Origin of the sequence: Filimonas zeae (assembly GCF_014641615.1) — a bacterium.
Lineage (GTDB): Bacteria > Bacteroidota > Bacteroidia > Chitinophagales > Chitinophagaceae > Filimonas > Filimonas zeae.
Genome location: NZ_BMIB01000005.1, coordinates 115,344 through 576,716, shown reverse-complemented (window position 1 = coordinate 576,716; position 461,373 = coordinate 115,344). Strand labels below are relative to the sequence as shown.

General features: G+C 45.2%; 353 protein-coding genes, 5 tRNA genes, 2 pseudogenes and 2 riboswitches (1 of these 362 cut by a window edge). Of the genes and pseudogenes, 240 read left to right on the top strand and 120 right to left on the bottom strand.

Features of this window, described 5'->3' with window-relative positions; all coding sequences use genetic code 11:
• Window positions 1–1,499, top strand: the 3' portion of a protein-coding gene (locus tag IEY13_RS25975) for a RecQ family ATP-dependent DNA helicase (protein WP_188957914.1). The gene continues 415 nt to the left of window position 1, outside the view; the window shows 1,499 of its 1,914 coding nt (coding positions 416–1,914); its start codon lies off the left edge, out of view; the stop codon is at window positions 1,497–1,499.
• Here IEY13_RS25975 and IEY13_RS25970 read toward each other — a convergent pair whose 3' ends face one another.
• Complete coding sequence (locus tag IEY13_RS25970; protein WP_188957912.1) at window positions 1,500–3,041, bottom strand: helicase HerA-like domain-containing protein; 1,542 nt, start codon at window positions 3,039–3,041, stop codon at window positions 1,500–1,502. It abuts the gene before it with no gap.
• Between the two features lie 86 nt (window positions 3,042–3,127).
• Between IEY13_RS25970 and IEY13_RS25965 the strand changes: the two genes are divergently transcribed.
• Window positions 3,128–4,444: a M16 family metallopeptidase gene (locus IEY13_RS25965; protein ID WP_188957910.1), complete on the top strand. Its 1,317-nt coding sequence runs from the start codon at window positions 3,128–3,130 to the stop codon at window positions 4,442–4,444.
• A gap of 33 nt (window positions 4,445–4,477) precedes the next feature.
• Window positions 4,478–6,562 (top strand): M16 family metallopeptidase, encoded by a 2,085-nt coding sequence (locus tag IEY13_RS25960; protein ID WP_188957908.1) that lies wholly within the window; start codon window positions 4,478–4,480, stop codon window positions 6,560–6,562.
• A 641-nt stretch (window positions 6,563–7,203) separates the two neighbouring features.
• Here IEY13_RS25960 and IEY13_RS25955 read toward each other — a convergent pair.
• The 3 genes from IEY13_RS25955 to glf are packed head-to-tail and all read right to left on the bottom strand — an operon-like array spanning window position 7,204 to window position 10,316.
• On the bottom strand, window positions 7,204–8,217 hold the full coding sequence (locus tag IEY13_RS25955; protein ID WP_188957906.1) for a glycosyltransferase family 2 protein: 1,014 nt from the start codon (window positions 8,215–8,217) through the stop codon (window positions 7,204–7,206).
• Window positions 8,217–9,203, bottom strand: coding sequence for a hypothetical protein (locus IEY13_RS25950; RefSeq protein ID WP_188957904.1), 987 nt, complete (start codon window positions 9,201–9,203; stop codon window positions 8,217–8,219). Before IEY13_RS25950 ends, IEY13_RS25955 begins: the two co-directional genes overlap by 1 nt.
• A gap of 6 nt (window positions 9,204–9,209) precedes the next feature.
• The gene (gene glf, locus IEY13_RS25945; protein WP_188957902.1) at window positions 9,210–10,316 is read right to left on the bottom strand and encodes a UDP-galactopyranose mutase; all 1,107 of its coding nucleotides are present in this window, start codon (window positions 10,314–10,316) and stop codon (window positions 9,210–9,212) included.
• 200 nt (window positions 10,317–10,516) lie between these two features.
• Between glf and IEY13_RS25940 the strand changes: the two genes are divergently transcribed.
• Genes IEY13_RS25940 through IEY13_RS25915 form a run of 6 tightly spaced genes read left to right on the top strand, consistent with a single transcriptional unit; the run spans window position 10,517 to window position 17,417 of the window.
• The gene (locus IEY13_RS25940) at window positions 10,517–11,824 is read left to right on the top strand and encodes a flippase (RefSeq protein WP_188957900.1); all 1,308 of its coding nucleotides are present in this window, start codon (window positions 10,517–10,519) and stop codon (window positions 11,822–11,824) included.
• 19 nt (window positions 11,825–11,843) lie between these two features.
• Window positions 11,844–12,746, top strand: a complete 903-nt coding sequence (locus tag IEY13_RS25935) for a glycosyltransferase (RefSeq protein WP_188957898.1) — start codon at window positions 11,844–11,846, stop codon at window positions 12,744–12,746.
• Complete coding sequence (locus IEY13_RS25930; RefSeq protein ID WP_188957896.1) at window positions 12,743–13,930, top strand: glycosyltransferase family 4 protein; 1,188 nt, start codon at window positions 12,743–12,745, stop codon at window positions 13,928–13,930. Before IEY13_RS25935 ends, IEY13_RS25930 begins: the two co-directional genes overlap by 4 nt.
• On the top strand, window positions 13,927–14,973 hold the full coding sequence (locus tag IEY13_RS25925) for a glycosyltransferase family 4 protein (RefSeq protein ID WP_188957894.1): 1,047 nt from the start codon (window positions 13,927–13,929) through the stop codon (window positions 14,971–14,973). Before IEY13_RS25930 ends, IEY13_RS25925 begins: the two co-directional genes overlap by 4 nt.
• Before the next feature lie 49 nt (window positions 14,974–15,022).
• Window positions 15,023–16,210 carry a glycosyltransferase gene (locus IEY13_RS25920; RefSeq protein WP_188957892.1) on the top strand — a complete coding sequence of 396 codons (1,188 nt, stop codon included), beginning with the start codon at window positions 15,023–15,025 and terminating at the stop codon, window positions 16,208–16,210.
• Window positions 16,185–17,417, top strand: coding sequence for a hypothetical protein (locus IEY13_RS25915; protein WP_188957890.1), 1,233 nt, complete (start codon window positions 16,185–16,187; stop codon window positions 17,415–17,417). The genes IEY13_RS25920 and IEY13_RS25915 overlap by 26 nt, the downstream gene beginning before the upstream one ends.
• 48 nt (window positions 17,418–17,465) lie before the next feature.
• On the opposite strand, the gene IEY13_RS25910 is transcribed toward IEY13_RS25915, so the two are convergent.
• Complete coding sequence (locus IEY13_RS25910) at window positions 17,466–18,896, bottom strand: undecaprenyl-phosphate glucose phosphotransferase (protein WP_188957888.1); 1,431 nt, start codon at window positions 18,894–18,896, stop codon at window positions 17,466–17,468.
• Between the two features lie 97 nt (window positions 18,897–18,993).
• Between IEY13_RS25910 and IEY13_RS25905 the strand changes: the two genes are divergently transcribed.
• Together IEY13_RS25905 and IEY13_RS25900 are read left to right on the top strand one after the other, a co-directional pair.
• Entirely contained in the window at window positions 18,994–21,285 is a 2,292-nt protein-coding gene (locus tag IEY13_RS25905; RefSeq protein ID WP_188957886.1) for a right-handed parallel beta-helix repeat-containing protein, read from the top strand.
• Between the two features lie 50 nt (window positions 21,286–21,335).
• Window positions 21,336–22,031 carry a response regulator transcription factor gene (locus tag IEY13_RS25900; RefSeq protein ID WP_188957884.1) on the top strand — a complete coding sequence of 232 codons (696 nt, stop codon included), beginning with the start codon at window positions 21,336–21,338 and terminating at the stop codon, window positions 22,029–22,031.
• 89 nt (window positions 22,032–22,120) lie between these two features.
• Here the strand turns inward: IEY13_RS25900 and IEY13_RS25895 are convergent, their stop codons facing one another.
• Window positions 22,121–23,074, bottom strand: a complete 954-nt coding sequence (locus tag IEY13_RS25895) for a hypothetical protein (protein WP_188957883.1) — start codon at window positions 23,072–23,074, stop codon at window positions 22,121–22,123.
• A 224-nt stretch (window positions 23,075–23,298) separates the two neighbouring features.
• Between IEY13_RS25895 and IEY13_RS25890 the strand changes: the two genes are divergently transcribed.
• The 6 genes from IEY13_RS25890 (at window position 23,299) to tssO (ending at window position 29,252) form a co-directional block, all read left to right on the top strand.
• Window positions 23,299–23,733 carry a GPW/gp25 family protein gene (locus IEY13_RS25890; protein ID WP_188957881.1) on the top strand — a complete coding sequence of 145 codons (435 nt, stop codon included), beginning with the start codon at window positions 23,299–23,301 and terminating at the stop codon, window positions 23,731–23,733.
• Between the two features lie 64 nt (window positions 23,734–23,797).
• Window positions 23,798–25,663, top strand: coding sequence for a type VI secretion system baseplate subunit TssF (locus IEY13_RS25885; protein ID WP_188957879.1), 1,866 nt, complete (start codon window positions 23,798–23,800; stop codon window positions 25,661–25,663).
• A gap of 9 nt (window positions 25,664–25,672) precedes the next feature.
• Window positions 25,673–26,620 (top strand): type VI secretion system baseplate subunit TssG, encoded by a 948-nt coding sequence (locus IEY13_RS25880; protein WP_188957877.1) that lies wholly within the window; start codon window positions 25,673–25,675, stop codon window positions 26,618–26,620.
• A gap of 18 nt (window positions 26,621–26,638) precedes the next feature.
• Window positions 26,639–27,508: a TssN family type VI secretion system protein gene (locus IEY13_RS25875; RefSeq protein WP_229688024.1), complete on the top strand. Its 870-nt coding sequence runs from the start codon at window positions 26,639–26,641 to the stop codon at window positions 27,506–27,508.
• An 18-nt stretch (window positions 27,509–27,526) separates the two neighbouring features.
• A complete protein-coding gene (locus IEY13_RS25870) occupies window positions 27,527–28,705 on the top strand; it encodes a hypothetical protein (protein WP_188957875.1) in 1,179 nt (392 codons plus the stop codon).
• Window positions 28,706–28,736: 31 nt separating this feature from the next.
• Window positions 28,737–29,252: a type VI secretion system TssO gene (gene tssO, locus IEY13_RS25865; protein WP_188957873.1), complete on the top strand. Its 516-nt coding sequence runs from the start codon at window positions 28,737–28,739 to the stop codon at window positions 29,250–29,252.
• Window positions 29,253–29,255: 3 nt separating this feature from the next.
• Here the strand turns inward: tssO and IEY13_RS25860 are convergent, their stop codons facing one another.
• A complete protein-coding gene (locus IEY13_RS25860) occupies window positions 29,256–29,864 on the bottom strand; it encodes a C40 family peptidase (RefSeq protein WP_188957871.1) in 609 nt (202 codons plus the stop codon).
• Window positions 29,865–29,916: 52 nt separating this feature from the next.
• Between IEY13_RS25860 and IEY13_RS25855 the strand changes: the two genes are divergently transcribed.
• The 11 genes and pseudogenes from IEY13_RS25855 to IEY13_RS25805 all read left to right on the top strand — a co-directional run bounded on the left by IEY13_RS25855 (window position 29,917) and on the right by IEY13_RS25805 (window position 45,387).
• Window positions 29,917–30,945 (top strand): PKD domain-containing protein, encoded by a 1,029-nt coding sequence (locus tag IEY13_RS25855; RefSeq protein ID WP_188957868.1) that lies wholly within the window; start codon window positions 29,917–29,919, stop codon window positions 30,943–30,945.
• A gap of 5 nt (window positions 30,946–30,950) precedes the next feature.
• Entirely contained in the window at window positions 30,951–33,422 is a 2,472-nt protein-coding gene (locus tag IEY13_RS25850) for an ATP-dependent Clp protease ATP-binding subunit (RefSeq protein ID WP_229688023.1), read from the top strand.
• A gap of 155 nt (window positions 33,423–33,577) precedes the next feature.
• Entirely contained in the window at window positions 33,578–34,030 is a 453-nt protein-coding gene (locus tag IEY13_RS25845) for a hypothetical protein (protein ID WP_188957866.1), read from the top strand.
• A gap of 45 nt (window positions 34,031–34,075) precedes the next feature.
• Entirely contained in the window at window positions 34,076–35,467 is a 1,392-nt protein-coding gene (locus IEY13_RS25840; protein ID WP_188957864.1) for a DUF5458 family protein, read from the top strand.
• Between the two features lie 165 nt (window positions 35,468–35,632).
• Entirely contained in the window at window positions 35,633–36,025 is a 393-nt protein-coding gene (gene tssD / locus IEY13_RS25835; RefSeq protein WP_188957862.1) for a type VI secretion system tube protein TssD, read from the top strand.
• Between the two features lie 98 nt (window positions 36,026–36,123).
• Window positions 36,124–36,513: a type VI secretion system tube protein TssD gene (gene tssD / locus IEY13_RS25830; protein WP_188957860.1), complete on the top strand. Its 390-nt coding sequence runs from the start codon at window positions 36,124–36,126 to the stop codon at window positions 36,511–36,513.
• A 49-nt stretch (window positions 36,514–36,562) separates the two neighbouring features.
• A complete protein-coding gene (locus tag IEY13_RS25825) occupies window positions 36,563–38,359 on the top strand; it encodes a type VI secretion system Vgr family protein (RefSeq protein WP_188957858.1) in 1,797 nt (598 codons plus the stop codon).
• 20 nt (window positions 38,360–38,379) lie between these two features.
• Window positions 38,380–39,753: a hypothetical protein gene (locus IEY13_RS25820; RefSeq protein WP_188957856.1), complete on the top strand. Its 1,374-nt coding sequence runs from the start codon at window positions 38,380–38,382 to the stop codon at window positions 39,751–39,753.
• A 32-nt stretch (window positions 39,754–39,785) separates the two neighbouring features.
• The gene (locus IEY13_RS25815; protein ID WP_188957854.1) at window positions 39,786–44,090 is read left to right on the top strand and encodes a DUF6531 domain-containing protein; all 4,305 of its coding nucleotides are present in this window, start codon (window positions 39,786–39,788) and stop codon (window positions 44,088–44,090) included.
• Between the two features lie 2 nt (window positions 44,091–44,092).
• Window positions 44,093–44,671, top strand: a complete 579-nt coding sequence (locus tag IEY13_RS25810) for an imm11 family protein (RefSeq protein WP_188957852.1) — start codon at window positions 44,093–44,095, stop codon at window positions 44,669–44,671.
• 24 nt (window positions 44,672–44,695) lie between these two features.
• A pseudogene (locus tag IEY13_RS25805) lies at window positions 44,696–45,387 on the top strand (Imm43 family immunity protein).
• An 812-nt stretch (window positions 45,388–46,199) separates the two neighbouring features.
• Here IEY13_RS25805 and ruvB read toward each other — a convergent pair.
• Complete coding sequence (gene ruvB, locus IEY13_RS25800; protein WP_188957848.1) at window positions 46,200–47,234, bottom strand: Holliday junction branch migration DNA helicase RuvB; 1,035 nt, start codon at window positions 47,232–47,234, stop codon at window positions 46,200–46,202.
• A 336-nt stretch (window positions 47,235–47,570) separates the two neighbouring features.
• Here ruvB and IEY13_RS25795 point away from each other — a divergent pair, with 336 nt between their 5' ends.
• Window positions 47,571–49,016, top strand: a complete 1,446-nt coding sequence (locus IEY13_RS25795; protein WP_188957846.1) for a RapZ C-terminal domain-containing protein — start codon at window positions 47,571–47,573, stop codon at window positions 49,014–49,016.
• Entirely contained in the window at window positions 49,013–49,732 is a 720-nt protein-coding gene (locus IEY13_RS25790; RefSeq protein WP_188957844.1) for a nucleotidyltransferase family protein, read from the top strand. The genes IEY13_RS25795 and IEY13_RS25790 overlap by 4 nt, the downstream gene beginning before the upstream one ends.
• A gap of 41 nt (window positions 49,733–49,773) precedes the next feature.
• On the opposite strand, the gene IEY13_RS25785 is transcribed toward IEY13_RS25790, so the two are convergent.
• From IEY13_RS25785 to IEY13_RS25775, 3 genes are all read right to left on the bottom strand, one after another.
• Entirely contained in the window at window positions 49,774–50,934 is a 1,161-nt protein-coding gene (locus IEY13_RS25785) for an MraY family glycosyltransferase (protein ID WP_188957842.1), read from the bottom strand.
• Window positions 50,935–51,029: 95 nt separating this feature from the next.
• Window positions 51,030–52,721, bottom strand: coding sequence for a hypothetical protein (locus tag IEY13_RS25780; protein ID WP_188957840.1), 1,692 nt, complete (start codon window positions 52,719–52,721; stop codon window positions 51,030–51,032).
• A 36-nt stretch (window positions 52,722–52,757) separates the two neighbouring features.
• Window positions 52,758–53,897, bottom strand: coding sequence for an acyltransferase family protein (locus IEY13_RS25775; protein WP_188957838.1), 1,140 nt, complete (start codon window positions 53,895–53,897; stop codon window positions 52,758–52,760).
• A gap of 218 nt (window positions 53,898–54,115) precedes the next feature.
• On the opposite strand from IEY13_RS25775, the gene IEY13_RS25770 reads away from it, so the two are divergent.
• The 18 genes from IEY13_RS25770 (at window position 54,116) to idi (ending at window position 73,982) form a co-directional block, all read left to right on the top strand.
• Complete coding sequence (locus IEY13_RS25770) at window positions 54,116–56,551, top strand: polysaccharide biosynthesis/export family protein (protein WP_188957836.1); 2,436 nt, start codon at window positions 54,116–54,118, stop codon at window positions 56,549–56,551.
• 9 nt (window positions 56,552–56,560) lie between these two features.
• The gene (locus IEY13_RS25765; RefSeq protein WP_188957834.1) at window positions 56,561–57,622 is read left to right on the top strand and encodes a hypothetical protein; all 1,062 of its coding nucleotides are present in this window, start codon (window positions 56,561–56,563) and stop codon (window positions 57,620–57,622) included.
• A gap of 49 nt (window positions 57,623–57,671) precedes the next feature.
• Complete coding sequence (pseB, locus tag IEY13_RS25760) at window positions 57,672–58,688, top strand: UDP-N-acetylglucosamine 4,6-dehydratase (inverting) (protein ID WP_188957832.1); 1,017 nt, start codon at window positions 57,672–57,674, stop codon at window positions 58,686–58,688.
• Between the two features lie 11 nt (window positions 58,689–58,699).
• Window positions 58,700–59,578 (top strand): dTDP-4-dehydrorhamnose reductase family protein, encoded by an 879-nt coding sequence (locus tag IEY13_RS25755; protein ID WP_188957826.1) that lies wholly within the window; start codon window positions 58,700–58,702, stop codon window positions 59,576–59,578.
• A 6-nt stretch (window positions 59,579–59,584) separates the two neighbouring features.
• A complete protein-coding gene (locus IEY13_RS25750; RefSeq protein ID WP_188957824.1) occupies window positions 59,585–60,652 on the top strand; it encodes an N-acetylneuraminate synthase family protein in 1,068 nt (355 codons plus the stop codon).
• 2 nt (window positions 60,653–60,654) lie between these two features.
• Entirely contained in the window at window positions 60,655–61,185 is a 531-nt protein-coding gene (locus tag IEY13_RS25745; protein ID WP_188957822.1) for a GNAT family N-acetyltransferase, read from the top strand.
• Window positions 61,186–61,878, top strand: coding sequence for a pseudaminic acid cytidylyltransferase (pseF, locus tag IEY13_RS25740; protein ID WP_188957820.1), 693 nt, complete (start codon window positions 61,186–61,188; stop codon window positions 61,876–61,878). It abuts the gene before it with no gap.
• 36 nt (window positions 61,879–61,914) lie between these two features.
• Window positions 61,915–63,366 carry an MATE family efflux transporter gene (locus IEY13_RS25735; protein WP_188957818.1) on the top strand — a complete coding sequence of 484 codons (1,452 nt, stop codon included), beginning with the start codon at window positions 61,915–61,917 and terminating at the stop codon, window positions 63,364–63,366.
• Window positions 63,367–63,374: 8 nt separating this feature from the next.
• Window positions 63,375–64,328 carry a hypothetical protein gene (locus IEY13_RS25730; protein WP_188957816.1) on the top strand — a complete coding sequence of 318 codons (954 nt, stop codon included), beginning with the start codon at window positions 63,375–63,377 and terminating at the stop codon, window positions 64,326–64,328.
• 69 nt (window positions 64,329–64,397) lie between these two features.
• Window positions 64,398–65,471 carry a hypothetical protein gene (locus IEY13_RS25725; protein WP_188957814.1) on the top strand — a complete coding sequence of 358 codons (1,074 nt, stop codon included), beginning with the start codon at window positions 64,398–64,400 and terminating at the stop codon, window positions 65,469–65,471.
• Window positions 65,452–66,591, top strand: a complete 1,140-nt coding sequence (locus tag IEY13_RS25720; protein WP_188957812.1) for a glycosyltransferase family 4 protein — start codon at window positions 65,452–65,454, stop codon at window positions 66,589–66,591. Before IEY13_RS25725 ends, IEY13_RS25720 begins: the two co-directional genes overlap by 20 nt.
• A gap of 2 nt (window positions 66,592–66,593) precedes the next feature.
• Window positions 66,594–68,357, top strand: coding sequence for a DUF4091 domain-containing protein (locus IEY13_RS25715; protein WP_188957809.1), 1,764 nt, complete (start codon window positions 66,594–66,596; stop codon window positions 68,355–68,357).
• A 15-nt stretch (window positions 68,358–68,372) separates the two neighbouring features.
• Window positions 68,373–69,440, top strand: coding sequence for a DUF1972 domain-containing protein (locus IEY13_RS25710; RefSeq protein WP_188957807.1), 1,068 nt, complete (start codon window positions 68,373–68,375; stop codon window positions 69,438–69,440).
• A 165-nt stretch (window positions 69,441–69,605) separates the two neighbouring features.
• Window positions 69,606–70,694 carry a hypothetical protein gene (locus IEY13_RS25705; protein WP_188957805.1) on the top strand — a complete coding sequence of 363 codons (1,089 nt, stop codon included), beginning with the start codon at window positions 69,606–69,608 and terminating at the stop codon, window positions 70,692–70,694.
• Window positions 70,695–70,799: 105 nt separating this feature from the next.
• Window positions 70,800–71,660: a glucose-1-phosphate thymidylyltransferase RfbA gene (gene rfbA / locus IEY13_RS25700; protein WP_188957803.1), complete on the top strand. Its 861-nt coding sequence runs from the start codon at window positions 70,800–70,802 to the stop codon at window positions 71,658–71,660.
• Between the two features lie 3 nt (window positions 71,661–71,663).
• On the top strand, window positions 71,664–72,692 hold the full coding sequence (locus tag IEY13_RS25695) for a GHMP family kinase ATP-binding protein (protein ID WP_188957801.1): 1,029 nt from the start codon (window positions 71,664–71,666) through the stop codon (window positions 72,690–72,692).
• A 140-nt stretch (window positions 72,693–72,832) separates the two neighbouring features.
• Entirely contained in the window at window positions 72,833–73,333 is a 501-nt protein-coding gene (locus IEY13_RS25690) for an RNA polymerase sigma factor (RefSeq protein WP_188957800.1), read from the top strand.
• Window positions 73,334–73,445: 112 nt separating this feature from the next.
• Entirely contained in the window at window positions 73,446–73,982 is a 537-nt protein-coding gene (gene idi / locus IEY13_RS25685; protein WP_188957798.1) for an isopentenyl-diphosphate Delta-isomerase, read from the top strand.
• 144 nt (window positions 73,983–74,126) lie between these two features.
• Here idi and IEY13_RS25680 read toward each other — a convergent pair whose 3' ends face one another.
• Window positions 74,127–75,239 (bottom strand): acyltransferase family protein, encoded by a 1,113-nt coding sequence (locus tag IEY13_RS25680; protein ID WP_188957796.1) that lies wholly within the window; start codon window positions 75,237–75,239, stop codon window positions 74,127–74,129.
• 101 nt (window positions 75,240–75,340) lie between these two features.
• Here IEY13_RS25680 and IEY13_RS25675 point away from each other — a divergent pair, with 101 nt between their 5' ends.
• Both IEY13_RS25675 and IEY13_RS25670 read left to right on the top strand, forming a co-directional pair.
• On the top strand, window positions 75,341–76,108 hold the full coding sequence (locus IEY13_RS25675) for an SGNH/GDSL hydrolase family protein (RefSeq protein WP_188957794.1): 768 nt from the start codon (window positions 75,341–75,343) through the stop codon (window positions 76,106–76,108).
• Window positions 76,109–76,253: 145 nt separating this feature from the next.
• Window positions 76,254–76,325: transfer RNA gene (locus IEY13_RS25670), tRNA-Arg, on the top strand.
• Between the two features lie 9 nt (window positions 76,326–76,334).
• On the opposite strand, the gene IEY13_RS25665 is transcribed toward IEY13_RS25670, so the two are convergent.
• Window positions 76,335–77,627 carry a hemolysin family protein gene (locus IEY13_RS25665; protein ID WP_188957792.1) on the bottom strand — a complete coding sequence of 431 codons (1,293 nt, stop codon included), beginning with the start codon at window positions 77,625–77,627 and terminating at the stop codon, window positions 76,335–76,337.
• Window positions 77,628–78,029: 402 nt separating this feature from the next.
• Here IEY13_RS25665 and IEY13_RS25660 point away from each other — a divergent pair, with 402 nt between their 5' ends.
• Window positions 78,030–79,457: an FAD-dependent oxidoreductase gene (locus tag IEY13_RS25660; RefSeq protein ID WP_188957790.1), complete on the top strand. Its 1,428-nt coding sequence runs from the start codon at window positions 78,030–78,032 to the stop codon at window positions 79,455–79,457.
• A 53-nt stretch (window positions 79,458–79,510) separates the two neighbouring features.
• On the opposite strand, the gene IEY13_RS25655 is transcribed toward IEY13_RS25660, so the two are convergent.
• The gene (locus IEY13_RS25655; RefSeq protein ID WP_188957788.1) at window positions 79,511–80,977 is read right to left on the bottom strand and encodes a hypothetical protein; all 1,467 of its coding nucleotides are present in this window, start codon (window positions 80,975–80,977) and stop codon (window positions 79,511–79,513) included.
• A gap of 259 nt (window positions 80,978–81,236) precedes the next feature.
• On the opposite strand from IEY13_RS25655, the gene IEY13_RS25650 reads away from it, so the two are divergent.
• From IEY13_RS25650 to IEY13_RS25625, 6 genes are read left to right on the top strand one after another with little or no spacing between them, the layout of a single operon-like run.
• A complete protein-coding gene (locus IEY13_RS25650) occupies window positions 81,237–81,839 on the top strand; it encodes a TolC family protein (RefSeq protein ID WP_188957786.1) in 603 nt (200 codons plus the stop codon).
• Window positions 81,839–83,956, top strand: coding sequence for an exopolysaccharide transport family protein (locus IEY13_RS25645; RefSeq protein ID WP_188957784.1), 2,118 nt, complete (start codon window positions 81,839–81,841; stop codon window positions 83,954–83,956). Before IEY13_RS25650 ends, IEY13_RS25645 begins: the two co-directional genes overlap by 1 nt.
• A gap of 2 nt (window positions 83,957–83,958) precedes the next feature.
• A complete protein-coding gene (locus IEY13_RS25640; protein WP_188957782.1) occupies window positions 83,959–85,143 on the top strand; it encodes a glycosyltransferase in 1,185 nt (394 codons plus the stop codon).
• Between the two features lie 12 nt (window positions 85,144–85,155).
• Window positions 85,156–85,296 carry a hypothetical protein gene (locus IEY13_RS25635; RefSeq protein WP_188957780.1) on the top strand — a complete coding sequence of 47 codons (141 nt, stop codon included), beginning with the start codon at window positions 85,156–85,158 and terminating at the stop codon, window positions 85,294–85,296.
• A complete protein-coding gene (locus IEY13_RS25630; RefSeq protein ID WP_188957778.1) occupies window positions 85,297–86,823 on the top strand; it encodes an O-antigen ligase family protein in 1,527 nt (508 codons plus the stop codon).
• Window positions 86,807–87,997: a glycosyltransferase gene (locus IEY13_RS25625; protein WP_188957776.1), complete on the top strand. Its 1,191-nt coding sequence runs from the start codon at window positions 86,807–86,809 to the stop codon at window positions 87,995–87,997. The genes IEY13_RS25630 and IEY13_RS25625 overlap by 17 nt, the downstream gene beginning before the upstream one ends.
• Here IEY13_RS25625 and IEY13_RS25620 read toward each other — a convergent pair.
• The 10 genes from IEY13_RS25620 to IEY13_RS25575 form a co-directional block, all read right to left on the bottom strand.
• Window positions 87,992–88,837, bottom strand: coding sequence for a glycosyltransferase family 2 protein (locus IEY13_RS25620; RefSeq protein WP_188957774.1), 846 nt, complete (start codon window positions 88,835–88,837; stop codon window positions 87,992–87,994). The genes IEY13_RS25625 and IEY13_RS25620 overlap by 6 nt on opposite strands.
• A gap of 28 nt (window positions 88,838–88,865) precedes the next feature.
• Window positions 88,866–90,215, bottom strand: a complete 1,350-nt coding sequence (locus IEY13_RS25615; RefSeq protein ID WP_188957772.1) for a flippase — start codon at window positions 90,213–90,215, stop codon at window positions 88,866–88,868.
• Window positions 90,216–90,237: 22 nt separating this feature from the next.
• A complete protein-coding gene (locus IEY13_RS25610; RefSeq protein WP_188957770.1) occupies window positions 90,238–91,224 on the bottom strand; it encodes a hypothetical protein in 987 nt (328 codons plus the stop codon).
• 12 nt (window positions 91,225–91,236) lie between these two features.
• Window positions 91,237–91,995 carry a glycosyltransferase gene (locus tag IEY13_RS25605; protein WP_188957768.1) on the bottom strand — a complete coding sequence of 253 codons (759 nt, stop codon included), beginning with the start codon at window positions 91,993–91,995 and terminating at the stop codon, window positions 91,237–91,239.
• Window positions 91,996–92,013: 18 nt separating this feature from the next.
• Complete coding sequence (locus tag IEY13_RS25600) at window positions 92,014–92,907, bottom strand: glycosyltransferase family 8 protein (protein WP_188957766.1); 894 nt, start codon at window positions 92,905–92,907, stop codon at window positions 92,014–92,016.
• Window positions 92,908–92,981: 74 nt separating this feature from the next.
• Window positions 92,982–94,064, bottom strand: coding sequence for an acyltransferase family protein (locus tag IEY13_RS25595; protein ID WP_188957765.1), 1,083 nt, complete (start codon window positions 94,062–94,064; stop codon window positions 92,982–92,984).
• A gap of 39 nt (window positions 94,065–94,103) precedes the next feature.
• The gene (locus IEY13_RS25590) at window positions 94,104–94,667 is read right to left on the bottom strand and encodes a sensor histidine kinase (RefSeq protein ID WP_188957762.1); all 564 of its coding nucleotides are present in this window, start codon (window positions 94,665–94,667) and stop codon (window positions 94,104–94,106) included.
• A gap of 5 nt (window positions 94,668–94,672) precedes the next feature.
• The gene (locus IEY13_RS25585) at window positions 94,673–95,005 is read right to left on the bottom strand and encodes an STAS domain-containing protein (protein ID WP_188957760.1); all 333 of its coding nucleotides are present in this window, start codon (window positions 95,003–95,005) and stop codon (window positions 94,673–94,675) included.
• Window positions 95,006–95,011: 6 nt separating this feature from the next.
• A complete protein-coding gene (locus tag IEY13_RS25580) occupies window positions 95,012–96,154 on the bottom strand; it encodes a fused response regulator/phosphatase (RefSeq protein ID WP_188957758.1) in 1,143 nt (380 codons plus the stop codon).
• On the bottom strand, window positions 96,135–96,686 hold the full coding sequence (locus IEY13_RS25575; protein ID WP_188957756.1) for a hypothetical protein: 552 nt from the start codon (window positions 96,684–96,686) through the stop codon (window positions 96,135–96,137). The genes IEY13_RS25580 and IEY13_RS25575 overlap by 20 nt, the downstream gene beginning before the upstream one ends.
• A 56-nt stretch (window positions 96,687–96,742) precedes the next feature.
• Here IEY13_RS25575 and IEY13_RS25570 point away from each other — a divergent pair, with 56 nt between their 5' ends.
• Both IEY13_RS25570 and IEY13_RS25565 read left to right on the top strand, forming a co-directional pair.
• A complete protein-coding gene (locus IEY13_RS25570) occupies window positions 96,743–97,657 on the top strand; it encodes a glycosyltransferase family 2 protein (protein ID WP_188957754.1) in 915 nt (304 codons plus the stop codon).
• 9 nt (window positions 97,658–97,666) lie between these two features.
• Window positions 97,667–98,842, top strand: a complete 1,176-nt coding sequence (locus IEY13_RS25565; RefSeq protein ID WP_188957753.1) for a glycosyltransferase family 2 protein — start codon at window positions 97,667–97,669, stop codon at window positions 98,840–98,842.
• On the opposite strand, the gene IEY13_RS25560 is transcribed toward IEY13_RS25565, so the two are convergent.
• From IEY13_RS25560 to IEY13_RS25550, 3 genes are all read right to left on the bottom strand, one after another.
• Entirely contained in the window at window positions 98,843–100,045 is a 1,203-nt protein-coding gene (locus IEY13_RS25560) for a sugar transferase (protein ID WP_188957751.1), read from the bottom strand. It lies immediately after the preceding gene.
• A gap of 9 nt (window positions 100,046–100,054) precedes the next feature.
• Complete coding sequence (locus tag IEY13_RS25555; protein ID WP_188957749.1) at window positions 100,055–100,465, bottom strand: response regulator transcription factor; 411 nt, start codon at window positions 100,463–100,465, stop codon at window positions 100,055–100,057.
• Window positions 100,466–100,594: 129 nt separating this feature from the next.
• Entirely contained in the window at window positions 100,595–101,173 is a 579-nt protein-coding gene (locus IEY13_RS25550) for a MarC family protein (protein ID WP_188957747.1), read from the bottom strand.
• A 104-nt stretch (window positions 101,174–101,277) separates the two neighbouring features.
• On the opposite strand from IEY13_RS25550, the gene IEY13_RS25545 reads away from it, so the two are divergent.
• The 3 genes from IEY13_RS25545 to IEY13_RS25535 all read left to right on the top strand — a co-directional run bounded on the left by IEY13_RS25545 (window position 101,278) and on the right by IEY13_RS25535 (window position 107,046).
• Window positions 101,278–102,909: a tetratricopeptide repeat protein gene (locus tag IEY13_RS25545; RefSeq protein ID WP_188957745.1), complete on the top strand. Its 1,632-nt coding sequence runs from the start codon at window positions 101,278–101,280 to the stop codon at window positions 102,907–102,909.
• 219 nt (window positions 102,910–103,128) lie between these two features.
• A complete protein-coding gene (locus IEY13_RS25540; protein ID WP_188957743.1) occupies window positions 103,129–105,942 on the top strand; it encodes a TonB-dependent receptor in 2,814 nt (937 codons plus the stop codon).
• 51 nt (window positions 105,943–105,993) lie between these two features.
• Window positions 105,994–107,046, top strand: a complete 1,053-nt coding sequence (locus IEY13_RS25535; protein ID WP_229688020.1) for a phytase — start codon at window positions 105,994–105,996, stop codon at window positions 107,044–107,046.
• Between the two features lie 122 nt (window positions 107,047–107,168).
• On the opposite strand, the gene IEY13_RS25530 is transcribed toward IEY13_RS25535, so the two are convergent.
• Window positions 107,169–107,960, bottom strand: coding sequence for a mechanosensitive ion channel family protein (locus IEY13_RS25530; protein ID WP_188957739.1), 792 nt, complete (start codon window positions 107,958–107,960; stop codon window positions 107,169–107,171).
• Between the two features lie 136 nt (window positions 107,961–108,096).
• Window positions 108,097–110,409: a 5-methyltetrahydropteroyltriglutamate--homocysteine S-methyltransferase gene (gene metE, locus IEY13_RS25525; protein ID WP_188957737.1), complete on the bottom strand. Its 2,313-nt coding sequence runs from the start codon at window positions 110,407–110,409 to the stop codon at window positions 108,097–108,099.
• A gap of 163 nt (window positions 110,410–110,572) precedes the next feature.
• Window positions 110,573–110,789, bottom strand: a riboswitch (cobalamin riboswitch).
• 221 nt (window positions 110,790–111,010) lie between these two features.
• On the opposite strand from metE, the gene IEY13_RS25520 reads away from it, so the two are divergent.
• Window positions 111,011–111,544 carry a hypothetical protein gene (locus tag IEY13_RS25520; protein ID WP_188957735.1) on the top strand — a complete coding sequence of 178 codons (534 nt, stop codon included), beginning with the start codon at window positions 111,011–111,013 and terminating at the stop codon, window positions 111,542–111,544.
• Between the two features lie 107 nt (window positions 111,545–111,651).
• On the opposite strand, the gene IEY13_RS25515 is transcribed toward IEY13_RS25520, so the two are convergent.
• The 3 genes from IEY13_RS25515 to IEY13_RS25505 form a co-directional block, all read right to left on the bottom strand.
• A complete protein-coding gene (locus IEY13_RS25515) occupies window positions 111,652–114,033 on the bottom strand; it encodes a ribonucleoside-diphosphate reductase subunit alpha (protein WP_188957733.1) in 2,382 nt (793 codons plus the stop codon).
• 80 nt (window positions 114,034–114,113) lie between these two features.
• Window positions 114,114–115,079, bottom strand: coding sequence for a ribonucleoside-diphosphate reductase small subunit (locus IEY13_RS25510; RefSeq protein WP_188957731.1), 966 nt, complete (start codon window positions 115,077–115,079; stop codon window positions 114,114–114,116).
• 133 nt (window positions 115,080–115,212) lie between these two features.
• Window positions 115,213–115,349, bottom strand: a riboswitch (cobalamin riboswitch).
• A gap of 132 nt (window positions 115,350–115,481) precedes the next feature.
• Window positions 115,482–115,703 (bottom strand): cysteine-rich CWC family protein, encoded by a 222-nt coding sequence (locus IEY13_RS25505; RefSeq protein WP_188957729.1) that lies wholly within the window; start codon window positions 115,701–115,703, stop codon window positions 115,482–115,484.
• Window positions 115,704–115,808: 105 nt separating this feature from the next.
• Here IEY13_RS25505 and IEY13_RS25500 point away from each other — a divergent pair, with 105 nt between their 5' ends.
• The 4 genes from IEY13_RS25500 (at window position 115,809) to IEY13_RS25485 (ending at window position 120,701) form a co-directional block, all read left to right on the top strand.
• The gene (locus tag IEY13_RS25500) at window positions 115,809–116,693 is read left to right on the top strand and encodes a DUF4349 domain-containing protein (protein ID WP_188957727.1); all 885 of its coding nucleotides are present in this window, start codon (window positions 115,809–115,811) and stop codon (window positions 116,691–116,693) included.
• 72 nt (window positions 116,694–116,765) lie between these two features.
• A complete protein-coding gene (locus IEY13_RS25495) occupies window positions 116,766–118,226 on the top strand; it encodes a TolC family protein (RefSeq protein WP_188957725.1) in 1,461 nt (486 codons plus the stop codon).
• A gap of 29 nt (window positions 118,227–118,255) precedes the next feature.
• Complete coding sequence (locus IEY13_RS25490) at window positions 118,256–119,638, top strand: efflux RND transporter periplasmic adaptor subunit (RefSeq protein WP_188957723.1); 1,383 nt, start codon at window positions 118,256–118,258, stop codon at window positions 119,636–119,638.
• Window positions 119,639–119,690: 52 nt separating this feature from the next.
• Entirely contained in the window at window positions 119,691–120,701 is a 1,011-nt protein-coding gene (locus IEY13_RS25485) for an NAD(P)H-dependent glycerol-3-phosphate dehydrogenase (protein WP_188957721.1), read from the top strand.
• A 12-nt stretch (window positions 120,702–120,713) separates the two neighbouring features.
• Here IEY13_RS25485 and hemW read toward each other — a convergent pair whose 3' ends face one another.
• Entirely contained in the window at window positions 120,714–121,847 is a 1,134-nt protein-coding gene (gene hemW, locus IEY13_RS25480; protein ID WP_188957719.1) for a radical SAM family heme chaperone HemW, read from the bottom strand.
• Window positions 121,848–121,944: 97 nt separating this feature from the next.
• On the opposite strand from hemW, the gene IEY13_RS25475 reads away from it, so the two are divergent.
• The 7 genes from IEY13_RS25475 to porN all read left to right on the top strand — a co-directional run bounded on the left by IEY13_RS25475 (window position 121,945) and on the right by porN (window position 131,075).
• Window positions 121,945–122,943, top strand: coding sequence for a DUF4271 domain-containing protein (locus IEY13_RS25475; RefSeq protein WP_188957714.1), 999 nt, complete (start codon window positions 121,945–121,947; stop codon window positions 122,941–122,943).
• Between the two features lie 32 nt (window positions 122,944–122,975).
• Window positions 122,976–123,782, top strand: coding sequence for a uroporphyrinogen-III synthase (locus IEY13_RS25470; RefSeq protein ID WP_188957712.1), 807 nt, complete (start codon window positions 122,976–122,978; stop codon window positions 123,780–123,782).
• A 13-nt stretch (window positions 123,783–123,795) separates the two neighbouring features.
• A complete protein-coding gene (locus IEY13_RS25465; RefSeq protein WP_188957710.1) occupies window positions 123,796–125,853 on the top strand; it encodes a thioredoxin domain-containing protein in 2,058 nt (685 codons plus the stop codon).
• A 334-nt stretch (window positions 125,854–126,187) separates the two neighbouring features.
• Window positions 126,188–127,474: a T9SS ring complex lipoprotein PorK/GldK gene (porK, locus tag IEY13_RS25460; protein ID WP_188957708.1), complete on the top strand. Its 1,287-nt coding sequence runs from the start codon at window positions 126,188–126,190 to the stop codon at window positions 127,472–127,474.
• Between the two features lie 148 nt (window positions 127,475–127,622).
• Window positions 127,623–128,381: a type IX secretion system motor protein PorL/GldL gene (porL, locus tag IEY13_RS25455; protein ID WP_188957702.1), complete on the top strand. Its 759-nt coding sequence runs from the start codon at window positions 127,623–127,625 to the stop codon at window positions 128,379–128,381.
• Window positions 128,382–128,444: 63 nt separating this feature from the next.
• Entirely contained in the window at window positions 128,445–129,980 is a 1,536-nt protein-coding gene (porM, locus tag IEY13_RS25450) for a type IX secretion system motor protein PorM/GldM (RefSeq protein ID WP_188957699.1), read from the top strand.
• A 21-nt stretch (window positions 129,981–130,001) separates the two neighbouring features.
• Window positions 130,002–131,075 carry a type IX secretion system ring subunit PorN/GldN gene (porN, locus tag IEY13_RS25445; protein WP_188957697.1) on the top strand — a complete coding sequence of 358 codons (1,074 nt, stop codon included), beginning with the start codon at window positions 130,002–130,004 and terminating at the stop codon, window positions 131,073–131,075.
• Window positions 131,076–131,288: 213 nt separating this feature from the next.
• Here porN and uvrC read toward each other — a convergent pair whose 3' ends face one another.
• The 4 genes from uvrC to IEY13_RS25425 are packed head-to-tail and all read right to left on the bottom strand — an operon-like array spanning window position 131,289 to window position 135,733.
• A complete protein-coding gene (gene uvrC / locus IEY13_RS25440) occupies window positions 131,289–133,109 on the bottom strand; it encodes an excinuclease ABC subunit UvrC (protein WP_188957695.1) in 1,821 nt (606 codons plus the stop codon).
• A 15-nt stretch (window positions 133,110–133,124) separates the two neighbouring features.
• On the bottom strand, window positions 133,125–133,715 hold the full coding sequence (locus IEY13_RS25435) for a hypothetical protein (RefSeq protein WP_188957693.1): 591 nt from the start codon (window positions 133,713–133,715) through the stop codon (window positions 133,125–133,127).
• A 38-nt stretch (window positions 133,716–133,753) separates the two neighbouring features.
• Window positions 133,754–135,127, bottom strand: coding sequence for an outer membrane beta-barrel protein (locus IEY13_RS25430; protein WP_188957691.1), 1,374 nt, complete (start codon window positions 135,125–135,127; stop codon window positions 133,754–133,756).
• A gap of 21 nt (window positions 135,128–135,148) precedes the next feature.
• Window positions 135,149–135,733 carry an RNA polymerase sigma factor gene (locus IEY13_RS25425; protein WP_188957689.1) on the bottom strand — a complete coding sequence of 195 codons (585 nt, stop codon included), beginning with the start codon at window positions 135,731–135,733 and terminating at the stop codon, window positions 135,149–135,151.
• 145 nt (window positions 135,734–135,878) lie between these two features.
• On the opposite strand from IEY13_RS25425, the gene IEY13_RS25420 reads away from it, so the two are divergent.
• The 6 genes from IEY13_RS25420 (at window position 135,879) to IEY13_RS25395 (ending at window position 149,529) form a co-directional block, all read left to right on the top strand.
• Entirely contained in the window at window positions 135,879–138,278 is a 2,400-nt protein-coding gene (locus IEY13_RS25420) for a TonB-dependent receptor (RefSeq protein ID WP_188957687.1), read from the top strand.
• Window positions 138,279–138,471: 193 nt separating this feature from the next.
• Window positions 138,472–140,436: a glycoside hydrolase family 97 protein gene (locus IEY13_RS25415; protein ID WP_229688016.1), complete on the top strand. Its 1,965-nt coding sequence runs from the start codon at window positions 138,472–138,474 to the stop codon at window positions 140,434–140,436.
• 24 nt (window positions 140,437–140,460) lie between these two features.
• Window positions 140,461–142,878: a glycoside hydrolase family 127 protein gene (locus tag IEY13_RS25410; RefSeq protein ID WP_229688015.1), complete on the top strand. Its 2,418-nt coding sequence runs from the start codon at window positions 140,461–140,463 to the stop codon at window positions 142,876–142,878.
• A gap of 8 nt (window positions 142,879–142,886) precedes the next feature.
• The gene (locus IEY13_RS25405; RefSeq protein WP_188957685.1) at window positions 142,887–145,448 is read left to right on the top strand and encodes an alpha-L-arabinofuranosidase family protein; all 2,562 of its coding nucleotides are present in this window, start codon (window positions 142,887–142,889) and stop codon (window positions 145,446–145,448) included.
• Window positions 145,449–145,485: 37 nt separating this feature from the next.
• Complete coding sequence (locus tag IEY13_RS25400) at window positions 145,486–147,774, top strand: S9 family peptidase (protein ID WP_188957683.1); 2,289 nt, start codon at window positions 145,486–145,488, stop codon at window positions 147,772–147,774.
• A gap of 69 nt (window positions 147,775–147,843) precedes the next feature.
• Window positions 147,844–149,529 carry a DUF885 family protein gene (locus tag IEY13_RS25395; RefSeq protein WP_229688014.1) on the top strand — a complete coding sequence of 562 codons (1,686 nt, stop codon included), beginning with the start codon at window positions 147,844–147,846 and terminating at the stop codon, window positions 149,527–149,529.
• Between the two features lie 195 nt (window positions 149,530–149,724).
• Here the strand turns inward: IEY13_RS25395 and IEY13_RS25390 are convergent, their stop codons facing one another.
• From IEY13_RS25390 to IEY13_RS25380, 3 genes are all read right to left on the bottom strand, one after another.
• On the bottom strand, window positions 149,725–150,192 hold the full coding sequence (locus tag IEY13_RS25390) for a DUF983 domain-containing protein (protein ID WP_188957679.1): 468 nt from the start codon (window positions 150,190–150,192) through the stop codon (window positions 149,725–149,727).
• A gap of 48 nt (window positions 150,193–150,240) precedes the next feature.
• Window positions 150,241–151,527 (bottom strand): UDP-N-acetylmuramoyl-tripeptide--D-alanyl-D-alanine ligase, encoded by a 1,287-nt coding sequence (locus tag IEY13_RS25385; protein ID WP_188957677.1) that lies wholly within the window; start codon window positions 151,525–151,527, stop codon window positions 150,241–150,243.
• 100 nt (window positions 151,528–151,627) lie between these two features.
• Window positions 151,628–153,169, bottom strand: coding sequence for an SUMF1/EgtB/PvdO family nonheme iron enzyme (locus IEY13_RS25380; protein ID WP_188957675.1), 1,542 nt, complete (start codon window positions 153,167–153,169; stop codon window positions 151,628–151,630).
• 321 nt (window positions 153,170–153,490) lie between these two features.
• On the opposite strand from IEY13_RS25380, the gene porV reads away from it, so the two are divergent.
• From porV to IEY13_RS25355, 5 genes are all read left to right on the top strand, one after another.
• Window positions 153,491–154,633 carry a type IX secretion system outer membrane channel protein PorV gene (porV, locus tag IEY13_RS25375; RefSeq protein ID WP_188957668.1) on the top strand — a complete coding sequence of 381 codons (1,143 nt, stop codon included), beginning with the start codon at window positions 153,491–153,493 and terminating at the stop codon, window positions 154,631–154,633.
• Between the two features lie 80 nt (window positions 154,634–154,713).
• On the top strand, window positions 154,714–155,193 hold the full coding sequence (gene ispF / locus IEY13_RS25370; protein WP_188957666.1) for a 2-C-methyl-D-erythritol 2,4-cyclodiphosphate synthase: 480 nt from the start codon (window positions 154,714–154,716) through the stop codon (window positions 155,191–155,193).
• A gap of 42 nt (window positions 155,194–155,235) precedes the next feature.
• On the top strand, window positions 155,236–155,679 hold the full coding sequence (gene dut / locus IEY13_RS25365; protein WP_262891993.1) for a dUTP diphosphatase: 444 nt from the start codon (window positions 155,236–155,238) through the stop codon (window positions 155,677–155,679).
• Window positions 155,680–155,689: 10 nt separating this feature from the next.
• Window positions 155,690–156,511: a lipoprotein insertase outer membrane protein LolB1 gene (lolB1, locus tag IEY13_RS25360; RefSeq protein ID WP_188957665.1), complete on the top strand. Its 822-nt coding sequence runs from the start codon at window positions 155,690–155,692 to the stop codon at window positions 156,509–156,511.
• 67 nt (window positions 156,512–156,578) lie between these two features.
• Window positions 156,579–158,042, top strand: a complete 1,464-nt coding sequence (locus tag IEY13_RS25355; RefSeq protein ID WP_188957663.1) for a murein hydrolase activator EnvC family protein — start codon at window positions 156,579–156,581, stop codon at window positions 158,040–158,042.
• 1 nt (window position 158,043) lies between these two features.
• Here the strand turns inward: IEY13_RS25355 and bshA are convergent, their stop codons facing one another.
• From bshA to IEY13_RS25340, 3 genes are all read right to left on the bottom strand, one after another.
• On the bottom strand, window positions 158,044–159,180 hold the full coding sequence (bshA, locus tag IEY13_RS25350; RefSeq protein WP_188957660.1) for an N-acetyl-alpha-D-glucosaminyl L-malate synthase BshA: 1,137 nt from the start codon (window positions 159,178–159,180) through the stop codon (window positions 158,044–158,046).
• A 138-nt stretch (window positions 159,181–159,318) separates the two neighbouring features.
• Window positions 159,319–160,026: an SAM-dependent methyltransferase gene (locus tag IEY13_RS25345; protein ID WP_229688012.1), complete on the bottom strand. Its 708-nt coding sequence runs from the start codon at window positions 160,024–160,026 to the stop codon at window positions 159,319–159,321.
• An 11-nt stretch (window positions 160,027–160,037) separates the two neighbouring features.
• A complete protein-coding gene (locus tag IEY13_RS25340; protein ID WP_188957658.1) occupies window positions 160,038–160,811 on the bottom strand; it encodes an EI24 domain-containing protein in 774 nt (257 codons plus the stop codon).
• Window positions 160,812–160,846: 35 nt separating this feature from the next.
• Here IEY13_RS25340 and IEY13_RS25335 point away from each other — a divergent pair, with 35 nt between their 5' ends.
• On the top strand, window positions 160,847–161,509 hold the full coding sequence (locus IEY13_RS25335; RefSeq protein ID WP_229688011.1) for a DNA-3-methyladenine glycosylase: 663 nt from the start codon (window positions 160,847–160,849) through the stop codon (window positions 161,507–161,509).
• Between the two features lies 1 nt (window position 161,510).
• Here IEY13_RS25335 and IEY13_RS25330 read toward each other — a convergent pair whose 3' ends face one another.
• Both IEY13_RS25330 and upp read right to left on the bottom strand, forming a co-directional pair.
• Window positions 161,511–162,530: a PorP/SprF family type IX secretion system membrane protein gene (locus IEY13_RS25330; RefSeq protein WP_188957656.1), complete on the bottom strand. Its 1,020-nt coding sequence runs from the start codon at window positions 162,528–162,530 to the stop codon at window positions 161,511–161,513.
• 88 nt (window positions 162,531–162,618) lie between these two features.
• Window positions 162,619–163,272 carry a uracil phosphoribosyltransferase gene (upp, locus tag IEY13_RS25325; RefSeq protein ID WP_188957654.1) on the bottom strand — a complete coding sequence of 218 codons (654 nt, stop codon included), beginning with the start codon at window positions 163,270–163,272 and terminating at the stop codon, window positions 162,619–162,621.
• 35 nt (window positions 163,273–163,307) lie between these two features.
• On the opposite strand from upp, the gene IEY13_RS25320 reads away from it, so the two are divergent.
• Window positions 163,308–164,405 (top strand): anhydro-N-acetylmuramic acid kinase, encoded by a 1,098-nt coding sequence (locus IEY13_RS25320; protein ID WP_188957652.1) that lies wholly within the window; start codon window positions 163,308–163,310, stop codon window positions 164,403–164,405.
• Here IEY13_RS25320 and ade read toward each other — a convergent pair.
• Window positions 164,402–166,039 carry an adenine deaminase gene (gene ade, locus IEY13_RS25315; RefSeq protein WP_188957650.1) on the bottom strand — a complete coding sequence of 546 codons (1,638 nt, stop codon included), beginning with the start codon at window positions 166,037–166,039 and terminating at the stop codon, window positions 164,402–164,404. The genes IEY13_RS25320 and ade overlap by 4 nt on opposite strands.
• Before the next feature lie 373 nt (window positions 166,040–166,412).
• Here ade and IEY13_RS25310 point away from each other — a divergent pair, with 373 nt between their 5' ends.
• A complete protein-coding gene (locus tag IEY13_RS25310; RefSeq protein ID WP_188957648.1) occupies window positions 166,413–166,943 on the top strand; it encodes a hypothetical protein in 531 nt (176 codons plus the stop codon).
• A 421-nt stretch (window positions 166,944–167,364) separates the two neighbouring features.
• Here IEY13_RS25310 and trmD read toward each other — a convergent pair whose 3' ends face one another.
• The 6 genes from trmD to IEY13_RS25280 all read right to left on the bottom strand — a co-directional run bounded on the left by trmD (window position 167,365) and on the right by IEY13_RS25280 (window position 172,947).
• Window positions 167,365–168,051 (bottom strand): tRNA (guanosine(37)-N1)-methyltransferase TrmD, encoded by a 687-nt coding sequence (gene trmD / locus IEY13_RS25305; RefSeq protein ID WP_188957646.1) that lies wholly within the window; start codon window positions 168,049–168,051, stop codon window positions 167,365–167,367.
• Window positions 168,052–168,104: 53 nt separating this feature from the next.
• Entirely contained in the window at window positions 168,105–168,515 is a 411-nt protein-coding gene (locus tag IEY13_RS25300) for an RNA-binding S4 domain-containing protein (RefSeq protein ID WP_188957643.1), read from the bottom strand.
• 56 nt (window positions 168,516–168,571) lie between these two features.
• The gene (locus tag IEY13_RS25295; protein ID WP_188957641.1) at window positions 168,572–169,942 is read right to left on the bottom strand and encodes a dipeptidase; all 1,371 of its coding nucleotides are present in this window, start codon (window positions 169,940–169,942) and stop codon (window positions 168,572–168,574) included.
• A gap of 47 nt (window positions 169,943–169,989) precedes the next feature.
• Window positions 169,990–170,997, bottom strand: a complete 1,008-nt coding sequence (locus IEY13_RS25290; RefSeq protein ID WP_188957639.1) for a cation diffusion facilitator family transporter — start codon at window positions 170,995–170,997, stop codon at window positions 169,990–169,992.
• Between the two features lie 42 nt (window positions 170,998–171,039).
• Window positions 171,040–172,500, bottom strand: a complete 1,461-nt coding sequence (locus IEY13_RS25285) for an LptF/LptG family permease (protein WP_188957637.1) — start codon at window positions 172,498–172,500, stop codon at window positions 171,040–171,042.
• 63 nt (window positions 172,501–172,563) lie between these two features.
• On the bottom strand, window positions 172,564–172,947 hold the full coding sequence (locus IEY13_RS25280) for an START-like domain-containing protein (protein WP_188957635.1): 384 nt from the start codon (window positions 172,945–172,947) through the stop codon (window positions 172,564–172,566).
• Window positions 172,948–173,161: 214 nt separating this feature from the next.
• Between IEY13_RS25280 and IEY13_RS25275 the strand changes: the two genes are divergently transcribed.
• The 6 genes from IEY13_RS25275 (at window position 173,162) to IEY13_RS25250 (ending at window position 177,672) form a co-directional block, all read left to right on the top strand.
• Window positions 173,162–174,034, top strand: coding sequence for a sigma-70 family RNA polymerase sigma factor (locus IEY13_RS25275; protein WP_229688009.1), 873 nt, complete (start codon window positions 173,162–173,164; stop codon window positions 174,032–174,034).
• Between the two features lie 36 nt (window positions 174,035–174,070).
• Window positions 174,071–175,396, top strand: a complete 1,326-nt coding sequence (gene ffh, locus IEY13_RS25270; RefSeq protein ID WP_188957634.1) for a signal recognition particle protein — start codon at window positions 174,071–174,073, stop codon at window positions 175,394–175,396.
• Window positions 175,397–175,544: 148 nt separating this feature from the next.
• Window positions 175,545–176,003, top strand: coding sequence for a 30S ribosomal protein S16 (gene rpsP, locus IEY13_RS30380; protein WP_188957632.1), 459 nt, complete (start codon window positions 175,545–175,547; stop codon window positions 176,001–176,003).
• Window positions 176,004–176,098: 95 nt separating this feature from the next.
• The gene (rimM, locus tag IEY13_RS25260) at window positions 176,099–176,611 is read left to right on the top strand and encodes a ribosome maturation factor RimM (protein ID WP_188957630.1); all 513 of its coding nucleotides are present in this window, start codon (window positions 176,099–176,101) and stop codon (window positions 176,609–176,611) included.
• Between the two features lie 164 nt (window positions 176,612–176,775).
• On the top strand, window positions 176,776–177,543 hold the full coding sequence (locus IEY13_RS25255; protein WP_188957628.1) for a TatD family hydrolase: 768 nt from the start codon (window positions 176,776–176,778) through the stop codon (window positions 177,541–177,543).
• A 39-nt stretch (window positions 177,544–177,582) separates the two neighbouring features.
• Window positions 177,583–177,672: transfer RNA gene (locus tag IEY13_RS25250), tRNA-Ser, on the top strand.
• Window positions 177,673–177,858: 186 nt separating this feature from the next.
• Here IEY13_RS25250 and IEY13_RS25245 read toward each other — a convergent pair.
• The 5 genes from IEY13_RS25245 to IEY13_RS25225 all read right to left on the bottom strand — a co-directional run bounded on the left by IEY13_RS25245 (window position 177,859) and on the right by IEY13_RS25225 (window position 180,870).
• Entirely contained in the window at window positions 177,859–178,575 is a 717-nt protein-coding gene (locus tag IEY13_RS25245) for a DUF1963 domain-containing protein (protein WP_188957626.1), read from the bottom strand.
• 157 nt (window positions 178,576–178,732) lie between these two features.
• A complete protein-coding gene (gene yiaA, locus IEY13_RS25240) occupies window positions 178,733–179,170 on the bottom strand; it encodes an inner membrane protein YiaA (protein WP_188957624.1) in 438 nt (145 codons plus the stop codon).
• A gap of 83 nt (window positions 179,171–179,253) precedes the next feature.
• The gene (locus IEY13_RS25235) at window positions 179,254–179,817 is read right to left on the bottom strand and encodes a Crp/Fnr family transcriptional regulator (protein ID WP_188957622.1); all 564 of its coding nucleotides are present in this window, start codon (window positions 179,815–179,817) and stop codon (window positions 179,254–179,256) included.
• 80 nt (window positions 179,818–179,897) lie between these two features.
• Window positions 179,898–180,209, bottom strand: coding sequence for a hypothetical protein (locus IEY13_RS25230; RefSeq protein ID WP_188957620.1), 312 nt, complete (start codon window positions 180,207–180,209; stop codon window positions 179,898–179,900).
• Between the two features lie 4 nt (window positions 180,210–180,213).
• Window positions 180,214–180,870: a TIGR02117 family protein gene (locus IEY13_RS25225; RefSeq protein WP_229688008.1), complete on the bottom strand. Its 657-nt coding sequence runs from the start codon at window positions 180,868–180,870 to the stop codon at window positions 180,214–180,216.
• A 113-nt stretch (window positions 180,871–180,983) separates the two neighbouring features.
• On the opposite strand from IEY13_RS25225, the gene IEY13_RS25220 reads away from it, so the two are divergent.
• The 3 genes from IEY13_RS25220 (at window position 180,984) to IEY13_RS25210 (ending at window position 185,413) form a co-directional block, all read left to right on the top strand.
• Window positions 180,984–181,499, top strand: a complete 516-nt coding sequence (locus tag IEY13_RS25220) for a GNAT family N-acetyltransferase (protein WP_188957616.1) — start codon at window positions 180,984–180,986, stop codon at window positions 181,497–181,499.
• Window positions 181,500–181,629: 130 nt separating this feature from the next.
• On the top strand, window positions 181,630–182,895 hold the full coding sequence (locus IEY13_RS25215) for a PepSY-associated TM helix domain-containing protein (RefSeq protein WP_188957614.1): 1,266 nt from the start codon (window positions 181,630–181,632) through the stop codon (window positions 182,893–182,895).
• 145 nt (window positions 182,896–183,040) lie between these two features.
• Window positions 183,041–185,413, top strand: a complete 2,373-nt coding sequence (locus IEY13_RS25210; RefSeq protein ID WP_188957612.1) for a mechanosensitive ion channel family protein — start codon at window positions 183,041–183,043, stop codon at window positions 185,411–185,413.
• A 176-nt stretch (window positions 185,414–185,589) separates the two neighbouring features.
• On the opposite strand, the gene IEY13_RS25205 is transcribed toward IEY13_RS25210, so the two are convergent.
• The 9 genes from IEY13_RS25205 to ubiE all read right to left on the bottom strand — a co-directional run bounded on the left by IEY13_RS25205 (window position 185,590) and on the right by ubiE (window position 196,762).
• Window positions 185,590–186,123 carry a DUF8685 domain-containing protein gene (locus tag IEY13_RS25205; RefSeq protein ID WP_188957610.1) on the bottom strand — a complete coding sequence of 178 codons (534 nt, stop codon included), beginning with the start codon at window positions 186,121–186,123 and terminating at the stop codon, window positions 185,590–185,592.
• A gap of 30 nt (window positions 186,124–186,153) precedes the next feature.
• Entirely contained in the window at window positions 186,154–187,920 is a 1,767-nt protein-coding gene (locus IEY13_RS25200) for an ABC transporter ATP-binding protein (protein WP_188957607.1), read from the bottom strand.
• Window positions 187,921–187,949: 29 nt separating this feature from the next.
• Window positions 187,950–189,497, bottom strand: a complete 1,548-nt coding sequence (locus IEY13_RS25195) for a YifB family Mg chelatase-like AAA ATPase (RefSeq protein ID WP_188957605.1) — start codon at window positions 189,495–189,497, stop codon at window positions 187,950–187,952.
• A gap of 205 nt (window positions 189,498–189,702) precedes the next feature.
• The gene (locus tag IEY13_RS25190) at window positions 189,703–190,602 is read right to left on the bottom strand and encodes a TraB/GumN family protein (RefSeq protein WP_188957603.1); all 900 of its coding nucleotides are present in this window, start codon (window positions 190,600–190,602) and stop codon (window positions 189,703–189,705) included.
• Window positions 190,603–190,701: 99 nt separating this feature from the next.
• Window positions 190,702–192,018, bottom strand: a complete 1,317-nt coding sequence (locus IEY13_RS25185; RefSeq protein ID WP_188957601.1) for a MutS-related protein — start codon at window positions 192,016–192,018, stop codon at window positions 190,702–190,704.
• Between the two features lie 24 nt (window positions 192,019–192,042).
• Window positions 192,043–193,383, bottom strand: a complete 1,341-nt coding sequence (locus IEY13_RS25180; protein WP_188957599.1) for a dihydroorotase — start codon at window positions 193,381–193,383, stop codon at window positions 192,043–192,045.
• Between the two features lie 102 nt (window positions 193,384–193,485).
• Entirely contained in the window at window positions 193,486–194,325 is an 840-nt protein-coding gene (porT, locus tag IEY13_RS25175) for a type IX secretion/gliding motility protein PorT/SprT (protein ID WP_188957598.1), read from the bottom strand.
• A 204-nt stretch (window positions 194,326–194,529) separates the two neighbouring features.
• Window positions 194,530–195,885, bottom strand: coding sequence for an autotransporter outer membrane beta-barrel domain-containing protein (locus tag IEY13_RS25170; protein WP_188957596.1), 1,356 nt, complete (start codon window positions 195,883–195,885; stop codon window positions 194,530–194,532).
• Window positions 195,886–195,973: 88 nt separating this feature from the next.
• Complete coding sequence (gene ubiE, locus IEY13_RS25165) at window positions 195,974–196,762, bottom strand: bifunctional demethylmenaquinone methyltransferase/2-methoxy-6-polyprenyl-1,4-benzoquinol methylase UbiE (protein WP_229688007.1); 789 nt, start codon at window positions 196,760–196,762, stop codon at window positions 195,974–195,976.
• A gap of 174 nt (window positions 196,763–196,936) precedes the next feature.
• Here ubiE and IEY13_RS25160 point away from each other — a divergent pair, with 174 nt between their 5' ends.
• The 5 genes from IEY13_RS25160 to rsgA are packed head-to-tail and all read left to right on the top strand — an operon-like array spanning window position 196,937 to window position 201,743.
• Window positions 196,937–197,935, top strand: coding sequence for an AAA family ATPase (locus IEY13_RS25160; protein WP_188957594.1), 999 nt, complete (start codon window positions 196,937–196,939; stop codon window positions 197,933–197,935).
• A 4-nt stretch (window positions 197,936–197,939) separates the two neighbouring features.
• Complete coding sequence (locus tag IEY13_RS25155) at window positions 197,940–198,806, top strand: DUF58 domain-containing protein (protein WP_188957592.1); 867 nt, start codon at window positions 197,940–197,942, stop codon at window positions 198,804–198,806.
• Window positions 198,803–199,801: a hypothetical protein gene (locus IEY13_RS25150; protein ID WP_188957589.1), complete on the top strand. Its 999-nt coding sequence runs from the start codon at window positions 198,803–198,805 to the stop codon at window positions 199,799–199,801. The genes IEY13_RS25155 and IEY13_RS25150 overlap by 4 nt, the downstream gene beginning before the upstream one ends.
• Entirely contained in the window at window positions 199,782–200,783 is a 1,002-nt protein-coding gene (locus IEY13_RS25145) for a VWA domain-containing protein (protein WP_188957587.1), read from the top strand. The genes IEY13_RS25150 and IEY13_RS25145 overlap by 20 nt, the downstream gene beginning before the upstream one ends.
• A 33-nt stretch (window positions 200,784–200,816) precedes the next feature.
• Entirely contained in the window at window positions 200,817–201,743 is a 927-nt protein-coding gene (rsgA, locus tag IEY13_RS25140; RefSeq protein ID WP_188957584.1) for a ribosome small subunit-dependent GTPase A, read from the top strand.
• Here the strand turns inward: rsgA and IEY13_RS25135 are convergent.
• On the bottom strand, window positions 201,740–202,033 hold the full coding sequence (locus tag IEY13_RS25135) for a DUF3630 family protein (RefSeq protein ID WP_188957582.1): 294 nt from the start codon (window positions 202,031–202,033) through the stop codon (window positions 201,740–201,742). The genes rsgA and IEY13_RS25135 overlap by 4 nt on opposite strands.
• A 294-nt stretch (window positions 202,034–202,327) precedes the next feature.
• Entirely contained in the window at window positions 202,328–202,858 is a 531-nt protein-coding gene (locus IEY13_RS25130) for a gamma carbonic anhydrase family protein (protein WP_188957580.1), read from the bottom strand.
• Window positions 202,859–202,985: 127 nt separating this feature from the next.
• Here IEY13_RS25130 and IEY13_RS25125 point away from each other — a divergent pair, with 127 nt between their 5' ends.
• A complete protein-coding gene (locus IEY13_RS25125; RefSeq protein WP_188957578.1) occupies window positions 202,986–204,170 on the top strand; it encodes an aspartate aminotransferase family protein in 1,185 nt (394 codons plus the stop codon).
• Window positions 204,171–204,328: 158 nt separating this feature from the next.
• Here IEY13_RS25125 and IEY13_RS25120 read toward each other — a convergent pair whose 3' ends face one another.
• On the bottom strand, window positions 204,329–204,619 hold the full coding sequence (locus tag IEY13_RS25120) for a hypothetical protein (RefSeq protein ID WP_188957576.1): 291 nt from the start codon (window positions 204,617–204,619) through the stop codon (window positions 204,329–204,331).
• A 239-nt stretch (window positions 204,620–204,858) separates the two neighbouring features.
• On the opposite strand from IEY13_RS25120, the gene mgrA reads away from it, so the two are divergent.
• Window positions 204,859–205,848, top strand: a complete 990-nt coding sequence (mgrA, locus tag IEY13_RS25115) for an L-glyceraldehyde 3-phosphate reductase (protein WP_188957574.1) — start codon at window positions 204,859–204,861, stop codon at window positions 205,846–205,848.
• 58 nt (window positions 205,849–205,906) lie between these two features.
• Here mgrA and IEY13_RS25110 read toward each other — a convergent pair whose 3' ends face one another.
• Window positions 205,907–207,028, bottom strand: coding sequence for an AI-2E family transporter (locus IEY13_RS25110; RefSeq protein ID WP_188957572.1), 1,122 nt, complete (start codon window positions 207,026–207,028; stop codon window positions 205,907–205,909).
• 84 nt (window positions 207,029–207,112) lie between these two features.
• On the opposite strand from IEY13_RS25110, the gene IEY13_RS25105 reads away from it, so the two are divergent.
• Genes IEY13_RS25105 through tamL form a run of 6 tightly spaced genes read left to right on the top strand, consistent with a single transcriptional unit; the run spans window position 207,113 to window position 215,737 of the window.
• Complete coding sequence (locus tag IEY13_RS25105) at window positions 207,113–207,352, top strand: YtxH domain-containing protein (protein ID WP_188957571.1); 240 nt, start codon at window positions 207,113–207,115, stop codon at window positions 207,350–207,352.
• 58 nt (window positions 207,353–207,410) lie between these two features.
• Window positions 207,411–207,809 carry a phage holin family protein gene (locus tag IEY13_RS25100; protein WP_188957569.1) on the top strand — a complete coding sequence of 133 codons (399 nt, stop codon included), beginning with the start codon at window positions 207,411–207,413 and terminating at the stop codon, window positions 207,807–207,809.
• A complete protein-coding gene (locus IEY13_RS25095) occupies window positions 207,802–208,164 on the top strand; it encodes a hypothetical protein (RefSeq protein ID WP_188957567.1) in 363 nt (120 codons plus the stop codon). The genes IEY13_RS25100 and IEY13_RS25095 overlap by 8 nt, the downstream gene beginning before the upstream one ends.
• A 37-nt stretch (window positions 208,165–208,201) precedes the next feature.
• Complete coding sequence (locus tag IEY13_RS25090; RefSeq protein WP_146837934.1) at window positions 208,202–208,351, top strand: lmo0937 family membrane protein; 150 nt, start codon at window positions 208,202–208,204, stop codon at window positions 208,349–208,351.
• Window positions 208,348–213,447: a translocation/assembly module TamB domain-containing protein gene (locus IEY13_RS25085; protein WP_188957565.1), complete on the top strand. Its 5,100-nt coding sequence runs from the start codon at window positions 208,348–208,350 to the stop codon at window positions 213,445–213,447. The genes IEY13_RS25090 and IEY13_RS25085 overlap by 4 nt, the downstream gene beginning before the upstream one ends.
• Window positions 213,448–213,451: 4 nt before the next feature.
• Window positions 213,452–215,737, top strand: coding sequence for a translocation and assembly module lipoprotein TamL (gene tamL / locus IEY13_RS25080; RefSeq protein WP_229688006.1), 2,286 nt, complete (start codon window positions 213,452–213,454; stop codon window positions 215,735–215,737).
• Here tamL and IEY13_RS25075 read toward each other — a convergent pair.
• Window positions 215,725–217,410, bottom strand: coding sequence for a MutS-related protein (locus IEY13_RS25075; protein ID WP_188957563.1), 1,686 nt, complete (start codon window positions 217,408–217,410; stop codon window positions 215,725–215,727). The two genes, tamL and IEY13_RS25075, sit on opposite strands and share 13 nt — an antisense overlap.
• 162 nt (window positions 217,411–217,572) lie before the next feature.
• Between IEY13_RS25075 and atpD the strand changes: the two genes are divergently transcribed.
• From atpD to IEY13_RS25040, 7 genes are all read left to right on the top strand, one after another.
• Window positions 217,573–219,078 carry a F0F1 ATP synthase subunit beta gene (gene atpD / locus IEY13_RS25070; RefSeq protein WP_188957561.1) on the top strand — a complete coding sequence of 502 codons (1,506 nt, stop codon included), beginning with the start codon at window positions 217,573–217,575 and terminating at the stop codon, window positions 219,076–219,078.
• Window positions 219,079–219,096: 18 nt separating this feature from the next.
• Window positions 219,097–219,354: an ATP synthase F1 subunit epsilon gene (atpC, locus tag IEY13_RS25065; protein ID WP_188957559.1), complete on the top strand. Its 258-nt coding sequence runs from the start codon at window positions 219,097–219,099 to the stop codon at window positions 219,352–219,354.
• A gap of 221 nt (window positions 219,355–219,575) precedes the next feature.
• The gene (locus IEY13_RS25060; RefSeq protein WP_188957557.1) at window positions 219,576–224,132 is read left to right on the top strand and encodes a PKD domain-containing protein; all 4,557 of its coding nucleotides are present in this window, start codon (window positions 219,576–219,578) and stop codon (window positions 224,130–224,132) included.
• A gap of 16 nt (window positions 224,133–224,148) precedes the next feature.
• On the top strand, window positions 224,149–225,192 hold the full coding sequence (locus IEY13_RS25055) for a PorP/SprF family type IX secretion system membrane protein (RefSeq protein WP_188957555.1): 1,044 nt from the start codon (window positions 224,149–224,151) through the stop codon (window positions 225,190–225,192).
• Between the two features lie 19 nt (window positions 225,193–225,211).
• Entirely contained in the window at window positions 225,212–230,137 is a 4,926-nt protein-coding gene (locus tag IEY13_RS25050) for a PKD domain-containing protein (protein WP_188957552.1), read from the top strand.
• A 97-nt stretch (window positions 230,138–230,234) separates the two neighbouring features.
• On the top strand, window positions 230,235–230,876 hold the full coding sequence (locus IEY13_RS25045) for a DUF4136 domain-containing protein (RefSeq protein ID WP_188957550.1): 642 nt from the start codon (window positions 230,235–230,237) through the stop codon (window positions 230,874–230,876).
• Window positions 230,877–230,882: 6 nt separating this feature from the next.
• Entirely contained in the window at window positions 230,883–231,521 is a 639-nt protein-coding gene (locus IEY13_RS25040) for an outer membrane beta-barrel protein (protein ID WP_188957548.1), read from the top strand.
• A 4-nt stretch (window positions 231,522–231,525) separates the two neighbouring features.
• Here IEY13_RS25040 and IEY13_RS25035 read toward each other — a convergent pair whose 3' ends face one another.
• Window positions 231,526–232,077: a YqgE/AlgH family protein gene (locus tag IEY13_RS25035; RefSeq protein WP_188957546.1), complete on the bottom strand. Its 552-nt coding sequence runs from the start codon at window positions 232,075–232,077 to the stop codon at window positions 231,526–231,528.
• A gap of 53 nt (window positions 232,078–232,130) precedes the next feature.
• On the opposite strand from IEY13_RS25035, the gene IEY13_RS25030 reads away from it, so the two are divergent.
• A complete protein-coding gene (locus tag IEY13_RS25030) occupies window positions 232,131–233,543 on the top strand; it encodes a sensor histidine kinase (protein ID WP_229688005.1) in 1,413 nt (470 codons plus the stop codon).
• Window positions 233,544–233,557: 14 nt separating this feature from the next.
• Here the strand turns inward: IEY13_RS25030 and IEY13_RS25025 are convergent, their stop codons facing one another.
• Window positions 233,558–234,793 carry an S-adenosylmethionine:tRNA ribosyltransferase-isomerase gene (locus IEY13_RS25025; RefSeq protein ID WP_188957544.1) on the bottom strand — a complete coding sequence of 412 codons (1,236 nt, stop codon included), beginning with the start codon at window positions 234,791–234,793 and terminating at the stop codon, window positions 233,558–233,560.
• Between the two features lie 222 nt (window positions 234,794–235,015).
• Here IEY13_RS25025 and mraZ point away from each other — a divergent pair, with 222 nt between their 5' ends.
• The 14 genes from mraZ to IEY13_RS24955 all read left to right on the top strand — a co-directional run bounded on the left by mraZ (window position 235,016) and on the right by IEY13_RS24955 (window position 252,387).
• Window positions 235,016–235,474: a division/cell wall cluster transcriptional repressor MraZ gene (gene mraZ, locus IEY13_RS25020; protein WP_188957542.1), complete on the top strand. Its 459-nt coding sequence runs from the start codon at window positions 235,016–235,018 to the stop codon at window positions 235,472–235,474.
• Between the two features lie 44 nt (window positions 235,475–235,518).
• Window positions 235,519–236,454, top strand: coding sequence for a 16S rRNA (cytosine(1402)-N(4))-methyltransferase RsmH (rsmH, locus tag IEY13_RS25015; protein WP_188957540.1), 936 nt, complete (start codon window positions 235,519–235,521; stop codon window positions 236,452–236,454).
• On the top strand, window positions 236,451–236,795 hold the full coding sequence (locus IEY13_RS25010) for an FtsL-like putative cell division protein (RefSeq protein WP_188957538.1): 345 nt from the start codon (window positions 236,451–236,453) through the stop codon (window positions 236,793–236,795). Before rsmH ends, IEY13_RS25010 begins: the two co-directional genes overlap by 4 nt.
• A gap of 8 nt (window positions 236,796–236,803) precedes the next feature.
• A complete protein-coding gene (locus IEY13_RS25005) occupies window positions 236,804–238,924 on the top strand; it encodes a PASTA domain-containing penicillin-binding protein (protein WP_188957536.1) in 2,121 nt (706 codons plus the stop codon).
• A 10-nt stretch (window positions 238,925–238,934) separates the two neighbouring features.
• On the top strand, window positions 238,935–240,389 hold the full coding sequence (locus IEY13_RS25000; RefSeq protein ID WP_188957534.1) for a UDP-N-acetylmuramoyl-L-alanyl-D-glutamate--2,6-diaminopimelate ligase: 1,455 nt from the start codon (window positions 238,935–238,937) through the stop codon (window positions 240,387–240,389).
• A gap of 21 nt (window positions 240,390–240,410) precedes the next feature.
• The gene (gene mraY, locus IEY13_RS24995; RefSeq protein ID WP_188957532.1) at window positions 240,411–241,718 is read left to right on the top strand and encodes a phospho-N-acetylmuramoyl-pentapeptide-transferase; all 1,308 of its coding nucleotides are present in this window, start codon (window positions 240,411–240,413) and stop codon (window positions 241,716–241,718) included.
• Between the two features lie 3 nt (window positions 241,719–241,721).
• Complete coding sequence (gene murD, locus IEY13_RS24990) at window positions 241,722–243,062, top strand: UDP-N-acetylmuramoyl-L-alanine--D-glutamate ligase (protein WP_188957530.1); 1,341 nt, start codon at window positions 241,722–241,724, stop codon at window positions 243,060–243,062.
• A gap of 13 nt (window positions 243,063–243,075) precedes the next feature.
• On the top strand, window positions 243,076–244,359 hold the full coding sequence (locus IEY13_RS24985) for an FtsW/RodA/SpoVE family cell cycle protein (protein ID WP_188957527.1): 1,284 nt from the start codon (window positions 243,076–243,078) through the stop codon (window positions 244,357–244,359).
• A gap of 26 nt (window positions 244,360–244,385) precedes the next feature.
• Window positions 244,386–245,534, top strand: a complete 1,149-nt coding sequence (murG, locus tag IEY13_RS24980) for an undecaprenyldiphospho-muramoylpentapeptide beta-N-acetylglucosaminyltransferase (RefSeq protein WP_188957525.1) — start codon at window positions 244,386–244,388, stop codon at window positions 245,532–245,534.
• 14 nt (window positions 245,535–245,548) lie between these two features.
• Window positions 245,549–246,925, top strand: coding sequence for a UDP-N-acetylmuramate--L-alanine ligase (gene murC, locus IEY13_RS24975; RefSeq protein ID WP_188957523.1), 1,377 nt, complete (start codon window positions 245,549–245,551; stop codon window positions 246,923–246,925).
• 21 nt (window positions 246,926–246,946) lie between these two features.
• Entirely contained in the window at window positions 246,947–247,966 is a 1,020-nt protein-coding gene (locus IEY13_RS24970; protein WP_188957521.1) for a cell division protein FtsQ/DivIB, read from the top strand.
• 61 nt (window positions 247,967–248,027) lie between these two features.
• Entirely contained in the window at window positions 248,028–249,407 is a 1,380-nt protein-coding gene (gene ftsA, locus IEY13_RS24965; RefSeq protein WP_188957519.1) for a cell division protein FtsA, read from the top strand.
• 51 nt (window positions 249,408–249,458) lie between these two features.
• On the top strand, window positions 249,459–251,255 hold the full coding sequence (gene ftsZ / locus IEY13_RS24960; RefSeq protein ID WP_188957518.1) for a cell division protein FtsZ: 1,797 nt from the start codon (window positions 249,459–249,461) through the stop codon (window positions 251,253–251,255).
• Between the two features lie 124 nt (window positions 251,256–251,379).
• Entirely contained in the window at window positions 251,380–252,387 is a 1,008-nt protein-coding gene (locus IEY13_RS24955) for a TIGR01777 family oxidoreductase (RefSeq protein ID WP_188957516.1), read from the top strand.
• Here IEY13_RS24955 and IEY13_RS24950 read toward each other — a convergent pair.
• The 3 genes from IEY13_RS24950 to IEY13_RS24940 all read right to left on the bottom strand — a co-directional run bounded on the left by IEY13_RS24950 (window position 252,384) and on the right by IEY13_RS24940 (window position 254,857).
• Entirely contained in the window at window positions 252,384–253,190 is an 807-nt protein-coding gene (locus IEY13_RS24950; protein ID WP_188957514.1) for an ABC transporter permease, read from the bottom strand. The genes IEY13_RS24955 and IEY13_RS24950 overlap by 4 nt on opposite strands.
• Window positions 253,191–253,203: 13 nt before the next feature.
• A complete protein-coding gene (locus IEY13_RS24945; RefSeq protein ID WP_188957511.1) occupies window positions 253,204–254,094 on the bottom strand; it encodes an ABC transporter ATP-binding protein in 891 nt (296 codons plus the stop codon).
• Window positions 254,095–254,275: 181 nt separating this feature from the next.
• Window positions 254,276–254,857 (bottom strand): RNA polymerase sigma factor, encoded by a 582-nt coding sequence (locus IEY13_RS24940; RefSeq protein WP_188957508.1) that lies wholly within the window; start codon window positions 254,855–254,857, stop codon window positions 254,276–254,278.
• 229 nt (window positions 254,858–255,086) lie between these two features.
• Here IEY13_RS24940 and uvrA point away from each other — a divergent pair, with 229 nt between their 5' ends.
• Entirely contained in the window at window positions 255,087–258,017 is a 2,931-nt protein-coding gene (uvrA, locus tag IEY13_RS24935; protein WP_188957506.1) for an excinuclease ABC subunit UvrA, read from the top strand.
• Between the two features lie 88 nt (window positions 258,018–258,105).
• On the opposite strand, the gene IEY13_RS24930 is transcribed toward uvrA, so the two are convergent.
• Together IEY13_RS24930 and IEY13_RS24925 are read right to left on the bottom strand one after the other, a co-directional pair.
• Window positions 258,106–259,206 (bottom strand): DNA alkylation repair protein, encoded by a 1,101-nt coding sequence (locus IEY13_RS24930; RefSeq protein ID WP_188957504.1) that lies wholly within the window; start codon window positions 259,204–259,206, stop codon window positions 258,106–258,108.
• A gap of 100 nt (window positions 259,207–259,306) precedes the next feature.
• The gene (locus IEY13_RS24925; RefSeq protein ID WP_188957502.1) at window positions 259,307–259,780 is read right to left on the bottom strand and encodes a ferritin-like domain-containing protein; all 474 of its coding nucleotides are present in this window, start codon (window positions 259,778–259,780) and stop codon (window positions 259,307–259,309) included.
• A 122-nt stretch (window positions 259,781–259,902) separates the two neighbouring features.
• On the opposite strand from IEY13_RS24925, the gene IEY13_RS24920 reads away from it, so the two are divergent.
• Entirely contained in the window at window positions 259,903–260,868 is a 966-nt protein-coding gene (locus IEY13_RS24920) for a hypothetical protein (RefSeq protein WP_188957500.1), read from the top strand.
• A 73-nt stretch (window positions 260,869–260,941) separates the two neighbouring features.
• The gene (gene ligD / locus IEY13_RS24915) at window positions 260,942–263,614 is read left to right on the top strand and encodes a DNA ligase D (protein WP_188957498.1); all 2,673 of its coding nucleotides are present in this window, start codon (window positions 260,942–260,944) and stop codon (window positions 263,612–263,614) included.
• Here the strand turns inward: ligD and IEY13_RS24910 are convergent.
• The 3 genes from IEY13_RS24910 to glyA all read right to left on the bottom strand — a co-directional run bounded on the left by IEY13_RS24910 (window position 263,611) and on the right by glyA (window position 266,285).
• On the bottom strand, window positions 263,611–263,919 hold the full coding sequence (locus IEY13_RS24910) for a hypothetical protein (RefSeq protein ID WP_188957496.1): 309 nt from the start codon (window positions 263,917–263,919) through the stop codon (window positions 263,611–263,613). The genes ligD and IEY13_RS24910 overlap by 4 nt on opposite strands.
• 630 nt (window positions 263,920–264,549) lie before the next feature.
• On the bottom strand, window positions 264,550–264,969 hold the full coding sequence (locus tag IEY13_RS24905; RefSeq protein WP_188957494.1) for a DUF4293 domain-containing protein: 420 nt from the start codon (window positions 264,967–264,969) through the stop codon (window positions 264,550–264,552).
• A gap of 35 nt (window positions 264,970–265,004) precedes the next feature.
• Entirely contained in the window at window positions 265,005–266,285 is a 1,281-nt protein-coding gene (gene glyA / locus IEY13_RS24900; protein WP_188957492.1) for a serine hydroxymethyltransferase, read from the bottom strand.
• Between the two features lie 114 nt (window positions 266,286–266,399).
• Here glyA and IEY13_RS24895 point away from each other — a divergent pair, with 114 nt between their 5' ends.
• Together IEY13_RS24895 and IEY13_RS24890 are read left to right on the top strand one after the other, a co-directional pair.
• On the top strand, window positions 266,400–267,392 hold the full coding sequence (locus IEY13_RS24895) for a sugar phosphate nucleotidyltransferase (protein ID WP_188957490.1): 993 nt from the start codon (window positions 266,400–266,402) through the stop codon (window positions 267,390–267,392).
• A 75-nt stretch (window positions 267,393–267,467) separates the two neighbouring features.
• Window positions 267,468–268,412 carry an NAD(P)H-dependent flavin oxidoreductase gene (locus IEY13_RS24890; RefSeq protein WP_188957488.1) on the top strand — a complete coding sequence of 315 codons (945 nt, stop codon included), beginning with the start codon at window positions 267,468–267,470 and terminating at the stop codon, window positions 268,410–268,412.
• A gap of 46 nt (window positions 268,413–268,458) precedes the next feature.
• Here the strand turns inward: IEY13_RS24890 and IEY13_RS24885 are convergent, their stop codons facing one another.
• Window positions 268,459–269,316, bottom strand: a complete 858-nt coding sequence (locus IEY13_RS24885) for a hypothetical protein (protein ID WP_188957486.1) — start codon at window positions 269,314–269,316, stop codon at window positions 268,459–268,461.
• A 166-nt stretch (window positions 269,317–269,482) separates the two neighbouring features.
• Between IEY13_RS24885 and IEY13_RS24880 the strand changes: the two genes are divergently transcribed.
• The 8 genes from IEY13_RS24880 (at window position 269,483) to IEY13_RS24845 (ending at window position 274,522) form a co-directional block, all read left to right on the top strand.
• Complete coding sequence (locus IEY13_RS24880) at window positions 269,483–270,058, top strand: RNA polymerase sigma factor (RefSeq protein ID WP_188957484.1); 576 nt, start codon at window positions 269,483–269,485, stop codon at window positions 270,056–270,058.
• On the top strand, window positions 270,046–271,419 hold the full coding sequence (locus tag IEY13_RS24875) for an outer membrane beta-barrel protein (RefSeq protein WP_188957482.1): 1,374 nt from the start codon (window positions 270,046–270,048) through the stop codon (window positions 271,417–271,419). The genes IEY13_RS24880 and IEY13_RS24875 overlap by 13 nt, the downstream gene beginning before the upstream one ends.
• Before the next feature lie 14 nt (window positions 271,420–271,433).
• Entirely contained in the window at window positions 271,434–271,856 is a 423-nt protein-coding gene (locus IEY13_RS24870) for an OB-fold protein (RefSeq protein WP_188957479.1), read from the top strand.
• Between the two features lie 27 nt (window positions 271,857–271,883).
• Window positions 271,884–272,303: a c-type cytochrome gene (locus IEY13_RS24865; protein WP_188957477.1), complete on the top strand. Its 420-nt coding sequence runs from the start codon at window positions 271,884–271,886 to the stop codon at window positions 272,301–272,303.
• A gap of 24 nt (window positions 272,304–272,327) precedes the next feature.
• Window positions 272,328–272,870, top strand: coding sequence for a YceI family protein (locus tag IEY13_RS24860; RefSeq protein ID WP_188957475.1), 543 nt, complete (start codon window positions 272,328–272,330; stop codon window positions 272,868–272,870).
• A 7-nt stretch (window positions 272,871–272,877) separates the two neighbouring features.
• Complete coding sequence (locus IEY13_RS24855; RefSeq protein ID WP_188957473.1) at window positions 272,878–273,762, top strand: DUF5777 family beta-barrel protein; 885 nt, start codon at window positions 272,878–272,880, stop codon at window positions 273,760–273,762.
• A 108-nt stretch (window positions 273,763–273,870) separates the two neighbouring features.
• A complete protein-coding gene (locus tag IEY13_RS24850) occupies window positions 273,871–274,185 on the top strand; it encodes a hypothetical protein (RefSeq protein WP_188957471.1) in 315 nt (104 codons plus the stop codon).
• Window positions 274,186–274,189: 4 nt separating this feature from the next.
• The gene (locus IEY13_RS24845) at window positions 274,190–274,522 is read left to right on the top strand and encodes a DUF5694 domain-containing protein (RefSeq protein ID WP_188957469.1); all 333 of its coding nucleotides are present in this window, start codon (window positions 274,190–274,192) and stop codon (window positions 274,520–274,522) included.
• Between the two features lie 93 nt (window positions 274,523–274,615).
• Here the strand turns inward: IEY13_RS24845 and IEY13_RS24840 are convergent, their stop codons facing one another.
• Window positions 274,616–275,941 carry an ABC transporter permease gene (locus tag IEY13_RS24840; protein WP_188957467.1) on the bottom strand — a complete coding sequence of 442 codons (1,326 nt, stop codon included), beginning with the start codon at window positions 275,939–275,941 and terminating at the stop codon, window positions 274,616–274,618.
• Window positions 275,942–275,967: 26 nt separating this feature from the next.
• Window positions 275,968–276,906 carry an ABC transporter ATP-binding protein gene (locus IEY13_RS24835; protein WP_188957465.1) on the bottom strand — a complete coding sequence of 313 codons (939 nt, stop codon included), beginning with the start codon at window positions 276,904–276,906 and terminating at the stop codon, window positions 275,968–275,970.
• A gap of 115 nt (window positions 276,907–277,021) precedes the next feature.
• On the opposite strand from IEY13_RS24835, the gene IEY13_RS24830 reads away from it, so the two are divergent.
• Window positions 277,022–278,008, top strand: coding sequence for a zinc dependent phospholipase C family protein (locus tag IEY13_RS24830; RefSeq protein WP_188957458.1), 987 nt, complete (start codon window positions 277,022–277,024; stop codon window positions 278,006–278,008).
• On the opposite strand, the gene IEY13_RS24825 is transcribed toward IEY13_RS24830, so the two are convergent.
• From IEY13_RS24825 to IEY13_RS24815, 3 genes are all read right to left on the bottom strand, one after another.
• The gene (locus IEY13_RS24825) at window positions 277,980–279,611 is read right to left on the bottom strand and encodes an NAD(P)/FAD-dependent oxidoreductase (protein ID WP_188957456.1); all 1,632 of its coding nucleotides are present in this window, start codon (window positions 279,609–279,611) and stop codon (window positions 277,980–277,982) included. The two genes, IEY13_RS24830 and IEY13_RS24825, sit on opposite strands and share 29 nt — an antisense overlap.
• Window positions 279,612–279,733: 122 nt before the next feature.
• Window positions 279,734–280,303, bottom strand: coding sequence for an outer membrane beta-barrel protein (locus IEY13_RS24820; RefSeq protein WP_188957454.1), 570 nt, complete (start codon window positions 280,301–280,303; stop codon window positions 279,734–279,736).
• A gap of 282 nt (window positions 280,304–280,585) precedes the next feature.
• Window positions 280,586–280,954 (bottom strand): DUF3127 domain-containing protein, encoded by a 369-nt coding sequence (locus tag IEY13_RS24815; RefSeq protein ID WP_188957452.1) that lies wholly within the window; start codon window positions 280,952–280,954, stop codon window positions 280,586–280,588.
• A 115-nt stretch (window positions 280,955–281,069) separates the two neighbouring features.
• Here IEY13_RS24815 and IEY13_RS24810 point away from each other — a divergent pair, with 115 nt between their 5' ends.
• The 20 genes from IEY13_RS24810 to IEY13_RS24715 all read left to right on the top strand — a co-directional run bounded on the left by IEY13_RS24810 (window position 281,070) and on the right by IEY13_RS24715 (window position 318,442).
• Window positions 281,070–281,816 (top strand): 5'-nucleotidase C-terminal domain-containing protein, encoded by a 747-nt coding sequence (locus IEY13_RS24810; RefSeq protein WP_188957450.1) that lies wholly within the window; start codon window positions 281,070–281,072, stop codon window positions 281,814–281,816.
• Window positions 281,806–282,741 (top strand): bifunctional metallophosphatase/5'-nucleotidase, encoded by a 936-nt coding sequence (locus IEY13_RS24805; RefSeq protein ID WP_188957448.1) that lies wholly within the window; start codon window positions 281,806–281,808, stop codon window positions 282,739–282,741. The genes IEY13_RS24810 and IEY13_RS24805 overlap by 11 nt, the downstream gene beginning before the upstream one ends.
• Window positions 282,742–282,878: 137 nt before the next feature.
• Window positions 282,879–284,309, top strand: coding sequence for a chromosomal replication initiator protein DnaA (gene dnaA / locus IEY13_RS24800; RefSeq protein WP_146838049.1), 1,431 nt, complete (start codon window positions 282,879–282,881; stop codon window positions 284,307–284,309).
• Window positions 284,310–284,400: 91 nt separating this feature from the next.
• Window positions 284,401–284,489, top strand: a tRNA-Ser gene (locus IEY13_RS24795).
• Between the two features lie 192 nt (window positions 284,490–284,681).
• Entirely contained in the window at window positions 284,682–285,758 is a 1,077-nt protein-coding gene (locus IEY13_RS24790) for a helix-turn-helix domain-containing protein (protein ID WP_188957446.1), read from the top strand.
• Window positions 285,759–285,947: 189 nt separating this feature from the next.
• On the top strand, window positions 285,948–287,516 hold the full coding sequence (locus IEY13_RS24785) for a hypothetical protein (protein ID WP_188957444.1): 1,569 nt from the start codon (window positions 285,948–285,950) through the stop codon (window positions 287,514–287,516).
• Between the two features lie 12 nt (window positions 287,517–287,528).
• Window positions 287,529–289,469 carry a hypothetical protein gene (locus IEY13_RS24780; RefSeq protein ID WP_188957442.1) on the top strand — a complete coding sequence of 647 codons (1,941 nt, stop codon included), beginning with the start codon at window positions 287,529–287,531 and terminating at the stop codon, window positions 289,467–289,469.
• Between the two features lie 277 nt (window positions 289,470–289,746).
• Window positions 289,747–290,631 carry a helix-turn-helix domain-containing protein gene (locus IEY13_RS24775; protein ID WP_188957440.1) on the top strand — a complete coding sequence of 295 codons (885 nt, stop codon included), beginning with the start codon at window positions 289,747–289,749 and terminating at the stop codon, window positions 290,629–290,631.
• A gap of 396 nt (window positions 290,632–291,027) precedes the next feature.
• Window positions 291,028–291,843, top strand: a complete 816-nt coding sequence (locus IEY13_RS24770) for a helix-turn-helix domain-containing protein (protein WP_188957438.1) — start codon at window positions 291,028–291,030, stop codon at window positions 291,841–291,843.
• Between the two features lie 112 nt (window positions 291,844–291,955).
• On the top strand, window positions 291,956–300,922 hold the full coding sequence (locus tag IEY13_RS24765; protein WP_188957436.1) for an Ig-like domain-containing protein: 8,967 nt from the start codon (window positions 291,956–291,958) through the stop codon (window positions 300,920–300,922).
• A complete protein-coding gene (locus tag IEY13_RS24760) occupies window positions 300,922–305,013 on the top strand; it encodes a PKD domain-containing protein (RefSeq protein WP_188957434.1) in 4,092 nt (1,363 codons plus the stop codon). The genes IEY13_RS24765 and IEY13_RS24760 overlap by 1 nt, the downstream gene beginning before the upstream one ends.
• A 42-nt stretch (window positions 305,014–305,055) precedes the next feature.
• On the top strand, window positions 305,056–305,916 hold the full coding sequence (locus IEY13_RS24755) for a DMT family transporter (protein ID WP_188957432.1): 861 nt from the start codon (window positions 305,056–305,058) through the stop codon (window positions 305,914–305,916).
• Between the two features lie 89 nt (window positions 305,917–306,005).
• Window positions 306,006–306,079: transfer RNA gene (locus IEY13_RS24750), tRNA-Pro, on the top strand.
• Window positions 306,080–306,208: 129 nt separating this feature from the next.
• Complete coding sequence (locus IEY13_RS24745; RefSeq protein WP_188957430.1) at window positions 306,209–306,805, top strand: RNA polymerase sigma factor; 597 nt, start codon at window positions 306,209–306,211, stop codon at window positions 306,803–306,805.
• A gap of 59 nt (window positions 306,806–306,864) precedes the next feature.
• Window positions 306,865–307,899 (top strand): FecR family protein, encoded by a 1,035-nt coding sequence (locus IEY13_RS24740; RefSeq protein WP_188957428.1) that lies wholly within the window; start codon window positions 306,865–306,867, stop codon window positions 307,897–307,899.
• 73 nt (window positions 307,900–307,972) lie between these two features.
• Window positions 307,973–311,143 carry a SusC/RagA family TonB-linked outer membrane protein gene (locus tag IEY13_RS24735; protein WP_188957426.1) on the top strand — a complete coding sequence of 1,057 codons (3,171 nt, stop codon included), beginning with the start codon at window positions 307,973–307,975 and terminating at the stop codon, window positions 311,141–311,143.
• Window positions 311,144–311,155: 12 nt separating this feature from the next.
• Window positions 311,156–312,595, top strand: coding sequence for a SusD/RagB family nutrient-binding outer membrane lipoprotein (locus IEY13_RS24730; RefSeq protein WP_188957424.1), 1,440 nt, complete (start codon window positions 311,156–311,158; stop codon window positions 312,593–312,595).
• Between the two features lie 74 nt (window positions 312,596–312,669).
• On the top strand, window positions 312,670–314,784 hold the full coding sequence (locus tag IEY13_RS24725; protein ID WP_188957422.1) for a hypothetical protein: 2,115 nt from the start codon (window positions 312,670–312,672) through the stop codon (window positions 314,782–314,784).
• A 352-nt stretch (window positions 314,785–315,136) separates the two neighbouring features.
• Window positions 315,137–316,825: an RluA family pseudouridine synthase gene (locus tag IEY13_RS24720; protein ID WP_188957420.1), complete on the top strand. Its 1,689-nt coding sequence runs from the start codon at window positions 315,137–315,139 to the stop codon at window positions 316,823–316,825.
• Between the two features lie 54 nt (window positions 316,826–316,879).
• Window positions 316,880–318,442: a hypothetical protein gene (locus tag IEY13_RS24715; protein WP_188957418.1), complete on the top strand. Its 1,563-nt coding sequence runs from the start codon at window positions 316,880–316,882 to the stop codon at window positions 318,440–318,442.
• Between the two features lie 61 nt (window positions 318,443–318,503).
• Here IEY13_RS24715 and IEY13_RS24710 read toward each other — a convergent pair whose 3' ends face one another.
• Together IEY13_RS24710 and pdxR are read right to left on the bottom strand one after the other, a co-directional pair.
• The gene (locus tag IEY13_RS24710) at window positions 318,504–319,271 is read right to left on the bottom strand and encodes a hypothetical protein (protein WP_188957416.1); all 768 of its coding nucleotides are present in this window, start codon (window positions 319,269–319,271) and stop codon (window positions 318,504–318,506) included.
• A gap of 123 nt (window positions 319,272–319,394) precedes the next feature.
• Window positions 319,395–320,810 (bottom strand): MocR-like pyridoxine biosynthesis transcription factor PdxR, encoded by a 1,416-nt coding sequence (pdxR, locus tag IEY13_RS24705; RefSeq protein WP_188957415.1) that lies wholly within the window; start codon window positions 320,808–320,810, stop codon window positions 319,395–319,397.
• A gap of 416 nt (window positions 320,811–321,226) precedes the next feature.
• On the opposite strand from pdxR, the gene IEY13_RS24700 reads away from it, so the two are divergent.
• The 13 genes from IEY13_RS24700 (at window position 321,227) to IEY13_RS24640 (ending at window position 343,361) form a co-directional block, all read left to right on the top strand.
• A complete protein-coding gene (locus IEY13_RS24700) occupies window positions 321,227–321,943 on the top strand; it encodes an AAA family ATPase (RefSeq protein ID WP_188957413.1) in 717 nt (238 codons plus the stop codon).
• 2 nt (window positions 321,944–321,945) lie between these two features.
• Entirely contained in the window at window positions 321,946–322,680 is a 735-nt protein-coding gene (locus IEY13_RS24695; protein WP_188957411.1) for a YggS family pyridoxal phosphate-dependent enzyme, read from the top strand.
• Window position 322,681: 1 nt separating this feature from the next.
• Complete coding sequence (locus IEY13_RS24690) at window positions 322,682–323,377, top strand: type 1 glutamine amidotransferase (RefSeq protein WP_188957409.1); 696 nt, start codon at window positions 322,682–322,684, stop codon at window positions 323,375–323,377.
• A gap of 459 nt (window positions 323,378–323,836) precedes the next feature.
• Window positions 323,837–327,058 (top strand): SusC/RagA family TonB-linked outer membrane protein, encoded by a 3,222-nt coding sequence (locus IEY13_RS24685; protein ID WP_188957407.1) that lies wholly within the window; start codon window positions 323,837–323,839, stop codon window positions 327,056–327,058.
• A gap of 21 nt (window positions 327,059–327,079) precedes the next feature.
• On the top strand, window positions 327,080–328,993 hold the full coding sequence (locus IEY13_RS24680) for a RagB/SusD family nutrient uptake outer membrane protein (protein WP_188957405.1): 1,914 nt from the start codon (window positions 327,080–327,082) through the stop codon (window positions 328,991–328,993).
• 38 nt (window positions 328,994–329,031) lie between these two features.
• The gene (locus tag IEY13_RS24675; protein ID WP_188957403.1) at window positions 329,032–330,291 is read left to right on the top strand and encodes a DUF4959 domain-containing protein; all 1,260 of its coding nucleotides are present in this window, start codon (window positions 329,032–329,034) and stop codon (window positions 330,289–330,291) included.
• Window positions 330,292–330,323: 32 nt separating this feature from the next.
• Complete coding sequence (locus IEY13_RS24670) at window positions 330,324–331,553, top strand: DUF4998 domain-containing protein (RefSeq protein ID WP_188957401.1); 1,230 nt, start codon at window positions 330,324–330,326, stop codon at window positions 331,551–331,553.
• 11 nt (window positions 331,554–331,564) lie between these two features.
• The gene (locus IEY13_RS24665; protein ID WP_188957399.1) at window positions 331,565–332,761 is read left to right on the top strand and encodes an SGNH/GDSL hydrolase family protein; all 1,197 of its coding nucleotides are present in this window, start codon (window positions 331,565–331,567) and stop codon (window positions 332,759–332,761) included.
• Between the two features lie 16 nt (window positions 332,762–332,777).
• Window positions 332,778–335,072, top strand: a complete 2,295-nt coding sequence (locus tag IEY13_RS24660) for a GH92 family glycosyl hydrolase (protein WP_229688004.1) — start codon at window positions 332,778–332,780, stop codon at window positions 335,070–335,072.
• Between the two features lie 22 nt (window positions 335,073–335,094).
• A complete protein-coding gene (locus IEY13_RS24655; RefSeq protein ID WP_188957397.1) occupies window positions 335,095–337,461 on the top strand; it encodes a glycoside hydrolase family 95 protein in 2,367 nt (788 codons plus the stop codon).
• A gap of 13 nt (window positions 337,462–337,474) precedes the next feature.
• Window positions 337,475–339,073, top strand: a complete 1,599-nt coding sequence (locus IEY13_RS24650; RefSeq protein WP_188957395.1) for a solute:sodium symporter family transporter — start codon at window positions 337,475–337,477, stop codon at window positions 339,071–339,073.
• 64 nt (window positions 339,074–339,137) lie between these two features.
• Window positions 339,138–341,297: an alpha-galactosidase gene (locus IEY13_RS24645; RefSeq protein WP_188957392.1), complete on the top strand. Its 2,160-nt coding sequence runs from the start codon at window positions 339,138–339,140 to the stop codon at window positions 341,295–341,297.
• Between the two features lie 21 nt (window positions 341,298–341,318).
• Window positions 341,319–343,361: an alpha-galactosidase gene (locus tag IEY13_RS24640; protein WP_188957390.1), complete on the top strand. Its 2,043-nt coding sequence runs from the start codon at window positions 341,319–341,321 to the stop codon at window positions 343,359–343,361.
• On the opposite strand, the gene IEY13_RS24635 is transcribed toward IEY13_RS24640, so the two are convergent.
• Complete coding sequence (locus IEY13_RS24635) at window positions 343,356–344,372, bottom strand: GntR family transcriptional regulator (RefSeq protein ID WP_188957388.1); 1,017 nt, start codon at window positions 344,370–344,372, stop codon at window positions 343,356–343,358. The genes IEY13_RS24640 and IEY13_RS24635 overlap by 6 nt on opposite strands.
• A 196-nt stretch (window positions 344,373–344,568) precedes the next feature.
• Here IEY13_RS24635 and IEY13_RS24630 point away from each other — a divergent pair, with 196 nt between their 5' ends.
• The 7 genes from IEY13_RS24630 to IEY13_RS24600 all read left to right on the top strand — a co-directional run bounded on the left by IEY13_RS24630 (window position 344,569) and on the right by IEY13_RS24600 (window position 356,420).
• Window positions 344,569–347,001, top strand: coding sequence for a glycoside hydrolase family 2 TIM barrel-domain containing protein (locus IEY13_RS24630; protein ID WP_188957386.1), 2,433 nt, complete (start codon window positions 344,569–344,571; stop codon window positions 346,999–347,001).
• Window positions 347,002–347,059: 58 nt separating this feature from the next.
• Complete coding sequence (locus IEY13_RS24625) at window positions 347,060–347,725, top strand: RNA polymerase sigma factor (RefSeq protein WP_188957384.1); 666 nt, start codon at window positions 347,060–347,062, stop codon at window positions 347,723–347,725.
• Between the two features lie 38 nt (window positions 347,726–347,763).
• Complete coding sequence (locus IEY13_RS24620) at window positions 347,764–348,975, top strand: FecR family protein (protein ID WP_188957382.1); 1,212 nt, start codon at window positions 347,764–347,766, stop codon at window positions 348,973–348,975.
• 216 nt (window positions 348,976–349,191) lie between these two features.
• The gene (locus IEY13_RS24615) at window positions 349,192–352,425 is read left to right on the top strand and encodes a SusC/RagA family TonB-linked outer membrane protein (protein ID WP_188957380.1); all 3,234 of its coding nucleotides are present in this window, start codon (window positions 349,192–349,194) and stop codon (window positions 352,423–352,425) included.
• Between the two features lie 12 nt (window positions 352,426–352,437).
• Window positions 352,438–353,820, top strand: coding sequence for a RagB/SusD family nutrient uptake outer membrane protein (locus IEY13_RS24610; protein ID WP_188957378.1), 1,383 nt, complete (start codon window positions 352,438–352,440; stop codon window positions 353,818–353,820).
• 25 nt (window positions 353,821–353,845) lie between these two features.
• On the top strand, window positions 353,846–355,318 hold the full coding sequence (locus IEY13_RS24605) for a TlpA disulfide reductase family protein (RefSeq protein ID WP_188957376.1): 1,473 nt from the start codon (window positions 353,846–353,848) through the stop codon (window positions 355,316–355,318).
• Window positions 355,319–355,340: 22 nt separating this feature from the next.
• Window positions 355,341–356,420: a TlpA family protein disulfide reductase gene (locus IEY13_RS24600; RefSeq protein ID WP_188957374.1), complete on the top strand. Its 1,080-nt coding sequence runs from the start codon at window positions 355,341–355,343 to the stop codon at window positions 356,418–356,420.
• A gap of 77 nt (window positions 356,421–356,497) precedes the next feature.
• Here IEY13_RS24600 and IEY13_RS24595 read toward each other — a convergent pair whose 3' ends face one another.
• Both IEY13_RS24595 and IEY13_RS24590 read right to left on the bottom strand, forming a co-directional pair.
• Window positions 356,498–357,022, bottom strand: coding sequence for a GNAT family N-acetyltransferase (locus IEY13_RS24595; protein WP_188957372.1), 525 nt, complete (start codon window positions 357,020–357,022; stop codon window positions 356,498–356,500).
• 102 nt (window positions 357,023–357,124) lie between these two features.
• The gene (locus IEY13_RS24590; RefSeq protein ID WP_188957370.1) at window positions 357,125–357,550 is read right to left on the bottom strand and encodes a hypothetical protein; all 426 of its coding nucleotides are present in this window, start codon (window positions 357,548–357,550) and stop codon (window positions 357,125–357,127) included.
• A 179-nt stretch (window positions 357,551–357,729) separates the two neighbouring features.
• Here IEY13_RS24590 and IEY13_RS24585 point away from each other — a divergent pair, with 179 nt between their 5' ends.
• Both IEY13_RS24585 and IEY13_RS24580 read left to right on the top strand, forming a co-directional pair.
• Window positions 357,730–358,722 carry a methylenetetrahydrofolate reductase gene (locus tag IEY13_RS24585; protein ID WP_188957368.1) on the top strand — a complete coding sequence of 331 codons (993 nt, stop codon included), beginning with the start codon at window positions 357,730–357,732 and terminating at the stop codon, window positions 358,720–358,722.
• Between the two features lie 29 nt (window positions 358,723–358,751).
• A complete protein-coding gene (locus IEY13_RS24580; protein WP_188957366.1) occupies window positions 358,752–359,294 on the top strand; it encodes a hypothetical protein in 543 nt (180 codons plus the stop codon).
• A gap of 18 nt (window positions 359,295–359,312) precedes the next feature.
• Here IEY13_RS24580 and IEY13_RS24575 read toward each other — a convergent pair whose 3' ends face one another.
• Window positions 359,313–360,029: an NAD(P)H-dependent oxidoreductase gene (locus IEY13_RS24575; RefSeq protein ID WP_229688003.1), complete on the bottom strand. Its 717-nt coding sequence runs from the start codon at window positions 360,027–360,029 to the stop codon at window positions 359,313–359,315.
• Window positions 360,030–360,083: 54 nt separating this feature from the next.
• On the opposite strand from IEY13_RS24575, the gene IEY13_RS24570 reads away from it, so the two are divergent.
• On the top strand, window positions 360,084–360,452 hold the full coding sequence (locus IEY13_RS24570; RefSeq protein WP_188957363.1) for a winged helix-turn-helix transcriptional regulator: 369 nt from the start codon (window positions 360,084–360,086) through the stop codon (window positions 360,450–360,452).
• Window positions 360,453–361,134: 682 nt separating this feature from the next.
• On the top strand, window positions 361,135–364,197 hold the full coding sequence (locus IEY13_RS24565) for a beta-L-arabinofuranosidase domain-containing protein (protein ID WP_188957361.1): 3,063 nt from the start codon (window positions 361,135–361,137) through the stop codon (window positions 364,195–364,197).
• 79 nt (window positions 364,198–364,276) lie between these two features.
• Here IEY13_RS24565 and IEY13_RS24560 read toward each other — a convergent pair whose 3' ends face one another.
• Window positions 364,277–364,894 (bottom strand): DUF6624 domain-containing protein, encoded by a 618-nt coding sequence (locus tag IEY13_RS24560; protein WP_188957359.1) that lies wholly within the window; start codon window positions 364,892–364,894, stop codon window positions 364,277–364,279.
• A 181-nt stretch (window positions 364,895–365,075) separates the two neighbouring features.
• On the opposite strand from IEY13_RS24560, the gene IEY13_RS24555 reads away from it, so the two are divergent.
• The 4 genes from IEY13_RS24555 to IEY13_RS24540 are packed head-to-tail and all read left to right on the top strand — an operon-like array spanning window position 365,076 to window position 367,023.
• On the top strand, window positions 365,076–365,678 hold the full coding sequence (locus IEY13_RS24555) for an RNA polymerase sigma factor (protein ID WP_188957357.1): 603 nt from the start codon (window positions 365,076–365,078) through the stop codon (window positions 365,676–365,678).
• Window positions 365,675–366,139, top strand: coding sequence for an anti-sigma factor family protein (locus IEY13_RS24550; protein ID WP_188957355.1), 465 nt, complete (start codon window positions 365,675–365,677; stop codon window positions 366,137–366,139). Before IEY13_RS24555 ends, IEY13_RS24550 begins: the two co-directional genes overlap by 4 nt.
• Window positions 366,140–366,185: 46 nt before the next feature.
• A complete protein-coding gene (locus IEY13_RS24545) occupies window positions 366,186–366,614 on the top strand; it encodes a hypothetical protein (protein ID WP_188957353.1) in 429 nt (142 codons plus the stop codon).
• Between the two features lie 22 nt (window positions 366,615–366,636).
• Window positions 366,637–367,023, top strand: a complete 387-nt coding sequence (locus tag IEY13_RS24540) for a hypothetical protein (RefSeq protein ID WP_188957351.1) — start codon at window positions 366,637–366,639, stop codon at window positions 367,021–367,023.
• Between the two features lie 42 nt (window positions 367,024–367,065).
• Here the strand turns inward: IEY13_RS24540 and IEY13_RS24535 are convergent, their stop codons facing one another.
• Window positions 367,066–367,791 (bottom strand): ATP-grasp domain-containing protein, encoded by a 726-nt coding sequence (locus IEY13_RS24535; RefSeq protein ID WP_188957349.1) that lies wholly within the window; start codon window positions 367,789–367,791, stop codon window positions 367,066–367,068.
• Window positions 367,792–367,906: 115 nt separating this feature from the next.
• Between IEY13_RS24535 and IEY13_RS24530 the strand changes: the two genes are divergently transcribed.
• The 8 genes from IEY13_RS24530 to IEY13_RS24495 all read left to right on the top strand — a co-directional run bounded on the left by IEY13_RS24530 (window position 367,907) and on the right by IEY13_RS24495 (window position 380,235).
• The gene (locus IEY13_RS24530) at window positions 367,907–368,515 is read left to right on the top strand and encodes an RNA polymerase sigma factor (protein ID WP_188957347.1); all 609 of its coding nucleotides are present in this window, start codon (window positions 367,907–367,909) and stop codon (window positions 368,513–368,515) included.
• Window positions 368,516–368,615: 100 nt separating this feature from the next.
• Window positions 368,616–369,836 carry a FecR family protein gene (locus IEY13_RS24525; protein WP_188957345.1) on the top strand — a complete coding sequence of 407 codons (1,221 nt, stop codon included), beginning with the start codon at window positions 368,616–368,618 and terminating at the stop codon, window positions 369,834–369,836.
• Between the two features lie 232 nt (window positions 369,837–370,068).
• Window positions 370,069–373,383 carry a SusC/RagA family TonB-linked outer membrane protein gene (locus IEY13_RS24520; protein WP_188957343.1) on the top strand — a complete coding sequence of 1,105 codons (3,315 nt, stop codon included), beginning with the start codon at window positions 370,069–370,071 and terminating at the stop codon, window positions 373,381–373,383.
• A gap of 10 nt (window positions 373,384–373,393) precedes the next feature.
• On the top strand, window positions 373,394–374,821 hold the full coding sequence (locus IEY13_RS24515; protein WP_188957341.1) for a RagB/SusD family nutrient uptake outer membrane protein: 1,428 nt from the start codon (window positions 373,394–373,396) through the stop codon (window positions 374,819–374,821).
• 22 nt (window positions 374,822–374,843) lie between these two features.
• A complete protein-coding gene (locus IEY13_RS24510) occupies window positions 374,844–375,602 on the top strand; it encodes a DUF4843 domain-containing protein (protein WP_188957339.1) in 759 nt (252 codons plus the stop codon).
• A 26-nt stretch (window positions 375,603–375,628) separates the two neighbouring features.
• Window positions 375,629–377,152, top strand: a complete 1,524-nt coding sequence (locus IEY13_RS24505) for a PKD-like family lipoprotein (RefSeq protein ID WP_188957337.1) — start codon at window positions 375,629–375,631, stop codon at window positions 377,150–377,152.
• 21 nt (window positions 377,153–377,173) lie between these two features.
• Window positions 377,174–379,153 (top strand): TlpA disulfide reductase family protein, encoded by a 1,980-nt coding sequence (locus IEY13_RS24500; RefSeq protein WP_188957335.1) that lies wholly within the window; start codon window positions 377,174–377,176, stop codon window positions 379,151–379,153.
• 41 nt (window positions 379,154–379,194) lie between these two features.
• The gene (locus tag IEY13_RS24495; protein ID WP_188957334.1) at window positions 379,195–380,235 is read left to right on the top strand and encodes an alpha/beta hydrolase family protein; all 1,041 of its coding nucleotides are present in this window, start codon (window positions 379,195–379,197) and stop codon (window positions 380,233–380,235) included.
• A gap of 38 nt (window positions 380,236–380,273) precedes the next feature.
• On the opposite strand, the gene IEY13_RS24490 is transcribed toward IEY13_RS24495, so the two are convergent.
• Together IEY13_RS24490 and IEY13_RS24485 are read right to left on the bottom strand one after the other, a co-directional pair.
• A complete protein-coding gene (locus IEY13_RS24490) occupies window positions 380,274–380,933 on the bottom strand; it encodes a DUF1826 domain-containing protein (protein WP_229688002.1) in 660 nt (219 codons plus the stop codon).
• A 32-nt stretch (window positions 380,934–380,965) separates the two neighbouring features.
• Window positions 380,966–381,772 (bottom strand): DUF5984 family protein, encoded by an 807-nt coding sequence (locus IEY13_RS24485; protein WP_188957330.1) that lies wholly within the window; start codon window positions 381,770–381,772, stop codon window positions 380,966–380,968.
• Window positions 381,773–381,881: 109 nt separating this feature from the next.
• Here IEY13_RS24485 and IEY13_RS24480 point away from each other — a divergent pair, with 109 nt between their 5' ends.
• The 3 genes and pseudogenes from IEY13_RS24480 to IEY13_RS24475 all read left to right on the top strand — a co-directional run bounded on the left by IEY13_RS24480 (window position 381,882) and on the right by IEY13_RS24475 (window position 383,654).
• Window positions 381,882–382,817: a GlxA family transcriptional regulator gene (locus tag IEY13_RS24480; RefSeq protein WP_188957328.1), complete on the top strand. Its 936-nt coding sequence runs from the start codon at window positions 381,882–381,884 to the stop codon at window positions 382,815–382,817.
• Between the two features lie 63 nt (window positions 382,818–382,880).
• A pseudogene (locus tag IEY13_RS30470) lies at window positions 382,881–383,033 on the top strand (hypothetical protein); the annotation flags it as partial.
• Window positions 383,034–383,654, top strand: coding sequence for a DJ-1/PfpI family protein (locus IEY13_RS24475; RefSeq protein ID WP_188957326.1), 621 nt, complete (start codon window positions 383,034–383,036; stop codon window positions 383,652–383,654).
• Window positions 383,655–383,761: 107 nt separating this feature from the next.
• Here IEY13_RS24475 and IEY13_RS24470 read toward each other — a convergent pair.
• Window positions 383,762–383,834, bottom strand: a tRNA-Phe gene (locus tag IEY13_RS24470).
• Between the two features lie 79 nt (window positions 383,835–383,913).
• The gene (locus IEY13_RS24465) at window positions 383,914–384,189 is read right to left on the bottom strand and encodes a hypothetical protein (RefSeq protein ID WP_188957324.1); all 276 of its coding nucleotides are present in this window, start codon (window positions 384,187–384,189) and stop codon (window positions 383,914–383,916) included.
• A gap of 94 nt (window positions 384,190–384,283) precedes the next feature.
• Between IEY13_RS24465 and IEY13_RS24460 the strand changes: the two genes are divergently transcribed.
• Window positions 384,284–385,993 (top strand): WG repeat-containing protein, encoded by a 1,710-nt coding sequence (locus tag IEY13_RS24460; protein ID WP_188957322.1) that lies wholly within the window; start codon window positions 384,284–384,286, stop codon window positions 385,991–385,993.
• A 69-nt stretch (window positions 385,994–386,062) separates the two neighbouring features.
• On the opposite strand, the gene IEY13_RS24455 is transcribed toward IEY13_RS24460, so the two are convergent.
• Genes IEY13_RS24455 through IEY13_RS24445 form a run of 3 tightly spaced genes read right to left on the bottom strand, consistent with a single transcriptional unit; the run spans window position 386,063 to window position 389,419 of the window.
• A complete protein-coding gene (locus tag IEY13_RS24455) occupies window positions 386,063–386,332 on the bottom strand; it encodes a UBP-type zinc finger domain-containing protein (protein ID WP_188957320.1) in 270 nt (89 codons plus the stop codon).
• Window positions 386,333–386,339: 7 nt separating this feature from the next.
• Entirely contained in the window at window positions 386,340–388,001 is a 1,662-nt protein-coding gene (locus tag IEY13_RS24450) for an NAD(P)/FAD-dependent oxidoreductase (RefSeq protein WP_188957318.1), read from the bottom strand.
• Complete coding sequence (locus IEY13_RS24445; RefSeq protein ID WP_188957316.1) at window positions 387,998–389,419, bottom strand: ATP-binding protein; 1,422 nt, start codon at window positions 389,417–389,419, stop codon at window positions 387,998–388,000. Before IEY13_RS24445 ends, IEY13_RS24450 begins: the two co-directional genes overlap by 4 nt.
• 190 nt (window positions 389,420–389,609) lie before the next feature.
• Between IEY13_RS24445 and IEY13_RS24440 the strand changes: the two genes are divergently transcribed.
• Window positions 389,610–390,149: an RNA polymerase sigma factor gene (locus tag IEY13_RS24440; RefSeq protein ID WP_188957314.1), complete on the top strand. Its 540-nt coding sequence runs from the start codon at window positions 389,610–389,612 to the stop codon at window positions 390,147–390,149.
• Between the two features lie 26 nt (window positions 390,150–390,175).
• Here IEY13_RS24440 and IEY13_RS24435 read toward each other — a convergent pair whose 3' ends face one another.
• Complete coding sequence (locus tag IEY13_RS24435) at window positions 390,176–390,799, bottom strand: hypothetical protein (RefSeq protein WP_188957312.1); 624 nt, start codon at window positions 390,797–390,799, stop codon at window positions 390,176–390,178.
• 11 nt (window positions 390,800–390,810) lie between these two features.
• The gene (locus IEY13_RS24430; RefSeq protein WP_188957310.1) at window positions 390,811–391,218 is read right to left on the bottom strand and encodes a hypothetical protein; all 408 of its coding nucleotides are present in this window, start codon (window positions 391,216–391,218) and stop codon (window positions 390,811–390,813) included.
• 164 nt (window positions 391,219–391,382) lie between these two features.
• On the opposite strand from IEY13_RS24430, the gene IEY13_RS24425 reads away from it, so the two are divergent.
• The 3 genes from IEY13_RS24425 to IEY13_RS24415 all read left to right on the top strand — a co-directional run bounded on the left by IEY13_RS24425 (window position 391,383) and on the right by IEY13_RS24415 (window position 394,839).
• The gene (locus IEY13_RS24425) at window positions 391,383–393,380 is read left to right on the top strand and encodes a sensor histidine kinase (protein ID WP_188957308.1); all 1,998 of its coding nucleotides are present in this window, start codon (window positions 391,383–391,385) and stop codon (window positions 393,378–393,380) included.
• A complete protein-coding gene (locus IEY13_RS24420) occupies window positions 393,367–394,008 on the top strand; it encodes a response regulator (RefSeq protein WP_188957306.1) in 642 nt (213 codons plus the stop codon). The genes IEY13_RS24425 and IEY13_RS24420 overlap by 14 nt, the downstream gene beginning before the upstream one ends.
• 294 nt (window positions 394,009–394,302) lie before the next feature.
• The gene (locus tag IEY13_RS24415; protein WP_188957304.1) at window positions 394,303–394,839 is read left to right on the top strand and encodes a hypothetical protein; all 537 of its coding nucleotides are present in this window, start codon (window positions 394,303–394,305) and stop codon (window positions 394,837–394,839) included.
• Window positions 394,840–394,848: 9 nt separating this feature from the next.
• Here IEY13_RS24415 and IEY13_RS24410 read toward each other — a convergent pair whose 3' ends face one another.
• The gene (locus IEY13_RS24410; RefSeq protein ID WP_188957302.1) at window positions 394,849–396,048 is read right to left on the bottom strand and encodes a DUF4407 domain-containing protein; all 1,200 of its coding nucleotides are present in this window, start codon (window positions 396,046–396,048) and stop codon (window positions 394,849–394,851) included.
• A 145-nt stretch (window positions 396,049–396,193) separates the two neighbouring features.
• Here IEY13_RS24410 and msrC point away from each other — a divergent pair, with 145 nt between their 5' ends.
• Complete coding sequence (gene msrC, locus IEY13_RS24405; RefSeq protein WP_188957300.1) at window positions 396,194–396,667, top strand: free L-methionine (R)-S-oxide reductase MsrC; 474 nt, start codon at window positions 396,194–396,196, stop codon at window positions 396,665–396,667.
• Between the two features lie 3 nt (window positions 396,668–396,670).
• Here the strand turns inward: msrC and IEY13_RS24400 are convergent, their stop codons facing one another.
• Both IEY13_RS24400 and fusA (IEY13_RS24395) read right to left on the bottom strand, forming a co-directional pair.
• Entirely contained in the window at window positions 396,671–397,093 is a 423-nt protein-coding gene (locus tag IEY13_RS24400) for a secondary thiamine-phosphate synthase enzyme YjbQ (RefSeq protein ID WP_188957298.1), read from the bottom strand.
• A 60-nt stretch (window positions 397,094–397,153) separates the two neighbouring features.
• On the bottom strand, window positions 397,154–399,229 hold the full coding sequence (gene fusA / locus IEY13_RS24395) for an elongation factor G (RefSeq protein WP_188957296.1): 2,076 nt from the start codon (window positions 399,227–399,229) through the stop codon (window positions 397,154–397,156).
• 628 nt (window positions 399,230–399,857) lie between these two features.
• On the opposite strand from fusA (IEY13_RS24395), the gene IEY13_RS24390 reads away from it, so the two are divergent.
• From IEY13_RS24390 to IEY13_RS24345, 11 genes are all read left to right on the top strand, one after another.
• Window positions 399,858–400,685 (top strand): N-acetylmuramoyl-L-alanine amidase, encoded by an 828-nt coding sequence (locus tag IEY13_RS24390; protein WP_229688001.1) that lies wholly within the window; start codon window positions 399,858–399,860, stop codon window positions 400,683–400,685.
• Window positions 400,685–401,617: a PfkB family carbohydrate kinase gene (locus IEY13_RS24385; RefSeq protein WP_229688000.1), complete on the top strand. Its 933-nt coding sequence runs from the start codon at window positions 400,685–400,687 to the stop codon at window positions 401,615–401,617. The genes IEY13_RS24390 and IEY13_RS24385 overlap by 1 nt, the downstream gene beginning before the upstream one ends.
• A complete protein-coding gene (locus IEY13_RS24380) occupies window positions 401,601–401,993 on the top strand; it encodes a ribosomal maturation YjgA family protein (RefSeq protein ID WP_188957294.1) in 393 nt (130 codons plus the stop codon). Before IEY13_RS24385 ends, IEY13_RS24380 begins: the two co-directional genes overlap by 17 nt.
• A gap of 154 nt (window positions 401,994–402,147) precedes the next feature.
• Window positions 402,148–402,597: a hypothetical protein gene (locus tag IEY13_RS24375; RefSeq protein ID WP_188957291.1), complete on the top strand. Its 450-nt coding sequence runs from the start codon at window positions 402,148–402,150 to the stop codon at window positions 402,595–402,597.
• Between the two features lie 229 nt (window positions 402,598–402,826).
• Complete coding sequence (locus IEY13_RS24370) at window positions 402,827–409,897, top strand: type I polyketide synthase (protein ID WP_188957289.1); 7,071 nt, start codon at window positions 402,827–402,829, stop codon at window positions 409,895–409,897.
• Between the two features lie 33 nt (window positions 409,898–409,930).
• Window positions 409,931–414,193 carry a type I polyketide synthase gene (locus IEY13_RS24365; RefSeq protein ID WP_188957287.1) on the top strand — a complete coding sequence of 1,421 codons (4,263 nt, stop codon included), beginning with the start codon at window positions 409,931–409,933 and terminating at the stop codon, window positions 414,191–414,193.
• Window positions 414,181–414,483, top strand: a complete 303-nt coding sequence (locus IEY13_RS24360; RefSeq protein ID WP_188957285.1) for a phosphopantetheine-binding protein — start codon at window positions 414,181–414,183, stop codon at window positions 414,481–414,483. The genes IEY13_RS24365 and IEY13_RS24360 overlap by 13 nt, the downstream gene beginning before the upstream one ends.
• The gene (locus IEY13_RS24355; RefSeq protein WP_188957283.1) at window positions 414,474–415,235 is read left to right on the top strand and encodes an alpha/beta fold hydrolase; all 762 of its coding nucleotides are present in this window, start codon (window positions 414,474–414,476) and stop codon (window positions 415,233–415,235) included. Before IEY13_RS24360 ends, IEY13_RS24355 begins: the two co-directional genes overlap by 10 nt.
• 6 nt (window positions 415,236–415,241) lie before the next feature.
• Window positions 415,242–416,438: a glycosyltransferase gene (locus IEY13_RS30230; protein WP_229687999.1), complete on the top strand. Its 1,197-nt coding sequence runs from the start codon at window positions 415,242–415,244 to the stop codon at window positions 416,436–416,438.
• Between the two features lie 12 nt (window positions 416,439–416,450).
• Window positions 416,451–417,656 (top strand): glycosyltransferase, encoded by a 1,206-nt coding sequence (locus tag IEY13_RS30225; RefSeq protein WP_229687998.1) that lies wholly within the window; start codon window positions 416,451–416,453, stop codon window positions 417,654–417,656.
• The gene (locus tag IEY13_RS24345) at window positions 417,653–419,584 is read left to right on the top strand and encodes a phthiocerol/phthiodiolone dimycocerosyl transferase family protein (RefSeq protein ID WP_188957281.1); all 1,932 of its coding nucleotides are present in this window, start codon (window positions 417,653–417,655) and stop codon (window positions 419,582–419,584) included. The genes IEY13_RS30225 and IEY13_RS24345 overlap by 4 nt, the downstream gene beginning before the upstream one ends.
• Before the next feature lie 24 nt (window positions 419,585–419,608).
• On the opposite strand, the gene IEY13_RS24340 is transcribed toward IEY13_RS24345, so the two are convergent.
• From IEY13_RS24340 to IEY13_RS24330, 3 genes are read right to left on the bottom strand one after another with little or no spacing between them, the layout of a single operon-like run.
• Window positions 419,609–420,862 (bottom strand): MFS transporter, encoded by a 1,254-nt coding sequence (locus IEY13_RS24340; RefSeq protein ID WP_188957279.1) that lies wholly within the window; start codon window positions 420,860–420,862, stop codon window positions 419,609–419,611.
• 19 nt (window positions 420,863–420,881) lie between these two features.
• Window positions 420,882–421,109, bottom strand: coding sequence for a hypothetical protein (locus IEY13_RS24335; protein ID WP_188957277.1), 228 nt, complete (start codon window positions 421,107–421,109; stop codon window positions 420,882–420,884).
• Between the two features lie 18 nt (window positions 421,110–421,127).
• Window positions 421,128–421,718 (bottom strand): TetR/AcrR family transcriptional regulator, encoded by a 591-nt coding sequence (locus tag IEY13_RS24330; RefSeq protein ID WP_188957253.1) that lies wholly within the window; start codon window positions 421,716–421,718, stop codon window positions 421,128–421,130.
• A 243-nt stretch (window positions 421,719–421,961) separates the two neighbouring features.
• Here IEY13_RS24330 and IEY13_RS24325 point away from each other — a divergent pair, with 243 nt between their 5' ends.
• Entirely contained in the window at window positions 421,962–422,111 is a 150-nt protein-coding gene (locus tag IEY13_RS24325; protein ID WP_188957250.1) for a hypothetical protein, read from the top strand.
• 137 nt (window positions 422,112–422,248) lie between these two features.
• Here the strand turns inward: IEY13_RS24325 and IEY13_RS24320 are convergent, their stop codons facing one another.
• The 5 genes from IEY13_RS24320 to IEY13_RS24300 form a co-directional block, all read right to left on the bottom strand.
• Window positions 422,249–422,884, bottom strand: coding sequence for a phosphatase PAP2 family protein (locus IEY13_RS24320; protein ID WP_188957248.1), 636 nt, complete (start codon window positions 422,882–422,884; stop codon window positions 422,249–422,251).
• Between the two features lie 34 nt (window positions 422,885–422,918).
• Window positions 422,919–424,574, bottom strand: a complete 1,656-nt coding sequence (gene recN, locus IEY13_RS24315) for a DNA repair protein RecN (RefSeq protein ID WP_188957246.1) — start codon at window positions 424,572–424,574, stop codon at window positions 422,919–422,921.
• Between the two features lie 101 nt (window positions 424,575–424,675).
• On the bottom strand, window positions 424,676–426,178 hold the full coding sequence (locus IEY13_RS24310) for a tetratricopeptide repeat protein (RefSeq protein WP_188957244.1): 1,503 nt from the start codon (window positions 426,176–426,178) through the stop codon (window positions 424,676–424,678).
• Between the two features lie 68 nt (window positions 426,179–426,246).
• On the bottom strand, window positions 426,247–427,002 hold the full coding sequence (locus IEY13_RS24305; protein ID WP_188957242.1) for a zinc ribbon domain-containing protein: 756 nt from the start codon (window positions 427,000–427,002) through the stop codon (window positions 426,247–426,249).
• A gap of 36 nt (window positions 427,003–427,038) precedes the next feature.
• On the bottom strand, window positions 427,039–428,136 hold the full coding sequence (locus IEY13_RS24300) for a Nif3-like dinuclear metal center hexameric protein (RefSeq protein WP_188957240.1): 1,098 nt from the start codon (window positions 428,134–428,136) through the stop codon (window positions 427,039–427,041).
• A 412-nt stretch (window positions 428,137–428,548) separates the two neighbouring features.
• On the opposite strand from IEY13_RS24300, the gene IEY13_RS24295 reads away from it, so the two are divergent.
• Window positions 428,549–429,388: an aminotransferase class IV gene (locus IEY13_RS24295; protein ID WP_188957233.1), complete on the top strand. Its 840-nt coding sequence runs from the start codon at window positions 428,549–428,551 to the stop codon at window positions 429,386–429,388.
• Between the two features lie 159 nt (window positions 429,389–429,547).
• Window positions 429,548–430,165: a hypothetical protein gene (locus tag IEY13_RS24290; RefSeq protein ID WP_188957231.1), complete on the top strand. Its 618-nt coding sequence runs from the start codon at window positions 429,548–429,550 to the stop codon at window positions 430,163–430,165.
• Between the two features lie 641 nt (window positions 430,166–430,806).
• Here IEY13_RS24290 and IEY13_RS24285 read toward each other — a convergent pair.
• Window positions 430,807–431,154, bottom strand: a complete 348-nt coding sequence (locus IEY13_RS24285) for a hypothetical protein (protein ID WP_188957229.1) — start codon at window positions 431,152–431,154, stop codon at window positions 430,807–430,809.
• A gap of 136 nt (window positions 431,155–431,290) precedes the next feature.
• Between IEY13_RS24285 and IEY13_RS24280 the strand changes: the two genes are divergently transcribed.
• The 3 genes from IEY13_RS24280 (at window position 431,291) to IEY13_RS24270 (ending at window position 434,312) form a co-directional block, all read left to right on the top strand.
• Window positions 431,291–432,712: a tetratricopeptide repeat protein gene (locus IEY13_RS24280; protein ID WP_188957227.1), complete on the top strand. Its 1,422-nt coding sequence runs from the start codon at window positions 431,291–431,293 to the stop codon at window positions 432,710–432,712.
• A gap of 89 nt (window positions 432,713–432,801) precedes the next feature.
• Window positions 432,802–433,581 carry a phosphosulfolactate synthase gene (locus tag IEY13_RS24275; RefSeq protein ID WP_188957980.1) on the top strand — a complete coding sequence of 260 codons (780 nt, stop codon included), beginning with the start codon at window positions 432,802–432,804 and terminating at the stop codon, window positions 433,579–433,581.
• Entirely contained in the window at window positions 433,581–434,312 is a 732-nt protein-coding gene (locus IEY13_RS24270; protein ID WP_188957224.1) for a shikimate dehydrogenase family protein, read from the top strand. Before IEY13_RS24275 ends, IEY13_RS24270 begins: the two co-directional genes overlap by 1 nt.
• A 4-nt stretch (window positions 434,313–434,316) precedes the next feature.
• Here the strand turns inward: IEY13_RS24270 and IEY13_RS24265 are convergent, their stop codons facing one another.
• From IEY13_RS24265 to IEY13_RS24255, 3 genes are read right to left on the bottom strand one after another with little or no spacing between them, the layout of a single operon-like run.
• Window positions 434,317–434,766, bottom strand: coding sequence for an acyl-CoA thioesterase (locus IEY13_RS24265; RefSeq protein WP_188957222.1), 450 nt, complete (start codon window positions 434,764–434,766; stop codon window positions 434,317–434,319).
• A 47-nt stretch (window positions 434,767–434,813) separates the two neighbouring features.
• Window positions 434,814–435,398 carry an RdgB/HAM1 family non-canonical purine NTP pyrophosphatase gene (rdgB, locus tag IEY13_RS24260; protein ID WP_188957220.1) on the bottom strand — a complete coding sequence of 195 codons (585 nt, stop codon included), beginning with the start codon at window positions 435,396–435,398 and terminating at the stop codon, window positions 434,814–434,816.
• On the bottom strand, window positions 435,395–436,078 hold the full coding sequence (locus tag IEY13_RS24255) for a hypothetical protein (protein ID WP_188957218.1): 684 nt from the start codon (window positions 436,076–436,078) through the stop codon (window positions 435,395–435,397). The genes rdgB and IEY13_RS24255 overlap by 4 nt, the downstream gene beginning before the upstream one ends.
• A 63-nt stretch (window positions 436,079–436,141) precedes the next feature.
• Here IEY13_RS24255 and IEY13_RS24250 point away from each other — a divergent pair, with 63 nt between their 5' ends.
• Window positions 436,142–437,206, top strand: a complete 1,065-nt coding sequence (locus tag IEY13_RS24250; protein ID WP_188957216.1) for a branched-chain amino acid aminotransferase — start codon at window positions 436,142–436,144, stop codon at window positions 437,204–437,206.
• Between the two features lie 176 nt (window positions 437,207–437,382).
• Here IEY13_RS24250 and IEY13_RS24245 read toward each other — a convergent pair whose 3' ends face one another.
• The gene (locus IEY13_RS24245; protein WP_188957214.1) at window positions 437,383–439,950 is read right to left on the bottom strand and encodes an NACHT domain-containing protein; all 2,568 of its coding nucleotides are present in this window, start codon (window positions 439,948–439,950) and stop codon (window positions 437,383–437,385) included.
• A 585-nt stretch (window positions 439,951–440,535) separates the two neighbouring features.
• Between IEY13_RS24245 and IEY13_RS24240 the strand changes: the two genes are divergently transcribed.
• From IEY13_RS24240 to rpsJ, 11 genes are all read left to right on the top strand, one after another.
• Entirely contained in the window at window positions 440,536–450,441 is a 9,906-nt protein-coding gene (locus tag IEY13_RS24240; RefSeq protein ID WP_188957212.1) for an Ig-like domain-containing protein, read from the top strand.
• Window positions 450,442–450,459: 18 nt separating this feature from the next.
• Window positions 450,460–451,464, top strand: a complete 1,005-nt coding sequence (locus tag IEY13_RS24235; protein ID WP_188957210.1) for a PorP/SprF family type IX secretion system membrane protein — start codon at window positions 450,460–450,462, stop codon at window positions 451,462–451,464.
• Between the two features lie 62 nt (window positions 451,465–451,526).
• Complete coding sequence (locus IEY13_RS24230) at window positions 451,527–453,584, top strand: OmpA family protein (RefSeq protein ID WP_188957208.1); 2,058 nt, start codon at window positions 451,527–451,529, stop codon at window positions 453,582–453,584.
• 194 nt (window positions 453,585–453,778) lie between these two features.
• Entirely contained in the window at window positions 453,779–454,159 is a 381-nt protein-coding gene (rpsL, locus tag IEY13_RS24225) for a 30S ribosomal protein S12 (RefSeq protein WP_076379475.1), read from the top strand.
• 81 nt (window positions 454,160–454,240) lie between these two features.
• Complete coding sequence (rpsG, locus tag IEY13_RS24220; RefSeq protein WP_116737820.1) at window positions 454,241–454,708, top strand: 30S ribosomal protein S7; 468 nt, start codon at window positions 454,241–454,243, stop codon at window positions 454,706–454,708.
• 102 nt (window positions 454,709–454,810) lie between these two features.
• Window positions 454,811–455,506: a response regulator transcription factor gene (locus IEY13_RS24215; protein WP_188957206.1), complete on the top strand. Its 696-nt coding sequence runs from the start codon at window positions 454,811–454,813 to the stop codon at window positions 455,504–455,506.
• Window positions 455,490–456,860 carry a HAMP domain-containing sensor histidine kinase gene (locus IEY13_RS24210; protein WP_188957204.1) on the top strand — a complete coding sequence of 457 codons (1,371 nt, stop codon included), beginning with the start codon at window positions 455,490–455,492 and terminating at the stop codon, window positions 456,858–456,860. Before IEY13_RS24215 ends, IEY13_RS24210 begins: the two co-directional genes overlap by 17 nt.
• A 67-nt stretch (window positions 456,861–456,927) precedes the next feature.
• Window positions 456,928–457,413, top strand: a complete 486-nt coding sequence (locus IEY13_RS24205) for a hypothetical protein (protein WP_188957202.1) — start codon at window positions 456,928–456,930, stop codon at window positions 457,411–457,413.
• 40 nt (window positions 457,414–457,453) lie between these two features.
• Complete coding sequence (locus IEY13_RS24200) at window positions 457,454–458,374, top strand: bestrophin family protein (RefSeq protein ID WP_188957200.1); 921 nt, start codon at window positions 457,454–457,456, stop codon at window positions 458,372–458,374.
• A 191-nt stretch (window positions 458,375–458,565) separates the two neighbouring features.
• Window positions 458,566–460,716, top strand: a complete 2,151-nt coding sequence (gene fusA / locus IEY13_RS24195; protein WP_188957198.1) for an elongation factor G — start codon at window positions 458,566–458,568, stop codon at window positions 460,714–460,716.
• Window positions 460,717–460,950: 234 nt separating this feature from the next.
• Window positions 460,951–461,256 carry a 30S ribosomal protein S10 gene (gene rpsJ, locus IEY13_RS24190; protein ID WP_068242832.1) on the top strand — a complete coding sequence of 102 codons (306 nt, stop codon included), beginning with the start codon at window positions 460,951–460,953 and terminating at the stop codon, window positions 461,254–461,256.
• Window positions 461,257–461,373: the final 117 nt, after the last annotated feature.

The following is a 461,373-nucleotide window of genomic DNA, read 5'->3' as shown; positions in this document are numbered from 1 at the left end:
AGGCTCACTGTATCTCCCAATGGGGGTACGACTTCCGGCCTGCTTACCTGCGTATAGCAGAACTACGCAAGGTACTGCCTTCCACGGTGCCTTTTATTGCCTTAACGGCATCGGCTACGCCTTTGGTACAGCAGGATATTATAGACCGGCTGGAGCTGAAAAAGCCATCCGAATTTCGTCAGTCGTTCGAGCGGCCGGAGCTGGCTTACCGCGTATTTGAAGCCGACAGCAAGATCAACAAAATACTGGAAGCCCTGGAAAAAGTGCCGGGCAGCAGCATTGTATACTGTGGCACCCGCAAACGCACACAGGATGTGGCGCGGCTGCTGATGCTGCAGGGCATATCCGCAGAATATTACCATGCCGGCCTGCCACAGGAAGAACGTAACGGCAAACAACAGGCATGGATTAACGGCGAAATACGCGTGATGGTATGTACCAACGCCTTTGGTATGGGCATTGACAAACCAGATGTGCGCACGGTATTACACTACGATGTGCCTGACTGTGTGGAGAACTACTACCAGGAAGCCGGCCGTGCAGGCAGAGATGGGAAAAAAGCTTATGCTGCACTGTTGTTTGATGAGCGGGATACAGAAACTTTATTATCACTGGCAGATGTACGTTACCCCGCCGTTGAAGATGTAAAGCATGTATACCAATCACTGGCCGATTACCTGCATATACCTGTAGGTTTAGGCGAGGGTAATTACTACGACTTTGATTTTACCGACTTCACAAAGAACTTTCAGATAGATGCCCGCCTGGCGCTGAACGCTATTAAAATGCTGGAACAGGAAGGCCACGTTAGTTTTAAAGAGAACGTGTTTATGCCTCCACAGGTAATGTTTACCGCCACGCGCGACCAGCTTTTTCAGATAGAACAACTGTATCCGCAGCTGGATATGGTGGTAAAAAGCCTGCTGCGCCATTACGAGGGCATTTACGATAACCCCATTACCGTTTACGAAAAACAGATTGCCCGTTTATGCCGCCTTACACCGGAGCAGGTGAAGGCGCAGTTACAGCAACTGCATCAGCTGGAGATTATTGAATACCGTGCACAGAAAGAAACCCCGCAGTTACACTACCTGCTAAATCGGGCCCCAGCTGAGTTTCTGCATATTGATATAAAGACCTATGCACGCCGGAAGGAGTTGTATGAAGAGCGGGTACGCGCTATGTTACGCTACCTGCATCTGGATAAAACCTGCCGCAGTAAGTATATAGCCACCTATTTTGGACAGGAACAAACCAGCGATTGTGGTGTTTGCGATACCTGTATTGCCCGCAAAAAAACGGGTAAAGTAACTGCCGGAGATGTGGGGGTAATAACCCAGGCGGTGTATGCCGTAGTAGAGCGGGGTAATTATACGGCCGCTGCTATACCCGCCATGCTGCCACACCTGGAAGCAGCGCATATTCAGGAAGTGATCCGTTTTCTGCTGGCAGAAGAAAAACTGCACATGACAGCCAACGGATCACTGAAAAAGCATTGATTATCTTTTAGAAGACTTGCGGGTGCTGGTTAAACCCAAAGCACCCAGCAGGCTGCGGGTAATAATAGCTGCTGCGGTACGGCCTGCCTGTTTTACAATAGGATTGTCGAAGAAACTTTCTTCCTTCTTTGTTTTGCGGGAAGATGGTTTTTCTGCTTCTTCCTGCTCCTCTTCCTCCTGTTGCTGGCGGGCAGCGCGCTCCAGTTTAGCCGTTAATATTTCATACGCACTCTCACTATTAATAGTGCGGTTGTATTTGCCGGCCAGTTTGCTTTTGCTTACAATAGTATCAATCTCCATTTCGCTCGGCACATCCATACGGCTTTTAGGGCTGCACAGCATGGTATGCACCAATGGGGTAGGTATCCCTTTCTCGTTCAGCAAGGTTACCAGCGCTTCCCCTATACCCATCTGGGTAAGCAGTTCATCCGTTTGGTAAAAGCTGGTTTCCGGAAAGTTTTCCGCCGCCTGTTTAATGGTTTTGCGGTCTGCCGCAGTAAAAGCGCGTAAAGCGTGTTGTATTTTTAAACCCAGCTGCCCCAGTATAGAAGCCGGTACATCCTGCGGGTTTTGTGTGCAGAAGAAAATGCCTATGCCTTTGGAGCGTATCAGTTTAATTACCGTTTCCATCTGTTGCAGCAGGGCAGGTGTGGCTTCCTGAAACAGCAGGTGGGCTTCATCAATAAACATTACCAGCTTAGGCTTGTCCATATCCCCTTCTTCGGGGCAGGTAGCATATAACTCAGCCAGTAGCTGCAGCATAAAGGTAGAGAACAGTTTGGGGCGGTTTTGCATATCGGTTACCCGTAAAATGCTGATGATGCCACGGCCATCATCGCTGATGCGGATAAGATCATTTACGTCAAACGATGGTTCACCAAAGAAGATTTCCGCGCCCTGTTGTTGCAACTCTATTACCTTACGTAATATGGTGCCGGTACTGGTGGTAGATATTTTACCGTATTCTTTTTCTATCTCAGCCTTACCCTCGTTGCCTATGTATTGCAGGGTTTTAATAAAGTCTTTCAGGTCCAGCAGCGGTAACTGATGGTCGTCGCAGTATTTAAAAATCAGCGCAACCAGTCCGCTCTGCGTATCGTTAAGGCCCAGTATTTTGCTTAACAGAATGGGGCCGAATTCGGTAACCGTAGCTCTTAATCTGGCACCCTTTTCATCGCTCAGTGTTAACAGCTCTACCGGGTAGGCAGCGGGCTGCCAGGTAAGGCCCATTTTCCCGTACCGTTCTTTAATTTTATCGTTCATGGTACCCTGTGCAGCAATACCGCTCAGGTCGCCTTTAATATCCATCAGTAAAACAGGCACGCTGGCATCGCTCAGTATTTCGCTTATCAGCTGTAGTGTTTTGGTTTTGCCGGTACCGGTGGCGCCGGCAATAAGGCCGTGCCTGTTCATGGTTTTCAGGGGCAGGTGTACAGGGGCATCCGCAACTGCTTCTCCGTTTAAAATAGCACATCCCAGCGTGGCCTGCTCGCCTTTAAAACGATATCCCTGCTGTATGGCATCGGTAAACTGCGCGTTCATGTAATTTATTTCCGGCTAAGCTAATAAAGATTTTATTATTGCACTTTATTTCTTAATCACCTGATAATTATAAAAAACGTATGCGTATGCGAAGTAAGTTTTTGGGCGCTGCAATGGTTATGGTAACTACCGGTACTGTTGCTGTTGCACAAAAAGTGCAGTTTACAGAGTATGACCTGGCTAATGGCCTGCACGTCATCCTCCACCAGGATAAATCCGCCCCCGTAGTGGCTGTATCAGTAATGTATCATGTAGGCTCTAAAAATGAAGACACAGCCCGTACCGGCTTTGCACACTTTTTTGAGCATCTGTTGTTTGAGGGCACGGACAATATCAAGCGCGGCGAGTTTGACAAAATTATCTCCAGCAATGGTGGTCAGGCCAATGCCAATACCACGCAGGACCGTACTTTTTACCACGAGCTGTTCCCCAGCAACCAGCTGGAGCTGGGCCTGTGGCTGGAAAGCGAGCGTATGCTGCACCCCGTTATTAACGAGGAAGGTGTAAGAACACAGAACGAGGTGGTAAAAGAAGAAAAAAGACAACGCCTGGATAACCAGCCTTATGGCAAGTTTGCTGATGAAATTTTTCAGCGCCTGTTTGCCGCTCATCCTTACCGCTGGCAGCCTATCGGCAGCATGGCGCACCTGGATGCAGCTACCCTGGCCGAGTTTAAGGCTTTCTTTAAAAAGTTTTATGCGCCTAATAATGCCGTATTAAGCATTGCCGGTGATATTGATATTGAAAAAACCAAAGCACTGGTTAAAACCTATTTTGAAGAAATTCCCAAAGGCCCCGAAGTAATACAGCCCAATATTACCGAGCAGCCACTGGCACACGAGATTGTAGACACGGTGTACGACAGTAATATTCAGATTCCTGCGGTGTTTGCTGCTTACCGTATTCCCGGTATGAAGAGCCGCGATTCTAAAGTGCTGGAAATGATGTCTGCTGTATTATCCGGCGGCTCCAGCTCGCGCCTGTATAAAAAAATGGTAGATAATAAAAAGAATGCCCTGCAGGTATCGGCGTTTAACTATGGGTTAGAAGACTATGGCGCGTATATTACCCTGGCACTGCCTAACAACAACGCTTCTCTGGATACGCTGCTGGCAGATATTGATGCTGAGGTGGTGGCGTTACAAACCAACCTCATCAGCGAAGCAGATTACCAGAAAATACAGAACCAGTTTGAAAACGGTTATGTTGATGCCAACAGCAAAATGCTGGGCGTGGCAGAGAATCTGGCCAACGGTTATACTTTCCACAACAAAAACACAAATCAGATTAACCAGGAGCTGGATGAAATCCGTTCCATTACCCGCGAAGAAATCAGAGAAGCTGCGAAAAAGTATCTGGTGAAAAACCAGCGTGTGGTATTGTACTACCTGCCTGCCAAGTAATTCTGATTTTGTGACGCACCAAATAAAAAGAAAATGAAAAAAATATATTTTGTCATAGCAGGCGCCTTATTGCTGGTAAATGCAGAAGCGCAAACTAAGCTTGACCGGAGCAAACGCCCCAAGGCAGGCCCCGCCCCTGTAATAACTATTGCAGACCCCGTTACGTATAAGCTGGCCAATGGCATTACCGTACTGGTAGTGGAAAACCATAAACTGCCTAAAGTATCTGCCTCTTATTCTATTGATGCCGGCCCTATTACCGAAGGTGCAAAAGCGGGTGTACTAAGCCTGATGGGCGGTATGCTGAACGAGGGTACCAAAAACAAAACCAAAGAAGAATTTGACGAAGCAGGCGATAAAATTGGTGCAGAAATAAGTCTTGGTGCCAGCGGTGGCGGCGCTTCTGCCTTAACCCGTTATTTTGAGCAGGCTTTTCTGTTAATGGCTGAGGGGTTGCAATCACCATCTTTCCCGGCTGAATCATTTGAAAAGCTGAAATCGCAGGCCATTACCGGACTTAAGAGTTCTGAAAGAAGTGTAAAGGATATTGCCGGCCGTGTTACCCCTGCGTTAATCTATGGCGTAAACCACCCCAGCGGTGAGTTTGAAACAGAAGCTTCTGTAAATGCTTTAACACTGGATGATGTAAAGGCGGCTTATGCTAAATACATTACCCCATCACGCGGGTTTCTGATTTTTGTAGGTGATATTAAGCCGGAAGCTGCCAAAGCACTGGCTGAAAAAGCCTTTGGCAAATGGAAAGGCGCAACACTTACCCTGCCTGTATTAGCGCCGGTTAAAAACCCTGCTAAAACAGAAATAGACCTGGTAGATGTGCCTAACGCCGTACAGTCTGAAATACGCGTGGCCAACCTGGTACAACTGCCTTTAAGCAGCCCGGATTATTTTCCGTTGTTACTGGCTAACCAGATATTAGGTGGTGGTAGCGATGCCTACCTGTTTAAAAACCTGCGCGAAAAGCATGGGTTTACCTATGGCGCTTATTCCAGCATTGCTGCCGGCCGTTATCAGACCACTTTTGCTGCTTCTGCTTCTGTACGTAACGAGAAAACAGACAGCGCTGTAGTAGAGTTTCTGAACGAAATTCAGCGTATACGCACTACCAAAGTAGACCTGGAAGATTTAAACAGAGCAAAAGCTTTATACAACGGCAGCTTTGCACTGGGTATGGAAAATACCGCGCGCATTGCTACCTACGCTACCAACATTATTCTTAACAATCTGCCTAAAGACTTTTACAGAACGTATCTGCAAAAGCTGAATGCAGTTACTGTTGATGATATTCAGCGTGTAGCCGTAAAGTACTTTGGTGCCCCCACCAGCCGCATTATTATAGTGGGTAAGGCTGCTACCGTAGAGCCAGGCCTGAAAAAGCTGGGTTACACAGTAAACCAGTTTGACAGATATGCCCAGCCGGTAACCGCTGCTGCCGCTGCCCAGACAGTAACTGTTAAACCAGAGGTGATAATAGGCGACTACCTGAAAACCATTGGCGGTACAGAAGAACTGAAAAAAGTACAGTCGCTTTACCTGAAAATGGACCTGAGCATGCAGGGTATGAACATATTGGTTGAACAGAAAGCTATGGCACCCAATAAAAGCAGTATGGTGTTTTCTATGATGGGCAATGTAGTAAATAAGGAGGTGTTTGATGGTACTAATGGTTATTCAGAAAGAGGTGGTCAGAAACAACCTATGCCTGAAGAAGAAGCTGCTGCCAAAAAAACACAAACCTGTTTATTTGAGCAGGTAGATTATCTGAGCAACCAGGCCTTTAAAATGCAGGTAAAAGGTGTTGAAAAGGTAAATGGTAAAGATGCTTACCGCGTGGAGGTAGTTAACCCTGCCGGTAAAACACAAACGGAGTATTACGATGTGGCTACCAAATTGCTTGTTAAAACAGAAGGTGCTTTAAATATAAATGGTACTTCTGTAAACCAGTCCTCGGAGTTTAGCGACTACAGAAAAGTAGGTAAGGTAGTAATCCCCTACAAAATTGCGTACACCATGGAAGCCGGTGGACAGCAACAGGCTATGAACTTTACGGTAACGGAAGCCAAACTAAACGAAGGAGTTACTGAGGCAGATTTTAAATAAGTTTCCTGCTTTTTAAGCGAAGGGGGCCGGTTTACCGGCCCCTTTTTTTGTACCTATGTAGAACATTGCTGCCAGGTTGTCGCTGGTTTTCTCCTTCGCCTTTCCTTCGGTGTGGGTTCGCCACAGGTTCGCTTCCCATTCGCTCAGCGTATTTAGAAAAAAATCAGCCTGCAGTGACAGTTTGACTGCCGTTTAGTAGAGAGAACGGTACCCTTTGGGGTTCCATTGTTGTTGTCGCAATAAAGCACTGGCTACCTGGGTAAAAGCGTTGCTGAAAAACGTGCGCTGAAAGCCTTGCTGGTGGCTGTAGCAGACGTGTAATGTAATCTGAGTAAGGCTTTGAGATGCGTCTGATGTCGTTTGCCTACTTAAAACTGTCGTTTGCATACCTGAAACTGTCGTTTGCATACTTTCTCCCGCAAACGGCCTTTCCCCGATAGTATCATTGTACAGTCAGTCGCCGGATACCGGATAACGGAAGCAGGGGTGGGAGAGGCGTCTTCAACCAGGCTTCTGCCGGAGGAAAAGCGGCTGATGAGTTCTTTGACATATTGGAAACAAGCTGACTTTATATAAAAACGACCCGGCAGGGTGTTTTACCTATACCGGGTCGTTTATGATATCGTTAAACAGTTGTGCTGTTATTCAGGATGCTGATGCTGGCCATGTTTGTGGCTCAGGCCTGCTTCCACACCTTTTATCATATAAGGGATGTTTTTAAAACGTCCTTTGATAACGCGGTTGGTAAGCTGCAGGCCACATACAAACAGGTACATGGGCAGGTAAGAGCGGTAGTGTTTTCTTACGAAAATAAACTCGCTTCTGAAATGGTGAAAATCTGCAAACGGGGTAGCACCGCCTTTGGTAAGGCCGTTAATGCTGGCACCGTGCTTATGCAAGATGCTGGTAGTGGGGCAATAGGCCAGTGAAAAGCCCGCCTTTTGCAGGCGGCGTGCAAAGTCCAGCTCCTCGTAAAACAGAAAATAATCTTCGCACAGCAGGCCTACCTCTTTCAGTACCTCGGTATGGGTAAGCAGGCAGGCGCCAGACAGGTAATCTATCTGCTGATCTATAATTTCATTAACGGCAGCAACCGGCTGCCCGGCACCATGCTCGCGCGGTAGCCCCAGCCAGGTGTTAAACTTGCCGTACATGGTTTGCACCAGTTCAGGATCGTGGTAATACCGTTGTAAACAACCTACCAGTCCTGTTTTTTTAATCTTGTTCTGTGCTATATAAAAAGATACCAGTTGTTGCAGGGTATCTTCCATAGCAATGGTATCGTTGTTCAGTAACCAGATAAAATGGTCAGAGGAATTGAGGTTACTGTAGCGGATACCAATGTTATTGCCATACGCAAAACCGCCGTTAAACTGGCTCCAGACAAAGCTGATGGTGGCGTGCGATTTAACGTTTACATGTATAAACTGCCCCTCCTGGTAAAGCAGGTGGCTGTAGTCAATACCACGTAGCGGCGTAACGGTACAGGCCCAGTTCAACAACTGCTCACGCGAATCATTGGTAGAGGCGTTATCTACCACAACAATATGGTAAATGCCCTCGTATTTCTGTTTTAACAACGATTCAATACATTCTATGGTATCCTGCCATGAGTTGTAGTTTAAAAGGACAATATAACTGTCTGCGGGATGCATTACCGTAAGAATATTTTCTGTAACTGATGATTAAACTCCTGTTCCTGCGTTTTGATGCCTTCTCTGTAAGTATCAAAATCGTGCCGCGCTGTTTCATAGGTATCCTGGCATAGTTTAATCTGCCGGATAATAGCGGGAATGCTGGCAGGCGTATCTGCAAACTTGTACTGCTCCGGTACCGGAATATCCGTGTCGTTGGCAGCAGCACCACGCTTGCCGGTAATAACGCAACAGCCTGATATAGCGGCTTCCCGCGGAAAGCGGTCTTTGCCCGGGTGATTGCCAAAGTCAATATACACTTTGGAGGTATGGCATGCTTTCGCTACCTCATCGGGCGTCATGTTAATCAGTGGAAACCAGTTCAGTTCCGGTGCCTGTTGTATTAACTGCTGTGTAAACTCCCAGCCTTTTTTAGGATTGTACAGTACCCGGTTCTGCTTTTCGCTCAACGGTGTTTCCGGTGCGCTGAAGAAGGAAGCATTCAGATAGTCAGACAGATATTCATAGTTATGAATACCATGCTTTTCCAGGTGAATAGCGGCGTAACGGCTTTGTACCAGGTGCAGATCTATTTTCAGCTTCTCCGGCTTTTTAATGTTATACCGGCGCGTAATGCCCGTCATTTTCATCAGGGTACTCCACCGGTCCACATCAGCCGTATCGTAAAAGAAATCTACGCTCAGCCACCAGATACCTTTTCTGATATGCTGATACCGGTACAGGTATTCTGTACGCGTTTCAGGCACCAGCAGTATGTTTTTTTCGTTGTCTTCTATAGTAGTGGCATAGTCCTGCACATACTTATGAAAACGCGGATGTATAGGATCAACGCCTTTTTTAATGCGGTAATAAAACAGTTTGGCTGTTATGCCCAGTTGTGTTAGCTGATGCACAAACTGGTGCAGCAACTCGGTGCCACCCGTAGCATGGGAGGCCGGACAGGGAATGTATACAACAGAATCTTTATGAACCGTTAATGGACTCATGAGGGCTTATTCAGTAAACAATTTTTTAGTTTTTGCCAGTGCAGAGGCTATTACCTGGTGCATATCGTAATACCGGTATTCTGCCAGCCGCCCGCCAAAGATCACATTTTCTTCCGCTTCTGCCAGTTGCTGGTATTGTTTCAGCAGTTGCATGTTCTTATCATCGTTCACCGGATAGTAAGGTTCATCGCCCGGCTTCCACTCAGTAGAGTATTCGCGGGTAATAACTGTTTGCGGTTGCTGACCAAACTCAAAGTGTTTGTGCTCAATAATACGGGTATACGGCACATTCCTTTCTGTGTAGTTCACCACCGCATTGCCCTGGTAGTTGGGTATATCGTGTGTTTCGTGCTCAAACCGCAGGCTGCGGTATTCCAGATGCCCAAAGCGGAAGCCGAAAAACTCATCCAGCTGGCCGGTAAATACAATGTTCTTTGCCAGTTTGCTCAGTGCTTCGCGTTCTTTAAAAAAGTCGGTATTCAGCCTTACCTCAATACCTTTCAGCAGTCCTTCGGTTAACTTATTGTAACCACCTATAGGAATGCCCTGGTATTTATCGTTAAAATAATTGTTATCGTAAGTAAAACGTACAGGCAGGCGTTTAATAATAAAAGCAGGCAGCTCACGCGCATCGCGGCCCCATTGCTTTTCAGTATAGCCTTTAATCAGCTTTTCATACACATCTTTACCTACCAGCGATATCGCCTGCTCTTCCAGGTTCTGCGGGTGGGTAATGTTAAGATCGGCAATCTGCTGCTGTATTTTTTCCTGTGCTTCTGCCGGTGTTTTCACTTTCCATAACTGGTAAAAAGTGTTCATGTTGAAAGGCAGATTATACAGTTCGCCTTTGTAATTGGCCAGCGGCGAATTGGTGTATCTGTTAAACTCCACAAAAGAGTTTACATACTCCCACAAATGTTTATCATTGGTATGAAAAATATGCGCGCCATACGCATGCACATTAATACCCGCTTTGTTATCGCACCATACATTGCCACCGGCATGTGCGCGGCGGTCAATAACCAGGCATTTCTTGTTATGTTTGGTAGCTTCGTGCGCAAAAACGGCACCGTACAATCCGGCACCAATTACCAGGTAATCAAAATCAGGCATATCAGATATTAAAAAAGGTCAGGCGTTCAAACCCAAAAGTAAATGAAATTGCAGTGCCAAAACCGGGCCATGTTAGGTTGCGGTTACCGAGGCGCTTTGCTTATTGACCGTTTAAGGCATATGAATTTCATCGTAGGCTTTACAGAGGGCTGATTTTGGGGGCCAAGGTGGCGTTATTTTTGCATTTACATTTTTAGAATATGTCAACAGCTGGTAAGTTAACAAAAAACTTCGGCGCCCTGTCTGTTATACAGGTAGCCAACTTCCTTATCCCTTTTCTGGTTTTACCAGTTATTGTACGCGTAATAGGCCGTGCTAATTTTGGGTTATTAAATTTTCTAACGGCGGTGGTAACCTACTTTGTGTTACTGATTAATTACGGATTTGACTATACCGCCACCCGGCTGGTAGCCCGAAACAAGGATGATAAAGCGGTAGTGAATGATATATTCTCCCGCGTGTTTTTTGCCCGGTTGTGGTTGTTTGTGGCATCGGTAATAGTATTTGCCCTGCTGTTTATAGCCATGGATAAATTGCGGCAGGCGCCGCTGGTAAGCATTTTAACCTTTCTTACCGTGCTGGCCAATGTATTTATGCCCAACTGGTTGTTCCAGGGTATGGAGCAACTGCAGAAAGCCGCTATCTGGAATGTGGTTACCAAACTGGTGTTTAACGTGGTAATGCTGTTGCTGATTCATCTGCCGCAGGACTACTGGTTATACGCCCTGTTTACCACCCTTTCGCAGGTGGTTGCCGGTGTATGGTTGTTTATATATGCCTGCCGCCGTTTTCAAATAAAACTTGTTTTTGTACCCCTGAAAAAGGTAATGCAATTGTTGTATGAAGACAGGGCTGTGTTTGTATCTACCCTTATGATTAACCTGTACACTACCAGTAATATAGTGTTGCTGGGCTTACTGAAGAGTGAAGATGAAGTGGGGGTATTTACGGCAGCCTCGCGTCTGGTGGGTGTAGTGCAAACCATGATGCTGCTGCCACTGAGCCAAACCCTTTTTCCGCACGTAGGTAAAGCATTTTCAGTAGCCCGGGAAGAAGGGCTGGAAGAGGTTCGTAAACTGTTTCCGCTGGTGTGCGCCATTGCTTTCTGTGCTACTGCCGGGGTGTTTATTACTGCCCCATTGGTAATTAAGGTATTGTTTGGGGCTGATTTTAAAGCATCGGTAAATGTGCTGCGCATTATGGCTTTTACACCGCTTATTGTAAGCATCAGTAACCTGCTGGGTACCCAGGTGTTGCTGAATATGAAGCAGGATAATAAATTTTTACGCATGACCATTGTGGGTTCCGGGGTTTGTATAGCATTGAATCTGCTGTTAACGCCCGCCCTGTCTTATTATGGTACGGCGCTTGCATGGGTGTTAACGGAATTACTGATTACGGCCGGAATGGCCCTGATTATATACAGGCAGGGAATAAGGCTGGTGGACAGCCGTTACTGGCGTGTAAGCTGGCTTATGGCAGCCGCAGGCAAGCTGCGAAAAAGATGAATTAATAAAACTGGCGCCTATGTCAATCCGCAAAATAGCAATAGTAGTGGTAACCTATAACAGGGAAGTGTTGCTGAAACGCTGTATAGAAGCGCTGAAAAGACAACACTTTGCATGGGATAAGTTATTTGTAATTAATAATGGCAGTACAGATGGTACCAGAGCATGGCTGGATAGTCAGGAGGAAATGGAAGTAATACACCAGGCCAATACAGGTGGCGCCGGTGGCTTTTACTCCGGAATTAAATACGCGGTAGAAAAGGGTTTTGATTATATATGGGTGATGGATGATGATGTGATAGCGGCAGACGATGCGCTGGAGCAACTGATGCTGGCGGCAGAGCTGGTGCCCGATTTTTCTTTTCTGTGCAGTAAGGTGAATAGTCAGGATGGAGTGGTTATTAACTCCCCCAACATAGATACATCCGTTTCCCGCTATCAGTACCCGCAATGGGGCGAGTATGCCGAGCATGGCATGATACGGGTAAGCAGCAGCACGTTTGTATCGGTACTTATTAACGCCCGGCATGTGCAGAAAGCCGGATTGCCTATACGCGACTTTTTTATCTGGGGTGATGATATTGATTTTACCAACCGCCTTTCCAAACAGGCACCGGGTTATATGGTGGGGCGTAGCAAGGTGGTACATCTTCGTGCCAACCCATCCTTTCCCAGCCTGGTTACAGAGGTGGATAAAAACCGTATAGCGCTTCATTTTTACAACATCAGAAACAACATATACATCAGCCGTAAACACAAACGCCGGGCAGATCTGCTGATGGATACACTCCATTACAGCAAGGTGGCGCTGGCCAGTGCTTTTACCAGTAATGGCTGGTACAAGCTGAGGGTTTACATGAAGGGTTTCTGGGCCGGATGGTTTTTTAACCCACCCATTGTATACCCTAACCAGAAGCTATGACATTGTTGTTTGTAAACACCCTGTACTACCCTAATCACCTGGGCGGCGCTGAAGTTTCTGTGCAGCTATTGTGCGAGGCGTTGTATAAGCTGGGGCATAAAGTATATATACTGTCGCAGGGCGATAAAAGAAACGTAACCAGGCACAATGGTGTAATCACCATCTATCTTCCTTTTAAAAATTTTTATCCGGTTATCCGGCCTTCTACCCGTTTTTGGGTAAAAGCGCTGTGGCATGTGGTAGATACCCTCAATTTCGGCTATTACTTCCTGATGCGCCGGTTAATACGGCGTATACAACCACAGGTGGTGAACACCAATAACATGCAGGGTTTTTCGCTGCTTACCTGGCGGGCGCTGGCCGGTAAGCAACACGTATTGCTGCATACCATGCGCGATTATTATATTCTGTGCCACCGTACCACGTTGTATAAAAATGGATGCCAGTGCGGGCAGCTCTGTACATCGTGCAGTGCTGCCTTTGCGGTAAAAAAGCATACCTGTAAGGTGCCGGATGCTTTTATTGGTATCAGCAGCCATATTCTTAACCGTCATTTGCAGCATGGAGTAGGGGAGCAGAAAATTACTGCCGTGGTGCCTAACATTATCACTTCGCCCAACGTACAGGATAGTAACCGTGTACCGGAGGCTGGCAATATACGTATTGGGTTTATAGGCAGGCTTACGCCGGAAAAGGGTATTCCGTTTTTGTTTGAAGAGCTGAGCCGGCTAAAGCAGGGTAATTATACGCTGGTGCTGGCAGGTGCTTACGAACCACAATACCAGCAGATGCTTACGTTACAGTATCCGCTAAAAGGGAAGGTGGTGTTTATGGGCAAGACCGACCCGGAAGTGTTTTACCGTGATGTAGACATGGTAGTAGTACCTTCTGCCTGGGAAGAACCTTTTGGGCGTGTGGCTATAGAAGCACTTGCTTATAATAAACCCGTATGTATAGCAGCCAGAGGCGGGCTTACAGATTTGTACGAGCCGGAGTGTATGTGGCAGTTTTATATGCGCAGCGGCAGCCTGACCAGCGTATTGGAAGAGGTGTTGCAAAACCCGCATAGTATAACGCATAAAGCTGCACAATGCAGCCGCTTTATGTATAAGTACAGCGAAGAAACAGTTGCTGCACAATTTATGGCCACCGTGCAAGAGACGATTAAAAAGAAACTGAAATGAGCCCTGTACTGGTTAACGGTAAATTTTTAACACAGAAGATGAGCGGCGTACAACGGTACGCATCAGAACTGATAAGGCATTATGCAGCTATTAACCCCGATGTAACATTGGTGGCACCTGCAGAAGGTCAGTTGAATAGTTTATATAACATGCCATGTAATATTATTACTACAGGCAGTAAAGCCGGGTTGTTGTGGGAGCAATGGCAGCTACCACGCTTTGCAGCTAAGCAGCAACAGCTGCTGCTGAACCTTTGCAACGTAGCGCCGGTGATGTATAAGAATAAGATTACCTGTATACATGATATAGCGTTTATACGTTATCCGCAGTTTTTTTCAAAGGCATTTTACTACTATTATAAAAGTATGATGCCGTTGATTATACGCAGCAGCAAACATATTATTACGGTAAGTGAGTTTTCCAAAGCAGAACTGATGGATTATTATAAGCTGCGGGATGAACAGATAAGTGTGATACCCAACGCAGGCTTTCCAATGGTGCAGTCTGTTGCGGCACCTATGGTGCAGGCTCCTTACTTTTTGTTTGTAGGCTCGGTAGATCCCCGCAAAAACCTGCTATTGTTATTGCAGGCTTACAGCGCGGCGCAGTTAACACAAACACAGCTGGTAATAGCAGGCGCGGCTTATAAGTCCTTTAACCCCGAACTGCTGCAGCAACTGGAGCAGTTTAAAGCCAACCCCATGATTCATTTTGCGGGCGCGGTTACCAATGAGGAGCTGGCTTCGCTGTATCAGCATGCAAAGGCGGTGATAGTGCCTTCCTTATACGAAGGCTTTGGATTGCCTGTAGCAGAAGGGCTTTCTGCAGGTTGCCAGGTAATTGCTTCTGATATCCCTATATTCAGGGAGGTGGCTGGTGAACATGCCTTTTACTTTAAGGATAAACAAACTTTAACAAGTCTTTTATTACTGTTAGATAAGCAGGATAAACGATTGAACGAAAGTGGCCGTGACTATGTTTTAGCACGGTACAGCTGGAAACAATCGGCAGCCCTGCTGAAGAAAACGGTAGAGCATATATAAGCCTGTTTTAGGCATGTGTTTTGCATAAATTGAAAAAAGCAGCATTCCCATGAAGGTAGCAATTGTACACGATGAGTTGGTAAGAAAAGGTGGCGCAGAGCAGGTTGTGTTAAGTATGCATAAAGCATTTCCCGATGCTCCTATCTATACCCTTTGCTATAACAGTGAGCGTACTTACCCTGAATTTAAAGGCGCTAACATTATTACTTCCTGGTTTCAGAAGATAGGTAAAAACGATAAGCTGGTGAAGCTGCTGTTCTTTCCTTTTGCGCTGCTGGCTATGCGTTCTATCCGTTTACGTGGTTATGATGTGGTACTGCTTTCCACTACACACTGCGCTAAATTCATCCGTGTTGACAAAGGAACTACCGTTATCAGTTATTGCCATACTCCTTTACGGGTGGCATGGCGCCCATGGTCGTACGAGAACCTGATGAACAAAAACTGGCTGTTCCGCCGTTTGTTTCTGGCAGGGGCTGCTTTGTTAAGACACCTGGACAAATTTGCTTCTAAACGTACTGATTTCTATATCGCCAACTCTATTGGTATGAAGGCTGCGCTGGAAGAAGCTTACCATCCACGCAATGCAGTAACTATCATCAATCCCTCAGTAAAGCTGCAAAACTTTTATGTAGCCGATGCGGTAAAAGATTATTATCTGGTGGTATCCCGCCTGGAGCCTTATAAAAAAGTAGATCTGGTAATTGACGTGTTTAACGCCATGCCTGATAAAAAACTGGTAATTGTGGGCAAAGGCTCTCAGGAGGCTGAACTGAAAAAACGTGCAAAAGATAATATTGTGTTTCTGAACGGACTGGATGCCAAACAATTGGCGCAGACCTACGCAGAGGCTAAAGCATTGATTTTCCCGCAACAGGAAGATTACGGTATAACCCCGCTGGAATCGGCAGCTTCCGGCAGACCGGTAATTGCTTTTGGAAAAGGTGGTATATTAGATACCATGATACCATATACCTATAACAGTGCAAAAAGTACCGCCCTGTTTTTTAAGGAGCAATCGGTGCAGGCGCTGGACGGTGCAGTAAAAGCTTTTGAGCAGCTGCACTTTGATCCGCAGTTTATCAGGCAGTATGTGCAGCATTTTTCTGAAAACCGTTTTATCAGAAAAATACAGAAATTTGTAGAAGAGGTTTTGCCTGGCTATTATCCTCTGAAAGAAAAATTCTCAACCCATACCAGCCATTCGCCTTATGATGCAATTAAAGCGCGTTCTTGACAGTTATCTCAGCATTGTACTGTTTATTGCGGGTTTTACATCTGTTGTTCTTATGCCTTCGGTATCATTTTCGGTACCGTCTTATCTGTTGATTTTTCTATTGGCGCCGCTGGCCATGTATTACAGTATTAAAAGCGGCAGCTTTCTTCATAAAGAGTTTATTGCCATAGCAGGCATCTTCCTGTTTGTTAATGCGCTGGCTCAGTTATATGTGTATTACTCGGGCATTCAGCTAACACCCACCCTGCGTTTAACGGACGACAGCGATACGCAGAAAGTATTTTTACGGAAAAGCTTATTCACACAATCCTTATACCTGTTCGCAGGTTTTTTGCTGTACCTGTATGTAAAGCATCTGGGTACCCGCAGGCATATTGCGGTGTTCTACAACGGCCTTCGTGTGCTGGTGGCTTACGGTTTTCTGGAGATAATACTATTTCAGTTTACCGGCCGCAATGGCGACTTTATCAGCAACCGGCAATTTGCCCATACGCCGGGAAGCCTGTTTCAGACCATGCAGGTAGGTGGCTGGGTTATTCAGCGGTTAAAAAGCCTTACCGGCGAGCCCTCGATGTTTGCTTTTACCGTAGTGCCTTTCTGGATACTGGCGGTAAGTTTAAAACGTACGGTAGATATTGTACTGTTTGGTATTGCGCTGGTGCTAAGTTTTTCCACCTCTGCCTGGCTGGGTATGGCGGTGCTGGCATTGGCTGTGGCTGCGCATGAAAAGCGGATTCAACGTTATCTGTTATGGATGGTGCCTATGGGGCTGATTATACTGGTGGCTGCTTATTATACCAGTGCGGGCTTTAAACACTTTGCAGATGATACGCTAATTGATAAACTCACCGGCGGTAACACGTCCGGGCAGGAACGTTCCCTGTTTTTTAAAAATCAGTTGGCTTTCTGGTGGAATGATATGAACTGGATAGGGAAACTTACCGGCCTGGGCTTTGGGTATATACGGTCTACTGATTTCTTTTCAACGCTACTGGTAAACAATGGCCTTATTGGTATACTACTCTTTACCTGGTTCTTTTTCAAACATTCCTTTGTACGCCTGAAAGGTGAAAAAGATGAGCGCTATTATTATAGAACTGCGTTAATAGCTACTTATCTGATTATGATGGTTTCTGTTCCGGAGTTTGCTTATCTGTCTACCTGGATACTGTTGGCATACCCCGATGCAGCAAGAAGAGAACTATAAACCAATTTTTTAATTTTGACCTTTTAATTTTCACTTTTGACTTGACTTTCAATAAGCCATTTCCTCTCCTTTTAATGCGTTGTACACGGTGCGGAATATAATCTTAACATCCAGCCAGATAGACCAGTGTTCCATGTACCAGATATCGTGTTCTACTCTCTTTTCCATCAACTCATTGGTTTCAGTGCCGCCGCGTAATCCGTTGATTTGCGCCCAGCCGGTGATGCCGGGTTTTACAAAGTGACGCACCATAAATTTACCTATGATAGCACTGTATTGTTCCGTGTGCATAAGCATGTGCGGGCGGGGGCCTACCACACTCATATCACCCATTAACACGTTAAAGAATTGTGGCAGTTCATCCAGGCTGGTCTTGCGCATAATGTTGCCAATCCAGGTTACCCGTGTATCGTTTTTACTGGCCTGTGCGCTATCGCTTTGTGTGTTCACCTGCATGGTTCTGAACTTGTAGCACCAGAAAGGCTTATTATCCTGTCCGCTGCGGAGCTGTTTAAAAACGACGGGCCCACGGGAAGAAAGTTTGATAAGTATGGCCAGAATAGGATACACCCAGCTTACCACAAACACCAGTGCAAACACGCTGAATAATATGTCGAAGGCGCGCTTAAACAACTGGTTGCGCGTATCTTCCAGCGGCTCATCCCGTAAGGAAATTACCGGAAACTGGCTGAGGTAGTTGATGTGATACGTGCTGCGGAGCATATTGGTGAAGTCGGGCACAAACTTGATGCGCAGAAAATGTTTATCTGCCATGGTCATCAGTTCCTGCACATTCTTGTTATCATCCGGCAGCAGTGTGGAGTATATCTCCTTTATGTTATTGTTAATTGCGTAATCAAAAATGTCTTTCACACTGCCTCTGATGTTGCGCATATTATTAAGGTGCGCATCGTGTATATCTGCAGGAGCGAGTGCCAGGGCATTTGTTTTAGTAATTTCATCATCAAAAAAGCCGGTGAATTCAAACGTGGTTTTTTGTCCTGAGAAGTATTCGGCCAGTTTGCGTCCTGTTTCGTTAAAGCCGATAATCGCGATCTTTTTACGGGTGCGTGTATTTTTAACAAAAGCCCTGATAATAGCTTTCAATGCCAGTCGCGTACAGCAGATGGCTGTTATAAACTGAATCATAAAATACAACGTAAAGCCCAGGCTGATATCGTCCTGTTTAACAATTACCAGATAAAAGCCAAAGAAAAGTGCGAACACCAGTAAACTATTAATTGTGGTATTTTTGAGGTGCGAATAGCGGCCGGAAGGGCGGTGGTTATACATTTTAAGTAATGCCGTGAGTGCCAGCCAGATAAGGTTTGTGATATAGATGAGATTGACCCGTGTGCCCGGTAACATTAACCGGTAGGAATCGAATATTTCAAAGGCTATCAGAAGCGTACCGTTCAATAGCAGAAAGTCAAACAGCAACAGCGATATCCGCACTATATAATCAAATCTCGAACTCATAATACCACGTTTTCAAAAGTGAAAAAGGCAACAACTATGCCTAAAAAAACTGGTATAATTATAGTGCCACTGATTTAATATTAAAACCGGGAACCAGATGAGGATTTTTAGAGGAAAATTGATTTATTATTTATTGTTAGCATGTGTTTGTTCGGCAAGCCGTGCAGGCGCACAGGTGAAGATGACTACGGTAACGGTTACAGATATTGCCGGAATGCAGGGTATAACTGATACATCTACGGGCGTATTGGTTACAGACAGTGAGCGGGGCGGACTTTTCCGGTATACCAGAGAAGAGAAATACAACAACGGCACTGCTTTTCCGGCCACGCGTATTGGTGCCGGTACGTGGCAGCGCCTGTTTTCTATGCAGGAAGGGCTGAATGTAAAATGGTTTGGTGCTAAAGGCGATGGGGTAACCAACGATGCGGTGGCTTTGCAGGCGGGCATTCAGGCGGCAGCAGCTGCACGGGTGCCACTGGTGTTACCTGCTGGTATCTATTACATTACAGAAAATACCACGCTGAACCTTACATCGGGTACCTATCTGAAAGGAGCCGCAAGAAACACTACGGTTATACAAACCGACCGGGGCTTTAGCCACGACTTTCCGGCACTGGTAAATATTACCGGCAACAATGTTACAGTAGAGGATATTAGTTTTTCAGGAGGCAGGCCCCGTGGCGATAAAGACCGGTCTGCGGCCACTGCCGGACGTTATGCTTTAATTAACATTACGTTTGATATTGAGCCGGCCAGCAACATCCTGATTCAGCGCTGCGGATTTGCAGATGCCTTTGGTAAAGGTATTTTGTACAAAGCCTCTAACGTAACCATACGCGATTGTGATTTTAAGCGCATAGGCCGTTACAATATAGATTTTGCAGCCGTAGATGGTGCTATTTCCAACTTTGGGCGAACAGGCTGTGCCAATATACTGCTGGAGCGCAACAGCTTTGAGTTTGTGGGCACACATTGTATTTCTTCTTTTAAAATATCAGGGCTGAAAATACGGGATAACCGTTTGGAAAATATATCCGGCATAGGCCTGGCTAACCAGCAGTGTGTAGATGTGGAAGTATCAGGCAACAGCCTTAACCGCACCGGAGATAACGGTATGGACTTTCAGCGTTGTGAACGGATTGTTATTAATAACAACACTTTTAATAACGCCGGCGATAAAAACGCAGGCAACGCCGGTTCTGCAGCAGCCATATTTGTAGGGGACGATTATGGGCTGGCCGCCTCCAGCAGTACCATTATCAGCAATAACTTTGTAACGGGTAATTATACCCCTAAAAAAGGGCAAAGTGCTGCAACCTTTCAAAACTGTGGCTTTTATATTATTGATGCCAACCACGTAAAAGTAACCAACAACATTATCCGGTACATAGGTGCATTGCCTGCTGATAAAGATGCACCTTATGTGCTGGAAGACGGTAATGCCATTATGGTGGTAAACACGCAAAAGGGCGCTGGTACCGATATTGTAATTGAGGGCAACACCCTTAGTAACATGAAGTGTAACGGTATTTATGTAAATGGGCAGAGCCGTGAGTTAAAAATCAAGAATAACTACATTGACAAGTTTGGTGTACACGGTATACTTATGTGCGCCATTGGTACCAATCTGTTTAGCCAGGTAGAAGGCAATACCATTGTGGATGGTACCAACTTCTACAACAAACCTGTTGCGGCAGATATATTTGTAGAGGCCCAGAACGCGTGGATTACCAATTTCAATATCTCACGCAACCAGCTGCGGAATGATAGCCGCGGATCGTACAGTTCGCGGAACGATACAGTGTTTACCACACATGGTATTTATTTCAGTGCCAAGGGCTTTGGTAAGTTTAATAACCTGCTGGTGACCGATAATCAGGTAAACGGACACCTGATGGATGAGATAGGTTTTTCGGACAATATTGCGGAATACAGCGTAAACAGCGAGAATTACTTTCCGCTGGTGAGTTTTAAAAACAACTTTTCGGGTAGCACAGACGATCAGCCAGATATCATTATTCCCGGCCTGAACCAGCGGCACAAGCCCAAGGTGATTACCGAAAGCTATGGTTTACAGGCGCCTGTTTACGGAAACTACTCCGCCGGATCGGTAATCCGCAACATTTCACCACAAAATGATGTTTATGGTTGGGTAGCTGCCAATTCGGGTTTTGCAGCTGGTAGTCGCTGGAAGGGGGGCATGGGCTATGCAGCCGGGCAAACTGTGTATATTAACGAGGATGTGTACCGCTGTGTAACAGCCGGTGTTTCCGGTAAGGCAGGTCCGGTGAAGAAGGAAGGATTGCTGAGTGATGGTACCGCCAGATGGGAGTATATGGGGGATCGGGTTTACTTTAAAAAGGTGTTATTGAGGGATTTAAGATAAGTTTTGTAACTTATCGTATATTTTAGCCATCAAATCTTAAATCATAAAATATGGAAGGAAAGGAATACAAGATTTTATTGTGTGAAGACGATCAGAATCTGGGGATGGTATTGAAGAATTATCTGGAATTGAATGATTATGATGTAACGCTTGAAAGAGATGGCCGTTTAGGACTGGCGGCATATCAGCGCGAGAAATTTGATATATGTCTGCTGGATGTAATGATGCCTAATATGGATGGTTTTACACTGGCAGAGGAAATCAGGGATATTGATCCGGATGTTCCCTTGTTTTTCCTGAGCGCTAAAACCATGAAGGATGATATTATTCAGGGGTATAAGCTGGGCGCGGATGATTATATTACCAAGCCGTTTGACAGTGAAGTACTGCTGCTGAAAATAAAAGCAATACTGAAGCGCAATGAAGAAAGCGTAAAAGAAAGCGAAAACGTAGAGTTTGATCTGGGACGTTATCATTTTAACCCCAAGCTGCGTGAGCTGATTATTGATGGCAAAACGCAAACCCTTTCTCCTAAAGAGAATGAACTGCTGAAAATGCTGGCAGAGCATAAGAACGACTTACTGCCACGCGAGCGTGCGCTGAAAAAGATATGGGGTAGCGATACTTACTTCAATGGCCGTAGTATGGACGTGTATATTGCCAAGCTGCGTAAGTATGTGAAGGAAGATAACAATATTGAAATAGTGAACATACATGGCAATGGCTTCCGCCTGGTAGCACCATAGTAGTCATTGGTATAGATAAGAAAAAGTCATTAAGATCGTGTGGGCTTATTACACGTACTTAATGACTTTTTATTTTAGTTATTGTGTTGCTAGTTAATAGGTAGTCCAAAGCGTCTGGCCCCTTCCCGTATAAACTTATCTGCTTCATCGCTGCCTTCTATGCATATTTCATCTATCGGCTTGTGAAACTTTTTGGTAAGTGGGTTTACATTATCTATCGTCATAGGGTTACCCATACCATCTGTAATGGTTATAGTATCTGGTTTTACTATACAGGAATCATCCCCAAAGAAAGTCATGTCTGAACGGTTGGTTACATAAGAACCGCCTATGCCGCCATGGGAGGTATAGAAGAACCGCTCTTCATGATATTCTGATTTGTACTGCGTAGAAGTATTGCTGAAGAAGCCACGTGAGTGAACATCCGGGTGGCGGCGGGCATGAAATACATATCTGGTATTTTCTACCACTGCCCCATCCAGGCAGGGCTGCCTGTCAACCGAATCGTACAGGCCCATAAAATATACCTGTGCTACCGGGCTTAACATACGTGCCAGTGTGGTAACCACCAGGCCGCCGCGGGAGTGGCCGGCCAGTACAATACGTACCTGACTATGGTTAAAAGGCTGTTTAGACAACATCTGCGGTGTAACACGCACAGGCAGTCGGGTTACATAAGAAGAGGTATAGCTATACCCGTTCATATATCCCATACTGGTTTGCTCGCTGGCCTGCATACAACTATTTACATCGTACATATCCAGCGCATGTATATTGCCATTGCGTATTTGCGGAAACAGCACAGAAAGGCGGTGCATAATAAAGTCCAGCGCCCTTTGCAGAATGGCTTCAGACTCACGCCCTGAAACCGAATCGGAAGGGCCATCGAAAAACTTTCTATCAATGCCCATGGTACCAAACCGGAAGTCGCGCACAAATTGGAAAATATGGCTGTTGCTGCCGTCTGCCTTGCGCCAGCTGCCTGAGCCGGTGCCATCAACACCTACCACAATGTACTTAACATCAGAAGCGGAGTTACTCATAACGGTGTTTGTTTTTGGTGTATGAAGTCAGCATGCAGGTACTGATCTGTTATCAAATTACAATCCAATTATATTTGTTTAACCTTAAAATTTCCAACTAAAAAAGGCACCATTTTTGTTTTATATCAGTTCTTCGCGTTGCCGATGTCCAAGACAATCCCTTTTGAACCTGGCTCGCTGTTTACCTTTTTATTTGATTTTCACAGTATTATTAAAAGGCAGGTATGCAGTTTGACTATTACACACTACCTCTGGATCCCGGTAAGATTATTAAGAAACAGGAGTTACCCAAATGCTCACTGAAACAATCTGTGGCGCACCATTTACACCTGATTCTAACGACTTCATTCGGCGAATTATTATGTGATCCTGAATTTGGAAATGGACTATGGGATGAAGACTTTGATAATGTAAGCTACCGTTCCAGACAAAAAGAAACCATTTTACAGTCGCTGGTGCGTGCTATTCAGAAATACGAAAAGCGGCTGGAGAAAGTGCGTGTGCAACTGACAGTGAATCAGGAAGAGGTAGCAGCAGCGTCTGCTGAGGCGCGTGTAAAGAAAAAGATGTCGATAACAATTACAGGAACCCTGAAAGCAACGAATGAACCAATAACATACCGGGACAGCTTTTTTATAAGTCCCCTTGCTTACAACTAACAACTAAAAACACTTTACCGTACACTAACCACACACCCTGTTAACCTGATAAGTGACAAATACCATGCACGAGAATAGTGAACATATCAAAGCGAGAATGTTGCAGGCTGCTGCGCGTATCTGGGGCTACCCGGAAGCCGATGCGGCCACCGACTTCGATCCGCTGGTATCCTTACTGCTGGCAGTAAATGCGGCTGAGTTTGAACGCCTTTCCAACGAAATACATTTGTCGCGTACCCGGGTACTGGAGAAGATGGTGCAGCTGATGGCGCCTGAAGTGCTTACCGGGCCCTTACCTGCATCGGGCGTGCTGTATGCATTAAGTACAGAAGCGCAAACGGTTATCCGTGAATCGGATCAGTTCTTCTACAGCAGGCGTATCAGTGGCGGTTCGGAACAGGAAGCGCCTGGCACCCGGGATTTGTTTTTTACACCCGCGGGCCGGTTTACACTCAACAAATGTGCTGTGCAATATATGGCTACCGGTAACAAACTGTTCCGGTATACCGATGCTATGGCAAAAGAACTGATGGCTTATACACAGCCCCAGCAGGTGCTGCCACCAAATACTTTGTGGCTGGGCATTGACCAGCCAACAGTAAGCCTGGATGCTACTCAGTTTTATTTTCAGATACGCAATGAAGTAAACAAGCCTGCCTTTTATAGTCAGTTACCTAAAGCCAAATGGAGCATAGAAGGCAAAGGGCTGGATACCAGAAAAGGCTATAACACAACAGATGCAGACGATGCGGCTGGTATGATGGAGCAGGTGCTGCAGCAAACAGGACCGGCTACCCGTTATCTGCGGCAGATAAGGCATTTGTACGAGCATTGTTTTGTATCGCTGGCTGATGCGGAGCAGCATACCGTTATAGCACAGCCGGTGGTTCCCAATGAATTACGCAACCTGTTTGCACCGCAGCACTGGCAGGCTATGGAAGCAAGGCCGGTGAAGTGGATAAAGGTTGTTTTTCCGGAGAATATATCCAGTGAAATGCTGGAAGATGTGAGTTGCTTTACCAACTGCATGCCGGTAGTAAACAGGCGGCTGCACGATATAACCTACCGCCTGCAGGATATGGCCAATCTGTTACCATTGACCACAGATGCGCAGTTTTTTGATATAGCTGACATTACCGATGAGCATGGCAGGCCACTGCATTTGCGCACAACCACCGGGGATACGCAGCAGGATACAGATGTGTTATTCAGAAGTGGTGGAGCAGGGCGTTTTGATGAGCGTGATGCCAATATGGTAATACAGCATCTGGTGCAGCTGCTGCGCGATGAAAGTGCTGCTTTTTCCGGTCTGGGCCGCGATCTTATTGCTGAAGAAATAAGGCAGCTGCAACAGGTGATAGCCAAGCTGGAGCAACTGTTGTCTCAACGGCAGGCACCGGCAGAGCGGGTACCTTATCTGGTAATACGGAAAGGGAAAAAAGCAGATACACGCCACTTGTTTGTAAAGTACTGGAGCACAGACGGCGCGCAGGGAAATGCGGTTAAAGCCGGTACGCCTTTACAGCCTTATAAAACCGGGGCTGTGAATCATGCACATATTTGTTTGCTTACCAATATGCATGGTGGTAAAGACAGGCTTACGCAAACAGACAGCGTAATTGCCTACAAACAGGCTGTGCTATCAAAAGATAGAATAATGAGCCGGGAAGACATACGCCTGTATTGCCTGGGATATGTAGGAAAAGGCGTAAAGCGTATTGCTGTGGAAAAAGGGGTGATGGTATCTGCCGATACTACGCGTGGTTTTTTGAAAACGATTGATGTAACCATTGTACTGGATAGAAAAGCGTATCTGGATGCACTGGAAAAAGATGAACTGAGTTACTGGAAAGAACACCTGAGTGCACAGCTGGCTGAGAAGTCGATGGCGTTTATGCCTTTCAGAATATTTATTGAAGAAGCCGCTTAAAAAACACCTATGGAAACAGAACAACGATTAGCGCATTTATTGCGGCTGCTACAGCACCGGAACCACGATACCAGGGCTGAAGTGCTGCTATGGCAGGCGATGTGCGATGGTTTGCAGCGGACCGATTTTGTAGTGAACAATAACCGCTTTTTTGAAAGGCCCTATACAAAGGATATTCTGGGGGCAACGATGGTAGAAGATGAATGGCGCCGGTCTTTTGCTGAAATACAGCTTACCCGCGCCGGCTTTTATGATATGCTGCCGGAAAGCCTGTTTTTTCAGCCGGATAGCCGCGACCTGCAGCGGCGTGCAGGTGCAGCAGAAATGGCGGCACAATACCAGCAGAACAAACTGAAAGAGAAAGAGGTGCGGCGTTTTTTTCAGCCGTTTGAGAACGAGTTCTTTTATCAGCAGCTGCAACTGGAGCGGGAAGAGATTCATTTGCTGGATGCGTTACGCGACCGTATGATGAACCGCTTTTTAGCCGATTTCTGGAACCTGCCTGCAGCACTGCCCGTTTCTGTTACGGCTTCTTTTATACTGCTGATTCCGTACGCGCATATGATTAACGGCAATACAGCGTTAATGCAGGACTGTCTGGAGTTATTGTTGAATGAGCCGGTAAAGATAACAGTGAAGGCACCGCTGCCTACCACAGCAGACGCATCGTTACAGGGTAGGCTGGGCGTGCAGCAGCTGGGTGACAGTATGATTTGCGGAACCACGTTTATGGAAGATTATCCGGTGTTGCATTATCGCATTGGCCCCTTACACAACAGTACGGTTACAGGGTATCTGGAAGGGGGTATGCAGCACCTGTTGCTGGATACGTTTAACCGGTTTTTTGCCCCGGCTGAAGCAGATATAATAACAGAAATAGCAATTCAAAAAGAGAGTGGAAGTATGCGTTTTGATAGTGAGGAGCAACCGGTTTTGGGATATACCTCCGTTTTATAGATATATAAAGCAGAAGATATGAAAATGGAAAGATGGTTTTCTCCCGAAATGAGCCCTTCCTTTCTTTTACTGGGACTGGGCTTTTTAAGCCTGTCGGCCATTTTTACACTGGTGATAGGTAAAGTTCGCGGAGCTGTAAAGCCTTACATTAAAAGTTCAATTGTATACCTGCTGGTATGCTGTGCATTGTTTGCGTTAACAGGGCTGGCTATAGTTATTCCTTTTACGAGCTATCTGCAGCATTTTATTTTTTTTCAGGTAGTGTTTATTGCTATGGGAACTGCCCATATGTTTTTGCAACACCGGTTTTTAAAATGGGTGGGCGATGGCAGCTTTTGGGCGGAACTGATATTTGTGGTAGTGCTGATGCTAACGGGAGCCATGTGTTTTGTAATGACGTACCGCATTACCAACCGGGAAGGCATTGAGTTGATTATGGCTACATCGGTTACCGCTTTCATTATTCCCTTTTTTGTGGCTTACACGTATCGCGCAGCGGTGGGTATTCCTGCCAAAGTGTTCAGACAGTGGTATTACCCGGTAAATGCTCATATACAGGACCCGGATGAGAGTAAGCTGAAAAACCTGTTGGTAATAAGCTTTGAGTTTCAGAAAAAGGAATCGGATAAATACTTTACCAACTTCCGGGCTAAGGCGCCGGCTGATATGGAGTTTGGACAACTGTTCTATTATTTCATTAATGATTATAACGAAAGACATCCCGGCGGCTCTATCCACTATTCCAGCGAAGGGGCGCCTAACGGATGGATATTTTTTAAGAAACCGAAGTGGTATACCATTGTTACACAATATGTAGATACTGACCGTACCATTTTTCTGAATAACATAAAGGAAAACGATGTGATTATCTGTAGTCGCATTTCTTAACGCCTAACCGAAAAAACTATGAGCACACAAAAAGAGTACATGCCGGTTAACTGGGTTGACGGCATGAAGATTAACAAGAATCATTTTATTGAGCAGCAACATGCGACTACATTTCAGCAGGCGCTGGGAAACAGTGGTTTTTTAAACAACCATAACTATGGTTTGCTGCCTGCCGATACCATTCGCCAGGCAGGTGCGGGCATATGGCTGAATGCCGATAACCAGCAATATATACAACTACGCGTTACATCGTGCCGGGCCATTACACGTGGCGGATACAGCATTGTAATAGAAAATGATACTGCGCTGGAAAACAGCGGCCTTGCGGCACGTATTCCGGGCCTTAGCGTACCCTTTGCTGAGCTGGCAGGTAAACAACAGCAGTATTATGTGGTACTGAGCGTAAACCCGTATGAGCGGGTAGCCAGCGGCGCTGCTAACCCTGATGAGGTACCTGCCCGCCTGCCCTATACTACGCCATCTTATGCCTTGTTGCTGTTGCCGGTGGAAGAAACCACCATTCATACACTGGGGCATTTTCAGTTACCAGTGGGTAAAGTAAATGTAGCGGAGCAGCGGGTAATGCTGGATGAATATTATATACCACCTGCAGCAGCTACTGCCGGGCATGCCGCTTTACTGGAAGTACACGCCGGCCTGGAGCAGTTTTTTGGCAGAATGGAGCTGAACGCCGTACAGATAATACAAAAGATTCTGCAGAAAAAACAGCAGAACGATTTGTCTGAACCGGTGCAACGGCTTTGTGAAGGGTTGCTTAATTATTTATCAGTAGAATATACCCGCTTACGGTTAGTGTACCTGTATGCGCCACCGGTAGAAATGATAAGCAGTGTTGCGGGTTTTGCCAGAGTAAGTAAGAATATACTGGACTGGTATACTGGAACCCTGCGGGAAGAGTTGTTTAACTATTTTTCGGAGTGGTGCGGTATTAAGCAAACCGAGCTGGAGAACAGCATTACCGATTTGTGTAACTACAAATACAACCACCTGGATATTTATGAAGGGGTGGATAAGGTACTCACATTTACAACGCTGTTACTGAAGCTGTTTAACAGTCTTGCTGCGCTGGATTACATAGGTAAGAAGAAAGAGGCTGGCATTTTTGTGAAAGAACAGCTGGTGGTACCGGAAGAAGAAGCACAACAGAGAAAGCGTAGAAGTTTTCTGGCAGATTAACCCTTTTTTACTCACTAATAATAACTGAACTATGTCACAGGTGATGAATATACAGGAAAGGCGCCAGGCGTTCTGGAAGTTTCTTTTCTTCTTCCTGTTATCTACCGCATTGATTGTAGGTGTGGTTTATTTTGATATGCGCATACCCACTAAAGACAATGAGATGCTGCGCGAGCAGGTATCGCATTTTAAAATACAGGCTACTGCTCAGGAAAAGTTTGTTAAGAGCATGGATGAAGCCAGAGGGCTGATTGACTCGCTGAACAAGCCGGGCTCTAACCTGGTGTACCTGAACCAGCAGATTGCTGCCAAAATACGGGAGCTGACGGAGTTGCAATATAAGGACAGCAGTATTTACAGCCGCCTGAATAAAACGGTACTGGATGTATACCTCCGCTACCAGGAAAGTACCAACAAAGTGGTAAGTATGGGCGATGTGCCCAGGCAGCTGGAGGAATACAAAGCGAAGTATGAGCAAACGCAGCGCGACCTGGATAATGCCAGGAGAGACCTGGATGTAATAAGAAGAAGTACTAACGGCTATTAAATGTTATTTATGTGCAGTACCCTTGTTTACTTTAACACGACCGGCGGCCACGTACCGTTGTTTCCAGTAGGGATCGTTAAGGCTGGCAATACTTACGCCTTTAGAAACAGAAGCGTTTACAAAGGTGTTATTGCCCAGGTACAGCCCTACATGCGAAACTACTTTGCCCTGCGTGGTGCGGAAGAACACCAGATCGCCCTCGCTGAGATAGTGCCTGCTGCCAAAAGGTTCTATGCTTCGGTTAAAGAACTGCTGAACAGAAGTGCGCGGTATTTCAATATGATATACATCGCCCAGCAGCCGTTGAATAAAAGCAGAGCAGTCAATACCCCTTTCATCAGTGCCGCCCCAGAGGTAGGGCGTATTCAGCCATCTGTCGATAAAGCGGTACAGGGGAAGGTTGTGGATGCTGTCTGCGGGTATGCCGGTGTGGGAAGAGTACTTCTGCCTCAGCAACTCGTTGCGCATCATGGCACTGTCCATAGCCGTACGCGGAACCGCAACGGTATCGCCTTTCAGAATAATAGTGTCATAGCTTTTGGTGCTTTTTTTCTGAGAGCCACATCCGGCCAGTACGGCAGCTGCAACAGTAAGAATATACAAAGGTTTCATATACCTGTGAACAGCTAAATATATACCAATGTTAAACGGTAACACAACAGCTATGCAAAAAAAGCAGGCAATGGCAATACGGTTAGACGAAAACGTTATACTGGTAATGCTGGGGGCTGCTGTACTGGCTGTTATCATTATGTTGATCCGCTATAAAAATTATCAGCCCTGTGTTCCCTTTCACCTTACCACACGGGCTGGCAGCTACTATACAGGCGAGGTGGTACGCTTTGAAACAGACGCGCGTAAGTTTACACAGCTGCACTGGGATTTTGGTGATAACCAGTCTAATGAAACGGCCGTAACCAGTGCCGTGCATGCCTATGACCAGCCGGGCGAGTACACCGTGGCACTTACAGTAAATGGAACATGCACCGAGTACAAAACTATTTATATTTCCCGCGCACCGGTGGTGGTGGATTCTTTGCTATTGCCGAAGTTTATATTTCCGCAATCAGCCGAGGTGGGTAAATCTGTGCAGTTTGAAGATACTACCCACGGAGCAGAACACTGGGAATGGCGTTTTGGCGAAACGGCGGGAGTGGATGCCACGGCGCGTAATCCTTCTTACGTATATCGCACACCGGGGCTAAAAACTATATCATTGGTAATTAACAATAATCCGTTACAGCTGGCGATAGGCAAGGTGTATGTAAACCCTGCGCCGCCGCCGCCGGTGAAGAAGCCTTCGGGTGGCGGTGGTGCACCGGTAATTGTAATACAGGATAAACCTACGTCTGCCCCGCTGGAAGACCAGATGCCGGAAGCGCCTGTAGAGGTGAAACGTGCGCCGGAGATTTCCCGCCAGGATTTTGAGAACATGCTGAAGGGCGTAGCCTCCGGGTTTAAAAACGCACAGAGCTTTGGACCTTACCTGTGCGATAACCTGAATATACAGGTGAGCCTGAATGGTAATGAAATAACCTTTACGGAGCTGTGTAACAAATTGTCTTCCCTGAAGAATGAAAAAAAGATCAGGCGGCTGAACGTGCAGATGGTAAAAAATGAAAAGACCAACTGCGTGGTAGCGCTTGTAGTAAATATGAAACTGAAAGAAAGCCTTTTTGAAAAAATATTCTGATCGTTATGACTATCACCACTACCGATATCTCCTTATCGCCTGCATTGCAGCGGGCGGTGGAAATTGCCCGCGCTATTGCCCGTGAAAACATGCACAACAGTTTTGCAGCGCCGCATTTGCTGAAGGCTTTGTTACATAAGGATGTAGCACTGGAGCCACTGCTGGTAAAAATGGATGCAGATGTATATTACCTGGAAGAGTGGGCAGAGGTGCGTATAGAAGCTTTTCCGAAAAGTACCGTGTTTAACAGTACGGTGTTGGCAGCAGATGAGGTGGGCGCTTTGCTGGATGAGGCAGAGAATGTACGTCTGTTGCTGAATAAGGATGAACTGGAACCTTTTCATGTACTGGTGGCCTTGAGTACGCCGGGTGTAAGTTTTACTTATGAACAGCTGAAATCGTTTCCGTTACAGCGTGATGCTTTGTTGCAGTCGGTAGTGGCGGTAGCAGACAAGCAGCAACTATTATCCGGCACACAGAACGGAAACGGTAAAAAGCCGGAAGCGACGGTTGGTACACAGGCGCTGGTGAAATACTGTGCCGATAAAACGCTGGCTGCTGCAGAAGGCAAACTGGACCCGATTATAGGCAGGGAACAGGAGATACGTATGATGTCTGAAATACTCAGCCGCCGTTCTAAACCCAACGTTTTATTAACCGGGGAGCCGGGTGTAGGTAAATCTGCCCTGGCGGATGGTTTTGCGCTGGCGGTGCATGCGAAGGAGGTGCCGCTGTTTTTGCAACAGGCCAAAGTGTTTGAACTGGATAACGGGGCGCTGGTGGCTGGTGCCAGTTACAAAGGGGAAATAGAAGAGCGGTTAAAAGCGGTGCTGAAAGAGATAAAGCAGTACGATAAGGCTATTTTGTTTATTGATGAAATACATGCCCTGATGGATAAGCAGGGCTCCTTTGCCGGCGCTGCCAACCTGCTGAAGCCCGAGCTGGCGCGTGGCGCGGTAACGATTATAGGTGCTACCACACTGGAAGAGTACCGTAAGCATATTGAAAAAGACGAGGCTTTTGCCCGCCGTTTTGAATTGCTGCAGGTAGAAGAGCCGGATGCAGCTACTGCCTTCCGGATGATGAAAACGGTAATGCCTTTGTATCAGCAACACCATCGTATAGAGGTATCTGACGAAACCTTGCATGAGGCGGTAAGGCTGGCTAAAAGATATATAAAAGACCGGAGACTGCCGGATGCTGCGATTGACCTTACAGACCGTTCTATGGCCGCGCTGCGCCTGATTGCCGATACCGGTACAGAAATGCTGCAGGTATTTCAGCAGGCATGGCAGGTATTGAAAGAACAGGAAGGCACAGAGGCGGATGATTATCAGTGGCATTACCGGCAGTTAAAAAGCAGTGTGAGCCCGGTAATATGGAGCAGCCTGGAAGAAGACCAGGGAGGGCTGCCGCAGGACGCTGCCGGGTGGAAGCAGTTGCTGGATAATATATATACCAGATTAACGGTGCTGATGCAGGAGGGGCGTACCACACTGGAGAAACATGATATAGCTTCTATAGTGGCAGATAAAACCGGTATTCCGTTGGGAAAAGTACAGGCGCAGGAGAAAGAGCGGTTGCTGAATATGCAGGAGCTGCTGAAGGAGCGTGTGATAGGGCAGGACCATGCCGTTAAGGTAATCAGTGAGGCAGTACTGGAATCGCGCTCGGGCCTGGGTAAACCGGGGCAGCCCATGGGTTCTTTCTTTTTTCTGGGGCCTACCGGCACCGGTAAAACAGAACTGGCCAAAGCGCTGGCAGGTTTTCTGTTTCAGGATGAAAGCAATATTATACGGTTTGACATGTCGGAGTTTAAGGAGGAACATTCTGCCGCTTTATTATATGGTGCGCCTCCGGGCTATGTTGGGTACGAGGAAGGCGGCCTGCTGGTGAACAAAATACGGCAGCAGCCATACTCGGTAGTGCTGTTTGATGAGATAGAAAAAGCACACGCCTCTGTATTCGACCTGTTTCTGCAACTGATGGATGAAGGCAAATTGCATGATAAGCTGGGAAAGGAAGGCGATTTTTCTAACGCATTGATTCTGTTTACTTCTAACATTGGAAGTAAGTATGTGGTGGATAGCTTTCAGAACGGAAAGGTGCCGGAGAGTATAGAGCTGCTGGAAATTATGAGCCGGCATTTCAGGCCGGAGTTTCTGGGAAGGCTTACCGAAATAGTGCCTTTTGCGCCTATGACGGAAACTATGGTAGCCCGTATACTGGATATTCAGCTGAAAGAGGTGTATGCCTCGCTGGCAAAACAGCAGATACAGCTGGAAATAACACCGGCTGCCCATAAGAAGCTGGCTGTCATGGGTTTTACCCCTGAATACGGTGCCAGACCGCTGGGCGGGGTTATACGTAGCCAGATACGCCGCCCGCTTTCTAAGAAGATCATTAGCAACGAATTGCAGGCCGGAAGCCGGGCGGTACTGGACTGTAATGCAGATGGGGAGTTGATTTGGCTGTAAATAAAAAACAATTAACGTATAAAAAAATTAATGTTGTTTGAACGGCTATGGCATAATTATGGCTTTTATTCGATTACCTGCATTTGCTAACCTTTTAAACAACCTTCCTCAACCACAGACCTGATAGTTAACCTAACAGTTAAAAAATATATAGTATGCCCATTGAACCGTATGGAATTGGTGGCACTGAAGTAAAAACAGATGCCTTTGAAGCTTTTGCAGATATTCCGCAGAACAGGGTGTTGCTGGCCGAGAAGCTGACAGATGATCCACCCGTAAAGCCTGAAATAGTAGAAGGCATAACCGATATTACCGGTGTGTTCCGCCGTTTTTCCCCGCATGTACAAATGGAGTTTGAAACAGAAGAAGGTACCACCAAACGGGAATCCTTACGTTTCAACGGTTTGGAAGATTTTGGCGTGAAAGGGATTACTGCGCAAAGTGATTACCTGAAAGAGCTGGACATGAAGCAACAGCAGTATCAGAAGATAGTAAAGCAACTGAAAACGAATAAGTTGTTGAAGCAGGCACTTTCGGATAAAGACACCAAAGCCAATTTGCTGGCTGCCCTGAACATTCTGATACAGGAACTGGATGCAGCCCGTTAATACACCGTTTTACAAAACACCGCTTACCCACAAATAGTACATGTTATGTCTACAGAACAAGTAAAGGCAGCCGAAGCAGTTCAGCAGGATGCTTCCACCTATAAAACCGTTGTAGAAGGAGGAGAGTCGTTAGAAGCCAAACTACAGGTGCTGGCGCGCCTGGGAGGGTTTGATTTACTGGAATCGGCCATAGATGGCGTACAAAATATAAATCCGGAGCGTAAAGCCCGTAAGAAGATATTTCTGGAAGAAGCTGCCAAGAAGGATGAGCGGGTCGCGTTGAAGAAAACGCTGCAATGGTGGGCAGACGTGTTAAGCAGTTCTGATGATTTATCTGAAATTGTAAACACCTGCAATACGCGCGCAGAACAGGCAGATAGAGTGCTGAAATCCAACCTGAAAGATGCGCTGAAGCGCACAGAGGAACTGGAGCGCAGTTATCGTTCTGTGGCGTTGTTCTTTAAGAATACCGAAAGCCTGAAGGTGAAAAACGTGTCTATCATGAACGCGGAGCCCGACCAGTTAAAAGACCTGGACAATACCCGTTTTATAGATGCGATACATGAAGAACTGAACAGCAACTACGACAGGCTGGACCTGCGTAATAACTATAGCATTCTTATTCTGCCCGGCTATCTGGGAAGTAATAAAGTGGTAGAGAAATGGGCCAAGATAGCGCACGACAATAAAGTGATGCTGGTTACCGATTTTGAAAATCTGGATTCTCCGGATGATGTAATGGAGCTGTTTGAAGCAGCTAACCTTACCGGTGGAGATCCGTACCGCTCCAACGTGGTTATGACCTGTAACTGGCTGGTTGGCCGTGGTAAAGCGGATGCGGTGGGTGAAGAAGATCATTTATATGTGCCCCCTGCGGCAGCATTGGGGGGTAAGATTTATTATACATTAATGTCGCAGGTTACTGCCGGTAAAAAATTCGGTGGCATTAATGAAGTGGATGGAGTGAAGTTTGACCTGAAGAAGAGTGAGATTGCCAATCTGGAAAAACTGGGATTGATTCCCATGGTGAAAGAGTACGGCAAGGTGATGGCATTTTCTGCAAAAACGCTGTTTAATGGTGATAACCTGGGCTTACAAACCTATTCCGTGGTGCGCGTATTTGATTACGTAACCAAAGTAATGATGGACTTTTTAAACAGACGTGCTTTTGAAAACTTTACTGCCAACACGCGTAAAGAACTGAACGGACAGATTGTGAAGTTTCTGGATGGTATTACCGGACCCAGTAAACTGATTGAAAACTTTAGCATCAGAAGGTTTGAGCAGGACCCGCTGCAAAAAGACAGGATATATCTGGATATACACTTAAAGCCATACTTCCCTGCCAAAACTTTCCTTATTAAACTGGAAGGCCAGAAGGGAGAAGAGCTCGACAAAACCGAATGGATGTCGGCATACGAACAGGATGGTAAATAGTTTAACAGCAACCTTACACCACTAACCTTTTTAAAGCCTGTAGCTTACCCTTTCTGCATTATAGCCTCTACAGTGAATGCATTCGCCTTACGGTGGGTGTACAGGACATCGTTTTTATTTTTAATTGGTCTGATACCATTTTTTATTAACTAAAAATCTACAACTATGTCATTTTCAGTGAAACTGAAGGTAGGCGGTCAGGAAGTAAATGTACTGAACTGCAATTATCAGCTGAAGCAGGAAACTGATGCAACAGGACGTCCTTCTTCCATTACACGCGGAGGAAAGATTACGCTTACGGTTGAATCAACCGGCGACACTACCTTCTTCGAGTGGATGTGTAACAACTTTGAAAGAAAAGACGGTTCTATTGTGTTTGTAAAGCGTGACAACAACGCTACGCTGAAAGAACTGAACTTCAAAGAAGCTTACCTGGTGGAATATAAAGAGAACTTTAATTCCAACGACGAAAATCCGGTAACGGAAACTTTTACTCTTAGTTCGCGTGAGATAGCCCTGGGAACAGGTTCTCATATTAACGAGTGGGTAAAGAACTAGTGTGTACATACTATACACGTATTATAAACAGGCAGCTATGCAGCTGCCTGTTATTTCTCCTAATGGTCTTTTATCTCACAAAGTATAAATAACATCTTATGTCTTTCATTGCCAAAATGGAGCTGGAAGGTGAAAACTCCAATATACTTTATTGCAGTTTTCGCTTTACGCAGGTAACAGACGCAACGGGAAGGCCATCTTCAGTACCCAAAGGAGGGGCGGTGATGCTTACAGTAGAAAGCACCGGCCAATCCGATCTGTTTGACTGGATGATAAGTCCGGAACAGACACGAAGCGGGCTGATTACCTTTTACCGGCGTGATACCATGAGTAAGCTTAAAACGCTGGAGTTTACAGATGCCCATTGCATTGACTACCAGGAAGTGTATCAGCATGACGGAGAATTTCCCATGCAGATTAAACTGGTGCTGAGTGCGAAAGAGCTGAAACTGAACGACTCCACCTATACCAATAATTGGCCGCAATAGTGCTGAACCCATTAATGCTGCTGTTAACCATAAGTGATAAATATTTTTTATGGCTCAGTTAGTTACAACCCGAATAAGTATAGAAGGAAACACTGTAGCACAGGTTTCTTCTTTTCAACTGAATCAGGGCATATATGGCCACCATACCTTCAGATTGGTATGTCCGGCCGAATCCATAGACGGTGTGTCTGGTGGTGTATTTCAAAGCTCTAAAAACCTGATGGGCGCTACTATAGCGGTACAGGTGCAGGGCAACGCCGGGCAGCTGCAGTTTATTGGTATTATAACACAGGTAGAAACCGCACGCTTCAGTGGCTACCTGGGAGATGTGGTGATAACGGGATATAGTCCCACCATTATCATGGATAATGGCCCGCATTGTAAAAGCTGGGAAAAGAAAGCAGTAAAGAATATAGCGCAGGATGTGCTTAAGTATTTTCCGCAGAACTTACTACAGCCCAAAGTGTCTCCGTTGTACCCGGAAACACTTTCTTACATTGTACAATACAAAGAAACCGCGTGGCAATTTCTGTCGCGCCTGTGTGCCACTTACGGCGAATGGTTCTATTACGATGGCCAGCGCCTGGTAATTGGCCCACCCGCAGCGGGAGGCGGTGCGCAGTTGGTGTTTGGCAGTGATCTCAGTCGTTTTAATATGTCGTTGCAGGTACGTCCTGCAACCATGCAGATGATGGCGTATGACTATATGAACCATCAGGTATATACCAGTACGCCTGAAGGCATTGAAGAGAAGGCCGGATTGAATGATCTGGGTAAGCATACTTTTAAAGTGAGTAAGGCGGTATATGCCACGCAACCTAAAGTATGGAACAACCACTTTTTAACCAACAAGAAGCAGCTGGATGATGTGGTGAGTATACGCAGCGCAATGCAGAGCAGTAATCACGTTCGCTTTAATGGCAACAGTGATAACCCGGGCGTAGCGGTAGGTAGCACCATTTCTGTAAAGGGGCAAAACGTATTTGATCAGTCTGCTGAAAGCTATGGCGATTACATAGTAGTAGGCGTAAATCATTTTTTTGATGGTCAGGGTAACTACTCCAACGATTTTATAGCCGTACCTGCTTCTATCAAACTACCACCAGCCAATGCCTTACCCGATCCGGTGAGTGAAACACAGAGCGCTATTGTTACTGATAACTACGACCCCAAAGGTCTGGGACGTGTACGTGTAAAATTCCATTGGATGAACGGCAGCGAAAAAACACCGTGGATAAGGGTGACAAGTCCGCATGGTGGTGGCGGTAAAGGCATGTTCTTTATCCCTGAAGTGGGTGAAGAGGTAATTGTAGGCTTTGAAGGCGATAGTGCGGTTAAGCCATACATAATTGGTACAGTATACCACGGCCAGGCAAACAATACATTCAGCAATAGCGGTAACGATGTAAAAGCCTTACAAACCCGGAGTGGTAATAAGCTGGTGATGAATGATGCAGCAGGTAGTGTGCTGGCAGAAGATAAAGATGGCAACAGCATGCTGATGGATGGCGCGGGTAATATTACCGTAAAATCGAACAAGATGATGACCATGGTGTGCGGTAAATCTAAAATAGAGATGAAGGAAGATGGCACCATTACCATTAACGGTAAAACCATTACCTCCACTGCTACGGAGCAGGGTAAAATAGTGAGTGGTGGTAGTTCGCTCACCCTTACTGCGCAGGGCGATGTGGCCAACATTACTGCCAAAGATGCTACGGTGAAAGGCAATACATCTGTAACGGTAGACGGTAGTTCTACTGTAGATGTAACCAGTAACAAGGTATCGGTAAATGGTAATGCTGATGTGGGTATTACCGGTGGTCTGGTAAAAATCAATTCCTGATAGATATAAATTCTCATTACATGGCAGCATCCACTTCAGTGGCCCAGGAGTTTTACAAGGTAAGAAACGAATGGGCTGGAATTGATGACATACAGAGCTGGAAACTGGCTATATGGGTGGCACAGTTTCATGATGTAGATATTATAGACAAGTTTATGGAAACAGAACGCCTGCCCATAGGCGTTTTTAACGATATATTCTTTCGTTTTGATACAGAGTACAAAGGCGATCATACGGCTTTTGAGCAGCAGCTGTGGAAAGAGTTTGAGGAGTGGTTTATCAAGCCGCAGGATGCTAAGTATGATATGTATCTGGCATTGAAAAACGAAGGACTGCTGTTACACGACTTTGTGCCTGATACAAAGCTGGTGCCCACTTTCGGTAACCTGTTAAAGGAACTGGTACGGTTCAGGCGCTGTATTGACGGGCTGGATAAGCATACACATTTTTGTTTGTACTTCCCGCCGGGGCGACCCGATACGGCACCTCTTTCCGGCTGGTTTACCAAAAAGCTGGAGGAGGGTATACCCAGTGAAATACGGCTGGCAACCATTGATTTTGCGGAGAAGCGTAAGGTGGTGGTAACCAACAGAAAGGTGCTGCCGCTGGTAGCGGAACTGCGCCCGGTGCTGGATATGCCTGCTGCTATAGATAATGAAATGAGCAAAGGTGGTGGCAGCTACGATACAGTAAGTACAGATGCGCGCTACCGCAACCAGATACGGATAGTGATGAATACCACTATCAAAAAAGATGAGCCCTTGCTTACCAGAGAGGTAAACACGCTGTTGCTGCTGAGCAGGCAGTTAAACACCCCTTCCACTGCTACCGCAACTTTGCTGATTGCTGCCCAGGCCTATTTTTCCATAGGCAGCAGTGATAACTGCAAAATGTATACGGAGGAGGCCCTGAGTAAGGCTGCAAAGCTGATGGAAGCGGGTGATGCCAGTGGATACCCCACCTGGAAAGCGTGTATGATGCTGAAAGGCGCTTTGTTAATGGGTGCCCGTAAGCGGAAGGAGTCTATGGCAGTATATGAGCAACTGGCACTTACAGCCACTGAGCATGGGGATGCCTTTTTTATGATGGAGGGCTATCGCCTGTGCGGGCATTTGCATTATGAAATGCGGGCTTATGAGCAGGCTTTTGAAACGCTGCTGCTGTCCATTACCGCCGGTAGTTACCTGGAGCGGGAAGTACGCCGGCAGTCTACGTTTTTGCAGGCTGCCTATCTGGCCTTACTGGTAGGAAAGAAGATAAGAACACCGCAGGAACTGGAGCCTGTTAAAGAGCAGCTGGCCAGCTGGCTGGGTAACGATTGGGAGAGTCTGTTGCAGGAAGAAGGTGTGGTAAAAGCCAAAGCGCGGCAGAAAAGGAAGCGCTTTGCATTGTAGCAATCTATCCGCTAACTAATTAATTACGACCTATGCCTATCGAGAATAAAGGGTTTACGGCCCTGTTTGGCGAGAAGAAAAATCAGCTGGATCACCTGCAGGCTAAAATGGCCAGCATCCTTCCTGCCTTTCCGGGGCAGAACGTTGCCAAATATTTTGACCTGGCTATTGGGGTAGACTTTCACAGTACTATATTCCCGCCTTCGCCACTATTACCCGTTCCGCATATAGGGATGGTATTTGATATTATGAGTGCTATTATGGCGGGCATCGCTTCTGTGCTGCCGGAACCGCCTGCACCTCCGCCACCTGCGGAAGGAGAAGAAGCGGTGGAGGCACCGGTAACTGTGTTAAGCGTTGCCTCAGCTGTGGTGAATGCCATGAAGCCATCGGTAAAAGTACACAATCAATGGGTGGCCAATGCCGGAACGGGTATACAACACCTGCCGGCATTGATTGCGCATATATTGCCCGTGGTATCCCCCATGGCTTCTTCTGAAATGTGGATGGGTAGTTCTACAGTGCTTGCCGATGGCGGGCCTTGTTCTACACAGTTTCATCCGGCTTTATCGTGTAACATAGTAGGCATTCCTTCTATAGGGCGGAGAAATAAGCCACCCAAACCCAAGATGGCATTAATGGCACCTACTTCTATGCTGCTGATTATTACATCCGGCGGCAAGCCTGTATTGGCAGGGGGGCCACCTACTATAGACCTGTTTCAGCTGATGTTTAAGATGGCTTTGAAGGGATTAGGGAAGTTGTGGAAGAAGGCGAAAGGGAAAGTAAAAGGCCCTGATACTAAAAATCCCCATCTGGGCAAAGCACAGCCGGAAGCAAATGTAAAATGTAAAGGGGAGCCGGTGGATGTGGCCAGTGGAAAGGTTTTTTCCAAAAACGTAGACTTCCATTTACCCGGCCCTATTCCGTTGGTTTGGGAACGTATTTATTACAGCAATGCTGCTGTAGAAGGGCCTTTGGGCTATAACTGGCATCACAGTTATAATATGGGAGTGTATGATATGGGAAACGGCTGGTTTACGGTTCGTTTAAAAGATGGGCGCGAAGCGTCGTTGCCGGTGTTAGTGCCGGGAGATGCTTACTATGACAGACGTGAGCAAATGTTATGGCAGCGGGATGGCAATAGGTATGCACTGGTGGATGATGATAAGTATATCTATCGTTTTGAGGGGCCACAAAACAGACAAGGGTTTCAGATGCTGTCTTCCATTGAAACAATGGGTGGTTTTTCTATCCTGTTCCAATACGACGCGGCTGGTCAACTGACTGAGATCAGGGATAGCGGTAACAGACGCCTGTTAGTGGAAGAGGATGGTAAAGGGCATATTGCCCGTATTTATACGTTGGTAAAAGGAGAGGAAATTACTTTCATTCGCTATGCTTACGATGATGATGACAACCTTGTAGAAACATCGGATGCATTGCATGCCCGGAAATCGTTTTTCTATGAAGACCATCTGCTTGTAAGGCTTACCAACCAGGAGGGCATGAACTTTTACTGGGAATATGAGGGGAAGGGAGATGAGGCCAAATGTATTCATACCTGGGGCGACAATGGTGTTCTGGAATACTGGTTTGAATATGAGGAAGGTAAAACGACTGACCGGAATAGTCTGGGGCATATTTCAGAGCACTACTATGACGAGCAATTACTTATTTATAAAATAGTAGATGGTAATGGTGGTGCAACCTATCAATCGTACAATGATTTTGGTGAACTGGAGTTAGTAGTTAATCCGGAAGGGCTTAGTATTAAGTACGAGCATAACCAATGGGGAAAGGTAGTTAAGCATGTAAATGAAAATGGAGATGCTACGCTGTTTAAATATGATGAACAGTTAAGTCTTACGCAGGTTACTTTTCCGGGTGGCGCTGCTTACAAACGTACTTATGATAGCAAAGGGAGGTTGTTATCCCGGCTTCATGCAGATGGTAAAGCATTGCACTATATCTACGAAGGGCCAATGCTTAAGGCAGTTACCGACCATTATGGACGTAAGTTTCATTTTTATTATGATGAGCAAAACAACCTCACCAGGCTTGATTTTGGAGAGAAGGGGTACCTTTCCTGGGCTTATGATTACCTGGGTAGGGTATTGATGGCCACAGATATTGAAGGCAACAACACCTTGTATGAGTACGATGCAGCCGGGAATGCTGTTTTTATTCAGCAACCGGATGGTACCAGACACTATATGGAATATGATGCAGCTGGTAATCTTATGCATGCCCATGATAATAATGGCCATGATGTAGCTTTTAGTTATGGCGCCCTGGGTGTATTAACTGGCCGGCGACAAAATGGTAGCGAGATTCACTTTCACTATGATACTGAATTGAGAATAAGAAGCATTGCCAATGAAGCCGGTGAGTTATACCGTTTTGGACATGATGCAGTGGGTAATGTGGTAAGTGAGTGGGGGTTTGATGGATTGCAAAGACGCTATGTACGCGATGGTGCAGGCCGGATTGTTAAGATATTAAGGCCTGATGCCAGGTGGACTTCTTATGTATATGATGGCACAGGTAATACCATTAGTGAAGAACACTATGATGGAACGGCAACAGCCTACCGGTATAGCCGTGACGGACTTATGGCCGAAGCTTTTAATGAGGAATCGCACATTCACTTTTTCAGAGATATAGCAGGGAGGGTAATTAAAGAGCAGCAGGGAGCATGCTTTATAGAAAGGAAGTATAATACGGATGGAAATTGTGAGCATGTCAGTAGTTCGCTAGGTGCGTCTATAGACCTGGGTTACAGCACAGACGGCTTTCTGAACAGGATAGTATTACAGGATGGTGATGAGCAGGCTGGCTGGTCTTCATTATGGCAGCGAAACAACAGCGGACTGGAGGTTTTTCGCCAGCTGACAGGTGGTGTTGAAGTAAAAACAGAGCGTGATAAGCTGGGAAGAATAGCGCTTCAGCGCATTACAAATCTTTCAGTAGAGGAAGGGCGAAACAGGTATGAATGGGGACGTGATAATAAACTGAACCGGATAGTGAATGAGTTAACCCGTTCCAGTATAAATTTTGAATACGACCTGCTGGATAATCTGGCGCGGGCCAACTATACAACAGGAGCTTCTATAGATACCATCTATAAAGTGCCTGATAAAGCGGGCAATCTTTTCAGAACACCCAAACGGGCTGATCGTACCTATGGTAAAGGGGGGAGGTTGTTGCAGGATGATAAATATTATTATCACTATGACGCGGAAGGCAACCTGTTGTTTAAAGAGTTTGCAACCAATACAAACCGGAATGCTGATGATAAAACGGAGCTGCTGGGCGTGAAAATGATTGCTGCCAAAGGTTCTGCTACAGGGTGGTTATATGAATGGACAGGGAATGGTATGTTGAAAAGGGTTGTTGGTCCGGCGGGCCGGGTAGTTGATTTTAGTTATGATCCGCTGGGAAGAAGAATGGCTAAAAAGAGCAATGGCAAGGTAACCCGCTGGATATGGAATAGCAATGTACCTTTACATGAATGGACATATGCAGGTGATTTCCCCCCTGCTGCAAGCGTAGATGCATCTGGTAAAATTTATCAGGAAGAGGAGCCGGTGAATGATTTAATTACCTGGCTTTTTGAAGAAGGCACATTTGTGCCTTGCGCCAGAATTGAAAAAGAGCATAGCTACAGTATAGTTGCTGATCACCTGGGTACACCCACCCATGCGTTTGATGATACCGGCAGGAAGGTATGGGAAAGGCAGCTGGACTGTTACGGTAATTTGTATGTGGAAACCGGTGAAAGGAATTTTATACCGTATCTTTATCAGGGGCAGTATATAGATGAGGAAACGGGTTTGGCCTATAACCGTTTCCGGTATTACGATCCGGAAGCAGGGCTTTATGTAAGCCAGGACCCTATTGGTTTGCATGGCGGAATGCTATTGTACGGTTACGTTAAAAACGTAAATGGCTGGGTAGATGTGCTTGGTTTGTCGCGTGGGCCCGTTGATGGTGATTATTCTGAGATGATGTCTGTTGACGGATATCAGAAACACCATATCATAGCTGACTCATTAAGAGATCATCCTTTGCTGGAGGAGCTGGGGTATGATATCAATAACAACAGAAACCTTGTTTATTTACCGGAAAGCCGCAGTGTAGATCCTACGCGTACTGTACACAATGGTTCACATAGAAAATGGCATAAGGAACATGCCAAGGCTGAGTTGGACAGGATTCGTGCAATGGATGCATCCCCTGAGGTAAAACGGATGCATGTGGATGCCTATACTGATAACATGCGCAAGAAATATCTGGCTAAAGAACCAGATGTTCAGTTAAATAAACATCACTAACTATGAATTATTTTTTGGAGATAACCAGTTTGCCTGACTACCCTGTTAAGTTTGGTAAGAACAATCCCAATGTTGATAACAGTATTGACCTGGGGAATTTTGTTGACCCTGCTTTATTGAACGGCGCACTGCATTATGTGGATGCAAAAAATGGAAATGTGCCGTTTGAAAAGCTGGTTGCATATGATGCTATGTCATCGGTGTCTGGCGGAATTGTAATCAGCAGCCGGTTAAAAGAATTGATAGATACTCATTTTCCCCATCAGGTGCAATTAATTGAATGCGATATAGAATATAAGGGTCAGGTTGCAAATGGCTTTTATGCATTGAATGTTTATACTAAGGTTCCCTGTTACGATCTTGAAAAATCTGTATATGAAGTTAGTCCTGTAGACAAATCGTACGATTTTGAAAAGATTGTTCTTGCAGAGGGGCCTTTAGAAGAGTATGGTATCGAATATCATATTGTACGGTCAATTCATGACAATAAAATTGTTGTTTCTGAAGCTTTTAAAAAGCTGGCAGAAGAGCATAGTATTAATTCGCTGGGCTTTCTGAAAGAATTTGTGATGGAATGGTAGTGTTTTACCGTAGAACTGTATAAAATGGATGAATTATTTATCTGGTTTAACAGAACACAATTGCCTGCGGGCTATCCGGTAAAAGATGATGCTGTATTCAAACCGTCTTTTGAGGCCAAGAACCCGAAGGCGGTGCCTGAACAGAAGTGGACGATGTTTAATCATCATAAGATGAGTTTTCCTCCAACGGATGCGTATCAGTTTCCAAAAGAAATGTACCTGGTGATTACGAAGAAGACTGCTCCTATACAATTTGATTATTTCGATTGCAGGCAGTACGTTAAGTTGGTGTCGGGCCGGTTTCTGAAATTTATTCAGGAGAAGGGATTAACGGAAGAGTATTACGAAAAGGCTGTGCTGCATATTGCAGATGCTAAAGGAAGCTCTCTGGCTGGTGATGAATATTATGCGATCAGGTTTGGTAAGTTTGATGATAAGTTGTTTGAATTTCCGGCAGAAGGCCGGAAGCGGGGTTGAAAGACTTTTTCCTTTACCCCAACCTGACGTTAAAAACACCTGTGGAGGGTAAAGGTATTTTTGCTCTTTTTTCATTTTGCTATAATGAAACACTGGTATTTACCAAAGAGGTAAAGGATGAAATTCTTGCCCGTTTTTATGCTCCCGGGATATATAAAGCGGAGGATTACCCTTCTGTGTTTAATAACCAGTATAAGTGGGATGTTGTGCCTTTTGAGAATGAATACAAACAGCACTAAAGCAGTGGTTATATATAAAGGCAAATAAATTCCTGAAAGAGTTTGCGATGGAGTGATAGCTATAAAGCGGAAGATTATTAAATTTGTATTTAATACCCACGTAATTCTAAATTTTCCGTTTGAGAATTTACTACATAGTATTAGTGCTGTTTAATGACAGCTTTATTTCAGCTGTTTACAGCTGCTGTTGGTGTCGTAAGAGGAATAGTGATTTTTATTAATGATGTTCTTTTGGGGGTTAATGAAAAATATTTTCTCAGATGTGCCGGGAAAAAATCACTAGCGACCTTTTGTTTCGTAGTTGTGCGGGAAAATAATTCGTTAGCAACAACTTTTTTTGCCGTTGTGCAGAGAAAAATTCGGTTGTGAGTTTTTATTTTTCAGCTATGCTAAAAAATGATTGAGTAACGACAAATATTATTTTAGCTGTGCGGGGAAAAGTCACAGGCGTGAATTTTTATTTTTCGTTGACGAACTTTCTTGTGGTAGCAACGAATAGTTTTTTTTCAGTTATGCGGCAAAGAATTCAGTAACGAACTTTTATTTTTTAGTTGTGCCGGAAAATAATTGAGTAACGACAAATGTTATTTCAGGTGTGAATTTTTATTTTTTGTTGACAAACTGCTTTGGGGCAGTAACGAATATTTTTTCTGCAGTTGCGCGGAAGATCTTTGAGTAACGAGCTATTATTTTTCAGTGGTGCTGAAAAATAATAGAGTAACGACAAATATTATTACAGTTGTGCCGGGACAAATTAGAGTAACAAACTTTTTTCCCTCAGTAAATACTTTTATGTTTTGTCTTCAGTTTTTTTAAAACAAACCTTGCTGTGGTCCGCGCGCTCCGGCAGGCTTCTTGTCCAAATGATTATAGGCCTTTAAAGTAACTTCACGCCCCCGTGGTGTGCGTTGAATAAACCCTTCCTGTATCAGAAACGGCTCGTATACTTCTTCGAGTGTACCCGGTTCTTCTCCCACGGCAGTGGCTATTGTGGTAATACCTACAGGCCCGCCCTTAAACTTTTCTATAATAACGTTCAGTATGCGGTTGTCCATCTCATCCAGTCCGTGTTCGTCTACATTCAGCGCTTTAAGGGCATGTTGGGTGATACCCATATCAATGTTACCATCATTCAGTACCTGTGCAAAATCTCTTACCCTGCGCAGCAAACCATTGGCTATACGCGGAGTGCCGCGGCTACGCCGGGCAATTTCAAAAGCCGCCTCCTTTGTTATTGCAGTATTCAGTATTGCAGCACTTCTCTCCAGTATCTTTTTCAAGGTTTCTGCGTGGTAGTATTCCAGCCGGCTTTTAATACCAAAGCGGGACAATAACGGTGCTGTCAATAAACCGCTGCGGGTAGTAGCTCCTACCAGCGTAAATGGATTCAGATTAATCTGTATGCTCCGCGCGTTAGGGCCGCTGTCAATCATAATGTCAATGCGGAAATCTTCCATGGCCGCGTACAGGTATTCTTCCACAACCGTACTTAACCGGTGAATTTCATCAATAAAAAGCACGTCGTTGGGTTCAAGGCCCGTGAGAAGACCCGCCAGGTCGCCGGGTTTTTCTATTACCGGGCCGGAGGTTTCTTTAATATTAACCCCCATTTCATTGGCTACAATACGGCTGAGTGTGGTTTTGCCCAACCCCGGAGGGCCGTGAAACAGCACATGGTCTAATGCTTCGCCACGCAATTTGGCAGCTTTAATAAAGATGACCAGATTTTCAATAATCTGAGGCTGCCCGGAAAAGTCTTCAATTTCTTTCGGGCGTATATTATTCTCAAACTCTTTTTCAGCTGCACTTAGCGAGCCCCTTTCATTTTGTAAGCTGGGATTGGCCATGGAGTAAAGGTAGGCCGGATTACCTTATGTAAAGCAAAAAGAGGCTTGTTCGTCGCCAGGAACAAGCCTCTTTGATAATCGTTAGACCGGGGGGACGGCAGACTTATTTTTTCAGGTTACCGTAAGGCAACATAGAATAAGATAAGTGTCAGTGCCCCAAACACAAAGTCTTGTTTTGTGATTGGCAGGGTAAACATGAGCAGTGATTTTGTTAAAACGAATATATAATTCTATGTTAATTCCCGTGTTTAAAAAAGGCTTAAACTTTAGCAGGATGTGGTGCGGTAAAACCTGACTTTCTATACTGAAAGCCCTATTTTTACGAAAATCATGAATATGGAGCACATTATCAGCACCATTGGGGAGGTGTTTGCTTCTTTTAGTAATAAGGCAGCCACAAGAATTGAAAAGCTGCCACAGTCGGGGAGTGACAGGGTCTATTTTCGCATTTATACAAACGAGGGTACGTATATAGCCACTTATAATCAGAATGTAAAAGAGAATCAGACGTTTATCCGCTTCAGTAAGCATTTTAAGGAGAAGGAATTGCCGGTACCTGCTATTTATGCCAGCAGTGAAGATGAGTCTGTTTATATTCAACAGGATCTGGGGGCAGATTCTCTACTTAATAAACTGGAGCAAAAGGGGCATGTGGAAGAGGTATATCAGCTTTTTTGCAAAAGCCTGGCACAGCTGGCTCGTATTCAGGTACAGGGCCATGGCGGGTTAGATTACCAGTATTGCCTTACCGCAAAAGAGTTTGGCAAGCAGGCCATTTTAAGTGATTTGTTGTACTGCAAGTACTATTTTCTGGATACACTGAAACTGCCTTATGATAAGCAGGGGCTACTGGATGATTTTGAGGCGCTTAGCACCTATCTTACCAAAACGGAGTATAAATATTTCATGTTCCGTGATTTTCAGAGCAGGAATATTATTGTAAATAACGATGAGGTGTTCTTTATTGACTATCAGGGAGGTATGCAGGGAGCCTTGCAGTATGACGTGGCTTCTCTACTCTGGCAGGCAAAAGCTGATTTAAGCGATGACTGGAAAAACAAGCTGCTGGACTTTTACATGGATCAGATTGATGGTTTACTGGAGCGTCCTATTGACCGCGAATTATTTGTTAGCCAGTACAATGGTTATATTTTAATACGGTTGCTTCAGGTGTTAGGTGCTTACGGTTTCAGAGGGTTGTTTGAGCGTAAAGCTCATTTTCTGGCCAGTATACCCCTTGCCCTGCGTAATTTAAAATGGTTTGTAGAAAACAAGCGTATCGGAATTGCACTACCTGAGTTTGACAGGTTTTTGAAAGTGATAGTTCAGGAAGATATCATCAGGCGTTTTGAGCCCGTAACTGCAGATGAATCCACGCCGTTAGTGGTAAGGATAAGCAGTTTTTCTTATAAGCGTGGTATTCCGGCTGATTCAAGCGGAAACGGGGGCGGCTTTGTGTTTGATTGCCGGGGAATTTTGAATCCTGGTCGCTTTACAGAATATAAAACTTTATCCGGGCAGGATAAGTCTGTGCAGGATTTTCTGGAGCAGCGTACAAGGATGAACGAATTTCTAAACAGCATATACGATATCATTGATATTAATGTAGAAGATTATATAGAACGTGGCTTTGAGAACCTGATGATAAATTTTGGATGTACCGGCGGACAGCACAGGAGCGTATATGCTGCTGAACAGGTGGCCCGGCATTTAAGAAATAAGTATAAAGTTAAAACTGTGTTGACCCACACAAACTGTGAAAACTGGGTGAAGACCATATGAAAGCAATGATTTTTGCGGCGGGGCTGGGTACCAGGCTAAAGCCGTGGACAGATTTTCATCCGAAGGCATTGGCGATAGTAAATGGCAAATCGCTGTTACAAAGAAATATTGAATATCTCCAGTTGCATGGTATTTATGATGTGATTGTAAATGTGCATCATTTTGCAGAGCAGATCATTACTGCTATTGAAAGTAGCAGTGGTTGGGGTAGTAAGATTGAAATATCAGATGAAAGCGATGAGGTACTGGAAACAGGAGGCGGATTGCTGAAAGCAGGCTGGTATTTTTCAGGAGAAGAAAGCTTTGTTGTGATGAATGCGGATGTGCTTACTGATATGAATTTATCTGACATGATCAGATTTCATAAAGAGCAGGGAGGTATTGCTACATTGGCTACCAGCGATCGTACTACCAGCCGTTACTTTTTATTTAATAATTTGCAGGTTTTGTGCGGATGGGAGAATGTTCAAACCGGAGCGAGGAAAATGGCACGCATGGAAACAACTACTATAAGGAAAGCTTTTAGTGGAATCCACCTGATTAGTACCGGTTTATTTGATCTTGTAAAACAAACCGGGAAATTTTCTATGGTAGATGTGTATCTGGCATTGGCAGCCGGGCAGGATATTTATTCTTACGACCACTCAGGCAGTAGATTTCTTGATGTGGGCAAACCTGAGAGCATAAATGAAGCCGGGATACTTTTTCCTGAATAAAGGAAATGTGCCCGGCTTTACTTATAATGAGTTGTTTACTACTAATCTTCTTCTGCTAAAGCAGGCTCTCCCTCTGATACGTATAGAGGCACTAATTTGATGCTTGCTGCATGACTTTCTTTGGGAGAGGAAACGTTCTCTTTTGGAAATGTTTTTACAACCTGCATTCTGATTCTCTTAGGCTTAATCACTTTCAATAATAGCACCCCCAGGAAGAAAAAGCTAATCAGAGACAATATCAGAAGGGTGTTGCCATATCTCTGGAAAGTGAAGCAAATAATTATAGGAATAATGCTGGCTAAAGCTATAGAGATTGCTATTGATTTATGACCCATACCACGTTCCAACAGGATGTGGTGAAGATGGTTGCGGTCTGGGCTAAACGGTGAACGGCGGTTTAGTATTCTGATTCCAAATACTCTTAAGGTATCCATCAGAGGAAGAAGTAATATGCTAAAGCCAATTGCAGGCGATGAATATATAGGATAAGTTTTTGCTGTGGGGGCGGTTTCTATAAAGTGAACAGTAAGTATAACATTAACCAGGCCTAGCAGCATGCTGCCTGTATCTCCCATGAATATTTTAGCGGGATTGTAATTATATATAAGGAAGGCTATGATACTGCCTACCATTGCGAAGCTCAGCAAAGCATGCAATAAATCTCCCGCAAGGAAAAAGTAGGTGCCAAATACAACGCAGGTAATCAAGCCTAAGCTTCCTGCCAAACCATCTACACCGTCGATCAGGTTGAATGCATTAATGACAACGATGACTGTGAAGAAAGTAAGCAGATAACTGGCTGTAGGATCAAGTTGACCGATACCCAGAAAACCGTGCATGCTGGTGAGTAAAATGCCGCCTTTGAAGCAAAGAATAGCAGCAACCAATAATTGGCCTACAAACTTTTTTATAGGAGTAAGGATAACTATATCGTCCTTTATACCAAGGAAAAAGATTATTACAAATGTGGCAATGTAATATTGAAAGGTGGAGCTGTGATTTAATACGGCAGTCAAAAGTAAACTAATCATTAATCCAGCAAACATCGCCAATCCCCCGAGAGAAGGAATAGGAACCTTATGCACTTTCCTTTCATCCGGAACATCAAACAGCTTCTTTTGCTCCGCCACTTGTATTACTACAGGAATGGCATAAAATGTTACCAAAAATGCAATTACCCCTCCAATGATTAGCTGCTCCATGCAGTGGCGTTTTAATTTTTGTCAAGAAAATGATCCAATGGGGGGGACAATTCGGGTGCAATCTACAGTATTTAGATTAAAAACCAAAATTGACCCTAAAAGTCAAAGTCTCTACGTTGAAGATTGATACGTAAGCCAATAGAGTAAAAGAAGACATTGGATTTAGGTTGATTTCTAATATTATAATTTCGGTATGTTGAATTGAAGTCCAGAAACATGTTTTCGAACAGCTCGTAAGATGCGTTAAAGCCGAGCATTAAACATTTAGCGGGTACGCCTGAACCAACAAATAATCCGTACTCTGACGGACGATTGTATTCATATCCTTTTTGCAAATCTCCTCCAAAATTCAGGCCGGCAGAATCCAGGCCCTGTAAATAATAAATCAGTTTTCCCTGCAGGTATAATCTGGGTAAAGGCTGAGCTTTTACAATTGCCAGAAATTCTTTCAGGTTTGCGCCCATCGGATGGGCCAGCGGCTGGTTGTAATGCATAAAGTTAGTGATGCTGTCCCTATCCATATAAGTGTATGGACGAATCCAGTTTCCTTCCAGTTGAATGTCCAGATTGTTAATTTTAAAGGCATCGATATACTTGAATCCAAGTTGGGCAGCTTGTTTGTTTTTCCAGCTTCCGCGGCTATAACGTAAAATTTCCTCGGTAACAAACTCATTTATAAGAAGTTGCCCGTAAAATTGTATGTTTTTGGCGGGGTTGGCCTTGAAGTCAAGGCCTATACTTGATTTGCCTGTAGAGCCTAATTGCTTATCAATAGTGCTGTACAGTATCACGGGATTAATGTAGCTGAACTTAAGCCCTGATTCTCCTGTCTCTATAACATTTTCATATAACCCTACGTTTAACCATTTAGAAACCTGCATGCTGAGATGGTGAAGAAGCATAAAGTTCGTTGGTCTTTCTACAAAGGCAGTGGTTCTGAACCGGCCCACTGTTTGCGCTATTACGGTTTCATAATTGAATTTTGATAAACGCAGATTTAATCTCGCAAATGCATAGTTGGCAGAAGTATTGCTTAAAAACAAGCTTCGATATCCGTTCCCAATAAATAGTTTGTCGTAAGCTAGCTGAAAGTCGAAATATTTAGACAGGTTAAATGATATTCCCCCTGCTGTACCAAAATAGTCAACGCCGCCATCTTTAAAATCCTTGAAAAAACCTTCGCCTGGAACTGCGTAGTATTTATTTGTATAGTTCCTTACATACAGCGGACTCTTTTCCTGGTTATCACTTACCACAGTATAAAATCCCACCTTTTTACCAATTGATCCTCTAACTCTGAGCCCCCTTGTATTAACATAAATATTTCCTGTACCATCATTAGCGCTACCATACTGAAGGTTTAACAATGGATCCACCCGTAAAATGAAATCCGGGGTATTGATTGCATACATACTCCCGGGTGTTTTGTAAAATACTTTAAAAACAGGACGTTTTAGTGCAAAGGAGTCCAGATTTGAAGAGGTCCATTCTGAGTTGTCCAGAAGAAGACGCTTCATATTGTAATAATCCACCCGGGACAAAGGGGTAGTAAGGGCACCCGCTTGTTTTAAAGAATCCAGAAGTTCTATCCGGGCAGTTATCTTTTGACGGTTGTAGGGTTTGATGGTAGTAAAACTTATAACAGGGTCGTTTTTCAACTTTATATCAAGCCTGTCAAGCAACTGATATTGCTTTGTGCCAAAAGAAATATTGTCTGATTGTGCTTTTGAATAAAAAAATGCTGAAATAAATACTAAAGATAAGATTGCGCCCCTTGTTTTTTGCATAAAAAATATCAGTTTTCCGACAGCGACGAAGATAAATTAAACCTTGATGTAAATTTTCTTTTTGTCCAGCACATAAGCTATCAGCCAATAAAAAACAACCATAATTACTGCATAGAGCAACGAAGCACTACGGAGGTTTTCAAAAATTGCTGTGCATACCTTTGTATAAAACCATGAGAAGGGAGTAGAGTATGTGGAGCCTGAAGATGCAATGCTATTGTTGGGAATCCTGATCAGGCCCAGAAGTCTTGGCAAAAGCCCGCTTAGTATAAATACAAACAAAGCATTTTTTCCAAAAACGCTAAAAAAGTAAGCCCCCTTGCCTTTTTTCTCAAACAGAAAGATCAGAAGCGAGAGAAAAAGCAGGGCGAATCCTGTTGAATACAGAACGTAGCTGCTGCTCCAGATTTTCTTATTAATAGGGAAAATGCTATGCCAGAGTAATCCGGCGGAGATAAACACGAATGCGGTCAGCAGCAGATAAGGCAGGAACCTGGGGTGTTTACCTTTTTGACGGATATAGTAGCCCGCAAGGTAGCCAAAGAGAATCTGTACAATTGCAGGTAGTGTGCTGACGAGGCCTTCCGGGTCAAATGGCTGACCTTCTCCTTTGTACATGTGATTTACTCCCAATATCATTTTGTCCCAGTGTGTACCGAAGTATCCCTGAATGCTGAAGGGGTCATTGGGAGAGGCCCATATACACAGCAACCAGTAGCTTGCCAAAGTCACAATGCAGAGGATAAAGATTTGCCTTATGTTAAGGTAAAAGGCTGATAATGATGCAAATAAGTAGCATATTGCAATCCGCTGAAGTACTCCCATAATTCTGACAGTCTCCCATTTTTTCGCTATCAGACTATTGTCTTCCCACCTTATAAAAGGACTCCAGTTAAGCAAGAGACCTATTATGAAGATTAGTGCAGCTCTTTTGATGACTTTTTTCAGAAAAACCTTGCTTTCTGACTTTTCATAGCGTTGCATTACAAATGCAATTGAGTTCCCTACTGCAAAAAGGAAAAAGGGAAAAACCAGATCTGTGGGGGTACAGCCATGCCAGGAAGCATGTTCGAGAGGAGGATATATGTTTGTCCATGAGCCCGGATTGTTGACTAAAACCATTAATGCAACGGTTGCCCCTCTGAATACGTCAAGTGAATAATAGCGGTTACTCATAATATACTTTCTGCTGACAAGATACCAAAATCCCTATATTTGCCGCGTTTTCAAAACTCTATCCATATCCCCCCACTGAAAAGTACCGCTTCATTGGATACTATAGTTTGAGAATTCAGTCAGCCTTTTCTAAAGTTGTGACTGAGGAAGCGGAGCTATGCCTGGAACTTTATATGCTAAAGTTTTAGTTATCCAAATAATTTCAATTTTACACTTTCATGAAAAAATGGTTGCGTTTTGCGTTGCTGTTTGCTGTTGCTATTACCGGCGGCTTCTGTAACGCGCAGGATTTGTTTAAAGGAACCGATTTATCCCAGTTGAAGGTTGATCAGCTGTCGGATGCAGACATTGTAAAATTTAATAATCAGCTTCAGTCCTCAGGATTGACATTGGGACAGGCAGAGCAGCTTGCATTGAGTAAAGGAATGCAGGCTTCCGAAATTGCAAAACTGAAGCAGCGTGTACAAATTCTGGGCGCAACTAAGCTTGGAAATAACACGATAGCCGGAGAAAGCGTTGAGACAAGAGTTGATAACAATATGCCAGTTAGTGAACCTGACAGAAAAAGAAGTCCGGTGATTAATCCGGATATTTTTGGAGCTGAATTATTTAATAATGAGTCTCTCGATTTTAAGGCAAACTATCAGATTGCAACTCCCGTTAACTATGAATTGGGGCCTGGAGATGAGCTGCAACTTGCCATATATGGAGTACAGGAAATGAGCACTTCAGTAGCAGTAAGTGCAGAGGGAGTTATTAATATACCCAATGTAGGGCTCTTAAAGATTGCGGGTTCAACTATTGAGGCTGCAACGTCGCGTATACGGGCAGCAATGTCAGCAGCAGCCTATCCTACTCTCAAAACAGGAGGTTCTAAATTGTCGGTTACCCTTGGTAATAAAATACGTAGCATACATATTACCGTAATTGGCGCTAATAAACCGGGTAATTATATATTGTCTTCTCTTTCTACAACTTTTAATGCTCTGTATATGGCAGGTGGGCCTTCTGCTATTGGCAGTTTCAGGGAAATTGAATTGATTCGTGAGGGTAAAGTTGAAAGAGTGATTGATCTGTACAGTTTTTTGGCAAAAGGCAGCCAAAAGGACAACGTCAGGCTAAGAGATAATGATGTAATACGAATTCCTGCCTATAGAAAGCGTGTGGAAATACGTGGACAAGTAAAACGATCCGGAATATTTGAGTTACTGGACAATGAGAATTTTTCAGCTTTATTAAATTTTGCTTCCGGATTTACAGATACTGCATATAAAAGTTCAGTAAAGTTGATTCAGTTAACAGAAAATGACAAACGAATAATAGACTTATCGGCGCAGCAGTATTCATCCTATTTACCGCGGTCTGGCGATGTTATAACTGTTGCAGCCATATTAGACAAGTTTCAAAACAGGGTTAATATATCAGGGGCGGTATTCAGGCCTGGATATTACGAATTAACTCATGGAATGACCATTGCTGAACTTATAAGTAAGGCTGATGGTTTAAAACAGGATGCCTTTACTGCCCGGGCTCAACTTATCAGACTAAGAAATGATCTTACCAAGGAGATTATCACATTCAATGTACAAAGCGTGCTGGATAAGGGAAGCGACAATATTGTTCTTCAAAGAGATGATGAATTAGTAATCACTTCAATTTTTGATTTGCGCAACGAGCATAAAGTTTCCATTCAGGGGGAAATTCGGGTGCCTGGTGACTATTTGTACATAGACAGCCTTTCTTTGAAAGATCTGGTTATGTTGGCCGGAGGATTTACGGATGCGGCTAAGCCTCAAAAAATTGAGATATCAAGGATGCTGATAAGAGATACTTTGACAGCTTTTGACGAACGTTCAAGTGAAGTGATAGAAGTTACTAATTCGCAAGAGTTGTCGAATATGGAAAACAACATCCGGCTTATGCCCTTTGATGTTGTTACAATACGACGTAAACCGGGATATCAGCCTCTCGCTTCTGTAAATCTTTCAGGGCAGGTTCAATATCCTGGTCCCTATGTTGTATCCCGCAGATCAGAAAGGGTCAGCGATTTGATAAAGCGTGCGGGCGGTTTTACTCCTGAGGCATATATTGAAGGGGCTTACTTACGTCGTTTTTTGGATGAAAAAGAAGCAAGACTTAAGAAGGAGAGAGTTAGCAGGCTACAGGAGAATATTGCTGATTCATCGTCTATAGTGCTTGAAGATATTGAAAGACAGTATGATCAGATTCCGTTAGACATTCAGACTATTTTAAGGGAACCGGGGTCTGTTAGCGACCTTGTAGTAAGAGCCAGCGACGAAATCTATATTCCTAAATTTGACGCTCAGGTTAGAATAAGTGGCGGAGTGTTGATGCCTACTCAGATACCATTTACAGGAAGGTTCAAAGTAAAAGATTACCTGCTGGCAGCGGGGGGAGTATCTCAGGATGCTCTTAAAAGGAAAATTTATGTCTTGTATGCAAACGGGAGAGCTTCCAGCACACGGAATTTTCTTTTCTTTAAAAATTATCCCGAAGTTAAACCTGGCGCAGAGGTGGTGGTACCTAAGAAAATACCCAAACTGCATAGATCTAGTGGTGAAATAATCGGTTTTGCCAGCGTGTTGGCCTCACTCGCCGGAGTTATTATTGCTATAATTAACGTAACTAAATAGCAGGAATTTATGTCGTCGAATAACAGTGATGAAATTTCTTTGAAAGATTTGGTTCATAGAATAGCAACGCTTTTCAAATACCTGAAGACTCAAAAGTTGATTTTTTTCTTTGCCTGTCTGGCAGGTGGAGCTTTGGGCATTGTGGGGGCTTTTCTGGGGAAGGATAAATATAAAGGCGAATTAAGTTTTGTATTGTCTGGTTCTGGAAATACAAATAGCCTCGTTGGGTTGGCTGGTCAGTTTGGGTTGGATCTTGGGAATTCATCTGGCGATAATGCTTTTGAGGGGGACAATATTGTAGAGCTATTAAAGTCCAGACGAAATGTAAAACGTGCATTATTCCAATTGTTGCCTGATAGGTCCGATATATTAATAAATGTCATTACGCGTGAATCCGGATTTGAACAAAAGTGGAAGAAGAGTGACAGGATAAAGGCTTACCTGCCTTTCCCGTTGTCGGAGTCAGAACTTAAACCTGTGCAGGATAGCCTGTTCAGAGAGTTGCATGCATATATCTTAAAGAAATATCTTGACATTGACAAGCTTGATAAGAAGTTAAGTTTCTATAGTGTAACAACTACTACGTCGAGTGAAATTTTCTCTGTATTGTTTACCCGTAACCTGGTAAATGAGGCCACAAGGTTTTATGTTGAAACAAAAACCAAAACGGCGAAGGACAATTTAGCGATGCTTCAGAAAGAAGCTGACAGTTTGAGAAATATATTGGGAACTGCTGTTACTTCTGCAGCAATGATTACTGATCAGACATTCAACTTAAATACGGCTCTCCAGGTTAACCGAACGCCTCTTCAAAAAAGTCAGATTCAGATTCAGGTCTTAGGTGTAGCTTATGGAGAGGTTGTTAAAAATCTTGAAATTGCTAAAATTTCTTTGCAAAAGGAAACGCCTTTGGTTCAGGTGATTGACGAACCTGCCATTCCTCTGAAAGTGGTTAAAAGAAGCAAGCTTATGTGGATGATATTAGGCGGGTTTATTGCTGTTTTTTTTACTGCGGGCTTTATTTGTATTCGTTTCTTCTATTCTAGTTTAATGCATCCGGATAAAGGATAGCTGTTATTCTGTTTCTTAAAAACATTTCATTATATATAATAATTTCACAATGCTTGATTTAAACAACAAGAGCCTTTTAATAACTGGTGGCACGGGGTCTTTTGGTAAAGCTTTCACTAAAATCGTACTGGAAAAATGGCCTTCTATTAAGCGATTGGTAATCTTTTCAAGAGATGAACAGAAGCAGTTTCAAATGGCGCAGGACTATCCAATTGATAAATATCCAATGATTCGCTTTTTTATTGGAGATGTGAGAGATTATGAGAGAGTACAGCGTGCATTAAAAGGAATTGATTATGTTATTCATGCTGCTGCGATGAAACATGTGCCTATTGCCGAATACAATCCGATGGAGTGTATTAAAACGAACATCATAGGGGCAGAGAATATAATTAATGCCTGCCTTGAGTCTCAGGTGGAAAAAGTAGTGGCTTTGTCTACCGATAAAGCAGCAGCACCTATTAACTTATATGGTGCAACCAAACTTGCTTCTGATAAGTTGTTTATTGCTGCAAATAATATCAAGGGATACAATCCTATTACTTTTTCTGTTGTTCGTTATGGAAATGTATTAGGCTCAAACGGCTCTGTAGTTCCTTTTTTTATTAAAAAAAGAGAAGAAGGAGTATTGCCTATCACTGATGCGAATATGACTCGTTTTAACATATCTCTTACCGAAGGCGTAGCAATGGTATTGCATGCTTTGGAAACTGCATGGGGAGGAGAATTATTTGTTCCAAAAATTCCATCATACAGGATTACAGAGATGGCTGAAGCAATAGCACCTAACTGTGAAAAAAAGGTTGTAGGGATCAGACCTGGTGAGAAGATTCATGAAGAAATGATCACTTCTTCAGACTCATATACTACTTACGACTTAGGTACTTATTACGCTATTCTACCACAAGTGGCCCGTTGGGACCTGAATAAATTCATAGAACACTTCAAAGCCACAAAAGTTACTGAAGGGTTTCAATATAACTCAGGACAGAATACTGAATGGTTAACTGCAGATCAGATCAGAAGTCTGATTAAAGAACACGTTGATGCTGATTTTACATTTTAGTAATAAGAAGAATGTATAAGAAGAAAATTCTTTTAACAGGTTCCGGAGGTATGCTTGGAAGTAGGGTGTTTCAGGAGCTTTTACTTAATCCGGCATATACTGTGTTCACAGTAGGCCGGGTTTCCAGAGGGGAGAACTCCTTTGCATGTGATCTGTCCGATCCTATAGCGTTTGCCGATGTTCTGGAGTCTGTTGCTCCCGATATTGTTATCCATTGCGCGGCAAATGTTAACCTTGGTAGTTGTGAACGTGAGAAAGCCTATACTTACGGCCTGCACGTTTTAAGTAGCCGGCTGATTGCATCCCGGAAAAGTATACAACGAAGCATTTTTATTTCTACTGATTCAGTTTTTGACGGTTTAGAGGGAAACTACACGGAAAAAAGTGCTGTAACCCCTTTAAATTACTATGCTCTTACTAAAGCGTTGGGCGAGGAGTGCTTTTTCAACGCTTCGCATGCTGCATTGGTTATAAGAACGAATATTATTGGTTTCAACAGCCCGCTTAACAGCTCACTTTTTGAATGGGCCTGGGAGAATCTTGCGGCTGGGAAAAAAATTACGGGATACAAAAATGTATTTTTCAATCCGTTGTATGTAGGAACTCTGGCAAAAATAATTATTCAGTTACTCAATAGCTCTTTAACCGGCGTTGTACACACAGGTTGCAGGGAAGGACTATCGAAATATGAGTTTATCAGAAAAATTGCGGAGGTTTTTGAACTGCCTTTGGATAATATTTCAGGAAGTGAATTAGATGTTAGCGAGGGCGAAATTAGACGGCCATTAAATACAATTTTAGCAACCCGAAATGTAGAAAACCTTTTGGGTATTGAAATGCCTGACATTACCGCTGAATTAATGGCAATTAAGAGAGATAGTCGAAAATAATTTACTATGGAAAAAGGTTTTTATATAGGCCAACGCCAGGTTGGGATTGACCAGCCTCCCTACTTCATTGCAGATATCGGAGCAAACCACGATGGAAGTATAGAGCGTGCCTTAAGATTGATAGAGCTTGCTAAAGAAGCAGGAGCTGATGCAGCTAAATTTCAAAACTTTACCGCATCGAAAATAGTTAGCAGGTTTGGATTTGAGAATTTAGAGGGAAAGCTTTCTCATCAGAGTGGGTGGAAGAAATCAGTCTATGAAGTGTATGAAGATGCCAGCATAAGTGAGGACTGGACTCCGATACTAAAGAAAAAGTGTGATGAAGTTGGGATCGAGTACTTTACCAGCCCTTATGATTTTGCGGCAGTGGACCACATTGATCCTTATGTTAATCTTTATAAAATAGGTTCCGGTGACATTACCTGGTCGGAAATTATAAAGCATATAGCGGGAAAAGGTAAGCCTGTGCTCATTGCAACCGGAGCAGCTGATATGGCTGATGTGGAAAGAGCAATGGATCTTTTAATAGAAGCTAAAGCCAGTATCTGCCTTATGCAGTGTAATACCAACTACACCCTTGATGCAGATAAGTATAAGTATGTAAATCTGAATGTGTTTACCACGTTTAAAAATAAGTACCCGGATATTTTATTAGGGTTATCTGATCATACTGTAGGCGCTGCTACAACTGTTGGTGCCGTGGCTCTGGGGGCAAGAATTATTGAGAAGCATTTTACTGATGACAATGAAAGGGAAGGGCCCGATCACAAGTTTGCCATGAATCCCCGGAGTTGGAGAACAATGGTTGATTTATCAAATGAGGTGTTTCATTCACTTGGTGATGGTATAAAAAGAGTTGAACCCAATGAAACTCAATCCAGAGTGGTTCAACAGAGGGCGCTTAGGGCAAAAAGTTCTCTGGAAGAAGGTACTGTGTTGCTGGCTGAACACTTTGAAGCTCTCAGGCCCTGTCCGGCTGATGCTTTACGGCCCTATGAACTGGAAACGCTGATTGGTAAAAAGCTTTTAAAGGAATTAAGTAAAGGAGAACATATTACTTTAAACCATTTTTGAGTATGATAAAAGGTAAATTGGTTGGTTTGCGGGCAGTTGAAAGAGAGGATTTACGGTTATTACGTGATTGGAGGAATATTCCCGAGTTCAGGAGAAATTTTCGTGAGCATAAAGAGTTATGCATGTTGAACCAGGAAAACTGGTATGTCAGAACTATTAACAGTGCTAATGACTACATGTTTATTATAGAGGATCTTTCTGATTCAAAACCTCTGGGAGCTTGCGGCCTGTTGTATACAAACTGGATAAACCGGTCTGCTGATTTTTCTTTTTATATCGGGCATCAAAATTTATATATTGATAACGGAGGCCTGGCAGAAGATGCTGCGCGAACCCTTATTCAGTATGGGTTTAATAATCTGAATCTGAATAAGATATGGATGGAGCTATATGAGTTTGATACCCGAAAAATAGACTTTTTTTTAGATAAATTTGGATTTCACAAAGACGGAATGTTAAGAGAGAACTGCTTTGAGGATGGGAGATATTACAATTCATACATTATTTCATTGCTAAGAAAGGAATATATTTAAATGTCGAAAGTCGCTATTATTCCGGCCCGTGGGGGAAGTAAACGTATTCCGCGGAAGAATATAAAAGAGTTTTTAGGAAGCCCTATTATTAGTTATTCCATTAAAGCAGCATTGAATAGCGGAATGTTTGATGAGGTGATGGTTTCCACTGAAGACCAGGAAATAGCCTCTGTTGCTGAGCAGCATGGGGCTAAAGTGCCTTTTTTCCGGAGTAAGGAAGCTGCTGACGATCACGCAACAACATCTGAAGTTTTGCTGGAGGTGATTAACAAGTATTGGGAAATAGGGCAGTCTTTTTCATATGCATGTTGTATTTATCCCTGCGCACCTTTGGTAAGCAGTAAAATATTGGAAGATGCATACAATAAATTAATTGATGGCGGGCATTCCTGTGTTTTTCCTATCCTGCCTTTTAGCTACCCTATCTGGCGTTCCCTTAAAATAAATGACAGACAGGAACTGGAAATGAATTGGCCCCAGCATATAAATGCCAGATCACAAGATCTTCCTGTTGCTTATCACGACGCAGGGCAGTTTTATTTTCTTAATGTACCTGAATTTGTAAGAACAAAAAATATACTGACGGGTAGTGTTGGGGGCTTGTTATTAGATGAAATGTATGCGCAGGATATTGATTCAGAAAGCGATTGGAAAATGGCAGAGCTGAAATATAAGATGATGTATACTAAATAGAAAAGCAACTTAGCGTGTTGGGCAAATTGTAAACTAATGAAGTTATTTTCTGTTGTAGGCGTTTTAAAGAACCGATACATTCAATTTATCTTTTCCAGGTATTTCATATATGTTATTCAGTTTGCTAACTCCATACTGATTGCTAAGTATCTGGGGCCTTATTACCTTGGTATTTGGGGCTTTTTGTCATTGGTAATACAATATTTAACTCAGTTTAATTTTGGCATACCGCATGCTTTGAATGTTAAGCTGGCAACCTCTGCTGCAAGCGATGAAGCCTTACAGGACAAAGTGCTATCTAACTCTATCTTTCTGATTTTATTGCATAGCGTTTTTATCCTTTTTATACTCTCTCTGTTAAGCTGGATTGATATTCCTATTCTAAAAAAATATCACTTTAACCAGTACGGTTATATGGTATTAGGAGTGGCTATCCTGCAAAACCTGAACCAGCTTTTTATTTGTGTTTATCGGGTTAAAAATTTACTACGACCTATTATTTTTTACCAGGCTCTAATGCCTGTGTTGTCTTTGCTTGTTTGTTTTTTAGGCACTACTAAAATGCTGCTTTATGCTTTACTGATAAGCCAGTTGGTAAGCTATGTGTTGTCGTTGATAGTGTTTATGTATAAAGCTCCTGTCAACATAAAATGGACAGTGAATCTGCCTTTATCATGGGATATTCTTAAGAAGGGGATGGCATTACTGCTATATAACGGAAGCTTTTATTTTATAATGATTGTAACGAGAACAGCAGTAAGTATATATTTTGGTGTAAAAGAGCTGGGATACTTCTCTTTTGCATTAAACCTGGCGCAAGCAACTTTTTTGGCTTTAGATACTATTTCATTTCTTATTTTCCCCAAATTAATCAATAAATTCAAAGACAAGGAGGGGAATGAACTTATAGCAAACGTTGAATTTGTAAGAAAGCATTATAGCTTTGTTGCGTATCTCCTGATATTTCTTTCTCTATTATGCTTCCCGGTCATTTTAGTTTTAACTCCTGAGTACGCCAATTCTTATAAATCGTTCGTGCTATTATCAATAAGTATGGCTTTGTTGTCTGGCAGCTTTGGAATTTCAACGCTGTTTGTTGCTTTTGGGAGGGAGCTTTTATTGGGTAAAATAGCTTTGGCTGCTCTTCTATTAAACACTTTGATTGTTTGGGGTATTTGCTCTTTTTCAGCAAATTTTTACATGATCGCTCTGGCACCAATTGCAACTTATTTTGTTTACTGTATTCTTCTGAGCTTTTATTACAGCAAGCTTTATTTAAATACCAGCGGAAGCAGAAGCATTCTTTCTGCTTTGGATTGGAAATTATTATTCCCTGTTGCAGTACTCCTTGCCGGAGTATTCTCAGAATTTCTACTAATACAGTTGGCTGCCTATATATTAATCATCTTGCTTAATCTTTCTAAGTTCGGAAGTATAAGCAGGATTATGAAAAATGTAATGAATAATCCTGGTTCATTAAAAATATAAATGTATCAATGAATAAGGCAAATATTTACGTATGCTCTAAGCCGCTTCAGTATTTTAACGTAACGAATTTGCCAAGAGAAGCAGACACGAAAAATGTTCTGGTAATAGAAAACAGATTTAAAGAGGCAGAAAAGTTTTATGAGAAAATAAAGAAAATTGACAGAAGCTGGGATGAGGTAATATTTCTATCTAATAGAATACAGTTGCTGGCATTGTGTTTATTTCGCTTTCGTGTAGTCAATTTTTATTATTATCTGGATTGGCTGCTGGTGCCAGCTTTAATGTTGTATTTGCTGCCGGCAAAACAGATATACATATACGAAGAGGGAGTTGGCTCTTACCGTCTTGATATCTTTAATAAAACATCTGCGACCAGAAGAAAGGTGCGAAAGTGGCTGAGGATTTCTGAGTATCCGGGGCTTCACCCCAGGGTAGAAGGAATGTATGTTTACGGGGCAGAATTTTATAAACAAAGATTTGAGGGGAGAGGTAAAGTTTTAAATGTACTTTCTTTTGTGAAGCCTTTTAACGTAATGCTGGCTATTATGAATAGCAGAGCAATTGAGCTATTTGAAATAAACCAGAAGGAGACATTTCAAATGATATCAGGTTGCAATGTTTTGGTATACATTTCTACATGGCCATTCGATATATCAGAACTGAGTGCTTTAAATACTGAGGCTTATGATTATTGCATCGTAAAATTGCATCCACATATTCAGCAATTTAAAGAAGATAAGGGTGATAATGGGAGGTTTATTTTTGTGGGAACAACTATACTTGCTGAAGTATTAATAAGTGTTTTGTTAGAGAATAATAATCAACTTTATATATATCACCATAACTCAACTTCAACTATTTATTTATCTGAAAAGCAGCATAACATCAAAAGCATAAGAAATATTGCGCTGCACCAGGACGAATACAATATAATTTATAAAGGGCTTAAGCCGGCAAGCTAATTTTGAACATTGGGACAAAATACTAATATATCAAAGAACTATTGGGGAGAAACAATAGCTGTGTGCCTTTTGTCTGCAAATACCCTGTTTTTTTTTCCTTTAGATAAAGTTTTACTTATTTTTTTTGTCTTTGCTTTGGTTATTGCCAGAGGTGAGAAAATGATTGTGCCAATAAATAATTGGATAATCTATATATTGGTTTTAATTTCATGTGTTGTTAGTTCTGCTATTAATCTAACTGCTAGTGTAATAACACTTTTCCCAATTCCTGCACTTGCATTTGTATATTTTGCTGTACACTATAAAGATTTTTTTCGTCTTTTATATGGAGGGATGACTTTGCATGTTGTATTGGGGTTTTTGATATTGATTGTTTCCTATATAATTCCTGATATTGGCTGGTATGGCTCTTTGTGGACAAAAGGGATGCCTTTTATTCATACCCCTATGGGCTTTGTTTCTACTGTTCAGGTTTATGGTACTTTGTGTATCATCTGGCTTATATTATATTATTGTAAGCGACGGATGAATGATGTTACACGAGTTGATAAACTTCTCTACTTTATAGTTACTGTAGCTATTATTGCAACCTGCAACAGGTCAACCTACTTGTTTTATTTTTTACTGCTGATTTTTAATGACAGACGTATTTTGTTATTATATTTTATAGTTGTTTCTATTGCAATCATTTTGCTTTTTAACGAAGGCCTCGGTAATGTGCTATTCAATATTGACACCTTGGAATCACGTTCGGAGCTATTGGAAGGCTTTAATTTGTCATTCTGGAAAACGGGTAATATCTATACTTACTTGTTTGGACGTGGAACGAACATTCTGGGTGAAGAGGTGCTGAATAAGGTAAAATGGGACTATCGTTCCGATATCGAAAACGGATATGCTATGCTTCTTCATACCTATGGATTCTGGGGGCTGGGTGTATTTGTTTTTTCAGCATTGGCTTTTGTGGTGAAACTTTTTCTTCAAAGGCATTGGCAATTGGGGATTATAGTATTTTATTATTTTTTCATATCAAGTTATTTTACTCAGGAGTTTGTTTCAACGAGCTTCTATTTGTTGATTATAGCCGTATGCCTGGTGAGTAATATGAACAAAAAAGCCACTTATGAATTTACTGGTAATTAATCCATCTGTTGATTTATATGGGTCAAATAGAATTTTGGCCAACACCCTTATATTTCTCCAAAAGGAACATAAAATAACGCTGATATTGCCTTCGGATGGCCCTTTCAAGGAATTTCTTGAACAGAAAGGGGTAAAGGTTGAGGTAATTATATATAGTCAGTTACCTATCATTTCCAGGGGAATGTTTTCATTCAGCGGCATGGTGGAGCTGATACAAAATTACCGACAGAGTAAAATATTACTCAAAACGCTTCAGGAGAAACATGCAATAGACCTGGTGTATGTTAATACTCAATCAGCTCTCTTCTTTTTGAGAATTTGTAAGAATCGTGTACCGAATGTGCTTCATGTTCATGAGATAGTTGAAAATCCGGCACTTGTGGCAAAGTTTATTAATCGGAAATCATTGAAATGGGCTGATAAAATAATTGCTGTATCAGAGCCTGTAAAGGGGAATTTGCTAAAATACGCCCCGGTACGTTTTTCGTATAAGGTTGAGGTGGTATTAAACGGAATTGAAGATGTTTTTGGGGGCGAGGGGCGAGGTTTAAACAATGAAGGTCGCTCGAAAATTGTAATAACCCTGATAGGAAGGATTAAGCCTGAGAAGGGAATCTGGTTTTTTTTAGATGCAATTGCAGCTTTGTCTGATGAGGTTGCCCGGAGATGCATTTTTAATATAGTGGGAAGCGCTGCCCCTAATGGAGAGAGCTGGGTGGAAAAGCTGAGGAGTGATATTGAACATCATAAATTTAAAGAGAATATAAAGTATACATCCTTCATTACTGATGTTTCTGATATTCAAAAAGAAGCAGACATATTAGTTGTGCCTTCTTTAATGAGAGATCCTTTTCCTACAACGGTTCTTGAAGCAATGGCTGCAGGAAAGCCTGTTATTGCAACCAATAATGGTGGGGCTGTGCAGGCTATATCGCATGGGGAGACTGGTTATTTGATTGCCCCCGGAGATATTAAACAATTTGCAGCTTATATGGAGCAGCTAATTGAGAATAAGGATTTACGTAACAGTCTTGGACTTAACGGCAGGAAGACATATGCCAGCAGATTTACAATGAAGGAGTTTGAAGCTAGTTTTTTAAAGACTTTCTTAACCAGATAACCATGAATATGAAAAACATCCTTGCTATTTGTCTGATTGTTTTTTTCTCAACAGCCAGTTGGTCACAAAGCGCTGTGGGTAAATTTGAAAAATTTGGTAATCCAACTGCCTTTTCAAAGGTTGATCCTAAGCAATGGCAGCTGTTAAGCAAAATTATTAATCTGTCTGTTGTTGGTTTTAACAAGAGGGTTCCTTATAACAGATGTCCTATTTCAGATTCAGGAGATGATGGAACAGTTAAAGCATGGAAAGGAGAATATGTTAATTTCCAGCTTGTAGTAAGCAGCAAGAAAAAAATTAAGCAGATCAAGGTAAGTGTTGACAATTTTTCTTCCGGAGAAAATCAGATAGCAAGTTCAGAAAATGCCAGAGTAGGGTTTGTATACTATGTTGTATGTGATAATACAAGAGGAGTATGTAAAAAAAAGGATTACCCCTATGAGAATGTGCTGATGCCGGATATTATCGATTTTAAGGGTACTGCATCGTTTGTTAACGCTAATGCCAACAGGCCTGTTTGGATTAAGGTTTTTATTCCCTTACAATCTGCAGCAGGAACGTATAAAGGACAGGTTACTGTTAACGCAGATGGGGTGAGACTTACTAAGACGCTATCTCTCGTTGTATCTGAGAATGCTTTGCCGACAGTTGATAAGAGGAACTTTTTTCTTGATTTATGGCAGTATCCTATGGTAGAAGCTGACTATTATAACGTAACACCCTGGTCGGACAAGCATTTTAAATTAATGGAACCAGCTATGGTTAGGTTACAAAATGCGGGGCAGAAGTCTATTACAACCAGCTTTTTTTGGGATGTTTTTAACCCCCGTGTGAGGGATATTAAAGAGATGATGATACAAGTTGTCAAGACCCGATCCGGTGGATGGGAGTATAACTTTGAGAACTTTGATAAGTGGGTTAAGTTTATGATGACGTTGGGTATTAAAGATCAGATTACCTGTTTTGGAATAGCCCCGTTAAACTACAGGTATTACTTTTACGATCAGGCACAAAGTAAAATGACTTATTTTTCCCAGGGGGTAGATGGAGCAGATTACAAGAAATTCTGGCTTTCTTATTTAGATGCTTTTGAGAAACATTTAAAAGGAAAAGGTTGGTTTGAAATAACAGCTCTTGGAATTGACGAAAAGGAGGCAGATGTTTTAACCGCATTAATTTCTTTTATTAAAGGGCACAATAAAGATTGGAAAATCGCCTTCACCGGAAAGTATTTCCCGGAATATCAATCTTCCATATATAATTACTCCGTGATATCTAATCAACTTGTTCCGGAAAATATTATTAAAGAAAGAAGTGCAAAAGGTTTCAAAACTACTTTTTATACAAGTTGCTGGGAAATTTTCCCCAATACCTTTGTTATGTCCGATCCAATAGATGCAACCTGGCTTGGCTGGAATGCTGCAAACAGGAGTATGGACGGCTACTTGAGATATGCTTACGATTATTGGGGGAAATCAGTGCTTTTTGATTCACGAAGTGATGTTGCAGCTGGTGACAGGTTTTTAGTTTATCCCGATAACAATAGCTCGATTCGTTTTGAGATGTTATGTGATGGTGTTGAAGATTATGAAAAAGTACGTCAGAAAAAAGGCATAGGTATGCCTGCAGTTGGGTTGAGAGCAGCAAAAGATGATGTTGGAATAAAAGTTAAAGATGGGTTATCTATTTTCGATTTTAAAAAGGTCAATGCTCAAAAGTCCCGTGAGCAACAGATAAAAATTGCAAGAGACTTATTGGTTCAATAAAATGTTTTAAGGCGAATGAACAAGAAGCATGTGGCTATCATTGGCACAGTTGGCGTGCCTGGTAAATATGGAGGGTTTGAAACTTTAGCTCATAATCTGATAATACAACTAAAGGAGCGTCTTGACTTTTCTGTTTATTGCAGCTTTGCTGCATATGAGGAACATCCACAGGAATGGGAAACGGCTTCATTAAAGTATATTAAATTGAAGGCCAATGGGATACAGAGCATCCCTTATGATATTATTTCATTGTTGTCGGCAGTGAAGCATGCGGATGTAATTCTCGTATTAGGCGTTTCCGGAGCCGTAATCCTTCCGTTTTTACCCAAAAAGTTGAAGAAGCGGCTTATTGTTAATATTGATGGTATTGAGTGGAAGAGAGATAAATGGAGTCCGGGAATAAAGGCATATCTGAAATTTTGTGAAAAACTTGCAGTGAAACATGCCGGGGTTGTGGTAGCTGATAATCTCGAAATTCAAAAATATGTTGAAGATGCATACGCCAGAAGAAGTGAGTTGATTGAGTATGGTGCAGATCATATTGCGGAAAATTCGGTTAATAAAACGCAGAATGTACCTTACGCGTTTACGGTATGCCGTATAGAGCCCGAGAATAATATACACCTGATCCTTGAGGTTTTTGCTGAAACTGATTACCAGCTAAAAATGGTGGGCGGCTGGAATCAATCTGATTACGGCCGAGATTTATATTCTAAATACAATCAATGTGAAAATATTGAACTGATAAATCCTATTTATAATCAGAAGGAGCTGGATTTAATACGAGGCAATGCCCGCATCTATATACACGGCCATTCGGCAGGTGGCACTAACCCGTCGTTGGTTGAGGCAATGTATCTGGGATTACCTGTGGTTGCTTTCGATGTGCGTTATAATAGAGAAACGACGGGTAATAAAGCTTATTTTTTTAGCAATGCTTCCAGTCTGAAGGAAGTATTAAAGAATCTCAGTGATGCCGACCTGGCTAATTGTGCCAGAGACTTAAAGGAAATGGCAATGACAAGGTACACATGGAAAGTTATTGCCGAAAAGTATGAAAAGGTAATTAACGGAGTGAAATAAATACGATTTCAGGCAAAAAAATTAAAAGCAGATTAAGAGAAGCATATTATGAATGAAATGGGTATTAAAAAAGCGTAAGAATGTTTTAGAGGTTACAAAAGTCACATATTTTAGATGTGGGAAGTAACCCTTTAATAATTTTTACAACTTTAATTCATTTTAGTTATGAGAGCGCTTCTAGTGTTCGTGCTTGCTGCATCAACAGTATTATATAGCTGCAGAAAAAGCCAAACCCCAAAATCTAACGAGCTTGATGAACCTGTTGACACAACTACTTACTTTTATACTCCTGTTTCAATAGGAAAAGGAGTGGTAGCAGGAAGTGTTTACAAAACCAACGAATTTGCAGCTTTTACCGATCTCACGTTTTTTGATAAAGCATGGTTTATTGTTTACAGAGTGGGTTCTAACCACGTAGGTGGAACAGATGGCGTAATAAAGATTCTGAAAAGTACAGATACGAAAACATGGCAGGTAGATAAAACAATTGCATTAAATGGATTGGATTTGCGGGATCCAAAACTTGAAATTGATACCTATTCGAATAAGCTGTATCTGACGTTCTTTTCCAGCGAGAAGACTGGAAAAAAACTTAATTACATCTGTGAATATAAAAGGGCTCATCAATGGACTGTACCTGAACAAATGAGTTCAGAAACCGACAAAGGTCTTAACTTTTTACTTTGGCGCCTAACCTATTATAAAAATAAAATGTTTTCAGTTGGATATAGATTTCCTATTTCTAACGATAGTACTTACAAAGGAGGAATTGAGCTTTTTGAAAGTACGAAAGACTTTAAGCAGTATAAGTCGCTGGGTAATTTAGAGATGGCTGGTGTGCCAACTGAAGCTACAGTAAGATTTGATGAAAACTCAATTATGTACTGTATATCCAGAACAGAAAAGAAAAACAGCCCTATGGGGATAGCCTACCCTCCTTATCAGAAAATGCGCTGGATTGAAGAGGCATTTCTGACACGGATTTCTTCGCCTAATTTTCTTCTTTATAAGAAACATTTTTTGATAACAGGACGGGATGGCAGAACGGGCATTTTGAAATTTATAAGTTATGATCCGAAAGCTTCTAAAGTTGAGAAGGTGTTTTCGTTCCCATTTGCAGGAAAAGAGACGGGATATGCGGGTATGTGCTTTAATCCATCTAATCCGAATGAGCTGTTAATAAGTTACTACTCAATTGAGGCTAATGGAAGCTCTATTTTCCTTGCAAGAATTGACTTAAGTCAGTTTTTATAGGCTTTAAAAATGAATTTTATCAATTGTAAACTCCGGCTAAAAATACCGGAGTTTTTAGTTTCTGGGAACAAGCAATCCCTATCTTAGCTGAATTAATAATATTGCATGAAAGGAATTATTCTGGCAGGTGGGTCTGGTACCCGCTTATACCCTATAACCAAAGGAATAAGTAAGCAACTGATGCCAATTTACGATAAGCCGATGATTTATTATCCTTTGTCGGTTCTTATGTTAGCTGGTATACGTGAAGTTTTAATTATCACAACCCCTGAAGACAGTGTTCAATTCAAGCGCCTGCTCGGAGATGGCAAAAAACTGGGATGTACATTCGAATATGCAGTTCAGGAAAAGCCAAATGGCCTTGCACAGGCTTTTGTGATTGGTGAGGATTTTGTTGGGCAGGATAAGGTTGCTCTGATTTTGGGCGATAATATTTTTTGGGGAGCAGGTTTTAGTCAACTGGTTCAGTCTTTCAATGATGTAAATGGTGCTGCCATTTTTGCTTATGAGGTACATGACCCTGAAAGATATGGAGTGGTAGAGTTTGATGAGAACTTCAAAGCATTGTCTATAGAAGAGAAGCCTCAGGCGCCAAAATCTAATTATGCTGTACCAGGACTGTATTTTTATGACAATGACGTAGTTGAGATAGCTAAAAACATTGCTCCCTCTGCCCGTGGAGAATATGAAATTACAGATGTAAACCGCATTTACCTGGAAAAAGGAGCGTTACAGGTAGGGGTTATGAATCGCGGGGTAGCCTGGCTGGATACAGGAACTTTTGAGTCGTTAAGTGACGCCTGTGAATTTGTGCGGGTAATTGAAAAGAGGCAGGCTACAAAAGTAGGCTGTATAGAAGAAGTGGCTTACAGAATGGGATTTATAGATGCAAATCAGTTACAGGCGTTAGCAGAAGAGTATGCTAAAAGTGGGTATGGCCAATATTTAAAAGGGCTGATAAAGTAACGTATGTTGTTTAGAAGTAAAGCGCCCTTGCGTTTGGGGCTTGCCGGGGGAGGTACAGATGTTAGTCCATACAGTGATTTATATGGTGGCGCTATTTTAAATGCCACGATCTCTTTGTATGCGAATGCCTCTATTGAAATAATTCAGGAGCCAAGGATCATTATAGAAGCATTGGACAGGCAGGAGAGGGAAATATTTGATCTGAATATGCCGCTGCCTGTTGACGGAAAGCTTTCTTTGGCTAAAGGCATTATCAACAGAATTGCAAAGGATTATGGCCTGCCTGAAGGTGTTGGTTTTCGACTTTCTACTTATGTTGATGCACCGGCGGGGTCGGGACTTGGCACATCATCTACTCTGGTGGTTTCTATTATAGGAGCTTTTGCTGAGTTGCTAAAATTGCCTTTAGGTGAGTACGATATTGCTCACTATGCTTATGAAATAGAGAGGAACGATCTGCAGCTTGCAGGTGGAAAGCAAGATCAGTATGCTGCCACTTTTGGTGGGGTTAATTTTATGGAGTTTTATGGAGAAGATAAAGTAATTGTTAATCCTCTCCGTATTCGTCAGGAGTACCTGCACGAACTGGAAAACAATATTCTACTTTATTTTACTGCAACCAGCAGAGAGTCTGCCAATATTATTAAAGAGCAACAAGCCAATGTAAATAATAACCGGCAGGAGTCATTAGAAGCAATGCATAACCTGAAAGAGCAGGCACGGCTAATGAAAGAAGCACTGTTGCGTGGACAGCTGCATGAAATTGGAGCGATATTGGACTACGGCTTTCAACAGAAAGCTAAAATGGCACATAATATTTCCAATTCATTAATTGAGGAAGTTTATGCAAATGCAAAACTGGCAGGTGCCACCGGAGGTAAAATATCTGGTGCCGGTGGTGGAGGCTTTATGTTTTTCTATTGCCCGGGGAATACACGCTACGCTGTGGCGAAAGAGCTACAAAAAATGGGAGGGGAGGTTAAGAAGTTTTCTTTTACTCAGCATGGACAGACTAGCTGGACTGTAAAATAGGAGCGAAAGCAAGAATTTGCCCCTTATTCATGGTGATACAAAGTTTGTGAGATTTTGTTAAAGAAAGGATGGGGAATATTTGCATTTGGCCGCCTTTTTGAGTAGATTTAGGTATAACACCTTACAAGCACCATTGCCTTATGTCTACTCTAGAATTCAACCAAATGCTGATGAGCAATGTGGACTTTCTTAAGCCCTTTGCTGTAACGCTTACGCGGGATACAGAATCTGCGAAGGATTTGTATCAGGAAACTCTGTTTCGTGCTCTGGCGAACAGGGAAAAGTATAATGTAGGAACTAATATAAAGGCCTGGCTTTATACCATTATGCGCAATGTATTTATCAATAATTACAGGCGTAAAAGTAAGCAGAGTATATTATTTGATAATACTCCAAATGATTTTTTGCTGAATAACAATCAGTGTGTTACGTCAAATGGTGCTATTGGCGCCATTAACATGCGGGAGATTCATAAAGCTTTACGTGATCTGCCTGAGATATTCAGAAATCCATTTTTATTATACTATGATGGATTTAAGTACTTTGAAATTTCAGAAATTTTAGGGGAACCGTTGGGAACCATAAAAAGTAGAATTCATTTTGCCCGGAAAATGCTAAAGACGCACTTGCAGCGATATTAAACTGAGAACAGTGTAAGGGTTTCATTACTCAGTCTTTATATATTATAATCGTTATATGCCTTGGGGCCGGGAATATTTTCCGGCTTTAAATTAATCAGGAAATTCACTTATTATGGAACAGGTTATTCTGGTAGATAACGAAGACCAGCAAATCGGAGCTATGGAGAAAATGGAAGCGCACAGAGCAGGCCTTTTACATAGGGCGTTCAGTGTGTTCATTTTTAATAAAAAAGGGGACATGCTTTTACAGCAGCGGGCTACCCAAAAGTATCATAGCGGCGGATTGTGGACTAATGCCTGTTGCAGTCACCCAAGACCAGGTGAAGAAACTTTTTCAGCCGCGCAAAGGCGTTTACAGGAAGAGATGGGATTTTCTACCAGCCTTGAAAAAGCATTTGATTTTACTTATAAGGTTAAACTGGATAATAATCTTTCTGAGCATGAATTAGATCATGTTTTTGTTGGTGAATACGAGGGAGTAATTACACCTGATGTAGCAGAAGTGAGGGATTATTGTTTCAAAAGTGTTGAGAGTATTCTGGAGTCTATGGAGCTACAGCCACATAAATATACTGCGTGGTTTCAAATCGCATTTCCAAGAGTAGTGGAATGGGTTAATATCAATGCCGGGCAGAAGGTTGCTGTTTAAACGCACTGTATTAGTTATGACCGGAAGCTCCATGGTGGGATCCAGGAGCTTGTTTAATAAAGCGGTAAAGGGCACCCGTCAGGTGCCCTTTACCGCTTTATTAATTTAATGCGCCCCCTTGCCTATGGAACTGTAGGTATATCACTAAACATTATTAGCGCTGCCAGAAGTTGCCATCCTTATAGCTGCTTCGTCTTCTCCCGCAACGGGTTTGTTTATTTTACCAGTTACTTTTTTGCCTAAACGAATAAAATATAATTCGAAATAAGTGTAGCAGAAGTAGCTACTGAGAAGAGTAATTGCAACTGCGGCGGATAGGTGAATAATGGGTGACAATTGAATTTTTAAAACTGTAGCTATAAACTTAAGTATAATAAACACAATAGGATGTAGCAGGTAAATAGAGAAACTTGCTTCTCCCAGAAATCTAAGGGAGTTGTCAACGGTGGGTATTAAGCGAAATGTGTTTTTATAGAATGCCAGGCATAATAGAAAGCTCGCAGCAAATAGTATGACTCTATTAATCCCTGCTGCTAAATTTAGTCCAACGGGAACATAAAATATAAAAGCAATCAAAGCTATCATAAAGATAGAAATGTTTACCCATGAAGAAAATTTCATATGAGTAAGGTATTGACCCATTAGATAGCCACTTAGGAATAGGAAAACCTGATTTAAAGGGTTTACATAAATAGCCCATTGATCTTTGTTAAAGAGCGAAGCATCTATGTGTAGGTTAAAAAAAGCGAAATAAATAAAGGCTGATAAAAGAAGCATTGAAAATGCAATAAAAGCGACTTTATTCTTTTTTGATAAGTAGACAAAAATCGGGAAGAAAGTATAAAACACAAGCTCATTACCTATTGACCATACGCCTGTACCGATATAGCCGTCCCATTTAAAAAATCCAAATAAGCCTGTGAGGTTTAAGAAAAGTAATTTGAGATCTGGTAAATGACGATTTGAAGCTACAGTGAGTAAAATAACAAGTATCAATAAAGGGTAAATCCTGAAAATGCGTTTAAGAAAGAAATCTTTCAAGTCACTGGCGGATGGCTTCATTCTATAAAAATATACATGATACAAAGTCAGGCCGCTCAGAATATAGAAACTCGAAACACCATAAACTCCCCATTTTCGTAAGAATGAGTCATCCGCAGGTACCCCATAAAGCCAGCTATAACAATGATAAATCATTATACCAAATGCTGCCATCCCTCTTAGATAGTCTAACGTAAAAAGTCTTTGATTACCCATAATGAGAAATTCCCCGATTGAAATTAGAATTCACTTAAATCAACATTAACAACATTGGTGATTTAATATGACGGTGTAAATTACAGACAAACGATTCTAAAATGTCTATCTCGCGGCGTGATTTTTTTTCGATTGCTTTTGTTGGGGCCATTTTTAATGCATGTAAGAAGGAGGCTCAGACTGTAAATGAGGAAACTCCAGAGTACCCAAGTGATGATATTTTGTCTGCCCGGTTTAATAAAAAACTTACTATTGGAGAACATGAACGGTTAGTGTTTGTGGGAGATTCCATAACATGGGGCCATCGTGACGCTGCTATCCTTGAACCAAACAAAGGACTCGGAGACGGATACGTACAGGAAATAGCAAGGTTGCTGGCAAGTAAAAGTATGTTGAAGGAGTGTGCTGTATATAATAGAGGGGTAAGTGGAAATACCACCAAGGATTTGCTGACGCGATTGGATAAGGATGTTATTTCTTTAAAACCAACGATAGCAGTTGTTTTAATTGGGGTTAATGATCTCAGGCATAATTTTAAACCCGAAGAGTTCTATTATAATTATAATAACATCTTAAAAAATCTTCAGGAAAAAGTGCCGGGTGTTAAACTCGTTGTTTGTGAGCCTTTTATTTTAAGTAACATGGAGGGATACAGTGGCTATTTGCCTGTATTTACAGAGTATAGAAGGCAGATCAGAAAGTTAGCAAAAGAGGTCGGTGCTATTTTTGTTCCTTATTATGACGCTTTTTTCCATGCACTACAGACTGCAGAGGCAAAGACGCTTTTATATGATGGATTTCATCCCACACCAGCCGGCATTAAAATAATTAGCAATAAATGGATAGAATATTGCAGCTTTCACAAATGAGGATGGAGCTTAAGTTCTGATAATAAATAAATCAGGAATTTTCCAGAGTAGGCAGGGCTTCGCAATAATAAATGCAGGTTTTTGAGAACTATTTTATTTTGCTTTAATGAAGAAACCCTACTTTTGTGCCCCGCATCTCAATATTGGCCTTGTAGTACAATGGATAGTATAAGAGTTTCCGAAGCTCCAGATCCAGGTTCGATTCCTGGCGAGGCCACACTTCACGCTAGCTCAAATCTTTCACCAGCAGACTAACTATAGAGTTCATTTTCATCTGCACTACTGTTACCTCGTAGTTATCAATTACAATGGTGTCGTTTAGTTTGGGAATCCGGCGAAGATGAAATATCACAACTCCTCCCAGAGTTACAATCTGACCTTCTTTTTCAATAGGTCGTGGTAATAATTCATTGATATCATCTAAAGAAGCGGAGGCCAGTACCTTGTATATTTTCTCTCCGGTTTGTATTACTACCGGCGCTTCATTGTCATACTCATCCTGAATTTCCCCTACCAGTTCTTCCAGCAGGTCTTCCATGGTTACAATTCCTGTTACATCTCCATATTCATTTACCACAATAGCCATCTGGTGATGTTTTACCTGAAACTCCTTCAGCAGTTTGCCGATGTGCATGTTCTCAGGTATAAATAACGCCGGCCTGGTAATAGCGTTTAAGTCTAATGCTTCTTTTCTGCGCAGCTTCAGCAGAATATCCTTCATATAAATGATGCCTTTTACATCATTAAAGGATTTGTCATACACCGGCATGCGGGAATAACCTTCTTCAATCAGTTTTTCCAGCACCTCTTCCTCATTAAAGGCATTAATATCTACGGCAACTACCTGGATGCGGGGAATTTGCACCTGCTTTACCATCCGGCCCGAAAAATCAAAGGCGTTTATAATAATGTCAAAATCTGCTTCCTGAATAGTACCGCTTTCACGCCCCTGCTCCACTATATAGCGGAGTTCCTCACTGCTATGAACATCTGAGCCATGTACGCTGGAAATGCCTGCTGCTTTCAGTAACACATTGGCAATGCTGTTTAACAGCCAGATAAACGGGCGAAAAATGGTATAAAAAAACTGGAGGGGGTAAGCTATCAGTAGTGTAGTTTTCTCTGATCGTTGAATGGCCAGTGATTTAGGAGCCAGTTCACCAAATACGATATGCAGAACGGTGATAATAGCAAATGCGAGTGGAAGTGCTATGTTATGGGCTAGTTCAGGTTTAATGTCCACGCCAAACAACTCCATGACGCTGATAATGATACGGGAAACAACCGGTTCACCTATCCAGCCCAGGCCTAAGCTGGCCAGGGTAATGCCTAATTGAGTGGCAGCAAGATAGCCATCAAGATGCAAAACTATGTGTTTGGCCAAACCAGCTGTTTTATGGCCCATTTTCACTTTTACTTCCAGTTGGGAAGCACGCACCTTTACAATTGCAAATTCTGCAGCCACAAAAAAGCCGTTCAGCGCAACCAGTAAAAAGGTGATAACCAGGTTAAAAAACATAGTAATTCTTGATTGATATGCAAAAAAAGGGTTTTATAATCAATTGCATATCGTTTTTCGGAGGAGAAAGTTGTGCCAGGCGGAAAACAGGCAGTACACATTAGGCCCGTTTCTCCGCTGGTCTTCATAAATAAGCAGTGCAAACATACGAACGGTAGTAATTACCTTGTTTACGCAATGAGTAAATAAATTATTAAATCGGGAAAAATAAAGCCCCGCCGGTAAGAAACGGCGGGGCTGCTTATTAATGAAGCCAGTGAGTTTTGGCCGTGGGAATACTCCCGGGTTATAAATTTAGCAGACAACGGTATTTGCAGAAGCGCTGCATAGAATTCGAAAGTATTTAACAGAGACTTCTGCGGGGAATAGGTTAACTTCAAAGAACCTAAACCCACCCCCGTTGTGAAAATAGCAGTAATCGGCGCTGGCCCGGCAGGAATGACCGCAGCGTACCAGTTATCCAAAGAGATAGCTGATGTAGATGTATATGAAGCCTCTTCCTGTGTAGGAGGAATGGCAAAAACTATTGAACTCTGGAACCAGAAAGTGGATATTGGTCCACACAGGTTTTTCAGCAATGACAACCGGGTAAACGAAATATGGTTAGAACTGGCGGGGAAAGATTATGACATGGTGAACCGGCTTACGCGCATCTATTATAAAAAGCGCTTTTTTCACTATCCGCTCAAACCATTTAATGCGCTGGCCAATCTGGGCGTATTGGAAGCCGGGCGAAGTTTAACAAGCTATGGCGTGCAAAAATTGTTTCCTGTAAAGGACGCTTCATCGTTTGAAGGGTGGGTAACGCACCGGTTTGGCCGCAGATTATTTGAAATATTCTTCAAAACATATACTGAAAAACTTTGGGGCATTTCAACCCGCGAGCTAAATGCTGATTTTGCAGCGCAGCGCATTAAAAAGCTTTCTCTATGGGAAGCTATAAGGAACGGATTTACCAATGGAAAAGGCAATACACATAAAACCCTGGTAGACCAGTTTGCTTATCCACATGAAGGCACGGGTATTATTTACGAACGGATGGCTTCGCATGTTAAAAAGCAGGGAGGGAATATTTTTCTGTCAACGCCGGTACAGCGGGTACTTACCAGAAATAAGGAAGTTTACGCTATTCAGCTGAAGGATGGAGCGATCAGAGAATACGATCATATTATATCCTCCATGCCACTGAGCCAGCTGGCAGAACGTTTACCGGATGTACCTGAATACATTCAACATCATGCGGCTTCTCTTACTTATCGCAACACGGTTATTGTTTACCTGAATGTGCAATCTGCCCATTTGTTTCCGGACAACTGGATTTATGTGCACAGCAATGATTTGCATATGGGGCGTTTGACCAATTTCAGAAACTGGGTGCCTCAGTTATATGGCAATGAGAAAAGTACCATCTGCGCATTGGAGTACTGGTGTTATGAAAAGGACGAATTCTGGAAATGGGATGATGAGAAGCTGATTGCGTTGGGAAAAGATGAACTGGCACGTACGGGCCTTATTGGAAATGCGGCTATTACAGATGGAATGGTATACCGCATATCCCGCAGCTATCCCGTGTACAGTGCAGATTATAAAACACATCTGCAGCCGCTGGAAGCGCACTTATCTGCCATCCGGAACCTGCATGTAATAGGGCGTTACGGTGCTTTTAAGTACAATAACCAGGATCACAGCATTCTGATGGGCCGGCTGGCAGCTGAAAATATATTGAATAGGGCAGATCATAACCTATGGCAGATTAATACCGATTACGAAAGCTATCAGGAGTCGAGTGTTATTACCAAAACAGGGCTGCAAAAAGTAGCAGAAGCGTAGCCAAAACGCTAGTGTGCTTTAAACAGAGCAGCGTATGAAACGGGTGTATCAGACTATGATACATCCGCCTTTTTATTGGCCAGCAGATAGCCCAGATAAGTGCCAAAAACGAGTAAAAGGGTTATTACAAAAAGGTGATATCTGAATACGTTAGGGGCTACCGCAGAAACGAAACACAGGTTTCCCAGATAAAATGCTGTTACGGTGAGAAGTACCTGATTAAACAGCCGGGATTGCCTGCGATATCTTCCGGTAATCAGATATAGAAGACTCAGGAGAATAAATGCCGTGTTGACAACAGGAAAAAGGTATTTCCACGGTGCAAGCGCTGCTATATGCAGAGAGGCGTGCCTGTTATCTATATTTGTTGATTGATAGTTGTAAAAGCGGGCGGCCAGCTTATCTACACTATCACGTCCTTCATTGAACTGTTCATAGGCTTCCATTACCGGAAAGAAGTATCTTTTGGTATTAGGCCACACAAAATAGCGGATGTATGCCAGCGGTTGCTGCTGAATAACGGCAGCGCCAAAAGTATTATAAACAGGGCCCAGTGCTGTCCAGGTTTCAAAATATGTATCGGTGTAATTGTCCAGGGATGCATAATAATTTAAATACTGCTTCAGAGGGCTTTGCCGGTCCCATATATAACTGGCAGTTACTTCTTCTTCTTTTACCTTAAGTGAGTCTTTATCTATGAGGTAGTTAATTACAAAGTGATTAATGGTTCGCTGCTCACTGTCAAAATTGGTAGTATCAGCAGGCTGATTACGGAGTACATGAATGGCGTTGCTGGCCATTTGCCAGCCACTGAATGCAGAAAAGGTGCGGGTGCCGGTAAGCTTTTGTGTAGTATCACTGATTTTATCCATCAGTATGAAAAGAATACCAAAGCTGGCTATAGCTACTCCGGTTTTAATCCACACATTCTGTTTGCTGAAAATAAGTGCAAGTGTGGTAAAACATGGGAATATAAGGGCATTGTAACGGAGTTTAAACAGCAGCAGCAGTAATATCAGCTGGCCCAATATGTTAGCAATACCCGGCTTGTAAATAATCCATATGAGGCAGGCTATCCAGGCGGTGGTTAGGCTGCAGAAAAAGGAATCACTCAATACAAAATTGGCTGTCAGCAGGTATAACGGATTAAAAACCAGCAGGGCAAACACTATTTTTTTTAAAAAGCCGGGAAGCTTAAAAAGATAAGTACAGGTAAAAAAGAGAAACAGGTTGGCTAAAACGGCCGAAAAGTACTGCCCGGCAATTAAAGGAAGATCGGATGTGCTGAAATTATGAAAAAAACTAATAAATTCACTGTACTGAATCGGGCGGAAGCTGATAGGTTGTTGTTCAGCTGCTGCGTCGAGGTAAGTGTAAGAGTCTGCATAAAAACTAGGAAACGGAAAAAGAACCCTGAGAAGGAGTAAATACCCAACTCCTGTCAGTAAGCCAATGGTCAGTAATTGCTTGTTTACCTTTTCACGGAATAGGAAATGGTAAAAGTATTGTTGCTGTTTCATGCGAGGTGTAGAGGGTTTCAGTAAACAATGTACTCCTTTTGTAGCACATACTCCTGCGCTATTCAGTCGTTTTTAAGAAAATCAACCAATATTAAAGGGCAGTTTAAGTAAAAACTAACCTAAAATGTCCATTTTTGCAATGTGTCTTTATAATCAGTATCTTATCAAAATGAAATTCAGTATGCTAAACCGGCTGGCATGTGTTTCTGTGCTTCTATTTAGCCTGGCCTTACCCTCAACTATACGTGCCCAGGAGTCAATGATGCCCGACGTGGACTATAAGTTGCTGGATAAGCTTATCCAGATTGCTAAAACCAATTATCCCCGTGTTCAGATGTATGGCCACAAACTTACTGCGGCTGAAATTAACGTAAAACGGATGCGGTTGGCTTGGTTTGAAGTGCTCAGTTTCAACTATTTATATAGTCCTAACAACAGTACAACCATTGTGAATCCCAATCTTTTGAATGGTTATCAGATAGGTGTAAACCTGAACCTGGGCAATCTTTTGCAAAAAGGACCTACCGTTAAAATGGCGAGAGAGGAAATGTACGTAGCACAGAATGATTATTCTGAATACTTATTAACGCTGCAGGCACTGGTAAAGCAGCGTTATTTCCTGTATGTGCAAACCCTTACTATGGTTAGGGTGCGAACAAAATCAACCACCGACGCTGAAACTTCGCTGAAAGATGCGAAATACAAATACGAAAAGGGAGAAGTCACATTGCAGGAATATAATACAGTGGTAACGTTCATGGCCAACCAGGTATCCGCAAAAATTGATGCAGAAGGTGCTTTTTTAGGTGCCAAAGCTGGTTTGGAAGAATTATTAGGTAAAACTCTGGAAGAAATAAACTAATGGAAATCTTAAAATTTTTATCCGCACTCTATCGCAGAAGATTTCTGCTGGTAATTATTCCACTGGCAACTGTTATTATTACCTATATGCTGGTACGGTATTTACCTGACAGCTATATTTCCAAGTCGGACATTGCTACTGGTATTACCGATCATACACAGCAATTACCGGGTACGCCTGATGCACAGGAAAGCCAGATTAACCAGGAATTTAATAACCTGATTCAGCTGGTACTGCTTAAGAAAACGATTGATCAGGTATCTTATCAGCTGATAATACATGATCTGGCAACCGATACGCCTTTCCGCAAACCAAGTAAGGTGCTGGAAGAATATACTCCGGAAGAAAAGAAAGAAGCGCTGGCATCGTTCCGGAAATTGTACGAAGAACGGTCTGAGATGACTCCTACAGATAAGCACCGTAAAAAGTTATATACCCTGCTGAAGTCTATGAAATATGATGACGAATCATTAAGGGGCAAGATTACGGTGTATCGTGTTAATACGAGTGACTATATACGCATAGAGGCACAGGCGGAAGATGTAAATCTGGCCCCCTACATAGCCAATACACTTACCAATGAATTTATTACCAGTTATACTTTTATGTTAAAGGGCAACCGTTTAAAAACCAGCGATTGGTTATACAGGTTGCTGACCGAGAAGATGGCTGCTATGCAGGCCAAGATGGTAGAACTGAAGAACTACAAGATCAAGAACAGGGTATTGAATCTGGATGAACAAGCCAAGGTAGTTTATGGCCAGATAGGAGATTTTGAAACACGGCGTGAACTGAATACCCGCGATATGCAGGGTTACACAGCGGTTATTAACGCTATTAATAACAAGTTTTCAGCTACTGACAGAAAGTATCTGGAGGCTACACAATCGCAAATCAACAATGATATTCTGGGAAGCAAGGCCGAACTGACCAGGCTTAATGAAGCCTATATCCGCAGCAATTTTGATGGCCGCTTCCGTAAAAGCATCGATTCTGTACGGGCTATTATTGAAGAGCAGATTAAAACCTCTTCTGATAAGTATATCTATAATCCTATGGCGGCGAAAGCCAACCTGGTGAATGAAAAAATAAGGGCAGAGGTGGAGTTGGAGCTTTCGCGTACCAATCAGTCTTTAATTACAGAAGAATTGCGTCGCCTGGAAAGTAAATTGAATGGGTTGGTGCCACACGAAGCGTTTGTAAAAGATTATGAAACTGCTATAGATGTAGCATCAAGAGAGTATCTTGAAATTCTGGAAAAGTGGAATGAGTTTAACCTGAATGGAGACGCTTCTGTAAAGCTGAAGCAGGTACAGGCAGCTATTCCCGGAGATGCACAACCGTCAAAAAAAATGCTGCTGATTCTGCTTTCTGCAATCATCAGTTTTGTGTTCTGTGTGGCTATCATCTTTGTACTATACATTACTGATAACTCTGTGCAGGATGCAAAGCAACTGGCTGATCGCACCGGTGCACCTGTATTGGCGCCCATTGAGTCGCTGAAAAACGGAACGTTGGATCTGAAGCAAATATGGCTGAGCTCCGGCACGGACATGCAGGTGTTTAAAAACCAGCTCCGGATGCTGCGTCATGAACTGGAAGAAGCGATGGGAGAAGGGAAATTGCTTGCTATTACCAGCGTAAAGGCGGAGGAAGGTAAAAGCTTTCTGGCCATTAACATGGCCTATGCCTGGTCTATGGCTAATAAAAAGGTACTACTGATTGATGGTAATTTTGGCAGTCCCAATACCACTAATCTGATTAAGCCTGCTGTTATGCTGGAAGATATTCTGGCGGGTAAAGCTGCTTTACCTGTGCCACAGGAGAATGGCGTAGTGGTAATAGGAAATAAAGGCAGCGATGCTTCACTTCCTGAGATGGCTGCTAAAGAAGTGATTCAGGAAAAGGTAACTGCATTAAAAGCATTGTTTGATGTTATAATTGTAGATACGGCAGCTATGGAAGCCATGGAAAAGCCGAAAGAGTGGATGCCCGTAACTGATAGCCTGGTGGCTGTTTTTGAAGCAGGTAACCCTATTAACAGTTTTGTAAAACCCCATATTCAATATTTAACCCAGCAGGAACAATTTGTTGGCTGGATTTTAAATAAAGCATAAATATGCCTTTAACTCTTATAAGCATTTTATGGATAATACTGCAGGTGCTGATTGGCTATCACCTGGTGATGCCGGTACTTATGTACATAGCTCATCTGCTTTTTATCAGACATAAAACCCTCCCGCAAGCCCTTAAAGAATCTGATTACGGTATTATTGTAACCGCGTATGAGCAGACGAATACGTTGCCTGCTGTAGTACGTTCATTGCTGCAGTTGAACTACAGCAATTACATGATATATATAGTGGCAGACAAGTGTGATGTATCTGATTTACATTTTAATGATGAGCGTGTAGTTGTGCTGCGGCCACCGGAAACACTGGCCAGTAATACACGTTCTCATTTCTATGCTATCCATAGATTCGTGAGGGCGCACGACAGGCTTACCATTATTGATAGTGATAACCTAGCGCATCCTGACTATCTGAAAGAGCTGGATGTGTTTTTTAACAATGGCTTTCGTGCTGTTCAGGGAGTACGTATGGCTAAGAACCTGAATACTACTTATGCCTGCCTGGATGCAGCCAGAGACATTTATTACCATTATTACGATGGAAAGATATTGTTTGAACTGGGTTCTTCTGCCACATTGGCCGGCTCCGGTATGGCGTTTGAAACAGCTTTATACCGGGAGTGCCTGGAGCATAACGATGTAACAGGGGCGGGTTTTGACAAAGTATTACAGGCAGCTATTGTTAAAAAGAATATTCAGATTGCATTTGCGGAAAAGGCGTTGGTGTACGACGAAAAAACATCCGAATCTGCACAGCTGGTAAACCAGCGGGCACGCTGGATTAATACCTGGTTTAAATATTTTGGTTACGGTTTTTCTATTCTGGGCTATGGACTTAAGAACATGAGCCGTAATCAGCTGTTATTTGGCCTGGTATTGCTGAGGCCGCCGTTGTTTATCTTCCTGATACTTTCGGGGTTGTTTCTTTTTATAAATATATGGCTATCGGTAAGCGCTGTAATCATCTGGGCAGTGGCCTTACTGTTGTTTGTAGCGGGGTTTGGCATTGCGCTTGCCCTTTCGCACACAGATAAACGTATTTACAGGTCGCTGGTGAATATTCCAAAGTTTATGTTCTTCCAGGTGTTGTCGCTTCTGAGAGCGCGAACAGCCAACAAACGTTCTGTGGCTACTACACATTATCATTCATCGGAAATTGAAGATATCAGTTAAATGTGAGCATGTATGAGAGTGAATCCGGGTAAAACGAATATATGGGCAACGAAGGATGTTGAAGAAAAGGAAATTCCTGTTCAGGGTAAGGCTGCCATTGCATTGGCTTGTATTATGCTGTTTGGCTTTTTCATCAAAATCCTTTTCATTTAGATGAAGACCTTGCCTACTATACCTGTAAAGAATACAGATGAAGCCATCAGGCAGGCGCGCGTTCCTTTGCTGGAAAGAACCTGGCTGCTTGTTGCTGCAATGTGTTTTAGCGCAGTTGTTGCCGCTTTTTTAGTGGCAAAGGGAGGTGTTGCAGGAGCGGTAATGGGCGTGATTGCATTGGCTGCCGGCCCCATAGTGTGGGGTGTTGTAGTTTATCCCATGTTTGGGATAGTGATGTTGCTGGTGGCTGCCTATGCTATCATGTGGGTGATGCGTATGGGCATTACCACTTTTCCGCTGGGTACATTGATGGATGGAATGGAGTTACTGTTGTTTATTGGTATGTTGTTGAAACAGCGTAAACGGAAGGACTGGACCTTTTTGAGAAGCCCTATCAGCATCATGATATTTGTTTGGGTGTTTTTTAACCTGCTGGAATTTTTAAATCCGGCAGCAGCTTCACGAATGGCATGGATGTATACCATCCGGAGTGTTGCCATGGTAATGCTGATGTACTTTGTATTTATGTACAACATTACCACTGTGAAAATGGTAAAATTCCTGATTAAGCTGTGGTTGGGATTATCTCTGTTTGGGGCTTTATATGCTTTCAGACAGGAGTATGTTGGATTTTTCGATTTTGAGATGCGGTCGCTCGATGATCCTCAGCTGGTTTCGCTGTATTTTATTAACGGGATGTGGCGTAAGTTTTCCATTTTCAATGATCCGGTAGTATACGCCTATAATATGGTAATCAGTTCACTGGTGTGTATTGCGCTGATCTGGAGTAAGGCTACCTCTACGAAGAATAAAATTATACTGGGTGTAATGACGCTGATATTTCTGAAGGCCATGCTTTTTTCCGGAACCCGCGGAGCTTATGTACTGATTCCTTTTGCGCTTGCAGTATTTATTGTAATGAACTTTACAAAGAAAATGGTGCCTTTTGCCGTTTTTGCCGCACTGGCGTTTGTAACCTTGCTCAAAATGCCAACCGGCAACCCTTCCATTCAACGGTTTCAATCGGCGTTTGCGCCTTCTGATGATGCTTCTTATAATGTAAGAAAATATAACCAGAAGCGTATACAGCCGTATATTTTAAGCCATCCTATGGGTGGTGGGTTGGGAGCAACGGGAGCGTGGGGTGCCAGGTTTGCACCAGACTCTTTCCTTGCCAGCTTTCCACCGGATAGTGGTTTTATAAGGGTAGCGGTAGAGATGGGATGGCTTGGATTGCTTATTTTCTGTACACTGTTGTTTATTATTTTAAAAACAGGAATTACCAATTTCTATTTAATTCAGGATCCGGAACTGAAGGGCTATTGCCTGGCTATGTTACTGGTACTGTTTGCGCTGGTGCTGGGAAATTATCCGCAGGAAGCGCTGGTACAGTTTCCTACCAATATCATGTTCTATATGGTTGTAGCGTTAATTAATATTACTTATCGCCTCGACCGTGAAAAGCGTATGCCGGCACCCCTGCCTGCAGGCAATAAAAAACAATCCACCCATGCCTTTAAAAAATAAAACAATTGTTATTGTGAGTCTGATGCGTTTTGATGCACTGGCCTCTACTAACTACACCATTGCCCGTTACCTGGCCAGAAACAATCAGGTATTTTATGTAGATAACCCATTTACGCTTACAGACTGGCTGCGGCTGAGAAAAACGCCGGAATATGCCCGTCGTAAGCATGCTTTTTCGCCGTTTGCAACCGGGCTTAGCAACACAGAGGATAAAAACCTGAAGGTGGTTATTCCTATGCCTGTTTTGCCACTTAATTTTTTGCCGGAAGGTAAGTTATACCGCAGTTTGTTAAAGCTGAATGAATGGATGGTGGCAAGGCGTATAAAGAAGGTATTGCGTAAGCAGAAAGCTGAAGCCACTGTTTATATTAATTCTTTCAATTTTCATTTACCCGGGGTAGGACAGCGGCTGAAGCCGAAGTTGAAGGTATATCATTGTGTAGACCCCATTATCGTACCTTTTGATCAGAAACATGGACTGGTTTCGGAAAAACAGATAGTAGAGCAAAGTGATGTGGTTATTTGTACCAGTAAACAGTTATATGCCGACAAAATTAAACTGAATCCGCAGTCATTCTTTGTACCCAATGCAGCAGATAGTACGCATAGCAGCAAAGCGTTAGATGTAGCGTTACCTGTACATGAAAGCTTACGGAATATACCTGCACCGGTAATAGGTTACCTGGGGGCAATTGAACGCAGGATGGATTATCCATTACTGCAAAAAGTAGTTGAAATCAACCCTGATAAGAGTTTTGTTTTTGCAGGACCTGTGGATGCAGGATTTGTTCCGGACTGGATGAAAGAAACAAAAAACGTATATCTGACGGGCAAGGTGAGCTATAACGAGATGCCAGGCGTTATTAAAGGGTTTGATGTTGCATTAATACCTTTTAAAAAGGATGAAGTAAGCAATACCATTTTCCCTTTGAAATTGTTTGAATATCTGGGGGCAGGCAAGCCAGTAGTGGCCACCAACTTTAATGATGACCTGAAAGAGTTTACCGGAGATATTGTAGCTTACTGTAAAGATGCGGATGCTTTTTCGGCTGCGATAGAAAAGGCTTTACAGCAGGGGCCGGAATATCTGCAGCAGCGTATTTCAGTAGCTGCTGCAAATACCTGGGATAAACGGGGGGAAGACTTTTCCAACATTCTGGAAAAGGTCTTATAGCTTTTCTATTTCTTTAGGGGCTTTCCGGTGCAGGTTAAAGAAAAAGCCTTTTGCCTCTTTGGCAATACGGTTGGTAATTACCTTCACCAGAGAGCCTTCTTTTTGCAGGGTTCTTGGTCCTGTCCATGCTCTTGCTTTGTTGGCTTTTACCTGTTTTACTTTGCCATATTGCATCATACCGTAAGTAAGACGTCCGTCCTCACCTCTTACATTTTTCATTACATACCCTACTTTCAAACCGGCTTCTTTCAGATAGCCCATACTGATACCATAGGTATTGAGATAAGGCCTGTTGATGTGTCGGTAACCGGCAATAACATCCTTCATTCTTTCCATCAGGGCCAGTTGCCAACGCGGAAAACCCGGTTCGCTGATAAAAGAATAGCGGCCATATACACATACAACCTCTGGCTGGGTTAATACCATCATCATCTCTTCTACCCAGCAATCCGGATAAAAGCAATCCGCATCTGCCAGCAGTATGTATTTACCGTGCGCATTCTCCTGACCCATCTGCCTGGCGGGGCCGGGCCCCTGGATAGGTTGAAATACAGAACGTACATGCAGCTTATTTAAAGTATCTTGTGTACGGTCTGCTGAATTATTATTTACTACCAGTATTTCATAAGGGATACTGGTTTTCATGTTGGCTAATGTGGCAATACAGCGTAAAACGTTTACCTCCTCATTCCAGGCAGCAATCATAATTGTTACTACCGGACTATCTGATAGTTTCTGATCGAGCAACTGGTTAATACCGGAAAAAACAGATTCCGGTACTTCTTCTAACTTTTCGTAAGGAAGCTGGTATTGTTTAAGCCATGCAGGGTTTTGTAACATGTTGAATCTTTTAACGGTTATAAACTGATTACCCATGTGGTGTTTTAAATAACCGGGGCTTCACATATTTGTTATAGAACTCAGGATAAAAAGCCACCGCATGCCTGAAAGTATTGAGCGTATTTACGTTCAGCAGTTTTTTCAATATAGTCTGGGCTATAATAAAGGCTATAAGATTAGAAGTAAGCGTTGCATATGCTGCACCTATAGCGCCGTACTTGTGAATCAGCAAATAGTTCAGGCTCAGGTTCAGGATGGCTGTAAATAATACCAGTAAAAAGGTAAGTTTGGGCTTTCCTATGGAGTCCAGTATAGTTCCGAATTGCCTGCCGAAGGGTACAAGAATGCAGTAGAAGATAATGATCTTTACAATAGGAATTGTATCGTTATAGCCATCCCCGGCAATGATATGCACAATTTGTGTTGGGAAAACATATAGAATAAGCAGGCAGGGGAGTAGAATTGCCAGCAATACCCCTACTGATTTTTCGTACAGGTATTTAATAGCCTCGGTGCCATCTGTAGCCATGCGTCTTGCACTTTGCGGAAAAACTATCATGGCAATAGCATTGGTAGGAATATCTACCAGGTTCATAATTCTCACAGCTACGTTAAAGGAGGCGGAGGCGGCTGTTGATAGTAAGGCTCCCAGCATCATCTGATCTATTGTGCTGGAAAGAATAGAACTTATGGAGGTGCCAAAAGCAAATTTACCATATGCGAAAAGCCGTTTCATTTCTTCCCATTTGGGCTTGAAAGGAAATGTCAGAATCTTTCTTATCAGCAGATATTCCACCCCGGTAGCTACTGCGGCACTTACTGCCTGCATAAATACCATATGCAGCAAATTCATGGGCCAGCGAAGAAAATAGGATACAGCTATGTACACAAAGAATAAGCCCTGGCGTATAAAGTTGGTGATGAAGATACCCTTGAACCGGAAGTTGGCCTGTTCTATCCAGTGAAACTGAGACAGCAGACCTGAAAACAGATATACCAGATTGGAGGCAAGGAACATGGAAAACAGTTCCGGTGAATGCCATAATCTGGATAAATAGCCTGCAAGGCTCATGTTTACTACCATGCAAAGTAAAGTGAGTAACCCATTCATCAGAAATGAAGAAGAAAGGATAGCGGGATGCTCCTCTTTTTCGCTGAAGGAAAGAAACTTAATCAGTGCATTCTGAATAAGTCCGCTCCGTATCATTTCAAAAATGGTGGTGGTGGAAGTAAACAATATCCATGCGCCAAAGCTGTGCTTGTCAAGCACACGCACCATAAAATAAAATCCGCCAAAACCGAAGAGTACGCTTGATAGATTCTGTATCAGAATCAGTACGCCCGATTTTAGCCAGTATGAATCGTTTTTTTCTTTCATAAGGGGGGATGGCTGTAATGCGTTACGGAATGAAATTGCCAACTACGAACTGCTTTACGTCTTCATCTGATTTTGCGTGAAGGATAGTGGCATCCGAGAACCGTGGATATAGTTTTTGAAAGCATTTGAAATGGTGTTCCGGCCCCTTTTTGGAAAGTATCAGGTTGATGCCTCCAAAATAGCTGGCCAGTGTAGCCGTGCCACCGTGTACTGAAATAAAACGGTCGCAATTGGCATACACCATCAGTTGAAAATGGTTAAAATTATTAGCCTTGCCTTTGTTCTCCGCATACAAATCCTCCATCAATAAAACATGGGGATACTGCTCTCTCAGCCAGTCATACTCTGCCATATCATAGATGTCGCTGTTATCCATGGTAATATTCTGAGGCCTTGGTCTGTTATATACAATGGTGTAGTAAGGGCTCAGCTTTTCTATAATAAAGGCCAGCATTTCAACGCTGTAAAAGCTGATGGGTGGACCATCCCACTCACTGTTATAGCGATTGGCTATCATCAGCAATGGTTTGTCATACACATATATCCGGTTGGCATATACTTCCTTCAGAGGTACCTGAAGCCATTTATGTATATCGTAGTCCTGGCTGTACAGGATGCGTGGAATTTCGTAGTTATAATTTCCGCTGGTTACACGGGTATTAGTAATCTCTTCGTGGTTTTCTGAAAAGAAATACAGCTCTTTGGTATAAGAGGAAGATTTAGTCTGGTTCAGGGTGCCGTTTTTATAATGCCAGTAAGCGAAAGGCAATACAAACTGCAGCTCTGGTGCAAACTCTCCTGTAAAGGTGACCGTTTTGTAAGGCTTTTTTATAAAAACATAATCTTTGAACAGGTACTTCAACTGAACGAGGCGGCAGTAATACGTATCCCTGTAATAGTACATATGTTCAGGGGCTATATGTCGGCCATGTCTTATCCTAACCAACAGGCTTAATACCTTATTGGTTAGTCTTAACAAAACCGATTGTTTCTTACGTGCTGCACTCATGGAACTGGATTTCTAAAAAAAGTAGTCGACGTTGAACCGGAAATACCTGTAGCCATGCCGGGACAGGGTTATAAATACGTTTTCGCTTTCCCGCCAGAAGTTTCTTTTTACAGTACTGGGTTCTGCAGACGAATTACGCTGATCAAACAGACCGGTGAAATTATCATAGTACAAAGCTTTTCCTTTGTGTTTCAGAAAAGACATCATCATTTTGTACTCTGTAGCTTCTACTTTCAACCCTTCGGGGTAACGTCCGAATTTGCTGAAGAAAGAGGTTCTGCGTAAGTGCGGATGGTCGCTATAGTAATAGAACTTTTTATAACCGGGATACCAGGGCTTGAATACCATTTCAGAGAAACCTTCTTTGACAGGCTTGAGATAAGGATACTTGAAATAGGCGTAAAAACGCACCATGTCAGCGTCTTTATCCTGCTCCAGCAAAGAAACAGCGGTAGGAAAAGAGGTTACAAACTGAGGCAACGGCACAAAATCTTCCTGCACATATAATGTATAGGGAGTTGTTACCGCATCCTGGCCTTTATTAATATTATTCCCCAGCCCTTTATTAACCGGGGTGGTAATTAAACGGAAATTGTAAACCGGCTGGATGGTTTGTATATAGTCCAGATGCTCTTTTTTACTGCCATCGTCAGAAACAACAATGTCTTCAAAACTGCATCCCAGTTCCCGGAAGGTTTTTAACAAACGCTCCAGAGAACTGCTTCTGTTGTAGTGAGTAATAAGTAAGGTAATTCCTGTAAAATGTTGCATGATTGATGGTTACTTGATTTATCTGGAAAGGAATCCCTTTACTAATTTTTTCGCTTTGTTAAATGCCTTGCGTGATAATCTGCGGAAGTCGCTTACCGGCTTATGGTTTTTCCATGGCGTAAGACGGAGGTATTTATAGAACTCGTCCTGGTAGTCTTTATTACAGTTGTACGATTTGAAGATGGGTTTGATATCCAGGAAGTGAATGATATAAGGATCTTTTCTGTCCAGTACCGCAAAGGAGTTCCAGCCTCTGTCTAATACATGCCATTTGTTGGCCAGTGTAATGTTCAGACCATACTGGTCAGGGAAATTAGCGGAAGACAGGTTGTCATGTATGGATTTAATTACCTTGTTAGTAATATCCTCTTCACGCCATTTGAAAGCATCAATCACCATCATGCCGGCGTTGAAGTATTTGGTATCAGGGGCAAAACCCAGCTCTTTATAGTTTTGTACACCACCCCATTCGCTGGCAAAAATCTCTGCCAGATCGGGTACTGCTCCAAACAGATTACCGTTTAAATCTGTATGCCAAAGTTTGGAAATATCTGTGAGTACCAGCATATCCACGTCCAGATAAATTACTTTTTTAACATCGCGGGGAATGATATAAGGTGCAAACAGACGTAAGTAGGTGGTAAGCGGAAAAGCTGATTTATCTACCGGCATCTTAACGTCCGGAGGAATTACATCATTGGTTTTAAACCAATAAAGGCTTGTCATGGCAGGATTTACCTGTGACTGCAGCTTTTTCTTGCTTGAAGGCGATATACCATCATCGATTACATACACATCAATCTTCTCAGAGGTTTTATGATTTACCTCGATGGATTTCAATAATGCGGACAGCAGAATCGCATAGTGATTATCTGTCGCAACAACGATGGAAATTTTGTCTTCCTGGGGCATACTAATAAGGGGATTAATGGTTGTAAAATTAAAGCAATAACTGCTTTGTTACACTTGATATATTTTTCTAATTTTTATTTAAGGTCCTTAAATCTAAGCTCTATATTCCTATAGGTCCATCCTGCTGCAATATAGATGATATAGAAATTGAGTATGAAGAGATAACTATATGCTGAAGGTTGAAAGTGCAGCAGGCGGATAAAAAGAATATTAAAAAGGCTGATAAAAAGGGCATGGATCATATACACCGAATAGGAATACATACCCAGGCTTTTCAGAAAATTGACTTTTTTAAGTCCGGCTGAAACAAAGCCTTTTTCAAATGCGAATACAAAAACGGCTATGAAAAAGAGGATATCATACAAATAACCGGCTTCTTTCAGCTTATTGGCCATACAAACACTTGCAATAATGGCAATAAGGCAGGCAGGTTCGGCAACATGAAAAATGATATTACTGCTGTCTTTTACTGCATCATACCGGGCCTGGAAGAAATTAAAGCAGAGTACTCCGGTAAAAAAGCCTGCTATGCCACGCAAAAAACCGAAGTCGTAACTCCACGTAAGCAATCCACTGCCGGTTGCGATAGCGGTAATAGCTACTGCTGTTACAATAAGAAAGCTGTATACCAGATTCCGTTTTTTAAAGGCGCCTGAAGCACTTACAGCAAACACCGCTATTGCAAACAGCAGATAACTGATCATTTCTGCACTGATTGACCAGCTGGGGATATTCCAGCTTACATCTGTAACACCGGGTAGTTTAACAGAATTTAGCAGAAACAGAGAGGATAAAAATGTAATGAGGTTGTTATTGGGATTATTGAGGTTATTAACGTGAATGTAGTTTACCAGATAATGTTTGCCTGCCTCTACAATAAGAAAAGCTATCAGCATTATCAGGTGCAGGGGATATACTCTGAAAAATCTCTTTTTGATGAATTGACTGATATCGGTTTTAGAGTTAATTCTGTGTTGGTAAGTATAGGCAATTACAAAGCCGCTGAGTACGAAAAAGAAATCTACAAAGAGGTCTGAATTCCGGATAAACTCATTGTTCAGTATCGCCGTTTCGGCAAAAGGGCTGAGGTGAAAAAAGACAACCATGGCAGAAAAGATACCGCGAAAGATATCTAATACGTCAAAACGAGTTTTCATGCAGGAATTGATATTCGATAAAGATATTCAATAATGCGTTCAGAACTCAATTGACGCGGTAAAAATATTGGCTTTTGTGGCTGGCTGGTATTCGTAAGTGAAGGCTTGTGTGGAAAGGGCAATCATCAAAAGGCCGAAATGTTCGTTCAGTGAAGGTATGTTAATGAGTGCATCCGGGTTTTGCCAGGCATAAAAGCTGGCTGTTCCGGTGTCGTTGATGCTCAGCGATAGCGCGTTCAGGTCATCTTCGTACACGGTATATCTGTGGTTACAATGCTCTGCTGGTATAGGCCATACCAGCGAAGGTCTTTTATCATTGGCTGGGAAATGCATGGGGGCGCAGTCATCCTGCCTTATCAGTTGCATACCATCGGACGTAATAGTAACGCGCAAAAGTGTGGTGGCTGATTCCTGAGTATGTTTGATAGTGTTGGTGAGCAGTTCAGACACTATAACCCTTAATTTGAAAAGCACCACATCTGCTTCAGCAGGTGCCAGGGGCAGATGTGCACTTACTGTATTGCTGAGGTCGCTGATAAAAACGGGCAGGTCTACCTGACTATCTACGGTAAAAGTGGCTGTATACAAAGGTGTTTCCGGCACTACCTCTAATTTTGAATCGCTTCTTCAAAGCTGTTATAAATAGAGAATACCTTGTCTATCCGGATAAGATGCATCAGGTTGTGAATGTCTTTTTGCAGAGAAATAAGGGATATGTCTGCCTGTTTGGCTATAGCATACTTGAGGCAGGATACCAGTGCGCCCAGGAAAGAGCTATCTATGTAAGCTACTTTCTCAAAGCTGATAACAATGCGCTTTTCGCCTTTGTCAAGCAGTTGCGTAATGGCTGATTTAAACTCTTCTGCGTTGTTAAGGCTGGCTTCTGCCGGCTGTATAGTAACCAGTAAATGGCCCTTTTTTTCTTCCGTTGAGATAATCATATTGGATTATTTTTTCTGTATAAAAATAAGACTGCAATCGTCTACCTGCGCTTCTGGCGTAAAGCGTTTGGTGAAAGCGGTTTTCATAAATATAAAGCTGTTTTCTCTGATAACACAGGGAGCTATCAGATCAACAAAACCGTTATAGTTACTGTGTTTGCCGGTTTCGTCCCTGAAGTCGGTCATTCCATCACTAAAGATTAATAAAATATCATCTTTTTGCATATGGATCTGTTGCTCTTCATAACGGCCATCTTTCATAAGGCCGGGAAGCAACCCGCTGGATTCTACTTTTTCTGTTTTGCCTGTAGCGCATTTGTGGTGCAGCAAAGGCAAATCGCCTGCTCCGGCGTATTTGATTGTCTGCGTTTCATTATCAATCATTACCAGCGAAATGCTAGACAGCACATCGTGTAACACTTCATCGTAGCAGATGACATTGTTTATTTTTTCCAGAATGCGAGCGGGGGAGTATACCTGGTCAATAATACATATACGTATAGCTGAGCGTACGTAGCTGAGGAAGCCGAAGCTGAAAAACCAGGCCTGCCATTTCTTACCCATTACATCTCCCAGAACCAGAAAAGTATATCTTTCGTGGGTGCCTATGAAGTCTATGAAATCGCCACCGGGATAGTCCTGAAATGGCTTATGCCAGAAATTGATATTAAAGCCTTTCAGTTGCGGAGGGCCGTCTGGCACTGATTTTATGTTGAGGGCGTTGGCAGCCTTTTTCAATTCTTCAGTATTCAGTTCCTGCGTCTGATGCACGGTATGAATAATGTTGTCGATTTTAGAAGTTAACACCGGAAAAGGTGTTTGCTTGTCAATAAAATCAACAGCCTGCATGCCCAGGCCTTCCATAATCATTCCATCGCTGGAGTGTGCGGTAAGGAATACAAAAGGGATGTGTGCGAACTTTTTGTTGGTAAGCAGCTTTTGTCTGAAGTCGAACCCGTTCATACCGGGCATTTCATAATCAGACAGGATAATCTCAGGAATCTGTTGTTCCAGCAGGGTAAGTGCAGATGAAGGGGAACTGGCTAAGATGCAATCGTAGCCGGCCCTGCTGAAATGCTTATCCAGCAGCTTTAAAAAAAGCTCGTTGTCTTCTACAATGAGGATTTTTTTAACGGGCGCGCTTGTCATTTTTCTGGCTCTTAAAAACGTTTATTAAAAGGTACACGCCGCACAGCACAATTAACAGGGATATTACATCCATAATGGTTATCCCGTCATCTGTAGTAAAATAGAACAGGGTAAACATTTCAAAATAGGGCGGAGCAGGCATTACAATCATTCCCATTCCCAATACAATAAGGGTAAAGCCAATTAATCCCAGTACAATGCGGCTCAGCAGCGATCTTTTGATATAAGCGCTGGAAACCTTACTGTCAATGGGATTGGTAGTTAATAAAAGGCTCAGGTTATCAAGCATTTCCTCCCTGGAAAGATTGGGGTCGTCTAACTGGCGGAAAGCTTCAATAGACTCTTTATTGCTGGTATTGGTGTCTACGGCATTATTAAACTTTTGCTGTAAGGACTGAATAGTATCACTGTCGAGCTCAGTTTCAGAAAGCAGTTGAACCAACTCATCCAGCTTCTGATTAATTTCAGAAGAGCGTGAGTTGACCTGCTGCAGGTCAAAAATTTGTTGTTCTATGCGTTTCTTTGTGCTCAAGTTTAAATACTTTCACTCATCAAAGTAAATGAATTATTACAAGTAAGTTTTGATCTATGCCCTCTGTTTCTGTTATTACAGTAAATTTTAATCAAAGTGAGGTGACAGAAGCACTTTTAACATCCATCCGGCTTAAAAACTCCTTTAAATCATTGGATATTATAGTCGTAGACAATGGCAGTGTTAACAACCCTGTACCCGCCTGGAAGACCCGTTATCCCGACATTCAATTCATCCGTTCAGACAAAAACCTTGGCTTTGCAGGTGGCAACAATCTGGCCATTCCTTATGCCAAAGGCGACTATCTCTTTTACGTAAACAATGATACAGAGTTTACAGAAGGCCTGGTAGAGGCGCTGGTACAAACCCTGGAAGCGCACGAAGAGGTAGCCATGGTTTCACCTAAAATTCATTATCACCAGCAGCCTGGCTTATTGCAGTATGCGGGCTTTACCGAGATGAATTACTACACTGCACGAAATGCCTGTATAGGACAGTTTGAGCAGGACAAAGGACAGTACGACCACACATCTGGTGAAACCGGTTTTGCCCATGGTGCTGCTATGATGGTAAAGCGCGCTGCTATACAAAAAGCAGGCCTGATGAAAGAGAGCTTTTTTCTGTACTATGAAGAGATGGACTGGTGTGCCCGTATAAAGAAAGCAGGGTTTACCATATGGGTAAATACACAGGCACTTATTTATCATAAAGAGTCTGTTTCTGTAGGTGCTAACAGCCCGCTGAAAGAGTTTTTTATGAACAGGAACCGACTGCTGTTCATTCGCCGCAATGGCAGCTTTTTACAGCGGCTGGTGTTCTGGAATTACTTTCTGCTGGTTGTATCACCACGTAATATCATTGGCTATGTAAAAGGAGGAAAGCCAGGCTTTATACGTGTGTTACTGAAAGCCATCTGGTGGAATGTGACCAACAATGTTGATAGTAACAAACTGGGTTATCCCGTTCAATAATTATATCCTATGTACCCTTTATTCTGGATTAGTCTGTTCATTGTTTTTTATGCCTTTTTAGGCTATGGTATTGTATTATATATACTCATGCGCATTCGCATTGCTGTTAAGGGCAGGCGTAAAAAAGAAGATGAGTTACAGATTACAGACTGGCCCACTGTTACGCTTATTGTAGCTGCTTATAATGAAGCAGCTTATATGGAAGAGAAGATAGCCAATACACTGCAGCTGGATTATCCCACCGATAAAATACGCTTTGTATTTGTAACGGATGGTTCTACTGATGACACTCCTGCTATTATAGAAAGGTATCCTGCTATTCAATTAATGCACCAGCCTGCACGTAACGGTAAAATTGCGGCTGTGCACCGGGCTATGGAGCAGGTAAGTACAGAGATTGTAGTATTTACCGATGCCAATACTGCATTGAATAAACTGGCTATTAAACGTATTTGCAAGCATTACCGCGACAGCAAAGTTGGCGCCGTTTCCGGAGAAAAGCGTGTGCAGGTAGATGAAGTTTCTGATGCTACTGCAGGTGAAGGTGTATACTGGAAGTATGAATCGAAACTGAAGGCATGGGACTCTGAACTATATTCTGTGGTAGGTGCTGCCGGTGAATTGTTTAGTGTACGAAGGGATCTGTATCAGCCGGTACCTGCTGACACCATTCTGGACGATTTTATGATTTCCCTGCTGATTGCAGAGAAAGGTTACCGTATAGTGTATGAGCCGGATGCCTATGCTTCCGAAACCAGCTCGGCCAGCATAGGAGAGGAGTTGAAGCGTAAGGTGCGCATTTCTGCCGGTGGTATCCAATCTATCACCCGCTTAACCAGCCTGATGAACCCTTTCCGTTTTCCGGTATTGTCTTTTCAGTATATCAGCCATCGGGTGTTGCGCTGGACGGTAGTGCCCTTTTTAATGATACTGGCGCTGATACTAAACATTGCTATTGTGGCTACTGGCGGTACGGGTATTTACCTGTTGCTGTTGGCCGGTCAGGTATTGTTTTATGGAGCTTCACTGCTGGGCTGGATAATGGAAAAAAAGCAGCTTCGGATGAAACTGCTTTTTGTACCTTATTATTTCTGTATGATGAACTACGCTGTTATAGCTGGTATCCGCCGCTTCTATTCCGGTAAGCAAAGTGCTGCCTGGGAAAAAGCAAAACGGAAGCAGTAATTATACGTTCTCTTTCTGGAAGAGCGCCGGTATGGTTTTCAACACCAGGCGTACGTCATTGATCATGCTGTGATTCTGCGCATATACATTGTCAAGCATCAGGCGCTCTTCTTCAGACATTTCTCCTTTACCTCTTTTTTCTACCTGCCATAAGCCGGTAATACCAGCAGGGGCCAGAAAGCGGAGTGCATATTTATCTGTAGTAAGCTTTTCTGCTTCATATAAAGGCAACGGGCGGTTACCCACAATACTCATATCACCAATTACCACATTCCACAGCTGCGGCAGTTCGTCTATACTGGTGTTACGCAGTATTTTACCCACTTTGGTAATACGGGGATCGTTTTTAAGCTTAAAGAAGGCAGAGCCACCACCAGATTTTTTAGAATTTCTGTATTGCTTTTCGCACCAGGTATTCTGATCGGAATACAATGGGAACTGACATTTGGTGCCTGCCTTAATACAGTCTTCACAAAGCGTTTGCACAACCGTACCCGCAGCACTTTCTTCCGCATCAATGTCGTACTGGTTCAGGTGTTTCAGATCTTTCAGCCTTTTATCGGCATTTACGTACATAGACCTGAACTTGTAAAACTTGAATATATTGTAACCGGTACCTACCCGGTAAGAGTAATAAAATGCGGGTCCTTTAGATTCCAGTTTCAGTGCCAGATATACCGCCAGAAAAACGGGGGACAGCATCAGTAACGCACCGCCTGCAAAAGCGATGTCGAATATTCTTTTACCCAGCGGGGTTTTGTATTCGCTGAAGGTTGCGAGTTGTTGCTGACGGGGTTTGTTCATCAGCAGATGGCCGTGTTTAGCTATAAAGCTAATGCGTGTTTGTATTGCATCAATCTGAAAAGGCAGGGTAAACACATCGGCCACGCCCGCTTTAAGGGCTACCTGAAGCAGATTGGCATTCACGTGTTCGCACAGTATAATTACGGGAACTATGGGTAGCTTTTTCTTTTGCAGGGTTCCCAGCAGAGATACGCCTGCCGGGGAAATGATCTCGCTTTGAGAAATAATACAGGAGATGTTGAGGCCCTGTTTTTCCCAGCGGGATATCAGTTCGTTTTCGCTAGGGAAGTGTAACCACTGAAAATCGGGTAATGCAGCTACCAATTGTGCGGATACTGTTTCAGAACCATTGATAACGGCAATAACAGAACCGGCGGTTGGTACGGTTGCGTCGGTCATATGTTTTTTTTAATTGCCGGCAACTACTTTGCCGTGCCTTTTGAGTATCAGTTTTAATCTCACTTCCAGCTCTTTGGGGCTGAAGGGTTTTACGATATAGTCCTCTGCGCCGGCTTCAAAACATTTAATACGTGTTTCGCTGTTGTCTTCGCCAGACAGGATTACTACAGGAACGTCTTTGAAAAAGCCGCTCGATTTTACCTGCGTTAATAACTCCAGCCCGTTGATTTCCGGGATGTTGAGGTCGGAAATGATGATATCCGGAATACTGCCCTGGTGTAAAAAGGATAAAGCATCTACCGCACTACCAAACACGTTCAGCTCAAACGTTTTAGATAAAAACTTGCTAAGCACCATCTGTATAGAAGGATCGTCTTCTATAATGAACAACCTGGGTGAAACGGAATTATCAGCATTCATAGTTATGGGAGTTACCTATTTTAAATAGTGTGCTACAAAAATAGATCAGTTGTGTAAGCCTATGAAAAATAAGGGTTAAATAAATATATAGATATAATTAAAATGGGATAAAAATACGTTGCTTCGTTGCTATTTGCCAAAAGCAGCTATGTTACTGGCGAATATTTTTACACCAATGGCCAACAGCACCACGCCGAAAAACTTTCTTACGGCAGTGAGTCCGTTCTCTCCTAACACACGCTTCAGCGTATTCAACGATTTTAGTACAGTATAAATAATCACCAGGTTGATCAATATGCCTGCTACAATGTAAATTTCCTTGTAGTTGGCTTTCAGTGACATGATAGTGGTTAAGGTACCGCTACCAGCTATGATCGGAAACGCCAGTGGTACAAACATACCTGACTTTGCGTTAGCATCTGCCTTAAAAATTTCGTGTCCTAATACCATTTCCAGTCCCAGCAGAAAGATAACGATAGAGCCACCTACCGCAAACGAACGAATATCGAGGCCCAAGATCTTTAAAAACTGTTGTCCCACAAATAAAAAGCTCACCATTAATATCCCTGAAACAAGGGTTACAGTAGTGGGACGTATGCCACCCATCTTCTCTTTCATGGTGATTAACAACGGAATAGAGCCCACAATATCTATTACAGCAAAGAGCGTGAAGGTGATGGTAATGATCTGATCTATATTGTAGGACATAGGGGGGCTTTATACAAACATACTACAAACGGGGCTAAAGTACGCATGTAGCGGGCTTTTTGGGGCTTAACTATTTCGTAACATTGGGGTTCTTTCTTTGTAGTATGTATTATGTATCGAAATGCTGTTGCTGGTTGGTGATGCTGCTGTGTTGCGGTATTACGGTGTGTGGGCAGGACTATTTCTCCAAACAGGAAGAGCCGGGGAGGAGGCAGGGAGGTGCACCCGATTCCGTTTTTCTGCATCTGAAAGCGGCTTATGATAAGGCTATGGAGGATAAACAGTTTACTGCCGCCGCTCAAAGTCTGCAGCAACTGGGCCAGTTGTGTTATCACCTGGGCCATTATGCACAGGCGCTGGACTTTCATTTACAGGCCAACGATCTGTTTGCCAGAGAAAACAAGCCCAACCTGCTGGCGCATAACCTGAATGATATTGGTACGCTCTATTATTATAACAAGCAGTCTGACGCCGCCCTGGCTCAGTTTGAAAAGGCTTTACAACTGTATACAGAGGCGGGCAACGCCAATGGATTAGCCGTAACATATGGCAACATAGGACACTGGTACGAGAAAAAACTGCTACACGACAGTGCTTTTTACTTTCAGCAACGCGCCCTGCAGCAGTATGAAAAGACCCGCAATGTGCCGGGCATGGCGGAAATCTATGAGCATATCGGGAGTATTTATGAAGATCTGGAGAAGTATGATTCTGCCTCACTTTACTTTCATAAGGCACTGAATTTATACACGCAGGCAAAGGATGAACTGGCTGTTATTGGTATTTACAACAACCTGGGCGATGTATTGCGCAAAACAGGGCAATATCAGCAAAGCCTCCGGTATAGTTATACGGCTGCTGCCTTATCTACGGCTGCCAAGGAGAACTATCAGCTGCAATCTGCCTACCGGGATATTGCCAAAGCCTGGCATTTGCTGAACCGGGATGATAGTTCTTTTTATTATCAGGAGCTGAGCCGCAAATACCTGTTGGACATTTATTCTGCCGAGAACAGCAAACAGATTGCTTTTTTGCAGGTAATGAACGATACGGAGAAGAAAGACCGGGAGATTTTACAACTGAAAAGTGACCACCGTAACACCGTGGTGCTTACGGTGGCCAGTATTATAGTGATTGTACTGCTGGTTATTCTGGGTTTTCTGGTGATAAGCCGGCAGCGACTGAAGATTAAAAACGAGCAGACGTTACACCAGCAGCAGAAGAGTGTGTTTGAAACACAGCGGGAGCTAATGGAGTCTGAATTGAAAAACAAGCAGTTACAGGAAGAAAACCTGAAGCAGGATCTGGACCAGAAGGCGAGGGAACTGAGTATACACACCCTGCACGTAATTCAGAAGAATCAGGTATTGGAGGATTTGTCTGCCCAGCTGGAGGCGATGGTAAAAGACGACCGCCGCGATCAGAAGAAGCAACTACAGCAAATTATTCTGCAGATTAACCGGAATTTTGACCACGACCAGTACTGGGGAGAGTTTAAATCGGTATTTGAGCAGGTGCACCAATCGTTCTTCGATAACCTGAAAAACTATGCCGATAGCCTCACTGCCAACGACCTTAAACTGGTGTCTCTGATAAAACTGAATTTGTCGCCCACCGAAATATCCACCCTTTTAGGTATTTCGCAAGACAGTTTAAAGGTGGCGCGTTACCGGTTACGGAAGAAAATAAACATGCCCAGAGAGGAAAACCTGAACGTGTTTATACAATCGCTGTAACACCCGTTGTTTACCTGCCCGGCGGAGGTAACAATTTGGTAATGGAGGTTTTGCTACCGGAGGTATAATTGATTATCAGTTGTTTAAGATGCCTTTGTTTCATGCTGTTCCCCTGTTGTTTACCCTGGTAACTGCCTTGTTTACTTTTTGCTAACCCCCAAAATGCCGTTTTAGTGCTGCGGAAATACACCTTTGCAGCATCCTAAAACAAAATAGGTTATGCAAAAATTAACTACTGTTTTCCTTTTTCTTTTACTGGCGGTGGCCGGCTACGCGCAGCGTGGTGTGCTTACCGGTTCGGTAATAGACCGGGCGCAAAAGCTTTCTTTACCCGGTGCCAACATCAGCCTTACCCCTGGAAACCGCTATACGGTTTCTGACGAGCACGGTCGTTTTGAATTCTTAAACGTGCCTGCCGGAGATTACACCCTTACTATTGATTACATCGGTTTTAAAAAGGTAAGCCAGGCCGTTACGGTTAACGACGGCAAAGCTGCCGCTTTACGTATATTACTGGAAGAAGGTGCTACTGCCGGTAAAGAGGTGATAGTATTGAGCGACCGCCTGCGTGGCCAGGCGAAGGCGCTGAACAAGCAGAAGAGCAACCCCAATATTACCAATGTGGTATCTGCCGACCAGGTAGGCCGTTTTCCGGATGCGAACATCGGCGACGCTATCAAGCGTATTCCCGGTATTACCATGCAGAACGACCAGGGCGAAGCCCGCGACATCATCATCAGAGGTATGGCGCCTGAACTGAACTCAGTTACCCTTAACGGCAACCGTATTCCTTCTGCCGAGGGTGATAACAGACGTGTACAGATGGACCTGATTCCTTCTGACATGATTCAGACCATTGAGGTGAACAAAACCCTGACGCCCGATATGGATGCGGATGCTATCGGTGGCTCTGTAAACCTGGTTACCCGTGCGGTACCTAACGGCCCCCGTGTTTCTGCTACTTTATCCGGTGGTTACAGCCCTATCCGTAACAAGCCTATTTATAATGGTTCACTGGTACTGGGGAACCGCTACTTCAACAACAAACTGGGTGCGGTAGTAAGTGCTTCTTACAACAGCAACGATTTTGGTTCTGATAACGTAGAAGGTGAGTGGGACAGAACTGATAACGGTACTGCCTACATGACTGAACTGCAGGTACGTAAGTACGATGTAAAGCGTGTAAGGAGAAGTATGTCTGCCGCGCTGGATTATAAATTCAACAACAAACACTCCATCAGCTTTAACGGTATGTACAACTGGCGCGATGACTGGGAAAACCGTTATCGCCTGGCTATTACCAACATTGAGCCTATTGTAGATGGTAATGGCAATATAACCGGTTACGAAGGTGAGCAACGTCGCGAAACCAAAGGTGGTTACAATGGCGGCCGTAACAAAAACGCCCGTTTAGAAACACAACGTGTATACAGCTTTGGCCTGAATGGCGAGCACCTATTAGGCAATGCACTGGCAATGGACTGGTCGGCCAACTATTCTGCGGCCAGCGAAAAGCGCCCGCACGAAAGATATATTCTGTTTGAAACAGGTACCATAGGTGTAAACGAAGAGCTGTCTGACCCTTCTTTTCCTTTTGTAACAGCAGCCGGCAATGTGCCATTGAGTGATTACGAGCTGAAAGACCTGAGTGAACAGCAGGGCTTTACCCGTGAAGGTGAGTTTGGTGCTAAGTTAAACTTCCGTGTTCCGTTGAGTGTAATTGATGGCCAGAAAGGCCGCCTGCGTTTTGGTGGTCGTCTGCGTATCAAAGACAAGAAACGTGAGAACAGCTTCTTTAATTACGAGCCCGCTAATGAAATGAGCCTGGCTTCATTACCAGCTGTTAACTGGGATGGCAACAACTTCCAGCCCGGCAGCAAGTATGTACCCGGTACCTTTATCTCTAAACAATACCTCGGTGGTCTGGATCTGGCCAACACACAGCTGTTTGAAGCGGAAGATGCGCCGGATGAATACCTTACCCAGAACTACAATGCCAAAGAAACTATTAAGGCGGGTTATGTGCGTTGGGATCAGGATTTGAGCAGCCGCCTGGCAGTAATTGCCGGTGTACGTGTAGAGCATACTTCTACCAATTACACAGGTAATGTGGTGGAAGATGAAGAAACCCTGACCGGACAGCGTAACATTAAGAACAGCTACACTAACGTATTACCCGGTGTTACCTTCCGCTACAAAGCAAACGAAGACTTTATTGTAAGGGCAGCGGCTACTACTTCTATTGCGCGTCCTAACTACTATGCACTGGCTCCTTATGTAAGTACTATCATTGGCGACAATGAAATTGATGCGGGTAACCCAACTCTGAAGGCTGCTTATGCATGGAACTTCGATCTGATGGGTGAGTACTACTTTAAATCAGTAGGTCTTATCTCCGGTGGTGTGTTCTACAAAAACATCAGCAACTTTATTTATGTATACAGAGATAACACGTATAACACAGACAAGTTTGCTGCTGATTATCCTGCTGCTACCAATCCTATTCCTGCCGGCCAGAACAACTGGACGTATACACAAAGCCGCAATGGCGAAAGCGTAAATGTATATGGCTTTGAGGTAGCCGTTCAACGTCAGTTAAACTTTTTGCCAGGTGTACTGAAAGGCTTAGGGGTGTATGTAAACTATACCTATACCAAATCAAAAGCAGATGGTGTGTTTAACAGCGATGGCGAAAAGCGTACAGATGTGGCATTACCAGGTACTGCACCGCATATGTTTAACGCTTCCTTATCGTGGGAGAACAAGCGCTTTGTAGCACGCTTATCCGGTAACTACACTGCTTCTTATATAGATGAGCTGGGTTCTGAAGACTTTACCGACCGTTACTATAGCAAGCAGTTTTTTCTGGATGCCAACGCATCTTACCGCTTTGCACAACGCTTCAGGGTATTTGCTGAAGCCAACAACCTTACCAACCAGCCGCTGCGCTACTATCAGGGTGTTAGCAACCGTACTATGCAAATGGAGTACTACCGCAGCAAGTTTAACGTAGGTGTTAAGTTTGATCTCTAATATTATTATTTCTCAGGCATGAAGAAGATTTGTTTAGTGTTAATGCCCGGCATGACAGCATTACTGCTGTCATGCAACTCTGGGGCGGGCACCGGAAATAAGGCGGCTGATAATGATACTGCTGTGGTGCAGCCGGTATATATAACTGATACGGTACAGTATGACAGTGATGATCCGGCTGTATGGATAAACCCTGCTGATCCGGCACAGAGTCTGATACTGGGTACAGATAAAGACATACATGGTGGCTTATATGTGTTTAACCTGGAAGGGAAGATTCAGCACGATAAAGTAGTAAAAGGCCTGCAACGCCCTAACAACGTAGATGTGGCGTACGGTTTAACTCTGAATGGTAAGCCTACCGATATTGCGGTGGTTACAGAGCGTAAAAGCTACAAACTGCGCGTGTTTTCTCTGCCCGATATGAAGCCGGTAGATAACGGTGGCCTCGATATGTTTGTGGGAGAAACCGGCGAGGGCTTTCGCGATCTGATGGGTATTGCTATGTATAAGAATAAAAAAGGCGATATCTATGCCGTAGTAGGCCGTAAAACCGGCCCGGTAGATAGCGGCTATCTGTGGCAGTACCTGCTTACCGGTGATGACAGCGGCCATGTTAAAGCTACACTGGTGCGCAAGTTTGGTAAATACAGTGGTAAGAAAGAAATAGAATCTATTGCGGTAGATAATGAGCTGGGATATATATACTACTCAGATGAGCAGTTTGGTGTAAGGCAATACTTTGCTGACCCTGAGAAAGGCAATGAAGAACTGTCTGTATTTGGTACCACCGGCTTTTCAGACGATCATGAAGGTATTTCTATCTACAAGCTTACCGATTCTACAGGCTATATACTGGTAAGCGATCAGGGCTCCAACCGTTTTCAGGTGTTTACCCGTGAAGGCACAAAGGCCAACCCTTATGAGCATACCTGGTTAAAAACTGTTCCGGTAACTGCTATGGAAAGCGACGGCTCAGAAACTGTTACAGTGCCTTTAGGCGCTAAGTTTCCACACGGCATGTTTGTGGCTATGAGCACAGATAAAACTTTTCACATTTACCGTTGGGAAGACATTGCCGGTAAAACATTACAGGTAAAGTAATCCTGTGTGTTAGCAGGCATGAATCTGGTGTAATAAACTGCCCCACTCAACAGCATCGGTTCCGTTATCCGGAGGGGCGCTTGTTGAATGGGGCAGCTTTATTTTTAATATCTTCTGTTGCTTTACATGCCTGGCAGTTTAACGCCATTACCTTTTAAAGCATCAATCATTTTCTGTTGTAATTGCAACCTTACATCATGAAAGCCGTGTGCATTTACCCAGGCGTTTACAATCATCTTATATCCATCCGGCTCAATTACCGAAACGCCTATACGTGTAGCCGGATCTTTCATAATCCTGTCATCTGATTCTACCACCTCTCTTAATATAGATTCTGCCTGCTTAAAGTCAACCGGATAAGGAAGCTTCATCTCTATATCCATTCTGCGTTTGCCTTCACTACTCAGGTTTATAATCAGTTCGTTGGAAAGCTTACTGTTAGGTATAATTACTGTGCGGTTATCATAAGTGGTTAACACGGTATAGAACACGCGTATATCTGTTACTGTGCCTTCCTGGCCCTGTGCAATTACATTATCACCTACTGTATAAGGCTTCATAATCAGTATGAGTATACCACTGGTAAAATTTTGAAGGGTACCACTTAACGCTAAGCCTGCCGCTACACCCAATGCACCTACCAATGCTGCAAAAATGGTTAGCTGAATCCCCAATATCTGCATCAGCAGCAACACCAGCAGTATCTGTAAAATGCCGGAGATAAGGCTACGCATAAACGGCTGTAACGACGGATTAAGCGATCTGCGGTTCATGGAACTGGTCATACGCTTTCTGATAAAGCGTATCAGCCATTGCCCCAGCAGCAGCACTACCAATGCAATAATTATTCGTGGCCCAAACGTAATTACCCAGTCGTAAGCTTTATCGTACAGTTTATCAATGTTAGCAGGCATGGATTTTTTCTTATCAGGAGAAAAAAACTATGCCAGATTATCACAACAAAGGGCCACACTCTTGTTGGGAGTAGTGGCCCTTGTGTTGTATAACCAATATAAAATCAGTTGAGAATGTGCCGGATAAATGATACCGTTATACTATTTCCACCCCAGCTTTAACACGGGCAGCGGCAGCAGCTTGCACCATATGCTCCAGTGCCTGTCTGGTTTCCGGCCATTTACGGGTTTTTAAACCACAATCGGGGTTTACCCATAAGTGCTCTACAGGTATTACAGCAGCAGCTTTTTCAAGCAGGTGTGCTATTTCGTCAACAGTAGGTACGCGTGGGGAATGAATATCATACACGCCGGGCCCTATCTCGTTCGGGTATTTAAAGTCTGCAAATGCATCCAGCAGTTCCATCTGCGAGCGGGAAGTTTCAATGGTAATAACATCTGCATCCAGTGCGGCAATGCTGTCGATAATATCATTAAACTCGCTGTAGCACATATGCGTGTGAATCTGGGTACTGTCTTCCACGCTACAGGAAGCTACTTTAAAAGCCTTCACTGCCCATTGCAGATAAGCAGACCAGTTTTCTTTACGTAAGGGCAGACCTTCGCGTATAGCAGGCTCATCAATCTGTATTACTTTAATACCGGCCTCTTCCAGGTCACACACTTCATCGCGTATGGCCAGTGCTATCTGCATGGCCGTGGTTTCACGCGGCTGATCATCCCGCACAAACGACCATTGAAGAATGGTAACCGGTCCGGTTAACATGCCCTTCATGGGTTTGCTGGTGAGTGATTGTGCATAGCGTGTCCACTCTACCGTCATAGGTGCTTTACGCTCCACATCTCCAAATACCACCGGTGGTTTTACGCAGCGGCTGCCATAGCTTTGTACCCATCCGTTTTTGGTGAATACATAGCCTTCCAGCTGCTCACCAAAATACTCCACCATGTCATTGCGCTCAAACTCGCCATGCACCAGTACATCAATGCCCAGCTCTTCCTGCATGCGTACACAATCCTGTGTAGAAGCTTTAATAGCGTTATCGTACTGCTGCTGCGTAATGCTGCCTTTTTTTAGTTGCGCACGCAACTGGCGTATGTCAGCCGTTTGGGGGAAGGAGCCGATGGTAGTAGTAGGAAATAAAGGCAGGTTAAGTAAAGCCTGCTGTTGTATGCGGCGGGTAGCGAATACAGATTTGCGTGTGGCGTCTGCATCGGTAACCGCAGCGGTTCGTTGTTTTACGTGCTGCTTGTGAATAAGGGCTGAACTGCGGCGGGAAGCAATGGCCTGCTGGTTATCTGCCAGTAATGCACCGGCACTTTCGCTGCCCGTAGCCAGTTGTTTCAGGGCTACTACTTCTTCCACTTTCTGCCGGGCAAAGGCCAGCCAGTTTTTAATTTCCGGCTGTAGTGTGGTTTCAAAAGCCAGGTCGCACGGTACATGCAGTAAAGAGCAGGAAGGGGCTATCAATACCCTTGCGGCGCCAATAGCTGCCACGGCTTTGTTAATAAGGGCGAGCGATTTTTCGTAATCGTTCTTCCAGATGTTGCGGCCGTCTACCACACCCAGCGACAGCTTTTTATCACCCTTTACAAAATCGGTAGCCAGTATATCATCCAGCTGTGCCGGGCATCTTACCAGGTCCAGATGAATGGTTTGTACGGGCAGCGCCAGCACAGTGCTCAGGTTATCGCCATAACATTCAAAATAGCCAGCCAATAGAAAGTGAATGCGTGGTGTATGGCGGCTCAGTTCTCCATAGGCATAGGCAACGGCTTTGCGTTCGGTATCGGTAAGGTTGGTAACCAGATACGGCTCATCAAACTGTATGTGGCGTACATTCAGTTCTTCCAGTGCCGACAGTAGTTTTTTATACACCGGCAGCAGGTTCTTCAGCAGATCAATACGGTTAAAACCGGCTTCTTTTTCTTTACCTGATAACAGAAAAGACACCGGCCCCAGTATTACGGGCTTAGGCTGAATGCCCAGCTGAATGGCTTCTCTGCATTCATCCACAATTTTGGTAGAGAGCAGGTTAAATTGTTGGTTGGCGGTAAACTCCGGTACCATGTAGTGGTAATTGGTATCAAACCACTTGGTCATTTCCAGCGCAGTAATGTCGTACCCGTTTTTCTGGTAGCCGCGTGCCATGGCAAACAGCAGGTCTGTCTCGGGCAGTTGCGCCTGCTCAACCAGTGGGTGAAAGCGTTCCGGAATAGCGCTAACGGTAAGGCACATATCCAGTACCTGATCGTACAGCGAAAAGTCGTTACAGGGAATAAGGTCAATACCTGCCTGCTGCTGCAGCTGCCAGTTGTGGCGGCGTATTTCCTGCGCAGTGGTAAGCAGGTTGCGGAGCGAAGTATCGCCCGCCCAATAACTTTCGCAGGCTTTCTTCAGCTCGCGTTGGCCACCGATGCGTGGGTAGCCCAGAATGTTTGTGAACATGTTTTGTGTTTTTACGTGAAACATTTAAAACATGCCCTTTGCCGGCAAATGCGGAACAGGATAGAAGTGGAGAAAGTAAGGACAGCACATAGCACACCCCTGCCATTACGGGGCGTATATATACGTATCAATTACTGACTGCGCTTTATATCGTGAAAGCATTCATCATACACAATAAGAGGCAAGTATCCTGGCTTGTTTTCTCTGTTCAGCGCCTTCCCACTGCGCCATTGCGCATTGTAGTGGCGTGTTTGCTGTACAGGCCGGAAACAGGGTTAGCTGTTGCCGGAATAAACTTACAGTAGCACGTCTGCCCATGATTTACACATGGTTCCTTATTAATCCCGCTTTTGGCGGAAACCTTTTACTGAATTGATCTTATAACAAAGAACATAGTACAAAAGTAAACTGTAGAGCAACAACCCGCAAATATGGTTTTAGGAAGTAGGCTGCTGAAGAAGAGGTTGCCCGCCTGCGGTATCCTTTAAGGTACCCTGTTCCTTCGGTATAGGTATAGGGTAGGTTCGGTGCTAAAGCGTTCAGATTTTAAGGTTTTACCGGTGTAAAAAGTGGTAAATTTAGAAGAGCATAAAGCGTAATTATGGCAAAATACGTGTGTGAAAATCCGCCGCCTCCGGGCAATTATGGCATATTACAGGTGTATATCAGCAAAGGTATCACCTGCGTACGTGTGCCTGATACGCTGGATGGAAAGCGCGTGAAAACCGCACCCGAATTTGCCAATACCCGTAAACATGCCAGCCTGTTTGCACAGGCGGCCCCTCTGGCGGCGGTAGTACACCGTACACTGCCAATGAACAAGCAACGTGCTCATTATCAATCGCTTGCCGGAAAGGCCTATCAGTGGCTGAAAGCGGGTAATACCCCGGAAGAAGTGCATCTGTTGCTGCTGGAAGCGGCAGAGTTGATTCGTAAGGCATTAAACCGGGAAAGGGTTAAAGCCTTCATTGCTGAGCGAAAGAAAGGCAACAAACAGGTTTTTGTTATTCCTGAAGCCGGCAGCATGGTAGAGAATGTATTGCCACACATATTGCTTTCTCCTGAAGGCAGCCGTATGCATATACGCAGCCGTATAAGGAAGAAGTATTATGCCAGGTGCTGCCATCTGGTGTAAGTGATGGAATGAACAATGATGTTGTTGCGGGCTGCACTTATAAAAAGAAAAACCGCTAACCGGATAACCCGGATAGCGGTTGTATAAGCCTATGGCTGATTGTTGGTTTAAGAACTACATGCTTCGCAGCTACCATCTATAGGGCAGGCGGCGCCCGTTATCTCTTCATCGGTAGGTGCGGGTGGTGTGTTGCTGTTGTTGTTCAGCGGCTGCATTTGTACACTGCCCTGCTTTTCTACGGTGAATTGTACGGCCTGTGCAGCTGCCTGTGTACGCAGGTAATACATGCCGGTTTTCAGGCCCTTTTTCCAGGCGTAAAAGTGCATGCTGGTAAGCTTGGCTTTGTTGGGCTGCTGTACAAACAGATTGAGCGATTGTGACTGACAGATATAGGCACCACGGTCGGCAGCCATATCAATCAGCGTGCGCTGTTTAATTTCCCAAACGGTTTTGTAAATCTCTCTTACTTCCTGCGGTATTTCTTCAATAGCCTGGATAGAGCCGTTGGCAGCGATGATGCGGTTCTTCATTTCATCGTTCCACAGGCCCAGTGCTACCAGATCTTTCAGCAGGAATTTGTTTACAATAATAAACTCACCGCTCAGTACACGGCGTACGTAAATGTTAGAGGTGTACGGCTCAAAACACTCGTTATTACCAAGTATCTGTGAGGTAGAGGCAGTAGGCATAGGAGCAATCAGCAGACTGTTTCTTACACCATACTTTTTAATCTCCTGTTGCAGGGCGCTCCAGTTCCAGCGGTTACCAGGTACTACACCCCAGAAATCGAACTGGAAGGCGCCTTTGCTCAGCGGACTACCTTCATACGTGCTGTACGCACCTTCTGTAATGGCAAGATCTTTAGAGGCCGTCATTGCTGCGAAATACATGGTTTCAGCAATGTCAATGTTCAGTTGTTTAGCTTCTGCGCTTTCAAAAGGATAACGCATAAGAATGAAGGTATCTGCCAGGCCCTGTATGCCCAGTCCTATCGGGCGGTGGCGCATATTGCTGTTGCGCGCTTCTTCAACAGGGTAGTAGTTTCTGTCGATGATGCGGTTCAGGTTTATAGCTGCCTGGTAGGTTACTTCATACAACTTCTGATGGTCAAATACACCCTCGTTTACAAAACGGGGCAGGGCAATCGAAGCCAGGTTACATACTGCTACTTCATCCGGAGCGCAGTATTCAACTATCTCGGTACACAGGTTACTGTTGCGGATGGTGCCCAGGTGTTGCTGATTGCTCTTGCTGTTGCAGGCATCTTTGTACAGCATGTACGGGGTGCCGGTTTCAATCTGTGCATCCAGAATAGCAAACCACAAATCCTGTGCTTTCACCGTTTTACGGGCTTTACCTTCCTGCTCGTATTGTGTGTATAATTTATTAAATGCTTCACCAAAGCAATCGGCCAGTCCTGGTGCTTCATGCGGACAGAACAGGCTCCACTCTCCATTGGCTTCTACGCGTTCCATAAACAGATCGCTTATCCAAAGGGCATAGAACAGATCGCGTGCGCGCAGTTCTTCCTTACCGTGGTTCTTACGCAGATCCAGAAACTCAAATATATCTGCATGCCATGGCTCTATGTATACTGCAAAGGCACCTTTACGTTTACCACCGCCCTGGTCTACATAACGGGCTGTATCGTTAAACACACGCAGCATAGGTATAATGCCATTGCTGGTACCGTTGGTACCGCTGATATACGTACCGGTAGCGCGGATGTTGTGAATGCTTAAACCAATGCCACCGGCAGATTGTGAGATGCGGGCAGTTTGTTTGAGCGTATCGTAAATGCCTTCAATGCTGTCATCCTTCATGGTTAACAGAAAACAGCTGGACATCTGCGGCTTGGGTGTACCTGCGTTAAACAGCGTAGGCGTTGCATGGGTAAACCATCTTTCGCTCATCAGGTTGTAGGTTTTAATTACTTCCTCAATGTTATCCAGATGTATGCCTACCGCCACACGCATATACATATGCTGCGGCCGTTCTACCACGCTGCCGTTCAGCTTCAGTAGGTAACTGCGTTCCAGTGTTTTAAAACCAAAGTAGTCAAACGCAAAGTCGCGGTCGTAAATAATAGTGCTGTCGAGTATGGCAGCATTCTTTTTAATTACTGCATACACCTCATCCTCCAGCAGGGGCGCTTTCAGGCCGGTTTTGGGTTCTACATAATTGTACAGCATACCCATAGTGGCGGAGAACGATTTGGTGGTGTTCTTATGCAGGTTACTTACTGCAATGCGCGAAGCAAGCAGACTGTAATCGGGGTGGATGGTACTCATAGAAGCGGCGGTTTCCGCTGCCAGGTTATCCAGCTCGGTAGTGGTTACACCATCGTACAGGCCTTCAATCACTTTCATTGCCACTTTGGTAGGGTCAATGAATTTGCTGTTAAGGCTGTAGCAAAGCTTTTCAATACGTGCCGTTATTTTATCAAACTTTACAGATTCTTTTCTGCCGTCTCTTTTGATAACGAACATAGGTTACAGATTTATGTGGTTTAAGAATAAAGTCATGTCATGAGTGCTTGAGTGGATCATTGTGCTGCAAGGTGTAAAAGCTAGAAGTCTTCATCCGTAGAAAAAACCTCCTGCTCTTTGCTGGAAGTAACGCCCGCCTTCTGGTAGTCGCCCACTCTTTTTTCAAAGAAGTTGGTCTTGCCCTGGAGGGATATCATTTCCATAAAATCAAACGGATTGGTAGCATTAAAAATCTTAGGATAACCCAGTGCGCTTATCCATCTGTCGGCTACAAACTCAATGTATTGTTTCATTAAGTCGGCGTTCATACCAATCAGGCGAACGGGCAGCGCTTCTGTAATAAACTCTTTCTCTATACGTACCGCGTCGGCAATAATTTCCGTTACGCTTTCCTGCGATAGTTTGTTGTTAAGCATGCTGTACAGCAGGCAGGCAAATTCGCAATGCAGCCCTTCATCGCGGCTGATCAGTTCATTGCTGAAGCTTAAGCCTGGCATAAGGCCTCTTTTCTTTAACCAGAAAATAGAACAAAAGCTGCCACTGAAAAAGATACCTTCCACGGCGGCAAAGGCTACCAGCCGCTCAGCAAACGTGCCCTTCTCAATCCAGCGCAGCGCCCACTCTGCCTTTTTAGTAACCGCGGGCACGGTTTCAATAGCATTGAACAGTTTGTTTTTTTCGGCAGCATCTTTTATGTAGGTATCAATCAGCAGCGCATAAGTTTCGGAGTGAATGTTCTCCATCATTATCTGAAAACCATAAAAGCATCTGGCTTCAGGTAACTGCACCTCACTCATAAAGTTAACGGCCAGGTTTTCATTTACAATGCCATCGCTGGCAGCAAAAAAGGCCAGTATGTGCTTTATAAAATGCTGTTCTCCTTCGTTCATCGTTTCCCAGTCTTTCATGTCCTGCGAAAGATCAATTTCTTCGGCAGTCCAGAAACTGGCTTCATGCTTCTTATACATTTCCCATAAAGCGGGGTACTTAATAGGGAGCAATACAAAGCGCTCTTTATTCTCCTGTAATAAAATTTCTGTTTCCATTAACCGGGCCTTTTATGTAAATCAATGAATATCAGTGTTTCGGGCGAGACAGAGTGTAAGAACCACATACGGTAAGGGGGGCATACCGGTTATAGTTGGCTCATGCTCTGACTAGCTTAAGATGCGTAAGGGTTGTCAGCTTATTATTCAGGTTGAGTATCTGGCTTATTCTGCCTGAGCAGAAAATTACAGTTGCGCCTCAGCCCGGGACTTACACCCGGTTCCTCATAAAAATTACCGATTACTGGTACCTGAATACCCGTGCAATCTCGGAGAGAAATTCTGCCGCAGAAAAATAACTTATGAACACAATGTGCATAGCTGAAGCAATCCTTTTTAAAATGCAGAAACTGTGTGCATTATAACACAGTAAGTGTATAAACTACAATACTTTAGTGTTTATCAGAGTGGGTCGGGGAAGAATTTCTCTTTAAACATGGTGTATTTGTTTTTAAGATCGCGCAGGCAATGAATGCACAGGCAATCGCTATACCTGGCAGCTATGTGCGCACGCTCTTCTTCGTTGAGGTACAGACCGTTACACTGGCAGTTACTCACATCACCCACCTTACATTCAAAAGGTTGCTGACAACGGGGGCATATTTCGTTTTCGTGTACGGGCATAGAATAATGTGGATAAAAATAAGCCGCTTTCAGGTATGGAAAAGCAGCGTTTTTTACCTCATGGCAGAAAGCCAATTATCTATATTAACCGAAAGTTACCACTATATGAACGCAACCTTTAAGAAACGATTGAAGAAAGCCTGCCTGTTGTTGAGCCTTCCCTTTATTGTACTGTTTACTTTTAGAATGTTATACGGTTATAACGCCACGCGGTATGATGTGCTGGAAGGCAGCGGCGATGACTTCTTTAGCAGCATTACCGATTTGCGTAAAAACTATGCTTCTGAAAAGATGTATAAGGGGAATTACCAGGCACACAGCGGTTCTGAGTCTGCACAGGGAACCGGGGGTAATCAGAAGTACGAAAAAACAGCGTCTGTAAGAGCAAAGTCTTCTCAGTTTGAGAAAGATGTGGCTGTTGTGAATGCTACCACCCGACGTTTTAGTGCGGTGATACAATACGAACAGAACCTGGGTAACAACGGTAACAGAGAATCGCATTTGCTGATAGGCGTAAACCCCGCAGCATTCGATAGTTTCTATCAGGCAGTGCAGCACATAGGCCGTATTACGGCCCGTAAGGTTACCAAAGTGGATAAAACGAATGAGTACCGCCAGCTGAATGCCAAAAGAACCACGCTGGAAAATACACTGGCCTCGCTGAATGAACTGAAATCGAAAGGAGGCGCTATTGGTGACTATATTACCCTGCACGATAAAATACTGGAAATACAAAGCCAGCTGCAGGGGCTAGGCGTAGAACTGGGCAACTTCAACACCGAAAATGAGTTTTGTACCGTACGCTTTTCCTTGTACGAAGGGGCGGAACGGGCTACGGTAAGCATCTGGGCCAGACTGCGCACCTCGCTGGAATGGACCATACAGTATTATTGTCTGCTGATGGTGGCACTGGCTTCTATGGCGGGGCTGGCGTTTGTGGTATTGGTAATTGCTGAGAAACTGAAGCTGGTGGAAAAGATACGGGAATAGTCCGCCAAACCCGTAGGGGCTCCGTTCATCAAATTTTGGAAATTATGCGCCTGATTCGGTTATTTTTGTTACATGGGAAAACGACTTCTGGTTTTACTGGCAGCTGCAATGCCCTGTGCACTGCTGGCTCAGGAAAAATGGACTTTACGCCGTAGCGTGGAGTATGCCGTTAAAAATAATATATCCGTAAAGCAGGCCGATGTTCAGCTGCGTATCAGCGAATTGCAACTGAAACAGGCACGGTTAAATCAGGTGCCCAGTGTTGGGTTTAATACCGGTTTGGGTACGCAGTTCGGTCGTTCCATCGACCCCACCACCAACCAGTTTACCACTACGCAGTTACTGTATCAGAACCTGGGTTTACAGGGTAACATTCCTATTTATGGTTTTGGTCAGTTGAAGCATGCTATCAGTGCTGCCAGGTTTAGTGCCGAAGCCTCGCTGAAAGATGTGGAAAGAGCAGCCAATGATGTGTCTATGAACGTAGCCACTTATTACCTGCAGGTGCTGGCTGCCAAAGAGCAGATTAATATATCCGAAGTACAGATTAAACAGGATCTGGCGCAATACAAAGACACCAAAAGCCGGGTGGATGCCGGTGCGTTACCAGAACTGAATCTGGCAGAGATAGAATCGCAGCTGGCTACAGACAGCATCAGTCTTATTACCGCCAAAGCCACCTTCGATCAGAATGTATTATCGTTAAAAGCCCTGCTGAATATTGATGCAGGAGATGCTTTTGAGGTGGATACGCCGCCGATGGACCAGATACCACTGGAAAGTATTGCAGACATGCAACCTGACTATGTGTATCAGCTGGCGATGGCCAATCAGCCCCTGCAAAAGGTAAACGAGTTGAAGATAAAGAGTGCCGAGAAAACCATACAGGCCAATAAAGCCGCCATGTATCCGGTATTATCTGCGGGGTATAATCTCAACTCCCGTTTCTCTAATTCCCTTCGTACGGTTGACCCATCTACGTTAAGTGTTTCCGGTTACAGGCTGGTAGACGGAACGGTAGCACGGTATAACAATATGGATCTGCCTGTTTACAATGCAACTGTTACCTACGATTATCAAAGCCTGCCTTTTGGCAAGTGGTGGGGCGGCTACGGCAGACAGATTAAAGACAACTTTAGCCAGGCCGTAGGGCTTACCTTGTCGGTACCCATTTTTAACAGTGGCAATACTACCCGCATTAATTACCAGCAGTCTGTACTGAACCTGAAGAACCTGCAACTGCAGAAAGACCAGGCCAATCAGGACCTGCAACAGAACATATACAAGGCACACGTTAACGCCGTATCTGCCATGCAGAAGTATTATGCGGGCGAACGCAGTGTGGTTACCGCCCAGAAAGCCTATGATTTTGCAACCAAACGTTATGAAGTAGGGTTGTTAAGTTCTATAGACCTCCTCACCAACCAGAACAACCTGTTAAAGGCCAAGCTGCAGCAGCTGAGCAATCAGTACGAATATGTATTTCGTATGAAGCTGCTGGAGTTTTACAAAGGCCAGGGGCTTAAACTATAAAATTCAATGATCCTGAAACCGTTTCACATATGAGCAAAAGTTTAAAATGGATAATCGGCTCGCTGGTGTTAGTGATAGTGCTGTTGGTGGTACTGAAGAAGGCCGGTGTATTTGGTAAAGATGAAGGCACTAAAGTAACCGCTGAAAAAGCCACCGTACGGTCTATTACCGAAACGGTAACTGCCAGTGGTAAAGTATATCCCGAAGTAGAGGTAAAAATCAGTTCTGATATATCCGGTGAAATTGTGGAGCTGACCATTGCAGAGGGTGACACAGTACGTAAGGGACAGATGCTGGCCCGCATTTATGCAGATATCTATGCCTCTCAGCGCGATCAGGCAGCGGCCATGGTTTCTCAGAGCGAGGCGCAGGTGTCTAACGCCAGAGCGCAGTTAGGTGCCCTGAAAGCTTCTCTGGACCAGACCGAAGCTGCTTATAAAAGGCAAAAGACCTTACTGGACCAGAAGGTGATTTCCCAGTCGGAGTTTGAAACAGCCTCTCAGGCTTATTTTGCCGCAGTAGCTAACTACAAGGCTGCTGAGGATAATATCAATGCCAACCAGGCGGGTGTAAGAAGCGCCGTAGCCAGTTTAAACAGGGCCAGTAAAGATGTAAGCAGAACTACTATTTCCGCCCCTATGGACGGCGTGGTTAGCCTGATGCTGGTAAAGAAAGGCGAACGTGTGGTGGGTACCGCGCAAATGACCGGTACGGAAATGATGCGTATTGCTGACCTGAACAGTATTGAGGTGCAGGTAGAGGTAGGTGAAAATGATATTCCTAAAGTTAAGATAGGCGATAGCGCCCTGGTAGAGGTGGATGCGTATAACAACCGCAAGTTTAAAGGTGTGGTGTACAAAATAGCCAACCCTTCTACGGCTGCTACTACCAGCGCTACTTCTTCTTCCACTACTATTACCAATTATCAGGTGCATATCCGTTTACTGGCAGACAGTTACCGCGACATGATTGTAAAAGGTCGTCCGTTTCCGTTCCGTCCTAACATGACCGCCAGTGCTGATATTCAAACCAATACACATGCTACAGCGTTGTCTGTTCCGTTGAATGCGGTTACTACCCGCGATAAAAAGAACGACGAGGCCACCAGCAAGGAAAAAGGTAAAGCGGACAATAAAACAGAGAACAACACTACGAATAACGACAACAAAGAGGCCGATAAGGACGATTTACAGGAAGTAGTGTTTGTGCTGCAGAAAGATGGCACGGTAAGTAAAGTGGTAGTGAAAACCGGTATTCAGGACATTAATAATATAGAAATCACCTCCGGCCTGAAAGCAGGCGATGAGGTGATAACCGGACCGTACGATGTGGTAAGCAAGCAGCTGAAGCAGGGTACAAAGGTGAAGGTTGTACCGAAAGACCAACTGGTGCAGACTTTTAAGAAGAATTAAAACAATTCTCTTATGTTTGCCGCCTGATTACTGGTTTTAAACAGGCGTGATTATGCAGTTTGGTGTAATAGGAAGTGGCAGCTGGGCTACCGCACTGGCAAAGATTCTTACCGATGGTAAGCATCATATTGCGTGGTGGGTACGTAACGGAGATACGATACAATACATCCGTCAGCGGAAGCATAACCCTCATTATTTAAGTTCGGCTTATTTTGACAACAGCCTGCTGGACATGTATGATACTGTGCAGCAGGTTGTGGCCAAATCAGACGTTATAATAGTAGCAGTACCTTCGGCGTATGTAACCGCCGCATTGGAAACACTGCCTGCGGATGCCCTGGAAGGCAAGAAAATAGTATCGGCCGTAAAAGGTATACTACCCGATACCAATCAACTGCTGCACGAATACCTGAGCCAGCGCTTTCAGGTAGATGTTCACGATTATTTTACCGTACTGGGTCCCTGCCATGCAGAGGAAGTTGCTTCTGAAAAGCTATCCTATCTCACCTTTTCCGGTTTGGACGAAGCTGCTGCCGGAGAAATAGCCGCTTACTTTCACAACGACTATATTAATACTGTGGTTAACCATGATGTAGTGGGTGCACAGTATGCTGCGGTACTTAAAAACATCTACGCCCTGGGCGCTGGTATTGCCCACGGTCTGGAATACGGTGATAACTTCTTAAGCGTATACATAGCCAATGCGGCAGATGAAATGAACCGCTTTCTGCAACGCTCTATTTTGCACTACCCACCGGGTGTGGAAAGGGAGCCTATTAATTATACAGCCTCTGTATACCTGGGCGATTTGCTGGTAACCTGTTACTCGCTCTACAGCCGCAACCGTATGTTTGGTAACATGATTGGGAAAGGCTACTCTGTTAAAGCAGCCACCCTGGAACTGAACATGGTGGCAGAAGGCTATAACGCCAGCAAATGTGTGTACCAGACCAATAAGGAGTTTATGGTAGACATGCCTATTGCGGCCACTATTTATAAAATTTTATGGGAGCACCTGCCTGCGGGCGAGGGCTTTGGCAGAATTGAAAGTACACTGATGTAAGTGCGGGTACGTTTACACAAACAGATCTGCGGCTATACCATCCGCCAGAAACCTGCCCTGCGGGGTAATAATCAAAGTGTCTTTCTCCAGCGTCATCAGTTGCTGGCTGATGTATTTCTCTGCTGCTTTCTTCAGTTGTTGTACTGTTTTAACGCCTGCTTCTCCGGGCTGTATCTGCGTAATTTTGGGTAGCCACAGCCCCTCCATAGTACGCAGGCTGGTCATAATATACTCATTCAACTGTTGTTCCTGCGTTAGTTGTTCTACCTCAAATGGTACGGTATTGTTCTGGATGCTTTGAATATAAAGCGCATTGTTGGCAATATTCCACTGCCGGCTGGTGCCATTGAAGGAGTGTGCTGCCGGCCCCAGGCCCAGATAGTGGGCGCCAGACCAATAGTTGCTGTTGTGCCGGCTGCGGAAGCCCGGTTGTGCAAAGTTAGATATCTCGTAATGCTCATAACCGGCTGCGGCAGTCCATTCCATCAGCTGCTCAAAATGGCGGCCCTGTTTATCGGTATCCACATCTTCTTTGGTGTGTTTGGTTATCATCTTCTCCAGCGCTGTACCTTGCTCTACTGTTAGCGCATAGCAACTCAGATGCGGCACCTGTAAGTCGATGGCGGTTTGCACGTTTTGCTTCCAGTGCTCATCTGTAAGGGTAGGGCCGCCGTAAATAAGATCAATGGTAATATTATTAAACCCCGCTGCTTTGGCCAGCAGTATCGCTTCTTTGGCCTGACCAGCGTTGTGAGCCCGGTTCATCCATTGCAGGTCTTCCTCAAAAAAAGATTGAATACCTATGCTGAGGCGGTTAATGCCCGCTTGTTTCCACAGTTGCAGGCTGGTGGGGTTAATGTCGTCCGGGTTGGTTTCCAGCGTAATTTCTGCATCTGCTGCCACGGCAAACCGGCTGCGAAGGCAGGTAAGCAAATGCTGTAATATATCCGGAGCCAGCAGGGAAGGGGTTCCCCCGCCAAAATAAACCGTCTGTACTGCCTCGTTCAGGTAAGATTGTTGCAGTTCCATTTCTTTTTCCATGGCAGCCACCAGTGCGTCCATGGTTTTTAAAGAGGTAGAGAAATGGAAGTTGCAATAATGGCAGGCTTTTTTACAATAAGGAATATGAAGATAGATACCTGCCATGAATGGAACTGTTTATCCGGCAAAAGTACTTGATTGCACAGAGTTTGCCATAGTGGAAGTTGATAGGTTGAATACGTGTTTATATATTTGTTCACTCATGCTAAAGCATCTCATTGTTATATTTCTGGCCCTTATTCCTGTTCAGTTATGGGCGCAGACAGATAGTACCCCGCCGCCGGTAACCCAGCCCAAACCGGTTATCAGAAAGGCCGATTCTGTAAAAAGGGTGGCTCCGGTGGCAAAGCCAGCTGCCGATACTATCCGCCGTTTGGCCGATTCGGCCATGGTAAAGCCTGATTCTGTAAAAAGGGGGGCAGACACAGTGGTGCCTGTACGCCAACTCACCTGGCAGGAGGATACTTTGTACCAGCGTTTATTCAGAAATGCTTACCTGCCTATTGGTAAGCCTGGGGTGTTTATGATTTCACAGCAATGGGTGCGGGAATCGAAGGATAAGTTGTTTTATGTTCTGGTGGGGCTGCTACTTATATTAGGCTTTATACGGGCCAGCTTCCCCAAATACTTCACTTACCTGTTTATGCTGGTGCGGCAAACTTCTTTCCGGCAGAAACAAACACGCGAGCAGCTGTTACAGGGGCGTTTACCTTCGCTGATGATGAACATTCTGTTTCTGTTGGTGGCGGGCATTTTTGTAAGTGTGGTGTTTACGCAGAAGAAAATTACTAACATTCCGTTCTGGTATCTCGTACTGTATAGTATCCTTATTCTGGCGGGTGTTTACCTGCTGAAATTTCTGTTTCTGCGTTTTACCGGATGGGTGTTTCGCGTGTCAGAAGCCGCTGAAACCTACATTTTTATTGTGTTTCTGGTAAATAAACTCATGGCCGTGGTACTGTTGCCACTGGTATGGTTGCTGGCATTTTCCGAGGGAGATTTTAATGTAATCGTGTTTACGATTTCCACATTTATCATCGTTTTACTGCTCCTTTACAGGTACATATTGGCGCTTGCGGCCGTGCGTAACATGGTGCGGGTTAGTCCTTTTCACTTTTTTATATACCTTTGTGCCGTTGAAATATTACCTGTTTTGCTGATATATAAGGTTGTGTTCAGCAAAATGGGGCTTTCTATTTAATATTTAGTAATTGTAACCAGGGGAACAACAGCATGGTAAAAAATGGGGCAAAAAGCTTAAGCGCTAAGAAAAGCAGTGCGAAAAAAGTACTAATTACCCAGCCAAGGCCTGAGAGCGATAAATCTCCATATTTTGAGCTTGCCAGGAAGTATAATGTAGAGTTGTTTTTTCATCCGTTTATTAAACTGGAAGGAATTCCTGCGCGCGATTTCCGCAAGCAGAAGGTGGATATTGCCAGCTTTACCGCTGTTATTTTTACCAGCCGTAACGCCATCGATCATTTTTTCCGTACCTGTGAAGAAATGAAGGTGAGTATTAAGCAGGACACCAAGTACTTCTGTATTACGGAGGCGGTAGCTTTATATCTTCAGAAATTTATCCTGTACCGGAAACGTAAAGTTTTTTATGGTGCAGATGGTACTAATAAAAGTCTCTTCGACGTTATCAATAAACACAAGGAAAACGAACGTTTCCTGTATGTGTGCAGCGAGAACCAGCAAGACAATGAAATCGTAACCTGGTTAAAGACCAATAAGTGCGAGTTTCAGATGGGGTTCATGTACCGTACTGTGAGCAATGATGTGAAGGAGGTGATGGATAATCAGGTATTTGATGTGATTTGCTTTTTTACCCCCAGCGGCGTAAAGAGTCTGTTCGACAATTACCCTGAATTCAATATAAGCGAAACCCGCATCGGAGCTTTTGGTGGCAACACCGCCAAAGCCGTGGAAGACGCAGGTTTACCGCTGGAAATTAAAGCCCCTGCACCACAGGCGCCCAGCATGGTATCGGCACTGGATCAGTACCTGAACCTGAACGCGCAGAAACTGGCAAAATAATCTGTACAACATAATGGCTAACCGGCTTTTACAAGAAACCAGCCCGTATCTGCTGCAGCATGCGCATAATCCGGTAAACTGGTATGCGTGGGGAGAAGAGGCTTTGCTGAAAGCTAAAGCGGAAGATAAGCCTATACTGGTAAGTATAGGTTACGCTGCCTGCCACTGGTGTCATGTAATGGAACGGGAAAGCTTTGAAAATGAAGAAACTGCGGCGATGATGAACCGCATTTTCGTGAATATTAAAATAGACCGCGAAGAACGCCCTGATCTGGACCATATATATATGGACGCTGTACAGGCAATGACAGGTAGCGGCGGCTGGCCTCTGAATGTTTTTCTTACACCTGATCTCAAGCCTTTTTACGGGGGCACTTATTTTCCACCGGTTCGTGCCTTTAACCGCAGCAGCTGGCGGGAAACCCTGGCTGGTATTGAAGAGGCATGGAACCAACGCAGGGATGAGATAGAAGCACAATCTGAAAACCTGACTGCTCATCTGGCAAATGCCAATTCCTTCGGTATCAACCGGGCTACTGATGAAGAGAAAGCCGGGTTGTTTACAACTGGCAATCTGCAACAAATGGTGGAGAATATTCAGACTACCTACGATGCTGAGTGGGGTGGTTTTGGTAAGGCTCCTAAATTTCCCCAAACGTATACGATTCGTTTTTTACTCAGACAATATCATTTTACCGGTAATGAATCTGCGGCACAACAAGCGTTAAACACACTGGACAAGATGATTCAGGGTGGCATTTATGATCAGCTTGGTGGAGGTTTTGCGCGGTATAGTACTGACAAAGAATGGTTTGCGCCTCACTTTGAGAAAATGTTGTACGACAACGCTTTACTGGTAGGGGCGTTGGCTGAAGCTTATCAACTTACCCAGGAGCCACTATACAAAGCGGTGATTGAAGAAACCCTTGCTTTTACGGAGCGTGAGCTGATGTCGCCCGATTTTGGTTTTTACAGCGCACTGGATGCAGATAGTGAGGGGGTGGAAGGTTTGTTTTACACCTGGCAGAAAGCAGAGATTGATGCTTTACTGGGAGAAGATGCTCCTTTATTCTGCGCGTTATATAATGTAACTGAAGAAGGCAACTGGCACGAAGGGCATACTAATATATTATGGTTACCAGAGTCGCTGGCTGAATTTGCCAGGAACAGTGGATTGACGGAGCGTGAGTTGGCTGATAAAATACAGCAATGGAAGCAGTTGTTAATGCCGGTACGTTCACAACGTATTCGCCCTTTGCTGGATGATAAAATTCTGTTGGGCTGGAACCTGTTGATGAATACCGCTTATTGCGAAGCTTTCAGTGCATTGGGCAACCCCCATTATCTGGAAGTAGCCGAAAAGAATATCCGCTTTCTCGAAACCCATCTGAAAACAGTAACCACAGAATGGAAACATACGTGGAAAGACGGGCAAGTGAAGTTTCCTGCATTTCTGGATGATTATTCTTATCTGGTACAGGCTTATCTGAAATTGCAGGAGGTAACCGGTGATGCTGATTACCTCCTGAAGGCAAAAGAAGTGGTGGAATATCTGGAGGAGCATTTTGGAGATGAGGAGGGGGGCTATTTTATGTTTACCCATCGTGATCAGCAGGATATTGTACTGAGGAAGAAGGAAGTATATGACGGTGCCACACCTTCGGGCAATGCCATCATGGCCAATAATCTTTACTACCTGTCTATTATATTTGACAACCGTAACTGGCAGGTACGGGCGGAGAAAATGATCAGTGGGCTGGGGCAGGCTATTGTACGGTATCCCACTTCGTTCGGGTGCTGGGCATTACTGTTGCAGGCAGTTGTAGAGGGGGTGCATGAGGTTGCAGTAGTTGGTGAAAATGCCGCCGCAATAATTAATGAATTAATAACCCATTATATTCCCGTAAAAATTATTCAACGTTCTGGGGGATCGGATCAGTTTTTTCCACTATTAGAAAACAGGAAGTCCGGAACCGGCCAAACGCAGATTTTCCTTTGTAAAAATTACAGCTGTCAGAGGCCTGTTACTTCGGTGAAGGACTTTTTAGGCTTGTTACGGGGTGAATTGTAGGGAAAAATAAGGGGGGTATATAATAAGAAACGGTAAGAAAACGTTAAGAAAAGCAAATAGTAAGGATATTTGACGACTGAAATGAAAGAAGATAGATAAAAACCGGAAGTTTAACAATCCCGTATAATAAACATTAATTAATACCTGAAGATATGGGTTCGTTTGGCTTTTCCTCCTATATTTACATCATTCTGAAAAATGGATTTGTGTCATATAATAAAAACAAATATTTTTCAGTTTTGGTTCAGTTAATTGCTGAAAAACGCAAATTGCCGGACTTTAGAGTAGATAAAGTAATATTAGCCAATACCCTTCAATAACCTTTATTGACAAGATGAGAAGCCAATTATTTGCAGTAAGCGCACTAACTGCCCTGACCGCTCTACTGGTGTTAAGCGGATGTAAGTCTGGTGGTCCGAAAGGTGGAGTACCTAATGACGGCCAGCTTCATGGAGTTGCTCCCAGTTCACGTGGAAGCATGGGCAGACCGATCGGAATGGTGTATGTGCCGCCAGGGACTTTCCACATGGGCCCAAGTGATGAAGACATTAACTACAGTTACACAGCACGCAACAAAGCTGTGTCTATCAATGGCTTCTGGATGGATGCTACCGAAATTACCAACAACGAGTACCGTCAGTTTGTAAACTGGGTAAGAGATTCTCTTGCTGCAGTGGAAATGGGATATTTTAAAACCGGTAATGCCGGCGACACCATTGTAGACTGGGCTAAAGCCAGGACTATTAAGTATGGTGACAAAGGAACACTCGAAAAGCTGAACAAACTGGTATTGGCACCTGACAACAGGCTTTATAACAAAATCGAGATCGATCCTGAAAAAATCGTTTATAACGTACAAGGCTTTAACCTGAAAGACGCTGCAAAGCGTGAAAACTCAGGTCAGAGAAGCAAATTCATCTATCGTTACAATCAGAAAGTGTATCCTGATACACTGGTTTGGATGCGCGATTTCTCTTACTCTTATAACGAGCCTATGGCTAAGCGTTACTATGCTCACCCTTCTTTCGGTAACTATCCGGTAGTGGGTGTTAGCTGGAAACAGGCTGTAGCTTTCTGTCAGTGGCGTTCTATGTACCTGAATGGCTTCCTGGAGCGTACCAAGAAAGCGCAGGAAAGCGATTTCCGCCTGCCTACAGAAGCAGAATGGGAATATGCTGCGAGAGGTGGCCGCACCCAATCTATCTATCCATGGGGTAACTACTATACCAGAAATAAAAAAGGCTGTCTGCTGGCTAACTTCAAACCAGGCAGAGGTAACTATCCTGAAGATGGCGGTTTTTATACTGTGAGAGCTGATGCATACTGGCCTAATGATTTTGGCTTGTATAACATGGCTGGTAACGTAGCAGAATGGACTTCTTCTTACTACTATGAAGGTGCTTATAACATGCAGCACGACATGAACCCGGATATTCGCTGGGACGCCAAAGAAACAGATCCTCCACGTATGAAAAGGAAAGTAGTGCGTGGTGGTAGCTGGAAAGATGTTCAGTATTATCTGCAAACCAGTGCCCGTAACTACGAGTACCAGGATACTGCAAAATCTTATATTGGTTTCCGTTGTGTAATTGATTTACCTGCTCAGCTGAGAAGACGTTAATACGTCAGCAGTGAGTTGTAGAAAATTTTAATCCGGAATTTTTCAATAAAATTAACGAACCAGGCGTTCTTTGGGGAGAAGCGTGAGTAGTGTGTATCCCTCTGAATAGTTTTCAATCAAAACCGAAATTTTAAAAAACATTTAAGTTATGGCATCAGGAGTTTCCCCAAGGGTTAACAGGCTTGTAAACATTTTCGTGTGCGTGGGTGCTGCAGTAGTAATCTTCGGCGCAATGGCTAAAATTCTTCACCTGTCCTGGGCTGACTGGGCGCTGAAGATAGGTTTAACAACAGAAGCATTGATATTCCTGGTGTACGCTTACCTGCCTCCGCCAGAAACTGGTCATGCACCAGCTGCTGCTCCTGCTCCTAAAGTAGAGAAAGGTAACCCTGCTTTAAAAAGCATGGAGAAAATGTTACAGGAAGCAGATATTACTCCAACCAATCTTTCTAAATTAAGTGATGGCTTTAAGAAGCTGGGTACCACTGTAGATAAAATGGGCGAAATCTCTGACGTAGTTGCTGCAACTGGTGATTATACTCAGAAGACAAGAGAGGCTACCCATGCATTAACTTCTGTAAAAGATGCTTATATCCAGACTGCAGGTGCACTGTCTTCTTTCAACCAGGCTTCTGACACTACCAGAACTTTCCACGAGCAGGTTCAGGTACTGACCAAGAATTTATCTTCTTTAAATACTATTTACGAATTAGAATTACAGGAAAGCAACAACCATCTGAAAGCGCTGAACCAGTTCTACGGTAAGCTGAACGAGGCTTCTACAGCTATGCAGGGTTCTGCTGATGACGCTATCAGAGCACAACACCAGATCGCTTCTCTGGCTAATAACTTAACCAGACTGAACCAGGTTTACGGTAACATGCTTACTGCAATGCAGGGTCGTTAATTAAAGCGTTTGCTTTTAAATCCTAAACATTTTTGTAAATAGTAATTAAATTATAGACGCGATATGGGACTTCCTGCGGAACCGCGGCAAAAGATGATTAACATGATGTACCTGGTGCTTACCGCACTGCTGGCACTGAACGTATCATCTGAAATTTTGAACGCATTTAAAACTGTTAACAACAGTTTGATTCATGCAAATGAGATTGTTGACGATAAGAATAAGATGGTGATGGAATCTTTTAAAGAAAAAGTAAAAGATCCCCAGACACGTGAACAGGCTGCTAAATGGGAACCTTTGGCAGAAAAAGCACAGAGCCTTTCTAACGAAACCTATAAGTATCTTGAAGACTTAAAGCAAGAGTTGAAAGTTGATGCAGGGTTGACTGTTGAGAATGGTGAAGAGCATTTTAAGGAAGACAATATGGATGTTCCAACCAAATTGTTTTTAGAAGCTCCTAAAAAGAAAGGTCCTGAATTGCTGAAGAAGCTGGAAGACTTTAAGAAGCAATTATTAGACCTTGATCCGGAAGTTAGAAAAGAGCTTGAAAAGAGCTTGCCGCTGGATCTGGCTGTACCCCATACACATGGTTCAGAGAATAACAAAGAATGGGATTACGCTTACTTTCATATGACCCCTGTTATTGCTTCTATTACAATTCTGAGCAAGTTTCAGAATGACGTAAGAAACAGCGAAGCTATGGTGCTGGACAACCTGCATAAGAGAGTAGGTGAGGTTAAGGTTATCTTCAACAAATTCCAGGCTATTGCCAGTCAGAGTTCAGCTTATTTAATGCCTGGTCAGGAGTTAGTACTGACTGGTGGTGTGGGAGCTTTTAGTGATGCAGCTAAGCCTTCTGTTACTATTGATGGTCAGTCTGTACCTTTAAACTCTGATGGTGTTGCTGAATTTAAAACAACTGTAGGCGGGCCGGGTTCTTATACAAAGAAAATGGTAATTACCTATACCAAGCCTGACGGAACATCCGGTCAGTTAAGCAAGGACATCCTGTATACTGTAGGTTCTCCTACCGGTGCAAGTGTTAGTGCTGACAGGGTTAAAGTTCTGTACATCGGACTTGATAACGATCTTTCTGTAAGTGGTGGTAACGTTGGTGATGAGAAAGTGTCTGTGAAACTGGACAATGGTTCGCTGAGTAAGACTGCCGCTGGCAAATATGTTGCGCGTCCTTCTACTCCCGGAAAGGCTACCGTTACAGTAGTGGCAGATGGTAAACCTACAACATTTGAGTTCCGCGTTAAAACTGTACCCGATCCAATTGCAATGATTGGTAAAGAAAAAGGTGGACGTGTACCGGTAAACTCACTGAAAGCGCAGGCTGGTGTACGTGCAGAACTTGAAAACTTCGTTTTTGAGGGTGTTAAGTTTGATATTCTCAGTTATGTAGTATACGGTACAGGAGCAGGCTTTAGTAACCCAGGCGTTGCTCAGAACAGAGGTGCGGCATTTAACGCAGATTCCAAGCGTGTGATCAACCAACTAAAGGGTGGTTCTACGCTGGTTATCGATGAAATTAAGGCGGTTGGCCCTGGCGGCACTACCAGAAGCCTTCCGACACTGGCCTTTAACTGTTATTAGTATTTTTAATATCGGGATAATATGAAACGTATTATTAAAATATCGGTTTTTGCAGCTTTAACCTTCGCTTTTGCAGCTTCTGTTACAGATGTGTCTGCACAGAGAACAAGAAGGCGTAGAACTACCAAGCCGGCTACTTCAGGATATGATACTCCTGCAACGGATACGGCTGCTAAACCAGCAGAAACTTCCGGATATGGTACCGCTCCTGCACAAACGGCAGCTCAACCGACCACTAATGTGCCTATTGAAGTAATTGGCAACACTGGTGGAGGTGGATTAGGAGATACTATCAAACCTTCCCTGCGGAATGACAACGCAATTGAAAGAAACCTGGTAAAAGAGCGTATTCCTTTGCCTTACGATCATATCCGTGAAGATGATGCTATTTACCGTCAGCGTATATGGCGCGTTATTGATGCAAGAGAGAAAGTAAACCTGTCTTTCCGTTACTCTGCTAATGAAGATAATGGTAACCAACGTTTCATTTCGATTCTGTATGATGCGATTATGGGACCTGATAGTGTCACAGCATTTTCAGGAGAAGACGACCGATTTACTATTCCACTTACTAAGGAGCAGGTTCAACAAACCTTTACAGGTGGAGCTGCTGCTTATGATACGGTTGATGTATACGACATGAATGGTAACGTTACTTCCAAACAAGTTCGTTCTAAAGAAATCAAAGTAGACTCGATCTATCAGTTTAAGATTAAAGAAGAGTGGATTTTTGATAAGGAATCATCCAGAATGATTGTACGTATTATAGGTATTGCACCCATGATGCACATGTATACAAGTTCTGGTCAGGACTTAAATGCCGACAGGATTCTTTTCTGGGTATACTATCCGGATCTGAGAGCTTCCCTGGCAAAACATGAGGTATTTAATGGAAAGAACTATGGTGGGCGTATGAGTTGGGAGGAGTTGTTTGAAAACAGAATGTTCTCCAGCCGCATTGTAAAGTCAACCATTGATAATCCTTTCGATAAAGACTTTAAAGATTACATTACTGATCCGCTGTTCCAATTACTGGAAGGTGAGAATGTAAAAGAGAAAATATTCAATTACGAGCAGGGCCTCTGGGCTTATTAAGACTTGTTAGTTGTAACAGCAAAATGGAGCATGATTATCATGCTCCATTTTTTGTTTTATATCAATCGCTGTTACCCGGATTTTTAATCTAAAAATCTATCCCTAAAACTTGGTGGGTTGCAAACAATGTCTATATTTGTTATGGTTTTTCATAGGATATTGGATTTTAAAACGGGGTTGGATGTCTATCCAGACCCCACTCTCTTAAAAGGGTTATTGCTTGCCGGTTTCTTCACCGTGAAAATAATTCCAGACTATTTTTCCTTTTGACGCTCCGATTTCAGCGACTATATCTTCCATAGGTAATTCTTTGATTTTTGCTACAGAACGAAAGGTTTTTAATAATTGTGTGGCTGTGCTTTCACCAATACCTTTTATGTTTTCCAGTTCATTCTTAAATGTACCTCTGCTACGTTGGTTACGGTGGAAGGTGATGCCAAAGCGGTGAACTTCATCACGTATCCTTCTGATGAGTTTTAAACTTTCACTATCCCATGGCAGTTTAAGAGATTCGCTGTCTCCCGGAAAAAACAATTCTTCCTCATTTTTTGCCAGACCAACCAACGTCATCTGGCCAATCAGATTCAGCTCGGTAATACTTTCCATTGCGGCCCCCAGCTGCCCTTTACCACCGTCAATGATAACCAGCTGTGGTAAGGGAGCATTTTCTGTAGTAAGCCTTTTATAGCGCCTGTAAACGGCTTCTTTCATGGTGGCAAAGTCATTAATACCCTGAACGGTTTTAACATTAAAGTGTCTGTAATCCTGCTTGCTGGGAATGCCTTCTTTAAAGCATACCATAGCTGATACAGGATAACTGCCCTGGAAGTTAGAGTTATCGAAACATTCGATATGTACTGGCAGTACCGGCAACTGAAGATCCTGCTGAACATTGTACAGCACCTTTTTACGTTCCATATCGGAATGACCTTCCAACTGTAGAATTTTACGCTTTTTTAGCTCTTCTCTGAAATAGTTTACATTTTTAATGGAAAGATCCAACAGCTTCTTTTTATCACCTGCTTTGGGAATGGTTAGCAGGATGCCGGGATCGGTTAATTCTATGACAAAGGGGGCTACTATTTCACCTGCAGTACTATTAAATGTCTCCCGCAGGCTGGCCGCTGCGAAGGAAAGTACTTCTTCGTCGGACTCTTCCAGTCTGGTTTCCAGTTCAACGGTATGGGTTTGAACAATAGTACCGTTTTGTACCATCAGATAGTTAACGTAGGCGGTATCGTGCTCTTTTAATATGGTAAATACATCCAGTGTGCCCAGATGTCTGCTTACGATTATTGACCGTGCCTGATAGCTTTCCAGATGATCGAGCTTTTTCCGTACCATTTCTGCTTTTTCAAATTGCAGATTCATTGCAAAAGACTTCATTTCCTGCTGAAAATGCTGGATTACGGGGCTCAGGTTGCCCTTGAGCATTTGCCTTATCTGCTGCAGGCCCTGTTCGTAGTCGTCTTCCTGCTGAAAGCTTTCGCAGGGACCTTTACAGTTACCCAGATGATATTCCAGACATACTTTGAATTTCCCTTTCTGAATGTTGTTTCGCGTGAGATTGAGCTTACAGGTTCTCAATGGAATGTACTGACGGATAAAGTCAATCAGTTCCCGCACTTTTCCCGCAGAGGTGAATGGGCCCAGATACTCTGAGCCATCGTTGATTTTGCGTCTTGTGAGAAAAACGCGGGGAAAAGGTTCTTTTTTGATAACTATGTAAGGATAGGTTTTATCGTCTTTCAGGTTAATATTAAACCTGGGTTGAAACTGTTTGATCAGGGCGTTTTCAAGAAGAAATGCATCCTGTTCTGAATCGACAATGGTGAATTCTATACGATGAATCCGCTGAACCAGTTCGTGTGTTTTATAGCTTACGAAGGTTTTGCTGAAGTAGGAGCTAACCCTTTTCCGCAAACTTTTTGCTTTGCCTACATATAGCAATGTACCTCCACTGTCGAAGTATTTATAAATACCTGGTTGAAGTGGAATAGTGCCTGCTATATTAGAAAACTGCTCTGCTGTCATATCAATATGCCTGCTTTATTCATTCCATACAATGCTGGTATGAGAGGAAAGTTCACGCCCTTTACCCGGTAAAATACTTTTGGCTATGGAACAACTTTTATTGGCCTTCCAGCCCAGCTTGTATAGGAACGTAGTATCGTTCCTGTTCTGTATAATTTGCAGAAAAATGCGTTTTACTCTTTGGGTTTCAGGTTCCAGTAATACATCTGCCTGCTGCACCGGCAAGCGCTTATTCTGTGTACTGTAGCTAAGTGTCACACTGTTTGTACTTGCATCATTGAAAGCATCTTCCCGGTAGTATTTTTTGAAAGCCGGACTATCTATATTCCATGCAACGAACAGCGTGGTAAGCGCTGCAAAGTCTGCGGAACTAATTACAACTGAATCACGCTTGCCTTCCTGCTGTGTGATGGTATAAATAAAATAAGGTGTTTTGACCACGTCGGCAATCTGAGACTGCAGAAAGCCATGAAAAGGATAAAAGGTGAGAGAATCGTTATCGTAAGTAGTAATATCGTTGGTTGTGCCCGATTTGCTTTTGCAGGAAATTGCTATGGTGGCCAGAATCAATGCTGTTGCGCCCAGAATTATACGCACTATCTTCATCGGACAAAGTTACAATAAGTAGGGGCAGCTTTTACGGGCTATTTGATAGGGGTGGTGAATCCTATTTTTATACCATAGTCCAGCAGGAATTCGCGGATAGGATATTCCTTTTTGAAGGTAGAGAACTGCTGATACCGGAATTGCGGCCCGATTTGCCATTCCATCTCTCCTGTACGGTAGCTGATATAGGTTTCAAAACTGGTATTTATATTCCATGTTCTCATGAGAGAAGAACCGTCCACATAATTTTTAAAATCAGTACTAACAAGAAATACTTTTTTAGAGAGCGCCAGTGTTGGCTGAAAAGAAGCGCTTACGTGCCAGGAAAACCTGTTGTGGTGCCAGCCTTTCCAGCTTATACTAAGAGGTATGCTTATTTCCTGATAGTTGTTATGGAGCGTAACGGGGTAATAACCTTTCAGGTTGCGGTAAGGGGAAAATAACCTGAGGGTGTCATGGCCATTCAGGGCTACATTTACACGCTCATAGGAATGAGCGGAGGATGCCGCGATGCTATACTGCCGTTTGTTGTATTGCAGTCCTGCTTTAACAGTAAATTGTTTATTCAACTGATAACCTATACTGAAGCCCAATTCCCAACCGCGGGAAGGCGAATGTTGTACTACATGATTAACATCATCTGTATAACCGGGCGCTAAAGGTGCATTTCCGGGTGTAAGCGGAGGAGACTGCGAGCTTTTGCCTGATACCAACCTTCTGTAGGTGGCTGAAGGAGCAAAATACATCTGGAAGCTCCACCGGTTTGCCTTTTCAGGTACGTAAATGAAAGGAATACTATAATCTTCCTGCTGCGTTGGCGTGCCTGTTTGTACCATTGCCTGCTCTGGTTGCGCTACCGGAACTTCTATCTTAACCAGACTATCTACATAGCTGTTTCCTGTAATAATTACTCTTTCCAGTTGGGGGGATGGTATGGCTTCCGGAGGGGTTACCAGTGCCAGCATATTGTGAGGACGATTGGCGGATAATGTTACAACAGGCTGAGAGATATTGGAAGAGCTATCTTTTACCTGTATAACGCTGTCATCCAGCTTATATAATCTAAGCCGCTCGGTAGCATAAGCAATGGTTTTTTCGGTAATAGCTCCTGTTGCCATACTTTCTTCCAGAGAGGGGATATCTGCTTTTTTTTCCTGTTCCGGCAGAGGGAGAGCGGTTGATAAAAGGCGACTACGGTAAACAAAGTGTTCTTCTGGTTTTACAAGCAGGGTGCCTACCACCAAAGCTGCAATTATGAATAATAGTATAAAAGGGAGGGCCGGCCAGCGAACAGGTTCATGTAACTGCTCCTGGATATTCCGCCATATATGATCGGAGGGGTAAATCCGGTGCTGATTTACCTGGTTTTCCAGGTACTGCTCCATTTCATCTTTGTTCAATGGGTCACGCATGTGCCAGACGCATAGTATTCATTAAGAAGTGCCTAAATTAGGCTGTAACGCTGCTTCCCCGGCAGGCTTTTCGATAATTTTTTTCCTTACAAGCAAATCTTCCAGCATTACTCTTGCACGGGTATACTGACTACGGCTGGTACTTTCACCAATTTCCAGCATATCTGCAATTTCTTTATGCGTGTAGCCTTCTATAGCGTAGAGATTCAGTACTGTTTTGTATCCCACAGGCAGCATTCTGATGCATTCCACTACCTGTTTTACCTGCAGCATGGCTGAGATAGATTCTTCCCGCACATGTACCTGGTGCTCTGCATGAGTCAGTTCTACATGATCCGTAAATTTTTTCTCTTTTTTGAGCTGGTTGATACAGGTGTGAACAATGATGCGTCGTATCCATCCTTCAAAGGAACCACGGTTTTCAAAACCGCCTATCTGGGTAAACACTTTTATAAACCCTTCCTGAAGCATGTCTTCCGCGTCCTGCCGGCCGTGAGCAAACCGGTAGCAGACAGAAAGCATTCTTGGGCTATAACGGTTATACAACTCCCTTTGGGAAAGGGGATTGTTTTGTAAACAACCTGATATAAGGGCCTCCTCATTCATGATCGTAAAGGTTCTGCTTTAAAATTAAGATATTTTTAATATCAACTACTTCAATTAGGGGGATTTCCCTGGAGAATTATTTTTTTGTAACTGCGTTGTAAAAATGAAAACTGTTTTACATTTGCAACACTGTAACAAAATAGACATGAAAAGAATCATTTATCTTCTGGGGCTTTGGATAACGTGTTGCACCGGATTGCTGGCACAGCCGGGCGGTAAGCTGAAAGCAGGAACCGGCACATTAACAGGAAAGATTACCGATGGTGCCAGCGGAATGCCATTGCCGGGCGCTACCATTTTTTTTCACGAACTAAAAATGGGAGTTATTTCCGCGAATGATGGAACTTATACAAGTGCCAGGGTAAAAGCCGGGAAATATCTGGTGGAAGTTTCTTATCAGGGGTACGGTTCTGTTACCGAAACTATTTTGATAGACGAAGCTGTTACACATAATTTTTCTTTAAAGGAAGCTATTGTAGAGCAGGAGGGGGTGATAGTAACAGGTGTAACCTCGGCTACCCGTGTAAAGCTGTCTCCACAACCTGTTGTTATTATAAAAAGGGATGATCTTGTAAAAACAACTTCTACCAACCTGATAGATGCATTAAGTAAAACAGTGCCTGGCGTGGCGGCTATTGGAACGGGACCTGCTATCAGTAAACCTGTTATAAGAGGCCTGGGTTATAACCGGGTAGTAGTGGTAAATGATGGAATGCGGCAGGAAGGTCAGCAGTGGGGAGACGAGCATGGTATTGAAGTAGACGACTACAGCGTGCAACGTGTGGAAGTACTAAAAGGGCCTGCTTCTTTAATGTACGGCAGTGATGCGATGGGAGGTGTTGTGAACATTCAGTCTTACACACCGGCTCCTGAGGGTACTATGGGAGTGAATATACTGAGCGAGTACCAGACTAATAACAGGCTACGTGGTGTATATGCTAATGTGAACGGTACTAAGAATGGTATTGACTGGAACGCTTATGGCAGTTATAAGGGAGCGCAGGACTACCAGAATAAATACGATGGCCGTGTATTTAACTCTAAGTTTTACAACAGAAACTTTGGTGGGTTGCTGGGCTACACCGGCAGATGGGGGTACAGCAGATTAAGTGCCTCTAATGTAGACCAGCATATAGGTATGGTAGAAGGGGAACGTGATGATGCCACAGGTGCCTTTTTAAAAGATGAGGATGGTGCGCAAACAATAGCTACGGAAGATGATTTTAAAAAGATTAAGCCGTTGGTTCCCTTTCAGCGTATTCAGCATTTTAAAACCGTATGGGATAACAGTATCCGGCTGGGCGCAGAGCGCCTGGATGCAACCGTGGCCTATCAGCATAACCAGCGCAGGGAATTTGGAGATGATGTGGATATTCCGGAAGCCTGGTTTGACCTGAAAACAGTGAATTATGCCGTGCGACTGCAACTGGCAGAGCGTAACCGCTGGAAGACCAGTGCAGGTATAACCGGTATGTATCAAACGAATAAAAACAAAGCAGAGGAAAGGCTGATTCCTGATTATAATTTGTTTGATATCGGAGGTTTTGTGTTTACACAGTATACCCATGATAAAATGACTGTAAGTGGCGGACTGCGTTTTGATAACCGTCACATTAATAGCCTTACCACCTACGATGAAACTGATATAAAGTTTGGGCCGTTTACCAGGAACTTTTCCAACCTGTCGGGGAGTGTGGGATTAAGTTATGCAGCTTCGCAGCAAACCACTTTTAAATTTAACCTTTCCCGTGGTTTCAGAGCGCCTAATATGGCGGAACTCGCCAGCAATGGCGCACATGAAGGCACGAACCGTTATGAGGTGGGCAACAATAACCTGAAATCAGAAACCAGTTTGCAGGTAGATGGCGGTGTTGAATTGAATACCGAGCACGTAACTGTTAACGCTTCGCTGTTTTACAATAACATAAAAAATTTTATATTCTATGAGAAAATGCAGAACGCGGAGGGGACGGATTCTGTAATTGCTGATCCGGGAGGAGAGTTAATGGTGTTTGAGTTTAATCAGCATACCGCAAACCTGTATGGTGGGGAAATGAATATAGATATACACCCGCATCCGTTGGACTGGCTGCATTTTGAAAACACACTTTCATACACCCGTGCCCAATTTACCAGAGAAATAGGAGGTACGAAAAATGTACCTTTTATACCCGCAGGACGCCTTGTTTCAGAGCTGAAGGGCAATTTTCTGCCCAAGGGAAAGTGCTTGAGAAATCTGTATCTGAGTGTGGAAAGCGACTACAACTTCGCGCAGAACAACGCTTTTACTGCGTTTAATACAGAAACTGCTACGGGTAGTTACTGGTTACTGAATGCAGGCATTGGCGCTGAAATTGCCAGCCATGGCAAGCGATTGTTCTCCATTAGTGTAAACGGATTTAATCTGACTGATATTGCTTATCAGAATCACCTTAACCGGTTGAAATACACAGCTGTTAACCTGGCAACAGGCAGGCAGGGCGTGTTCAATATGGGACGTAATTTCGGCGTTAAAATAAATGTACCGCTGAGTTTTAAGATATAAACCATGGATTGTTAATAAAGAAAGAGGCTGCCGGTTGGCAGCCTCTTTGCGTTTCGTCAAACAAGGCATAGGAGCCGCGTTGTTAACGGTTTTGTAAAGCTGTGATGGCCGGAGGAGGCTGGTTAATATAGGGTGAAAACAATGTAAAATCTGAGAAGGTAAATGTGTATGTTACAGGTAATTTTAACCTGTTATGAGAAGTCTACTGAAAGTATACATGCTGTTTATTGCGATTGCCTTTGCCTTGCCAGTGTGGGCGGCAGATTACCGGATAAGCTCGCCCGATCAGTTGATTACGGTTACAGTCAGCAATACTACAACGCTTACTTGGAGTGTAACTTATAAGAATGAGTTGCTGCTCTCGCCCTCTTCTATTTCCCTCACATTTGCTGATGGCAAAAAGTGCGGCATTAACGCCAGGGTAAGAAAGGAAGAAAGACATTCTGTATCCCGTACGCTGGAGGCAGAAGTGCCGGTGAAGGCCCGGTTAATTTCTGATAACTATAATGAACTGAAGCTACAGTTTGATGCCAAGTATGCGGTGGTGTTTCGCGTATATAACAACGGTGTTGCTTATCGTTTTGAAACTGCTTTTGGCGGGGGACTAGTTCAGATAACGGGCGAGCAGTCCGATTTTAATTTCGCTGCCAATAACCGTGTACTCTGGTCGGATGAAAAAGACAAAGAATATCAGTCGCATTTCGAATCACTATATACAGATACCTTGCTGGCCGATTGTCCTGTATCCGCTCATGCGGCGTTGCCGTTATACGTGCAGTCTGCCGGGGGGACTACGATGCTTATCAGTGAATCGGATTTGTATGATTATCCTAACCTGTTTTTATATGGCAGCGGAAGCAACAAACTTACTGCCGGCTTTCCCCAGGTAATTGCTGAACAGGTGAGGGCTTCGGACAGAAGATACCGTATTACCCGGCTGGCACCCTATATTGCTGAAACGAAAGCCACCCGCAGCTATCCCTGGCGATACCTGGCTATTGCACCAGATGATAAAGCTTTACTGGAAAACAACCTTACGTGGCAGTTGGCTTCGCCGAATGTAATCAAAGATCCTTCGTGGATTAAACCGGGGAAGGTTGCCTGGGATTGGTGGAATGCCAACAATATTTACGATGTACCTTTTTCGTCCGGCATTAATACAGCCACTTATAAATATTATGTGGACTTCGCATCTGCTTATGGGCTGGAGTATATTATACTGGATGAAGGCTGGTCGCGTACCACAACAGATGTTTTACATCCCAATCCGGAGTTGGATTTAAAAGAACTGGTGCAGTATGCATATGCTAAAAAGGTGGGGGTAATATTATGGACCTTATGGAATCCGCTGGATTCTGCACTGAACAGCACACTGGATAGCTTTGCAGCATGGGGGGTGAAAGGGATTAAGGTGGACTTTATGGCAAGGGCTGACCAGTATATGGTAAACTATTACGAGCGCGTGGCTGCTGCGGCTGCAGAAAGAAAACTGCTGGTTGATCTGCATGGTGCATATAAGCCGGTGGGACTTAACCGGAAATATCCTAACGTACTTTCTTATGAAGGGGTACGTGGACTGGAGAACCACAAATGGAGTGCAGATATTAGTCCCGCGCATAATGTTACGCTTCCTTTTACACGCATGGTGGCAGGCCCCATGGATTATACGCCGGGGGCGATGCTGAACACTACTAAAAAGAATTTTCATATTTCTTTTACGGAGCCCGTGAGTCAGGGAACCCGTGCGCATCAGGCAGCTATGTATGTGCTGTATGAAAGCCCTTTACAGATGCTGGCAGACAATCCTTCCAATTATCTGAGAGATAGTAACTGTACCAGGTTTATTGCCAGAATGCCGGTGGTGTGGGATACTACCATTGCACTGGAAGGGAAGGCAGGTGAGTATGTGGCTGTAGCGCGCAGGCATGGCAAAGATTGGTATATAGGGGCTATGACTAACTGGAGTGGCCGTACTTTAACACTGCCTTTACTGTTTCTGGGAAATGGCAGGTATAACATGCAGGCGTTAGAAGACGGAGTGAATGCAGAGAAGCATGCTGCTGACTATCGTATCATAAACAAGTCTGTATCCAGAGAAGATACAATTACTATTCAATTAAGCAGTGGCGGCGGATGGGCTGCTATTATTACTCAATAAACATCACTAAATAAGATGATAGCTATGATGTTTTCTTCAATATATAGCCGTGGAGCTGTAATGGCTGGCATGTTTTTGCTGGCTGGCCGCCTTCCGGCACAGACAAAGGCTGATTATCCTATTCAGCCGGTAGCGTTTACTCAGGTAAAGCTTAATGATATATTCTGGGAGCCTAAGATACGGGTGAACGCAGAAGTGTCTATTCCGTATACGCTGGCACAGTGTAAGAAAACGGGGCGTATAGATAACTTTTTAAAGGCTGCCGGAAAGCTGCCGGGCGATAATTATACAGAATTTACTTTTGATGATACTGATCTCTACAAAGTAATAGAAGGTGCTTCTTACAGTTTGCAGGTGAAGCCCGATCCTAAGTTGGCCCTGTATCTGGATTCTCTGATTGCTATTATTGGTGCTGCCCAGGAAAAAGATGGGTATTTGTATACATTCCGCACCATGAAGCCTGCCAAACCGCACGACTGGATAGGTAGCAAACGGTGGGAGAAGGAAGAAGATCTAAGTCATGAGTTGTATAATTCAGGGCACTTGTTTGAGTCTGCTGTGGCGCACTATCAGGCTACCGGTAAAAAAACGTTGCTGAATATTGCCATTAAAAATGCTGATCTGCTGGTAAAGACCTTTGGGTACGGCAGAGAGGAAAAGTTTCCAGGGCATCAGATTGTGGAAACCGGGCTTACCAAGATGTATCGCGTAACAGGTAAAAAAGAATATCTGGATCTGGCGAAGTTTTTTCTGGATGTGCGTGGTCCGGGCAGGGCTAATAGTCAGCAATACAATCAGGCCGATAAAAAAGTGGTAGACCAGCATGAAGCGGTAGGCCATGCGGTTAGAGCAGCTTATATGTATACTGCTATGGCAGATGTTGCGGCGTTGACAGGCAATGAAGAATATCTGCATGCTATTGATGATATATGGCATGATGTGGTATACAGAAAATTATATATCACTGGTGGAATCGGAGCCACGGGAGCAGGTGAAGCATTTGGTGATGCGTACGACCTGCCCAATATGTCTGCTTATGCAGAAACCTGCGCTGCCATTGCGAATGTATACTGGAACAACCGGATGTTTTTGCTGCATGGCGATTCTAAATATATAGACGTACTGGAGCGTACCTTATACAATGGCTTGCTTTCAGGAGTATCCCTGAGTGGCGACCGTTTCTTTTATCCCAATCCACTGGCTTCGTTGGGCCAGCATCAGCGTAGTGCCTGGTTTGGCTGTGCGTGTTGTATTTCTAACATGACACGCTTTCTGCCTTCTATGCCGGGTTATATCTATGCACAAAAAGAAAATCACTTATACGTGAATCTTTTTGTGGGAGATACTGCAGAAGTGCAATTGCCGGCAGGGAAGGTAAAGCTGGTGCAACAAACCAATTATCCCTGGGAGGGCAGCGATGTTATTACCATGCTGTCTCAGACCAAAGCACCTTTTGCGCTTCATGTGCGGGTACCGGGCTGGACGAATAATGAACCGGTGCCGGGCGATCTGTACGCTTTTGATGGAGGCGTTGCTAAACCTGTAAAGATTTCATTGAATGGGCAGTCCGTTAACTATAAGATGGAGAAAGGGTATGCAGTAATTGAGCGTGCGTGGAAAAAAGGTGATAAACTGGAAGTTTTATTTCCTATGGAGGTTCAACGTATAGTAGCACAGGAAAAAGTGAAAGCAGATCTGAATCGTTTTGCTTTATCCCGTGGTCCGGTTATTTATTGTCTGGAGGGGCCTGATAACAAAGACTCCGCTGTGCAGAATATTGTGGTGGATAAAAGTACAGCGGTGCAGGTTGCTTATAAACCTGAGTTACTGAAAGGTGTTACGGTGCTGGAAATGCAGGGTTCATCTACCAAACGGCAGTTGAACAGCGATGAATTGCTGAAGGTTTCGCAGTCTGTTGTAGCTATACCTTACTATGCCTGGGCTAATCGCGGGCCGGGTGAGATGGAGGTGTGGATTCCTTATAATGAAGCAGCTGCACGGCCAAAGCCGGCACCTACTGTTGCTTCGCGCAGTAAGGTAACTGCTTCGGTAAATAATCCTCGTATGTTCCGTGCATTAAATGATCAGTATACACCACAGGATTCAAGAGATGCGAGTGCTTCTTATCTGCATTGGTGGCCTAAAAAGGCTACTACGGAATGGGTACAATATGATTTTGACAGCAGCCATACCATTTCTTCCTCACAGGTATATTGGTTTGATGATGGCCCGTGGGGCGGTTGCCGTGTACCGGTATCTTACACGATATATTATAAATCGGGAGATGCCTGGCTGCCGGTAGAAAATACCAGTCCTTATACTATCAGTAAAGATGGATATAACTCAGTACAGTTTAAACCGGTAGCAACTACTGCACTTAAGCTGGAACTGAAACTGCCTGATGATAATGCAGCAGGCATTCATGAATGGATTGTTAAATAACTGCTGATATGAAACGAACTGCTTTATTCTTACTGGGTAACCTCTGCGGTTGTGTGGCTGCATTGTCACAGCTGTCGGCATCGGTGGCCATTCACACTAACAAAGAGGCAAACAAAATATCGCCCGCCCTTCATGGTATTTTCTTTGAAGAAATAAGCCATGCAGGAGAGGGCGGACTTTACGGGGAATTGATTCAGAACCGTGGATTTGAAGAGAATAGAATTCCTGCCGGAACAGTATTGAAAGATGGGTTTCTGGTTCCTTATCCGGAAAAGCCCCATTTTATGCTGGAGCCCGGGAAGACAGACTGGAAACTGGAGTGGCCTTTAAAAACTGACTGGCCGGCATGGTCTGCTGCAGGTACAGGAGGAAACAATATAACGCTATCGCTTACCCGGCAACAGCCACTGAACCTGGCCACACCTAATTCTATGTGTGTAACTATTGATGGGTACAATGCTGCCGGAAAAGCGCAGTTAATAAACGAAGGGTTCTGGGGGATAGGTGTTAAGAAAGGAGAGGTGTATCATCTTTCTTTTTATGCACACACGGATGCTGTTTTTCAGGGTCAGTTACAGGTTTCGCTTCAGTCTGCTGCAGGAAGTGAGCTGGCCGGCTACAGGTTTACAGGTGTAAAAGGCAGTAAATGGAAGAAGTATACCTGCGATTTGCTGTCAACTGCTGATGATCCGAAAGCACGTTTTGTAATCAATTTTGAGAGTGCCGGTAAGGTGTGGCTCGACTTTGTGTCTCTTTTCCCGGAACATACTTTTAAAAGCAGACCCAACGGTTTGCGCAAAGACATAGCAGAGATGATTGTGGGCATGAAGCCTTCTTTTGTAAGATGGCCGGGTGGGTGTTATGTGGAGGGCATAACCATTGAAAGTGCACCGGACTGGAAAAAAACAATAGGCCCGGTAGAGCAACGTCCGGGAACATTCAGTCCCTGGGGGTACTGGAGCAGTGATGGTCTGGGCTATCATGAGTATCTGCAGTTTTGTGAAGATATTCATGCAGATGCGTTGTATGTGTTTAACGTGGGGGTTTCCTGTGAATACAGAAGTGGAACCTATGTGCCGGAAAGTGAGATGCAACCTTATATACAGAATGCGCTGGACGCTATTGAATATGCCATTGGTCCGGTGTCGTCTTCGTGGGGCAAGGTGCGGGCCCGCAATGGTCATCCGGAACCCTTTCCACTGAAGTATGTAGAAGTGGGGAATGAGCAACATGGACCTAAGTATGCCCGCCGGTATAATCAATTTTATGATGCTATCCGAAAGAAGTATCCTGATATTGTCATTATCGCCAGTATGGGTATTGGTGATGTAAACAGGCATACACTGGATAGTATGCAACATGTGCAGGTGGCAGATGAACATGCGTATAAAGATGTAAACTGGATTTTCCGCAATACAGATCACTTTGACCGCTACAAGCGTGGCAACTGGGATATGTATGTTGGAGAGTATGCTACCAATGCCGGAGTAGGTGCAGGTAATATGCGGGCTGCTTTAAGTGATGCGATGTATATAATGACTATGGAACGGAATGCAGATCTGGTAAAGATGAGCAGTTATGCACCTCTGCTGGTAAATGAGAACGATGTGGACTGGCCGGTAAACCTGATTCATTACAATGCCGGGCAGTCGTTTGCGCGCATCTCTTATTATATTATTAACCTGCTGGCAGAGAACAGGGCGGATGTGAATGTACCTGTTACGCTGTCGTTAAACAGAGAAGCGGATAAGCGTATGCAATTCAGTGGAGGCATTGGGTTAGGAACCTGGGATACCGATACAGAATATAAAGACATTGAGGTTACCCAGAGTGGGAAGGTGATATATGCCAGCAATTTTACAGGCAACCGCAGCGAATGGAAACCTGTAAGAGGAACCTGGGTGTACACTGATAGCGGGGCTATTCGCCAGACGGCGGAAGGAGCCCAGCAACTGGCTGTTTTGCCCAACAAACAGCTGGATAATTATACGCTTACTTTAAAGGCGCGCCGGATGGGCGGAGTAAACGCCTTTATTATTCCTTTTGCTGTAAAAGATTCGAATACTTATCTACGTGCGCATATTGGCTCATGGATGAACAGCCATAGTGTATTTGAAAGCGTATCTAATGGCTATGATGTGGCTGGTTTAACCAATCAGTTTCGTCTGGATAAACCACTGGAAAACGGCAGATGGTATGATGTAAAACTGGAGGTGGGGCAGGCAGAAGTGAAGTGTTACCTGGATGGAAAACTAATTATGAGCTATCGTGAACCGGATAAGTTATTTGCTATTGCGGGAAAAGATACTGCGCGCGGGGAACTGGTGGTGAAAATAGTAAATGCTTACGAGCAACCGGCAAGCGTGCAGTTTGTATGGGATGCCGGCTTTAATGCCGGTACGGAAGTGTGGATGAGTGAGATAGCGGGTAATCATCCCGGTGAAGAGAATTCCTTTGAGCAACCTAAGGCTGTTGTACCCGTAACAGGCCAGATTACCTGGCAGCAGCTGCAACAACCTTGGCAGTGCAAGCCCTTGTCTGTAACTGTATTAAGACTTAAAAAGAAGTAAGCATGTAACCGAGCATTGCTGTGTTAATCAAACTTTCATGAAGATATTTTATCCGTTTTTAACTGCTACATGCCTGCTGGTTACCCATGCAAATGCCCAGCAGGCATTGCCGCTTTATACGCCTGGTCATGAAGAAATGATGCTGCGTTATAAAAAGGCTGCTATACTGGACAGCGTATCCCGCAATACTGTATTTAAAAGTTCAGTCAATCCCAACTGGCAGCATAAGGAAGCCTTCTGGTATTGTAATGTGTTAAAAGATAGTGTGCGGGAGTATGTATACGTGGATGCGGGTAAGGCAGTTAAGCGACCCGCTTTTGATGCAGATAAGATGGCAGCCGGTTTGCAGGCGGCAACCGGAAAAACTTTTGATGCCAGCCGTCTGAAGATCAGCCGTATGGATTATAGTACAGATGGTAAACAGCTTTCCTTTGAGCTGGATAAGCAGTATTTTGTTTGTACGCTCCCTGCCTACATCTGCCGGAAAGCAGATACATTATCATTCCGTAGTGCCGGAAGAACCGGTTTTCAGCGTAAATCCAGCCGATGGGAGAGTTTTGAAACTGCGTCTCAATCGCCCGATGGTAGCTGGGAGGCAGTTATTAAGGAAGGGAATGTGCTTATCCGTAATAAAGCTACCGGAGCAGAACAGCAGTATACTACGGATGGTACTCAGGAAAAGCCTTATGGCAGTATAGCCTGGGCTTCTGATAGCCGCTATCTGGTATGTTATCATATTGCACCGGCTGTGGATACGGCTGTTTATTATGTACTTACTTCGGTGGCTGGCACCAAAAGAGGGCAGCTACGTTCGCAGCCTTATAAACAACCAGGCGATCCGTTTACTACCTACGAAATGTTTGTGTGCAGTGTAGGTGAAAAGGCTGCCAGAAAAATCAATACTCCTGTGATTGACTTTTTTGAAGCACCGGCATTACATTGGCGTAAGAACGATTCACGTTATTTCCTGTTTGAACGTATAGCGAGAGGGCATCAGCAGTTTACTGTGACAGAAGTGGATATACAAACAGGAAATACCCGAAATGTACTGGAAGAGAAAACAAACACGTTTATTTACGAAAGTCGTTTGTTTACCAGCTATCTGGCCCAGTCTGATGAAATGATTATGACCTCAGAACGTGATGGCTGGCAGCATCTGTACCTTATTAATACGCTTACCGGCAGCAATAAGCAAATCACCAAAGGCGAATGGGTAGTACGTTCTGTAGACAGTGTAGATGCTGTAAAAAGGGAAATCTGGTTTAGTGCCAGCGGCAGAAACAAAGGCGAAGATCCTTATAATGTACACTATTACCGGATTGCTTTTGACGGTACCAAACTGATGGATCTTACACCTGCTCCGGGTAATCATACCGTATTATTCTCTCCGGGCAAGGCTTACTTTCTGGATACGTATTCACAAATTAATGTACCGGCAGTTACGGAGTTGCATGCTACAGGATCGGGCAAAACCGTGCTGGCGCTGGAACAGGCTGATATATCTTTGTTTTTGTCTAAGGGCGTACGATTACCCGAACCTTTTCATGCCAAAGGGCGTGATGGTGTTACAGATATTTATGGTATTCTTTGCCGCCCGGCAGACTTTGACTCATCCAAAGCTTATCCTTTAATTGAATATATCTATGCGGGTCCTCAGGATGCGTTTGTACCCAAGTCTTTCCTGTCGTCTTTAAGTGAGATGCAGAGTCTGGCAGCGCTCGGTTTTATGGTAGTGCAGATAGATGGAATGGGTACGGCCAACCGCTCTAAAGCTTTTCACGATGTGTGCTGGAAAAATCTGGCAGATGGAGGCTTTCCTGATCGTATTTTATGGATGAAGGCATTGGCCGGAAAATATTCTTATATTGATACTACGAGGGTAGGAGTATATGGAACTTCGGCAGGTGGGCAAAATGCACTGGGTGCTTTATTGTTTCATCCCGAGTTTTATAAAGCAGCAGTAGCTGCCTGTGGGTGCCATGATAACCGGGTAGATAAGCAATGGTGGAATGAACAGTGGATGGGGTATCCTGTGGGTAAGCATTATGAAGAGCAATCAAATGTAACCAATGCTTACCGTTTACAGGGAGAATTGATGCTGGTGGTAGGAGAAGCGGATACCAATGTGCCGCCGGAATCAACCTACCGGGTAGCTGATGCACTGATTAAAGCAGGTAAAACATTTGAGTTTCTGCCAGTGCCGGGACTCGGTCACAGCGATGGCGGACCTTATGGCAAAATAAGGAAGCGGGACTTTTTTGTGCAGCATTTGCTGAATACCCTGCCACCTAAACGTAATCAGAACGAACTGAAGCAAACCCATTAAACGGTTTGTTCACCATAACCAATGCTTATGAACCTGAAAAAACTCTCTTTACTATTTATATCTTTTTGTATGTCTACTAGTGCTGTAGTACACGCACAGGCAACCGATACCGATCTGTATCTGCAGACAAGCGAGGTAAATAACCTGATGGTGCAGTATCAGGCTGACAGAGGCAGTCTGGAACGTTTTTATCATATACGTTATTCTCCGGAACGTCGTAACCGTTTTCAGGAACTGGTGCAGGTATATCTGCATCGTTTACAACAGTTGCCTTTTGATAAATTGAATACCGGCACCCGGGTGGATTATCTTTTATTTCAACGAGATATACAAGAGCAGTTGTTCAAGCTGGAAGAAGAGGCTTCTTTATACGCTGCTGTCCGGCAATGGTTTCCCTACGCGGATAAAATATATGCTACAGAAAAGCTAAGAAGACGTGGTGCTATTCCTGATGCAGCAAAGCTGGCAGGAGAGTGGGATGGAATAGCCAAAGAAATCATTCAGCAGCAGACTTTACTGAGGGAGAAAGGGCCTGCCACACCTCAGCAATGTATGGCAGCTATTGGCGTGCTTACCGGTTTTAAGGAAGCGGTAAAAAGTATTTTTGAGTTTTACAATGGCTATGATCCACTGTTTACCTGGTGGATGCCTAAGCCCTATGAAAGATTACAGGAACTTTTCAGTGATGAAATTCAGCTGCTGCAGACCCGTAAGAGTGAGGTATCTGCTCAGCAGCGCGATTCCAGCGGCATTGTTGGGAACCCTATAGGACGTGAAGCCTTGTTACATAAGCTGAAGGTGGAAATGATACCTTACACGCCTGAAGAATTAATTGAAATTGCCAATAAAGAGTTTGCCTGGTGTGATAAGGAGATGCTGAAGGCTGCTGCTGAAATGGGTTTTGGTAAGGACTGGCACACAGCTATGGAAAAGGTGAAGAATAGTTATGTATCACCCGCCAGTCAGCCAGTAGCTATGCTGAAGCTGTACAATGAATCTGTGGAGTTTATCAAATCTCACAATCTTATTACACTTCCGCCGCTGGCAGAGGAAACCTGGCGTATGAGTATGATGTCGCCTGAGCGGCAGCTGGTAAATCCCTTCTTTCTGGGTGGAGAGGAGTTTATAATCTCTTATCCTACCAATACGATGAGCCATGCCGATAAGCTGATGAGTATGCGTGGTAATAACCCGCATTTTTCCAGAGCTACTGTACATCATGAACTGCTGGCTGGGCACGCCTTACAGGAGTTTATGACAAACAGGTATAAATCGTACCGTCATTTTGAAACGCCATTCTGGATAGAAGGATGGGCTTTATACTGGGAGCGGTTGTTGTGGGATCTGAAGTTTCCTCAGTCTCCGGAGGACCGCATAGGTATGCTGTTCTGGCGTATGCACCGTTGCGCCAGAATTATCTTTTCTATTAACTATCATACCGGTCGTTGGACGCCACAGCAGTGTATTGATTTTCTGGTAGAACGTGTGGGCCATGAGCGTGCGAATGCGGAAGGGGAAGTGCGTCGTTCTTTTGTAGGTGGCTACGATCCGCTGTATCAGATTGCCTATATGATAGGTGGTTTACAGTTTGAGGCACTGAAGAAAGAACTGGTGGATGGTGGTAAAATGACATACAAACAGTATCACGATGCTGTGATAAAAGAGAATATGATGCCCGTAGAAATGGTGAGGGCTATTCTTACGCATCAGCAATTACCTAAAGATTTTAACACCAGCTGGCGGTTTTACCAATAGCATACTGGTTGGTTGGCGCTTCTGTAAAGCAAGCCGTTGTGAGAGTGGCTTAAACCGGTAGCCTTTTTCGTCAGGAGCTAATGAAAAGAGTCAGTATCACAGGCCTGATACTGACTCTTTTATATTTTTTGATATGCTGGAATACACTATTATTTAAGGGGGGAGAAAACTGCTTTCTTCCGAGTCAGCTAATGGTTACCAGTTTCCCATTTGTTCGGGCACAATACGTTCGGGCTTTATCGCTTCTTTCTGGTCCCAATCCGGGTCGTATTTTACAAACCAGCTGAGCCATAAAGTACGGCTCAAACGCATTAGTAAAGGCTGTAGCACCACCAGTAACACACTGTTTACACCCAGGTACCAGAACAAACTGTTATCGTAAATGGATATACCCAGTAATACCCACCAGGCTACAAATACCGCTACAGAAACGGCCACTCCCAGGGCATAGCTTACATAGCTGGTGCCGTAATAAAAACCTACTTCTAATTCGGTAGGCTGGCCGCATTCGGGGCAGTCTGTGTGCATTTTGATATACTTACTTCCTTTGAGGGTATAGGCATTGTCTGAAATAAACAATTTGCCCTTACGGCAGCGCGGACATCTGTTGTTGAATACGCTCCAGAAATAGAAAGGCTTACGATGTGTGTGCGGGCGCTGCATAGATCCGATAGTTAAAAACTGAACAATGCTGCAAAGGTACCATTAATTCTATAATTGCTCCGCAAGTACCCGCTCCATTCCCGTGCTGCGTGAACCTTTCACCAGTATATGTGTATGTTCAAAATGCTGCTGTTGCAACCATTCGCGGGCCTGTAAGGCATCTTCCAGATACAGATAAGGTGAGGTTACATTTTTAAAGTCTCCACCTACCAACACTACCTGCTTCCAGGAATATTGTTGCAGCAGGTTTGCCAGTGCCTGATGCTCCTGCTGGCTTTCAGGGCCCAGTTCCATCATAGCACCAAGCAGTAACACTTTTGACGGCGCTTGTAAGGCTGCAAAGTTCTGAATGGCTGCCCGCATGCTGGAAGGGTTGGCGTTATAGGCATCGAGTATAATTGAGTTGGTGCCCTTTTCTACCAGCTGGGAGCGGCTGTTGCCAGGTTTATAGTTTTCTATCGCCTGTTTAATGGCATCGTCGGGTACACCAAAATATTTGCCGATGGTAATGGCGCAAAGTACGTTTGGTAAGTTATAATCTCCTACCAGTTGGGTTTGAAGAGAGGCAAAAGAAGCTCCCTGGTGAATCGCTACCTGTAAAAAAGGTTCACTGGCCAGCACGGAACCGGTGATATTCCCTTTTTCTGTGCCATACCATACAATCTCCTGGATGCCCTGGCTCATTTTATGCAGGTAATCGTAGTCGTCAAATGCAAAAGCGGTACCATCGTTTGCACGGAGAAAATCAAATAACTCTCCTTTGCCCTTTTTAACGCCCTCTACGCCCCCGAAGCCTTCTAAATGGGCTTTCCCCGCATTGGTTATTATACCGTGTGTAGGGCGTGTATAAGCACAGTATCCTTCAATTTCTTTCTGGTGGTTCGCTCCCATTTCCACTACAGCCATTTGTGCATTTGCGGGTACGCGTAACAGTGTAAGTGGAATGCCTATATGATTGTTGAGGTTGCCCTGCGTGGTAGAGGTGGTAAAATGCGCGTTCAGTACTGCATGCACCAGTTCCTTGGTGGTGGTTTTGCCGTTGCTACCGGTAATAGCTATAAAAGGGATGTTGAACTGACTGCGGTGGTAGCCTGCCAGTTGTTGTAACGTGGATAATACATCATTTATCAGTATCAGCCTGTTGTTAGGCATAGCCGGTGCTTCATCAATAATGGCGTAAGCGGCGCCTGCTTCCAGCGCCTGCAGGGCAAACTGGTTGCCGTTAAAGCTGGGGCCTTTGAGGGCAAAGAACAAATCTCCTGCCTGTAATTTCCGGGTATCTGTTTGTACTGACGGATGTTTTTTGAAAAGAGAATATAATGCTGCTATGTCCACGCTGAGTAAATTTTAAAGCAAGTTAACTAACAGATGCACAGAAACAAAAAAGCCACCCTGCAACGAATGCGGATGGCTCTTTTTTGTATTTACCTTTTCCTTATCTTTTCTGTCTTCTGGTAGGGAAGAAGTTACCATTCTTGAACTTGCTCTGCGGACCTTCAGGAGAACCATAGTGCGTCATTGCACAACGGAAACCTACAGTGCTGCTGCTCTGATCTTCTTCCAGGAAGCGGCGTGCTCCAGGGCTTAACCAATAAGGCATATCGTTCCAGCTACCACCTTTAATTACTCTTGATTTATCGCTGATCAGTGTAGTTACACCGTAGCCATAAGAAGAGGCGCTTAAAGAGTCACCATCCAGGTAGTTTACTGCGTAGTATTTCTGATAGTTACGACGCATGCGGAGTGCTGAGTCACTTTCAGGGATGTATTTAATTCTACCCATGCTGTCGCGCAGGTTACCCTCGCCGCCGGATACATCTACCTTTTTAAATTCGTTACCACGGAATGGGCTCACATCATCTTCATCCACACCGGTAGTTGGTCTGTAAACGTCAGCTACCCATTCGTTTACGTTACCAGACATGTTATATAAGCCAAAGCCGTTGGGGAAGAAAGCTGTTACTGCAGAAGGATAGGCAGAACGGTCATTCAAACCACCGGGAGTACCCATGTAGTCACCATTACCACGCTTAAAGTTAGCCAGGAAGGCACCCTGCCAGTTGCCCTTACGGGTAGCACGCAGGTTATCATAACCATCGTTTTTCCAGCTATACATCTGTTTGTTGCTGATCAATTCCTCACCACGTTGCTTTTCGCTTTTACGTTGTTGCGGGTTTTCAGTAATCAAACCTAGTGCTGCATATTCCCATTCTGCTTCTGTAGGCAGGCGGTAATCAGGTAATAAAATACCGTCTTCAAATTTTACAGTGTTACGTGGACGACCTTGTGCATCTTTCAGCGGATTCTTTTTAGGTCTGCCGGGTACACCCTGGTACTCACCCATCAGGTAAGACTTGGTGTTGAAGTTTTCCTGACCACCACCATTTAATTCCTGCTTCAGTACGTTCTGGCTCTGATAACCTTTGTCAATCAGTTCCTTTTCGTTTACACGGTCAGTACGCCAGATACAAAAGTCATACGCCTGTTTCCAGGTAACGCCTACTACAGGATAGTAGTTGTAAGAAGGGTGACGGAAATAATATTCAACCAGCGGTTCGTTATAGCTCAGCTCACTACGCCATACCAGGGTATCAGGTTTTGCACCTTTAACCACCACTTCGTACTGAGGGTCCTGAAACACGTTTTCCAGCCAGTAGAGGTATTCACGGTAGTGAACGTTTGCCACTTCCGTTTTATCCATGAAAAATGAGTTAATGGTAATACGACGGGGTACGTTGTTCCAATCTCCCATTACATCTTCCTGAGTCGCTCCCATGGTGAAAGTACCACCCTGAACAAATACAAGGCCCGGACCGGTTTTGATGTCTTTGGGTTTGGCTACGTAAAAACCTGAGGATTTCTTGCCATCGTTGTATGCCCAGCCGGTAACGTCCGACTTGGCTTGTTTGGGTTTACAGGCAGCAAAACTGCCAAGGGTTGCGATCAGCAACGTACAATTCCTGAGTCTTTGTTGCATTTATACACCAGTTTTAGCTGATTATTTAACGTTTGGTTTTTCAAAAATATTGCAAGTAATCGAAGAGAATTGCGAATATAAACGTTTTCGCTTCAAATATAGGGGAGAAGGGGCTAATTAAAAAATAGATGGAAAACTTCCCAGGTTACCTTAATTTTAACATATTTGCAGGGCAACGCAAAAAGCCATAAAGGCCCTAACCAGTAAATCCGACATTATTTGAGTCAACTTCTACGCTAAAAAACAACAGGCTAACAAAAATCACCCGTATCAGAAACTGATATAGGCGTGCCTGATTTAACCATCACCAAAAAACTCTAAATGAAACTGATTGCTTTCAGGGCGACTGCATTATTTGCTGCAATAATGCTGTCAGGAAACACCAAAAAGGCCTATGCACAAAACGGAAACATAAATGTTGTAACCAGTGCTGTTCCTTTTTTACGAATTTCACCCGATGCCAGAGCTGGCGGTATGGGCGATGTAGGCATTGCCACTACACCCGATGCTAATTCCTCTTTCTGGAACCAGGCTAAGGTACCTTTTGCCACCCAAAAAACAGCACTGGGGCTTACCTACACCCCGTGGCTGAGCGATATAACCAATGATGTGTACCTGGCCACACTGGCTGGTTATCATCAACTGGATAATGAATCAGCGCTTACCGGATCGTTGCGTTATTTTAATATGGGTAATATTCAGTTTACTAATATGGACAACCAGCCACTGGGGGCCTCTACCCCCCGCGAGTTGGCCTTTGATCTGGGGTATGCCCGTAAACTAAGCAGTAAATTATCGCTGGGTGTTCAGCTGAGATATATTAATTCCAAACTGGTTACAGGGCCGGTTGGTAATGTAAACTACAAGCCAGGAAATGCTTTTGCTGCTGATCTGTCTGTTTATGGCAACCATCTGGATGATGCAGGCCAGGGCTTTACCTGGGGGGTAGTACTTTCTAACCTGGGTACCCGTATCAGTTATACCAATAATGCATCGCAGAGAGATTATATACCCGCTAATATGGGAATAGGTGGTGCTTATACTTTTGTATTGGATGAGGATTCCAAATTAACCTTTGGGGCAGACATTAATAAATTGCTGGTACCGGCTTTGCCTGCTGAGCCTACTGCTGATGACAGAGATGACTATTATAACAGAAACGTGTTTGAAAGCTGGTTTAAATCGTTTGGTGGCAATAATGGCGGTTTTAAAACCCTTCAGCTGTCCGGCGGTGCTGAGTTTTCTTATGTGAACCAGTTTTTTGCCAGAGCAGGTTATTTCTACGAAGACAAATCTCAGGGAGGTCGTAAGTATATTACCATGGGCGCAGGTGTGCGTTATTCTTTTATCGGTGCCAACTTCTCTTACCTTATCCCTTCCGGTTCCGGAGTAACACGTAATCCATTGTCGAACACGGTTCGCTTTGGCATTACTTTCGACCTTTCCGGAGGTGGTAAAGGCTAAGCCATTTATATAATATTTATAGCAGCCAAAAGTAAAGGGTGGGTTTTGCCCTTTACTTTTGGCTTTTTAATTTTCTGAATATGACCATAAGAATAGGATCAGGTGTAGATTTTCACCAACTGGCAGAAGGACGTGAATTGTGGCTGGGTGGTATATTGGTACCTCACAGTAAAGGAGCGGTAGGACATAGTGATGCCGATGTATTGTTACATGCTATTTGCGATGCTATGCTGGGGGCGGCCTGCCTGGGCGATATTGGTGTACATTTTCCGGATACCTCTATGGAGTTTAAAGGTATTGATAGTAAAATTCTGCTGCAACGTACCAGTAAGCTGATTAAGGACGAAGGGTATGAGGTGGTGAATATAGACAGTACCCTTTGTCTGCAGGCACCTAAAATAAAACCGTTTGTACCGCAGATGCAGGAAGCTATTGCTGGTATATTGGGTATTACGGTTAAAGATGTATCTATTAAAGCTACTACTACAGAGCAACTGGGTTTTGTGGGCCGGGAAGAAGGCGTAGTAGCTTATGCCAGCGTATTACTACGTGGTGTTTAATGCGGTATTTAATATTACCACAAGTTGCTTAGTTTTGCCACCGTGGAAAAAATAAGTGTCAAAATCATCAACCAATCGGGGTTCTCTCTCCCCGCTTATGCAACAACAGGTTCGGCCGGAATGGACATTCGTGCCTGTATCTCCGAACCTGTTACCCTGCAGCCGCTGGAGCGGTATCTGGTACCAACCGGCCTGTTTATAGCGTTGCCAGACGGGTTTGAAGCTCAGATAAGACCCCGCAGTGGTCTGGCTATCAAACAGGGCCTTACCTGCCTCAATTCCCCTGGCACGATTGATGCGGATTACAGGGGCGAGATTAAGGTGATTCTGATTAATCTTTCCAATGAGGCCCAGACTATTCAGTCTGGCGACCGCATAGCCCAGATGGTAATTCAACAGGTATCTCAGATTAACTGGGAAGTGGTTACCGATCTGGAAACTACGGAAAGAGGAAGCGGCGGCTTTGGCCATACCGGCAAAATTTAAAAAACAATTCATGAAGTCTGTTTTATATACACTCGGCGCCTGTTTACTACTGGCGGCCGCCTGTAAGCCTGCAAAAAAAGTGCAGCGCATAGAGAATGCTATTTCTAAAAAAGACACCGTTACTAAAGTGGTGGTGAAGAAAGAAGATGTGGTAGATTCGCTGTCGCTGGTAAGAACGGAAGTAAAAAAGCTGCAAACTAATAAAATACCCTTCAACACCTTCACTGCCAAAATAAAGGTAGAGTATGAAGATAAGAATGGAGGGGATGGAGCCACTGCCAATATTCAGATGCAGAAAGACAGTGCTATCTGGGTATCGTTAACCGGCCCGCTGAACATTGAAGGTTTCCGTTTACTGGTAACCAAAGACAGTGTGCGGTTGATGAACAAGATTAAGAAAACAGTGCAGATGAGAAGTATCGAATATCTGCAGGAGCTTACCCAGATCCCCTTTGATTTTTATACACTTCAGGATGTTATTATAGGTAACCCTGTGTTTATCGATGGCAAAATGGTTTCTTACAAAAATGCCAGCAATGGGTTGCAGGTACTGTTAATAGGCAAACTGTTCAAACACCTGATTACAATTAACGTTGATGAAAGCAAGGTGCTGCATAGCAAGCTGGATGATGTGGATTCGGTAAGAAACCGTACCTGTGATATCTCCTTTGACAAGTATGAGAATAACACAGGCGTTAACTTCTCCACCTACCGCAGAATATCGGTAGCGGAGCATTCCAAGCTGGATGTAACACTGGACTTTAAAAAGTATGCTTTCGATCAGCCGGTGAGTTTCCCGTTTAATATTCCTAAAAACTTTAAGAAGAAGTAATTTTATTAACCAGTCAACGTTTACTTTGTAGCAGGTAGACTAGAACCCATTATAAAACCGGATTTGCATGATGACAAAGAAGCTGTTTTTTTCCCTTATTGCGCTACTGGTAGCCTTTTCAGGTATTGCCCAGCAGACACGAGAAGAGATCCAGAAAAAACAGCAGGATCTGCAACAGGAACTGGCGGAGCTGAATAAAACCTACGATGAAATCAAGAAGAACAAGAAGCAGTCTATTGGTCAGCTCGCATTGGTTCAGCGTAAAATCCGCGCCCGGGAAGAACTGGTTTCTACACTCAACAAAGATCTGAGGCGTATTGATGACGATATTTATCTCACCACGCTGGAGATGAACCGCATGCGCCGTGAGCTGGATACGCTGAAGCAGAACTATGCACAAAGCCTGGTGTTTGCTTACAAAAACCGCAGTAACTACGACTATCTCAACTTTATCTTTTCCGCCACCAGTTTTAACGATGCTATGAAGCGGGTTGCTTACCTGAGAAGCTACCGCCAGTATCGTACCACCCAGGTAGATAACATTGTAAAAACCCAGCAGGTACTGGGGGAGAAAGCCAACTTTCTTACCAACAGCAAAACGGATAAGAATAAAGCGCTGAAAGAGCATGGCCAGCAACTGGTGGTGCTGGAAGATGACAAGAAAGAGAAGGATAAAGTGGTAGAGGTGCTGAAAGGTCAGGAATCAGATATTGCTTCTCAGATCAAAGCACATCAGCAGGCTCGTGAAAAACTGAACAAGGCATTACAGATAGCTATCCGCCGCGAGCGGGAAGAGCGCATAAGACAGGAAAAAGAGCGTTTAGCCAGAGAGAAAGAAGCGCGTGACAGAGCCGCAGCAGAAGAAGAACGCAAACGTAAAATAGCCGCAGCAGCTGAGAAAGCAGCGGCAGACAAAGCAGCCGCAGAAAGGGCTGCGCAGAATAAACCAGCCACGCCAACTACTCCGGCTACGGCTGCTCCGGATAAAACAACAACGGTACAGCAACCTCCTAAAACTACTCCCAGGCCTACAGAAACGGTTACAGGTATGGTGGGCACCAGCGGTGGCGTTTCCAACAGAGATTACAACGTATTTGAATCTACGCCTGAAGGCTTAACCATGTCGCTGAACTTCGAAAGCAATAGGGGAAGATTACCATGGCCGGTAGATAAGGGTTTCGTTTCTATCCATTTCGGGCCTTATACTATTCCGGGTACCAACCTGCGCGGTGTAAGCGATGGTATTACTATCTCCACACCCAAAGGCATTAGCGTTAAGTCGGTGGCCGATGGAGAAGTATCTACGGTAGCTGATATGGGCGGAACACAGGCGGTAATTATTATTCACGGTAAGTATTTCACTACCTATAGCAACCTTTCGTCTGCCAATGTAAGCAGAGGTGATAAAGTAAAGGCAGGCACTTTACTGGGTAAAGCCGCAGAAGGAGATGATGGAGAGGGCCAGATTACTTTTATGGTATCGAACGATAAAACTAATCTGAACCCTGAAGTGTGGCTGAAAAAACGCTAGTTTAAAAGCACGGCTCCATCCGGCAGAAACGGCTGTACAGCTTTTCATACCGCGGAATAATATTGTGAATATCGAAACGGCAGGCCTGCTCGTAGGCCTGTTCTTTAAAACGGTTCAGTTTCTCGTCATCCGTAAGCAGTTCTACTACTTTCTCACTCATGGCCGCTACATCACCTACTTTGGTAAGATAACCGGTTACCCCATCAATATTTACCTCTGGTAAGCCACCTGCGTTAGAGCTTATTACCGGCATGCGGGCTGCCATAGCTTCCAGCGCAGCCAAACCAAAGCTTTCATAATCTGAGGGCAGCACAAATATATCAGATACGGCCATAATCTCTTCCATCTGCTCCTGTTTGCCTAAAAAGCGTACGTGCTCGTCTACCCCCAGTTCTCTTACCAGTTCTTCTGCCATAGGGCGTTCCGGGCCATCCCCTACCATCAGCAGTTTAGCGGGTACTTTAGCCAGCGCCTGTGCAAATACCCTTACTACATCCTGTACGCGCTTTACTTTTCTGAAGTTAGAGGCGTGTACCAGTATCTTTTCATCGTTAGGGGCTATCACCTTGCGGAACGCTTCAATAGGCTTTTTATTGAACCTTTTTACGTCCACAAAGTTGTGAATCACATCTATCTCTTTGGTAATAGGGAAGGAGCGGTAAGTCTCTTCCCTCAGGTTCTGCGATACTGCAGTAATAGCGTCACTTTCATTAATAGAGAAGGTAACTACCGGCTCGTAGGTTTTATCTTTTCCTACCAGGGTAATATCGGTACCGTGTAAAGTGGTTATGAAAGGGATATCTCTGCCTTGTTTGGCCAGTATCTGCTTGGCCATATAAGCCGCAGAGGCGTGGGGTATAGCGTAATGCACATGCAGCAGATCCAGATCGTGGTTACGGATTACATCTACCATGGTACTGGCGAGTGCCAGCTCATACGGTGGGTAATCGAACAGCGGGTAAGTGGGTACCCGTACTTCATGGTAATAAATGTTGGTATTAAAAACGTTTAACCGAACGGGCTGCTGGTAAGTAATAAAATGTACTGAATGTCCTTTATCTGCCAATGCCTTTCCTAACTCTGTAGCCAAAACACCACTACCCCCAAAGGTGGGGTAGCATACAATTCCTATACGCATGCACAATGGTTTAAGTAAGCAAAGTAACAATCATTTCTTCAATTGGTTGTTGCGGTTTAGGGAATAGTTGGCCAGTTAGGCGAATACGCCTTTAAGTAGTTAAAGTTTTGATAATGTGTGTGTTGTATTCGTTGAGAATCAGGCGTGTAATAAAAAGATAACAGGCTTTTTATGTACGTCGGGTACCTGCTGTTTCCATTCTTTAATAGTGCGTGTGCGTATGTTTTCGGTAGATGCAGTAATATCGGCGGCAATGCACAGGCGTGTTTCGGGGCGGCAGGTTTGCAGTATGTCACCAACCAGCTGGTTATTCCGGTAGGGCGTTTCTATAAATAATTGGGTGCAGTTTTGCTTTTGTGAGTCTGCTTCCAGCTCTCTGATGGCCTTTTTGCGGTCAACACCGTCTATAGGCAGATAGCCGTGAAAGCGAAAGCCCTGCCCGTTCATACCGCTGGCCATAAGGGCCAGTAAAATAGAACTGGGGCCTACCAGCGGTTTTACTACTGCACCTGCTTTCTGGGCGGCGGCTACCAGTATCTGGCCGGGATCTGCCACGCCGGGGCAGCCGGCTTCGCTGATAATACCGATGTTTTTACCTTGTTGCAGTTGTTGTACAAAAGCGTTGGTAACCGCTTCTTCGGCTTTGTGAATGGCAAACCAGCTGTAGTTATCAATCACCATTTCCCGCCACAGTTTCTTAAAGAAGCGACGTGCTGTTTTTTCGTTCTCTGCAAAAAAGGAATCACACTGTTTTATAGCGTCCAGTATGTAAGAGGGCAGTACCTGTAAGGCCTGCTCTTCTTCATGTAAAACGGTTGGTATCAGATATACAACGCCCAGGCTCATATTGCACAAATTTATTTAGGTATTCCGTTCTTTTCCCGCACACGGCGCATGCTGAAGGTGGCAGCTATAATAGCATAGGCCGGCGCCAGCACCCAGCCCACAAAAGGAACCAGGTGCATGAGAAAGAATACAATACCATTGCCCACTGCCAGGCCTCTGTTATGATTAATAAAGTAATTACTGCTGGCGGTGCCTTTGCGCTTACGGGCAAAGCTGTAATCCATCATAGAAAAGCCGTAATAAAAGCACTCGTTGGTAACACCCAGCACAGGTGTAATCCAGCCGGCAATAGGTATAAGCGATAAAATTACCAGCAGCACACTGTAAAAGGTTTGCAGGGCGGCGTTGCGTAATGCCACTTTAATACCCCTGGTAATATCTGCCTTTACTTCAGAAAACTGAAAACGCAGTTCCTGCCCTTCCAGTATGGCTTCTGTTTTTTCGCTCAGGTAGGCAAATACGGGTGAGCCTATAATGAGAATAACGTATTTAAACAAAGAGAAGTACAGCATCATCTGCATCAACCAGAAGAACAAACCCGATAGTGCAAACAGAAAACCGAGTAAACCACTCTGGCGGCGCTCCACCCATCTTACCAGCCCGGTTTTCGTGTTCAGCCAGTCAATAAAGCTGCTGGCCGTTCCCCCAAAAAAGTACATGCTTACCATAAACAGTATGGCGTAAACAATACCGGGTATCAAAATCCATTTCCATAGCTTGTGTTTCTGAATAAAAAAATGGGCCTGGCTATAGGATTGGATGGCTATTATTATCTCTTTTAACACCTGGGGGATTTATTTTGCGGTTAAATTTAGGTGAATTGACACGTAAATGGAACCATATTAGTGATTCTGAACAAGTTTTTGCTAACTGGCAAAAACTGCACCAGTCCTTCTATCTGCGGGCAGATGTTGTAACCGTTGCGCGTGAACTGCTCGGAAAGATACTGGTTACTTCGTTTGATGGCGTTATTACTGCCGGAAGAATTGTAGAAACCGAAGCTTACGAGGGCGTGGGCGACAGAGCCTCCCATGCCTTTAGCGGGCGGCGTACCCAACGTACAGAAATTATGTATGCCACGGGGGGTACTGCTTACGTGTATCTCTGTTACGGGTTGCACCAGATGTTTAACGTAGTTACCAACCAGAAAGATATTCCGCATGCTATTCTCATACGCGCACTGGAGCCACTGGTGGGGATAGATGAAATGCTACGCAGAACCGGTAAAGCCCAACAGGATTATACCCTTACCCGGGGCCCGGGCAACGTGGCAAAGGCACTGGGTATTTCCGTAGTACACACAGGAGCCTTGCTGGCGCAACAGGAAAGCAACCTGTATATTGCCGATGATGGGTTTACTTACAAAGAAGAAGAAGTGCTTGCTACACCCCGTATTGGGGTGGATTACGCAGGCGAACATGCGCTATGGCCTTACCGTTTTATAGTAAAGGGCAATAAGTATGTAAGCGCTAAAAAGAAATAAACTAAAACTTAGGACAAGGAAGGTTTCTGGTATCGGGCGATTTATTAATGTAAATGAGAGATACTTCAATACCGCCTTTGCTGCCGGAAGCGGTTTTCAACTGCGAGGTATTTACGTCATACGTAACTCCCAAACGCATTGAATTAAACTCCAGGCCCAGGTAAGGAATCAGGGCATCGCCAAAGCGGGTCCATACACCGGTATACAAGCTGATGGGGTTGTAATCAATATCGCCGGTCATAAACTGCACCGCACCACCCGCAACGGTTTCGCGTGCTTTTGCCTGCGAACTGCTGAGCAGGCTCAGATGTAAAACGGCTCTATCGCTAAGCGGGGTGTAACCACCTGCGTGGAAGGTAACACGCGGGTTCAGCAGGTATATCAGTTCATTAGGGCCGGGATTGAAACTTTGTTTGGGGCGGTTAATATGATACACACTAAAGCCCGCGTAAAAGTTATTTCTGTCAGTAGTGCTGCCGGTGTATAACAGGCCCGCATTTACATCCCAGTAATTATTCTTCAATGTACTGCCACCAAAGGCTTCTGAGGTAGCGCCGGTAAAGCCGGAGCTGGTCAGCTGATCTTCAAACTTCAGCGCGCCGGTGTTAATCATCATATTGCTGTAAGTGGCCTGAAAGCCCAGCCCTATCTGATGAAATCCTTCTTCGTCCAGTCCTTTATGGTAAGCGGTGCTAAGGGTAAAATAGTTGAATTTAACAGCACCTGCGGCACTCTTATCTGTAAACGCCATGGCGCCTACGCCCCAGGTATCATTTTCAGGAATGCGCCCACGCAGAATAGGAAAGTCTACAGAGCCCGTAGCGGTCTGGTAGGCCTGATTAATAGAAGGCCATTGATTGCGGTAATTACCGGCCACACGCACGTTGCCATCAAACTTGCCGGTGAAAGCAGGGTTGAGCGTTAAGGGCGATGCAAAGAATTGGGAAAAGTGCGGATCCTGTGCAGAAACACCGCTATTCATTCCCCAAATTGTTGCTAATAGTAGAACATACTTTCTCATCAGTTGGGATTGCGCGTTAAATGTAAGATAATCCCCCCGTGATTACTGTTGCTTCACCGATAAAATATATAAAAGGTAATGTGTGCGATCAGGATTGCGTTTTACTGCCAAAAGCAAGATCGCCAGCGTCCCCTAAACCAGGTACAATGTAACCTTTTGCAGTTATTTCATCGTCAATATCGCCACACCAGATTTTGATGTCGTCGCCTGACTGACGCTTTACCAGCTCAATACCCGAAGTACAGGCAATGGCACAAACCACATGTATTTCAGACGGAGTACCCTCGGCTTTTAAACCGGCAATAGATTTTACCAGGGAAGAGCCGGTGGCCAGCATAGGATCGCTGATGATAACAATACGGCCGTCCAGTGAGGGGCAGCTCATATAATCCAGACTTATTTCAAAACTGCCATCGCGGTGGTGTTTGCGGTAGGCGGAGATAAAGCCGTTGTCTGCCTTATCCAGGTAGTTGAGCATACCCTGATGCAGCGGCAGGCCTGCACGCAGAATGGTAATCAGCACCGGCTGCTCTGCCAGTAACTTGCTGTTGTGGGTGCCCAGCGGGGTTTGCACCTCTGTTTCTACCCAGGGCAACTCCTTGCTTATCTCGTAAGCGGCCACCTCGCCAATACGCTCCAGATTGCGGCGAAAACGCATACGGTCGTTTTGTACGTCTACATTTCTGAGTTCGCTTACCCAGTTGCTTACCAGGCTGTGTTGATCGCTTAAGTTGATTACCATGGCGCAAAAGTAAAAATTTTTACTTTTGCGCCATTATGATATACAGGGTAATCGGTTTAATGAGCGGATCGTCGCTGGACGGACTGGATGTAGTGTTTGCAGAGCTTGACGAAAGCAGGGGCAAATGGACCTATACAATTAAGGCAGCACACTGCTACGCCTACAGTGAGGAATGGGCAAACCGCCTGCGCACGGCCGATCAGCTGAATGCCCGTGATTACCTGTTGTTACACAGCGGGTTCGGTCGTTTTTCCGGCGAAAAGGTGAATGAGTTTATTGAAACCTACAGCCTGCACCATCAGGTACAACTGATTGCCAGTCACGGCCATACCGTATTTCATGCCCCGGAGCAGAAAATGACTGCCCAACTGGGCGATGGCGCCACCATTGCAGCCGTTACCGGTATTAATGTAGTGAGCGATTTACGCGCGCTGGACGTGGCCCTGGGCGGACAGGGAGCACCTATTGTGCCTTTGGGCGAAAAACTGCTGCTGGGTGATAACAGCTGGTTTTTAAACATTGGTGGTATTGCCAATATCTCTTTAAACAGCCCTTCAGGTTATATTGCCTACGATGTTTGCCCGGCCAACCGTGTGCTGAACATGCTGGCTGCACAGGAGGGCAAAGCCTACGACGATAACGGCGCATTGGCCGCAGGTGGCGCGGTAGATACCGGTTTACTTACGCAACTCAATGCCCTGCCTTATTATCAGCAGAGCTACCCCAAATCGCTCGCCAACAGCTTTGGCACCGATACGGTTTACCCGCTGGTACAGGCAGCGCAGGCAACTACTCAAAATGCTTTACGTACCTATACCGAACATATTGCGCAGCAGGTGGCCTATGCAGTAAATGCACTACAGCCCAAAGCAGCAGGCGCGGGCCACCAGATGCTGGTAACCGGCGGAGGCGCACTCAATGGTTTTCTGGTAAAAAGAATACAGGAGGCAGTACAACCTTTCGGCATTACCGTTACGGTGGCTGATGAACAACTGATTAACTATAAAGAAGCGCTGATTATGGCGCTGCTGGGCATACTGCGCTGGCGCGAAGAAAATACCGTGCTCAACAGCGTTACAGGCGCTGTTCGCAGCAGTATTGGCGGTGCAGTATGGATTGGTCAGGAGTTTTAAGCCGTAAACGAAAAACTATCTCCATCAAACAGGCCCAGGTCGCTCAGTTTCAGGTGCGGAATTACCAGTAATGCCATAAAGCTCAGCGTCATAAACGGTGAACCTAATGTGGCTCCGGCGGCTTTGGCCTGTTTATCAATACGGGTGTAATCATCCGCTACCTTATATCCATCTTCTGCACTCATAAGGCCCGCAACCGGCAGGGCTATTATCTGCGCTGCTTCACCCGGTACCACACAGCTTACGCCACCTTCGGCTTCAATCACCAGATTAATAGCCTGTGCAAGGCTGGCATCATCTGCCCCTACCGCAATAATGTTATGGCTGTCGTGCGCTACGCTGGATGCGATAGCACCCTTTTGTAATCCAAAGTTCTTTACCCAGGCAATGGCTACAGGTGCGGGGTTGTAGCGGTTCACCACTACTATTTTTAAAATGTCACGGGCAGTATTGCTTACTATCAGGTTATTCTGTACCAGTGGCTCATAAACACCTTTGTTGGTAATCAGCTGACCATCCAGCGCTTCCATTACCTGTATAGTGGGCTGGCCGGTAAAAGGCACTGCCAGTACCGCAGCATCAATAGCTGTGCAGTTAAACTGATTAATGGGTTGTACCGTTTGGCTGTTGAGCAGGCTTTTGCCTTTGTCGGCTACCAGCACGCCATCTATATAAGTTTGTTTTACCTCAAAATGTGTAAGGTCTTTTACTATAATCAAATCTGCTGCATCTCCCTCGCGCAATAATCCCATGCCCAGTTTGTAATGCAATACGGGGTTTACACAGGCGGCCTGCAGTACGTTGAAAAGCGGAATGCCCTTAGCCACCGCACGGGCGCAGAGCTGGTTAATGTGACCAGCTACCAGACTATCCGGATGTTTATCATCGCTACAGAACATGATGTTATCTGCATGATCGTTTAACAGGCTTACCAGTGCTTCAAAGTTTTTAGCAGCGCTGCCTTCTCTTATCAGAATTTTCATACCGTATTGCAGCTTATCCAGCGCTTCTGCTGCGGTAAAACATTCATGATCGGTAGATATGCCGGCGGCAATGTATTCCCGCGCCTGATCGCCGCGGAGGCCCGGTGCGTGGCCATCTACGGGTTTACCGGCTGCGTGTGCAGCGGCTATTTTATGTATTACTTCCGGGTCTTTGTTCAGCACACCCGGAAAGTTCATCATTTCGCTCAGGTATTTAATCTCCTCCATGGCCAGCAGCCCGGTTACGGCCTGCGTATCCAGCGTAGCGCCTGCGGTTTCAAAGGTGGTGGCAGGTACGCAGCTGGGCGCACCAAAGTTGAATTTGAAGGGCGTTTGTTTGCCATTGTTTATCATAAAATGCACGCCTTCTATACCACACACATTGGCTATTTCGTGCGGGTCGCTTACCGTGGCAATGGTACCATGCACCACCGCTAAACGCGCAAACTCTGAGGGCACCAGCATGCTGCTTTCAATATGTACGTGACTATCTACAAAGCCGGGCAACAGGTAAGGCAGTGAGAGGGTAGAGGTAGTTGCCGGCAGTGGTGTAATGGCCGTTATTCTTCCTTCCGAAACGGTGATTTCTGCCGGGTAAACACTCTTTTTCCAAACGTCTGCCAGTTGGCCTGCTATAGTAAAAGTGGACATATGTATTAAGTTTAAGCTGAGAAGGGAATAAAAGTACAGTTTTCCGGCTGCATAAAGGTTACGCCGTGGTAGCTAATGACTTGCTGCGTATCAGTAAATGGCTGGCAACAAAGTAAACGGGCAGCGGGTAAGTAGTATATGGCAGCAGGCTGGCTTTAGGCAGCACCTGTTTTTAATAGGGTAAGGAGCCAAGTAGTGCGTACACTGCGCGCGCCGGCGACCAGAATTAATCAACGCCAGGTACGGGGGACGTTGTAGTAAGGCAAGTGCCTGGGTTCGCTTCCCCTCCGGTGTGCGTTCGGTATTAAAGCGTTCAGATTTTAAGGTGGTTTGTGCCGTATTTGAGGTAACTTGTAATAGTAATTCGTACGCTATGGCCATATTTACAGGCGAACCTCCTTTTGTGGGAACCCGTGGGGGCATTACCATTTACCGGTGCGGCGGGCAATGGCGCGTGCGCCGCTGTAACCGTTTATGCACAAAGCGTGTAAAAACCTCGGCTGAATTTGCGGGGTTACGCCGGTACGCACACTGGCTGGCAATTGCTGCTCCGCTTGCCGCGGAGGTATACCGTACCTTACCTGACTGCCGTAAACGCAGCCATTACCAACGCCTGGCCGGTAAGGCAATTCAATATGTAAAGGATGGGAAAAGCAGTGAAGACGTAATGCTATTACTGCTGGATGAGGCGGCCGTTATTGGCCGTGAGCTACAGCCGGAAAAGGCTGTGTGCTCCTATAAGCCAACGCCTGGTGAAGTTCTGGTAAACCTGTATAGGGCTGTTCAACGCCCATCTGCAACACGTCGCCGCATGCGGAAAGCTCACAGGTTGAGGCAGGTACGTAGCCAAATAAATAAAAGCCCCACGATGAATAAGGGCTTTCCTTACATCAGGGTACCCTGATGATAATAGTATTTAAAGGGATGGGTAGTACAAAACGGTTTTCAGAAATTGGATTTTGTGCAGATCATTACCAGTTAGCAAACGGACGGAAAACTGAGGCCTTGCGAAGATGATTGCGATGGTACAAAAATCCTGTCAGATCGGGGTCCAAACAGGATTTTTGTACGTCAAAGCAAATTTCTTCTCTTCGACAGCTTCTGAAGTCTCTTACCTTTCAGAAGCCAAAACATACTCGAAAAGGTTTCTCTGATATTGGATTGGAAAACGGGGATAGATTCTTGCGAACCTGTACCAAAAGTAATATTGTCAATTGTAAGTGTAACAGTTATTCAGGCTTAGAAATAACCGTATCGGACATAAAATGCCCGGTTGGGGCATAAATGTTTAAACCGCAAACAGGTATTTTATGTGGTAAAACCCTTTATAAGTCGCTGTCGGTCAGTAAGTCAGGGCGCCTTTCTTTGGTGCGTATAATAGACTGCTCGTATCGCCAATCGTCTATTTTCTTAGGATCGCCCGATAACAGAATCTCCGGTATTTTCATACCCATAAATTCAGCCGGTCTGGTATATACCGGTGGGGCTAATAAGTTATCCTGAAAGGAGTCAAAAAGGGCAGAGGTTTCATCGTTTAATACACCTGGTAATATGCGGCCTATGGCGTCTATCACTACGGCAGCAGCCAGCTCGCCGCCGCTGAGTACAAAGTCGCCAATGCTTATTTCCAGTGTAACATATTTGTCGCGAATGCGCTGATCAATGCCTTTGTAATGGCCGCAGATAATCAGCAGGCGGTCTTTTAGTGAAAGCCCGTTGGCTGTTCTCTGGTTAAAGGTGCCGCCGTCGGGTGTCATATAAATAATTTCATCATAGGCGCCATCCTTCTGTAGTTCTTCAATGGCATTAGCCAGCGGTTCACACATCATTACCATGCCTGCGCCGCCGCCATACTGGTAGTCATCTATCTGACCATGCTGGTTGATGGCCCATTTTCTCAGTGGGTGTACCTGCACTTCCAGCAGGCCTTTTTCCTGTGCACGTTTCATTATACTGTGAGAAAGGGGACTATCCAGCAACTCGGGCAAAACACTAATAATGTCAATCTTCATGCGGCAAAGATAATTAAACGGCCTGTTGAGGCAGCAAGCCGTTTGGTAGGTAGTTATTCAGCTGCTTCCGTATCGTCATCCATAAACCCATCCAGATCGCGGCGCTCCTTTTTGGTAGGGCGGCCAATCTTGCTGAGGCGTTTACCGGTATGAAAGGAGGTGCTTTCGCGTTTTACCTCAATCTCTTCCGGTGGCGTAAGGTCGGTATAGTTGAGAATGGCCTCTGTATAAGGCACGCGGTGGTCCAGCAGGCCCGTTACTTTAATAATCCATTTACGGGCTTCGGTGCGCATTTCATATTCATCACCTATATGCACCGTGCGCGAAGGTTTTACGGCGCTGCCCTGTAGTTTTACCCGGCCTTTTTCGCATGCTTCGGCAGCCAGACTGCGGGTTTTATAAATGCGGATGGACCACAGGTATTTATCTATGCGTAGTTTTTCTTTGGATGCTGCGGTACTCATAAAACAACGTTTAAAGCATCGTAGCAGGCTGCTGCCCGCTACGATGTATGTATCTTTTACTTCTTCATTTCCGCATAATACTGATGGAAATAAGGAATGGTTTCTATGCCTTTATAGAAGTTGGCAATATCAAATTTCTCGTTAGGGCTGTGCAGGTTATCACTGTCCAGTCCAAAGCCGAGGAACACGGTTTTGCAGTTGAGAATACTCTCAAACAGCGCCGTAATAGGAATACTGCCGCCGCCACGAACCGGAATAGGTGCTTTACCAAAAGTAGTTTCAATGGCTTTGGATGCTGCCCGGTACTCATCAGACTGCACCGGTGTCATATACGGATCGCCACCGTGATGCGGCGTTGCTTTTACTTCCACGTAAGCAGGCGCACTCTTCAGTATATGATCAATTACCACCTGCGTCATTTTCTCGCTACCCTGGTTAGGTACCAGGCGGCAGCTGATTTTGGCAAATGCTTTAGAAGGCAGTACGGTTTTAGCACCTTCGCCGGTGTAACCACCCCAGATACCGTTTACCTCCAGGGTAGGACGGATGCCGGTGCGCTCATTGGTGGTAAAGCCTTTTTCGCCCCACAGCTCCTGTACGCCCAGGTCTTTCTTGTACTCCGCTTCATCATACGGCGCTTTGCCCAGTTCTGCACGCTCAGCGGCAGACACTTCCAGTACATCGTCGTAAAAACCGGGTATGGTTATGTGATTATTCTCATCGTGCAGGCTGGCTATCATCTTTGCCAGAATGGTGATAGGGTTGGCTACAGCACCGCCGTATACACCACTGTGTAAATCGCGGTTAGGGCCGGTTACCTCCACCTCAATATAGGTTAAGCCACGCACGCCTACATCAATGCTGGGGTTTTCCAGACTTAACATGGCGGTATCGCTTATCAGTATTACATCTGCTTTCAGCAGTTCTTTGTGCGCTTCTACAAAGTCCTGCAGATTACGGCTGCCTATTTCTTCTTCACCCTCAATCAGAAACTTAATGTTTACAGGCAGGCTGTTGGTCTGCGTCATGGTTTCAAACGCTTTCACGTGCATGTAAAACTGGCCTTTATCGTCACAGGCGCCGCGTGCATACACTTTACCATCTTTAATTACCGGCTCAAACGGGCCGCTGTGCCACAGTTCCAGCGGATCTGGCGGCTGCACATCGTAGTGGCCGTATACCAGTACGGTAGGTTTGGAAGGATCTAACAGCTTTTCGCCATACACTACCGGGTGACCGGGAGTAGAATAAATTTCCACTGTATCAGCTCCTGCTTCCAGTAAACGTTGTTTAACGGCTTCGGCACAGCTGATCATATCATTCTTATGCTCACTTCTGGCACTTACGCTGGGAATGCGCAACAATTCGAGCAGTTCGTTTAAAAACCTGTCTTTATGCTGTTGCTGGTAATCTTTCCACGCTTGCATATATGTAAATGTTTAATGAATTTGAAAGGCGAAGATAAGCGGAATGACTAATAGGCGGTAGCATTGCTTGCTTCGTTGTTGTGTTTTGCATTGGAAATCAGGTTGTCGAGCGTCCATTCAATCCGGTGCTGAAAAGGATGCTGCCGTTTCAGACAATCGGCTTTAATACAAATGGGGCAGCCAAAAGGCAGGCATCCATCGGTATGTACAAACATTTCAAAGGCATCTCCAAACTCATCCTGTATCAGCTTGCGCAGGGCATCCACTTCGGTATGCGCCTCATGCACATTCAGGTACCAGGGAACGGTAAGGTGACAATCTACATGCAGTAGACTGCCATACTTAATTACCCGCAGGTTGTGTATATCTACCCAGTTGGGGCGGCGGTGCTGGTTAAGCAACACTACCATGCGTTGTAACAGCTCCATATCCGCCTCATCCATAATACCGGCCAGCGAGCGGCGGAGTATTTTATAGCCGTTGTAAATAATAAACAGCCCCATACCCAGCGCAATGGCTTTATCCAGCCAATAGAGCTTTGTAAACAGTATAATCAGCAAACCGGCAATAATGCCCAGCGTGGAATACGTATCTACCTGTAAATGGTTGCCTGCGGCCTGCAATGCCAGTGACTGATTGCGTTTGCCGGTACGGATGCACCAGGCGCCTGCCACGTAGTTAACCACGGCTGTTATGGCTATTAGTATTAAACCATTATCCAGTTTCTGTATAGGTCTGTGTTCAATAAAGTTGAGGATGGTTTCGTAAATAATAAGGGCCCCTGCGGTGATGATTAGAGTACCCTCTGCTGCGGCGGAAACAAACTCGGCCTTGCCATGGCCATAGGGATGATCGGTATCACGCGGTTTGGCTGCTACGTACAGGCTGTACAGGCCAATAAAACCGGCCATAATATTCACAATGCTTTCCAGTGCATCTGTTAATATAGCAAGGGAGTGTGTAAGAAACCAGGCTGTTATTTTAGCTATAAACAGCACTATAGAGAGTGCTGTTATCCATTGCTGTACTTTCAGATTTTGCCTGGCTGTTGTCAAATCAGGTAACGGTTTCTGCAAAGGTAGTAAAACGGCCTGCTACTATAAAGCGGCCGTTTTTTCTTTCGTATCTTCTTCTTTGGAACGTTTTATCAGTTTGCGTACTTTTTTAAAAAAGCGGAAGTAAGCTTCTTTGTTAAAAAGCTGCGAATCGCTCATGGCCTTGGTGGTAAGGAACAGGCCAATGGGCACCAGTACCATGGTAGATAACCACATACCCACACCAATAGAAGTAACGCCTTCTTTGGCAAATTTTTCACCCATGGTGTTGAGAATGTAGAATACCACAAAGAAAATGATGGCAAATACCAGCGGCATACCCAAACCACCTTTACGGATGATGGAACCCAGCGGTGCCCCAATCATAAACAGTACAATACAACCGGCAGACAGCGTGAATTTGCGGTTCCACTCAATCCAGTGCTTGCGCAGTATCTGGCGTTTGGCTACGTAATCGTTACTGATTTGTGTAATGTTGGTGCTTACCATGCTTATCTGCGAAATAGCCCTTTCATCTACCTGCTCGCGGATAGAATCTGCTATCAGGGCATCAAAGTTTTTGGCTTTTACAGGTGGTGGCACTTTTACTTTAGCCCAGTTACTATCGCCAAATCTGGCAAAGGTGAGGTAAGCTGCTGTTTCGCGGCGGGCCCTTTCATAAAAGGTTTTAAAGCCCTTTTCCAATGAATCTATGGATATTGTCAGCTGGCGTACGCTCAGCATTTTGGCGTCGTATTTAAACAGCGAATCTTCCGTTTTGCTTTGCTTAAAACTGCTCAGGTCCATCACCTTCTTATACTCCTTAAAACCCAGGCGTATAAAATCGGTACCTAATGAGTTGCGGGGGCCGTTCTCTTCATAACGCCAGCCATTGCGCAGGTTAAACTCCAGAAACCTTTTATCAGGCGTTGTGCGCATAATACCGCTTTCCGCAACCAGCATGCGGTCCTGCAGGTTGTACGCCTTTTCATAAATCACCACATTGCGTATGGTGCTGTCGTCCTTTTCCTTCTTACCAATTTTGATAACAAAGCCGTCTATCTTATCGTAGAAAGTACCTTCTTTAATATCAAACGCGGGTTTGGTAACAATGATGTCGTACTTCAGCGCATTCAGTTTCAGGTTTACTACCGGAATAACGTTGTTAGAAAAGAGAAAAGCAATACCACTGATGCCAATGGTTACCAGTAACAGGGGGCGCATAAAGCGTACCAGCGGAATACCGGCCGATTTAATGGCTACCAGTTCAAAGCTCTCGCCCAGGTTGCCGAAGGTCATGATAGAGGAGAGCAGCAGCGCCAGCGGCAATGCCATGGGCACGTTAAAAGCCGCCACATAGCCAATAAGCTTAAAGATGGTGAATATATCTAATCCCTTACCTACCAGATCATCAATATACAGCCAGAAGAACTGCATTACCAATACAAACAGGGCTATCAGGAATGTAGCAAAAAAAGGCCCTACGAAGGCCCTTATAATGAGTGTATCAAGTTTTTTAATCACTTAGTTATCTCCTTACATTTAAGCTTCGGGGTTTCCTGCGAAACCGTTGCCGTGGCAGTGTGGTTAGTTGCCCAGGCGGTGAAACAGATCTTTCACCTGATATTCCCACAACTGGCTCTGATCTTTAATCTCGTTCTTTTCAGCAAAGTCTTTGATTACTAAGATGGTCTGGTTGGTGATTTCAGTTTTTTCGATTTTGAATTCGAAAAACTCTTCTTTAGGCAGGTGTAACCAACGGTAACGGACAAATTTATCCAGTTCTTTTTCTACCAGTTCTGCTTTATCAGGAGTACCGCCATTCCAGGAGAAGCTGAAAATATTATCCCTTTCATCCACCTTGTCTGCAAACCACTCCTGCAAGCCCGCCGGTGTAGAGAGAAACTCGTACAAAATGGAGGGGGAACATCTCACAGGGTATTCCAGCGTATATATCTGTTTTTTACTCATTACACATCGTTTAATCTTCAAACAATCAAGGGCTGCAATAATATTAAATAATTGATAGCCCGTAAATAATTTTTCTATCAAATCAGGGGCATTTTGCAAATGCCTGTTTTTCAGGGATTGCATAGGGAAATAAAATTGCTTTCGTTACAAAAAAATGTTAAATTGCTGTTACATGTTACTCTAGTAACCCTTCCGACTACTTAAACACCTGCATATGAGCATGCGCCAATTAAAAATCACCAAGTCAATCACTAACCGTGAGTCGCAAAGTCTTGAAAAGTATCTTCAGGAAATAGGAAAGGTGGATATGGTAACTGCTGAAGACGAAGTAAGACTTGCCTCTGAAATTAAAAAAGGCAATCAAACTGCTTTAGAGCGTTTGATTAAAGCCAATCTGCGTTTTGTGGTATCTGTGGCCAAGCAGTACCAGAACCAGGGCCTCTCCTTGTCCGATCTTATCAACGAGGGCAACCTGGGCCTTATACGTGCTGCCATCCGTTTTGATGAAACCAAGGGTTTCAAATTCATCTCCTACGCTGTATGGTGGATACGCCAGAGCATTCTGCAGTCACTTGCCGAGCAAAGCCGTATTGTACGCCTGCCCCTGAACAAAGTGGGCCTCAGCAACCGCATCAGCAGGGCGTTTCAGCAGCTGGAGCAGGAGTATGAGCGCGAGCCTACGCCCGAAGAGGTGGCAGAACTGCTGGAGGTAGGGCTGGAGGATGTATCGGCCAGTATGAGCATCAATTCCCGCCATGTAAGTATGGATTCTCCATTGTCTGATTCAGATGATGCCATTACGCTGGTAGATGTACTGGAGAACTCCAATGCCGAAAGTACCGACCGCAAGCTGGACTACTACGAGTCGCTCAGCCGCGATGTACAGCGGTCTATGTTATCCTTAACCAGCCGGCAGAAAGATGTGCTGTGTTATTTCTATGGTATTGGGGTAGACCATCCGCTGAGTCTGGAAGACATTGGTGAGCGTTTTAACCTCACGCGGGAAAGGGTAAGGCAGATTAAAGACAAGGCCCTTAGCAAGCTTAAAACCAAAACCTGTAGTCATTTACGGGTATACCTGGGCTAATACCTATATTTGCGGTTCTAAATACCTAGAATTGCTATGTTCCAGAACCTGTCAGAGAGGTTAGAAAGTGCATTTAAGAACCTGAAAGGCGAAGCTCGCATTTCGGAACTGAATATTGCCAATACGGTAAAGGATATCCGCCGCGCGCTGATTGACGCGGACGTTAACTATAAGATTGCCAAGGAGTTTACCGATAAGGTTAAGGACAAGGCACTGGGTGAGAAGGTGCTGAATGCCATTAGCCCCGGCCAGTTAATGGTGAAGATTGTTCAGGACGAACTGGCTGAGTTAATGGGCGGCAAGGAAGCTGAATTTTCCATTACAGGCAATCCCGCCGTTATTCTGATTGCAGGTTTACAGGGTAGTGGTAAAACCACTTTTACCGGTAAACTGGCTAATTATCTCAAAACCAAAAAAGGCAAATCACCACTGGTGGTTGCTGCGGATATTTACCGTCCGGCGGCGATTGACCAGTTGACCGTACTGGCTGAGCAGATTGGCGTGGATATTTATGCCGAGCGTGATAACAACGACGCGGTAGCCATTGCGCAGAATGCGATTAAGGAAGCCAAAGCAAAAAACAAGAACGTAGTTATCATTGATACTGCCGGCCGTTTGGCGGTGGATGAGGTGATGATGACCGAGGTGGCTAACATAAAGGCTGCAGTAGGCCCTACTGAGATTCTGTTTGTGGTGGACTCCATGACGGGTCAGGATGCGGTAAATACTGCCAAAGCCTTCAATGAGCGTCTGGACTTCAGCGGTGTGGTACTTACCAAGTTAGATGGCGATACCCGAGGTGGTGCGGCCCTTTCTATTCAATACACGGTAAACAAACCTATTAAGTTTGTGAGCAGTGGGGAGAAGATGGAAACCCTGGACGTGTTTTATCCGGAAAGGATGGCGCAGCGTATTCTGGGTATGGGTGATATTGCCTCGCTGGTGGAAAAAGCCCAGGAGCAGTATGATGAGGAGCAGGCACGCAAGCTGGAGAAGAAGATACGTAAGAACCAGTTTGATTTTCAGGACTTTCTGGATCAGTTACAGCAGATTAAGAAAATGGGTAACCTGAAAGACCTGATGGGTATGATTCCCGGTGTGGGCAAAGCCATTAAAGACGTGGATATCAGCGATGATGCTTTCAAAGGCATTGAGGCGATGATTAATTCTATGACTCCTTTTGAGCGTTCTAACCCCGATGAAATTAACCCAAGCCGTCGTCAGCGCATAGCCAAAGGTGCTGGTAAACAACTGAGTGAGGTAAATGCCTTTATGAAACAGTTTGACCAGATGCGCCAGATGATGAAGATGATGAATAAAATGCCCATGGGCCGTATGCCCGGTATGATGGGTAAAAGATAGTTGCAACACCGGTTTCGGCGAAAATGTTAAGTCTTGCCGAAACCGGGAATTTACGCGATTGAATTTTGGATTTTATTTTTTGATAGTTTACTTTTGCCCTCCATTAAAAAGTTAACCTAATTGTTTAGCCTTTAAATGTCTATTTAACATGGCCGTAAAAATGAGACTACAGCGCCACGGGAGCAAAAAAAGACCATTCTACTTTATTGTAGTTGCAGATGCCCGGGCCCCAAGGGATGGTAAATTCATCCAAAAAATTGGTACGTACAATCCTCTTACTGTACCCGCTTCTATCAGTTTAGACCGTCAGAAAGCGCTGGAATGGCTGCACAAAGGTGCTCAGCCTACCGATACAGTACGTAGAATCCTTTCATTCAAAGGAGTATTGTACCTGAAGCACCTGTTGAGAGGTGTGAAACTGGGATTGTTTGATGAAGCTACAGCAATGACTAAATTTGCTAAGTGGCACGAAGAACATGAAGCAAAACTGAAGCAGCGTAGCGAAGAGAACAAAAGGGCTCAACGCGCTAAGCGTCCGGGTGGTGCTCCTGTAAGAAGAGTACCGCAAAGGAACGATCAGCCTGCTGAAGGTCCTGCGGAAGCATAATCGGATCAATGAAATTCCTGTAAAAGTCCCGGGTATAAAGCGCCTGGGACTTTTATTTTTTATACCCATCGTTACTGAAAAGATCTCCCTGTTTTATGGATTACATTCATATAGGAAAAATAGTAGCCACGTTTGGCGTTAAGGGTGAATTGATATTACTGCATGCTCTTAACCGTAAAACTGCTTTAAAAGATGTGGAAGCGGTTTTTGTGGAGGAAAAAAACGGCACCCGTCTTCCTTATTTTCTCGAAACTTCCAAAGCCAAAACCGGTACAGAAATTTATCTGAAACTGGAGGGTGTAGATACCAAAGAGGCGGCTGTGGCACTGGTGCAAAAAAAAATATGGCTGCAGGATGCTGACTTCCGCAAGCTGGCAGGTACTAAATCGCCCATCAGCCTGCTGGGCTATCAGTTAATACACAGCGGTGAAAACCTGGGCGCTATAGAAGAGGTAATTGAGCAGCCACACCAGGTATTATTACGCATTACATACAAGGGCAATGAGGCGTTGATTCCGTTGCACGATGAAACACTGGAGAAGGTGGACAGGGTGAAAGGAGAAGTGCATGTAGTGCTGCCCGAAGGCTTGCTGGAGATTTATGAATAGGCGGGGGGACTGAAAAAAGAAAGGCCGAGGTAAAGACCTCAGCCCGTTTTTAATCCGTACCCTATGAAAACTTGTTCAAATGTAATGCTTGCTTTAAATACTCCAAAAAAAAATTATTAACATTTTTTCTAAAGGGTTAAAACACTTAGTTAAAAATAAAAGATATGATGCTGATAGATACCCATACGCATTTATATAGTGATGATTTTGAGAGCGATAGAAAGGAAATGATTGAAAGAGCTGTGCAGGCAGGCATTGGGCGTATGTATATGCCGGGTATAGACAGCAGTTGCATAAATGATATGTTGTTGTTGGAACAACAATATCCGGAGGTGTGTATTCCTATGATGGGATTGCACCCTTGTTATGTAAAAGAAAACTATAAACAAGAATTGCAGATAGTTAAAGACTGGCTGGATAAACGTCCATTTGTAGCAGTGGGAGAGATAGGGCTTGACTTTTACTGGGATAGCACCTTCGCCGATCAGCAACTGGAAGCGTTTAATCTGCAGATGGAATGGGCGCTGGAAAAAAATATTCCTATCGTTATTCATACCCGCAATGCCATGCAGCCGACCATAGAAGCGGTAAAACCTTTTGCCGCCAGAGGGCTGCGGGGCATTTTTCATTGCTTTAGCGGTAGCTATGAAAGCGCGGTGCAGATTACCAACATGGGCTTTCATCTGGGTATAGGTGGTGTACTTACCTATAAGAACGCCGGACTGCCCGCTGCGCTGGAAAAAATAGACTTGTCTTTTATGGTACTGGAAACCGATGCCCCCTACCTTACGCCGGTGCCCTTCCGTGGCAAGCGTAATGAAACCGCTTATGTTACTTATGTAGCTGAAAAGCTGGCCGAAGTGAAGCAGGTAAGCGTAGAAACCATAGCCGAAATAACTACCCAAAACGCTTTAAAAATATTTCATGGTTAATTGAACGGAAACCGTATTTTTGCCACCCTTTACGGAAATGGAGACGTGTCCGAGTGGTTGAAGGAGCACGCCTGGAAAGTGTGTATACGGGAAACTGTATCGCGAGTTCGAATCTCGCCGTCTCCGCCAGATAACTTTCAAAAGTTACAGAGCCTGCAAATAATGTTTGCAGGCTTTTTTGTTTCCGTGCTCTCTGTTACATATATAAAAGGCTGTGTATTGCCTTTGCTTTTCAACCTGACCCGCTTTTCATCTGTTTAACAAAACGAATAGCTTCTTTTGGGGTTAACGCCTGTCGTGAGTTTGGAAAACACCTTACGACTGTCCCCATTCAAATTCACAATTATCAAAATTCAGCTGCTCCAGATCTTGCCTGGGTATCAGTACGCTAAACACGCCTTCGTCATTAAAGCCGTTTGTGCCTATCTGCAACAGTAATACTTTATCGGAGTAAGTAATGGCTTCTATTTCTTCCTGCCCCATCTGGCAATGTGTATATATACCAAAGATTTTAGAGCGGTTGCTGCCTGCAAAATCATCCCATACTTTGCCTTCTGCATTTACGTTGTCCCATTCATATTCAGGCTCGCGCAGGCGCTCAGACCAGTTTTCTGTATCGGGAAATACTTCGTTTATCAGCACACCGGAAAAGAAATGATCTTCATGTTCTACTATCTGCCGTACCAATGCATCATTGGGTACATCTGCGTAAAATGCCTTGCCGGCATTGGTTATCAAGTCGCAGAAGAAAAGCAGTTGCCCTTGTTTGGGTAGCAGGCCGGTTGTATCAAATGGGGCAATCGCTTTCAGGTCAAGCTGCGCTGCAAAACGCAGGTTTTCAGGATGGCTGATGCCAGGTGGAAAGTCTATAACAGGGCCTCCATAGCGCGATTGGCCCATGGGTATATCCAGTTCAGTATGTTTTATATAGTTTTCCGGCATCCAGCTCTCGTGTTTCATAGAGGCCGGGTAGTACTGTTTGGGGTGTGCGGTAAAGCTGATGATGTTAAAGGAGCGGGAAGTGTTTTGCATGTGTTTTTTGCACTTTTGGGCAAGTTATGTGCCAGCCTTACTCTGGGAAGAACGGGTTATGCCTTAGTAAAATACATGAGGTGGCAATGAGTAAGCCCGCCCGGAAGCGGGAGGGCTTTTAAGTATCAGATCCCCATCCGACGGGTGGTTTTACAGGTTAGTCAACAGCGTTGCCGGACGATTGGGAGTTGTTATTGCCAGCTCCCTTCATATCACGTGTGTTCTTTTGCACAGCAATAGCTGCAAAAAGGCTTAGGGTAAAAGACATGGCATAGAATCCTTTTTCACTTCTTACAAGGTTGGCATTCCACAGGCCTACTGTAAGAAGTACGATTGAAAGAATAGTGGTAACCCAGGCAATACCGTAGTACAGGTTGGTTACCGGTATATTTTCCATCTGGTCGCGCACGGCCTTTTGTACAGAAATGGCAGAGAACAAACCAAATAATAATACGGTGAAGTAATATCCTTTCTCGTTAAGCTGCATATCGGCATTCCACAATCCGATATTATAAGCTACTACGCCCACTAAAAGTGCGGCCCAGGAGGCGGCTATAAAGGCGGCTGACGGCTGTAAACTATTCTTGTTACTCATATACTGTTCGTTTATGGTAGCAAAGCTATCAGGTGGCCGTGAGCCCGTTTTTGACAATAGTCAAAAACGCAGAAAATGGTTTGTTAAAGCCGGGCGCGTATGCGGCTGAGTGTTTCCTGCGATATGCCCAGGTAAGAAGCGATATAACCCAGGGGTACCCTTTCAATAATATGCGGACTTTGTTGTAACAGTTCTTCGTAACGTTCGGTGGCAGTTTTAAACTGGGCGTTTACATAACGTTCTTCCAGGCGTATGTAATACTTTTCGTACACGATGCGTACCAGCCGTTCAATTTCGTGATGGCGGTCGTACAGGCCCGTAAGTGCTTCTTTTGAAATAGCCCATAGTGTGCCTGCTTCCATCAGCTGAATGCTTTCTACTGCGGGCTGATGGGTAATGAAGCTGTGAAAGGAGGTGATGAAGTCGTTTTCAAAGCCAAACCAATGGGTGATTTCTTTTCCATCGAGGTTGTAGTAACCCCGCAGACAACCCTGTTCCAGAAAGAACATATGCCGGCAGGTTTTACCTTCTCTTATCAGAAATTCATTACGTGGAAGCGTTATTTGCTGAAAACATTCCTGAAGTGCTATCTGCGCTTCGCGGCTCAAGTGATAAAAGTTTTTAAGATGGGCGAACAGTTGATCCATAAGTAACACAGGTCTGCTTCAAATATAGGCAAACCCGCTGGTTGCCGTGTGGTTGAAGATGGCTATTCACCGGAATACCATCATGCTGAATGGGCGGAGCCAAAGGCAAATGTGCGAGGCGCCGGGTTTAATCGGTTATGAAGATTATCTATTTCCAGCAAATCGCCCACGGCGGTTTCAATACACTCACGGGAGAGGGCATGTACAAAAATATCGGGCAGGCGTGGGTGCTGTTGTTGCGGGGGGGCATCCAGGTATTCTACAGAAGCCACTGTAAGGTAGCAGTAGCGTCCATCGGGCAGGTTTACCTGTACATAACATACCTGATGCCGGGGCTGCCAGGTGTGCGTGCTGGTTGCTTCAAACTCTATGCAAAGGGTAAATGGTTTCATGTGCTTACTTGTACTGGTAAAAAATGCCGGTGTCGAAAATAGTCCATACACAGGCTTTTTGTCCGCAGCTTTTCAAGCCGTTGTTTGCCCAGGTATTACAGGTATGAAACAGATGATAGCTGCCGCGTGCTTCGTAAAAAGCATCATGTTTGCCATAGTTGGCGGTGGTGGGTATATATACCGGCATGCCGCCGGCAGTGGTATCCAGGGTGTTGCGTATATAAGCCACCAGACGGGCATATTGTGCTTTGCTGATTTCAATTTTACGGCATTCCTTGTTTTCCGACATCATGCGGTAGTAGGTGGCATGTACGGCAGAAGTACTGAGTCTGAATGCGGCTTTAAAGGCGGTACCGAATTTAAGATCGGCCCAGGTAGGAGTTTCCAGGTAAAATCCTTTATCGCCCCAGCCAAAAGCCAGCCATTGTGCGGTAGTGTCTTTGCTGCTTGTGTTGGAGAAAGGAATGTATTGGCTCCAGTCAATGTATTCACTCTTAACAGGCACTACCAGATCGGTATGTACGCCATTGGTGAGAATGTAAATAGCCATTTCCGGGCGTGTATCTTTTTCTCTGGCAGTGCTGATGCGGGAAAGGGTAAATGCAGATAGCAGATAAAGGAGCAGCAGCGCCACAAGGGTGAGGGCTGAGTAGGCGATCATACGCAATATTTTCTTCACAATAGTCATTCAAACAAGGGGTTAAGGGTGCGTTAAATGTATTAAATGCTGGTTACATTGTAAATTTAATTAGGGCTTTGGGGCTTTTTTTATTTATGAACCATTCCATAATAGCGCAAACGCCGCGGTTGCAGTTGCGGCAGATGACAGAAGCAGATGCCGGAAACCTGTTCCGGCTTAATCAGGATGAGGATGTATTGCGATATACCGGCGATGCGCCTTTTGCCGATGTGGAAGCGGCTGCAGCCTTTTTGCGTGCGTACGATCAATACCGGCTGTATGGCGTGGGGCGCTGGGCGGTTACGCGCGTGGCAGACGGTTGTTTTCTGGGCTGGTGTGGTTTAAAATATACACCCGCCAGGGAAGAGTATGATGTGGGCTTTCGTTTTCTGCGTCAGTACTGGGGGCAGGGGTACGCTACAGAGGCTGCACAGGCATCCATTGAGCTGGGTTTCAATCAATTTCATATACAGGTTATTGTTGGCAGGGCCATGGCTGCCAACAGCGCTTCGTTGCGGGTGCTGGAAAAGGCCGGGTTAAAGCTGGCCGGGCGGCTGGATTTTGACGGGCAGCCGGGCTGGTTATACACAATTCGCAATCCCTTTTTGTAAGCTATTTCCCTATTCCGTAAATCGATTTTCCCAAAAGCGTAGACCTTCAGGGAACAAACAGGTCAATTTTGTAACATGGCATGGTGCCATGCTGTTAAACCGGACTGTTTAAACAATTTACTACTGAGTGATGGGGATAGTTAAGACAAAGCAACCGCAGAAGAAAAAAGGGAAATCTCTGTTCCGCCGCGTAAATGACTGGCTGCATTTGTGGCTGGGGCTGGCAAGCGGCATTGTGGTAGTAATAGTGAGTATTACCGGATGTATTTATGTTTTTGAGCGTGAAATACGGATGGTAACCGAGCCTTTTCAGTTTGTGAAGGCGGAGAACAGGCCTATGCTGCCTCCCTCTGTGCTAAAGCAGAAAGCAGAGCAATATGCTTTTGCCGGCAAAACAGATACACTGGAAAGAAGAATTACCGGTGTTACCTATAATCCTCCCGGCCATGCGGCCATGAGTGCCTATAACACTAAAGCCACCGGCTACACCGCCATTTATCAGAACCCTTACACCGGCGAGGTTCTGCATGAAAAGCGGTTTGAGAAAGACTTTTTCCGTATTGTGCTGATGGGACATTACTACCTGTGGCTGCCCCACGAAGTGGGACATGTGGTGGTAGGCTGGGCTATATTTATTTTTGTATTGCTGTTGATAACGGGCCTGGTAATATGGTGGCCGAAGAACCTGAAAAAGGCGAATGTTGATAAGAGCTTTAAAATAAAGTGGGGTGCCAGCTTTAAGCGGGTAAACTACGATCTGCATAATGTACTGGGCTTTTACGTGCTGCTGGTGGCGTTTGCCATTGCAGTAACAGGGTTGGTCTGGAGCTTTGAGTGGTGGGGTAAATCTTACTACTGGTTGCTTTCCGGCGGTAAAAAGCTGGAAACCGGCCGTGGTAAAAATCAGCCGCCTGCTAAAAATGATCCCGGTACCACTGCTATGTATGCGCACCCGGAAGATGTATTGTGGCAGCGTTCGATGGCGCAGTATCCAGATAATCAGGGCTATTTACAAATAGGTTTCGGGGCTAAGAAAACTGACCCGCTTACGGTATACTATAACCCTACATTGAAAACCTATTACAAGCGCGAGTTTAAAACGTATAATTCCAATACACTGGCAGAAATTCCGCGTAAGGGTATTTACAGTACGCCGTATGCCAAAGCAACGGTGGCAGATAAAATTTACCGGGCCAACTACGATATTCATGTAGGGGCTATTGGTGGTATTACGGGTAAAATCATTGCCTTTTTTGCCAGCCTTATCTGCGCCAGCTTACCTGTAACCGGCTTTATTGTATGGTGGGGTAAGAAGAAGAAAAAGAAAAAGCCTGCGGCAGTTTCTGTACCACGCAAAGCAGTTGTAAAAGAAGAAGCCATGGCAGAGATGGTTTAATACTTAGTGCCGGCCGTAGGCATGTGGGGAGTAATCCGGCATCTTACGGCTTTTGTTTGCAGGTAAAGTAGTAAGAATAAGGGGTGTTTGCCGGTATAAGCCTTACTGTAAATATATTCGCTGAATATATTAGTAAACCTCATTTATGACATACCCCTTTTTACGCTACCTGCTATTGCTGGCAGTTGGCCTGTTTGCGTGTAGTATAGCACAGGCCCAGCAAGACACCAGTCGCTTCAGACGCAATGGCTTTGCAGCCGAATCTATTTTTGCCGATTCCGGCAAGCTTACATCCGGAGATTACATGATGCATATTGAAGATGCCTACCAGGCTTTTAACCATGTAATGGGCATGGGTAAGCTGCGGCATGAAATATATGAACTGAAGGACCAGCTGAACGACAGCGACAGCGCCCTGCGGGTGGTGGGCCGTGTGGTAAACACAGTGGGTAATACCCTGGATGTGCGTAACCTGCAAATGTTCAGTATTCTGTTAAAAAACGTGCAGGCCGATATTCTGGAAAGCGAACAGGAGATAACTGCTGCAGGTAAAGAGATGGAGGTGTTAAAGGAGGAACTGCGTAAGCTGATGCGCGATACCACACTGCGCAAGCTGGTGCGCGATTCTGTAGCCCGTCTGCCTTTTCTGGAACAGTTAAGAGGATTGCGCAGCAAGCGGCGTGGTGCCGACAGTGTGCTGAAAGCCAGCCTTACTTATATTAACCAGCTGAAAATGCAGACCTCTGCATTGCAGATTACCTGCTCGGAACTGAGTAATAAGGTAGAAGAGCGTTTGCGGATGACGGGCATAAAATCGTTCAGCAAAGAAGTGCCGTTTTTATGGGAGTCAGGTAAAGCTGCCAAAGCCGCAGCTGCTATAAAAGCCAGAACATCTGCTACCCAGACCGGTGATGAAAAGAAAGCACTGAGCTATTACCTGAAAGAGGTGGGTGGCAAACGGTTGCTGCTATTGTTATTTGGCGCGTTTTTTTTCTGGTGGATTACCTATAACCTGCGGGTGATACGTAAAAATGGAATGGCACATACACTGAAGCATTATCATATTTACTACCTGGCTATGCAGCCTATAGCAGCTGCTTTTGTGCTGATGTTTAGCATAGCGCCTTTGTTTGATATGAATGCACCGGCTGCTTATGTGGAGTCGATGCAGTTTTTTTTGTTAATAGCCCTTACATTTATTTTTTACAGGCAATGGCCGCGCCCGCTGTTTAAAACATGGCTGAGTGTGGTGGTGCTGTTTGTGTTGTTTGCCTGGGTAGGGCATACTACCACGCCTACCTTATTACGACGGTATACCTTTATTGTACTGTGTGGTGCTTCTATAGCCGCCTGGCTGGTTTTTCTGAAAAGGTTGCCGGAGCAAACAGCACTAAAGCGATTTATAAAAACAGCATTGGTTATTAACCTGCTGCTGAATGCGCTGGCCATTCTATTTAATGCTTATGGCAGGGTTACCCTGTCGCACGTGTTTGCTACTACTGCCATTTTTTCCTTTACCCAGGCGCTGGGCCTTTCGGCATGTTTTACAGTGCTTACAGAAGGTATTCTGTTACAGGTGCATGGCAGCCGGGTGAGGCAGGGTATACAGAAAGGTTTTGATGGGGCAGTGGTAACAGCCGGGTTTCAAAAGCCGCTGATGGCTATGACGGTGCTGGTATGGATGATTGGTTTTACCACCAACATGAATATGTATGCGCCTTTATCGCAGGGCATTGGCCGCTTTCTGGCAACCACCCGGAGCATAGGCAGCGTAACTTTCTCCTTTGGCAGTGTGGTGTTGTTCTTCCTGATTATTATGCTGGCGCACATGTTACAGCGCTATATCGGCTACTTTATGGGTGCGGTAGATGATGAAGAGGAGGAGGGTGCAAAAGGGCAACGGTCGCGCCTGTTGATTACCAAGCTGGTGCTGATTACGGCAGGTTACCTGCTGGCCGTAGCGGCTTCGGGGCTACCGGTAGATAAAATTACCATTGTACTGGGTGCCCTGGGCGTGGGTATTGGTATGGGCTTACAGAATATTGTAAACAACTTTGTATCGGGCATTATTCTCATATTCGACCGGCCGCTGCAGATTGGCGATTCTGTAGATATAGGTACCAAATCGGGCAAGGTTAAAGAGATAGGATTGCGTAGCAGTACGCTGTTTACAGCAGATGGGGCAGAGGTGATTATTCCTAATGGCGATATATTGTCGCAACAGATTACCAACTGGACATTCAGCAACAATTATAAACGGCTGGATTTATCGCTAACCATTGCAGGTACGGATGACAAAGAAAGATTGGAGAAGCTGATTGCCGATGCAGTAACAACTTCGCCGTTTACCTTACAGCAAAAAACGCCTGTGGTGTTGTTTGAAAAAATGAAGAGTGGGGAGATGAGCCTGAAAGTATACTTCTGGTGTGCAGAAGTTCAGAAGGCGGAACTGGCAAAAAGTTCTGCGCATTTTCTGTTGTATCAGGCGGTTTCGGCACAGGGGCTGGAGTTGAAATAGTTATTTTTCTGTACGCTGATGGCGAAAAAAACAAGTGTATCATCATAAAAATCCCCCTGAAAGTGAGATACTATCAGGGGGATTTTTATGAATAAAAGAAACTGATACAGCCCTTTTTTTTGTATGTTTTTAAGCGTTGCAGTCAACGCTCGATGAATGTTGCAAATGAACTGGGATTAATCTCCCTTTCCTTTCTCGCCTTCAAAGTTGTCTGTTTTGTGTTTAAACAGTACGTTGAAGGTGGTGAGGGAGCCGTAGATACGGGTGATGTATTGTTGCAGGCTAAACTTGTCTTCATCTGTAAGCACGGTGTGTGCGTTAATGCGTTGTTCCATTACACGCAGGCGATCGCGCAACATTACTATTTTATGAAAGAACACGTCAACGGGTATTTCTTTGTCTTTCAGGCTGTCATCACCGGGGCGCAGAATCATTAATCCGTTCTTCCATTTTTCACCCAGGGGGACTATTTCTGTTACATCACTCCAGGTGCGGAGAATTTTAATCAGCGCTTCTTCCGCTTCGTTAAAACTAACGTTGTACTCAGGATCGATCCTTTCAATTACTTCCAGGTTCTCTTCCTTTTTAACCTGTTTAATACCCTGCTCAATAAAACAGATATCGTATACTCTTTTATGAACATGAATTACCACACCTGCCCCAAAGGAGGGGTGTTGTACACGGGAGCCTACGCCCAGTAGATTATCCATACAGCTTACAATTTATGCTTTGAGAATATATTATTTTCTTTCGCCTATCTGCTGACGCCACATTGCGTAATAAAGTCCTTTTTCCTGCAACAGACTTTCGTGCGTACCTGTTTCTGCTACCTGCCCTTTCTCCAGCACATAAATGCGATCGGCATGCATAATGGTGCTTAACCGGTGTGCAATGAGTACGGTGATCTGTTCTTTTTTGGCGGAGATCTCTTTGATGGTAGAGGTAATCTCTTCTTCTGTTATAGAGTCTAATGCGGAAGTAGCTTCATCAAAAATCAGCAGGCGCGGGTTGCGTAGTAAACTGCGGGCAATGCTCAGCCTTTGTTTTTCACCACCACTCAGTTTCAGGCCACCTTCGCCCAGCATGGTTTCCAACCCTTTTTCTGCACGTTGTAACAGGGGGCCGCAACTGGCTTTGTTCAGTACATCGGTTAAATGCTCATCACTGGCAGAAGGCTTAACAAACAACAGGTTTTCGCGGATTGTACCGGCGAATAACTGGGTATCCTGTGTTACAAAACCAATCTGTTCGCGCAGGGCATCAAAGTATATATCGTGCGAGTCGGTATTATTGTAAAGCAGTTTACCAGTTTGCGGAACATATAAACCTACCAGCAGTTTTACCAGTGTGCTTTTACCAGAGCCGGAAGGACCTACAAAGGCAATGGTTTCACCTTTGCTGGCGTGGAAACTAATGTTGTCGATGGCTTTGTAATTGGCTGTCTGGTGTTTGAAAGATACGCTTTCAAATGCCAGGGTTTCAATACTGCCTACAGGAGTGGGAACCGTAGGCTTAGGTTCTACCGGCCTTTGCATAAGCGTATGGAAATTATTCAGAGAGGCTTCTGCTTCTCTGTACGACATAATGATGTTGCCTATTTCCTGTAGCGGGCCAAAGATGAAGAAGGAATACAGCTGCATGGTAAACAGCTGGCCTACAGATACCTTATCGCGAAATACCAGGTATAACAGCAGAAACAGAATTACCTGCCGCAGGGTATTTACAAACGTGCCCTGAATAAAGCTGATGGTACGGATGCTTTTTACCTTTTTCAGTTCCAGCCCCAGTATTTTAAAGGTGTTGTTATTGAGGCGGCTGATTTCCTGCTCGCTCAGCCCCAGGCTTTTTACCAGTTCAATGTTCCGCAGACTTTCGGTGGTACTTCCGGCCAGTGCAGTGGTTTCGTTTACAATGGTCTTTTGAATTACCTTGATTTTGCGGCTTAACAGGCTGGTAAGCCAGGACAGCAGCAGAATGCCGGCAAAGTACGTGGGGATAATAGACCAGTGAATACTGAATGCATAAACGGTTACGAACACTACGCCCACCACAATACCAAAAAACACGTTGATAAAGCTGGTGATGAATTTTTCGGTGTCGGTTCTTACCTTGGTAAGAATACTGAGCGTTTCGCCGCTGCGCTGATCTTCAAAATCCTGAAAGGGAAGTTTTAACGAATGTTTTAATCCGTCGGTGAAGATTTTTGCGCCAAATTTCTGAATTACCACGTTTACCACATAATCCTGGAAGGCTTTGGCAATTCGTGATACCATGGCTACACCCATACTGGCCAGCAGTAGTATAATAACGCCGTGGATGTAGGACGATTGATCACGGATCAGTCCACCCTTTTCTTCTGTAGTGTGCGGGTGGCGGGCAAAGCGGTCAATGATTTTTCCAAAAATAAGCGGGTCGAGCAAAGAGAAGGTCTGGTTGATGGTGGCGAGTAAAAGCGCCCAGAATACCAGCCATTTATAAGGTCTGAGGTACAATAATAAAGTTCGCATAGCGCAAGTTACATACTAGTTAGATACTTTTAGTTACCCCATGCTTCCCGGTCCAGGCTGCGGTACTGGATGGCCTCGGCAATATGGGCAGAAAGTACCTGTGTACTGCCTTCCAGATCGGCGATGGTACGGCTTACTTTTAGTATGCGGTCGTAGGCCCGTGCGCTGAGGTTAAGGCGGCTCATGGCGGTTTTTAGCAGTGCGGCTCCAGTAGCATCGGGCGTACAGTATTCGCGCAGCAGTTTACTGCTGATCTGGGCGTTGGCATGGGTGCCGGGATATTGCCGGTAGCGTTCTGCCTGAATATTACGGGCGCGGATAACTCTTTCGCGGATAGTGGCGGAAGAGTCTGCGCGCGGAAGATCGGTGCTGTTGAGCTGTGTAAAGGCTACAGGGGTTACTTCCACATGCAGATCAATACGATCCAGCAGTGGGCCGGAAATTTTATTCAGGTACTGCTGCACTTTGCCGGGTGCGCAGGCGCATTCCTTCTCCGGATGGTTATAAAAGCCACAGGGGCAGGGGTTCATACTGGCAATCAGCATAAAACCAGCCGGGAAATCCAGTGCAGTGCGTGCCCTGGAAATAGTCACTTTCCGTTCTTCCATAGGCTGTCGCATTACCTCCAGTACCGACCTTTTAAACTCCGGAAGTTCATCTAAAAATAATACGCCGTTGTGGGCCAGTGATATTTCGCCGGGCTGTGGAGAGGCACCGCCGCCTACCAGCGCCACATCACTGATAGTGTGGTGCGGGGAGCGGAAAGGGCGTTGCTGAATAAGGGCGGTATGGGCAGGCAGTTTACCTGCCACACTGTGTATTTTGGTGGTTTCCAGGGCTTCCTGTAGGCTAAAGGGGGGCAGAATGCCGGGCAGGCGTTTAGCCAGCATGGTTTTGCCTGCACCGGGTGGGCCTATCAGCAGCGCGTTATGGCCACCGGCGGCGGCTATTTCCAGGGCACGTTTAATATTTTCCTGCCCTTTTACTTCACTGAAATCAATATCTCCTATGCCTGGTGCTATGTTGAACTCTTCTGCTGCATTGGCGAAAACAGGCGTAAGCCGGGTTTCCCCTTTCAGCATTTGCACTACCTGCGACAAATGGTCAACACCGTATACCTCTAATCCTTCTACCATCGCTGCTTCCCGTGCGTTGGCTGAGGGGAAGATGAGGCCTTTAAAGCCTTCCCGTTTGGCCTGCATGGCAATAGAAAGTGCGCCTTTCAGGGGCTGGATATGTCCATCCAGGCTTAATTCGCCCATGATAATGTATTGCTGTAGCTTTTCAGGATGCGTTAACTGGTCAGTTGCGCCAAGTATGCCTAATGCAATGGGGAGGTCAAAGGCGCTGCCGCTCTTTTTAATATCGGCCGGAGCCATGTTTACTACCAGCTTGGTGCGTGGCATGTACAGGCCATTGTTTTTAATGGCGCTTTCAATACGCTGCAAGCTTTCTTTTACGGCGTTGTCGGGCAAGCCTACAATAAAATATTTTAAACCTGCGCTCACATTCACCTCTATGGTAATAGTGATTGCGTCCACGCCATACACGGCGCTTCCATAGGTTTTTACCAGCATAAGGAGACGGATTAAGAGATGAATATAGGGAATTAGCGGTGCAGTGTGGCTTAAAATTGGTGCCGTGGTACCTTAAAACGCTATTTCATACATATCTCATGTACTCCCTATGCAATATCTATGCTTTATGTATGCTCCATCCATGCAGTATCCATGCACCATCTATGCAGCAATGCCGCAGGCATGGTACATGGATGGCGTTTGGTTACTTATGCGCCTTTTGAAAGGTGAAGGGAATACTTTTCAGTTGATATCCCTTTTTCTCTAATAAGGCTATCAGTCCGTCGCTGTTGCCCAGGTGTCCGCCTCCTACTGCAATAAGCGGGTGTTCGGTACGGAGTATGGAGTCTATTTTATTGGTCATAGTTTCATTCCTTTTCAGGCGTATGGCTTCGTCAAAGCTGGCATCTACAGGCATATTATCATTTACCTGAGTCATAAGGTCGTTAATATGCTGTTTTGCATATACGGCTGTGAGTTCGCTTACCTGCTGGTTGAGTGATTTACTATGGTTAAAATATTTTTTCATCATTTCTGCCTGTCTGGTAATAGGTACCTGATCTATCGCTGCCATCTGGTCTTTGGTAGTTTCCAGGCCGCCTACAGGTTTTTGTTGTGCCATCGCTACTTTAAATATTTCCAGATCTACCATGGTGGCCTGGGTGGCGCTGGAGGTAAGCATAGATATTAATAACAATGGTTTGATAGCATATATTTTATCGCCCATCATTTTTATCATGGGTGAGGATGTTCCTAATGCTTTCAGTCTGTTTAAAGAAGGGGTATCCAGCAGTTTGTTCAGATATTGTGTGGTATCTGTTATCATCATAGCAGCCATCATTTCAGCAGGGTTCAGCTTTGAAAAATCCATTTCAAAGTATACCTTATCTACCTTAGGCAGTAGCTCAAAAGGTGCTTGTGGTAACTGATACATAGTGGTATCGAACATATGAACGGTACCGAATAACCAGGCGGGCTGTTTTAAATCGTTGCCGGTAATTTCCCATAGCAGCCCTGTTTGTTGTTGTGCACGCGTGGCTTTAATGCCGGTAACTAACAGGGCCAGACAGAGTATTGTGGCTTTCAGATAGCTATAGTTTCTCATGATAGGTATTTTATCCATTAGTATAGCTGCGTTGCAGAAGATTACACTAATGGATAAAATATTTTTATCCCGGAATGCGGATGCAGGAATTGTGAGCTGCTATAATTGATGCAGCATATCTACTACGCCTTCTTTTTTTAGGATCAGATAGCCGAGGCGGTCGTTGCTTATGCCTTCCCGCAGTTGGTAGCTGAACACCAGCTGTTCGTTCTGAATACTGGTTTCAAAATAGCGGAACAGGATATTGGGGTACTGTTGCAGGCTTTCTCCTATTTCGTATAGGTGGGTGGAGAGGATAAACAGCGTGTTCTTCATCTTGCGCAGCCCTTCCACTACGGCGGTACTGCATTTCATGGCATCCTGTACATTGGTACCTTTAAACAGTTCGTCAATAAGTATCAGCCATTTTTTGCCATCGTTTATTTTTTCGATGGTTTTACGGATGCGTTGTACTTCGTTATAGAAATAGCTTTCGCCTTTAATAATGTTATCAGCCATCTGAATATTGCTGAGCAGGCCGTGAAACAGGGTAAGCTGCATGTTTTCGGCAGGTACGCCCATGCCTACGTGTGCCAGATAGGTGGCAACACCTACAGCTTTAATAAAGGTACTTTTGCCGCCCATGTTGGCGCCGGTTAAAAACAGGAAGTTTTTATCGGGTGTAAGGGCTACGGAATACGCTACCGGTGTTTTCAATAAAGGGTGGTACAGGTTAGTAGCCTCCAGTAACGGCTGCTCCTGCTCCATAAACTCCGGAAACTGCAAACCGTGGTTTACGCAGGCCATGGCCATGCCATACCAGGCATCCAGCGTATGGTAAATATCCAGCAGTTCTAAAAGCGGTTGTTTAAAGTGCAGGCGCAGAAAACGGCCATATTCCAGTACTTTGGCAGGAGGCTGTGGTTGTTTGGTATCTTCCTTCAGCATTTTTTGCACCACAGGCATATCCAGCAGCTTGTTAATACGCTGAAAATGCTTGTCGAGCATGGGAGGAATAGCAGCATTGGTAAACAGGGCCTGTATTAAACGCAGGCCCTGCAGAAAGTCTATGCAATGTGTAACCGAGTATTTGATAATGGAATAATCCGGCCCGTTCACCAGCTTATACATGAAGGCATTTATACCATTGGCGCCTGCAGGAATATCTGTAACCGCGGTTTCGTAAAACCGTTCTATTACCATTACCGTTCCGTTAGATATTTTTTCGGGCCACAGCGCATGCACTTTAATCAATTGTTTCAGTACCTGCTGGGTAGCTGTTATTTCCTCACGGCTGGAAAGCGGATGCGCGAGCATATGGTGCAAGGTATCTCTGCCACCAATGGTGCGCGTAAAATCAATAAAATGAAATACAGATTGCTCTTCCTCCGCGTGAAAAATAGACAGGTCGGTAAGGGTAGTTTTGTCTGCCTGCATGCAATAGTTGGTTTTTCAGTCTGATTAATCTCTGTTAAAGCTAAGCCTCATTCCTCTGTTAGATTCATCAAACGTACCATTTCCATAAACCAGACGACCGTTTACAAAAGTATGTGTAACAGAAGCGGGGTAGGTAAAGCCTTCAAAGGGGCTCCAGCCGCATTTATACAGTATGTTACCGGTGTTTACGGTATAGGGTTGGTTCAGGTTTACCAGTACCAGATCGGCATAGTAGCCTTCGCGTATAAAGCCTCTTTCTTTAATGCTAAAGCAAGTGGCTACGGCATGGCTCATTTTCTCCACTACTTTTTCAATGGTAATTCTGCCTTGCTGTACATAATATAACATAGTAAGCAGGGAGTGCTGTACCAGCGGCAGGCCGGCGTGGGCATGCTCGTAGGCTTCATTTTTTTCTTCTATGGTATGTGGGGCATGGTCGGTGGCAATTACATCCAGCCGGTCATCCAGCAGGCCTTTCCACAGCGCTTCGCGGTTAAAAGGGGCTTTAATGGCCGGGTTACACTTTATTTTATTGCCCAATGCTGCGTAATCATCACTGGTAAAGTGCAGGTGATGCACACATACTTCGGCAGTAATGCGTTTATCGGCCAGAGGCACCATGTTGGTAAACAGCTGTAGTTCTTTTTCGGTGGTGATATGAAGAATGTGCAGTCGGCTGTTGTGCTTTTTGGCAAACTGAATGGCGCGGAAAGAAGATTCGAAGCAGGCCTCTTCATCCCGGATAATGGGGTGGTCACTGGCATCCAGTACCGGTTTCTGCTGTTTGCGGGCTTCCAGATTGCGTTTGATAATGGCTTCATCTTCGCAGTGGGTAGCTATGAGCAGTTCGGTGCCACCGAATACTTTTTCCAGCATCAGCGGATTATCTACCAGCAGGTTGCCGGTGCTGCTGCCCATGAATATTTTTACACCACATACACGGTCTTTCTTTTCGTTGGTACGTAATACCTCTTCTATATTATCGTTGGCAGTTCCCATAAAAAAGGAGTAGTTGGCCAGTGAGGTTTGTGCGCCTATATCGTACTTCTGCTCCAGCAGTTCCTGGCTAAACACGGGTGGTTTGGTATTGGGCATTTCCATAAAACTGGTTACGCCACCTGCTACAGCCGCTTTGGCTTCTGTATAGATATTGGCTTTATGGGTAAGGCCGGGCTCGCGAAAGTGTACCTGATCGTCAATAGCGCCGGGAAGCAGGTGCAGGCCTGTGCCGTCTATTTCGGTTACGGCTTCCTGCACTTCAATAGTGCCGCCTACTTTTTCAATTCTTCCGTTTTTAATGAATACGTCGCCCTGGATAGTGTTTCCTTCGTTGACGATGCTTGTATTCCTGATCAGGTAGTTCATATTGTACAAATTCAAATAGCAAAATTCAAAAGTAAAAATTCAAAAGTAAAAACCGGGCTTTTATGATTTTTGAATTTTGGTTTTTGAATTTGAACACGGCGGTTAATCTTCCAGATTCAGGGTAATAAAGATCATGCGGGATTGCAGTTTATCGAACACGCTGGAGTATTTAAGACCGGGATCGCGTGAGTGAACATTAGTGAGGCCGTAACTGAATTTTATTTCGGGCGATACGGTTACAAAACGGAGATAGAAGTTAAAACCAATGCCCGCTTCCAAACCAAAATCGTATTTCTTCAGTTTTACCAGGTTTTCTGCGTTACGGGCAGCACTGTTGCTGGCCAGGTCAATATCGTATTTAATACCGCCCAGCATATAGGTTCTGAAATTATTAATACGGTCTGAGTTAAACTTAAAATGAATGGGCAGGCTTACAATGGTAGAAGGCATAGACCGGGTTTCGGTAATCTGCTCGCCAAAAGCCGGATTTTTAAGCGTATAGGTAAAGTATTTGGAGCCGCCGATAACCAGTTGCGGGTTGGCGCGCAGGTGCCAGCGGTGCGTCATTTGCAGGGTGGCCAGCAAACCGAGGGCTATACCTCCCTTGGCACCAGGGTTGGCTACCTGTATACTGTCGTTTTCGAGAAAACGGGGGTTTTTAGAAGTATGGAGATAAGAACTGTTATAGGCCAGGCTGATACCAAAATAATAGAGGTAACTGTCGTGATCGGGTCTGTTTAAACCCTCGCGTATCCAGAATTGGGCTTTGGCTGTGGTGGTGGAAAGTATCATCAGAACAGCGCCGGCCAGCAGACAGGTGAGGTGCTTCCGCAGTGCGGATGGCTTTACTACAGAAAGCTGATAAGCCTTATCAGTTCTTATAGCCGGGTTAGAGTGATAGTCTGAGAATAACAATTTCCTTTTTTTCAGAGTTCTGGCCATTCGCAAATATATGACTGATAACAAACGTGTTTTTTAAAGAAAATATTGTCAAAGGGCTTTACAAAGTAGCGCTTTAAAACGGAATTAGCCTGTAAAATCTCTATGAAAAGCAGATTGTTGTGGATGGGACTGGCTTATATGTCCGGAGGAGGGAAATAACAGGCCCTGCTTTGCAGCAAGACCTGTTGCTATAGAATCCGTGAATTATTGTTTGCTGCCTGCTTTCATAGTTTGCATTTGCTGTTCCAGGCTCTCTATTCTTTTGTTTTGCTGGATAATGTAGAGGGTAAGTTCTTCTATTTTTTTGAGTAGAACTACCTGGTTATCGCCCAGGTCTATCCCTTCTTTGGCTACGGTTGCAGCTGAGGGTACCTCTGGCAGGTGTTTATTGGCGGTGATGAATTTTTCTACCTGATGCAGCGGTTTCAATTGGTAGGAGGAATCGAATACGTAATCGGGCCAGTTAGTTTGGGTGACTGTGACTTTACGGGTTTTGATTTTTCCGTTTACATTCAGATCTTTTTGATTATTGGTTGTGCCTATATACATATTACCATACAGACTAAGTGTGGCGTCTGATCCAAGTACCATTTTGCTTGTAGTATTGGCGGTATTGGCCCATACAAATCCTCCATTATGGAGGCTTGCCATATTGTTTACATCTGAATATAAGGTGCCGCCAGGCATGTAAATAGGCCCGCTGATACCCATATTGCCATTTACATATAACTTATTAGCAGGAGTAGAGGTGCCTATACCTACATTGCCGTCGGCACGTACGTATAGGAGAGAAGTTCCCTGTCCATTTACTTCGGGTTGAAGGAGATTGTTAACAACGTTTAGCGCATAGTAGCTACTGGTGCTGCTTTTTACACCTATTATCGGTCCGAAGTACTCTCCGGCAATAAGTGCAGAAGCGATAGTTGTATTGGCAGCTGCGTACGAATGTATTTTGTAAACTGGTGTAGTTGTACCCAGACCAAGATTGCCCTGTTCATTCAGCCGCATTCTATGTATCATACCTCCTGCTGATGCATTGGCCGTGGTATTGGTATAAAAGTCGATGCCTGTGTTATAGGAACTGCCTCTGTAAAAGCCGATTGCTGCTCCGCCACCAAATCCGCTGGTAAAGGTGATGCCATTCTGTGCCAGGTTTGCTATGTTGCCGGAAATCTTGTAACCACTGAGCGCAGATATGTTGGTGACGGGTGTCATGCCTGCAGTAGAGTTGCCGGTGCTGGTTATAAGGCCGTTTACATCCAGTTTAGAAGTAGGAGATAATGTACCCACCCCTACACTTCCATCACTAAAATAAAATTTTGAAGCATAAAATCCCATGGGATAATAATTGCCGTTAGTGCGGTCATTGGAGGTAATAACAGAGGTGGAATTGGTATAATACAATTCAAGGCCCAGCCCATTGGGTATGTTTACTGCTCCTGTTATTTTGAGTGCATTGGTGGTGGTGGCGCCATTGTTTGTAACAGTTTGTAAGTCCTGAGCTAACAGCCATTGATTGCAAAAAAGACCTATTACCAACAGGCCGTGCTTCTTTTTCATTTTTTAAAGGTTTGAAGTTGAAATATATACAAAGGTATAAATGACAACAGCCCCAAATGGGGCTGTTGAAAGTTATTTACAGAATATATTATTTAGTACCGCTATAAATACAGCAGATGCCCATGGTAAGCGGGTTAAAGCTGGTATCTGTATAACCCACGCCCTGCATAATCTGTGTAAACTGATCTCTTTCCGGAAAGGTTTGCATAGAATCGTTCAGATACTGATAAGCTTCCCGGTTTTTAGCCAGCATTTTACCAATGCCTGGGGCCAGTATGTTCATATATATATTGTACACGGTTTTAAACACCGGCTTGTTGGGGCGGGAAAATTCCAGTACCACCAGTTTGCCACCGGGTTTTAGTACTCGCAGCATTTCGCTGAGGCCTTTTTCCAGGTTCTGAAAATTACGTACGCCAAAAGCTACTGTAATGGCATCGAATGAATTATCCGGGAAGTGAATGGTTTCGCTGTCGCCCTTCTGCAGGTCTATCAACTGACTTAAACCCAGTTTTTTAATTTTTTCCTTTCCTACGGCCAGCATGCCTTCAGAAATGTCTATACCGGTAATTTTTTCGGGATGCAGCAGTTTGTGGGCCATAATGGCAAAATCACCTGTTCCTGTGGCCACGTCCAGTACCTGTTGCGGTCGCAAGGGTTTTAGCAGGTTAATGGCCTTTTTGCGCCATTTAACGTCAATGCCTGCGCTGAGAAAGCGGTTCATGAAATCGTACCGGCCGGCAATGTTGTTGAACATTTCGGCTACCTGCTGTTTTTTTTCCAACTCACTGTTCTGGTAGGGAACTACCCCGTCGTGCGCAAACTTTGCCATAGGGTGCGAAGATACATAATTGCCGAATGATGAAATAGTTATCATTTTTATGAATTGTTTTCCCCTTGTTTTAGGGGTATATGGCGGTTGTCAATTATATTTTTCGTAATTACGCGGTTTGAAACCCTACCTATTCTCCGAAACGGAAGAAAAACAGTGGTTTCCTGCCTTGTAAAACACACTGGTTTACATCGTACATTCACAGCACAAAAAAAAGGAATGCATACAGGAGAAGATATTCGCAGGTTGAACGAGCAAATACAATATGCTGCCGGCTTTATTGACGTACTGAAGGCGGAGATGAGTAAAGTGGTTGTGGGTCAGTCTTATATGGTTGACCGCCTGTTGATTGGAGTATTAAGTAATGGCCACGTACTGCTGGAAGGCGTACCGGGCCTTGCTAAAACCCTTACCATTAAATCACTGTCTCAGGCTGTACATGCGCATTTCAGCCGTATTCAGTTTACACCGGATTTGTTACCTGCCGACGTGGTAGGTACCATGATTTATAACCAGCAAAGAGGCGAGTTTGTGGTTCGTAAGGGCCCCGTGTTTGCCAACTTTGTACTGGCGGATGAAATTAACCGTGCCCCTGCCAAGGTGCAGAGTGCGTTGCTGGAAGCGATGCAGGAGCGCCAGGTAACCATTGGTGAGCACACTTACCCGCTGGACGATCCGTTTTTGGTACTGGCTACCCAGAACCCGCAGGAGCAGGAAGGTACCTATGCGTTACCGGAAGCCCAGGTGGACCGCTTTATGCTGAAAATTCAGGTAGGTTATCCTGACAAGAAGGAAGAGCAAATGATTGTGCGTTCACAGGTGCTGGGACTGAAAGGCCCCAAGATTAACCCTGTGGTGCGGATGGAAGAGCTGGTGAAAGGCCGTGACCTGGCCCGCCAGGTATACATGGACGAGAAGATTGAGCAATATATTGTGGATCTTGTGTTTGCTACCCGCTTCCCCGATCAGTACGGACTGAACAAACTGAAGCGCTTTATCAGCTTTGGTGGTTCTCCACGTGCCAGTATTTCGCTGGCGCTGGCTGCCAAGTCGCAGGCGTTTATGAATAAAAGAGGTTTTGTAATACCGGATGATGTAAAAGCTATCTCCAGAGATGTATTACGCCACAGGATAGGTGTTACCTATGAGGCTGAGGCGGAAAACATTAAATCGGAGCAACTGGTGGATGAAATTATTAGAGTAGTACAAGTACCATAGTGCCATGACATCTGCAGAAGTAATTAAGAAAGTACGTACGCTGGAAATAAAGAGTAAGCGTTTAACCGACCATATGTTTGCCGGTGAGTACCATACGGCATTCAAGGGCAGGGGTATGAAGTTTAAGGAGGTGCGTGAGTACCAGGCCGGTGACGACCCGCGCTTTATTGACTGGAACGTATCGGCCCGTATGGGAGGTGTATTTACCAAGCTGTTTGAGGAAGAGCGTGAGCTGACGGTTTACCTGCTGGTAGACGTGAGTGCGAGCAGTTTGTTTGGTACTTTCCGGGAAACCAAGCGTGATTTGATTACACAAATCTGTGCGGTACTTGCTTTTTCTGCCATTGCCAATAACGACAAAGCCAGCCTTATTTCTTTCAGCGATAAGGTAGACAAATACATGCAACCCCGTAAAGGGCGCGACCATGTGTTGCATATGGTAAAGGAGCTGCTGACGTTTAAACCCAGATCGGCCAGTACGCGTTTGTTAAAGGCGCTTGATTTTGTAAACCACGTATCTAAGCATAAAAGCATTGTTTTTATTCTGAGTGATTTTGCTGATACAGGCTACCGCGATGTATTGCGGGTAGCTGCGCGGAGGCACGATATTATCGGGATACAGGTATATGACCGTCGCGACAAACAATTGCCCCGTATGGGTATATTGCAGGTGCGCGATGCGGAAACCGGCCAGACAGTTTGGCTGGATACCAACGACATGGTTACCCGTACCCGTTACAACGAACAGTTCCTGCGCATAAAGCAGGACGCTAAACTCTCATTCCGTGATGCGGGTTGCGACCTGTTACAAATTGCAACAGGAGAAGACTACGTAAAAGCGTTACAGGAATTCTTTATCAGAAGAGCATGACAAAAAAGTTTTTTGGTCACATTTTATGGGTTTGCTTATTATGCTGCTTTTCGGCGGTACAGGCGCAACATGTATCGGCGGAACTGGATAAAGACAAAGTGCTGTTAGGCGATCAGGTTACACTTACTCTGAAAATGGAGGATTTTAACCCACGTCTGTTCAGTCTGCAATCGTGGTTTAACATTCCTGACACGGGCAACCATATAGAGGTGGTGCGCCGTGGCAAGATAGATACCATATTGCAGGGTGGATATATTGCGTATGTTCAGAAAATTGTTCTTACCTCATTCGACTCAGGCTCGTGGAAGCTGCCGCTATTAAGTGTAACGGTGCTGCGCCAGGGCGAGGCCAAAGCGGCCGAACTGAAAGCATCCCTGCTTACGCTGGACGTGCTAACAGTAGATGTGTCGAACATGAAAGAATACCACCCGATAAAAGATATTGTTGGAATTGATTTACGCAATAACCCGTGGCTTATAGGGGTGCTGGCGGTAATGTCGCTGGTATCGGGCTATGTTTTATGGTGGTTTATTCATGTACGGAAGCGTGCCCGTAAAATGGCACACCTTACCCGTATGCGTAAACGTGGCCGTTCGCCGCTGTACCGTGCCACACAGCAGTTTACTGCACTGAAGAAAACAATACCGGTTCAATACGATCAGATTAAAGAGTTTTATACCCAGGTAGATGATATCTGCCGTATTTACCTGTCTGAAATGTTTCTGGAGCAGACCATGCAAAGTACCTCTGAGGAAATTATGGTGCTGGTAAGGAAGTATGTTTCGGATGCAGAAACGGTAGAGGAATTCCGGTATATGCTGATTATGTGCGATTCGGTAAAATTTGCCAAATACCTGCCATCAGCAGCGGCTGAAGATCAGCTGGAGTTTGTGGAAGGCGCTGCCCAGTTACTACAGCGTATTAACAAGCAGTCCAGAACGAGAACAAAAACCAAATCAAGGAAGAAAAAGAAAGATGCTGACAAAGTGGATTAGCGATATCGAGTTTGCCTACCCATTGGCATTGGTGGCCTTACTGATCATCCCTATTATTATATGGGACTATGTGCGCACGAATAACCGGGTTCAGGCATCTATGATGATAACCACCACCCAGTTTTTGAATAAAAGCAACATGAAGAGCCTGCGTACCAGCCTGCGGCACCTGCCGTTTGGTTTGCGTTGCCTGGCGTTGTTGCTGATTATGATTGCACTGGCGCGGCCTCAGAAAAAATATTCGGCCCAGAAGCTGGAAGGCGAGGGTATTGATATTGTACTGTGTTTTGATATCAGTGGTAGTATGACGGCGCGTGACCTGTTGCCCAACCGTTTGGAGGCAGCAAAAGAGGTGGCGGTGAACTTTGTTAACAACCGTCCGGGCGATCGTATTGGTATTACCATCTTCAGTAACCAGAGTTTTACGCTTTGTCCGCTTACGCTTGACCACAATACCGTTTTAAACCAGATTCAGAACATTCAGAGCGGTTACCTGCAGGATGAAGGTACGGCCATTGGTTCGGGGCTTGCCACCAGTGTGGACAGGTTGCGTGCGGCGGCTTCCAAATCTAAAGTGGTGGTACTGTTGACGGATGGGGTGGATTTTGGTGGTGTGATACCACCGGATATTGCCAAAGAAATGGCCAAGCTGTATAAGATTAAGGTGTATACCATTGGGGTAGGTAGTGAGAATACCGTAGAGGAAGTGGTGAATGGGGTAACCGAGAAAAACAAACTGGAATACAACGAAGGCCTGTTAAAAGAGCTGGCTGATTTTACCGGTGGCCAGTATTTTCATGCAAACGATAAAGCTGCACTTAAGAAAGTATACGAAGGCATTAACCTGATGGAAAAATCCAGGGTAGAGGTAGTAACCTTCAACAAATTTACCGACAACTACCGCGGTATACTGATTGCCGGCCTTATTGTGCTGGTGATTGAACTGGTGGTGCGTTATGCTATTCTGCGCAAGTTTCCGTAGTAACTGATAACTTCGCTACTTATAACTTACAGGATGCGGGCGTTAATTTACAAATCTACAGGCAGCTGGTATACAGCAAAGGGAGAAGATGGACAAGTGTATAACGCCCGGGTAAGAGGTGCTTTTAAAGTGGAAGGCCTTACCAGTACCAACCCTATAGCGGTGGGTGATGAGGTGGAACTTACACCCGAAGATGAGGCTGACCACGTAGCTACTATTACTGAAATTCACGACCGCCGCAATTATATAGCCCGCACTTCGCCCCACAACAAAAACAAACATCATATTGTAGCTTCAAATGTTGACCAGACTTTACTGTTTGCAACATTGAAAGAGCCGAGGACTTCTCAGGGGTTTCTGGACCGTTTTCTGGTTTCTGCAGAAGCGTATCATGTACCAGCGGTGGTAATATTTAATAAATGCGACCTGTTTAAGAAAAAAGAAGAGGAGTTATATGCTGAACTGGAAGCGATGTACAAAGCTATTGGTTATGGCGTATTGCGTATTAGTTTAAAAACGGGAGAGGGGGTGGAGAAATTGCGCACACAGCTTTCCAACAAAACCAGCCTGGTAAGCGGGCATAGCGGGGTGGGAAAGTCCACTTTTATAAACACCCTTTTTCCAGACATGGAACTGCGCACGCAGGAAGTTAGCGGCTGGAGTGGAAAGGGACTCCATACCACCACTTTTGCGGAAATGTTTGATCTGCCATTTAACGGAAAGATAATAGACACCCCAGGCATAAGAGAGTTTGGTCTGGTAGACATATCCCGGCAGGAGTTGTCGCATTATTTCCCCGAAATGCGCGCCTTACTCAATAATTGCCAGTTTAACAATTGCCTTCATATCAACGAACCGGGGTGTGCGGTAAAAACCGCTGTGGAGAGCGGAGAAATTGCCGAAAGCCGTTTTCTGAGTTACTATAGCATATTGGAATCTATCGACGACAAAAATTATTAGGCGCGGTTCATGAGTACCGAAACCAGTTGCTGAGCGGCAGAATGATCTTTCTGCGAATGTGCGAACAAAGAGATGCCATTATAGATATCATACTGTAAAGTAAGTGGCCTTCCTCTGTAGGTAAAGTTCCAGTCGATGCTTTCTGCGTCATCTGTTTTACCTGTAAAGCGCACTTTTTTGTCGTTACCCAGCTGGCGGGTAAAGGAATAGAATTCGTTGAGTGTAGCGGCATCTTCCACAATGCTGAAAGATCCTGAACTGGTAGTAGTGGTGTAGTTGTTTGTTTTCATAGTAACCCCCTTTTCAAATCATAGTTGTTTGTTCATTCTATATTTAGCCTTTCGGGCTTTTTTCAATAGTTTTTTGTCTTTGGGGTCTTCTGCCAACAGCTTTTCTGCTCCTACATTTCTGCCATCGCTTGGGCACCCTTTGCCTGTGCGGCAAGACTGGAACGTAAGGGCAAATAATATGCTAGAAAAAAGGATAGTCCGCTTTAAGAGTTGTACCATAACGGTATTAGGGATTTTTTAGCAGTTAGTTTCGATTGTACGCGAACTATCCTGCTATGTTAGACAATCAATTTTCTATTTCGCTGCATTGAAATCAGAAAACCACGAAGAATATTTTACATAATTATTTGCAATACGGTCAATTTCGCCATGAATCATCTCTTTTGAGATGTCTTTGACCTTTTTTGCAGGAACACCTGCGTAAATGGTGCCTTGTTCCACTATGGTTCCCTCCAGCAACACGGCACCTGCGGCTATGATGGAGTTGCTGTGTACCACGCAACGGTCCATAACAATGGCTCCCATGCCAATAAGCACATCATCGTGCAGGGTGCAGCCATGTACCAGCGCATTGTGGCCGATAGATACATTGTTACCGATGATGGTGGGATTTTTTTCGTAGGTGCAGTGGATAACGGCACCGTCCTGCACGTTTACCTTGTTGCCCATTTTAATGTAATGCACATCTCCCCGTACCACTGCATTAAACCAGAAGCTACAGTCGTCGCCTGCTTCCACTTCGCCTACAATAGTAGCATTGGGGGCAATAAAACAGTTGTTGCCAAATTGAGGGTGTTTACCGCGCACGGGCAAAATTGTAGCCATAGACCGGATGTTAGTTGTAAGTATTTGAAATGTTATTGTAAAGGGGGTTACGCTAACGCTGTAAAAGTACGTGTAAAGGGGCATACTTTGCCGTGTATAGCCACGGAAGGCCGATCTTTGCCAGATTATGAACAACAGGCAATTATTTCAGCAGCATGTGGCGCAGACATCGCCCGCCCCTATAGGGCTGGAGATGGTACGGGCAGAGGGGATATATCAATATGATGTGAACGGAAAAGCATATGCCGATCTTATTTCCGGTTTCAGCGTATGTAATATAGGGCATAGTAACCCAAAAGTAGTAGCCGCCGTACAGGAGCAGGCTGCTGCTTATATGCACCTGATTGTATATGGCGAGTTTATTCAAACCCCGCAGGTTACCTACGCCAAACTGCTGAGCGATCTGTTGCCTGCCAGCCTTAACTCCGTATACTTTACCAACAGCGGCGCAGAAGCTACAGAAGGGGCTATGAAGCTGGCGAAACGGGTAAACGGCCGCAGCCGTATTTTGGCTTTTAACAACGCTTATCATGGTAGTACGCAGGGGGCATTAAGTGTAATGGGCAGCGAGTACTGGCGTAATGCCTACCGGCCTTTACTGCCGGAAGTGTATCATATGCCTTATAACAGCCAGGAAGCGTTGGACCAGATAGATGGTTCGTTTGCATGTGTTATTGCCGAAACGGTACAGGCAGAAAGCGGCATTAACCGCCCTTCTGCCGCCTGGATACAGGCACTACGGAGTAAATGTACCCAAACCGGCACGCTACTGATTCTGGATGAGATACAGGCAGGCTTTGGCCGCACGGGCAGTCTGTGGGCTTTTGAGCAATATGATATAGTGCCGGATATACTGCTGCTGGGTAAAGCCCTGGGTGGTGGTATGCCATTGGGTGCTTTTATAGCGGATAAGGCTTTGATGGATCAGTTTACGCTTAACCCGGTACTGGGGCATATTACCACTTTTGGTGGCCACCCGGTAAGCTGTGCTGCGGGTAAGGCGGCACTGGAGGTATTAACAGCTGGCGGGTATATAGCAGCTGTGGCAGAGAAAGAGGAACTATTAAAAAAGATAAGCCATCCTGCTATTCGGCAATTACGCACGGCAGGTTTGTGGGCTGCAATACGGTTTGACAGTTTTGAAATCAACCATAAAGTAATACAGCGCTGTATTGCCAACGGACTGATTACCGACTGGTTTTTATTTGCCGCAGATTGCCTGCGTGTGGCGCCGCCGTTGATTACTACTACAGAGCAGCTGAAAGAGATTGTCAGGATACTGGTACAGTCGATACAGGAAGCATTGGATTAACTGAATGAAGCAACGGGTAGAGGAAAAAGCAAGCAGGTGCCGGCATTGGCGTATTGATACATCTCTATCATTACGCCAATGCCGTACAAACCAATTACCCTTATCAGTTCAATTATAGTTGCGGAAAAAGGGGCTTGCATTTGTAAAATGCAGCTATATTATTCAGCAGCGTCGGCTGTGGTTTTCGCAGCAGCTTTAGCAGGTGTAGCTTTTGCTTTTTTCTTTTTGGAAGGAGCGGGCTTCACCTTCCTGGCTTTCTTCACCTTCTTCTCCACAATTTCTTCTGCTGTAGTAGCTTTCAGGCCATCGGTAAGTATTTTGGCGGCTTTTTTAGCACGGCTTGCAAACTTTTTATCGCCGAGGGTAACTTTCAGGTCTGAAAAGGCGGCTTCTATGCGCTGGATGATCAGTGTTCTTGCTTCTTTTTTGCTTGTTTTTGTGTTCGACATTCTTCTGGTTTTAATAAAAAGGTAACATAAAGTTAATATAGGGTGGTCTTTGTTCAATGTTAAGTTTTGTGATGATCCGGATTCTTAACATTACGAATGTTTGACACTGAATTACTTATCTGATTGGTGTTGCTACTGCGGTTTGTAACACAGGATGGGAGGGATATATTTATGAATTATGTTTGTAGCGCTGTTACCGGTTACGGATAATAAGCGTATTTATTAACAGATCACTATTTATGACTTATCAACCTTCACCTGCCCGTTACCAGGATATGCAGTACCGCCGTTGCGGTAACAGCGGATTAAAGCTGAGCGCCGTATCACTGGGCTTATGGCATAACTTCGGTTATACCGATGTATATGAAAACAGCCGCAATATTGTAAAAACTGCTTTTGACAATGGTATTACCCATTTTGATCTGGCAAATAACTATGGCCCGCCTCCGGGCTCGGCAGAGGAGCATTTTGGCAGAATGCTGAAACTGGATCTGGCTGCTTACAGAGACGAACTGATTATTTCTACCAAAGCGGGTTATACCATGTGGGATGGCCCTTATGGAGACTGGGGCTCAAAAAAATACCTCGTATCGAGCCTGGATAAGAGCCTGAAACGTTTGCAGCTGGAGTATGTAGATATTTTCTACCACCACCGTCCTGATCCGGATACACCACTGGAAGAAACCATGCGGGCACTGGATTTGATTGTGCGCCAGGGTAAAGCATTGTATGTAGGGCTTTCTAACTATCGTCCGGAGCGTGCTGCGGAAGCTTTCCGTATTTTAAAAGAACTGGGTACCCCCTGTTTGATTCATCAGCCTAAATATTCGATGTTTGAAAGGTGGGTAGAAGATGGTTTGATGGATTTACTGGGTAAGGAAGGCGTAGGATGTATTCCTTTTTCACCACTGGCGCAGGGGCTTTTAACGGATAAGTATCTGAAAGGTATTCCTGCTGATTCCCGCGTTATCAAAAGTGGCATTTTTCTGAAAGAAAGCCATGTAACACCAGAGAAGCTGGAAAAAGTAAGCCGGTTAAACGAACTGGCGCAACAACGTGGTCAAAAGCTGGCGCATATGGCCTTATCCTGGATACTGAAAGATGACCGTGTTACTTCAGTATTGATTGGAGCCAGCAAGCCGGAGCAGATTACCGATAGCATACAGAGTTTGAAGAATACCCATTTTACGCAGGAAGAACTAAACCTGATTAATTCTATTCTGGCTTAGTGTAGTGTGTATAAAAATAAAAGTGCTGCCCGCAGTTATGGACTGCGGGCAGCACTTTTTATGGTGTAGGCGGTTTGCGGCCTGTATTAGTAGTTCCTGCCTTTCTTTTACCTAAAAATGGCTGGAAATAAGAAGGCATCAGTTGCCTCACCTTTGGTTTGCGCAGTGCTACCGGTTTTTGAAATTCTATATAATAGATTTTGAGCAGCAACACAAAATAGGAGATGATGAGCGGACCGAAAATTAAACCCGTAATACCAAACAGTTTCAGGCCCATGATCACCCCCAGTACGGTAATTACCGGATGCACATCTGCCATGCGTTTGGCGAGTATAAAACGTACTACGTTATCTGACAAGCCTATGAGTAATACGCCCCAGCCAATGGTAAAGAAGCCTTGCCAGGTATGCCCCGAGGCGAAGAAGTAAATGCTTATCGGCGCCCATATAATACTGGCACCTACAATAGGAAATACGGAAGCAAAACCTGTGGTAACCGCCCAGAACCCTGGTTCAGGCAGGCCACCTATCCAATAACACGCATAGGCCAGGAGCGCCTGAACAATACAGATAAAAGGGATACCTACGGAATTACTGAATGTCTGGGCTACCAGTTCATCTCCAAACATTTTTATTTTATCGTTAGGAAAAGGCAGAAAGTACAGAAGAGAGGCTTCCAGCCTGTTTACGCGGTCGAACATAAAGTAAAGGAAAAAGTACATCATGAGTACTTCGGAGAAGATGTTCATGCCTTGGTTAAGGATGGTGGTAACAATACCGGTGGCTGCAGCCTGTATTTTTTCCAGGGTATTGTCTGATATGAGCCGGATATGGACTTTTTGCTCAATACGCTGATCCAGGTTTTTAACAGCATCAATTAACGGTTGGGGATTTTCTGCCACGGAAGCGATCTTATTATAAAGCAGGGTAGAAAGCAGCCCTATGGGCAGTAAAATAATAAAAAATGATACGGCTGATACCAAGGCAATAGCGGCATTCTTGTTCCATTTATGTTTTTTAATCAGCTTACACATAAAGGGTTTGCCCAACACGTAGATAATGATAGCGCCCAGAAAAGCAGTAAAAAACTGTTTAAGGTTCCAGAACAGGAAAATGGCCAGTACGAGAATAAAGGCGAGCAGAAAGTATCGGTTAACTTTATGTTCCCGGGGTGTTTCCATTTGGTGTTTTTAACAGTATTGGTACAATGCTTGTACCACATTGAAATACAATAACAATTTACCACATACAAAAAACACAACACTATGACAAGCAATCAAAAATTTTTAGCGGGTATTGTATTAGGTGCAGCAGCAGGCGCTTTAATCACCATGTTCCTGAACAGTGATAAGGGCAAGGAAATTCTGGAAGATGTGCGTGATATTGCTGATGAAGCCAAAGAAAACCTGACTGATATTGGTACTGAAGTAAGTGAACTGGTAACCAGAGGCAAGCAATTTATGCAGGATTTAGGCAACCAGGCTAAAGAAGCAGCTGCCGTATAACTAATCAGCCCGTACATTTTCCGTAACCTATTTATAACCAGGCCCGATAATTTTTGCCATGGAAACACAGGAACAATTCTTCAAAGAATCTGGTCAAAAGATTGAACAATACGTACAGGACCGGTTATTGTTGTTAAAGCTTAAAACAGTTGAAAAGATATCTAAACTGGTAGCAGTAATGTTTGCTGTGCTGGTAGTGGCTGTACTGATATTTTTCATATTTCTGTTTCTGAGCATTATGGCCGGCTACTATTTTGCAGAGTTAACCGGCAGTATGTTCCTTGGCTTTGGCATAGTATCTGCCATTTACATTATTATTCTGGTAACCCTGATTGCTTTACGGAAGAGTGTGCTGGAGCGTATGATTACCAATACGGTTATCAATATATTGTTTGAAGACAAAGATGAGGAGGAAGAAAATGTCAGTACTAACCCTACAAGCGCCAGCCATGAATAAGAAACGTCAACTGGGGCATATTAATAATCTGGCTGATTTGCAGAAGGAGATACAACAGGTAAACACCAGGATAAAGCTACACGAAAAGGATTTGAAGGCCAGATGGGACCGTTTACCACAGGAAACGATAAAGGCAACGCTGGGTAGTGTGATTCCTTTCTTTCTCCGGAATCAGGTAGCTGGTAAAACGTGGACGATATTGAAGTCTGCTATATCACTTTTTGCTGGTGCAAAGGACAAGAAAGTGAACCCTACAGACTGGAAAGGCTTTTTACTGGCTAACGCCAAACATCTGGGCCTGATTGCTGCTTTGCGCGGCTTAACAGGACTGGTGAAAAAGAAAAAGTCTGACTAGATTGTATTTTTTTAATCCATCATAAATTTTAACCTGTATGAGAAGCATTCTTTATCTGATAGCCGTGATTTTAATCATTGGCTGGTTACTCGGCGTATTTGTGTATTCAGCAACCGGATTAATTCACGTGTTACTGGTACTGGCCATTATTTCATTATTGTTACAAGTAATAGGCGGGAGTAGGTGAAAAAAATCTTACGTACATCATTTAAAATACTATTGTGGCTGCTAGGAACTGTTGTGTTTCTGGTAGTACTGGTATTGATTTTAATCCAGGTGCCTGCGGTGCAGCAGTTTGCCAAAAACAAGGTAGTTGCTTTTTTAGAAAAGAAACTGAAAACAAAGGTTGCTATCGGGCGCCTGGATATTAATTTTCCTAAGAGGATTGTACTGGAGAAGATTTACTTTGAAGACCAGCGGAAAGATACGCTGCTGGCTGGCGATACCATACGCGTAGACATATCTATGCTGCGGTTGTTACGCAGTGAAGTGGAGCTGAGTTATCTGGAACTGAATGGTATTACCGCCAATATATATCGTTTGAAGCCGGATACGGTTTTTAACTTTGACTATATTATCAAAGCCTTTGCAGGCGAGCAGAAGAAAGAACCTGCTGATACCAGCGCCAGCACTATGAAGTTTAAGCTGGGCGATATTGTACTGAAAAGAATACGTGGTACTTTTCATGATGATGTAACGGGCAATGATGCCCGTTTTGCGCTGGGTAATTTTCATACAGAGATCACCACCTTCGATCCTGATAAATTTATTTTTTCCATTCCTGAAATATCACTGGACCATGTAGATGCACAGGTGCGTCAATACAAACCATTGGTGATAATAAATCCGTTACCGGAAAGCGTTGCTGATACAGCAGCTTCACAACCTATTACGTTAAAGCTGGATAAGATTGCCCTGCAACAGATAAAGGCGGGGTATACCAATGAGGTGAATGCACTGGCAGCCTCGCTTGACCTGGGCCGTATGAATGTAGTTACAGAAAGTCTGGATCTGGAAAAGCTGTGGATGCGTTTGCGTCAGTTTGAATTAAATGATTCCAGGATTGTGGTACATATGGGCAAAACTACCCCTGTTGTAAAAGGTGAACAAACTTTGCAGCAGCCTGGTGAAGATGATACTACAATGGCAGTACCCTGGCGGCTGGAGCTGAAAGATCTGGGGCTGGTGAATAATAGTATTCAATACGATGATGATAACAGCCCTGCCTTAAAGAAGGGAATGGACTATGGACATATTCTGATTAACCAGCTAACGGTAGATGCCGGCGATATTCTGGCTTCTTCTGAAGGGTATAAGGCAGATGTGCGGCAGGTGGCTATGCAAGAGAAGAGCGGGTTTGTATTAAAGCAACTAAAGGCCAATATAGATTATAATGCGAAGCAGGCGGTTATTAAAGGACTGGTGATGAAAACCAATGCTTCTGAAATTCATAATGAGCTTACGGCTACCTATCCTTCTACAGAAGCGTTTACAAAAAATCCGGGTGCGGTTACACTTGATCTGGATTTGAACAATACGCATATTGCGGTAGCAGACGTAGTAACGCTGGTGCCTGCACTGGAGCCTCAGTTAAAAAACTTCCGCAATAATGTGCTGCATGTAACAGCGAATGCCAAAGGGGCCGTGAACAATATTACTATCGGCAATTTTGAGGCGAGCGGCCTGGGTAAAACTGCTGTGCAGGTATCGGGCAGGGTACAGGGGATGCCTGATGTGGAAAAAGGATATTACGATCTGAAGCTGGCACGCTTTACTACTACAGCAGCAGATATTAACGGTATTGTACCACGCAAGGCTATGCCGGATAATATACGCATACCGGAGAGCATGGCATTACGTGGTAATTTTAAGGGTACTACCAAAGACTTTAACGCAGCACTGGAAGGTAAAACCACGCGTGGTGGGATTAACGTAGTGGCTGTGATGAAGGGAAATGGTAAGTGGTACGATGTAAAAGCAGCGCTGGATAAAATAGATGTTGGCTACCTGGCTAAGCAGGAAAAAAATGTAGGTAAGGTTACCCTTACGGCGAGCGCGAAAGGCAGTGGCTTTGATTATAAAAAAATGAACACCATTGCACGTTTGAAAGTGGTAGAGGCAAATGTAAAAGGCTATACCTACCGTAATCTGTTGTTAAACGCAGATGTGGCAAACGGAGTGGTAAAAGCCAATTCTGAAATGCGTGACCCTAATATTGAGTTTAGTTTGCAGGCAACTGCTAACGTAATACCTCAATATCCGGAAGTGCAGCTGATGCTGCGTTTAGATACGCTGGACCTGAATGCTTTGCATATAGTAAAGGATACATTACAGATGCACGGTGTGGTAAGTGCAGATTTTACCAATACCAATCCGGACTCTCTGGCGGGTAAACTGGCTATTTTTGATTTGAATGTATTGCAGAATACACAGCGTTACAGACCTGATACTGTTGCCGTAAATGCAAGGCAGGAAGGCGGTGACCAGATTATTGAACTGCGCTCTGAAATGGCAGATGTTACCTTGCAGGGGCAGTATAAGCTGACAGAAGTTGCTACAGCGGTACAACACACTATTAATCGTTATTATCGTTTACCAGGCTTTAAAGACACTGCTTTTACTGCGCAGAACTGGACATTGGATATGCACCTGCGCCCCTCCACTCCGCTTGTACTGCAAATGATGCCTGCTTTAAGAGGAACGGATTCTATTGCGGGTAATGTGGCTTTTAACAGTACGGAGAATAAATTAAATATAGACCTGCAGGCACCAAAGCTGCAGTATGGTACCTGGGTAGTAAATGGCATAAATGTAAACAGTGCCACAGAAGAAACATTGCGTTATAATATCAGTGCTCAGGGCGCACGTAATGGTAATCTTCAGTTGTTTCAGCCAACGGTTCGTGGCTTTGTGGATAGCAGTCAGCTGAATGCTACTGTTTCTCTGAAAGACGGAGCAGGTAAAGACTATTATAAGCTGGGTGCTAATGTAGCACAGATTGCCGATGGTATTGAGGCTTCATTGATTCCCGACAGTCTGATTCTTAACCGGGATAAATGGCAGGTGGCGGCTGATAACTTTATTCAGTATGATTCTGGGGGCGTGCTGGTGAACAATTTTACCATCAGTAATAACAATCAATCCTTATCTGTAAACAGTACAGAGAAAACCGTAAATGCACCTGTACAGGTGAAGTTTGAAAACTTCCGCATAAAAACGCTGACGGATTTTGTGGCAAGTGATTCGCTGGATGTGGATGGTATTATAGAAGGGAATGCTGTTGCAAAGAATATAACTACCAATCCTGTTTTTACCTCTGATATTACCGTAAAAAATCTGACCTGGAATAAGGATACAGTTGGAAACATACTGGTAAAGGTAGATAATGAAACTGCCAATGCTTTTAATGCAGATGTGCGTATTGAAGGGCATGGTAATGATGTTCAGCTGAAAGGAATGTATTATACAGGCGAGAGCCGTATGGATCTGAAGCTGGACATAAATAATCTGGCATTATCGTCTATAAAGCCTTTTAGTATGGGGCAGTTGCAGGATGCCAGCGGCAGCCTGAAAGGCAATGTTTCTATGTCGGGCACTTTGCAGCAGCCGCAGATAAATGGTAACCTCCGTTTTGAAGAGGCAAAGATTACACCTATGATGACGGGAGAGCCTTTGCTGTTGAAAAATGAAACGATAGCCATTTCTAACAAGGGAGTAAGCTTTAGTAGATTTACGCTTGCGGATTCGGCAGGTAATAAGGCAACAGTAACAGGTGGTATTTATACCAATAACCTGAAAGATTTCCGTTTTGAAACCAATTTGCGTGCCCGCAATTTTCGTGTGGTAAATGCGCCGCAGGGTACTGACCGGTTGTTTTACGGCAAGCTGAATATTGATACAGATATACAGCTGCGTGGCACACCGGAAGCCCCTTCTGTGAATGGTAACCTGAAGGTGAATAAGGAAACGAATTTTGTATTTGTGCTGCCTACTACTGATCCGGAGCTGGAAGATCGTAAAGGAGTGGTGCAGTTTGTAGATAAAGACCATCCTGTAGATACATTGGTAACCGCTTCTGTGCTGGACTCGCTAAGCGACCAGACGCCACTGAAAGGAATGGATGTGAATATGGATATTGCCACCGACAGTGCTGCTGTTTTTACCATGGTTATTGACGAGCGCAATGGAGATGCGCTGACTATTAAGGGCCGTGCAGACCTGGCAGGCGGCATTGACGAGAGCGGAAAACTGAATCTTACGGGTAGTTACGAACTGGGGGAAGGCTCTTATCAGCTATCGTTGAGTGTGTTGAAACGTAAGTTTGATATACAGCGGGGAAGTACGATTATATGGACCGGAGATCCTACTTCGGCACAGGTAGATATTACCGCAGCGTATTATACCAATACCCCGCCTATAGATCTGGTGGCATCACAATTATCTAACCGGGAGCAGACAGAGATGAACCGTTTTAAAGAAAAGCTGCCTTTTCAGGTATTACTGAAGATGAAAGGGGAGTTGCTGAAGCCGGAGATTTCTTTTGATATAGTGTTGCCGGATGCAGAGTTGTCGCAATGGCCGGAGGTAGATGCCAAACTGCAACAAATGCGGAACGACCCGTCTGAACTGAACAAGCAGGTATTTGCTGTGCTGTTATTGAACCGGTTTGTGCAGGAAGATCCTTTACAGAGTGATGCAGGAAGTACTACGGCAGCTCAGATGGCGAAGCAAAGTGCCAGTAAAATACTGACTGATCAGCTGAACCGTTTAACGGGCAGCCTGATTAAGGGGGTGGATCTGACCTTTGATCTGAATTCTGATCAGGATTACACTACAGGTACCGAGCAGGACCGTACCGAGTTGAATGTAGGCGTATCTAAAAAGCTGCTGAACGACCGGCTTCGTGTAAATGTAGGCAGCAACTTTGAACTGGAGGGGCCGGCTAATGCGAACAGAGAAACCTCTAACATAGCTGGTGATTTGTCTGTAGATTATCAACTGAGTAAGGATGGCAGGTACATGCTGCGGGCTTACCGCAAAAACCAGTACGAGGCTGTAGTAGAAGGGCAAGTGGTGGAAACCGGATTAAGCTTTATTCTTACCTACGACTATAACCAGTTTAAAGAGTTGTTTACAGGCCGTAAAGAGCGCCGTGAGCAGCGAAAAAGAATACGCCGTATTAACAACAATATGGATGACCGCAACAGGAACAACAATAATAATAAGAAGAACAACAACACCAGCAATTCCGGAGGTGGCAACAACTCCGGTCCGCAACAATAGTTAAATGACAGAGAGGATGAGAAATGCTGTTACCCTTATATGTATACTGATTACGCTGGTGCTTGCCTGCGCCTGTAATAATACCAAATATCTGAAGGGTAACCAGCAGTTATATACCGGTGCGGATGTGAAAATAGAATCAACGGAAAAAGTACCGGAGAAGAAAGCGCTGCGTGGTGAGTTGTCTGATTTGTTGCGCCCCAAACCTAATTCCAGTATACTGGGGCTGAAAGTAAAACTGTGGGCATATAATATTGCTGGTAACCCTACGGGAAAGGGGCTTCGTTACTGGCTGAAATATAAGTTTGGTGAGCCGCCGGTACTGGCATCATTATCATCCATGGAAAAGAACCGGTCTATATTACAGAACCGTTTAGAAAACCGTGGCTTTTTTGGGGATACAGTGGTGTTTGATACTTCTGTGAAAAATAAGCGTGTTTCTGTAATCTATACAGCTACTGTTGGCAGGCAGTATACCTACGGGAAAGTGCAGTTTCCTGCAGATTCCAGCGATCTGGGAAAAGCGGTTGCGTTGGTTACACGGCGCTCGCGTTTACGTGCGGGCAGAGCTTATGATCTGGATATGATAAAGGAAGAGCGCACCCGTATTGACGACCGTCTGAAGCAAAGAGGATTTTACTATTTCAGTGATGATTATTTGCTGGCGAAAGCAGATTCTACAGTAGGAGACAATAAGGTGGATATAGATATGCAGGTAAAGAAGGAAACGCCGCCGCAGGCGCGGAAGCCTTATCGCATTAATAAAGTAGTGGTATATGCAGATTATGAGGCGCGCGATACTTTAATGCGCTCACAGGGAATAACAAAACTTGATGGATATACTATTGTTGATCCCAAACATCAGTTTAATCCTAAGATATTCAGCCGTACGCTGGTGTTTGATTCCGGTGATTTATACAACCGGGAAGCGCATAATCTTTCTCTTAACCGGTTGACAACACTGGGCGTATTTAAGTTTGTAAAAGCGCGGTTTCGTGAGGTGCCTAACAGTTCGCAGCCGCTGCTGAATGTTAATTATTACCTTACACCAACGGAGAAAAAATCAATCCGTTTTGAAGCGTCGGCCCTTACCAAATCCAATAACGCCAATGGTGGAGAGGTTTCAGTAAACTGGCGGCACCGGAACCTGTTTAAAGGCGCGGAGTTGTTTGTTGCCACGGCTTATGCCGGTTTAGAACAACAGATTTCCGGCCAGGGGAATATAGCTACCAGGCGTGTAGGTGCCACTGTAAGCTTGTCTGTTCCGCGTATAATTGCACCATTCCGCTTTAATACCAACAGTGGCTTTGTACCAAAAACTAAAATGGAGCTTGGTTATGAAATTTATAACCGTAGTAACCAGTATACACTTACTTCTTCCAAAGCCACTTTCGGGTATATCTGGAAAGAGAGTGCGCAGAAGGAGCATACATTAAACCTTGTTTCGATTAATTATGTACAGCCTACCAATATTACAGACACCTTCCAAAAGCAACTGGATGAAAATATTACGCTGGCCAGAAGTATAGAACGGCAGTTTATTATTGGCACCAACTATAATTTTAACCTGAATACACAGATAAACCCCAACCGTAAACGCAACAATTTTTACTTTAACGGAAATATTGATTTGTCGGGCAACCTGCTGGGACTGGCTACTGGTGCCCGCGTAACGGAAGGGAAAGAGAAGCTGATATTTAATACCCCTTTTTCGCAATACACCAAGCTGGAAGCTGATTTTCGTCACTACCTGTCGCTGGGACGGTTTACTCAGTTTGTGTCGCGTATATATGGCGGTGTTGGGTTTGCTTACGGTAACAGTACTACGTTGCCGTTTATCAAGCAATTTTTTGCAGGTGGCGTAAATGATATCCGTGCTTTCCGCTCCCGGTCGATAGGACCAGGTACCTATTATGGAGGAGACAGACAAACTAACAATTTTTTGCCTGATCAGCCCGGGGATGTAAAACTGGAAATGAATGCTGAATTGCGGGCGAAGCTGTTTTCGATAGTACGGGGGGCCATTTTTATAGATGCTGGTAACGTTTGGACCCGCAAAACTGATGTTGCGCGGCCGGGTTCTGTTTTTACCAAAGATTTTCTGCAGCAGATAGCGGTTGGTTCCGGTGTAGGCCTGCGGTTTGATATCAGCATTCTGATACTTCGTTTTGATGTGGCTTTCCCGTTACGTAAACCCTGGTTGCCTGACGGTGAGCGTTGGGTGGTTAAAGACCTGAAGCTATTTGCCAGCGACTGGGTATATAACCTGGCCATTGGTTATCCTTTCTGATGTTTTTCCTTTTGTATGATCAGTTGCTGGCTTATGGCACTGGCTTCATCAATAATGGCTGAAGGGTAACCGGTCATTTCCAGAATTTTAATAGCATTACGGGTAGTAAGCGGTCCTTTTTTTATGAGGTGATCAAAGTGTAGTTGATCGTTCTGAATGGTTTCTGTAAAGTGATACAGATCGTATTCTGTTTCCAGCATGTCGGTAAGTTCAACATCGTGCGTAGCTACCAGTACCACATTATTATACCTGTTGAGCCAGGATAGAATGGCTTTACCTGCGGCAATACGTTCAATGGTATTAGTTCCTTTGAATACTTCGTCGAGTATAAAAATATTCTGCCTGTTGGGGCGAACTTCATGGATAAGGCCTGACATAATATTTACTTCTTCAAAATAATAGCTTTTACCCTCCTGCAAATCATCATCAATACGGATAGAGGAATAGAGGTGTGCAGCAACAGGTAGTTGCATTTCTTCTGCAAAGCAGGTGTTGATAGACTGTGCGAATATAATATTGAGCCCGAGTGCACGAAGGAAGGTTGTTTTCCCGGACATATTGGAGCCGGTAAGCAGAATGCTTTTGTTTTGAATAAGCAGTGAGTTGGGAACACAATTACTGATAAGTGGATGGTGCATGTTTTTTGCCTGTAAAGCTTTTGCTGATTGTGTAAACTGCGGCCTGCACCAGGTAACCTCACCGGAACGCAGGGAGGCTATAGAAAGGGCTGTATCTACGCTACCTATTAACTGATAGAGTGCCAGTATATCTTCCCGTTTATTTTCCAGTTCCCGTATCAGACTGAAGAAGGTGTGGATTTCTACCAGAAAGAAAGCTCTGAGCAGTTCGAACAGGTAAGCCGTGAGTTGAGACATTTCATCTATCATTGGGTTACCGCTGAGCTGCCCGGCATTGAGTATGGCAAACTTTTTCCGGAAAGATTTCAGTGCGGAAATGGCGGATTGTGTCTGAACTGTGGGAAAGGGGATAGGGTGGGTGCTCAGCTTGTCTGCAATACGGATCATCTGATTCAGCTGCGGAAAGGAACGTGTAAACCGGTGGAGATTAGATTTGTTTTTGAGATGGACGAAAAGATTCAGTGGCAGCGGAATGAACAACCAAAGCAGCAACGGATGATACCATGGGGCCAACAGCAGAATAAGTATTACAGCTGTTACACTTACAGGCAACCATTTGAGATACGAGGGACGTTCTGCCAGTTTTTGCTCCAGCAGGCTGGTTACAAAATAAGCATCATTGTCACTCAAGGGGTGTAGCAGTAGCTGAATCTCTTCCCGGAGCGCTGTGTTTGTGATGAAGAAGCAGGCTTGTTGGTCGCGCTCTTCCAGCACAGCCGGATCGTGAGATGGCTGGCGTATGAGGTGATAGAGGTATTGTTGCCCGGGCCGGGTAATGGTTCTGTCTACATATTCAAAGGCAGCATTCAGATCCAGATCTGCAAACTGATGCGGAGTAATTATTTGTTCTGCCGGGGAGGTAATAGCAAGGCTATAGGTTTCTACCAGGTGAAACGGGGGATCGCTGTATTGCACCTCCCCCCAGCGGAGCTGCATTTTTGTTTTGAGGCGGGTGATTTGTTTTTTACGGTACCAGGAACGCCAGAACAGGAGAATTACGATGCCTGAAAGGGCTATAATGGCATATTTCAACATATATAATGGTGTGTATAGTTTACATAAACAGCCTGTTTTGTAAAAAAAAGGACGAAATGCCTGCTCTTTTACACTTAAAATATTCGTTTTCCCTACCTTTGCCGCCAAAATCGGAAACCCGGTTTCCGGGGGCACTTAAAATTATAACCTACATAATACATTATGTCTAATAAAGGTAAGATCAAACAGGTAATTGGGGCCGTGGTGGACGTGCATTTTGACAATGACGCCAGCCTGCCCGAAATTTATAACGCACTGGAAATTACCAGACCTTCCGGAGAGAAGCTGGTACTGGAAGTGCAGCAACACCTGGGTGAGGATAGCGTTCGTACCATTGCCATGGACGGTACCGAAGGTTTGGTACGCGGAATGGAAGTAGTGGATACCGGAAAAGCAATTGCTATGCCTGTAGGCCCTGGTATTAACGGACGTTTATTCAACGTAACCGGTGATCCTATCGATGGTTTACCTGCTTTAAGCAAGGAAAACGCACGTCCTATTCACAACTTACCTCCTAAGTTTGAAGATCTTAGCACTGCTACAGAAGTATTATTTACCGGTATCAAAGTAATTGACCTGATTGAGCCTTATGCAAAAGGTGGTAAAATTGGTTTGTTTGGTGGTGCGGGTGTAGGTAAAACCGTACTGATCCAGGAACTGATTAACAACATTGCGAAAGGCCATGGTGGTTTGTCTGTATTTGCCGGTGTGGGTGAAAGAACCCGTGAAGGTAATGACCTGCTGCGTGAGATGATTGAAGCTGGTATTATGAAATACGGCGACAAATTCATCCACAGTATGGAAGAAGGCGGCTGGGATTTAAGCTCAGTTGACCTGGAAGGCTTAAAAGATTCTAAAGCAACGTTTGTATTCGGACAGATGAACGAACCTCCGGGAGCCCGTGCACGTGTGGCACTGAGCGGCTTGACCATTGCGGAGTATTTCCGTGATGGTGATGGTACCGGAAAAGGTAAAGACATCCTGTTCTTCGTAGATAATATCTTCCGTTTTACCCAGGCAGGTTCTGAAGTATCAGCGCTGTTAGGTCGTATGCCTTCAGCGGTAGGTTACCAGCCTACACTGGCTACCGAAATGGGTCTGATGCAGGAACGTATCACATCCACCAAAAGCGGTTCTATTACCTCTGTACAGGCGGTATACGTACCAGCGGATGACTTGACTGACCCCGCTCCGGCTACTACCTTTGCCCACCTGGATGCTACTACCGTATTAAGCCGTAAAATTGCGGATTTAGGTATTTATCCTGCGGTGGACCCGCTGGATTCTACCAGCCGTATCCTTACGCCTGCAGTAGTTGGTGAAAAACACTATAACACTGCTGACCGTGTGAAGCTGATTTTACAGCGTTACAAGGAGTTACAGGACATTATTGCGATTCTGGGTATGGACGAACTGAGTGAAGAAGACAAACAAACTGTATCCCGTGCACGTAAGGTGCAGCGTTTCCTGAGCCAGCCGTTCCACGTAGCTGAGCAGTTTACCGGCTTAAAAGGTGTATTCGTTAGCATTGACGATACTATCCGTGGCTTTAACGCTATTATGGATGGTGAAGTAGACGAGTATCCTGAAGCAGCTTTCAACCTGGTAGGTACCCTGGAAGAAGCTATTGAAAAAGGTAAAAAATTACTGGCTCAGGCTCAGGGCTAATCAAAGACACTTTCTATTATGACATTAGAAATATTAACACCCGAAAAGAAGCTATACAACGGCGAAGTGTACGGTGTACAGCTGCCGGGTATAGAAGGCCTGTTTGAAATACTGGACAAGCACGCACCACTGGTGAGTGCTTTGGGCAAAGGCAATCTTAAAGTGCTGAAAGACAAAGGTGGTAAAACCGAGCAATACAGCATTCAGGGTGGTTTTGTAGAAGTGTTGAATAATAAGGCTACCGTACTGGTGGAAGGTGCTGTAGCACTGGATTAACCAAACCGGAAAAGTGAAATAAATGAGCAGGAAATGGCAATAGCTGTTTCCTGCTTTTTTTATGCTATTTGTTAAATATTTGGGTGAAAGTGGATAGAATGCTTCATTTTCAGGTTATTTCTAGTGGTTTTCACCTATATGAGCGATTAAATTAATACAAGGCAAAATTATTTATCCTTTTTTTCGCGTAGGTTTGTTTGTAACCAAACTAAAAACGCTTTGTGCCTGCTTTTCTGATGAAATTGCATACCCGATCCCTTCTTCACGTTGGGTGGCTGATACTATGCCTGTTGCAGCTTTCTGTTGCCAGCGCACAGGTAACGGCCGGGTTTACAGCAGACAAAACAGGCGGCTGTTCTCCTTTAACTGTTTCTTTTGCCAATACATCTTCCGGGGCCGGCATTTCCGCCACTTATACCTGGGATCTGGGAAACGGCAGCTTTTCTTATAATAAAAACGCCTCTGCCACTTATACAGAAGAAAAAACCTATACTGTAACGCTTACGGTTGCTGATAACGGGCGGGAATATACCCGTTCGATGCAGGTAGTAGTGGCGCGTAAGCCTGTAGCCAACTTTACTGTTTCGGCGTCTTCTGGTTGTATACCGTTTGGAGTAACTTTTACCAGTACTTCACAACCTGGTGATGGCACCCTTAGTAGCTTTGTATGGGAATATGGGGATGGGTATGCAGAGAGAACCAGTTCCGGAACTACTTCTCATACTTATACCCGCGAAAGTGTGCCTTCTGTAACCCTGACGGCTATTAACAGTTACGGTTGTGCATCGGCAGTTTATAAAAAGGCGGTAACGGAAGTGTTACCGCCGCTGGCGGCGGTTTTTACCAGCGACAAAGCGGTACTGTGCACATTAAATGATGCGGTGGCTTTTACCAATACCAGTTACGGGCCGGGTACTTTACAGTACAAGTGGGATTTTGGTGATGGTAAAACAAGTGCAGAGAAAGATCCAAAGCATGTGTACGCCAGTAAAGGGGAATATCAGGTAAGTTTAACCACCAGTAATAACAAAGGGTGTACGCAAACTACTCAGTTACCTGCTAAACTGAATGTGGCTTCTTACACGGCAGATATTACAGTGCCTGCCCCTATTTGTACCGGCGCTTCTGTTTCCTTTGGCAGCACTGTATATCCTTATACCTACAATCAGCAATGGACCTTTGCGGATGGAGATATTTATTCTCCTTATGCCTATAAATATTTTACTACCGGGGGAACGCAAACGGTGAAGTTGAAAGCGGTGTTTGACAAATGTCCGCTGGAGGTAACTAAAACCTTTACTGTTCACACCACACCAGACTTGAAAGGGTTTGAGATAAACAGCAATGCGCCATGCGGCGCGCCATCAACAGTTGCTTATAAGGATACCAGCAGCTGGGCGGTAAGCTGGGCGTGGTCTTTTTATAACGGAAATACCGTGAACTCCAGTATCAGAAATCCATCTGTTAATTATACCTACGATGGTGTTTTCAGTGCTTATCTTACCGCTAAGGATGCTAATGGTTGTACAGCCACTGGTAGTGGAAGTGTATTAATTGGCCGCCCTTCTGTAGCTACTTCCTATACCAGTTCTACAGCCACAGGTGGGGGGGTAACTAACTGCGGTGCCTTTAGCGTATCCTTTAAAGCATCGGTAAATATCGGCAGCATTCAATCGTATAAATGGAGCAATGGCGTTAGTACCTCAACTGTAGCAGAACCAACTTTTGATTTTACTACTCCGGGATATTATAATGTTACGCTGACATATGTAACAGATAAAGGATGCACAGGCACTACCACGGGTATTCCGGTTACCGTATTTAAACGTCCACAGGCAGCTTTTTCAGGTAGTACTTCTGTATGTGGCAATTCTACGGCAAATTACAATGCTTCGGATGGCGCAATAGACCATACATGGTCTGCCTACAACACTAAAAACAATGTGTTTTTTTACAGTGGGGGTTCGTATCCCAGTGTTGTTTTTCCTGACACGGGCGTATATACTGTTAAGCTGATCAGTTATAATGGTTATGACAAAGGGTGTAGTGATACTGTTATTAAAACAGATTATGTAAAAGTGTTACCTCCTTTTGCAGGCACTATCAATTACACCAATACCTGTGATGGCACAAGGGGAGCGGTTACGTTTACCGAAAACTCGCAACAGGTAGAAAAATGGGATTGGGATTTTGGCGATGGCGGCACGATGACTTATGCAAAAGCTGACAAGCCGGCGCAGGTAGTGCATACTTATAAGGCGACTGGCACTTATATAGTACGATTAAAAGTAACCAACGGCGATTGCGTACTTAGCACAGAAAGAACCGCGCAGGTGTTGCTGAAGCAGAAGCCTGTACTTACGGCATCTAATACTACCATCTGTAATAATGAAACCATAGATATACAATTGAATGGGTTTGAAGTAAACCCGTCAGTTACCTGGTCGGAAAGTAATTTCTATTATTTTACCCAGCTACAGTATAATGATGGCACCCCTTTCACAGGAACGAATAACAATACCACACCGGGTACAGGTACTTATTATCATTACTGGCGAACCAATTACACAGGTATACTGGGAAATATAGAAGGAGGCAAAAATGCGATACGGGTAATTACCACCTCCGCCGGCTTTAACTGCCAGGATACCTCTAACTATGTAGCTATACAGGTGAACAGGCCAACGCCCGCTTTCAAAGTGGTGAAAGACAGTGTTTGTAATAAGCAGGCCAATGTGTTGGAAGATTTATCCAAAGCCTCAAACAGCAACAAGATAATAAAATGGCAATGGAGCTTTGGAGATGGTGAATACACGGAGTATACACAATTTACCAGGCAGGTGAGCCACGTGTATAAAAATGTTGGCAATTATGGAGTAAATCTGACGGTTACTGATAACCAGGGATGTACCTCCTCTACTTATGGTAATGTTGTTATGGCGGGGCCTATTGCTGATTTCTCTTTTTATCCGACAGCGGGAACGCCTAAAAACACGGTATATGTTTCTAACTATACCCGAAGTGTATATGACTACCTATATCCTAACGATTATAAGTGGCGTTTTTCTATCAGTAAAACCACATCAGACCAGTATACGCCGCCAGGGCTTACATATACCAAAGCTCCGGATAATGATACCATAACACTTATTGCCTCTAACACCAGATCTCATTGTGCGGATACGGCTGTAAAGGTGCTGCCGGTAATAAACATGAACACGGCATTTACCATGAACACCAGCTTTTTACATTCTACCGGTTGTTTGCCTGTGTTTGTACAGTTTACCAATACCTCTTATAATGTAACAGGAGTTATATGGGATTTTGGGGATGGCACAGGGTTGGAGGACCTCAGTAACTATAACCGTAATCCAGGCCATATTTACCGGGAGCCGGGTGTTTATAAAGTTACCTTATACGGGTTTAATACCTATTACAATTCAAAAGATACTACGGTTGATTCGGTTATCATAAGGCCGGCAGCCACTGCACAGGTAACCAGTAATATTACAGAAAGCTGTACAGCACAGGATGTGCAGCTGAAACTGCTGAGCAGTACTAATGTCACTGAATTTACCTGGGATTTTGGAGATGGAATTCTGGAGGCGGTACGGGGCAATTCTGCTTTACACCGCTATGAAACAGCAGGTATTTACCAGCCGGTGATTATAGCTAAAAACGGGAATGGGTGCCCTTATAGTTTTGCTACTCCGGCACCTATACTGGTAGACAGTCTTCATATAACCATTCAGTCTAAGCCGCCTTTTATCTGTGATTCTGCAACGGTAGGCTTTCAGCCGGTAGTAAAGAACCTGGGGGCAGATAAGTTAGGTAAAGCATTATATTATCACTGGAGTTTTGGTACGCAACGCCCGGCAGATACGGCTAATGAAGCCACCCCTTCGTTTTACTATAACAGGGCCGGGGTATATAACACCACGTTACGTGTACGGTCAGAAGCGGGTTGCGTAAAAGAAACCAGTGCTACGGTAACCGTGGTAACCACTCCGGTGACTTCTATTACGGCACTGAAGGAGATATGTGCTAACGAATCTCTGGTGTTTACGGGCAAGGCGAGCCCGGCGCCTGAAAACTGGCAGTGGCAGTTTGGTAATGGAGAGAGCGCGGGTGTGCAGGATGCGGGAGCAATTAGTTACCGGCAGGCAGGTACTTATCAGATACGGCTTGTAGCAGATAATAAAGGATGTACAGATACTGCATTGCATACGTTGGAAGTGCGGCCTTTACCATTGGTGGCACCTATGAATGATACTGCCGTGGTAATAGGGGCCACTGTGCCTTTACGCGCTGCAGGCCGCAATGATATTGTGCGTTGGAACTGGTTACCCATGGGGGATGCTGTATGCCCCACCTGTGCCGTTACTACTGCTGTTCCTTCCAGGCATACTACTTACGAAGTAACGGGCTGGACAAAATATGGCTGTAGCGCGTCGCAATCTTTTCATGTAAGACTGCTTTGTGCTGCCACTCCCATATTTATACCCAACACTTTTACACCTAACAAAGACGGCAGGAATGATCTGTTTTACCCACGGGGTAAAGGTGTGAAGCTGGTGAAGTTTTTCAGGATTTATAACCGTATGGGAGAAATGATTTTTGAGCGCAGAAATTTTCAGCTGAATGATGCTTCGCAGGGATGGGATGGTACTTACCTGGGTAAGACACTGGGCAATGAGGTATTGGCATATGCAAGTGAGATGGTTTGTAATGCCGGTGAAACATTTTCTATTAAAGGTTCAGTAATGCTTATCCGATAAATGATGTGATGCGATTATGATAGGTGCAGGAACATATAAAAAAATACTGGTTGTTTTATTAACTGCTTTGTGCTTTACGGTTGTAAACGCGCAGGATATACATGTGTCGCAGTTTTATGAAACGCCCTTATTGCGTAATCCTGCGCTGGCGGGCATTTTTACGGGCGACGTGCGTTTGCAGTTGCTGCATCGTAATCAGTGGAGCTGGACGGGCTTTCCTTATAAAACCACTGCTTTCAGCGGAGAGTATAAGTTTGCGGTAGGAGGTGCAGGTGACTATCTGACGGCGGGCTTACAGGGATATTATGATCTGGCGGGAAGCAGCCGGTTGCGAACTACCCAGCTGATGCCTGCTTTGAACTTTCATAAATCGCTTAGTGCAGAACGTAGCGAGTATTTATCGGTGGGGTTTATGGCCGGCTTTGTGCAACGGCAGTTTGATGCGCATAACCTTACGTTTGATTATCAGTATGTGAGTGGTGAATATAATCCCGGCAACCCCACCGGAGAATCTTTTGCAGCGTACAACCGGGGCTTTTTTGACATAGCTGCGGGAATCAGCTATAATAACGAGCTGAGAGAGAATGGAAGCTATTATCTGGGTGCTTCTTTATTTCATATTACCAAACCTTCGGAACAGTTTAAGCAGGAGCGTATAGTACTACCGTCTAAGTTGCAGCTGAATGCAGGTTTTCACGTGCCTGTAAGTGACAGAGTACGTATGCAGACAGAGCTGAACTATTCTAATCAGCGTGGATTTAATGAGCTGATGGCAGGTGCTTTGTTTACCTATGAACTGAATGGCAGTGAATTGTATAACAGTGATACTTATTCTACTGCCTCTGTGAGTGGAGGTATTTTTGCACGTTTTAATGATGCGGTTGTACCTGTGATAAAACTGCAATATCAGCAGTTTGAAGTCGGGTTTAGTTACGATATCAACACCTCTGATTTGAAAACAGCCAGTATGAGTAGGGGCGGCTATGAGCTGTCGCTATCTTACAAAGGCTTCACGAGAGCTGCCATAGGTGCGGAGCATATAAAGTGTCCGCGATTTTAAGGCCAATTATTGAACTGGAATGTATATAAAACTGCTATGGGTTAAAAGCCTGTTATTATTGTTATTGGGTGGGTTTTCTGTTTCCGCTGCTGCTCAGGCACCGGTAGCGGATTTTAGTGCTGATAAGGTTACAGGCTGTGCGCCGCTTACAGTGAATTTTACCAATACTACCACGGGCGCATCCGGAACAGCTACCTACAGATGGGAGTTTGGGAACAGCCGTTCTGCCACAACCAGAGATGCCGGTACTATATTTACCGAAGAGCGGGAATATGAGGTAAAGCTTACGGTAACGGATGGGGGAGTTACTTCTATAAAAGTATTGAAGATTGCGGTTAAGGAAAAACCTGTTATTGGATTTACTTTTAATCCGTTCCGTGCCTGTGCGCCTTTAACGGTTGCCTTTAACAGTAATGCGCGTGTAAGTACCGGAGCCACGGTTGCGCAGTATTTATGGGATTTTGGAGATGGGACTACTGATAGGGGAAACAAGGCCAACCCGATACATACTTATACTGCACAGCAGACAGCGAGCGTTTCGCTTACTGTTACAGACAGCTACGGGTGCAGCGCTACTGAGATAAAGTCGAACATAATAGAAGTTGGTCCGCCGGTGAAAGCGCTTTTTACACCAGATAAATCCATGGTATGTACCACAGGGGACAAGGTAACCTTCACCAACAATTCCACAGGACCGGGTACGCTTAATTACGCGTGGGCATTTGGAGATGGGGCCACTTCTACAGAAAAAAGTCCTTCTCATACTTATACAGGCTCTGGTAATTTTAAGCCCAGGCTTACCGTTACCAGTTCGGAAGGCTGTAGCAATACCTACGAGTTGAGTACCGGCGTTTCTGTAGGAACGGTAAAGGCAGATTTTACGGTTCCCGCCAGAGTTTGTACCGGAAACAATACTACGTTTAACAGTACAACTACCCCGGTACCTGACTATACCAGCTGGACTTTTAATGATGGCGCTACCGGCAATGTAAGAAAGTTTGCTAAAGCGGGTGAGTATGAATTAACAATGACGGCCTTTTATAGTGGCTGCAACGTATCTGTAACAAAGAAAATACAGGTAATTGCCGCACCCGCCCTGAATGGATTTGTTATTGAGAGTAATGGAGCCTGCGGTGCGCCCGCTACGGTTACTTTTAAGGATACCACCAAAGCTGCGCTTACCTGGCAATGGGCCATTGACAAGAATAATGTGGCTACTACACGTGATGTTACTTATTCTTTTACCAGCAACGGTAACCACGCCGTTGCTTTAACCATTACAGATAGTACTGGCTGCAGTTCGCTGCTGGAATTTCCTTATTATCTGGATAAGCCTATTGTTAATATAGTTCCTTCTTATTCATCCAGCCCTAATATTCTGAGTGGTTGTGAAGGGTTTGTTGTTGAATTCAGTACGTTGGTATCGCAGAAGCTGGTGAGCTATCAATGGGATTTTGGCGATGGCGGAACCTCTATAGAAGTAAAGCCCAGACATACTTTTAATAAAGCTGGTGTATATAATGTGGCACTGAATTATACTACAGAGAGTGGGTGTAAGGGTACAGCTTACTTATATAATGTTGCCGTATATGCCAATCCGGATGTTGACTTTACGGTAAAAGAAGCGAATCCTATCTGCGGTAATAATATCGTGCATTTTGACGGGGTTGCTCAGAATACTGCTACTACCTGGTTCTGGCATTATGAGGGGGATTATAAAAGGGCCTCTTCCGGTTCTGCAAAGGGAGCCTATCAGTATACAAAGGAAGGCACTTACTCCGTTATTCTGGTGGCGGTAAACGGTACCTGCAGGGATACTGTAGTTAAGCCTGCATTGCTGACTGTTAAACCGCCCTTTGTATACATGGATAAGCCTGAGAACACTTGCACGGGAGATAGAAAAAAAGTGACTATACGTGATACCTCCAGACAGGTGACCAGCTGGCACTGGGATTTTGGCGATGGAACTACTATGGATTATGGAAGTAAAGTGCCTTCTGTATCTCATGTATATCCTAAAACGGGTATATACAAAGTGGTGATGACGGGTTACAATGGAGCCTGCAGTGTAAGTGATTCTGATTTTGTATATGTAATGGATAAGCAACGTCCAAAGCTTACCATTGGATCAGCGGGGGCATGCAGTAGTGATTCGTTGTATGTAGAAGTTTCTAATGAAGAGGCGAATCCGAAAGGCATTTTATATGAAGGTGATTTTACGTTGCATTGGGAAACTGCGCGTGGTGTTAGCCCCACTAACCCGAGGCTGATAAAATCAGAGTATAACGACTGGGCCTATACTTACAAAGGAACTTTGCAATGGCTGCCTCCGGGAACAGATTCGATACGAGCTATCACTACCACATCAGAGTTTGGTTGTTTTGATACTACTGATTTTGTTAAAGTACATATTACGGGACCTGTAGTTGACTTTACAACTCCTGCCAACAGTGTTTGTTATAACACGCCCAATGTGTTTATTGATAAAACCAAACCGGAAGACGGAGCGCCTTTGATTTCATGGACGTGGAGCTTTGGTGATACTACGGCTTTACAGACCGTGTATGCACCGCAGGATATGAAATATGTATACGGGAACCCCGGGACACATAAGATTATTTTGAAAGCAACTGACAAAAACGGATGTTATGGGTTGGATTCTATGATGGCAATTACTACGGGGCCCAAGGCAGACTTTACATGGCAGCCGGATCAGGTGAAGCCAAACACAACCGTTAATTATATTAATAAGAGTAATCCGTATGGTGGACTGGTGGTATATACCTGGCTTTTCAGTTTTGACGGAAGCACTTCTATCCTGGCTAACCCGTCTAAAACCTACCTCCGCGTGGGAGTGGATACGGTAAAGCTGATAGCGGGTAATCCAACGAGTTTGTGTATTGATACCATGATTAAGCTGGTATACATAAAGAATATACAGGCAGGCTTTACTTCCACTGTAAGCTATGTAAACGGTAACAGCTGCCCGCCTGCACTGGCTTCCTTTGTAAACACTTCACAAAATTATACGCGGGTGAGCTGGGATTTTGGGGATGGTTCCACTGCCGGAAACAGCAATACGCCCACTCACATTTACAACAAGCCGGGAGCTTATATTGTAAAGCTGTATGCATATGATAATACCGGGGATGTAGATTCCATTACTCATGAAGTATTGGTAAAGGGACCTGTGGGGACTTTTACAGCAGATAAAGCTTTCTGGTGTGGTGCGCCGGCAAAGGTTACCTATACGGCCACCACAAGTGGTGTGACTGATATTACCTGGGACCTGGCAGACGGCCCATTGATTCATTCAAAAGAAACTACTATTACACATGAGTATAAAACAGCAGGGGGATACAAGCCTGCTATTATTTTAAAAGATGATAAAGGATGTGAGGCTACGTTTGAGGTGGCTGTGCCATTAGTAATAGATACACTGCATGCAGTTATGGAAAATAGCAATGCTGTTGTGTGTGATTCGGGTGATGTGCAGTTTTCTACTAAAGTGGTGAATATAGGAGCTGATCAGTTTCAGTTGCCTTTGCAATGGCATTGGAATTTTGGAACAGGAAATACAGAAGATACTGCCAACACTGCTGCTCCTGCATTTTTCTTTACTACTACCGGTAAACATATCATTAATCTGACTGTCAGCTCAACGGCAGGATGCGTGGTAAGCCTTAAAGATTCAGTTGTTGTAAAGCCTAAAACAAAGGGAAGTATTACAGGGCCGGCAGAGATTTGTGTAATGAACACAGGCTCTTTTACCGGAGCAGCTGATGGAGATGCGGAAACCTGGCGCTGGTATACGGGTGAAGGGGATGTAATTACAGACAAAGCCTCCATATCTCATTCCTATTCAAAAGCAGGGACATACAATGTACTGTTGCTGATAACAAATGCAGGCTGTACAGATACCGCCAGCCATACTTTAATGGTTCATGCTTTGCCGGATATTCAACTGCATCCCGGCAATAAGGCTATATTGTGTGAAGGAGATACGCTTATCTTAACTGCACATAACGGAGTAAGTTACTCCTGGCAACCTGCGGTGTTTATTACAGATGTATTCAGTGCCTCGCCGGGTGTATATCCCTCCTCTGATGCTACTTATACCGTTCGGGTAACTGACGGTTATGGTTGTATAAATAAAGATTCCATTCGTGTTACCGTTGCTTATCCCTTCTCGGTTTCACTTACTGACGCTGACGTTTGCCAGGGGCAATCTGTAACACTGAATGCTTCGGGGGCAGATACCTATCGCTGGATAGCCGGGACGGGATTGAGTAGCCAGGATATTGGCAACCCTATAGCCACCCCTGCCACTACAGGTATCTATAAGGTAGTTGGATATGATTCCGCAGGTTGTTTTACAGATACGGCAACAGCTGTACTATCTGTAAGAGATTTACCTGTTGTTGGTACAATAGCTGATACGGTATTGTTGGCCGGGACAAGCATGCCCTTACCAACTACGGGTAGTAGTAATGTGGTGTCATACACATGGGCGCCTGCCAGTTACCTGGATTGCGCAGGATGTCAATCGCCTGTAAGTACTCCCCGTTCTTCTGTAAATTATACTGTTACAGCACGTACATCTTATGGTTGCGAAGCCAGTGATACCGTAAAAGTGGTGCTTCGGTGTGAAGAAAGCAGTGTTTTTATTCCCAATACATTCACGCCCAACAAAGACCGCAGAAATGATGTTTTTTATCCACGGGGCAAGGGGATCAGACTTATAAAATATTTCCGTGTTTACAACCGGTTAGGCGAGCTGGTGTTTGAGCGCCAGAACTTTCAGATTAATGATGCCAGCCAGGGGTGGGATGGTGCCTTTAATGGTAATGCTATCAGTAACAATGTATTCAATTATGTGGCGGAAATGATTTGTGATGGTGGTGGCAGCTTTATGTATAAGGGTACGGTGTTGCTGTTGCATTAACATCTCCTTAACGAAAATACTAATGACGTCTTAAAGTGTGTGTAAACTTTATATCTGGCCCTTTTTTGGTAACTGTTCCTGTGTAAATAGTTAGCATATGAGGAGGCGTATGATGTGGCCGTTGCTGACGGCAGTGGTAATTGCACTTGGGGCAGTAAGCTGTGTAAAAGATCCGTTGAATGATCTTACTGCGGAAGACTCGCGTATCTATATTACCAATTTTGACTCTACAGCAGATTTCACCCGGTTTAAAACTTTTCGTGTATCGGATTCTGTAGCAGTTGTTTCAGGCAATAAGGCCTCCAGAGCGTTGGAGGCGGCAGACCTGGCATATATTAATGCTGTTAAGAAGTACATGCTACAAAGGGGATATCGTGAAGTTGCCAGCGATTCTACTCCCGATCTTGGAGTAAATGTGAACCGGATTTATAACACTTCAACAGGGGTAATCAGTTATCCTGATTATTGGGGTTACTACGGTGGCTACTGGGATCCATTCTACTGGGGTTATGGCGGCTATGGCTATTACATTCCTTATAGCTATGCCATTTATCAGATTACAGAAGGTGCATTTTCTGTGGACATGCTTGACTTAAAAGATGCTCCCGGAAAAAATACGATTAACGTAATATGGACCGGTCTGGTGCGTGGTTCAGGTATTCTGAATGCATCCGTAGCCGATGCGCAGATAAAAGCATTGTTTGATCAGTCAGCATACATACATGCCGGCAATAATTAAATGAATATGAGGCGTAGTGTAAAAATAATAATACCCCTGCTGGTTGTAATGGCAGGATATGGGTATAAGGCAAAGGCACAAATGCCGGTGGGGGAAATGCGTTTAAACCTGCTTTACAATTACAGCAAGCCACAGGGTAGTTTTAGTAACGACATGATAAGCAAAGGTTCGCCAAGAGGTGGAAAGGGGGAGTTGATGTATGGAATAAGCCGTACATTGGCTGCGGGGTTACAGGTAGGGTTTCAGGATTATTATCAGAAGTATCCGAGAGCTGTTTACCCGACTAATAAGAGCGAAGATATTTCAGCAGTGCTTACCAATTCGGTACAAACAACGCCTATTATAGCTAAGGTATTGTTTTCTCCGTTGGGTAACCAGCGCCTGATTGTACAGCCTTATGTATCGGCCGGTGCAGGTTTGAATCTTATTAATTATCGCCAGTATCTTGGGCAGTTTGAAAGCAATGATGCATCAGCTGGCTTTGTGGCACAGGCAGGGGCAGGTATACAAATTCCTCTTGGAGGCCTGAGTAGTTCGGGTATTATGTTAGGCGTAAACTATAATTATGCCCCTTACAGCAAGTTTGGCTTTAAAAACTTAAATACACTGGATTTTCAGGCAGGTGTTTTTCTGCCATTGCGCTAACGGGTTAGTTCAGCTGGGGATCTATAGGATAGTGAACCAGCTGTTCATATTTTCCGCCCATTTGTATAAGGGCATCCTGCCATATTCTATTATAGTCCTGGTGAAAAACCAATCTACGGTTGCCTTCAGTAGTAAGCCAGCTTTTTTCATCCAGCTCATTTCTGAGTTGTCCTACGCTCCAGCCGCTATATCCCAGGTAGAAACGGAGTTCTTCTTCCTGAATGTTGTTGTTCCGTATAGCGTCTGATAAAATTTCGAAATCTCCACCCCAGAAAATTCCATCTACAACTTCTACACCGCCTACCAAGTCTGGCCGTTGATGCAGAAAATGAATGGTATCCATTTGAACCGGTCCACCAAAATACACCGGGAAATTGCATCCTTCCAGTCCCCTTACCAGGTTTCCTATTGCCTGATTGTAAGGGCGGTTTATAACAAAGCCGAAAGAACCGGCCGCATCTTCGTGTTCACACAAAAACACAACAGTGCGCATGAAATTAGGATCTTTCAAAAAAGGATCTGCCACTAAAATTCTGCCTGATGCTACGTCCAACATATTCTTAAATTAAGATATCCGGTTGAGTAAAACAAATTTAGAGCCAGCCGGCTATGTTTTTACATCATTTGTTAATGTATGTGCCGGTGTTTGCCAATTACGGTGATTTGTATAGGTTTGTAGCAATGAAGAAGGTATTTCCGGCAATAATAGTATTGGTTACCCTGTCGCTTGCGGGTATTATACTGTTTCAGATTTCGTGGCTGCAGAACTTGTGGAAAGTTCAGGAGCAGAAAATTCTGTTTAAAATAGATAAGGCCTGCATTGCTGTTGCGGAAGAGTTTGCCAAACAAACATCCAGCCGGAACATTCATTTGCGTGGGGGCCGTTTGGGAATGCGGTTAACGCCGGATAGACTTACGCGTAATATACCCACTGTGCCTATTTCACAACGGTATACAGATGTAGAGGTGGAGGAACGTATCCGGAAAGCGTTTGATAAAGAAGATATCAGCCACCTGCGGTTTGAGTTTGCTATTACTGCTGATGCGGAGGAGCTGTTTGTAGAGCTTCAGTCAAAAAACTTTATGCCGCTGTTTTCTGATTCAGTTCATAACAAAGTGCGTTTTTACCCTGTGCTTCCCGAAACCGGAACAGTGGCAGAAGGATTATCAGATGGCGAGTATATTTTTATTGTAATACCCGATTATAAAAAGCAGATCTGGCAGTCACTTACCTGGCTGGTTACCCTGTCTGCCATATTTGTAGTTATACTGATTACGGCCTTTTATCTGACCGTGAAAACCATGTTTAATCAGAAAAAGCTGAGTGAAATTAAGAGTGATTTCATTAACAACATGACGCATGAGTTTAAAACGCCGCTGGCAACCATTTCTCTGGCGGTAGATGCCCTGCGTAACCAGAAGGTTCAATCGGATACACAGAAGATGCAGTATTTCAGCGGTATTATAAAGGAGGAGAACATGCGCATGAACAAGCATGTGGAAACCATTCTGCAGGCGGCGCTGATGGAAAAACAGGAACTGAAGCTAAATCTGCAGCCTTTGCATCTGCATAATGTTATTCAGCATGTGATGGATAATTTTCAACTGGTACTGAACGAGAAAAATGCCCAGATCCAGTTGATGCTGAATGCGCAAAATGATTTGGCTAATGTAGATGAGGTACACTTTACCAATCTAATCTCTAACCTGGTAGATAACGCTATCAAGTATTCAAAAGAAAATCTCTCTATAAAAATAACCACTCATAATACCAACCGGTTTTTGCTGATACGTATTGAAGACAATGGCATTGGTATGAACAAAGAGACGGTGAAGCGCATTTTTGAAAAGTTTTACCGTGCGCATACCGGTAACCTGCATAATGTAAAGGGCTTTGGCCTGGGCATGAGTTATGTAAAAACGGTTATTGATATACACAAAGGGCGCATTAAGGTAGACAGTACCCTGGGTAAAGGCAGTAGCTTTACTATTGAACTGCCTTTGCATAAAGAGCGGGATTAATCCTGTAGATTACATCATTCTTTTTTCCATAGCAGGCTGCCGTCGCCGTAGCTGAGAAACCGGAATTCGTGTTCCAGGGCATACTGGTATACTGTGCGCCAATCGTTTCCGATAATGGCCGCTACCAGTAATAGTAATGTAGATTGTGGTTGGTGGAAGTTAGTGACAAGGCCCTGTGCTATGCGCAGTGAGTAGCCGGGAGCTATAATAATCTGCGTTTTGGCAAATAGAATTTCTGTTTTTTGTTCCTGCATCCAATGAAGAAGGGTGGTTAACGCTTCTGTTGCGGGGATGTTTTGTGGCAACTCATAAGCATCCCATTGGCTGAGGTTTACGGTAACAGCAGTTTGTTGTTGTTGCTGCTGCCCAATGTTTACGCCTATCCAATATAAGCTCTCAATAGTGCGTAGTGATGTAGTGCCTACAGCAATAACAGGCTGACCTGATTGCAATTGTTGTATCAGCTGGCTGATGAATGCTGCCTGAATTTCAATAAACTCTGCATGCATTTCGTGTTCCTGCATAACAGCGGCTTTTACAGGCTTGAAGGTGCCTGCACCTACATGTAAGGTAACAAAGTGCTGCTGAATGTTTTTCTGCTGCAGTTGCTGCAGGAGTTGCTGCGTAAAGTGGAGACCGGCTGTAGGTGCTGCCACAGAGCCATCGTGCCGCGCGTAAATAGTTTGATAACGGGTTTTATCTTCTTCTTCCACCTGCCTGTTCAGATAAGGAGGTAATGGAAGTGATCCGGCTGCGTGTAAAATGTCAGCAAAATGCAAGTGTTCTGCTGACCAGTTGAATTCTATCAGATAATAGTCTTCCTTTCTTTCCACCATAGTGGCTGACAGCGTAACCGGTTGGTTATTGATAAGTATGGTTTTCTCCAGCGAACCCTGTTTCCACTTTTTGGCACCGCCTACCAGGCATTTCCAAAGTACATGCCCTGTTTGCTGCATGGCAGAGGTGATATCTGCAAATCCACCTGGTTCCAGGCAGAAGATTTCTATTCTACTACCAGTGTGTTTTTGAAAATGCAGCCGCGCTTCTACCACTTTGGTATTATTAAACACGAGCATCGAATCTACTGGCAGGTGTTCATGAAGCATCCGGTAGCGATCTTCTGATATTTGCCCGTTTCGGTAGATCAGGAGCTTGCTATCGTCCCTTTTTTCAAGTGGATGTACAGCAATACGGTCATCAGGTAACGAATAGGTATAATCAATGATGGATAAATTTCCCGGATGTGTCATAAGCGGCAAAAGTAGGAAAAAGGTCAATTAACAGTCAATGCACATCTTTTCCACAGGATATGCACATATCTTGCAGGCGTAAATCGTTCAAACCCTTTGTGTTCCTCCTTTTCCCCTCAAAAAAGAATGTGGAAAAAATAGCTCCGCCAATATTTGGCATAAAAGTGGGAAAAAGTGTTATTTTGTGGTAATAAATGGAGGATAAGCGCTAAAATCCCAAAAATGATAGGTTTTCTAGGTGAATATGAAGCTACCCTTGACACGAAGGGGCGTTTCCTGTTACCGGCAGGCTTTAAGAAGCAGGTGCCGGAAGGGGAAAATAGCTTTGTTATTACCAGAGGATTTGAGAAGTGCCTGAGCCTGTATCCCATGAAAAGTTGGGAACCCATTTATAACCAGATTAGTCAGCTGAATGATTTTGACCACAAGGTAAGGTTATTTCGCCGCCAGTTTTTGGGAGGTGCCACAGAAGTGGAGCTGGATGCTGCAGGTCGTATGTTGTTACCACCCACCCTTAAAGAATACGCCGGATTATCGAAAGACATTATTCTGGTTGCTGCATCTGATAAGATTGAGATATGGGATGCAGAGAAGTATAAACAGCTCTTTGAAGAATTTTCACCGGAGGCTTTCAGTAACCTGGCTCAGGAAGTGATGGCTCCCAAACCGATTGCCGGTTAAGGTGAAAAGTCAGCTGTACTATTTGCAAATAAGTGACGAAGGAAATGAACGATAACAACGATACATATCATGTACCTGATTCTGAATATCACGTACCGGTGTTGTTCAGAGAAACGCTGGAAGGTTTACAGGTACGCCCGGATGGGGTATATGTAGATTGTACGTTTGGCGGTGGTGGGCATAGCAGAGGTATTCTGCAGCAACTGGGGCCGGATGGCAGGCTGGTGGTGTTTGATCAGGACGCAGATGCGGCAGCGAATGTGCCGGAGGATGAGCGGATTTTATTTGTACCGCACAATTTCAGGCACCTGCAACGGTTTTTGCGGTTGCATAAATATACCCAGGTTACCGGTGTACTGGCCGATCTGGGGGTAAGCAGCCACCAGTTTGATGAAGCGGAGCGTGGGTTTTCTATCAGGTTTGACGGGCCACTGGATATGAGGATGGACAGAAGGCAGCCTTTAACAGCGGCTGATATTATAAAAACGTATTCGCAGCAGCAGCTGCATAAGCTCTTTGAACAATATGGTGAAGTAACCAACGCTAAAACACTGGCTGCACATCTGGTGCAGTTCAGACAGCAGGCGTCGCTTACTACAATCGATTCATTCAGGGCGTTACTGCAGCCGGTGATAAAGGGTAATCCTAATAAATATCTGGCTCAGGTGTTTCAGGCATTAAGGATGGAGGTGAATGATGAAATGGGGGCTTTGAAAGATATGTTACAGCAGGCTGCTGAGGTTTTACAACCTGGTGGCAGACTGGCGGTAATTACTTTCCACTCGATTGAAGACCGGATGGTAAAGAATTTTTTTAAGCAGGGAACTTTTGAGGAGGTGCCTGATAATCCTTTTTCTACGCAACAGCGCGAAGAGGTATGGAAGGTAGTTACCAAAAAACCTGTTACCGCTGGTGAAGAAGAGCTGAAGCGTAACCCGAGATCGAGAAGTGCTAAACTGCGTGTAGCTGAAAAGTTATGAGTGAACAACCCGTAAATAATAGTGCCGGTAGCAACCGCAAGCCGTTTAAGCGCATAATAAGCTATGAATGGGTTGTAAAGAATATTGGTTTCTTCTTATTCCTGGCGTTACTGGCGGTTTTGTATATCGCCAACGGACACATGGCGGATAAGAGTTTGCGGGATGCCGACAAAACAGAACGAGAACTGAAGGAACTACAGTATGAATATAAGACGCTGAAAAGCGAAATCATGTTCAGAAGCAGGGAATCTGAGATTATAAAAGTGGCGGATCCGCTGGGATTGAAAATGGTTACCGATCCACCACCACGGATTATGCAGGAGAAAAGAGAAACGGAGTAAGCGGAATTATGGAAGTAAAACGTGACATACTATGGCGGGTATATCTTGGCTACATAGCTGTAGTGGTGTTATGTGCGGTAATTCTTGGTAAAGCGTTTTACATACAGCAGGTAGAAGGAGCTCAATGGCGTAACCTGAGTGATAGCCTCCACCAGCATATAGAAGAGATTGACGCGGAGCGGGGTACTATTTACAGTGAAGATGGACAAATGCTGAGTACGAGCATTCCGCAGTTTGATATTTATATTGATTTTGGCGCGGAAGGATTGAGAGATAAGAGTGGCAGAAGGTTCAGGGATAATAAAGACTCGCTGAGTATTTGTCTGGCTGATTTGTTTAAAGACCGCACAAGGGATGAGTACCGGAAATTACTGGAAACAGGATACAGACGTAAAGACAGGTATTTTTTACTCAAGCGTAAAATAAGTTTCAGAGAATATCAGCAGTTGAAGCAGTTTCCGCTGGTGAGAATGGGAAGAAACAAAAGTGGTTTTATTGCGGAAGTAAGAAGCATACGGTTAAACCCTTATCAGATGCTGGCTTTTCGTACGATAGGATTGGACCGGGATACTTTTAAGGTAGGGCTGGAACTGACTTATGACAGTGTGTTGAGTGGTATTAAAGGTAAACGGCTGGTGCGGTATATAGGAGGTGGAGTAAGTGTTCCGGTAGATGAAGAATATCAGATGGAATCTGAGAATGGAAAGGATCTGATTACTACACTGGACGTGCACATACAGGATATTGCCGAGAACGCTTTGCAGCAGATGCTGATAAGTAACCAGGCAGAACAGGGATGTGCGGTAGTAATGGAAGTGAGCACGGGTAAAATAAAAGCGATTGCCAACCTGGGGAAAAAGGATACTACGTACTGGGAAAATCTGAATTACGCGTTGCGTACAACAGAACCCGGATCGACAATTAAACTGGCTACCTTATTATCGGTTTTGAGTGAGGGTGGAACGGGGTTAAATGATAAAGTAGAAGTAGGATCAACAGGGAGTGCTTATGTAGGTGTAAGGACGGTTACAGACCATGAACCTGCTCCTAAGCCGATAATGACAGTAAAAGAGTGTTTTGCAAGTAGTTCTAATATAGGGATGAGTAAAATAGCCTACAAGGCATTCTCGAGAAGGCCCAATAAGTTCTTACAATACCTGCATCAGTTGCGGCTTGATTCAATAACCGGGATAGACCTGGTAGGTGAAGAAAGGCCCAGACTGCCAAAGATGCGAAAGAGTAACGAAGGCTTGCATGAAATGGTGACGATGAGCTTTGGTTATGCAATACAGGTAAGTCCACTACAAACGCTGACGCTGTACAATGCTATTGCGAATGGTGGAAAGATGGTAAAGCCTTATCTGGTGAGTAGCATTCAGAACGATGGTAAGGATGTGAAGACGTTTGAGCCGGTAGTGTTATCGGAGAGCATTTGTAAACCATCTGTAGTAAAAGCGGCACAAGAGTGTATGCGTGCAGTAGTTACAGAAGGTACAGCTGCGAGGATTTTCGAAAAGTCGCCTTATGCTATTGCGGGTAAAACCGGTACGGCGCATGTGGCAGATGGTAAGTATAAATATGATGATGGTGTATACCAGGCTTCGTTTGTAGGTTACTTTCCGGCAGATAAACCTCAGTATACATGTATAGTGGTAATAAGAACCCGGCCACATGCACCCAACCATTATGGTGGAGGCCTGGCGGCTCCGGTGTTCAGAGATATTGCAGATCGCATTTATACATTGTATGTGAAGCAAAAGGCAAATACCCCTGCTACACCGGCCACTGTGGTAAAAACAGACAGCAGTTGGTTTAGCTATACAGGCGCGAAAGACGATATGATGCGTATGCTGGGAACCCTGAATGTAAACTATTCAGATATTACCACGGGTAATGGAGAGTGGGCGAAGATGTATAACCAGGCAAGTAAGCCGGTTGTGGCAGCCTTACCCATGAACAGCAAACAGATGCCGGCTTTAGCGGGAATGGGATTGAGGGATGCTTTATATGTGTGTGAGAATATGGGAATGAAAGTGCGGATAACAGGAAAGGGAAAGGTAGTCTCGCAATCAGTAACTGCGGGATCTGCTATTTCAAAAGGACAGGTGGTTTCTATACAATTGAATTAAAAACAGCCGATTGGCAACACTACAAGATATATTATACAAGGTACATCTGCAGTCTGTAAATGGAAATACAGGATTGCAGGTAACTGATATACAGATTGACTCCCGTCAGGTAACGGCAGGAAGCGTGTTTGTTGCCATTCGCGGAGTGCAGTCAGACGGTCATCAGTTCATTGACAAGGCGATAGCGCAGGGAGCTGTAGCAGTGGTTTGCGAAGCTTTTCCTGCAGCGCTGAAAGAAGGGGTTACCTATTTACAGGTTTCCAATACGCATGAAGCTGTAGCTTATATGGCACATCAGTTTTACGGAGAGCCTTCCCGCAAGGTAAAGCTGGTAGGTGTAACCGGAACCAACGGTAAAACCACGATTGCAACAGTACTATATAATCTGTTTACAGAGCTTGGTAATAAGTGTGGTTTGGTAAGTACTGTACAGAATCTTATTGCAGGAGAAGTTATTGCTGCTACCCATACCACGCCTGATGCGGTAAGCTTAAACAAGCTGCTGGCGCAGATGGTGGAAAGCGGTTGTTCTCATGTGTTTATGGAGTGTAGCAGCCATGCTATTCACCAGCACCGGATAACAGGCCTGCAGTTTGCAGGCGCGCTGTTCAGTAATATCACACATGATCACCTGGATTATCATAAAACTTTTGACGAGTACATACGCGTTAAGAAAAGCTTCTTTGATCATCTGACTGCTGATGCTTTTGCTCTCTCTAATCTGGATGATAAGCGCGGTACGGTAATGCTGCAGAATACACCTGCTAAAAAGTATTACTACAGCCTGAAGAGTCTGGCCGAGTTTAAGGGCAAAATTCTGGATAATGCACTTACAGGGCTTGTGATGCGTGTAAACGACCGGGAAGTACATTTCAGGCTGATTGGCGAGTTTAATGCTTACAACCTGCTGGCTATATATGGTGCTGCTATTTGTTTGGGTGAATCCAGTGAAGAAGTGCTGCGGGTTTTGAGTATGCTGAACGGTGCAGAAGGGCGATTTGACTATGTAATCAGCAGTACAAAAGTGATAGGGATTGTGGATTATGCCCACACTCCGGATGCATTGGAAAATGTACTGGCTACTATAAAGAAGTTGCGCAAGGGCCATGAGCAGGTAATTACTGTGGTAGGTTGCGGTGGTGACAGAGACAAAACCAAGCGCCCGATTATGGCTCAGGTTGCTGCTGATATGAGTGATAAGGTGATACTGACCAGTGACAACCCGCGCAGTGAAGAGCCGATGGATATTATCAAAGACATGGAGGGAGGGCTGAACAGTGCTGCCAAACGCAAAACAATGATTATTGCAGACAGGCTGGAAGCCATTAAAACAGCTGTAAGCCTGGCAGGTAAAGATGATATTATTCTGATAGCGGGTAAAGGACACGAGAAGTATCAGGAGATTAAGGGAGTAAGGCATCATTTTGACGATAAGGAAATATTAAGAGAACTATTCGGTTTATAAGAAAGACGACTAACAACTACTATGTTATACTATTTATTCACGTGGCTGAAACAGCAATTTAACCTGAGTGGTGCCGGTGTGTTCCAGTTTACCACCTTCAGGGTTGCGATGGCTATATTGTTATCGCTGTTTATTGCTACTGTTTTTGGAAAGCGTATTATCAATATGCTGAAAAGAAAGCAGATTGGTGAAACGGTGCGTGATCTTGGCCTGGCAGGTGAGCAGCAGAAAAAAGGAACTCCTACTATGGGAGGGCTGATTATACTGCTGGCAATATTAATTCCTACTCTGTTATTTGCTGATTTAAATAAGGTATATGTACGGCTTATGGTGCTATGCACTGTATGGCTGGGTGTGATTGGTTTTCTGGATGACTATTTTAAAATTAAAGCCAGACGTACTGCACAAGCGCGTGGCGAACAATATAAGAAGAGCGATAAGGACGGCCTGGCCGGGATGACAAAGATTATAGGGCAGGTAGGCCTGGGTATTATTATAGGTGCTACGCTTTATTTTAACGATAATGTAGTGGTAGAGCGTGAAATTATTACTAACGGTGGAACTACGGTTGGTATACATCCCGGTGACCGGAAAGTAAATGAAATTACCCGCGTCATTAATGGCGAGAAACGAAGGTTTGCACGTGTGAAAGCGCCTATTACTACTATCCCATTTGTAAAAAACCATGAGTTTAATTATACCAAGCTGGTTAGCTGGATGGGTAAATGGGCAGAAGATTATGCATGGGTAGTATATATTCTGATTGTAACTTTTATTATCACTGCCGTATCTAACGGCGCGAATATAACGGATGGGTTGGATGGGTTAGCAGCCGGGGTGAGCGCGGTGATTGGTGCGGGTGTAGGTGTGTTTGCTTATGTAAGCGGCAACTACATGTTTGCAGATTATCTGAACGTAATGTATATACCCAACCTGTCAGAATTATCCATATTCATGGGGGCTTTTGTAGGGGCATGTATCGGGTTTCTCTGGTACAATGCATACCCGGCTCAGGTGTTTATGGGTGATACGGGTAGCCTTGCATTAGGCGGCATTATCGCTTCGCTGGCCATTATTATACGTAAAGAATTACTGATACCTATTTTCTGCGGTGTGTTTTTGATTGAGCTGTTGAGTGTGATGATACAGGTAAGTTATTTCAAGTATACCAAGAAGAAGTTTGGGGAAGGCCGGCGGGTATTTCTGATGAGCCCTTTACATCACCATTATCAGAAAAAGGGTTTTCATGAGAGTAAGATAGCTGTGCGTTTCTGGATTATTACTGTATTGTGTGTGGTGTTTTCTATAGTTACCCTTAAAATCAGATAACCCATGAGCCATAGGTTAGTGATATTGGGCGCAGGAGAAAGTGGCATTGGTGCAGCTATCCTGGGCAAGCAACAAGGGTACGAGGTGTTTGTGAGTGATGGAGGAGCCATTAAAGAGCAGTACCGGAAAGATTTGCTGGACAATGCGATTGATTTTGAAGAAAAGCAACATACGGCAGAGAAGATACTGAGTGCAGATGAAGTAATGAAGAGCCCGGGGATACCAGAGAAGAATGAGATGGTGAAGCAGATACGGACGAAGGGCATACCGGTGATAAGCGAAATAGAGCTGGCTTACCGATTTAAGAGTGACAGCAAAATAGTAGCTATTACGGGGAGTAACGGTAAAAGCACTACCACTTCACTAATATGGCATATCTGCCGTACAGAAGGATGGGATTGTGCGTTGGTAGGAAACATTGGTTATTCATTTGCCAGACAGGTAGCGGAGAATCCAAAACCTTTGTATGTGGCAGAAATAAGTTCTTTTCAACTGGATGATATTAAAACATTCAGACCGGACATAGCAGTATTACTGAATATTACCGAGGATCATCTGGACAGGTACGATTACAGGTTTGAGAATTACATCCACAGTAAGTTCAGGATTATTGAAAACCAGGGCGCGGGCGATTATTTCATCTATTGTGCAGACGATGATGTTATAATCAGGCATTTAGAAAACTTAACCCTTAACACTAACTCATTGCCATTTTCTATGAAACAGGAAATTAAAAAAGGTGGAAGCATTAAAGGCGATCAAATGATGATACGCGTGCAGGAAGAGCGGGTAAGCATGAGCATTTATGACTTTGCCCTGAAAGGCAAACATAACCAGTACAACACTATGGCAGCAGGTATCGCAGCCGCTACTTTAGGCATCAGGAAGGAGAAGATAAGGGAAGCTGTTAAAACTTTTGAAAGCCTGGAGCACCGCATGGAACATGTTGCTACGGTAAGAGGCGTTGAGTTTATTAACGACAGCAAGGCTACCAATGTTAACAGTACCTGGTATGCCCTGGAAAGCATGAGCAAGCCTACCATACTGATACTGGGTGGTGTTGATAAGGGTAATGACTATACGCTGATTGAAGATCTGGTAAAAGAAAAGGTAAAGGCAATAGTGTGCATGGGTACCGATAACCAGAAGATTCACGAAGCTTTTGCGTCTATTGTACCTTCTATTACAGATACCGCTACTGCGGAAGAAGCAGTGCAGACTGCCTTTCAACTGGCAGCAAAAGGAGATATTGTTTTATTAAGCCCGGCGTGTGCGAGTTTCGACCTGTTTAAGAATTACGAAGACAGGGGCGATCAGTTCAAGCAGGCTGTGCGTGACCTGTAAATATTAATATGGAATGACCGGAACCTCAGATAAACTTTTTGCTGAAATAGGCTCTGCTGAAGAGGCTAAGGGCAATCTTTTGAGTAAAACGAAAGGTGATAAGTTTATCTGGGGTATCGTGATTTTGCTGGCAATGATATCGTTACTGGTGGTATATAGTGCTACCGGCTCTTTGGCATATAAGATGTATAAAGGCAATACCGAGGTATACCTTTTCAAGCAATTGTCTTTTATTATACTGGGTTTGCTGGTTATTTATTTTTTGCACCGCGTAAACTATACTGTGTATAGCAGGGTGGCTATGTTGTTATTTGCCATATCCATACCGCTACTGGCTTATACTTTGTTTTTTGGTACAAAAATTAACGATGGTAGCCGCTGGATAAGGCTACCGGTGATAAACATGACCATACAAACAAGTGATCTGGCTAAGCTTGCACTGTTTATGTATTTGTCGAGGCAGTTGAGCAGAAAGCAGGAAGTGATAAAAGATTTTAAAAAAGGCTTTCTTCCGCTGCTGGCACCTATTGCTTTAACATGCATGCTTATTATGCCGGCAAACCTTTCCAACGCATTACTTACAGGGGCTATTTCCCTGTTATTGCTGTTTATAGGCAGGGTGAGTGTAAAGCATATATTGCTGGTAGTGGGGTTAGGGCTTATACCCATTGCTATTATTATATCAATGGCTTCGTATAAACACAATCATCCCTCCAAAGAACCTAAAAGGTCGGGTAGCGGGGTGTTTGTGCGGTTAGAAACCTGGATTAGCCGTGTAGAGTCTTTCATGTATGCGAAAGATACCGAAGTGCCTTATCAGGTGCAGCAGGCGAAGATGGCGATAGCGAATGGAGGAGTGGTTTTTGGCCTGGGGCCGGGAAACAGCAGACAGCGTAACTATCTGCCGCAGGCTTATAACGACTTTATCTATTCTATTATCATAGAAGAGTATGGTTTATTGGGAGGGGCGTTTATCATATTTATTTACCTGTTATTCCTTTTCAGGTGTATCAGGTTGTTCAGGCGATGTCCGTATGCATTCGGGGCTTTTCTGGCGCTGGCGCTCAGTTTTACCCTGGTAATACAGGCGGTAGCCAATATGGCCGTGAATGTGAATATTGTGCCTGTAACGGGTGTAACGCTGCCACTGGTAAGTATGGGAGGTAGTTCTTTCCTGTTTACCTGCGCAGCCATAGGTATTATATTAAGTGTGGCCAGAAATCTGGAGAATACAGGTTCTGAAAAAGAATTGCAGGAAGTACCTGTGGTACCGGCAGCGGTGCCTGTAGCCAGTTAAATATAAATGACAGCGTAAGCAAACAAATGAGCGAAACAGTACATAACGCAACAGGTAACACCGGCAGGGCGGCTTCAGCAGAAGTACGCCGTATTATTATTGCGGGCGGTGGTACCGGCGGACATATATTTCCGGCAATAGCTATTGCCAATGCTATTAAGCAGGCACAGCCGGATACTGAGTTCTTGTTTGTGGGTGCAAAAGGTAAAATGGAAATGGAGCGTGTGCCACAGGCAGGTTACCAGATTGAAGGAATTGATATTGCCGGTTTTAACCGCAGTTCACTTCTTAAAAACCTGGGCTTACCCATGAAGCTGGTAAAAAGCTTTTTGCAGGTACGTGCTATACTGGACAGGTTTCAGCCGCATGCAGTGATAGGCGTGGGAGGTTATTCCAGCTTTCCTGTATTAAAGTCGGCGCAACGCAGAGGTATACCTACGTTTATTCATGAGAGTAACTCGTTTGCAGGCAAAAGCAATATTCTCCTTGGTAAAAAGGCCACCCGCATATTTGTAGCCAGCGAGGGTATGGATAAGTTTTTTCCTGCCGCAAAGCTGCTGATTACGGGCAATCCGGTGCGCAAAGCCATTGTGCAATCGCAGATCAGTCGTTCGGAAGCGTTATCTTTTTTCGGGCTGGATGACAGTAAGAAAACAGTGCTGGTGGTAGGCGGAAGTCTGGGGGCCAGAAGTATTAATGAAGTAATTGCAAATCACCTGCTTGATTTTAAAGCGCTGGATATGCAGCTGATCTGGCAAACCGGAAAGGTGAATGCTGATGCCTACAAGCAGCGTGGCAAAGCTTCGAAGAATGTATGGGTAAATGATTTTATTGTAGATATGGATAAAGCATATGCAGCGGCAGATGTGGTTGTATCCCGCGCAGGTGCTATGGCGGTAACGGAATTGTGTGTGGTGAAAAAGCCGGTTGTGTTTGTACCGTTTCCATTTGCAGCGGAAGATCACCAAACAGTAAATGCCCGTTATCTGGTAGATAAGCAGGCGGCTGTTCTGGTTGCAGACAGTGAAGTAAATACCAAACTGATGTCTGCGCTTACCACATTAGCAATGGATGAAGCGCAACAGAATCGTTTAAAAGAAAATATCAGTAAGCTGGCGGTTACCAATGCAGATGCGGTAATAGCCGGTGAAGTATTAAAGGTAATAAACGCCTGAGGCGTATAAGATACATGGTAAAACTGGAGAGCATACAGAAGGTTTATTTTATTGGTGTTGGTGGCATTGGTATGAGTGCGCTGGCCAGGTACTTTGTGTCGCGCGGTGTAAGGGTAAGTGGCTACGACCGTACTGAAACACCTTTAACCAAAGCGCTTGTGCAGGAAGGTATTGCTGTGCATTATCGGGAAGATATTAATGTAATTCCGTTAGACGTAGATGTAGTGGTGTACACACCTGCTGTACCTGCTGCACATGCTGAACTGGTATATTACCGGGAGCATGGGTTTGAAGTGGTAAAAAGAAGCGATGTACTGCGTTGGATTACAGAAAGCTCTTTTAATGTTTGTGTGGGTGGAACGCATGGTAAAACGACCACCAGTACCATGGTGGCGCATATTTTAAAAGATAGCGGCTATGGTTGTAATGCGTTTCTGGGTGGCATATCTGCCAATTACAATACTAACTTCTGGCCTAGTGAGCGTCACGTAGCTGTAGTAGAGGCAGATGAATATGACAGAAGCTTTTTAAAACTGGTACCGGATATAGCTATTGTAACGGCTATGGACCCGGATCATCTGGATATTTATGGTACAGCAGAAGAAGTAGAGAATGCATTTATTCAATTTGCGGGTAAAGTAAAACCTGGTGGCTGCCTGATAAGCAGATACGGATTGAAAAGAGGCGATGAGTTGAGTGCCGATACACATTATACGTATGGTTTTAATGAAACAGAGGCGGATGTATACGCAGCAAACGTACGTGTGGAAAAAGGAGCTTACCGCTACGATGTTATTCATAAGAACTGGCAACTAAAAGATGTGCTGTTGCATATGGGTGGATTACACAATATAGAAAATAGTGTAGCTGCTATTACGGTTGCCAAACAGGCGGGTATAGAAGATGACAAGATAAAAGCGGCTATCGCGAATTTCAAAGGGGTGAAGCGGCGCTTTGAATACCTGCTTCAGGCTGATGAAAATGGAGCGGGGCCGGTGATGATTGATGATTATGCGCACCACCCGGAAGAACTGAAGGCTTTGATTTCGGGAGTGCGGAGCTTATTTGGCGATGCTAAATGTACGGTGGTGTTTCAGCCACATTTATTCAGCCGCACAAATGATCTGGCAGAAGGGTTTGGTGAGAGTCTTGATATGGCAGATGAGGTGATTCTATTGCCCATTTATCCGGCGCGTGAATTGCCGATGGAGGGTGTAACCAGTGCGCTTATTGCAAAGCATATGCGTAAAGCAAAGGTGCAGTTGTTGAGTAAGGAAGAAATGCAGGCATATGTAAAGGCAGAACAGCCACAACTGCTGGTGATGAGTGGTGCCGGAGATATTGATGCGTTGCTGGAACCTGTAAAAGAATTGTTATCCGGCGGTAAATAGCCGGAAAGAGATATTTGATATATGTGGAAGAAGCGAATTCAATTTGTTGCATGGAGTATGCTGGCGGCGCTGGTTGTGGTGCTGCTGGTGGCAGCTGTGCAGAAAAAAAACAGCCTCCGTTGCAGGGAAGTGCATGTTGAAATTGAAGGCGCGGAAGAGCATGTGTTTGTAGATGAAAAGCATTTGTTGAAGCAGTTGGAGAAAATGGGAGCCGACAGTGGTGCAGCCATCAACAGTATAAAACTACGCTGGCTGGAAACGAAGATTGAACGCGATGCCTGGATAAAAAATGCAGAATTGTATTTTGATAACAACCGGGTGCTGCAGGTGAAGATTGAAGAGCGGCAGCCGTTGGCCAGGGTTTTTACTGTATCAGGAAGTTCTTTTTATATAGATAGCGCGGGAACGAGATTGCCATTAAGCGAAAGACAATCGGCAAGGGTGCCGGTATTTACCTCTTTTCCCAGTGATCGTACACGGTTAGCGGGTGCAGACAGTGTTTTGCTGCTGGAGGTAAAGATGATTGCACAGACCATTGCCCGGGACTCGTTCTGGACAGATCTGGTATCGCAGGTAGATATAACTCCTCAACGTACCTATCAGATGATTCCTCAATTGGGTAATCAGACGATTGTATTGGGTACAGCTGATAATCTGGATGATAAGTTAACCAGATTGTACAGTTTTTACAGGCAGGTATGGGCAAAGGCAGGATTTGAGAAGTATGAGAGGATTGATGTACAATATGCAGGACAGGTGGTGGCCACCAGAAAAGGGGCAGCGGCGGCAGTGGCAGATTCAGCAAAGGCTTTGCAGCAGTTGAATACGAGCATTGCACAGGCGAATAGCCTGGGAGCGGGGGCAATACCAGCGCTGCCATCGGTACCGGGGCAGGCTGCTACAGCAAAGCGTGATACTGCAAATGCAACAGGCGCAGCAAGGAGGGCAGCAGTAAGGCAAACTGCAAACCCGCCAAAGCCTTCCGGTAATAACAGGCCGGCAGGCAGAAGACCCAGAGCAGTAATGCCAGGGCGGCATTAAACAGGTAATAAGGGAGATTGAATATAATAACAACAACAACGAACAACTAAAACACGTATCTATGAACCCAAACGAAGCACCCATTATCGTGGGCCTCGACATCGGCACAACTAAGATTGCTGCCATTGCCGGGCGTAAAAACGAGTATGGGAAACTGGAAATACTAGGCTTTGGCCGCGCCAACAGCAGTGGGGTGCAACACGGCCAGGTGCTTAATATTGACCAGACTATAAAGGCAATACAGCAGGCTTTATTAAACTGCTACGAGAGTAATCCTGACCTGGAAGTGAACGAGGTGTATGTGGGTATTGCGGGCCATCACATCAAGAGCCTGCAAACGCGGGGTGATATTGTAAGACAGGATTCTGAAACTGAAATTGAGCGTTGGGAAATTGAGCAGCTGATAGACAATCAGAAAAAAACATTTATACCGGCGGGAGATCAGATTATTGAAGTGATTCCACAGGATTTTCATGTGGATAATTTTCAGAACATCAAAGATCCTGTAGGATATAACGGTGTGAAGGTGGGTGCTAATTTTCATATTATCACCGGCGATCGCAACGCTATACGTAATATTAACCGTTCTGTTGAAAGAAGTGGTTTGAAAACGAAAGACCTGGTGCTGCAACCGCTTGCTTCTGCTTCTGCTGTAATGAGCGAAGTGGATATGGAAGCGGGTGTAGCTATTCTGGATATTGGCGGTGGTACTTCTGATCTGGCTGTGTTTTATGAAGGAATTCTTAAGCACACTGCGGTTATTCCTTTTGGTGGTGAAAATATTACCAATGATATCCGCATGGGGCTGGGGGTGCTGAAAAGCCAGGCAGAAGCCATGAAAGTGCAGTTTGGTAGTGCCCTTGCAGATGCTGCAAAAGGCAACGCTTTTATTACCATTCCGGGCTTAAAGGGTATGCCCGCAAAAGAGATCAGTGTTAAAAACCTTGCGAATATTATTCAGGCAAGGATGAGTGAGATACTGGATTTTGTTACATATCATTTAAAACAGGTGGGTCTGGACAACAGAACCCTCAATGGAGGCGTTATCCTAACCGGTGGTGGTTCGCAACTGAAACATCTTATTCAGTTAACTGAATATGTAACTGGTTTGAATGCACGCATTGGTTTACCTAATGAACATCTTGCCGTAAATCATATTGATGAACTGAAGAAGCCCATGTATGCTACCTGTATTGGTTTAATACTGAAAGGGTATAGCGATTATGAGCATCAGCGCAAAGAGTTTGATAACCGTTTCAGAAAGGTAGCGGTACCTGAAAGCCTGAAGAAGGATGAGGTGGCAGAAACTGTGGCTACAGCTGTTGCAACTACTGAGGTGGTGGATATGAAGAAGAGAAAAGGATTGAATAGCTTCTGGGATAAGTTTAAGGATGGTATTATAGACTTGTTTAAGGAAGAGGGAGATCAGGAGATCAGATAATGAATACTAAACAAATTACTTACTTACTAACCAAACATAAATTTCCGGACCATGATACACTTTGATTTGCCAAAGCAGAAGTCGTCCATCATCAAAGTCCTTGGTGTAGGCGGCGGTGGGAGTAACGCGGTAAACTACATGTTTGCCCAGAATATTGAAGGTGTTGACTTTATCATTTGTAATACCGATGCCAAGGCATTGGAGCAAAGCAATATACCTAATAAGATACAGTTAGGACCTCACTTAACCCAGGGGCTTGGGGCAGGTGCTAACCCGGAAGTGGGTAAGCAGGCTACTGAAGAGTCGCTGGAAGAAATTAAAAGAATACTGGAAGTAAATACCAAAATGGCATTTATCTGTGCGGGTATGGGTGGCGGTACCGGTACCGGTGGCGCTCCTATCATTGCACAGATATGTCGTGAGCTGGGTATTTTAACCGTAGGTATTGTTACCCTGCCTTTCGGGTTTGAAGGCCCACGCCGTCATTTACAGGCGGAGTTGGGTATTAAACAACTGGAACCATATGTAGATACGTTGCTGGTAATAAGCAACGATAAGCTGCGTATGCAATACGGTAACCTGAAAATGAAAGAGGCGTTTGGTAAAGCAGACAACGTGTTGGCTACTGCTGCCAAATGTATTACTGATATTATTAACAGCCGCGGTCATATCATAGTAGACTTTGCAGATGTGTGCACCGTTATGAAAAATGGTGGTGTGGCTATCTTAGGCAGTGCCTTTGTAGAAGGTGAAGACAGAGCACAGCTGGCTATTGAGCAGGCGCTGAATTCTCCGCTGCTGAACGATAATGATATACGTGGTGCCAAGTGGATTCTTATCAACATCAACAGTTCTGAAGGGGAGCACGAGTGCACCATGGATGAACTGGAGATTATCAATAACCATCTGCGTATGCAGGCCGGTGAAAGTACCGACGTAATTGTTGGTATGGGGTACGACAACTCTCTGGATCGCAAAATAGGTATTACCCTTATTGCCACCGGCTTTGAACACAAAGACCCTTTTGCGGCTCCTCGCGAAGCAGCACAACCTGTTGCCGAAAAAAAGGTAGAGAAGATTGTGATGACGCTGGGGGGCGAAGAGGAGAAAAAACAGGCTCAGCAGCCGCTGCCTTTTGAAGAAGCTATGGCGCCTAAGTTGTCTGATGCATCTTCGGGCCGTGCAGTAATTGCTGAGCCCCGCCCGCTGGAAGATCCCTATGCAGTAGCATCGGGCAGGCAGCCGGATGCAGATGGCATGTTCCGTTTTGAACTGAGCACAGATGTTACCGGCGAAAATAAGCCGGCACAACCTGCACAGCCAACAGAGCCCACCCTGCAATATGTGGAGCGTCCGGTACAACAGCAACAACAACAACAGGCGCAGCCTGGTTTGCAGCAGCCTTATGCCGGTCAGCAACCTGTAGCGCAGCCTTTTGTACAGCAGCCCCGTCCTGCTTTTATTCCTCAGCAGCCACCGGTACAGCCAGAGCCTAAAGAGGAAGATGAAGCTGGTTTTGAGCTGGTAATTAAGGATAACGCGCCACCAGTATATGCAGGGCCTGCTATTTCTACGTTTGATATACAGGATGATGAAGAAGAGCAGAAGCGCAGAGCTGCTGAACGTATTCAGAAGCTGCGTAAGCTGAGCTTTAATATGAACTCATCTGATCCGAATAATGAGTTTGAAACAGTGCCTGCTTACATAAGGAGGAACATGGATTTATTTGGAAATACGATGACTTCTGTAGAAAACTTCTACAGCAAGTACACCGTAAAACCCGACGAAAACAATGAAGGGCGCATCTCTTCCCTTAACACGTTTCTCGACGGTAAAAAGCCGGATTAATCCGGCGCTGATGCAAGGCATCTCTGACATTTTATAGTGTTTTTAGTTGTTGTGTCCCTCCCGTTTTGCCGGGAGGGATTTTTGTTGTGTTTAGTTTGTAATATTGTTTATCTAAAAAATGTTTATGGCAACAGTGCTTATAACAGGCGGAACGGGATTGGTAGGTAGCAGACTTACGCAAATGCTGGTTCAGAAAGGGTATAGTGTAGTAATACTTACCCGTAATCCGGCTGCACACAAAGCGCAGCCTTCTGTTGTATATAAACATTGGGATGTGGAAAGGGGAGTAATTGATGGTTCTGCTGTGGCAGATGCTGATTATATAATACACCTTGCCGGTGCTGGTGTGGCAGATAAGCGCTGGAGCAAAAAGCGTAAACAGGAAATTGTTGATAGCCGCACCCAAAGCAGCGCGCTGCTGGTAAAATCTGCAGAACAATATACTATACGTTTAAAAGCAGTAATCAGTGCTTCCGGTATAGGGTGGTATGGGCCGGATGGTAAACAGCGCTCCAAAAACTGGGCTGGCTTTGAAGAGTCTGCGCCTGCCAATAATGATTACCTGGGCGAAACCTGCCGTTTGTGGGAAGAAAGTATACAGCCTTTTAAAAAGCTGGGTAAGCGATTGGTGATTCTGCGTACCGGGCTTGCTTTAACTAATAAAGGTGGCTTTCTGGCTGAAATAAAGAAGCCATTACAAATGGCCAATATAGCTACCATAATGGGCGGTGGTGATCAGGTTGTAAGCTGGATTCATATGGACGATCTATGCCGTATGTATTTGTATGCACTGGAAAATGAACTACTGGAAGGTGTGTATAACGCCGTGGCTCCCGCGCCGGTAAGCAATAAAGCTATTACACTATCTCTGGCGGGGCATCGCCGTCACAAGCCTTTTATGGCTATTCATGTTCCGGCCTTTGTATTAAAACTGGCGTTGGGCGAAATGAGTGTAGAGGTGTTAAAGAGCACTACGGTAAGTGCGGAGCATATACGTAAGGCGGGCTTCCGTTTCTTATACCCCTCCGTAGAGGCGGCTATGGAACAGTTAGCTGCCGCGGCAGAGGCTCCTGAAGACCCTGCGCCTGCGGCAGCAGATGTATTTAAAGAAGATGAAGCGGATGATAATTAAAGATCAGCTGTTTCAAATTTCCTTTTACTCAAAAACAGGAATAATCCCAGATAAACAAAAGTAGCTACCAGCAGGTTAATGGTTGGGGGCAAAAAGTTTTTGCCCTGCATCATCTTTTGCAGGCTTTTTACAGGAATCAGTTTGTCTGAGGCATCCAGTAAAAAGTAATAGCCAGGGCCTTCCAGTACGTTGCCGCTTACGGCTCTGTTAATAAGTGCTACCAGTATATTCTCCACTATACATATATACACGAAGAACAGGGCAATTGCCAGGCCTGAGCGTTTTAACAGCAGGCTTAATAACAAGGCAAAGCTCATGTACGTAAAACATTGCAGAAAGAAATAGAAAAGATACTCCGCGTTTGCCAGGCTGAAATAGCTGAACTCGCTGGATAAGCCAAACACCAGTGCGGTAAGAAATACAATCAGCAGGCTAACGATAGACAGCGCAGCAATTACCAAAACCTTGGAAATAATAAACTCGGTTCTACTTAATCCGTCAATTACATTCTGCCGGTGTGTTTTAAAATTATATTCGTTAGTAGTTAAAATAACCACTATCAGCGAGGGTATAAACAGCATATAGCTGGCCACCTGTGTAACAGTATGCCATACATCGGGAAACTGGAAGGGAGTACCTAATACCATATTAACTACGCCCGATGCCTGGTTTTTACTGCTCACCAGTTCAAAATAAACATAGTTAATACCCACAACGCAGGCTACCAGCAGCGCCAGAATAATCCAGAACGTTTTATAATTCTTAAGCTTCAGCCATTCAATTTTTAAGAGACGTATTATCATAGTAGGTTCTGAGTTAGTTGGTAAGTTCAATGAATTTTGTTTCCAGGCTTTTCTTCTTCAACTGTAGCTGGCTTAACGTAATGCCGTTATTAAAGCAATGCCGGTTAATGTTTTCCATATTGGCAGTTCCAATAGGGTAAAACAGTTGCAGGTTTCCGTTTTGTCTTTTCACCTGCTTCAGTTCCGGTAAGGTATTTACAATAGTTTCCAGTTGTGCCAGATCGGCGGCGCTAACTTCCACAATGTCTTCATTAGCCAGTACTTCATCTACATGGCCTGCGGTAAGCAGCTTGCCCTTTTTCATAATGGCAACGTGCGTACATACCTTTTCCACCTCATCTAATAAGTGGCTGGCCATAATAATGGTTTTGCCTTCGGAGGCCAGCAACGTAATAAGGTTGCGTATTTCTGCAATGCCCACAGGGTCCAGGCCGTTGGTGGGCTCATCCAGTATTAACACATTGGGGTTACCCAGCAGGGCAGCGGCAATGGCCAGCCTTTGCTTCATACCCAACGAAAATGTGCTGAATTTGCTGCTCTTTCTTTCGTACAGGTTTACCTTTTTTAAAACCGTATCAATATCATTTTCTCCGCGGCCTTTAATGGCAGCAGTAATCTGCAGGTTGCGTTCGGCAGAAAGATAGTGGTAGAAATTGGGCGTTTCCAGCAATACCCCCACCTGCTTGCGCATATCTGCACTAAAAGGCAGGTCAAGAAAAGTAAAACTGCCGGCATTGGCTTTTACCACATCGGTAATAATTCCCAGCAGGGTGGTTTTGCCACTTCCGTTAGGCCCCAGAATACCAAAAACGCTACCCTGGGGTACTTCAAACGATACATTGTCAAGCGCATGTATGGTTCCATAGAACTTGGTTAAGCCTGAAATGGTTACAATAGAGGGCATAGGCTCTGTATATATTTTTCAGGTAAGTTACACGAAAGCACAATAACCTGTTAAATAATGCCTGGCTTAAGTATGAGATTCCTTTAATATGCGTTAAGTGGTTGAATTACCGTTTAAAGGGGGGCAAAAAAAGCAGCCCGCAGGCTGCTGATTACTTTAAGTATGTAATAAGGTAAGCGTATCAGAGTGCAATTTGCTTCTCAGTCATCATGCGCCGCAGGTTAATAAGTCCATACCGCATGCGCCCCAGGGCAGTATTAATGCTACAGTTCGTAGCTTCTGCAATTTCTTTAAAACTAAGGTCTCCAAAATGCCGCAATACAATTACTTCCCTTTGTTCCTCAGGCAGTTGTTGCAACATATTGTGTACGGTAGCATGGCTTTGCTGGCGCATCATTTTCTGTTCCGGACTGTCTTCCGCAATCTGCAGCCACTCAAAAATGTCGTTGTTATCGCTATCCACTATGGCAGGAAGCCTTTTCAGCTTGCGAAAGTGGTCTACACAAAGGTTATGGGCAATACGGATGGCCCAGGGCAAAAATTTGCCTTCTTCGTTGTAGCGTTTCTGTCTTAGCGTATCTATGATGCGAATAAACGATTCCTGAAAAAGATCTTCTGCCAGGTATTTGTCCTTTACCAGGAACAAAATAGAACTGAACAGTTTATCTTTATAACGCATTATCAGCGTTTCCAGTGCACGCACATTTCCATCATGGAAAGCGTGAATCAGTTGAATGTCGGTATAATGCTTAAACCTTCTCATAACGGGCGTTTTCGGGGTTTTTACGACCGGGCTAACTTAATAGATGTTATAAAAATTGTGCCTGAGTAGAGGTTTATTCGATACAGCGAGAAATTTTAAGGTTTGTGAATGTAATGTGAATTTACAATATGCGCGCTAGTCCGCTGCATGGCAATTGTAAAAGAAATGTGAAAATAAGGGTTGAAAGTGGAAAAATTGTGGTAGCGTACAGTAATTGATAAAAATGGGAATGAAAAAGAATACTACGGCAGCAGAAAAAGTAAAAAAGCGGAATGCAGAAACGCCGCAGGATGAGCAGAAGGATGTGATACTGGTAAAAGGGGCCAGAACCCATAATCTGAAAAACGTAACAGTCGCCTTTCCCCGTAATAAATTTATTGTGGTAACCGGAGTATCGGGTAGCGGTAAATCGTCGCTTACCATAGATACGCTTTTTGCAGAGGGGCAGCGCCGCTATGCCGAAAGTTTAAGTGCCTACGCGCGCCAGTTTATGGCACGTATGGTAAAGCCGGATGTGGATTATATTAAGGGGCTGTGTCCGGCCATTGCCATAGAACAAAAGGTAATTACCCGTACGCCCCGTAGTACTGTAGGTAGTATGACGGAGATATACGACTATTTTCGTTTAATGTACGCCCGCGTGGGCAGAACCATATCGCCCATCAGCGGCAGGCAGGTTAAAAAGGATGATGTAACTGATGTGGTAGAGGCTGTTAAAGAGTTGCCGGAAGGTATGCGTATTGTTATTCTGGTGCCGTTTAAGCAACATGCCAACAGAGATGCCAGAGAAGAGCTGAATATTCTGCTGCAGAAGGGCTTTAGCCGTATGTATGTGCGGGCTACTGCCGGCTCAGAACAAACGGCTGGCGAGCTGCTGCGTATTGAAGACCTGCTGGAAATGGATGAAAAGACCCTGAAGAAAAAGCTGCCTGTAAAAGCGAAAGCCGCTGCCAAAACCAAAACAAAGGTAAAGGTGGCAGAGAGCACAGAGGAGGAGATAAAGGATAGTGGCGTTTACCTGCTGGTAGATCGGATTGTTACCAAAGCTTTTGACGAAGATGATATCCACCGTTTATCAGACTCTGTAAATACTGCTTTTTACGAAGGCGAGGGAGAAGTGTTTCTGGAAGTAAACGGTCACGAACTGCTGCATTACAGCAACCGGTTTGAACTGGATGGATTAACGTTTGAAGAGCCGGTACCCAACCTGTTTTCTTTTAACAACCCTTACGGAGCCTGTCCTACCTGTGAGGGCTTTGGTCAGGTGCTGGGTATTGATGAAGACCTGGTAATACCAGATAAGCGGTTGAGTGTATATGAAAGTGGTGTAGCGCCGTGGAAAGGAGAAAAGCTGGGGGCATGGCGCGATCAGTTTATCAAAGGCGCACGGTCTATAGATTTTCCTATTCACAAACCCATTGCAGACCTTACTGCGGAGCAATATAAAATGCTGTGGAATGGTGGCGGTACTGTGTTTGGTATCCGCGATTTTTTTAAGGAGGTAGAACAGAATCTGTATAAAGTACAGTACCGTGTATTGTTAAGCCGCTATCGCGGGCGTACCACCTGTCCGGAGTGCAATGGTTACCGTTTAAGGAAGGAAGCTTTATATGTAAAGGTAGATGGCAGAAATATTGGTGAGCTATGCGAATGGCAGGTGAAAGACCTGCAGCAATGGTACAGCCGCTTGCCACTGAACGAGCATGAGCAGCAGATAGCCAAACGTATTTTGCTGGAGATTAACCAGCGCCTGCAAACGTTGGTAGATGTGGGGCTGGGCTACCTTACCCTGAATCGTCTGGCCAACTCACTCAGTGGTGGCGAAAGCCAGCGTATACAGCTTACGCGCAGCCTGGGTAGTAACCTCACCAATTCATTGTACATATTAGATGAGCCTTCTATAGGGCTGCATTCAAGAGATACTGAAAAACTGATTACGGTATTAAAGCAGCTGAAAGAGCTGGGTAATACGGTTGTGGTGGTAGAACACGATGAAATGATGATGCGCGAGGCGGATCATATTATTGACATGGGGCCACTGGCTTCTCATTTGGGGGGTGAAGTGGTAGCAGCGGGAACGTATGATGAGCTGATTGCTGACCCCGATAGCCTTACCGGTAAATACCTTAAAGGTGAGCTTACTATTGATGCACCCCGTCAGCCACGCAAATGGCGCAACAGTATTGTGGTAGAAGGTGCCCGGCAGAATAACCTGAAAGATGTAACTGCCACCTTTCCGTTAAACGTATTGTGTGTGGTAAGTGGAGTAAGCGGTAGCGGTAAAACCACGCTGGTGAAACAGGTGTTGTACCCTGCCCTCAAAAAACTGAAAGGTGAACCTGCTGATAAGGTAGGTTTTCACAAGGCGTTAAAAGGTGATCTGGAAATGATTAACCAGATTGAACTGGTTGATCAGAACCCGATAGGCAAATCATCGCGCAGTAACCCGGTTACGTATATCAAAGCATATGATGATATCCGCGATTTGTTTGCCAAACAGCCGCTGTCTAAAATGCGTGGCTTTCAGCCTAAACACTTTTCTTTTAACGTAGATGGTGGCCGTTGTGATACCTGTAAGGGTGAAGGCGAACAGATTGTAGAAATGCAGTTTCTGGCAGATGTACACCTTACCTGTGAGGTTTGTGGTGGCAAACGTTTTAAAGAGGAGGTGCTGGAAGTACAATATAAAGGAAAGAGTGTGTATGATGTACTGGAAATGAGTGTAGATGAAGCGGTGGAGTTTTTCAGCGAGGAGAAGTCGCTGGCTAAAGCCATTCAGCCACTGCATGACGTGGGCTTGGGTTATATTAAGCTGGGCCAGAGTAGTGATACGCTGAGTGGTGGCGAGGCGCAACGTGTAAAGCTGGCCAGTTTTCTGGGCAAAGGCAAAGCGCAGGGGCATATCCTGTTCATTTTTGATGAGCCTACCACGGGTTTACATTTCCACGATATTAAAAAGCTGCTGACTTCTTTCCAGGCGTTGGTGGAGCAGGGGCACTCTCTGCTGGTGATAGAACACAATACTGATGTAATTAAAAGTGCCGACTGGGTAATTGATCTGGGCCCTGAGGCGGGCGATGCAGGTGGTAATCTGGTGTTTGCCGGTATACCTGCTGAACTGAAGAAGGTGAAGGAAAGTTACACAGGTAAATTTTTATAAAGTAAAGGTGGTTTGCGGCAGGCAATACTGAAAACAGTACAAGCACGCAGCAAACCACCTTTTTAAAACAACAGCGCTGCTAATCAACTCATGCTTCAGTGAGCGTGAACTTCTTTATCGCTTTTTCTTCTCCGTTTACAATCACAGACAGTTGGTGCTGGCCTGGGTAAAACACTCTGGTGGTAATTAATTTAAAAGATTGCTTCCGCTGTACTTTCAGGGTTTCTCCGGGTTGTAATATCCGTTCACTTATTTTAAAAACTTTCCGGGCGTTGTGGCCTTTTGCTTTTTTATAGTAAACGCCATACTCCAGCCGTACTGTTTGTGCAGTATCACTCTCATTTTTTACGGAGAAGCCGAATTCCACATACGCTCCAACAGGCACTTCCGGGGTAAGTACTTTTAATGCAGAAACAGTGAGGCAGCTGCTGATAAGGCCATAGTGTTTCAATACCTCAGGATGGCCCTGTTTTAAAAGCGTACGGCAGCCATGTTTTACAATAGCATCTGTTTCGCTGCTTTTACCACTCCAGCGTGCGGCAATATCCAGTACAATGGCAGGATGGTCTTTGGCTATGTCGTTCAGGTTGTTGGCAACACTTTTACGTACCCATTCTGATGGATCGTTTTTCAGATTTTCCAGTATGGGTATTATGGGGGCGGGATCTTTTTTCAGCGAAGAAATGGCCATTGCCCAGGGCAGGCGTGGGCGGCTGCCTTCACTGGCAAAGCGCCTTACTTTATCGCTCGGATGTTTGGTCCACAGCTTCATTTGCTTTAGCATTGCCTTTTCATATTTCAGCAGAAAAGGCCTTACTGCAAACTCACAACTGATAAACTGTGTAACGGTTTCCATAGCTGCAACAGCACTGTCAAAATCATCTAACCCGTAAGCGGAAATATAGTCGGCAAGGAATATATAAGCCAGTGTGTCCCCGGTAGGGTTAGCCTGCAGGCGCTGAATAATAGCGGCTATTATCTGCGTGGCTTCTGCAAAGTTTTCAGGCAAAAAGTTGTGTAGTACACGGGTGGTATGCTGCATCCGCTCTTTCCATTCCATATGGGCGAAAGCATCGCTGAAAATCTGCTTTGTAAAATCCTTCTTGTCAAAACCAGTTACTTCTTTCGCTACTGTGTTGGAAAAGGAGGCATAGAAGGCCGGAGAGTAAATGTCTTTTATAAGGCTCATATTGTACGCAGCAGCTGTTATGCTGCCGCTTACAAAACTAGAGGAATGGCGGGAAATAAAAAGGCCGCATTCCTGTGTGGTATGCGGCCTTTTTATTTCATTAAGAAGCTGCCTGATCGCGCAGGGCCTTAATACGGTCGTGTGATATTTTCAGTTGTTGCTGTTGTCTGGTAAGCTTGCTTTTGGTAGCTACCGAAATATCTTCTGACTCTAATGCTGATTTATAAGCTTTCTGTGCAGCGTCTTCACCGCCTTCACAACTTGCCAGTACCGCATGGCGGGTGTGGCCGGTAAAGGTGGCTTTAATATCCATCCATGCACGGTAAATTTTGCCGCTGGCTGTGGTGCCGGTATCAGCGGTACCGCCCAGTACACCTACTTCTGCGGTTAACTCCTGTTTCAAACCTTCGCTTTCAATAATCAGGTCTGCAAACAAAGGTTTCAGATCTACATCTTCTACTTTCAGTTCATCTATAGCCTTTCTGTATCCGGTAATACGGTCGTTGTTAATCTGTATCAGATCGTTTAATACGTCAATGGCGGCTTCATTGGTTGTTGCTGTTAATGTGCTCATAGTGTTTTCATTTAAATGATTAAATCTGGTTTCTCAAACGGGTTAAAATAATCATGCCATCACCTTGTTAACTTGTGCAGGGTTTATCGGGTTCAAGCAGAAAAACTTTTACTTTTAACACTATGAAGCAGTTTTCAGGCAAGTATATGTGCAGGCTGTTGTTGTTACTTTTAACAATTGTGGGCGGGCAGGCAAAAGCACAATTCATAACCGGTAAGTGGTATGGGTACAGCGCTATTACCCAGGCAGCAGGGTATCATGTTTCCTCTACGGAACCGGCGGGTGATATACTGGATATTTCGGGTGTGGACTCTGCAAAAATAGGTGGACTATCCTATCAGTACTATTGGTTCAGAGGCAAGTTTTACTACTGTATTAAATCGCTCGAATGCGCCTTTGATGCGGGTGCGAAAGAATGGATAATACGTGAAACGGCTGTGAAAGACAATCATCTGTTTTATGCGCATTATGCCTGCTTACATACCTATCGCCTGCATTTTACCCATTATGATAACAAAGACTCTTTAAACGGTACGTGGACGGCTGCTTCGCTGGACGATTGTGGCAGCGGCATCGGCAAGTTTGCACGTACGCGGCCTGTATATACCCATGTTAAAAATGCGTGGGATTCTATAGAGGCAATTACCCATATTGTGTCTTTACCCAAACAGGAAAATGCTATCCGTAACGATTTGCCACAGCAGATAAGCCAGGATAAAGTAAAGAAGGAAATGGCCTTTCAGCAAATGATGGCACGCTCGCGTACGCTGATAAAAGCCATACCGTTACAAGCACCTGCTATTAAAGTGGAGATATGGGATAACGGCGTAATTGATGGCGATAATATTTCGGTATACTTTAATAAAGAGCTGGTTGTTAACCGCAAACGCCTTACCGCACAGCCCATTGTGCTGGAGTTAATGGCGGTAGCTGGTCAGGAAAATGAACTGATTATGTACGCCAATAACCTGGGCGATATTCCGCCTAATACGGCTATGATGCGGGTATATGCCAATAATAAACAGTACGAGGTGGAGATGTCCTCAGATGAACGTAGTAACGGAATCATCCGTTTTACGCTGGAGTAGCCATACAGTGGCGCTTACAGCGGGGGCTTTGGCATAAATTTTTAGGCTTTAACAAGGTCTAATACCGTTACCTATGAGTCTTGCCCGTTACAAACAGAAAAGACGTTTTGAAGAAACCCCCGAGCCGGAAGGTGGAAAGGCGAATGGTGGAGAATTACGCTTTGTTATTCAGAAGCATGACGCCTCGCGTTTGCATTACGATTTCCGGCTGGAAATGGAGGGTGTACTTAAAAGCTGGGCCGTGCCCAAAGGCCCTTCTACCGATCCGGCTGTAAAGCGGCTGGCCATGATGGTAGAAGATCATCCGTACGATTACCGCAATTTTGAAGGCATTATACCCGAAGGCAACTATGGGGCAGGTACGGTAATAGTTTGGGATGAGGGTACCTATGAGCCTATTGAAGCCGTAACAAGCAAAGCAGCACAGCAAAAGCTGTTGCTGAAGCAGCTGAAAAGCGGCTCGCTCAAGTTTACACTGCACGGTAAAAAGCTGAAAGGTGAGTTTGCATTGGTGCATACCAAAGGCAGGGGAGATAATGCCTGGCTGCTGATTAAACACAGAGATAAGTATGCGAAAGAAACAGATGTTACGCTGAAAGACAAATCGGTAGTATCTGGTAAAACGCTGGAAAAAGTAGCAACTACCAGTCATCGTATTTATGGCGAAACCACGGAGCAGCCAGATACTTCTATTAAGAAGAAAGTGCCTGTAAAGAAAACACCGGCTAAAAAGGCTGCAACAAAGGCCAAAGCCAATGCAGTTGTTAAAAAAGCATTCCCCAAAACGGTAAGCCCTATGCTGGCCACCCTGGTTGAAAAACCTTTTGATGAGGAAGGCTGGTTATACGAAATAAAATGGGATGGTTACCGTGCGGTAGCTATGATGCATAAGGGGCAGGCTGAGTTGTTATCCCGCAACAATAAATCGTTTAATGATAAATTTTATCCGGTATATCAGGCCATACAACAATGGGGCATTGACGCAATAGTGGATGGTGAAATTGTAGTGGCGAATAAAGAAGGCGTATCTAATTTCAGCTCGTTGCAAAACTGGCGCAGCGAGGCAGATGGCGATTTGTATTATTATGTGTTTGATATACTATGGCTGAATGGTAAAGATGTTACTGGGTTGCCGTTGCAGCAGCGCAGGCAGTTGTTGAAGAGCGTATTGCCCAAAGAGGAAAGTTTAATACGCATGAGCGAAAACTTTGATGCTACTGCAACAGAGTTTTTGGAAGCTGCTGCTAAAATGGGGCTGGAAGGTGTGATAGCCAAAAAAGCAGATAGCCTCTATTTACCGGGAGAACGGTCCCGCGAATGGCTGAAAATTAAAACCGGCAAGCGGCATGAAGTGGTGATAGGAGGTTTTACGCAAAACAAAGGTTCTTCTAAGTTATTCAGTTCGCTACTGGTAGGGGTATTTGAAAATGGCAAGCTGCAGTACACCGGTAAAATAGGTACCGGTTTTACAACGGCTATGCAGAAAGAGATGATGAAGCTGTTTCAACCACTGGTAACAGCCAAAGCGCCTTTTACTGAAATTCCAGATGTAAATAAACCCTCCCGTTTCCGGCCCGATCCGCCACATGCTACGGCTACCTGGCTAAAGCCGCAACTGGTTTGCGAAGTAAGCTATACTGAAATTACCACGGATGGTGTTATGCGCCACCCTTCATTTGAAGGTATGCGGGAAGATAAAAAAGCAAGGGATGTAAAACGCGAAGTGGCTGTGGCGGTTGAGGAAGTAAAAGATGAAAAGAGCAGTAAGCTGCATGCGCAGAAAGTGCTGGTGAAAGGTCAGAAAAGCGAACGTAAAACTTTGCTGAACCCATCAGAAGAAACACAGGTGCGTAAGGTGAATGGCCACGAGCTTACTTTCACCAATCTGGATAAGCTTTACTGGCCTAAGGAAAAAATAGCCAAGCGCGAGTTGATTAATTACTATTATCAGGTAGCACCGTATATGCTGCCTTATCTCAAAAACCGGCCTCAGTCGCTCAATCGTTTTCCCAATGGGGTTACCGGCCATGCTTTTTATCAGAAAGATGTTACGGGCAAAGTGCCTGACTGGGTGGAGTTGTTTCCTTACCATAGCAAAGATGATAAGGAGGATAAGAATTTTATGGTTTGTACCGATGATGCGGGGTTGTTATATATGGCCAATCTGGGGTGTATTGAAATTAACCCCTGGAGCAGTACTATTGATAAGCCGGATTATCCTGACTGGTGTATTATTGATCTTGATCCCGGTAAAAAAACAACCTTTAATCAGGTAATTGAAGCAGCCAGGGTAACGCACGATCTGCTGGAGGCAGCTGAAATACCTAATTACTGCAAAACCTCCGGTTCTACCGGTATGCATATTTATATTCCTTTGGCTGCTAAGTATACCTATGAGCAAAGCAAAGAATTTGCTCGCCTTATAGTAACGCTGGTACAGGGGCAGATGCCTTCGCTTACCAGTATAGAACGGCAGGTAAGTGCGCGCAAAGGCAAGCTGTATCTTGATTTTTTGCAAAACCGCCCGCAGGCCACACTGGCTGCTCCTTATTCTGTAAGGCCCAAGCCGCAGGCATCGGTGTCCATGCCTTTGCATTGGGAAGAGGTGCAGAAGGGCTTAAAAGTAACCGACTTCACCATAGCCAATGCCATGGAGCGTTTGAAGCAGCAGGGCGACCTGTTTAAGCCTGTACTGGGCAAAGGTATTGCCATGCAAAAAGCGCTGAGCAGGCTGCAGGCACTTTAATCAAAGTCAGTTAATACCTTATTGGCCCATTCCATGTTGGCTTCTGCATTGTCGTATGCTTTGGTGTTGGTTTTATCGGCCAGTTCCAGCGCTTTACGAAAGTCTGATATGCCATCCAGCACCAGATCGCGGTTATCCTGTGCTATACCCAGCTGCACACGGCTGATGCCGCGGTTGTTCCAGGCTGCATAGTTGCCAGGGTTGTTTACAACCTCAAGGTTGTACAGTTCAATGGCTTCCTCGTGGTTGTTATCCGTATTGGCCGCTTCAAAAGCATGCTGAAAACGTAGTGCTTCTTTCTTCATAGTACGGGTGTTTTCAAAAGCTAAACAAATAACGTTCCTGAATGGGGGCGCAGCATACTTATTGGTTGGCCAGGCCGGTGGGTTTTGTGGTCCGATGTACCTACCGGATTGTGGAGTGGGTAGATGCTGCGGTTCATGCGTCTTCCTCAGTTTCCGGGGAAGACTAACGGGGCGTTCGTTTGTCTTCCCCGATTGTTGAGGGAGATTAACGCGTCGCTCAATTTACTTCCCGGATTATCGGGGAAGTGGTATGGCTGCCGGAAACTTCTTCCCCGAAAACCGGGGAAGAAAAATGGGAGAAGAAAGCGTACCATACAGGCGCTGGAAAGTCTTCCCCGATTATCGGGGAAGACTGCGCTATGGGTCATCCTAACGCTGTAATTACAACAGCGGGCATTTGTAGTGTGGTGCTTTACGGGTAAAGTGCCCGTTTGTACGCTGGTAAACCTGCGCTGTACGGTTGTTTACCTGCTGCGGAATGCACAGGTTTGCAACCGTGCTGCCGGCAAAGAACTGCGGGCAGCACGGTTGCGTTTGTAGGTTTAACAGAGCCTTCGCCAACGTTATTAATATAAAAGGGCGGCGCAGAATAACCTGCGCCGCCCACTTTAATTCTATTGTAAGGATGCATTATCGCAATCTGTCAACACTTTTTACCAGCTTTTCATCTTTGTAAATACCGCGTACGGCCATCAGCAGAAAAACCGGTATCAGAAAAGTTAACGCTGCGGTAAGCGCGTAGGCGCCGTTCACAAATTTTCCTGTTTCAGCAATGTATATCACAATGTTTACCACCGATAACAGCAGTGTTACCAGTGTAAACGTTATCTGGCGCTTTCTTTCTTTGTACAAAAAAACCAGTATCAAAGATGCAAGCCCTACCGCCACTGTAAGTATGGTAATCAGCAGGTTGGCCTGTCCGTTCAGTTCCACCCATTGGTTAGGGGCGTTCTCCATCGTTTTTGTTCCGGTGTAGAACGAAAACTTCAGGGTAAGAAAGGCGCATGCTGAGGCTACCAGCAACCAGATTGTTTGTATTCTTTGTATCATAAAACCAACGCTTTTAACAGGTTATAGCATTAAAATTATCCCATTTCAGGGTACAGCACAAACTGAGACATGAATTCGTTCACCTGCTTTTTAACAGTGCTGATAACGGCAGCGTCATCTGCATTCATCAGTACATTGTCAATGGCATTCACCACAAACTGCATGTGTTCAGCTTTCATTCCACGGGTGGTAATAGCTGCTACCCCAAAACGGATGCCGCTTGTAACAAAAGCGCTCTTATCGTCGTACGGTACCATGTTTTTGTTGGCAGTAATATCAGCCTGTACCAGTATCTGCTCTGCTTTTTTGCCGCTGATGTTTTTATTACGCAGGTCAATCAGCATCAGGTGGTTATCGGTACCGCCGCTGATAATCTGGTAATCTTTTTCCATAAACGCTTTGGCCATAGCCTGTGCGTTGGTAACTATCTGGTTGGCATATTGGGTATACTCATCGCTCAGTATTTCGCCAAACGCTACTGCTTTAGCTGCAATTACGTGCTCCAGCGGGCCGCCCTGTATACCTGGAAACACTGCCAGATCAAGCAGATTGCTCATCAGGCGAATGTTGCCTTTGTTATCGGTAAGGCCGAATGGGTTTTCAAAATCTTTGCGCATCATAATAATACCACCACGGGGGCCACGCAGGGTTTTGTGGGTGGTACTGGTTACAATATGGCAATGATCAAACGGATCGTTCAGCAGGCCCTTGGCAATTAAACCGGCAGGGTGTGCAATATCGGCCATTACCAGCGCGCCCACTTCATCGGCCACTTTGCGTATGCGGGCATAATCCCAATCGCGGCTGTAAGCACTGGCACCGCAAATAATCATTTTAGGCTTTATTTCACGGGCTTTCGCTTCCAGCATGTCATAATCTACCAGGCCATCTTCTCTTTTTACACCGTAAAAATGGGCGTTGTATAATTTACCGCTGTAGTTTACCTGCGAGCCGTGGGTAAGGTGACCGCCCATGCTCAGGTCCAGCCCCAGAATGTTATCGCCAGGCTGTAACACCGCCAGGGCTACTGCCGCATTGGCCTGTGCGCCGCTATGTGGCTGTACGTTAGCGTATTCTATATTAAAAATCTGTTTCAGGCGATCAATAGCCAGCTGTTCGGTCTGGTCAACAATTTCGCATCCACCATAATAACGGCGGCCGGGATACCCTTCAGCATATTTATTTGTCATCACATTACCCATAGCCTGCATTACCTGCAAGCTGGTAAAGTTTTCAGAAGCAATCAGTTCAATACCATGGCGCTGACGCTCTAACTCTTTGCGTATCAAATCGAAGACGAGTGTATCCCTTTGCATTGTGTATTGGAATTTTGCCGCAAAAATAGCCTGAATTTCCACAAAACTTGGCCGGAATATAGATTTTACTATTTTCACGGCCTGTTAGCGAGTTTAGAAGAGACCAATAATTCCATGAAAGCGATAATTCCTGTGGCCGGTGCAGGAGCAAAACTGCGGCCACATACATATACACAACCGAAGGCATTAATACCGATTGCAGGCAAAACCATCCTCAGCTTTATAGTGGATCAGTTACATGCGGCCGGTATTCAGGAGTTCATATTTATTGTAGGTTACCTGGGCGAAAAAATTCAGGAGTACGTAAAGCAAACCTATCCGGATTTGCCTTGTCATTTTGTGTATCAGAATGAGCGGCAGGGTACCGGCCATGCCGTAGAGCTTACGCGTAACCTTGTAGGTACCGATGAGGTATTTGTGGCCCTGGGCGATACCATTTGCGATTACGACGTAAAAGAAGTAATTGAAAGCCCTTACAGCATGCTGGGGGTTAAAAAGGTAGATGATCCGCGCTCGTTTGGCGTGGCAGAAATAGATCCGGAAGGGTTTATTGAGCACGTGGTAGAAAAGCCAGCTATTCCTAAAAGCAATATGGCCCTGGTGGGGTTGTATAAGATAAAGGAAACCCAGTTTTTGTACGATTGTCTGCATCATTTGTTTGATCAGGATATCCGCAGCTATGGCGAATACAACCTTACTGATGCACTGGATTGCATGATTAAGCGGGGCGCCCGGTTTAAAGCCTTTAAGGTAAAAAACTGGTTCGACTGTGGTAAAAAAGAAACCCTGCTGGAAAGCAATGCCACCCTGTTGAAGAAGTTTGGCGGGTATGTGCATGAAACGGTGCATTCTGAAAACTCTATTATCATACCTCCGGTAAGCATAGGTGCCGGTACGGTACTTAAAAATACCATTGTGGGGCCGCATGTATCTATAGGCGCCAATTCCAATATCCAGTTCTCTATTGTGCGCGACAGCATCATTGGTTCTTACACCAACCTGTACGAGGTGGTGGTAGATAATTCGCTGATAGGTAGCGATGCCAGTGTAAAAGGCTTAAGCCGCAGCCTGAACATAGGCGATAATACGGAAATTGATTTTGGATAAACGCGGCATTCCCTTGTTACGGAATGCCCGTTGCGCGGGCTTGCGGTAAACCGAAGGTTATACTTACCTTCCGGTATGAATCAGCGCGTAACATCTCTTTTTAATATAGAACTGCCCATTGTACAGGCGGGTATGGTATGGGCCAGCGGCTGGCGTTTGGCCAGTGCGGTAAGCAATGCCGGTGGCCTGGGGCTTATTGGGGCAGGCAGTATGTACCCGGCGGTGCTGGAAGCGCATATTCAGCAATGCAAGGCAGCTACTGCTAAACCCTTTGGCGTAAATCTTCCGCTTCTGTATCCCGATATAGACAAGCATATTGATATCATTCTCCGCGAAAAAGTGCAGGTGGTGTTTACTTCTGCCGGAAATCCTAAAACATATACTGCTCAGTTAAAACAACACGGCGTTACCGTGGTGCATGTGGTAAGCAGCAGCCGTTTTGCGTTAAAGGCGCAGGAGGCCGGTTGCGATGCCGTAGTAGCCGAAGGCTTTGAAGCAGGCGGCCATAATGGCCGCGAAGAAACTACCACGCTGGTATTGATACCGGCCGTTAAAAAAGCAGTACAGATACCGGTGATAGCTGCGGGCGGTATTGCCACCGGCAGGCAAATGCTGGCGGCTATGGCGCTGGGGGCCGATGGGGTGCAGATAGGCAGCCGTTTTGTATGCAGCGAAGAAGCATCATCACACCCGGCTTTTAAACAGGCCGTGCTGAATGCGGCGGAAGGCGATACCATGCTGAGCATGAAAAAAACAGTTCCGGTACGGCTGCTGAAAAATGCTTTTTATGAGCAGGTACGGCAGGCTGAAGCTACCGGTGCCACCGAAGCAGAGCTGAACCTGCTGCTGGGGCGGGGACGCGCCAAAAAAGGCATGTTTGAAGGAGAACTGGAAGAAGGGGAGCTGGAAATAGGGCAGGTGAGTGCGCTGATTACCGATATTAAGCCCGCTGCTGCCATAATGCAGGAAATATGGGAAGAATGTAAGCAGGCTGCACGCGAGGTGAGCCTGCTGTTTTAAATATCCGTGTTGTTTTTTCCGGAGGTAAAATACCGGTTGCTTGCTGTTAAGGTATCGCAGGGGTGGAATTGTTATTTACAATGGGCCATACACCGGGCTGCGGTACGCTTACACCTTTGGTGTTGCCCCGCGTCATAGCATCGCTGCCAAAATAATACAATGGCCATCCTTTAAAGCTCAGCTGTACTTTGCCAAATACCTGTACCGTATCAAACAAATTGGCCTGCAGCGTAGAGGGAATGCCCTTTAAAGCACTGGTTTCAAACAACGGCCAGGTGGCGTTATTGCTGAAGTCAGGTTTGGTATAGGTATTCTTTTTAAACTTATCGGGTTTAAATGCATACAGCGTGCGGCCGTAATCATCTGTAAGGTATTGGGTTACTTCCTGGCCTGGTGTATACTGGCTGGTATACTGTGTGCCGTTATTACCCACCAGCTGTGCATTGGCCAGCATTACTGTGTAATCTGGTTTGGCCACAAACCAGGTGCCGCCTACGGCATCACCATTTATTTCTCCGGCTTTGGTATCGTTCTGATAATAGTAGAGCGGCCATCCTTTATAGGTGGTTTGTTTGGCGCCATCTGCACGGGTAATTACGCCAAAGTCGGTTGCTTTCAAGCCTTCTGCCAGTGTAGGATTGGCTTTGTAAAAAACGGGCCATGCAGTTACGCATCCGCCGGTACAACCAGAGCTGCCGTTGGCGTCAATAGCAAAGAAATACAAGGTGCGGCCGGTACTATCGGTAAGTACACTGCCAAACTTACTGCTGGTGGCCAGCTTAACCGAAGGGCCGGATGGTGTTACAGGATCAGGCGTGCTGTTATCGTTGTTTTTGCTACAGGCTGCTGCGGTAAGCAAAAAGCTATAGAGCGTCGCTTTTGCAAGCGATGTTATACGTGTCATAATAGTAAAGTTTGAAATGATTAGGAAAAGTGCACTTTACCCAATTCATACGGGTAGCTTTGTGTAACAGTTGCTTCAAAACAAAAAAAGAAAAATCAGGCACCGCAGGCAACCCTTTTTTCAATCGCCCGTATGTACCTGTTTATAAAGGCTGCTATAACATTATTTGGAACCACTAACTACCATAGTACAGGGCTGTATGCGTAACCTGCCCGGTTACCAGAAGCAGCTGTATGAGAAGTATTATGGGTATGCCTTAAAAACGGTATTCCGTTATATATACCGGTACGATAAAGCGGTGGATGTGGTGAATGATGGGTTTGTAAAACTGTTCAGCCATTTTAGCCGGTTTAACTGTCAGGAGCCGGAGCATCTGGAAAAAATACTGATGGGGTGGATTAAAAAGATTATGATCAACACTGCCATTGATGAGCTGCGCAGGCAGAACATGCTGCCTGAAATTGGCGGTATACCGGAGTATGTGTGGGAAGAAGCAGATTCGCAGCAAACGGCGGAGCAGCGGTTATATTATAAGGAACTGATTCTGGAAGTGAAACAGTTACCGCCTTCTTATCGCATTGTGTTTAATATGTATGTGATAGATGGTTTTTCGCACCAGGAAATAGCCGGGCAACTGGGTATTTCGGTGGGTACTTCCAAATCTAACCTTGCAAAAGCACGCGCACATTTGCAAAAGAAATTAAACTCAGATATTGGGGAGGCAGACATATGCAGTTCCTGAATAACGATATGGATGATCTGTTCCGTGATGCAGCCGACAACTATCCCTTAAAAACAGATGGCGGAGACTGGAATGCGGTAATGGCTAAGCTACAGGCTGCTGAAGCTTCGGCAGCTGCCGGCGTGCAAAAGCCTGGAGGCAAATATTATCGCCTGTTGTGGCTGTTGCTTTTAACGCCGCTGTTTTTTATTGCACACCTGCCCAATAGCGGAGAGCAGTTAGATATTGCAGAGGCTGTACCTGCGGCAACGCAGGATAGGCAGCGCCTGGCAGAAGCATCTGGTAGGCAAAGTGTGGCAAATGTGCAGGCTTTAGTGCCCGGTAAGCCAGCCACTGTAAAAGCACCCGCAGGGGTATCTGCACCTGTTGCTGTTACATCGGTACCCAGGCCTGAAAAAAAATCCAACGCTGAGGCAACCATCGGGGTAACACCTACGTATTCTACTGTTCACAGGCAGCCGGTTGATATAGTAAACAGCACTTTAGCTGAAAAAAATAATAATACAGAGCGGAATTATATACAGGGGAAAGGAGTCTATAGCACGGGATTGTCTGATTCAGCGGTTTTAGGGTTAAAGTCAGACAATACAGTGAATGCCATTGCCGGGCCGGAGGCTTTGTCTGATAAAGCGACGATTACCAGATTTGCAGTAACAGATACAGGCACAGCTGCCGGAGCCGGCATGGATACACTGCCGTTTAATCAGAGTGATAGTAGCATTGCCGCAGCACCGGTAATAAAAAAACGGGTTAAGGCACCACGCCAGGTAAAAGGATTGTATGCAGGTGTTATTGCCAGCCCCGATATAAGTACTGTTAAAGCGCAGCGTATAGCCCGTACAGGGTATGGGGCGGGCGTAATTATCGGATACCGGATATCCAAACGGCTGGCTGTAGAAACGGGCTTGCTATGGGATCGTAAGTATTATTATTCTTCAGGTGAATATTTTAATACTAAAAAACTACCCTATCAGCCACCATGGGATATTAAGAGTGTAAATGGCTGGTGTAACATGTTTGAGTTGCCTTTACATGTGCGGTACTTTTTTGCAGAAGGTAAAAAGAACAGCTGGTATGCCAACGCCGGGTTGTCTTCTTATATCATGAATAAAGAAAGCTATGATTATAGCTACGAATGGAACTATGCGCCCCAAACCATGAATCGTTCTTACGATAATGCTACCCGTAACTGGTTTAACATTATGCACATTGGTGTAGGGGTGGAAAGGCCTGCCGGTGTATTGGGAACCGTAAGGGTAGAGCCTTATATAAAGACTTCTTTTGGCGGGGTAGGTATAGGCAGCCTGCCTTTAACAAGTTTTGGTATTAATGTAGGAATAACACGCACAATCAGGTTTTAATTATTGGATTCAATATGAAGCGGAAAAAGCAACTGATTATTGCAGGGGCAGTGCTATGTCTGTTAGCAGCGGCATGGGGCTTTTACCTGTACAACAAACCACGCAGCGGGGTAAACGCATTACAGGCTGATACCAGTATTACAGCAGATTCGCTGTACAGCCATTTTGCCGGTAACGAGCAGCAGGCCAATCAGCTTTTTGGTAATAAAGTGGTGGAAGTGTCTGGTGTGGTGGCTTTGGTACAGCCAGGCCAGCAAGGGGCTTCTGTTATTCTGGCTGCTAAAAACGATATGGGTGGTGGTATTAATTGTAGCCTTGCTTCCGGGCAGCAGGCAGATAACCTGCTGGTAGGTCAGCCGGTTAAAATAAAAGGCCGGTGTACCGGTTATCTGATGGATGTAAACCTGGTAGATGCTGTGTTTGTAAATCGCAAATAGTTTCCTGACAAAAAATTGATGATAGTTATGAAAAAGTTAATCGTATGGCTGCCTGCAGCTATGCTGGGCTGTGCTATGCTTATGCTGTCCTGTTCAAAAAGTAATGAAGCAACCGTTGGTCAAGGGGGAAATACTGACACTACCGGAACCGGCGGAAATCCTGGTTCCGGTAACGGTTGCGACACAGCCAATATGCAGTATGCTGCTAACGTAAGGCCTATACTGCAGGCAAACTGTTATAGTTGCCATGGCAATGGTGCCGGCTCGGGCGGTGTAACGCTGGATAGCTATAACGGTGTAAAAGCGCAGGTAAACAATGGTAACCTTATTGGTACTATTACCCATGCCAGTGGTTACTCGCCTATGCCCCGCGGAGGTGCAAAGCTGTCTGACTGCGATATTAATAAAATCAGAGGCTGGATAGCCCGTGGTGCATTGAATAATTAAGCTAAACTATAATTACCCGATACTATGAAAAAGTATATCCTTTTGCTGGCAATGGTTGCAGGTATGCTGGCTACCGCATCTGCACAAACCTATGTTACCAGAAACGGCCAGATCAGTTTCTATTCCAAAACTTCACTGGAAGATATTAAGGCCACCAACAAGCAGGTTTTTGCCGCTATTGATCTTTCTAAAAAAACAGTGGCTTTCTCCCTGCTTATGCGTGGGTTTTTATTTGATAAGCAACTGATGCAGGATCATTTTAACGAGAACTATGTAGAAAGCGACAAGTTTCCCAAAGCTACTTTCAACGGCAGCTTTACCGGTGCGGTAGAAAACAAGCCCGGCAAGTATCCGGTACAAATAGAAGGTAAGCTTACCCTGCATGGTGTTACCCAGCCGGTAACCATACCAGCCGTGCTGGAAGTGCAGAGCGGAAGTTTATCTGGCACCGCTTCTTTTTCTGTAAAACCTGCTGATTACAAAATTGAAATTCCTTCTGTTGTAAAAGATAAAATAGCACAGCAGATTACGGTACAGGTATCCATTGCCGGTACGCCCTTAAAATAGAATGTGTATGAAAAGAATTTTTGTATATGTAGTGTTGCTGCTTGTATCAGCTACCCATGCAGGTGCACAGGACAGCAGTTTACTGAAGCTGCTGAATGATTCTATGGATGTTCAGCATAACCACTATGCTGTTACCGGTACCTTTAAAGCCACACAGCTGGTAAATCTGCCTACTACAGAGTCTCCCGCCAGAAAGAATCTGCAGTTTATGATTATGCACCGCTTTGGTAAACTGAACGATGGGGCTTACGCCTTGTTTGGCCTGGATAACGCGGAAATAAGATTCGGGTTGGATTACGGCATTACCAACCGGTTATCTGTAGGTGTGGGAAGAAGCTCTTACGACAAAACTTTTGATGGCTCGTTAAAATATAAGGTTTTACAGCAGTCCACTACTGGTATGCCTGTGTCGTTAAGTGCTTACGGACTTGTTACCCATTTTACGCAGCGCTATAGCGATAAACCTTACCTCAATGCCCGTTTCCGTACCAGTTATACTGCTCAGCTGCTGTTAGCACGCAAATTCAATAGTAACCTGTCGTTACTGCTGGCACCCGCTTTTACCCATATTAACCTGGTGCCTACGCCGCAGGATAAAAACGATGTATTTACACTCAGTGCCGGCGGCCGGTATAAAATTACCCGCAGAATGGCTATAACAGCTGAGTATAATTACCTGTTTAATAATCAGGTTGTATCTACAGATGTAAGCCGTTCGCTATCCTTTGGCTGGGATATAGAAACAGGCGGACACGTATTTCAACTGGTTTTTTCTAACTCAAGAGGAATGACAGGGCCTTATTACCTTACTAAAACCACAGGCACATGGGGCAACGGAGATATTTATTTCGGGTTCAATATTACCCGCAACTTTAACTGGAGTAAGCGGTAGTTTTCAGACCGTAATATATGGCGAATAGTTTTATGTAGTTTTTATACCTGCCATGCAGCAGCGGATTTGCCCGGAGCATGTTATATTCATTCTGCAAAAACCAATGATATGACATTACTAACGAGCTTGTCTGTTGCTGCTATTCTTTTTTTTGTAGCGCATGTAGCATTACTTATTGCCTCCTTCAGCAAAGGGGCTTTTCACAAGACAATATATTTATGGTCGCACATTACCCTTTGGATAACGGGCGGCATTGTTTTTTTTATAGCGGCATTGTATGCCGGTAAAGGTGAATATGCGGTGCTGGATTTGTTTGATACCGCAGGCAAGCGCTTGCTTATTTTAGTTACGGCATTTGCCCTTTCCGGCCTTGCACATTTAATTGTGCGCTATCTGGTATTGGGTAGAACGCAGGTGCGGTAATGGAATGATAAAAGATTTTGATGGTAAATTGATAAAAGGCACCATAGCCGAAGTTTTGAAATACATCAACCAACCCGAACAATTAAGGAGAAATCTATCTCTCTATCTGAAATTTATGGCTAAGATTGGAGCGGGTAAAAATTATGCAGGTGCAGAGGCTGTAGCAGATTGGTATTTGAGGAATCTTGCTATTTATTCAAACATTATCAATCAGGTTGAGCCATCGGACAAATATGTTATTCTGATCTTTGGGCAAGGACACATTCCTATACTAAAACATCTTTTAGAAAGCAATGATAACTTCGATGTGGTGGAACTTAAAAGCGTATTGAAGTAAGCTTCCATTGCGAAAAGAGATTCCATACAATAAAAAGAGGCTGCTCGCTTTGAGACAGCCTCTTTTTATAATAATACCTGGTTGCTGGTATAGTTAATACTTCGCAAAGGCCCATTTAATCATTTCTTTCCAGGTAGTTTTTTTACCGTACATCAATATGCCTGTGCGGTAAATTTTTCCAGCCACCCAGGTGGTGAACAGAAAACCAATTACCAGTGATGCCATGCTGAGTATCAGCTGCCAATAAGGTACTGTGCCTGGTACACCATAGGCTACCCTTGCCATCATTACTATGGGTGAGCTGAAAGGTATAATGCTTGCCCATACTGCTACGGAACTATCGGGGTTATTGATAGCCGTTGTCATAATAATGAACGAGAATATGATAGGCATCGTAATAGGCATGGTTAAGCTCTGCGAGTTTTGTACATCTTCCACAGCGCTACCGGCAGCTGCAAACAGTGATGCGTAAAACAGGTAACCACCTATGAAATAGAATATAAAACAGCCGATAATGGTAAACCAGTTGGCGGTATTCATCAGGTGCTTAAACTGATATATTTTCTGCGCTGCTTCGCTGGCCTGTGCACTGTTGGCTGACATACCTCCACCTTGCTGCATGGCCTGCACCTGCTGCATGGTTTCGGGCGAAATAAACATCTGTGCGCCATTATACAATACTATAATCAGCACTACCCACAATAAAAACTGAGTAAGGCCTACAGCACCTATTCCTATAATTTTGCCCAGCATCAGTTGAAAAGGCTTTACGCTGCTGATAACCACTTCTGCTATACGGTTAGTTTTTTCTTCCATTACCCCGCGCATCAGCATAATGCCGTAAATAAACATGGTTATATAAATCAAAAAGCCGCTGGCATAACCAATACCGTAAGCTAAGCCCTGGTTGCTTTCTGTGGCACTGTCTCCTTTTTCCTGCAGAGAAATCAGTTGTCCCTGCTGTGCTTCATTATGTATAGAGTCCAGCGCGTCTCTTTTTACTCCAGCCATCTGTAGCATATGGTCCTCAATGGCGCTGTTAACACGGTCTTCAATACTGCTTTTAGCAGCAATGCCTATGCCTTTTTTAGAACGGATAATGTAGTTGGTTTTTGAATTGCTATCCACTTTGGGTATTAATAGTATAGCGGAGTAGCCTTTTGCAAGGTAGTTGGTGGTATCAACGCCATCCGGAAAATCAAACTTTACACTTTTGCCACTTTTCAGATTGTTTTTAAAAAATCCGTTGCTGTCAGCTACTGCTACAGAAAGGGTTTCTTTGCCTTTAATGGAAAGATAAGTAGTTCCGGCAATCAGCACTACAAACAGCAAGGGGGTAAGAATGGTGGTAAGCAAAAATGTTTTGTTGCTTACACGGGTGAGATATTCTCTTTTTATAATAATAAGCGTTTTGCTCATACCTGTTTTTGTTAAGGTGTTTTGAATTAGGAGTTAACGGGCTGAAAGGCTCTTGTTACGGCATCTTTGGTGCCTTCTACTTCACGTATAAAAATTTCGTTCAGCGTGGGCAGTATTTCATGAAAAGATTCAATGGTAATACCCTGCTGAATAAAATGCTGTAACAAATCGTTACTCCGGTAACCTTCGTTTATCTGAAGGGTTAGTTTATTTTCTTTGGCGCTAACTACATTAAAAGCAGCGCTGTTTAATGCTGCCGGCAGTTGTTGTACCTGAAGGTGAAACAGGTTTTCTTTAAAGTCCTGCTTTATCTTTTGTACCGTGCCATCCAGTATTTTACGGCCCTTGTTTACCAGTACAATATGGTCGCATATTTCTTCAACCTGCTCCATACGGTGGGTACTGAATATAATAGTAGCGCCTCTTTGTGCCAGACCGAATATTTCATCTTTAATCAGATTGGCGTTTACCGGGTCCAGACCGCTGAAAGGTTCATCCAGAATAATCAGTTTGGGTTCATGTAATACCGTGGTTACAAACTGTAACTTCTGGCTCATACCCTTGCTCAGGTCTTCTACCTTTTTATTCCACCAGCTTTCCATTTCCAGCTTTACAAACCAGTGCTTTATTTTTTCGGTGGCTTCGCTGCGGCTTAAGCCTTTCAGTTGCGCCAGGTAAAGTGCCTGTTCGCCAATTTTCATTTTTTTATACAAGCCGCGTTCTTCGGGCATGTAGCCTATGTGGCGTATATCGTTCAGGGCATCAAATTTTCTCCCGTCAAACGTAATAGTGCCTTCATCCGGGAAAAAAATACCGGTTATCATACGCAGCAGCGTGGTTTTACCGGCGCCGTTAGGACCGAGCAGACCGAAAATGCTGCCCGCTTCAATGTTGAAGCTGATATCATCTACCGCTTTTTGCGTGGCGTAGTACTTTTTCAGATGTTGGAGTTCAAGTAATGGCATATAGTCTCACGTGTTTATGTTAAGATTGTACTATAAGTAGCTGAATTGGCCGAAATATTACAGTGCAGGCCGCAGTTTATGATATTTTCGTGGTTTCGAAAAACCGTTCATCCACATGAGATCAATTTTCAGGCGTTCAGCCGTAGTGCTGGGGCTGGCCGTTATTACCATTACAGCAGGCAGCTGGGGATTTTTAATTCACAAAACCGCTCACCAGCTGGCAGTATACGAACTGCCGGGTACTATGCAGGAATTCTTTTATAACAACAACGATTATCTGCAATACAACGCTCCCAGAGCAGATGTGCGCCGGAATGAAGACAGCACCGAAGGGCCTAAGCATTTTATTGATCTGGAGGCGTATGGCCCCAATGCAGCTTATAACATGCCTATGACCTGGGAGGAAGCAGTTGCTAAATATTCCAAAGACACGCTGCTGGAGTATGGTTATGTGCCCTATCATGTATTATATATGAAAGACTGTTTAACAGCTGCTTTTAAGGCGGGAAATAAAGACAGTATTTTATTCTATGCTGCCGATCTGGGGCACTATGTGGAAGATGCGCATGTGCCGCTGCACACCAGTATTAACTACGATGGTCAGTTAACTGATCAGAAAGGACTGCATAGCCTTTGGGAAAGCGTGGTTCCGGAAATTGAAATCAGTAATTACAACCTCAGCACTAAACACAAAGCCACTTATCTGAACAACCCTGCCAAAGCCATCTGGAAAGCAATCAGAAAGGCCAATGCTTTATTGCCCGATGTATTTGGAAAAGAAAAAGAGATAACAGCACGCTTTACGCCGGAAACAAAATACCGTACACAAACACGTAAGGGCAAAGAATACAAAAGTTATACAACTGAGTTTGCCAAAGCCTATGCAGCGGAGTTAAAAAATACTATTAACGGGCAGGCTATTGCATCTGCCAACCTGGTGGCAGACTTCTGGTATACTGCCTGGGTGGATGCGGGTAAGCCCGACTTGTCTGCTTTGTATGGCGGTAAGCTGTCAGAGGCTAAACAACAATCATTACAGCGTGCACTTACTTCATTCCGTAACAACACACTGGTTAAAGACAGTCTGATAAAACCGCGCTGATAACAGCAGCCACTTTTTCTCCATCCATAGCAGCACTCACAATGCCGCCTGCATAACCTGCGCCTTCGCCGCAGGGATACAAACGGGCAATTTGCGGGTGCTGTAGTGTTTCTGCATCACGCGGAATACGCACGGGTGATGAGGTGCGGCTTTCAGTAGCCACTACAATAGCCTCATTGGTATAATATCCCCGCATTTTTTTTCCAAAGTTTTTAAAGCCCTGCTGCAAACTGCGCATTACAAAGGAGGGGAGTACCTGGTGTAAATCGGTGCTTACCACACCGGGTACATAACTGCATTCGGGCAGCGTGGTGGCTATTTTATTGTTGCAAAAGTCTACCATGCGTTGGGCAGGCGCTACAAAGCCGCCGCCACCAACCTGATAAGCCTTCCGTTCTATGTGTTCCTGAAAACGCATCATCAGCAGTGGATCATTTTCGTTCAGGTGTTTGCCTTTGTCTGGCTGGTTTTTGAAATACTTTACGGCATCTGCAATTTCCACCTGCACCACCATGCCGCTGTTGGCTGTGGGGTTATTACGTTTGCTGGGGCTCCAGCCGTTTACCACCAACTCTTCCGGATTGGTGGCAGCGGGTGCAATAATACCGCCGGGGCACATACAAAAACTAAATACGCCACGCCCATCTACCTGCTCTACCAAACTGTAAGAGGCAGGTGGTAAAAGCTCCGGACGTACAACTGTGCTTTTTGTAACCGTTACAGGTATTGGGCAGTGATATTGTGCTGCATCAATAATTATCTGAGGGTGCTCTGCACGAACCCCTAATGCAAAGGGTTTGGCTTCAATGAGTATCTGGTTTTGGTGCAGTAATTCAAAAATATCCCGTGCAGAATGGCCCATGGCCAGTATTACAGCATCACCTGTAAAGGTGCCGCCCTGCAACGTTGTAACACCCGTAATCGTGTTATTATGTATCTGCAGGCCGGTTACTTTCTGTTCAAAATAAAACTCGCCGCCACTGGCTAACACCTGCTCACGCATGGCAGTTATAATCTGTGGAAGTTTGTTTGTTCCAATGTGTGGATGCGCATCGTACAAAATGCTTTCTTCTGCGCCAAAGCGGGTAAATACAGAAAGGGCTTTATCAATACTGCCGCGTTTATTGCTACGGGTATATAACTTTCCATCGCTATAAGTTCCGGCACCACCTTCGCCAAAGCAATAATTACTTTCGGGGTTTACAATGCCTTCTTTATTCAGCTGAGCCAGATCGCGCCTGCGGGCACGTACATCTTTGCCTCTTTCCAGTACAATGGGTTTAATGCCGCTTTCTAATAAGCGAAGGGCGGCGTACAGTCCGGCAGGTCCTGCGCCTACTACTATTACTTTATGTGTAGCGTGGGTAACATCTTTGTATTCGGGATAAATAGCTTCCCGCTCAGTAAAAGGCTCGCTAATAAAAGCCTGAACCGTAAGGTTTATCCATGCCTGTTTGCCACGGGCATCAATAGATTGTTTCAGGCGGTGAAAGCCGGTAATGCTTTTTTCCGGTTGCGCAGCGGCATTGGCTATAGCGCGGCGTATTAATGTATCCTCTGCTGCTTCCTGTGGCAGCAGGCGTAAAGCTATCTTTTGTTGCATACAGTCAGGTTTCTATCCTAAAATGTGTAATAGCCTGCAAAAATAGCATTAAAAAAGGAGGTAAAACAAAGCCGCTGTTTCCTGGCAGGAAACAGCGGCTGAGATATCCTTATGCAGGCTTATTATTTTTTGCCTTTGCCCAGGTGAATCTGAAAACCTACCTGTAAGCCAAATGAGTTGGTTCTGTCTGCATCGTTCTTGTCTTTGTAAGACATATAGAACACGTTTGCTTCCAGTGCAACGCTAGGACTTAAGAAGAATGCAGGACCGGCTGCAAAGCGGTAAAAGCTAAAGCTTTCAGAATCATTATCGTTGCTTTTGGTGCTTCCGAAGCCGTAAGCGCCATGTGCAAATACGTTTACTTTCTGCGCAGCAGGCAGGAAGTAGTATCTTACAAACGGGGCAAAGCCTAATCTTCTTGACTTGTCTTCACCTTCAATAACTACCGGACCAGACGCTGATTTCCAGGTATACTTTTCATGCATGTAATTGGCTTCAATACCAACAGCCAGTTTGTCAACAACAAAATAGCCAACAGCAGGGGAAATATTCCAACTGGTTGTTTTGTTGTCTCTTACTTTTTCAGATGAGAAACCTGCGTTACCACCAGCCATAAACTGGCCTTGTTTAATTTGTGCGTTAGCTACGGCAGTAGTCAGCAAAATCGAAGCGAGTACTAAAACTCTTTTCATGGGTTTAAATTTAGTGGGCGCAAAGAAAGAGGAAAAAGCACGATGTTGTGCAGTGGTTTTTCACGTATAAATCAGGGGGGTAATTCACAGGCATCAGCGTGGTAATAGTAATGCTGTATTTTATAGTGAGGATGTTTAATGGCAGCGCATAAAAAAGCAGCAGTTACATATAGTTCTTTTTCATGAGGTAGAGTAGTTATACTCAGTTAAACTGAAAAAGATAAATACGTAAATGCTGTCTTTATAAAATTCTTCTGAAAGTTATCTGTGGAACATCCCGGACTAGAAAGGAAGGTCATCCACTACATCCTGGGGAGGCATGTCTGAATATTGTGTGTTTTCTGCCCCTTGCTGTGCCATCTTAACGCTCTCCATTCTCCAGGCGTCCAGGTTGGTAATAAAATTTTCTCTGCCATCTTTCACCCATTTAGTGCCTTTGATGTTGAACATTACTTTCACTTCTTCGCCCATAGCAAAACGGTCTGGAAGTGAGGTTTTATCCTGTACGCATTGAAATTTAAGATAGTTGGTTACCGCCCGTCCGTTAATGTCCTCTGTTTTCTCAATTACAAATTCCCGTGTTTTGAAAGTCTCCGTCCGTTGCACAATATCAAATTTGGCAACTAATTTGCCGGTAGCTTCGTATGACATATAGGTGTGTATTTTTTCAGCCCAAAATAAGCGCAATTTTATTTTACTCCGCACATAAAAAAAACTCCGCGTCCATTTCAAAAAAGTGTACCTTCAAAATCACTCCGTAATCTTTATGAAAAAGACACGTTATGTACCTTGCGTTGTGATGCTTGTGTGTTTGCTTGCTGCCTGTACTGCTAAAAAGCATGCTGTTAAGCTGGAATATAAAGATTACGAAATTAATAAAACCTATGTGCCGGATACGGGCGTACAGCAACTGCTGTTGCCTTACAGAGATAGTGTGAACCGCGCTATGGGAAAAACAATCGGCTTTACTACAAAAAGCCTGGCGAAGAAGATGCCTGAAAGTGAGTTGGGAAATTTTATGGCTGACTGCATGCGTGTGATGGCTTCCCGGAGATTTAATAAAACAGTAGATGCGGGGTTTGTGAATTATTACGGTATACGGGCAGATTTACCGGAAGGAAATTTAGTCCTTGGCAATATATATATGCTAATGCCGTTTGATAATCTGATTGTATTACAACAGGTAAAAGGAAATGTGCTGCGTGAATTTCTGAATCTGGTTGCCTCTAAAGGAGGTTGGCCTGTTTCGGGTATACAAATGCAGATTACGAATAAGCAGGCGGCAGGCATTTTGGTAGGTAATAAGCCGCTGGATGATAACGCTACTTATACTATAGCAAATTCTGATTATGTAGCTAACGGAGGCGATGAGGCACAAATGCTGAAACCAATTCCGCAGGAAACAAAAGGGTATTTATACAGAGACGCACTCATCGAATACATACAGGAGCTTACCCGTGCAGGCAAACCGGTAAGCGCTGTGCTAGAAAACAGGGTTACTTATGTTAACTGACCGTAGGGAATTTTTGAGAAAATCTATGCTTGCCGGTGGCGCCGTTATGGCTTCCTCTATGCTACCCGGTTTTGTGCATGCGGCTACCACGCATGCCGTTACTATTTTACATACTAATGATGTACATAGCCGTCTGGATCCTTTTCCTATGGACGGCAGTAAAGTGCAGGGGCAGGGTGGCGTGGCCGCACGTGCTTCTCTTATACATGATATACGAACAAAAACCAGCGAAGTTCTGTTGCTGGATGCCGGAGATATATTCCAGGGAACCCCTTACTTTAATGTATATAAAGGGGAGCCGGAAATAAAAGCCATGAGCCGCATGCAATATGATGCCGTTACCATGGGTAACCACGATTTTGATGCCGGGCTGGAAAATTTTGCCAATCAGTTACGTCACGCTTCTTTTCCTGTTCTTTTATGCAACTACGATTTTACCCAAACACCTATGGAAGGAAAATCGCAGCCTTACAAAGTATTTAAAAAGGGCGGCGTTAAAATAGGGGTGTTAGGTATAGGGATAGAATTAAAAGGACTGGTGCCGGATAACTTATTCGGCAATACAAAATATAATGATCCGGTGGTAGCAGCTAATGCTACTGCAGACCTGTTAAAGAAGAAGGAGGGATGTGATATGGTGATATGTTTATCTCACCTTGGGGATAAGTATGAGGATAACAGATTGAGCGATGAAATTCTTGCGAAGGAATCTTATGATATAGACCTGATTATCGGCGGTCATACCCATCGTTTTTTTGATGTTCCACGCACTTACAAAAATAAACGTAGCAGCGATGTAATCGTTAACCAGGTTGGCTGGGCGGGCTTACAGCTAGGGCGTTTGGACTATGTTTTTTCTGCTGAGAAAAATAAAAATTTGGTAAATGCCAATACTGTTGCTATTGGGAAAAAACCTAGTGACTAAAAAATTTTTTTTTCAACATAAAAGGTTGACATTCGCCGTCTGCTCCAAACATTTTTATCAACATTTGTGAGTAAAAATCCGGGCTCGTTTCATCAGGAATCACATTCTTAAATCATCATAAATAGTTTAAAGATAATATGGCCAAGACCGCTGACATAGTTTGGACCAATTGCTTAAAAATAATTAAGGATATAGTAGAATGGCAGCATTTTAAAACCTGGTTCGAGCCTATTAAGCCTGTTGAGCTGAAAGAAAGTGTGTTAATGATACAGGTACCCAGCCAATTCTTTTTTGAATATCTGGAAGAGCATTATGTAAACCTGCTTGCTAAAACCCTGAAGCGTGAATTAGGCAAAGATGCGAGACTTGAATACCGCATCATGGTAGATAGTGGTAACAAAGGGCGTAGCGGTTCTATGGATGTACCTGCCAGCACGGCAAGAGTATATACAAATAATGAAATGGACTTTCCGCTGGTTATTAATAATCCGGTTAAAAATCCTTTTGTAATACCGGGGTTAAAGAAGATGCAGATTGATCCGCAGCTGAACCCCATTTATACGTTTGATACTTTTATTGAGGGTGATTGTAATCGTGTGGCCAGAAGAGCCGGTAAAACGGTAGCAGAAAAGCCAGGCGCAAACTCTTTTAACCCGCTGGTTATATATGGTGGTGTTGGTTTAGGTAAAACACACCTTGCACAGGGCATAGGTAACGAAGTAAAACGCCTGCACCCCAACAAGGTGGTATTATATGTTAGCAGTGAAAAATTCATTAACCAGTTTCAGGATCACAGCCGTAATAACGCCATTAACGACTTTATTCATTTTTATCAGCTGATAGACGTACTGATTATTGATGACGTGCAGTTTTTTGCACGTGCAGAAAAATCGCAGGATGCCTTCTTTGCCATCTTTAACCATTTACACCAGAGTGGTAAGCAACTGGTATTAACATCTGATAAAGCACCAAAGGATCTGGATGGTATGCAGGAGCGTTTATTAAGCCGCTTCCGCTGGGGGTTAAGTGCCGACTTACAAATGGCCGACTACGAAACCCGTATTGAAATTCTGGAAATGAAAATGCGCAACGATGGTTTGGATATGCCACGCGAAGTAGTAAAATACGTAGCATATAATATTACCACCAACGTACGTGAGCTGGAAGGTGCTTTAATCTCTTTACTGGCTCAGTCATCGCTGAATAAGCGGGAGATTGATCTGGAGCTGGCCAAGAAGGTGCTGCGCAACTTTGTTAAAACCAGCAACAAGGAAATTACCATTGAAGCTATTCAGAAAATGGTATGTGAATACTTTGATGTGGCTTACGATAAACTGTTACAGAAGACCCGTAAGCGCGAAATAGTACAGGCAAGACAGATTACTATGTACCTGGCAAAATCGTTCACTAAAAACTCTCTTAAAACGATAGGGGAGCACTTTGGCGGGCGCGATCATACCACGGTTATACATAGCTGTCAAACTGTAAAAGACCTGATGGATACCGATACTTTATTCCGTGAAAACGTAATGGAGTTAACGCAGAAAGTGCAGTTGGCTTCTATGTAAAGAAGTGATTATAAAAAAGTTGCAATAAGATTTTGAAAAATGAAAATTACTCTTATCTTTGCAACCCTTAACGAAACGAAATAAGGGAAACGGTGAGGTGGATGAGTGGCTGAAATCAGTAGTTTGCTAAACTGCCGTACGGGTTAAACTGTACCAAGGGTTCGAATCCCTTCCTCACCGCAAGCTTTAAAAAGAGTCGCTGAATTTCAGCGGCTTTTTTGTTTTAAACTATTTGAGGTGCTATAATAATTATTGTGACCAATTAATAATAGTAAGCGCATGCATCCGGAACCGTTTCTTTGTCAACTGAACCTGGTAGCGATTGTTGTTTTGGTTACCATTGTTTGCAGTTTGCTTTTCAGAAAAAATAATGTGAAGGCAAATGTGTTTCTGGCGTTGCTGGTATTTTACGTTCCCCTCAGCATTGCGCTCAATATTGTTTTTCTCCTTTTTCATCAACATCGCCTTCTGTTTCTGGCTCCGTTGAACATTGGTATCAACCTCACCTTCGGCCCTGTATTGTTGTGTTATATCTACCTTATTCAGGGAAAAAGTATTACAACTGTAACGCGCAATGTGTGGCATTTTGTGCCCTCTGTAATAGTGTTATTTAGTTCAACTTACTATCTGCTTATTCCTGAACAGGAGCAGATGCGTTTGCTAAACCAGGTAATTGCCGGTAAAGAAGATTTTATTAATGGCATAAACCTGTTTTTGCTGCTGCATATTGGTTTTTACCTCACCATTGCCTGGAAAAAGGTGGCTTACTATAAACATACTGCAACCGATTTGGGTGTAACCGAAACAGCAGTATCTGTAACGTGGCAGCGGGCTTTTTTAAGCTGCATTATTGTTGCCAACATTTTGCTGCTGCTGGCTTATGTAGTGCCTATGCTGGTAACCGGAGAAGCCCATGTGTATTCCGATTTAATTGCAGCGCCTGTGGTTGCCATAGGCATGTATGTGTTTATGATTTACAAGGGGCTATCGTACCATGTTATATATAACAAAGCCGAATACAAGGTTTTTGCAGAAGCCGTGGCCCCGCTGAACCATTTTATGGAGGAGGTGGAGCTGCTGGAAAAGCCCCAAAAGCAACCAAAGTATGGAGATGACATGCACGAAAAACTGGAGCAGCTTTTCATGTCTCAAAAAATACATACCCAACCGGGGTTAAAGTTGCATGATGTGGCCGTGCTTTTACGTGTAAGCCCGGCTGTGCTATCCGCTTTTATTAACACTCATTTAAAAATGACGTTTTTTGAAATGGTGAATAAGTACCGGGTACAAGAAGCCAGGCGGCTGCTTATAAGTCCCGACTGTACCTCTTACAAAGTAGAATATATAGGAGAGCTTTCCGGTTTCAATTCCAGAGCTTCTTTCTTTTCTGTATTCAAAAAGCATGTGGGTAAAACGCCGCAGGTGTTTAAGGAAGAGCATGCTCAGTAATCTTTCAAAGCCTGATAACTACTCCTGTGCCGTTTAGCCTGGAAGAGGCGGTTGTTGGTTGAGTAGTTGTAATGAATTGATTATCATTACTTTTTTTAGCAGTTAGTACAGGGTTGGTAAGGTTAGATTGCCTTAATTATGCCGTTAATGGCTTTCCCGGCAATTTAGGCGCAAAATTGTAGTCACCTTATGAAATCAAAAGTGCTGTTTATTCTTGCTGCTATTTGCGCTTTTAATGCCAGCGCCCAACCCAAAACCGGAACCCTTATGGTAACTAATACCAGTCCGGATTATCTGCTGTCTCCCGATGGAAAAACCCTTTGTGTGCATGAAACGAATGACAACCGGGATAAATGGGGCATTTTTCTAAACCTGGACAACTATACCTGGCAAAGCCAGGGTACCCTTAGTATAAGGTACTCCAATGTAGTTCTGGCACCCGATCAAAAGAGCATCTACGGTAACGCTGTAGATGATGATGGGTATAAAGGAGATGCTGACTGGGTAAAATACCGGAAATATATGTCGTGGTATTACCCCGACTGCCGGAATGCCAGTAACAAGATACAGTGGCCTGATAAATACTTTATACTCGGTCAGCGGCCGGATGGTAATTTGCTGGTGGCTGCAAAGCTGACGGTTAAAAAGGTGAAGGGATTGATGTACCCTAAAATGAACGCCGCGGAGCTTTGTATTATAAACCCGGCTAACGGCGAGGTGGTGCAAACCCTGCGCACCTTTGGTAAAGGACAGGAGTTTAATATCCGGGATTCCTGGATTAACCCTACCGGCTTTTTTCTGAACGAAGGTAACCTGCTGGTTTGGCCCAGCGCTTTTAATGATTTTACCACCCTGCGGCCTGCTGATGGCGAGGTGCTGTATTTTAAGCCTCCTGTATCTCTCACTGCTTTTTCCGGAAAATATGGTATGGGGCAGGACAAGGAATACGTGGATAATAAATACATCATTCACAAGGTGGTTGTTAACATGGAAAATGGCCAGGTGGTATACGATCAGAAACGGCCTGTTGGCAATGCGCCAGGTTGCTGGTCTGCCGCATGGGGCAAATACTTTTATACACTGGATGGCGCTACCTCTATGCTGCGCAAAGAAGAGTGGACGGGCAGCGAACTGAAACTGCTGGATAGTGTAAAGCTGGATATTAATGGTGCATTAGCAAACGACACCTGGGGCAACCTGACGCGATATAATTACAAACTGGTGGTAGCTGAACCTGCGGGCAAAGTAATGATGCTACCTGTAAACTGGAGCCAGGATGTACGCCCCTCTGAAGCCTTATTTTTCTGGACGCTCAATAACGGTCAGCTGGCTTTTGTAAACCCTGCCTTTATTCAGCCTTCCTCTGCGTATCTGGCTAAAATTAACCGGCCCCGTCTTAATTCCATCCCGTTTAACGTGCTGGTAAAAACCTACAATGGCCTGTATGTGGTACTGGATCAGAACCAGACCACCAAAAAATGGTCGGTCATCAAATTTGTAAAGGACAGGCATGGCAATTACGAGCGTATTAACAAAGAAGAGGATGCCTTTGCATTCATTCCTGCGGCTACAGACGTGGTGTCTGCCAACGCTTGTGCCAGATGTAATAACAGTGGTATGATGGCTACTGTAAGCCGCGTAACTACCGAGAAAACGGGCAAGATGATCTATAACCAGATTACCACTACCACCACAAAAGATGTAATTGGGAAAAGCATTTGCAGCGATTGTAAGGGGCTTGGATTTTCAGTGAGATAATAAATAATTTTTATGAAACAATACTGCCTGTTATTTCTATGCCTGCTCGCTTTGGCATCGTGCAAAAAAGATTCGGGTGCTGATAGTAATCCTGCAAAGTCAGGAACCACAAATTTTACCCGTATAGGTACTGCGGGCTCATCGGCCGCCATCATTACCTGGTTTGCCACCAACCGTAAAGGCAATGCTTTTATTGTAACGGTTATTGATGAAAATGCCACCAGACAAACCTATGCCGGTAATGGTACCACATGGGAAAAGCTGGGAGCTTTTCAGCCGGCGGATGCTGCCGTATCTGAATCTGGTGTGATTGTTTATTTTGATAACCAAAACCTGCTGAGGCGTTACAGTGGCTCAGGAAGCCCTGAAGCCATTGCGCCCGGCAACCTTAACTATCCTAAAGTAACCATTGGAAGGGATGGCAATTTTTACGCCGGTTCCTTTAACGGGAGTGTGTACAAAAGTGCCGACGATGGCAAAACCTGGATGGTCACCGCCATTCCACAAAATCGCTTCAACTACTCTGGTAACCTGGCTGTTGGGTTTCTGGTTCATCCCGATGGAAAGATGTATTCTTACCTGGGTGGTGGAAGGTTCTATCAATCTATAGATGCAGGCAAAACATGGACGGATGTAAATATCAATATAGATAAAACCAGCATTGGCTATAATGATATTTATAGCCCTGTAAGCCACGACCATAATGGATATGTGTATATGCAGGGGGCCAGTGGTGTTGCCATTGTCAATACTACTACTATGACCAGCCGTTCGGTATCTTTTCAAACTGCCGGACTGCCCGCCTTTGAAAAGTTTGCTACGGATGAACAAGGTGTGTTATACGCTGGTTCCACTAATCTGGGGTTCGATTACGAAAACCGCAAGCAGGGGGCTGCCCTTCATAAGTACAGTGGAAGCGCCTGGCAACGGTTGCCTTTACCGGGCCCTTACGCCGGGTTTAGCGCCATGAGTGTGCAGGCAACAAAAGCGGGCATTGTTTCGGCCGCCAACGGCCTTATGAGCAAGGGGCTGTATGCTATAGATGCCAATGGAAAATATACCGCCATTGGCGCGCCGCAGCAGTATGAAAACGTAATTCTGAACATGGCACCCCACAACAATGGAAAAGTGTTTTGTGCGGTTCGCCACGCTACACCCATAGGTACCGTTATGGGGGCGGCGCTTAACCCTGCTTACCCTTCCCTGCTGTTGCTGGAGAACGGACAATGGAAACATACAGGGCTATCTTCTGATGGTGCTTTTGTGGCATCCAATGGCGATATCTACTCCATAGAAAATGTATTTGTGAATGTATCAAAAGATGGCGGTACTACCTGGCAAACAAGTACTATTGCGGTAGACGATCCGCTGAATCTGAGAAATTTTATGTCTGCTGAGCCCTTGCATTTTACAGAATTGAAAGGTCGGGTGCATGTGTACTTTCAGTTGGGTTTTGGCGGGGTGGGAGGCGCTTACGCAAATTACAGCTGGACTAAGGCGTCTTTAGGTAGCCCGGTTTTTGATAAGCTGGCCAATCGTGCTGCTAACTACGACCCTGCTTCCACCCGCATTCCGCTGGCTACTGCGGCAAAAGGCACTACCGGATTTTACTATAATCCTTTTAACGGATTCGCCTATTATCCGGCGCGTGAAAATGCAGCCTACCTTACTACAGATGGTGGCAGTACCTATTCCGCAGCTGGCTCTATCCTGCCATTTTCGGGCAGCAATTCCGGGTATTATGTTGCTTATGGTGTAGGTAAGTTTGTGGTTTCAGGACCGGGCAATCCACTGGATTTTTCAGCCATCAACCTGAAACTGCCCGAAGGAGAGATTGATATGAACCGGTATAATGGCGTGAATTATTTCAAAACCTGGGCGAGGTTTGGGGTGGACAATAAGCTATACCTGAATCTGGATAATAAAATTTATATGAGCGATAAGGCTTTTTAACTGGCATTGCTGATTTTTATGAACGGAAAGGGGGTGTATTCAATTATGATGCAGCCTCTTTTTGTTTTATATCGTTTGGCAATTCCTTCAGCGGATTGCATTTGTCTGCGCCTGTTTGTATACCGTAATCAGGTGATCGGTTAATTGGGCAGATAGGGGGCTGGCGGCTTGTTTCGTAGTTTTACGATATATCGTACGGTAGTTTTGGGGGTTGTTTTGCAACTGTTTGATATTTAATTAATTGGCGGTTGGCAGGTTCATTGCCTTATATAAGAGCATGAGCAATACCATACATACTACAGAAGCGCCTGTTGAAGCAACAATGGGTAGGGAGCAGTCTAACGCCATGCGCATTTTTGACCTGTCGTCCTTCATTGCACAGAGCTGTGCAAGCCGTACATCCATGGTAAAAGAGAATAGCTTTCTTATTTTCTGGGTAGAAGAAGGGGGTGGTAGTTTTTTGGTAGATATGAAAGAGCAGGTGGTTACCTGTAGTACGGTGTATTGTATTTACCCGGGGCAGTCGCTTCAGTTTGAGAGCCTGATGTCGGCTAAGGGATTGGTGCTGAGCTTTACTGCTGATTTCTGTTCCTTGAATGATGATCTTACCCGTTTGCTATATTCGGGTGTATTTAAGGCGTATGGTATGATTGCCATGGAAGTGCATGATGAGGTGAAAGCAGAACTGATGCAACTGCTGCAGAGCATGGTGAAAGAATACTTTAGCGTATCTGAATTCAGGAATGAAATGATGCACACTCTGCTGAAAGTGTTTCTGATACAACTGAGTCGCCTGGCAGATCATTCGCTGTTACAGGATAATGACATGCAAAATGATGTGAGTCTGGTAACGAAGTTTCTGGAAATGATTGATGTGCATTTTCTTACCCTGAAAAAGGTATCAGATTATGCTGAAAGGCTTAGTATTGCACCCAACTATCTGAATATTAAAGTGAAAAAAGTATCTGGTTACACTGCTGGCTATCATATCAGGCAACGGATTGTGCTGGAGGCGAAGCGACAGGCACACTGGGATAGCATGAGCCTGAAAGAGATTTCCTATAAGCTGGGATATAATGATGTGGCGCATTTTAGTAAGTTTTTTAAGAAAGAAGCAGGCGTGAGTTTTTCCAGCTTTAAAAGAATACAGCATGCGTTCTGATAGTTGTATTGTCTGTGTCATAAAAGGGGCTTGAAAGCATATGTTTTTTTGCTTCTTTTATGGCAGGTGTATGAAAAGTACAATCCGCTTGCAGAAAAGTGCAACAATGTTCATACATCTATATAATATATAATGGTTTTCCACTGGTTTTTGTATTGAAATAAAACGGAGATTGCTGCTGTGGAAATGGATTTGCTTTAAAGAAATGTGTTTGGAATAATACCGCTGACCGTTGAAACGTACCACCAAAACTGTTCTGTTTATTTTCTGCCCTTGCCTGGTGCAACTACCTGTAAGCCATACAAAATAATGATTGCTATATCTTAATTGATATGGCCTTGTAAAAGTATGTGCAACTATAGACAGTAATCGTATTGAGAAAAACCGAACTAACCAATGAATACGTTATTTGAGTGTGGCGAATTAATGCCGTGCGGAGCGCCGTGTACCGGCGTAGCCATGTTGCAGGAGGGTGAGAGAGACTACACAGAACTAATACTGCTGGAGCAAGGAGGTGCAGCCAGGAATACGGCCTTTTATGGCGGGCAGGTGAGCCTGCCTGCTGTTATTTATATACCGCCGGGTGTAAACGATAGGTTTGTGCCTGATGAAAGGGTGCATGGTTATAGGGTAAGGTTTAAAACAGGATTTTTGCCACATCATAGTGCGGGCCTCTTTGCGGCGTTTTTTGATGCCTGTAATCTTCCGCTAACCTCATTTGCCTTACAGGAGGCAGTTTCACAATTGTTTAAAATGATATGCTATGAGTGCGTAAGCAACAATGCAAACGAGCGCACTATTCAGTATCTGCTGCTGGCGTTGCTGGCTAAAATTGATTTTGTAAGAAAGGCTACGGGAAACAGAGGGGATTGTAAAGAGAAAGATTATCTGACTTGTAAAGCATTTATGATGTTGCTGGAAGATAATTTTTCTCATAACCATAAGGTAGATTTTTATTCAAAGCAGCTGAATGTTTCACTTCGTTCGTTAAACTATATTACCACCCGTGTAATGGGTAAAAGTGTATTGCAGTTGATTGATATGCGCAAACAGGCAGAGGCACAGGAGCTTTTGGCAAACTCCAGTAAAAGCATTACTGAAATTGCTTATGAGCTGGGTTTTGATAAATCTTATTTCAGCCGCTTCTTTTATAAAAAGGCCGGTGTTACTCCTATGCAGTTCCGGCAGAACAGGCAGAATGCTGTTTCTTAAATGTACTATTACTATTCTTAAATGTGATATGCTTTGTTTTTTTAAGTAGTAAAATTTGTTGTAATCGCATGCCGGCAACAGTGCATGTGATAAAACCATTAAACTAATTAAAATGACTGCTTTGAGAAAGGTGTTCATTTCTGCTATTGGCAGAAATGTGATACTGTTGTTTTGTTTTGTATGCATGTCAATAGTGCGTGTTCACGCACAAAAGGATATTGTTATAGGTACAGGTACCAATAGCAATGAAGACTGGACGCTGCCTTGTCCATTGCAGGATGCTAACCAGGCCGGGCGTGCGCAGTACTTATACCTCGCTTCTGAATTAAAAGCAGCAGGCATGGATTCCGGGTTTATTAATGCACTGTCTTTTCAGATAATTAAAACAGTTTCCGGAAAAGATGCCCTGCTTGAGCAGCTGGCTATTAAAATAGGCACTACTACTGTTGCTTCCTTAGATCTTTCTTCCTGGATAGAGGGTGCTACTCAGGTATATGGGGCTGTTGATTATACCCCGGTACCGGGTAAAAATATCTTTACCTTTTCAAAGCCTTTTTTATGGAATGGCCGCGACAATATTGTAGTGGAGATATGTAATGGCGAACCCAATAACAACAGCGTTAGTACACGTAACCCTTTTGTTACCTGGACCACCGATCTGGATTTTGTAGCCAGTCATTCCTATGGTAATAGTGGCTCTGGTAACTTGTGTAATACCACGGTAACCGATGCGTATGGCAATAGTAATTACCGCCCCAATATCGTTTTTGAATTTACGCCTGCTGTGCTTTGTGCGGGTACGCCTGTAGCGGGTAGTGCATTAACATCTGCCGGTTCTGTTTGTGCGGGCGGGGTGTTTCGTTTGTCTTTACAGGGGAATACGGTGGCCTCCGGTCTTACGTATCAATGGCAGTCCTCAGCCGATCATGTTAACTGGGTAAATATAGCAGGTGCTGCTTCTTATAGTGTAGTTACATCGCAAACGGCAAGTTTAAGTTACCGGGCAGTGGTTACCTGTACGGCCAGTGGTGCGGTGGCGCAGTCGGTGCCGGTGAGCGTGTATTCTCCGGCGGCTGTATCAGGCACGTTTACTATTAATAAAGATGCGCCTGCCGGGGGCGGTAATTTCCGCTCGTTTAACGATGCGTATAATTTTATCCGGTGTGGCATTGGGGGCAATGTGGTATTCAACGTTACCTCTACCAGCGGTTCTTATAACGAGCAGTTGATTCTGGAAAAAATTCCAGGTACCTCGGCTACTAAAACGGTTACGTTTAACGGTAATGGTCAGGCTATTGAATTTACCTCTTCCAACAGTGATGAGCGGGCGGTTGTTAAACTGAATGGCGCCAGTCATATCAGGCTGAATAATCTGGTGATACATGCTACGGCTGCGAATGAATGGGAGTATGGCTATGGCGTGCATCTGCTGAATAATGCAGATTCTAATACCATCAGTAATTGTTCAATTACAACAGATACCCTCACCAGTTCAGATCATTTTGCGGGTGTTGTTATTAACGGGTCTGCGTCTGACCTGCTTTCGAATAACGATTCTGATTGCGATAGCAATACGGTGCGGAACAATATTATTACCGGAGGGTATGGGGGTATTGTATTAAAGGGGTATAATACTGCTACCAATAAAAGAAACCTGTTTACAGATAATACTATCAGAGAGTTTTATCGCATGGGGGTGTATGTATCTATTACTTTTTCTACGGTTGTAGAGGGTAATACTTTTACCAGAGAATACAGAAAGGAAAACTCCTGGGAGGTGTTTGGTATGTTGGTGGAGCAGCTGAGTACTTTTATGCGTATCAATGGTAATACGTTTACCCGGCTCAATGGCGCTTCGGCAGATGTGGCCGGGAATATATACGGAATTTATTTTGCCTATGTAGAAACACTGGCCGGATACGATAACATCATTAGCAACAACCTGATGTACCAGCTGGGTGAGGGTACGAATGTATATGGATTGTATAATTCACAGTCGGGTAATGTGGGTTATTATCACAATACTATTTCGCTGGATGGAAGTGCCAATGCGGCAATGAGCTATTCTGTAATAAGGGGCGCTTATTTTGAAGGCGGCATGGCCAGTGTGGTTTTTAATAACAATATGGTTACTATCAGCGGCTCCGGACCGGGTAATAAGTTGTGTATTGATGTCAGGCAGCAGGGAGCGGGGGTAGCTGCCAGAAGAAACAACTATTATTATCCGCCGGGCACAGCTGGTATTACTAATATCGGTTTTTACAACGGCGTGTATTATGCTTCTTTGCTGGATTGGCAGAGTAAAGGAGGAGTTGAAACGGAGTCGTTTTTTGTAAATCCATTTTATACTAACCTGGCCGGTGGTAATTTAACGCCACTGAATGCGGCTATTGATAACAAGGGGTTGTATACTTCGCTGGCACCGGCTGATATAGCGGCGGTAACGCGCAATATTAGTACCCCGGATATTGGCGTGTACGAGTCTACGCCACCGCTTTGTACCTCGCCGCCTACGGCTGGTAAAGCTGCATTAAGCAAGGATACGGCGTGTTCCGGTGAGCTGGTGTTGCTTGGCCTGGAAGGTTATTCCATTGGCAGCAGTCAAACGTATCAATGGCAATATGCCTCATCAGCTGCCGGGCCATATACTAATTTCGGGCAGGCTATGACTGGTCCGGATACAGCTATCAGGGCAACCGGTAATACGTATTACCGTATGGCGGTAACCTGTAGTGGTTTAACGGCTTATTCTGATACCGTGCATCTGGTAACACGGAATGTTTTGCCGGGTGGTACCTATACCCTTAATCAGCTGGCACCGGTTGGTACGGTTGATTTCAACAGTTTTACGCAGGTGCAGGCTGCATTAGCCTGTGGAATACAGGATGATGTGGTTATTATGGTAATTGCGGGTAGTGGCGTGTATAACGAACAGCTGGTGCTGGGGCCTGTGCCGGGTGCTTCTGCCGATGCTACGGTTACCTTTAAAGGAAATGGTAACACCATTCAATATGGTTCTTATAACCCGGATAACAGGGCTGTTATTCAATTGAATGGTGCTGACTTTATCATCTTTGATAGTCTTACTGTTCAGGTAAGCAGCAATAGTGATTACGGGTATGGGGTACAATTGATGAATGATGCGGATAATAACATTTTCCGAAGGTGTAGTATTCAGGTTCCGCTGGATAAAGCAGACGGGTACTGTGGTATAGTGGTAAACTCTTCCACTAACGATGCGCTGGCCGAAGGAGAGTCTTTGTGCGATGGTAACGTGTTTGAACATAATACCATTACCGGCGGTAAAACGGGTATTGCTTTGGTGGGTAGCAGCGATCATCCGCTGCTGAATAATAAGGTAAGTGGTAATCTGGTAACTGAATTTTTTGAAGAGGGTATACGGGTGCAACATGCCACTAACGGCGTTGTGGAGTTGAATGAAATAACAAGGCCTACACGTTCAGATCTTAGTTTTTCTACCCATTATGCTATTGTCAGTGGCGGCAACCTGAGTAAGTTGCTGATTAATGGCAACCGTATACATAATTTATTTGGCGGTAACGAACTGAATAATGCCGGTGCTTTCGGTATTCAGACAGAGTATGCCAGAACGGCTGCCGGTGAAGAGAATGTGATTTCCAATAACCTGTTGTATCATCTGAACGGCAGTGGTTCCTGGGCTGCCATCAGTAACTATATTTCTAACCACTCGCTTTACTATCACAATACGGTTGCGCTGGATAATGTGGATAACCAAACAGGTTCCAATGCTTATGGTTTTGTGTTACTGGGCGATCCGGAAGAGGTGTATATTAAAAATAACATTGTTGCTATTACGCATGGCGGCAACGGGCAAAAGAAAGCCATCTTCTCCTATGGAGACTCTAAAGCGGTAACCTTTGATTATAACGACTACTATATAAATGCTCCGGGCGGCATTAGTGGTATTATATCCCGTTCGGGTACCGACTATACTACACTGGAGCAGTGGAAAACGGTTTCCTTACAGGATGCGCATTCCATTGTTATTGATCCTGTATTTACCAATCCGGCAACCGGTAATTACCAGCCTGCTATTTCGCCGCTGGATAATACGGGTACAGTAGTGCCGGTTAGTAAAGATATTCTGGGTGTTGATAGAAGTACTGCTTCGGCTGATATGGGAGCCTACGAAATAAATATTCCTGTATGTACCACGCCGCCTGCGGCGGGTGTTGCTGCTGCCCTTCCTTCCTCGGGAATATGCATGGGTACAGTGGTTCAGTTTAATCTTACCGGTAATTCAACGGGCGGCACTCAAACTTATGTATGGCAGGATAGTGCTGTTAACGCAAAACAATGGACCAACGCAAGTGAAGTGCAGTTTACGCCTGCCTTTAAAAAAGAGGTAATGCGCAGCGGCTACTGGCGTTGCCGGGTGGTTTGTGGAAAAGATACCAGCTATTCGCAGGCTGCAAAAGTTCAGTTCAATGCTGCTTTCCCGGCTGGTGTATATACCATTGACAGAAGTGGTGCCGGTGACTTCAAAACATTTGGCGAAGCGGTGGCGGCTATGGAATGTGGTATAGAAGGTGCGGTAACCTTTAAGGTAAAACCAGGTGTGTATAATGAGCAGGTGAGAATGCACCGGATTTTTGGGGCTTCTGACAGTAGCCGAGTTACTTTTCAGTCGGATAATGGGATCGCTGCTTCTGTGCTGCTTACCTATAATACTACGGAAACCGAAAAGAACTATGTGTTGCAGCTGGACAGCGCTTCTTTTATTACCTACCGTAACCTGCAGATACAATCGGTAAATATTGATTATGGGCGTGCGATAGATCTGCGAAATACGGCAGCCTCTGATAGTATTGTTAACTGTGTGCTTGGCGCGGTAGAAACCACTGCCTCCAACTGGGATATGGCGGTGCTGTATAGTGATAATCTGTTGGGTGATAACAACGTAATCAAGGGCAATACAATTAATAATGGTGCTATAGGTATTTACCTGAATGGTAATTACATGACTAAAGTGCGGCCTGTTGTAATAGATAGCAATTTTGTTAAAGGTGCTTATATGAGTGGCATATATGCTTCTTATGCCCGGTATCCGGTTATTACGCGCAATAGTGTGCTGGTGAAGGATAGTAAGTCGTGGGGTGGGTATGGTATTCAGTTAATGAACTGCGATTCTGCTTATCGTATCACTGACAATACTATCCGGATAGAGCATACCATGGAGGATAAATATGGCATGTATCTGGTTTCCTGTGCCTCTACCAAAACACATGCGGGCAGGATTGAACGTAACAAGGTACTGGCATTGCATAACAATACCGGTAATCTTTATGGAATCTATTTTATGGCTTCGCCCACGGCCTATGTACGTAATAATGTTATCAATATAAATACTACTGGCGATAACTCTTATGCTATTTACGATTCAGAGTCGGGCAACAAGTATTTTAATAATACGGTTCAGAATAGTTCTGCCTCAACGGCTGATAACTACGTAGGTTATTTTATCAATAGTCGCGATTACTATGATATTCCTGAACTGTTTAATAATATCTTTTCGCATACAGGTGGTGGTAAAGTATTTTCCATTACGGAAAGGGAGGCTATTAACAGCGATTATAACATGCTGTATACCACCGGTGGGGTGTTGGGTAGCTTTGACTATAATGATTTTACTACGCTGGATGAGTGGCGGAAAGCGGTGCTGCAGGAAAAGAATTCTATTGTATATAAACCTGCTATAACGGGTGAAGAAACCCTGCTGCCTGATATTGCTGATGCGCATGTATGGGCTATGCATGGCCGTGGCGTACAGCTGAGTGCCAATGCCGATGATTTTAACCGGCAGGCGCGCCCTGTTAAACTGGAAGAAGGCGTGCCTGACCTGGGGGCTTATGAGTTTATGCCATCTTCAGTACCGCCTGTTTGTGATGCCATACCAGCAGTGCCTGCGCCGGGTAGCAGGCAGGTGTTTATGCTGGGTACAGATACGGTATGTGCTATTACATGGGGTGCCGGAGCGCCTGAGCAGATAAAAATGAGAAGGTACTCTGGTGTGGTGCCGGGGGGTATTACGGCAGGCAGAAAGTATATGTATTTTTATACCAATGCTGAGGTTACGGGTGGTGGTGCAGATGATTTTGAGATGCAGCAGTTTTACCTTGACCCCTGGAAAGGGCTTATTGCTAAGGAGGCTGATATAAGATTGGGAAGAACCGATGCTTCGGGTGGCTGGCTGGCAGATAGTGCCGGTAAAGTACAAACGGCTGAAAATATCATTTCCCAGACAAAGCTGAATTATCTGGCAAGGTTTACAGGGCTTACCGATACCGTTGTAAGAAGTGTGCCGGAAGTGTACCTGCCGGCAGATACTTCTAATATGGGCACCCGTTTCTGGGTAGGGTATGGTCATAATTCTTTCTTTGATACGCCTAACGAGCATGAAATGGTATTGTATTTCAGTGCGCGTGATTCGGCTAATGTTACCGTGCGTATTAACGGCACTACCTGGGAGCGTCAGTATCATATAACACCTGGTTCCAATGCGGTGAGTGATCTTATTCCCAAACAGGGTATGCTGGATGCGCGTTTAGTAACGGAAGGCTGGTCTGACAGGGGAATCAGTATTGAAAGTGATGTTCCTGTGGCTGCCTTTGCACATATCTATGGCCTGGCTTCCTCCGGTGCTAGTATCTTATTGCCGGTAGGTACATATGGTTATGAGTATTATGCTTTAGGGGCACCGCAGAAATATAGCACCGCTAATTGTTATTCCTGGTTTTATGTAGTGGCTGATCATGATAGTACCCTGGTAGAAATTACACCTTCGTGTACTACTGTAGGTGGGCATGCGGCTAATGTGCCTTTTAATGTATTGCTGAATAAAGGTGAGGTATATCAGGTGCTGGGGGCGTTGCAGCCGGGTAGCCTGGAACTGGGCTACGAGGTAACGGGCAGCAAAATTAAATCTATAGCCGGCCCTACGGGCAAGTGTTATCCTGTAGGCGTGTTTTCTGGTACGGGGCGTACTTCGCTCTCCTGCGATGGGCAGGGTACCAGTGGCGATAATATGCTTCAGCAAAACTTCCCGTATCAGGCATGGGGTTATAAATATCTTACCGCACCTGCGCCTTCTCCGTACGATCCGGAAACGCCTACGGACAATCTGTATCGCGTATTGGTGAAAGATCCGGCTACTAAGGTGATGAAGAACGGTGTGTTGCTAACGGGGATGGATAGTAAGGGGTATTATGAATACTATTCTCATGAAGCTGATTATATAGAAGCCGATCAGCCTGTTATGATGGCGCAGTATATGTTGTCTGACGGTGCCTGTGGTGTTACGTATGATTATGGTGATCCGGAGATGGTATATCTGAGCCCGGTGGAACAGGGTATTAAGCAGGCTACTTTCTACCGTACCAGAAACTTCCGCGTGCGGATTAATTATCTGGTGGTTACTATTCCCGATGAGGGTTTGCAAACACTTCTGATTGATGGAAGTAATGCATTTGATTATAGTTATGCCCATCCGGGTTTGCCGGGTTACACGGTGGTAATAAAAAGATGGAGTGCCAGGGCAACCGCTGCTACTGTTTCCAGCGATGTAGCTTTTGCTGCTATTACGTATGGTTTGGGCGAACAGGAGAGTTATGCGTATAGCGCGGGTACTATGTTGCGGAATCTGAATCCCGTTCCGGGTTTTGTAAACGTATACGATTCCAGTGGCCGTAACAGTGCTTATACCTGTGCGGGTACGCCGTTCCGGTTTAATCTGCTGCTGCCTGTGAAGCCTGCTGAAATTGTGTGGGGCTTTGGTGCCGTTCCTCAGTTATCGCCCGGGGCAGATAGTGTACAGTTAAATCCTGTGCCACTGGATTCGGTAATGATAGGTGGCCGTAAGCTGTATCGCTATACTGTACAGCAATCTTACGCGGTAACAGCAGCAGGTACTTATACGGTGCCGGTGGTATATAAACACCCGGATATTCAAAGCTGTAATCAAACGGCCGGTACCTCTCTGGTTATTACGGTGCTGGATGAGCCGGTGTGCGATTTTTCGGTGGCCTACTCTGGTTGTATGAATGATGTTGCCAGCTTTACAGGTAGTACCACCGGTGTAAATGGTGGTGCTATTCATGCATGGCAGTGGAATTTTGATGACAATACAGGAGCAGGCGTTAAAGATACCGTGAAGCAGTTTGTTGAGCCGGGTATATATGAGGTAAAGATGAAGGCTATAGGTGCAGATGGTTGTGTGGCGGATACTATGAAGAGGGTGCAGGCCTTGCCTTATGCCGCCCTGAATTTTGTACGGGATACTGTGCGTGTATGTGCCGGAGAGCCGGCTTTGCTGGAGGTGAAAAATCCCGAAGCGGGCATTATGTACAACTGGTATGATGCGGCTTCAGGCGGTTCGCTGGTAACCACTGGTAATAGTTATACCGTAACCAACGTAACAGGTGTTGTAAAGTTATATGTAGCTGCGGTTAAGAACGGTTGCGCTTCACCGCGGGAGCAGGCCACTGCTATTGTGTTGGAAAAACTGGTGGTGCCGGTTGTAACGGTTGATTCTGCCGGTGTGAATGTGTTGCGGTTTGTGTGGGGTAGTGTGCCGGGAGCTATTGCCTATGAAGTATCTGTTGATGGTGGTGTTTCCTGGATAACGCCTTCTTCCGGTAGTTCAGGGTTGGTGCATACTATGTCTGTGCTGAGACCGGGGCAGGAGGTGAGCTTTCTGGTAAAGGCAAAAGGGGCTAGTGTTTGTCAAGACAGGCAATCGGAAAAAACAACGGCTGCAACATTGCCGGATCAGGTGTTTATTCCCAATTCTTTCTCGCCTAACGGAGATGGAGTAAATGATATCATCAGGGTATATGGTTTTGTGGTGAAGGAGGTAACGTTTATGGTGTTTAATCAGTGGGGGCAGAAAGTATTTGAAACCAGAAATCAAACGCAGGGTTGGGATGGTAACTGGAAGGGCAAGCCGCAGCCATCAGGCGTATACATTTATGTGTGTAAGCTGGTGTTAACCGATGGTAGTACGCAAACGAAAAAAGGTTCAATAAATCTGGTGCGATAATGAATAGGTGGATACGGTGTATACTGGTATGTCTGTTGTGTGCAGCTTTCTACGGAAAGGCGGCTGCACAGGGTTTGTCTAACCGTGGAAAGGAGTTTTGGGTAGGGTATGGGCTGCACCAGTTTATGGAGTGGCCCGGCGATACCAATGCGCAGGATATGGTGCTGTATTTTAGTGCGGAAGATTCGGCAGAGGTTACGGTTACGGTAAGGGGGAGAACGGCTAACCTTGTAAAAGTGTACAAGGTGCCGGCGAATACGGTTATCATGTCTGACCGGATGCCTAAAGACAAGGGGGCTTATGATTGCCGGTTGTACGATCTGCCGCCTTCCTTTGGCGGAACGGGCGGTGACGGGCTTTTCAAAGTATCTATCCACATCAGCAGTAATGTGCCTATAGTAGCTTATGCGCATATTTATGGCGAAACTTCATCGGGTGCTACTATGTTAATGCCCGTGGAAACCTGGGGTTATAGCTATACTTCACTGAATAGCAAGCAGATTTATGCCGACAACTGTTTTTCCTTTGCTTACGTTGTTGCGCAGCATGATAATACGCAGGTGGCTATTACGCCATCGGTGCTTACGCGTGATGGGCATTTGCCCGGTGTTACGTTCAATACCACATTGAATGCGGGTGATATTTATCAGATTGTGGGTGCCAACACGGGTGGTGGAAAGGGAAATGAATTAACGGGTACTACGGTAAAGTCGGTTGCTAATGACCAGGGCGATTGTTATCCCATTGCTTTTTTTTCGGGCAGCAGCCGTACGGAGAACCCCTGCGAAAAAGGTGCCGGTGGCGGCGATAACGACATGCAGCAGGTGTTTCCTTACGAAGCCTGGGGCAAGCGTTATTACACGGCTCCCACCTCCTCCTCTAATATGGCTTCTTCATTTATGACGAATATGTATAAGGTAGTGGTAAAGGATGCAGCTACTGTGGTAAAAAGAAATGGAAAGGTGCTGAGTGATTATGATGCAAGCAGCAGGAGTTATTATTTTGAAAGCAATAAAGCGGAGATAATAGAAGCGGATAAACCGGTATTACTGGCGCAGTTTATGTCGGGTGGTTGTTTGGGAGCAGGCAGTCTGGGCGATCCGGAAATGATGTTTTTAAGTCCGGTTGAGCAGGGTATTAAGCGCACTGGTTTTTATCGCAATACTGAACAGATTATTCAGGTAAATTATCTCACACTTATTATACCCAAAAAAGGATTGGCTTCTCTTACCATTGATGGTAAGCAGGATTTTAGTTATTCCTATACGCACCCGCAAGACACCAACTATATGGTGGTGGTTAAGCGGTGGACATCCGCTAAACAGCAATGTCTGGTAAGTAGTGATTCTGCCTTTACTGCCGTTACTTATGGCTTAGGTGGTCATGAAAGTTATGGCTACAATGCAGGTACCTTAATCAATAACCTGAACGCTGTGCTTTCTGTGCGTAATATTTCCGATACAGCACAATCTCATTTATTTACCTGTGTAAATACGCCCATGAAGTTGTCTGTGTTAATGGCGTATATGCCTACGCGGCTGGAGTGGCTGTTGAGTGAGGTGTCTGGCTTATCGCCCAATACGAATGTTGTGCAGGCGAATCCTGTGCCTTCGGCGGAGGTGTTGTATCGTGGGGTTACTTATTATAAATATGAGTTGCCGGGTACTTATCAGCTTTCACAGGCAGGTATTATTGATGTGCCTGTACGCAGCACGCACCCTATTGTTGAAAACTGTTATCATACAGAAAAAATACTTACTTCTGTAATAGTTAAAGAACCGCCTTTTACGCCGTTGACTGTATCGCATACAGGGTGTATAGGAGATTCGGTTTATTTTTCAGGCAGTAAGAATACAGCAAACGGATTTGCTATTACTAAATGGAAATGGGGTTTTGATGATGGTGCTGTAGCAGATACCGGTGTTGCTGCTAAACTGTATACCACGGCCGGAGCGCATACAGAAACATTGCGTGTTGTTACGGCAGAAGGTTGTGTGGCTGATACAGCCTTTTCTATAACCGTTAATAGAGCTCCGGAACTTACCATTGTTATTGCTGATACTGCTATTTGTATGGGAGATACGGTAAGGGTGAGTGCTGTAAGTAAACCCGGCAGTTCCATTGTTATGAAAGAGTGGTACTGGAATATGGGCAATAGTATCGTTTCTGCTGCAAGCGCCCCGCCTCCTTTTGTGTATGATGGTTTTGGTTCGTACCGTATTAAATTGCATGGAAAAGCCAGTGCCACCTGTGTGAGTGATACGGTGGTGCAGGTGGTTACTGTAGCAGCCAGGCCTGTACTCTCTTTTACTTATCCGGAAGGGTGCCTGCCGGAAACGGGCATAGTTAAGTTTGTCAATACTTCAGCAGTACCGGATGGTCAGGCTATAGTTGCGCATAACTGGAGTTTTGGAGACGCTTACGCAACGCCTGATAATCTGAATACGGCAACGGAGCCAGATCCTTCTCATAAGTATACGCGTTACGGAATCTATTCTGTTTCCTACAAGGCAACCACCGCTGGTGGTTGTGTGGCAGATACTACTGTTGTTACTTCCTTTAATGTGAGGCCTGCATTTAACTATCCCCAACCTGCTGCTGTTTGTGAAAGTGTGCAAGGTGTGGTGCCGGTAACGGGTGCTGTTGTTACCAATAACGTAAAGGGCACAGGTGTATATAAGGGAGCAGGTGTAGATGTGGCCGGTAACTTGAGTTCGTCTGTTGCCGGGGCGGGTGAGCATACCATATGGTATGTGTTTACTGCTGAATCGGGATGTAAGGATTCGGTGTCTGCCACAGTAACAGTGTATCCCAGGCCTGTTGCAAGGTTTACTATGCCTTTGAATGTATGTGTGGGAACTGCTGCTGAGCTTAAAGATGTTTCTTTCATTGCCGATGGTGCCCTTGTGCAGCGTAACTGGAATCTGGGAGATGGTGGTACTGCTTCTTACGCAACTGCTACTGATTTTACTAAAAAATACCGTGACTATGGTGATTATAAGGTGATGCTTGTTGTTAAGAGTGATAAAGGGTGTACGGGAGTTGATTCGTTTACTACCCATGTGCGGCAGCTGCCGCAGGTGAGCTTTGTTGTTCCTGAGGCTATATGTATGCCGCAGGGTAAGGCTGTTTTTGTGAACAATACTACTATCGGGGAAGAGGGGAGTTTGTCATATGCCTGGCTTTTTGCAGATGACGGCTCTGTGTCTGATGTTCGTTCTCCGGAGCATACTTATGTAGCTGCCGGTAGTTATGCTGTTCGTTTAACGGTCACTTCTGCTTACGGGTGTATTGATAGTCTTACCAAACAGGTAGCGGGTTTTTATAATAAACCACTGGCTGCTTTTGCAGTGGCACCAGAGCAGGTATGTGCGGGTAAATCTGTAAGCTTTACCGATGCCAGCATGGGCGCAGGAAGTGCTGTTGTGCAATGGAAATGGATTTTTGGCGACGGTACTACTGCGGTTCAGCGCAATGTGGATAAGCGGTATGATGTAGCTCAAACCTATCGCCCAGGGTTGGTGGTGACCAATGCTGCGGGTTGTGTATCCGATACTGCAATGCGTGAGGTGGTAGTGCATGTGCAGCCCACGGTAGATGCCGGTGCTTCTGTAATAGCAACTGAAAATGAAGTGGTTATTTTAAACCCGGTAGTGAGTGATGTGGCTAATGTGACTTATGTATGGTCGCCCGCAGCTTTGTTGAATAATGCCAGGTTGCTGCGGCCTTCTTACAAGGCGGTGGATGATGCGGAGTTCTGGCTTACCGTAACCGGAAAAGTGGGCGGTTGTGAGGCTGCAGATAATGTAACGGTTAAAGTATTGAAGCCGGTGGTTATTCCTAACGTGTTTACGCCTAACGGGGATGGTATCAATGATAGCTGGAATATCACTAACCTGTTTATGTATGCCGCCTGTACTGTTACGGTGTTTAACCGGTATGGGCAGCAGGTGTATCGCTCGGTAGGGTATACAACGCCCTGGAATGGATATAATGCAGGCGGATTGGTACCGGTAGGCACTTATTACTATATCATTGATCTGAGGAATGGAGACGCTGCGAGATCGGGTACTGTTACTATTCTGAAATAAGACAACGTACCTTTGCTGCCCCTTTAACAACCCCGGGGTAGTATGGAAATAGCAGAAGGCGTATTATTCGCCATATTGTGGGCGTCGGCTACCGCCGCCACTAAGTTTGGAATCCGTTCTGTAGAACCCTTATTGCTGGCCTGTATCCGGTTTTTGCTGGTGGGTGGCCTGCTCACTGGTTTTGTATATGTTATCCGGGCAGGAAAGTTCCGGTTGCCCACTAAAAAAGAGTTTAAGCACCTGTTTATTCTGGGGTTGCTGAATATCACGCTGTATATAGCGGCTTTTGTAATTGCCGTTAAAATGGTGAGTGCGGGGCTGGTAAGTCTGTTTAATGCCATGCCGCCACTGGTGATTATTCTTTTGTCTGCCATTTGGCTAAAACGCCCCGTTTTGCGGAAAGAGTGGTTGGGTATTGGCCTGGCTATGGCCGGCCTGGCTGTAGCAGCCATTCCTAATTTGCAGAACAGTCACGCTACCATTGGTGGTATAGTCATATTGTTGCTGGGGCAGGTGGCCCTGGCTACCGGCAGCACCTATTACGCCGGTATTAAGCTGGAATTGCCGCGTTTGGTAATTAATGCCTGGCAAACCGCTATCGGGGGCTTGTTGCTGATTCCGCTGGCTTTTTTGAACCGGCATAATATTTACCTGGTGGCTGACAGCAATTTTTACTGGTCGCTCGGCTGGCTGGTGATACCTGTTTCTGTTATTGCCTATGGCTTATGGCTGCATTTGCTGCATAAAGATGCGGTAAAGGCCGGGATGTGGCTTTTTGTAACGCCGGTGCTGGGGTATGTGCTGGCGGTTTGGCTGTTGCGGGAGAAGGTGACGGTGTATGCAATTGTGGGTGCTTTGATGGTAATTGCCGGAGTTTCAATAGCAAAGCGAAAAAAAACTTGAAAAAGATTTGGAGGTATCAAACTAATTCTTACTTTTGCACCCCACTTACGAATGAACGCAACGAAAGGAGCTGACAAAGTAAGAAAGTTCGGGAGGTAGTTCAGCCCGGTAGAATACCTGGTTTGGGACCAGGGGGTCGCAGGTTCGAATCCTGTCCTCCCGACTTGAAAGAAAAAAAGGATAGCAGAAATGTTATCCTTTTTTCGTTTATAACCTGCCTGGTTCTATTCACATTTTCTTAATGCCTATTTGCGGGCAGAACATCAGCAGCCTTTATAATTTTGGCAGCGTAATGACTACCCTCGATAACAATGAACTGATACAGGCGCTCCGCAATGGAGATGAAACTGTGTTTCAGCAATTGTATGATCAGTATAGTGCCGCTGTTTTCAGAAATATTTTCAGGCTGCTTCCCCGGCAGCAGGATGCGGAAGACTTACTACAGTCCGTTTTTTTGAAATTATGGGAGAGTCGTCACCGGCTGGCTGAGGAGCAAACCGTGGATGGATGGTTGTTTTCTACCAGTTTTTATCTGACTATGAATAGGCTTCGCGCTATTGCACGCGACAGGCTAAAAGATATGGGCGAATTGCCCGCCGATATTCCGGATATTACAGAAACGGAAACGGTATCGGAAACCTATATGCAAAAGATGACGCTGCTGCACAAAGCCGTTAATCTGCTTCCTGCCCGTAAAAAGCAGGCTTTTGAACTGTGTAAGATGGAAGGAAAGTCTTACCAGGAAGCGGCTGTATTGCTGGGTGTTTCGGAGGATACTGTAAAGGATTATGTAAAATCTGCCATGGGGCTTCTCAGAAGGCAGGCCTTACAAACAGATTTGCTGGTATATGCGTTGCTTACCCTCTACTCTGCGAATGCCACTTCTTAATGTTTTGGTAACATACCAGGCGCCCCTCTTTTTTTATTCCCCGACATTTTAGAACAGACATGCAGGATATATCGATACTTATACAAAAGTCTCTGGCCGGATCAGCTTCTGTGGAAGAACTGAAAGAGTTGTTGAAGCAGCTGGATCAGCAGGAACCTCATTTACGGGATCAATGGCTGCAGGCTACTGTGGCAGGCGAAGAAGAAAATGCTGCTCCTGTATTTGACCAGGAGCGCATTAAAAGACTGATTGATGCCAGCATGAAAGCGTTGCCAGCTAAAGCTGCCAGCAACAGCGTGGGGGTAGTGCGATGGTTGAGAACAATAGCGGCAGCGGCAGTATTTGCCGGGCTGGTGCTGGCGGTGAACTATCTGTATAACAGCAACCGGCATTCAGCTGCCGGACAGCAACAGACTGCGGTAGCAGAGCAGGTAATTGAAGCAGGCGATGTAAACAAAAACTTTACCCTGCCTGATGGTAGTGGAGTGTTGTTATATGCAGGAAGTACGCTGCGTTTTAAAGCAGGGTATAACGTTACTGAACGGCATTTGCATCTTTTGGGAAAAGGTTGTTTTACCGTAAAGCAAAACAGGCAACTGCCTTTTGTAGTGTATAGTACGCATGTGGCAACTACTGCGCTGGGAACTGTGTTTGAGGTATGGGAAAAAGGCGATAGCACTACGGTAAGATTGCTGAACGGTAAGGTAAGTGTACATAATTATACAGATGCGCAGGCGCAGCTGGTATATCTCTCACCTGGTGAACAGGCGGTACATTATAAGAATGTTGCATTGACTGTTCGGCCATACAGAGAGCAGACTGAACGGGTAGCGCTTAAGCCATCGAAAGAAACAGAAAAGGCTGCTGCCATTGCAGGATTGTCTTTCAGGCAGATGCCATTGGAGCAGGTGTTTAAAGTGTTGCAGACAAAGTATAAAGTGGTTATCAGATTTAACAAGGCAGACGTGGCAGGAATGATGTTTACCGGTGCGTTTGGTGAGCAGGAGCGTCTGGATGCAGTGTTGCGTGTAATAGCCGGTATTAATAATCTGGATGTACAAACCAGCGAACAAGGCTTTATCATCAGAAAGTAAATCATAAGAACATATTGGTTGATTGTACACACCCGGGCGTGTGCAGGATACCTATTGCCCAAACAATAATATCATGAAATATTTACAGTATATGAAAGTGGCATTTGTGCTGCTACTGCTTACAGGGCTTCTGCTGCCCGGGCATGTCTTTGCCCAGGAGGGTAGTATAAGAGGCGTTATTATGGATGAATCCGGAACGCCTGTGGAGGGCGTGGCCGTTGAAATAAAGCCTGTAAACAAGTTGGATAAAGCGCATAATGCCAGTAGTAATGAGGCCGGTGCTTTTAATGTAAGTGGTTTGAAAAGTGGCGTTAAATACGATCTCTATTTCAGGCATGTGAATTACCAGCCTGATGTGGTGGCAGGTATAGAAATAAAGAAGGGCGAGAACAACTCGCTGCTGGTGAAGCTAAAGCCGCTGGATAAAAATCTGGATGAAGTGGTGATTACTTCGCTGGGTATTGCTAAAGAAAAAAAGCGACTGGGTTATGCGGTGCAGGAAGTGAGAGAAGATATGAATACTGCCAAAGGCGGTAACATGCTGAGTGGACTACAGGGCAGGGTAGCTGGTTTGAATATGACGCAGGTTTCCGGCGGGCTTGCAGGCTCTAACCGTATTGTGCTCAGGGGCGAATCTTCACTGAACATCAATAAGAATATTGCCATGGTGGTAGTGGATGGTGTTCCCATCAACAACAACCTGGGTACGGGAACAACCAGTGATCTGTCTATCGACTACGGCAGTGGCGGTGCAGAAATTAACCCGGATGATATTGCTTCTATCAGTATTATGAAAGGCCCCAATGCGGCAGCCTTATATGGCTCCCGTGCTGCCAACGGCGTTATCATTATCAAAACCAAAAAGGCATCAGCCAGCAATCGTTTAGGTGTTTCTGTAAACAGTAACGTTGCTTTTGAAAGTGTGTTAAAGACGCCTGATTTTCAGAATGAATATGGCGGTGGTACAGGTGTTGGGTTAAAATACTATTCTTATGGTGATGGGCCTGATGGGCCTAACACGTCTAACTCCGGACACAACTGGGGCGCCCGTTTCAATGGCCAGCGTTTTATACAGTTTGGATCGCCTTTAGATGCCAATGGTAATCGTGTGGCTATTCCCTGGCAGGCTTATCCTGATAATGTGAAGGACTTTTATGGTACCGGTCGCACACTGATGAATGGTTTTTCATTACAGAAATCGGCAGACTGGGGCAGTTTCAGGGCTTCTTATAATAACTATAACCAAACGGGTATTATGCCCAATACTGAATTGCACAGGCATCAGTTTAACCTGAACAGTGTAATTAACCTGTCGTCACAACTCAGCTTTAATGCCAACGTTAACTATATCAACAGTACCAGCGATAACCTGCCGGTAATAGGCTATGGCGGCGCATCGCCCACCTATAATTTTATCTGGACAGAGCGGAATGCTACCATGGACTGGTTTAGAGATTACTGGATAAAGGGGCAGGAAGGTATTAAACAGAACTACTACTTTACCTGGGGCGATAACCCTTATATGACCATGTACGAGCAGTTGAACGGCATGAAAAGAAACCGCTTGTTCGGGAATGTTTTCTTCAGCTACAGCATACTGCCTCAGTTGATTCTGATGGTGAGAACGGGTATTGATTACTCCGGAGAAAACAGGGCATCACAGCGTCCGATCGGTTCTGTGGTGGCAATAAATGGTTTGTACAGACGTCAGGATCTGAACTATTTTGAACGTAACTCCGATTTCCTGTTTACGTATACACCGTTGAAAGGATTGGGTAAATTCACCTTAACAGCCAATGCGGGTGGTAATAATCTTCAAATCAATACCAGCAGCAATACCGTTACTGCCAATGGGCTGGTAATACCCAATGTATACAATCTGGGTAACGCCTCTGGCCGGCCTATTGTAGATGAGTTGAATACCGCAAAGGGAGTGAACAGTTTGTATGGTATGGCAGATATTGGTTATGATAATATGCTGTTTCTGCAACTGACCGCCCGTAACGACTGGTCGTCTACCTTACCCAAAGGCAATAACTCTTACTTCTACCCATCTGCTTCTTTAAGTGCGTTGATGACAGAAGTGCTGAAATGGAAACCGCATGGGTTGAATTACTGGAAATTGCGTGCTTCTTATGCACAGGTGGGTAACGATACAGACCCTTACCAAACCAGCGCTTATTACGAATACAGCGCATTGCCCGGAGGTGCCGGACTGCCATCTGTAATACCTAATAAAGACCTGAAACCTGAAATTACCACTTCTCTGGAACTGGGTACTGAACTGAAGCTGTTGAATAACCGTGTAGCGCTGGATCTTACCTGGTATTCCGCTTCCAGCAAAAACCAGATATTAAGAAGCCCTTTATCCTCAGCTACTACCTATGGTGCCAAGGTGATGAATGCCGGCAAAATTGAGAACAAGGGATGGGAAGCCAGCTTAACCGTTACACCTGTAAAAAGTAAACTGGTATGGGATGTTACCCTGAATGCTTCTGCAAACAGAAGTAAAGTGGTAGAACTGGCTGATGGTGTAGAAAGCTATGTAATGGCCAGCGCGCAGGGGGCTACTATTGAAGCCCGTGTAGGTGGCAGAATGGGAGATATTTATGGTGTAGGCTTACTGAGAAATGAAGAAGGAAAAGTAGTATATAAAGGCGGAGTGCCGGTGTTTACCACCAATACACTTAACCTGGGTAACTACAACCCGGATTGGATAGGTGGCATACGCAACAGCTTTCAGTATAAGAACTGGGTATTCAACTTCCTGTTCGATGGTAAGTTTGGTGGAAAGATCTATTCGTTTACTTATGTAACAGGCACGGAAGCCGGAAGTCTGGCTAATACACTGCCGGGTAGAGAAGAAGGTATTGTAGGTGATGGCGTGGTGCTAAATGCCGACGGAAAAACCTATTCTGCCAATACAGAACGTGTAGCTGCTTATACTTACTACAGAGGCTATTATAAGCGCCCCAATGTGGAATCCAGCACTTTTAATGCTACCTACGTAAAACTACGTGAGGTGGTGCTGGCCTACCGTATTCCTGCAAAGTGGCTTAACACTAAATGGATACAATCTGCACAATTAAGCCTCACAGGCCGCAATCTGTTATTGTTCACTAAGGCACCCGGCATAGATCCTGAAACTTCCTTTGTTTCTGGCGGAACAGTGGTGCCGGGTATTGAGAATGCCCAGATTCCTTCTTCCATAAGTATGGGTGTTGATTTAAAAATTACTTTCTAAATGGCAAGTACTATGCGATTGATAAAAATAATGCTGGCTATAGCAATGGTTGCTCCGGCCTGTACAAAAGTGGATAATACCAACCCTAATGTACCTGTTACAGTAAACCCGGGTGTGGTATTGCCTCAGATAATTTATAATACTTCCAATACGCTGGTGAACAATGCCTTTGAGCTGAATAATGAGTTGATCCAGTACACCTGTATGAATAATACGTTTACAGAAGTACAGCGCTTTAAACTACAGCCTGCCAACTCTAACGGTATATGGGCTTTGTATAACCGCATGCGCGATCTGGATGATATTATTGCTATGAGTGATAAAGGGCAGGGACTTACCAATTACAAAGCCATTGCACGGGTAGTGAAAGTGTATATCTATTCCGTGCTAACCGATACCTATGGCGATATACCTTATAGCGAATCGGGCAAGGCCATTAGTCAGCAGGAGTATACGCCTGAGTATGATACGCAGGAGGAAGTGTATAAAGGCATGCTGGCTGAACTGGCATCGGTATCCAAATCCTTCAATACAGCAGAAACATTGCTGTACAGTGGCGATCCGGTATACAAAGGCACCATCAGCCGTTGGGTTAAGTTTACAAACAGTCTGCGCCTGCGCTTGCTGATGCGCGTAAGTCGTAAAATGCCTTCAGCGGTGGGTGATATCACTACTATGCTGTCTAACCCGGCCGATTATCCTATGATGGATAATAACGATGATAACTTCGTGTACCGCTATTCCGGTGGGCTGCCTGATGTATATCCGTTGGCGCCGGCTTATGTGCGCGACTTTGATTTTAAGTATAAATCAGTCAGTGCCTTTATTGTCGATTCTTTAAAGAAGTTTAACGATAGCCGTTTGTTTCAGTTCGCCCGGCCTACCAATGCCAGTGCAGGCACCAGCAATCCGCAGTATGTGGGTCTGCCCAATTCATTGCCCGTTACGGAATCGGCCAACTACAATGGCGGATACAATTTTCAGTCTTACCTGGGCACGCGGTTTCAGTCACCCACAGAGCCTGCTATATGGCTTACCTGGTCTGAGGTGCTTTTTCTGAAGGCGGAAGCAGCACAGATGGGCTATTTTTCCGGTGATGCAACTGCTTTATACAATGATGCTATCAAGGCTTCTTTTGCTTACTGGGGCGCTCCCTTTGCAGAGAGTTATCTGCAACGGACGGGTGTAAAGTATGACGGTACTTTGCCTAAGATTTATCTGCAGAAGTTCTTTGCCCTGTACTTTACAGGTATGGAAGGCTGGAATGAATACAGACGTACAGGTTACCCTTTACTGGCAGCCGGGCCTGCCAATGTTAATGATGGTAAAGTGCCTTCCCGTATACCGTATCCGTTGAGCGAGCAATCGCTTAACCGCATTAATTACACGGATGCCGCTAAACGCATGGGTAACGATAATATGAACCATAAAATGTGGTGGCAACCTCAATAGTACTCCGTTTGTTTTGTGTAAGGGCTGGCCTTTCGTCAGGGTCAGCCCTTTTTCTATCACTTTTAAGTTATATCATGAAAAGGATATCTGTTTTACTATTGCTGCAGGCGCTATGCGTGTTGTCGTTTGCACAGCAGCGCGCTGCCCTGCCCGGCAACAGAGATAGTATTGTAAGCGTGTTTAAAAGCTGGACGGTGCAGGAGGTGGCCCCGGGCGGGCGCATAGATGCTATACGCCAGCTGGATAAAGAGGCGGTATTGTGCGCAGGCAGGGGCGTAAACAGGGGTAAGCTTTTCATCAGTGAGGATAAAGGCATTTCCTGGCGTTTTCTGGCACAGCCGGTTACTATAGATATTACCTGTATTGCCGAAACCGGTAACAGAAACGAGTTTTATATTCTTACCGCGCTATCTGATGTATGGGGCACCCGTGATGGTGGTGTAACCTGGAAGCATTTAAAAACACTGTTACCAGCCAACAGAAACCGGCAGCGCTATGCAGCGTCTTATGCTATTATGTATACCAGACAGGGAAGCTTACTGGTTACGGATACCGATTCAGATGGGGGGCATGTATACCGCAGTACCGATAAGGGGCAACATTGGCAGGATATGGGAGCCATATCGCACAATGCCTTGTACCGGCTGGAGCAAACAGGTAATGGCATTGTAGTAAATGGCTGGCACGGTGCTGTATACAAAACTATTGACGATGGTGTTACCTGGAACAAAATGCAGCAACTAACGGATACGGCTTTGTTTGCTACAGAGTACCTGGGCATGAGTGTACTGTTGCAGGCCAGCCAGGCAGGTACGGTATACCGCAGTCCTAACCTTGGCTACGAGTGGGATTCCGTAGCGCATTTGCAGGGAGCTGCTGATGATTTTATAAGCATTGGTTATGGTGCAGCTTACTACGGTACCTATACCGATGGCAGACAGGTATACCTGACTACAGATTACGGTAAAAACTGGGTGTTGCTGGATACGCTGCCTACTGTTGCGGGCGACTGGCTGGATCATGGCATCCGTATGGAAACTGTTGATTCTGTTATTACGCTGGCGGGTACCAACAAAGGGTTTATTATCCGCAAAGCTTTTCATAAACAAAATCTTGCTTCAGCATTAGAGCGCTACAACGGCGCTGCTTCTGTAATCACCGATAAACGGGCAGTTGCTTTATCCGATAAAGAAATCATAGGTTCACTGGTTGATATACGCGCGCTGATAGAGCCTGAAGACATTGTTACCAGCCAGGGCTATGCCTATATTCCCTGCCGCGATGGCAACAACGTAGCTGTTATTGACTATAGAAATCCACGGAAGCCGGAAACGGTGTGTATACTGCGTGATAAGGATATTCTGGATGCTTTCAGCGTTGCGGTGGAAGGCAAATATCTGTATGTGTTGTCCATGACCAATGCTGTGGTAAGTGTGTATTCCATTGCCAATCCACGGCAGCCGGTAAAATTATCTGCGCTGAAAGTAGGTGGCGAGGGTAGCTATCTGCCGCATTACCGTTCAAACTATACAAGGTTGAGAAAGCTGGTAGTAAAAGAGGGTTATGCCTATGTAACGCACAGTTCTGAAAGTAAGCTGTACATACTGGATGTGCGTAAACCGGCAGCACCTGTTGTTGCCAGCAGCTTTCATACCGGTGATGGTGCCTTTGCTGCATTGGTGCATAATGAAGTGTTGTATCTGGCAGGGTATGGGCCCGGCTCTTCTGTAATAGCCGTGGATATAAAAGATAAACAGCACCCTGTTATTACCTCCCGGGTGTTTGATGCTGTAGCACTGAAAGGTACCTGTGCGTTGGCCATCCGTGGGCAGTATTTGTATGTAACTGCTTACAATGCAGAAACGGTGTGGAGCTTTGATATCAGTAAGCCTTTACTGCTTAAACCGGTAACCCGTATAAAAGATGCGGCCATGCGGGGCCCTGGCAGAATTGCTTTTTATGGCAATAAGGCTTTTGTGCTCAACTCTGTTAACCACTCCGTAGCTGTTATTGATACCGATGATAAAGGCGCTATGACCATCACCTCTTTTCTGCAACATCCTTTGTTAAAGCGGGTGTATGGCATTGCGGTAGATAAAGACCTGTTGCTGCTGGCCGGAAGGGAAGTGAGCAGTTTTGTTGTGGTGTCTATACCTGAATTGTTACAAAAGCTTGCATCGGCAGAATAATATCATAGGCAGGGGCACTTTGTATGAAAGCCCCCTGCTTATGAAGTGTATTACATAATCAGGCTTATTTGTAGTAATAATACCAGCTGCCAAAAAAAAATCTCTAACCTGGGTAATTTGTTGTTTTCTATAACGTTGTAAATAATGTTAACAGGCCGAACGGCATACGTTTGTTGTATCCGGTTGGCCACTGACTGAAAGTGTTTGTGCATGCGGGCATTGCCCTAAACAATATTTTTGATTGCTTTATAGCTGTAGTCAGAAGGTGTTGTCTGTCTGCCATATCTGCAACAAGTTACCTGCAAAGCGGTAGAATTGGTATTTTTGCCGCTTCAAACAATCAGGCAGCGTTTTGGCACACCATCAGCATAACAGAATCTCTTATTTCCCCCAACAGCTTATACAGGGCATTGCGCTGCCTCAGCGGTTTACGTTTCCTTTCTATTACGAGCCACATCCGCTTACCCGTATAGCTGCTGCTGAACTACAGCGTTACCTGGAAACACAGACAGAGCTGGATCATAATTTCGGGCTGGATGCTGATAAGGAAGGCATGGTGATAGGGAAGATGTTTGGTGTACTGGTAGTGCAGGATGCAGCGGGTAAGCTGGGATATCTGTCTGCCTTTTCGGGTAAACTGGCGGGTACCAATGAGCATGTGAAATTTGTGCCACCGGTATTTGATATGCTGGTAGAAAACAGTTTCTTTCTCAAAGAGCAGGAGGTGATTAATACCATCAATGCCCGTATTGACGCCATAGAGGCAGACGAGGGGTATCAACGTTTGCAGCAGGATATTACGCAACAAACAGCAGCTTCTTTACAGGAAATTGCCGGGTTAAAAAAGCAGCTGAAAAGTAACAAAGATAACCGCAGTAAACTGCGGGAAGAGAAAAGACAACTGCTTACCCGGCAGCAGTATGCCTTAGCAGAAGCAGAACTGATACAGCAAAGCCTGTACGATAAACGTTTACTGAGAGATCTGGAAGCCAAATGGAAACAACTGCTGTACGAATTGAATACGCAACTAAAACAGTTTGAGGCCGCTATTGAAGCCCTGAAAAACGAACGTAAAGAGCGGTCTGCCACTTTACAACAGCAGCTGTTTGAGCAATATGTATTTTTAAACAAAGCGGGCGAAAACAAAAGTTTACAGGATATATTCAGCCATACTGTTTTTGGCAAACCACCCGCTGGCGCAGGAGAATGCGCTACGCCCAAGCTGCTGCAGTTTGCGTTTGCCAACGGTTACCAGCCACTGGCTATGGCAGAATTCTGGTGGGGAGCTTCCCCCAAATCGGAGATACGGATGCACGGGCAGTTTTACCCGGCCTGTACAGGTAAATGTAAGCCTATTCTGGCTCATATGCTGGAAGGTATGGAGGTAGAGGATAACCCGTTTTTACAGGTAGCAGAAGAAGATGGGAAGCTGGATGTTATATATGAGGATGACAGTTTTGTGGTAGTGAATAAACCTTCCGGACTGCGTTCTGTGCCGGGGGTAGATATTCACGACTCGGTATATGCCCGCCTGCAACATATATGGGGTAATTGCGAACCACTGATTGTGCATCGGCTGGATATGGATACGTCAGGGTTGCTGGTAGTAGCCAAAACGCCGGAAGCCCATAAACATATTCAAAGGCAGTTTCTGCAACGAACGGTAAAAAAACGTTACCGGGCATTGCTTTCTAAAGTGCTGGATGCCTCCGAAGGGGAAATTGACCTGCCCCTGACCGCTGATTTGTTTAACCGTCCCCGTCAGCTGGTTTGTTTTGCTACCGGTAAAAAGAGTATAACCCGGTGGAGGGTGGTGGAGCGATACCAGGCCACTACCCGGGTAGATTTCTGGCCATTGACCGGAAGAACCCATCAGTTACGCATGCACTCGGCGCACGAACTGGGGCTGAATGCGCCTATAGTGGGGGATGATTTATATGGCACTGCTGCGGAAAGAATGTGCCTGCATGCAGCTTCCATTGAGTTTGTGCATCCGGTTACTAAAGCGAGCGTGTGTTTTGAAATAGAAGAGCGTTTTTAACGGACTTTTTTAAAAGCGGGTAGTTGTGCATATTTGCATCCTAAAACAACCCTTATGCCTCAAGCTTATGTAAGGAAAGCGGTATTTGCGCTTATTATTTCTTTTTCTTCACTTTTTTCCTTTTCCCAGCAATTAAAGGTGACTGTTTCCAATAAAATGGATGATAGTGCTTCTGTCAGAAATATTGTTCGGGTAGGAGATAAGATTATTTATTACAATGAAATTGGTAGCAGAGATCATTTGCATTATGGGTTTGGCTGGAATAAGGTGCGGTTGGGCATTGAGATAGTACAACGTGATACCACCGGAAAGGTGCAAAAGAAAGTATCTCTTTCCGGCGGAGACAGGGTATATGGCCCCATTTTTACCGCAATACAAAAGATTAACGGACAAGTATACTTTATTTACCATGAAACACAGGAGAAAAATACTGTGGGCAATGTTATGGCAATCCGTATTAACCCGGAAACGCTGGAGTTAGATTCGCCTAAAATTATAGCCAATATTGCTGCAACGGATTATAAACTGGAATATTCTGAATCTTTACAAAGCGGATTGCGTTTTCAGCTTATTCCTTCGCCGGACAAAAACAAATATCTGTTGGTATTGCATACAGGCGATAAATACTTTTTTACTTCTGTACTGGATGAAAACTTCAATATAAAATGGAACAAGAAGCAGGAATTTACCGAAGAAGGGCGTTATAATATTAATGACGTAACTTTTGATAATGCTGGAAATATTTACGTTGCTTATCGTGTAAGCAATGCTCAATCAGAGTCTTCCTACACAAAAGACAGAATTTCTGTTCGCCGCGCTACAGGAAAACCGCTTGATCTGATTCTGAATATACAGGACGAGGTGGCTGTTACGCATATAATGGTGAAACCATCTGAAGATAAAAATATCATTCATGTAGGCGGTTTTTATAAGAATCGGGGAATCCGCTGGAACATGTCGGGTGATTTTTATGCTGCTTTGAACACAAGCACTATGAAGCTGGGCAAGGTGCAGAAAACTCCTTTTCCCGATACGCTGGTAAAGCAGTTTGCCAATGATGGTTGGGGCAGTAAAAGGAAGAAAAGATGGGGCATCAGTGCTACACTGGTGCCTGTTTTGGTAGAAAAAGCAGATGGCAAAGTAGCCATAGTTGCTGAAATGCATAAGTCTGAAATGGGTACTAAAGGATGGTTTCATTTTTCCGGTAGTATTCTGTACGCCGGATTTGATAAAAACCAGGTGTATTTTGCACGTATTCCTAAATACAGGGTAAGTACTGTTAATCAGATTGGAGATTCTTATCATTTGTTTTCCTATAAGGACAAAATGATCCTCTTTTATAATGACCACCACATTAACATGCGCAAACCCATGCACGTTTCTCCTGCAGGCTCCAATGAATACAATGTGTCTGTTCTTGCAGCAGCTATCATAGATGAGAAGGGACAGGTGAGCAGGCAGATAGTACTTGATATGTCCAAAGAGCACTACCTGGCTCTGGTAGAAGAAATGAGCAATCTTTCGGGCAGTCGTCTCCAGGTTCCAATGCAGCAGATTGGTGGGCTAGGGGGTGTGCGTGATGGCAGAGTGTATGCTAATGTTGAAATAGCTGAGTAGCAGATGTTTGAAAATTGCATAAAAAAAGTGGCCCGGACTTATCGGGCCACTTTTTTTATGTTTACTCTTTAAAGTAAGCGCTGGCTGTACGGGTTTTGTTTACCCAGCATCCGGTGTTGGCGCGTAATACATACTCACTCAATCCTACCTCGCGGCCATTGGGTACCCAGTCGTAGGTATAACCCAGCCTTGTCCACGGATAGTGGAAATCGGTATTGCTGGTGAGGGTATGGTAATAGGCATAAATAATATAATTATTAAACCAGTTACTGTAAGCGGGCGTTACGGTGCTGAGCAGTGCGGCATTGGCAGTGGTGGTAGTAATATCCGGGTTGCCCGCAGGGCGTTGCAGGCTATCTGCCGGAATCCACATTTCTGCAATATGCGTATTGGTACGGCTGTTTACCGGTGGCAGCCCCAGCAGCTGACAAATACGCATCAGTGTGTCTGAGCTTGCGTTGAAGCTGCCCCCTATACGCATTTTCATTTGCTGCGGAATAAACAGCCAGGCTTCACCCCAGGTAGTGGTAATAGAATCACCTTCGGGGTAGCTGGAGGGAAAGCGCATAAAAGTTCCCATCAGTACATACTTTTTGCCTTTTACTTCTTTCCATTGCAGCCGGGTATTGGCGGTGGTAATGGGCCATAATGTATCTACCCGTTCTGAGCTGTCAGCAATCATAGCATCCACAATGGAGTTTTTATACAACTGGTTCAGGTCTGGCTCCGGAGGAGTAATATCGTCATTGTCTTTTTTACAGCCCACCAGCAGTATTCCGGTTAACAAAGCAGTCATCACCACCAGGCGGTGGCAGGTTAGTTTTTTCATTTTCTTTTTTAGTTAGTGTTATTAATTAATGCAGCCTATAACGTATAAGTGTTTCGCAGGTTTGTATTCATTATAAATGGTTTTGGGTGTTGTTCATTTTATTCATTGTGTAAGTTACGTTGTTCAGAGTACGCTGGCTAATGCTTTTATACCCGTTTCCAGTTGTTCCGGGGTTAGTGCGCCGTAGCTTAAACGGATGCCGTTAACGCTATTGTTCAGGCTGTAATTATCGGGTGTAATAATGTGTATGCCGTTTGCAGTAAGCACGCTGGCGGCTTTTTTCCAGTTTGTTTTCCGCAGAGGCTGTAGCCAGAAGGCCAGCCCCCCTTCGGGCAGGGTATAGTTTACTTTGTCTGATAAATGTTGTTGTAAAATATCAGCCGTAAGGTCGCGTTTGGTTTTATAATGCAGGGTGGCTTTTTTCAGATGCCTTTTAATAGTGCCATCGTTAATCAGTTCCAGCACGGCCTGCTCCATAAAGGTGTCACTCTGTACATCTATAATTTTTCTCAGCGTGCCTATCTGTTCAATGGTGGCGGCGCTGTTAGTGGCCAGGTAGCCAATACGTAAGGCAGGCGCCACCACTTTGCTCATGGTGCCTATGTATACATAATGCTTCAGTTGCGGAAAGCTGGCCAGTGGCAACACGGGGCGGTAACCGAAATGAAATTCATTGTCGTAGTCGTCTTCAATAATGGTAAACCCGTATTGGTTAGATAGCTGAATCAGCTGCATCCGGCGCGGCAGGCTTAGTGTAACCGTAGTAGGGTATTGCCGGTGCGGTGTGGTATATAGGGCAGAAATTTTTTTGCCCGATAGTAAATGTGCCAGCACGTCTTCTATTACCAGCCCTTCGTTATCTACCCGTACCGGCAGTAGTTTCAGCCCTGCATGTTCCAGTGCTTTCCAGGCAGGCTTGTAGCCGGGGTGTTCAATTATTACGCTGCTGTTGGCTGGTAAGCATTGTGCGGTAAGGTACATAGCCATCTGGCTGCCGCGTGTAATGCACAAATGCTGCTCCTGCAGCTGCATGCCGCGCTGGTGGTTCAGCATTTGTGCTATAGCACGGCGAAAAGCGGCATCACCCAGCTCATGCCCGTAACCCATCATCTGCCACCGGGCTTTGCGGTTAAAGATATGCCGGTAGGCCCGCGCCAGTTCTGTAGCAGGTGCTATTCTGCTGTCGGGGTGGCCATCATCAAACCGTATCTGCGGCAGTGGGGGCAAAGCAGGTTGTTCTGTTGGTGTGGGTTGGCTGCCGCGCCTGCCTGCCAGTGCAGGAAGCTGGTCTGCCACAAACGTGCCCTTTCGTTCCCGGGCTACCAGCCAGCCTTCGTTCAGTAATACGTTCAGCGCTTCTACAAGTGTATTGCGGTTTACCTGAAACAGCCTGGCCATTACCCGGCCTCCGGGCAGTGGGTTGCCGCTCTTTAGTCTGCCGGATTTGATGTCTGCAATAATCTTATCCGCAATCTGAAGGTACACGGGCTTGCCGGGTTCGTACTCCGGCGCTATTTCCAGTTGCCATGGTCTCAACATCTGGACTACCTGTTTTTGTAAAAACTGTATGAGTTGACTGGTCCAAATGTAAAATAGTTTTGTGGTGTAATAAATTATTTCACTACTAAATAACGATGATATGGAAAAGGCTAAATTCTACCATCGGGTTGCCCTGTATGTGTAAGCGCGGAACAGGATATTCTGAACCTGATACCTGCCGGTGAGGTAGAGGTAGTACATCTGGGAAGTGATAGAACGCAGATACCTGCTGCGGAAAAAGCGGGCGTAGTGTCTGTACCTGCGCTGGTACTTACCAATGGCAACGTGCTGCATATCAATTTTGGCGCAGCGCTCAAAGATGTGTAGCGGGAATAAAGCGGGCCCGCGGAGTAACATCCCTGGCTTTGCTTTTAACATTTAAGGCGGTAGTATTGCCGAAAAAAAGGGAGCGACAGATGAATTTGTACGATCTGATTATACCGGAAAAGGAAGCGGTGCAGTTGCCGGATGTGTTTTTGAAAGATGCAGACAGGCAACGCATATTGCAGCTGATAAAGGAGCATTCCTATATTGCCCGGTTACAGGAATATGGTTTGCCGGTGAACAATAAGGTGCTGCTGCATGGCCAGAGTGGCTGCGGTAAAACCACCACCGCCAAAGCCATTGCTGCTGCTCTGGGTAAAAATATTATTACCGTAAACCTGAGTAACGTCATCTGTTCGCGTATTGGTGAAACGGCACAGAACATCAAAATGTTGTTTGATAAGGCTGCCCGTGAGCGGGCTGTACTTTTTCTGGATGAGTTTGATCATCTGGCCAAAGAAAGAAGCGGGGATGATAAAGATGTGGGTGAAATGCGCAGGCTGGTAAATACGTTGATTCAGCTGGTTGACCATTATCCCGAGCATGCCTTGCTGTTATGCGCTACCAACCACCTATCGCTGATTGATACTGCTTTACTACGCCGCTTTCAGGTAAGAATTAATTATGAAACGCCCACACCGGAGCTGCTGAATGCTTATTACGATAAGCTGCTGGCACGTTTTCCGCAACCTATGCAGCAACTGAATCGCATGTACAACGTATCATTTGCAGAGGCCCGCGATTATGCGTTTACCCATGTAAAGTCGCTGCTGCTGGCAGAGTGGGAGGAGAAAGCAAAACTTCAGTAGTTATGGATACAGCTATAGCAGATAACATCAATGTTATACAGAACAGGATACATGCAGCCTGCCTGAAAGCCGGCCGCAACCCGGAAGCCGTTAAGTTGCTGCTGGCTACCAAAACGGTAGAGGCAGAAAGAATAAAACTGGCACTGCAGCAGGGTTATACGCTGATAGCAGAAAATAAGATACAGGAAGTAAAAGAAAAATACGATGCGTTGCAGGAGGTGCCGCATGAAAGTCATTTTATAGGCCACCTGCAAACCAATAAAATTAAAGAGCTGCTGCGGTATAATATTACCTGTATACAATCGCTGGACCGCTGGGAGCTGGCAGAGAAGCTGCACCAGCGCCTGTTTTTTGAGCACAAAACCATAGATGCTTTTATACAGGTAAATACCTCGCAGGAAGATAGTAAGTTTGGTATAGCGCCGGAGCAGGCTATTGAGCTGGTAAAGCGTGTGGCAGCGCTGGATACTATACGCATTAAAGGTTTAATGACGATTGGTTTATTCAGTGCAGAGGCGGAAAAGGTGCGCGCCTGTTTTCGTATATTAAAGCAGCTACAGCAGCAAATTGCGGCGTTGCATATTCCGGGTGTGCAGATGAATGAGTTGTCTATGGGCATGAGCGGAGACCTGGAAGTGGCTATAGAAGAAGGTGCCACCATTGTGCGGGTAGGTACGGCTGTGTTTGGAAAGCGGCCTTACCCGGATAGTTATTACTGGAACGAAAAACAACATTGATATGCGGGTACACTATTTACAGCATGTGTCTTTTGAAGGGTTGGGTTATATAGAAACCTGGCTTACTGCGCATGGGCATACCTTATCTGCCACGCGTTTTTATGAGGAAGGGTATGTATTGCCAGCTTTGGATCAGATAGATGCTCTGGTAATTATGGGTGGCCCCATGGGCGTGTATGACGAAGAGGTGTACCCCTGGTTGCTTGCGGAAAAGCTTTTTATACAGGCCTGTATTCGCGCTGATATTAAGCTGCTGGGTATTTGTTTAGGCGCGCAGCTGATTGCTGCGGCAATGGGTGCCCGTGTGGTACAGGCACAGCATAAAGAAATAGGATGGTTTCCACTGCAACCTACGGATGCCTGTAAAGATATACCGTGGTTGTACAGTCTGTTTATAGAACAGCCGGTAGTGTTTCACTGGCACGGCGACCGTTTTGAAATACCGGCAGGTGCAAAACTGCTGCTTAATTCCGTGGCCAATACCAATCAGGCTTTTATATATAATAAGCAGGTAATAGGTCTGCAATGTCATTTAGAGGCTACAACAGAAACGGTAGCGTTAATGCTGGAGCATGGTGCAGCAGAGCTGCAACCGTTGCCGTATGTACAAAGTGCAGAGGATATAAAAAAAGGCATACCGTATATAAGCAACGCCCAGGTAATTATGGCGCAGATTTTAACGCACTGGCTCAACTGATCAAAGCTCATCAACTGTTTACGGCGTATTTCGTCTGCTTTAAAAGATAGAATAAACAGGCCCGGCCCTACGCCCGGGGTAGAGGCCTAAACAACCCGGCTGCTTTTGCTGCTGGGCTAATAGTAGCTGCTAACGTGTTCATATCCTCATCATTCACCCTGCAAAGTTCTGTGGGCAACGGCTAATTGGCTAAACCGTTTTTTTCAATAGTTGTGATAGATAATACCGATAAAAGAGTGGCGTGACATATGCTTTTGTTAACCGTCTTTTAAAGGGCAGATTTTTTTGCCAATCCGAAAAAGCTTCTATATTTGTAGTATAGAATAGTATAGAACTATTTTAGTGGTATAGCAAAGAAATAGCATTCAGAATATAACGGTTGTTGCCATCTTCTCCCCGGAGGGGTGCTGACAGTCTATTACCCAATTATCCATAACCATAACCAGGATTGCTTCAATTATGAAAAGTAAATCTAGCTGCTATCGCCGGTCCGGCCCATTTGCGGGCGGTCTTCCGCTGATTCTGTTTTGTGCTTTCGGGTTACTGATGTTGTTTACATCGGTACGGTCGTTTGCGCAACAGGGGCGTGTAATTACTATTACAGGTATTGTTACCGATTCGGCAGGCAAAACACTGGAAGGTGCCAGTGTGGTAGCCAACTCCAAACAATCTTCTGCTACCAGTACAGACCGCAATGGTCGTTTTGTGCTTGAGGTGCCTGTAGGTGCTGAGGTAGCTGTGGCTTTTGTAGGCTTTTTAGAACATCGTTTTATTGTAAATGCCAGCGACCGTGAGTTTAAAATTTTACTGAAGCCCGTTATAGTGGGGGGCGATGAGGTGGTGGTAACGGCTTTTGGCCGCAGGCAGCGCAAAGAAGCGGTAGTTGGTTCTGTATCTACTATTAACCCCGGTGCATTAAAAATTCCTGCCAGTAACCTTACCAATGCTATGGCGGGTCAGGTGGCAGGTATGATTGCTTTTCAGCGTGCCGGCCAGCCGGGGGCTGATAACTCACAGTTTTTTATCCGCGGTGTAACCACATTGGGTTATAGTGCCAGTCCACTGATTCTGATTGATAATATTGAATTAACTGCCAGCGATCTGGCCAGGCTTCAGGTAGATGACATTGCCAGCTTTTCTATTTTAAAAGATGCCAGTGCTGCCGCGTTGTATGGTGCCAGAGGTGCCAACGGTGTAATTCTGGTAACTACCAAAGAAGGTAAAGCGGGTAAGGCTAAAATAAGTGTTCGTCTGGAGCAGGCTATTTCCAAACCCACCCAGAATATTCAACTGGCCGATCCTATTACTTATATGAAGGCGTATAACGAAGCCATTACCACGCGCGACCCGCTGGCTACGCCGTTTTTTACCCCCAACCAGATATTGAATACACAGGCTACCTGGAACAATGCACCAGGTAGCAATCCGTATGTATTTCCGGCGGTAGACTGGATGGATATGCTGTTTAAAAAGCAAACGTCTACCCGCCGCGCCAACTTCAACGTATCGGGTGGTAATGATATTACCAAATACTATATGGCCGGTTCTTATAACCGCGATAATGGTATACTGCAGGTAAACCCGGTAAACAACTTTAACTCAGGAATGAAGTTTGAAAACTACCAGCTTCGTTCTAACGTAAACGTAAAAATTACCAAAACCACTGAGGCGGTAGTACGTCTGTGGGGTAATTTTAACGAATACACCGGACCTATTACCGGTGATGCTTCCGGCCTGGCTACCGATTTATATTCAAAGGCGCTGCATACCAGCCCGGTGGCTTTTCCGGCTTACTACCTGCCCGATAGCGCCAACCGTACCACCAGACATATTTTGTTTGGCAACGCGGTAAACACTACTTCGGGTGGTTTGCTCAGTAACCCTTATGCCGATCTGATGTATGGTTACAAATCTTTCTCAGAGTCCAGAATGAGTGCGCAGTTTGAACTGAATCAGGGCCTGAACTTTGTTACCCGTGGCCTTTCTTTCCGTGGTATTTTCAGCACCAACCGTTATTCTTTTTTTGATGTAAGCCGTAACTATAAGCCTTTCTATTATAGTGTTCAGAATTATGATCCTGCAACCAATTACTACACCCTGCGTTGGCTGAACAATCAGCCGGGTGCAGCACAGGAATACCTGGGCTATACAGAGGGTAAGAAAGATGTATACACTTATATATACATGCAGGGTACGCTGGATTATAACCGCGCTTTTGGCGATCATAATGTTAGCGGTGCTTTGATTACTACCCGCCAGCAAACTCAATATGGCAACGCCGGCTCATTGCTGGGGTCTTTGCCTTACCGTAACCTTAATATTGCTGGTCGCGCCAGCTACTCGTACAATAGCAGGTACTTTCTGGAATTCAACTTTGGCTACAATGGTTCTGAGCGTTTTGCTGCCAATAACCGTTTCGGCTTTTTCCCTACCGTGGGTGCAGGTTGGGTAATTTCTAATGAAAACTTCTGGAAGGGTGGCATCTCCGATGTTATTACGCGTTTAAAACTGCGTGGTAGCTATGGTCTTGTAGGTAATGATAATATTGGCAGCCAGCGTTTCTTTTACCTGTCTAACGTAACGCCAAATGGTGGGGCGGGGGCATGGTTTGGTACCAATAACAGTACTTATCTGCAGGGCACTACTATACAGGCTTATCCTAATCCGGGAGTAACCTGGGAGTCTTCCCGCAAAAGCAACCTTGCTGCTGAAATTACCCTGTTCAAAAACATGAACATTACGGCAGAGGTATACCGCGAGTATCGTTATAACATTCTTATCAAGCGTGGGTACATTCCGGTATCAGCAGGTATTCAAAGTGGGGCGCAGGATAATCTGCAGGCTAACCTGGGTACTGCTTACTCTAAAGGGTTTGATTTACATATCGACTACAAGCAGGTGTTTTCTAAAAACCTGCAGGCTTCTGTAATGGCCAACCTTACTGTTACCAGCAATAAAACCGGTTATATTGAAGAGCCGGAGTACAAGTATAATTACCGTTTTCAGCGGGGCCAGCCTATTGGCCAGCAGTACGGCTTAATAGCAGAGCGTTTGTTTGTGGATGATAAAGAAGCCGCTAACTCGCCTACCCAGTTGTTTGGTGGTACTACACTGCCTATGGGTGGCGATATCAAGTATCGCGATGTAAACCGCGATGGCATCATTAATTCTGACGATCAGGTGCCACTGGGGCTGCCGCCTACACCGCAGGTTATTTATGGTTTCGGTTTTTCAGTAGTGTATAAGCAGTTTGATGTGAACGCATTTTTCCAGGGCCTTGCCAGAGAGTCTTTCTTTATCGATCCTTCTGCTACCGCCCCTTTTGTAAACAATGCACAACTGCTGGCTGCGTATGCAAATAACCATTGGAGTGAAGAAAATCAGAATCTGTATGCACTGTGGCCACGCTACTCTGCGCAGGCGGTAAGCAACAATACACAAAAGAGCAGCTGGTGGTTACGTGATGGAAGCTTTATGCGCTTAAAATCGGTAGAAGGTGGTTATACGCTGCCTAAAAAATGGGCTAAAAGCCTTTTTGTAGAAAGTGCGCGTATTTACTTCAGCGGTCTTAACCTGCTTACTTTCAGCAAATTCAAGTTATGGGACCCTGAGCAGTCCGGTAACGGCTTTGCTTATCCTATTCAAAAGGTGTTTAACCTGGGCGTAAACCTCAATTTCTAGCTTGTTGTAAAAAGAAGGAACATGAAATCTCTTTTCAAAATATTACCGGTAGCGCTTGCATTGCAGCTTGCTACCTCCTGTAAAAAGTATCTGGATGTAACACCCGATAATGTGGCAACGTTAGAGAGTGCTTTTTCCAATGCCAACGAGGCACAGGCTTATCTGTTTGGCTGTTACAGCTCTATGCAGTCGCTGGCCGATGTAAGGCGCAACCCCGGTTTTACTACTTCTGCAGAAGTGGTATTTCCCATTAATCTGCAGGATAATACTGTACTGGGTGGCGATGGCGGTACCGGCGGCTTTAATGTAATACGCGGTTTACAGAATGCAGAGAATCCGCTGCTGAACTACTGGGATGGTTATAACATGGGTTTAAACCTGTGGCAGGCTATACGCCAGTGTAATACGTTTCTGGAAAACATACACCTGCCTCAGGATTTGTCGGCTTTTCAGCGTACCCGCTGGGTGTCGGAAGCTAAGTTTTTAAAGGCCTATTATCATTACTGGCTTATCCGTATGTATGGCGCTATTCCTATTGCAGATGTGGCTATTCCGGTAAATGCACCCAGTGAAGAAGTGCGGGTAAAACAGCAAACACTGGACAGCTGTTTCAGCTACGTAGTACATCAGCTGGATGAAGCTATGCCAGGCCTGCCCGTAGCTATACAAAACCAGGCAGCGGAAGCAGGCAGAATAACTTCTGCTATTGCCAAAGCGGTAAAGGCAGAGGTGCTGGCTACACAGGCCAGCCCGTTGTTTAATGGTAACCCCGATTATGCTCAGGTAAAAGATAAAGATGGCCGGAACCTGTATCCTACAGCGGCTGATCCTGCCAAATGGCAGCGTGCAGCGTTGGCCTGCAAAGAGGCTATTGATGCGGCTACTTCTACAGGTGCTGCTTTATATACTTTCCGCACCAACGGCAACATTGTTCATATGAGCGACAGTACCCGCCAGCTGCTTACTTTACAAGGTGCTTTTGTTGATAGCTGGAACCCTGAGCAGGTATGGACGCTGAACCCCACTTTTGGATGGAGTTATATGGCTACCCCACGTGTAAGTGCAGATGCTGCATCAGATGCCTTTGCGGTATATTCTAACTTTTCTGTACCACTGGCAGAAACAGAGATTTTTTACACTAATAACGGTGTACCTATTAATGAAGATAAAACATGGGATTACACCAACCGTTATAAGTTGCAAAACGGAGATGCACAGCACCGTTACTTTATCAGGCAAAACTATACCAGTGCCAAAGGCAACTTTCTGCGCGAGAACAGGTATTACTCCAGTGTAGCTTTCGATGGTAGTTTGTGGTTTGGTTCGGGTAATACCAATGATAACAATGCGTATTATGTAAATGCAGTAAATGGCTATGCCTCTTATGTGCCGCAGCGTTACAACGTAACCGGCTACTGGGCTAAAAAGCTGGTGCACTATCTTTCTGCTGCCGGCCAGAATACCGTTTGGCAATCTTACGCATGGCCTTTTATGCGTTTGCCGGCTTTATGGTTGCTGTATGCTGAGTGCTTAAACGAAGTAAACGGACCGGGTACAGAAGTGTACCAATGGATAGATCAGGTGAGAAGCCGCGCTGGCCTGCCGGGTGTGGTTGAATCGTGGACGAAGTACAGCCGCAATGCCGGAAAACATGCTTCTAAAGATGGGTTGCGCCAGATTATTCACCAGGAGCGCCGTATTGAGCTGGCTTTTGAAGGGCAGGCCGGATGGGACTTACGCCGCTGGAAAGAACTGCAGAATGTGCTTGCCGGTCCTGTTCAGGGCTGGAACTACCGCCAGAAAACCATAGCAGGGTTTTACCAGGTGCTGAACGTGTATCAGCCGGTGTTTAATGTGCGTGATTATTTATTCCCTATTCAGAATTACGATTTACTCACCAACCCCAATCTGGTACAAACGCCTTACTGGCAATAGTGCCCGCAGGCAACTTACCCATTCTTAAATAATACGATATGAGCTTTCTATATAAAAGATGCAGAACATGGGCAATAGCCGGTATATGGCTGGCAGCCCAGGCCGCCTGTAAAAAGTCGGATGGTTACAACGATGTTGTATCAGGCGATATGACCAAACCGGGCGTAGTTACCAATGTAAAGGTGAATAACTTCAATGGTGGCGCTTATATTACCTATACCTTGCCTGCCAGCAAAAATCTGTTGTATGTACAGGCTGAGTATAAGATTAACGATCAAACCAGCAGGCAGGTAAAATCTTCTTACTATTCCGATAGCCTTACCGTAAGCGGCTTTGCCAAAAGTCAGGATTACAAAGTGGTTCTATACGCGGTATCCCGTGCACAGGTAAAGTCTGATCCGGTAGAAGTAACGGTACATCCCGAAACGCCGCCTTATCTGCTGGCGCGCCCCACCGTGGTACTTACCAGAGATTTTGGTGGTGTAAACATACAGGTTACCAATACTGCCAAAGCCAACCTGGGTATTATTACGGTTACGCCCGATGCGGTAACAAAGAAGCTGGAGATTGTGAACCAGAACTATACCAACCAGGAAAATGTAAGCTACAGTGTCAGAGGGTACGATACCCTGATGAGGCGTTTTGGTGTATATATTACCGATCAATGGGGTAATATATCTGATACCGTGTTTGCAGATCTGATTCCTATTTATGAAACACAGATGGATAAATCGCGTTTTCAGGAAATGCGTTTTCCTACCGATGTAGGTACCGATTTTGATTGGTTTATCCGTTACCTGTGGGATAACAAAACCACTGCTCCGGGCTTTCACTCCACTTTTCCTACCAGCGAGCCTTTGCCAAAGTGGATCACGTTTGATATGGGGCAGAGCGCCAAACTAAGCCGTTATACAGCCAATTTCAGAGGCATTGATGGTAGCAATAACTTTTTATGGTCGTCTGGCGCGCCGCAAACATGGGTGTTATGGGGGCGCAATACGGCTGCTGCGGATGAAGCGTTACCTACCGATTCTATGGCTTTACCGGCGGTAGGGCAGGCTACACCGGGCGGGTGGATAAATATGGGTAAGTTTCATTTACCTGCACAGCCATCCGGGCTTATAGCACCGCAGTATACCAATGCCGATCTGGCGTATTGGAATGCAGGCTTCCCGTTCAATTTTAATCTGGATTTGCCTAAGGTGCGTTACATGCGGTTTCAGTGTTTTACCAATGCCGGAGGCAGTAATGATTTTTTCAACATAATGGAGCTCAGCTTCTGGGGCGATCCCCGTTAAGCAAACAGGCTTTCACCTACTAAACGCAAACGATGAAACGTATAATATCCCGCTTCGCCATTACTGCGGTGGCAGCTGTTACGCTGGCAGGTACTGCCTGTAATAAAAAGGCTACAGATTACCGCGATTTTCTGAATAATGAAGAGCTTACCTATCCTGGTGCTGTTACCGGGGTTACAGTATATCCCGGAGATGGCAGGTTGATGCTTGCCTGGAGCCCGGGGCCAGACCAAACGGTTACCCGTTATGTGGTATACTGGAATAGTTTTATGGATTCGGTGGTGTTAAGCGCCGCTTCGCACAATCCGGTAGATACGGTTAAAACCATTATCAGCAATCTGTCTGAATATACCTATTCCTTTTACATCAATTCTTATAATGCGGCAGGTGATAAATCTATTACCACTACCGTAAACAATGCCCGTGTGTACGGCGCGCAATATAAAACTGCACTGTATAACAGGTTGCCGGATGCTTCTAATCCTTATGTGTTAAACAGCGACAATTCAGTTACGCTTAATTTTCTGGCACCAGATACTATTAACATTAATACGGTTATCCGTTATACCAATGCTGCCGGCGTGGCGTCAACCCTTAACCTCGCGCCTGGCAGTACAACTACTAAGTTACCCAGCTATCAGTTTGGTACACCAGTATTGTATCAGTCTTCTTATGTTCCCGATCGCAAGGCTATTGATACCTTCCTTACTGCGGCGGCAGATACCTTTCCTACTATTTACCGTCTGGTGCAGTGTGATAAAGGGCTTTTCCGCGAGTCGAAGCTGAGTGGGGATGCAGGTGTTTACGAGTCGCAGACTTCGGTAAGCAGACTGTGGGATGGTAGTAACGGACCACAGGGCTACCCGAATATTTACCACAGTGATGGTGGGCAGAAGCTGCCTATTGCCCTCAGCTTTGATATGGGGAAGGTATATGACCGTTTGGCTGTTGTGGAGGAGGTTGGACGGGATTGCTGTCACAATCCGGATGATTTTGAAATATGGGGTATTGCAGATACCACAGGGGCTATTACACCCTTATCTACCCAGGATAATGGATGGAAAAATGACATGCAGGCTAAAGGATGGACGCTGTTAACAGAAGCTTTCCGTAGTGATGACGGGAAAGCGGCTGCACGTTTTGAGTTTATTGCCGATCCTCCGCCTGTAAGGTTTATAAGAATCCGCATCAAACATGTGTACAGTGGTTCTGATAACTCTGCTAACATGAGTGAACTTACCTTCTGGAGTAAAGAATTATAGTGATGATTAAAATGAAATATTGGTTACTGGTTCTTTTTGTATTGTGTGGGGGCCTCGCGGGGGCGCAGGCCCCGCACAGTACTTTGCCTAAGGCAGATTTTGTAACACTGCGTAAGGGGCTTCCGCATTTTGCTTACAGTGTATATAATCAGCATAAGGCTACTGTGGCATTTGTAGGTGGTTCTATTACGTTTAACCCTGGCTGGCGCGATGAGTTGTGTGCCTGGTTAAAGCAGCAGTATGCAGATGTGCAGTTTACTTTTGTTACTGCGGCTATTCCATCGCTGGGTAGTGTGGCGCATGTGTTTCGCCTGCAGCAGGATTTGCTGGAGAAAGCCAATCCCGATCTGGTATTTGTAGAAACTGCTGTAAACGACAGGGGCAATGGTACAGACAGCATTACACAGGTGCGGGCGCTGGACGGTATTGTAAGGCAGATAAAACTAAAGAACCGCAGAACAGATGTGGTACTGATGGCGTTTGCCGATCCAGATAAAACGGGCGATTACAACAAAGGTGTGGTGCCCGTAGAGATAGCCAACCACGAAGTGGTAGCTGCGCATTATCAGTCGCCTTCTATTAACCTGGGTAAGGAGGTGCGCGACCGTATTGCCAATAATGAACTGAACTGGGATAGAGATTTTAAAGATATCCATCCTGCAGAATACGGGCAGCATCTGTATTTTACTACCATTCAATATCTGCTGCAGCAATGTTTTGCCACAGCGCCGTCCACTAAAGAAAGGGCAGCAGCAAAACTCCCTGCTGCCATGAATAAGGCTACCTTTCAGAAAGGGCATTATTATGCACTTTCTAATGCACGTACCGATTCTGGCTGGGTGTACCATAAAGACTGGGCGCCGCAGGATGGCCTGTCTACCCGCGAGGGCTATGTGCATGTGCCCGTACTGGCTTCAGAAAAACCGGGTGCCCAAATGCATCTGCCTTTTACAGGAACTGCTGTAGGTATTGCTGTAATAGCCGGTGGTGATGCGGGTACTATTTCTTATGCTATTGATAACGCAGCGTTCCGCGATTTGGACTTGTATACTGTACACAGCAGCTGGCTGCACCTGCCTTGTTACTGGTTACTGGCGGGCGATTTAAAAAAGGGTAAACATACGCTACATATCCGTATCTCTCAACAATCCAATAAAAACAGTAAGGGGCATGCCTGCCGTATTGCCAGATTTCTGGTTAATGGCTAGCATCCCGATCATTGTTATGAAACCTATTGTAAAAATAATATCGTTGGGTACACTACTTTCAGCAGTGGTTCCCGGTTACAGCCAGCGGCCCGTTACAGGGCCTGCTGCTTTTGTAAACCCTTTTATTGGTACCGGTGCTGTAAACGGCGGGCTTTCCGGAAATAATTATCCGGGTGCTACAGTGCCTTTTGGTATGGTACAGCTAAGCCCCGATACACGCGAAGCGCCCGACTGGGGCACCGCCTCGGGGTATGATTATAATGATAAAACTATTGCAGGCTTCAGCCATACCCACCTTAGTGGTACCGGTGTGGCGGAGTTGTTTGATTTGCTGGTGATGCCCACTACGGGTGCTGTTACTACCGTAGCAGGCGAGCCCGATAAGCCAGGCAGTGGCTATCGTTCTGCATTTTCTCATCAGCAGGAAACTGCACGGCCAGGCTACTATCAGGTAAAGCTGCTGGATTATGATATTAATGCAGAGCTTACGGCTACTACACATGCCGGGTTTCACCGCTATACCTACCCGCGTAACAGCAAAGGGCATGTGGTAATAGATTTAAACCACTCGCTTAACAAAGGCAGCTGGAGTACACGTATTATTCAATCGCAGATACGCGTAGTAAATAACCATACTATTGAAGGCTTCCGCATTATTACAGGCTGGGCCAAAATGCGTAAGGTATATTTTCATATACAGTTTAATAAGCCGGTGGTGCGGTACCAACTGGTTAACGATAATACGGTATACACCGGTAACAAGGTGGTGAATGGAAGTAATGTACGCGCGGTGTTTGACTTTGATACGCAGCAGGGATTCACTTTGCTGGTAAAGGCAGGCATTTCTCCGGTAAGTGTTGAAAACGCCCGGCAGAACCTGGCACAGGAAATTACCGCGTGGAACTTTGATAAAACAGCAGATGACGCTGCCGCCCTCTGGAATAAAGAACTACAGAAGATAAACATAGATGGTTCTGAACAACAGAAGCAGATTTTTTATACTGCTTTATACCACACTTTTCTGCAGCCAAATACCTTGAGCGATGTAAATGGCGCTTATATGGCGTCTGATTATACGCAGGGTAAAACAAAGGGTACGCATTATTCCACTTTTTCGCTGTGGGATACTTACCGGGCAGCGCACCCGCTGTATACATTGTTGCAGCAGACACGTACAGCGGATTTTGTAAACAGTATGCTTAATCAGTATCGTAGTTATGGCTATCTGCCTGTATGGCAACTGTGGGGGCAGGAGAATTACTGTATGATTGGTAACCACTCTATTCCTGTACTGGTAGATGCGGTTATGAAAGGCATACCGGGTGTAGAAGTAGAGAAGGTGTATGAAGCCATTAAAAATTCATCATTGATTTCACATCCCAATTCTCCCTTTCAGGTGTGGGAACAGTATGGATATATGCCGGAGAACATTCAATCGCAGTCTGTTTCTATTACACTGGAAATGGCGTACGACGATTGGTGTGTGGCACAACTGGCAAAGAAGCTGGGTAAAACAGAAGATTATAATCGCTTTCAGCGCCGCTCGCAGTATTACGAACACCTTTTTAACAGCGCTACCCGCTTTTTTCAGCCCAAAGATGAAAAGGGTAATTGGATAACGCCGTTTGATCCCTACAAATACGGTTCTAACGGTGGTAACCCTTTTACTGAGGGTAATGCCTGGCAATATTACTGGTATGTGCCGCACAACATGCCGCATCTGGTACAGCTTACCGGTGGCGACAACGCTTTTGTAACTAAGCTGGATAGCTTTTTTACACACAGCCATACCACCGGCGAAAAAAATGATAATGCCAGCGGGTTTATTGGCCAGTATGCACATGGTAACGAACCCAGCCACCATGTAACCTATTTGTACAACTATGCAGGCCAGCCGTGGAAAACTCAGTACTATGCTGCAAAGGTGATGAATGAGTTGTATAACACTTCCTCTTCCGGTTACGCAGGTAATGAAGACTGTGGCGAAATGAGTGCCTGGTATGTATTCAGCGCGCTGGGTTTTTATCCGGTAAACCCTGCCTCGGGCATTTATGTAATAGGCAGCCCGCAATTAAAGCGTGCGGCAATACAATTGGGTGCCGGTAAAACCTTTGAGGTACGTACCCGTAAACAATCCGATAAAGATATCTATATACAATCTGCCACGCTTAATGGTAAGCCTTACACGCGCACCTGGATTAAACACAGCGATGTGCTGGCGGGCGGCGTGCTGGAGTTTGTAATGGGGGAGCAGCCCAATACAAACTGGGGTACCGGTGTGGCTGACAGACCCATCAATAGCAGTTTCTGAACATTCTAATAGTAGTATACAAATGAACCTTACCAAAAAGTATGTATGCCTGTTGCTCCCGTTGCTGTATGGCGCGTCGGTAACAGAAACATTAGCCCAGACACAGTCCGTTGTTAACAGCCGCCTGCGTTTGTGGTACGATAAGCCAGCCACACAGTGGGAAGAAACCCTGCCGTTAGGTAACGGCCGTTTGGGTATAACACCCGATGGCGGTATCAGCAAAGAAACCGTAGTGTTAAATGATATTACCCTTTGGTCAGGTGCACCACAGGATGCCAATAATTACGAAGCCTATAAAAAGCTTCCGGAAATCAGAAAGCTGATTCTGGAAGGTAAAAATGATGAGGCGCAGAAGATTGTTGATAAAGACTTCATTTGTACCGGCAAGGGCTCTGGTGGCGATAATTATGGTTGTTTTCAAATGCTGGGCAACCTGCAGCTGCAATACAGCTACAAGGGGATAGCCGGTGCTGTACAGCCTGTGCAATACCGCCGCTCTTTATCACTGGCCAACGCAGTAGCCAACTGTACGTATACCGTAAACGGAGTACGTTATACCCGTGAATACTTTACCAGCTTTGGTGACGATGTAGCTTTTATCCGCTTAACGGCAGATAAGCCAGGACAGCTGAACCTTACGGTATCTATGGATCGCCCTGAAAAAGGTATTACTGATGTAGATGGCAAAACCCTGTTGCTGTATGGTCAGCTGGAAAACGGCATCAACGGCCGGGGCATGCATTACCTGGCCAATGTAAACGCACAGCTTACCGGTGGCACACTTACCACTACCGGCAGCACACTGGTTATTAAAGATGCGAATGAAGTAATATTATATGTAGGTGCTAAAACCAATTATAAAGATGCGGCTTACCGCCAGCATTTGCGTGAGATAATGGCGGCTGCTACTAAAAAAACATATGCGGCACAACTGCAAACGCATATAGCCAGTTATCAGAAATTGTTTAACCGCGTAAGCGTATCGCTGGAAGGCAGTAATGCAGACAGCCTTACTACCGATCAGCGTTTGCTGGGCTTTCGTAAGCAGCCAGCTACCGATAAGGCATTACCTGTATTATTCTTCCAGTTTGGCCGCTACCTCAGCATCAGCAGTACCAGGGTAGGTTTGTTACCACCCAACTTACAAGGATTGTGGGCCAACCAGGTACATACCCCCTGGAATGGCGATTACCACCTGGATGTAAACGTACAAATGAACCACTGGGCGCTGGAAACCGCGAACCTTTCTGAACTGAATCTGCCCCTGGCAGATCTGGTAGCGGATATGGTACCGCATGGCGAAAAAACTGCCAAAGCGTATTACAATACCAACGGATGGGTGGCGCACGTAATTACCAATATCTGGCAGTTTACCGAGCCTGGCGAAAGTGCTTCCTGGGGTATTTCCAAAGCAGGCTCCGGCTGGTTGTGTAACAACCTGTGGCAGCATTACCTGTACACGCGCGATCAGCAGTATCTGCAAAAAATTTATCCTGTGTTAAAAGGCTCTGCTGAGTTTTATGCAGGTATGCTTACAGAAGAGCCTAAAACGGGCTGGCTGGTTACTTCCCCGGCTTCTTCTCCCGAGAATGCTTTTTACCTGCCCGATGGCAGCGGCAAACACGCCAGCATTTGCATGGGTCCTACCATTGATAATCAGATTGTGCGAGAATTGTTTAATAACGTAATCACTGCCTCTCAGGTGCTGGGTAAGGATGAAGCGTTCCGCGCCGATCTGCAAACCCGGCTGAAGCGCGTGCCGCCGGCTGGTCAGATTGGCAAAGACGGCAGGCTGATGGAGTGGCTGGAAGATTATAAAGAAACCGAGCCGGAACATCGTCATATCTCTCACCTGTATGGTTTGTATCCTGCACCGTTAATTACACCGGAAAGCACACCAGAACTGGCCGAAGCCTGTAAGAAAACACTGAATGCCCGTGGCGATGATGGCCCCAGCTGGTCTATTGCTTACAAGCTGCTGTTCTGGGCGCGCCTGCACGATGGTAACCGCGCTTACCAGCTGTTCCGTGAACTGATGAAGCCTACTTTAAAAACAGATATTAACTATGGCGCCGGTGGTGGTGTGTATCCTAACCTGCTTTCCGCCGGTCCTCCGTTTCAGATAGATGGTAATTTTGGCGCCTGCGCAGGCATTGGCGAAATGTTGGTACAAAGCCATGCCGGTTTTATAGATCTGTTACCTGCCGTACCCGATGCCTGGAAAGGCGGTGGTGAAGTAAAAGGATTAAAAGCCGAAGGGAATTTCACCGTTAGTTTTTCCTGGAAAGATGGTAAGATTACAGAATATACCATTACTGCCCCCACACCGCGTAAGGTAAAGGTGCGGGTAAATGGCACTATTCAGGAAATCACAGCCCGTAAAGGCTGAACCATGTAACAGTATGAATATAACGGTAATCATCAGTTTTCTGGCCTTTACGCTGCTGGTAGCAGCCGTGGCAGTGTACAAAACCCGTAACCAGAAGCTGGGTACTTCGGTAGCTTATTTTCTGGGCAACCGCAGTTTCGGCTTCTGGATGATAGGCAGCTCGTTGTTCTTAACCAACATGAGCGCCAATCAGTTTATTGGCGAGAACGAGTTTGTATACACCACCAATATGTCGGTTATGTGCTGGGGTATGAGTTCTATCCTGGCCATGCTGCTGGTGGCAGAGTTTCTGATGCCGGTGTACCTGAAAATAGGCGCTGTTACTACGCCCGACTTTCTGGAAAAGCGGTTTGATACGCAAACCAAACGCATGGTGTCCGTTATATTCCTGCTGAGTTATTTTATCAATCTTATTCCTTCTGTATTGTATGGCTGTGCTGTAGCACTCAATGGTATTTTTCATATTGATGCACAGGTGGGCCTCAGCTATTTTGCTACCATTGGCCTACTGGTTCTGTTAATAGGGGTAATAGGTGGCATGTATACCCTGCTGGGTGGCCTTAAAGCCATTACCATATCGGATGTGGTGCAGGGCATAGGTATGCTGGCGGGTAGTTTGTTAATTACCTGGTATGGCTTCCGTTACCTGGGTAACGGCCACTTTATGGCGGGTGTGCATAGGGTACTGGGTGAGCATAAAGCGCATCTGAATGCGATAGGTGGTGCAACAGATGTGTTACCCTTTGGTACCCTGTTTACGGGTATGCTGCTGATTAACATTTATTACTGGGGCATGGAGCAGTATATAGTACAGGAAACCCTGGCCTCACGTAGCCTCAATGCCGGACAAAAAGGAATGGCACTGGCCTGTGTGGGCAAACTACTGGCTCCGTTGTTACTGAATGTACCGGGGTTAATGGCGGTGCACCTGTATCCGCATCTGGATAATACGGCTACTGCTTTTCCCCGCCTGGTGAGCGATGTGTTGCCACCGGCTATTGCCGGGCTCATGGCAGCCATTGTATTTGGTGGGGCGCTCAGTACGTTTAACGCGGGCCTTAACAGTCTGGGTACCTTGTTTGTACTCAACCTGTATCAGCCGTGGAAAGTACATCGTGGTAAGGCTTATAACGAAAAGAATATAGTAAAGGCCGGCCGGCGTTTTCAACTGCTGGTAATAGTATGGGCCATTTGCTTTTCACCCTTTATTATGTACTTCAGTGGTGGTTTTTATAACTACCTGCAAAAGTTATCCAGCTTTTTTAGTGTACCGGTATTTACCATTATGGCGGTAGGGCTGCTTACACGCCGCACGCCACCGGTGGCTGCCAAAGCAGGATTGGTATTTTTTGTGGTGGCCTACATTATTACACAATTTGTAATACCGGTTAAACTGCATTACCTGCATGTGTTGGCTATACTGTTTGTAGTAACCGTGGCGGGTATGCTGCTTATTGGCAGGCTGTATCCTACACCGCTGCCCTTTCAGTTACAAACCACCACCACCCTTAACCTGCAACCCTGGAAAAACAGGCACTGGTATTTTGGCGTGCTGCTGGTGCTGATGATATTGATGTTTATGTTGTTCTCGCCCATGGGCCTGGCTGCGTAAGCCGGCCGGAAAATGAATGTATATGCGTAAAAGAATGATTTATTTACTGAGTAAAAGAATACCGATGAAACGAAACCATTTGTACTGCGGTTTGATACTGGCAATGCTGGGCGTGCAGATTTCTGCATCTGCACAAAAGCAGATTGATATTCAAACCAGTCATTCCGGTTTGGTATTCACCGTAGCCCCCAACAATAAATTGTATCAGAGCTACCTGGGTAAAAACATTCAGCCTGCTACTGTACGCACTGCCAACGCCACCGCGCGCGAGGCTTATGCACAGGGTGGCGGTAGTTTTTTGTTCCAGCCTGCTATACGCATGGTACATACCGATGGCAGTGCCTCGCTCGATCTGCGTGTGGCGGAGTATCATACTACCCGTGTAAACGATAATAATTCCGTTACCCGTATTGTATTAAAAGATTCGGTATACCCTGTTACCGTGCAGTTGTTCCTGTCTTCTTTTTATAAAGAAGATGTAATTAAATCGTGGGCCGTTATTTCTCATAAAGAAAAGAAACCGGTACGCATTACCAACTTTGCTTCTTCTATGCTGAACCTGCATGCTGATAGTTACTGGCTAACCCAGTTTCATGGCGATTGGGCAGAAGAAATGCATGAGGAAGACAGTAAGCTTACCAGTGGTATGAAGGTTATAGATAGTAAGCTGGGCAGCCGCGCCAACATGTATCAGACGCCTGCTTTTCTGTTATCGCTGAACGGCCCGTCTACCGAAACAGAAGGTGAGCTGGTGGCAGGTACGCTGGCATGGAGCGGCAACTTTCAGTTTGTATTTGAAGTGGATGAGAAAAATCAGCTGAATGTTCTTTCCGGTATCAACCCTTATGCTTCGGATTATCAACTGGAACCCAATACCGACTTTACCACTCCGGAGTTTATTTTTACCTACTCTGCCAAAGGCCGTGGACAAGCCAGCCGCAACCTGCATAACTGGGCGCGTAACCACGGTGTACTGAATGGTAAGGGATCACGTTATACTTTGCTCAACAACTGGGAAGCAACTCAGTTTGATTTTGATGAGCAAAAGCTGAGTGGCTTGTTTGATGAAGCACGTTTACTGGGCACCGATCTGTTTTTGCTGGATGATGGCTGGTTTGCCAACAAGTATCCCCGTAATGATGACCATGCAGGTTTGGGCGACTGGCAGGAGAACAAGAAAAAGCTGCCGAGCGGCCTGGGCCATCTGGTAAAAGAAGCTACTGCCAAAGGTGTTAAGTTTGGTATATGGCTGGAGCCTGAAATGCTGAACCCTAAAAGCGAGCTGTACGAAAAGCATCCCAACTGGGTGCTGAAGCTGCAGAACCGGCCGGAGGATTATTTCCGTAACCAGCTGGTGCTGGATATTATTAACCCGGAAGTAAGTGAGTTTGTATATAAGATGGTAGATGATATGCTTACCAAAAATCCGGGTATTGCCTACATTAAGTGGGATTGCAACCGTATGATGACAAACGCCGGTTCTCCTTACCTGGGCGAAAAGCAATCTAACTTATATATAGATTATGTACGTAGCCTGTATGCTATACTGGACAGACTGCGCAAAAAATATCCTGAACTGCCTATGATGTTGTGCAGTGGCGGTGGTGGCAGAACCGATTACGGCGGGCTTAAATATTTTACTGAGTTCTGGCCCAGCGATAATACAGATCCCTACGATCGTATTTTTATTCAGTGGGGCTACAGCTATTTCTTCCCGGCCAATACCATTGCCTGCCATGTTACATCATGGGGCAAGCAGTCGCTCAAGTTCCGTACCGATGTGGCTATGATGGGGCGCCTGGGTTATGATATTGATGTAGCACGTATGCCGGAGAATGATCTGAAGTTTAGCCAGCAGGCGGTTGCCAGCTACAAAAACCTGAGTGCGGTAATTGGCCAGGGCGATCAGTACAGACTGGTAAATCCTAACCAGCAGCAACGCGCTGCGGTAATGTATGTAGATAGCAATAAAAGTAAAGCTGTGTTGTTTGCTTATACCCTTCAACCACGTTACAGCACCAACTGGACGCCTGTAAAACTGCAGGGGCTGGAAGCAGCTAAGCTGTACATGGTTAAAGAAATAAACCTGTATCCGGGTACGCAGGCTTCCTTACCGGAGCATAATAAGCAATATACCGGCGAGTATCTTATGAATGTTGGTTTGCAGGTATCCTCTGCCAATCCTTTAACCAGTACTGTGGTTGAAATTACCGCAGCCCCTTAAACCTGATAACAACGTACAAGTATGAAGCGTATTTTCTTCTGCCTGCTTTGCGGCACGGGCCTGTTACAACAGGCATCCGGCCAGGCAAAGCAGGCTAAAAGCAACGGAATTATTACAATTTCTTTTGGTAAACAAAACCGTATAAAGTACTATTTGCAGCAGGGCACTTATTCAGTTGAGCTGGAAGGGCGCGCTGCTATTACCCATGCTTCCGCTGCTGCCGGTAGTGATGGCCGGCAGTGGAGCAGCCGTTCTGCCCAAACACATACTTATACCCAAACGGCTGTAACCAATGCAGCAGGTAAGGCAACGCTGTATACATTTACCCACGGCACCGGTACGGAACAGATGCAGCAGTTGTTTTATGTATACCCGGGTAAAAATTATTTTATTACCGAACTGCGTGTAAAGGGCATGGCATGTAATTATTTATCTCCGCTTGCGGCTGCGCAGATGAGTGTGGGCGTTAAGGGCGACAACCGTGCGCTGAAAGTGCCTTTTGATAATGATATGTGGCTGCGGTATGATGCGCAGCCGCTGGCAAAAGCGGCGTTTACCGGTAGTGAAGTAAGTGCGCTGTATAATAACGATACGTATGCAGGTGTAGTACTGGGCTCGCTGGAGCAGCATGTATGGAAAACCGGGGTACGTGTGGCCGGCAGTAATGATCCGGCTGTTACCCGGCTGGAGGTATATGCAGGCTATACCGATTCGCTGTATACACACGATCTGCGTAATAAGCATGGTAAGGTTTTACCGCAGGATGGTTATTGCCGTTCTCCTAAAATAATGGTAGGAAGCTTTGCTGACTGGCGCGATGGTATGGAAACCTATGCCCGTTTAAGTATGCAGTTTCAACCCCGTCATATCTTCAGCTGGACAAAAGCCACCCCCATGGGCTGGAACAGCTGGGGAGCACTGCAGGATAAGATTACGGTAGATAAAGCTATTGCGGTAACGCACTTTTTTGCAGACAGTCTGCAACAGTTCCGCAACGCAGATAATACTTTGTTTATGGATCTGGATTCTTACTGGGATAACCTGGTAGAAGGCGGGCTGGATGGCAATGTTAGCAGATTAAAGCAGTTTGCAGATGATTGCAAAGCAAAGGGCTTTACCCCCGGTATTTACTGGGCACCGTTTGTAGACTGGGGTAAGCACAACCGTACCATGGAAGGTTCTACACACAACTATAAAGAAGCCTGGACGCTGCAACAGGGTAAGGTGGTAGAAACCGATGGCGCCTGGGCGCTGGACCCTACCCACCCCGGTACGCGCGACAGAATACGCCATGTGCTGGGTAAGATGAAAAGCCTGGGCTATGAAATGATAAAAATTGATTTTCTTACCCACGGTGCTATAGAAAGTGATCATTTTTACGATCCTGCTGTAACTACCGGTATGCAGGCTTATGCCAAAGGCATGGAGTTGATTGATAGTGTGCTGGATGGTACCATGCTGGTGTACGCTGCTATATCACCCAACCTGGCAACGGCCCGTTACGTACATATGCGCCGTATTGCCTGTGATGCTTTCAGCGCTATTGACAATTCAGAATACACACTCAACAGTACCGGCTACGGCTGGTGGCAGGGGCATATGTATAACTATATGGATGCCGACCATGTGGTGTTTGCCACCGCGCCGGATAACATGAACCGCGCGCGCCTGGCTTCCTCACTGGTAACGGGTACTGTAACTACCGGTGACGATTATGGTACGCATGGTAAATGGAGTGGTATAGCACGCCAGCTGTTGCAGAACCCTGCTTTGCTTGCCATTGCACGTGAGGGTAAAACCTTTCGCCCCGTAGATGCCAATACCGGTAATAAGGGGGTGAATGTGTTTACGCAGGTTATAGGTGGTAAACGTTATGTAGCTGTATTTAACTATACCGGTAACAATGAAAATTATGTAGTTCCCTTTAACCGGGCAGGTATTAAAGCTGCTGATCAAAAGGCTACGGAACTGTTTAGCGGAAACACCGTTACGCTGCAGGGTAATGCGTTACGTGTAACTGTAGCTGCCAGTGATGCTGTTATTTACCGCATAGATAAATTATAAAGAATTTCTCCGGATTAATATGGTAGGTATAATCTCCTGTGTTTTTTCGCGATGCAACACAAATTCAGCCGCCCGTTCTGCCATCAGTTTAAAATCGGTGGAATAGGTAGTGATGCCATCGCAGATGATTTCCTTCACCAGGTCATCATTATGGGAGAGAATACCTACCTCTTTCCCAATCTTCAGCCCTTTGGCCATACAGTCTTTCAGCATGGCCCACAGTTCAGAGTTGTTAATGGTAAAGTATACATAACCCTTTTCTATAGAGCCCGGAATATATTCCGGCTTTATAGTGCTGTTAATTTCGCAATCCTTTACAAACTTCTTATAGGCTTTCAATATCTCCGCCGGGGTATCAGAAGCCGGGCGGTGGTAATACACCATGCCTTTGTATTGTTTAATGGTGCTGCTCAACTCTTTAAATGCCCGGTACGATGATTTTTCAAACTCCTGCGTAACATAAGAAAAGTCTTCTCCTATAGGTTCGTACCGGTCAATCATCAAAAACTTGCTCATAGGCAGTGTTTTCAGTATTTCCGCTGTTCTTTTGTGTGGAATAGGGGCTACCACATACATACCGTATTTGCCGCGTACGCTGGAAATAATGCTTTCAAAAACATCAATATTGTTGTGGTGAAAGAATACATCAATATGCATTCCCTTGCCCAGTTTGTCGCGCAGGGTTTTATAAAACACCTCCTGAAAGCTGTCAAAAGCAAAAATTATCAGCGCCAGGCGTAGTTGCTGCTCTGTGTCCTGGTTAGCCACGTAAAAGCCCACCCGGTTTTTCGATTCCACAATGCCCCTGCTGGTAAGCTCCTTATAACTTTTGGCAATGGTTTCACGCGCAAATCCCAGTTCTTTAATCAGGCTGTTTACAGAAGGCAGCATGTCCCCACGGGAAAGTATTTTATCGTTAATAGCATTAATAATGCCCTGTACCAGTTGTTCGTGTTTAGATAGGCCGTTGATACTTTCCAGCTGACGTATCTCCTGAAACACATCGCGCATAAATTATTGAATATTAACCGGGTTTGTGATGTAAATGAAGCAGGTGGTTGCCAGCCTGGGGGAGGAAGGTGGCAGTCTGTCCTATTCTATACTAGCAAATGTATTGATTTTTTAACATTGCAGAGGCAAACAATACACATTGCCTTATATTAGCTGTTCTATTGACATTTATAACCTTTACCCAATAGCTTGTTATATGTTACGTACTGTATTGGCGCTTTTTCTTCTTTGTTTCTTTTCCGGTTTGTCCGCTGTACGTGCTCAATCTGGCAATACTCCCACTCAACGGAAGCTTTTATGGGATAACGACTGGCGGTTTTCTTTATCAGACCCTGCCGCTGCACAACAGCCGGAGTATAATGATAAAGCATGGCGTCAGCTGGATTTGCCACACGACTGGAGCATAGAAGGTGCTACGGCGCTTGAAAACCCCACCAAAGGTGCCGGGGGCTATTTTCCTGCCGGCACGGGCTGGTACCGCAAATCGTTTACAGTGCCTGCCACCTGGAAGGGAAAAAAAGTAGCGGTGTATTTTGAAGGTGTGTATATGAATGCCGAAGTGTTTATTAATGGCAAACGATTGGGTAAACAACCTTATGGCTATACTTCTTTTTTCTACGATCTTACGCCTTACCTCAAAAGCGGCGGCGGCAATGTGCTGGCCGTTCGCGTAAACAATGCAGCGCAAATGAATTGCCGCTGGTATAGTGGTTCCGGTATTTACCGCCATGTATGGCTTACGGTAAATGATCCGGTACATATTGCACAATGGGGTGTAGGGGTTACTACGCCGGAAGTAAATGCAGGTAAGGCAAAAGTAAAAATTCAAACGCTGGTAAAAAATGAAACAGACCGGGTTGAAAAGTTGCTGTTAACCACACAGGTACTAAGCCCGCTGCGCCGCAGTGCAGGCAAAGTGCAAACGGCCATAGTGCTGCAGCCCCGTTCTGAAAAAAGTATAGAGCAGGAAGTACTGGTGGCAAATCCGCAGTTGTGGAGCCCGGAAACACCGGTGTTATACCAGGCACAGGTGCAGGTGAAAAAAGCTGCCAAAACGCTTGACCAGCTTCCGGTTGCTTTTGGTATACGTACGTTGCAGTTTAGTACAGACAAAGGTTTTCAGCTGAATGGTAAAACCATAAAACTGAATGGTGGCTGTGTGCATCACGATAATGGCTGCCTGGGGGCCGCTGCTTACGACCGTGCAGAAGAGCGGAAGGTGGAGTTATTAAAGGCAGCTGGTTTCAATGCCCTGCGCACCTCACATAACCCGCCTTCCGAAGCGTTTTTGCAGGCGTGCGATAAACTGGGAATGATGGTAATGGATGAAGCTTTTGATGGCTGGCGCGAAAGCAAGAACAAGTATGATTACTCTCTGTACTTTGATGAGTGGAGCGAACGGGATGTGCAGGCGATGGTACTGCGCGATCGTAACCACCCTTCTATCATCTGCTGGAGCATAGGCAATGAAATTATTGAACGTAAAAAGCCCGAAGCGGTAGCTACTGCCCGCAGGTTAAGCCAGGCGGTAAAAGCAATAGATGCTACAAGGCCGGTAACCTCTGCCATGACTACCTGGGATAAGGACTGGGAGATTTTTGATTCGTTGTTTGCAGCGCATGATATAGGTGGGTACAACTACCAGCTGCATCATGCCGCGGCAGATCATGCGCGTGTGCCTTCGCGTATTATGGTACAAACAGAATCTTATCCCAAAGATGCCTTCTTTTGCTGGAACATGGTACAGCAGAACAGTTATATCATTGGCGATTTTGTATGGACGGCTATGGATTACCTGGGCGAGTCGGGCATTGGCCGCTCTTACTACCCCGGTGAGCCCTCCGGCGAGCATTGGGAAAAGGAGTTCTTCCCCTGGCATGGCGCCTATTGTGGCGATGTGGATTTAACAGGCTGGCGCAAACCTATTTCGCATTACCGCAATCTGTTATACAACAATAACGAAAAGCTGTATATGGCAGTACGGGAGCCTAACCCGGATAGCGGTGTTATTAAAACCACCTCCTGGGCAGTATGGCCCACCTGGGAAAGCTGGACATGGCCGGGCCATGAGGATAAGCCTGTACAGGTAGAGGTGTATTCCAGATATCCTAAAGTGCGTTTATACCTGAATAACCAACTGATAGCAGAAAAAGCAACAGGTATAACCGAAGAATACAAAGCAGTAATTGCGGTGCCTTACCAGCCTGGTGTGTTAAAAGCAGTGGGGATAATAGAGGGCCGGGAGTACGATGCGGTAACGCTCCGTTCAGCAGAAGAGGCAGCAGCAGTTACGGCAACTGCCGACCGCCGCATTATTCAGGCAAACGGGCAGGATCTGAGTTTTGTTACTGTAGAAGTAAAAGACGCCCATGGCCGTTTACAGCCCAATGCAGCGCATCAGCTTCGTTTTTCCATCACCGGCCCGGGTGAGATTGCAGGCGTGGACAGTGGAAATTTACAGGATACAGATTTGTATGTGGCAGATAAACGGAAAGCGTGGCATGGCCGTGCGCTGGTAGTTATAAAAAGCACGCATGCTGCCGGAGAAATTAAACTGAAGGTGGAAGGTGAGGGGCTTACTGCCACGGAACTGAATATTACGGCGGTATCCGACGGGGCTGTTAAATAACAGCCCTGCCGTTTCCCTTGTTGTAGTTGCGCCTGTTAGCCTATTCTTAGTTACCTTTATGCCTTCAAAGCGCGTGATGGACTTACCTGAGAATGAAAGAGAACTGCTGCTGCGCATCGCAGAAGGCGACGAAAAGGCGTTTCGGGTATTTTTCGATGCGTACAAGAATCGTTTTTATGCGGTGGTATTGAAAATGACGGGTTCTGATGCTACGGCGGAAGAACTGGTGCAGGAGGTGTTTCTCAGAATCTGGCAAAGCAGGCAACTGCTGGTGGGGGTGGATAATACAGATGCGTATTTTTTTACTGCCGTATACCGCCTGGTATTCCGGCATTATAAAAAGGTGGCGCAGGAACGAAAACTGCTGGCCACGCTGGCCGATGCAGACGAGAGTGATCATAATACTGATGAAAGTATACTGGCGGCAGAAATCAAGCGGCTGATTGATGAAGCCGTATCGCGCCTGCCGGTGCAACAGCAGAAAGTTTTCAAACTTACCCGTCAGGAAGGGCTGAGTCGCGAACAGGTGGCCGAACACCTTCATATTTCTCCCAATACCGTCAGGAATCATCTGGCTGATGCTACCCGTTTTATCCGGGAATATCTCAATCGCGCAGCACTTATTTACCTGCTTTTGTGCATCAGCCCCAACCATGGAAAAAATATTTTTCCGGCGGGTAGTACATCCCTTAATTACTCGCATCTGTCTGTTATAGAGGATTAGCAGACTATAGCTATTTCATCATCCGGTAAAGCAAAACAATGTCCCTGCCAAAGGAAAGGATTACTTATTTATTAGATGTGTATACATCCGGCAAAGCAACTGTTCAGGAAGAGCAGGAGTTTATGGCGTGGATAGCAGATGCCGGTGAGGATAGCGAGCTGAAAAGCTATGTACAGCACCTGTGGCGCAACCCTGAAAATCAGTCATTTCACTACGTGAACTGGGATCAGATGTTCAACCGCATTGTGCGCCCGGAGGAAAAGCCGGCGTTCAGTGCTCCTGAACCGCGTGTAAAGCGCCTGCCCTGGTGGCGTATCGGCGCCGCCGCTGCCGTGTTATTACTGGTGGCAGGTAGCTATTGGCTGTTCTCTGATAAAGAGCAAGGCAATACCAGCCCGGTAACAGCCGAAGCAATACCATCTATTAAAGAGGTTCATATACCCGCACCGGCAACCAGTAAAGCAGTTATTACCCTTGCTGATGGCCGGAAAATAGCTTTGGAAAGTGCCGGAGAAGGATTGTTGACAACGCAGTCGCAAACACGGTTGATAAGAATGCGCGACGGGCATATTTTTTACCAGGCCACGTTTGGAGACCTGGAGGCGCGAACGCTTACCAATACCATCACCAACCCCGTAGGTTCTCGCATCATCGAAGTACAACTTTCGGAAGGCACGCATATATGGCTCAACGCCGGTTCCTCTATCACTTTTCCGGTAAAGTTTGCCGCAATGGAGAGAACGGTGGCTATTTCGGGAGAAGCTTATTTTGATGTAAAGTCAGGAGCGCGTTCACCATTTATTGTAAAGGCCGGCGATATGATGGTTAAAGTATTAGGCACCCGGTTTAATGTAAATACATTTTCGAAAGATAAAGGAAAGCGGGTTACCCTGCTGGATGGCGCGGTGCGTGTAAGCAAGGGTAAAGATGACGTAGCGTTAAAACCTGGTATGCAGGCGCTGGTAAAAGATGATTCTATTACTGTAAACAGCTTTTCAGATGCAGATGCTTCTATAGCGTGGAAAAACGGATATTTTTCGTTTAAAGGTGCTACGCTGGGCGATGTACTGGAAGAGCTGGCAAGGTGGTACGATATAAAAGTAAGTTACGAAGGCGGCGCGGCGATAGCCAACAGAACCTTCGGCGGAAAAATTCAACGGTTTGCTGATTTTTCCAGTGTATTAAGAGTATTAACAGAAAACAACGTGAGATATCGGATAAACAACAGAGAATTGACAATATTACCTTAACCCATAAAAAGATTGTTTACAGAAACGGGTTTCAGGAAAAAGCCGGGCGGTGCTGGTACCACCACCCGGTGTAATAACCTGGGATTTGTAAGATTATGCGTCTCGTAAACTGCTTATTCTTTTCACCCAAATCATAACAAAGTTATGCGATTAACTGCGCTTTGGAGCAAACTTCATTGGAAGTGTCTATTTCCGTCACCTCAACAACTGAGAACTGTGAAACTGGTTATTGTGGCTTTATTGTGTACGGCTTTGGCAGCAAGCGCCAGAACGTACTCCCAAAAGGTTACTGTTTCAGAAAAGAACGTACCCATTGAAAAAGTGTTTAAGATTATTGAACAACAAACCGGGTATGTATTTTTTTATGATGAAGCCCTGCTGGCAAAGGCAAAAAGGGTGAACATTCAGGTTGCCAATATGCCGCTGACAGAAGTGCTGAGGCTGTGTTTTCAGGATCAGCCTTTAACCTATGCTATAGTAGATGAAACTATTATAGTAAAGGCAAAAGCGCAAAGCGCAGTGTTAGCAACAGCACCTCCCCCGCAGGATATTACCGGTATTGTTACCGATGCGGAAGGTCAGCCATTGGCCGGAGCAGCAGTAAAAGTAAAAGGTACCACCCAGGGTGCGGGTACCGATAAAAACGGGCATTTCAGAATTGCAGGTGTAGATGATAAAGCAACGCTGGAAGTATCTTATGTAGGGTACGACACTAAACTGGTACCTGTAAATGGTGGCAGATCTATTGCCATTCAACTTACCGCTACTATCAGCGAGTTGGGTAAAACTATTGTAATAGGGTATGGTACTACTACCAAGCTCAAAAGCACGGGTTCTACCAGTACGCTCCGCGCAGAAGAAATTTCCAAACAGCCTATTGCCAACCCGCTGAATGCTTTACAGGGGCGTGTGGCTGGTGCACTGGTTACACAAAGCAACGGCTTACCAGGCTCCAGGGTTACTATACAAATAAGAGGTAATAACTCTATCGATCCTTCAAGTCTGGGTAGCCAGCCATTGTATATAGTGGATGGCGTGCCTTTTAATATGAGTGATAATTCTGCGCCGTTTTTTAATGATGTAAACGGAAGAGGTATTTCAGCAGCTGCGGGTGGCTTAAGCCCCTTCAGCATGATTAACCCTTCAGAAATTGAAAGCATTGACATATTAAAAGATGCGGATGCAACCGCTATTTACGGGGCGCGTGGTTCTAATGGTGTTGTGCTTATTACCACTAAAAAAGGAAAAGCAGGTAAAACCAAATTGAATGTTACAGCCTATCAGGGTATGGGTAAAGTAGGGCATTATATTCCTATGATGAATACGCAGCAGTACCGCCAGATGCGTAAAGAGGCGTTTGCCAATGAAGCAGGCACTCCTTCTGTATCTACTGCGCCTGATCTGTTGGTTTGGGATTCCACAACTACTACTGACTGGCAGGACAAATATCTGGGTAATACTGCTAAGCTTTCTGATGTGCAGGCTACTGTTTCCGGAGGCGATAACAGAACACGTTTTCTGTTAAGCTCCGGGTATCATTACGAAACACCTGTATTTCCCGGCGATTACAGCAACCGTCGTATCTCTTCGCGTTTTAACGCAGACCATACCGGACTGGATAGAAAATTCAATGCCAATGTATCGGTAAACTATTCGTATGAAAATACCAATCTGCCTTTAAACGATCTGAGTGCGTTATATATTCTGCCACCTAACATGCCGCTGTATAATTCCGATGGCTCTTTATATTGGAATGCCAATTTTAATAACCCGGAAGCAATACGGTTGAAGAAGTATGGCAGCAAATCGCACAACCTGATGGCGAATGCAGTATTGCGCTATACTATACTGCCAGGGTTAGATATTAAATCCAGTTTTGGATACAACAATATGCAGATGGATCAGAGTCTGGCAGAGCCGGCCGTATCTAAAAACCCAACAGGTTCAAGCACGCCTACCAATTCTGCCCGTTTTGTATTTATTAATCAACGTTCTTACATATGGGAGCCACAGGCAACCTACACCCGTAATATAGGAGAAGGCAGATTAACCGGCTTATTGGGTGGCGCTTTTCAGAGTACTGTTAATACCTCCCTGTCTCAAACCGCAGATAATTACAGCACTGCAGTGTTAACAGGTAGTCTTGCCGGAGCGGGTAGTTACGGTATACCCAGCTATAATTACACTGCTTACAGGTATACTTCAGCTTTTGCAAGGGTTACATACGATTGGAAATCTAAATATCTGTTTAATGGTGTGGTAAGAACCGATGGTTCTTCCCGTTTTGGTCCTGATTTCCGTTTTGGAAAATTCTGGTCGCTGGGTGCAGGTTGGGTGTTTTCTAAAGAAGACTTTGCACGTTCCTGGTCTTTCCTTACGTTTGGTAAGCTGCGTGCCAGTTATGGCCGCACCGGTAACGATCAGATTCAGGAGTACCTGTACCGCGCGTTTTACTCGCCTTCCGGTACTTATCAAAACGCTACTGCGCTGGCGCCTACCCGTATTTCCAACCCCACGCTGCACTGGCAAAATACCTTTAAACTGGAAATGGGTTTAGATATGGCTTTCCTGGATAACCGGGTAGAGGTAACTGCCAATTACTATCGTAACCGCACACCGGATCAGCTGGGCTTCCTCTCGCTTTCCGATCAGGCAGGGTTTAACTCCTATGCCTCTAACTTCGACGCGGTAATACGCAACACCGGGGTAGAGCTGGAGTTGAAAACCGATAACATACGCAGTAAAAACTTTGGCTGGAAAACTGCTTTCAACCTTACCATTCCGCGTACAAACCTTATCAGCGCCAGCCCCAGCTATTTCTTCTACAATCAGAATTTGTTAGGAAAGCCGTTGAGCATGGTAATGCGTTTTAATTATATGGGTGTAGATGCTGCTACAGGAAAACCGCTTTACCGCGATGCCACTAAAGACAGTCTTACTTTTACTCCCAACTTTAGCACCGACCGTTCTATGGCGGGTTATACGGCGCCTAAAATGTACGGTGGCCTTAATAACATTCTTACTTATAAAGGGCTGGAGTTAAGTTTCTTTTTCCAGTATACGGTACAGGATGGCACCATTTATCCGCTGAATGCACCAGGGGTATTGTCTAATGGCAACCAGCCAACGTTCTGGTTAAACCGCTGGACCAAACCTGGTGATAACAATGTACTGCCTAAAGCAACCACCGTTTCTTCTGTTTACGGTTCATGGAGTTCGTCTAACGCCACATGGGGTAATGCTTCCTTCCTGCGCTTACGTACGGTAAATATGAACTATGCGTTTCCGGCAGCACTGATTAAAAAAATGCGTGTAGAAAATTGCCGGGTATTTCTGCAGGGGCAAAACCTGTGGTGGACCTCAAAGAACAAATATGTGTACGATCCTGAAACCGGAACCTCTATGCCACCGCTGCGGGTAATCACGGTTGGATTAAATGTAACATTCTAAAATCTGGTGAAAATGAAGCTTCAAATATCTTCTTTAAAATATCGCTTTTTAATAGCTGCTTTGGTATTGGGCATAGCAGGTTCTTCCTGTAAAAAATTTATTGAAACTGGTATTCCTCCCACCAATATCGACGCCAGCACGGCTTTTTCAGATTCCGCTACAGCTACCTCTTCCGTGCTGGGTATATACAGTGCTATAGCAGGCAGCAGCAGCTCGGCCATGTACTATGCAATTACCTTTGGCGCTATGAGTGCAGATGAAGGTTACTTTTTGCTTAACACCAGCTACGATAATTTCAAAAACAACACGCTGGCGGCCGGTAACGATGGTAATACCATGTGGTCGGCTATATATGCACGTATAGGAAGGGCCAACTATGCTATAGAAGGCCTTACCGCTGCTAACGGTTTAACCACTTCTGTAAAAAATCAGCTGCTGGGCGAGGCTAAGTTCTGGCGTGCCTGGCTGTACTTTTACCTGAGCCAGTATTTTGGTGATGTGCCGTTAACGCTAACCACTAAGGCATTAGAAGAAGGTCTTACGCCTAAAACGGCTATTGCTGCTGTGCGTACACAAATAGTAAAAGATCTGGTAGAAGCCAAAGCGTTGTTAACCGATAAATATCCTTCTACAGAACGTGCCCGTATTAATAAGAAAGTGGTTTCTGCTTTTCTGTCAAAGGTATACCTCTATACGGGCAACTGGGCGGGTGCGGAGACGGAAGCAACGGAAGTAATCAACAGTGGAACTTACAGCATTGTTACCAACCTGGATAATGTGTTTCTGAATACCAGTAACGAAACCATCTGGCAGTTATCACTGGTAAACACATCGGGTGTTGCTGCTACTTCTTTCGGTGCGCAGTATTTGCCTGCCAGTACTTCACCTGCTTTTGTGTTATACGATACCCTTGCCAATACTTTTGAAGCAAATGATCTGCGTAAAGCAAGCTGGGCAAAATCTATCGTATACGACAATAAAACTTTCTATTATCCTTACAAGTATAAAGTTCGCGTTACTACCACAGGAAACGAATATCCGGTAATGCTTCGTTTAGCTGAAGTATACCTGAACAGAGCAGAGGCAAGAGCTAATCTGGATAATGTATCCGGTGCGCAGGCCGATCTTAATGTGGTGCGTGGCCGAGCGGGCCTCGGCGAAACAAGTGCGGAAACTAAAGTAACCCTGCTTGCAGCATTATTACATGAAAGATGGGTGGAGCTGTTTACAGAAACAGCAGACAGGTGGTTTAACTTAAAGCGTACAGATAAGGCCACGGAAGTGTTAAGTCTTATAAAGCCTCAGTGGAAAGCTTTTCAGCAACTGTATCCTATTCCTATGCAGTCTATGAATTCCAATCCAAACCTGAAAGACAACGACGGGTACATCAAATAACAACGAGTACAAAAAATAAATAGTTATGAAGCGCAACTTCTATGTTTCATTCCTCCTCATGGCCGGCTTTTGCCAGCAGGCCATGGGGCAGACCGCTGCTAACCAGCGCGATTCGCTCAATCTGTATTTTGGCAACCTGGTAAAGTCGGAAAATCCGGCAGATAAGGCGCTGCTGCAGAATAAGCTTTACGATCTGCTGAAAAGTAAGAGCGAAGAAGACTGGCTTACTGCACGCCGTTTCTTTTACCAGATTGAAAGGATCAACACATCCGATTCTATTACCAAAGCTGCTAAAGTCGCTTTCCCGTTGGGTGCTGTGGTGCGGGATGAAGAAGTTAGTGCGGTATACAACGAAAAAGATCCGGTAGCCAAGGAGAAGAAATTTAAGGCATGGATTGCCAAATTTCCTCCAGCAAAATTCGGAAGCGACAGAATTGTATACGACTATGCGCGTAACTCTGTTTCCTCTGCTTATGCCAATGCCGATAATGTAAAAAAGGCTATCGCTTATGCGGATATGATTGAAACCGGCCCCTGGAAAGGCGAGGGTTGGGCATCACCTGCACAGGTGTTTGTTAAAAAAGGCAACTTTGCAGATGCAGCCAGACTGTATAAAAAAGCGGCTGATAACTCTTACAAATACATGACTACACTGCGTAACCAGCCAGGCGCGGGCTTTGCGGCCAGCGGATTTGTAAGCTACTCAGCCGCACTGGCCGATCTGTACTATCAGCAGAAAAAGTACGATCAGGCATTGTATTACGTTCGCCTGGCGCATGACAGTTCTAAAACAGTACGTGCGGGTGTAAACGTTACTTATGCCAAAGTGCTGATGAACCTGGGCAAGGATAAAGAAGCGTTTGATATGATTGATGCTTCTGTAAAAGAAGGGCAGGCTACCCGCGAAATGAAGGATATGCTGCGTACGCTGTATGCAAAAGTAAAAGGCAGCTCAGATGGATATGATGACTATATGGTAGCGGTAAACAAAGCACTGGCAGAGAAAACCAGAGCGGCGTTTGCAAAGCAGATGATTAAACAACCAGCGCCGGGCTTTACGCTACAGGATGTAAACGGACAAACTGTTTCGCTGGAATCGCTGAAAGGCAAAATTGTAGTAGTTGATTTCTGGGCTACCTGGTGTGGCCCCTGTAAAAGATCTTTCCCTTCTATGAAGCTGGCCATGAATAAATACAAAGACAGCTCCGACGTGACTTTCCTGTTTATTCACACCTGGGAAAAAGAAGAGAACGCTACAGAGAATGCTAAAAAGTATATTACCGACAACAATTATCCTTTTCAGGTGCTGATGGATCTGAAAGGGGCTGATGGTGTTAACAAAGTAGTAAGCAGCTATAAAGTAAGCGGTATTCCCACCAAGTTTGTAATAGACAAAGCCGGTAACGTCCGCTTTAAATTCACCGGCTTTACCGAAGGGGAAGATGCAGGCGCGGAAGAAGTGAGCGCTATGGTTGAACTGGCAAAGAAAGCAGGATAAATCATCTGATAAATAATAGTATATGCGGATGAGAATTTTTTCTTTGATAGGAGTACTGGCCATACTGAACGTTTCTCTGATATATGGTCAGCAAAAAGCTGCCACCTTATCTGTGGGCGACAAAGCGCCTGCTGTAAAAGTGCGCAAGTGGTTTAAAGGCGAACCCGTAAATAGCCTTGAGAACGGAAAGGTGTACGTAGTTGAGTTTTGGGCTACCTGGTGTAAACCCTGTATTGCCGGCATGCCGCATTTGTCTGAACTGGCAGCAGCGTATAAGGACAAAGTAACCGTGGCCGGTATCAGTATTATGGAAAGGCGCGGTATTACCTTAGAAGCATTGGATAGTTTTGTAACAAAGCGCGGTGCTGAAATGGCTTATACCGTAGGAGCTGAGGATAGGAACTTTATGGCTGCTAACTGGCTCAGGGCCTCCGGAGAAAGAGGTATACCCTGTGCTTATGTAATAGATCAGCAGGGGCGTATTGCATGGATTGGTCAGCCTAAACAGCTGGATGCCGTGTTGCCTGAGGTAATTGCAGGAAAATGGGATATTGTTAAGGCATCGGCTGACAGAAAGGAATATATGCGTTTACAGGCGCTGGATGGTGAAGTGATACCGCAGCTTAATCCCTTTATGGGTAATCCTGGCAAACCGGTAGAGGCGCTGGCAGCAATAGATAAAATACTGGCTGTTAATCCGGGCTTGAAGTATTATCCTATGACTGGCCATTTTACCTTTTACTCACTGCTGAAAACAAATCCGGATAAGGCTTTGGTATTCGCCAAAGAATGGTTTGCTCACAATGATGAACCCCGGTTTTCTACGGTAACAGATGCCGTGTATGGGAAAAACAATCTTCCCCCGGAAGTATATTCGTTTGCAGCGTATTGCTATCAGGAACAATTAGCCAGATATCCCTGGAGTATGGATTTTCCTGATACTTACAGCACTATGGCTGCTTTATATGCTAAAGCGGGAGATAATTCCAAAGCAGCAGAAGCGGCAGGTGAGGCTGTTAAAGCTGCCAGAGAATTGAAATCTTTTCCGGTAGAAAAGCTGAAAAAACTGGAAGCGGAGTTTTCAAAATATCAGAGCAGATGATAACTGCCTGCAAGTAATAACTATAACAAGTGTACATGCCCGGAAGTAATTCCGGGCATGTTTGTATATGGCTACTTTTATGACTTCAAATGTTTCTTCATCATAATATCCGTTTGCTCATCATCGCCCAGCTTAAAAATGTGTTTGTCAAATGCTACAAAGCCATTTTTGCTGTAAAAGCGAATGGCGCGCTGGTTTTCTTCCCAAACGCCCAGCCACAGGTAGGTAACATCTTTTTCCCGGGCAAGCTGTAACGCCTTCCCGTAAAGTACTTGCCCCACTTTCTTACCATGATATTGTTGCAGCACATAAATAAGTTCTATTTCCAGTGCCTGCTCTCCTTTCAATTCCGTTTGAGAGGTGCCTGCGTTTACTTTCAGATATCCCACTACATCCTTATTGCACATGGCAAAGTAAAATTCAGAATCAGGGTTATTCAGTTCATCTCTTAGTTTGTCTGCTGAAAAGCCTTCTTCCAGATATTGAGCCATGTTAGCTGCTGTATTGAAAGCTGCAAAGGTTTCATTAAAAGTTTGTCTGCCTATTTGTTGCAAAGCTTCTATATCATTTGTGGTAACCGGTTGTATTGCTATTGCTTCCATGTAGTATGCATTTGTTCTGTTGAGCGGAATGCAACGAAATTAGTACTGTGTAGGTTGGTATTGACAGACCGGTTTGTATATACAGGGTAGGCCAATTTGTAGTTACCCCTTGCGGTGAAAAAGCTGATAAGGGGTAAATATACCCGGCAGCGAAAGTGTAATACTAAGGTCGTAGGCCTTACCCTTAAAATTGTTAAAAGCGGGAAGCAGAAAAGACTGAACCTTTTTTAATACCGGCAGCGGAGCGCCTAACTCTACCATTGCCAGCAAATCCTGCGCACAGTGTATTAGATGGTTAATGTCCAGTATAGGACTGGCGCTGGCATAAATAGTATCGCTGATATGAAGTGCCGTGCGTAATTCAAAAACACCCTTTTCAGGCGCTTCGGGGTCTATGGGGTATTCCTGTATCAGTACACTCACATCGGGTGCAGTGCCCAGTTTTTCATTGAGCATCAGGTCTTTCGTGTGTTGTATCAGTGTAAGAATATCCAGCATAAGCCTGTAAAGTCGCAATAAACATTCCAATATACCTTTTTAAACCTTAAGATTTTAAAACCAGGCTTCGCAAATTAGCAGCACCACACGCTTTTTACGTGTATACCGGCAGGTAAAGCCCTAAGGAGCACCGGGGGAACATTAAATTTTGCCAGGTAACAATCTGCTTCTACTTTTGGCGCTACTGCGTTATGAAGCAATCTATCAACATGAAAAGTAATCTCAACAGCAAGCTTACAGAAGGTGCATCCGGACTGGTGTTTTACAGTTTAACCCCGCCCAAAATTACTACCGATCCGGAGCGGGTAATTGTCATTGCCAATAACCAGATGGAGCGGCTGCAGCATATGCCTGTTGATGGGCTTATTTTATATGATATTCAGGATGAAAGCACCCGTACCGAAAAGGAGCGTACTTTTTCCTTTATACATACCATAGCGCCCGAAGTATACGCGCAGCAATACCTGGGCGCACTGAAAGTGCCTAAGATTATTTACAAGAGTATTGCCAATCAAACGCAGGAGCAGTTTACCAGCTGGCTGAAGGAAAACGAGGCTATAGACTATGCCGTGTTTGTAGGCGCTTCTTCACAGCAACAGATAGAAGCTACCCGCTTCTCGCTAAACGATGCTTATGCGGCCAGACAGCAAAACTGCGAAAGGCTGATGCTGGGTGGCGTAACCATACCGGAGCGACACAGTAAAAAAGGGGATGAACACTTGCGCATTTTTCATAAAATGGATAAAGGTTGTCGCTTCTTTGTATCGCAATGTGTATACAATCTGAACGATACAAAAAATGTACTGTCAGATTATTATTACCACGCAACAGAACATGGCAAAGCCATGGCCCCTATCATATTCACCCTGGCCCCCTGCGGTAGTTTAAAAACATTGCAGTTTATGGAATGGCTGGGTATTGAAGTTCCAAAATGGCTGTATAACGATCTGAAGCACTCCAAAGACATTCTGGAATCGTCTGTAACTACCGCCACCAAAATTGCAGCAGAGATTATCAGCTATGCCGCAGATAAAAATATTCCTATAGGCTTTAACATAGAAAGCATCTCTATTAAAAAAGAAGAGATTGACGCAGCGCATGTATTGTTACAGAATGTGATACAACTTGTAAAACCGGTAGCAGCACCGGTTGTTGTGGAGCAGGTACTGGCTCAAGAGCCCGAAGAAGTGGCTGCTGTGTAACCTACCTGCTGTAAAGTAAATTCTTTGTTATGAGTGATAACAGCATTTCTATAGTATCCAGGCTGTCAGAACATCCTGACCCTATAAAGCGGGCCCGCGATGTATTGGAGTGGCTTGTGGCGCGGGATATTGTAAAGCCTGAACTTTCTGACTGTATACTGGGCGCGGAAGGGGGATATGGAGTGTCTGCCGGTGCAGCCGCTGTTACAGAAAATCCGGAGTTTGTGCCAGACTACCTTACTGTAAATGGGCTTGAAATTATTACACAACGACAGGTGTTTCATACAGGAGAACTTGGAATGGAGGAAGTGATATGCCCCCATTGTGGTGTAAACGTTGCAGAAGATAACTGGGATTTTCTGGATGAATGGGGTGGTAATATCAGTAACAATATCACCTGTCCCACATGTAACAATATATCAGAAATTCACACTTATCAGTTTAGCCGGGTTTGGGGCTTCAGTAACCTGGGCTTTACTTTCTGGAACTGGCCTTCGTTTACGGAAGCTTTTATAAATGAGTTTCAACAGAAGCTGGGAGTGGGGGTGGATGTGGTATACTGCAGAATATAAAAGAACACCTCCCGGTGTCTAATATCTCCCTACTTCCGCGGGTGCTTCTGCAAATATGTTTTGTAAGCGTTTTTGCCATTGAACCAGCTCCTGTTCGCGTTCTTCCGGCGATTTTCGGGCAGGGCCGTATACTATCTGTGGTTGTAATACGGTAAAGCCGGTAAACTGCAGCATGCCCCGGTGTATGGGTTTAAGTATATTGTTGATGTTGCCCTGCAACCCTTCCGGCTGGTAGTTGTCATCACTGCCACCAGTAGTAAGCGATAGTAAAGCCTTTTTGCCTGCAAAGCCACCCTGTTCGTAAATTTTTCCCATGCCGTATACCCGGCCCATCACAAATACACGGTCTACCCAGCCTTTCAATATACCTGGCACACTAAACCACCACAGTGGAAACTGCCATATCATTAAATCGCACCATTCCACTTTCTGTAGTTCCTGTTCAACATCGGCCGCAAAGCCATTGGTTGCAGTGGCATGCAACTCTTCCTGCTGTTGCTTAAAAAAAGATTCATTTTTTATACCTGTAAAATTGCGCCGGTCAGAGGCGGGGTTAAACTGCATAGCATACAGGTCAGATGTTTTTACTTCATGCCCTGCGGCTTGCAGGGTATCTATGGCCGTGTTGTACATGGCACCGTTCATGCTTTGTGGTTCGGCGTGTGCCAGAATAATCAATACTTTCATAATACTATCTTCATTTACTGTTTCCGCTGGCAAAGCTATCCACGTCAAATGGTAACTTTGTTATGCACAACCCGTTGTGCGGTACACACAAAAATGTAAGTAATGGCACAGCGAAAATTAACTTCTACCAATACCGCTAACCGCGAAAAGCTCATCAGTTTTTGTGGTATGACCTATGCTATTGACATATTGGGTGGCCGCTGGAAGCTGCTGATTTTATACAAACTGGAAGGAAGGGTGCTACGTTTTAGTGAGCTGAAAAAACATCTGCCCAATATTACCGACCGCATGCTTACACTGCATTTGCAGGAGCTGGAGAAAAATGGGCTGGTAATAAGAAAAGTGTTCGCAGAAGTTCCTCCCCGCGTAGAGTATCAATTGAGTGACAGTGCCATGCAGTTAGCACCGATATGGAAGCAACTGGAGCAATGGGGCCTGGAGCACAAGGCACGGCTGGAAGAAGAAACATAAAGGAACTCCGTAAGATTGTGGGAGCTAAAACAAACCAATGTGATTTTTATCTGCAAAGTTTAACAGAGCAGCTTATTTGCAGGGCGGGTGTACTTGTTTATTCTGTGGCGCATACAACTAATTGAGTAGAAGTACTATTCCGTTCAATAGAGCGGGAGATTTACTAAGTGGAGCAACGTTTTCAATGACTGGAAGAACTCTTCGGGTGACCGGAAGAACACTTCGGATGACCGGAAGAACACTTCGGGCGACCGGAAGAACACTTCGGACGACTGGAAGAACGCTTCTGATGATCGGAAGAACGCTTCAGATGACTGGAAGAACCCTTCTGATGATCGGAAGAACACTTCGGATGACTGGAAGAACACTTCCGATGACCGGAAGAGCACTTCGGATGACCGGAAGAGCACTTCCGATGACTGGAAGAACTCTTCCGATGACCGGAAGAGCACTTCGGATGACTGGAAGAACTCTTCCGATGACCGGAAGAACGCTTCGGATGACTGGAAGAGCACTTCGGACGACCGGAAGAACGCTTCCGATGATCGAAAGAACACTTCCGATGACCGGATTGAACTGTTTGAATGACAGAAGAACACTTCCGGAGTACCTGTTAATATTTTTTGAGTATTAGCTAAAATTGACTCAAATAAACGGGGCGAATCTTCCTAGTTTCACCCTTATGAAAATGTACAAACTGTTTTTGCATGCCATTGTATTGGGCGCTGTTTGGGTACAGGGTATGAATACTGCTCAGGCACAAAACGGCGATCAGATATTGGATGGAATTGGTGAAACGGGAATGATTGCACGCTATGTTTTTAACGGAGATGGTAAAGACTGGTCGCGCAATAACCTGCACGCCAGACTGCAGGGCGCTGGTGCCACATTTGTAAATGATAACCGGCTTGGAAAGGTGTTGTCGTTATCCGGCGATAGCAGTTCATTTGTTACCCTTCCGGGTGCAGCGCTTACCGATCTGGAATCACTTAGCATATCCGGCTGGATATATCTGCGTAGTAAGCAGCCCGGCCAGCTGTTTTTTGATTTTGGAACCAGTGCTGCCAGTCATTTTTTTGCTGCTCCCGCAGGTACAAAGCCGGGACAGGGATTTCAGGCAGTGATAACAGATAAGAACGGTAACAACGGAACCGATGCACCTGCGGTGGAAGTGGATAAATGGGTACATCTGGCTATTGTAATAGATATTCCTTCCAAAACCATGACTGCATATGTAAATGGTAAAAAGGTGGCGGAAACTAAAGAAGTACCACGGGAGTTAACAGCAGTGTTTGGCAATCAGGCGGCAGGCAGACAGCTTAATATTGGAAAGGCATTATCGCCAGCCGGGCCTTTGCTGAATGCGCTGTTGTACGATTTTCGTATTTACCGGGTTCCGCTCAGTAACAGGCAGGTAGCTGTTATTTACCGCAATGCCGGAAAAAGTGTAAACGAAGGTTCAGTAAATACCAGAGGAAAAAAAGAAGATGATCTGCCGCATTTTGCAGCAACCGAACCGCAGTTGTACAATGCCTTGTTAACAAAAGTGGGTGATGTGGCGGTGGAAACAGAAACCGGTAATTTGCCCAGGCTGCCCAGCCACCTGCCAGGTACTTATAAAAATAATGTAAAAGGGCCGGCGGTGCGTGTATTATGGCCGGAGCCGGTTGATAATACAGCGGTTATGAAACCCGGACAATATACGGTTACCGGGCGCGTAGCGGGAACCGATTTTCAACCAAAGGCATTGGTAACCATTAAAGAGGCAGCAAAAGCCAATACGCCCGATGCAAAGCTGGAAGCGTTTCCGTTACAGCAGGTGGCGTTGAAAATGGATGAACATGGCCATGCTACCAAATTTGTGGAAAACCGCGATAAGTTTATTCTTACCCTGGCCAAAACCGATCCCAATTCTTTTCTGTATATGTTCCGCCAGGCATTTGGCCAGCCGCAGCCGCAAGGGGCAAAGCCTTTGGGCGTGTGGGATAGTGAGGATACCAAGTTAAGAGGCCATGCAACCGGCCATTATCTTACGGCTATTGCACAGGCCTATGCAGGTACCGGATACGACAAAGCGCTTCAGGCCAATTTCTCCGGCAAAATGGAGTATATGGTTAATACGCTGTACACATTATCGCAACTGTCTGGAAAGCCGAAGGAGGCGGGTGGGGAGCATGTGGCTGACCCAACCGCAGTGCCTTTCGGGCCTGGCAAATCTGCCTACGATTCTGACTTGAGTGAAGGGGGCATCCGCAACGATTACTGGAACTGGGGTACGGGGTTTATAAGCGCTTACCCGCCCGATCAGTTTATTATGCTGGAGAAAGGTGCTAAGTATGGCGGACAGAAAACACAGGTATGGGCTCCTTATTATACCCTGCATAAAATACTGGCCGGTTTAATGGATGTGTATGAAGTAAGCGGCAACCAGAAAGCGCTGGCAGTGGCTTCGGACATGGGGCTTTGGGTGCATGCCCGTTTAAGCAAGCTGCCCACCGACACACTTATTAAGATGTGGAACACCTACATAGCCGGTGAGTTTGGAGGCATGAATGAAGCAATGGCCCGCCTGTACCGCATTACTCAAAAACCGCAGTACCTGAAAACAGCGCAGCTGTTTGATAACATACGGGTGTTTTATGGTGATACCCAACATGTACATGGACTGGCTAAAAATGTAGACATTTTCCGCGGATTACATGCCAATCAGCATATACCGCAAATAGTAGGTAGCATTGAAATGTACCGGGTTTCTCACAATCCGGAATACTATAAAATTGCCGATAATTTCTGGTACAAGGCCGTGAACGATTATATGTACAGTATAGGAGGCGTGGCAGGTGCGCGTAACCCGGCCAATGCAGAATGCTTTATAAGCCAGCCAGGTACTTTGTACGAAAATGGCTTTTCGGATGGTGGACAAAACGAAACCTGCGCTACTTACAATATGCTGAAGCTGACCAGTGATTTGTTTATGTTTAACCAGCAGGCGGCATATATGGATTATTATGAACGTGCACTGTACAATCATATTCTGGCTTCAGTAGCAGAAAACAGCCCCGCCAATACTTACCACGTACCGCTAAGGCCAGGTAGTGTAAAGCAGTTTAGTAATGATGATATGAGTGGCTTTACCTGTTGTAACGGTACCGCTATTGAAAGCAGTACCAAGCTGCAGAATTCTATCTATTTTAAAAGCACAGATAACCAGGCGTTATATGTAAACCTGTACATACCTTCTACACTGGAATGGACAGAACGTAAAGTGGCCATAGAACAAGCTACCAACTTTCCGCAGGAAGACAATACCCGCCTTACCATTAAGGGCAGTGGCAAGTTTGATGTGCATGTACGCGTACCCGGTTGGGCAACCAAAGGCTTTTTTGTGAAAATTAACGGCAAAGCACAAAAACTGCAGGCTACTCCCGGCAGCTACCTGAAAATAAGTCGCACATGGAAGGATGGCGATATAGTAGAACTGCAAATGCCATTTGGCTTTCATCTGGACCCTGTGATGGATCAGCAGAATATTGCCAGCCTGTTTTATGGTCCGGTGTTGCTGGCTGCACAGGAACCCGAAGCAAGAAAGGATTGGCGTAAAATAACGCTGGATGCCGCAGAAATTGGCAAAACCATAAAGGGTGATCCTAAGCAGTTGCAGTTTACCATTGATGATGTGGTGTTTAAGCCCTTTTACGAAAGCTACGGGCGGCATTCGGTATATCTGGATGTGAAGTTGAAATAGGCTTTGTTGGATATTATTATCCGGGGGCATTGCTTATACAAGCAGTGCCCCCGGTTTTTTTGCCTTTATTACAGAAAGCCTATTCTTTCTTTCCTTGCATTTTATGTACCTGTTCTATGGTAAGTGGTGTATAGGTAATGCCCAGCCGCTTCGCATTCGCTTCAATAGTATCCTTAAAGCCAGCGGCTTTTCGTCTTTCGTTTACGGTAGCAGCTTCCTGCACCGGCCATATAATCAGCTGAAAGCTTTTTTTGCCGGTAACGGAATCCAGTGCCTGAAATCCTTTTCCCTGTGTACCATATACCTGCGGTTTGCCGTTGTACATTAACGAACGGTCGAGCATCATGGCATACAGATGAAAAGGCAGTTCTTTTTGCTCCGCTGCTGTTTTAATCAGTGCCAGGAACTGATCAATAACATTGGAGTGTTGTATTACCATACATGCAGATTCGTTGGCAGGGCTATCTACCAGCGTTTTTCCCGGATAGCCATACTGCTGTATAATTTCCCTGATTCTTAACAGGTTGCTGGAATCGGCTTTTGTTTGCAACTGCCACAGATAGCTGCTTACATTTTCTTTAGAAACATGATAGGCGGCTGCCAGGGAATCTGCGGTTTTATCTGAATAAATAGAAAGTGCTTCCCGGTAACGCTGATCCAGTTTTAAAATACTATCCAGTTCATGTTGTAAAGGCATGTTCAGGGTTTGCTGTGATTGCACGGGCAGCGGCGCAAAGAGTAAAAAAATACAGGAAGCAATAATTATCCGCATGTTATATTTATTTATTTGAATATACGAAAGGTGGCGGAAAGGAGTTGTTTTCTCTTTTTTTACATTTTTTGCAACATTATTCATGTTGCCCGGTCTTATAAAACGAATGCATTTTAATCACAGACATATATCTGAGGATCAATATCTTGTTAATCAGGTGCTGAAAGGCAATCAGCAGGCTTTTGCCAGTATTGTTCGCCAGACGGAAGGGCTGGTGGTGCAGATTGTTTTTAAAATGATACCTGCTGCGGGCGACAGGCAGGATATTGTGCAGGATGTTTATCTGAAAGCATTCAGCAGTCTTGCTGCCTTTAAATTCCAGTCAAAATTATCTACCTGGGTGGGAAAGATAGCTTACAATAGCTGCCTGCATTATCTGGAAAAAAAGAAACTGATGTTTTTGCCAGGTGCTGATGAACAGGAAAACGGGCTGGATCAACTGAATAAACACCAGGAACTGTTTCAACACAGTGCCGAAAAAGCGCTTTCGCAAAAAGAGCTTGCTGCTATTTTAACTACTGCTGTGCGAATGCTTTCTCCCCCTGTTTACCAAACACTGATTATACTATACCACCAGGAAGAATTGAGTTATGCCGAAATAGGGGAGATTACATCCCTGCCGGAGGGGACGGTGAAGAACTATCTGTTCCGCGCAAGAAAAGCATTAAGACAGCAAATTTTATCAGGATATAAAAAGGAGGATTTATGAAACAGGAACATCTTTCTGATGATGAATTGCAGCAGCTGGCCCTGGAGCAGGAAGTGCCTGGCCAGCAATGGGAAGCACATATACAGCAATGCGCAAAATGTGCAACTGCGATAGCTGATTACCGGGCTATGTTTGCTGCACTCAGCGCTATGGAAAAGCCTGTTTTTAATCTGGATATGGAAATTCAGATACTGTCAAAGCTGCCTGTTGTAACTACAGCAAAACGCCCGGCCTCACACTTGCCCATGTGGTTAGGTATTGCTGCAATAACTATGGCAGGAATTACTGTATGGGTTATGGGCAATTATTTTAAAGAACTTTTGAAGGGCGTAGATAGCATGATGCTTTGTCTGCTGGTGGCTACCGCAATTACTATTACAGTACTTCAATGCAGAGAAATGCTGGCTACCTACCGGAAAAAAATGGAACTGCTGAAATTTTATCAGAAAACTGCAACATAAAATAAAGTAACCGGTCTAAGATTATATAGCAACAAAACGAATGATAATGAAACGTTCTATCTCCATATTGTTATTCCTCTTTTTTTCAATAATAGCAAATGCGCAGCCCACCTATATATTGTCTAACAACGGAGGCATAACTACTGAATTTATGCGAAGCATATTTGCTACCATAGTGCTGTGTATTATTTGCGGGTTTATACTCTCGCTGGTAAGGATTATTCTTAACGACCAGCTTAAACGGAAAATGCTGGAAAAAGGCGTGCCTGGCGAAGTGATTGCCAGCATGCTGCCCCGGAAAAATGAATTGACTATAGCTGTAAAGTGGTTTACTATTTTAATGGCTATTTCTATAGGGTTGTTGATTATCAGCTTTACCTCCCCGCTGGGCATTCATTCCATAATTATCATGACTGTTTGTGTAGCGTTAGGGTTCTGGGGTTTTTATCTGTGGGCAAAACGGTTGAAAGATTAACTGCTCTAAAATAAATAAGTATATGAAAAAGGTTTATTTACTAATGGTGGCAGCTATACTTGTATTAGTAGTTTCTGCCAGTGCTTTCCTGCACGAAAATGCTCCTGGTAGTGCTACCAGTTTCTCTTATTCACTTTCCTCAAAAGCTGCTACGGTAAAGGTTAAATACGATCGGGAACAGGCATCGCAGGTAGAAAAATATATAGACAGTTGTTTGCAACCGGAAATTGTTTTTGGCGGAGAACATACCGTGAAAAAAGACGTGCAGATAAGCAGTGGTGTGAACTATCATATTAAAGCATCGCCTGGCGCCTTGAAGATAACGGCTGATAAATCTGATAATGATACACATGCGCTGAATAAACTCAGGAGTATATGTGAAGGGCTGAGGAGTGTTGTTAAGCCATAAATGAAAGCAGAAACGCCCTGGTTCAGGGCGTTCTAAATATAGCTATTGAGTGGTGTTATTAGTGGTTGCCCCGATGATACATTCAATTACCTTCTCAGCATTACAGTTATTAAGGCCGGCGCCCCAGCAGGCATTAAATTCCAGAATAAACCAGCCGGTGTTTTTGCTAAACGCAATGTCTACTACCACCACTTCGGGTAAATGATTTTTATAATCAGCCATAAAGGCAGATACAAATTTTTCTCCCTCCTGCAAATCAGCAGCGCCTTCGTATAAAGCTATGTCCAGTACTGCTCCATTCTTTATATAGCATCTGGCCTCCGCTTGTATAGTGGTAACTATTGTTGAAACCAGAAGCGCTTCTGTATCCGGCAGCCCACTGGTTACTTTTTGGAAATCTTCTATGCTTTGGAAAATGCCCGCAACAAAAATTTTAGGAATAACCGGCTTAATGAATATTGGGCAATCCTGAGCAGATATCTGGCTGATTGTTTTTTGCGCAATAATCCTTTGTGTCCATTTATGCTCCAGTTGGGTTATTAAAGTATCGTCAGGAGATAACAGTTCAACATGATAAATCTGAGCTACCACAAAAGCAAATGCCTGATTACCGTAAATGGCAATTTTTTTATGCATTATTTCTTCATCCTTCATCCAGAATTTATCCAGCCTTTTTACCTGCCCACCATTTCCTATCCATGCGGCTACTACCTGCTCTTGTTCAATGTTGGTTTTTTGCGGAATTAACAGGGTTGTTGTTGCGTTCATAATTATTACCCAATAATAAACAAAGTATCCGTTTTTAAATACAAAGCTGCATCCGCTGTTACAGTTCGCTGTTTTGCAGTACTATACATACCTTTACTGTCAACAAAAAAGCTGATTGAGTAATTCGTTGTCGGATATGGAGCTGGTGCACAGGATGGCGGCAGGAGATACGGGAGCCTTCCAGCGTCTTTTTCACCAATACTGGGAAAAGATTTTTTCCATAGCCTATACATTTACCAAATCTGAACCGTTGTCGGAAGAGCTGGTGCAGGATACCTTTCTTAAAATATGGATGCACCGGGAAAAATGGCTGCCGCAGGCAGCACCGGAGGGCAGCAGTAATTTTGAAGGTTACCTGTTTATTACCGCCCGCAACCACATTTACAACACACTAAGGGTAAAATCCAGAGAAGTGGAATACCAGCAGGAGCTGCACGCACATTTTGCAGATTCTACCCATACGGACGACCGGTTGATTCTGAGACAATCGCAGCAAATGCTGCAGCAGGCTATTGCACAATTGCCTGAGCAACAACGTAAGGTGTTCCTCCTCAGTAGATATAATGGCCTTTCGCACGAAGAAATTGCCGGGCAGCTGGGCGTTTCCGCGCTTACGGTAAGAGCCCATATTCGTAAGGCGCTGGCTACACTGCGTGTTTTTCTGCAAAACAATTCGGGCGATTTGTCGCTTGTTCCGGTGCTGTATATCCTTCTTTCAAAATAAATTTTTCAAACCACTACTCCCTGCCTTTTCTTTTTGTGTTTTTATATAGGGGCGAATGCCCTGCGAAACCAAAACAATACCCAAAAACTGCTTTTGAGGGATGTTAACAGAAGAAAGAGCGCAATACTTACTGAAAGGGTACCTGGCAGATGGCCTTAATGCAGAGGAACTGAACGAGTTTCTGGCATGGGTAAACGGCGAAACCAGCGAACAGCTGCTGAAGGCAACTATTGATGGTGCTTTTGCAGGCAACGAATGGCCTAACCTGGCAAATACCTCCCGTGAAAACATATTATACCATAATGTATTGAATAAAGTCGCTGGTTCAGATGAACGGCCCCGCATGCGCATAACACCTTTTTACAGCGCTATGCGTATTGCGGCAGTATTGCTGCTGCTGTTATCGGTAACGGTAGTTGTGTGGTACGCCGCCAGCCATAAAAACGGTAAAAAAGAAGTGGTAAAAGCCGGTAAGGAAAAGCAGCCCGACATACTGCCGGGCGGCAATAAGGCCACGCTTACCCTGGACAACGGCAGCGTAATTGTGCTGGATACTGCAGCCAACGGCACACTGGCAAAGCAGGGAGGGGTGAAGGTGAGCAAGCTGGCCAACGGGCAACTGTTGTATCAGGTAGAAGGCAAACCTGCCGGAGATGTGCCTGCCCTGTGGCAAACCCTGGCTACGCCTAAAGGTGGGCAATACAGGGTGGTATTACCAGATGGCAGCACGGCGTTACTGAATGCATTGAGTACCATTCGCTTTCCTTCTTTCTTCAACGGCAGGGAGCGGAATGTAACTGTAACGGGAGAAGTTTATTTTGAAGTAACATCCAAACAGGGCAACCAGCCGTTTATAGTAGCGGTGGAAGACAGAGCCGGCCAGCATAAGGCAGATGTGCAGGTGCTGGGTACCGAGTTTAATATTATGGCGTATGAAAATGAAGGGCATGTAGCCGCCACCCTGCTTTCGGGTGCGGTGAAGGTAAAAACAGCAGCGCAGAAAGAAATACAGCTAAAACCGGGGCAGCAACTGCTGTTATCGGATAAGTATAAAACGGAGCAGGTTTTGGAAGGCAGAGATGAGCAGGCGGTGGCCTGGGTGAAAGGGTACTTTCATTTTGAAAAATCGGACATTAAACTGGTGATGCGCCAGCTGGAAAGATGGTATGATATAACGGTGGAATACGAATCTGTGCCGGTTAAAAAGTTTTCCGGTACCATACCGCGTGGTGTAAATGCTGGGCAGGTATTAAAAATGCTGGAATTAACCGGCAACGTACATTTTACAGTTAACGGTACCCACGTAAAGGTTACCATATGATAGATATAATATTATTCACCCTGTAAATAAAACTATTGCGTTAATACAAGAGAAAATTTATCCGTAACGCCTGAAAATGAAGAACCGGAATGCTACCAACATCCCGGTTCACAAGGGGCAAAAACAAACCTGCTAAAGTCAATTTATTACCCAAAACAAATGTATGTGTTTAACTGCTTTGATCAAAAACAAGGGAGGCGTATCCCCCTTGCTTACCAAAACATGTTTGGTTATGAGGTTATCGTTAATGTTATTACTGGCTGCCACCCTGCATGTGCATGCAGCTGGTTTGGGGCAAACCGTATCGCTGGAAGCGAAGAATGCCCCGCTGGAGAAAATTTTTACGGAAATACGCAAGCAAACCGGAAGAAACTTCCTCTATTCAGATGAAGACCTGGCGCTTGCGGGAAAGGTAGATGTGTCTATGGTAAAAAAGCCACTGGCAGAGGCACTGAGTGCCATTTTGCAGAACACGCCACTGGCCTACCAGATAGTGGACCAGGTGGTGGTGATTAAAAAGAAACAGGCTTCGCTGACCTTTCTGGCCGCGCCCCCGCCGGTAGTAGTTATTACCGGTAAAGTGATGAACGAAAAGGGCGAACCCATTGCGGGCGCCTCGGTGGTGGTGGAGGGTACCAAAAACGGTGCGGTAACCAGCCAGTCGGGTTCGTTTACGGTGCGGGTTGACCGTGTGCCGGTAACACTTGTTTTTATTAGTCTGGGACATAAAAGAAAGGCGCTGGAAAACGTGAATGGTACACAGCCTTTAACTGTTACCATGGTATCGGAAACTGACAGCCTTTCAGATGTAGTAGTATCTAACGGTATGTTTTCCCGTAAATTATCCAGCTACACCGGTGCTGTGGCCACTTTTACGCAAAAGGAACTGCGCACAGTTTCTAACCAGAATGTACTAAAGGCAGTGGCCATACTGGACCCCTCTTTTCAGATAGTAGACAACCTGAATGCAGGCTCTAACCCTAATATGTTACCCGATATTCAGCTGAGAGGGCAAACCGGCCTGGCCGATTTGCAGGGGGCTTATACCTCTAACCCTAACCTGCCGCTGTTTATACTGGATGGTTTTGAAACCACGCTGGAAAAGGTGAATGATATGAACATGAACCTGATTGCCAGTATCACCATATTAAAAGATGCCTCTGCCAAAGCCATTTATGGCTCACGCGCGGGTAATGGCGTGGTGGTAATTGAAACAAAAGCGCCAGCCGCAGGCCAGCTGCGGCTTTCTTATTCCGGCAACATGGATGTAACTGCCCCTGATTTGAGCAGCTACAGACTTACCAACAGTATGCAGAAGGTACAGGCCGAGGTTTTATCGGGCAGGTACAGTTCTACCTTTCCATTAACCGAAGCTGCATTAATACCTGAGTATACGCAAAACCTGCAGGCTGCATTAAGCGGGGTGAATACCTATTGGCTTTCGCAACCGCTGCGCAATGCCTTTGGTCAGCGCCATGGCCTGGTAATGGAAGGGGGAGAGGGTAGCCTGCGTTACTCTGCCAATATGAACTATACCAATGTGGCGGGTGTAATGAAAGGGTCTGACCGCAGAACCATATCGGGCGGTATTAACCTTATTTACCGCAAAAACAAAGTACAGTTCAGAAACAGTCTTACCATAGATAAGAACAATTCTAAAAATTCTCCCTACGGCAGCTTTACCAACTTTGCAAGGCTGAACCCATACTGGAGAATGACAGATGATAACGGCAACTTTATTAAGGCGTACAATGCAGGAGCTAACACGCTGGTGGGTAACCCTATGTATGACGGCTCGTTAAACGCAAAGGATTACACCGTTTACACCAATATTATCGAAAATTTTTATGCAGATTGGGATGCTGCCCGTAACCTGAGAATAACAGCCCGTGTAGGGTATAATGGTCAGATTAACGAATCGCATCAGTTTATTCCAGCCAGCAATTCGAGGTATATTAATGTTTCGCCGGTACTGGATGCTTATCTGGACAGAGGTCAGTATACGCTGAGGAATGGTAAGCAGAATATGCTGAATGCCGACCTGATAGCAGGTTATTCATTAAGCACAGGTAAGCACCATTTTTTCCTGAACGGCATTTACTCGGTAAATACATCTAACACTACCACCAACGGAATGGTGATGGTGGGTTTTCCGAACGATAAAATGAACGATATTTCTTTTGGCCGCAGGTATGCAGATGGTACAAAAGCAGAAGGTACTGAAAACACCAATCGTTCGCTGGCCATTACCAGCTCTGTAAACTATAGCTACGACGATCGCTTTCTGATAGATGCAACCTACAGGCGCAATGCCAGCTCGCAGTTTGGTGCTGATAAAAAGTGGGGTGCTTTCTGGTCGGCGGGCCTGGGCTGGAACGTGCACCGCGAAGCATTTATGAAGCAGCTTACCTGGATAAACCTGTTAAAATTCCGCGCTTCTACCGGTACTTCCGGTACACAGAATTTTAACTCGTACCAGTCGCTGGCCACTTACCAGTATATTACCAACCGTACCTATAATGGTGATATTGGAATAGATCTGATGGCGCTGCCTAACCCCGGTTTACAGTGGCAGCAGGTAAAAGACAACAACATTGGTGTAGACCTTAGTTTGTTTAATAAACTGAGTATCCGTTTCGATTATTATCAGAAGGATACAAAGGATTTGCTGAGCGATATGATTGTGGCGCCTTCCAATGGATTCAGTACCTATAAATCTAACATCGGCGAAGCGAGAAATGAAGGTTTTCAGTTGGGGGTAAATATGCGGGTATGGTCTGAAAGCAGCACCAGAAGCAACATAAGCCTGTTTGCCAATGTGGCGCATAATACCAATAAAATAACCAAAGTATCTAACTCGCTGGTGCAGCTGAACCGTATGAGAGATCAGGCAAAAGACAGTGTTAGTACCGGTAATGCCAGCCGCCGCAACCCCTCTACCCGGTACGAGCCCGGACAGTCTATGAACGCTATATGGGTAGTGCGCAGCAAGGGTATAGACCCGGCCAATGGTAAAGAGATTTTTGTGAAGCAGGATGGATCGCTTACATATGAGTGGAATACGGACGACTATGTGGTGGGGGGAGATGCCAACCCGCTGTACAATGGTACGTTTGGCTTTAACCTGATGCACAAAGGCTTTACTGCCAACTTTGCTTTTACTTACCGCTGGGGTGGGCAGCAATACAATACAACGCTGGTGAGCCGCGTAGAGAATGCAGATTTTGCTTACAACGTAGATGAACGGGCGCTTACCGAAAGATGGAAAAACCCCGGCGATCAATCGCTGTATAAAAACATTGCTGACCAAACCGATACCCGGCCTACTTCCCGCTTTGTGCAGAATTTGAATGAGCTGCTGTTTTCTTCGGTAAGTGTGGGTTATGATTTTGGCAATGCCCGGTGGCTGAAGCGGGTGGGAGCAAGCAGAATGAACCTGATGCTGAATATGAACGATCTGGGACGCATCAGTTCTGTAAAAACAGAACGTGGTCTGGACTATCCCTATGCAAGAACCATTGCCGCCTCATTACAAGTAACTTTTTAATTGTAAACACATGAAACTGTATCGTTTTTTAATATACCTGATGCCGATAGGCCTGTTTACAGTATCCTGCAACAAATTTCTGGATGTAAAGCCCAAAACACAGATTGATGCAGAAGATGTGTTTAAGGATGAACAGGGATATATGGATGCCCTTACCGGCGTGTACCTGAATATGGATGTGAATGCGCTGTACGGCAGAGAGCTTACGTATGGTTTTACAGATGTGATTGGTAAACAACATACCGTGTTTTCCGGCACCTCGCAGGAATATTACTATACTGCCCAGTACGCCTACCTGCGCGGAGAGGTGAGAGGAAAGATAGATGGCATATATGGTGGCATGTACAATGCCATTGCAGAAGATAACAATATTATAGGCCATTTACAGGCAGATGGCGCCGCTAAATTCAGCGGGGTAAACTTTCGTATCATCCATGGTGAAGCACATGCATTGCGGGCTTTGCTGCATTTTGATCTGCTGCGTTTGTTTGGCCCTTCGCCCGTAGCGGCTGATGCCGGCACCATAAAAGCCATTCCTTATTTAGACCAGCTAACGGTAGCGGCTCCGCCACGCCTTACAGTAAAAGAGGTGGTAGATAAGGTGATAGCTGACCTGGCAGTTGCGGAAACAGACCTGCTGGCAGCAGACCCCATAGTGCCGGGAAGTACTACGCCCACTACCACTACCGGTTTTCTCAGAAACAGACGGCAGAAAATGAATTACTACGCGGTAAAAGCTTTACAGGCGCGTGTATACCTGTATGCTGGTGATAAGCCTAAAGCCCTTGCCGCAGCGCAAACGGTTATAAACAGCGGTGTTTACCCGTTAACGCCTGCTAACCAGGTGGCGGGTAATCGTTTGTTTTCGCAGGAGTTGATTTTTGCATTGTATAAGTCTGATATGGCGGCCAACGTAACCAGCTATTTTACCCCGCCGGCCAGTGGTGCAGGTGCCGGTAATCTGCTTACTAAAACCGTTGCTGAATACAATACTGTATACGAATCTACCACCGATGTACGCTACTCGCAGTTAACAGCGTATGACAACGTAACTCAATTGCGCTATAGTATTAAGCTGGGGCAGGTAACCTCTTCAGGTACCCAGTATACTACTGCTATACCTGTATTCCGTGTATCAGAACTGTATTACATAGCGGCAGAGTGCCTGAAAGAATCTAACCCGGCAGATGCGGCTGCCTATGTATCGCAGGTACGGGTGGCCAGAGATGCTACACCGTTGAGCGGCTCGCTTACACCGGCGCAACTGCAGGATGAAATATTTAAGGAGTACCGGAGAGAGTTTTATTGTGAAGGCCAGTTGTTTCACTATTACAAAAGGCTGAACGCACCACAGATAAACGGGCTGGCTGTTACCGCTACCCAGTATGTATTGCCGTTGCCGGATGATGAGACCACTTACGGAAATGGTGGAAATTAACTGAACGTTAAAACGAACAATTATGAAACTGCATTCAACAAAACTATTATACCTGCTTATTGCGTTACCGCTGTTTTTTTCGTGTTCCAAAGATCTGGGGAGTTATGATGATGAGCCGCGCGTGTATTTTTTTGAACGTGCTACCGATGTGGTGCAAAGCCGTATTACTTCACGTTCCTTCAGCTTTCTTACCTCACCGGCAGCAGTGGTAACAGATACCATGAAGATAAAAGTGAAAATTATGGGAAACACCGCCTCCCGCAACCGGGTAGTGCGTGGCCGTACCATAGCCACCGGAACCACTGCGCAGGAAGGGGTGCATTATGAATTTTTAAACGGTGTGGTGCCTGCAGATTCTATTTACGGGTATATACCTGTATTGTTGCGCCGTACTGCTGATATACAGCAGAAAAGCGTTACGCTTAACCTGGGTATAGCTGTTACAGATGATTTTAAGCGTGGCGTAGTGGAAGACAGCACTTTTACTATTACGTGGAGTGATAACGTAGTAAAGCCTTCTAACTGGGATGGTATTATTTCTATAGGTTACTACTTTGGTACGTACAGTGAGGTGAAGTGGCGGTTTATTATACAGGTTACCGGCAAATCAAGCTTTCCGCTGCAGCAAAGTGCAAGGGTACCACCCGCACCAGGTGAGTACACCGGTGCCGCTATGCTGGATTTGAATAAGGTGCTGAAAGCGGCTTTGCTGCAATACAACAACACACACGATCCGGATTTGACAGACGAGTCTGGCAACCTGGTTACATTCCCGCTGTAGGGTATTCATCATCATCAATTACTATCATGAAAAAATATTATCAATATATATTATCAGGCCTGGCGGGTATGCTGCTGCTGGCTGCCTGTAAAAAAGACCTGGGCAACTATGCTTATACTAATGTGCCTTTGCCTGTTATAGATACCACAGGTATAGGTAATGCCCGGTTTGTGGAGCGCTACAGCACGCTGGATATTAATCCGGTAATTAATTACAGCAATGCTTCAAACCTGAAATACCAATGGATTATGCACCAGTTTACCAGCGGAAGCACGCCACCAACAAAGGCATCGCGGGTATTATCGTACAGCAAACAACTGAGTGCGCAGATTACGGAAACGGTTGGTGATTATCGCCTGGAGCTTTTGGTAACAGATAGTACCAATCAGCTGAAGGTAAACACCATTTTTACCATTACTGTATCTGCCGGTCTGGAATATGGTGTAATGGTGTTGCACGGCACGGCCGACTCTTCTGATGTGGACTTTCTGGTTACAGCCAATGCCGTGCCGGTAGCCGGTTTTAACCCCCGCAGGCTGCGTGGCTTGTATAGCGCTGCTGCGGGTAAAAAGTTTCCGGGTGTGCCGCGTTTTGTGGCACAGGAGAGGGCTTCTTTCAGCACAAAAAACTGGATTACACTGGGTAGCGACAAACATATTGCGCGCATGAGTGGAAGCGATTTTTCGCTGCTGCGTTTAGATGGGCAATTTTTCAGAAGGCCGGATGCTGTAATAGCGCCGCAGGCCTATTCGCTACTTACCAGCAATTATACAGCGGTAATTAATGCCGGTAAGCTGCATATATACAATACCGCGTATGAAACGGATGCTTTAATAAGCGGCGCGTTGGATGGCGATTATGAACTGGCGCCCTACCTGGCTTATCAAACGGCTTCTTCGTTAATAGCAGTAGCATACGACCAGAAGAACGGTCGTTTTGTACGTGCTTCGGGTATGGGTGGGCAAATGATAGACCTGGCAGCACCTTCGGTAAACAATGCGCCGTTTAACCACCGCACGGTGGGCAAGGATATGTTGTTTATGGATCGTGGCTTTAACGGCAATACGCATTCGTTTTTTAAAGACCGCACAGGTACGGGTTACTGGCTGTATGTAAGCAACTTTAATAAAGCAGATGATGGTGCGCTGGCCATAGGGGCTTACAATATGACCAACCTGCCTGAAATAGCAGCTGCTAAGTTTTTTCAGACCAGCGAACTGGGTATTATTGATTTTTATGCCACCGAACGCCGGGTATATGCCTACAACTACGAAGGCACCAATGCTGCAACATTAATGCTGGATGGCTTTGCGGCGGGAGAAACTATTACGTGTATGAAGGTGTTTAAACCACGCCCCAACTTTAACCTTACCGCTGCAGATGGTGCTTTAATATACATTGCTACCTGGGATGGTACGCAGGGCAGGGTATATGAGTATAAAGTAAACGGTAATAACGGGCAAATTACCAGCCCTGCTGCACAGGTGTTTGATGGGTTTGGTAAAGTAACAGACATTACTGCCAAAGGAAGGGGTAGCGGCACTTATTAATTTTATTAACAGATATATAGAATGAGTACAAAGAAATGGATGGTGCCGGTATTGGCTGCTGTGTTAACAGCAGCCGGTGCCCGGGCGCAGAGTGCGGTAAAATATACACCGCTGAGGCCAACAGAAGGACAGCCGGTTTCTATTTATTACAATCCGGAGCATACGCCGCTGAAAGGGCTGGCACCGGTAACAGGTGTTATATACCTGTATTGTAATAACCACTGGGAAGCACACGACCTGGATATGAAAATGACCGATTCCGGATGGATAGCCAACTATCTGCTGCCGGAAGGAACCGCTTTTATGATACCTAACTTCAGCGCCAATGGTATTACTGATAAGGGGGGCATAGCTACTTACGCTACCATGGGTTTTAATAAGGAAGGCAGGCAGGCTGCATTGTCTTACGCTGCATGGTCTTACCTGCGTACACCCCTGCTGAAAAGCCAGGTGCCGCCGGCTACAGTAGACTCCGCCGTAATAAAGCCGGAAGTAAGCAGATTCTGGATGAACAATGAACTGAGAGATCATCCGGAAAGCAGGCGGAAAATATTTTACAATACTATGGTAGTATTGAAGGAATTGGATGTGGCAAAGTTTGATACCATATTACCGCGGGAAGCAAAATTTTTTGCATCGCTACCCGATGTTACAGAGGATGAATTGATGGATGTTAGCAAAGCTTACCGGCAATTGAAAGGCAACAAAGCCGTTGCGGATTCGCTTGATCAGGTAATTATTGCCAGATTTCCCAATGGTATTACTGCCCGGGATAAGGAGATATTTAAAATGTTTCTGGCAAAGGCTGACGTAAAAGTAGATATGTGGAAGGCCTTTGCGCAACGATTTCCCCTGGATTCTTTCCGTAACGTAGATACAGAAACCGATAAATGGTATTACGATAAAACTTTTCGTGCGGTAGTGTATATAGAAATGGCTAAAAAGAATTACGATTTTTTGAAAGCCATGAGCCCGATAGGAACTTTTACCAGCCAGAGCGAATTTCACCGCCTGTTGGTGATGGGGCCTTATGAGCACGGTGAAGTTAATGCTGAGTTTATTTTTCCGTATTCTGCAATGCTGGTTGAACTGATGGAATACAGGAGCTTGCATAAAGATGGTGCGGAAAGCAGATTTTACAGCCCGCTGCAATGGAAGCAACTGATACTGGGGCGTGCTACACCTGCATTCTTTGGGCATGCTTCGCTGCTGCACAAACTGGGAAGGGACAAAGAAGCACTGGTATGGATGGAAAAAGTAAACATGCAGCGCGCTGCACAGAATGCCGCCTTCCAGGGGCTGTACGCCCTATTGCTGGAAAAGAACGGACGGCATAAAGAAGCCATGCAGGTAGTGGAAAACAGTGCAGCGCTCAACAGCATTATACCGGAAGCAATAGAAATGCTGAAGAAGGAATACGTGAGAAAGAACGGATCTGACAAAGGCTTTGATGAATACTTTAACAACCTGAAAAGTGCCGACCAACTGGATGCGCAGCGTAAGCATATCCGCGAACAGATGATAAGCAAAGATGCCCCGCTGTTTAAGCTGGAGCAACTGAAAGGGGGTACTGCAGATTTATCGCGCCTGAAAGGGCATATAGTAGTGCTGGACTTTTGGGCTACCTGGTGCGGCCCCTGTAAAGCAGCCTTGCCTGGTATGCAGATGGCGGTGAATAAATATGCAAAGGATGATAAAGTTGATTTCTTTTTTATTGCCACGCAGGAGACAAAGCCTGATTACAAAGAGCAGATTAAAGCTTTTTTAAAAGAGCATAACTATAGCCTGAATGTATTGTATGATGGCAAAAGCGCCAGCGGACACCTGGATGAAGCTTACAGCAAGTATGCAAAAACGGTGCATTCCAGTGGCATACCGGCCAAGTTTATTATTGATGGTAAAGGGCAGATACGGTGGTACGCTGCCGGCTACATGGGAAGCCCCAGTGCCCTGGCCGATGAAATCAGTTATATTATTGAACTGTTAAAGAAAGAAGGATGATAAAAATACTTCCCCCGTTTCTTTGTTGTTTATTATTATGGATGGTGCCTGACTGTCAAAGTCAGGCATTTGTTCCTCAGCAGGATTCTGTTACGTTTACAAAAGACAGCATGCACTACGGCGCTACCATCAGCTGGCCTGCGAATCGTACAGCCTGCCCGGGTATAGTACTGGTATCTGGTACCGGAAAGCAAAACCGCGATGGCATGATGGCCGGACACCCTGTATTTAAACAACTGGCCACCTGGCTTAACAGTATTGGCTTTGCAGTACTGCGTATGGATGACCGCGGAGCAGGTGAAACAAACGGCGTATACGAAACAGCTACCACGGCTGACTTTGCAGAAGATGCATTGGTGGCTGCTGCTTTTTTGCAGCAGCAGAAAGGCATTGTCAAAGTGGGCCTGATGGGCCATAGTGAAGGCGGTGCCGCCATTTGTATAGCTGCTGCCAGAAGCAGCAACATAGCTTTTCTGGTAAGCCTTGCCGGCCTTGCTGCACCCGGCCTGGAGGCACTGATTGCGCAGAACAGAGCCATAGTAGATAACAGCCCGGGAGTATCTGAAACGAAAAAGCAGCGCTTGAATACGCTGAACGATAGCGTGTTTTATACCATTGCTGCGCACGTGCGTGATGCTGACAGTATTTTGATACAACAGGTAAAAGCTACTTATGACCGCTGGAAAGTAAAAGATGATGCGATAATGAAAAAGGATTCCAATGCTTTCCGCGAGCGGATTTATTATCCGGTAGATGGATTCGCCCGGCAGGTCGCCGGCCCCTGGTTCCGTTTTCATATCAGCTACAACCCGGCAGATTATATGAAGGATATACGGGTGCCTGTATTGGCTGTTAATGGCGATAAAGACATTATGGTGCCTGCAGCAATACACCTTCCCTATTTTAAAAAGTATATTGGTGCACGTAAGGGAGCCAGTATTACCACGGTGGTTGTGCCGCAGATGAACCATTTGTTACAGGAATGTACCACCTGCCTGGCCAGTGAATACAGCAAGGCGGAGCAGCACATGCATCCGCAGTTGTATAAAGTATTGAGCGACTGGTTGAAGAAGTTTTTATAAGGCCAGATACTTTTGTAATGTTTTTGCTGTTTACACATTTAGCAGATGAGCAACAATCTGGGCTGCCCGGGTTGTTCCTCTGGTGCACGGTGAAGGCATGGAGGAACCGGGCTTTCAGGATGATCAGTTGTTAACCTCCATAGATTGCCGGTACCTAAGTTTATGATGTTTGCATCAGGGTGGGCCTGATAGTGCAGGTCAAAGAAATGATCGCTCAGGAAGGACTCAAAACCTTCTTCCGGACCGTGATACAGCTTTTTAAGTTCATTGCGTATTTCCGGAATAAGTATTTTCTGCGTGCCCAGAGCATTGGGTAGTATTTCGCTGGGTTCGCCATAGTAGGTACACAAAAAGGTATCTACCGGTATAGGAGAACGATCTACATGAAAAGAATACACATCGGTTGGAAAAAACGGAAGCGCGTCATCCCTGTCGTAATTCCTGATGACATTAAGGGTTGGCAATGCACCATGATCTTTTAATGCCTGCAGGTCGTTTAAAAGAATTTCGCGGGCAAGTTGCCCCTGCTCACTTAACTGAAGTGCAAATAGTTCTTCCGGCTCAATGGTGGTTATGTTTTCGCTTAGCGCTACCTTTTCAACAATTTCAGAAAAATCACCTGTTAATGTGCGGCTCCAGCAAATAGCATTGATTACGCCCGTAAAGGGCGTGGAAACAAGGTCGCGAAAACTAGCCACACGTTGAATTTGGTGCTCAGCCTCCTGCATAGTTAACTAAACATTTTTGTTACCTGAGTATTAATGAAATGCCAGTCTGTGCGTAGGAAAGGTTCTCTTTTTAATAGTGACAGCTTTTGCTGAAAAGCGGCTTTTCTATCCTGCTGCTCCTGTATTAAGCGTTGTTTATTGATTTGTGTTGTACCCCAGTTTTTTTCTACTGCTATCTGCACCTGCGTATCCATCGCCTGAAAGAAGCGGCTGCCAAAATCTTCTATTTCATGAACAAACAGCTGGTATTCTATTTCTATTTCTCCGTTTTGAGCCGTCCATACAGGAATATTGTTCTCCGTAAGGTGATCGGCGTTCCACACCAGAGCAATGTTATTACTGTTTCTGAAAAAACTGATACCCGGCTCGTATGTTAAATGTGCAGCAGTGAGTGTTCTGCTGTATATCCATTCAATCGCTTTGTCGTAACTATCGTAACAGGCATCTACATCGGCAGAAGGTGCCTGCGATGCATGCTCGAACCAGCTTTGGGCAGCTTCATAAAACCGGTATAAGTAATTGTGACTCTGTGCAATTGCGTAAAAGGCATCCGGAACAGGCTCTGCAATAGCTTCAAAAATGCGGGTCAAGTCTTCTAACAAACGCGCTATCTGAAAATCTACGTAATGGGAGCTGTTTGCATGGGTGCCTGCCAATACTTCAGTTGTATATTCGTAAAGCGTAGCCTTCTTTACATCCAGCCAGTATTCGCCATCCGTTAGTGCAAACCAATCCATGCTTGTTTCAGCAGCCTCGCCCCAGGGGGTGATATAGTCAGGATGTTTGAGTGTAAAATTAATAAGTGCCATATGTTATTGCATCAAAGTGCTGGCAAGGTAGTGTAATATGTTGCTACCAGGAAGCAAAGTATCTGAGAGTTATTTCAGCTTCTTGTTAATAACCTTTTAAATTAGCAGGATGAAACCCACACGAGTAGTCTTTCTGCTGTTTGACGGGGTACATCTGCTGGACCTGGCCGGGCCTGTAACAGTATTTTATGAATCTGGTTGTTGTGGCAGGCCTTATGAACTTCATTATGTTTCGCCTTATCCCCATCCGGCCGCTTCTGCCGGTATTGGCTTTACCGCTATTGCTCCGCTTAATTCTGTAACTATTACCAGTGAAGATATTGTAGTGGTAGCCGGCATGGATCTTTCCCGCTTCAGACGTGCTGATGATGTATTATGGGTGCCCTGGCTACGGACTGCTGCTGCTGCCGGCGCTGTTATCTGCTCTGTTTGTACGGCTGCCTTTGCCCTGGCGGTCGCAGGCTTATTACAGGGGCATAATTGCACAACACATTGGGCATACACCCGAACCTTACAACAGCAGTTTCCGGAACTTACCGTGCTGGAGAATAAATTATTTGTAAAAAGCGGCAGAATATATACCAGCGCGGGCATTGCCACCGGTATTGACTTAGCGCTTTTTCTGGTAGAAGAGCAGCATGGGGCTGAATTTGCTTACAGGGTAGCCAAAGATATGGTAGTATACATTCGCAGAAACGGTACAGAATCGCAGCATAGCGTATTTCTGCAGAACAGGCAGCATGTAAGTTATGTAATACATCAGGTGCAGGATTATATAGCCTGCCACCTGCATCAGAAAATAACCATAGATGTATTGGCTGTATTGGTATATGTAAGCCCACGGAGTGTAACCCGCCTGTTTAAAAAAGCCACCGGCAGTTCTATAGGTCAGTATATACAGCAATTACGCGTGGAAAAAGCACAGCAATTATTGAAAGCAAATCATAAAATGGAATCGGTTGCCAGAGAGTGCGGTTTTAAAGGGCCTGGTCAGCTGCTGCAACTGCTTAAAAAAGAGCAAAAAGCAGCTTCCGGTAAACAATAGATTGTCCGTATTTATGGGGTAGTTGTCCTTTTAGCGCGGGTTGCAGTGGGTAGCTTTGTAAAAATGCAATACACCATGAAACAACTGATTCTGTTTTTGCTGTTCCTTCCTTTGTTAGCACTTGCACGGCCTCAGCCACCCGTTTATGTTTGCCCTCCCTGTGGTGCCTGTGATAGTATGGTATTTCATTTGCCAGGCAACTGCCCGGCTTGTGGTATGAAACTTATTAATCGAGACTCTATAAAGAACCGGCAAATCAGTATTTGCTTTTTTTTGTATGATGGGGTGGAGGTACTTGATTTTGCAGGACCTATGGAAGTATTTTCTTATGCCGGTTTTCGCATATTTACGGTTGCCAAAAAGAAAGAACCTCTACTTTCTCAGCGTGTATTGAAAATAATACCTGATTACAGTATAGCAGATGCGCCCCCGGCAGATATATTCGCTGTTTTTGGAGGTAATGATGATGTGGCAGCAAATGATTCCGACGTAATTAAATGGATACAGTTGCGTGATACAGCCACTCAAACCTATTTTTCTGTTTGTACAGGTGCCTTTATTCTGGGTAAAGCTGGTTTATTGGACAGTCTTACCGTAACTACTTTCCACCGTAGTATAGAAAGCTTGCAACGGCAGGTGCCTGGTGCCAGAGTACTGCCCAATGTGAGGTATGTAGATAATGGAAGGGTGATCACTACTGCGGGCATTTCTGCCGGTATAGACGGCGCGCTGCACCTGGTAGCCAGACTAAAAGGACAGGAAGCAGCAACTAAAGTAGCAATACATATGGAATACGATAAGTATGTGCCTGAACAGGGGCTGGTAGTTAGCCATTGAGTAGGGCATGTGCGGGCAGCGGCTAAAAGTACCCGAAAGCATAACTCAATAAATCTAAAATTATGGCTAAAAAAAAGCCTGTAAGTTAGTCACTTACAGGCTTTACGTGGTGTGAGCCGGGATCGAACCGGCGACACAAGGATTTTCAGTCCTTTGCTCTACCGACTGAGCTACCGCACCATGCTTTTATCGGGCTGCGAATATAGGATTCTATTTCATTGCTGGCGCATCGGCTGGAAAATTATTCTGCTTTTTTTCTTCAAGATACGCTTTGCCTCATTTTTCCAGCGCTCATGCCTTCTATATAGGCAACGGGAGTGTTTTCTGCGCCTTCCACATAATCGTACCGGAGCGTAATGTGAACAAAAGCAATGTATACTTCCTCATTTTTAACCAGATAGCACGCTTCATTCCTGTTTGTCAATATGGCCTGACAGTCTGTATGCGTTTCCTCAAAGGAATTGTGGGGCCATAACCCTAACATAAGGTGTATCCCTGCATGCAGATTGTGTGGTGAAAGTGATTCTATGATCATGTGTAGGTGAATATATTATTATTTAGCAGGATATGAAAGTCAAAAACGTATTTTCGCCACTCAAAAAACTGTTAACCGAACTTAAACCCTAATTATGAAGCGAATTTTAGTAATGCTGCTACTGGTAGCTAACCTGGGAGCCATTGCACAAACTACCGGCAAAAAATCAACCAAAGCAAAGCCAAAAGCAAAAGCCGAAAAGCAGGAAGTTACTGAGGGAACGATAATGATGGAAGGGGTTGTAGAGGCAGCGCCTGTGGTGGAAGAAGTAAGGGCTGTTGCTATAGAAGATTACAGCCGCAGTGGCCCTGTATCAACAGAAGAAGACGGGCTTTTTTATTTGCAGGAAACCATTTCAGACAAAGATGTGAGTGTGGCTTATAAAGGACAGGGTTATGGTAATAAGCGTTATGCACTGATAGTTACCTCTACCAAACGCAAGCTAACACCATTTGTGTTTGAAAGCCTCAGTACCTCTTATAATAACCGCACTGCTATAACTGTAATATTGAATGGTAAGTATGGTGTTATTAATTACAAGGGAGAATCTGTTATTCCCTGTATTTACGACGAACTGAATTCTTTTACCCTGGACGATCAGACATATTATATAGCCTCTACAGGCGGCAAGGCAGGTATTATTACAGAGACCGGCGATGTGATGCTGCCTTTTGAGTATAACAAACTGGAAAAAAGTTATTATAACCCATCCAACTTATTTGTTGCCAGAAAGGGAGAAATGTATGGTGTTATTAATATTTTAAGCAAAGAGGTGGTGGTGCCTTTTATATACAATGGCATTTCTACAGAGCGTGATTATTTGCGGGTAAGCAGGGATAACCAATATAACCTGCTGGCATGGGATGGCAGATTATTGTTTAAAAACTGGTATTCGCATATTAATGTGTATGATGAATTGATTATTGCGGAACTGAATGGTCGCCGGGGTATTATAGATATGACGGAAAAGCAACTGGTACCTTTTGAATATGACAGACTGGAACGTATATCCACCGGAGAAGACAGGCTGTATAATTTTATCGCCGTAAAAAATGGCCTGCATGGTATGTTGAGCAAAACAGGAGCTGTATTGGTGCCGTTTGAATATAGTGATCTGAACCGGGTTGGATATAGCTCTTACCTGGTGTGTACTAAAAACGGACTAAAGGGTATGTTGGATATGACTGGTGCTGTGGTGCTACCGGTGGAAAACAGCATATTAAGCCTGCATGATAAAGTAATACTATTAAAGAAAGGGGATAAGTATGGTTTAATAAAAACAGATAACTCTGTTTTGTTGCCTGTGAAATATGATTTGATTAAGCCTGTATCTATGGATGGGGCGTACAGAACCACCAACTTTTTGTTAAAGCTTAACGGTAAGTATGGTATTTTCAGCAATACCGGTGAAATGCTGATGGAGATGGAGTATGATAATATTCTGCCTGCTGTTTACAGCCGCTATAGCAGTGATAATGATTTATACAGAACGCCTGTGATTGCTGTAAAGAATGGCAAATATGGCATGGTTGACCTGAAGAATATGTATAACAGAAACTCCCGGATACTGATACCTTTTGAGTATGAAGAGTTGGCTTACCTGAATACTTTTCTGGTAATTGCAAAGAAAAAGGGTAAATATGGTGTGCGTGAAATTTATGCGGAGGAAACAATGTTACCTTATGAATACAAGTTTTTAAACCATAAGGAAAACATGCTGGTAGGATATAAAAATGCATTTGAGCATTTTAAAATAACCGGCAAAATGATTAACCCTGTTACAGGTAAAACAAATAACCAGTAGTAACAGCTAAAAGCTTCCGTAGGCAACGCGCCTGCCTGCGGAAGCTTTTTATTTAACAGATCCGCTTGCTTAATACTGCGCCATTATCTCGTCTTTATTACACCACAACCACCGCTCGCCAGGTTCGGCAGAAGCAATTACCGGGTGGCCCGTAGCGTGAAAATGTTTAGTCATGTGTTGCGAAGGGGAATCATCGCAGCAAAGTGTTGCCCCGCAGGTTTGGCATACACGCAGGTGTACCCATTCACCGTTGGTTTTTACGCATTCTTCACATACATGTGTTTTGGAAGTAACTACATTGTCTACATCCAGTAAATGCTCGCATAGTGATTGGCTCATGGTGTTATTATTTTACTTCTGCAAGATATTTATGTACAAAGCTGATGGCCATAGAGCCCTCACCTACCGCAGCAGCTACGCGGTTCATAGCGCCCGCCCGCACATCTCCGGCGGCAAAAATGCCGGGGCAGCTGGTTTCGAGCAGGTAAGGATCACGCTCCTGTTTCCATACTTTCAAAAACTGCTCGTTGGTTTTTAAGTCCCGCCCGGTTTCAATAAATCCTTTATCGTCTTTAATAATATTCAGTGCAATCCAATCGGTAAACGGTTTGGCACCGATGAATATATACAGTGCTGCTGCCTGTTCGGTAGTGGTTTCGCCGGTTACCAGATTTTTAATCACCAGCTGCTCCAGCTGGTCGGTGCCGGAAGCTTCTGCTACCTCGCTACAGGGGCGTATGGTAATGTTGGGTGTACCTTTTATCTGATCAATCAGATAGGCCGACATAGTGCTGGTAAGATCTTCGCGGCGGATGAGGATGTTTACGCTGCGGGCAAACCGGGAAAGATACATGGCTGCCTGCCCGGCGGAGTTGCCGCCACCTACTACAAACACCTGTTTATCGGTACAGGAGCTGGCTTCTGTCATAGCAGCACCATAGTAAATGCCTGCGCCGGTAAAATCGGCCACGCCTTTGGTGTCCAGCATACGGTAATCCACACCGGTAGTGATAATAACACTGCGGGTGGTAACCGTGCTGCCATCTTCCATTTCCAGTATATTGTACCCATCCTGCTGGCGTATGTTGCGAACAGACTGAGGGGTTACAAACTCGGTACCCAGCCGGGTGGCCTGTGCAATAGCACGGCGGGTAAGTTCTGCACCGCTGAGGCCGGAGGGGAAGCCCAGATAGTTTTCGATACGGGAGCTGGTGCCTGCCTGCCCACCAGGTGCTTTGCGCTCAATCAGCAGTGTTTTTAAACCTTCTGAAGAGCCGTATACACCTGCTGCCAGCCCGGCAGGGCCGGCACCTATAATTACCACATCGTATACCTCATGTTTAATCTGGGGGGTGAGGCCTATTTTATCGGCAATCTGTTTAATGGAGGGGCTGAGCAAATAGCTGCCATCTTCCATAAAAACGGCAGGCAGGTCTTTGGTGTCAATATTATTTATCTGCATCAGGTGGCAGGGCTCGTCATTTCGTACCTCGTGCCATTGGTAAGGAATAAGGTTGCCTGCCAGAAACTCTTTGATGGCATGGGAGCTGCGGGAGAACTGATAGCCTATTACTTTAATACCACGGAACTCGGCGCGGTACGATTGGTGCCAGTCGTCCAACAATTCATTCATTACCGGATACAGATTTTCCTCCGGCGGGTCCCACGGTTTTACCAGATAGTAATCCAGCTGCACTTTGTTAATGGCTTTAATGGCAGCATCTGTATCGGAATAAGCGGTTAGCAGTACCCTTTTAGCATCGGGGTAAATCTGCATGGCTTTTTCCAGAAACGCCACGCCATCCAGATCGGGCATGCGCTGGTCTGATAAAAACAGGGCTACATTCTCGCCTTTGTTCTTCAGCTCCAGCAGGCTGTCCAATGCTTCTTTTACCTGTGTGGTGCTGATAATTTTATATTGCTCGCGGTACTGGTTTTTAAGGTCGCGTACAATGGCGCGCAGTACCTGCGGATCGTCGTCTATACAAAGTATAATGGGTAAACTCATGCTGTTACGGTTTGTGGTTCGTTGCTAAGGGGCAGGGTTACAGTAAAGGTAGTGTTGCCAGGTTGTGATTGTACCTGTAACCGGCCTTTGTGCTGGTGTACAATGTTATGTGCAATATCCAGCCCCAGCCCCGTGCCTTTGCCCACGGCTTTGGTGGTAAAAAAGGGTTCAAAAATTTTAGCGGCTATATCATCCGGAATGCCCGGCCCGTTATCTGTAATAGCTACCTGTACCTGATTGCCGGTGTGGCTGGTGGTAATGCGTAGTATACCGCTGCCATTGGTGCCCATGGCATCAATGGCGTTATCAATAAGGTTGGTCCATACCTGGTTTATAGCGCCTGCCTGTACGGGTACCAGCGGCAGTTGGGCATCCAGCTCCTGAACAACCTGTATATTGCTGTGCCGCAGTTTATAGCCAAGAATAACAAGGGTATCTTCAATGCCGCTGTGCAGGTTGGTGAGCTGCTTTGCAGTACCCTGATCCATATGAGTAAAGGTTTTAACCGAGGTTACTAACTGCCCTATGCGGCGCGAGGCTTCTTCAATATCTGCCACCAGCTTGTCGGTTACCAGGTTTTTATGTAACCAGTTAAAAATGGGGGAGAGATAATTGTCGGGTATATGCGCTTTCAGGTCTTCCAGTTTGGCGGTGGTAAAATCGTACTCCGTAAAATTTTCTGCCAGTGCGGCGCTGTTTTTTATACCGTGCTGCTGCAGCCATTGGTAAAGCTCGTCTTCCCGGTCAGACTGCTGAAGTAGTGATAGTCTGGGGCGATCTTCCTGTTGCAGTACCTCCATCAGTTTCTTTTTTACCACATCTACTTCGGCGGGGGCCAGGCATAATGAGGCAATTTCTTCAAACCCTGCGGGCATCAGTTGCATCTGCTGTTTAAGGGCAGATGCGCCACGCAACACGGCTGCTGCGGGGTTATTGAGTTCGTGCGCCAAGCCGGCAGACAGTTTGCCCAGAGCCACCATTTTTTCGTTCTGGCGTATCATGGAGGTATAATCGCGTACGCGGTTAGTCATTACATGCACCAGCGCCTGCGTAAGCTCAAAATGCTGGCTGATCAGTTCCTGTATTCTGCCCACCGGAAAGCATAGATAGGTAAGAGGGCTTTGTACTACACCATACAGTGCCGCCACTTTGCCGCGGGAAAAGGGCAGGTAGCCGCTGATGCTGCGGGGGCCAAAAACGGCCAGCTCGTTCATTTCGTTATGCTGCAGGTTGTATAGCTGTACACTGCCTTCCAGAATAATATAAGTGCCGGTATGTGGTACGCCGGGCCGGAACAGGTAGCTGCCTGTATCCAGGGTAATAACATCGCTTTGGTCTATGAGCCATTGCAGTTGTGCGGCTGGCACTTCCTGTAAGGCATCCAGTGATTGTAGCCAATCTGCAGTAACGGCATACATAGGATAGAATTGTGTTGGTGAAACGGTATAAAGCTAACAGTTTACCCGTTGTGTTAGTTGCTGATTTGATGTATTTTATTGTACGGTTTATGTAAAATACACACCCATAAAACCGGGAAATGGCCCAAAACAAACGGATATTTGGAAACAGGCGCGCAAAACACGTATTCATCAACTATCTGTACCGGATATGAAACCAAATGAAATTCTTGCCGATGAAAAGACCTTCAGGGCCATAGCCGCCGGTGATTTACAGGCTTACAAACGTTACTGCGATTTAAGTTTTGAGGTACTGAGGATGGTGGCCAACCGGTTTGCCCGGAATGAAGCATTGGGAGCGTTAGTGATGGAGAGTTTTTATGAGCAACTATGGGAGGAGCGTAATGAACTTGCGGATATTGCGGACCCTGCGGATTATGCGATGAGCAAGGTATGCCAGCTGGCCATGAAGGCGCTAAGAGAGGCGCGGCGGCTGAATATGATGATAGAAGATGCGGATAGCCCGGAGGCTAAAGCCCGGCAGGAGGTGGTGGAGCGTATTGAACGAAAAGTAAAGGCAGCAGGAGCCAGGCTTTCGGCTAATCACAGAGAAATACTGGATATGGGGTGGAGGCAGGAGTATAGCTACCAGCAAATAGCAGTTATAAAAGGCATGAAGCTGGAAACGGTGAAGCGTTATTACAGGCAGGCGGTTAGAATAATAGAAAGCGAGCCTGATACACCGGAATAATAACTGGTGTATCAGACCCGCTTTATTTATTTAAGCTTTACTTCCAGCACCTGGCCGTCTTTTTCCACTTCTATAAACTTCTCCAGCAAATCTGCATGGTCTGTAGTGTAATGTTCTCTGGTGTAGTAGTTGGTGGTGCCATAGCCATTATTGGCACTGCCTGAATAGCGGTTATAGTAGCCGCTGGTATACCAGTTAAGAACACCCTGAATATAGTATTTACCTGGCTTCATTTTAGGAAAAGTAAACTCCCCATCGCTGTTGGTGATAGCCTCCAGCCGGAAACGCCAGGCTGCCGGATTGATGTAGGCAAATTTTAGCTTTTTGGGATTTTCTTTTTTCTTCAGATCCAGATATTCCAGCAGATAAGGTGTTACCGGAAACAGGATAATCTTGATTTTGTTAGCCAGTAGCTTTTTGCCCGTTCTGCCATAGATAGTTTTATTGGGGCGGGTAAAAGCAACTCCTTTAATAGTGCCATTACCCTCGGCCAGTGCCTGGCGGGCTGCCACGGTATCGAAAGGTGTTTTTGCATACAGGCGTACGGTATCGTCACGCTCGGCTTGTACATACTGTGCTTTGCCAATGCCGCCGGTAAGCAGCATCAGCAACAACAGTGTAACAGGTAAAAAGTGTTGGGTCGTTTTCATATAATTGGATGCTATTTGCAAAACACCTGGTCTATTTTATAGCTTTTATAGCTATTGCCCGGACCATAATCTACCATTACCGGTGCGGAAGCCAGTGCACCAGCGTTTAACGAGGTTACAGTTAACATTTGCTCCTCGGTGTACACTTTATCGTTAGTGGTGGTAACCGACATTTTTACATAAATCGGCTTGTGCCCGTCAGAAATAGTGAAGTTCTCTGAAGAGGTATTCTTCACATCAAAGGTTACAATTACCGAATGCTGGCTTGGCAGATTTTCCACTACCGGATTGGTAAGACTCATTTTGTCTGCAAAGCATGTGCCGTTTAAGCCTGGGGTATCATCGTTGTCTTTAGAGCACGCGCTGAAAGTGGTTACTGCTGCAAATGCCAGAATGGTCATGGTTTTGATTTTCTTCATAGTTCTCTATTTATTGGTTTATTATAAGCTGATTGCCGGAGATTGGCAGGGAGGGTTGATAACTGCAAAACTACCAGGCGCGGCAAATGCGTACAATACCAGTAAAAAGCTGTTTTTTTCTACCATATTCATGGTAGTTTTGGCGCTGACTAATCTATATACCTATGAGACGGGCAATGTGTTGGATACTACTATTGACAGGCATAGTATACGTAAGCAGGGCGCAGCAAACCTTACCTCTGAATGAAACTGCATATACCGACAGTTTAAACAAGGTATTGCAAACCGCCACTACAGACAGTACACGTGCGCGGGTACATTATCAGCTATCAGAATACTGGCGGGCAAAAGACACAGTGCAAAGCAAGGCGCTTTTGCAAAAGGCCAAACAGCTGGCCGGTACAAATGGTTATGTACAGGCTTTGTACCCGTTTTATCTGGGGCAGTATTATTTCAATACCCACACAGCGCAGGCGGCAGTTGCTTTTCAGCAGGCGCAGCAGCAGCTGGCCCCATTTACCACGCAGGAAGCTTACTTGTTTGCTGCTATGGCCTGGTTTAATTACGGCATTATGCTGCGGGCAGAAAAAGGTGATGACTTTGTAACAGACATATGGCTGAACAAAGCCATACCGCTGGCAGAAAAATCGGGTAATGAAGAAAAGGCTGCTCATTTTTACACCCAGCTGGCTACGTTGCTGATGTACAATGCGCGGTTTGACAAGGCAGCGCTGTATAATAACAAGGCCATAGCGTTGCTGGAAAAAAAATACCCCACATCATCCAGCCTGATGTTTGCCTATTTGAGTGCTGCCAGTAATTATCTCTACAGCAATAAATCTGCCCAGGCCAAACCCATGCTGGATAAAGCCTGGGAATTACTGAAGCCCTTTCCGCAATCGGTAAACCTGCCCAACTACTATTACACCGAAGCCTTGTATTATACCACCAAAGCACAGTTTGGCCGGGCCATGGAAAGCCTGAACAAAGGCATTCCGCTGGCGCAACAGTTAAACCAGCAGCAATTGCTGCAGATGATGGTTTTTAGAAAGTACAATATTTTGTATGAAACGGGCGAGTATACCCGGGCCCGGCAGCTGCTGACAGATCTGTTGCAGGAAGGTACCCTGGGTAAAGACGTAAACAACCGCAAAACCATATATCAGCAAATGGCTACTGTAAATGAGGCTATGGGGCAGGCGCAGGAAGCCAACCGCTGGCTGCATGCCTACAGCAAGCTGAACGATAGTTTGCATGAGAGCAAGCTGCAAAAGAATATTCAGGAGCTGGAGATAAAGTTTAACAAGGCTGAGAATGAAAAGAAGATTGCTGCTTTACATGCTGCCAACGAGAAAGCAACATTATCTGCCCGCAATACCAGGTTAATGAACTGGCTGCTGGCGGCCGCCCTGGCTTTGTTGCTGGCTATTGCTGCTATTGTTACGTTATTATACCGTAACCAGAGAAGGCAGGCGAAAAGAAAGGAGCTGGATTACCAGCGCCAGCTGATAAACGCAGAACAGCAAAAGCAGATACAGGTACGGCAGGCCCTGATACAGGGAGAAGAAAATGAGCGGGAACGGCTGGCGCGTGATTTGCACGATGGCCTGGGTGGTATGCTGGCAGGGATAAAACTGAACCTGGCCACTATGCCCCAGCCGGCGCAGGGTAGTGGAAAGCAGGAGTTGAGCCGTATTATAAATCAGCTGGATAATTCCTCTACCGAGCTGCGGAGAATTGCGCATAATATGATGCCGCAGGCACTATTGTCGTACGGGCTGGAAGCGGCTTTGCGCGATTTGTGTGATACCCTGGCTACAGAACAGCTGAAGATTTCATTTCATGCTTTTGATATAGATGCACAGCTGCCACGTAGTACGCAAAAGACCATTTACCGCATTGTGCAGGAGATGTTGTCTAACGTACTGCGCCATGCAAATGCTACAGAAGTGTTGGTGCAATGCTCACAGGCCGGTTCTGCTTTTTTTATTACGGTGGAAGACAATGGTAAGGGCTTTGATAAAGGGCTGCTGAACCGTACGCAGGGTATAGGGCTTACCAATATTCAGAAACGGGTAGATTACCTGAATGGTAAAATGGAGATAGAAGCTACCGTGAATGCAGGTACTACCATAAATATTGAATTGAATGTTGCAGGATAAAGAGGTAATTACACTGGCGGTGGTAGATGACCACCCCATGATACTGGAGGGGGTGCAGCGTGTGTTTCAGCCGGAGCAGGGAGTTACGGTTGCAGGCACGTTTACCAACGGAAACGATTTTCTTGGTTTTCTGCAGCAGCAGCAGGTACAGGTGGCTTTGCTGGATATTACCCTGCCTGACATGAGTGGGGTGGAGCTGTGCCGTAAGGTAAAACAGCTATGCCCCGATACCTGTGTGCTGGCTTTTACCAACCACCAGGAAAGAGCAGTGGTAATGCAGATGTTGCAGAACGGGGCAGGGGGATACCTTTTAAAAAACATGGGCCCCGAAGAGTTTTTGCAATGTGTGCGGGAAGCTATACAGGGGCAGATAACGTTTAGTGCAGAAGTGAAACAGATTATGGCCCGTCCCACTCCACAGGATTTAAAAAGTATTCCGCCATTAACCCGGCGGGAGAAGCAGGTTTTGCAGCTGGTAGCAGAGGGTAAAACCAATCCGCAGATGGCGGAAGAGTTATCGGTAAGTATTCTTACGGTTGAAACCCACCGGAAAAACCTGATGCAGAAGCTGGAGGTGAAAAATGCTGCCGCGCTTGTAAAAGCAGCGTTGGAATGCAGACTGTTGTAAAAAATGGGAAGAGTCAAGGTCATTCAGTCAATGTTCGGGGACACTGACTGAATGTTTTGGGGATAATTGGAATTTTAAAACGGGAATAAAAAACGCCGTTGTTGTATTAAAGATACCCCTGGTTATTATGCAATAGTGCGTAGCTAAAGTGTTTTAACAATAGTTTCTGTAATGGTTGTTAGTCTTGCTTCCATTTACGGGTATTTACACCCGCTGAGGTGGTGATTTTTATAAAAAATACGGATTTGCGCAGACGGCGAATGGCGATTATTGTATAAATTGTAGGGAACTACTATGACCCCGAACTACGTTTCCGTTTATTCTGATGGCAATTGTATTTACATCACTATTGAAGTGAGGAATACGCTGCTGTACAGGTTACTGCTGCTGCTGTGTAACCTGTTGCTGTTGCTGGTGCTGGCAACCGCAGTGTATTACCGTGCCGTTTTGCCTATACTGATTATTGCGGTGGCGGGTATGATGCTGGGCAAATACACGCTGTGGAGTTTGTTTGGCCGGGAAATTATTAAATTCAATACTAAAGCCTTTGCTTTCCACTACGAGTACGGCTTTTTTAAAACCAGGATGGTAACGTTTGTAGTGGGCAGGGTGCTTAGTTGCAAAGGAATGCCGGTACGTAGCGGCAAAAAGTTAAGGCAACAGTATCTTGAATTTGAATCGCTGGATGGAAACGACTTTCCTTATGTGGTTTACCAGGCGTCTCTTCCCGTTACGGAAAAAGACACCCGGAAAATTCAGCAACTGATTGATAAGATATACGTGAGCAAGCTGGCAGAAGAAAAGGTGTTTTCTGTAGTACACCTCAACTAACCCCAGTGGCTACACCTCCTTTTTGCTAAAGACTTTGCTACGGAATTGCTGCCATAGCTGGTTAAAGGAGCCACTGCCAGACTGTTCAATTACCTCTTTGCCCATCCGTTCTTTTTGCTGCCGGGAAGTGGCAAAAAACTGATCTACCGAGGCTTTATCGGCTTCCAGTGAGCTGGTGGCATAATGCTCCTGCAACGCCCGTTCTTTTTCCGCTGCCAGTGTGGCTTTGTGCATGCCCAGTTGTGTAAGCTGGCCTATGCGTTCTTCGTACTCGCCTTTGGGCAACAACAGTTTGCTTAGCACAGGCATTACTTCAATCAGCGTAATAATCAGTATTACCAGCCGGTACCGGGTGCGCAACGGTGTATGCTCTTCCAGCAGATCGTTCAGGGCTTCTACCTGTGTTAAAAAGCCATCGGTAAGGGTGGCGGCATACAATGTTTCTTTACGTTTGTTTTCAGAGGCTATGGATTGCAAAGAGTCCTGTGCGGTTTGTAGTTTGGGTTTTAACTCCAGTTGCAGCTGGCCCAGTGTTTCCTCGCTTTTCTGGTAAGCGCTTCTTTTAACACGCGCAACAGATGCTTCGCCAATTTTACCAGAGCCGCCGGTGCCGTCGGTTTCTTTAATATAGCTGTCTTTATAATATTTAACCTGGTCGTCTGCCTCCTTTAACTGCTTTTGTAAAGTGGTCACTTCTGTCTGGTAACGGGCTACCAGCGGAGCGTTAAGGTCGATGAGTTTTTGACGGTAGGTCTGTAGTTTTTTCTCCTTGTTCAGTTCAATCTGCGTGTTGATATCTTTTTTAAACAGCATCAGAATAATGGGTTGCGATAAAAAAAGGCCGATGGTAACCGCCAGCGCCAGCCGGAACACTACCGGCAAAAAGCCATTGCCGTTGCGCTGGGTAGATTTACCCATAGCGGCAATAAGGTTACGGTCAATGGCCAGAATAGCAAAGCCAAAGAACAGTGCCAGCGGGTAAATAACCATATCATCGTTGGTGATAGTGGAAAAGAAGTAGCCCCAGGCCAGGGTGGCAAACAGCCAGGTTACCAGTACGGAAACGCCAATAATACGGTAACGTTCTTTTTCGGGGCCACACTCTTTCAGTACCGTGGGGTCTACGGTGGCCAGCCACCATAAAAAGCGGGTAACGGAATCGGGTTCATCCTGTTGAACAGGCTTCTCTGCAGGTTTCTTGCTATCCATGTAAAGGGGGAATTGAAAGGTGAATGATGCTTTTTAAAATTAGGATTCTATGCTGGTACAAACGTTACCACTCATCCCCGCATTGTGCCGGGTATTTAAAAAAGCATTGGCTTTTTATATGTGGCAGGCTGCCTAATTTTGCAGTATGGCAGAAGATTTAAAAGTTGGGGCAGGAAGCAAGGCGGAACAGTACGAAGAACTGATTCCGCAGATTAAAGGACTGCTGGAAGGCGAAACCGATGTGGTAGCCAACCTGGCCAATGTGGCAGCAGCCCTGAAAGAACAGTTTAAATGGTGGTGGGTTGGTTTTTATATGGTAAAAGAAAGCCAGCTGGTGCTGGGGCCTTTTCAGGGACCGATAGCCTGTACCCGCATTGCATTGGGCAGAGGGGTGTGCGGCAGTGCCTGGAAAGAGGCAAAAACGCTGGTGGTGCCGGATGTAGAGCAGTTTCCGGGGCATATTGCATGCAGCAGCCTGAGCAGATCGGAAATAGTAGTGCCGGTAATTCGTAATGGCAAGGTGCTGGGGGTGCTGGATGTAGACAGCGAGCATCTGAATTATTTTGATGAAACCGACCGGCAGTATCTGGAAGCTATTGTAGCTGCCATTCCACTGTAACAACTACACGCCCCAGGCGGTGACTATCAGATTTCTGGCGCCGCCATAGTTGCGGTGTTCGCATAAATAAATGCCCTGCCAGGTGCCGAGCGCCAGCCGGCCCCGGTGAATGGGTATAAGTACGGAGCTACCCAGCATGGCAGCTTTCAGGTGTGCGGGCATATCATCCGGGCCTTCATCGGTATGTACATAATCCGGATCGTTCTCTGGAACTGCTTTATTAAAATACGTTTCAAAATCGGTACGCACCGTAGGGTCAGCATTCTCATTAATAGTAAGCGATGCAGAGGTATGTTGTATAAATACCTGGCACATGCCGGTGCTGATTTCCGACAGTTGCGGCAGCGATTGCACTACTTCATATGTAATGAGGTGAAAGCCTCTTTTCCGCTCGCGCAACCGGATGGCCTGCTGGAATATTTTCATTGGTATGGTTTGGTGTAAAGATAATAAGAGGGGCTGGCTTATGGCCGGCCCCTCTGGCGTTTATACAGATGCCTGTAGTTTACTGCTTATGCTTTCAGGCACAGGTTGGTAATGGCTGAAAGTAACGGAAGCACCCGCCCTGCCCGAGGTGAGCGTGCGCAGGGAGGTAACATACCCAAACAGATCTGACAACGGAACAGAAGCCTGTATTACCTGCTGGTGGTTAAGGTTATCCATACGTTGTATCAGTCCACGCCTCCGGTTCAGATCGCCTGTTACAGCGCCTGTGTATTCGTCGGGCGTAATAACTTCTACCTGCATGGCCGGCTCCAGTAAGCGCGGCATTGCTTTGATAGCGCAGTAACGGAAGCCCAGTATGGCGGCCTGTTCAAAATCCAGCGCGTGTGAATCGTTGGTATGAATGCTGCCATCTGTAAGGCGTACCTGCATAGACTGTACCGGATAACCTGCCAGCGCACCTGTTTGCATGGCTGTTTCAAAACCTTTTTTTACAAAAGGAATAAACTCGCGCGGAACTGCGCCGCCTTTAATATCGTTGATAAAGAGCAGGCCTGCTTCTTTATCCGCACGCGGAGACAGTTCAAACGTAATATCAGCAAAACTACCTGCGCCGCCGTTCTGTTTTTTATACACTTCACGGTGAATAACCGTTTGTGTAAACACTTCCTTGTAGGCAATCTGTGGTTCGCCTTTCTGCACAGTTACCTGATACCGGCTGGATAGCTTTTCCAGTGTTACTTCCAGATGCAGTTCGCCCATGCCCTTGAGTATGGTTTGCCCTGTGGCGGCATCTGTATGTACGGTAATGGTAGGGTCTTCGTCTGTTAACCTGCTCAGTGCTTCACCCAGCCGGCCCGCTTCTCTGGCAGTAGCTGCTTCAATAGCGTAGCCTATCATAGGTTCGGGGAAGTGGATGTTTTCCAGCAACACCGGATGCCCAGGATTACACAAAGTATCGCCCGTACGTATTTCTTTCAGGCCCACTACAGCCCCTATATCACCTGCTTCTATAGCGTCTGCGTTTTCATATCTGTCAGACATAATACGCAGCAACCGGCTGGCACGCAGTGTTTTACCTGTGCGTGCGTTGTACAAGGTGTCGCCACTACGCAACGCGCCTGCATACACCCGTACCAGCGTAAGTTTACCTGCATGCGCATCTGTAATAATTTTAAACGCCAGACCTGCAAAAGGCGATGCTGAATTACTGTTGATGGTGCATGCTTCGCCCGTAACCACATCATTGCCTGTTACGGTGGTTATATCCGCAGGGGCAGGCAGGTATTGCACTACCGCATCCAGTAAAGGCTGCACCCCTTTGTTTTTAAAGGCGGCTGCGGCCAGCACCGGTACCACCTGTTGTTGCAGGGTGGCGTTGCGTAGTACCTGTTGCAGTTGTGCAGCAGATACTTCACCGTTTGCGGTGTATACGTTCAGCAGCGCCTCATCCAGCAGACAAAGTTCTTCTACCAACTGAGTGCGTGCTTCCTGTGCAGCGGCCGCCAGTGCTTCGGGAATGTTGCAAACGGAAAATTGTTTACCATCATCCTGCTGCCATACACAGGCCTGCATATGTATCAGGTCTATTACACCCATAAAGTTGTCTTCTGCTCCTATAGGTATTTGTACCGGCAGTGCATTGGCATGCAGCTGTGTACGCAGTTGCTGTACTACGCGGCGGAAATCTGCGCCCTGGCGATCCATTTTATTAACCAGTGCAATGCGCGGTACACCATAGCGGTTGGCCTGACGCCACACCGTTTCTGATTGAGGTTGTACACCGGCACGTGCGCAGAATACTGCTACTGCACCGTCGAGCACGCGTAAGGAACGCTCTACCTCTGCAATAAAATCTACGTGGCCGGGCGTGTCAATAATATTGATCTGATATGGTTGCAGGTTGTGTGTCCACCAGGTAGTGATAGCCGCAGAAGAAATGGTGATACCCCTTTTTTCTTCCTGCGGATCGCTATCCATTACCGTATTCCCTTCATCAACACTACCCAGTTTATGGGTAATGCCTGTGTAGTATAACATGCGTTCGGTAACAGTGGTTTTGCCCGCATCTACGTGGGCCATGATTCCTATATTACGGGTATGGGTATTCTGTTTCATACAATAAGTATTATGATAATGATAAGGCATAAAAAAAGCCCTTCGCAGGTAACGAAAGGCTTGTGGCAACAGGCACAGCAGCACTTTACATTACCCGGACATGCCGTGTAAATGCCAGTAAAATTGTTTTGAGTACGCGTGCCATGCTGCGTGTGTTGCTTGTTAAATAATGAGTGTAAAAACGGGAGCGTTGCGGGGGAGACAAATAAAAAAGCCTCGTTCAGAAGAAGAGGCTTTAATTGTAAATATATACAAGGATTAGTAAGCTCTTCTTATGAGGCATTGATCTGCCTCCCCGTTTTGAATAAAGACGATGCAGGTGCTGGCGATTACTGCCCTGATGGTAGTAGCCGCGCGGTACATGGTTTGATATGTGAAGTTGTGACGCACCTGAAATAAATGATTTGCATTGCAAATGTATACATAGTTTTCTGTATAAATAATATAAGTGCGGCTGTTTTCTTTTAACAAAGATGTGTACGAACTTTAAACACGCAAGTTAAACGCATAACAACCCGTAACAAGAAAGAAGTAATTCTGCAATACCCGGGCGCCGCCGAAGTTTGTAAATGCCCTGAAAGGGAACGACTTTTGTAATCTTTACTACGATAAACATAACCGGTCATTTATGTATAGCAAAAGCAGGCATTGGGCAAAAGCGGGCTGGTGGATAGTACCAGCCTTTTGTTTGTATATCAGTTGTGCAAGCCATCCGTTCCGCGCAACCAACAGCAGTTACCGTGCGCAAACCAAAACCCTGGCAGCAACCGTTCGCAGCCAGCCGGCGGCAGATTCAGTGCAGCCACCTGCTTACTGGGTGGGTACTACCAACTTTAACCTTCGTAAACCCAACTTTGTAATTATACACCACACGGCCCAGCAAAGCTGCGAACAAACGTTGAAAACATTTACACTGGAAAGAACACAGGTAAGTGCACACTATGTAATTTGTAAAGACGGTACAGTGCATCATATGCTGAACGATTATCTGCGTGCATGGCATGCGGGTGCCGCGCGCTGGGGCAATACCACAGATATTAACAGCAGCAGTATTGGAATTGAAATAGACAATAACGGAACGGAAGCTTTTACAGAGGCACAGATAACCAGTCTGTTACGTTTGCTGGGGCGACTGAAACGTGACTATGCTATACCTGCTGCCAACTTTATTGGTCATTCAGATATTGCACCCGGCAGGAAGGTAGACCCGAGCGCCTTTTTTCCGTGGCAGCAACTGGCACAAAACGGCTATGGTTTGTGGTACGATACCACCGGTGTGCAGGTGCCCGCAGATTTTAATACCATGCAGGCATTGCGTATTATAGGGTATCAGGTAAAGGATAGTGCTGCTGCTATACATGCTTTTAAACTGCATTTTATGCCCTCCGATACAACTGCCTCACTCACCGATGATAATCGGAGGGTTTTGTTTGATCTGGCACGTAAATATGAATAATGGCGTACTTTCGGGGCTTAATAGAATTGGACATGTACGATATTTGTTGTGTAGGGCATATTACGTTAGATAAGGTAGTGACGACTAAGACTGTGGCACATATGGCGGGAGGAACCTCTTTTTATTTCTCCAATGCCATCCGCAATATGGATGTAAAATATGTGCTGGTGACCGCCCTGGCCCAGGCACAGATGAGTACGGTAGAGGAGCTGAGAGCGAAGGGGATTGAGATTAAAGCTTACCCAAGTACACACACGGTTTATTTCGAAAACATTTATTCAGAAAATCAGGACCACCGCACCCAGAATGTATTGCAGAAGGCTGATCCTTTTACAACAGAACAACTGGCACCGGTAAATGCCTCCATTTATCACCTGGGGCCTTTGCTGGGCGATGATTTTTCGGTAGCGGTAATTGCTGCTCTAGCAGAAAAAGGCAAAGTATCGCTGGATGCACAAGGGTATTTACGGAAGGTAGAAGACCAGAAGGTGTTGCCGGTAGACTGGACTGAAAAGCAGGAGGGGCTGAAGCATGTATCTATACTAAAAGCCAACGACCATGAAATGGCGGTGCTTACAGGTGGTGTTACAGATGTGAAAGAGGGCGCTCAGATTTTGCACAACTGGGGTGTGAAAGAAGTAGTGATTACCCTGGGTAGCCAGGGATCGGTTATTTACGATGGCACTCAATATTATACTATACCTGCTTATACACCCACATCGGTAACAGATGCTACCGGCTGTGGCGATACCTATATGGCCGGTTATTTGTATCAGCGCTCCAAAGGTGCTTCTATACAGGAGGCGGGTGAGTTTGCGGCTGCTATGGCCAGCCTGAATATTGCGGTATCTGGTCCGTTCACCGGCACACACGATGAAGTAGTGGCATTTAAACAATACTGCAAGGAAAGAGGTCATGTTTCAATTCCATAAGAAGTATTTTTTGTGGGCGCTGGCCCTGTTTGCAGTAGAGGTATTTATAGGCGTATATGTACGCGACCGTTTTGTACGCCCTTTTATTGGCGACTTTTTAGTGGTGATACTATTATACTGCCTGGTAAAAAGTTTTGTAAACACCTCCGTACGGCGTGCCGCTGTGGGGGTGTTGCTGTTTTCGTACCTGGTAGAAACATTACAATACCTGAAGATTGTAAAATGGTTGGGCCTGGAGTATAACCGCCTGGCCAGTATAATAATAGGAACCAGTTTTTCCTGGGAAGATATGCTTGCCTATACACTGGGTATTGGCCTGGTACTGATACTGGAAAAACGCACCAAAACACAATCTTCTCAAAACTCCCTTTCCTAAGGTGGTATAAAATGCAGTTTTCTGCAGAACACGGCAGGAGATTTGCTTTTATAGGGGTGCAGACTACAATTAATATATAGCTCTTATGCAGTTACATATTAAACCCTGCGTGTAAGCGTTAGTCTTTATAGCACCGGACACCTAAAAAAGCAGTATGAACCAGCAACTGACCACGCACCAGATGAGGCGTATTACCAGCTATTTAAACAGGCGGGGGATAGTGGATGAGGGATTGATACTGGAAATGACAGAACACGTAAAAGGACTGGTACTACTTTACCGGAACAGCGGGACGGACTTTGACGCTGCATTTACACGGGCAATAGCTGCAATGAAAGCCCGTGAATCGTTAACCGGATTTCCCCGGCGTGCCTATACCTGTACCCGGGCAGACTACAGAGATACATTGTTACCGCCAGCGCTGGGGTTAATGGCGTTACTGATATTACTTGCAGGGCTTTATTTGCAATATTATGCATTACCGTTTGGCCATTTATTATTAATAACGGGTGCTCTGGTACTGGCTGTTGCCTTTTTACTGGCGCTTAGCAATTTAGTAATACCGGTAATAACAGGCCGTTTTAATGAGGCATTTCTGAGATAAGAAGCCTATGATTTTGAAGCATTAATATATCAATAATCCATAAGTATGGCCCGACAGCTTCTGCTGCCGGGCCTTTTTTGTTCACGGAGATGGGGTGAATGAATAAAATGAACAGCATGGAGTGAAAGAAAGTTTATTCTTTTACGGAAAATATTAATAGATATTTTTTTGTAATACTTGCGGCTGCTTGCTAAACCAAAGCTTATTTCATTCTTTAACCAAACACCCCATGAACACTGTTAAAGTCGTTGGCATTACACCATTGGAGAAGCCTGACGTACGTCTGGCGCTGGCCCTTGAACAAGCAAAAGCATTTCCCGTTTTACATGCAGGGAGAAACAAACAGCAGGCTGAAGAAGCGCTGCAGGCCATGGCGCAGCAATGCACCGGTGCTTTTGGTGTATGCTTTGCCGGGCAGGAGTTATGTGATTTATCCTTGCCGGAGAAGGTATCGCTGGTAATACTGCCTTATGAAGGCAGTACAGCTGTACATAAAACGGGCCTGCAGATATATTATCAGGTAGGTAGTTTACAGGAGGCGTTGGAAGCAGTGCAACAGGGCGCCGATGGGCTGGTGGTAAAAGGCAATGAAGCGGCCGGGCGCGTGGGTGAAACGGCTTCTTTTATACTGTTTCAACAGATTATTCAACATATACCCGATAAGGAAATATGGGTGCAGGGCGGCGTGGGCATACACACAGGTGCTGCACTGGCAGCACTGGGCGCAAAGGGCCTGGTGCTGGATAGTCAGCTGCTGTTGTTTGGTGCATGCAGCGCTGCTAAAGAAATAAAACAAGCCTGCGGAAAACTGGCTGGTAACGAAACCAGAGTAGTAGACGGTTTCAGGATACTGGTGCGGCCTGATTCACCCCCGTTGTCAGACAAGGCAACCAGGCAACAATTGCTGCCATATCTCGATTCCACGGCGTTTGATTCGGGTTTCCTTCCCCTTGGACAGGATGTTGCTTTTGCAGCAGACTTTGTTAATCAGTTCCGGCAGTTAGACAGGCTTGTTTTTGCTATGCATGAGGCAATACACGGGCACATAAAGCAGGCGAAGTTGCTGGAGACCCTGAGTGCAGGAAATACCCTGTGCCATGAGTTGGAGATAACCTATCCTATTGCACAGGGGCCTATGACCCGCGTGAGTGATGTACCTGCTTTTGCTGCTGCTGTAGCAGATGCGGGAGCGTTGCCTTTTGTTGCTTTATCGCTGATGAAAGGTGAAAAAGCCCGGCAGTTACTGGAAGAAACAAAAGCCATGGCCGGCACCCATACCTGGGGTGTAGGCATACTGGGCTTTGCGCCGCCGGAGCTGCGGGATGAACAACTGGAATACATTAAAGAAAGCCGGCCACCGGTAGTGCTGATTGCAGGCGGCCGCCCCTCGCAGGCGAAGCCGCTGGAAAAACTGGGCATCAAAACTTTTTTGCATGTGCCGTCAGCGGCGCTGCTGGATATGTATCTGAAAGAAGGGAGTAAACGGTTTGTGTTTGAAGGAAGAGAGTGCGGTGGCCATGTAGGGCCATTGAGTAGTCTGGTGCTTTGGGAAAAGCAGGTGTGCCGGCTGTTGCAGGAAGAGAATGCGCATGAACTGAACGTGTTTTTTGCAGGGGGTATACATGATGCTTTTTCCGCGGCCTTTATAGCAGTAATGACCGCCCCGCTGGTGGCACGTGGTGCCAGGGTGGGTGTATTAATGGGCACCGCTTATTTGTATACCAGAGAAGCGGTAGCTACCGGCGCCATATTGCCGCAGTTTCAGCAGCAATCGCTGCTGCAACAAAATACGCTTTTACTGGAAACAGCACCGGGGCATGAAACCCGTTGCCTGGCATCGCCCTTTACAGATTTCTTTGCACATGAAAAAGAGCGTTTGCTACAGCAGGGGCTGGATAAAAAACAGATATGGGAGCAGCTGGAGCAACTGAATGCAGGCAGGCTGCGCATTGCCGCCAAAGGAATTGAACGCCGGGGTAATGAACTGGTGAATATAGCAGAACCCGCACAGCTGGAAAACGGTATGTATATGATAGGGCAGGTGGCTGCCTTACGTAATAACATAACATCACTTACTGATTTGCATAGAGAAGTGGCAGGCGATTATACAACTCATTTGAAACGGGCGGCTGTATACGATATTCCGGTAAGGCAGGGGAAAACATTGGATGCCGCCATTATAGGCATGGCCTGTATTTACCCGGGTGCCAGAAACATAGATGAATTCTGGCGTAACATTCTTACCGGTAAAGACAGTGTTACTGAAGTGCCGGATGAACGATGGAATAAAGAATTGTATTATAACCCCGATGTGGTGGATGGCAGTAAAGCACATAGTAAATGGGGCGGGTTTATACCTGATATTGATTTTGACCCGGTAGCTTTTGGTATACCACCGCAATCGCTGGCTGCCATTGACCCCACACAGCTGTTGAGCCTGCTGGTAGCGAAACAGGCACTGGATGATGCAGGGTATGGAGATAGTACAGAAGGGCGCGAAAATATATCTGTTATTATAGGGGCAGAGGGTGGAAATGACCTGGCCAATAACTATGGCTTCCGCTCTTTGTTTACACAAATATTCGGGGAGATGCCGGCAGAGCTGGATGAAGCTTTGCCGCGTTTGACAGAAGATTCTTTTCCGGGTATACTGGCCAATGTAATATCGGGCCGTATTACTAACCGGTTAAACCTGGGGGGCAGAAACTATACGGTAGATGCCGCCTGTGCCTCTTCGCTTGCAGCCATTGATCTTGCGTGCCAGGAGCTGCTGCTTGAAAAGTCGGATATGGTAATAGCCGGAGGTGCCGATTTGCACAACGGTATTAACGATTATCTGATGTTTTCCAGTACGCATGCACTTTCGCGCAAGGGGCGTTGCAGCACCTTTGATGCAGGTGCAGATGGCATTGCCCTGGGCGAGGGTATTGCGTTGGTTGTGCTGAAGCGCTATGATGCGGCCCTGCGCGATAATGATAAAATTTATGCAGTAATAAAAGGGGTGGGTGGCGCCAGTGATGGTAAAAGCCTGGGCTTAACTGCCCCCCGCAAGTCGGGTCAGCTGCAGGCGTTGCAACGGGCTTATGAGCAGGCTGGTATTTCGCCGGCAGAAGTGGGCCTGATAGAAGCGCACGGTACCGGTACGGTAGTAGGTGATAAAACTGAACTGAGTGCTTTAACAGACCTGTTTATACAGGCGGGTGCGCTGCCTGCGCAAACCCATCTGGGTTCTGTAAAAACACAGATAGGGCATACCAAATGTGCTGCGGGCATGGCAGGTTTGATAAAGGCCGCATTGGCGGTATATTATGGTGTTAAACCGCCCACCATTCACCTGCAAACACCCAACGGCTTTTATAACCGTGCTACCAGCCCGTTTGCTTTTCATACCCAATCTGCTATATGGACGGATGCCAGGCGCATAGCAGGCATTAGCGCGTTTGGCTTTGGAGGTACCAACTTTCATGCGGTAATTACCAACGCACCCGGTGCAGCGGTACCTGCGGAGCCGGTAGCTGCTACCTGGCCCTGCGAGCTGGTAGTGTTCAGAGGCGATACCTATGAGGCTGCCAGAGAGCGGCTGGGTGTGGTAACAACCATGCTGGAGAATAATGAAACACTGCATTTAAAAGATATAGCCTATAGCAGCTGGCGGCTGTACAATCAGCTGCCGGTGCAGATTGCTATTGTGGCAGAAAGCACAGAAGATCTGCTGCTGAAAATGAACCTGGCAGCATCGGGCATTGAAACGCAGGGCATATACCTTACCCGTAAGCTGGAAGGCCAGGTGGCTTTTCTGTTTGCGGGGCAGGGTAGCCAGCGTATAAATATGGCGCGCGACCTGTTTGTATTATTTCCGGTTATGCGGCAGTTGCTTGCCGTTTATCCGGAGTATCAGAAGATACTGTTTCCGGATGCGGTGTTTGACGGCACCCTGCTGAAAGCACAACAGGAACTGATAAAAGATACCCGCATGGCACAGCCGCTGCTGGGTATTACCGACCTTGCCATTGCTACTTTACTGCAGCAGTTAGGTATACAGCCGGATATGGTAGCGGGCCATAGTTATGGTGAGTTACCGGCACTTTGTTTTGCGGGTGTGTTTGCACCGGAGCAGCTGGTGCCCTTAAGTGTGCAGCGGGCCGATGCTATTATTAATTCCACCGGAGAAGATAAGGGCACTATGGTGGCTGTGAGTTGCCCGGTAACAGAACTGAGTGAGTTGCTGGCCGGAATGCCGGAAGTGTATCCTGTAAACCATAACTCACCCAAACAGTGGGTGCTGGCTGGTAAAACACCGGTAATGCAGCAATTGCAGGAGCAGTTGCATGGCGCTAAAATATCCTGCCGTCCATTGGAAGTTGCCTGCGCCTTTCATAGTCCGTTGCTGGCACAGGCGCCGCAACTATACAGTGCTGCTATTGCAGAGGTGGCTTTTGCTTCACCTGTTGTGCCGGTATGGTCTAATACTACCGCAGCCTTGTATCCAGCTGACCCCGTAGCTATTAAAGCGCGGCTGGCGGAGCATCTGGTAAAACCGGTACGTTTTTCAGAAGAGATACAACAGATGTACCAGGCAGGTGCCAGGGTGTTTATAGAAGTGGGGCCGGGTAAGGTGCTTACCGGCTTAACAAGAGCCATTAATGGTGATGCAGAACAGCTGCTGCTGCATACAGAAGACAAGGAAGTTTATGGTGGTACACAACTGTTAACTATGCTGGCTAAGTACATTACCAGCGGAAGGGAGATTGCCTGGGAAAAATTGTTTGAGGGCAGAAACCCACAGTTATTAAATATAGAAGACCACAACCAGTATAAAAGAAAAGATACTGTATGGCTGGTGAACGGGCAAATGGCAAGACCTTATAAAGGCAATTTGCCGCCACACGGTGCTATGCCGGTAATTACTCCGTTAACATTATATAAAGCGCCGGATACATCTGCTGCCTCAGCCCCTGCCCCTCATACAAACGCAGAAGCATTGATTCAGCATTACCTGCAAAATGTACGTGATCTGGTGCTGGCACAACGCGATGTTTTACTGGGCTATCTGGGGCAGCCTGCTGCCGCACTTGTACAGCCCGCGCAGCAGCCATTGACACAGCAACCTGTAAACAAGGCTCCGGTACCTGCTGCACAAACCACACCGGTTACAGCAACTATTGTGGCAGCGGTGCAGAAAGATATAAGAGCGCTGCTGATGCAGGTGGTGAGTGATAAAACCGGATACCCAAAAGAGATGCTGGGAATGGAGATGGATCTGGAAGCGGATTTAAGTATTGACTCTATAAAACGTATGGAGATTATAGGGGAGTTGCGTATGCAGCTGGGTGGCTTTAATGCAGGAAAGGAAAGTGAGGATGCGGTGCAGGAGCAGCTGGCGGGGTTAAAGACCATCAGTACCCTGGTAAGCTGGATAGAAGAACATTCCGGAAAGAATAGTGATAATACTGTACAGCAACCAGCCACTGTTGTGGGGACAGCAGTGGCCGCTGTACGTAATATACAGGAGTTGACGGTTTTGTTATTGCAGACTGTAAGTGACAAAACCGGTTATCCGAAAGAGATGTTGGGTATGGAGATGGATCTGGAAGCGGATTTAAGTATAGACTCCATTAAGCGTATGGAGATAATTGGTGAGTTAAAAAACAAGTTGGGTGGTTTTAGTCAGGGTACAGCAGATGAAGATGTGGTAATGGAGCAGCTTGCTGCCATAAAAACACTGAAGGCTTTGCTGGCCTGGATTACAGAACATACGGGCGGACAAATGGAGCTGGCTGGTATGCCGCAACCTGTAGCTACCGGATTACCTGAAACAGAAGTTGCTGCGCGGGGCAATGCCCTGGCAGAAGTGAATGTTCAGAAGGTGCATAAACCACGGCCGGCAGTAAAGCTGGCGCGCTACCGGTTTGAGTTGCTGCCGGCAATGTTTGCCCCTGCCAACCCTGCTACATTACAAGGCAAGAAACTGGCTATTACAGATGATGGTGGGCAGATAGCCCTTTGTTTACAACAGCAGCTAAAAGCACACGGTGCCACAGCGGATATTATAACCAAAAGCCATGCATCGCTGGAAGGATATCATGGTTTGATTATACTGGACACCTTATCGGCCCTACAGAAGCCCGGTATACTGGATGCTTTTGCTATGCTGAAAAAAGTAGATCCACAGGTAATGCAATGGGTATATGCCGTGTCTGATACGGGTGCGCCTGTAAATGCATTGGCCGATATTACGGTGCTGCGTAATATTCAGGGTTATACCGGCTTTTTAAAAAGCCTGGATAAAGAATGGGAGCATACCAAATGCCGGCATATCACTTTTACCTCGCCCCTGGAAGATGAGCAGGTAGCAGCACTAACACTGGATGAATTGATGAATACAGATGCACCTGCTGAAGTAATTTATGAGGGTACTGTGCGTAAAACCTATGAGCCGGTTTTTGCCAGTGATATAGAAGAAGAAGAAGATTCTGCCATTGCGCTCTGCAAAGAATCGGTAGTGCTGGTGCTGGGCGGAGCACAGGGTATTACTGCAGAATTGATGATACGGTTTTCAAAAGAGTATCCCTGCCATTTTATACTTGTAGGCCGCTCGGCTTATACGGGAGATAGTGCTGATGCGTTGTTGCCGGCGTTTGCTGACAAAGATGCTATTAAGGCCTGGTTGCTGAAAACAGGTTATAGCCAATCACCCGCTGCTATTGAAAAGCGGGTGCAGGAAATTTATAAATATCAGCAGGTACATAATACCAAAACAGCCCTGGAGCAAAACGGTGCAACAGTAGAATACCAGGCGCTGGATATACGCAGTGAGCCGGAGTTAAGCAGTTTTATACAGCAGATATATACCCGCTATGGCCGCCTGGATGGTGTGGTGCACGGTGCCGGACTACTGGAGGATAAGCTGTTTAACCATAAAACCACCGAATCGTTTGAGCGGGTGTTTGCTACCAAGGTTACCCCGGTAAGGGTGCTGGCAGAACAGCTGCGGCCGGATATACAGTTTGTGGTATTGTTTTCCAGCGTGGCATCGGTATACGGTAACAAAGGCCAGACAGACTATGCAGCCGCCAACAGTGTAATGGATAAGTATGCACGGGCCTTACAGCGGAAGTTGAAAGGGAAGGTTACTGTTATTAACTGGGGCCCCTGGAAAGGTACCGGTATGGTAACGCCTGCACTGGAAAAAGAATATGAACGCCGCGGTATATCTATGATACCACTTGCGGAGGGCATGGAAATATTTATGAATGAAATTAAATACGGTGCAGAAAACCAGGTACTGATTATGGCGTAATCCGTACGCCCTTTTATTTCAAATCCCTACTCTATGAATCAGCATACCGATATTGCTATTATCGGAATGTCCTGTATGTTTCCCGGTGCGGTAAACATACAGGCGTTCTGGAAAAACATAACTGAAAAAACAGACGCTATTCAACAGGCGCCGCTGCATCGTTTACCGGATGTATACTTTGACGATGCAGAGCAGGCGGTGGACAGGTTTTATTGCCGCCGCGGTGGTTTTATTGATGACTACGCAGAATTTAACCCACTAAGCTTTGGCATATTACCAGTGGCCGTAGAAGGTGCTGAGCCGGAGCATTTGCTAACGCTGGCACTGGCCAAACAGGCGTTAACAGATGCTGGTGTATGGGAGCGGAATATGCCGCTGGACCAGACGGGGGTAATTATAGGCAAGGGCAACTATGCAGGCCCTGGCGCTACACGCGCTATAGAAATTGTCCGCACCGGAGAACAGCTGGTGCAGATGCTGAAAAGCGCCCTGCCACATTTGCAGCCGGAAGAAATGAATCGTGTTAAAAAAGAATTTCAGTTAAAAAGAGGACGCTTTGGGGCAGATACTGCCATGGGGTTAATACCCAATCTGGTGGCTTCGCTGGTAGCCAACCGGCTGAACCTTGGAGGCGCTGCCTACACGGTAGATGCTGCCTGTGCCAGCAGCCTCATTGCCATAGACCATGCCGTGCATGAGTTAAACAGTGGTCGTTTGAATATGGTAATAGCAGGAGGCGTACATGTAAGCCAGAATGCACCTTTCTGGAGCATTTTTACTCAGCTGGGTGCGCTTTCGCGCAAGCAGCAGATACGGCCGTTTGACCAACGTGCAGACGGGTTGCTGATTGGCGAAGGTTGCGGTTTTGTTGTACTGAAGCGGCTGGAAGATGCGCTGGAAGCAGATGATAGAGTTTATGCAGTTATTAAAGGCGTAGGAGTGGCCAGTGACGGGGCATCGGCCAGCGTGATGAGTCCCTCTGTAACAGGGCAGTCACGCGCAATACGCCAGGCCTGGGGCAAAGCCGGTGTGGCTACAGATGACATCAGTTATCTGGAAGCGCATGGCACCGGCACACCCCTGGGTGATAAAACAGAACTGGAAACCTTACTACAGGTGTTTGGTAAACCTGTTGATCTGCCAGTGGCAGGCATTGGTTCTGTAAAATCAATGATAGGCCACGCGATGCCGGCAGCCGGTATTGCCGGAATTATTAAAACAGCGCTGGCATTGTATCATGGTCAGCTGCCCCCCACACTACATTGTGAAGAGCCTGTGGCGCTGATGCAGCAAACACGCTTCAGACCGGTACGGGAAGTGGCGGAATGGGCTACTGCGCCAGGAAAGCCACGTTACGCCGGTGTAAATGCTTTTGGTTTTGGTGGCATTAATGCACACGTGGTATTGCAGGAGGCGCCGCGTACAGCAGTTGCGCAAAAGCAACAACAGGCAAAGCCAGAGAAAGATGCTGTTTTACTGCTGGCCAGACCCACACAGCAGGAACTGATATATGCGCTACAAAACAAAGAAACTGCAACAGGCGGCGGCAGTTACCGGCTGGCACTTTTTCAGCCAACAGATGAACGTATTGAGCAGGCCATAAAAATAGTAAGCCGCAACAAGCCCTGGCGTAATAAGCAGGATATCTGGTATTCGGATGCGGGGTTGCTTACACAAGGTGGTAAAATAGCGTTTCTGTTTCCCGGGCTGGACGGACTGGCGGGTGGAGAATATGCATCGGTAAGCCGTTATTTTCAGTTGCCTTCTGTAAGTGCAGAGGGTACTGCCGGTAAGGGGGTGTTATCTGCATCGTTACAGCTGCTGAATAAAAGCCGGGTTATAGATGGTGCTTTAAAGCAACTGGGGGTAAAGCCACATATGGTGGCCGGGCATAGCCTGGGGGAATGGCTGGCTGCAAAGAGTGCAGGGTTGGTAGAAGAACATTCACTGGCAGCCCTGCTTGCTGAATTAGACCCGGAGCTGTTTGAATTGCCGGATACCCGCTTTCTGGTAGCAGGCTGTGACTACAGCCGGGTAGCTGCCTTTACAAAAGATATAAAAGACATTTATTTATCTATAGAAAACTGTCCGCAACAGGTAATTCTTTGCGGAACGCAGCAGGCAACAGAAATACTTGCAGAGGTTTTGAAGAAAGAACAGGTGTTTCATCAGGTGTTGCCTTTTCAATCCGGCTTTCACTCGCCTTTTATTAAAGACCGGCTGGAGGGGTTTAGGGCTGGTATGGAACGCATGCAGTTCCGCCAGCCCGCGGTGCCGGTATGGTCGGCCACGTCTTTGTGTGAGTATCCGGCAGATCCGGAAGCCATCCGGCAATTGGGGATACGGCAGTTGACAGAGCCGGTGTACTTCCGGCAGCTGACAGAAAAATTGTATGAGGAAGGGGTTCGTGTATTTATACAGGCAGGCTCGGGCGGGCTTACCGGTTTTGTAGAAGACACCCTGCGTATGCGAAGGCTTACTTACAGCATGGTGGCTGCCAATGTGCCTGTACGTTCGGGGCTGCAGCAGCTGCAGCGCGTGCTGGCAGCTTTGTTTACCGAAGGGGCGGAGATTGACCTGGATTTTATGGGCGTTGCTACCTCTGAAACATTACCTGATGCGGGCGTAATGAAGCTGCAACTGGGATCGCCGTTTGTGGAAGATTTTGCGGTACTGGACAGCAGCGTAGTAAAGCGTACGGACATGTATACGGTGGCAGGTTTTGAGCCAACCGGAAAAGAACATCCCCTGTTAACAACATTGCATAATAATCTGCAGCTGATGGCAGACGTGCAGCAGAATATGTATGATATATGGCAAAAGCCGGTAGCAACTGCGCGGAAGCCGCGTACCGGTTTTGCAGCAACACTGGATGTTTCGCTAAACACACATCCATACCTGATTGATCATGCTTTGCTGCGGCAGAAACCGGGCTGGCATTGTGTGGCGGATATGGACCCGGTAATACCCATGACCATGGCAGTGGAGCTGTTTGCAGATATGGCTTTGCAGCAAAGCGGAGCAGGGGTGGTAAAGGCGGTACAGAATATACGGGTGCTGCAATGGATGAATGTAGCCAATGGGTTTACCGCCAGCCTGAAGGGGCATTGGCGGAGGGAAAGCCTTTTGCAGATGGAGATAGAAAAATATGCAATGGCCGATGTGGTGCTGGCAGGCGAATATGAGCATGGTATAGGTAAGATGGATTTTCCTGCCGGCACAGACTTGCCGGACCGGATACCTGCCATTAAAGACGTGTATGAGAAGCATATGTTTCACGGCCCTGCCTACCAGGGCATACGTAAGATTGTGCGTTTGGGCGATAAGGGTATTACGGGAATTATTGCAGGCGGCAGTGGCAAGGGATCGCTGCTGGATAATGCAGGGCAGCTGTTTGGGCTGTGGCTGCAGCTGATACTGGAGAAAGACAGGGTGGCTTTTCCGGTAAAAATTCAGGAAATACAGTTTTTAAAAGAGATAGAGCTGGCAGATACGCCTTACGAGTGTACCTGCTTTCTTACAGACCTGAATGATGAGTTTGCTACCTGCGATATGGTATTATCCCGCAACGGTGAAACCTGTATACTTATTAAAGGCTGGCAAAACCGCAGGCTGGAAATAGATAACCGTTTATGGAATGTATCTATAGCGCCATTACATCACCTGCTGGCTACAGAACTGGCGCCGGGTGTATTCTGGTTTCATCAGGCTTACAACCGTGTGGTATCGTGGGACTTTATTCTGAAACGCTATTTTAATCAGGACGAGAAAGCGCAATACCAGCAGATGAGTGTAACGCGTAAAAAGGAATGGCTGATAAGCCGCGTGGCCGCTAAAGATGCTGTACGTGCTTTTATACGCCACCGGCAGCAGGAACATCTGTATCCGATAGAGCTGGCGCTGACTGCCGATGCACAGGGGAGGCCGGGTATTACAGGGCCTTTTACAGATAACCTTTATGTTTCGCTGGCGCATAAGAAAACCGAGGCAGTAGCTATTGCACGTGATAGCCCTGTAGGTATAGACATTGAAGAGATAGCAGACCGTGGCCCCGGTTTTTACGAAATGGTGTTTACAGAGGCGGAGCTTGCCTTGCTGGCAGGCAAAGAGCTGATGGAATGGGCCACCCGCTGCTGGGTAGCCAAAGAAGCTTATGGTAAAATGCTGGGCAAAGGATTAATGGGCAACCCCAAAGCTTATGTAATACAGGAGATAACAGAACACAGGCTGCGTATTGCAGATATCTGGATACAAACCATACAACATCAAAATTACATTATAGGATGGACAGCTTAGTACCCACACACGCACCGGTAAACAGCGAAGACACATTTGCTGTGTTGAAAACCTTTATTGAAGAAATAATAGGTGAAGATTTTAAAGATGAGATTGATATAAGACGCGATAGCTCTTTTACGGCTGATCTGGAACTGGATAGTATTGAAATAGTGGCTTTTTCGGAGAAGGTAAAGCTACACTTTGGATCGAAGCTGGATTTTACGGGCTGGCTCTCAAACATGGATCTGGACGAGCTGATTGCACTGAAACTGAGTGATGTGATTGAATACATTGAAGCATGCCGGTAATAACTATCAATGGCAGGGCGGTACACTACCAGCAACTGAATGAACAGGCAACGGATACCGTGCTGCTGGTGCATGGCATGTTCAGCAACCTGGCGGTATACTATTTTCATATTGCGCCTATACTGGCGCAGCACTTTCGCGTGGTGATGTATGATATGAAGGGACATGGTATGAGTGACCGGGCCGAAAGCGGTTACCACCTGGAGGCTATGGCTGCCGATATGCAGGCGCTGATGCAGGTGTTGAGATTACCGGCGGTACATCTGGCCGGTTATAGCTTTGGCGCTTTGGTGGCGCTGAAGGCAGCGCTGGAATATCCGCAACGTATACGACGGCTGGGGCTGATTGAAGGGCCTGACCCGGCAGATAAAAGAATGCTCGAGGGTATTGCGCAGTACAACAGAGATATGCTGCTGGATTATGTAGAGAAGAATGATAGCCAGGTATTGACAACAGGTGGCAGAAGGCGGCTGGAGAAAATGCACCGCCGGTTTGAATACCTGTTTCATGAAACTACCATAAGGAATGATATGGAAAAAGAACATGCATTTTTTGAAGATGCAGCAATCAGAGCATTGCCACATGATACGCTATTAATGTATGGTCGTTCTTCTGATTGTGTGGGTGCAGGTGAGCTATTGCATAACAGAATAAGCCGCTCTAACCTGGTGTTGATAGAGGGCGACCACACCGTTCCGGTGCAGCAACCTGCGGTGATAGGGGAAAGGCTTACCACATTTTTTAATAACTAATTACATATGGCCCGCTTTGCTTTTGTAGTTCCGCCACTGGCGGGACATATTAATCCTACGCTGAGCCTGGGTGCCGGTTTACTGGCTATGGGGCATGAAGTAGGTTGGATATCGCCGGATGAAGGGCTGCGTGTGCAACTACCACCCGGAGGCGAACTATTGCTGATAAGCTATGACACAACAGATGCTGAAAAACAGCAGGGCAGCGACTATCTGGATGCCATTGCCCGTAAGAATGTGTATGGCATAGAGAGTATTAAGTTTTTATATGAAGAAGTGCTGGTGCCTTTGAACCGTTATATGTACGATGGTATTGTACACTGGCTGCAAACATACCGGCCGGATGTGGTGATTAACGATCATCAGGTATTTGCCGCAGCAGTAGCCGCTATTCATTGCGGTGTACCGTATGCTACTTCTGTAACTGCACCGGCAGCTATTAAAATGCGTGAAGACCTGCCCATGGTACACCAGTGGGAAACACAGCAGATGGTGGCCTTGCAGCAACAACTGGGCTTGCCGGGAGAGTTGTCTGTAGCGTGTTCCGATGTGTTGACGCTTGTGTTTACTTCCCGCGCCTTTTTTGGAGAAATGGAACTGCCTGGCAGCTATTGTTTTGTAGGCCCGGTAATACAGCACCGGCCTGCTGCTGTTGCTTTTAACTGGCAGCGGTTTTATGCAAGAGCCCATAAGACGTGCATACTGGTTTCTATCGGTACCACCTTTAATCATGAATTTAAAAAAGATTTCTTTAGTAAAGTAGCAACGGCATTGAAGGATGAACCGGTAACGGCAATAGTGGTAAGTGATCCTGATTTGTTAGAGGAATGGCCGGAAAATTTTATAGTAGAACGTTGTGTGCCGCAATTACAACTGCTGCCTTTGCTGAATGGTGTGGTATGCCATGCGGGGCACAATACCGTTTGCGAAACATTACTGCATGGGTTGCCGCTGGTGGTAATACCTATTGCGTACGATCAGTCTTATGTAGCTGCACGGGTGGCGCAGGTGCAGGCGGGGGTACGGTTAAATTTTAAACGCTTTCATGCCGCGCATATTAAAAACGCCGTGCATGAAATATTACATAACAATAGCTACCGCATGGCAGCGGCAGCTATTCAATCTTCTTTTGAACAGGCAGGCGGAACCGCCTATGCAGCAAGGCTGCTGGAAGGGCTGGCTACAGGCGTTGTTCACTGTTAAACTTATGATACCATGGCTAAGTTTTTGTTTGTTGTACCGCCCTTTTTCGGGCATATTAGTCCAACCTTAAGTGTAGGTGCCAGTCTGCTGGCAAAAGGGCATGAAGTGCTGTGGGTGGGTATTACCGATCTTGCAGATGAGTATATACCCGAAGGCGGGCGCTTTCTGGTGCCACACCGCGAACTGGAACCGCATCGTGCAGAGATTAACCGCATATTACGGCGGCAGGATGACGGAGCGGCGCTAAGCGGCCCGCAGGTGCTGAAGCTGGCACTGGAAGAAACCTATATTCCTTTTGCACAAATGATGCGGGAGGGATTGATGCGGTTGATTGATGAACATAAACCAGATGTGATAATTAACGATTGTATTACGTTTGCCGGTGGCCTTTGTGCTTATAGCAAAGGCATACCTTATGTAACCACTACGCCTGTACCGCCGGATGTGATGGGAGATGCTTTGCAGGCGCCTAAAATTTTTGAATGGCAGCAAAGGCTGATGCGTGCATTGCAACAGGAGTATGGCATTTATACAGATGATTTTGTAATGCACTCTGCGCAGATGAATCTGGTATTTACATCAGAAAGCTTTGCCCGTATGCCGCTGGCAATGCCGCACATGAAGTTTGTGGGGCCGGTAAAGGGGCGGCCTAATCATACCTTTTTCGATTTTAATGCATTGGATAAAGTAACTACTCCCAAAGTATTTATATCGTTGGGTACGCTGCTGGTTGATATACGGAAAGCCTTTTTTGAAAAGGTGATTGAAGCCTTCCGTGATGAACCGTTAACTATAATAGCAGCTACTGACCCGGCTATTATAGAGGACTGGCCAGCCAACTTTATGGTGCAGAACTATGTACCCCAAACCCGGCTGATGCCTTTTATGGATGCGGTGGTATGCCACGGTGGTTTTAATACGGTAAACGATGCCTTGCTGAATGGGCTGCCTTTACTGGTTACACCTATTACCTACGATCATTTTCATACTGCCGGCCTGGTAGTACATAGCGGTGCCGGTTTAAAACTGCGGTATAAAAGGATGCGTGCAGAAGACCTGCGTGCAGGGGTGCAAACGTTGCTACAGGATAGCGCTTACAAAACAGCTTCGGCCCGTGTGCGCGATGGTTTTATTGCTGCCGGCGGTAACGACCAGGCAGTTGCTTATCTGGAAGCCTTTGCAGCTTCTGTTACCTGTAATTCAACCGCTATTGTATGAGTATGCTTACACGTAAACTGATTACCGGTGAACGCATTATGTATGTAGATGCTGCTACTCCTGTTAACTGTGTGTTTGCAGTATCCATTAATGGAACCATTGAATGGGGCAACCTGCAGCAGGCGCTGGCAAAAATACAGGCCCGGCACCCGCTGTTACGTGTAACGCTGGAAGAAGATGCAGGCGGAGTACCTTATTTTATATATCATGATACATTGCTGCCTATACCTGTGCGGGTGATAGAGCGGCGCGGGGATGATGACTGGCAGCGTGTATACCGTGAGGAGTGGGCAAAGCCCTTTGGAGAGGAGGGGAGGCAAGAGAATAATCTGGCTGGTGAAGGGAGCAGCAACCGGTTGAGTAGCAGAAAGAGCAATCCGGAACGGCCTGGCAGTAATGAGCACGAAAAGGATACTGTGAATGACGAGACGGCCGGTTGGGGCAGTGATGAGGAATATTATCAAAAGAAAGCCCCGCTAATAAGGCTGGTGTGGATACGGGGAACTGAAAACGCTGAACTGGTAATAGTATGCCCGCATTGTATATGCGATGGTGTATCGTTTGTAGCGTTGATGCGCGAGTTATTATTGTTACTGGATCAGCCGGAACAAACGCTAACACCATACCGTTCTTTTAAAGAGATACGGGAATACATCCCCTGTCGTTTATTAAAAAGTAAATGGCTGCGATGGAAAGGTGTGTGGATGAGCCGGTTAGCTGGCTTGTTACTGCCGGATAAGCCGCCTGCTCCGTTACAGGGAGAAAACTATCTGCTGCACTGGCGTATGGATACGGCTATGACTGCCACGATTACCGGTGCGTGCAAAAGGGCAAAGACTTCGGTACATGGTGCATTGTGTGTGGCTTTTTTACAAGCCTGGAGAGAGCGTAAAGGCAGGCAGGCCCGCAATCGTGCTATATGCCCCGTGGATATAAGACGGCTGGTGCCGGAGATTGAGGATGGGCACATGTTTGCTTTTGCGCCTATTGTTGAAGTGCGGGTGGATAAAAAAGCAAAAGGCTTTTGGGCGCAGGCCTGTTTGCTGAAGAAGCAGCTGACAGAAAAGGTGCAGCGGCTGAACGGACAGAAAGCATTGATGATGGCAGAGTATTTTCATGGAGTAGTGCACAGGCTGGTGCGTATGCTGCGTAATAAGCCAGGCAGCCACGACTTTACCTTTTCTAACATGGGGCAGCTGGCCATACCTGATACCTACAGCAATTTTGAAGTGAATGCGCTATACAGCCCTACGGTAGCTTTTCCATGGAAGAACCCCAATACCATTGTAGTAAGTTCTTTTAAAAAGCAGATGGACTGTGTAATTATATCCCGCGACAGTTATCTGAACCGGGAAGACGCTTTATGGATAAAGGGGCGTGTAATGCGTATTCTGGAAGATGCAATTCAACGGATGCGGGAAGAAGATGAAGGGGAAAAGCAGCAGCGTGCGCAGAAGTGGATGCAGCTGTTTACGGTGAAAAACCTGCTATGGTATTTTATTACAAATCTGTTGTTTAACTGGGCCGTATCGTACTATGGTTTTGAGAACCTGAAAGCCGTATCGTTGTTCCGGGGTAACTATCCGTATGCCCGCTTTTTTCTGCCTATGATGGTGTTTCTTCCCTTCTTTATCACATGGGATATGGCGCAGCGGACAATAGTGTTTCTGGAACGGCGGAACCGTTTTTTAGTAACCACTGCCGCCTGGGAACGCAGACAGTGGTTACTGAAATTATCGGTGCGCAATGCATTGTTTTGCTTTTTGCCGTCAGCGGCTGCCTTTTGTTTGCTGCATATGCTGCTGCCGGAAGGGTATACTTTTAACGGCAGATGGCTGGCCTTGCTACAGGGGCTGCTGGCTGCCCTGCTGGCTACGTGCTGCGCGTTGTATAGCATCAGATACATTGAACGTCGTGCAGCTTATTAATGTAAATACAGCCGGGTATGGCACTTACATCTGTTGCCTTGCAGCTGCTTTTTGCTTTACCAGTACACTTACACGATATACCATGAATATACACAACAGTGTAACACCGCACACCACCCAACCCAGTGTATTGTAATGTTCCAGCGGATGTGCTTTGCTTTGCTGGGTTACAATCATGCCACCCACTACTGCGGCCACGCCTCCTGCTATCTGCTGCAGGGAGGAGTTAATGCTCATAAAAGCACCACGGTCCTGTATTTCGGGTAGTGAGGTGGCCAGGGCGGTAGAAGGAATCATGCGGCTCATAATACCCATCATCATCAGTACATTCAGTATCATTACCTGCCACAGAGGGGTAATAGAAAGATTAGTGTAAATAACCACCATTATCATCATCCATACAGAGGCAATGGTAAAGATGGTGAACTTGTCCATCTTATCACTAAGACGGCCTATAAAAGGCATAATTACCAGTGAGGCAATGCCTGCTACCATAAACAACTGCTCCAGTTGTGTAGTGTTGATGCCGAGATTGTTAATAGCAAAGGCACTACTGAAAGGCATCATCATAAAACCACCGATAGACAACAGGGCGGTAGCGGTAAAGCCTATGCGGTACTGCTTTTGCGAAACCGTATGCAGCAGATGGCGGAAAGCACTACGATCGCGCTGTATGGCCAGATGACCGGTAATAGACTGCATAAAAAACAGAATACATGCTGCTATAATAGCCCCTAATGCTGCCACCATTAAAAAAGGTGCCTGCCAGCCCCAGAGGTTGGCAATATGCAGACTAATGGGAATGCCCAGTACCTGACTGGCACCAAAGCCCATTTGCACAAAGCCCAGCACACGGCCACGCTGCTCAGGTGCAAACAGATCGGTAATAATAGCCATGGAAATAGAACCAATAACACCACCAAACAGGCCGGTGATAATACGGGCTGTTACAAGCAATGGATAGGTGTGCGCCATGCCACAGAAAAATGTGGCAATTACAAAACCGGTATAGAAAAAGAGCAACAGCTTTTTAAGATCAAACTTGTCAGCAAAGCCTGCGGTTAACAGGCCGGAAACACCAGCGCTGAAAGCATAGGCCGAAACGGCAATGCCAAATTGCCTGGGTTGCAGGTCCATAGACTTCATCAGCATATCGCCTAGTGGAGACATAACCATGAAATCGAGTATTACAGAAAACTGGGTAATGGCCAGTATAAAAATGATAAACTTCTGGTAAGAAGTGAGTGGAAGGGTAGTTGTTGTAGCTTGTGGTTTCATGTCTATAGTAGTCCGTAGTTTATTCAAGCACGCTACATTGGTAGCCTTGCCTGTTTATAATGGCAATTACCTCGTGGGTGGTAATGCCTGGGGTTTCAATTCTTAATACGCAGTCCACGTCGTGCATATCTACATTCCAGTTGCTGATGCCCTCTTCGTTGTCTAACGCAGCTTTTACAGAGAGGCGGTCGGCACAGGTGCGGATGTTGGTTTTGAACACCAGAATAAGTTGGTTGTCCGGGTACATAGTAGTGGTTTTGATCAGTTATAATTTCAATGCTTTCAACACCAGATCAAACGTTTGCCATACCATTTTATCTTTTACCTCAAAGGGCTTGCCGCCAATACTTCTGCCTTCGTGATGAAAGCGTAACAGGTTATACAGCGGTGCATACGCAATGCTCCAGAACACCTCCAATGGCATCTTAGCCATTTCGCCACGTTCAATGGCATTGCGGAGGAACCTGCCCATGCTTTCTTTAAAAGGCCCCAGAATAGCAGCAAATATCTTTTCCTGATAGGTGGAGCTGCGCAGTTGCTCAAACAGAAGCGCCATTAACGGGTTTTCTATCTGATACCGGTATCGGTTACGCCACTGAATGCGCAGGCCTTCTTCCAGGCTGAGGTCGGGATGAAAATCAAGCAGCATTTCACGGCTCATTTTCCCGGCTTCCTGAATGGCAATCTGAATAATCAGGTCGTCTTTGTCTTTGTAATAGATGTACAAGGTGGCTACAGATATTTTGCAGGCCTTAGCAAGTTTGTTTACACTAAAGCCCTCAAAGCCATCGGTTACCAGCATTTCAATGGCCTTTTGTTGAACCAGCTCTTGTTTACAGGTATTTCTCGGACGCATGCAGCAGAATTAATACCATGCGAAAGTAAGTGAATGACCGCTCACTTAAGAATATTTACTTGTTATATTACATGAGTGGCTGGCCGCATCGGTAAGTAACAATCGGGGCACGGTTAATAACCGGCAGGTACCGGTGAATGGCATATTGCTGCCGGTTAATGTGTGAAGTAGTATAAGAGTTTGTTTTATTGCAGTACCGGTACGCAGATAAACAAACGGCCGTAAGTGCGGAAAAAAACTGCTATGAATAACAGGGAAATCAGCCGTAACAGTAAAATAACGTCTGTAATGGGTAAAAACGGGAGAAAATGTGGTTTTATGGTGCAGGAAAGGTGCTTTTTCACTGCGGATAAGAGCGGTTTTGCAGTTGGTGGTATGGCAGAACCCCACTAATTTGCATTCAAATACAGCGCAAGCCCGTTTTTAGTACCTTAATTCCAGTACATTTTGAAAAGTTATACCACGCCCTGGTCAATACTGGCCGGGGCTTTTTGTGTGTATAAACCAACAGCTTTGTAAGGTTGCGTTGCCTATAGTACAGTTGCTGTTTGCTTTCTGCTATTAATCTTCTGTTGAATGAATAAGGAAATTAATACAGATGCCACGGCTACTATCATACCTGCACCGGCATCTACCGGAAAGTGCTGCGCCAGATAAATGCGGGAGTAGCCTACCCATATAGCGTACAACAAGCCTGCTACCAGCCACCAGTTGCCGGTAAGCAGCAGACTGAATACCAGATATATAGTAAAGGCCGTAGCGGTATGGCCGGAAGGAAAGCTGGATACGGTATGCAGCTCTATGCCGGGTACCGTGTGCACTACCGACATATCGGCAATGGCGTTGGAGGGGCGGGGAGCATGCGGTACAATAATGTATTTACATACCTGTGTAAACAGGGTGGTAAATACGAATGAGGATATGAGTAAAGGAAGTGTATCCTTTCTTTTCATCCACAGCGCCAGCAATAGTACTACTACCCACATAGCCCCATCACCCAGCCAGGTGCCGAGCACAAAAAAGTAATCGCTGATAGTACCCAGATCGGTGTTGAGCAACAGGAAAAAAGGAATTTTTCCCAGCTCGTAAGAGCAGGTGAGGGTAATAATTCCCAGTAGGCCGCTGATAACAGCGGCTTTTGTAAACAGGCCGGTATTAAGTTGCATGCTTGCGTTGAAATGTGGGCAAAGAAAGGGAATATTAACCAATTACCATTTCACGTGCATTTTCCAATGCAGCGGCGGTAGGCTTTTCGCCTCCCAGCATTTGTGCAATGGCGTTAATACGCTCTTCCTGACTAAGAATACGGATATTGGTTTTAACTGTTTCGCCCACGGGCTCTTTGTAAACATAAAAATGACGGTCGGCCTTGCCTGCTATCTGCGGCTGGTGGGTAATAGCAATTACCTGCCTTTGAGAGGCCAGGTTTTTCATAATAATACCTACCTGCTTGCTGGCTTCGCCGGAGATACCGGTATCTATTTCATCAAATATCATAGTAGGCAAATCGATAGAACGCGCTACCAGCGATTTGATACAAAGCATAAGACGGCTTAATTCACCACCGCTGGCTACTTTACGTACGGGCTCAAAGCGGTTGCTTTTGTTGGCATCGAATAAAAATTCTATAGCATCAATACCATCGGCCTGTAAGGGGCTTTCGGTAATGGCGGCTTTTAACCGTGCGTTAGGCATGCCTATCTGTGCCAGCAGCTGGTTTACCTGCTGCTCCAGTTCGGGAGCCTGTTGATGGCGGGCCGTAGATAACTGCTGTGCAATTTCCAACGCCTGCTGATATAACTGTGCTGTAGCGGATTCTTTTTCGGCAATGGCTTCGTCTATATTCAGTACGGCCTGCATTTTCTGCTGTAAGTTGTTCTGTATAGCCAGCAGTTCGGCAGTAGTTAGTACGTTGTGCTTTTTAAACAGCTTATAGCCAATAGCCAGGCGGTCGTTAATCCAGTTAAGACGCTGCGGATCGGAGGTAATGGCATCGCTTACGCCGGATAGTTCGTTGGCAATATCCAGCAGTTCTATCTGCGCACTCTGCAGGCGGGCGCTGAGGCCGGGCAGCTGTGCGTGAAAGCTTTGGTATTGCTGTAATTGGTTGGCCATTTGTTTGAGAGAGGAAACAATGGGGGTTTCACTTTCTTTCAGATCGAAATGCAGGCGGGAGAGCACATTTTTGATGTCTTCTGCGTTGGATAACAACTGAAGTTCTTTATCCAGCTCTTCCATTTCATTTTCAGCAAGGGCTGCCTCTTCCAGCTCGTCGTACAAAAAGCGGTTATAATCCAGCTCTTTGTTAAAGCCGGCTTTCTGGTTGCGCAGTTCTTCCAGTTCTTCCGCTGCTTTTTGCCACTGGTTAAACTGCAGGCGGTATAGCTGTAACAAGGGTAACTGGTTGGCCATAGCATCCAGCACCATGCGCTGAAAGCCTGCATTGCCCAGTTCCAGGGTATCGAACTGCTGATGCAGATCTACCAGCATGGAAGCCAGCTCTTTTAACTGTTGTATGGTAACAGGTGTATCGTTAATAAACGCGCGGGATTTACCACTGGCGGCAATTTCACGACGTACCACCAGTTCTTTATCAAATTCCAGCTCGTTGGCGCGTAAAAAGGCGATTACCTCAGGTTTTTCATCTATAGAAAAAATGCCTTCGGCATAACATTTCTGATCTGTGTTCCTGAGTACAGACGAATCTGCCCGGCCACCCAGTATTAAGCTGAGTGCCCCCATGAGTATACTTTTACCGGCACCGGTTTCGCCGGTGATGATGTTGAGCTGAGGGGAAAAGCCGAGGGTTAGCTGTTCTATAATAGCATAGTTCTGTATGTACAGGAGTTGCAACATAATTCACAATTCAATGCGACAAATGTAGATAATTTCTGAAGTCAGATGAACGGATGACTGATTTAGATAAACAGTTTTGAAAAGGTTTATCTACAGTTTATTTACTGGCCTTTGCAACGTGCAATGCCTGACTTGGCACGCTGATCAAGCGAGTCTTTGTATTCATGGTCTTCCATATCCAGACATTGCTGGTAGAAGGTGATAGCCATCGCTTTTTTGCCCTGGCGTTCATAAATATACCCTATCTGCAATGCAGCCCGGGCGGCGTAATATTCCTTACGGCCGGTACCCAGCTTAATGGCAGAGAGGTAAGCCTGTATGGCTTCGTTATCATGGCCGGAATCGTCGTAAATACGCGCTACGCGGTACGCAAACTCCAGCTTTTCTTCCGGTAGGGTAAAGCTTTCTGTGTTTTTGCCGTTGAGCAGGGCCAGGGCTTCTTTGTTATAGCCCCCATCGTTTAGCAGGCGCACTTTTAACAGCAAGGGGTTGGGCCACTTGCCTTCTTTGGCGTCTTTGTTGGCTTTTTTATCAGCGTCTGTATCGGTATTGCCTTTCTTAATCACGTTCTGGCGGGCAGCTTCTGCCGCAGCTTTGTTGCCCTGCAGGTAGTATATCCAGCTCAGTTTTTCATACACATCTTTCAGGTAAAACTTGCCTTTGAAGTTGCGGGTGAAGTTTTCAAAATGGGTAGCAGCATCTGCCAGGTCCAGGTGGCGCATAGCGGCGTAGCCCAGTTCAAAATCCCATGTAGCGGTGGTAAGGTATTCCGGCGAGGTGTTGCGGTTAAGCACTACGCTTTTACCAAAGTCCGTTTTTTTGTTGTTGATGCTGAGGTTGGCCGTCATGTACGTAAACAGGTGATTGTTTACCACATCCAGTTTATGATCGGTTACATAGCGGGAGGCCTCATCGGGCTTGTTTTCTATGTAGTACATGAGGTAGCAGTAATAAAAGGCAGCTTCGTTATAAAAGATATTGCGCCATTTGTCGTTACCGTTTACAAAGCTGCGTACTTTTTGCATGCCGTCTTTAATAGACCCCTTCATGCCAAACAGGCTGGCTAACCATTTATACCCGCTGGGTATAGTGCCTGCTGCTACTTCCATAGGGCCGTAAATAAGGTTATTGGGGGTAAAGTCAGGAAAAGCTTTACGGTTGTCTTTTATTAATCCGAAAGCACGCTTAAAATCCCACCCGGCGCTCCAGCGTTCACCAAACTTAATAGCTACGGCTGCTTTCTGCAGGGTTACCACGGCCTGGCTGTATTTGTAAAAAGGAGAGGAGCCGGGGCCTTCTTCCAGTTTGGTAAGGCGCTCGCTGAAATGGGGTTTCAGTACTTCGTACTCCTGCGGGTCTTCATTAAAAAAAAGCGTGAAGAAATCGATATAGTTATCCAGAAAGTCTGCTATCAGGTTATCGGGGTTTTCTTTTCTGATTTCGTTTACCCATTGCCTGCCACTGTTGAGGCGCAAACTGGTAATGTCTGCATAAGCCTTTTCGCAGGTAGCATTAAAGTCGAACACTTTTTCTGCCCTGCTGCTGAAACTGATGCCTGCCGTTAAGAATAGAACCGTACAAAAAACTGCTAGCTTTTGAATCATATACCGAAAATAAATAAGGGTACTTATTGAAAGTACCCTTACTTGCAAAATTTATGCTGTAATTGAGCTTATTTAACTTCTACTGCATTATTCAGATCGTCATCTACCAGAATACGTCCGCAGTTTTCGCAAACCATCACTTTTTTACGCTGACGGATTTCGCTTTGTTTTTGCGGAGGGATAGCGTTAAAGCAACCACCACAGGCATCCCTTTCAACAGGTACTACTGCCAAACCGTTGCGGTAGCTGTTACGGATACGGTCGTAAGAATACAGTAAACGATCGTCCATGCCTTTACGTGCTACTTCTGCCTCATCCCGGAAATGTGTTTCTTCTTTCTCGGTATCGGAGATAATCTTTTGCAGTTCGCCTTTCTTGTGGTTTAAAGTACCCTCTTTATTGGCAATCTGTTTTTTAGCGTACTCCAGGTTCTTGGCTTTCTCGCCCAGTTCCTCGTTGGCATCGCGGATATGTTTTTCTGCCAGCTTGCCTTCCAGCTGCTGCATTTCTATTTCCTTGTTGATGGCTTCAAATTCACGGTTGTTTTTAACGCTGGTGCTTTGCTTTTCGTACTTGGCTACCAGTGCTTCCGCTTCTTTGATGGCATTCTTCTTAGACTCAATAAATTCTGTGATGCCATTGATCTCTTCCTCAATACGGGTTTTGCGGCTGTTCAAACCGGTGATCTCATCTTCCAGGTCGCTCACTTCCATAGGAAGTTCACCCTTCAGAATCTGGATTTCATCCAGTTTGCTGTCAATCTTCTGCAGCTTTACCAGTGCAGAGAGCTTTTCTTCAACAGAATAATCTTTAACTGTTGCCATATTCAGATGTACGATTTTAGTTTCAGATACTTAAATCTACAGAAAGTATTGAACCGGGTTGGTTTTCACTTTTGACTTAAGGACGGCAAAGGTAGGAAATTTTGTCAGTAAAATATCATATAAGAGGTCTATGGTAAATTGTTCGCTTTCCCAATGGCCAATATCGGCAATTACCACCCGGTTTTCCGCATCAAAAAACTCGTGGTATTTAACATCGGAGGTAATATACATATCGGCTCCGGCGGCAATAGCCTTTTTGGTAAGAAAGCTGCCTGCACCACCACAAAGGGCTACCGTTTTAACCGGTTTGTTCAGTAATGGGGTGTGCTTTATTACCTGTAAACCAAAGGCTTGCTTTATTTTTTGCAGCAATTCCGTTTCAGAAAGCGGAGCGGGTAGTTCTGCTACCAAACCGCTGCCCACCTGCTGAAAATCCTGTTGGAGTGCAACAATGTCATACGCTACTTCTTCGTAGGGATGTGCTTTCAGCAGGGCGCTGATAACGGCCCTTTTAAGATATGCGGGGAAAATAACCTCTATTTTCTGCTCCGGCTCTGTATGGCGGGTACCGGGCTGGCCCACAAAGGGATTGGTTTGGTTGCTGCCTTTAAAAGTACCCTGCCCTTCTACACTAAAGCTGCATTCGCTGTACTGGCCAATATGGCCGGCCCCGGCGGCAAACAGGGCTTCTTTTACCGGTTCTGCCTGTGCATGGGGAACGAAGGTATAAAGCTTCATCAGCAGGCCGGGCCTGGGATCGAGAATGCGGCGGTTGATGAGCTGCAACTGATCTGCAATGCGGTTGTTAACGCCGTGGATTACATTATCCAGGTTGGTATGTATGGCGTAAATGGCTATCTGATGGCGGATGGCGGCAATAACAGTACGTTCCACATAGTTGTTGCCATTGAGGCGTTTGAGTCCTCCGAAAATAACGGGATGGTGCGCTACAATAAGGTTGCAGCCCTTTTCCAGCGCTTCTTCCACCACGGCTTCGGTAACATCCAGGGTGCACACAATGCCGGTACATTCGGTAGAAGCGTGGCCGGTAAGCAGGCCGCAGTTGTCGTAACCTTCCTGGAGAGAAGGTGGGGCGATGGCTTCCAGCGCCTGTATAATTGCTGCAATTTTCATGATTGCAAACTTATGGAGTTTGCGGGGGAGTTATGGCGGGGATTGATGGTAGGGAGTTGAGCGGTTTGAAGTTGGGAGTTGGGGGAGGAGTTAAGCGAGGGATGGGAGGTTGGGGAATAGTGGAAGATGGGGCATGGGAGGATGTGTTGAGGAAGGGGATTAAGGTTTTTTAGGGGAGGAGAAAGGGGATTTGCTATTGGGGATTTGAGAAAGTTTGTTTGAAGGGGGATGGGAAGGAGTTGAACGGGAGGTAAAGGGGGAAGCGAAGGAAATACGGAGCGGAGATGGAGTTGACATGGACTTGACATGGACCTGATGGTGCCGGAACGGGGGCATGGTAGGGGGTAAGTATAGAGTGTTTTGCTTAAAGGAATATGGCGTTGGTAACACCGGTGGGGCGTACATTTGGCACATGCAAAATGCTGCCGGTTTGTTGTATAACGGTGCGCTGCTGGAGGCAGACGCTGCTTTTATTTCTCCTGATATGCGCGGGTTTAAATTTGGCGATGGGTGCTTTGAAACCATGAAGGTGGTGAAAGGGCAGGTGTTGCTGGCGCAGTTTCATTTTGAACGGTTGCTGGGTGCACTGGAGAAACTGGGGTTTGTGCTGCCGGAACATTATACGCCGGCCTGGCTGCACAGACAGGTGCAACAGCTGATAGCGGCTAACACACATACAGAAGCGGCGCGGGTACGCATAACCGTGTTCCGGGGCAGTGGCGGAGTGTATGGCACTACTGATCATTTTCCACATACGGTGGTGCAAAGCTGGGCGCTGGCACCGGGTGGCGGCTGGCAGGAAAAAGGGCTGCGGATAGATATTTGCCGGGAGGTGGTAAAGGCGGCCGACCGGTTTTCGCACATCAAAAGCAGTAATTACCTCAGTTATACGCTGGCGGCACGCTGGGCGGAAGAGCGGCAGCTGGATGATGCGTTGGTGCTGAACCAGTGGGGCCGGGTGGCGGATGCTACTATTGCCAATGTGTTTGTGGTGCATGATGGGATAGTGAAAACGCCTGCGCCGGAAGAGGGGTGCATAGGCGGGGTAATGCGCCGCCACCTGCTTGCAACTATGCGGGCCGCCGGGTGGGAGGTGCAGGAAGGGCAGCTGACGGAAGAAATGCTGGCAGAGGCTACGGAAATATTTTTAACCAATGCCATTTCGGGTATACGGTGGGTAGAAAGTGTGGGGCAATATACGTACCGCTGCCAGCTGGCAGCGCAGTTGTATAAAAAGGTGCCACAGGAATAGAATAAGTGGTAGTGAATTAAATCGCCCAATGGGGATTATTTTAGGGTGAACGGGGCGATTTTGTGTGCGGAAACCTGTTTAGTGACTATATTGGGTACTGAATGCCCAAGTGTGGCAAAGAAGGTTTATTTTTATAGCTCATCCCTATTCTGAGGTTCTATGAGGAAATTTTTAATTTATTGTTTGCTCATTATGATGGCATCGCGTGTGCAGGCACAGTCACCTAAGGTGGTTGCGGACTGTACTGTTACGTTTGATGTACGTATTGGAAAACCCGATGGAACTACTGAAAGCGCCATAAAAACGCTATACATAAAAGGCTCTGAAATAAGAAGTGACCTGGTTAACTCCACCTTTACACAAATCACTTTTTACGATGCTAAAAAAGACGAAGCAGTGGTATTGCGTGAATTAGGGGGGGACAAGTATATAAACCGCCTGAATGCTGCCCAATGGCGCGAGCAAAACAAGCGCTACGAGGGAATGGTGGTTACGCTGGGCACAGAAACCAAAACCATTCTGGGTTATGAGTGCAAAAAAGCACAGGTAAAACTGAAAGATGGCAACGTGCTGAATATGTATTATGCCACTGCTATTGCCCCTTCTGTTAGCGAAAACATCTATCAGTTTAAAGGTATTCCTGGTTTTGTGCTGGAATATGAGGCACAAAGCGAAAAGGGAAGCAAAATACAACAATACACCGCCACTGTGATTAACCTGAGCCCGGTGCCGGCTTCTAAATTCCAGATTCCGCAGACCGGATACCGCATGTTGTAGTCTGCAAACTGTCACTTTAGTTTTTCATCGCCCAACTGGGCGATGGTATTTTCAAGCCTGGAAAAGTGCTCCAGCAACAGCTGAGCTACTTTTATAAACTTCTTTTTTCATCCGGAAGGTTGCCGGATTTGCCCGGAAAGTTTTCAGATTACGTCAGGAGGTTTGTAATTCCCTTCCCGGAGTTGATAATTGTTATCCGCAAGCTGAAAAATGTGGCCGAAAAGTTGGTAAACCTCATCCGGCAGTTCTTTGCTGCCGTCCCAAAGCTTTAAATTTCAGTCCTAAAGCTGGGCGGTAACATTTATAAGTTGGGGATTACAGGCAGGAAGCTTCTGTTTGCCATGGGGAAGCTGCTTCTTGCCATCAGCAAGTTTGTTCCTGTCATCAGGAAGCTTCTGATTTCTGTCAGGCAGCTTTTGCTTTTAGTTTAAAAGCCTGTGCTTTTCAGCTGAAAGCTGCTGATTGCAACCGAAAAGTCCGCCGTGCTGTTGCTAAAGATGGCAATTGACATTCAGCAGCAGGGTTATTCAGTAAATGTGTTGTTGAGTTTATTCAGATACGATTGAGTACCGGATTTATACAAAAAAGCACACAACATTGCGCGTTGAGCATTCAGAATCAGTCAGATAATTGAATTGCTACTAACGGAAAGAAGGAGAAGTAGGCGTTTTGAATTTAGGTACTCTTACTTTGTACTTGTAAGGGTATACAAAAGTAGTGTTGCCTTTCTCCATACGAACAATGGAGTTGGTTTGCAGAGCGTTATCCATACGCTGGATAGTCATTATCTCCTGAGAACCAGTAAAATTCAAGCCGGAAGGACGTAAACCGGAGAGGGAATACGATTTGGAGTATTTGCTGAGATTTTTGAGGCTGAACTTGTTCAGACGGTCATCAGCGGAGCCACTGGTAGAAGCCAGCGCCACGCTACCTGCACCCAGTATGAACAGGGCGATGAAAACAGCGATATGTGCAAACTTCTTAGTCATGGTTGTACAAAATTAGAATAATCTAAATTATTTAACAACTTTTTATTGGATTTGTTAAAAAAGACTAAACAATAAAATATCACGGCATAATTGGAAAAATGCCTTAATTCGAGTACTTTTCAGAAACGGTAGGCGTATGAGAGAGAACCCATTTAGTGAAGACAGAGAAGAACTGGATGAATTGTTGAAGCAGTACGAAAACCTGAAAAATGGCCGCAGTCATTCTTTTCTGGAAGAGGATGCTTTTGAGCGGATTATAGACCATTTTGACGATAAAGACGACCTTCCCGGTGCTCTGGAGGCGGCGGAAACCGGCCTGGAATACTTTCCTTACTCCTCTCAGTTACTGATTAAAAAGGCTGACATTTTACTGGCTACCCGCAAATACCGGGAGGCGCTGGACGTTTTAGAGCAGGCAGAGTTGTTTGACCATAACGACATTAACCTGTACATTCTGAAAACCGATGCCTACCTGGCGCTGGACCAGCAGGAGAAAGCTGTGCAGCTACTGGAGGAGGCGCTGACTATGTTTACCGGTGAAGAGCGGCTGGATTTGCTGTTTGAACTTTCAGATGTGTATGACGACTATGAGGAGTTTGATAAGGTGTTTGATTGCCTGAAAATGATTCTGGAAGAAGACCCGGCCAACGAAGAGGCTTTGTACAAAATCTGTTTCTGGACAGACTTTACCGGCCGCAACGAAGAAAGCATAAAACTGCATCTGAAAATTATAGATGAACAGCCTTATAATGAGTTGGCATGGTTTAATCTGGCCGCTTCGTACCAGGGACTGAAACTATATGAGAAGGCTATTGATGCCTACCAGTATGCAGTTGTTATAGATGAAAAGTTTGATTATGCTTACCGGAATATGGGCGATGCCTATATCCGTTTGCGTAAATACAAAGAGGCTATAGAATCGCTGGAGAAGGTGCTGGAACTGACAAGGCCCGAGGAAGTGATTTACGAAGCCATAGGCCATTGTTACCACCGGCTGGGCAATTTTGCACAGGCGCGGCTGCATTACCGCAAGGCTTCGCATATGAACCCGGACGATAGCAAACTGTACTACAAAATAGCGGCTACCTATATTGCCGAGCAGCAATGGGAGCATGCCATTAAGTACCTGGAAAACGCTATGCGGATTCAGAAAAACGTGCCTGAGTTTAACCTGGCTATGGGCCAGTGTAAAATGGCGCAGGAGAAATACAAAGAGGCTATTCAGTACTTTGGTATAGTAATACGCAACAAAACGCGCAATGTAGCAGGCTGGGAGGCGTTGATACGCTGCCTGTTTAAAGCCGGCTATTACGAAGAGGCTTCTGAACAGTGTGTAGCTGCTTTAAAGGCAACAGATGAAAAGCCGTTGTTTTATTTTTATTACACTGCTACGCTGTTTGCAGAAGGCAGGCCAAAAGAGGCCATGCTGCAATTAGAGCATGGTATGAGCCTTGCGCCTAAGCTGGTGAAGAAGTTACTGGATATTTCGCCGGTAGTATTGCAGAATAATCAGGTGGTTGATTTAATAGCGCGTTATAAAAAGGGGCATAAAATTTAACATTCACAGGAAATTAAGATATAGCAATTTTCTATTGTACCTCATATGAGGCGCGTTTCCTATTTTTGCAGCCTTCAAAGAATGTTATGATGAATTTTTCTTTATCGCAGATGCCGGAAAGAAACGTAAAGCCTCGGATAGATGGAATTACAATGGTAATGGACAAAGGGCTTAGCATTAATGAAGTTCATAATTTCCTCAGTGTGGCTCTTCCGCACGTGGATGTCATTAAGCTTGGATTCGGCACTTCGTATGTTACCCCTAATCTTAGGGAGAAAATTGAAGTTTATCAGTCTTACGGTTTACCTATTTACTTTGGCGGTACTTTATTCGAAGCTTTTCTGATCAGAAATCAGCTGGAAGATTATATCCGTATCTGTAAAGACTATAACATTCAGCATGTAGAGGTAAGTGATGGTTCTATTACTATTCCGCATACCGAAAAATGCGGTTATATAGAAAAACTGACCAAACACTTTACGGTATTAAGTGAAGTGGGTAGTAAAGATGCTGCACATATTATTCCTCCTTATAAATGGATTGAGCAGATGAGTGCCGAACTGGAAGCCGGTGCTTCTTATGTAATTGCCGAAGCACGCGAAGCGGGTAACGTAGGTATTTACAGAGGCAGTGGCGAAGTAAGGGAAGGTCTGGTTCAGGAAATTCTTACACAGATACCGGGTGAAAAAATTCTGTGGGAAGCACCGCAGAAGTCGCAGCAGCTGTACTTTCTGGAACTGCTGGGCTGTAATGTAAACTTGGGTAATATTGCCCCGCACGAAGTAATTGCACTGGAAGCTATGCGTGTTGGCCTGCGTGGCGATACTTTCAACTTATATCTTGATCAGTTAACTGCACAACAGCGATAATGAGAACTTTCGGCATTTTAGGATACCCTTTAACGCATTCCTTTTCACAGGGATATTTTCAGGAGAAATTCAGAAAAGAAGGTATTACAGATGCCGGATTCAAGTTGTTTTCCGTGCCGGATATAGCAGATTTTGCTGAGGTGCTGCGCACGGAAACCACGCTGGAAGGTTTCTGTATTACTATTCCGCATAAGAAAACTATACTTTCTTTTTTACAGGATAGCTCCGAAGGGGTGCAGGCCATGGGTGCCTGCAACTGCGTACGGGTGAAAGATGGGAAGTTGACAGGTTATAACACCGATGTAATAGGCTTTGAAGAATCCTTTGCGCCTATACTGCAGCCGCATCATACAAAGGCTTTAATACTGGGTACCGGCGGTGCTGCTGCTGCGGTGGAATATATATTGGGTAAACGTGGCATAGACTACCGCTTTGTATCGCGCACAGCAGGAGAAGGCCGGTTTACCTACGAGCAGCTGACGCCGGAGGTAATGGCTGCTCATCCGGTTATTATTAACTGTACGCCGTTAGGTACTTATCCTAAAGTAGAAGAGTATCCACCTATTCCTTATGAGCTGGTTACTTCCGCTCATTACTTATACGATCTGGTGTATAACCCGCCATTAACACAGTTTCTGGAGCGTGGGCAGGCACAGGGGGCCACTATTAAGAATGGTCACGATATGCTGCTGATACAGGCCGAAGAAAACTGGAAAATATGGAACAGGTAATCTGCTAAGCAATTACCTGTTGCCCGCCGGTGAGTTTGCTGATGGCGGCTGCGGGTACAGACATCTTCTTCTTTTCCGCATAATTATAACACATCATGCCTGTTTTGGCTTTGGCAGCTACTTTGGTTCCATCGGGCGTAAGCAGTTCCATCAGATAAAACAGATCAAACCCCAGCTTATCAAAGCCGGCTGCAGCAACGGAAATGCGCACCGTATTGCCAAAGCTTAATTCCTGTTTGTATTCAATGGCTACATCTGCCATAATCATTCCTGCCCCTTCCATATTCAGCTCGGTATAGCCGTGGTGGTGCAGGTACTGCATGCGGGCTTCGTGCAGCAGGGATAGAAACACATCGTTGCCTACATGGCCGCCATAGTTAAGATCGGTAATGCGGATGCTGAGTTCGGTGGTAAACGAAAACTGTTCGGGTAATTGTAATTTAATCCTGTCCATAAAGGTTGTATAGAAGCGCCTGCCCCTGCGGAACAGGCGTTGATGGTTTATTGCTGTTGTAAAAAAGCGATGAGCAGATCCGTTGCTTTTCTGCGGTGGCTGAACGTGTTCTTTTCTTCCATCGTCATTTCTGCAAAGGTTTTATCACCGCCTTCGGGAACAAATACGGGGTCGTAACCAAAGCCGGAAAGCCCTTTCTGTTCTTCTATAATACGACCTTCACACACACCTTCAAACAGATGCTCCGTGTTGTTCCATATCAGGGAAATAACGGTTCTGAACCGCGCTGTACGTGTGTGGTTGCTGCCCAGGTTGGCAATAAGTTTATCAATATTATCCTGCGAACTGCGGCCATCACCGGCGTAGCGTGCGCTTTTAACGCCAGGTTCACCATTAAGGGCGTCTACCTCCAGGCCGGTATCTTCGCTAAAGCAGTTCTGCTGTGTTAAGCGGTGAATAACAGTTGATTTTTCTGTGGCGTTGGCGGCAATGGTATCGTGTGGTTCAGGTATATCTATGTCAATACCTGCCTCTTTAAGGGTAATGATGTGAAAACGATCTCCCGTTACTTTTCTGATCTCTTCTACCTTGTGCTGGTTGTTGGTGGCAAACACCAGTGTTACCTGACTCATATATTGAACATTTTTTTGAGACTTAACCAGAGTTTACTTTTCTTCAGTTTGGCCTCTTCTGTACTACCCAGCATGGTACGCAGCGAGGGTGCGTAGGTAAACGTACAGTTGTTAAACGCCTGTACCTGGTTGTATGGGATGCTGAACGGCAGTTGAACCTGCTGCAGCGATACCTCAAACAGAATACAGTTGTTTACCTGCATCAGCTGCTGTAACCGGTTGAAAGGATACGGGTAACGTGCGTAGTTTACCACGGCTATATCCTGCATATTCAGTTTACAGGCGTTTAAAATGCCTGTAAGTAGTTGTAATTCATCGTCAGACAGATATACGTTCTCCATATCATTCACTATTACCACAATGCCTTTGGCGTTACCACCCAGAAACCATTTTTCCGGCGGCGTATCTGGCAGGGCAACGGCGGGTCGCGGCGCCTGGATGGGGGCAACGGGGGGCTGTGGTGCGGTATTGGCTGCAGGTGCATAGCTGCCTGCCGGTTCGGCCACAGTATTAGCTGCCTGCGGGGGAGCAACTGGCCCCTGGACAGGTGTATTTGCGGCCTGGGCGGGGGCAGCAGCGTTTTTTTCCAACGGTGCGGCTGGTTCGTTACTGCCTATAAGTGTATCTTTGTACATACCTGCCAACAAAGAAGGTGGTATCTGAAACTGCAAACCTGACATATTCTATTTGTTAACGGGTGTTAGTTTTCCGGAAATTCGTTTATTTGCAACAAAAATAGTGTTATGATAGATGCTTTGGAAATACAGGTTACAAGGACTGCAAAAAGTAAGCTGCAGGACCTGAACCTGGAAGGTATACCGTTTGGGAAATATTTTACAGACCACATGCTGGTAGCAGAATATGCAGATGGCGAGTGGAAAACAGTGGAAATTAAACCTTACCAGCCGCTGGAGCTGGACCCTTCTACTTCTGTATTGCATTACGGACAGGCTATTTTTGAAGGCATTAAGGCTTATAAAGGTGATGATGGTGCACCGTTTATCTTTCGCCCGTACGATAACTTCAAACGTTTTAATAAATCAGCGGCCCGCATGAATATGCCTGAGGTGCCTGAAGAAATTTTTATTGAAGGTATGCGACAGCTGATTGAGCTGGAGGCTGACTGGATTCCTGCTATTAAGGAGCACTCTATGTATATCCGTCCGTTTATGATTTCTACGGACCCTATGCTGGGTGTAAGACCTGCAGAAACCTATAAGTTCATTATTATATTAAGTCCTGGTGGTCCTTACTACGCGCAGCCTATGAAGATTGCGGTAGAAGAGAAGTTTACCCGTGCTGCTCCGGGCGGTGTAGGTTTTTCTAAAAACGCCGGTAACTACGGCGGCAGTATGATTGCTGCTACCGAAGCCAAAAAACAAGGTTACGACCAAGTGCTGTGGACCGATGCTTTTGAGCACAAGTGGTTACAGGAAGTAGGTATGATGAACGTGTTTTTTGTAATTGACGGTGTGGCTGTTACGCCATCACTGGAAGAAGGCACTATTCTGGAAGGTGTTACCCGTGCTACGGTAGTAACCCTGCTGAAAGAAGCCGGCCACAAAGTGGAAGAAAGAAGAATCAGCATTGACGAACTGATTGAGGCACACAAAGCAGGTAAAGTATCTGAAATATTCGGTACCGGTACTGCGGCGGTAATTGCCCCTATAAGAGAGCTGAAATACAAAGACTATGTAATGAGCTTTGACGTGGATGCTATGAAAGTAGCACCTGAAGTAAAAGCTACGTTAACTGCTATCCGCGAAGGCAAACAGGAAGACAAACACAACTGGCTGTTTAAGATTTAACAGCGGTGGAGGATATAGAAAAAGCCGGATCATTCTGTTTGATCCGGCTTTTTTGTTGCCCCGCATGGCGCTAAACTGTACAGGCTTTCTGCTATTAAGAAATAGCAGGCCTGTAACAATACGAACTTTGGACAATAAACCCCGGTGTGTTTTCCGCACACCGGGGTTTTATGGCATTATAACCTGAAGTTGCCTACCGACTCATTACTGAAGAACTGCTCCTGTACTTCAGTAACCAGCAGCCGTTGCATATTTACCTCTGCTACTTCGGCACGTTCTTTCTGGTTAGATAGTATATAGGCATGCTTTAATATTTTATAAGAAAGCAGACTGAACAGCTGCAACTGATGGTCTGTTGCCATGCCGGACGCTTTGGACGCGTAAGATACGCAGGCATTCATTTCCTTTTTGGTTTCGTAGTAGCGCGCGCCTACCAGATACATTAGTATTTTGTTCAGTATTTCAGACTCCGGCAGGTCGGCAGCGTTGAATATCATGTATTCTATCTGCTTATTGGGTACTTCCATTTCAGGCTTGTACATTACTGCTGCATAGGTATGTGCGCATTGCAGCAGATTGCGCAGGTAGCTGGTATTTTCATCATCGTGCGATAGCTTCGCCTGTACCTGTAAAGTGAAATGATAGAGTTCTTTATAAGCATCCATATACAGCATACTATATATAGCCAGTATCATATTCAGATAGGTATGGCAGCTGTTTTCTTCCAGTTGCTCTCCCGCACTTTCTGCCAGCGCGTTTAATACACCGGGCAACTGATCATTTTTAATTTCATAGCGTGCATAGTCGAGCATAATCTCCATCATCTGTTGCGAAAACTTTACCTGTGGCGAATCCAGCTTACGTGAAATTTGCCGGTATTCGCGCAGGTAGGCTTCTGCACGGTAAGCCTTCAGATGCAGTATGGAGTTGAGGAACAGTTGTGTAAGAGCACAGTGCTTCCAGGTAATTTGTTTAGACATGTTGAATAACACCAGCAACAGTTTGGTATTGGGCGAGCCTATGTGCTCGTATAACAGTCCTTTTTTAAAGAAGGTATCTACAAAATCATTGTTAATGAGCAGTGTTTCAATAAGTTTATTCTGATCGTGTGTACCATCAGACAACTCTACCAGAAACTCGAAAAACTGAAGGCGATCTTTATCGTTGATGTGTTTGGATTTAAAGATATCTTCCAATGCCTGTATGTTATTCATAAAAAAGCCATGGAGCAGGTACCATTTAATGATACTTTGTTTAATATCCTGTAGGTGTGGGTTTGTGTAAACTTTATCAATAAGCTCTGTGCTAATGGTGAGGTTGTTTTTTTTCATCAGGCTCCAGCTGATAAAATAGTGTTCAACGTATTTATTGTGGAAGCTGATGTTACGCGGCTGGGGCAATGCGTTTGAGTATTGACTTTCTTCGGCTATAAAAAAATCGTCTATCAGTTGGCTGTAAGCGGAGGAAGAAAGTGCGTCTTTAATCAGCATCCAGTCGTTTGCAGTCTGTTCCTTATTGCCATCCACAGTAGCGGATACTATCTTATCAATGATTTTAGACTTAACGGCGGCATGAGAATCAAACTGGAAATTATGACGGGTATTGGTATCTATAATTCTGTAAATGAGTGCTTCCTCTGTTTTGGGACGCATAGATTTATCGGGCATCATGGTTAACATGATATCCAGATACCGGGGGTAGGAGAGCAACTCCAGCAGATTGCCGGAAAAACTGTCCGTTACTTGCCGGGCCGCCTGATGCGATTCCAATATTTTCCGGATTTCGCCCGGTGAAAGCGGAAGGGTATGGTGTATTACATTCTCGTACGGATAGGAATTATCTATAAAAACGCGCGAATGGAAAAAGCTGGGGCTGAAATAAGCATGAACCAGTTTACTCCAGGTGGAGGGACGCATGGCCAGGATAACCTTAATCCAGCTGCTGGCGCTGTTATAATTAATGAATTCGATGATATTGGCATAGATAGATTTCAGCTTATCGGCAGAAAAAGTACGCTCATCAAAGCCTTCTATAATAATAATAAGCTTATCTTCTTTCCTTTTTATCTCTTCCAGTGCTGATATTTCTTCATGCAGCAGATTAAGATCTTTACTGAACCATTCAGAAATGGGATGTTTTTGCAAAGCAACTGTCTGCGCCTGCTGTATATTAATAAAACAGCATATGTCGTTGGGAAACGCAGGGTTATTGCCTAACCATAGCTTTAAGGCAGTTTGGGCAAGACCAATAGATTTACCAAAACCGGCGGGCGCTACTATAGGGGCGATAGACTGGCTGGTAAGCAGAAACTTTTTAATAAAGGAAGTCAGTTCCTCGCGGGGGAGCGTTTCTGCAAACGGAATGCCTGAAGCATTTTTAATAGCCTGAAGCGTGTACTTCGAGTACTTGGAACTGGTATTCTTCAGATGCTCCCAGCGATTGGAGTCGTCTTCCGGTGCCACAGCGGCCACTGAAGGAATATTGGTTTTGTAAAAAACTTCCCAGTTAGGGAAACCAAGGTACTCCGCGAGGGTGTCGAGAGTATAGATAGAAAAGTCAAAGCTTCTTCTGGCAAAGCCCAGAAGGCGCTTCAGGGTGGTTTCACTAACTGTTTTGCCAGTTTGAGCAAGAATATCGTTAGAAAGTGTTTTGCATTCAGCAGGGCTGATGCTCTTCTTGCCAAACCGTGCTAAAACCTTATTTACTAATGAGTTAATAACTTCATCTTCTATGAATGTCCTCATGCAATTAAGGTCTTCCCTAGGCTTGAATTGGATCTTTGGTTATTCTCTGGTTATTTGTTCACGCAAAGAAAATCGTTTAGTGAATATAAATATAGTTCTGAACAAAATGAACAGAATTAGAAATTAATAAAAGCCTGAACAAAAATGTCTCTAGGAATATAATGAATATTTTTAATCTATCTATGATTTTACATTTGTTACAGATTTCATACGATTGCAACTGTTTTTGAGGAATTGACCCTGGACTATGAAATCTGACTGTATCCTGAAATCCAATCTCTGCTTATTCTGCGGGCGCTATGCAGGACATAGACGCTGCGGATAAATGAAAATCCATCCGGTTAGTAATCCAATATGCCTGTAAAGGACTTGTTCAGTACAAAACTGTCTGAATAAAGCCTCTTGTTTGTTGATCCAATATTATCTGAATGCCACAGGCTGTTCATAAGCTATAACGTGAATGAACAGACTATTCGTACTTAAGGAAATATTAATTCACGGAATATGATGAACCTTTACACCGGGCGATTGGAGGCTTACTTAAAAACTATCGCTGCGACCCTTCTGTTGGTCTGTTCACTTTTTGTGAACAGGGTGAGTGCCCAACGGGTATATGCCAATCAGGTAACGATTGGCAATAACGCAGCTGTAGACCATGTTACCAACCCTGCCAATGCTATCAGTAGTTCGGAAACTACTTTTGCCCAACTCAACTCTTACGGCGGCGTCGCCGTTGGTCTGGGAAGTTATTCAGGCCAGCTGGAACTAAAGTTCCCAACCACACTTGCAGCGGGTGTAACCACCTATGTACGCATTAATTCGGATCCTGATTTGCTGAAAGCGTTACTGGGCGGTAGCCTGGGTAACCTGCTGGCAAATGTGCTGGGCACGGTAGTGCTTGGCAATCACTATTTTACGGTGGAAGCGCGTAATGGAACTACTGCTGTACTCAGCGGAACCAGTACCACTCCGTTTTCTACCAACAACCTGCGGCTTGTTCAGGATGTGAACGGTTATTTTTACCTGGCGCTTACGCCTGGAGCTGCTTACGACCGGGTCTATATTAAAGACCAGACCAATTCGGTGTTGCTGGGTACCTCCAACAATACCAAAGTGTATTATGCTTTTTACAATTCTTCTACCAGTTCTGATCCCTGTGTACAGGGCTTTGCTACTTCCTATGATGGCACCGGTTTAAACCTGGATGCTTTAAATCTGGGTGGAGCGGGTGTTACTAATCCGCAGAATGCCATTGACTCTGATACCACAAATTATTCCCAGCTGGGTCTGGGGGCACTGGCTGTAGCAGGTTCTATCAGCCAGGACATTTATTTTGAAAACCTTTCGAGAGCGAATGACGAGTTTCATGTGAAATTACAGTCCTCACCTGCATTACTAAATGTAGGGTTGGCTAATAACATTACTGTAACTACTTTCAATGGTGCTACACAGGTTTCTTCACAGCCATTGAGTTCGCTGTTAAGTCTTGACCTTTTAGGCTTACTGAATTCCGGCCAGGCTACCACTTTTGTGATACGTCCTGGCCAGGAGGTGAACCGTATCCGGATTACCTTCAGTTCTCTTCTAAATGCAAATCTTACACAAAGCATTCGTTTGTTTGGTGCCATTCGTACTGCGGGGCGTCCTACATTTACCGGAGCACAATCTCAGAATTACACTATCTGTGCCGGTGGAAACGTATCGCTGAACGCAACTACTTCTTCGGGTAATGAACTGCGTTGGTATGCAGATTCCACTACAAACACACCGTTATTTACTACTTCATCAGGTGCGGCTTTTACACCCTCGGGGTTAACAACCACTACTAAATATTATGTTGCTGCCGCCAAAATTGGCTGTACTTATGAGAGTGAGCGTGTACCGGTAACGGTTACGGTTGTTGCTATACCGGCTGATCCTGTGGTGCCTGCTGTACAGGCAATCTGTACGGGTAAAACTGCCACGTTTGCGGTAACCAATCCACAGGCGGGTGTTACATATCGCTGGTATACTACTGCTACGGGCGGCAATGCCCTGGATTCCGGTGTAAGTTTTATTACTCCGGTATTAACAGACAGTACTACTTTTTATGTGTCAGCTGCCAACGGTGCCTGTGGCAACACGGGAGGAAGAACTGCTGTACTGGTTCCTGTAAGTAAAATTCCACTGGCTGCCACGCCTACACCACTGGTGCGGGAAATCTGTTCAGGCAACACTACCTCGTTTACCATACAAAATCCGGAAGCGGGTGTGGTATATAACTGGTATGATACTTCTGTGGGTGGCAACCTGGTATTTACGGGAGTTACGTTTACTACTCCGCAGCTGGCGGCCAACACCAATTATTTTGTAGAGGGTGTAAACGGAACCGGTTGTACCAGCCCCACCCGTACACAGGTGTCTGTAGTTGTAAACCAGACCCCGGTAACACCACAGCTGGATACAGCGGTGCGTAATATTAATCCCGGAGGAACTGCTACTTTCTATATAAATGATCCGATAGATGGATATACTTATAACTGGTATACAAGTGCTACCGGAGGAACGGCTGTAGCTACCGGTAATACTTTTACCACAGGAACATTGAATGCGAGCACCAACTACTATGTAGAAGCAGTGAGCGATAAAGGTTGTGCAAGCCCTGTGCGTGCAGTAGCTACCGTAAATGTTATCAATGATGTTGTGTGTGGCTTTGCTACAACGCAGCAAACAGTAAGTCAGTCTGTCTGCGTACTGTGTGGCGTAACCAATGGTAACAATGCTGTTGATAATGATCTGAATAATTATTCTGTAATAACAACTACTATAGGCGTGGGTGGCTTTGGCCAGCTGCTGAAATTTGGCAATACCGGTTATGCCGGTGACAGCATTAGCGTAGTGCTGGAAGTACCAGGGCAGCTGGTAGGCGCTACCTTACTGGGTGGTATTGCTTTACAAACCTATAGTGGGAACAACCCGAATGGTGATCTGATATTTCTGGATAGTGCTGTAGCCAGCTTGCAATTACTGGGCACCGGCGGCTCTAACCGGTTTAAGATTACCGTACCGGCCAAAAACTCTTTTGATGGTATAGGTATAACCCTTGCGGGTGTAAACGCGTTGAGTCAATTAAGAGTCTACTCTGCTCAAACTTTTGCCGCTACCCCACGGCTTGCTCCACAATCTTTACTGGTACATGCCAGTGCGCAAGCCAGCCCTGTTAACTCAGGTTTGATTTGTGTAGGTTGTAGCGTAACCAATCCGTTACTGGCAGTAGATGCAGATTCCACTACCCATTCTTCCATTACTGCTGCGCTGGGTGTGGCGGCTACCGTTGGTCAGCTATTGCGTTTTCCTGCTAATTTCAGTGCAGGTGATAGCATTCAGGTAGACCTGGAGGTGCCCTCTCAGGTATTGGGAGCTCAGGTGTTAAGTGGTATTGAGTTTGAAACTTATACCAATAATACCGGCAATGGCAGCCCTGTTATTGCCAACTCCGGTTTGGTAAAGGCTCAACTACTGGGCCTGGGCGGCAGTAAGTTCCGGTTGAAGTTTGCGGCTAACAACAACTTCAACGGTGTACTGGTGAGAGTGAATGGTGCTGCGAATGTGTTGAGCAACTTATATGTATATGATGCAGCTGTTTTCTCATCCAGTCAGAATATTGTAAATGTATGTAGTGGTGCTTCTGCAGTGCTTACTGTGGCAGTGCCGGTAAATGCTACGCTAAACTGGTATACTACTGCGGCTGGTGGTACTCCTGTATTTACGGGTTCAACCTATACAACGCCACCGGTAACCACAGCTACTACTTATTATATTGAAGCATCGCGCTATGGTTGTGTAAATACCAACCGTACGGCTGTGAATATTATACCCAATGATATTCCGGATAACCCAACGCTGAACACCAATGCGGTTAGCATTTGTGCAGGTGATTCTACTAAACTGTACGCTACGGCGCCTGCCGGCAGACTGTTTAAATGGTATACTGCCAGCAGTGGTGGTACTGCTATTTACACCGGTGATACCCTGGTAACCCCGGCATTAACCGCTACTACGACTTATTATGCAGAGGCTGTAAACAATGGCTGTGCCAGCGTAGGCCGTACCGCTGCGGTAGTAACGGTAAATACACCGCCGGCTGATGTTGCTGTAACACCACCTTCTGCTACTATAGGCAGCGGACAGACTGCTACTTTTGTAGCATCTTCTTCTACTGCTAATACAGCCTTTAACTGGTATCCCACAGCTAATGGTGGCACACCGTTGTTTACGGGCCCCACTTTTGTAACGCCAGCCTTAACCGCCTCCACTACCTATTATCTGGGAGCAGGCGGTGCTACGCAGTGTAGCCTGGCTACCCGCTTAGTAGTACCTGTTACGGTAGTTACAGGATCAGGTATACCTGTTCCCTGTGACGTGGCTACCTCACAAACTACAGCCGTAAATGGTATCTGTATAGGATGTTCTGTTGATTCTGCCGCACTGGCGGTAGATGCGGATGCGGTTACTGCTTCACGACTGCATGTAATTGCAGGGCTGGCAGGTGCTTCTGTACAGCAAACCCTGATATTCCCATTCACGGCAGATGCGGGTGATACAGCTGCTATCCATGTTGTATTCCCGGTTGGCGTGGCTGATGTAGGACTATTGTCTGGCATACAGGCTGCTTCTTATAACGGAACTACTTTCAATAATGACAGAGCTGCTGTTGGAAACAACGGGCTGCTCCGTCTGCAGTTACTGTCTGGCGATACTGCAGGTATCCTCAAATTTGTACCTGCACAGCCTTATGACCGTGTGGAGCTTCGTGTAAATTCTGGTCTGGCTACGCTGATCAGTGCTTTACATGTACAATATGCCCAACGTGTGAAACCGCGTCCGGTAACCAATGCTGATACGATTGCTATTTGTGCAGGTCAGCAGGCAACGCTAACTGCTTCTGCACCGGCAAATACTACTTTCAAATGGTATGATGCTGCTACCGGCGGTACGCCATTATTCATAGGTGCTACCTACCAGACACCGGTATTAAGTGATACAGCAATCTACTATGCAGAAAGTGTAAGCAATACAGGATGTGCTGCAGGAACAAGAAAACCTGTGGTAGTAAATGTACTGCCTGCACCGGGCGCTCCTGTTGTAACAGATACATTAGTAACTATCTGTTCAGGTACCACTGCTACATTGGCTGTGCAAACACCGCAGGCTGGTGTTACCTATAACTGGTATGCTGTTGCTACCGGTGGAACAGCTATTGCTGCCGGTAACAGCTTTGTAACTCCGGCGTTAACACGTGATTCTGTTTTCTATGTTGGTGCTACCACTGCGGGCGGCTGTGTAAGTGCGGCACGTACTGCGGTAAGGGTAGCAGTAAATACTGCATTACAACCACCGGTTGTGGCAGCTGATACTGTGGCTACATGCTCCGGTACATCAGCAGTGCTTCAGGTGCAGAACCCACAGAGTGGATTTACCTATAACTGGTACAGAACTGCTACCGGCGGAACGGCGGTAGCTACGGGTGTAAGCTATACCAGCCCTGCTATTACTGCAGACTCCACTTATTATGTAGAAGCTGCCAGTGGCAGTTGCGTAAGTACACGTACAGCGGTGCGGGTAACAGTAAGTCAGGCACCGGCTGCACCATCTGTTACGGTTAATCCGGTTAGTGCAACGGTTACGGCGGGGGGAAATGCTGTAATAACAGCTTCTTCCACTACGGCAGGTGCTACCTTTAACTGGTATCTGCAGGCTACCGGTGGTGCTTCTCTGTTTACCGGTAATGTATATACTACCCCTGCTTTATCTGCTACTACCACGTATTATGTAGCTGCTTCTCTGGGTAGCCTGGGCTGTACCAGTGCAAGAACACCGGTAACTATTACGGTGAATCCGGGTGTAAATCTGGCATGTGATGCGGTTACTGCTGAAACAAATGCAGCCAACGGAATATGTGTGGGTTGCGGTGTAGCAACCGGTGGTGGTGCGGTAGATACCGATACCACTACTTTCTCTACCTTTAATATGCCTGTTTCTCTGCTGGGCGGCTATGTAGAGCAAACGTTGCGCTTTCCAAGTGTGAGCACACCAGGTGATACTATTACTATTGCCATGGAAGGTCCTGCTTCATTGCTGACAGCAGATATACTGAGTGCTATACAGGTTACTTCTTATAATGGTGCTACTTCTAATAACGACACCAAATCGCTGAATAATGGCTTAATTAAGGTTCAGTTACTGGGCTTAGGTGCACCAGGTAAGTTTCTGGTACGTTTTGCTCCAGAGGCCGCTTTTGATGGCATTCAGGTAAGATTGAACGGTGGGTTGGTATCTGCGCTGAATACGCTGAATGTGTACTATGCAACGCGGGTGGTAGCACCACCGGTAGTGAATACTGCTTCTGTATCTATCTGCAGCGGCAACACTGCTTCGCTTACGGCTACTGCTTCTTCTAATGCAGTGATTGAATGGTTTACTACGGCTTCGGGCGGTACGGCTGTAGGCAGAGGTGGTTTGTTTACCACGCCTGCTTTAACAGCTACCACTATTTACTTTGTACAGGCTAAGCGTAACAGCGCTGATTCCTGTGCCAATATTAACCGTACCCAGGTAACTGTGCTGGTGAATGCAAGACCTGCTACGCCGGTAGTTGCCGATACGGTACGTATTTGTGCAGGCAGAACGGCTACGCTGTCTGTAAATAATATACAAACAGGTATTACCTATAACTGGTATAGCAGCACCGGTGCTTTAGCCGGTACAGGCAGCAGTTTTGTAACACCTGCGCTTAGTGCTTCTACTTTCTATGCTGTAGAAGCGGTAGATACAACTGCCAGCTGTATTGCCAGTGGCAGAGATACTTCTGTTATTTTTGTAAGTGCGGTGCCAATGCCAAGAGGTATTGTGGCTACCAATGATACTGTATCTATCTGCTCGGGATCTGTAACCTTACAGATACTGAATCCCGAAGCAGGTGTTACTTATAACTGGTACAATGTAGCCAGTGGCGGAAGTATTGTGTTCAGCGGAACCAGCTTCCCCACACCGGTGTTAACCACTACCACAACTTACTATATTGAAGCGGTGAGTGCGGGAGGTTGTTCTTCCGGTACGCGTACAGCTGCTACCGTAGTAGTGAATCCTGTTGTGCCACCACCAGCGGTTGCCAGCAATAACCCCACTATCTGTGCAGGTGCTTCTGCTACCCTGCAGATTCAAAATCCGCAGGCTGGATTTACCTACCGTTGGTATGATACTGCAAATGGAGGTACTGCCCTGTTTGAAGGCATTACTTTTGTAACAGGTACGCTTGCAGCAAGCGATGTGTTTTATGCAGAAGCTATTAGCGGAGCCGGTTGTGCAGGAAGCAACCGTACGGCTGTTACGGTTACAGTAAATGCCCGCCCTGTTATACCGGTACTGGCAAGCAGTAATGTATCTGTTTGTTCCGGTAATGCTGCTACACTACAGATTCAGAATGCAGCAAGCGGTGTTACGTACCGCTGGTATGACTCATTAACTGCCGGTAATGTATTGGCGACAGGAGTTACCTTTGTAACACCGGCGCTTACATCGGCTAAGACTTATTATGCAGAGGCGGTTAACAGCGCCGGATGTACCAGCACTACCCGTGCTGCTGCTACGGTAACTGTTAATCCGATACCATCTGTACCTGTGATTGCAACCGCAGGAACTACTATTTGTTCCGGCGCTTCTGCCTCTCTGTCGGTACAGACACCGCAGCCTGGTGTTACGTATAATTGGTACAATAGTGCAGGCTCACTGGTTGATACAGGTATTACTTATGTAACGGGTCCGTTAACCGCTACTGCCAGCTTCTCGCTGGAGGCGGTATCTGGAACAGGTTGTACGTCTACTGCACGTGCTTCAGTAGTAATTACAGTAACCACCAGGCCAACAGCACCAGCAGTGGCCAGTGCCAACGGTGCTGTGTGTGCGGGTAACAGCGCAACACTGGCTATTCAAAATCCGCAGGCAGGTATTACGTATACCTGGTATGATGCCGCTACAGCAGGTAATCTGTTGTTCAGTGGTACCAGTGTTACTACTCCTGCTTTAACCAATAATGTTACCTATTATGTAGAGGCTGCTAATGGCTCCTGTGGTAGTACCACGCGTACCCAAACCACGGTTGTGGTGAATGCAAGACCTGCTACACCCGTTGTAAGTGGAAACGGGGCTCCTATCTGTTCCGGAACTTCTGCTGTTTTAACAGTAACCAATGCAGCAGCCGGTTTAACCTATAACTGGTATACGGCACAAAGCGGCGGAACGTTGCTGACCACCGGCTCCAGCTATACTACACCGCAGCTTACTGCCAGCGCTACTTACTATGTAGAAGTAACCAATGGTACCTGTACTGGTACGGCGCGTGCTGCGGTTGATGTAACTGTAACTCAGGCTCCATCTGCACCTGTAATAACGGGAGTAAGCGTTTGTTCCGGCAGTCAGGCTACCCTGACAGTGCAAACTCCACAGCCAGGATATGTTTACAGATGGTACAATGTTGCCAACGGAGGCACTGCACTGTCTGAAGGGAATACTTATGTGACAGCACAACTTACTGCTAATGCCACTTATTATGTGGAAGCAGTAAGTACAGCCGGTTGTTCAGGTGCTACCCGTACTGCCGTTCCGGTAACTGTGAATACGAAACCTGCAACTCCGGTATTGGTTAATAACAACGGAACTACCTGTACAGGTGGTACTGTAACTTTTGCTGTGCAGGCTCCACAAACAGGAATTTCATACCTGTGGTATGATGCTGCTACGGGTGGAAACCTGGTATTTAACGGCAGTACATTTACTACGCAACCCCTTACTGCCAGTACGAGCTATTATGTAGAAGCTTCTGCCAACGGTGGCGGATGCGTAAGTGATACAAGAACAGCCGCTACTGCAACGGTGAGTACGGTATTACAACCACCATTGGTAGATGCGGCGGGTACTACTGCCTGTCTGAACCAGAGCACTACACTTTCTGTACAGAATGCGCAGACTGGTCTTTCTTACAGATGGTATACTGCGGGCAGTGGCGGAATGCTGCTGGCGACTGGCTCTTCGTTTACCACGCCTGTGCTTGCTGCTAATGCTACTTATTATGTGGAGGCAGGTAACAGTACCTGTACCAGTGCTACACGCACACAGGTGAACGTAACCGTGGTGGCAAGACCGTCGGCTCCTGTGGTAGCTGCCAGCGGCAGAACCATCTGTGCAGATGGACAGGCGACATTAACTATTCAGAATCCGGATGCGGCTTATACATACAGATGGTTTGATGTGCCATCTGGTGGAAACCTGTTGTTTACCGGAACTTCTTATGTTACCAATCCGCTTACTACCAATACATCTTTCTATGTGGAAGCTGCGGTGAATAGTGGTTGTGTAAGCACATCACGTACAACGGCAGCGGTAACCGTTAATCCTTCACCTGCGGCACCAACTTTGGCAGCCAGTAGTGTAACGGTATGTTCTGGTGGTGCAGGTACGCTGAGCGTTCAGAACCCTGTTTCAGGCTATACCTATAACTGGTATAGTGTTGCAACAGGTGGAACGATACTGTTTAGCGGAGCCAACTATGCGCTTACTAATATCACCGCCAATGCTGTATACTATGTAGCAGCGGTGAATGAATCAGGTTGTTCCAGTGCTTCCCGCGCATCGGCTGATGTGGTAGTAACCGCAGCTCCTGCGGCTCCGGTAATCACTAACAACTCACCATCGGTATGTCCGGGTAGTATGGTAACGCTTACTGCGTCTTCTTCTGTGCCTGGTGCAGTATACAACTGGTATGCAGGTGCAGGTAGTACAACAATTCTGTTTACAGGTAATCCGTTTGCTACAGGGGCGCTTACAGCCGATACCACGTTCTATGTATCTGTTGCCAATGCAGGCGGATGTAGCAGCAGTAGCAGAGGTGAAGCTTCTATTACGGTGTTAAGACCACTGGATGCTCCGGTTGTAACAGTAGACTCTGTAACCATTTCTACAGTAACCTTCAAATGGAATGCAGTAACAGGCGCTACCGGCTATCAGGTGTCGCTTGACGGAACCACATTTATTGCACCTAACGGATCTAACGGTTTGTCACATACCATTTCCGGTTTACAGCCTAACCAGACAGTGGGTATACAGGTAAGGGCAGCAGGCTCGCAAAGCTGCCAGACCAGTCCGCTCTCTGCAAGGGCAACCGGAACAGCTACCAACCCGCTGGGTAACAGCGTGTTTATTCCGAATGTGTTTACTCCTAATGCAGATGGCAAGAACGAGAGATTCATGGCGCTGGGTAATAATATCGCATCTCAGGAGATATGGATATTCAGTCAGTGGGGTGAGATGATTTATCATGCTGCCGATTCGCAGGGATGGGATGGAAGAATGGGTGGAACCCTGCAGCCTGTGGGTGTATATGTATACATCTTCAAAATCAGACTGCTGGACGGCACCATTGTGAACAGAAAGGGTACTGTAAACCTGATTCGTTAAACGTAAACTTAATCTGAAATGAAAAATCTTAATAAAATACTGCTGCTTTGCAGTACGTTGATTGGGACCACCTGTTTAAAAGCACAGGTGGACCCCCACTTCTCTCAGTATTATTCTTATCCGATGTGGCTGAACCCTGCTATGACCGGAGCCATTGACGGGGATTACCGGGTGGGAGCGAACTATCGTACACAGTGGAATAATATTGCTGATCCGTTTGCCACTATTGGCGCTGCTGCGGAGTTTGTAACTAATAAAAATCTGAATCTGGGAATAAATCTGATGAACCAGACGGCAGGCAATGCAGGCTATAACTTTTTCACAGGATATGTTTCGGCGGCTTATACGGGTATCAAATTCGGTGCCCAGGGGCACCAGCGTCTGGCAGTGGGCCTGCAGGCGGGCATCATGAACCGGAGGTTTGACCCTTCTAAATTTCAGTATGCAGACCAATGGAATCCTACTACCGGTTATGATCCTAATGCGCCTACTACGGAATTGATGACCCGTAATTCCAAGGCTGAGTTTGATGCGGGTGCGGGCGTTTTATACTACGACGCAGATCCGTCCAAGTCGCTCAACACCTTTATAGGAGTCTCTGCTTTTCACCTGACTAGGCCGGAAGATCCCTTTGTATATGGCCAGAAAGAGACGTTGCCTGTACGTTATGTGGTGCATGGCGGTGTGCGCTTTGTGCTATCTGACATGATAACTATTACGCCCAATGCCCTGTATATGAAACAGGGTACCTCAAATGAAAAAATGGTAGGTGCTTATGCCCAGATAAAGGCCAGCACATTTGCTGATTTTCTGATTGGGGGTAATTATCGTTTTGAAGATGCTATTACGCCTTTTGTGGGTTTTCATTACGAGCACATGGTACTGGGACTTAGTTATGATACCAACGTATCTCATCTGAAAAACCTGTCGCGCAGTAGTAATGCGTTCGAGATTTCTCTGTCTTTCACAGGCAGGAGAAGCCGTGCATTACCTGGTGAGGCCTTTATTTGCCCGCGCCTCTAGGTTTTATAGATGGTTGACTGATTAATTCTTTATTACCGGAAACCCTTGGTTAAACTACAAGTATGAAATATTTATATATTCTGTTATTTAGGGGAAGCTGTTATATAGTTGCCCTGCTGCTGTGCAGCCATATGGCCTCAGCCCAGTATAATCTGTACGACCTGAAGAGAACGGCCGATATGTATTTTGAGAAGGGGGATTATTATTCTGCTGCTCAATATTACGACCGTTTTCTGACCACCAAAAGATCTGTTGCAAAGGGTAATGTCAATGCGGATGACTATCTGCCATATATGGTTACAATTGCCACCAGGCATATGAAAAAGCAGGTGAGTAATTATGAACAGGTGGTTTATCGTTTGGCTGAATCGTACCGGATGTATTTTGATTTTAATAATGCGGAAAAGTGGTATGCGATGAGTACAAACTTTGATTCCATTGCTTACCCGCTCGCCCGCTACTGGTATGGTGTAACACTGCGCGCCAATACGAAATACACGGATGCTGAAAATCAGTTTTCCCGTTTTTTACTGGAGCACACTTCAGAAGATGAGTATTCAAAAAGTGCCCGTAAAGAACTTGCGAATTGCCGGTTTATTCAAGGACAGCTGGCGGAAGACAAACGAAGCGTGTTGGTAAGCCGCCTGGATGGTTTTATTAATCAGGGAGGCGCAACTTACGCTCCGGCCTGGCTGGATAACAAAACCATGGTATTCACTTCTTCCAGGGGCGATAGTGCAGCTATTATACGAACGAAAGGTACCAATCCATACTTCAACAATGTATATCAGACTACATTGCAGGATTCCGGCTATTCCAAACCGATAAAGGTGAATGTGGAGGTAAACGGTGAAATGCAACAGGGCGCTGCCGCTTTTACTTCGGATGGCCGCCGGATGTATCTTACCCGCTGGCAATTGGTGGAAGGAAAAAACCGTGGTAGTTTGTTTATGAGCGAGAAATCCGGTTCTAACTGGTCTGCTCCTGTGAAGCTTGGATTGAACGTAAACACTGACGGGTATAGTTCAATACAGCCTTATGTAACTACAGACGGTAAATACCTGATTTTTTCCTCTGACCGGCCTGGAGGGGTTGGTAAATACGACCTCTGGTATTCTTTGCTGGACCCTGCTTCGGGCCAGCCCGGTTCAGCAGCAAATATGGGAACCATGATTAATACCGAAGGGGATGAGCAGGCACCTTTCTATCATAACGTTTCTACCACCCTGGTTTTTGCCAGCAATGGCAGGGTGGGTATGGGAGGATTTGATCTGTACAGCTCTAAAGGAAACTTTGCCGTTTGGGATTCTGTAAAGAATATGGGGCACCCACTGAATTCTACCAAGGATGATATTTATTTCTCCAGCCGCGGTAAGAAATTTCTGCTGGCAGATGCGAATTTCAGTTCTGACCGGAGTTCGGTATGTTGTCTGGAGATGTTTGGGGTAAAGCGTAAAAATATGGTTATCACCGGAAAGGTGGTGGATTGTGCTACCCGGGAACCTATGGCTGGCGCAACCATCAGTGTGGTGGATACACTGCGTAACAAGGTAATTTATACACAAGATATAGATGCTACCGGAGCATATAGCTTTGAGATGGAGGAATATCAACCGTTGAAGTTGGTAGGAGAGAAAAAGTATTATCTGCCCCGATCGCTTCACTTCTTCAAACCTGGCTCGGAAGGTGCACCGGATACGCTGGTGAATCCTGACCTGTGTATGAATCATGAGGATACAGCCAAGCCGTTTCCTGTGGGGCAGGCAGTGGTGTTGAAGGACATTTATTATGATTTTGATAAAGCGACGTTGCGGCCGGAGTCGTATCCGGTTTTAGATACCCTTGCTTCTGTAATGCGTCGTTTCCCGAACATGGAACTGGAAATGAGTTCACACACTGATGGGAAAGGTGCTGTTAAATATAATCTGAAGCTGAGTGATGCCCGCGCAAAATCATGCGTGGAGTATCTGCAGCGGGTGGGTATAGAGATGAGCAGGTTACGTTATAAAGGATATGGTAAATGCTGCCCGATAGCGCCGAATACACTGCCTAATGGTAAGGATAATCCGGATGGACGTGCATTAAACCGCCGCACGGAAGTGAAAGTTATTCATTATTAATTGATTAGATAGAAGCAAGTACAAATATCAGTGCCATTTCCGCTGGTATTTGTACTTTTGACTTGTTCAACAACGTGGATAAAAAGTGTAGCAGTGTAAAATTTCGAAAAGAAATCCACATACTTTTCTGATATTTTTTTGGAATTTGTTGTGAGTGCTGTTACCTTTGCCGTCCCAAAAATAAATGGTTTAGAATGCCTACAATACAGCAGTTAGTAAGAAAAGGCCGTGAAATTATCAGGGCGAAGAGCAAATCCAGAGCTTTGGACGCATGTCCTCAGCGTCGTGGTGTTTGTACAAGGGTTTACACTACTACCCCTAAAAAGCCAAACTCGGCTTTACGTAAAGTAGCAAAAGTACGTTTGACTAATAAGGTAGAAGTTATTGCCTACATCCCTGGTGAAGGTCACAACCTGCAGGAACACTCTATCGTACTGATCCGTGGTGGTCGTGTTAAAGACTTACCAGGTGTTCGTTACCATATTGTTCGTGGTAGCCTTGATACTGCCGGCGTAAAAGACCGTAAACAAAGCCGTTCTAAGTACGGTACCAAGAAAGAGAAGCCTAAAAAATAGTCTTCCATTTCTTAAAACGGGTATGGTTATATAGACCTGCCTTGATAAACAGAATTTGAAAAACTTTAATGCAAGAGTAAAATGCGTAAAGCACAAGCCAAAAAATTACCGTTAGCCCCCGATGGTCGTTTTAACGACAAGTTGGTTACACGTTTCGTGAACAACCTGATGTGGGACGGTAAAAAAAGTGCCGCTATCAATATTTTCTATACTGCCGTTGACAAGGTGAGCAAGATTACCGGTGAAGATGGCTATGAAGTATGGAAAAAAGCCTTAAATAATGTAACTCCTGGAGTAGAAGTGCGCAGCCGCCGTATTGGTGGTGCTACTTTCCAGATTCCAACGGAAGTTCGTCCTGACCGTAAAATTTCCCTGAGCATGAAATGGTTAATCCGCTACAGCCGTGAAAGAAATGGTCGTACCATGGCCGACAAACTGGCAAACGAAATCGTTGCAGCCAGCAAAGGTGAAGGTGCAGCTTTCAAAAAGAAAGAAGATACACATCGTATGGCAGAAGCCAACAAGGCATTCTCTCACTTCCGTATCTAACAATATTTCACCAATATATTTTTGGAGAGGCGCCCTGATTATTCAGGGCGTTTTTGTTTTATATTAGTCCACCATTGTAGTTAGCAAACAGATAATACACTGATGTTGAAAGTTTTATTGGTAGAAGATGAAGTAAATGTGGCTTCGTTTATACAGCGTGGCTTATCGGAGGCCGGTTACGAGGTAACTGTGGCTATGGATGGTGATACCGGTTATTCGCTGGCCAGTGCACATGAGTTTGCTATTATACTGCTGGATGTGATGTTGCCAGGTATAAATGGCCTGGAGGTTTGCCGCCGGTTGCGGCAGGCCAATAACAATACGCCGGTACTAATGCTTACTGCACTGGGAAGTACGGAGAATGTGGTTACCGGGCTGGACTCCGGGGCAGATGATTATCTCGTAAAGCCTTTTAAGTTTGCTGAACTACAAGCCAGAATACGATCGCTTACCCGCCGTAACTTTTCTGCCATGGAAAAGCCGGATATGTTGTCCATGGCTGATCTGGTTGTGAATACTACTGCCAAAACTGTTCAGCGTGGCGGAAAGCCCATTGCCCTTACTGCTACAGAATATCGATTGTTGGAATACATGTTGAAGAACCAGCGAAAGGTTCTATCGCGTATGGAGATTCTGGAGCACGTATGGGGGATTGATTTTAATATGGGGACGAATGTTGTAGACGTATACGTGAATTACCTGCGGAAGAAACTGGATAAAGGGGGGAGTTTACCCCTTATTCATACAGTAATAGGGATGGGCTATATCATGAAAGAGATGCATGAAAATTCAAACTAAGATTACATGGTTGTTTACGGCGATTACTGCCTCTATTCTGCTTTTTTTGAGCGGATTTGTATACTTTTTTGCCAGCCGTAATGCATTTGAAGATTTTTATAAACGACTGGAAATACGTGCTATCATTGCTGCCAAGGCCAAGTTGGGGCAGGACCGGACGCACGTAAATGCCTATAATGAAATACGCCGGGAGCACCTGGAAAAGCTGCCGTCTGAAAAGGAGTACTTTTTTACTGTAAATGAAAAAGCAGGAAAGCCGGATAGTGCACACATTTCGGGAGTGCCTGCTTCGTTTTTTAACCGGGTTATGGTGGAAAAAGAAGCTATGCACCGGACAAAGAACCTGTTTTATCTGGGAGTATTATACGAGCAGCCGGGTAGTAACCATATTGTTGTGGTATCAGCAGTGAATGAATTCAGCCGGGAGTATCTGGGGAGTCTGAAAAATGTAATGTTGGTTGGGTTTCTGGTGTCAGTATTGGTAATGCTGACTGTGGGGATTTTGTTTTCGCGCCAGATATTGAAGCCGGTTAGGAGTATTACCCATCGGGTAAAGGATATCAGCAGCAATAATCTGCATCTGCGTCTGCCGGAAACTGGTGGGAAGGATGAAATTGGTGAGCTGTCCTACACCTTTAATAATATGCTTGACCGGTTGGAAACTTCTTTTGAATCGCAGAACAACTTTGTAAGTAATGCCTCGCATGAGTTAAGCACCCCGCTTACAGCCATAATAGGAGAGGCAGAATTGGCCCTCAGTAAAAAGCGGGATGAACAGGCGTATACCCAATCGCTACGTGTGGTATTGAACGAAGCTGAGCGACTACGGCATATCACCACTTCTCTGTTGAGTCTGGCCCAGACGGGTTTTGACGGTAAAAAGCAGCAATGGGAAGTTTTAAGGGCTGATGAATTGGTGTGGGCAGTAAAGCAATCGGTAGATAATATCAACCCCGGTAATCATGTGTATTTTGATACCAGTCACCTGCCGGAAGAAGAACGAAAGCTGACTACACGAGGGAATATGCAGATGCTGATACTTGCATTTAGTAATGTTGTGCTGAATGCCTGTAAGTATTCTGATAATAAACCCGTTACAATAGGTGTGGCCTCTACAGATGACAGAGTGCTGATTATTGTACGTGATATGGGTATTGGTATTCCGGAAAATGAACTTCCTTATATTTTTGATCCATTTTTCCGGGCTTCGAATGTGGGCCATTATAAAGGCTATGGTATTGGTTTGCCGCTGTCGCGTAATATCATCCGTATGCACGATGGGGATATTGTGGTAAAGTCAAAAGCAGGAGAGGGGTGTATTATCCATATCAGTCTGCCTATTCACGTGTCATAATATTCTAATCTCTTTCTAATTCCCCTCTTAAGTGTCCCTAATACTACAGCGTTAATGTTGTGGTATTATGAAAAATATTCTAATTCCTACAGATTTTACGGTTCATTCGCTGGACACAATTGTGGCTACGGTGGAGAAGTACAAAGCTGGGCAATTGCATATTTTACTCATGCATGGCCTGTCGATGCCTGATTCGATTACCGAGCTGATGATGTTTTCGAGGAATAATGACCGGTATAAACTGATTACCAAAGAATTTGAAGATGCCTGCAAGATTATAAAAAACAGGTATGCTTCTGTAATACAATCCATTACCCTGCGCTTTATGCATGGTAGCACGCGGCATGTGTTCCGGAACTTTTTACTCGCTAATCATATTGACCTGATTGTTTTTCCTGCCGATTACACGCTTCAGAAAGCGTGTGACAACAGTGTAGACATTTCTGGTTTACTGAAGTATGCGCGCTGTAATATTGACAGAGTAAGTGTACGCCAGGATCAGGGAGATGTACAGCGGATAAATATGGCAGACCTGCTGCTGGCAGTTGGATAAAGGTGAAGCGATTACCTGACATGTAAAAGAAGGGGGTGTTATGTTGCTGAAAGATAAAATACCGATGGGCTATGTTTTAGGTAAGGTGAAGTATGAATTACTGGTGGTGGTTTTATACGCCAGTGTGGTGGCTTTGCTGTTCAGAACGTTCAATGTTACGGATATAACCATACCTATAGCGGTGCCTACTATTATGGGAACCATTATATCTCTTTTGCTGGCTTTCCGATCTAATCAGGCGTATGACCGCTGGTGGGAGGCAAGACAGATATGGGGAGCTATTGTTAATGATTCACGTACGCTGGCCAGGCAGTTGTTATCATTTACTTCCGGGGTGGAGTATCAGGATGAGGAGGTTATTCATTTCAGAAACTCATTTGTAAAACGCCAGATAGGCTGGAATTTCTGTCTGGGTCAGAGTTTACGAAAGGAGAATGCAATGCAGGGAATGGAGCGTTATCTGTCGAAAAGAGAGTATCTGCAGTTAATGCATTACGATAATAAGCCCTCGGCATTACTGGATATGCATGGGAGAGATATTACTTATGCGCTTCAGAAAGGCTGGGTGAATGAGTATCAGCAGGTAGAGCTGGACCGGACATTGACGAGGCTATGTGATCATATGGGCAAGTGCGAGCGTATTAAGAATACGGTATTTCCGGTGACTTACAGCTTGTATCTGCATTTTTCGATCATCTTTTTTATAGGGTTGCTGCCATTTGCAGTAATTGATTTTTTTGGTTGGGCAGAGGTTCCGCTGGTTGCGGCAATAGCAGCCTCTTTTCTACTGGTTGAAAAAATGGCGATTCAGTTACAGGATCCGTTTGAGAACAAGCCTACGGATACGCCTATGACCACGATAGCCAGAACGATAGAGAAAAACCTGCGTCAGATGCTGAACGACCATACTCAGCTACCAGAGCAGGAAATTGCGCCTGTTACACAATTCTATGTGTTATAGGCTATTAATCAAGGGTTTTGATCATGTCTATAGTAGTAAGCCCGGCAGTTTCTTCTGCCGGGCATTTTTGTAACCACAATTTAATCGCGATTTCTTTTCCTGTATATTAAATTCATTACCTTTGCGCCCTGAAAATCAGGTGGCAGAAGTGTGCCCGGTTTTTACTAAAAAAATTAAACTATTATTCTTTTATGGCGGACTTGAAATTTCAACGCAACTTCGGTATTGCCGCACACATTGATGCCGGTAAGACCACTACTACCGAGCGTATTCTGCGCTACACCGGTATGATTCACAAAATTGGTGAAGTGCACGATGGTGCAGCTACTACTGACTGGATGGAGCAAGAAAAAGAGCGGGGTATTACCATTACCTCAGCTGCGGTGAGCTGCCAGTGGAACTTCCCTACCGTAAAAGGTAAGGCTGATGCCAACACAAAAAAATATTCTTTTAACATTATCGATACTCCCGGTCACGTGGACTTTACTGTAGAAGTAGAACGTTCTATGCGTGTGCTGGATGGCTTGATTGCCCTGTTTTCTGCGGTGGATGGCGTGGAGCCTCAGTCTGAGACTGTATGGCGCCAGGCTAACCGTTACCGTGTTCCACGTATCGGTTTCGTAAACAAAATGGACCGTTCCGGTGCTGACTTTCTGATGGTGGTTAACCAGGTGAAGGAAATGCTGGGTGCAAAAGCGGTTCCGTTACAGTTACCTATTGGTGCTGAAGATAACTTTACCGGTGTGGTGGATCTGATTAAGATGAAAGGTATCATCTGGCATATGGAAACAGAAGGTATGACTTTCGACGAGATTGATGTTCCTGCTGACATGGTGGAAGAAGCTAATGAGTGGAGACAAAACCTGGTTGAAGCTGTAGCAGAATACGACGATACCCTGATGGAGAAGTTCTTTGATGATCCTAACAGCATCACTGAAGAAGAAATGCACGAGGCTATCCGTAAGGCTACCATCGACCTGAGCATTGTTCCTATGATGTGTGGTTCTTCTTTCAAGAACAAAGGCGTACAAACAGCATTAGACGCGGTTTGTCGTTATCTGCCTTCTCCTGTTGATATTGAAGATACGGTAGGTACAGATCCTGACAGCGGTGAAACTATCACCCGTAAGGCTGATCCTAAAGCGCCTTTCTCTGCACTGGCGTTCAAAATTATGACTGATCCTTTCGTAGGTCGTCTGGCGTTCTTCCGGTGCTATAGTGGTCACCTGGATGCGGGTTCTTATGTACTGAACGTAAGAAGTGGTAAGAAAGAGCGTATCAGCCGTATCATGAAGATGTTTGCAAACAAGCAAAATCCAATTGACTTTATTGAAGCAGGTGATATTGGTGCAGCGGTGGGTTTCAAAGAAATCAAAACCGGTGATACCCTGTGTGATGAGAACCATCCTATCACGCTGGAAAACATGTTTATTCCTGAGCCGGTAATCGCTATTGCAGTTGAGCCTAAAACCCAGGCTGACGTGGATAAAATGGGTATGGCCATTGCGAAACTGGTAGAAGAAGATCCTACCCTGCGTGTAAACACCGACGAAGATACCGGTCAGACTATCCTGCGCGGTATGGGTGAATTACACCTGGAGATCATCATCGACCGTATGCGTCGTGAATTTAAAGTAGAAGTTAACCAGGGTGCTCCTCAGGTTGCTTATAAAGAATCTTTTGGTACTACTGTTGAACACCGTGAGGTGCTGAAAAAGCAGTCTGGCGGTCGTGGTAAATTCGCTGATATCCAATTCTCTATCGGCCCTGCTGACGAAGAGTGGATGAAAGAAAACGAAGGAAAGAGCTTCCAGTTTGTAAACGATATCTTTGGTGGTTCTATTCCTAAAGAATTTGTTCCTGCCATTCAGAAAGGTTTTGAAACTGCAATGAGCACAGGTGTACTGGCTGGTTTCCCTGTTAACAACATGAAAATCAGAGTATTTGATGGTAGCTACCATGATGTGGATTCTGACTCAATGAGCTTCGAACTGTGTGCGAAGTCTGGTTTCCGTGAAGCTGGCCGCAAAGCGAAGCCAACGCTGTTAGAGCCTATTATGAAAGTGGAAGTTCTGACTCCTGACCAGTACATGGGTGACGTTACAGGTGACTTAAACCGTCGTCGTGGTATGCTGGAAGGTATGGACAGCCGTGCGAACCTGCAGGTAATTAAGGCTAAAGTGCCGTTGAGCGAAATGTTTGGTTATGTAACCCAACTGCGTTCTTTGTCATCAGGCCGTGCAACTTCTACCATGGAGTTCAGCCACTATAACGCGGCTCCGAACAACGTAGCAGAAGAAGTAATCGCCAAGTCTAAAGGCAAGGTAAAGGTGGAAGACTAAACATAGTCATAAAGCAGCTTAAACCCCATTATCCGGCCTGAAAACTACCGGAAAAGGGATAGGTTGCAAGGATTGAAATAAACGAAAATGGCCTGGCTTACTCACAGCCGGGCCTTTTTGTGGATAAATATCCGTTTTTAGGCGTTTTTTAAGAAAATAATCCTCAAAATGCTTGTGTAATTGAATTCCTAAACTTACCTTTGCGCTCCCAATTAGAAATTTTGGGTTTAGGCTATGTCGCAAAGAATCAGAATTAAATTACAGTCGTACGACCACAATCTGGTAGATAAATCTGCCGAGAAAATCGTTAAAACCGTTCGCAGCACGGGTGCAGTAGTAACAGGTCCTATTCCTTTGCCTACTCATAAGAGAATATTCACTGTTTTACGTTCACCGCACGTGAACAAGAAAAGCCGTGAGCAATTCCAGCTGTGTACGCACAAACGTTTATTAGACATTTACACTTCTTCTTCCAGAACTGTAGACGCGTTAAGTAAGTTAGATCTGCCTTCCGGTGTGGAAGTAGAAATCAAAGCCTGATAAATTACCTGTATAGCCTAATTCCGGGAATCACAGGTAAGTATCAACCACGTTCTTAGAAATACAGTTTATCTCTCAATCCTGTACACCAGGAGAAAAGAGCTCTGACTTAAATTA

Coding starts and splice junctions, on each gene's coding strand:
- IEY13_RS25970 (WP_188957912.1), bottom strand. CDS start 3,041: ATGAACGCGCAGTTTACCGATGCCATACAGCAGGGATATCGTTTTAAA.
- IEY13_RS25965 (WP_188957910.1), top strand. CDS start 3,128: ATGCGAAGTAAGTTTTTGGGCGCTGCAATGGTTATGGTAACTACCGGT.
- IEY13_RS25960 (WP_188957908.1), top strand. CDS start 4,478: ATGAAAAAAATATATTTTGTCATAGCAGGCGCCTTATTGCTGGTAAAT.
- IEY13_RS25955 (WP_188957906.1), bottom strand. CDS start 8,217: ATGCATCCCGCAGACAGTTATATTGTCCTTTTAAACTACAACTCATGG.
- IEY13_RS25950 (WP_188957904.1), bottom strand. CDS start 9,203: ATGAGTCCATTAACGGTTCATAAAGATTCTGTTGTATACATTCCCTGT.
- glf (WP_188957902.1), bottom strand. CDS start 10,316: ATGCCTGATTTTGATTACCTGGTAATTGGTGCCGGATTGTACGGTGCC.
- IEY13_RS25940 (WP_188957900.1), top strand. CDS start 10,517: ATGTCAACAGCTGGTAAGTTAACAAAAAACTTCGGCGCCCTGTCTGTT.
- IEY13_RS25935 (WP_188957898.1), top strand. CDS start 11,844: ATGTCAATCCGCAAAATAGCAATAGTAGTGGTAACCTATAACAGGGAA.
- IEY13_RS25930 (WP_188957896.1), top strand. CDS start 12,743: ATGACATTGTTGTTTGTAAACACCCTGTACTACCCTAATCACCTGGGC.
- IEY13_RS25925 (WP_188957894.1), top strand. CDS start 13,927: ATGAGCCCTGTACTGGTTAACGGTAAATTTTTAACACAGAAGATGAGC.
- IEY13_RS25920 (WP_188957892.1), top strand. CDS start 15,023: ATGAAGGTAGCAATTGTACACGATGAGTTGGTAAGAAAAGGTGGCGCA.
- IEY13_RS25915 (WP_188957890.1), top strand. CDS start 16,185: ATGATGCAATTAAAGCGCGTTCTTGACAGTTATCTCAGCATTGTACTG.
- IEY13_RS25910 (WP_188957888.1), bottom strand. CDS start 18,896: ATGAGTTCGAGATTTGATTATATAGTGCGGATATCGCTGTTGCTGTTT.
- IEY13_RS25905 (WP_188957886.1), top strand. CDS start 18,994: ATGAGGATTTTTAGAGGAAAATTGATTTATTATTTATTGTTAGCATGT.
- IEY13_RS25900 (WP_188957884.1), top strand. CDS start 21,336: ATGGAAGGAAAGGAATACAAGATTTTATTGTGTGAAGACGATCAGAAT.
- IEY13_RS25895 (WP_188957883.1), bottom strand. CDS start 23,074: ATGAGTAACTCCGCTTCTGATGTTAAGTACATTGTGGTAGGTGTTGAT.
- IEY13_RS25890 (WP_188957881.1), top strand. CDS start 23,299: ATGCAGTTTGACTATTACACACTACCTCTGGATCCCGGTAAGATTATT.
- IEY13_RS25885 (WP_188957879.1), top strand. CDS start 23,798: ATGCACGAGAATAGTGAACATATCAAAGCGAGAATGTTGCAGGCTGCT.
- IEY13_RS25880 (WP_188957877.1), top strand. CDS start 25,673: ATGGAAACAGAACAACGATTAGCGCATTTATTGCGGCTGCTACAGCAC.
- IEY13_RS25875 (WP_229688024.1), top strand. CDS start 26,639: ATGAAAATGGAAAGATGGTTTTCTCCCGAAATGAGCCCTTCCTTTCTT.
- IEY13_RS25870 (WP_188957875.1), top strand. CDS start 27,527: ATGAGCACACAAAAAGAGTACATGCCGGTTAACTGGGTTGACGGCATG.
- tssO (WP_188957873.1), top strand. CDS start 28,737: ATGTCACAGGTGATGAATATACAGGAAAGGCGCCAGGCGTTCTGGAAG.
- IEY13_RS25860 (WP_188957871.1), bottom strand. CDS start 29,864: ATGAAACCTTTGTATATTCTTACTGTTGCAGCTGCCGTACTGGCCGGA.
- IEY13_RS25855 (WP_188957868.1), top strand. CDS start 29,917: ATGCAAAAAAAGCAGGCAATGGCAATACGGTTAGACGAAAACGTTATA.
- IEY13_RS25850 (WP_229688023.1), top strand. CDS start 30,951: ATGACTATCACCACTACCGATATCTCCTTATCGCCTGCATTGCAGCGG.
- IEY13_RS25845 (WP_188957866.1), top strand. CDS start 33,578: ATGCCCATTGAACCGTATGGAATTGGTGGCACTGAAGTAAAAACAGAT.
- IEY13_RS25840 (WP_188957864.1), top strand. CDS start 34,076: ATGTCTACAGAACAAGTAAAGGCAGCCGAAGCAGTTCAGCAGGATGCT.
- tssD (WP_188957862.1), top strand. CDS start 35,633: ATGTCATTTTCAGTGAAACTGAAGGTAGGCGGTCAGGAAGTAAATGTA.
- tssD (WP_188957860.1), top strand. CDS start 36,124: ATGTCTTTCATTGCCAAAATGGAGCTGGAAGGTGAAAACTCCAATATA.
- IEY13_RS25825 (WP_188957858.1), top strand. CDS start 36,563: ATGGCTCAGTTAGTTACAACCCGAATAAGTATAGAAGGAAACACTGTA.
- IEY13_RS25820 (WP_188957856.1), top strand. CDS start 38,380: ATGGCAGCATCCACTTCAGTGGCCCAGGAGTTTTACAAGGTAAGAAAC.
- IEY13_RS25815 (WP_188957854.1), top strand. CDS start 39,786: ATGCCTATCGAGAATAAAGGGTTTACGGCCCTGTTTGGCGAGAAGAAA.
- IEY13_RS25810 (WP_188957852.1), top strand. CDS start 44,093: ATGAATTATTTTTTGGAGATAACCAGTTTGCCTGACTACCCTGTTAAG.
- ruvB (WP_188957848.1), bottom strand. CDS start 47,234: ATGGCCAATCCCAGCTTACAAAATGAAAGGGGCTCGCTAAGTGCAGCT.
- IEY13_RS25795 (WP_188957846.1), top strand. CDS start 47,571: ATGGAGCACATTATCAGCACCATTGGGGAGGTGTTTGCTTCTTTTAGT.
- IEY13_RS25790 (WP_188957844.1), top strand. CDS start 49,013: ATGAAAGCAATGATTTTTGCGGCGGGGCTGGGTACCAGGCTAAAGCCG.
- IEY13_RS25785 (WP_188957842.1), bottom strand. CDS start 50,934: ATGGAGCAGCTAATCATTGGAGGGGTAATTGCATTTTTGGTAACATTT.
- IEY13_RS25780 (WP_188957840.1), bottom strand. CDS start 52,721: ATGCAAAAAACAAGGGGCGCAATCTTATCTTTAGTATTTATTTCAGCA.
- IEY13_RS25775 (WP_188957838.1), bottom strand. CDS start 53,897: ATGAGTAACCGCTATTATTCACTTGACGTATTCAGAGGGGCAACCGTT.
- IEY13_RS25770 (WP_188957836.1), top strand. CDS start 54,116: ATGAAAAAATGGTTGCGTTTTGCGTTGCTGTTTGCTGTTGCTATTACC.
- IEY13_RS25765 (WP_188957834.1), top strand. CDS start 56,561: ATGTCGTCGAATAACAGTGATGAAATTTCTTTGAAAGATTTGGTTCAT.
- pseB (WP_188957832.1), top strand. CDS start 57,672: ATGCTTGATTTAAACAACAAGAGCCTTTTAATAACTGGTGGCACGGGG.
- IEY13_RS25755 (WP_188957826.1), top strand. CDS start 58,700: ATGTATAAGAAGAAAATTCTTTTAACAGGTTCCGGAGGTATGCTTGGA.
- IEY13_RS25750 (WP_188957824.1), top strand. CDS start 59,585: ATGGAAAAAGGTTTTTATATAGGCCAACGCCAGGTTGGGATTGACCAG.
- IEY13_RS25745 (WP_188957822.1), top strand. CDS start 60,655: ATGATAAAAGGTAAATTGGTTGGTTTGCGGGCAGTTGAAAGAGAGGAT.
- pseF (WP_188957820.1), top strand. CDS start 61,186: ATGTCGAAAGTCGCTATTATTCCGGCCCGTGGGGGAAGTAAACGTATT.
- IEY13_RS25735 (WP_188957818.1), top strand. CDS start 61,915: ATGAAGTTATTTTCTGTTGTAGGCGTTTTAAAGAACCGATACATTCAA.
- IEY13_RS25730 (WP_188957816.1), top strand. CDS start 63,375: ATGAATAAGGCAAATATTTACGTATGCTCTAAGCCGCTTCAGTATTTT.
- IEY13_RS25720 (WP_188957812.1), top strand. CDS start 65,452: ATGAATTTACTGGTAATTAATCCATCTGTTGATTTATATGGGTCAAAT.
- IEY13_RS25715 (WP_188957809.1), top strand. CDS start 66,594: ATGAATATGAAAAACATCCTTGCTATTTGTCTGATTGTTTTTTTCTCA.
- IEY13_RS25710 (WP_188957807.1), top strand. CDS start 68,373: ATGAACAAGAAGCATGTGGCTATCATTGGCACAGTTGGCGTGCCTGGT.
- IEY13_RS25705 (WP_188957805.1), top strand. CDS start 69,606: ATGAGAGCGCTTCTAGTGTTCGTGCTTGCTGCATCAACAGTATTATAT.
- rfbA (WP_188957803.1), top strand. CDS start 70,800: ATGAAAGGAATTATTCTGGCAGGTGGGTCTGGTACCCGCTTATACCCT.
- IEY13_RS25695 (WP_188957801.1), top strand. CDS start 71,664: ATGTTGTTTAGAAGTAAAGCGCCCTTGCGTTTGGGGCTTGCCGGGGGA.
- IEY13_RS25690 (WP_188957800.1), top strand. CDS start 72,833: ATGTCTACTCTAGAATTCAACCAAATGCTGATGAGCAATGTGGACTTT.
- idi (WP_188957798.1), top strand. CDS start 73,446: ATGGAACAGGTTATTCTGGTAGATAACGAAGACCAGCAAATCGGAGCT.
- IEY13_RS25680 (WP_188957796.1), bottom strand. CDS start 75,239: ATGGGTAATCAAAGACTTTTTACGTTAGACTATCTAAGAGGGATGGCA.
- IEY13_RS25675 (WP_188957794.1), top strand. CDS start 75,341: ATGTCTATCTCGCGGCGTGATTTTTTTTCGATTGCTTTTGTTGGGGCC.
- IEY13_RS25665 (WP_188957792.1), bottom strand. CDS start 77,627: ATGTTTTTTAACCTGGTTATCACCTTTTTACTGGTTGCGCTGAACGGC.
- IEY13_RS25655 (WP_188957788.1), bottom strand. CDS start 80,977: ATGAAACAGCAACAATACTTTTACCATTTCCTATTCCGTGAAAAGGTA.
- IEY13_RS25650 (WP_188957786.1), top strand. CDS start 81,237: ATGATGCCCGACGTGGACTATAAGTTGCTGGATAAGCTTATCCAGATT.
- IEY13_RS25645 (WP_188957784.1), top strand. CDS start 81,839: ATGGAAATCTTAAAATTTTTATCCGCACTCTATCGCAGAAGATTTCTG.
- IEY13_RS25640 (WP_188957782.1), top strand. CDS start 83,959: ATGCCTTTAACTCTTATAAGCATTTTATGGATAATACTGCAGGTGCTG.
- IEY13_RS25635 (WP_188957780.1), top strand. CDS start 85,156: ATGAGAGTGAATCCGGGTAAAACGAATATATGGGCAACGAAGGATGTT.
- IEY13_RS25630 (WP_188957778.1), top strand. CDS start 85,297: ATGAAGACCTTGCCTACTATACCTGTAAAGAATACAGATGAAGCCATC.
- IEY13_RS25625 (WP_188957776.1), top strand. CDS start 86,807: ATGCCTTTAAAAAATAAAACAATTGTTATTGTGAGTCTGATGCGTTTT.
- IEY13_RS25620 (WP_188957774.1), bottom strand. CDS start 88,837: ATGTTACAAAACCCTGCATGGCTTAAACAATACCAGCTTCCTTACGAA.
- IEY13_RS25615 (WP_188957772.1), bottom strand. CDS start 90,215: ATGAAAGAAAAAAACGATTCATACTGGCTAAAATCGGGCGTACTGATT.
- IEY13_RS25610 (WP_188957770.1), bottom strand. CDS start 91,224: ATGAGTGCAGCACGTAAGAAACAATCGGTTTTGTTAAGACTAACCAAT.
- IEY13_RS25605 (WP_188957768.1), bottom strand. CDS start 91,995: ATGCAACATTTTACAGGAATTACCTTACTTATTACTCACTACAACAGA.
- IEY13_RS25600 (WP_188957766.1), bottom strand. CDS start 92,907: ATGCCCCAGGAAGACAAAATTTCCATCGTTGTTGCGACAGATAATCAC.
- IEY13_RS25595 (WP_188957765.1), bottom strand. CDS start 94,064: ATGAAAACTCGTTTTGACGTATTAGATATCTTTCGCGGTATCTTTTCT.
- IEY13_RS25585 (WP_188957760.1), bottom strand. CDS start 95,005: ATGATTATCTCAACGGAAGAAAAAAAGGGCCATTTACTGGTTACTATA.
- IEY13_RS25580 (WP_188957758.1), bottom strand. CDS start 96,154: ATGACAAGCGCGCCCGTTAAAAAAATCCTCATTGTAGAAGACAACGAG.
- IEY13_RS25570 (WP_188957754.1), top strand. CDS start 96,743: ATGCCCTCTGTTTCTGTTATTACAGTAAATTTTAATCAAAGTGAGGTG.
- IEY13_RS25565 (WP_188957753.1), top strand. CDS start 97,667: ATGTACCCTTTATTCTGGATTAGTCTGTTCATTGTTTTTTATGCCTTT.
- IEY13_RS25560 (WP_188957751.1), bottom strand. CDS start 100,045: ATGACCGACGCAACCGTACCAACCGCCGGTTCTGTTATTGCCGTTATC.
- IEY13_RS25555 (WP_188957749.1), bottom strand. CDS start 100,465: ATGAATGCTGATAATTCCGTTTCACCCAGGTTGTTCATTATAGAAGAC.
- IEY13_RS25550 (WP_188957747.1), bottom strand. CDS start 101,173: ATGTCCTACAATATAGATCAGATCATTACCATCACCTTCACGCTCTTT.
- IEY13_RS25545 (WP_188957745.1), top strand. CDS start 101,278: ATGTATTATGTATCGAAATGCTGTTGCTGGTTGGTGATGCTGCTGTGT.
- IEY13_RS25540 (WP_188957743.1), top strand. CDS start 103,129: ATGCAAAAATTAACTACTGTTTTCCTTTTTCTTTTACTGGCGGTGGCC.
- IEY13_RS25535 (WP_229688020.1), top strand. CDS start 105,994: ATGACAGCATTACTGCTGTCATGCAACTCTGGGGCGGGCACCGGAAAT.
- IEY13_RS25530 (WP_188957739.1), bottom strand. CDS start 107,960: ATGCCTGCTAACATTGATAAACTGTACGATAAAGCTTACGACTGGGTA.
- metE (WP_188957737.1), bottom strand. CDS start 110,409: ATGTTCACAAACATTCTGGGCTACCCACGCATCGGTGGCCAACGCGAG.
- IEY13_RS25520 (WP_188957735.1), top strand. CDS start 111,011: ATGGCAAAATACGTGTGTGAAAATCCGCCGCCTCCGGGCAATTATGGC.
- IEY13_RS25515 (WP_188957733.1), bottom strand. CDS start 114,033: ATGTTCGTTATCAAAAGAGACGGCAGAAAAGAATCTGTAAAGTTTGAT.
- IEY13_RS25510 (WP_188957731.1), bottom strand. CDS start 115,079: ATGGAAACAGAAATTTTATTACAGGAGAATAAAGAGCGCTTTGTATTG.
- IEY13_RS25505 (WP_188957729.1), bottom strand. CDS start 115,703: ATGCCCGTACACGAAAACGAAATATGCCCCCGTTGTCAGCAACCTTTT.
- IEY13_RS25500 (WP_188957727.1), top strand. CDS start 115,809: ATGAACGCAACCTTTAAGAAACGATTGAAGAAAGCCTGCCTGTTGTTG.
- IEY13_RS25495 (WP_188957725.1), top strand. CDS start 116,766: ATGGGAAAACGACTTCTGGTTTTACTGGCAGCTGCAATGCCCTGTGCA.
- IEY13_RS25490 (WP_188957723.1), top strand. CDS start 118,256: ATGAGCAAAAGTTTAAAATGGATAATCGGCTCGCTGGTGTTAGTGATA.
- IEY13_RS25485 (WP_188957721.1), top strand. CDS start 119,691: ATGCAGTTTGGTGTAATAGGAAGTGGCAGCTGGGCTACCGCACTGGCA.
- hemW (WP_188957719.1), bottom strand. CDS start 121,847: ATGGCAGGTATCTATCTTCATATTCCTTATTGTAAAAAAGCCTGCCAT.
- IEY13_RS25475 (WP_188957714.1), top strand. CDS start 121,945: ATGCTAAAGCATCTCATTGTTATATTTCTGGCCCTTATTCCTGTTCAG.
- IEY13_RS25470 (WP_188957712.1), top strand. CDS start 122,976: ATGGTAAAAAATGGGGCAAAAAGCTTAAGCGCTAAGAAAAGCAGTGCG.
- IEY13_RS25465 (WP_188957710.1), top strand. CDS start 123,796: ATGGCTAACCGGCTTTTACAAGAAACCAGCCCGTATCTGCTGCAGCAT.
- porK (WP_188957708.1), top strand. CDS start 126,188: ATGAGAAGCCAATTATTTGCAGTAAGCGCACTAACTGCCCTGACCGCT.
- porL (WP_188957702.1), top strand. CDS start 127,623: ATGGCATCAGGAGTTTCCCCAAGGGTTAACAGGCTTGTAAACATTTTC.
- porM (WP_188957699.1), top strand. CDS start 128,445: ATGGGACTTCCTGCGGAACCGCGGCAAAAGATGATTAACATGATGTAC.
- porN (WP_188957697.1), top strand. CDS start 130,002: ATGAAACGTATTATTAAAATATCGGTTTTTGCAGCTTTAACCTTCGCT.
- uvrC (WP_188957695.1), bottom strand. CDS start 133,109: ATGACAGCAGAGCAGTTTTCTAATATAGCAGGCACTATTCCACTTCAA.
- IEY13_RS25435 (WP_188957693.1), bottom strand. CDS start 133,715: ATGAAGATAGTGCGTATAATTCTGGGCGCAACAGCATTGATTCTGGCC.
- IEY13_RS25430 (WP_188957691.1), bottom strand. CDS start 135,127: ATGCGTGACCCATTGAACAAAGATGAAATGGAGCAGTACCTGGAAAAC.
- IEY13_RS25425 (WP_188957689.1), bottom strand. CDS start 135,733: ATGAATGAGGAGGCCCTTATATCAGGTTGTTTACAAAACAATCCCCTT.
- IEY13_RS25420 (WP_188957687.1), top strand. CDS start 135,879: ATGAAAAGAATCATTTATCTTCTGGGGCTTTGGATAACGTGTTGCACC.
- IEY13_RS25415 (WP_229688016.1), top strand. CDS start 138,472: ATGAGAAGTCTACTGAAAGTATACATGCTGTTTATTGCGATTGCCTTT.
- IEY13_RS25410 (WP_229688015.1), top strand. CDS start 140,461: ATGATGTTTTCTTCAATATATAGCCGTGGAGCTGTAATGGCTGGCATG.
- IEY13_RS25405 (WP_188957685.1), top strand. CDS start 142,887: ATGAAACGAACTGCTTTATTCTTACTGGGTAACCTCTGCGGTTGTGTG.
- IEY13_RS25400 (WP_188957683.1), top strand. CDS start 145,486: ATGAAGATATTTTATCCGTTTTTAACTGCTACATGCCTGCTGGTTACC.
- IEY13_RS25395 (WP_229688014.1), top strand. CDS start 147,844: ATGTCTACTAGTGCTGTAGTACACGCACAGGCAACCGATACCGATCTG.
- IEY13_RS25390 (WP_188957679.1), bottom strand. CDS start 150,192: ATGCAGCGCCCGCACACACATCGTAAGCCTTTCTATTTCTGGAGCGTA.
- IEY13_RS25380 (WP_188957675.1), bottom strand. CDS start 153,169: ATGCAACAAAGACTCAGGAATTGTACGTTGCTGATCGCAACCCTTGGC.
- porV (WP_188957668.1), top strand. CDS start 153,491: ATGAAACTGATTGCTTTCAGGGCGACTGCATTATTTGCTGCAATAATG.
- ispF (WP_188957666.1), top strand. CDS start 154,714: ATGACCATAAGAATAGGATCAGGTGTAGATTTTCACCAACTGGCAGAA.
- lolB1 (WP_188957665.1), top strand. CDS start 155,690: ATGAAGTCTGTTTTATATACACTCGGCGCCTGTTTACTACTGGCGGCC.
- IEY13_RS25355 (WP_188957663.1), top strand. CDS start 156,579: ATGATGACAAAGAAGCTGTTTTTTTCCCTTATTGCGCTACTGGTAGCC.
- bshA (WP_188957660.1), bottom strand. CDS start 159,180: ATGCGTATAGGAATTGTATGCTACCCCACCTTTGGGGGTAGTGGTGTT.
- IEY13_RS25345 (WP_229688012.1), bottom strand. CDS start 160,026: ATGAGCCTGGGCGTTGTATATCTGATACCAACCGTTTTACATGAAGAA.
- IEY13_RS25330 (WP_188957656.1), bottom strand. CDS start 162,530: ATGAGAAAGTATGTTCTACTATTAGCAACAATTTGGGGAATGAATAGC.
- upp (WP_188957654.1), bottom strand. CDS start 163,272: ATGGTAATCAACTTAAGCGATCAACACAGCCTGGTAAGCAACTGGGTA.
- IEY13_RS25320 (WP_188957652.1), top strand. CDS start 163,308: ATGATATACAGGGTAATCGGTTTAATGAGCGGATCGTCGCTGGACGGA.
- ade (WP_188957650.1), bottom strand. CDS start 166,039: ATGTCCACTTTTACTATAGCAGGCCAACTGGCAGACGTTTGGAAAAAG.
- IEY13_RS25310 (WP_188957648.1), top strand. CDS start 166,413: ATGGCCATATTTACAGGCGAACCTCCTTTTGTGGGAACCCGTGGGGGC.
- trmD (WP_188957646.1), bottom strand. CDS start 168,051: ATGAAGATTGACATTATTAGTGTTTTGCCCGAGTTGCTGGATAGTCCC.
- IEY13_RS25300 (WP_188957643.1), bottom strand. CDS start 168,515: ATGAGTACCGCAGCATCCAAAGAAAAACTACGCATAGATAAATACCTG.
- IEY13_RS25295 (WP_188957641.1), bottom strand. CDS start 169,942: ATGCAAGCGTGGAAAGATTACCAGCAACAGCATAAAGACAGGTTTTTA.
- IEY13_RS25280 (WP_188957635.1), bottom strand. CDS start 172,947: ATGAGTAAAAAACAGATATATACGCTGGAATACCCTGTGAGATGTTCC.
- IEY13_RS25275 (WP_229688009.1), top strand. CDS start 173,162: ATGAGCATGCGCCAATTAAAAATCACCAAGTCAATCACTAACCGTGAG.
- ffh (WP_188957634.1), top strand. CDS start 174,071: ATGTTCCAGAACCTGTCAGAGAGGTTAGAAAGTGCATTTAAGAACCTG.
- rpsP (WP_188957632.1), top strand. CDS start 175,545: ATGGCCGTAAAAATGAGACTACAGCGCCACGGGAGCAAAAAAAGACCA.
- rimM (WP_188957630.1), top strand. CDS start 176,099: ATGGATTACATTCATATAGGAAAAATAGTAGCCACGTTTGGCGTTAAG.
- IEY13_RS25255 (WP_188957628.1), top strand. CDS start 176,776: ATGATGCTGATAGATACCCATACGCATTTATATAGTGATGATTTTGAG.
- IEY13_RS25245 (WP_188957626.1), bottom strand. CDS start 178,575: ATGCAAAACACTTCCCGCTCCTTTAACATCATCAGCTTTACCGCACAC.
- yiaA (WP_188957624.1), bottom strand. CDS start 179,170: ATGAGTAACAAGAATAGTTTACAGCCGTCAGCCGCCTTTATAGCCGCC.
- IEY13_RS25235 (WP_188957622.1), bottom strand. CDS start 179,817: ATGGATCAACTGTTCGCCCATCTTAAAAACTTTTATCACTTGAGCCGC.
- IEY13_RS25230 (WP_188957620.1), bottom strand. CDS start 180,209: ATGAAACCATTTACCCTTTGCATAGAGTTTGAAGCAACCAGCACGCAC.
- IEY13_RS25225 (WP_229688008.1), bottom strand. CDS start 180,870: ATGATCGCCTACTCAGCCCTCACCCTTGTGGCGCTGCTGCTCCTTTAT.
- IEY13_RS25220 (WP_188957616.1), top strand. CDS start 180,984: ATGAACCATTCCATAATAGCGCAAACGCCGCGGTTGCAGTTGCGGCAG.
- IEY13_RS25215 (WP_188957614.1), top strand. CDS start 181,630: ATGGGGATAGTTAAGACAAAGCAACCGCAGAAGAAAAAAGGGAAATCT.
- IEY13_RS25210 (WP_188957612.1), top strand. CDS start 183,041: ATGACATACCCCTTTTTACGCTACCTGCTATTGCTGGCAGTTGGCCTG.
- IEY13_RS25205 (WP_188957610.1), bottom strand. CDS start 186,123: ATGGATAATCTACTGGGCGTAGGCTCCCGTGTACAACACCCCTCCTTT.
- IEY13_RS25200 (WP_188957607.1), bottom strand. CDS start 187,920: ATGCGAACTTTATTATTGTACCTCAGACCTTATAAATGGCTGGTATTC.
- IEY13_RS25195 (WP_188957605.1), bottom strand. CDS start 189,497: ATGCTGGTAAAAACCTATGGAAGCGCCGTGTATGGCGTGGACGCAATC.
- IEY13_RS25190 (WP_188957603.1), bottom strand. CDS start 190,602: ATGAGAAACTATAGCTATCTGAAAGCCACAATACTCTGTCTGGCCCTG.
- IEY13_RS25185 (WP_188957601.1), bottom strand. CDS start 192,018: ATGCAGGCAGACAAAACTACCCTTACCGACCTGTCTATTTTTCACGCG.
- IEY13_RS25180 (WP_188957599.1), bottom strand. CDS start 193,383: ATGAACTACCTGATCAGGAATACAAGCATCGTCAACGAAGGAAACACT.
- porT (WP_188957598.1), bottom strand. CDS start 194,325: ATGGCCAGAACTCTGAAAAAAAGGAAATTGTTATTCTCAGACTATCAC.
- IEY13_RS25170 (WP_188957596.1), bottom strand. CDS start 195,885: ATGAAAAAGAAGCACGGCCTGTTGGTAATAGGTCTTTTTTGCAATCAA.
- ubiE (WP_229688007.1), bottom strand. CDS start 196,762: ATGATAACTATTTCATCATTCGGCAATTATGTATCTTCGCACCCTATG.
- IEY13_RS25160 (WP_188957594.1), top strand. CDS start 196,937: ATGCATACAGGAGAAGATATTCGCAGGTTGAACGAGCAAATACAATAT.
- IEY13_RS25155 (WP_188957592.1), top strand. CDS start 197,940: ATGACATCTGCAGAAGTAATTAAGAAAGTACGTACGCTGGAAATAAAG.
- IEY13_RS25150 (WP_188957589.1), top strand. CDS start 198,803: ATGACAAAAAAGTTTTTTGGTCACATTTTATGGGTTTGCTTATTATGC.
- IEY13_RS25145 (WP_188957587.1), top strand. CDS start 199,782: ATGCTGACAAAGTGGATTAGCGATATCGAGTTTGCCTACCCATTGGCA.
- rsgA (WP_188957584.1), top strand. CDS start 200,817: ATGCGGGCGTTAATTTACAAATCTACAGGCAGCTGGTATACAGCAAAG.
- IEY13_RS25135 (WP_188957582.1), bottom strand. CDS start 202,033: ATGAAAACAAACAACTACACCACTACTACCAGTTCAGGATCTTTCAGC.
- IEY13_RS25130 (WP_188957580.1), bottom strand. CDS start 202,858: ATGGCTACAATTTTGCCCGTGCGCGGTAAACACCCTCAATTTGGCAAC.
- IEY13_RS25125 (WP_188957578.1), top strand. CDS start 202,986: ATGAACAACAGGCAATTATTTCAGCAGCATGTGGCGCAGACATCGCCC.
- IEY13_RS25120 (WP_188957576.1), bottom strand. CDS start 204,619: ATGTCGAACACAAAAACAAGCAAAAAAGAAGCAAGAACACTGATCATC.
- mgrA (WP_188957574.1), top strand. CDS start 204,859: ATGACTTATCAACCTTCACCTGCCCGTTACCAGGATATGCAGTACCGC.
- IEY13_RS25110 (WP_188957572.1), bottom strand. CDS start 207,028: ATGGAAACACCCCGGGAACATAAAGTTAACCGATACTTTCTGCTCGCC.
- IEY13_RS25105 (WP_188957571.1), top strand. CDS start 207,113: ATGACAAGCAATCAAAAATTTTTAGCGGGTATTGTATTAGGTGCAGCA.
- IEY13_RS25100 (WP_188957569.1), top strand. CDS start 207,411: ATGGAAACACAGGAACAATTCTTCAAAGAATCTGGTCAAAAGATTGAA.
- IEY13_RS25095 (WP_188957567.1), top strand. CDS start 207,802: ATGAATAAGAAACGTCAACTGGGGCATATTAATAATCTGGCTGATTTG.
- IEY13_RS25090 (WP_146837934.1), top strand. CDS start 208,202: ATGAGAAGCATTCTTTATCTGATAGCCGTGATTTTAATCATTGGCTGG.
- tamL (WP_229688006.1), top strand. CDS start 213,452: ATGACAGAGAGGATGAGAAATGCTGTTACCCTTATATGTATACTGATT.
- IEY13_RS25075 (WP_188957563.1), bottom strand. CDS start 217,410: ATGTTGAAATATGCCATTATAGCCCTTTCAGGCATCGTAATTCTCCTG.
- atpD (WP_188957561.1), top strand. CDS start 217,573: ATGTCTAATAAAGGTAAGATCAAACAGGTAATTGGGGCCGTGGTGGAC.
- atpC (WP_188957559.1), top strand. CDS start 219,097: ATGACATTAGAAATATTAACACCCGAAAAGAAGCTATACAACGGCGAA.
- IEY13_RS25055 (WP_188957555.1), top strand. CDS start 224,149: ATGATAGGTGCAGGAACATATAAAAAAATACTGGTTGTTTTATTAACT.
- IEY13_RS25050 (WP_188957552.1), top strand. CDS start 225,212: ATGTATATAAAACTGCTATGGGTTAAAAGCCTGTTATTATTGTTATTG.
- IEY13_RS25045 (WP_188957550.1), top strand. CDS start 230,235: ATGAGGAGGCGTATGATGTGGCCGTTGCTGACGGCAGTGGTAATTGCA.
- IEY13_RS25040 (WP_188957548.1), top strand. CDS start 230,883: ATGAGGCGTAGTGTAAAAATAATAATACCCCTGCTGGTTGTAATGGCA.
- IEY13_RS25035 (WP_188957546.1), bottom strand. CDS start 232,077: ATGTTGGACGTAGCATCAGGCAGAATTTTAGTGGCAGATCCTTTTTTG.
- IEY13_RS25030 (WP_229688005.1), top strand. CDS start 232,131: ATGTTTTTACATCATTTGTTAATGTATGTGCCGGTGTTTGCCAATTAC.
- IEY13_RS25025 (WP_188957544.1), bottom strand. CDS start 234,793: ATGACACATCCGGGAAATTTATCCATCATTGATTATACCTATTCGTTA.
- mraZ (WP_188957542.1), top strand. CDS start 235,016: ATGATAGGTTTTCTAGGTGAATATGAAGCTACCCTTGACACGAAGGGG.
- rsmH (WP_188957540.1), top strand. CDS start 235,519: ATGAACGATAACAACGATACATATCATGTACCTGATTCTGAATATCAC.
- IEY13_RS25010 (WP_188957538.1), top strand. CDS start 236,451: ATGAGTGAACAACCCGTAAATAATAGTGCCGGTAGCAACCGCAAGCCG.
- IEY13_RS25005 (WP_188957536.1), top strand. CDS start 236,804: ATGGAAGTAAAACGTGACATACTATGGCGGGTATATCTTGGCTACATA.
- mraY (WP_188957532.1), top strand. CDS start 240,411: ATGTTATACTATTTATTCACGTGGCTGAAACAGCAATTTAACCTGAGT.
- murD (WP_188957530.1), top strand. CDS start 241,722: ATGAGCCATAGGTTAGTGATATTGGGCGCAGGAGAAAGTGGCATTGGT.
- IEY13_RS24985 (WP_188957527.1), top strand. CDS start 243,076: ATGACCGGAACCTCAGATAAACTTTTTGCTGAAATAGGCTCTGCTGAA.
- murG (WP_188957525.1), top strand. CDS start 244,386: ATGAGCGAAACAGTACATAACGCAACAGGTAACACCGGCAGGGCGGCT.
- murC (WP_188957523.1), top strand. CDS start 245,549: ATGGTAAAACTGGAGAGCATACAGAAGGTTTATTTTATTGGTGTTGGT.
- IEY13_RS24970 (WP_188957521.1), top strand. CDS start 246,947: ATGTGGAAGAAGCGAATTCAATTTGTTGCATGGAGTATGCTGGCGGCG.
- ftsA (WP_188957519.1), top strand. CDS start 248,028: ATGAACCCAAACGAAGCACCCATTATCGTGGGCCTCGACATCGGCACA.
- ftsZ (WP_188957518.1), top strand. CDS start 249,459: ATGATACACTTTGATTTGCCAAAGCAGAAGTCGTCCATCATCAAAGTC.
- IEY13_RS24955 (WP_188957516.1), top strand. CDS start 251,380: ATGGCAACAGTGCTTATAACAGGCGGAACGGGATTGGTAGGTAGCAGA.
- IEY13_RS24950 (WP_188957514.1), bottom strand. CDS start 253,190: ATGATAATACGTCTCTTAAAAATTGAATGGCTGAAGCTTAAGAATTAT.
- IEY13_RS24945 (WP_188957511.1), bottom strand. CDS start 254,094: ATGCCCTCTATTGTAACCATTTCAGGCTTAACCAAGTTCTATGGAACC.
- IEY13_RS24940 (WP_188957508.1), bottom strand. CDS start 254,857: ATGAGAAGGTTTAAGCATTATACCGACATTCAACTGATTCACGCTTTC.
- uvrA (WP_188957506.1), top strand. CDS start 255,087: ATGAAAAAGAATACTACGGCAGCAGAAAAAGTAAAAAAGCGGAATGCA.
- IEY13_RS24930 (WP_188957504.1), bottom strand. CDS start 259,206: ATGAGCCTTATAAAAGACATTTACTCTCCGGCCTTCTATGCCTCCTTT.
- IEY13_RS24925 (WP_188957502.1), bottom strand. CDS start 259,780: ATGAGCACATTAACAGCAACAACCAATGAAGCCGCCATTGACGTATTA.
- IEY13_RS24920 (WP_188957500.1), top strand. CDS start 259,903: ATGAAGCAGTTTTCAGGCAAGTATATGTGCAGGCTGTTGTTGTTACTT.
- ligD (WP_188957498.1), top strand. CDS start 260,942: ATGAGTCTTGCCCGTTACAAACAGAAAAGACGTTTTGAAGAAACCCCC.
- IEY13_RS24910 (WP_188957496.1), bottom strand. CDS start 263,919: ATGAAGAAAGAAGCACTACGTTTTCAGCATGCTTTTGAAGCGGCCAAT.
- IEY13_RS24905 (WP_188957494.1), bottom strand. CDS start 264,969: ATGATACAAAGAATACAAACAATCTGGTTGCTGGTAGCCTCAGCATGC.
- glyA (WP_188957492.1), bottom strand. CDS start 266,285: ATGCAAAGGGATACACTCGTCTTCGATTTGATACGCAAAGAGTTAGAG.
- IEY13_RS24895 (WP_188957490.1), top strand. CDS start 266,400: ATGAAAGCGATAATTCCTGTGGCCGGTGCAGGAGCAAAACTGCGGCCA.
- IEY13_RS24890 (WP_188957488.1), top strand. CDS start 267,468: ATGAATCAGCGCGTAACATCTCTTTTTAATATAGAACTGCCCATTGTA.
- IEY13_RS24885 (WP_188957486.1), bottom strand. CDS start 269,316: ATGACACGTATAACATCGCTTGCAAAAGCGACGCTCTATAGCTTTTTG.
- IEY13_RS24875 (WP_188957482.1), top strand. CDS start 270,046: ATGCAGTTCCTGAATAACGATATGGATGATCTGTTCCGTGATGCAGCC.
- IEY13_RS24870 (WP_188957479.1), top strand. CDS start 271,434: ATGAAGCGGAAAAAGCAACTGATTATTGCAGGGGCAGTGCTATGTCTG.
- IEY13_RS24865 (WP_188957477.1), top strand. CDS start 271,884: ATGAAAAAGTTAATCGTATGGCTGCCTGCAGCTATGCTGGGCTGTGCT.
- IEY13_RS24860 (WP_188957475.1), top strand. CDS start 272,328: ATGAAAAAGTATATCCTTTTGCTGGCAATGGTTGCAGGTATGCTGGCT.
- IEY13_RS24855 (WP_188957473.1), top strand. CDS start 272,878: ATGAAAAGAATTTTTGTATATGTAGTGTTGCTGCTTGTATCAGCTACC.
- IEY13_RS24850 (WP_188957471.1), top strand. CDS start 273,871: ATGACATTACTAACGAGCTTGTCTGTTGCTGCTATTCTTTTTTTTGTA.
- IEY13_RS24845 (WP_188957469.1), top strand. CDS start 274,190: ATGATAAAAGATTTTGATGGTAAATTGATAAAAGGCACCATAGCCGAA.
- IEY13_RS24840 (WP_188957467.1), bottom strand. CDS start 275,941: ATGAGCAAAACGCTTATTATTATAAAAAGAGAATATCTCACCCGTGTA.
- IEY13_RS24835 (WP_188957465.1), bottom strand. CDS start 276,906: ATGCCATTACTTGAACTCCAACATCTGAAAAAGTACTACGCCACGCAA.
- IEY13_RS24830 (WP_188957458.1), top strand. CDS start 277,022: ATGAGATCAATTTTCAGGCGTTCAGCCGTAGTGCTGGGGCTGGCCGTT.
- IEY13_RS24825 (WP_188957456.1), bottom strand. CDS start 279,611: ATGCAACAAAAGATAGCTTTACGCCTGCTGCCACAGGAAGCAGCAGAG.
- IEY13_RS24820 (WP_188957454.1), bottom strand. CDS start 280,303: ATGAAAAGAGTTTTAGTACTCGCTTCGATTTTGCTGACTACTGCCGTA.
- IEY13_RS24815 (WP_188957452.1), bottom strand. CDS start 280,954: ATGTCATACGAAGCTACCGGCAAATTAGTTGCCAAATTTGATATTGTG.
- IEY13_RS24810 (WP_188957450.1), top strand. CDS start 281,070: ATGAAAAAGACACGTTATGTACCTTGCGTTGTGATGCTTGTGTGTTTG.
- IEY13_RS24805 (WP_188957448.1), top strand. CDS start 281,806: ATGTTAACTGACCGTAGGGAATTTTTGAGAAAATCTATGCTTGCCGGT.
- dnaA (WP_146838049.1), top strand. CDS start 282,879: ATGGCCAAGACCGCTGACATAGTTTGGACCAATTGCTTAAAAATAATT.
- IEY13_RS24785 (WP_188957444.1), top strand. CDS start 285,948: ATGAAATCAAAAGTGCTGTTTATTCTTGCTGCTATTTGCGCTTTTAAT.
- IEY13_RS24780 (WP_188957442.1), top strand. CDS start 287,529: ATGAAACAATACTGCCTGTTATTTCTATGCCTGCTCGCTTTGGCATCG.
- IEY13_RS24775 (WP_188957440.1), top strand. CDS start 289,747: ATGAGCAATACCATACATACTACAGAAGCGCCTGTTGAAGCAACAATG.
- IEY13_RS24770 (WP_188957438.1), top strand. CDS start 291,028: ATGAATACGTTATTTGAGTGTGGCGAATTAATGCCGTGCGGAGCGCCG.
- IEY13_RS24765 (WP_188957436.1), top strand. CDS start 291,956: ATGACTGCTTTGAGAAAGGTGTTCATTTCTGCTATTGGCAGAAATGTG.
- IEY13_RS24760 (WP_188957434.1), top strand. CDS start 300,922: ATGAATAGGTGGATACGGTGTATACTGGTATGTCTGTTGTGTGCAGCT.
- IEY13_RS24755 (WP_188957432.1), top strand. CDS start 305,056: ATGGAAATAGCAGAAGGCGTATTATTCGCCATATTGTGGGCGTCGGCT.
- IEY13_RS24745 (WP_188957430.1), top strand. CDS start 306,209: ATGACTACCCTCGATAACAATGAACTGATACAGGCGCTCCGCAATGGA.
- IEY13_RS24740 (WP_188957428.1), top strand. CDS start 306,865: ATGCAGGATATATCGATACTTATACAAAAGTCTCTGGCCGGATCAGCT.
- IEY13_RS24735 (WP_188957426.1), top strand. CDS start 307,973: ATGAAATATTTACAGTATATGAAAGTGGCATTTGTGCTGCTACTGCTT.
- IEY13_RS24730 (WP_188957424.1), top strand. CDS start 311,156: ATGCGATTGATAAAAATAATGCTGGCTATAGCAATGGTTGCTCCGGCC.
- IEY13_RS24725 (WP_188957422.1), top strand. CDS start 312,670: ATGAAAAGGATATCTGTTTTACTATTGCTGCAGGCGCTATGCGTGTTG.
- IEY13_RS24715 (WP_188957418.1), top strand. CDS start 316,880: ATGCCTCAAGCTTATGTAAGGAAAGCGGTATTTGCGCTTATTATTTCT.
- IEY13_RS24710 (WP_188957416.1), bottom strand. CDS start 319,271: ATGAAAAAACTAACCTGCCACCGCCTGGTGGTGATGACTGCTTTGTTA.
- pdxR (WP_188957415.1), bottom strand. CDS start 320,810: ATGTTGAGACCATGGCAACTGGAAATAGCGCCGGAGTACGAACCCGGC.
- IEY13_RS24700 (WP_188957413.1), top strand. CDS start 321,227: ATGAATTTGTACGATCTGATTATACCGGAAAAGGAAGCGGTGCAGTTG.
- IEY13_RS24695 (WP_188957411.1), top strand. CDS start 321,946: ATGGATACAGCTATAGCAGATAACATCAATGTTATACAGAACAGGATA.
- IEY13_RS24690 (WP_188957409.1), top strand. CDS start 322,682: ATGCGGGTACACTATTTACAGCATGTGTCTTTTGAAGGGTTGGGTTAT.
- IEY13_RS24685 (WP_188957407.1), top strand. CDS start 323,837: ATGAAAAGTAAATCTAGCTGCTATCGCCGGTCCGGCCCATTTGCGGGC.
- IEY13_RS24680 (WP_188957405.1), top strand. CDS start 327,080: ATGAAATCTCTTTTCAAAATATTACCGGTAGCGCTTGCATTGCAGCTT.
- IEY13_RS24675 (WP_188957403.1), top strand. CDS start 329,032: ATGAGCTTTCTATATAAAAGATGCAGAACATGGGCAATAGCCGGTATA.
- IEY13_RS24670 (WP_188957401.1), top strand. CDS start 330,324: ATGAAACGTATAATATCCCGCTTCGCCATTACTGCGGTGGCAGCTGTT.
- IEY13_RS24665 (WP_188957399.1), top strand. CDS start 331,565: ATGAAATATTGGTTACTGGTTCTTTTTGTATTGTGTGGGGGCCTCGCG.
- IEY13_RS24660 (WP_229688004.1), top strand. CDS start 332,778: ATGAAACCTATTGTAAAAATAATATCGTTGGGTACACTACTTTCAGCA.
- IEY13_RS24655 (WP_188957397.1), top strand. CDS start 335,095: ATGAACCTTACCAAAAAGTATGTATGCCTGTTGCTCCCGTTGCTGTAT.
- IEY13_RS24650 (WP_188957395.1), top strand. CDS start 337,475: ATGAATATAACGGTAATCATCAGTTTTCTGGCCTTTACGCTGCTGGTA.
- IEY13_RS24645 (WP_188957392.1), top strand. CDS start 339,138: ATGAAACGAAACCATTTGTACTGCGGTTTGATACTGGCAATGCTGGGC.
- IEY13_RS24640 (WP_188957390.1), top strand. CDS start 341,319: ATGAAGCGTATTTTCTTCTGCCTGCTTTGCGGCACGGGCCTGTTACAA.
- IEY13_RS24635 (WP_188957388.1), bottom strand. CDS start 344,372: ATGCGCGATGTGTTTCAGGAGATACGTCAGCTGGAAAGTATCAACGGC.
- IEY13_RS24630 (WP_188957386.1), top strand. CDS start 344,569: ATGTTACGTACTGTATTGGCGCTTTTTCTTCTTTGTTTCTTTTCCGGT.
- IEY13_RS24625 (WP_188957384.1), top strand. CDS start 347,060: ATGCCTTCAAAGCGCGTGATGGACTTACCTGAGAATGAAAGAGAACTG.
- IEY13_RS24620 (WP_188957382.1), top strand. CDS start 347,764: ATGTCCCTGCCAAAGGAAAGGATTACTTATTTATTAGATGTGTATACA.
- IEY13_RS24610 (WP_188957378.1), top strand. CDS start 352,438: ATGAAGCTTCAAATATCTTCTTTAAAATATCGCTTTTTAATAGCTGCT.
- IEY13_RS24605 (WP_188957376.1), top strand. CDS start 353,846: ATGAAGCGCAACTTCTATGTTTCATTCCTCCTCATGGCCGGCTTTTGC.
- IEY13_RS24600 (WP_188957374.1), top strand. CDS start 355,341: ATGCGGATGAGAATTTTTTCTTTGATAGGAGTACTGGCCATACTGAAC.
- IEY13_RS24595 (WP_188957372.1), bottom strand. CDS start 357,022: ATGGAAGCAATAGCAATACAACCGGTTACCACAAATGATATAGAAGCT.
- IEY13_RS24585 (WP_188957368.1), top strand. CDS start 357,730: ATGAAAAGTAATCTCAACAGCAAGCTTACAGAAGGTGCATCCGGACTG.
- IEY13_RS24580 (WP_188957366.1), top strand. CDS start 358,752: ATGAGTGATAACAGCATTTCTATAGTATCCAGGCTGTCAGAACATCCT.
- IEY13_RS24570 (WP_188957363.1), top strand. CDS start 360,084: ATGGCACAGCGAAAATTAACTTCTACCAATACCGCTAACCGCGAAAAG.
- IEY13_RS24565 (WP_188957361.1), top strand. CDS start 361,135: ATGAAAATGTACAAACTGTTTTTGCATGCCATTGTATTGGGCGCTGTT.
- IEY13_RS24560 (WP_188957359.1), bottom strand. CDS start 364,894: ATGCCTTTACAACATGAACTGGATAGTATTTTAAAACTGGATCAGCGT.
- IEY13_RS24555 (WP_188957357.1), top strand. CDS start 365,076: ATGCATTTTAATCACAGACATATATCTGAGGATCAATATCTTGTTAAT.
- IEY13_RS24550 (WP_188957355.1), top strand. CDS start 365,675: ATGAAACAGGAACATCTTTCTGATGATGAATTGCAGCAGCTGGCCCTG.
- IEY13_RS24545 (WP_188957353.1), top strand. CDS start 366,186: ATGAAACGTTCTATCTCCATATTGTTATTCCTCTTTTTTTCAATAATA.
- IEY13_RS24540 (WP_188957351.1), top strand. CDS start 366,637: ATGAAAAAGGTTTATTTACTAATGGTGGCAGCTATACTTGTATTAGTA.
- IEY13_RS24535 (WP_188957349.1), bottom strand. CDS start 367,791: ATGAACGCAACAACAACCCTGTTAATTCCGCAAAAAACCAACATTGAA.
- IEY13_RS24525 (WP_188957345.1), top strand. CDS start 368,616: ATGTTAACAGAAGAAAGAGCGCAATACTTACTGAAAGGGTACCTGGCA.
- IEY13_RS24520 (WP_188957343.1), top strand. CDS start 370,069: ATGAGGTTATCGTTAATGTTATTACTGGCTGCCACCCTGCATGTGCAT.
- IEY13_RS24515 (WP_188957341.1), top strand. CDS start 373,394: ATGAAACTGTATCGTTTTTTAATATACCTGATGCCGATAGGCCTGTTT.
- IEY13_RS24510 (WP_188957339.1), top strand. CDS start 374,844: ATGAAACTGCATTCAACAAAACTATTATACCTGCTTATTGCGTTACCG.
- IEY13_RS24505 (WP_188957337.1), top strand. CDS start 375,629: ATGAAAAAATATTATCAATATATATTATCAGGCCTGGCGGGTATGCTG.
- IEY13_RS24500 (WP_188957335.1), top strand. CDS start 377,174: ATGAGTACAAAGAAATGGATGGTGCCGGTATTGGCTGCTGTGTTAACA.
- IEY13_RS24495 (WP_188957334.1), top strand. CDS start 379,195: ATGGTGCCTGACTGTCAAAGTCAGGCATTTGTTCCTCAGCAGGATTCT.
- IEY13_RS24485 (WP_188957330.1), bottom strand. CDS start 381,772: ATGGCACTTATTAATTTTACACTCAAACATCCTGACTATATCACCCCC.
- IEY13_RS24480 (WP_188957328.1), top strand. CDS start 381,882: ATGAAACCCACACGAGTAGTCTTTCTGCTGTTTGACGGGGTACATCTG.
- IEY13_RS24475 (WP_188957326.1), top strand. CDS start 383,034: ATGAAACTTATTAATCGAGACTCTATAAAGAACCGGCAAATCAGTATT.
- IEY13_RS24465 (WP_188957324.1), bottom strand. CDS start 384,189: ATGATCATAGAATCACTTTCACCACACAATCTGCATGCAGGGATACAC.
- IEY13_RS24460 (WP_188957322.1), top strand. CDS start 384,284: ATGAAGCGAATTTTAGTAATGCTGCTACTGGTAGCTAACCTGGGAGCC.
- IEY13_RS24455 (WP_188957320.1), bottom strand. CDS start 386,332: ATGAGCCAATCACTATGCGAGCATTTACTGGATGTAGACAATGTAGTT.
- IEY13_RS24450 (WP_188957318.1), bottom strand. CDS start 388,001: ATGAGTTTACCCATTATACTTTGTATAGACGACGATCCGCAGGTACTG.
- IEY13_RS24445 (WP_188957316.1), bottom strand. CDS start 389,419: ATGTATGCCGTTACTGCAGATTGGCTACAATCACTGGATGCCTTACAG.
- IEY13_RS24440 (WP_188957314.1), top strand. CDS start 389,610: ATGAAACCAAATGAAATTCTTGCCGATGAAAAGACCTTCAGGGCCATA.
- IEY13_RS24435 (WP_188957312.1), bottom strand. CDS start 390,799: ATGAAAACGACCCAACACTTTTTACCTGTTACACTGTTGTTGCTGATG.
- IEY13_RS24430 (WP_188957310.1), bottom strand. CDS start 391,218: ATGAAGAAAATCAAAACCATGACCATTCTGGCATTTGCAGCAGTAACC.
- IEY13_RS24425 (WP_188957308.1), top strand. CDS start 391,383: ATGAGACGGGCAATGTGTTGGATACTACTATTGACAGGCATAGTATAC.
- IEY13_RS24420 (WP_188957306.1), top strand. CDS start 393,367: ATGTTGCAGGATAAAGAGGTAATTACACTGGCGGTGGTAGATGACCAC.
- IEY13_RS24415 (WP_188957304.1), top strand. CDS start 394,303: ATGACCCCGAACTACGTTTCCGTTTATTCTGATGGCAATTGTATTTAC.
- IEY13_RS24410 (WP_188957302.1), bottom strand. CDS start 396,048: ATGGATAGCAAGAAACCTGCAGAGAAGCCTGTTCAACAGGATGAACCC.
- msrC (WP_188957300.1), top strand. CDS start 396,194: ATGGCAGAAGATTTAAAAGTTGGGGCAGGAAGCAAGGCGGAACAGTAC.
- IEY13_RS24400 (WP_188957298.1), bottom strand. CDS start 397,093: ATGAAAATATTCCAGCAGGCCATCCGGTTGCGCGAGCGGAAAAGAGGC.
- fusA (WP_188957296.1), bottom strand. CDS start 399,229: ATGAAACAGAATACCCATACCCGTAATATAGGAATCATGGCCCACGTA.
- IEY13_RS24390 (WP_229688001.1), top strand. CDS start 399,858: ATGTATAGCAAAAGCAGGCATTGGGCAAAAGCGGGCTGGTGGATAGTA.
- IEY13_RS24385 (WP_229688000.1), top strand. CDS start 400,685: ATGGCGTACTTTCGGGGCTTAATAGAATTGGACATGTACGATATTTGT.
- IEY13_RS24380 (WP_188957294.1), top strand. CDS start 401,601: ATGTTTCAATTCCATAAGAAGTATTTTTTGTGGGCGCTGGCCCTGTTT.
- IEY13_RS24375 (WP_188957291.1), top strand. CDS start 402,148: ATGAACCAGCAACTGACCACGCACCAGATGAGGCGTATTACCAGCTAT.
- IEY13_RS24370 (WP_188957289.1), top strand. CDS start 402,827: ATGAACACTGTTAAAGTCGTTGGCATTACACCATTGGAGAAGCCTGAC.
- IEY13_RS24365 (WP_188957287.1), top strand. CDS start 409,931: ATGAATCAGCATACCGATATTGCTATTATCGGAATGTCCTGTATGTTT.
- IEY13_RS24360 (WP_188957285.1), top strand. CDS start 414,181: ATGGACAGCTTAGTACCCACACACGCACCGGTAAACAGCGAAGACACA.
- IEY13_RS24355 (WP_188957283.1), top strand. CDS start 414,474: ATGCCGGTAATAACTATCAATGGCAGGGCGGTACACTACCAGCAACTG.
- IEY13_RS30230 (WP_229687999.1), top strand. CDS start 415,242: ATGGCCCGCTTTGCTTTTGTAGTTCCGCCACTGGCGGGACATATTAAT.
- IEY13_RS30225 (WP_229687998.1), top strand. CDS start 416,451: ATGGCTAAGTTTTTGTTTGTTGTACCGCCCTTTTTCGGGCATATTAGT.
- IEY13_RS24345 (WP_188957281.1), top strand. CDS start 417,653: ATGAGTATGCTTACACGTAAACTGATTACCGGTGAACGCATTATGTAT.
- IEY13_RS24340 (WP_188957279.1), bottom strand. CDS start 420,862: ATGAAACCACAAGCTACAACAACTACCCTTCCACTCACTTCTTACCAG.
- IEY13_RS24335 (WP_188957277.1), bottom strand. CDS start 421,109: ATGTACCCGGACAACCAACTTATTCTGGTGTTCAAAACCAACATCCGC.
- IEY13_RS24330 (WP_188957253.1), bottom strand. CDS start 421,718: ATGCGTCCGAGAAATACCTGTAAACAAGAGCTGGTTCAACAAAAGGCC.
- IEY13_RS24325 (WP_188957250.1), top strand. CDS start 421,962: ATGAATAACAGGGAAATCAGCCGTAACAGTAAAATAACGTCTGTAATG.
- IEY13_RS24320 (WP_188957248.1), bottom strand. CDS start 422,884: ATGCAACTTAATACCGGCCTGTTTACAAAAGCCGCTGTTATCAGCGGC.
- recN (WP_188957246.1), bottom strand. CDS start 424,574: ATGTTGCAACTCCTGTACATACAGAACTATGCTATTATAGAACAGCTA.
- IEY13_RS24310 (WP_188957244.1), bottom strand. CDS start 426,178: ATGATTCAAAAGCTAGCAGTTTTTTGTACGGTTCTATTCTTAACGGCA.
- IEY13_RS24305 (WP_188957242.1), bottom strand. CDS start 427,002: ATGGCAACAGTTAAAGATTATTCTGTTGAAGAAAAGCTCTCTGCACTG.
- IEY13_RS24300 (WP_188957240.1), bottom strand. CDS start 428,136: ATGAAAATTGCAGCAATTATACAGGCGCTGGAAGCCATCGCCCCACCT.
- IEY13_RS24295 (WP_188957233.1), top strand. CDS start 428,549: ATGCAAAATGCTGCCGGTTTGTTGTATAACGGTGCGCTGCTGGAGGCA.
- IEY13_RS24290 (WP_188957231.1), top strand. CDS start 429,548: ATGAGGAAATTTTTAATTTATTGTTTGCTCATTATGATGGCATCGCGT.
- IEY13_RS24285 (WP_188957229.1), bottom strand. CDS start 431,154: ATGACTAAGAAGTTTGCACATATCGCTGTTTTCATCGCCCTGTTCATA.
- IEY13_RS24280 (WP_188957227.1), top strand. CDS start 431,291: ATGAGAGAGAACCCATTTAGTGAAGACAGAGAAGAACTGGATGAATTG.
- IEY13_RS24275 (WP_188957980.1), top strand. CDS start 432,802: ATGAATTTTTCTTTATCGCAGATGCCGGAAAGAAACGTAAAGCCTCGG.
- IEY13_RS24270 (WP_188957224.1), top strand. CDS start 433,581: ATGAGAACTTTCGGCATTTTAGGATACCCTTTAACGCATTCCTTTTCA.
- IEY13_RS24265 (WP_188957222.1), bottom strand. CDS start 434,766: ATGGACAGGATTAAATTACAATTACCCGAACAGTTTTCGTTTACCACC.
- rdgB (WP_188957220.1), bottom strand. CDS start 435,398: ATGAGTCAGGTAACACTGGTGTTTGCCACCAACAACCAGCACAAGGTA.
- IEY13_RS24255 (WP_188957218.1), bottom strand. CDS start 436,078: ATGTCAGGTTTGCAGTTTCAGATACCACCTTCTTTGTTGGCAGGTATG.
- IEY13_RS24250 (WP_188957216.1), top strand. CDS start 436,142: ATGATAGATGCTTTGGAAATACAGGTTACAAGGACTGCAAAAAGTAAG.
- IEY13_RS24245 (WP_188957214.1), bottom strand. CDS start 439,950: ATGAGGACATTCATAGAAGATGAAGTTATTAACTCATTAGTAAATAAG.
- IEY13_RS24235 (WP_188957210.1), top strand. CDS start 450,460: ATGAAAAATCTTAATAAAATACTGCTGCTTTGCAGTACGTTGATTGGG.
- IEY13_RS24230 (WP_188957208.1), top strand. CDS start 451,527: ATGAAATATTTATATATTCTGTTATTTAGGGGAAGCTGTTATATAGTT.
- rpsL (WP_076379475.1), top strand. CDS start 453,779: ATGCCTACAATACAGCAGTTAGTAAGAAAAGGCCGTGAAATTATCAGG.
- rpsG (WP_116737820.1), top strand. CDS start 454,241: ATGCGTAAAGCACAAGCCAAAAAATTACCGTTAGCCCCCGATGGTCGT.
- IEY13_RS24215 (WP_188957206.1), top strand. CDS start 454,811: ATGTTGAAAGTTTTATTGGTAGAAGATGAAGTAAATGTGGCTTCGTTT.
- IEY13_RS24210 (WP_188957204.1), top strand. CDS start 455,490: ATGAAAATTCAAACTAAGATTACATGGTTGTTTACGGCGATTACTGCC.
- IEY13_RS24205 (WP_188957202.1), top strand. CDS start 456,928: ATGAAAAATATTCTAATTCCTACAGATTTTACGGTTCATTCGCTGGAC.
- IEY13_RS24200 (WP_188957200.1), top strand. CDS start 457,454: ATGTTGCTGAAAGATAAAATACCGATGGGCTATGTTTTAGGTAAGGTG.
- fusA (WP_188957198.1), top strand. CDS start 458,566: ATGGCGGACTTGAAATTTCAACGCAACTTCGGTATTGCCGCACACATT.
- rpsJ (WP_068242832.1), top strand. CDS start 460,951: ATGTCGCAAAGAATCAGAATTAAATTACAGTCGTACGACCACAATCTG.